The organism is Streptomyces sp. R33, from assembly GCF_041200175.1.
GTDB classification, from domain to species: domain Bacteria; phylum Actinomycetota; class Actinomycetes; order Streptomycetales; family Streptomycetaceae; genus Streptomyces; species Streptomyces katrae_B.
In genome coordinates this window covers 3,455,850-3,905,135 of sequence record NZ_CP165727.1, presented here as the reverse complement: position 1 = coordinate 3,905,135, position 449,286 = coordinate 3,455,850, and the positions used below count along the sequence as shown (strand labels likewise).

Sequence of the window (449,286 nt, the reverse complement as noted above, 5' to 3'; positions counted from 1 at the left end):
GTTGTAGACGGTGCCGTCGGGGGCCACCAGGTCGACCACCAGGTCACCGCGGTAGGTGTGGACGATGTTCACCTCGACCTTGGTGGTGGCCGGCGCGTTGCCCGTGACGCCGGAGACCGTGATCGGCGAGGTCACCGCGGCGCCGGGGGAGTCCGGGATGTTCACGTCCGCCGTGTTCTCGAACGACGGGCCCGGCGGGACCGGGGTGGCCGCCCCGAGGTTCCAGATCGCGTAGGCGATGGCGTCGGAGTTGCGGTCCAGGGCGGTGTCGTTGATGTTCGCCGCGGTGTCGCACGAGGAGTGGTAGCAGCGGTCGAAGGCCTGCCCGGAGGTGCCGCCCCACTTCTGCGCCTGCGCTGCCGTCTTGGTGTAGTCGGCGCCGGAGAACAGGCCGCCGACCGGGATGCCGGCGCTCTTGAACGGGGCGTGGTCGGAGCGGCCGTCGCCCTCGGTCTCGATCTCCGTCGCGACGCCGATGCCCGCGTAGTAGTTCTTGAAGGTCTGCTCGATGGTCGGGTCGTCGTCGTAGACGAAGTAGCCCGGGTTCGGCGAGCCGATCATGTCGAAGTTCAGGTAGCCGGAGATCTTCGACTTCTCGGCGGCCGGCAGGTTGTTCACGTAGTACTTCGACCCGATCATGCCGAGCTCCTCGGCGCCCCACCAGCCGAACCGCAGGTGCTTGGTGGGCTGGAGCTGGGCGCGCGAGACGGCCAGGGCCGTCTCCAGGATGGCGGCCGAGCCGGATCCGTTGTCGTTGATGCCGGGGCCGGCGGAGACCGAGTCCAGGTGCGAGCCGGACATCAGCACCGAGTTCGGGTCGCCGCCCGGCCAGTCTGCGATCAGGTTGTAGCCCGTCGCGCCGCTGCTGGTGAAGGTCTGCAGGGTGGTGGTGAAGCCGGCCGCGTCGAGCTTGGCCTTCACGTAGTCGATCGAGGCCTTGTAGCCGGCCCTGCCGTGGGCCCGGTTGCCGCCGTTGGCGGTGGCTATGGACTGGAGCTGCGCCAGGTGTGCCTTGACGTTGGCCACCGGGATGTCGGGCGGTGTCGGCGCCGCGGCCGCCGCCGTGGGGGCGGCGAGTGCGGCGGGGGCGGTGGAGGCGAACAGGCCGGCGACCGCGATCGCGGTCACGGCGGCGAGGCGCCGGGAGACGGACAGGCTCATGTGGGGGACTCCGGGATTCCGTTGGGGATTGAACGGAACGTGCGGGGTGGCGCAAGTGAGCGATAGTGCGTCAGTGCGAGCCTGATGTTCAGTGGAAGTGTGACTGTCCGTCAAGACCGAGATTCGGTCAGGGTGGTTCGGAAAACGGACGATCCCCGCTACGGGAGTTCCGCAGCGGGGATCGTGGGGGTATATGGGCGGGACGCCCGGTACTGGGCGGTGCTACGCGGGCTCGGGCTCGGGCTCGGGTTCGGTCTCCCGGGCCGTCGCCGGCCGGGCCGCACGGGCGGCCTCGAGCCGGGCGCGGGTCTTGCCCGCCGTGCGCAGCGCATCCCAGGTCAGCAGTGCGAGCGCGGCCCAGACCAGGGAGAACCCGGCCCAGCGCTCGGGCGGCATCGCCTCGTGGAAGTACACGACGCCGAGCCCGAACTGGAACACCGGGGCCAGGTACTGGAGCAGCCCGAGCGTGGACAGCGGGACCCGGATGGCGGCCGCCCCGAAGCAGACCAGCGGGAGCGCGGTGACCAGCCCGGTCGCGGCGAGCAGCGCCCCGTGCCCGAGGCCCTCTGTGGCGAAGCTCGACCGGCCCTGCGCGCCGAGCCACAGCAGGTAGCCGAGGGCGGGCAGGAACAGCAGCGCGGTCTCGGCGGCGAGCGACTCGACCCCGCCCATGTTGAGCTTCTTCTTGATCAGCCCGTAGGCCGCGAAGGAGAAGGCCAGTACCAGCGAGATCCACGGCGGCCGCCCGTACCCGACGGCGAGCACGACCACCGCGGCGACGCCGATGCCGACGGCGGCCCACTGCGCCCGGCGCAGCCGCTCACCGAGGACCAGCACGCCGATCGCGATGGTGACGAGCGGGTTGATGAAGTAGCCGAGGCTGGCCTCGACGACCGCGCCGTTGTTCACGGCCCAGATGTACAGGCCCCAGTTCACGGAGATCACCGAGGCGGCCAGCACGGTCAGGCCGAGCTTGCGGGGCTGCCGGAGCAGCTCCCGTATCCAGCCCCAGCGGCGCATGGCCAGCAGCAGGATCCCGACGACGCCCAGTGACCACACCATGCGGTGGGCGAGGATCTCGATGGCCCCGGAGGGCTTGAGCAGCGGCCAGAAGAGGGGGACCAGCCCCCACATTCCGTACGCGCCGAATCCGTAGAGCAAACCCGTGCGCTGCTCGTTCTCCGCCTTCACGGGGCCTCCAGTCACATTCCAGCCAACTTCACGAAGGTAGCGCCGGACGAGCCGGATGTCATGCCCGTTTGCGGGAGATACTCATGACACCTCCGAGGCCTTGTGCGGCCGGGGCGGCCCGGGCTCAGGCCAGGGCGGAGGTGATCGCGTGGGCCACCGGGGTCGTCGGGCGGCCGATGAGCCGGGACAGGTCCCCGCCGGTGTGGGCCAGCCGGCCGCGGGAGATCGCCGCGTCCACGTCGACGAGGATCGCCGCGAAGCCCTGGGGAACCCCGGCGCCGGTCAGGATCGACAGGTGCGCGTCGGCCGGGACCTCGGTGTACGCGACCTCCTTGCCGGACTGCGCCGCGATCTCGGCCGCGTACTCCGCCAGGCTCCACGCGGTGTCGCCGGAGAGCTCGTACACCTGGTTCAGGTGGCCCTCACCGGTCAGTACGACGGCCGCCGCGGCCGCGTAGTCCGCCCGCGCGGCGGAGGCGATCCGGCCCTCGCCCGCGCTGCCCACGACCGCGCCGTGCTCCAGGACGGTGGCGAGGTGGTGCGTGTAGTTCTCGTGGTACCAGCCGTTGCGCAGGAAGGTGTAGGGGAGGCCGGAGTCGAGGATCGCCTGCTCGGTGACCTTGTGCTCGGCGGCCAGGTCGAAGTCGGCCTCGGGGCCGCCGAGGATCCCGGTGTAGGCGAGCTGGGCGACGCCTGCGGCCTGCGCGGCCTCGATCACGGCGGTGTGCTGCGGGACCCGGCGGCCGACCTCGTTGCCGGAGATCAGCAGGACGCGGTCGCCGGAGCGGAACGCGGCGGCCAGGCTCTCGGGGGCGTCGTAGTCCGCTACGCGCACCTCGACGCCGCGCTCGGCCAGGTCGGCGGCCTTCTCCTTGCTGCGGACGACGACGGCGACGCGCTCGGCGGGGACCCGGTTCAGCAGCTCCTCGACGACGAGGCGGCCGAGGGCTCCGGTGGCTCCGGTGACGACGATGCTCATGGTGTGCGCTCCTTGCGTTGGGGTGGTGTCACCGCGTCGGGGGCCGTGCCTTGCTGCGCGGTATGACACCACCCTAAAAGGAGGCGCTAACCTTTCGAAAGTACCCACTTCAAAGTAAGGTACTGGTATGAAGGTAAGCGTGAAGGCCCCGATGTGCCCGTCCCGCGGAGTGCTGGAGCACGTCACCAGCCGCTGGGGCGTGCTGGTCCTGGCCGCCCTCGTCGAGCGCTCGTACCGGTTCAGCGAACTGCGCCGGGAGGTGGGCGGCGTCAGCGAGAAGATGCTGGCCCAGACCCTGCAGACGCTGGAGCGCGACGGATTCCTGCTGCGCGACGCCAAGCCGGTGATCCCGCCGCGGGTGGACTACTCGCTCACCGAGCTGGGGCGCGAGGCCGCCGAGCAGGTGTGGGCCCTCGCCCGCTGGACCGAGCGGCGTACGGCCGACGTCCAGGCGGCGCGCGCCGCGTACGACGAAGCCCGGGGCTCCTGAGGGAGCTCCGGGCTGTCGTACGGGCGTGCTGGTCGCAGGGGTCGGCCGACGGGTCAGCCGACGACCGTCCACGTGTCGTTGCCGGCGAGCAGGGTGCTGAGGTCGCCCTTGCCCTTGTTGTCGATCGCCGTGTCGAGCTGCTCGGCCATCAGCGTGTCGTAGACCGGCCGCTCCACACTGCGGAACACCCCGATGGGAGTCTGGTGCAGGGTGTCGGGGTCGGCCAGCCGGGACAGCGCGAACGCGGTGGTCGGGCCGGCGGTGTGCGCGTCGTGGACCAGGATCCGGGACTCGTTCTCCGGGGTCACCGCGACGACCTCCAGCTCCCCGGTGGCCTGGTTGCGCACGACGCCCTTGTGCCCGTCGACGCCGAAGCGGATCGGCTGCCCGTGCTCAAGCCGGATCACCGCCTCCTGCGCCTGCGTGCTGTCCTTCAGGACCTCGAAGGCGCCGTCGTTGAAGATGTTGCAGTTCTGGTAGATCTCCACCAGCGCCGTGCCCTGGTGGTCCGCGGCCGCCCGCAGCACCTCGGTGAGGTGCTTGCGGTCGGAGTCGACGGTCCGGGCCACGAAGGAGGCCTCGGCGCCGAGCGCCAGGGACACCGGGTTGAAGGGCGCGTCCAGCGACCCCATCGGAGTGGACTTCGTGATCTTGCCGACCTCGGAGGTCGGCGAGTACTGGCCCTTGGTCAGCCCGTAGATCCGGTTGTTGAAGAGCAGGATCTTGAGGTTGACGTTGCGGCGCAGCGCGTGGATCAGGTGGTTCCCGCCGATGGACAGCGCGTCGCCGTCACCCGTGACCACCCACACCGACAGGTCGCGGCGCGAGGTGGCCAGACCGGTGGCGATCGCCGGGGCGCGGCCGTGGATGGAGTGCATCCCGTACGTGTTCATGTAGTACGGGAAGCGGGAGGAGCAGCCGATCCCGGAGACGAAGACGATGTTCTCCTTCGCCAGTCCGAGCTCGGGCATGAAGCCCTGGACGGCTGCGAGCACCGCGTAGTCGCCGCAGCCGGGGCACCAGCGGACCTCCTGGTCCGACTTGAAGTCCTTCATGGACTGCTTGGCCTCGGCCTTGGGGACCAGCGAGAGCAGGTGGGGGGCGTCGGTCACCTCAGTCATTGATGGCCTCCTCGAGAACCTTCGCGAGCTGCTCAGCCTTGAACGGCATTCCGTTGACCTGGGTGTACGACTGGGCGTCGACCAGGTACTTCGCCCGGATCAGGGTGGCGAGCTGCCCGAGGTTCATCTCCGGCACCACTACCTTGTCGTAACGCTTCAGGACCTCCCCGAGATTCCTCGGGAAGGGGTTGAGATGGCGCAGATGGGCCTGTGCGACCGGGGTCCCGGCGGAGCGCAGGCGGCGGACGGCGGCGGTGATCGGCCCGTAGGTGGAGCCCCAGCCGATGACGAGGGTGCGGGCCCGGTCGGGGTCGTCGACCTCCAGGTCGGGGACCTCGATGCCGTCGATCTTGGCCTGACGGGTGCGGACCATGAAGTCGTGGTTGGCCGGGTCGTACGAGATGTTGCCCGAGCCGTCCTGCTTCTCGATGCCGCCGATCCGGTGCTCCAGACCGGGCGTCCCGGGGACCGCCCACGGGCGGGCCAGCGTCTGCGGGTCGCGCTTGTACGGCCAGAAGACCTCGGTGCCGTCCGCGAGCTCCTGGTTGGGGCCCGTCGCGAAGGGCGTCTTCAGGTCCGGGAGGTCCGCGATGTCGGGGATCCGCCAGGGCTCGGAGCCGTTCGCGAGGTACCCGTCGGAGAGCAGGAACACCGGCGTCCGGTACGTCAGCGCGATCCGCGCCGCGTCCAGGGCCGCGTCGAAGCAGTCCGCCGGGGTCTTCGGGGCCACGATCGGCACCGGGGCCTCGCCGTTGCGCCCGTACATGGCCTGGAGCAGGTCCGCCTGCTCGGTCTTGGTCGGCAGACCCGTGGAGGGGCCGCCGCGCTGGATGTCCACGATCAGCAGCGGCAGCTCGAGCGAGACCGCGAGCCCGATCGTCTCGGACTTGAGCGCGACTCCGGGGCCGGAGGTGGTGGTCACGCCGAGGGCGCCGCCGAAGGCCGCGCCGAGCGCCGCGCCGATGCCGGCGATCTCGTCCTCGGCCTGGAACGTCCGCACGCCGAAGTTCTTGTGCTTGCTCAGCTCGTGCAGGATGTCCGAGGCCGGGGTGATCGGGTACGAGCCCAGGTAGAGCGGCAGGTCGGACTGCCGGCCCGCCGCGATCAGCCCGTAGGCGAGGGCCAGGTTCCCGGAGATGTTGCGGTACGTGCCGGTCGGGAAGGCCCGGGTCGCCGGGGCGACCTCGTAGGAGACCGCGAAGTCCTCCGTGGTCTCGCCGAAGTTCCAGCCCGCCCGGAAGGCGGCCACGTTCGCCTCGGCGATGTCGGGCTTCTTCGCGAACTTCTGCCGCAGGAAGTTCTCCGTGCCCTCGGTGGGCCGGTGGTACATCCAGGACAGCAGGCCCAGCGCGAACATGTTCTTGCTGCGCTCGGCCTCCTTGCGGGAGAGCCCGAAGTCCTTCAGCGCCTCGACCGTGAGGGTCGTCAGCGGCACCGGGTGGATGTTGTAGGCGCCCAGCGAGCCGTCTTCCAGCGGTGACGTCTCGTAGCCCACCTTGGCCATCGGGCGCTTCGTGAATTCATCGGTGTTGATGATGATCTCGGCGCCGCGCGGCACGTCCCCGATGTTCGCCTTCAGCGCCGCCGGATTCATCGCCACCAGTACGTTCGGGGCGTCGCCTGGCGTCAGGATGTCGTGATCGGCGAAATGCAGCTGGAACGAGGAGACGCCCGGCAGCGTGCCGGCGGGGGCGCGGATCTCGGCCGGGAAGTTCGGCAGCGTGGAGAGGTCGTTCCCGAAGGAAGCCGTCTCCGAGGTGAACCGGTCGCCGGTGAGCTGCATACCGTCACCCGAGTCACCTGCGAACCGGATGATCACCCGGTCGAGGCGGCGTACTTCCTTGCCGCTCGGGCCCGGGGGCGTCCGTTGTTCGCCGACTACAGCCCCTTCGGCCCCGTCGGCCTGTTCGGCTGGGCTACTGACCTGGCTGGTCACTGAACTGGACCTCCTTCGAGGCTTGGCGTTCCCGCTCCCAAGGTCAACCCTACGTCGGTAGGAGTGGCCTCCTCGGGGGACGCTCGTATTCTGGACCGTCGTCTGCGGCGGTCTGTCGAGAGAATTCCGCGGGATTCCGCGGAATTCCGAGAGATTCCGAGATTGCGTGCCGTGCAGAAATAGTGCGAGCTCCCTGCGGCCAGGTGCGGTACCGCCGTACCTGACAGAGTGTCAGTTGATCAAGGTTTTGATCAATGCCCGGGATTTCGATCAGGGGCGTCCGATCAAGACCGCAGGTAGGTGAGGACGGCCAGGACCCGCCGGTGGTCCCCGTCGCTCGGGGACAGTCCGAGCTTCATGAAGATGTTGCTGACGTGCTTCTCGACCGCTCCGTCGCTGACCACGAGCTGCTTGGCCACCGCCGAATTGGTCCGGCCCTCGGCCATCAGGCCCAGCACCTCGCGCTCGCGCGGGGTCAGCCCCGCCAGCACGTCCTGCTTCCGGCTGCGCCCGAGCAGCTGGGCGACCACCTCCGGGTCCAGGGCGGTCCCGCCCCGGGCCACGCGTACGACGGCGTCCAGGAATTCCCGTACGTCGGCCACGCGGTCCTTGAGCAGGTACCCCACTCCGGTACTGGAACCGGCCAGCAGTTCGGTGGCGTACTGCTCCTCCACGTACTGCGACAGCACGAGCACGCCGACCCCGGGATGCTCCCGGCGCAGCCGTACGGCGGCCCGTACGCCTTCGTCGGTGTGCGTCGGCGGCATCCGTACGTCGGCCACCACCACGTCCGGCAACGCGTCCTCGGCCGCCAGCTCCGCCACCGTCTTGATCAGGGCTTCCGCGTCCCCGACGCCCGCTACGACGTCATGCCCCCGGTCGGTCAGCAGCCGGGTCAGGCCCTCACGCAGCAGCACTGAATCCTCGGCGATGACCACCCGTACGCTGTCTTCCACGATCCAGCAGCTCCCGCGTTCACACGTTCCCCGATGTCCCTGACTCAGCCAAGCATCCCAGCCTCGAGGACGGATGTAGGCGAGACCGGATCAACGCGTGGCCGCGGGAAGCCGAAGCCGTGGAGCCGGAAGGTTTGTCCGGGATCCACCCGGGGTGTTCGGGATCTACCGGGTGCGCCAGGGGAGCTCGGCGGTGACGGTGGTGCCGCTGCCGGCCGGCGAATCCACGACCAGCACCCCGTCCACGGCGTCCAGCCGCTCGGCGAGCCCCGCCAGCCCGGTGCCCGTTCCCTCGGTGCTCGCGCCGCCGCGCCCGTCGTCCGCGACCTGGATCAGCAGCCGGTCCCCGGACTTCCACACGTCCACACCCGCGGTACGGGCCCCGGAGTGCTTGCCGACGTTCTGCAGCAGCTCCGAGACGGTGAAGTACGCGATCCCCTCGACGGCGGAGGCCGGCCGGTCCGGCAGATCCACGGAGACCCGCACCGGCACCGCGCACCGGGAGGCCACGGAGGAGAGGGCCGCGTCCAGTCCGCGGTCGGTCAGCACGGCCGGGTGGATCCCGCGGGCCAGGTCACGCAGCTCCTGGAGCGCGATCTTCACCTCGCCGTGCGCCTCGTCCACCATCCGGGCGGCGGCGCGGGGATCCTCGGCGAGCTTCTCCTTGGCCAGCCCCAGGTCCATGGCCAGCGCCACCAGGCGGGCCTGCGCGCCGTCGTGCAGGTCCCGCTCGATGCGCCGCAGGTCGGCGGCGGCGGTGTCGACCACGACCCCGCGGTCCGACTCGAGCTCCGTGACGCGGTGGTCGAGGCGCGACGGCCCGAGCAGCCCGCCGACGAGCACGCGGTCGACGGTGGTCAGGGCCCGCACCACCCAGGGCGTGACCAGGGTGAACCCGAGCCCCGTCAGACAGGTCAGGGCGATCTCGGCGGGGGAGTCGAGGTAGAAGCTGTAATCGTCGTTCTGGAAGAGCTGCAGGCCCGGCTGGTCGGTGTAGGCCGGGAAGACCCAGAACCAGACCGGGTACAGCAGGAAGGCCCATCCGTACGCCCAGAACACCAGTGCCAGGGTGAAGGCGAAGATCGCCCACGGGAGGTGGATCACCGAGTACAGCGCGTGCCGCCAGGCGCTGCCGCTCTTGAGCATCGCGCCCATGGCGGCGAGCGGACCCCGCTTCTCGGCCCGGACGGGCGCGGGCTCGGCGATGTCGACCCCGAGCAGGCCGCGCACCCGGGCCCGCTCGACCCTCCCGAACCCGCGGCACATGGCGAGCACCCCGGCGAGGACCGGGACCCCGAGGAAGGTGACGAGCAGCCCGGCGCCGAGGCTGACGCCGGTGATCGCGAGCGAGAAGTACAGCAAGCTCAGCGGCAGCCCGAGCATCAGGTACCCGAACTCCCGCCATGTCCGCCCCTCGACCGGAGCCCGCAGCACCCCACCGATCCGCATGATCCCGACCCACCCTTTCGCCTGCCCGACAACCCACCCCACCCTCCCGCCCACCCGGCCCCCCGATCCATCGGGCAGGTAGGCGTCCCGGCAGGGGGGATAACCCCACCACCCCGATCCCCAGCCCCGCCGGCGTTTGAGGCGCGGGGGTTCGGGGGCGCAGACCCCGGGGCTTTCCGGGGGCTGGGGCGCAGCCCCAGGGAACGGTGGAAGGGTGGGTAGGGGACAGCCCCGCAGGGACCGGCCGCCCTCCGCCGGACCCGGACCCGGACCCGGACCCGGACCCGGACGACGGGACCCCCGCCCCACGCCGGACGGGAGTCCCGATCACACGGCCCGCAGCCCAGCCCCGAGCCCCTGCATCAGCCGCGCCCGCGCCACGGCAGCTCCGCCGTCACCACCGTCCCCTCCCCCTCGGGGGAGTCGACGACGAACACCCCGTCCACGGCCCGCAGCCGCTCCGCCAGCCCCGCCAGCCCCGACCCCCCCACCGCATCGGCCCCGCCCCGCCCGTCATCCGACACCCGGATCAAAAGCCGCGCCCCGGCGGCGGCCCCGGCGACCCCGGACGCTCGGCCGCCCGCGGCGCCCGCCGCGGCCCCGGCGGCCGTCCGCCACACCTCCACACTCGCGCCCCGCGCCCCCGCATGCTTGCTCACGTTCTGCAGCAGCTCCGACACCGTGAAGTACGCGATCCCCTCGATCGCGGCCGCAGGCCGCTCCGGCAGATCCACCGCCACCTTCACCGGCACCACGCACCGCGAAGCCACCGACGACAGCGCCGCATCCAGCCCCCGGTCGGTCAGCACCGCCGGGTGGATCCCCCGCGCCAGATCCCGCAGCTCCTGCAGCGCCAGCTTCACTTCCCCGTGCGCCTCGTCCACCATCGCCGCCGCCCCCTCGGGATCCTCCAGCAGCTTCTCCTTGGCCAGGCCCAGCCCCATCGCCAGCGCCACCAGCCGCGCCTGCGCGCCGTCGTGCAGATCCCGCTCGATGCGCCGCAGGTCGGCCGCCGCCGTGTCGACGACCACGCCCCTGTCGGACTCCAGCTCCGCGATGCGCCGCTCCAGCTCGTCCGAGGGCGAGAGCAGCCCTCGTACCATCAGCCGGTCCACGTTCGTCAGCCAGCGCGTCACGTACGGCAGCACCGGCCACAGCACCAGCAGCCCGGCCAGCGCCACCCCGAAGGTCAGCACCCCCCACGGCAGCCGCACCAGCTCGTACAGCACGGTCCGCCAGGCCACCGGGTCCTTCACGCCCGCCCACAGCCAGGGGAAGAACCCGCCGGCCCGCCGCGGCCCCGGCAGCGCAGTCGGCTCCTCCACCCGTACCCCGAGCAGCGCGCGCGCCCGCCACCGCTCCAGCCGTCCCAGCTGGCGAGACACGAGCAGACCGGCCGCGAGCAGCGGAAGTCCGATCGCGGTCACGGACAGCCCGCCCGCGGTCGCCACCATGGCCACGGTGTAGACGAAACCGACGAGTGCGAGCGGAAGATTGCTCAACAGATGGACGGTCTCCTTCCACGCCACGGCCCCCAGAGCCGGGCGTACGGGAGGAGGCCGGTCGTTGTCGGGAGCCTGGTGGGAGACTTGAATGCGCGCGGTCATGCGCCCCAGCCTGCCAATATCGCCCCGCGGGTGCCATGGGGCAGCCGGGCCGCAGTAAACGGGGGATAACCCCACCCTGTGTGAACCAGGCCCTAGACTCCCGTCCGTACCAGATCGTCGACAGTGGCCAAGGAGCGAGGAACGGACGTGCCCGACCCAACGGTATCGACCGTAATCGTGCTCGCAGCGGACTATTTCCGGAGTTATTCGGTCGTCGGCCTGCTGGCCGTCCTCGGTGTGCTCTTCGTGGCCGTCGCGTTCGGTGCGGGCCGCCTGCTGAGACCGGTCGTCCCGACCCCCGAGAAGCTGCTGACGTACGAGTGCGGTGTGGACCCCGTCGGCGAGGGCTGGGCGCACACCCAGGTCCGCTACTACGTCTACTCGTTCCTCTACGTCATCTTCGCCGTCGACTCGATCTTCCTCTTCCCGTGGGCGACGGTGTTCGCCGCCGCCGGTTACGGCGCCACGACGCTCGTGGAGATGTTCGTCTTCCTGGGCTTCCTGGCCGTCGGCCTGCTCTACGCGTACAAGAAGGGCGTCCTCGAATGGACGTGACACCGGCCGTGACACCGGCCGAGCCCCAGCTGCTCCCGGAGCCCAAGCGCCTGGGAGTCCTCTCCCGCCTCGCCCCGGAGCCCATGAAGGTGGTCCTGAACTGGGGCCGCCGCTACAGCCTGTGGGTCTTCAACTTCGGCCTCGCCTGCTGCGCGATCGAGTTCATCGCCGCGTCGATGGCCCGGCACGACTTCATCCGGCTCGGCGTCATCCCCTTCGCGCCCGGCCCGCGCCAGGCGGACCTGATGATCGTCTCGGGCACGGTGACGGACAAGATGGCCCCGGCCGTGAAGCGGCTGTACGAGCAGATGCCGGAGCCGAAGTACGTCATCTCCTTCGGCGCCTGTTCCAACTGCGGCGGGCCGTACTGGGACTCGTACGCGGTGACGAAGGGCGTCGACCAGATCATCCCCGTCGACGTCTACGTCCCCGGCTGCCCGCCCCGCCCGGAGGCGCTGCTGCAGGGCATCCTCAAGCTCCAGGAGAAGATCGCTCGGGAGTCGCTCGCGGACCGCTACGCGGCGGGGCCGTCGGTCGCGCAGCTCACCAGCGGCCTGGTCACGCCGCCGCCCGCACCGGGGGCCGGCGCATGAACCTCTACGACTCCCTCCCCGACGCGGCCGCGACGGTCTTCGGCGCGGAGGCCGTCGCCTCGTCCGAGTACGAGGTGCTGACGGTCGACGTGCCGGTCGGCAGCTGGATCCCGTCGCTGGAGATCGCCCGGGACAAGCTGGGCTGCACCTACTTCGACTGGCTGAGCGCGGTGGACGAGCCGGGCACCGGCTTCCGGATCTGCGCGCACGTCGTGTCCCTGGAAAACCGCCGGGTACGCCGTCTCCTCCTCCGTACGACGGTCCCGCACTCCGCTCCGTCCCTCCCCTCCGCGGTCGCGATCTACGCGGGTGCGGAATGGCACGAGCGCGAGACGTACGAGATGTTCGGCGTGGTCTTCACGGACCACCCGCACCTCGCCCACCTCCTCCTCCCGGAGAACTTCGAGGGGCACCCGCTGCGCAAGGACTTCGTCCTGGCCGCGCGCGTCGCGAAGGCCTGGCCGGGCGCCAAGGAGCCGGGCGAGGCGCACGACCCCGACGCCCCGAAGCGCCGCCAGATGCTCCCGCCGGGTGTCCCGGACCCCAACGACTGGGGCCCGCTCAAGGGCCAGCTCCCGCCGGCCCCCACCCGCCCGGCCCGCACCGCCCGCGCCCCCCGCGAGGGCGCCCCGGCCCGCCGCCCCCGCCCGGGCACGGACGCCCCGGCGACCCCGCCGACGGAGGCCGCAGCAGCGCCTGGAGCCGCCGCGGTCGAGCCCCCGCGCCCGGCCCGCCGCACCCGCACCGCCTCGGACGGCTCGGCGAGCCAGGCCGTCCCGCCGGCGGAAGCCGCAGCGACGCCGGCCGCGCCGGGAGAGGACGCGCCGGCAGAGGACGCGCCGCAGGGCGACGCCGCTCCGCGTCCGGCCCGCCGTGCCCGTTCGGCAGCCGACGGTTCGGCGAGCCAGGCGGCCACCGGGCGCACGGTGGCGCCGGGCAGGCGGCCGGCCCCCCGCAGCACGGACGCCCCCTGGCACAACCCCCAGCCCGCCTTCGCGGACCAGGACCAGGACTCGGCGCCGGCGCCGGCACCGGAACCGGGACCCAAGCCCGGCTCCGCACCCGCGGCCGACCCGGGCCCCCAGGCCGAGCCGAAGTCCACGCCGAAGGCCGACACCGGGCCCGAGGCCGAGCCGAAGGCACCCGCCCCCGGCACGGCCGCCCCCGGCACAGCCGAAGGGGACACGGCCGACACCGGCACAGCCGACCCCGGCGCGGAGTCCGAGGCCGGGACCGGCCACACCCCCGAATCCGAATCCGAAAACGGAGGCGACGCGTGAATGACCTCCTCGACGTCGCCCTGCGACTCATCGTCGTCTTCGCCGTCTTCCTCGTGCTCCCGCTCGTCGTCGGGCAGACCGAGCACAAGGTGATGGCGCACATGCAGGGCCGCCTCGGCCCCATGTACGCCGGCGGTTTTCACGGCTGGGCCCAGCTCGTCGCCGACGGCGTGAAGTTCGCGCAGAAGGAAGACGTCGTCCCGGCAGGCGCCGACCGCCGCATCTTCCAGCTCGCCCCCGCCGTCGCCCTGCTCCCGTACCTCCTCGTCCTCATCGCCGTCCCCATCGGCCCGGGCGAAGGCGCGGTCGGCCAGGTCATCGACGCCGGGGTGTTCTTCGTACTCGCCGTCATGGGCGTCGGCGTCCTCGGCAGCCTGATGGCCGGCTGGGCCTCCGCCAACAAGTTCTCCCTGCTCGGAGGCCTGCGCACCGCCGCGCAGCTCCTCGCGTACGAGCTCCCCATGCTGCTCGCCGCCGCGTCCGTCGCCATGGCCGCCGGGACCGTGTCCCTCCCCGGCATCGTCCACGCCTTCCAGTGGTGGTGGCTGCCCTGGCAGATCACCGGCGCGCTCGTCTTCTTCATCGCCGGCCTCGCCGAACTCCAGCGTCCCCCCTTCGACATGCCCGTCGCCGACTCCGAGATCATCTTCGGCGCGTACACCGAGTACACCGGCCTGCGCTTCGCGCTGTTCCTGCTCGCCGAGTACGCCGGCATCGTCGTCCTCTGCGCCCTCACCACCGTCCTGTTCCTCGGCGGCTGGCACGGGCCCGTCGCCGACGGCTGGGTCTGGACCCTCCTCAAGACCGCGGTCCTCGCCTTCGTCGTGATCTGGCTCCGCGTCACCTACCCGCGGCTGCGCGAGGACCAGCTCCAGAAGCTCGCCTGGACCACACTCATCCCGCTCGCGCTCGCCCAGATCGCGCTCACCGGCATCGTGAAGGTGGCGATCCAGTAATGCCCATCCCCGGATCCGGCCTCGCCAAGGGCCTCGCCGTCACCCTGCGCACGATGACGAAGCGCGCGCACACCGCCCAGTACCCCGAGGTGCAGCCCGAGCTCCCGCCCCGCACCCGCGGGGTCATCGGACTGTTCGAGGAGAACTGCACGGTCTGCATGCTGTGCGCCCGCGAGTGCCCCGACTGGTGCATCTACATCGACTCCCACAAGGAGACGGTCCCGGCCGCCGCCCCCGGCGGCCGCGAGCGCAGCCGCAACGTCCTCGACCGGTTCGCCATCGACTTCTCCCTCTGCATGTACTGCGGCATCTGCATCGAGGTGTGCCCCTTCGACGCCCTCTTCTGGTCGCCGGAGTTCGAGTACGCGGAGACGGACATCCTCGAACTCACCCACGAGCGCGACAAGCTGCGCGAGTGGATGTGGACGGTCCCGGCGCCGCCCGCCCTGGACCCGGCCGCCGAGGAGCCCAAGGAGATCGCCGCCGCCCGCAAGGCTGTGGAGAAGGCCGAGGCCGCCGCCGCGGCAGCCGCCGCTGCCGCCGAGCCGGCCGCCCCCGCCGCGCCCGACACCGATGCCCCGAACACCCCGGAGGGAGACGCGTGACCCCCGCAGCCACCGCCCTGGCCGCCGCGGCAACGGGCAACGGGTTCCTCTCCCCGACCGGCGTCGAGATCGCCTTCGTCCTCGTCGGCCTCGCCACCCTCGGCGCGGCCGCGATCACGGTCACCACCAAGCAGCTCGTGCACGCCGCCCTCTGGCTGGTCGTCGCGCTCGGCGGGATCGCCGTCGAGTACCTGCTGCTGACCGCCGAGTTCATCGCCTGGGTCCAGGTCCTGATCTATCTCGGTTCCGTGGTCGTCCTCCTCCTCTTCGGGCTGATGCTCACCAAGGCACCCATCGGCCGCTCCCCGGACGCCGACTCGAACAACCGCCGGGTCGCCCTCGGCGTCGCCCTCGTCGCGGCCGCCGCGCTCGTCTGGGTCGTCGTCGACGCGTTCCGCACCACCTGGATCGATCTCGACGGCCCCGCCCAGGGTTCCACCGAAGTGACCGGCACGATGCTCTTCCAGCACTGGGTACTGCCCTTCGAAGCCCTCTCCGTCCTCCTCCTCGCGGCCCTGATCGGCGCCATCGTGCTCTCCCGCAGGGACGCCGCCGCCAGTGGACCCGACGACAAGACGAAGGGGCAGCAGCGCTGATGCACCTCGCCTATCCCGCCGTGCTCGCGGCGCTCCTCTTCTGCACGGGCCTGTACGGAGTGCTCGCCCGCCGCAACGCCATCCTGGTCCTGATGTCCGTCGAGCTGATGCTCAACGCCGTCAACCTCAACCTGGTGGCCTTCGACGTCTGGCTGCGCGACACCCTCCACGCCGGCCAGGCCCTCACCCTCTTCACGATCGCCATCGCCGCCGCCGAGATCGGCATCGGCCTCGCGATCGTGCTGATGGTGTACCGAAACCGCGGCACCTCGGACGTCGACCGGCTGCGCGACACCGCCGAGGGCCACGAGCCCGCCCCGAACAACCAGAGCGAGGTCACCGCGTGAGCACCACGACCCTCGCGGTCCTCGTCCCGCTCCTGCCCTTCCTGGGCGCGGTGGCGGGACTGCTGTTCGGCCGCAGCGCCCCCGGGTTCGTCCGGCCCCTCGCGGTACTGCCGGCGCTGGCCGCGGCCGTGCTGGCCGTGGTCGTCGCCGTCCGCCAGGGCGGCGGCAAGCCGATCGTCGCCTCGACGGAGCTGACCCCGACCGGCTCGGTGCCGATCGACCTCGCGCTCTACCTGGACGGCTTCGCCGTCCTGGTCGCCGTGCTGGTCGGCGTCGTCGCCACCTGCGTACAGCTCTACTCGACGGCGTACCTCCGCGAGGACCCGCGCTACCCGTCGTATGCCGCTCTGGTGTCACTGTTCACCTCCGCCATGCTGCTCGTCGTCTACTCCGGCGACCTGATGGTGCTGCTGGTCGGCTGGGAGATCATGGGCATCTGCTCGTACTTCCTCGTCGGCCACTACTGGGAGACCGAGGCGGCCCGCTCCGCCTCCCTCAAGGCCTTCCTCGTCACCAAGCTCGGCGACGTCCCCTTCCTGATCGGCCTGTTCGCGCTCGCCGCCGACGCCGGCTCCTTCCAGATCACCAAGGTCCTGGGCACCGTCGCCGCGGGCGGTCTCGACCACCCGACGCTGATCGCGCTCCTCCTGCTCGCCGGCGTCGCGGGCAAGTCCGCGCAGTTCCCGCTGCACACCTGGCTTCCGGACGCCATGGCGGGCCCCACCCCGGTCTCCGCGCTGATCCACGCCGCGACGATGGTCGCCGCCGGTATCTACTTCGTCGCCCGTCTCCTCCCGGTCTTCGCGGCCTCGCAGGCCGCACTGGTGGTCATGGCCGTCATGGCGGCCGTCACGATGGTCGGTTCCGGGCTCGCCGCCCTGGCCCAGGACGACATCAAGCGCGTGCTCGCCTACTCCACGGTCGGCCAGCTCGGCTACATGCTCGGTGCCCTGGCCGTCGGCGACCGCGGCGCCGCCATCTTCCACCTCCTCTCCCACGGCGCCTTCAAGGCGCTCCTGTTCCTCGGAGCGGGCGTGATCATCCACGCCGCCGGCACGAACTCCCTGGCCGCCATGTCCCGGATGGACGGCCTGGCCAAGCGCATCCCCGACGCCTTCTGGACCATGACGATCGCGCTGCTCGCGCTCGCCGCGATCCCGCCCTTCGCCGGCTTCTTCTCCAAGGAAGCCGTCCTCGTCGCCGCCGAGCACACCGCCGGCGGCCACTCGGAGTTCGCCCCCAGCGCCGCCGGCTGGGTCGTCCTCGTCGCCGGTGTGCTGACCGCCCTGCTCACCGCCGCCTACGCCACCCGGCTGTGGCTGATGGCCTTCCGCGGCCGGGGCGCCGCCGCCCCCGACCACGGCAAGGAGCCCGTCGCCATGACCGGCGTGCTGTGGCTGCTCGCGATCCCGACGATCGGCTTCGGCCTCACCGCCGGACCGATCGCCGACTGGTTCGACGGCAACGCACTCACCCCGTCCCTGACCACCTCGGTCCTCGGCACGGGAGCCACCGCCGTCGGCGCGGTGCTGGCCTACGCCCTGTGGCAGCGGGCCACGGCCAAGGCCGCCGCCGTCGGCTACGGAGCCGGCGCATCGGCGTCCGCCGCCGCCGCGGAGTCGGCCGCCGAAACCCCCGAGGTCGCCGAGGTCACCCATGACCACCCCGCCGTCCCGGCCGGCGCAGCCCCCGACCCCGGCCGCGCGCTGCTCGGCCCGCTGCACCGCCACGCGGCCGACGGCTTCCACCTCGACGCCGTCTACGACCGGCTGTTCGTCCGCCCCGTCCGCGCCGCCGCGAGCCTCGTCCGCTTCCTCGACCGCGAGGTCGTGGACACGTACGTCCGCGGCGCCGGCGCCGGCCCCCGGCTGCTCGGCAGCCTCGTACGCCGGGCCCAGACCGGCAACGTGCAGAGCTACCTGAGCGCCCTGCTCGCCGGCGCCGTGGTCCTGGCGATCGCCACCGCCGTCCTCGCCAACGTCAACGCCGGATCGTGAGCCGTGAGTCAGCCGTGATTGATATCAGCCCGTCCGTGATGCAGTTCCTTCTGGCGTTCGTCGTGGCCGCACCGCTCCTCGGCGCCGCCGCGGCCCTCCTGCCGGCCCCGCCCGGCCTCAAGGGCAAGAGCCCCGAACAGGCCGTGCTGCGCCACGGCGTGACCGTGACGGGCGTGATCCTCGCCGCGGCCGTCGCCCTCGCTCTGGGCTTCGACCACGACGCCCCGGCCCGCTTCCAGGCGACCACGGACCTCAGCTGGATCCCGGCGCTGGACGTCCGCATCCACCTCGGCATCGACGGCATCTCGCTCCCCCTCCTCCTGATGACCGCGCTGCTGTTCTTCCTCTGCGCGCTCTACAGCTACTTCAAGCTCCCCGAAGGCCCGTCCCCCAAGGCCTTCGTCGCACTGCTCCTCGTCCTCGAGTCCGGCACCCTCGCGACCTTCGCCGTCCTCGACCTGCTGCTGTTCTTCCTCGCCTTCGAGATGGTCCTCATCCCGATGTACTTCCTCATCGCCCGCTGGGGCGGTGCTCAGCGGCAGGCCGCCGCCTGGAAGTTCATCCTCTACACCCTCCTCGGCTCCGTGGTCATGCTGCTCGGACTGCTGCTGATCGGGCTGAACAGCGGCACCTTCGACATGGTGGCCCTCGCCTCCGACAACGGCCGCGAACTGAGCCACACCACCCAGCTCCTGGCCGTCCTCGCCATCGGCCTCGGCCTCGCGGTGAAGACCCCGATGTGGCCGCTGCACAGCTGGCTGCCCGACGCCCACACCGCCGCGCCCACCGTGGGCTCCGTCCTGCTGGCCGGCGTACTGCTCAAGATGGGCACGTACGGGTTCGTGCGCATCCTGCTCCCCGTCACACCCGACGGCATGGCGACCTTCGCCCCCTACCTGGGCGCCTTCGCCGCCATCGGCATCGTCTACGGGTCCCTCGCCTGTCTCTCGCTCGCCCGCAAGGGCAACAAGGGCGACCTCAAGCGCCTCATCGCGTACTCCTCCGTCGGCCACATGGGCTTCGTCCTCCTCGGCATCGCCTCGATGACTCCCACCGGTGTGAACGGCGCGCTGTTCGCCAACATCGCGCACGGTCTGATCACCGGCCTTCTCTTCTTTCTTGTCGGTGCGCTCAAGGACCGTTACAAGACCGCCGATCTGGACACCCTCGCCGGAGCCACCGGGGCCGCCCTCTACGGCCGCGCCCCCCGCCTCGGCGCCCTCCTCGCCTTCGCCGCCGTCGCCTCCCTCGGCCTGCCCGGCCTCGCCGGCTTCTGGGGCGAGATGCTGGCCCTGTTCGGCGCGTTCGACCCGGCGCAGGGCCTGTCCCGGCCCGCCTTCCTCACCTACATGGCCTTCGGCGCGTTCGGCACCCTGCTCACCGCCGCCTACCTGCTGATCGTCGTACGACGCGTCTGCATGGGCGACCCCAAGGCCCTGCCCGAGCCCGCGCCCGCGCTCGAACTCGCGGACATCCAGCGCTACGAGTTCGCCGCCTGGACCCCGCTCGCGGCCCTCACCGTCCTCGCCGGCCTGTGGCCCGCTGTCCTCCTCGGCCTCACCGACCCGGCCGTCCAGAAGCTCCTCGCAGGAGGCAACGCATGACGGCCCTGTCCGCCCTGACCGCCGCCACGGCCCCGGCCGCCGAGACCGCGAGCGTCGTCCAGAGCATCGACTGGCTCGCGATCACCCCCGTGGTGCTCCCCGCCGCCGTCGCCCTGGTCGTCCTGGTCGCCGACCTCTTCGTACCGGAACGGCTCAAGCCGCTGCTCGGCTGGCTCTCCGTCGCCGGCCTCGCCGCCGCGACCGTCACCCTGCTGCCGCTGCGCGCCGGCGACCGCGCCACCTTCTGCCTCTCCACCGACCCCGGTGCGTGCAGCTACACCGCCGACCACTTCACGCTCGTCATCCAGTTCCTGGTGCTGACCGGCGCCCTGGTCACCGCGCTGCTGTCGGTCACCGCCGTCCGCGACGCGCGCATGCCCGCCGGCGAGTACTGGTTCCTGCTGCTGTCCTCCGCCGCCGGCGCCGCCCTGCTGCCCGCCTCCCGCGACCTCGCCACCCTGATCGTCGCCCTCGAAGTCGCCTCGCTGCCCGCCTTCGCCCTCGTCGGCATGCGCCGCGGCGACCGCCTCTCCTCCGAGGCCGCCCTCAAGTTCTTCCTCTCCTCCGTCACCGCCACCGCCGTCTCGCTGCTGGGCGTCAGCTTCGTCTACGCCGCCACCGGCTCCCTGCACCTCACCCAGGTCGCCGACCGCCTCGAGGACGTCCCCGGGCAGCTCGACACCCTCGCCATGGCCGGCGTCGCGCTCACCCTCGTCGGCTTCGCCTTCAAGACCGCGGCCGTCCCCTTCCACTTCTGGGTCCCGGACACCTACGTCGGCGCGCCGCTGCCCATCGCGGGCTACCTCTCCGTGATCGGCAAGGCCGTCGGCTTCACCGGCCTCATCCTCGTCACGGTGATCGCCTTCCCTGCGTACTCCGACATCTGGGGCCCGGCCCTCGCCGTCCTCGCCGCTCTCACCATGACGCTCGGCAACGCCGCCGCCCTGCGCCAGCGCGCGGACCGGCCGGGCAGCGCCGTCCGGCTGCTCGCCTGGTCCTCGGTCGGCCAGGCCGGCTACCTGCTGGTCCCGATCGCGGCCGCCGCGTACTCCGATCGCGACCAGATCGGCTCCACCGTCGCGTACGCCCTCATGTACGCCGCCGTGAACCTCGGCGCCTTCGCCGTGGCCGCACTGGTCGCCCGCACCAAGCCGCTGCACCGGATCAGCGACTACCGCGGCCTGTACGCGGAGCGCCCCGCCGCCGCCCTCGCGCTGGCCTTCTTCCTGCTCTGCCTGGCCGGCCTGCCGCCGGGCCTCATCGGCCTCTTCGCCAAGGTCACCGTCTTCCGCTCCGCGGTCGACGCGGGCCTGGGATGGCTGGCCGTGGTCATGGCCGTCAACGTCGTCATCGCCCTGTACTACTACCTGCGCTGGACCGCGCTGCTCTTCCGCGCCCCCGAGGGCGCCGCCGAGACCGTTCGTGCGAAGGCCCCGTGGCCGGTCACCGCCGCGATCGCGATCACGGCCGTCACCGCCGTGGTGCTCTCGGGCGCCCCGCAGCTCGTCCTGCGCTTCGCCGCGGGCAGCCTGTTCCCGCAGTAGCCCGCTCCGGCAGACCCGTACGACGGCCCTGTACGCCGGCCCCGTGCGCCGGCTCGCGCGCGGGTCCGGACGTACGCCGTGACCCGTACGGAGCAACGCCCGCCGCCGCACCGCCGCCCCGGACACCGGGGCGGCCGCCCCGGCACGCCCTGGGAACCAGAAGCCCTCACCTCGCGTTGAGCGAGAAGGGAGGGTCCACTGGACCGTAGACCCGCAGATCCGCAGATCCCGGACGGGGGTCCCCCTGCCGCACCATTTGGAGGGCGTACCGTGCACCGCCGGCACAACGGGCTGAAGACCGCCGTACTCCTCGGCGGGCTGTCCGCACTCATCATCGTCATCGGGAGCTTCTTCGGGCGCGGCGGGCTGATCATCGCCGTCCTCGTCGCCCTCGGGACGAATGCGTACGCGTACTGGAACAGCGACAAGCTGGCTCTACGCGCGATGCGCGCCCGCCCCGTCAGCGAGTTCGAGGCCCCCCAGCTCTACCGCATGGTGCGCGAGCTCTCCACCTCCGCGCGCCAGCCCATGCCACGGCTCTACATCTCTCCGACCGAGGCGCCGAACGCCTTCGCCACCGGCCGCAATCCGCGCAACGCCGCGGTCTGCTGCACCGAAGGCATCCTGCGCATACTCGACGAGCGCGAGCTGCGCGGGGTGATCGGCCACGAGCTGAGCCACGTCTACAACCGCGACATCCTGATCTCGTCCGTCGCCGGAGCCCTCGCCTCCGTCATCATGTTCCTGGTGAACTTCGCCTGGCTGATCCCGATCGGCCGTTCGAACGACGACGAGGGGCCCGGCATCCTCGGCATGCTGCTGATCATGATCCTGGGCCCGCTGGCCGCGTCCGTGATCCAGCTGGCCATCAGCCGTTCGCGCGAGTACGAGGCCGACGCGTCCGGTGCCCAGCTCACCGGCGACCCGCTCGCCCTGGCCAGCGCCCTGCGCAAGCTGGACGCCGGCGTCAAGCAGCTCCCGCTGCCCCCCGAGCCCAGGCTGGAGACCGCGAGCCACATGATGATCGCCAATCCGTTCCGCCCGGGCCAGGGCCTTTCTAAGATGTTCTCCACGCATCCACCGATGGCCGAGCGCATCGCCCGGCTCGAACAGATGGCAGGCCGTAGTCAGTGAAGACCATCCTCAACATCATTTGGCTCGTCCTGAGCGGCATCTGGCTGTTCCTGGGCTACTGCCTCGCGGGCGTGCTCCTGTGCATCACCATCATCGGCATCCCGTTCGGCATCGCGGCCTTCCGCATCGCGGTGTACGCCCTCTGGCCCTTCGGCTACACCACGGTCGAGCGCCGGGACGCGGGCGCGGCGTCCTGCATCGGCAACGTCCTGTGGCTGGTCCTGGCTGGCTGGTGGCTGGCCCTCAGCCACATCGTCACCGGCATCGCCCTGTGCGTCACGATCATCGGCATCCCGTTCGGCATCGCCAACTTCAAGATGGTCCCGCTCGCCCTGCTGCCGCTGGGCCGCGAGATCGTCCCGACCGACGCGCCGTTCGCCTCCCGGTAGACGGCAGGGTGGCCAGGGAACACGGACAGGGAGAACCAGTGTCGGCTGCACGCACGGCCACGACCCTGTCGGTCATCGTGCCGATGTACAACGAGGAGGAGGCCCTCCCCGCCCTGGTGAGCCGGCTGCGGCCGGTGCTCGACGGCACAGCGGTCACGTACGAGGTCCTCGCGGTCGACGACGGCAGCACCGACCGGACCTCCGAACTCCTCGAGAAGTTCCGTACGGACTGGCCCGAGCTCCGCATCGTCCGGCTGCGCGGCAATTCCGGCCACCAGGCCGCCCTGCGCGCCGGGCTGCACAGCTCGGTCGGGGCGTACGTGGCCAGCATCGACGCCGATCTCCAGGATCCGCCGGAGAAAGTACCGGAGATGCTGGACCTGGCCCGGTCCGAGAACCTCGACATCGTCTACGGCGTCCGCTCCGACCGCAGCACCGACACCGGCTTCAAGCGCCGTACCGCCGCCGCCTATTACTGGCTGATGCGCCGCATGGTCGGCAAGCAGGTGCCCGCGCAGGCCGGGGACTTCCGGCTGCTCAGCCGCGAGGCCGTGGAGGCCCTCAAGGCCCTGCCCGACCAGCAGCAGGTCTACAGGCTGCTGGTGCCCTGGCTCGGTTTCCCGAGCGGGCAGGTCACGTACCGCCGGGCCGAGCGGGTGGCGGGCGAGACCAAGTACCCGCTGAGCAAGATGATCCGCCTCGCCGTGGACGGCATCACCAACTTCTCGGCCGCCCCGCTGCGGCTCGCGACCTGGCTCGGCGTCATCAGCTTCGTCACCTGCCTCGTGATGATCGCCTGGACGCTGGCGGTGTTCCTGCTCGGCAAGACCGTGCCCGGCTGGACCTCGCTGTTCGTCGGCATGCTCTTCCTCGGCGGTGTGCAGCTGATCTGCGTCGGGCTGCTCGGCGAGTACATCGGCCGGATCTACACCGCCGTACAGCGCCGGCCCACGTACTTCATCGGGTACGACTCGGCGCGCGACGACGTCGGCAAGGGGCCGCAGGAGCCCGGGAACTGACGGTGGATCCGGCATCCGCAGGCGGCTCGCCCGGAGGTCCGTTCCGGGGCGAGGGCGCAGGTCAGGGCGATTGTCAGTGGCATGGGTCACCATGAATGCATGGACGAGACCGAGCAGTTGCTGGAGCAAGTCGCCACCCGCGCGCAGGATGCTGCGGACGGGCAGGGCAGGCCCCTGCCGGCGCCGCTGGACGCCGAGGAGCCGGCCCGGGCCGCGCTCATACTCGGCTTCGAGCTGCCGCCGCTGCTCGCCGGGCTCTACACCCGCGTCGGGGACGGCGGGTTCGGCCCGGAGTGCGGGCTGCTGCCCCTGAAGGACGGTGTCGCCACCTACCGGGCGATGCGCGGATCCGGATGGAAATGGCCCGGCGGGGTGCTGCCGATCGCCCACTGGGGCTGCGGCATGTACGTCTGCGTCGACTGCAGCTCGGAGACCGCCCAGGTGCTGCTGTTCGACCCGAACCTGGGGGATCCGGACCTCGCCTGGTTCATGGACACCCCGAGCCTCGCCGACTGGCTGCGCGGCTGGCTCGACGGCACCGCCTGGTACTGCGAGGACTCCGCGGCGGGCGAGGAGTACGACCTGGACCTGGCGCCCTGGGCCGAGTTCAGATCCCGCGTGTGAGCCGCCTGCGCAGGCCGTAGGCCAGCGCGCCCGCGGCCAGCACGGCACCCCCCGCGACCGCCGACGCGAGGGGCAGCGCACAGGCCAGCACGACACAGCCGGACAGCCCGACCGCTGCCACGGCCCGGCCTTTGACAGCTGAATCGAGAGTCCAAGCGGAAGCGTTCGCGATCGCGTAGTAGGCCAGCACTCCGAACGAGGAGAAACCGATCGCGCCCCGCAGATCGGTGGTCGCCGCGAGCACCGCGACCACCGCACCGACGGCGAGCTCAGCATGGTGCGGCACCTGATGGCGTGGATGGACGGCCGCCAGCGCGCGGGGGAGATGGCCGTCCCGGGCCATCGCCAGGGTGGTCCGCGACACCCCGAGCACCAGGGCCAGCAGCGAGCCCAGCGCCGCCAGGGCGGCACCCACCCGGACCACGGGGGTCATTCCGGGCTGCCCGGCCGCCCGTACCGCGTCCGCCAGCGGAGCCGTCGAAGCCGCCAGGGCGTCGGCGCCCAGCACCGACAGCGCTGCCACCGCCACCGCGGCGTACACGAGCAGGGCGATCCCCAGAGCGAGGGGCACCGCCCGCGGGATCGTGCGCTCCGGATCACGCACCTCCTCGCCCAGGGTGGTGATCCGGGCGTATCCCGCAAAGGCGAAGAACAGCAGTCCGGCCGCCTGGAGCAGGCCGCCGGCGCCGCCCCCGGCCAGACCGCCGAGCCGTCCCGCGTCGGCCGCGCCGGAGGTCAGGCACACCACCACGACCCCGGCCAGCACGGCCAGTACCACCGCCACGATCACCCGCGCGATCCGGGCGGACTTCTGCAGACCCCCGTAGCTCGCGGCGGTCAGCGCCACCACCGCGGCGACGGCCACGGCATGCTGCTGCCCGGGCCACACATAGGCCCCCACGGTGAGGGCCATCGCGGCACACGAGGCGGTCTTGCCGATGACGAAGCCCCAGCCGGCCAGATATCCCCAGAACGGGCCGAGCCGTTCCCGCCCGTACACGTAGGTCCCGCCGGAGGCCGGATACCGGGCGGCCAGCCGCGCCGAGGAGTGCGCGTTGCAGTAGGCGATCAAGGCCGCCACCGCGAGGGCGGCGAGCAGCGCGCCGCCCGCGGGACCCGCCGCGGCTGCCGCCGGGGCGAGCGCGGCGAAGATGCCGGCCCCGACCATCGCCCCGAGCCCGACGACCACCGCGTCGAAGACTCCCAGCGACCGTTTCAACTCGTTGTCCACGGGCGGAGGGTAGCCGCCCTAGATGACGCCTTCCCGGCCGGCCAGCGGGGCGCGGTTCTGCTCCCACCCGTGGAGGGCGGTCAAGCAGGCGTGGTCCAGGTGGCGCAGCCCGCTCAGGTCGAGGCGTACGGGCTGTCCGGCGGGCAGTGCGTCCAGCGCGTCGAGCAGCTTCGGCAGCCGCAGGAAGCTGGCGCTCCCCATGACCTGGACGCGCAGCTCCCCGCCCTCCCACACCTCCTCGATGTGCACGTGGGAGGTCTCCCAGGCCGCTTTGACCACGGCCAGGCCCAGCCCGACCAGCACTCCTTCGAAGAGGTTGGTGGCCACGACCGCGGAGGCCGTCGCCACCAGCACCACCGCCTCGCCCCGGTGCGTCTGCCACAGGCCGGCGACGGCCCGGGCCGGCAGCAGCTTCCATCCGGCGTGCAGCAGTACCCCGGCCAGCGCGGCGAGCGGCACCACTTCGAGCAGCTGGGGGAGCGCGACGGCGAACAGCAGCAGCCAGCCGCCGTGCATGATGCGGGACGCCCGGGTGCGGGCCCCTGCCTCCACGTTGGCGGCGCTGCGCACGATCACGGCGGTCATCGGCAGCGCCCCGAGCAGTCCGCAGACGGTGTTGCCGACGCCCTGGGCCATGAGCTCCCGGTCGTAGTGGGTCCGGGTCCCCTCGCGCATCCGGTCCACGGCCGCCGCGCTGAACAGGGTCTCGGCGGAGGCGATCAGAGCCAGGGCGATCACGGTTCCGAGGGCCCCGCCGGAGGCCAGCAGCCCGAAGTCCCCCCAGCCGGGCGTGGCCACGGCCTCCAGGACCCCGGCCACCGTCACCTTCTCGACGGGCAGCTGCAGCAGCGTCGACACGGCGGTGGCGGCTGCCACCCCGACGAGCGCGCCCGGTACGAGCCGCAGCCGGGCGGGCATCCGGCGCCAGGCCACGAGGACGGCGATGGTCCCGGCCCCGAGTGCCACGGCGGACCAGTCGGCCTGCCCGGCCAGCCTCGGCACCGCGGCCAGCTTCTCCAGGGTTCCGCCGGGGGCCGGTACGCCGCCCACGGCGTACAGCTGCCCCGCGATCAGCACGAGCCCGATCCCGGCCAGCATCCCGTGCACGACGGCGACGGAGATCGCCCGGAACCACCGCCCGAGCCGCAGCGCCCCCATGCCCAGCTGCAGCAGCCCGGCGGCCAGCACCAGGACCCCGAGCGCGCGGACACCGTGCGTGTGCACCGCCTCGTAGACGAGCACGGTGAGCCCGGCGGCCGGGCCGCTCACCTGGAGCGAACTTCCCCGGAACCACCCGGTGACCAGCCCGCCGACCACTCCGGTGATGATCCCCAGCTCGGCCGGCACACCGGAGGCGACGGCCACGCCCACACAGAGGGGCAGCGCGACGAGCGCCACGACGACGGACGCCCCGAAGTCTTCGCGAAACGTGTCGACCCCAGGCATCCGAGAACCTCCCCTGTCCCGCGGTGATGATGGCCACCACAGTGGTGGGCGCGCGCAGGGCTCCCCAAGTGCCCATCGGGGGCCGCTGAGGCGCATGCGCCGTGCACGCCGGGCTCGTGATCCGCACGCCCCCGGAAACGGCCGCGGCCCGGCGGTCCTGGAAGGACCGCCGGGCCGCCGGACGGCAGGTGGGGGACCGCGATCAGCGGTAGTTCACGTACTTACCGCCTGAATCGCTGACCTGCACTCGGCCTCGGAAAGGGGGTCTGACGTGCAGAAACTACTGACAGTGTTTGTCATCGTTTCTCAGTGTTATCCGTTGCGTTGTGCCCCCGATGTGCCCTGCCGGGTGCGCGGTCCGCCTGTCGCCCGTCCACACCCTGTGGACACGACGGCGCCGCCCGGTGTGTCACCACCGAACGGCGCCTTGATCCGAACTTCCTTCTGATCAAGGAGTCCAGACCCATGCATGACCGTACAGCCATGCCCGACGCGGGTGCCCGCGTCCTCCTCCTGGCCATCGCGGCCCGCCTCACCGCCGAGCGGCCCACCGAGCCCATGACGGACCGCACCCGCGAGGCCCTGGCCCTCACCTTCGCCACCCGCCGACACGGCTACGGAACCGCCCGCGCCGAGCAGGCCGAACAGCAGCTGCTCGAGTACGCCCCCGCGGTCGAGCGGGGGACCACCCGCGGCCGGTACGCCGAGGCCCTCCGCCAGGCCGCTGGCGGCGACCAGTGAGCGCGGCCCGCACCGTCACGGTGCCCACCCTCGACCACGGCCCCGTCACCCTGCCCGAACCGGATTGGTGCGCCGGCCACGTCGGGCAGCCGGTCGAGGTTCGGGCCGACCTGCACCACGCGGCGCCCCTAGACGTGCCGGATGGCCTCCTCGACCTTGTGGCCGAGCTCGTCGCGTTCCCGTACGGCGAGACCCCCGTGCCAGTGAGCGTCTACGTCGAGCTGGTCCCGGTCGCGGTGACGCTGGACCCGGATGGGCTGCGACGGTACGCCGCCGCGCTCGCGGCCCGGGCGACTCTGCTCCGCAGGCTTGCCGACCGGCTGACCGTGCTCCGGTCGGGGGGCGCGTGGTGAGCACCCCTCCGCAGGCCGGTAAGAGCCTGTCCGTCCGTGTCGACGAGACCCTGTCCGACGACCTCGCCACGATCATGCGGACCGGTATGACGGCGTCCGACGCGGTCCGCTACGCCGTCGCGTTCATGGCCTACGGCTACAGGTGGGTGTGGGAGTCCGGCCTCTACCCGGATGGCGTCCCACCTCGGCGTATGGCGGTCCGAGTGCCCTCGTACGACGGCCCCCCGGTGCCACCCGCCGGGCGTGTGACGGCCCTTCCCGAAGCGCGGTAGCCGTGCTGCCCACCGTGTTCTTCGCCGCGTCTGCGGCGGCCGGGTTCGTGGGGCTCTGCCTCGCGGGCCCGGCCCGCGCCCGCGACCTCTACGCCGCCCCCGCCCTCGGGACGTGCGCCTTCGTCGTTCTCCTCGCCGCGATCGCCGCGGCCCTCCTCTGAGGACCCCTCGTGAACCTTCCTACGTACGCCGTCGTCTCCCTCGGCGGCGTCACCGTCGGCCTGTCCCTCCTCGGCTGGGAGATCACCCGCTGGTGGCCCGGCGCCAAGCAGGCCGCCAAGCCCAAGCACCTGCTGAAGCTGCTCCCGTTCCTCCTGGTGTGGCTGTACGGGATGCTGCTGATCCTGTCCGCCGGCGGACTCCTCGGCGGCGGCGCCGACTGGTCCCTGTGGGGGTCCTCGGCCATCGGGAACGCGGCCTTGACGTACGGCGTCGGCGGCGGCACCCCGAACGTCACCCGCCACTCGAACCTCGTCCTCACCGACGGGGGACACGCGGTCGTCATCATCGCCACCGTGGTCCTGATCGCGGTCTGGACGAAGCGCCGCGGCTTCAACTGGATGATCGTGCGCGCCTTGATCTCCGGGATCAGCCTCGGCCTCGCGTCCGGCGTGGCCGGGGTCGCCGGGTACGTGCTGTCGCCGGTCGTCTCGGCCGCCGGTGACTACGTGGTCGGCCTGCTGTGAGGGGCAGCGAGCAGGCGGCCGCGGTCGGCCGGCGCCTGTGTCGCGGTACCGGGCTGCTCCTGGAGTCGCCCGCCCGCTGGTTCGACGTTCCTACTCTGGGCGCCCTGCTGGTCCGTATCGCGGCCCCCATCGTGGCGCTGTCGTTCTACGCCGCGGTGCTCGCCCGCGCTCCGCAGTTCATCTACGCGGTGCCCGTGCTGTGGCTGTGGGCGGCATGGCATGCGTCCGATTCGTCCGCCACTCCCCCACCGCTCTCCGAAACCCCTTCCGGCGACGTTTACGCAGGTCAGATCGTTCGCGTTGACCGAGTCGAGAGGGGCCCAGAAGGGGTTACGTGCACCGTTCATGTAGTGCGTGAGGAGGTGAACGGACCGTGATCCGTGCCCTGTTGACCCGCCTCACCGCCGAGTACTGCGAGGCCTGCGGCTGGTGGACCAAGCCCTTCTGCGGCTGCTGACCCCGGTTCTGCAACGAAGTGCATAAAGGCCCCCGAGGCATCGTCTCGGGGGCCTCCTGCTGCCCGGCCCAGCCGCCCCGCGCCGCCGCGGTCACGGACAGGCCGGGAGATCACTCCGGCCGCGCTCTGCGCACCGTCGGCTCGCCCGGCCGCCGGTTTGGGCAGTCGTCCGCGTGGACTACCGCGCCGCCCTCAGGGCCGCCGAGGGGTAGCGGCTCGGTGCCGCAGTGCGGGCACTCGCGAGGCTGCACGGTCCGTCGGCCGGCCCAGTAGATCGGCCCCCTCATGCTTGCCTCGGCGAGCAGGCGTAGAGGTCGAAGGGCAGACCGTACCCGTCCTGGTGGACGACAACGGTCTCCCGCCAGACGCGGGCGAGGTTCAGCTCCGTACCGCAGGTGACGCAGGCCCGTCCCTGGATCTGCTCCCAGGACAGTGCGTCCACGTGCGGCAGGGGCGCGTCCTGGCAGCGGGCGGGCATCGTGACGGTCAGGTCGCGCTGCTCCCGGCACGGCGCGCATGCGTACAGCGGCTTCGGGGGGCCGGAGTTGGATTCCCCCCACTGGACTACGAGCGCGGTTTCCGAGGGCCCGTCATGCCAGTTGCACCAGCCGCCGGCGAGGACGGGGAACTCCGCCGGGCTGGCCTTCTGCTCGATCGCCATGACCGCACGGTAGGAACGGGCGCCGGGCAGCGTCCGGCCGGTTGCGCCGGATTGCGCGGTGCCCGGCCGGGTTGGCGCCGGTTGCTCACGCGGGCGCAATCAGGTGTCGTGCGCGGGCAATCAGGCGGTGGGCCTGCGCCCCGTACGCGGCGGCCGTGTTCAGGCCGTCCCACACCCGGCCGTACAGGGCGAGGTCGTCGGCCGAGTCGTACGACAGCTCGGTGTTCACGGTCTCGACGATGACGCGCTCCTCATCGAAGATCCAGAACCCGTGTTTGGGGGTGAGCGGGAGCGGGGCGCCGAGCGGAACGATGCCGAGCTCGACGGTGCTCATGCCGATGAGGCCGACGAGCCGGTCGAGTTGGCCGGTCATGACGTGGCGGGGGCACACGAGGACATGGAGGGCGGCTTCCCAGACCAGGACGCGGAACAGCTTGCCCGGCTCGTACAGCACCTCCTGGCGGCGCATGCGGGCAGCGACAGCGGCCTCGATGTCGCGGGGCGACTGCATCAAGGTCGTGTTGGCCTCGATCAGGTGCCGCGCGTAGTCCGGGGTCTGGAACAGGCCCGGGATCACGGTGGCTTCGTAGCCGCGCATCGTCGCGGTGCGCTGGTACTCGACGACGTACCGGTCCTGGACCGGCCGGTGACCGGCGGCCAGCTGGCGGCGCCAAGAGCGCTGCTGGGACTCCAGGCCTTTCAGCCGGCTGCGCAGGTCCGCAGCCTGCTCGGGTACGCCTGCGGCGGTGGCCCATGCGTCGGTGTCGGCCTCGGTCGCGGTCTGCTTGCCGTTCTCCAGCCGGGACACCTTCGAGCGCTGCCAGCCGAGGCGGGCCGCGAAGTCCTTCCCGTTCACGCCGGCCTCGGCACGCAGTTCCCGAAGGCGCGCGCCGAGGGCCACGCGGCCGCTCTGAAAGTCCGTGCTCACACGGACGAACGTACCTGCGCCCACACCTCTGCTGAAGGCGTGGCGGCGGTCCAGGCCCGGTCTCGGGCCCGGCACGCGGCGAGGACCTCCCCGGGGTCGTCGACAACCTCGACGCCGGTCGTGACGTCCTGCTCGTCGATGTGGAAGCGGACCAGGGTCCGGGAGTCGAACAGCCAGAAGTCGTACTCCGGCAGCTCCAGCCGTACGGCCTCCGCGCGGGCCAGGACTCGCATGTCCTCGCCCGGATTCGCGGCGGCGGCCGCCATCAGGAACCGCTGCCCGTCCGTAGGCGGCTCGTCGATGATGCGCACCCTGGAGAAGCGGGCGCCCTGCTCGGCCTTCTCGCGGACGTTCACGTGCCACGGGTTGTCCGGCTCGGGCGTCGGCTCGACGCCGCGCAGGAACGCCTGGAAGCGGGCGCCGGCCCGGTCGGAGGCGTAGCCCCGGCGGGTCTCCAACCGGAACGCGGTGTGCTCGAACTCGGCGAACAGATGGGTGATCGCCTCGAAGGGGACCAGCACACTTACTCCTTAGGCGCGAAGCGGGTCAGCAGTTCGCGCGGGATCACGACGAACGTTTCGTGCTCGCCGACGTCGCGCAGCTGCGCCAGGTGCTCGGGGTCGGTGAGCTGGTCGCCCTGGACGACGATGTCGCCGGTCTCGACGACCTCGTACAGGGTGGGGCAGTTGCCGTACTCCGAGGTGGTGCCGATGAACCGCAGGGTCATGGTGGCGCTCCGTCCTGGCTCGTTGGGGCTCCAGGATGCTGGCCATGAGCGGCCGCCGGAGACCGATTGCACGAGATTGCTGCGATGCCGGAGACACGGCGGCGCCCGGCCCCCCGGTGCGGAAGGGGCCGGGCGCGGAGTGCAGCCGTCAGGCGGCTGCTGGTCCCGGAGGGTTGGCACGGATCAGTTGAGCAAGCCGCCTCGGGTCCGCGGCGCAATCCTCGGCGTGCCGCATCCCGTATTGGTTCGGGCTGACGACCTCCATTGACGCCCCGCACAGGCACCGGCCGTCAAGGCTGGCCAGCCTGAACCGCTGCATGGCCTCGCGCACGACCGGCGGGAAGTCCGGCCGCATGACCGGAAGGTGAAGGGTGGCGTAGCCCTTCTGCCAGACCTCCATACCTCCCTCGGTACGCACGTAGTGGGCCTCGGTCTGGATAAGGGCCTCAAGCGCGGCTGCGTGTTCCGCCCCGTGCCGAGCAGCCAGCCGGCGCGCTTCTCGTTCATCCATGTGCACTCTCCTCTCCTACTGGCCGAACGCGGTCTGGACGCTGCCCTGCCCGATCACGCGAACGGACTTGCGAAGCGCCGTCGCGAACGCGGACTCGACCGCTGCGTCGATGACGAGGCGGACCTCGACGGGGATCGGCCCGTACCCGGGCCGGGTCAGCGGGCTACCTGCGCCGCCGGCGATCTGCTGCCCGGCCGCCGACGCGAGGCCAGACACGGGCGCCTGGACCAGGCCGGCCATCGCCGCATCGACCTCGCCCTGGCGGGCCTCGATACCGACGACGACACCGGCGGGGATCCACTGGCCGATCTGGTCGGCCATCAACTTCGACGGGCTGGCGATGCCGAGGGCCTTGGCGATCGGGCCCGGGATGAGGCTCCGGGCCCAGCCCATGAGGGTGGAGCGCAGCCAGCCGCCCATGGACTGGATGCCCCGCCACAGTCCGGTGACGAGCGCCTGGCCCTTGCCGACGAGGAGCGAGCCGAGGTCGCCGAGCGCCCCGGACAGCATGCCGGGCAGGCCGCGCAGCCAGCCCACCATTTCCGTCGCCTTCGCGATGGTGCCGGCCTTCGCGGCATCCCAATGCTTGATGATCAAGCCTGCGATGGTCCAGTTCAGGAAGAGGTTCCAGATCCAGCCGGGCACCTGCGACAGCCAGGCGATGATTGCGTTCCACGCGGTGACCGCGCCCTGCTGGATCTGGGCCCAGTGCTGCCAGATGATCCCGCCCAGCATCCATGTCAGGAAGAAGGTCCAGATCTGGTCCACAGCCCACTTGATGCCGCCCCAGATAGCGCCCCACGCGGCGACGGTGAACGCCTTGATCTGGTCCCAGTACGTGTAGATCAGCGCGGCCAGCGCGATCACCCCGAGGATGATCCATCCGATCGGGCCCATTGCGATCAGCCACTGCGCGGCCATGATCGCGGCCCAGGCGACCGCGCGTGCCGCCATCAGAACGAACTGGCCGACCGCGACCGCGCTCGCGCGCAGCACGGCCAGGACCCAGGTGCCGATCGAAGTCAGCGCCGAGCCGACCCATGCGGCGGCGGTGGTCGCCGCGGATACGACCGCGGCCCCCGCGATACGGGCGTAGGCAGCGAGGCCCACGGCGTTCATGCGCAGCCAGTTCCCGATCACGGTCCACGCGGACGCGGAGATGACCGCGTTGGCGCCGGCCACCACGGCGGAGACCGCGGAGTACACCATCATCGCGCCCCGGACCACGAGGACCGTCGCCGCGAGCCCCAGCAGCGTGTAGGACAACGGCTCGAACACCGACTGGTGCTTCATCGCGAACTGCACCATCACGCCACCGACATCGGTCAGCCGGCCCATGACCTTGTTCTTGAACTCCTCCAGTTGGTGGGAGGTGGTGCCCCCGACCTTTTTGACGATCTCGTCGGCGGCGCCGGCCGCATGGTCCATGCCCGCCGCAGCCGCAGCTGAGGCAGGATCCAATGCGTACAGCGCGTCGGCCATCGTGTTGGCCGGGTCTCCGAACAGGGCGGACGCGGCATTCAAGCGGACCGTCTCGTCCTTCGTGTTGCGCAGCGCGTCCGTGGTCATCTGGAACGCCTTCTGCGCGCTGTCCCCACCCTCGCGCATCAGCTTGCCGACCGTCTTGCTACTGAGGCCGATGGACTTGTACGCCTCGTCCACGGCCGTGCCGCCCTTGAGGGCAGTCTCGCCGAAGATGCCGATGGCGTCCGCGACCTGGTCGGCATCCCTGGCGCCGTGCTGAATGCCCTGGACGATCAGCCCAGTCGCGACCTGTCCGTTGACACCGATGCGCCGCCACTGGGTGCTGTACTCGTTCAGCGTCTCCAGGTAGTCACCCGACTTATCCGCCGCGCTGCCGAGCCCCTTGGCGATGATGTCGAACGCCTCCTCGGCGTTCTTCGCCAGCCCAGTGCGCATCAGCTGGCCGACCGCCGCGGTCGTAACCCCAAGGTCCTGGTCGAACGTCTGGGATAGCGCCAAGGCCTTCGTGGTGATCCCCTCCAGGCCGCCCTTAGCCTGGCTCACGTCGCCGATGTTCTGGTAGACGCCCTTGATCGCCTCGTTGACCTGCTCTGTGCTGTCGCCCCAGGCATTGCGGAACACAGACGCCGACACGCCGGCGACCTGACCAGCCTCGGCCGCACCCAGACCCAGCTGTGCGGCCAGCTTCGCGTTCGCCGCCTCGACGTCCATGGCGTCCATGACGCCCTTGCCCAGCGCGGCGCCGACTCCTGCGCCGATAGTCGCCGCGGACGCGGTGAACCGGTCGGCGACCTTGTCCATGACCGCGGACGCTTTGTCCTTGGCGATCAAGTTGAAGACGAGGGACGTGTCACTGGCCATCGATCGCCACCGCCCGCCGGCGCAGAAGCTCCACCTTGGCCTGATGCGGGGTGAGCGTCCGGGGCCGGCCGAACGCAGCGCAGGCCTGGCGGCCCGTCATCCGCCGCTCACGCGCCGCCGCCTTCCGCCGCTGGTAGCGGTACACAGCGACTTCCAGGCTCCCGTTCGCGGCGAGCATCCGGACCGTGTCGAGGTCCATGTCTGCGCCCTCGGCGAGGCTGATCAGCGCGCGCCCTGCAATCTCCGTCATGACGTGCGGCCTTTCTCGAAGGTGATGTGGCGCTCCCTGCCGAGCCGTTCGGCCAGAGCAAGGACCTCGTCGCGGTGCTCGCCGAGGATGAGCCGGGCCTGTCGGCGGGCCCGCTGTACGCCGTGGTCCCCGTCGGTGTTCTGCACGAGGACGCGCCAGTCCTCTCGGCAACCAGACGAGTCGCCCTGGGGATAGGCCAGGGCTCGGAACTCGTGGATCCACACCTCGGCAGCCGCGGCGACCGCGGCGGTCTCTTCGCGGCTGGCACTCTCGTAGGTCGTGACGCCGTCCCGGCCGTTGTCCGCGATGTACATCTCGACCACGTGCAAGCCGAGCGCCCGCGCCACCACCGCGTGCGCGGCCTCATGCTCGGCCGTACGCGCCAGCACGAGGTCCGGGTCCGTGCCGAGTCGGCGACGGGCCCAGTCCGCCGTGTCGTCCGCAGGGACGCGCAGGGGCCTGGCGCTGCTGAGAGCCTGGGAGTTCATCAGGGACGTCACGAGGTCGTTCCCCAGGGCCCGCCACGCGTCCACCGCACGGCGGTCCCTCTGCTCCAGGCCGGCATACAGCTGCCAGGCCACCTCTTCTGAACTTGCCATCACCGCTCCTCATCGCTGGATACGACGGGGCGGCGCCCTCGCTCGGCCGCTACACGACCCGGGACATCTGCCGGGCACGCTGCCAGCCACGTCCCCGGGCGATCTGCCGGGCAACGCTGCTCAGGCTGAGAGATTCGCGCGCACCCGGCGCTGCTCCGCGTACGCGAGGACTGCGGACCGGTCCAGCAGCCAGCGGCCACCGACGAGGCGGCCCATACCGCCGGCCGCCAACTGCCGGACCCGACGCTCCCCGAGGCCGAGCAGGACGCTCGCCTGGTACGTATCGATCTCATGGGGCGAGAGTGGCCCGATTGCCGCGACCTGCGATTCCGCAGTTCCGTCCACGGCAACGGGCAGCCCCTCGTACTCCCGGGCCGCGAGCCGGAGCGCCCGACGCGCCGCATCCACCTCCAGCCGCATCCAAGCGGGCAACTCATCGAGCACACGCGCCACGTTCGGCGACGCGAGCACCCTGTCGAAGACGTGCGCACTGACCCCGTGGACCAGGGCGCCGTGCACGTACCCCGGGGCGCTCACGGGCGCGCTCGCCGCTTGCGGCGGCAGGGCTGACACACCCTCTGCCCCTCGGGCAGCGACCCCGGGCCGCCCCACAACAGGCGGCCACAGCCAGCACACGGCACGGTCGGTTTCCTCGGCATGGATCCTCCTTCAAGATCAACCGTTGAGATTTGGCCTCGGAGAGTTTTTTTAGAAAGCTGGGCGCGGGGCTGGGAAGACGATCTTTCAAAAAAATCGGAGCGTCTCGCGCGCGGAGAGTGCGGAACCGAGTCCGCGGCTTACGGAGAGGGCTTGGCCTTGAACGTGTCGGGCACCTGGGCGGCCCTGGCGAGGTCGGGGAGCGCGGGCAGGGTGCCGGCCAGGACGGGGCATCCCGCGTCGTGCTCGACTGCGGCGTGCAGCGTGCCGGTCTCGTCGTTGGTGGTGAGGTAGGCGACCTCGCCTGTGCAGTGGCCGCACTGGTAGTTGCTGACCATGCGGGCGATGAGGTGCTTGTCGCCTGCGGCGAACGTGCTGTGCGTGATGGTCATCGGGGTTTCCCTTGTCTTGTCTCAGCTCTCGTCTCACGTCTCACCCTTAAGGGGGGTGAGACGAGACGAGACTTCTCGGGGGTGATTGAGACGGCTTGAGACGCGTGAGACTTTCGGGGCTACGGGGCGTCTCGCGCTGCTACGGGCAGGGCGTAGATAGGGCGCTTCTCGGTGCCGATGTTCCGGAGGGACCCCCTGTTGACCAGGGAGTTCAGCGCGCGGTACACCGAGGCCTTCGGGACGTCGGTCACGGCCATGAGGTTCGTGGCGGTGGCGCTGGTTGTCTCAAACGAGTCCCGCATGGCAGCGAGGATGATCTCTTCGTTCTTGGTCATCTCGTCACCGCCGGGCAGTACGCTGCGGGCGGCCAGGACGACGGACTGTCCGACCGGGGTGAGGCGGAGCCACACCGTCTCGAAGGCGTCCTCGTCCTTCTGTTTGTCGCTGTGCACCTCGACGTACTCGCCGTCCTTGGTGACCTTGATGATGCTGGTGGCCGCGCCCTCGAAGGCACTGGCGCCGCGCATGTCGAGCCCGTTCTTCCCGGAGTGGTGGACCATCAGCACGCAGGCTCCGCAGGCCTGCCGGATCTGGTCCGCAGCATCGACGACTTTGGACATCTCGCCGTTGCTGTTCTCGTCAGCGCCCACGGTCACGCGGGCCTGCGTGTCGATGATGACCAGCGCCGGCCGCATGTCTGCAATGAGCGCGACGAGGGCCTGGCGGTCGATGCCGTTGAGGAGTTGGACGGCCATCGGCAGGAAGGTGACGTTCTGCATGGACACCCGGAAGGCTTCCTCCCATGCCCTGACGCGCTTCCGGATGCCGGACGCGCCCTCGGCGACGAGGTAGAGCACCGGGCCCGCTGAGACGCCCCGCAGCTGCCACGGCAGGCCGCTGCCGATGCAGCCAGCCCAGTCGAGGGCGACGAAGGATTTGGCCGAGCCGGGCTTGCCGTAGAGCCAAGCAAGGGAGTCCATGTACAGGACGCCGTCGATGAGCGGCACGGGGTCGGGGATGCTGTCCAGCCCCGCGGAGTCCACGAGGGCGGCTCGCAGCTCGGCCAGTCGAGCCTGCATGGGGTTCTCGCTCGGTCGCTCCTGCGGTGGCTCAACCTCGGTAGGACCTGCGGCTTCGGCTCGAGGCTCGGGTACGAGTAGCCCTGAGAAGTCGTTGCGGGTGTCGGCGCGGGCGAGGGGCGGCCAGGGCCGCCGCGGCTGTGCCATGCCAGCTCGGAGCCCTGAGTCGATGGTGGCCCGCGCGCGGCCCTCCGGGTGGTTGCCTGCGCGGGCCGCGGCGAGGAGGTCCTCGCGTGCCTCGCCCTCGGTAAGAGCCCCGGCTCCGACGAGGGTGCCGAGGGCGAACGCGGCGGTGTTGATGGCGTTGTTCTGCTCGCCGTTGACGGCGCGGGTGATCGCGTCGCACTCGGCTTGCACGACCCTGCGGGTGTACGCGTCGTGCCGGTCGGCAGGGATGACGATGTTCGTCGCGGGCGCGGCCGGGGCTGAGGGACGCGCCTGAAGCGCTTCGAGGAGCCAGGCCGGCGCCATGACGGGCGCCTGCTCGGGGTTCTCCAGCGTGTAGATCACGCCCGTCGCGTGGACGGAGCCAAGGCTGATGACGTACGCGTTCCCGGCGCGCACGTCGCCGTCGAACTTGCCCTTCAAGGCGCCGAGCCCGTTGCCGAGCTTGGCCTCGGCCGGGGCCCAGTAGTAGTCGTGGTGGCCCTTTGCGGTGTGCACGCGCATGGTGGGCGCATGCGGGTGGCCGAGCGCGTTGGCGGTGTCCTCCAGGGCGCCGGGCCGGTCGCTGTCCATGACGAGCAGCTGCGCGCCGTTCGGGCCGCGACTGCCTCCCACGTAGACACCGACGTTGCGGGGCGCCCCAGCGAACAGCCGTCGCACCTCCGTCTCGTCGCGGCGCGTGGTCTTGGTGAACGGCTCCGCGGGGTGCTTGCCGCGGTCGGTGCAGGTGTTCGCATCGTGGCCGTACCCGATGCCCGCGCAGCGCTCGGCGCCCGGGTGGTCGGCAGCGAACACCACGAACTGTCGCTCCGCGAGCCAGAGCGCACCAGAGAGCGGTGTCTCGGCAGCGGCCTGCGGGTCGATGGTGTGCGTGGTCAACGTGCGTTCTCCGTCTTCTCCGCCGCGATGTCCTCGGCCAGGGCCAGGACGTCAGCGACCCAGCCGCGGGCGGCCGTACGCACGGCGCGCGCGGAAGGCTGGCCTTCGAGGTCGGCTCGAATGGAGCCGATGGTGAGTACCCGGCGGGCACGCTCGGCGCGTGTTCGCACGAGCAGGGCATCGGTGTACGGGCAGGGCGGCCAGGCGCCTCCGGGTACGCCCGAAGGCCCCGCCGCGTCGGCGGGGCGATCGGGCGTGCGGACCGTGGTCACCGGTCGGTCTCGGCGACGGCCACGAGGGCCTCGACGGCGTCGAGGTGGGCCCGCAGCTCGGCGAGACGGACACGGGCCTCGGCCGGGGTGAGGTCCAGGTCGAGGAGCCCGACCCTGACACCCTCGCCGAAGTCGATGAGGCCGACGCAGATGACATCGCGGCCGTACGCGTCCGGGTTGGGGGCTGCGGTGTACTTCGAGAAGTGTTCGAAGTGCTCGCCGGTCTCGACGCACCAGCCGTACTCGGTGCAGGCCGTCTTCGGGCTGATCAGTGCGAGGACGTTGTCGATGACGGCCGGCGAGTCTCCGGCCTTACGGATCTCCTCGGCGACGAGGCCGAGGAAGTCGCTGATCTCCGGGTTGTCCTTCTTGGCCTGCTCGATCTGCTCCAGGACGTGTACGGCGCGGGCAGTCAGGCCCGGGATGGCCGGCGGGAGGTCTGCGAGGAGCGGGTGCACCTTGCCGGTCGGCGCGGTGGCCGCGGCGAGCGCACTAGCGATGTTGGTCTGGGTCGTGGCAGTCTTCATTTTGAAGCTCCTTCACGGCCGCGCATATGGGACTGCGAATCCCGCGCGGCCGTTCGGCTGTTCCGGCTAGGACGGCGGTGCTTCAGGCCCCCAGCGACAGGTGTTGACGCACCTGCTGGGGGCCGTTTTCATGCGGCGATCGTCTGGGTGTCGAGCCAGGCCTCTACGTCGGTCCACCGGGCGCGCAGATGCCTGCCGACCTTGATGAACTTCGGTCCGTTGCCTCGGCTGGACCACTGGTAGACGGTGGCGAGCGGGACCCCGCAGTACTCGGCGACGTCCTGAGCGGTGGCGAGCGGCCGACGAGAGGGCAGCCGCGTGGTGTCAGACATACACACCTCTTGTGCTTCGGAAGCACGTTCTGTGCTTGGCTCGATATTGTCGCCACTTGCCGTCTGTGTCAACCGATGCTTAGATGTGCTCATGAAGCACACCGACGGGCCGGAGGATCCGGTTCAGACGATCAGCCGCCGTGTGAAGGAACTGCGGGCACGCAAGGGCTGGAGCGCCACCGAACTTGGTGAGCGGTTGACGGCGGCCGGCATCCCCTGGAACCGCTCGGTAGTCGCGAACTTCGAGAACGGCCGGCGGCCGACCGTGAGCGTCCCCGAGTGGCTCGCATTGGCGCGCGTGCTGGATATCGCCCCCATGCACCTGCTGATCGAGCCCGAAGGCCCCGCGGCGCCCTCAACGGGGTACAGCGTCACCCCAACAGAGGCCGTGCCCAAGGACGAGGCGCGGGCCTGGGTGCGGGGCATGTCGTGCCTACCCGGTACCGACCTTCGGCTCTTCTACTCCGAGGTCCCAGCCGAGGAGTGGGGCTACAGGTGGGTCCTGCTCCAGCAGGATGCGGACCCGGACGGGCGCGTCGGGGATCTCCACAAATGGGCCCGCCGGGGGTACGGCGGGTACGGCGGCACGGGGGGCACCGATGGCTAGCGTCTACGACCGGTGGCATCTCTCGCGCCCCCGCAAGGAAGCGGAACCCTGCGCCGAGCACTCCAGCAAGACCCGCACGCTGGTGGCCAGCAAGGACCACGGCAAGGGGAAGCGCTGGCAGGTGCGTTGGCGGGACGCGGCCGGTGAGCAGCAGAAGGAGAACTTCGCCAAGCGCAGCCAGGCCGACACCCGCGCCGCGACCATCGAGGCCGACCTCGCGCGCGGCCTGTACGTCGACCCGGCGGCCGGCAAGGAGGGCTTTCAGTCCGTCGGCGAGCGCTGGCGCACCGGCGCTGTTCACCGAGACAGCACGGCCGAGCGTGTCGACCGGGCCCTGCGGCTGCACGTCTACCCGCTGCTCGGAAACAAGCCGATCGTCTCCATCCGTCCCTCAGAGATTCAGTCCTGGATCAAGAATCGCTCACAGGTTCTCGCCCCCAGCACGTTGAAGGTCACGTACGCCTACGTAGTCACGATCTTCCACACCGCGGTGCGAGACCGGATCATCGCGATCAACCCGTGCGACGGCGTGCGCGTCCCTGACGTGCGCCGGCCGGAGATCGTGCCGCTCCACCCTGCCGCGGTGAAGGCCCTCGTAGCCGCTGTCCCCGATTGGTATCAAGCCCTCAACCTGCTCGCCGCAGGCGCCGGCCCCCGCCAAGGCGAGGTCTTCGGCCTGGAGGTCGAACACATCGACTTCCTGCGGCGCGAGATGAAGATCTGCCAGCAGCTCGTCGGCCCGGACAAAGGTGAGCCCTACCTCGGCCCGCCCAAGACGCACGAGAGCTACCGAACGGTGCCGCTCGCCCGCGCGGTCGTGGACAGCTTGGCCGCCCATCTGGCCCGCTTTCCCGCGCGCGAGGTGGAGATCTGGGACCGGACCGACCCCCGTAAGCCCCACCTGCGGAAGGCCAAGCTGCTGTTCGTGAACGAGCAGCGCGAGGCGATCCGGCGCGGCGCGTGGTCGCACGTCTGGGACGTAGCCTGCCGCAACGCGAACGCTGCGCTGGCACGCCAGTACGAGACGGCCCACGCTGCGTGGGTGGCCGCTGGCCGGCCGGAGGGTGAGGAGCCGTCGCCTGTCCAGCTTCCCGACGGCACGACGATGCACGACCTGCGGCACTTCTACGCCTCGCTGCTGATCAAGCACCGCGAGAGCGTCAAGACAGTTCAGCGGCGGCTCGGCCACTCGAAGCCGTCGATCACCCTCGACATCTACACGCACCTGTGGCCCGACGAGGAGGACACAACGCGAGCAGCCGTCGAGGCGGTCCTCGGCGATGTGCCCGCGTTGTGCCCTCCGGCCAAGGCCCTGTGACTTACGTGCAGGTCAGCGGCGTAAATCAGCGGTAGTTCACGAACTGGATCGCGAAGTCCAGGTCCTTGCCCTTGAGCAGCGCCTGGACGGCCTGCAGGTCGTCACGGCTCTTGGAGCTGACGCGCAGCTCCTCGCCCTGCACCTGGGCCTTGACGCCCTTGGGACCCTCGTCCCGGATGATCTTCGCGACCTTCTTGGCGTTCTCCTGGGAGATGCCCTCCTCGATGGAGGCGAAGATCTTGTACTCCTTGCCGGACAGCTGCGGCTCGCCGGCGTCGAGCGCCTTCAGCGAGATCCCGCGCTTGACCAGCTTGGTCTCGAACACGTCGAGGACGGCCTTGACGCGCTCCTCGGAGTTCGCCTCCATGAGGATCTTCTCGCCGGACCAGGCGATGGTGGCGCCGGTGCCCTTGAAGTCGTAGCGCTGCGAGAGTTCCTTGGCGGCCTGGTTGAGGGCGTTGTCGACCTCCTGCCGCTCGACCTTCGAGACGATGTCGAAACTGGAGTCGGCCATGTGCTGTGGCTCCTTGAAGTCGGCTGTCATTGCCCCGGAGGGCGCGGCCGGACATGCCCGGCCCGCTCCGCAAAGCCTAGCCACCGCGCCCACCCGCAGCGCTGATCAATCCGGTGGCGAAGCACCCCCGCACATCAGGTATTGTTTACGTCGTTGCCGGGGAGCGCCGCCGCAAGGCGGAAAAAACGGCAGCGACTCTTGGCGGTGTGCCCGAGTGGCCAAAGGGAGCAGACTGTAAATCTGCCGGCTCAGCCTACCCAGGTTCGAACCCTGGCGCCGCCACGCGATGTGAGACCCCCGTTACTGCGGAAGCGCAGTGACGGGGGTCTTCTCGCATGCCCCGGTGATCCGAACGCGGGGGTTCCGCGTCCGGATCCGGTCGGTCAGGGCGTGAGGGATACGCGCCAGGACCAGGTGGTACGGCGCGGGCGGGTCGGGAGGGCCAGGCGGCCGGCCGACCAGAGGAGGACCTCAGGGGCCGGGCCGGACGGGGAGTCCGGGAAGAGCCGGGCCAGGACCAGCGCCGAGAGGCCGGCCGGCGGGAGCCAGGGGAGGTCGAGACCCTGGGCGATGTCGTACGTGTGGAGCAGGATCTCCGCCACGCCCATCGCAGCGAAGCCGCCCGGATCGCAGGGGCCCCAGTGCCAGGCCCGCGCGGACTCCGGCGCCGCGTCCACGGCCGTGCCCAGCAGCCGGGCCGCCGCCGAGACCACCTGGAGGACCGCCGCGGGCGGGGCAGCCTCCCGTACGCGCAGGTCCAGCGGCAGATAGCCGTCCGAGGGCAGCGCGGCCACCTGGGCGGCGTACCCCAGCAGGTCGTGGGCGACGTGCGCCGCCGTCGTCCAGCAGGTCCAGTCGAGCGAACCGGCCTTCACCTCCCAGTCCCGTCCGGTGTGCGGCGTCAGGGCCGACACCATTTCGGCTGCCGCCCGTTCGACGTCGGAGCCGGTCATCGGCCGCATCGTCCTGATCTCCTGTTCGTTCTCCGGTCGTGAACTTCATTTCTGACACGCGCGGGAAGGTCGGCGGCGGCGTGCTCCTCGCCCTCCTCGGGGCCGGGATCCCGGCCCTGGTCGGGGCCGCACTGCACAGCCATGTGGGCGAGCCCTACCAGGAAACCAGGCTCTACTTCGGCACCGAACGCCCGGGCGGCCGCGCCCCGGTCGCGGAACAGGAGTTCATGCGCTTCCTGGAGCGCGAGATCACCCCCGCGTTCCCCGAGGGCCTCACCCTCCAGGACGGGCACGGCCAGTGGCGGCGGGACGGCAAGGTCATCCGCGAGACCTCGTACGAGGTGGTGCTCCTGTACCCGGAGAAGGAGGCCGACGAGCGCAGCGCGCGCATCGAGCGGATCCGGCAGGCCTACGAGGACCAGTACCAGCAGGACTCCGTCGGGCGCTCCGACGACAAGGTGACCGCAGAGTTCTGAGGGCGCCTCAGTTGCCCGCGACGTCCTTGACGGCCACCGCGACCGGGGTCGAGCCCTCGACCAGCTCCAGGGTCAGCCCGGCCGTCGCCGGGGTCTCGATCAGCTCCGCCAGCACGGCCGCCACGTCGTCGCGCGTCACCGAGCCGCCGCCCGTCCGCGCCTCGAGCCGCACCTGCCCCGTCCCCGGGTCGTCGGTCAGCGACCCGGGCCGCAGGACCGTCCACTCCAGGCCCAGCCGGGTCCGTACGTGGTCGTCCGCCTCGCCCTTCGCCCGCAGGTAGATGTCGAAGACGTCGTCGCCCTCGTGGTACGCGTCCGCGCCCATCGAAGAGACCATCAGGAAGCGCCGTACCCCCGCCCGTTCGGCCGCGTCCGAGAACAGCACCGCCGCGCCCCGGTCGACGGTGTCCTTGCGCCCGACACCGCTGCCGGGCCCCGCCCCGGCCGCGAACACCGCCACGTCCGCGCCCTGCAGAATGCCCGCCACGTGCTCGACCGAAGCCGACTCCAGGTCGCAGAGCACCGGTTCGGTGCCCGCCTCCCGCAGGTCGTCGCCCTGCGCCCGGTCGCGGATGATGCCCGCGACCTCGTACCCGCGCGCGGCGAGCAGACGCTCCAGCCGCAGCGCGATCTGACCGTGTCCACCCGCGATGACGATGCGCATGCCCCGACCGTACGACGAGCCGGGCGCCGCCGCCCGCGAAGGCGTCCACCGATGGGCCTGCGAACGTTCAGGGACCGGGCTCCGCACGGCCCTGCCGGGGCAGGTCCAGGGCCACCGCGACCGCCGAGTCGCAGTACTCCCGTACGGCACTCGTCCGGGCTACCACCCGGCCGCGGTGGATCACGATCCGGCTGTAGGCCAGGGAGAGCACGCCCGAGATCCGGTCCCCCCGCACGGCGAGCAGCTCCGCCGGGAACCCGGCCTCCAACCGGACCTCCGGCAGGCCCATGGCCTCCCGGGCCTCGCCGCTGACCGACGCGTAGGCCTCGGCCGCCCGCAGCCCGCCCTGGGAGGCCAGCAGGAACGCGGCCTCCAGCGGGTCGCCGCGGCCGACCGGGTTCCCGGCGTCCCGCAGCGCCCCGCTGCCGGCCGCGACCCGGACCCCGGCGGCGCGCAGCAGCCGTACGGGCGCGGTGCGCAGGCCGCGCCGTTCCAGGGCCGCGCAGTCGCCCTGGGGCAGGCAGGTCACCCGTACGCCGGCCGCGGCCAGCTGGTCTGCGGCCCGGTGCGCCACGTCCAGCGGGAGCCGCGACAGCCCGCCGCAGGGGCCGATCGTCACCCCCGGGCGCAGCCCGCCGGCCATCGCCGCGAGCCGGGCCAGGCGGCCGGGATCGTCACCGTCCGTGTGCAGGTCCACGGGGCAGCCGTGCTCGGCGGCGAGTTCCAGGACGGTCTCGAGGAAGCCCGTCGGGTCGGGGTCCAGGTCCGGGCAGCCGCCGATGACGGAGGCGCCCATCTTCACGGCGTCCCGCAGCATGGCGAACCCGTCGGCGCCGGCCACCCCGGTGAGGAGGCGGGGCACGGCGACGGTGGTCAGGTCGGTGAGCCCGCGCAGCGAGCGGCGGGCCTGGAGCACGGCCTCCATGGGGCCGAGGCCGTGCACGTCGCCGATCCGGACGTGGGAGCGCACGGCCGTGGCGCCGTGTCCGAGCTGGAGCAGGGCGGCCTCGGTGGCCCGGCGCTGCACCTCGTCGGGTGTGTACGAGACGGGCCCCTCGCCGTCGGCGGTCAGGGCGGTGTCCCCGTGTGCGTGCGGCTCGGCGGGGGCGGGGAGCAGGAGGTAGCCGCCGAGGTCCACCCGGGAGAGGGCGGGAGCGGGGAGGCTGCCCGCGGTGCCGACGGCCTGGATCCGGCCGCCGCCGAGCCGGACGTCGACCGTACGGCCGTCCGTGAGACGGGCCCCGGTGAGCAGGAGGGTGGTGGACTCGGCGGCGGCCGCGTTCGCGTTGCCCGTCGGGCGCTGAGGCCCGTGACCGCCGCCCTCGCCGCGGCCCTTGCGCGGGGAGGAGGACGGCTGCTGCGGCTGGCTGTCGGACATCGCGCTCCTGCGGTGGCTCGGGCGGTTCCTGGGCCGGGCGGCCGCGGCCTGCGGCCCAAGATCACGCAGCGTGCTCAGAGCCTAGGGCGCAGGGCTCCCCGCTTCACGGAGGAGCGCAATAGTCGTACCGGTGTGGTGCCCACGCGCCGTGGCGCCCGCCTGCGTGCCCTGTCGGCAGCGGGTGCGGGCCGCTTCGTGTGCTCCACCGTGCCTGCCGGGGGCAGCGGGTTTGTGAGCCCGGCCACAATCTGCCCCGAAAAGGGCTCCGGAGCCGCCCGGGGGCTGATCGGGAAAGCCGTGGCCGCCCCCTCGGAGGCCAGTCCCCGCAAAGGATTTGGGCGATGGGCGGGCAACCGTGTAATGTCTTCATCGCTCGCCCCAATAGCTCAGTCGGTAGAGCGTCTCCATGGTAAGGAGAAGGTCTGCGGTTCGATTCCGCATTGGGGCTCTGGTGAGAGAGGTCCCCCACCCTCGGGTGGGGAGCTGATCACATCAAAGCGGCGTAGCTCAGTCGGTAGAGCAAGCGGCTCATAATCGCTGTGTCACCGGTTCAAGTCCGGTCGCCGCTACCCACAGTAGCCGATTGCGGGGTCGGTCTCCCGATCGGCTACTCTTTTATGCGTTCATCCGTCCCATAGTCCGTCAAGGAGCACTCACGTGGCTGCCACCGACGTCCGCCCGAAGATCACGCTGGCCTGCGTGGAGTGCAAGGAGCGGAACTACATCACCAAGAAGAACCGGCGTAACAACCCGGACCGTCTTGAGATGAAGAAGCACTGCCCGCGCTGCAACTCGCACACCGCGCACCGCGAGACCCGCTGACCCCAGCGAAGTCTCGAATAACAGGCACCGTCATGAGGTCGTCCCCTTCATCGGGGGGCGGCCTCGTGTCGTTTCCGTGATCGCCGGTTCGTGATCGTTTTCGTGACCGTCTTTTTCAACAGGAGGTAGGGAGCCATGGCGCTCGACCAGTCCTTCGTGGGGCGTAGCTACCCGCCCACCGATCCGTACGAGGTCGGCCGGGAGAAGATCCGCGAATTCGCGGTTGCGGTGGGTGACGAGAATCCCGTCTACACCGACCCCGAAGCCGCCAAGGCGTTCGGCCACCTCGATGTGATCGCTCCGCCGACTTTTGTGTTTGCGATCACGTTCGCGGCGGCCGGCCAGGTCGTGGAGGACCCGCAGCTGGGTCTGGACTACAGCCGCGTCGTGCACGGCGACCAGAAGTTCGCGTACTCGCGCCCCGTGCGTGCGGGGGACCGGCTCTCGGTGACCTCCACGATCGAGGCCGTGAAGTCGATGGCGGGCAACGACATCATCGACATCCGTGGCGAGGTCCACGACGAGACCGGCGAGCACGTGGTGACGGCGTGGACGAAGCTCGTGTCCCGCGCCCCCCAGGAGGCCTGAGATGACTGCGCAGATCAAGTACGCCGACGTCGAGGTCGGCACCGAGCTGCCGGCGGCGTCCTTCCCCGTGACGCGGGCCACGCTCGTGAAGTACGCGGGTGCTTCGGGCGACTTCAACCCGATCCACTGGAACGAGAAGTTCGCCAAGGAGGTCGGACTGCCGGACGTGATCGCGCACGGCATGTTCACGATGGCCGAGGCGATCCGCGTGGTCACCGACTGGGTCGGCGACCCGGGAGCGGTCGTGGAGTACGGCGTGCGGTTCACCAAGCCGGTGGTGGTCCCGAACGACGACGCGGGTGCGGTGATCGAGGTCACGGCCAAGGTTGCGGCGAAGCTGGAGGACAACCGCGTGCGGGTCGACCTGACGGCGATGAGCGCGGGCCAGAAGGTCCTGGGCATGTCCCGGGCCGTGGTCGCCCTGGTCTGACCGACCCTCGGCGCCGCCCACGCGCCGGCCGGGCCCCGCTCCCGAAGCGGGGCCCGATTCAAGGGCTTGCCAAGTTAGTGATTGAGCACTAACTTTGAACGCATGGCAAGGATGAGTGCGGACGAGCGGCGCGAGAGCGTCATCCGGGCGGCGATGCACGAGTTCGCCCGGGGTGGCTACTACGGGACTTCCACGGAGGCGATCGCCAAGCGCGTCGGCGTCTCGCAGCCGTACCTGTTCCGGCTCTTCCCCAACAAGCCGGCCATCTTCCTCGCCGCCGCCGAGCGCTGCCTGCGGGACACCCGTGAGGTGTTCGCGGCCGCCGCCGAAGGGCTCGAGGGCGAAGAGGCCACGCACGCCATGGCCGAGGCGTACGTCCGGCTCATCAGCGAGGACCCGGACAAGCTCCAGATGCAGCTCCAGATGTACGTCACCGTCGCCGCTGCCGAGGCGGCCGGCGACCACCAGCTCGGTGAGCTCGTCCGCAAGGGCTGGATGGACCTCTGGGACACCGTCCACGTGCCCCTCGGCGGCGATGTGAACGAGACCACGACCTTCATGGCCTACGGAATGCTGATCAACACCCTGGCCGCCATGGGCTTCCCGCCCGGTCACCGGGTCTGGGAGGGGTTGTACCCCTCCGGCCGCATCGAGGGTCCGGAGGGTCGGCCGGGGGAGTGAGTCCCCGGCCGGTCCGGTCCGCACGTCCTGTGCGCCGGACTTTCATGGGCGCGAAAGTTAGTCAGCAATAACTAACAGTTCAGTTCTCACCCGCAGGGGGAAATCGTGAACGGCACGCAAGGCATCCACGACGCCCAAGGAACCCAGGGCACCCAAGGCACCGCCCTCCGCGGTCCCGCCGTCTGGGCCCTCGTCCTCACCTCCGTGGCCGGCTTCATGGCCGCCCTCGACAACCTCGTCGTCACCACCGCGCTCCCCGCCATCCGGGGGGACCTCGGCGGAGCGCTGGAGGACCTGGAGTGGACGGTGAACGCGTACACGCTCACCTTCGCCGTCCTCCTCATGTTCGGCGCCGCCCTCGGCGACCGCTTCGGCCGGCGCCGGCTCTTCATGTCCGGCCTCGCGATATTCACCGGCGCCTCCGCCGTCGCGGCCCTCTCGCCCGGCATCAACGAGCTCATCGCCGCCCGAGCGGTCCAGGGCGTCGGCGCCGCGATCATGATGCCGCTCACGCTCACCCTGCTCACCGCCGCCGTCCCGCCCGCCCGCCGCGGCATGGCCCTCGGCATCTTCGGCGCCGTCGGCGGCCTCGCTGTCGCCAGCGGCCCGCTCATCGGCGGCACCCTCACCGAGCACATCTCCTGGCAGTGGATCTTCTGGCTGAACGTCCCGATCGGCCTGGCCCTGATCCCGCTCGCCCGCCTCAAGCTGACCGAGTCCACCGCCCCGGGCGCCCGTCTGGACGTACCGGGCACCCTCCTCGTCAGCGGCGGCCTCTTCGGCATCGTCTACGGCCTCGTCAACGCCAACGCCCACGGCTGGACCAGCACCCCGGTGCTCACCGGCCTGATCGCCGGCACCGCGCTCGTCGGCGGATTCGTCGTCCACGGCTTCCGCCACGCGAACCCGATGCTGCCGATGCGGCTCTTCCTGGGCCGCGGCTTCCTCGGGATCAACGTGGCCAGCCTGCTGATGTACCTGGGCATGTTCGGCTCGATCTTCCTGCTCGCCCAGTTCCTCCAGGGCGTCGCCGGCTACACGCCCACCCAGGCCGGGCTGCGGATGCTCCCCTGGACGGCCATGCCGATGATCGCCGCCCCGATCGCGGGCATCCTCTCCGACCGGATCGGCGGCCGCCCCGTCGTCGCCACCGGGCTCGCCCTGCAGGCCCTCGGCCTCGGCTGGTTCGCGACGATCCTGAGCACCGACGTCTCGTACGCCGCCCAGCTCCCGGCGCTGATCCTCAGCGGCATCGGCATGGGCCTGTTCTTCGCCCCCGCCTCCAACATCCTGATGTCCACGGTGGGCCCCGCCGACCAGGGCAAGGCCTCCGGCGCCAACAACGCCCTGCGCGAGGTCGGCGGCGCCCTCGGTGTCGCCGTCCTGGCCTCGGTCTTCTCCGCCCAGGGCGGCTACGAGTCCCCCCAGGCCTTCACCGACGGGACCGTGCCCGCGCTGTGGATCGGCGCCGCCGCGGTGGCAGCGGCGGCAGCCTTCGCCCTCCTGGTACCGGGCAAGGGAGCCCGCACGGCCGCCGCCCCGGTCGCTCCCGCCCCCGTCACCCCCGCCCCTGCCCCCGTCCTCGCCGACCAGGTCCCCGCCGCGCGCTGACAGGCCCGGACCGACCGCAACGGAAAAGGAGTGCACGTCATGCCCGACATCCCCTGGTCCACGCCCACCCCGCCCGCTCCCGGAGCCGAGGTCTACGTCATGGCCTCCCGCTTCGAGACCGAGACCCTCACCGGCGCCTTCCGGTTCTTCCTCAAGTCGCCCGGCATCATCCGCCAGATCCGCTCCGCCCCCGGCGCCCACGGCGTCGCCCTGCGGGCCCGGATCCTCAGCCGGACCTTCCTGACCCTCTCCGCCTGGGAGGACCGCGACGCGCTCTACCGCTTCGCCCGCAGCGAGCCGCACCGCTCCAGCTCCCGCGCCGCCGCCGCGTTCATGCGGGAGTCGGCCTTCACCTTCTGGACCGCTCCGGCCGCCGCGCTCCCGGTCACCTGGGCCGAGGCCGAGCGCCGGCTGGCCGAAGGCGGCGGACAGGAAGCCCGCTCGTGACGTACGGTCCGTGGCCCCGCAGGGATGCGAGGGGTACGGACCGTACTCTTGTCCACGTGCAGGAACTCCACGACGCCCCCCTCGCCCCCCTGACCACCTTCCGCCTCGGTGGCCCCGCCACCCGTCTGGTCACCGCGACCACCGACGCCGAGGTGGTCGACGCCGTCCGCACCGCGGACGAGAGCGGCACCCCGCTCCTCGTCATCGGCGGCGGCAGCAACCTGGTCATCGGCGACCGCGGCTTCGAGGGCACCGCCCTGCGCATCGCGACCACCGGCTTCCACCTGGACGGGACGCGGCTCGAGCTCGCTGCCGGCGAGAACTGGAGCGACGCCGTCGCCCGTACCGTCGAGGCGGGCCTGGCCGGCATCGAGTGCCTCGCCGGAATCCCCGGCTCCGCCGGCGCCACCCCGATCCAGAACGTCGGGGCGTACGGCCAGGAGGTCTGCGACACCATCACCGAGGTCGTCGCCTACGACCGCACCACCCGCGAGACGGTCACCCTCAGCGCCGCCGAGTGCGCCTTCCGCTACCGCAACAGCACCTTCAAGGACCAGCCCGACCGCTACGTCGTCCTGCGCGTCCGCTTCGCCCTGGAGGACGCGGGCGGCCTGTCCGCGCCGATCAAGTACCCCGAGACCGCCCGCGCCCTCGGCGTCGAGGCCGGCGACCGCGTCCCGGCCGCGCAGGCCCGCGAGACCGTGCTGCGCCTGCGCGCCGGCAAGGGCATGGTCCTCGACCCCGCCGACCACGACACCTGGTCCGCCGGCTCCTTCTTCCACAACCCGATCCTGAGCGACGAGGCGTACGCCGCCTTCCTCGCCCGCGTCCAGGACCGGCTCGGCGCCGGGACCACCCCGCCCGCGTACCCCGCAGGCGACGGCCGTACGAAGACCAGCGCGGCCTGGCTGATCGACAAGGCCGGCTTCACCAAGGGCTACGGCACCGGCCCCGCCCGGATCTCCACCAAGCACACCCTCGCGCTGACCAACCGCGGCGAGGCCACCACCGAGGACCTCCTCACCCTGGCCCGCGAGGTCGTCGCGGGCGTCCACGCGGCCTTCGGCGTCACCCTGGTCAACGAGCCGGTGACGGTCGGCGTCAGCATCTGAGGAGTCCCGGCCGCCATGCTCTGTCCACGGCACGGGGCCGGTACGGACCCCACCCGCCTGGTGGGACGCACGATCAGCAGGATCGTCGCGTCCTGGCACGTCTACGAGGGCGAGCGCTCCGAAGCGCCGCTCGACGTCTGGCTGATCGACAGCGAGGGCGAGTCCACCAGGATCAGCACCGGGTCCGACGGGTGCCTCATCGTCGAATCCGCGCCGCCCCACGAGCCGTACGACATGGGGGAGTGGGGCCGGATCGAAGTCGGCGAGGACCTCGGCGACCACCCCTTCCTGCGGCACCTCGGGCACGAGGTGGCCACCGTGGCCGAGTTCGCGGCGCCGGAGACCGGGCGCACGCAGCTGGAGATCGGCTTCCCCGACGGCGACCGGGTACGGGCCGACTGCTGGGAGGGCGACCTGCGGCTCACGCGGTGAGTCTCAGGTGGCCAGCCAGTGGTCGATCCCGGCCAGCAGCTTGTCCTGTACGTCCTCCGGCGCCGCCGAACCGCGCACCGACTGCCGGGCCAGCTCGGCGAGCTCCGCGTCCGTGAAGGCGTGGTGGCGGCGGGCGATCTCGTACTGCGCCGCGAGCCGGGATCCGAACAGCAGCGGGTCGTCCGCGCCCAGCGCCATCGGCACGCCGGCCTCGAACAGGGTGCGCAACGGGATGTCCTCGGGCCGCTCGTAGACCCCGAGGGCGACGTTCGACGCCGGGCAGACCTCGCAGGTGATCTGCCGGTCGGCGAGCCGCTTGAGCAGCCGGGGGTCCTCGGCGGCCCGCACGCCGTGGCCGATGCGGGAGGCGTGCAGATCGTCCAGGCAGTCCCGGACCGAGGCGGGTCCGGTGAGCTCGCCGCCGTGCGGGGCCGCGAGCAGGCCGCCCTCGCGGGCGATGGCGAAGGCCCGGTCGAAGTCGCGGGCCATGCCGCGGCGCTCGTCGTTGGAGAGCCCGAATCCGACGATGCCGCGGTCGGCGTAGCGGACGGCGAGGCGGGCGAGGGTACGGGCGTCGAGGGGGTGCTTCATGCGGTTGGCGGCGATGAGGACCCGCATGCCGAGCCCGGTCTCGCGAGATGCCGTGTCGACGGCGTCCAGGATGATCTCGACGGCCGGGATCATGCCGCCGAGCAGGGGGGCGTAGGAGGTCGGGTCCACCTGGATCTCCAGCCAGCCGCTGCCGTCCCGTACGTCCTCCTCGGCGGCTTCGCGGACGAGGCGCCGGATGTCCTCGGGCTCGCGCAGGCAGGAGCGGGCGGCGTCGTAGAGGCGCTGGAAGCGGAACCAGCCGCGCTCGTCGGTGGCGCGGAGCTTGGGCGGCTCGCCGGCGGTGAGGGCCTCGGGGAGGCGGACGCCGTACTTGTCGGCGAGCTCCAGGAGGGTCGATGGGCGCATCGACCCCGTGAAGTGCAGGTGGAGGTGGGCTTTCGGCAGAAGCGTGAGATCGCGTACGTGCTCCATCTGGTGATCCTGCCGTACCGCTGCGCTCGGCGGGAGGGGGTTTTACCTTTTGGGGGCTTGCCCGAACGCGAGAGCGGGCGCGGCTCCGCTGCCGGGGCCCTGCCCCCGGACCCCCGCGCCTCAAACGCCGGCGAGGCTGAAGACGGCGGCGCAGCCGGAAACGGCGAGCGGCGCCGACCCGATGGGGTCGGCGCCGCTCGAATGCGCGCTGGGGGCCGCGTCAGGCCTTGGCCTCCGCCAGGAGCTTCTGGATGCGGGACACGCCCTCGACCAGGTCCGCGTCGCCCAGGGCGTAGGACAGGCGCAGGTAGCCCGGGGTGCCGAAGGCCTCGCCCGGGACGACCGCGACCTCGGCCTCGTCCAGGATCAGGGCGGCCAGCTCGACCGAGGTCTGCGGGCGCTTGCCGCGGATCTCCTTGCCGAGGAGCTCCTTGACCGACGGGTACGCGTAGAACGCGCCCTCCGGGGTCGGGCAGAAGACGCCGTCGATCTCGTTCAGCATCTTGACCATCGTCTGGCGGCGGCGGTCGAAGGCCTTGCGCATCTCGGCGACCGCGTCCAGGTTGCCCGAGACGGCGGCCAGCGCGGCGACCTGGGCCACGTTGGAGACGTTGGAGGTGGCGTGCGACTGCAGGTTCGTCGCCGCCTTGATGACGTCCTGCGGGGCGATGACCCAGCCCACGCGCCAGCCGGTCATCGCGTAGGTCTTGGCGACGCCGTTGACGATGATGCACTTGTCGCGCAGGGCCGGCACCAGGACCGGCAGCGAGGTGAACTTCGCGTCGCCGTAGACCAGGTGCTCGTAGATCTCGTCCGTCAGCACCCACAGGCCGTGCTCGGCGGCCCACTCGCCGATCGCCTTCGCGTCGGCCTCGCTGTAGACCGAACCGGTCGGGTTCGACGGGGAGACGAACAGGACGACCTTGGTGCGCTCGGTGCGGGCGGCCTCGAGCTGCTCGACGGAGACGCGGTAGCCGGTGGTCTCGTCGGCGACGACCTCGACCGGGACACCGCCGGCGAGGCGGATCGACTCGGGGTACGTGGTCCAGTACGGAGCCGGGACGATGACCTCGTCGCCCGGGTCCAGGATGGCGGCGAAGGCCTCGTAGATCGCCTGCTTGCCGCCGTTGGTCACCAGGACCTGCGACGCGTCGACCTCGTAGCCGGAGTCGCGCAGCGTCTTCGCGGCGATCGCGGCCTTCAGCTCGGGCAGGCCGCCGGCCGGCGTGTAGCGGTGGTACTTCGGGTTGCGGCAGGCCTCGACCGCCGCCTCGACGATGTAGTCCGGGGTCGGGAAGTCGGGCTCGCCCGCACCGAAGCCGATGACCGGGCGCCCGGCGGCCTTGAGGGCCTTGGCCTTGGCGTCCACGGCGAGGGTGGCGGACTCGGAAATGGCGCCGATACGGGCGGACACCCGGCGCTCGGAGGAAGGCGTTGCAGAGGTCATGCGGCCAATCGTCCCAGACGCCCCAGAGGCGCCGCACACCGTTTCAGTCATCGGACGGAGCAGCCTGAAATGTGCTCTGTTCGACGTCAGGGCCCGGACCACGTACACTCACCTGTCGTTGGACCCCGCCGGTCACTCCAGAACGCGAGCACTCCGTGCACCCGTCTGGATGCGGTAGGTTGGGGGACGCAAAGGGTCGTAGCTCAATTGGTAGAGCACTGGTCTCCAAAACCAGCGGTTGGGGGTTCGAGTCCCTCCGGCCCTGCTCCACACTCCTTCTCGGACGTGTGCGCAGGTACGTACTTCGATGCAACGCCGTGCGGCGCAACCGGGCGCGGCTACGGCCACGACCCGGATTCAGGTGAGAGACGTGACGGACGCCCTGGGCTCCATCGACATGCCTGACGCCGAGGACGACACCCGCGAGAAGAAGGCCCGGAAGGGCGGCAAGCGCGGGAAGAAGGGTCCTCTGGGCCGGCTTGCACTGTTCTACCGCCAGATCGTCGCGGAGCTCCGCAAGGTCGTCTGGCCGACGCGCAATCAGCTCACGACGTACACCACCGTGGTGATTGTCTTCGTCGTCATCATGATCGGTCTGGTGACCGTGATTGACTATGGGTTCCAGGAAGCCATCAAGTTCGTCTTCGGCTGATCCCCGCGGAGGGCGGCGCCTTGATGGGTGCCGCCCGTTTTCGCATGTTCGACCACCTTTTGTATCCAGGAAGAAGCAGCCACCGTGTCTGACCCGAACCTGAACGCGAGCCACGAGTCCGTCGAGGACGCGCTCGACATCGTCGAGGCGGCAGACGCTGTGGACCCGGACGAGGTCGAGCTCGCCGACGCCGAGGCCGGTGTCGCCGCCGAAGAGGCCGCGCTGCACATCGAGGACGAGGTCGACGCCGAGTCCGAGGACGACGCCGAGGTCGAAGAGGCCGCCGACGAGGCCGCCGGGGAGACCGAGGCCGCCTCCGACGAGGTCGAGGCTGCAGACGAGGCCGAGGCCGAGGCCGCCGAGCCCGTCGACCCCATCCAGGCCCTGCGCGAGGAACTGCGCCTCCTGCCCGGCGAGTGGTACGTGATCCACACCTACGCGGGCTACGAGAAGCGCGTGAAGGCCAACCTGGAGCAGCGCGCCGTCTCGCTGAACGTCGAGGAGTTCATCTACCAGGCCGAGGTGCCCGAGGAAGAGATCGTCCAGATCAAGAACGGCGAGCGCAAGAACGTCCGGCAGAACAAGCTGCCCGGCTACGTTCTCGTCCGCATGGATCTGACGAACGAGTCCTGGGGCGTCGTCCGCAACACGCCTGGCGTCACCGGCTTCGTCGGCAACGCGTACGACCCGTACCCGCTGACCCTGGACGAGATCGTCAAGATGCTCGCCCCGGAGGCGCAGGAGAAGGCCGCCAAGGCCGCCGCGGAAGAGGCCGGCCTGCCCGCGCCCGCCGTCAAGCGCACCATCGAGGTCCTGGACTTCGAGGTCGGCGACTCGGTCACCGTCACCGACGGCCCGTTCGCGACGCTGCAGGCGACCATCAACGAGATCAACCCCGACTCGAAGAAGGTCAAGGGCCTCGTCGAGATCTTCGGTCGCGAGACTCCGGTCGAGCTCAGCTTCGACCAGATCCAGAAGAACTAACCGATCTTCTGAAGCAAGCTTCCGGACAGGTCAGATCGCCCCTCGAAGGGCGGTCTGACCTGCTCGGTTTTTAGCCCCGCTCCGATACCCGTTATCGTGGTGCGGTATGCCTCCATCCGGATGACCGGATCGGCGGCGAAAAACTCTCACTAGGACCCGGAGAGAGCAATGCCTCCCAAGAAGAAGAAGGTCACGGGGCTTATCAAGCTCCAGATCAAGGCCGGTGCGGCCAACCCGGCTCCGCCGGTCGGCCCCGCGCTCGGTCAGCACGGCGTCAACATCATGGAGTTCTGCAAGGCCTACAACGCCGCGACCGAGTCGCAGCGTGGCATGGTCGTGCCGGTGGAGATCACGGTCTACGAGGACCGCACCTTCACCTTCATCACCAAGACTCCGCCGGCCGCGCGCCTGATCCTCAAGGCCGCGGGCATCGAGAAGGGCTCCGGCGAGCCCCACAAGACCAAGGTCGCCAAGCTCACCGGCGCCCAGGTCCGCGAGATCGCCGAGCTGAAGATGCCCGACCTCAACGCCAACGACGTCGACGCCGCGATGAAGATCATCGCCGGCACCGCGCGTTCGATGGGCGTCACGGTCGAAGGCTGATCCAGCCACCCCAGCACCACCAGTGGTAGGACCAAGCGCTGGTCCGCACCACGACTCCATGCCTGAAGCCGAAATACAGGAGCAGAAGTGAAGCGCAGCAAGACTCTCCGCGCTGCGGACGCCAAGGTCGACCGGGAGAAGCTGTACGCCCCGCTCGAGGCCGTCCGTCTCGCCAAGGAGACCTCCACGACCAAGTTCGACGCCACCGTCGAGGTCGCCTTCCGCCTGGGTGTCGACCCGCGCAAGGCCGACCAGATGGTCCGTGGCACCGTGAACCTCCCGCACGGCACCGGTAAGACCGCCCGGGTCCTGGTCTTCGCGACCGGTGACCGTGCTGCGGCCGCGGAAGCCGCCGGCGCCGACATCGTCGGCGACGACGAGCTGATCAACGAGATCGCCAAGGGCAACCGCCTGAACGAGTTCGACGCGGTTGTCGCCACCCCGGACCTCATGGGCAAGGTCGGCCGCCTCGGCCGCGTGCTCGGTCCGCGTGGTCTGATGCCGAACCCGAAGACCGGCACCGTCACCATGGACGTCGCCAAGGCTGTCACCGAGATCAAGGGTGGCAAGATCGAGTTCCGTGTCGACAAGCACTCGAACCTGCACTTCATCATCGGCAAGGTCTCCTTCACCGATGAGCAGCTGGTCGAGAACTACGGCGCGGCCCTGGACGAGATCCTTCGTCTGAAGCCGTCCGCCGCCAAGGGCCGCTACGTCAAGAAGGCCGCCCTGAGCACCACGATGGGCCCCGGCATCCAGCTGGACTCGAACCGCACCCGGAACCTCCTCGTCGAGGAAGACCCGGCCGCTGTCTGAGCCCCACGCTGAGCCTCCGGCTCACCTGAGTGGCTGAAACGGGCCCCTCGCCCCCTCACAGGGCGGCGAGGGGCCCGTTTTCTTGCTTCCCGGGGGCCTCGGGCCGGCCTCGGAAGCCCCCGGTCGCTGACCGATTTGCCTGACCGGTGCCGGGTCACGTAGTCTTCCCCAGAAGCCAAAGACCGCTGGTCGTTGCCGTGCCCGCAAGGGTTCGGTGGCCGAAGGATCCGCTGAATGCGGACGACCCGCGTAGGTGACTGTGGAAGGTTCCCGGAATTCGTTCCGGTTGAGCCACGCCCTGGCGCCTGCGCCGGGGCGTTTCTTATTTCAGCCCCTTCTGAGCGGTCCTCATCACCCGGAAGGAGGCGAACGCACCATGCCGACGCCCAACAAGGCTGCATCGGTAGCCGAGCTCAAGGACGCGTTCCAGAGCTCGAACGCCGCCGTGCTGACCGAGTACCGGGGTCTCACCGTCGCGCAGCTCAAGACGCTGCGTCGCTCCCTCGGTGAGAACGCCCAGTACGCCGTGGTGAAGAACACGCTGACCAAGATTGCGGCCAACCAGGCCGGGATCACCGCGCTGGACGAGCACTTCGCTGGTCCGACCGCGGTCGCCTTCATCACCGGTGACCCGGTGGAGTCGGCGAAGAGCCTGCGTGACTTCGCCAAGGACAACCCGAACCTCATCATCAAGGCGGGTGTCCTTGATGGTAAGGCGCTCACCGCCGATGAGATCAAGAAGCTTGCGGACCTCGAGTCCCGCGAGGTTCTGCTCAGCAAGCTGGCCGGCGCGTTCAAGGGCAAGCAGTCTCAGGCTGCCTCGCTCTTCCAGGCGCTGCCGTCGAAGTTCGTCCGCACCGCGGAAGCGCTTCGCGTCAAGCTCGCCGAGCAGGGCGGTGCCGAGTAATTCGGCTCGCGCACTGATCCACGCCGCCTAGTGCGTGGGTCGTAGCGGGCCGTTACGCCCGCCTCTATATACATCCGGCACCTGCCGATTTAGTGGAAGGATCGCCCATCATGGCGAAGCTCTCTCAGGACGACCTCCTCGCCCAGTTCGAGGAGATGACCCTCATCGAGCTCTCCGAGTTCGTGAAGGCCTTCGAGGAGAAGTTCGACGTCACCGCCGCCGCGGCCGTCGCCGTTGCCGGTCCGGTCGGTGGCGCCGCCGCCCCCGAGGCCGAGGAGGAGAAGGACGAGTTCGACGTCATCCTCACCGGTGCGGGCGACAAGAAGATCCAGGTCATCAAGGTCGTGCGTGAGCTGACCTCCCTGGGTCTGAAGGAGGCCAAGGACCTCGTCGACGGCACCCCGAAGCCGGTTCTCGAGAAGGTCAACAAGGAGGCCGCCGAGAAGGCTGCCGAGTCCCTCAAGGCTGCCGGTGCGGCCGTCGAGGTCAAGTAACACCTCTGGGGCCTCCTGAGGCCCCAACCAAGGGCGATCACCCGTAAGGGTGGTCGCCCTTTGGCGTATCCGCAGTGCCTGACTTGCCCTGGTCTCGTTGGGGAGTAGGGTGATCATCGTTGCCCCGCGGTCGGGTCAGGAGATGATCCGCACGGAGCAGGGGGCCTTGACGAACGGCACGCGGCGCGCAATTCTCAGACCCGTTGCGGGATCGGTCCGCCCGATCCGGGATCCGGGACATGGATCCGGGATCCGAGGCATGGATCGGCTACGAAGAGGGCAGTACTGATACGCGCTCTGTAGGTACGAGCCGCAATGTTGGACGCAGGGTTGCAGGGTTGCAGGGTTGGTTTTAAACGACATGGGGAAGGCCTGTTGCCGGTTTCCGGAAACCTGGTCTGGACATCAGTGAGCCAAGTGGCTACACTGACCCTTTGCGCTGCCTGTTAGCTGCCCCCTGCCCGTCGCCAGGGGCATGCCCACGCTCGAGCACACTTGATAGATACGCCCTGACCAGGCCTTATCGGCCAGATCAGGCGGGCCGTCTTCTGTGTCAGCTGGGACCGGTACGCGCGTAGTGAGTCCGAGCCCTCGGAAGGACCCCCTCTTGGCCGCCTCGCGCAACGCCTCGACCAATACGAACACCGGTGCCAGCACCGCCCCGCTGCGCATCTCCTTTGCAAAGATCAAGGAGCCCCTCGAGGTTCCGAACCTCCTGGCGCTGCAAACCGAGAGCTTTGACTGGCTGCTCGGCAATGCAGCCTGGAAGTCTCGCGTCGAGTCGGCGCTCGAGAGTGGACAGGACGTTCCCACCAAGTCCGGTCTGGAAGAGATCTTCGAGGAGATCTCGCCGATCGAGGACTTCTCCGGTTCGATGTCGCTGACGTTCCGCGACCACCGGTTCGAGCCGGCGAAGAACTCCGTCGACGAGTGCAAGGAGCGCGACTTCACGTACGCGGCGCCGCTCTTCGTCACGGCCGAGTTCACGAACAACGAGACCGGTGAGATCAAGTCTCAGACGGTCTTCATGGGCGACTTCCCGCTCATGACCAACAAGGGCACCTTCGTCATCAACGGCACCGAGCGTGTCGTGGTGTCGCAGCTCGTCCGTTCCCCCGGTGTCTACTTCGACTCCTCCATCGACAAGACGTCCGACAAGGACATCTTCTCCGCCAAGATCATCCCGTCCCGGGGTGCCTGGCTGGAGATGGAGATCGACAAGCGCGACATGGTCGGTGTCCGCATCGACCGCAAGCGCAAGCAGTCCGTCACCGTCCTCCTCAAGGCTCTCGGCTGGACCACCGAGCAGATCCTCGAGGAGTTCGGCGAGTACGAGTCCATGCGCGCCACCCTGGAGAAGGACCACACCCAGGGCCAGGACGACGCGCTGCTCGACATCTACCGCAAGCTGCGTCCGGGCGAACCGCCGACCCGCGAGGCCGCTCAGACGCTGCTCGAGAACCTCTACTTCAACCCGAAGCGCTACGACCTCGCCAAGGTCGGCCGCTACAAGGTGAACAAGAAGCTCGGCGCCGACGAGCCGCTCGACGCCGGTGTGCTGACCACCGACGACGTCATCGCGACCATCAAGTACCTGGTCAAGCTGCACGCGGGCGAGACCGAGACGGTCGGCGAGTCGGGCCGGGAGATCGTCGTCGAGACCGACGACATCGACCACTTCGGCAACCGTCGTATCCGCAACGTGGGCGAGCTCATCCAGAACCAGGTCCGCACGGGTCTGGCTCGTATGGAGCGCGTCGTCCGCGAGCGCATGACGACCCAGGACGTCGAGGCGATCACGCCGCAGACCCTGATCAACATCCGGCCGGTCGTCGCCTCCATCAAGGAGTTCTTCGGCACCAGCCAGCTGTCGCAGTTCATGGACCAGAACAACCCGCTGTCGGGCCTGACGCACAAGCGTCGTCTCAACGCCCTCGGTCCGGGTGGTCTGTCCCGTGAGCGGGCCGGCTTCGAGGTCCGTGACGTGCACCCGTCGCACTACGGCCGCATGTGCCCGATCGAGACGCCCGAAGGCCCGAACATCGGTCTGATCGGCTCGCTGGCCTCCTACGGCCGGATCAACCCGTTCGGCTTCATCGAGACCCCGTACCGCAAGGTCATCGACGGCGTCGTCACCGACGAGGTCGACTACCTCACGGCCGACGAGGAAGACCGCTTCGTCATCGCCCAGGCGAACGCCGCCCTGAACGATGAGATGCGCTTCACCGAGAACCGCGTCCTGGTCCGCCGTCGTGGTGGCGAGATCGACTACATCGCCGGCGGCGACGTCGACTACATGGACGTCTCGCCGCGCCAGATGGTGTCCGTCGCGACCGCGATGATCCCCTTCCTCGAGCACGACGACGCCAACCGCGCCCTCATGGGCGCGAACATGATGCGCCAGGCCGTTCCGCTCATCAAGGCGGAGGCGCCGCTCGTCGGCACCGGCATGGAGTACCGCTGTGCGGTCGACGCCGGTGACTCGATCAAGGCGGAGAAGGACGGTGTCGTCCAGGAGGTCTCGGCCGACTACATCACCGTCGCCAACGACGACGGCACGTACACCACGTACCGCGTCGCCAAGTTCTCCCGCTCGAACCAGGGCACCTCGGTCAACCAGAAGGTCATCGTCAACGAGGGTGACCGGATCGTCGAGGCCCAGGTCCTCGCCGACGGCCCGGCCACCGAAGAGGGCGAAATGGCCCTCGGCAAGAACCTGCTCGTCGCGTTCATGCCGTGGGAAGGCCACAACTACGAGGACGCGATCATCCTGTCGCAGCGCCTCGTGCAGGACGACGTCCTCTCCTCGATCCACATCGAGGAGCACGAGGTCGACGCCCGTGACACCAAGCTGGGCCCCGAGGAGATCACCCGGGACATCCCGAACGTCTCCGAGGAGGTCCTCGCCGACCTCGACGAGCGCGGCATCATCCGCATCGGTGCGGACGTCGTCGCCGGCGACATCCTGGTCGGCAAGGTCACGCCCAAGGGTGAGACCGAGCTGACCCCGGAGGAGCGCCTGCTCCGCGCGATCTTCGGTGAGAAGGCCCGCGAGGTGCGTGACACCTCGCTCAAGGTGCCTCACGGTGAGATCGGCAAGGTCATCGGTGTCCGCGTCTTCGACCGCGAGGAGGGCGACGAGCTTCCCCCGGGCGTGAACCAGCTGGTCCGCGTCTACGTCGCCCAGAAGCGCAAGATCACCGACGGTGACAAGCTCGCCGGCCGCCACGGCAACAAGGGTGTCATCTCCAAGATCCTTCCGATCGAGGACATGCCCTTCCTCGAGGACGGCACGCCGGTCGACATCATCCTGAACCCGCTGGGTGTCCCGTCCCGAATGAACCCGGGACAGGTCCTGGAGATCCACCTCGGCTGGCTCGCCAGCCGCGGCTGGGACGTCTCCGGGCTCGGCGAGGAGTGGGCCGAGCGTCTGAAGGTCATCGGGGCCGACCGCGTCGAGCCCGGTACCAACGTCGCCACCCCCGTGTTCGACGGCGCCCGCGAGGACGAGCTCGCCGGCCTGTTCGAGCACACCATCCCGAACCGCGACGGTGACCGCCTGGTCCTCCCGTCCGGCAAGGCGCGCCTGTTCGACGGCCGCTCCGGCGAGCCGTTCCCGGACCCGATCTCGATCGGGTACATGTACATCCTCAAGCTCCACCACCTGGTCGACGACAAGCTCCACGCTCGGTCGACCGGTCCGTACTCGATGATCACGCAGCAGCCGCTGGGTGGTAAGGCGCAGTTCGGTGGCCAGCGCTTCGGTGAGATGGAGGTGTGGGCGCTCGAGGCTTATGGCGCCGCTTACGCCCTCCAGGAGCTGCTGACCATCAAGTCCGACGACGTCACCGGCCGCGTGAAGGTCTACGAGGCCATCGTCAAGGGCGAGAACATCCCCGAGCCGGGCATTCCCGAGTCCTTCAAGGTGCTCATCAAGGAAATGCAGTCGCTCTGCCTCAACGTGGAGGTGCTGTCCTCGGACGGCATGTCCATCGAGATGCGCGACACCGACGAGGACGTCTTCCGCGCGGCGGAGGAGCTCGGTATCGACCTGTCCCGGCGTGAGCCGAGCAGCGTCGAAGAGGTCTGACGGGCCTGACGGGGGGCTCGCTCAAGAGCCCCCCGTCATCCCCGGGACCGTTCAGACCATGATTGAGACTCGACCCCGAAAGAGGGATTGACGCACAGTGCTCGACGTCAACTTCTTCGACGAGCTGCGGATCGGCCTTGCCACCGCGGACGACATCCGAACCTGGTCTCACGGCGAGGTCAAGAAGCCGGAGACCATCAACTACCGCACCCTCAAGCCCGAGAAGGACGGACTCTTCTGCGAGAAGATCTTCGGTCCCACCCGGGACTGGGAGTGCTACTGCGGCAAGTACAAGCGTGTCCGCTTCAAGGGCATCATCTGTGAGCGCTGTGGCGTCGAGGTCACGCGCGCCAAGGTGCGTCGTGAGCGGATGGGCCACATCGAGCTTGCCGCTCCCGTCACCCACATCTGGTACTTCAAGGGCGTCCCGTCGCGCCTCGGCTACCTGCTGGACCTCGCGCCGAAGGACCTCGAGAAGGTCATCTACTTCGCCGCGTACATGATCACGTTCGTCGACGACGAGCGCCGCACCCGCGACCTCCCGTCGCTGGAGGCGCACGTCTCCGTCGAGCGCCAGCAGATCGAGAACCGCCGTGACGCGGACCTCGAAGGCCGTGCCAAGAAGCTCGAGACCGACCTGGCCGAGCTCGAGGCCGAGGGCGCGAAGGCCGACGTACGCCGCAAGGTGCGCGAAGGTGCCGAGCGCGAGATGAAGCAGCTCCGTGACCGCGCCCAGCGCGAGATCGACCGCCTCGACGAGGTGTGGGCCCGCTTCAAGAACCTCAAGGTCCAGGACCTCGAGGGCGACGAGCTGCTCTACCGCGAGCTGCGTGACCGCTTCGGCACGTACTTCGACGGTTGCATGGGCGCCGCCGCGCTGCAGAAGCGCCTGGAGTCCTTCGACCTCGAGGAGGAGGCCGAGCGCCTCCGCGAGATCATCCGTACCGGCAAGGGCCAGAAGAAGACCCGTGCGCTCAAGCGCCTCAAGGTCGTCTCCGCGTTCCTGCAGACCAGCAACAAGCCCAAGGGCATGGTTCTGGACTGCGTGCCGGTGATCCCGCCGGACCTGCGTCCGATGGTGCAGCTGGACGGTGGCCGCTTCGCGACCTCCGACCTGAACGACCTGTACCGCCGCGTGATCAACCGCAACAACCGTCTGAAGCGCCTTCTCGACCTCGGTGCGCCCGAGATCATCGTGAACAACGAGAAGCGCATGCTCCAGGAGGCCGTCGACGCCCTGTTCGACAACGGCCGTCGTGGTCGCCCGGTCACGGGCCCCGGCAACCGTCCGCTGAAGTCCCTGAGCGACATGCTCAAGGGCAAGCAGGGTCGATTCCGTCAGAACCTCCTCGGCAAGCGCGTGGACTACTCCGCGCGTTCCGTGATCGTCGTCGGTCCGCAGCTGAAGCTGCACCAGTGTGGTCTGCCCAAGGCCATGGCGCTGGAGCTCTTCAAGCCGTTCGTGATGAAGCGCCTGGTCGACCTGAACCACGCGCAGAACATCAAGTCGGCGAAGCGCATGGTCGAGCGCGGCCGCACGGTCGTGTACGACGTGCTCGAAGAGGTCATCGCCGAGCACCCGGTTCTCCTGAACCGTGCGCCCACGCTGCACCGCCTCGGCATCCAGGCCTTCGAGCCCCAGCTGGTCGAAGGCAAGGCCATCCAGATCCACCCGCTCGTCTGCACCGCGTTCAACGCGGACTTCGACGGTGACCAGATGGCCGTGCACCTGCCGCTCTCCGCGGAGGCGCAGGCCGAGGCCCGCATCCTGATGCTGTCCTCGAACAACATCCTGAAGCCGGCCGACGGCCGTCCGGTCACGATGCCGACCCAGGACATGGTCCTCGGTCTGTTCTTCCTGACCACCGACGGTGAGCTCCGTGACACCAAGGGCGAGGGCCGCGCGTTCGGCTCGACGGCCGAGGCGATCATGGCGTTCGACGCCGGCGAGCTCGCGCTGCAGTCGTCCGTCGACATCCGCTTCCCGGTGGGCACCATCCCGCCGCGTGGCTGGGTGCCGCCGGTCGCCGAAGAGGGCGAGCAGGAGTTCCAGCCGGGCGACAGCTTCCGCCTGCGCACCTCCCTGGGCCGCGCGCTCTTCAACGAGCTGCTGCCCGAGGACTACCCGTTCGTCGACTACTCGGTGGGCAAGAAGCAGCTCTCCGAGATCGTCAACGACCTGGCGGAGCGCTACCCCAAGGTCATCGTGGCGGCGACGCTCGACAACCTGAAGGCGGCCGGCTTCCACTGGGCGACCCGTTCGGGCGTCACCGTGGCCATCTCCGACGTCGTCGTGCCCGAGGCCAAGAAGGCCATCGTCGCGGGCTACGAGGCGATGGACGAGAAGGTCCAGAAGCAGTACGAGCGCGGTCTGATCACCAAGGACGAGCGCACGCAGGAGCTCATCGCGATCTGGACCAAGGCGACCAACGAGGTTGCCGAGGCGATGAACGCGAACTTCCCCAAGACGAACCCCATCTTCATGATGGTTGACTCGGGTGCCCGAGGAAACATGATGCAGATGCGACAGATCGCCGGTATGCGTGGTCTGGTGTCGAACGCGAAGAACGAGACCATCCCGCGTCCGATCAAGGCGTCCTTCCGTGAGGGCCTCACCGTTCTGGAGTACTTCATCTCCACGCACGGTGCCCGTAAGGGTCTGGCGGACACCGCCCTGCGTACCGCCGACTCGGGTTACCTGACCCGTCGTCTGGTGGACGTCTCGCAGGACGTGATCATCCGCGAGGAGGACTGCGGCACCGAGCGCGGCCTGAAGCTGAAGATCGCCGTTCGCGGCGAGGACGGCGTGCTGCGCAAGGCCGACGACGTCGAGACCTCGATCTACGCCCGCATGCTGGCCGAGGACGTCGTCATCGACGGCAAGGTCATCGCGCCGGCCAACGTCGACCTCGGTGACGTGCTCATCGACGCCCTGGTCGCCAACGGCGTCGAGGAGGTCAAGACCCGCTCGGTCCTGACCTGTGAGTCCGCGGTCGGCACCTGTGCCTTCTGCTACGGACGCTCGCTCGCCACCGGCAAGCTGGTCGACATCGGTGAGGCGGTCGGCATCATCGCCGCCCAGTCCATCGGTGAGCCCGGTACCCAGCTGACGATGCGTACCTTCCACACCGGTGGTGTGGCCGGTGACGACATCACGCAGGGTCTGCCGCGTGTCGTCGAGCTCTTCGAGGCCCGTACCCCGAAGGGTGTCGCCCCGATCTCCGAGGCCGCCGGCCGCGTGCGGATCGAGGAGACCGAGAAGACGAAGAAGATCGTCATCACGCCGGACGACGGCAGCGACGAGACGGCCTTCCCGATCTCGAAGCGCGCCAAGGTCATCGTGCACGAGGGTGACCACGTCGAGGTGGGCCAGAAGCTCACCGCGGGTGCCACCAACCCGCACGACGTGCTGCGCATCCTCGGCCAGCGTGCGGTCCAGGTCCACCTGGTCGGCGAAGTCCAGAAGGTCTACAACTCGCAGGGCGTGTCGATCCACGACAAGCACATCGAGATCATCATCCGGCAGATGCTCCGCCGCGTGACGATCATCGAGTCCGGCGATGCGGAGCTCCTGCCGGGCGAGCTCGTCGAGCGCTCGCGCTTCGAGACCGAGAACCGTCGTGTGGTCACCGAGGGCGGTCACCCCGCCTCCGGCCGTCCGCAGCTGATGGGTATCACCAAGGCCTCGCTGGCGACGGAATCCTGGCTGTCGGCCGCCTCCTTCCAGGAGACGACCCGAGTCCTGACGGATGCGGCGATCAACGCCAAGTCCGACAGCCTCATCGGCCTCAAGGAGAACGTCATCATCGGTAAGCTCATCCCGGCCGGTACGGGCCTCGCCCGCTACCGCAACATCCGGGTCGAGCCCACCGAGGAGGCGAAGGCCGCGATGTACTCGGCCGTCGGCTACGACGACATCGACTACTCGCCCTTCGGCACCGGCTCCGGCCAGGCCGTCCCGCTGGAGGACTACGACTACGGCCCGTACAACGGCTAGCAGCTCGTAAGACGAAGCCCCCCGCTGCTCCGAGAGGAGCGGCGGGGGGCTTCGTCGTGTCCGGGGAGCCCGGGGGTTTCCCGGGCTCCCCGGGATGCCGTCAGGCGCGGCGCCGGCGGCGGAGGGCGGCGACCGTGGTCGACGTGAGGGCCAGGAGGGCCAGGGTGGCGGCGGCCAGGCCCGGGGTGAGGCCCTTCGGGGTGAACGTGCAGGAGACCTTGTCCGTGCCTGCGGGGATGTCCATGGAGACCAGGCCGTGGAAGCTCTTCACCGGGGCCGTGCACTGCCAGCCCGGGACGTCGGTCATCGCGAAGACCGCCGTGCCCGTGGCGCCCTCGAGGAGGGTGGCCTCGATGGTGTGGCCGCCCGCCGTGACCTTCGTGGCGCCGGTGGAGGTGAGGGAGCCGATCGCGGTGTCCAGGGCGGGGCGGTCGAGGCAGCCGAGGGGGTGCTCGCCCGCCGTCGCGTCCTTCGTGCGGGTGTTCACGGCCACCGCGACCGTGCCGTCCGCGGGAACCTTGCCCAGCTTGATCACCCCGGTCATCCGGTCCTCCAGGGGGCGGGACGCGCCGGCGAAGTCGAGGGTTCCGTAGAGCTCCGGGGAGAACCAGTACGCCTCGGAGCCCGGGGTGCACCGGGCCGTGTAGGTCTGCTCGGTGGCCTTGCCGCCGCGGGTGACCTGGGGGACCTGGTACACCGTCGCGCCCAGGACGTTCTCCTGGCGGGCGTAGACGCTGTCGGCCGGGTTGGGGGAGGTGTGGGCGGCGCTGCGGACCGTCACCAGGGGAGGGGCCGGGAAGCGGTCGGCCGTCCAGCTGTTCGGCGCCGTGCCCGGGCGGACCCGGGCGCCGATCGCGAAGATCGCGTCGAGCACCGGGTTGTCGGCGCCGAAGAAGGTCCGGCCGTCGTTCTTGAAGCCGTACCCGAGGGGCTCCAGGGCCCGGTACGTGGCCTCCGGCAGGTAGCTGCTGTAGTACTGCGGGCCCTCGGCCCGCAGGGCGAGGGCGTCGTTGTACGAGGTCTGCGGCGCGCCGGAATCCGTCCGGTACGCGGGCCAGCCGTCCACCTGCCGGACGGCGTCGAAGTGTGCGCCGATCGAGCGGTTCGAGGTGGCGACCGGCTTCGCCCAGCGCTCGCGGGCCCGGCGGGCGTCCGCGCCGGCGGCCGCCACCGTGGACTCCGCGAAGACCACGCCGACCATGAGGACGGCGGCCACGGGGATCAGTACCCGGTGCCTCGTGCCCAGGGAGAGGAGGACCAGGGCCAGGAGCGAGACGCCTCCGCCGACCAGCACCGCGTGCCAGGTCCAGCCGCCGAAGTCGTCGGTGTGGCGCAGGACGAAGGTGGCCGCGACCAGCAGGGCGGCCGTCAGCGCCAGGTGGAGCGGGCGCGGGCGGTGGGCCAGCGCCAGCCAGGCGAGGATCACGACCATGCCGCTGAAGACGAAGGCCTCGCGGTACGGATTGCCGTTCGGCACCGCCAGCCCGTGCCACAGGTACTGCGTCGGCGGGAACTGGAAGGAGGCGGCGACGAGCAGCGTCGCCGCGGCCCACACCAGGCGGGTCTTCTTCGCGATGGCGGCGTTGAAGAGGAACGATCCGGCGAGGATCAGGCCCAGCGAGGCCACGTACAGCCGTGGCCGGCCGCCCCACAGGTGCGTGGCCGGGAGCATCCCGGCGAGGAAGACCTCGATCCGCACCGGCTCGAAGGCCCCGGCCTGGGTGGGCTGCGCGGAGCCGCTGGACAGGAACGACGGCAGCAGCAGCGGGAGGGTGAGCAGGATGCCCGTCGCGGCGGCGCTCGAGGCCCGCCACAGGGCGAGCAGCCGCTGCCGGCCGGTCATGTCCCGGGTGATCAGGCGGACGCCCAGCAGGACGCAGGCGGCCATCGTCGCCATCATCGCGGTGTAGAAGTTGCCGAACCAGGCGAGCGCGACGAACAGCGCCACCCCCGGCCAGCGGCGCTCCTCCAGGCACCACTCGACGGCGATGCCGAGGAGGGGGAGGGCGACCAGACCCCACAGCCACATGGGGATGTACGAGGCGTCGCTGAGGGCCCAGCCGCACAGGCCGTAGCAGGCGCCGAGGACCCCGCGCTGCCACCACGGGCCGGGGTGCAGCTTGCCGAGGTAGACGGTCATGACGGCGGCGGCCGCGCCCATCGTGACCGGGGTGACCGCGAAGACGGCGAGGTCGACGTGGGCGCGCGGGACCAGGACGGCCAGCCAGGAGAACGGGTTGCCGAGGTACGTGTAGTAGTCGGACAGGAACTGCTGGCCGAAGCCGCCGCGCCAGGTGAAGAGCACGTCACCGGCGGCCTGCCCGTGGACCAGGTCCCACAGCGCCCGGTGGAAGGGCACGTACTGGTTTGCCTGGTCGTTGAGGGCCCGGCCGGTGTTGCCGAACGGGAACGTGCCGCGGGCCACCCAGGCCGCGCAGAACGCGGCCGAGGTGACCAGGAACGCCAGCAGGGGCCCGTACGGACGGGCGGATCGCGGGGACCGGCGGCGGGGCGACGGGTGGACCGGGCTGTCGGCGGCCGTCGGCTCCGTGGTGACCGTCCGCAATGTCCCGCTCCCTGGTGGTTGGTCGTGGCGTTTGGGGTGAATCGCTGAATTCGCTGCATCGCTGAATGCCGGGGCAGTTTAGTTCGCGGGGGAAGGCCGCGCCGTCCGGCACCGCTTAGCACGCCTTTACCACATGCGCGAGTCGGAGCGGCCACACGAGGGCCTCGCCCAAGTGGCACATGACCGGCGGCGATGTCCCGCTCGTCGCGCGCGGGCCTTTGTTTTGACCGGATGGGATGCGGTAGGTACGCTCAGACCTTGTGCCTGGGGTGTGCCTGGGCTCCTGTGCGTGTCCATCAACCGCATGAGAGCCGGAACAGCCACCGCGATCCATGCGTTTCCGTGCTTGCGCGGAGCTCCGCCGGATCCGACACACCCGACCGCGTGGGTCGGCAAAGTTCCAGGTTAGCTTCACTACACGGCACACAGAAACCGGAGAAGTAGTGCCTACGATCCAGCAGCTGGTCCGTAAGGGCCGGCAGGACAAGGTCGAGAAGACGAAGACGCCCGCGCTTGAGGCTTCGCCCCAGCGCCGTGGCGTCTGCACGCGTGTGTTCACGACCACCCCGAAGAAGCCGAACTCGGCGCTCCGTAAGGTCGCGCGTGTGCGTCTGACCTCCGGCATCGAGGTCACCGCTTACATTCCGGGTGAGGGACACAACCTGCAGGAGCACTCGATCGTGCTCGTGCGTGGTGGCCGTGTGAAGGACCTGCCGGGTGTTCGTTACAAGATCATCCGCGGTGCGCTTGACACCCAGGCTGTCAAGAACCGCAAGCAGGCCCGCAGCCGCTACGGCGCCAAGAAGGAGAAGTAAGAATGCCTCGTAAGGGCCCCGCCCCGAAGCGCCCGGTCATCATCGACCCGGTCTACGCATCTCCTCTGGTGACCTCGCTCATCAACAAGATCCTCCTGAACGGCAAGCGCTCCACCGCCGAGCGCATCGTCTACGGCGCCATGGAAGGCCTCCGCGAGAAGACCGGCAACGACCCGGTCATCACGCTGAAGCGCGCGCTGGAGAACGTCAAGCCGTCCCTCGAGGTCAAGTCCCGCCGTGTCGGTGGCGCGACCTACCAGGTTCCCGTCGAGGTCAAGCCGGGTCGTCAGTCGACCCTGGCTCTCCGCTGGCTCGTGGGTTACTCCCGCGCCCGCCGCGAGAAGACCATGACCGAGCGCCTGATGAACGAGCTTCTCGACGCCTCGAACGGCCTCGGTGCGGCCGTCAAGAAGCGCGAGGACACGCACAAGATGGCCGAGTCCAACAAGGCCTTCGCGCACTACCGCTGGTAGTCCCAACCCACATCGAGACCGAGAGAAGACTGAGCCGATATGGCTACCACTTCGCTTGACCTGGCCAAGGTGCGCAACATCGGCATCATGGCTCACATCGACGCGGGCAAGACGACCACCACCGAGCGCATCCTGTTCTACACCGGTGTGTCTTACAAGATCGGTGAAGTCCACGACGGCGCTGCCACGATGGACTGGATGGAGCAGGAGCAGGAGCGCGGCATCACGATCACGTCTGCCGCGACGACCTGCCACTGGCCGCTCGAGGACGTCGACCACACCATCAACATCATCGACACCCCGGGTCACGTGGACTTCACGGTCGAGGTGGAGCGTTCGCTCCGCGTCCTCGACGGTGCCGTCACCGTGTTCGACGGTGTCGCCGGTGTGGAGCCGCAGTCGGAGACGGTGTGGCGTCAGGCCGACCGTTACGGCGTGCCGCGCATCTGCTTCGTCAACAAGCTCGACCGCACCGGCGCCGAGTTCCACCGCTGCGTCGACATGATCAAGGACCGCCTCGGTGCGGTTCCGATCGTCATGCAGCTCCCCATCGGTGCCGAGGCCGACTTCCAGGGTGTCGTCGACCTCGTCACGATGAAGGCGTTCGTCTGGTCCGCCGAGGCGACCAAGGGCGAGATGTACGACATCGTCGACATCCCGGCCACGCACACCGAGGCTGCTGAAGAGTGGCGCGGCAAGCTGGTCGAGACCGTCGCCGAGAACGACGACGAGATCATGGAGCTCTTCCTGAACGGCGACGAGCCGTCCGTGGAGCAGCTGCACGCCGCCGTCCGTCGCATCATCCTCGGCTCCGGCAAGGGCAAGGGCGAGCCCACGATCACTGCGGTGTTCTGTGGCACGGCGTTCAAGAACAAGGGTGTTCAGCCCCTGCTCGACGCCGTCGTCCGCTACCTGCCGTCGCCCCTGGACATCGAGGCCATCGAGGGCCACGACGTCAAGGACGCCGAGGTCGTCGTGAAGCGCAAGCCGTCCGACGAGGAGCCCCTCGCGGCGCTGGCGTTCAAGATCATGAGCGACCCGCACCTCGGCAAGCTCACCTTCGTCCGGGTTTACTCGGGCCGCCTGGAGGCCGGCACCTCGGTGCTGAACTCCGTCAAGGGCAAGAAGGAGCGCATCGGCAAGATCTACCGCATGCACGCGAACAAGCGTGAGGAGATCGACGCGGTGGGCGCCGGCGACATCGTCGCCGTCATGGGCCTGAAGCAGACCACCACCGGTGAGACGCTGTGCGACGACAAGAGCCCCGTGATCCTGGAGTCCATGGACTTCCCGGCTCCGGTCATCCAGGTCGCCATCGAGCCCAAGTCCAAGGGTGACCAGGAGAAGCTGGGTGTCGCCATCCAGCGTCTCGCGGAGGAGGACCCCTCCTTCCACGTTCACTCGGACGAGGAGACGGGCCAGACCATCCTCGGCGGTATGGGCGAGCTGCACCTCGAGGTGCTGGTCGACCGTATGAAGCGCGAGTTCAAGGTCGAGGCCAACGTCGGCAAGCCGCAGGTCGCGTACCGCGAGACGATCCGCAAGGCCGTCGAGCGTCACGACTACACCCACAAGAAGCAGACCGGTGGTACCGGTCAGTTCGCCAAGGTGCAGATCGCGATCGAGCCGATCACGGACGCCGATGGTCCGGCGTACGAGTTCGTGAACAAGGTCACCGGTGGCCGCGTGCCGAAGGAGTACATCCCTTCGGTCGACGCCGGTGCGCAGGAGGCCATGCAGTTCGGCATCCTGGCCGGCTACGAGATGACGGGCGTCCGCGTCACGCTTCTCGATGGTGGCTACCACGAGGTCGACTCCTCCGAGCTCGCGTTCAAGATCGCCGGTTCGCAGGCCTTCAAGGAGGCCGCGCGCAAGGCTTCTCCCGTGCTCCTCGAGCCGATGATGGCCGTAGAGGTCACCACGCCCGAGGACTACATGGGTGACGTCATCGGCGACATCAACTCCCGCCGTGGCCAGATCCAGGCCATGGAGGAGCGTCACGGCGCTCGCGTCGTGAAGGGCCTCGTGCCGCTTTCGGAGATGTTCGGCTACGTCGGCGACCTCCGCAGCAAGACCTCGGGTCGCGCCAGCTACTCGATGCAGTTCGACTCCTACGCCGAGGTTCCCCGGAACGTCGCCGAGGAGATCATCGCGAAGGCCAAGGGCGAGTAACTCTTCCGAGTACACGCTTTAGGCTTGTCACCGGCAGCCTCTGGGGCAACAGGAGCCACTCCCGTTGCCCCGGGGACCGACCGGCTTTCCAGCAAAGATCACCTGGCGCCGATCTGTAAGGCGTACAGAACCACTCTCCAGGAGGACCCCCGTGGCGAAGGCGAAGTTCGAGCGGACTAAGCCGCACGTCAACATCGGCACCATCGGTCACATTGACCACGGTAAGACGACCCTCACGGCCGCCATTACCAAGGTGCTGCACGACGCGTACCCGGACCTGAACGAGGCCTCGGCCTTCGACCAGATCGACAAGGCTCCTGAGGAGCGCCAGCGCGGTATCACCATCTCCATCGCGCACGTCGAGTACCAGACCGAGGCGCGTCACTACGCCCACGTCGACTGCCCGGGTCACGCGGACTACATCAAGAACATGATCACCGGTGCCGCGCAGATGGACGGCGCGATCCTCGTGGTCGCCGCCACCGACGGCCCGATGCCGCAGACCAAGGAGCACGTGCTCCTGGCCCGCCAGGTCGGCGTCCCCTACATCGTCGTCGCCCTGAACAAGGCCGACATGGTGGACGACGAGGAGATCCTGGAGCTCGTCGAGCTCGAGGTCCGTGAGCTGCTCTCCGAGTACGAGTTCCCGGGCGACGACCTGCCGGTCGTCCGCGTCTCCGCGCTGAAGGCCCTCGAGGGCGACAAGGAGTGGGGCGAGAAGCTCCTCGGCCTCATGTCCGCCGTCGACGAGGCCATCCCGACCCCGCCGCGTGACACCGAGAAGCCGTTCCTCATGCCCGTCGAGGACGTCTTCACGATCACCGGTCGCGGTACGGTCGTCACCGGCCGTATCGAGCGTGGTGTCCTGAAGGTCAACGAGACCGTCGACATCATCGGTATCAAGGAAGAGAAGACCACCACCACGGTCACCGGTATCGAGATGTTCCGCAAGCTGCTCGACGAGGGCCAGGCCGGTGAGAACGTCGGTCTGCTCCTCCGTGGCATCAAGCGCGAGGACGTCGAGCGCGGCCAGGTCATCATCAAGCCGGGTTCGGTCACCCCGCACACCGAGTTCGAGGCCCAGGCCTACATCCTGTCGAAGGACGAGGGTGGCCGTCACACCCCGTTCTTCAACAACTACCGCCCGCAGTTCTACTTCCGTACCACGGACGTGACCGGCGTCGTGACCCTCCCGCAGGGCACCGAGATGGTCATGCCGGGCGACAACACCGAGATGTCGGTCGCGCTGATCCAGCCGGTCGCCATGGAGGAGGGCCTGAAGTTCGCCATCCGTGAGGGTGGTCGTACGGTCGGCGCCGGCCAGGTCACCAAGATCACGAAGTAATTCGTGTTCTGACCTGGTAGCTCGCGCGAGCGGGCACCATGTTTGACAGAAGGGCCCCTTCCCTTCCGCCTCGGCGGCGGGGGAGGGGCCCTTCGTCGTACGGGCGCGCAGGACGTACGGGACACGAGAGAGGGCCGCACCCCCGATCACGGGGTGCGGCCCTCTCTCGTGTGCTGCGGGGGAGCGGTCAGCCGGTCACGCGCAGGGACTCGGTGAACTCCTTGCAGACGGCGTAGTCGGGCAGCAGGCCCGACTCGATGGCCTCGGCCAGCGTCGGCGCGGCCTCGTCACGGGCGGACAGCAGCGGGACCTCCGCCGGCCAGTCGATGCCCAGATCCGCATCGAGAGGGTGAACCGAGTGCTCGCCGGTCGGGTTGTACGTCTCCGAGCAGAGGTACGAAAGCGTGGCGTCGTCGCTCAGCGCGCAGAACCCGTGGCCCAGGCCCTCCGGGATGTAGACCGCGCGGCGGTCCACGTCGTCGAGGCGGACACCCTCCCAGCGGCCGAAGGTCGGGGAGCCGACCCGCAGGTCCACGATGACGTCGAGCACGGCACCCCGTACGCAGGTCACGTACTTGGCCTGGCCGCGCGGTACGTCGGCGAAGTGGATGCCGCGGACCACGCCGCGCGAGGACACCGACAGGTTCGCCTGCGCCAGGTTCAGCGGGTGGCCGACGACCTCGGACAGCTTGTCGAAGCGGTACCACTCGGTGAACAGGCCGCGCGGGTCGCCGTGCAGCTGCGGGGTGATCTCGTAGGCACCCTCTATCGAGAGCTGGCGGAACTTCACCGGGAGGACTCCTCGTCGAGCAGGCTGATCAGGTAGTCGCCGTAACCGCTCTTGAGCAGCGGCTGGGCCAGCTCGCGCAGCTGCGCGGAGTCGATGAGGCCGGCCCGCCAGGCCGCTTCCTCGATGCAGCCGATCTTGAAGCCCTGGCGCTCCTCGATCACGCGGACGAACTCCGAGGCCTGGACCATGGAGACGAACGTCCCCGTGTCGAGCCAGGCGGTGCCGCGGTCGAGGATGGTGACATTCAGCTCACCGGCCTGGAGGTACGCGTCGTTGACCGCGGTGATCTCCAGTTCGCCGCGCGCGCTGGGCTTCAGGGTGCGGGCGATCTCGACGACGCGGTTGTCGTAGAAGTACAGACCGGGCACCGCGTAGCGGGACTTGGGCTTGACCGGCTTCTCCTCGATGGAGATGGCCTGGCCGTTCTCGTCGAACTCGACCACGCCGTACGCCGTCGGGTCCGCCACCGGGTACGCGAAGACCCGGCCGCCCTTGGAGTCGGTGTGCTCCGCCAGGCGGGTGCCGAGACCGCTGCCGTGGAAGATGTTGTCGCCGAGGATCAGGGCGACGGACTCGTCGCCGATGAAGTCGGCGCCGAGCACGAAGGCCTGGGCGATGCCCTCGGGGCGCTCCTGGACCGCGTACTCCAGCCGGATGCCGAACTGGGAGCCGTCGCCGAGCAGTCGCTCGAACTGGGCCCGGTCCTCCGGCGTGGTGATGACGAGAATCTCACTGATTCCGGCCATGACCAGGGTGGAGAGCGGGTAATAGATCATCGGCTTGTCGAAGACCGGGAGCAGCTGCTTCGAGACTGCCCGGGTCAGCGGCCAGAGTCGGGATCCGGTGCCACCGGCCAAGAGAATTCCACGCATGGGGCAACCCTATGCGAGAGCGTGCGGGGCGGCGTGGTCCGGGCCCGGACGGTGGTGTACGAGCGGCTAGACTCTTCGTATTATGCGCATCCTCGTGACCGGCGGCGCCGGCTTCATCGGTTCAGAATTCGTTCGCCAGCAGCTCGGTGCAGACGCATCGGCTCGGATCACGGTTTTCGACAAACTGACCTACTCCGGTGTCGAAGCCAATCTCGCCCCGGTCGCCGACCACCCCGGTTACCGCTTCGTCAAGGGCGACATCTGCGACGCCGAGGCCGTCGACCAGGTCATGCCCGGGCACGACGTCGTGGTGCACTTCGCCGCCGAGTCCCACGTGGACCGCTCGATCGCCGGCGCGGGTCCGTTCGTGATGACCAACGTCGTGGGCACGCAGGTCCTGCTGGACGCCGCCCGCAAGCACGGCGTCGGCCGCTTCGTCCACATCTCCACCGACGAGGTGTACGGCTCGATCACCGAGGGCTCCTGGACCGAGGAGTGGCCGCTGGTCCCGAACTCCCCGTACTCCGCCTCCAAGGCCTCGTCCGACCTGCTGGCCCTGGCCTACGCCCGCACGCACGGCATGGACGTCGTCGTCACGCGCTGCTCCAACAACTACGGGCACTACCAGTTCCCGGAGAAGGTCATCCCGCTGTTCGTCTCGAACCTGATGGACGGCAAGAAGGTCCCGCTGTACGGCAACGGCGGCAACGTCCGCGACTGGCTGCACGTCTCCGACCACTGCCGCGGCATCGACCTGGCCATGCGCAAGGGCCGCGCCGGCGAGGTCTACAACATCGGCGGCGGCACCGAGCTCACCAACAAGGAGCTCACCGGCGTGCTGCTCGAGGCGGCCGGCCTCGGCTGGGACATGGTCGAGCAGGTCGAGGACCGCAAGGGCCACGACCTCCGCTACTCCATCGACATCAGCAAGATCGGCGCGGAGCTGGGCTACGCCCCGCAGGTCACCTTCGAGGACGGCATCGCCGCCACGATCGAGTGGTACCGCGAGAACCGCGCCTGGTGGGAGCCGCTGAAGGCGAAGGCGGCCCTGCAGAAGTGAGGACCAACTCGTTCGCCGGCCGCTGGCTCGTCACCGGCGCCGCCGGGATGCTCGGCCAGGACGTCCTGACCGTCCTGAAGCGCGCCGGCATCGAGGCCGTGGGCCTGGGCCGCGCCGACCTCGACATCACCGACCCGGCCGCCGTCCGCGCGGCGGTCGAGGGCGTCACCGTGGTCGTCAACTGCGCCGCCTGGACCGACGTGGACGGCGCCGAGACCGCCGAGGAAGCCGCCACCGCCGTCAACGGCACCGGCGTACGCGTCCTCGCCGAGGCCTGCGCGGCCGCCCATGTGCGCCTGCTGCACGTCTCCACCGACTACGTGCTGCCCGGCGACGCCTCGGAGCCGTACCGTGAGGACACCGCCACCGGGCCCGTGAACGCGTACGGCCGCTCCAAGCTGGTCGGCGAGCAGGCCGTGGCCGAACTGCTGCCGCAGGACGGCTACGTGGTCCGCACCGCCTGGCTCTACGGCGAGCACGGGCCGAACTTCGTCGCCACCATGCTGAAGCTGGCCGCCCAGCGGGACACCCTCGACGTGGTCGACGACCAGCACGGCCAGCCCACCTGGTCCCTCGCGCTGGCCCGACAGCTGGTCGAGCTCGGCCTGGCCGCGCTCAAGGGCCATGCCATGGGCGGGATCTACCACGGCACCGCGAGCGGCCGGACCACCTGGATGGGGCTCGCCCGCGAGACCTACCGGCTGAGCGGGCTCGACCCGGAGCGGATCCGGCCGACCACCTCCGCCGCGTTCGTCCGCCCGGCCGTCCGCCCCGCGTTCAGCGTGCTCGCGCACGACCACTGGGACGACGCGGGCCTGGCCCCGCTCGCCGACTGGCGCGAGCAGCTCGCCGAGGCGCTCGCCGCCCCCGCGTTCACTGCGCTGGCCGACGCGGCCAGGAACGGCAGTACGAACGGCAGTACGGGATGAAGTCCCTGCTGAGCAGGCTCACCGCGGCGCTGCCGCCGGGCACCGTCGCGGTGGCCGGCGGCACCGTCGTGCTCGGTGCCGCCTCGTACGTCCACCTGGGCGTGGCCGGGTACAGCCTGTCCACGGAGGCCGTGGCGAACGTCTCGGTGCTGTGGACGATCGTCATGGCGCTCGGGCTCGGCATCTTCTTCCCGATCGAGCAGGAGCTCACCCGGATCGTCGCCGCCCGCGTGGTGCTCGGCCAGGGCGCGGCCCCCGTGCTGCGCCGGGCCACGCTGCTGACCTCGGGGATCCTCGGCACGACCCTGCTCCTGCTCGCCCTGGGCGCGGGCCCGATCGCGGACCTGCTCTTCCACGGTGACCGCGGCCTGGTGGCGGCCCTCGGCGGCGCCTTCACCGGCATGGCCGTCTGCTACCTGACCCGCGGTGTCCTGGCCGGCCTCGGCCGGTTCGGCGCGTACGGCACCCAGTTGGCCGTCGACGGCGGGCTGCGCATCGCCCTCGCCTTCGGCTGCGCGGTGTCCGGGCTGCACTCCGCGCTCGCCTTCAGCCTGGTCCTGGCCGTCGCGCCCGTCGTCGCGACGCTGATCACCCTGCCTGCGCTGCTGCGCGCGGTGGAGCCCGGCGAGGAGATCGCCTGGCGTGAACTGACCGGCGGGCTCGGCCTGCTGATCTGCTCGACCCTGCTGTCCCAGGTCGTCGTCAACGCGGCGGTGATGAGCACCAAGCTGCTCGCCCCCGCCGACAGCGTGCTGATCGCGGCGCTGCTGAACGCGCTGGTCCTGGCCCGGGTGCCGCTGTTCGTCTTCGGCTCGCTCCAGGCCTCGCTGCTGGGCGGGCTCACCGCCGCCTACACGGCCGGCGACCGGGCGGCGTTCTCTGCGATGCTGCGCCGGATCGGCGTGGTCGTCGGGGCGTTGGGGCTGCTCGGCGGCGTGCCCGCGACCGTCCTCGGCCCCTGGCTGATCGAGGTCCTCTTCCACGCCCAGCCTGCGCTGGGATGCCGCGACTTCTTCCTTTTGTCCGCCGGCACCGTGGCGTACATGTTCGCGATGGTGCTCGGACAGGCGCTGATGGTATTCAAGCGGCACAACCTGCAACTGCTCTGCTGGGCCATCGGCACCGTCGTCCTGATCGGGATCACTTTCGCTCCGGGTGACGTTGCCGTGCGCGTCACCCTGGCCTACGCTCTCGGGTCCCTCGCCACCGTGCTCGGTATGCTGGCCGTGCTGAGGCTGAGGTTCCCCGGAGCTGCTCCGGGCGTGACCGCAGGGCCCGGGCACAAGGTCGCTGCAAGCCCACTGGGCGCCGGAGCGGTTGGGGAGTGACCATGCCGGCTTCCGACGTCCCACCGATCAACGAGCACGCGCACGTGCCACATTCCGCTGGAGCTACCGTGTCCCAATACGACGATGTCTGGCTGGTCATACCGGCCTATAACGAGGGCCAGGTGATCGCCGATGTGGTCGAGGGAGCGCGTGCGACCTTCCCGAACATAGTCGTCGTCGACGACGGCAGCTCCGACAACTCGGCCGAGCACATCGCGACGACCGGCGCCCACCTGGTGCGCCACCCGGTCAACCTCGGCCAGGGCGCTGCCCTGCAGACGGGCCTCAAGTACGCCCTCACCCAGCCCGGCGCCCGCTACTTCGCGACCTTCGACGCGGACGGGCAGCACCAGACGCACGACGTCGAGAAGATGGTCCGGGTGCTGCGCGACGACGAGGCCGACGTGGTCCTCGGCTCGCGCTTCATCGAGCAGAACGGCCAGGTGCCGTGGATCAAGCGCGTCGTGCTGCGCACGGCCGCGTCGGTCAGCCCGACCGCCCGCAAGCTGAAGCTCACCGACTCGCACAACGGCCTGCGCGTGCTCAGCCGCAAGGCCGCCGAGCAGCTGAACATCACCATGAACGGCATGGCGCACGCGTCGGAGATCGTCGGTTTCCTGGCCGGTTCCGGCCTGCGCGTCACCGAGGTCCCCGTCGACATCCTCTACACCGAGTACTCGCGCGCCAAGGGGCAGTCCCTGATCAACGGCGTCAACATCATCTTTGACATCACGATGCGGGAGCGAAGCCGCTGATGAAGTACTTCTGGATCCAGCTGCTGCTCATCGCGGGCTCGGTGTCGATGGCACTGATGTTCATACGGACGTGGGGCCAGGCGAAGAACCGCGCCTGGAAGCGCATCGCGTTCTCGCTGTTCGTCGTCGTCAACGTGTACGCCGTGCTCCGCCCCACGGACGTCACCTGGGTGGCGCACCAGCTCGGCGTCGGCCGCGGCACCGACCTCGTGCTGTACGTGATGGTGCTGGCGATGGGCTTCCTGACCCTCAACACCTTCCTGCGCTTCCGCTCGTTGGAGAAGAAGCTCACCGACCTGGCCCGGACGGTGGCCCTGAGCGAGGGCGCACGGCACAACGACGCGCGCCTCGGCTCGCCCGCCGCCAACGTCACCGCCGTCGTGACCGAGGCCGGCGCCGAGCCGGAGCCCGAGCCCGCCGACTCCGACACCGTGAAGGCCTGACGTCCCGTGGTGACCTTCGACTTCATGCTCCCCTACTACGGGGACGTGCAGCTGATGCAGGACGCCGTCCGCAGCGTCCTGGCCCAGACGGACCCGGACTTCCGCCTCGTCGTCATCGACGACGGCAAGGAGCCGGACGTACCGGGCTGGTTCGAGGCTCTCGGCGACGAGCGGGTGCACTACACCCGCAACGAGCAGAACCTCGGCATCACGAAGAACTTCCAGAAGTGCGTCCGGCTCTCCGAGGCCGACTACGTCGTCATCATGGGCTGCGACGACCTGCTCCACCCGCACTACCTGGAGACCGTCCGCGGACTCATAGCGGCCAACCCGGGCATCGGCATGGTCCAGCCGGGCGTCGAGGTGATCGACGGCGACGGGCAGCTGACGTCCGGGCTGGCCGACCAGACCAAGCGGCGGCTGTACGCCCCGCAGGTCAAGGGCCGACGCCTGATGGGCGGCGAGGAGCTCGCCACCAGCGTGCTGCGCGGGAACTGGCTGTACTTCCCGTCGATCAGCTGGCGCGGCGAGGCCCTGCGCGGGGTCAACTTCCGCGACGAGTACTCGGTGATCCAGGACCTGGCCCTGGTGGTCGACCTCCTCGAGCTCGGCGAGCAGATGCTGATCGACGAGACCACCACGGTCTTCCAGTACCGCCGCCACGCGGTCAGCGAGTCGTCCGTGCAGGCGTTCTCCGGCACCCGCTTCGCCGAGGCCGAGCGGTACTTCTCCGCCGTCGCGGCCCGGATGGACGCCCGCGGCTGGCCCAAGGCCGCACGCGCGGCCCGCTTCCACAGCGCCTCCCGGTTCCACGCCATCACCATGCTCCCCGGCGCCCTGCTCCGCGGACACCGCGAGGGCGTCCGTACGCTCGCGAAGCACGCCTTCACCGCCGGTCAGCGCGCCGACTGACATCCGCGACGAAATTGGACTGAGATGACACACCTGGCCCCCGAGGTCGTCGGAACATCCGGCCCGGCGCACGGCCGGACCGGGACCGCGGACCCCGGGCCGGTCCCGTCCAGCTCGACGGCTCGCCGCCCGTGGACCTCTCGGCGCCGGGTGGTCGCCCTCGCCGAGGCCGTCGTCAGCCTCACGGCGGCCCTCGGCTACATGCTGCTGAGCCGGCACATCAGCGTGAACCCGATCGTCCGCCTCGGCCAGGTCAGCGGGCTCGCCACGCTCCAGCTGTACGCCGCGGTCATCGGCCTGCCGCTGCTCGCGCTGCTCCTGTACACCGCCCACCGGGGCGCGGCCCGGCGCCACCAGCTGGTCAAGCGCCTGGTCTGCGCCGCCCTCGCGGGCCTGGCCTCCGGCGTGATCGCCGGCGGTGTCGTCGTCGCCCTGCGCGGCACGCCCCACCCGCTCGGCGGCCAGGAGGGCGACCCGGGCGTCCTCATCGACATGGCCAACTCGTTCCTGCACCACGAGGGGATGTCGGGCATCTACCCGCCCGCCTTCCCGGCCCTCATGGCCCTCTGGGCGAAGATCCGCTACAACGGCCGCGGCGAGACCGGCTTCGCCCTGCACGACCTGCAGATCTTCTTCACCGCCGTGGCCGGGCCGATGGCCTACCTGGCCTGGCGGATACTGCTGAAGCCCTTCTGGGCGCTGCTGATCGCGGTTCCCGCCGCGGTGCTCTTCCTCGACCCGATCCGCCCGTACAGCCACATCGTCATGATCGTTCTGCTGCCGCTGCTCGGCTACTGGCTGCGCGAGATGGGCCGGGCCGGACGGCTCACCACGCGGCACCTGCTGCTGCGCGGCACCACCCTCGGCCTGATCTTCGGCGCGCTGTTCCTCTGGTACTCCGGCTGGTACATCTGGGCCGCGCCCGGCGCGGTCGTCGCCGCGGTGTTCTTCTTCCCGTGGCGCCAGGGCGCCGGGGCGGCCAAGAAGGCGGGCCTGTACCTCGCGGTCACGCTGCTGTCGGCAGGCGTCGTCGGCGCCCCGCTGCTCTACCAGATGGTCCGGCTGGGCGCGGAGAACCCCGACCGCTACGCCTTCCTCGCCGTCTATGCAGATCCCACGTACGTCCTCGGCTGGGTTTCGGACCGGTCCGCGACCCTGACGTACCAGACCTGGCCCGTGGCCGGCGAGATGGCCGGCCAGAGCGGGTTCGCCCTGCTGCTGCTGTTCGGGGTGGGCCTCGGCCTCGGCCTCGGCCTGCGCAACGTCATGGTCCGCACCGCGGCGGCGGTCCTGGCGGGCGCCTGGCTCGCCCGCTTCTGGTTCGCCGGGCACATGGCCCACGACAAGGCCATCCAGCTCTACCCGCGCACCACGTGGATCATCATGTACTGCCTGATGATCCTGGCCGTGCTCGGCATGATGGCCGTGGTCAACCGGGGCTCCGGGTGGATCGAGCGCACGCTGCGCCCGAGTGGTTCCGGTTCCGCTTCCGGGGCCGGGCGGGCACGGGTCATCCCGCCGCGGGTGGTCCGCCAGCTCGCCGCCGGCATGGTGTGCGTGGTCGCCCTGTTCGCGACGATGGGCGCGTCCTGGTCGGTCAACCGCTACATGCCCTCGTCCGACGTCGACTCGACGGGCATCGACGCGTACCGCGCGCACGTCATCAAGAAGCGGGACGGCAGCTGCCCGCAGTTCTCTCCCCGCGAGAACTGCTGGGACATCGAGAAGAACGACTGGAAGCCCGGCCCCATCCAGGACTTCATCTGGTGCGCCGGCATCGTGGCCGACGACTGGCCCAGCATCTGCGGGATGGAGGCGCCCAAGCGCGTCCGGTCGAGGGCGGACAACGAACGGGACGCCGAGGCCGAGAAGCAGGCCCGGAAGGAAGCCGCCGAGGCCGGGAAGAAGGCACCGAAGAAGTAGCGCGGCCGCGCGGTCCGGTCTCCCGGGGTGTTCCCCGGGAGACCCCGCCTGGACCGGCTGTCACAGGCGCCCAGTAGCATCCGCCCCGTCAGTGGTGTCGTATGGCGCAATCGCCACAGGGGTGGGGAACCAACTTGAGATTGACACGCGTGCGGGGAACCGCGCTGGCGGCCGCGATCGGTGCCGCCGCCGTCCTGGGCATCCAGGGATGGGCCGGCGGAGCCGAACTGGGCTCGGACGGCAACGGCGAGGCGAAGGCGTACAGCGCCGGCGCCAAGGAGACCGGACCGGTCGAGGGCGAGGTGCACAAGCTCCCGCTCAAGCCCAAGGGCAGCGGTGAAGCCGTGCTCTCGCAGCAGGGCACCGAGCCCTTCGGCCTGCTGGGCGTGTCCTGGACGGACCCCAAGGCCGAGGTGAAGGGCACCATCGAGGCCCGCGCCCGTGACGCGAAGACCGGCAAGTGGTCGCACTGGATCGCCCTCGACCCGGTGAAGGCCGGGATGGACGGCGTACGCCCCGGCGCGCACGGCTCGACGGAGCCCGTCTGGGTCGGCGCCTCCGACGGCGCTGAGGTACGGATCAGCGGCGGCGGTGCGCTGCCCGCGGGCCTGGAGCTGAACCTGGTGGACCCGGGCGGCGCCAACAGCCCGGCGAAGAAGAGCGGCGGGCAGAAGAAGAACGGCGCCCAGAAGAGCGGCTCCCTGAACGCCGGCCCGGCCGCGTTCGCCGCGCCGGCGGCCGTGACGGCTGACCCGCCCACCACTCCGCCGTCGGTCCCCGGTCCCGTCTCCACGGCACCGGCGCCGAACGTGGTCTCCCGCGTGGCGTGGGGCGCCGACGAGACGATGAACAACGAGGGCCCGATCTACCTGCCCGGCGGGAAGGTCAAGGCGGTCTTCGTCCACCACACCGCCGACGCCCAGCCGTACGACTGCTCGCAGTCCGCGGCGATCGTCCGTGGCATCCACACCTACCACGTGAAGACCAACGGGTGGCGGGACCTCGGCTACAACTTCCTCGTCGACAAGTGCGGCACGGTCTTCGAGGGCCGCCAGGGCGGTACCGACCAGCCCGTCCTCGGTGCGCACACGTACGGCTGGAACAACGAGTCGGCGGGCATCGCCGTCCTCGGTGACTACAACGCCGAGGGCGCCTCCGCCGCCGCCCAGGACGCCATCTCCAGGATCGCGGCCTACAAGCTCGGCCAGTACGACGGCGACATGAACGGCACGACGACGCTGACCGCGGGTGCCACGCAGACCAACTTCTTCGGCACCGCCTTCGAGGTCGGCAAGCCGTACACGTTCAAGTCGCTCTCGGGGCACCGGGACGGCTTCAACACCGAGTGCCCGGGCAACCAGCTCTACGGGCAGCTCGGCGCGCTCCGCACCTCCGGCCCCGCGGCGCAGCTGAAGGTGGCCACCGTCAACGGTGTGCCGGTGCAGCCGGGCGTCGACGCGAAGTCCGACGGCGTCCTGTCCGTCGGCTGGTCGACCAGCACGGCGAGTGACCGCATCGGTTCGTTCGAGGTCCTGGTCGACGGGGCTTCGGCGGCGACCGCCTCCGGCACGGCCCGGACGGCGATCACGACGGTGACCGAGGGCACGCACCAGGTCCAGGTCAAGGCGACCGCGGTCAACGGCAAGACCTCCACCACCCTCCCCGTGACGGTCGTGGCCGAGGTGAAGCCCGCGAAGTTCACCGCGGTCACGCCGAAGCGTCTGATGGACACGCGGTCGGGTCTGGGCGTGCCGCAGGCCAAGGTCGGCGCGGGCGGCGTGGTGACGCTGCCGGTGGCCGGTACGAACGGGATTCCCGCGGCCGGTGTGACCGCCGTGGTCCTGAACGTGACGGCGACGAACCCGACGGAGCCGAGCTTCGTGTCGGTGTACCCGAGCGGTACGACGCGCTCGAGTGCCTCGAACCTGAACTTCACTCCCGGCCAGACGATCCCCAACCTGGTGGTCGTCCCCGTGGTGGACGGGAAGGTCAGCTTCTTCAACAACCAGGGCACCGTGGACCTGATCGCGGACATCACGGGCTACTTCACGTCGGCCGGTGACGGCGCCACGCACACCAACATCGGTCCGAAGCGCCTGATGGACACCCGCGCGGGTCTGGGCGTGCCGCAGGCCAAGGTCGCCGCGGGCGGTGTCGTGACGCTGCCGGTGGCCGGTACCAACGGCATCCCGGCGACGGGCGTGACCGCGGTCGTGCTGAACGTGACGGCGACCAACCCGACGCAGCCGAGCTTCGTGTCGGTGTACCCCAGTGGCACGACGCGCTCGAGTGCCTCGAACCTGAACTTCACTCCCGGCCAGACGATCCCCAACCTGGTGGTCGTCCCGGTGGTGGACGGGAAGGTCAGCTTCTTCAACAACCAGGGCACCGTGGACCTGATCGCGGACATCACGGGCTACTTCACGTCGGCCGGTGACGGCGCCACGCACACCAACATCGGTCCGAAGCGCCTGATGGACACCCGCGCGGGTCTGGGCGTGCCGCAGGCCAAGGTCGCCGCGGGCGGCGTGGTGACGCTGCCGGTGGCCGGTACCAACGGCATCCCGGCGACGGGTGTGACCGCCGTGGTCCTGAACGTGACGGCGACGAACCCGACGGAGCCGAGCTTCGTGTCCGTCTACCCGAGCGGTACGACCCGCTCGAGTGCCTCGAACCTGAACTTCACTCCCGGCCAGACGATCCCCAACCTGGTGGTCGTCCCCGTGGTGGACGGGAAGGTCAGCTTCTTCAACAACCAGGGCACCGTGGATCTGATCGCGGACATCACGGGCTACTTCAGCAAGTAGCAGATACGTTTCGGCGGGGCCCCCAGGACCTGGTCCTGGGGGCCCCGGACATTTCAGGGGTGGGGCATGGCAACGAACAGCGACGACGACAGGCCGGCGGTCTCCGACGAGGAGTGGGCCCGGTTCGTGGAGGACGCCCAGGCGGGCACGGGCCAGGCCCCCCGGGAGCCGTCCGCCCGGGCACGCATGGTCACCGCGCGGCTGCAGGACCGGTCCGCCGAGCCGCCCGGCTGGCGCACCGGTCCTGCCTGGCAGGAGATGCAGGGGCGGGGGCGGGGCAAGCGGCGGCTGAAGGCCGCGGGGGCGATCGTCTTCATCGCCGCCCTCGCGCTGATCGCCATCCGCCCGGAGCTGGTCATCGACCGCGTCACCGGCAAGGCCGCGCAGAACGACAAGGCGCGCGAGGCGCTGCCCGCCGAGACCGCCCGGCCCAGCGCCCCGCCCTCCGCCCTCCACCCGGACCTACCGACCCTCAAGGAGCCCTTCAAGGGGTCCCCGGCCCTGCAGTGGGCCGACGGGGCGGCCGGGATCGAGGTCCCGGTGGCCGAGGCCGCCGGCGGGATGAGCAAGGAGCAGGTCGCAGACGCGCTGGAGAAGGCCAAGCAGTTCCTGGTCGCGGCCAACCTGGACCCGGCGACCCTGCGCGGGGAGCGGCCCGCGGCGGCGCTGGCGCTGCTCGACCCGAAGCTGAAGGAGGAGCTGGACCGCGTCGACGGCTCGCTGACGGCTCCGACGAAGGAGAACGACCCGCTCCACCTGTTCAGCCGGGTCAAGGCGGCCGAGCTGAAGCCCGCGGGCGACGTGGTCAAGGTCCGCGGCCGGATGTGGGTGGAGCCCGGCAAGGAGGCCGGCCAGGCCCATGTGCTGGCCGACTACACCTTCGTCTACCCGTTCGTGAAGGCGAAGCCGGGCGCCGAGCAGGTGGAGCGCACCATCGTGCGGCGCGAGATCACCTTCTCCATCGCCGACCCGCGCAAGTGGGAGGCCACCGCCGGCAAGCTCTGGCTGGACAAGTTCAACGTCGACCTCGCCAACAGCGCCTGCGGCGTGTACGACGGATTCCTGCACCCCGTCTTCGACGAGGACGCGCCGACCGGGCCCACGCCCTCCGGGACGCCCGTGGACCCGTACGACCGCAGCAAGAGCCTGGAGGCCGGCGGGCCGGAGGACTGCGGCACGCTCTCGCGGTCCTGAAGCGAGGCTGCGACCGGGCCGTGGCAGGGGCCTCGGAAAGGTTTCCGGGGCCTGTGGGGGTGCCGGGGCGGACCCCAAGGGGCGCCCGGGCAACCCCACTGCGCGGCGCGGTTTGACCGATCACCGTGGAGGGGTATTCTCTTCGGCCCGATTGGCGCAGTACGTGTCTTGTATGGCAGACTACTCAAGTTGCTCGGCTGAGTGCCGATGCTGCGCGCCTCCCGCCGGGAGGACCGGAAGCGAGTCCCACAGTACTCGTCGCCTTTATCTGCCTTTAGGGGCAGCAATGGGGCGGACGTACGGGAATCTTCTGGGAAGCGTCAGCACGGTGCCTGCCAGGCGCTCGGTGGGTGTTTCTCCCCCGAACCGCGGTCTTGGGACCGCACCCCCTTGGACGAGGGAATTTCCGTATGGGAATTTTCTGTGGAGGGAGTGCGACACGCCCGACCGCGTGGGTCGGAGAGAAGCGGTGGAGAGATCCACAGCCGACCGAGAGCCAGAGCGTTTCCACAACAGACAGGACTACGGAGTAGCCATGGCGGGACAGAAGATCCGCATCCGGCTCAAGGCCTACGACCACGAGGTCATCGACTCCTCGGCGAAGAAGATCGTCGAGACGGTGACCCGCACTGGTGCGTCGGTCGCAGGCCCGGTGCCGCTGCCCACTGAGAAGAACGTGTACTGCGTCATCAAGTCGCCGCACAAGTACAAGGACTCGCGCGAGCACTTCGAGATGCGCACGCACAAGCGCCTGATCGACATCCTCGACCCGACGCCCAAGACCGTTGACTCGCTGATGCGCCTGGACCTTCCGGCCGGCGTTGACATCGAGATCAAGCTCTGAGAGGCGTCGAGAAGATGGCAAAGCAGATCAAGGGCGTCCTGGGCGAGAAGCTCGGCATGACCCAGGTCTGGGACGAGAACAACCGTGTCGTCCCGGTGACCGTCGTCAAGGCCGGGCCCTGCGTCGTTACCCAGGTCCGTACGAACGACATCGACGGCTACGAGTCGGTCCAGATCGCCTTCGGCGAGATCGACCCGCGCAAGGTGAACAAGCCCCTCAAGGGCCACTTCGCCAAGGCCGACGTGACCCCGCGCCGCCACCTGGTGGAGCTCCGCACCTCCGACGCCAGCGAGTACACGCTCGGCCAGGAGATCACCGCCCAGGTGTTCGAGTCCGGCGTCAAGGTTGACGTCACGGGCAACAGCAAGGGCAAGGGCTTCGCCGGTGTCATGAAGCGGCACAACTTCCGGGGCCTCGGCGCCGGTCACGGTGTGCAGCGCAAGCACCGCTCCCCCGGTTCGATCGGTGGCTGCGCCACCCCTGGGCGTGTCTTCAAGGGCATGCGCATGGCTGGTCGTATGGGCAACGAGCGCGTCACCACCCAGAACCTGACCATCCACGCGGTAGACGCGGAGAAGGGTCTGCTCCTCATCAAGGGCGCAGTCCCCGGTCCGAACGGCGGCCTCGTCCTGGTCCGTACCGCGGCCAAGGGGGCTTGAGGTTAATGAGCACCATTGACATCCTTTCGCCGGCAGGCGACAAGGCCGGTACCGTCGAGCTCCCCGCGGAGATCTTCGACGCGAAGACCAGCGTTCCGCTGATCCACCAGGTCGTCGTCGCACAGCTGGCTGCTGCCCGTCAGGGCACGCACAAGACGAAGACCCGTGGCGAAGTCCGTGGTGGTGGCCGCAAGCCGTACCGCCAGAAGGGCACCGGCCGCGCCCGTCAGGGTTCGACCCGCGCTCCGCAGTTCGCCGGCGGTGGCGTCGTCCACGGCCCGCAGCCGCGTGACTACTCGCAGCGGACCCCCAAGAAGATGAAGGTCGCCGCCCTCCGCGGTGCCCTCTCGGACCGTGCGCGTCACTCCCGCATCCACGTCGTCACCGGCGTGGTCGAGGGTGCCGTCTCCACGAAGGCCGCCAAGACGCTGTTCGGCAAGATCTCGGAGCGCAAGAACCTGCTCCTGGTCGTCGAGCGTGCCGACGAGGCCGCGTGGCTGTCCGCCCGCAACCTGCCCCAGGTTCACATCCTGGAGCCGGGCCAGCTGAACACGTACGACGTGATCGTCTCTGACGACGTGGTCTTCACCCAGGCCGCGCTCGAGTCCTTCGTGTCTGGCCCCAAGGCCGATGAGACCGAAGGGAGCGACGCCTGATGTCTGAGGCGACCGTTACCAGCAAGACCTTCACTGACCCGCGCGACCTGCTGATCAAGCCGGTTGTCTCGGAGAAGAGCTACGCGCTGCTGGACGAGAACAAGTACACGTTCATCGTCGCGCCCGGCGCCAACAAGACCCAGATCAAGCAGGCCGTCGAGGCGGTCTTCTCGGTCAAGGTCACCGGGGTCAACACGATCAACCGTCAGGGTAAGCGCAAGCGCACCAAGACCGGTTTCGGCAAGCGCGCTGACACCAAGCGCGCCATCGTGACCCTCGCTGAGGGCGACCGTATCGACATCTTCGGCGGCCAGGCCTCCTAACGGAGGTCTAGTCGTCCGGAATCGGACGAGGACTGAGAAATGGGTATCCGCAAGTACAAGCCGACGACCCCGGGCCGTCGTGGCTCCAGCGTCGCCGACTTTGTCGAGATCACGCGGTCCACGCCGGAGAAGTCGCTGGTTCGCCCGCTGCACAGCAAGGGCGGCCGTAACAACACCGGTCGGATCACCGTTCGCCACCAGGGTGGTGGACACAAGCGCGCCTACCGCGTGATCGACTTCCGTCGTCACGACAAGGACGGCGTGCCGGCCAAGGTCGCGCACATCGAGTACGACCCCAACCGCACTGCGCGCATCGCGCTCCTGCACTACGCGGACGGCGAGAAGCGCTACATCATCGCTCCTCGCGGTCTGAGCCAGGGCGACCGGATTGAGAACGGCCCCACGGCCGACATCAAGCCGGGCAACAACCTGGCCCTCCGCAACATCCCGGTCGGTACCACGATCCACGCGATCGAGCTCCGTCCCGGTGGTGGCGCCAAGTTCGCCCGTTCCGCGGGTGCCTCCGTGCAGCTGCTGGCGAAGGAGGGCACGATGGCCCACCTTCGTATGCCGTCCGGTGAGATCCGCCTGGTCGACGCGCGCTGCCGCGCGACGGTCGGCGAGGTCGGCAACGCCGAGCAGTCGAACATCAACTGGGGCAAGGCCGGCCGCATGCGCTGGAAGGGCGTCCGCCCCTCCGTCCGCGGTGTCGCGATGAACCCGGTTGACCACCCGCACGGTGGTGGTGAGGGCAAGACCAGCGGTGGTCGTCACCCGGTCTCCCCGTGGGGTCAGAAGGAGGGTCGTACTCGCTCGCCGAAGAAGGCTTCGAGCAAGTACATCGTCCGCCGCCGCAAGACGAACAAGAAGCGCTAGGAGCGGGTTTAGATGCCGCGCAGTCTCAAGAAGGGACCCTTCGTCGACGGACACCTCGTGAAGAAGGTGGACGCTCAGAACGAAGCTGGTACCAAGAACGTCATCAAGACCTGGTCCCGTCGCTCGATGATCATCCCGGCCATGCTGGGTCACACCATCGCGGTGCACAACGGCAAGACCCACGTCCCGGTGTTCGTCACCGAGTCGATGGTCGGCCACAAGCTCGGCGAGTTCTCGCCGACTCGCACCTTCCGCGGCCACGTCAAGGACGACCGGAAGTCGAAGCGCCGCTAAAGGCGGGGTGGTAACGACTATGACTTACACCGAAGGGACAACCATGGAAGCCAGGGCCCAGGCGCGGTACATCCGCGTCACGCCCATGAAGGCCCGCCGCGTGGTGGACCTTATCCGTGGCATGGATGCCACGGAGGCTCAGGCGGTCCTGCGTTTCGCCCCGCAGGCCGCGAGCGTGCCGGTCGGCAAGGTGCTGGACAGCGCCATTGCCAACGCCGCACACAACTACAACCACCCGGACGCCTCCACGCTGGTCATCAGCGAGGCGTACGTGGACGAGGGCCCGACCCTGAAGCGGTTCCGTCCGCGTGCCCAGGGCCGTGCCTACCGGATCCGCAAGCGGACCAGCCACATCACCGTGGTCGTCAGCAGCAAGGAAGGTTCCCGGTAATGGGCCAGAAGGTAAACCCGCACGGGTTCCGGCTCGGCATCACCACCGACTTCAAGTCGCGTTGGTACGCCGACAAGCTGTACAAGGACTACGTCAAGGAAGACGTCGCCATCCGTCGGATGATGACGTCCGGCATGGAGCGCGCCGGCATCTCGAAGGTTGAGATCGAGCGCACCCGTGACCGCGTGCGTGTGGACATCCACACCGCTCGTCCGGGCATCGTCATCGGCCGCCGTGGCGCCGAGGCCGACCGCATCCGCGGTGACCTCGAGAAGCTCACGGGCAAGCAGGTCCAGCTGAACATCCTCGAGGTCAAGAACCCCGAGCTCGACGCTCAGCTGGTTGCCCAGGCCGTTGCCGAGCAGCTCTCCTCCCGCGTCTCCTTCCGTCGTGCCATGCGCAAGAGCATGCAGGGCACGATGAAGGCCGGCGCCAAGGGCATCAAGATCCAGTGTGGCGGCCGTCTCGGCGGCGCCGAGATGTCCCGCTCCGAGTTCTACCGCGAGGGTCGTGTGCCGCTGCACACGCTGCGCGCGAACGTGGACTACGGCTTCTTCGAGGCCAAGACCACCTTCGGCCGTATCGGTGTGAAGGTCTGGATCTACAAGGGCGACGTCAAGAACATCGCCGAGGTTCGCGCCGAGAACGCTGCGGCCCGTGCGGGTAACCGCCCGGCCCGTGGTGCAGGCGCTGGCGACCGTCCCGCCGGCCGTGGTGGCCGTGGTGGCGAGCGCGGCGGCCGTGGTGGCCGCAAGCCGCAGCAGGCTGCTGGTGCCGAGGCCCCCAAGGCCGACGCTCCCGCCGCCGCTCCGGCCGAGAGCACCGGAACGGAGGCCTGACCGACATGCTGATCCCTCGTAGGGTCAAGCACCGCAAGCAGCACCACCCGAAGCGCCGCGGTATGGCCAAGGGCGGTACTGAGGTCTCGTTCGGCGAGTACGGCATCCAGGCGCTCACCCCCGCCTACGTGACGAACCGCCAGATCGAGGCGGCTCGTATCGCGATGACCCGCCACATCAAGCGTGGCGGCAAGGTCTGGATCAACATCTACCCGGACCGTCCGCTGACGAAGAAGCCGGCCGAGACCCGCATGGGTTCCGGTAAGGGTTCTCCCGAGTGGTGGATCGCGAACGTGCACCCGGGCCGGGTCATGTTCGAGCTGTCCTACCCGAACGAGAAGATTGCTCGTGAGGCGCTCACCCGCGCTGCTCACAAGCTTCCGATGAAGTGCCGGATTGTTCGGCGCGAGGCAGGTGAGTCGTGATGGCGACGGGAACCAAGGCGTCCGAGCTGCGTGAGCTCGGCAACGAGGAGCTCGTTGGCAAGCTGCGCGAGGCCAAGGAGGAGCTGTTCAAGCTCCGCTTCCAGGCGGCCACGGGTCAGCTGGAGAACAACGGCCGGCTCAAGTCCGTCCGTAAGGACATCGCTCGCATCTACACCCTGATGCACGAGCGTGAGCTCGGTATCGAGACGGTGGAGAGCGCCTGATGAGCGAGAAGAACGTGACTGAGACGAACGAGCGCGGTTTCCGCAAGACCCGTGAGGGTCTCGTCGTCAGCGACAAGATGGACAAGACCGTCGTCGTCGCCGTCGAGGACCGCGTGAAGCACGCGCTGTACGGCAAGGTCATCCGCCGTACGAACAAGCTCAAGGCTCACGACGAGCAGAACGCTGCCGGCGTCGGCGACCGCGTCCTCATCATGGAGACGCGTCCGCTGTCGGCGAGCAAGCGCTGGCGCATCGTCGAGATCCTCGAGAAGGCCAAGTAATCACCTGAGGGGTTTCCCTCAGGTCAGTTCCGCCAGGCTCGGTGGGGTTCCGCTGTTTCTTTAGCGGACCCCCGCCGGGAACCGGCAGACAAATCAGGAGATAGACGTGATCCAGCAGGAGTCGCGACTGCGTGTCGCCGACAACACTGGTGCCAAGGAGATCCTTTGCATCCGTGTTCTCGGTGGTTCCGGTCGCCGCTACGCGGGCATCGGTGACGTCATCGTCGCCACCGTCAAGGACGCGATCCCCGGTGGCAACGTGAAGAAGGGTGACGTCGTCAAGGCGGTCATCGTTCGCACCGTCAAGGAGCGCCGCCGCCAGGACGGCTCGTACATCCGCTTCGACGAGAACGCCGCTGTCATTCTCAAGAACGACGGCGACCCTCGCGGCACCCGTATCTTCGGCCCCGTGGGCCGTGAGCTGCGCGAGAAGAAGTTCATGAAGATCATCTCGCTCGCGCCGGAGGTGCTGTAAGCATGAAGATCAAGAAGGGCGACCTGGTCCAGGTCATCACCGGTAAGGACAAGGGCAAGCAGGGCAAGGTCATTCAGGCCATGCCCGCTGAGAACCGCGTCCTCGTCGAGGGTGTCAACCGGGTCAAGAAGCACACCAAGGCCGGTCAGACCGCTGGTGGTTCGCAGGCCGGTGGCATTGTGATCACCGAGGCCCCGATCCACGTCAGCAACGTTCAGCTGGTTGTGGAGAAGGACGGCCAGAAGGTCGTTACCCGCGTCGGTTTCCGCTTCGACGACGAGGGCAACAAGATCCGCGTTGCCAAGCGGACGGGTGAGGACATCTGATGGCTACCACTCCGCGTCTCAAGACGAAGTACCGCGAGGACATCGCGGGCAAGCTGCGTGAGGAGTTCTCGTACGAGAACGTCATGCAGATCCCCGGTCTCGTGAAGATCGTGGTCAACATGGGTGTGGGCGACGCCGCCCGCGACTCCAAGCTGATCGACGGCGCCATCCGCGACCTGACGACGATCACCGGTCAGAAGCCGGCCGTCACGAAGGCCCGCAAGTCCATCGCGCAGTTCAAGCTGCGTGAGGGTCAGCCGATCGGCTGCCACGTCACCCTCCGTGGTGACCGCATGTGGGAGTTCCTGGACCGTACGCTGTCGCTCGCGCTGCCGCGTATCCGTGACTTCCGTGGTCTGTCGCCGAAGCAGTTCGACGGCCGTGGCAACTACACCTTCGGTCTCACGGAGCAGGTCATGTTCCACGAGATCGACCAGGACAAGATCGACCGTACCCGGGGTATGGACATCACCGTGGTCACCACGGCGACCAACGACGACGAGGGCCGTGCCCTCCTTCGTCACCTCGGCTTCCCCTTCAAGGAGGCGTAAGCGAGATGGCGAAGAAGGCTCTCATCGCGAAGGCTGCCCGCAAGCCCAAGTTCGGTGTGCGTGCGTACACCCGCTGCCAGCGCTGCGGTCGCCCCCACTCCGTGTACCGCAAGTTCGGCCTGTGCCGCGTCTGCCTTCGTGAGATGGCTCACCGTGGCGAGCTGCCGGGCGTGACCAAGAGCTCCTGGTAATTCCCTTCCGTCCGCAAGGACTTGGGAAGTTCCAGAGACTCTCGGTAAGCATCTGGTCGGTGGGTGCCCTGCTCCGCATGCCGTAGGCTTGTGGGGTTGGGCGTCCGCCGTCCATAACGACTTACTACGCCGTAGGTCCCCGCACCGCACCCGTCCCGCCAATGAGTGGGGAGAGGGATGGCGCATACAGGAAACCCCGGCGAGAGAGGCCGAAGGCCACTTCATGACCATGACTGACCCGATCGCAGACATGCTCACGCGTCTGCGTAACGCTAACTCGGCGTACCACGACACCGTCGTGATGCCGCACAGCAAGATCAAGTCGCACATCGCAGAGATCCTCAAGCAGGAGGGTTTCATCACCGGCTGGAAGGTCGAGGACGCCGAGGTCGGCAAGAACCTCGTCCTCGAGCTGAAGTTCGGGCCGAACCGTGAGCGCTCCATCGCGGGCATCAAGCGGATCTCGAAGCCCGGTCTGCGCGTGTACGCGAAGTCCACCAACCTGCCGAAGGTGCTCGGCGGCCTGGGCGTGGCGATCATCTCCACGTCCCACGGTCTCCTCACCGGCCAGCAGGCAGGCAAGAAGGGCGTAGGTGGGGAAGTCCTCGCCTACGTCTGGTAGTCGGGAACGGAGGAAAAGCAATGTCGCGAATCGGCAAGCTCCCCATCCAGGTTCCCGCCGGTGTGGACGTCACCATCGATGGCCGCACGGTCGCGGTGAAGGGCCCCAAGGGTCTCCTCTCGCACACCGTTGCCGCGCCGATCGAGATCGTCAAGGGTGAGGACGGCGTTCTGAACGTCACCCGCCCCAACGACGAGCGTCAGAACAAGGCCCTGCACGGCCTGTCCCGCACGCTGGTGGCGAACATGATCACCGGCGTGACCACGGGATACGTCAAGGCTCTCGAGATCAGCGGTGTCGGTTACCGCGTCGCCGCGAAGGGCTCCGCTCTGGAGTTCCAGCTTGGTTACAGCCACCCGATCCTGATCGAGGCGCCCGAGGGCATCTCCTTCAAGGTCGAGTCGCCCACCAAGTTCACGGTCGAGGGCATCGACAAGCAGAAGGTCGGCGAGGTCGCCGCCAACATCCGCAAGCTGCGGAAGCCCGACCCGTACAAGGCCAAGGGTGTCAAGTACGCCGGCGAAGTCATCCGCCGCAAGGTCGGAAAGGCTGGTAAGTAGCCATGGCATACGGTGTGAAGATCGCCAAGGGCGACGCGTACAAGCGCGCTGCCAAGGCTCGCCGCCACATCCGCATCCGCAAGAACGTCTCGGGTACGGCGGAGCGTCCGCGCCTCGTCGTGACGCGTTCCAACCGCAACATCGTTGCTCAGGTCATCGACGACCTCCAGGGTCACACCCTGGCGTCCGCGTCGACCCTGGACGCTTCGATCCGCGGTGGCGAAGGCGACAAGAGCTCGCAGGCCCAGGCTGTCGGCGCGCTCGTCGCCGAGCGTGCCAAGGCTGCGGGTGTCGAGACCGTCGTGTTCGACCGCGGTGGCAACCGATACGCCGGGCGCATTGCCGCTCTGGCTGACGCCGCCCGCGAAGCCGGGCTGAAGTTCTAAGCCCCGGTTCCGGGACTCACGGACGTAACAGAGAGAGGTAATCCAATGGCTGGACCCCAGCGCCGCGGAAGCGGTGCCGGTGGCGGCGAGCGGCGGGACCGGAAGGGTCGCGACGGTGGCCCTGCCGCCGAGAAGACCGCTTACGTTGAGCGCGTTGTCGCGATCAACCGCGTCGCCAAGGTTGTCAAGGGTGGTCGCCGCTTCAGCTTCACCGCGCTGGTCGTGGTGGGCGACGGTGACGGCACTGTAGGTGTCGGTTACGGCAAGGCCAAGGAAGTTCCCGCGGCCATCGCCAAGGGTGTCGAGGAAGCCAAGAAGAACTTCTTCAAGGTTCCGCGCATCCAGGGCACCATCCCGCACCCGATCCAGGGCGAGAAGGCGGCCGGCGTTGTCCTGCTGAAGCCTGCTTCCCCCGGTACCGGTGTTATCGCCGGTGGCCCGGTGCGCGCCGTTCTGGAGTGCGCCGGCGTTCACGACATCCTGTCGAAGTCGCTCGGCTCCGACAACGCGATCAACATCGTGCACGCGACCGTGGAGGCCCTCAAGGGCCTGCAGCGTCCCGAGGAGATCGCGGCTCGCCGTGGTCTGCCCCTCGAGGACGTCGCTCCCGCGGCTCTGCTCCGTGCGCGTGCTGGGGCGGGTGCGTAATGGCTCGCCTCAAGATCACGCAGACGAAGTCGTACATCGGCAGCAAGCAGAACCACCGCGACACGCTGCGTTCGCTCGGGCTCAAGCGCCTGAACGACGTCGTCGTCAAGGAGGACCGCCCCGAGTTCCGCGGAATGGTTCACACCGTCCGCCACCTCGTGACGGTTGAGGAGGTTGACTAATCATGGCTGAGAACAGCCCGCTGAAGGCCCACAACCTCCGTCCCGCCCCCGGCGCCAAGACCGCGAAGACCCGTGTCGGTCGTGGTGAGGCGTCGAAGGGTAAGACGGCCGGTCGTGGTACGAAGGGCCAGAAGGCCCGTTACCAGATCCCGCAGCGCTTCGAGGGTGGGCAGATGCCCCTCCACATGCGCCTGCCGAAGCTCAAGGGCTTCAAGAACCCGTTCCGCACCGAGTTCCAGGTGGTCAACCTGGACAAGCTCGGCGCTCTCTACCCCGAGGGTGGAGAGGTCACGGTGGCCGACCTGGTCGCCAAGGGCGCGGTTCGCAAGAACAGCCTCGTCAAGGTCCTGGGCCAGGGCGAGATCTCCGTGGCGCTGACGGTTTCGGTTGACGCCGTCTCCGCCTCCGCCAAGGAGAAGATTGCCGCTGCCGGCGGCACCGTCACCGAGCTCGTCTAAGACGAACTCTTGTGACAAATAGCTAGAAACCCGACCGGGGATGCCTCACATATGGGGCATCCCCGGTTGGTCGTTCCACGGGGGGCGCAGTCGCCGGTAAGGTGGCCTGCACCTTTGCATGTACGTATTCACCGATCCCTCAGACCGTCACCTCTGACGCAGTAGCGCGGGGGTCGCAGGAGGCACCGTGCTCACCGCGTTCGCCCGGGCGTTCAAGACGCCCGACCTGCGCAAGAAGCTGCTCTTCACGCTCGGCATCATCGTGCTGTTCCGGCTCGGGTCCCACATCCCGGTACCCGGCGTGAGCTACAAGAACGTTCAGATCTGTGTCGACCAGGCCGGAAGCAGCAACAGCCTCTTCGGTCTCGTCAACATGTTCAGCGGCGGTGCGCTGCTGCAGATCACGATCTTCGCGCTCGGCATCATGCCGTACATCACGGCGAGCATCATCCTGCAGCTGCTGACCGTGGTCATCCCGAAGCTGGAGAACCTCAAAAAAGAGGGTCAGTCCGGCACCGCGAAGATCACCCAGTACACGCGCTATCTGACGGTCGCACTCGCGATCCTGCAGGGCACCGGCCTCGTCGCCACTGCCCGCACTGGCGCCCTGTTCCAGGGCTGCCAGGTCGCCAGCCAGATCGTCCCGAACCGGTCGATCTTCACCACGATCGTCATGGTCGTCACCATGACCGCGGGTACCTGCGTCGTCATGTGGCTCGGTGAGCTCGTGACCGACCGCGGCATTGGCAACGGCATGTCGATCCTGATGTTCATCTCCATCGCCGCCGGCTTCATCGGCGCCCTGTGGCAGATCAAGCTCCAGGGCAAGATCGCCGACGGCTGGGTCGAGTTCGGCGTGGTCATCCTCGTCGGTCTGGCCATGGTCGCCCTGGTGGTCTTCGTCGAGCAGGCGCAGCGACGGATTCCGGTCCAGTACGCGAAGCGCATGATCGGCCGCCGCGCGTACGGGGGCACCTCGACGTACATCCCGCTCAAGGTGAACCAGGCCGGTGTCATCCCGGTCATCTTCGCCTCGTCGCTGCTGTACATCCCGGCGCTGATCGTGCAGTTCAGCGGTTCCACCGCCGGCTGGGCCACCTGGATCCAGAAGCACTTCGTCAAGGGCGACCACCCGTACTACATCGCCGCCTACTTCCTCCTGATCGTCTTCTTCGCGTTCTTCTACGTGGCGATTTCGTTCAACCCCGAGGAAGTTGCAGACAACATGAAGAAGTATGGTGGGTTCATCCCGGGTATCCGTGCCGGTCGACCCACCGCCGAGTACCTGAGCTACGTGCTCAACCGGATCACCTGGCCGGGGTCGCTGTACCTGGGTCTCATCGCTCTTGTGCCGACGATGGCGTTGGCCGGCTTCGGAGCGAACCAGAACTTCCCGTTCGGCGGGACGAGCATCCTCATCATCGTGGGTGTGGGTCTGGAAACCGTGAAGCAGATCGAGAGCCAGCTCCAGCAGCGCAATTACGAAGGGTTCCTCCGCTGATGCGAATCGTCCTCGTCGGACCGCCCGGTGCGGGCAAGGGAACGCAGGCTGCGTTCCTTGCGAAGAACCTGTCGATCCCGCACATCTCCACGGGCGACCTCTTCCGCGCCAACATCAGCCAGAACACCGAGCTGGGCCAGCGTGCGAAGGCGTTCATGGACGCCGGTGACCTCGTCCCCGACGAGATCACCATCGGCATGGCCAAGGACCGGATGGAGCAGCCGGACGCCGTGAACGGCTTCCTGCTGGACGGCTTCCCGCGCAACGTCTCGCAGGCCGAGGCGCTGGACGAGATGCTGCAGACGGCGGGCATGAAGCTCGACGCCGTCCTCGACCTCGAGGTCGAGGAGGACGAGGTGGTCAAGCGCATCGCCGGCCGCCGGATCTGCCGCAACGACTCTGCGCACGTCTTCCACGTCGTGTACGCCGCGCCGAAGACCGAGGGCGTCTGCGACGCCTGCGGTGGCGAGCTCTACCAGCGTGACGACGACTCCGAGGCCACGGTCCGCAACCGGCTCGAGGTCTACCACACGCAGACCGAGCCGATCATCGACTACTACAAGGCCCAGGGCCTGCTGGTGACCATCCCGGCCCTCGGCGAGGTCGCGGACGTCACGCAGCGCGCGATGGACGCGCTCAAGAAGTAGTACCCCTGCAGTGAGCAGTACGGCCGCGGTGTCCCCAGGACCCCGCGGCCGTACTGTTGAGACGACCTGAACAACGCAGATCCGAAGTCCGAAGGTGGAAGGCACTACCCATGGTCCAGATCAAGACCCCCGAGCAGATCGCGAAGATGCGCGAGGCAGGGCTGGTCGTCGCCGCGATCCACGCGGCGACCCGTGAGGCGGCCGTGCCGGGCGCCACGACGCGGGATCTGGACATGGTGGCCCGCAAGGTCATCGCGGATGCCGGCGCCAAGTCGAACTTCCTCGGCTACGGCGGCTTCCCCGCGACGATCTGCACCTCGGTGAACGAGGTCGTCGTCCACGGCATCCCGGACGACAAGACGGTCCTCAAGGACGGCGACATCATCTCGATCGACGCCGGCGCGATCGTCGACGGCTGGCACGGCGACGCCGCGTACACGGCCTTCGTGGGCACCGGTCACGCTCCGGAGCTCGTCGAGCTCTCCCGGGTGACCGAGGAGTCCATGTGGGCCGGCATCGCCGCGATGAAGCTCGGCAACCGCCTCGTGGACATCTCGAAGGCGATCGAGGGCTACATCCGCCGCCAGCCGCGTCCCGCGACCGGCAAGTACGGGATCATCGAGGACTACGGCGGCCACGGCATCGGGTCCGAGATGCACATGGACCCGCACCTGCTGAACTACGTCTCGCGCAAGCGGGGCAAGGGCATCAAGCTGGTCCCGGGCGTCTGCCTGGCGATCGAGCCGATGGTCTCCCTGGGCACCCCCCAGACGGAGGTCCTGGCGGACGACTGGACGGTCATCACGACGGACGGCACCTGGTCCTCGCACTGGGAGCACTCCATCGCCCTGACGGAGGCCGGTCCCATCGTCCTGACCAGCCCGGACTGCGGCAAGGCGAAGCTGGCGGAGTACGGCGTGACGACGGCGCCGGACCCGCTCGGTTAATGATCTAGTCTGTGGGGCAAACTTTCCGGATTCGTCTTTCTGGGTGCCCTGACGTAGACTGACTCGTCGGCTCCTTTGCACCCGCATGTCCGCATGTGAGGCAGGGAGCTGATCAAGGTAGCCGATTCGAAAGGCGAAGCGTGGCCAAGAAGCAAGGTGCCATCGAAATCGAGGGCACCGTGATCGAGTCCCTCCCGAACGCGATGTTCAAGGTGGAACTGCAGAACGGTCACAAGGTCCTCGCGCACATCAGCGGCAAGATGCGTATGCACTACATCCGCATCCTCCCGGATGACCGGGTCGTTGTGGAGCTGTCTCCGTACGACCTGACGCGTGGCCGGATCGTCTACCGATACAAGTAGATCTTGTCCTCACTCCTGCCTGGGCGGACGTCCCGGTGCGGGTGGTGGCACTGACCCGGAGAACCTCACCAACATGAAGGTCAAGCCGAGCGTCAAGAAGATCTGCGACAAGTGCAAGGTGATCCGCCGTCACGGTCGGGTCATGGTCATCTGCGACAACCTGCGCCACAAGCAGCGCCAGGGCTGACGCACGCCGACCGACCTGCACTACGCAGTTCTTCGCGCGACGTAAGAAAACGTACATACGCAGAACCCGCCCAGCCCTGAGAAGGGCCGGCGGCACCTCCGGCGGGGGCCGGGGACCCGGACGTACCACCACCCATCAAGGTGTGGTCGGCGGTCGGGAGTGGTTCTGCGGAAGACCCCCGAACACACAGGAGCCATTGAATGGCACGCGTTTCCGGTGTTGACATCCCGCGCGAAAAGCGTGTGGAGATCGCACTCACCTACGTCTTCGGTATCGGGCGCACCCGGTCCAAGGAGATCCTCGCCTCCACCGGCGTGAACCCGAACACCCGCGTTCGTGACCTGGCCGAAGAGGACCTCGTCAAGATCCGCGAGTACGTGGACGCCAACCTCCGTACCGAGGGTGACCTCCGCCGCGAGATCCAGGGCGACATCCGTCGCAAGATCGAGATCCAGTGCTACCAGGGCATCCGCCACCGTCGTGGCCTGCCGGTGCACGGTCAGCGCACCAGCACGAACGCGCGTACCCGCAAGGGCCCGCGTCGCGCGATCGCCGGTAAGAAGAAGCCGGGCAAGAAGTAGTCCTGTTCAGCGGTCTTGCGCTGTAGGACCGACCACCTCCCGTAGGAGATTTAGATGCCCCCCAAGGGTCGTCAGGGCGCTGCCAAGAAGGTGCGCCGCAAGGAAAAGAAGAACGTCGCTCACGGGCACGCCCACATCAAGAGCACGTTCAACAACACGATCGTCTCGATCACGGACCCCTCGGGCAACGTGATCTCCTGGGCCTCCGCCGGCCACGTCGGCTTCAAGGGCTCGCGCAAGTCCACCCCCTTCGCCGCGCAGATGGCCGCCGAGTCGGCCGCCCGCCGCGCGCAGGAGCACGGCATGCGCAAGGTCGACGTCTTCGTCAAGGGTCCCGGCTCCGGCCGTGAGACCGCGATCCGCTCCCTCCAGGCCACCGGCCTCGAGGTCGGCTCGATCCAGGACGTCACCCCCACCCCGCACAACGGCTGCCGCCCGCCGAAGCGCCGCCGCGTCTGACGCAGCGGACGCACCTGTGCGTCTTTGAGTGTCCGGGCGGTACGACCCCTTCGGGGGCCGTGCCGCCCGTACCCTTGCAGTACCCAGCAGTACATGTCGGGCGTCAAATAGTGGGCGTCCACGACTGAAGGAACACAGACATGCTTATCGCTCAGCGTCCTTCGCTGACCGAAGAGGTCGTCGACGAGTACCGCTCGCGGTTCGTGATCGAGCCGCTCGAGCCGGGCTTCGGCTACACCCTCGGCAACTCGCTGCGCCGCACGCTCCTGTCCTCGATCCCGGGTGCCGCTGTCACCAGCATCCGCGTGGACGGTGTCCTGCACGAGTTCACCACCGTGCCCGGTGTCAAGGAAGACGTCACCGACATCATCCTCAACATCAAGCAGCTGGTCGTCTCCTCGGAGCACGACGAGCCGGTCGTGATGTACCTGCGCAAGCAGGGTCCCGGCCTGGTCACCGCTGCCGACATCGCGCCCCCGGCCGGTGTCGAGGTGCACAACCCGGACCTGGTCCTCGCCACGCTCAACGGCAAGGGCAAGCTGGAGATGGAGCTGACCGTCGAGCGCGGTCGCGGCTACGTCTCCGCCGTCCAGAACAAGCAGCTGGGCCAGGAGATCGGCCGTATCCCGGTCGACTCCATCTACAGCCCGGTCCTCAAGGTCACCTACAAGGTCGAGGCGACCCGAGTCGAGCAGCGCACCGACTTCGACAAGCTCATCGTCGACGTCGAGACCAAGCAGGCCATGCGCCCGCGCGACGCCATGGCGTCCGCCGGCAAGACCCTGGTCGAGCTGTTCGGTCTGGCCCGCGAGCTCAACATCGACGCCGAGGGCATCGACATGGGCCCGTCCCCGACGGACGCCGCCCTGGCCGCCGACCTGGCGCTGCCGATCGAGGAGCTCGAGCTCACCGTTCGGTCGTACAACTGCCTCAAGCGCGAGGGCATCCACTCCGTGGGTGAGCTCGTCGCCCGCTCCGAGGCCGACCTGCTCGACATCCGCAACTTCGGTGCGAAGTCGATCGACGAGGTCAAGGCGAAGCTGGCCGGCATGGGCCTGGCCCTCAAGGACAGCCCGCCCGGATTCGACCCGACCGCCGCTGCCGACGCCTTCGGCGCCGACGACGACGCGGACGCCGGTTTCGTCGAGACCGAGCAGTACTAAGAAATGACTTTCCCGGGGCAGCCGCCCCGGGGGAACTGACACCGGTACCTGACACGGCCGGTGCAGATATGAAGGAGTAACACCATGCCGCGTCCCGCAAAGGGTGCCCGTCTGGGCGGCTCCGCCGCGCACGAGAAGCACCTTCTCGCGAACCTCGCGAAGGCGCTCTTCGAGCACGGCCGCATCACCACCACCGAGGCCAAGGCCCGCCGCCTGCGTCCCTACGCCGAGCGTCTGGTCACCAAGGCCAAGAAGGGCGACATCCACAACCGTCGCCTGGTGCTGCAGACGATCACGGACAAGAGCATCGTGCACACGCTGTTCACCGAGATCGCCCCGCGCTACGAGAACCGCCCCGGTGGTTACACGCGCATCACCAAGATCGGCAACCGTCGTGGCGACAACGCCCCGATGGCCGTGATCGAGCTGGTCGAGGCCCTTACGGTCGCCCAGCAGGCCACTGGTGAGGCCGAGGCCGCCACCAAGCGCGCCGCGAAGGACGCCGAGGCCGTGGCCGAGGCTCCCGCCGCCGAGGAGACCAAGGAGGCCTGATCCCGCTCCGGGATCGAGCTTGCTTGATCGGCTCTGAACGGGCCCGCCCCTTCCCGGGGCGGGCCCGTTCTGCGTTTCCGAGCTATTTCCGAGCTTCTGAGAGGATCTGTCACGTGAGTGACGAGGTGGAGCCCGGGCACGTCCGGGTGCGGCTGGACCTGTCGTACGACGGCAAGGACTTCTCCGGCTGGGCGAAGCAGCGCGTGCTGCGGACCGTGCAGGGCGAGCTGGAGTCGGCCCTGCAGACCGTGATGCGGCTGCCGGACCCGGTCGAGCTGACCGTGGCCGGGCGGACCGACGCCGGCGTGCACGCGCGCGGGCAGGTCGCCCAGTTCGACCTGGCCGAGGAGGTGTGGGCCGAGCACCACGACAAGCTGCTGCGCCGCCTCGCGGGCCGGCTGCCGCACGACGTACGGGTGTGGAGGGCCGCCGAGGCCCCCGAGGGCTTCAACGCCCGGTTCTCCGCCATCTGGCGCCGCTACGCCTACCGCGTCGGGGACCACCAGGGCGGCGTCGACCCGCTGCGCCGCGGGCACGTGCTGTGGCACCAGTGGCCGCTGGACGTGGACGCCATGAACGAGGCCGCCGCCCCGCTGCTCGGCGAGCACGATTTCGCCGCGTACTGCAAGAAGCGCGAGGGCGCCACGACCATCCGTACCCTCCAGCAGCTCAGCTGGGAGCGCGCCGAGGACGGGATCATCACGGCGACCGTCCGCGCCGACGCCTTCTGCCACAACATGGTCCGCTCGCTGGTCGGCGCACTGCTGCACGTCGGGGACGGGCACCGGCCGACCGACTGGCCCGGGAAGGTCCTGCGGGCCGCCGTACGGGACTCCTCGGTGCACGTCGTGAAGCCGCACGGGCTCACCCTGGAGGAGGTCGGCTACCCGGCGGACGAGCTGCTGGCCGCCCGCAGCAAGGAGGCTCGCAACATGCGGACCCTCCCGGGCGCCGGCTGCTGCTGATCCGCCGGGGACCGCCGCACAATCCGTTTGGGCGGATCGGTGCCGGGCCTGGACAATGCCCGGCATGGGACATCTCGAAGCCAGCCACCTGGAGTACTACCTTCCCGACGGGCGGGTCCTGCTCCCCGACGTCTCCTTCCGCGTGGGGGAGGGGTCGGTCGTCGCCCTCGTCGGGGCGAACGGGGCCGGCAAGACCACCCTGCTGAAGCTGATCTCGGGTGACCTCCAGCCGCACGGCGGCGGGGTCACCGTCAGCGGCGGCCTCGGCGTGATGTCGCAGTTCGTGGGCTCCGTACGGGACGAGACGACCGTGCGGGACCTGCTGGTCTCGGTGGCCCAGCCCCGGATCCGGGCGGCCGCGAAGGCCGTCGACCACGCCGAGCACCTGATCATGACGGTGGACGACGAAGCCGCCCAGATGGCGTACGCGCAGGCGCTCAGCGACTGGGCCGACGTACAGGGCTACGAGGCGGAGACCCTGTGGGACGTCTGCACCATGGCCGCGCTGGCCGTCCCGTACGACACCGCGCAGTTCCGCGAGGTGCGCACGCTGTCGGGCGGTGAGCAGAAGCGGCTGGTCCTCGAGGCCCTGCTGCGCGGACCGGACGAGGTGCTGCTGCTCGACGAGCCGGACAACTACCTGGACGTCCCGGGCAAGCGGTGGCTGGAGGAGCAGCTCAAGGCCACCCGCAAGACGGTGCTCTTCGTGTCGCACGACCGGGAGCTGCTGTCCACGGCCGCCGAGAAGATCATCAGCCTGGAGCCGAGCCCGATGGGCACGGACGTGTGGGTGCACGGCTCGGGCTTCGGCACGTACCACGAGGCCCGCAAGGAGCGCTTCGCGCGCTTCGAGGAGCTCAAGCGGCGCTGGGACGAGGAGCACGCCCGCCTGAAGGCGCTGGTCCTGCGGCTGCGCAACCAGGCGGCGAGCAGCCCCGACATGGCCTCCCGCTACCGGGCGATGCAGACCCGCTTCCAGAAGTTCGAGGAGGCGGGCCCGCCGCCGGAGCCGCCGCGCGAGCAGGACATCAAGATGCGCCTGAAGGGCGGCCGGACCGGCGTGCGCGCGCTGACCGTGGAGAACCTCGAGCTCACGGGCCTGATGAAGCCGTTCTCGCTGGAGGTCTTCTACGGGGAGCGGGTCGCGGTGCTCGGCTCGAACGGCTCCGGGAAGTCGCACTTCCTGCGGCTGCTGGCGGGCGAGGACGTCAAGCACACGGGCGACTTCAAGCTGGGTGCCCGGGTGGTCGCCGGACACTTCGCGCAGACCCACGCCCACCCCGAGCTGTTCGGCCGCACCCTGGTCGACATCCTGTGGACGGAGGCCGCCAAGCCGCTCGGCGCCGCGATGGGCGTCCTGCGCCGGTACGAGCTCGAGCGCCAGGGCGAGCAGCCGTTCGAGAAGCTGTCGGGCGGCCAGCAGGCGCGTTTCCAGATCCTGCTCCTGGAGCTGGCGGGCACCACCGCACTGCTGCTGGACGAGCCGACGGACAACCTGGACCTGGAGTCCGCGGAGGCGCTGCAGGACGGCCTGGAGTCGTACGAGGGCACTGTGTTGTGCGTCACGCACGACCGCTGGTTCGCGCGCACATTTGACCGTTTCCTGGTCTTCGGCTCCGACGGTGTTGTACGAGAGACTCAGGAACCCGTATGGGACGAACGTAGGGTCGAGCGGAAGCGCTAGGGGGAGACCGCTCCCTCGGTCGGAGTGAGGGGGAGGCGTTGTGGGCCTGCGGCCTGGCATCTGGCTCATGAAGCGGGAGAACCACGGCTCCGGCGACCGGCTGCTCGACTGGCTGCTGCGGCCCGCGTCGCGGCCCTGGCAGCTCGTCTCCCTCGCGGTGGTCCTGGGGGTCTGCGTCTCCACGAGCCTGCGCGAGAACTGGGGCTCCGACAACGCCTTCGTGGTCAAGGCGGCGCAGACGCTGCTGGCCGGCGGGTCGCCGTACGAGGACAAGCGGTTCCTGTACCTGCCCAGCGCGGTCCTGATGGCCGTTCCCGAGGCGCTGATGCCGACGGCGGTGCTGCGCTGGAGCCTGCCGGTCGCGATGTCCGGCCTGCTGGGCATCGGGTGGCTGGCCGCGCTGCGGATGTTCTCGGTGCCGCTGCGCTCGCGCTTCGCGGTCGTCGGGTTCCCGGTGCTGGCCCTGGGCTACAAGCCGTACGTGAACCTCGTGCTGATCGGCAACTGGACGGCGATCTCGGCGGCCGCGCTGCCGGTGGCGCTGCTGCTCGCGCACCGGCGGCGCTGGGGGAGCGCCGGGCTGGTGGTCGGGCTGGCGATCGCCTGCAAGCCGATGCTGGTGCCGGTCGGGCTGCTGTTCCTGATGGCCCGGCGGTGGCGGGGGCTGGCGGCGGCCGTGCTGGTGCCGCTGGGGCTCTCACTGGCGGGCGCGCTGCTGATGCCCAGCCCGTCGCTGTTCTTCACCAAGACCCTGCCGTTCCTGCTCCGGGGCCAGGACGCGTACGCGCTGCCCTGGGACGCCTCGCCCATCGCGGTGCTGCCCCGGCTGGGGGTGCCGGAGCCGGTGGCGGTGGTGGTGGCCTTCGCGGGGGCCGGGGCGGGGCTGTGGGCCGCCTGGACGCGGTGGCGGCGCACGGGGGAGGAGACGGACGGGGGAGAGCTGCGGCTCGTGGAGACGGCCTGCATGGTGATGCTCGCCGCATTCCTGGTCTCGCGGCCGTCCTTCGACCACTACCTGCTGGTGGTGCTGCCGCTGCTGCTGGCCTCGGCGGTGCGGCCCGGCTCGATGCCCCGCTCGCCCTGGTTCTGGCTGGCCCTGACGCCCCAGGTGGCGCTGGTGCCGTGGCCCTCGGAGCTGGCCCACAAACGGCGCGCCTTCAAGGACTGCGCCACCCTGTGCGGGCTCGCGATCCTGCTGGTGCGTCGTGCACTGCGCTCAGGTCGGGTTATTCTGGAGCCCGTAACAACTGCGGGGTCCCCACCCAGGACCGAACCGGAGTGCGCCGCGACGCCAGCAGAATCGGCATCGCGGACCGCGTTTTGACCCGTACGGGTCTGCTTGGGTATCCTGCTGGTTTGTTATGCGTATTGGCTTGCTCATTCTCACGTGAAAGGGCCTTACGCCGGTCCACCGGACCGATGACCAGCAGTTCACACGGGTTGCGTCCCCGATGTGAACGAGGGCTGTCGTGATCGTCCGTGGTGACCCTGTCAGGACCTTCCCGTGGGGCTTGCGCCCTTGGGATACCACCACTGAAGAAGCGAAGGCATACGCGTGCGTACGTTCAGCCCCAAGCCCGGCGACATCTCGCGCCAGTGGCTCGTCATCGACGCCCAGGACGTTGTCCTCGGCCGTCTGGCGACCCAGGCCGCTGCCCTTCTGCGGGGCAAGCACAAGCCGACCTATGCGCCTCACATGGACATGGGCGACTTCGTCGTCATCATCAACGCCGACAAGGTGCACCTGTCCGGCAACAAGGCCTCCCAGAAGATGGCGTACCGCCACTCCGGTTTCCCGGGCGGTCTGCGTTCCGTGCGCTACGACGACCTCCTGGCGAACAACCCGGAGAAGGCCGTCGAGAAGGCCGTCAAGGGCATGCTCCCCAAGAACACCCTGGGCCGTCAGATGCTCTCGAAGCTGAAGGTCTACTCGGGCGACCAGCACCCCCACGCTGCCCAGCAGCCGGTGCCGTTCGAGATCACCCAGGTCGCGCAGTAGTTCCGGCCACCCCCTAAGACGTAGAAAATTCTGAGGAGCATCGTGGCCGAGACCACCGCCGAGACCCCCGTCGAAGAGTTCGAGGGCGTCGAGGAGTACACCACCGAGTCTGAGGTCGTCGTCGAGGGCGACTACACCTCCGAGTCCCTTGCCGGCCGCTTCGGCGACCCGCAGCCGGCCGCCGGCCTGGGCCGTCGCAAGAACGCCATCGCCCGCGTCCGGATCGTTCCGGGCACCGGCAAGTGGAAGATCAACGGTCGCACCCTTGAGGACTACTTCCCCAACAAGGTGCACCAGCAGGAAGTCAACGAGCCCTTCAAGCTCCTCGAGCTTGACGGCCGTTACGACGTCATCGCCCGCATCGCCGGTGGCGGCGTCTCCGGTCAGGCCGGCGCCCTGCGCCTCGGCGTGGCCCGCGCCCTGAACGAGGCCGACGTCGACAACAACCGCCCGGCGCTGAAGAAGGCCGGCTTCCTCTCCCGCGACGACCGTGCGGTCGAGCGCAAGAAGGCCGGTCTCAAGAAGGCCCGTAAGGCTCCGCAGTACAGCAAGCGTTAATCTGCGCCTGCTGTTCAGCAACAACCGCCCCGGCAGCACTCTCCGTGCTGCCGGGGCGGTTCGTTTACCGCCACAAGCGGCAAATACATGTCACAAGCGGTCACAAACGAAGCGTGAACTCGGGAGGACAACAGTGGGACAACTCTTCGGGACGGACGGTGTACGCGGCGTCGCCAATGCGGATCTGACGGCTGAGCTCGCGCTCGGTCTCTCCGTGGCAGCTGCCCACGTACTCGCCGAGGCGGGCACCTTCGCGGGCCACCGGGCGACCGCGGTCGTCGGCCGCGACCCCCGCGCATCCGGCGAATTCCTGGAGGCCGCGGTCGTCGCGGGCCTCGCGAGCGCGGGCGTGGACGTCCTGCGCGTCGGTGTGCTGCCCACCCCGGCGGTGGCGTATCTCACCGGGGCGCTGGGTGCCGACCTCGGCGTGATGCTCTCCGCCAGCCACAATGCGATGCCCGACAACGGCATCAAGTTCTTCGCCCGCGGCGGCCACAAGCTCGCCGACGAGCTCGAGGACCGCATCGAGGCCGTCTACGACGAGCACCGCACCGGCGCTCCCTGGGACCGGCCCACCGGCTCCGGCGTCGGCCGGGTCTCCGACTACGACGAGGGCTTCGACAAGTACGTCGCGCACCTCATCGCGGTCCTCCCCAACCGCCTGGACGGGCTCAAGATCGTCCTGGACGAGGCGCACGGCGCCGCCGCCCGCGTCTCGCCCGAGGCCTTCACCCGGGCGGGTGCCGAGGTCGTCACCATCGGCGCCGCGCCGGACGGCCTCAACATCAACGACGGCTGCGGCTCCACCCACCTGGGGCTCCTCAAGCAGGCCGTGGTCGAGCACGGTGCCGACTTCGGCATCGCGCACGACGGCGACGCGGACCGCTGCCTCGCGGTCGACGCCTCCGGCGCGGAGATCGACGGCGACCAGATCCTCGCGGTGCTGGCCCTGGCCATGCGCGAGGCCGGCCAGCTGCGCGGGAACACCGTCGTCGGCACCGTGATGTCCAACCTCGGCTTCAAGCTGGCCATGGAGGGCGAGGGCATCCAGGTCGTGCAGACCGGCGTCGGCGACCGGTACGTGCTCGAGTCGATGAAGGAGCACGGCTACGCGCTCGGCGGCGAGCAGTCCGGCCACGTGATCATCCTCGACCACGCCACGACCGGCGACGGCACGCTCACCGGCATGATGCTGGCGGCGCGCGTCGCGGCCACCGGCCGGTCGCTGGCCGACCTGGCGGGCGTCATGCAGCGGCTCCCGCAGGTGCTGATCAACGTCCCCGACGTGGACAGGTCCCGGGTCGGGACCTCCGCCGAGCTGGCCGCGGCCGTCGCCGACGCCGAGCGGGAGCTGGGCACCACCGGCCGGGTGCTGCTCCGTCCGTCCGGTACCGAACCGCTCGTCCGGGTGATGGTCGAGGCCGCCGACATCGAGCAGGCCCGCGCGGTCGCCGGGCGGCTCGCGGACGTGGTGAAGTCGGCGCTCGGCTAGATCCGGTCCCGCGCCCATACGCCGGCCCCGCCCTCCCGTGGAATGCGGAGGGCGGGGCCGGCGGCGTCACCGGGCCGCTCAGGCCTCGGGCCGGCGGACCCGGCGGCGAGGGGGTCAGAGCTTGCGGAGGCTGAGCTTCTGCACCTTGTGGTCCGGGCCCTTGCGTACGACGAGGGTCGCGCGGCCGCGGGTGGGGGCCACGTTCTCCAGCAGGTTGGGCTTGTTGATGGTGCGCCACATGGTCTGCGCGTACTCCATGGCCTCCTCCTCGGAGACCTGGGTGTACTTGCGGAAGTAGGAGAAAGGATTCTGGAAGGCGGTCTCGCGCAGCTTCCGGAACCGGTTGAGGTACCAGCGCTCGATGTCCTCGGGGCGCGCGTCCACGTACACGCTGAAGTCGAAGTAGTCGGCGAGGCCGACGCGCGTGCGGCCGTCCTTGCCGGGCAGGGCCGGCTGGAGGACGTTGAGCCCCTCGACGATCAGGATGTCCGGGCGCCGTACGACGAGCTGCTCGCCCGGGACGATGTCGTAGATCAGGTGCGAGTAGACGGGGGCAGTGACCTCGTCCTTGCCCGCCTTGATGTCCGCGACGAAGCGGGTGAGCGCGCGGCGGTCGTACGACTCCGGGAAGCCCTTGCGGGAGGTGAGTCCGCGGCGCTGCAGCTCCTTCATCGGGTACAGGAAGCCGTCGGTGGTGACCAGCTCGACGCGGGGGTGCTCGGGCCAGCGGGCGAGCAGGGCCTGGAGCAGACGGGCCACGGTGGACTTGCCGACGGCGACGGAGCCGGCGACCCCTATGACGAACGGCGTGCCCTGCTGCGCGCCGTGGCCGTTGCCGGCGTCGCCGAGGAAGGTGTTGAGGGTGCCGCGGAGGTTGCTCGTGGCGCCGACGTAGAGGTTGAGGAGACGGGAGAGCGGCAGGTAGACGTCCCGGACCTCGTCGAGGTCGATGACGTCGCCGAGCCCGCGCAGGCGCTCGACCTCGTCGGCGGTGAGCGGGAGCGGGGTGCGCTCGCGCAGGGCGCTCCACTCGTCGCGGGTGAGGTCGACGTACGGAGAGACCTCGGCCCGGCGGTGGGGTCGCTCGGGCCGGTCGGGGCGCTCCATCGCGCTGTCCGGCGTGCTTCGTGGCGGCGAAGTGATCACAGGGCCATTGTCGTGGCTCGGGGCCGGTTGTGGGTGGTGTGGTCGGTCACGTGCCGGGGGCCCGGGGCCGTCGCAGCGGTGTCTGCGGGGTGTCGTGCAGTGGTTCCCGTGCAGGTCGCGAGTCGGCTGCGAGCCGGGCACGGGCGGGGCTCGTGGCCGGGAGCCGGAGCCGGGATTGGATCTCACCCCGGTCACGATTGGCCGGGTCCGGCGGAAAATGGACCGGCCATGATCGGATCGCCCCGTAGATTTGCTGATCACCGCGGCCCTTCTGCCGGAGCCGCTGTTGTCGTTGTTGTGTGTTCTGGGGGAGATCCTTCGTGCGTAGCACCCTTGTCCGTCGTACCGTCCTGACCGCTTCCGCGGTGTCCCTGGCCCTGCTGGCCACCGCCTGCGGTTCCGACAAGGCGGACGACAAGAAGACGGACGCCAAGCCGTCCGCCGCCGCCTCGTCCGCGGCTGCCCCGGCCGCGAAGGGCAAGACGGACACCGAGCTGGCCGCCGTGATCGTGGCCCAGGCCGATCTGCCCGACCACCAGTTCAAGCCGGCCACGCCGGCCGAGGCCGCGGCGGGGGCCTCGGCCACCAGTGACAAGCCCCAGTGCGTGCCGCTGGTCAAGGCGCAGGCCATGGGGGCGGTCGGCACGTCCACCGGCACCGCGCGGACCAAGGTCGTCGCGAAGCCGAAGGAGCAGGCCGCGAGCCAGAGCCCCGAGGACAAGCTGAAGGGCCTGATGGACGCCCTCGGCTCGACCGCCACCGCGGTCACCCTCGCCTCGTACGACGGCAAGGGCGCGGAGGAGGCCTTCGCGAGCCTGAAGGCCGCGGGCACCGCGTGCGCCGGCGGCTACACCGCGAGCGGTGAGGGCCAGGCCGGCAAGGTCACCAAGGTCGGCGCCGGCGCCCCCGTCACCGCGGGCGACGAGGCGCTCGCCTACACGGTGGAGGGCGACGCGGAGGGCGAGAAGTTCACGACGCAGCTCGTCGTCGTGCGCAAGGGCAACACGCTCGCGACCTTCTCGGCCCTGAGCCTGAGCGGTGCCGCCGAACAGCCGAAGGCCGTCGTCGACGCGCAGGCGAAGAAGCTCGGCTGACGGCTCGGCCGGCCCCGGGGCCGCAGGGCCTTCGAACAACGTCAATCCCGCTCCGGCGCATTCGCCGGGGCGGGTTTTTCGTCTTGTTCAGGTACGGGGCAGGCAGCCGAGTTCCGCGTACGCTGCGCCGTATGTGCGGAATTGTGGGTTACGTGGGAGCGCAGTCGGCGCTCGATGTGGTCATCGCCGGACTCAAGCGGCTCGAGTACCGCGGCTACGACTCGGCGGGCGTCGCCGTGCTCGCCGACGGGGGGCTCGTCGCCGCCAAGAAGGCCGGGAAGCTGGTCAACCTGGAGAAGGAGCTGGTCGGGCACCCGTTGCCGGCCGGTACCACGGGACTCGGGCACACCCGCTGGGCCACCCACGGCGGGCCCACCGACGTCAACGCCCACCCGCACCTGGACAACGCGGGCCGGGTTGCCGTCGTGCACAACGGCATCATCGAGAACTTCGCCGCACTGCGGGCCGAACTGGCCGAGCGCGGGCACCGGCTGGAGTCCGAGACGGACACGGAGGTCGTCGCGCACCTGCTGGCGGAGCGGTTCGAGGCCGGCCGGGATCTCGCGGAGGCCATGCGGCAGGTGTGCCGACGCCTCGAGGGCGCCTTCACGCTGGTCGCGGTGCACGCCGACGTGCCGGACGTGGTGGTCGGGGCGCGCCGGAACTCCCCTCTGGTGGTGGGGGTCGGGGAGGGTGAGAACTTCCTCGCCTCGGACGTGGCCGCGTTCATCGCCCACACCCGGTCCGCGATCGAGCTGGGGCAGGACCAGGTCGTCGAGCTCCGCCGCGACGGGGTCACGGTGACCGACTTCGCCGGTGCGCCCGCGTCCGTGCGGGCGTACCACGTCGACTGGGACGCCTCGGCGGCCGAGAAGGGGGGGTACGACTACTTCATGCTCAAGGAGATCGCCGAGCAGCCGAAGGCCGTCGCCGACACCCTCCTGGGCAGGATCGACGCGAGCGGCTCGCTGACCCTGGACGAGGTGCGCATCCCCGTCTCGGTGCTCCGGGAGGTCGACAAGGTCGTGATCGTGGCGTGCGGTACGGCGTACCACGCGGGCATGATCGCGAAGCTGGCCATCGAGCACTGGACCCGCATCCCGTGCGAGACGGAGCTGGCGAGCGAGTTCCGCTACCGCGATCCGATCCTGGACCAGCGGACGCTGGTGGTCGCGATCTCGCAGAGCGGCGAGACCATGGACACCCTCATGGCGCTGCGGCACGCGCGCGAGCAGGGGGCCAGGGTGCTGGCCGTCTGCAATACCAACGGGTCGACGATCCCGCGCGAATCGGATGCGGTGCTGTACACGCACGCCGGTCCCGAGGTGGCCGTCGCCTCGACCAAGGCGTTCCTGACGCAGCTGGTGGCCTGCTATCTGGTCGCGCTGTACCTCGGGCAGGTACGGGGTACGAAGTGGGGCGACGAGATCGAGGCGGTGATCCGCGAGCTGTCCGACATCGCCGCGGCCGTGGACACCGTACTGGAGACCATGGAGCCGGTACGGGAGCTGGCGCGGTCGCTGGCGGACAAGGACACCGTGCTGTTCCTCGGTCGGCACGTTGGGTACCCGGTGGCCCTGGAGGGCGCGCTCAAGCTCAAGGAGCTGGCGTACATGCATGCCGAGGGCTTCGCGGCGGGCGAGCTCAAGCACGGCCCGATCGCGCTGATCGAGGAGGACCTGCCGGTGGTGGTGGTCGTGCCGTCGCCGCGCGGGCGCTCCGTGCTGCACGACAAGATCGTGTCGAACATCCAGGAGATCCGGGCGCGCGGGGCGCGGACCATCGTGATCGCCGAGGAGGGAGACGAGGCGGTCGTCCCGTACGCCGACCACCTGATCCGGATCCCGGCGACGCCGACGCTGCTGCAGCCGCTGGTCGCGACGGTGCCGCTGCAGGTCTTCGCGTGCGAGCTGGCGACGGCGCGGGGCAACGAGGTGGACCAGCCGCGTAACCTCGCGAAGTCGGTGACGGTGGAGTGAGCGGAGCGAACGGAGCCGCTCGCCGACCATCGGGCACAGTGGTGACGGTGGAGTGAGCGGAGCGAACGGAGCCGGTCGCCGACCATCAGGTGCAGTGGTGACGGTGGAGTGAGCGAAGCGAGTTGGCGTTGTGATTATCGGTGTGGGGATCGACGTTGCCGAGATCGACCGGTTCGGTGAGGCGCTGGCGCGCACCCCGAACATGGCTGGACGGCTCTTTGTCGACTCCGAGTTGATGCTGCCGAGCGGCGAGCGGCGCGGGATCGCCTCGCTCGCCGCCCGGTTCGCGGCCAAGGAGGCCCTCGCCAAGGCGCTCGGCGCGCCCGGCGGAATGCTGTGGACCGACGCCGAGGTGTACGTGGAGGAGACCGGGCAGCCGCGGCTGCGGGTGTCGGGGACGGTCGAGGCCAGGGCGCTGGCGCTGGGCGTCAAGTCCTGGCACATCTCCCTGAGCCACGACGCGGGCGTCGCCTCGGCAGTGGTGATCGCCGAGGGATAGGGCCGGTTCCGCGGGGTTTCGGGCAGGCTGGTGCCATGCGTACTGCTTACAGCGTGGAGACCGTACGGGCCGCCGAGCGGGAGCTGATGGCCCGGCTGCCGGAGGGCGCCCTGATGCAGCGGGCGGCGGCCGGGCTGGCCGCCGTGTGTGCGGGCCTGCTGCGCCGGGTGTACGGGGCGCGTGTCGTGCTGCTCGTCGGGCCCGGGGACAACGGCGGCGACGCCCTGTACGCGGGCGCCCGGCTGGCCCGGCGCGGCGCCGGGGTGACGGCGGTGCCGATGGATCCGGAACGGGTGCACGCGGGCGGGCTGCGGGCGCTGCTGGCCGCCGGGGGCCGGCTCGCGGCGGGCGTTCCCGGCCGGGCGGACCTCGTACTGGACGGGCTCGTCGGCATCGGCGGGCGCGGCGGGCTGCGGCCGGCCGCGGCGGCGCTGGTGGAGCAGATCCCGGCCGGTGCGGTCGTGGTCGCGGTGGACCTGCCGAGCGGGGTCGACGCCGACACCGGGGAGGTGGCCGGACCGGCTGTCCGGGCCGATGTCACGGTGACCTTCGGGGCGTACAAGCCGGGGCTGCTCATCGACCCGGGGGCTTCGCGCACGGGCGCGCTGCGCCTGGTGGACATCGGGCTGTCGCTGCCGGAGCCGGACGCGGAGGCGTTGCAGCACGCCGATGTCGCGGGGCTGCTGCCGGTGCCGACGGCGTCGAGCGACAAGTACCGCCGGGGCGTGGTCGGCATCGTCGCCGGATCGGTGCAGTACCCGGGCGCGGCGGTGCTCGCCGTGGCGGGGGCGCTGCGGGGCGGTGCGGGCGCGGTGCGGTACGTCGGACCGGCGGCGGACGCGGTGCTGGCGCGGTACCCCGAGACGCTGATCGGGCGGGGCCGGGTGCAGGCGTGGGTGGTCGGGCCGGGGCTGGGGGAGGGCCGGGCGGCGGAGGTCGCGCAGGCCCTGGCGGACCCGGTCCCGGTGCTGGTGGACGCGGACGGGCTGCGCGGGCTGGACCCGGCGGTGCTGCGGGCCCGGTCGGCCGGGACGCTGCTGACCCCGCACGCGGGGGAGGCAGCGGCGCTGCTCGGGGTGTCCCGGGACGCGGTGGAGTCGGCGCGGCTGTCCTCCGTACGGTCACTGGCGGAGCAGTACGGGGCGACGGTCCTGCTGAAGGGCTCGACGACGCTGGTGTCCCGCGGCGGCGGGCCGGTCAGGGTCAACCCGACGGGAACCGCGTGGCTCGCGACGGCCGGCAGCGGGGACGTCCTGTCGGGCCTGTCCGGCTCGCTGCTGGCCTCGGGCCTGCCGGCGCTCGACGCCGCCTCGGTCGCGGCGTACCTCCACGGCCTGGCGGGGCGCCGGGCAGCCTCCGGAGCCCCGCTCCTCGCCCAGCAGATCGCGCAATCCCTTCCGGAGGCGTGGCGCAGCATCCAGAACCCGTGACCGGCCCCGACCGGTTCGGCATTCGGCCGCCCGGCGCCCCCGGAGTGGTCCCAACGGGGGTGAAACGTCCCGGTATGCGGGAAGGGGACGGCGGTCGACCAAGCCACAGCCGGGCTCTGAGAGACTGGGGGCGATGAACGAGACACCGACGCGCGTGTACGCCGAGATCGATCTTGACGCCGTACGGGCGAACGTACGCGCACTGCGCGAGCGGGCACCCGGGGCCGAGGTGATGGCCGTCGTCAAGGCGGACGCCTATGGCCACGGCGCGATCCCCTGCGCCCGCGCGGCCCAGGAGGCCGGTGCCACCTGGCTCGGAACCGCCACCCCCGAGGAGGCGCTCGCGCTGCGCGCCGCCGGGATCGGCGGGCCGGTCATGTGCTGGCTGTGGACCCCCGGCGGGCCCTGGCAGGAGGCCGTCGAGGCCGACCTGGACATCTCCGTCAGCGGCCTGTGGGCCCTCGACGAGGTGCGCAAGGCCGCGCACGCCGCCGGCCGCCGGGCCAGGATCCAGCTCAAGGCCGACACCGGCCTCGGCCGCAACGGCTGCCAGCCCGCCGACTGGGCCGAGCTCGTCGGTGCGGCCGTCGCCGCCGAGGCCGAGGGCACCGTCAAGATCACCGGCGTCTGGTCCCACTTCGCGTGCGCCGACGAACCCGGCCACCCCTCCATCGCGCTCCAGCTGACGGCTTTCCGCGACATGCTGGCCTACGCCGAGAAGGAGGGCGCCCGGCCCGAGGTCCGGCACATCGCCAACTCGCCCGCGACGCTGACCCTGCCGGAGAGCCACTACGACCTCGTGCGCTGCGGCATCGCCGTCTACGGCGTGTCCCCGGCCCCCGAGCTCGGCACCTCCCAGGAGCTGGGCCTGCGGCCCGCCATGACCCTCAAGGCCTCCGTGGCGCTGGTCAAGACCGTGCCCCCGGGCCACGGGGTGAGCTACGGACACCACCACGTCACCGAGGCCGAGACGAACCTCGCCCTCATCCCCGCCGGATACGCCGACGGCATCCCCCGGCACGCCTCCGGCCGCGGGCCGGTCTCCGTCGGCGGGAAGGTCCGCCGCGTCGCCGGGCGCGTCGCGATGGACCAGTTCGTCGTCGACCTGGGCAGTGACCTCGTACGGGCCGGGGACGAGGCCGTCATCTTCGGCAGCGGCGAACACGGCGAGCCCACCGCCGAGGACTGGGCTCGGGCAGCAGACACCATCGCCTATGAGATCGTCACCCGTATCGGGGTGCGCGTTCCTCGGGTCTACCTGGGCGGCTGAGGCTGAGTGAGGACGGCGTGAGCGTGAGGACGGCGTGAGCGAGAACTGGCGCAAAGCCGGCTGGGCCGGCGCCGCGATCGGGGTGATAGCCGCAGGTGCGGCCGCCGGCGTCGCGGTCGAACGGATCACGGTCGGCCGCGGCATGCGCCGCAAGGCGCGCCTCGCGCTCGACGCCACCGGGGACTACGGCTCCCTGCGCGGGACCGCCGGGGCCTGCTACGCGGAGGACGGCACCGAGCTCTACTACGAGGTCGACGAGCCGTCCGAGGGCCCGAAGAAGCGGCCCCGGCTGCGCCGCAAGGAACCGGCCGCCCCGACCGTCGTGTTCTGCCACGGCTACTGCCTCGGCCAGGACTCCTGGCACTTCCAGCGCGCCGCCCTGCGCGGAATGGTCCGCGCCGTGTACTGGGACCAGCGCAGCCACGGCCGCAGTGCGCGCGGGTTCTCCCAGGCCGACGGCGAGCGCGTGAGCATCGACCAGCTCGGGCGCGACCTGAAGGCCGTCATCGAGGCCGCCGCGCCCGAGGGCCCGCTGATCCTCGTGGGCCACTCGATGGGCGGCATGACGATCATGGCGCTGGCCGAGCAGTTCCCCGAGCTCGTCCGCGACCGGGTGATCGGCGTCGCGCTCGTCGGCACCTCGAGCGGGCACCTCGACCAGGTGACGTACGGGCTGCCCTCGGTCGGGATGGGGGCCGTACGCCGCATCCTGCCGCCCGTGCTCAGGGCTCTCGGCTCGCAGGTGGAGCTGGTGGAGAAGGGCCGCCGGGCCACCGCCGACCTCTTCGCGGGCATGATCAAGATGTACTCGTTCGGCGTCCCGCGCGAGGTGGACCCGGGCGTCGCGCGCTTCGCCGAGCGGCTCATCGAGGCCACCCCGATCGACGTGGTCGCCGAGTTCTACCCGGCCTTCCAGATCCACGACAAGAGCGCCGCCCTCCAGCGGTTCGCCGACATCCCCGTCACCGTCATCGCCGGCGACCGCGACATGGTCACCCCGGCCGCGCACAGCCAGGCCATCAAGGACGCGCTGCCGGCCGCGGAGCTCGTGGTCCTGGAGTCCGCCGGGCACCTGATGATGCTGGAGTACCCCGACACGGTGACCGGGCTGCTCACCGACCTGCTGGCGCGCACGGGTGCGGTGCCCGCAGCGACTAACGTTGGCGGACATGGAAGAAGTACCGCTGGAAGCGCCGGCGCCCCGCAGTCAGACACCGCAGCGTCAGGCACCGCAGCAGGCAGCTGAGGCGGCCGACGCCGAGGCGCGCATCACCGTCGACTCGCCCGAGGCCATGCAGGACCTGGGCCGCACCCTCGCCGGCCTGCTCCGCCCCGGCGACCTCGTCCTGCTGACCGGGGAGCTCGGCGCGGGCAAGACCACGCTGACCCGGGGCCTGGGCGAGGGGCTGGGCGTACGGGGCGCCGTGACCTCGCCGACCTTCGTGATCGCCCGGGTGCACCCCTCGCTGCGCGGCGGGCCGCCGCTGGTGCACGTGGACGCGTACCGGCTCGGCGGCGGGCTGGACGAGATGGAGGACCTGGACCTCGACGTCTCCCTGCCCGAGTCCGTGGTCGTCGTGGAGTGGGGCGACGGCAAGGTCGAGGAGCTCTCCGAGGACCGGCTGCACGTGGTGATCGCGCGGGCGGTGGGCCACGAGGAGGTCCTGGACGACGTGCGGGAGGTCTCGGTGCGCGGGATCGGGCCGCGCTGGTCCGGGCCGGGCGCGCTGGCGGCGCTGGTCCCGGCACGCTAGGCCGAGGGCCGAGGGCCGAGGGCCGAGGGGCGCCGCGAGGGCGACCGAGGGGCGCCGCGGAAAACGTACCGACAACTCGTCGGCAAGATATTGCGCCGATGGAGTCGCGCGTGGTGACATGGTACGGAGGGCTGGTTAGGCCTGCCTAAGTACGGGCCGGCCCGGGCCAGGAGGCAGCCATGTCCGCAGCAGGAGTGCAGCGCGACCCCCGCTCGTCCGTCGTGTCCATGGGGGCGCTGCTCGCCGCGGGCGCGGCCGCCACGGCGGTCTCGACGCCGCCCGCGCGGGAGCACGCCCCGGACGCCCCCGAAAGCACCGGGGCCGACGTACGCGAACAGGCCGCCCCGGAGTCCGAGGCGGCCTGAGGGCCCGCACATGCGCGGTGGCCCGCACGTCCGGTAGCCCGTACGGGTGAATCCGTGGTGGGCTCCCCGGTCGGGGGGCAGGGCGTCAGGGGACGACGACTACCTTCGAGTTGATCGTCGCGAAGGCCCACATCGCATCGCCGTCGGCGCGCGTCATGCGGATGCCGCCGGTCTTCTTGTTCGGGTCGGGCTCCGGCATCTGGCCGTCCACCCGGGAGCTGAACCCGACCACGACGCCGTCCGCCGTGGCGAACCGTACGACGTGCTCGATCGGCACCCCGTCCGAGCCGGTGACCGCGCCCGAGCGCGAGTTCACCAGGTACGTGCCCGGCTTCGGGTGCGCCGTGCTCGGCTTGACCGGGAACGACTTCGGCTCCTGCCCGCTCTCGCCGACCAGCCACACCCGCTTCTGGCCCACCGAGTACACGACGCGCGAGCCCGTGCCCGATTCGGCCGGCACGGCCACCGGCTTCGCCTGGTCGGCCGCCTGGGCGGACGGTACGGGGGAGGGCGCCGCGGCCGGCGGGGCAGCCGCCTGCGCGGGGTGCGCGGGCGCGGTCGCAGAGGCCTGGTAGCCGAGGAAGCCGACGGCGGCGAGCGCCGCCACGGTGAGCCCGGCCACGATTCCCGAGCTGCTGCGTGCCACCTTGCTCCACCTCTCCCGTGCTTCCCCTGTGCCGGGCGCCGGCCGGGCACGTCGTGCCCCGGCTCGGACCTCGGCCGATACCTGGGTCGAAGGTAGCAGCCGGGGTGCCCAGCGACCGGCCGCGAGGGCCCGGGGCCCCGGAGTCGTAGGCTGTTCGCGTGCTCTTGCTCGCTGTAGATACCGCCACGCCCGCCGTCACCGTCGCCCTGCACGACGGCGAGTCCGTCCTCGCCGAGTCGAACCAGGTCGACGCCCGCCGCCACGGGGAGCTCCTGCTGCCCTCCGTCGACAAGGTCCTCGCCGAGGCCGGGCTGAAGCTCGACGCCCTCACGGGCATCGTCGTCGGCGTCGGACCCGGCCCCTACACCGGGCTGCGCGTCGGCCTCGTCACCGCCTCCACCTTCGCCACCGTCCTCGGCATCCCCGTGCACGGCCTGTGCACCCTCGACGGCCTCGCGTACGCCGCGGGCGCCGCCGGGATCGAGGGCCCCTTCACCGTCGCCACCGACGCGCGGCGCAAGGAGGTCTACTGGGCCCGGTACGAGGACCCGCGCACGCGCGTCGGCGAGCCGGCCGTGGACCGCCCGGGCGACATCGCCGAGCAGGTCGCCGGCCTGCCCGCGGTGGGCCAGGGCGCGCTGCTCTACCCGGACGTCTTCACCGACGCGCGGGCCCCCGAGCACCAGAGCGCCGCCGCCCTCGCCTCCCTGGCGGTGGAACGGCTCGCGGCCGGGGCGGAGTTCCTGCCTCCGACACCGCTGTACCTGCGCCGGCCCGACGCGCAGGTACCGAAGAACTACAAGGTGGTCACCCCGCAGTGACGGCAGTGACCGCAGTACTGCGTGAGATGCGCTGGTGGGACATCGAGCCCGTGCTGGAACTGGAGCACGAGCTGTTCCCCGAGGACGCCTGGTCCGCGGGCATGTTCTGGTCCGAGCTCGCCCACGCCCGCGGCCCGCACGCCACCCGCCGCTACGTGGTGGCGGAAGAGCCCGGGTCCGGCCGTCTCGTCGGCTACGCCGGGCTGGCCGCCGCCGGCGACCTGGCCGACGTACAGACCATCGCGGCAGCACGCGACCAGTGGGGGACCGGGCTCGGCGCCCGGCTCCTCACCGACCTGCTGCGCGCCGCCACCGCGTTCGAGTGCGCCGAGGTGCTGCTGGAGGTACGGGTGGACAACACCCGGGCCCAGAAGCTCTACGAGCGCTTCGGCTTCGAGCCGATCGGCTTCCGGCGGGGCTACTACCAGCCCGGCAACGTGGACGCGCTCGTGATGCGCCTGACCGACCCCGCACAAGCAACGACTGAGAACACTGAGAACACTGAGAGCAGTGAGAGCAATGGCTGACGAACCGCTCGTCCTCGGCATCGAGACCTCCTGCGACGAGACCGGCGTCGGCGTCGTCCGCGGCACCACCCTGCTGGCGGACGCGATCGCGTCCAGCGTCGACGAGCACGCGCGCTTCGGCGGCGTCGTACCCGAGGTGGCCTCCCGGGCGCACCTGGAGGCGATGGTCCCCACCATCGACCGTGCCCTGAAGGAGGCCGGGGTCAGCGCCCGCGACCTCGACGGCATCGCCGTCACCGCGGGTCCCGGCCTCGCCGGGGCGCTGCTGGTGGGCGTCTCGGCGGCCAAGGCGTACGCGTACGCGCTCGGCAAGCCGCTGTACGGGGTGAACCACCTGGCCTCGCACATCTGCGTCGACCAGCTGGAGCACGGGCCGCTGCCGGAGCCGACCATGGCGCTGCTGGTGTCCGGCGGGCACTCCTCGCTGCTGCTGGCCCCGGACATCACCTCCGACGTACGGCCGCTGGGCGCGACCATCGACGACGCGGCGGGCGAGGCCTTCGACAAGATCGCGCGCGTGCTGCAGCTGGGCTTCCCCGGCGGGCCGGTCATCGACCGCCTCGCGCGCGAGGGCGACCCCAAGGCGATCAACTTCCCGCGCGGGCTGACGGGGCCGCGCGACGCGGCGTACGACTTCTCCTTCTCCGGGCTCAAGACGGCGGTCGCCCGCTGGATCGAGGCGAAGCGGAACGCGGGTGAGGAGGTGCCGGTGCGCGATGTGGCGGCGTCCTTCCAGGAGGCCGTGGTGGACGTGCTGACGCGCAAGGCGATCCGTGCGTGCAAGGACGAGGGTGTCGACCACCTGATGATCGGCGGCGGTGTGGCGGCCAATTCCCGGCTGCGGTCGCTGGCGCAGGAGCGGTGTGACGACGCGGGGATCATCCTGCGCGTGCCGCGGCCGAAGCTGTGCACGGACAATGGCGCGATGGTGGCGGCGCTGGGCGCGGAGATGGTCAAGCGGAACCGGCCGGCCTCGGACTGGGACCTGTCGGCGGACTCCTCGCTGCCGGTGACGGACCCGCACGTCCCGGGGACGGCGCACGGCCACGGTCACGACCACGACCACGTGCACGAGTTGAGCAAGGACAACCTGTACTGATGGGCACCGTCGCGCTGATGTGGGAGGCCCGGGCCGCCGCCGGGCGGGGCAACGAGCTGCTGGAGTGGGCCCGTTCGCAGGTGCTCGCGCGCGAGCCGGTGCGCCGCGAGCTGCTGCGGGCCCCGCAGGACCGGGTGCTGGTCGTCACCTGGTGGGAGGCGGCCGAGGGCGTGGCGGCGGAGCTGCCCGAACTCCCGGAGCCCGCCGCCGATCTGATCACGCGTCCGGTGCACCGCTGGCGGTTCGAGTCGGTGGAGACCACCGGCAGTTGACGCGTCGGGGGTGTCCGGCCCTCTCGAGCGGCTCCGGACCGGACGTGTGGCGGATGCCGATATCGTCATGTGCATGCCTCGTCGTGACCTGCCGCCTCCGCCGCCTCCCGCCCACCTGCGCGCCTGGCTGGACGAGGGCACCGTACGGGCCGACCGGGCGCGGTTCCTGCAGGATCTGCGCCGGCGCAGCCTGGGCATCGGGCGGTTGCTGCTGCTCTGGGCCGTCGCCGCGGTGTTCGCGCTCGGCTGGTCCTTCGTCGGCATGGCCCTGATGTCCTTCGAGGTGCCCGGCGACCCGTTCGCGTACGTTTTCGGCCTCATCTTCGCCCTGCTCGGCGCGGGCGTGCTGATCCCGGCCGGGTTCTGGTTCGCCCGCGGCGCCAAGCGCGACCGCCGGGTGCGCCAACTGCTGTGCGCATGGGCGGAGTCGGACCGGGATCCGGCCGCCGATGTCCGGCTCCGCGCCCCCGGGCTGAGCCTGACCTGGCTGCTGGCCTCCTTCGCGCTGGCCGCGTCCGGGCTGTACGTGACCTTCGGGTCCGCGGCGTCGGCCCGCCCGGGCGAGGCGACGTACGGCGAGGTCACGTACTTCATCGGCCTCGGCATGATCCTGTGGATCACGGGCCTGCTGGGCCTCGGCAAGGCGGGCGCGCACTACAGGTGGGCGGTGCGCGCCATCCGCGGCGGCGCTACTGCGGTGCGCTGACCGGCGAGCCGATCAGCATCGAGGGGGCGCCTGCGACCCGGGTCAGGAAGACCGTCGCGGAGTGCGGCCCCTGCGGCTTGACCTTCCTCCGCAGCTCCTCGGGCTCGATGGCCGAACCGCGCTTCTTCACGGTCAGGATGCCCACCTCGCGCTCGCGCAGCAGCGCCTTGAGCTTCTTGAGGCCGAAGGGCAGCACGTCGGTGATCTCGTACGCGGTGGCGTACGGCGTCGAGCGCAGCTCGTCGGCGGTGACGTACGCGATCGTCGGGTCGATGAGCCGGCCGGCCAGCTGCTCGGCGACCTCGGCGACGAGGTGGGCGCGGATCACGGCGCCGTCGGGCTCGTAGAGGTAGCGGCCGACGGGCCCGGCCTCGGGGTCGGGCAGGGGATCGGCGGTGTGCAGGGTGCGCGGGCCGGGCAGCAGTGTGGCGCGGACGGTGCCGGGCGCGGTCCCGAACCACAGCACGGCCTCCTTGACGTCGCCCTGGTCCGAGATCCACTCGGCCTCGGCCTCCCGCGGCACGGCCTCGTGCGGGATGCCGGGGGCGATCTTGATGGCGGCGTACTCGGCCGCACGGGCGGCCTCGACGGCCCATGACAGCGGCGGCGAGTAGCTCTCCGGGTCGAAGATCCGCCCACCCGTCGCCCGACCGCCACCCCTCACGGACGCGCTGCGCGCGGTTCCTCCTGGTTTGCCGCCGCGCCGGGCCGGGTCGAGGAAGACGGCGTCGCACCCGGAGGTGTCCACGTCGGTCACGTCCGCCTCGCGGACCTCGATGAGCTCCGCCAGCCCCAGGGCCTCGGCGTTGGCGCGGGCGACGGCGACGGTCAGCGGGTCGCGGTCCACCGCCAGTACGCGGATGCCGAGCCGGGCCAGGGCGAGGGCGTCGCCGCCGATGCCGCAGCACAGGTCGGCGACGCTGCGCACGCCGAGTTCCGCGAATCGCTCGGCGCGGTACGAGGCCACCGAGGCGCGGGTGGCCATCTCGCCGCCGCCGGGCGTGAAGTACATCCGGAACGCGTCCTCGGCGCCGAACTTCGCCACCGCGCGCTGGCGCAGCCGGGCCTGCCCGAGCGCGGCGGAGACCAGTGCGGCGGGGTGCTCGCGGCGCAGCCGGGTGGCGACGGCGAGTTCCTGGGACGGGTCGTAGTCGCGCAGCGAGTCGAGGAGGGCGCGGCCCTCGGGGGTGAGGAGCGCGGCGAAGTCTTCGGGGGTCACCGGTTCATTGTCGGTCAGTGTGGGCCACTCGATGGAAGGTCGTCTTCCGTTCGCGGTGTCGGCGGGGCGGCGTGCGTGTCGGATGCCAGGATGCGCTGCTATGCAGCTAGTCAGACAAAAGGAACATAAGACGCTCCATGGTCACCGGTCCGCGGTCGGTCCGCGCGGCCGAGTCGGGGTGGCACTGGCCGCACTGCTGGTCGCCGCCCTCGGAACCGGCTGCGGCTCCTCCGCGGACTCGGGGACGCCGGCCAAGACCAAGGCAGGCAAAGCCGGCAAGGGCGCCGAGGCGGCGGGGGCGGCAGGCGCGGTCGCGGGCTCGGCCGAGCAGCTGAAGGCCGCCCAGCAGGCCCGGATCGCCGCGGCGAAGAAGTGGAAACTGGCCAAGCCGCCGCTGGCCGCGCCGGCCGCACCGCAGACGAAGCCGGAGATCAGCACCCGCGAGGGCTTCGAGGTCGAGGGTCAGGAGGACCTCCCGCCGGTCTTCACCACCGTTCCCACGGAGGACAAGGTCGTCTTCCTGACGATCGATGACGGCGCGGAGAAGGACCCCGAGTTCCTGAAGATGATGCAGGAGCTGAAGATCCCGTACACGGCGTTCCTCAGCGACTACCTCGTCCGCGACAACTACCCCTACTTCAAGGAGATGCAGGCCGCCGGCGTCACCCTGAACAACCACACGCTCAACCACCGTTACATGCCGGCCCTCTCGTACGAGGAGCAGCACGAGGAGATCTGCGGCCAGCAGGACACGATCCAGAAGCAGTTCGGCAAACGGCCGACGCTCTTCCGGCCGCCGTACGGCAACTACAACGAGGACACGCTGCGTGCGGCGAAGTCCTGCGGCATCAAGGCGGTCCCGCTGTGGAACGCCGAGGCCTTCCCGAACCGCATGGACTGGCGGGAGTGGGACCGCGACCTCCACCCCGGCGACATCATCCTGACTCATTTCCGAGGGCGGGAGGACTGGAAGGGGTCGATGCCTGACATGATCCGTCATGTCATGAAGACCGTCACGGACAAGGGGTATGCCGTGGCTCGCCTGGAGGACTACTTGTGAGGTACGCGCGCCGGTTGACAGCCGGAACGCTGGCGGCCGGCGCGCTCGCGCTGTCCCTGACGGGGTGCGGGAACAGCGTGGATCCGATCGAAAGACTGGGCCGCAAGACGACGGAGGCGCAGCAGTCGCCGACGGCGACTCCGTCGCGGTCGGCGGCCACTGCCACGCCCGGGGACGAGGCGTACAGGAAGTGGGGCTTGAAGTCCCCTCTGGAGTTCGCCCCGAAGCCGGCCCAGAAGCCCGCCCTCCCGCCGGCCACCCCGGGCAAGGCCCAGGTGGTGGACCGAATACCCGTCCCGCCGACGGACAAAGTCGTCTTCCTGACCTTCGACGACGGCGCGGAGAAGGACCCCGAGTTCCTGAAGATGGCGGCCGACCTCAAGCTGCCGATCAGCATGTTCCTGACGGACAACATCGCGTCGTCGGACTACGGGCACTTCGAGAAGCTCCGCGACAACGGCTCCGGCAGCACCATCAACAACCACACGCTGACGCACCCGAACCTCCGGACCCTGCCCTTCGCGGCGCAGAAGAAGGAGATCTGCGGCCAGCAGGAACGCCTGGAGAAGCGCTTCGGCACCAAGCCGGCCCGCTTCCGCCCGCCGTACGGCAACTACAACGACGACACCCTCAAGGCCGCAGCCGAATGCGGCATCTCGCAGGTGGTCCTGTGGCGCGTGTCGATGCAGATCAACAACTTCCAGTACGCCGAGGGCTCCGCCCTCAAACCGGGCGACATCATCCTGGCCCACTTCCGCGGCCCGTCGGAACTCAAGGGCTCGACGGAAATCCAGATGACGACCCGGATGCTCCAGCGCATCCAGGAACAGGGCTACCGCATCGGCCGCCTGGAGGACTACCTCTGACCCGGCCCGCCGGAGGCTCGACGCGCTGCAATCCCCCACCTCGATCAGCCGGCGGCGTTGCCCGGACGGCCGACGGCCGCCGAGCCGAGCGGAGCACGTAGCGATGCGAGGCGCCCGTACCCCCCCTGCGCCGCAGGTGCATCTGACCGCTGCCAGGTGCAGGTTGACCCTGCCGGGTCCGGGATCTGGGCCCATGGGCCCTTGAGGGGAGTCGGCCGCTCCCCGCGCCGGTACCCGGCCGGGCTCGGTGGTTCCGGCGGGCCGCTGCGGCGAGGCGGGGGACCAAGGGCGGGCATCTCTGCCCCGCCCCCGAAGCTCCCACTCCTGAAGCTCCCGCCCCGGTCGCTCACCCCCGAGCGGCAGTCCCGGCCGTCACCACCGGCGTGATCGTCGTTTCCACCGGGCCCCGGGCGTCCGCCTCGCGTTGGCGTTCCGCGCTGTCGCTGATGCGGAGGAGCAGCGCGATCATGATCCAGTTGGCCAGGAGGGACGAGCCGCCCTTCGCCAGGAACGGCAGCGCCTTGCCGGTCAGCGGGATCAGGCCCGTCACGCCGCCCGCCACCACGAACACCTGCAGCGCCAGCGCCGCCGACAGGCCCACCGCCAGAAGCTTCCCGAACGGGTCGCGGGCGCCCAGCGCCATCCGCAACCCCCGCTGGACCAGCAGTGCGTACAGGATCAGCACCGCCATGACCCCGGCCAGCCCGAGCTCCTCGCCCACCGTGGTCAGGATGAAATCGCTGCGCCCCGCGAAGCCGATCAGCTCCGGGTGGCCCTGCCCCAGCCCCGTGCCCGAGATGCCGCCCGTGCCGAAGCTGAACAGCGCCTGCGCGGACTGGTCCGAGATGACCCCCGGCGGCCGTTCCTTCCAGTAGTACGACAGCGGCTCCAACCAGGCGGCCACGCGGCCCTTGACGTGCGGTTCCGTCGAACCCACCACGAAGGCCCCCACCCCCGCCATGAGCAGGCCCGTCACGATCCAGCTGGTGCGCTCGGTGGCGACGTACAGCATCACCACGAACACACCGAAGAAGATCAGCGACGTACCCAGGTCGCGCTCGAAGACCAGCACCAGCAGCGACACGATCCACACCGTGATGATCGGCCCGAGCTGTCGCATCGGCGGCAGCCGCATGCCCAGGAACTTCCGGCCCGTCAGGGCCAGCGAGTCCCGGTGGATGACGAGGTAGCCCGCGAAGAAGACCGAGATCATGATCTTCACGAACTCGCCCGGCTGGAGCGAGAACCCGAACAGGATGATCCAGCGCTTCGCCCCGTACGTGTCCGCGCCGAAGAACGCCGGCGCGATCAGCAGCACCAGCGCGACGGCCATCGTGATGTAGATGAACCGCTGCAGCAGCCGGTGGTCGCGCAGCAGCGCCACCACCGCCAGGCACGCGGCCACGCCGATGACCGTCCACTGCAGCTGCCCGGGCGCGTTCGCGTCGCCGCCGTACCGCGCGATGTACGACTGGTCGAGCCGGTGCAGCAGCACCAGCCCGAGCCCCGACAGCAGCATCGCGAGCGGGAAGATCAGCGGATCCGCGTACGCCGCGAACCGGCGCACGCCCAGGTGCCCCACCAGCGCCAGCAGCGTCATGCTGATCGTGAAACCGGTCAGGTTGGCCGGCAGCTCGCCGTTCATCGCCAGGCCGGCACTCGCATGCCCGAAGACGGTGAGGGCGACGACGAAGACGAGAAGCAGCGCCTCGGTGCGGCGGCGTGCGCCCGCCGTCGTGAGGGGCCTCAGTCCGCGCACGGTATCCCGCCACCGTCGATGGCGGGGCTACCGCTACCGCTCGAGGCCGGAGCCGGGGCGGCGGCAGCCGGGCCCGGAGGCGCCCCCGGTGCGTCGCTCGGGCTCGGAGCGGCCACAGAGGCGGAAGCCTCCAGTCCGATCTGCTCGGCAATGAGGCGCTTTATCTTCATATCGTCTACGACGTTTATGTCCTCGCCATGGTTCCTTCCGAACCGCTCGACGGGGCACATGCCGGCCACATCACCCGGCCGGGCACTCGTGGTGGTCGCCGCCGCTGAAGCACTGCCCGTACGTGCCGTCGTACGGGGACGAGGGCGCGGCCGGATCCGGCCGCAGCTCGCCGCGGCCCTGGTACGCCAGGGCGGCGGCGCCCACGAGCACGGCCGCACACACCAGTGCCTGGACGCATCCGGTGACGGGCGCGCTGCGGCGGAAGGCGCGGCCCGAGACGACCCCGATGGCCAGGGCGGCCACGACGAGTCCGCCCAGCAGCAGGGTCAGGACCGTACTGCCGCTGCCCCCGGTGCCCTCGGCGTCCCAGGCGGCCATCATCGCCACGTAGAGGCCGACGGCGAGGACGAAGGCCTCCAGTACGGTCAGCAGCAGTGCGGTGGCGATGTCCGCGCCCCAGCCGGATCCGGTGCGCCTGCCGTGTGCGGGTGTCGTCATGGCCGCAGTGTCGCCCCGGGGGCACCGCCCGCACCTGAGTACGGGTACTCATGCCGGGGCCCGCATCTCGCGGCGCGGCGCGCCGCGGCCCGGCCGGATGGTGACGCCGCGCGGAGGCTGAATTGGCACTCCGCTTGACCGAGTGCTAATCGCCGGAATAGTCTCGCACCTGGCACTCGCCACCGGTGAGTGCCAACACAGCGACGGGCAGGTCCGGCACCCGCGACGACGGATCCACCTGGTCGCCACCTCAGACAGTTAGCCCCGTGAGATCTCCGAAGGGGGAGGTCGGATCGTGACGACCACCAGCTCCAAGGTTGCCATCAAGCCGCTCGAGGACCGCATCGTGGTCCAGCCGCTCGACGCCGAGCAGACCACGGCTTCCGGCCTGGTCATCCCGGACACCGCGAAGGAGAAGCCCCAGGAGGGCGTCGTCCTCGCCGTGGGCCCGGGTCGCTTCGAGGACGGCCAGCGTCTCCCGCTGGACGTCAGCGTCGGCGACATCGTGCTGTACAGCAAGTACGGCGGCACCGAAGTGAAGTACAGCGGCGAGGAGTACCTCGTCCTCTCGGCTCGCGACGTGCTCGCGATCATCGAGAAGTAATTCACCGAAGCACCAAGCATTGCTTTGAGCTGCGCCCCTGGTCACCCCGCTGATTGCCGGGCGGCAAGGGGCGCAGTTCGTTAAACCCGAGTTTTCGAGAGGGCTGAACCGCTCCCATGGCGAAGATCCTGAAGTTCGACGAGGACGCCCGTCGCGCCCTCGAGCGCGGCGTCAACAAGCTTGCCGACACGGTCAAGGTGACGATCGGCCCCAAGGGCCGCAACGTCGTCATCGACAAGAAGTTCGGCGCCCCCACCATCACCAACGACGGTGTCACCATCGCCCGCGAGGTCGAGCTGGACGACCCGTACGAGAACCTGGGCGCGCAGCTCGTGAAGGAGGTGGCGACCAAGACCAACGACATCGCGGGTGACGGCACCACCACCGCCACCGTGCTGGCCCAGGCGCTGGTCCGCGAGGGTCTGCGCAACGTCGCCGCCGGCGCCTCCCCGGCCGCCCTCAAGAAGGGCATCGACGCCGCGGTCAAGGCCGTGTCCGAGGAGCTCCTCGCGACCGCCCGCCCGATCGAGGACAAGTCCGACATCGCCGCCGTGGCCGCGCTCTCCGCGCAGGACCAGCAGGTCGGCGAGCTCATCGCCGAGGCGATGGACAAGGTCGGCAAGGACGGTGTCATCACCGTCGAGGAGTCCAACGCCTTCGGCCTGGAGCTGGAGTTCACCGAGGGCATGGCCTTCGACAAGGGCTACCTCTCGCCGTACATGGTCACCGACCAGGAGCGTATGGAGGCCGTCCTCGACGACCCGTACATCCTGATCAACCAGGGCAAGATCTCCTCCATCCAGGACCTCCTGCCCCTGCTCGAGAAGGTCATCCAGGCCGGCGGCTCCCGCCCGCTGCTGATCATCGCCGAGGACGTCGAGGGCGAGGCGCTCTCCACCCTCGTCGTCAACAAGATCCGCGGCACCTTCAACGCGGTCGCCGTCAAGGCCCCCGGCTTCGGTGACCGCCGCAAGGCGATGCTCCAGGACATGGCCACCCTCACCGGTGCCACCGTCATCGCCGAGGAGGTCGGCCTCAAGCTCGACCAGGCCGGTCTGGACGTCCTCGGTTCCGCGCGCCGCGTGACCATCTCCAAGGACGACACCACGATCGTCGACGGGGCCGGCAGCTCCGACGAGGTCCTCGGCCGCGTCAACCAGATCAAGGCCGAGATCGAGTCCACGGACTCGGACTGGGACCGCGAGAAGCTGCAGGAGCGCCTGGCGAAGCTCGCCGGCGGCGTCTGCGTCATCAAGGTCGGCGCCGCCACCGAGGTGGAGCTCAAGGAGAAGAAGCACCGCCTCGAGGACGCCATCTCGGCGACCCGCGCCGCGGTCGAGGAGGGCATCGTCTCCGGCGGTGGCTCCGCGCTCGTCCACGCCGTGAAGGTGCTGGAGGACAACCTGGGCCTGACCGGCGACGAGGGCACGGGTGTCGCGGTCGTCCGCCGCGCCGCCGTCGAGCCGCTGCGCTGGATCGCCGAGAACGCCGGCCTCGAGGGCTACGTCATCACCTCGAAGGTGGCGGAGCTGGAGAAGGGCAACGGCTTCAACGCCGCCACCGGCGAGTACGGCGACCTGGTCAAGGCCGGCGTCATCGACCCGGTCAAGGTCACCCGCTCCGCGCTGGAGAACGCCGCTTCCATCGCCTCCCTGCTGCTCACGACCGAGACCCTGGTCGTCGAGAAGCCGGCCGAGGAAGAGGGCGACGCCGGTCACGGCCACGGTCACGGCCACAGCCACTGACCCGCGAAGTAGCTGAACGGGCCCCGGTCGCCGCCTCCAACGCGGTGGTGACCGGGGCCTTTTCCGTTTCCGCGACCGGGACTACTGCATCGCGCCCAGTTCCTTCATCAGGCGCATGGCGTCGTAGTGCCACCAGCCTTCCTTGATCATTCCGTTCTCGCACCGGAAGACCGTCGTGCCGGTCATCGTGCAGGTCTTGCCGGTCGGGGCGATCCCCATGAACTCGCCCTTGTGCTTGCCGGTCCACGTCCACATGGTGGTGACGTAGTCCTCCTGCGCCATCTGGGCGTCCAGCGTGAAGGTGAAGTCGAACGCGCTGCGCCACATCTGCACGTCCTCGCGCATGCCTTCGGGGCCCCTCTTGTCCATCGGGTTGCCGATGTCGTGGTCGCGGTAGTCCGACGCGAAGATCTCGTCGGCGGCGGACATGTCGCCCTTCATCGCGAGATCGTCGAACATGCGGTTCGCGAGCAGCGTGTTGAGGTGTTCGTCGCGGATGACGTCCAGGTTGGTGAACCGGGGCATCCCGTCGCAGAGCGCCACCATCTCCTGGAACATCTTGTCCGTCTCCGGGAGATGAGAGTTCTTCATGGCATCTTCGTACGACGGGAACTCGACGACGTCGACGAAGTGCGTGTCGGATTCCCGGTCCCGGCCCACCACGGTGTGGGACACGGTGCGCTTGCCCTGCGTCTTCGCCAGGTACCGGTCGAAGACCTCGTTGACCGCCTCGGGCCTGCTGGTCTCGTAATCGACTATTTGTATGAATGTCATGGTGTCTCCCGGGCTGGATTGGGTATGTCCAGTTTAGGGAGAATTCACCCGGTCGGCCGGTTTTTGAGACCGGCCTACCCGTAAGTCACTTGGCGGTCACCCGGGCTACTGGGGGCCGTACTTGCGGCCCGTACGCGAGGACACCCCGCCCAACAGCCCGCGCGGCGTCAGCTTCACCACGCCCATCAGCACCTTGTACCGCGGATCCGGGATCGAGACCGTCTTGCCGCGCCCCAGGTCGTCCAGGGCCGCGGCCACGAGCTTGTCCGCGTCCAGCCACATCCAGTTGGGGATGTTGTCCGTGCCCATGCCGGCGCGCTCGTGGAACTCCGTCCGTACGAAGCCGGGGCACAGCGCCATCAGCCGTACGCCGGATCCCGCCAGGTCCTTCGCCGCGCCCTGGGTGAACTGCACGACCCAGGCCTTGCTCGCCCCGTACGTGCCGCGCGGCACGAAGGCCGCCACCGAGGCCACGTTGACGACGCCGCCGCGGCCGCGCGAGCGCATCGACGCGGTGGCAGCCGAGGTCAGCCGCAGGACGGCCTCGACGTGCACCTTCAGCATCGTCAGTTCGTCGGCCATGGAGACCTCGAGGTAGCGGCCCTTGTTGCCGAAGCCCGCGTTGTTGACCAGCAGGTCCACCGGGTGCGTCCGGTCGCCGAGGCGCTGCTCGACGGCCGCGATGCCCTCGTCGGTGGACAGGTCGGCTGTCAGCACCTCGGCCTCGATGCCGTGCCGGTCGTGCAGCTCGGTGGCCTGCTCGCCGAGCCGCTTCGTGTCGCGGGCCACCAGCACGAGGTTGTGGCCCTGGGCGGCGAGCCGCCGGGCGAATGCGGCGCCGATGCCCGCCGTGGATCCCGTAATCAACGCAGTCGTCATAGGCGCAACCTAGCTGCCCTGGGCGACAGCTCAAGGGGAGCCCGCCGGGCGGTACCCCTTCGTGACGGTTCCCGCCGCCCGTCGTCGCTTCCCGCTGCGGAACCGCTACTTCCGGCTACATTCGCCCTGCTCCGGGGCCACTTGCCGGTCGCTCGCCGGGCTGCTTCCCGTGCTGGTCCCCGTACTTCTCCATGTACGCGCGGACCGTCTCGTGCGCCTGCGGCTCCATCGCCCCGCCCGCCGCGAGCGTGCGCGGGAGCAGCGACCGGTCCGTGGTGAAGGCCCGGAACCAGAGCTCCACCGTCACGTCGTGGTCCGGGCGGTGGACGACCTCGATGCCGTCGCCGGGCGAGACCGGGCCCTCCTGGACCACGCGCAGGTACGCACCCGGCCGCGCGGCCTGCGTGTACCGCCTGACCCAGGCCTTCTCGCCGAGGGCGCCCTGGAAGGTCCGGCACGGGATGCGGGCCGAGGCCACCTCGAGGACGAGCTCCGAGCCGATCCGCCAGCGCTCCCCGAGCAGCGCACCCGTCACGTCGACGCCCGAGGTGGTGAGGTTCTCGCCGAAGAGCCCGGCGGGCAGTTCGCGGTCCAGCTCGCCCTCCCACCAGTCCAGGTCCTCGCGCGCGTACGCGTAGACGGCCTGGTGGTCCCCGCCGTGGTGGCGCAGGTCGCAGACGGCGTCGCCCTCGAGGCCGCTGCCGCCGATGCCCTTGGGCCCGGGGGCGGAGACCCGGACCGGGCCGGGGGCGGGGCGCTTGCCGATGCCGGTGAATCCCCCCGGCGCGTCGGTGTGGTCGACGGCCGTTGCGCGGCCGAGGTTCACGGAGAGGACGTGCAGGGGTGCGAGGGGGCTTATGGGGGCCATGGAGGACACGCTAACCCAGCGCCCTCAAAGAAGCACGGGAGTATTCGCGCTCTGCTCAAAGCTGGGCTTATGCTCGGAGGATGATCGAGGCACGTCATCTCCGGGTGCTGCGCGCCGTGGCCGGCACCGGATCCTTCTCCGCCGCCGCCCGCGAGCTCGGGTGCACCCAGCCCGCCGTCTCCCAGCAGATGAAGGCGCTGGAGCAGTCGGCCGGCACCCCGCTGCTCATCCGGGCCGGCCGCGAGATGCGGCTGACCCAGGCCGGCACGGCCCTGGTGCGGCACGCCGCCGGCATCCTCGCCGGGCTGACCGCCGCCGAGGAGGAGGTCGCGGCGATCGCCGGGCTGCGCGCGGGCCGGGTCCGGCTGGTGTCCTTCCCCAGCGGGAGCTCCACGCTGGTGCCGACCGCGCTGGCCGCGATGCGCGCCGAGCACCCCGGTACGCGGATCTCACTGGTCGAGGCGGAGCCGCCGCGGTCGGTGGAGATGCTGCGCGAGGGCGACTGCGACCTGGCGCTGGCCTTCCGGTACGGCGGGGCCGCCGGATCGGCGGCCGAGTGGGAGGACCTCGTGGTGCGGCCGCTGCTGACGGACCGGCTCGTCGGGCTGGTCCCGGACGGGCACCGGCTGGCCGGGGCCGAGCGGGTGGGCATGGCGGAACTCGCCGACGAGCCCTGGATCGCGGGCTGTCCGCGCTGCCGCCGCCATCTCGTGGAGGTGTGCGAGGAGGTGGGCTTCACCCCGCGCATCGACTTCGCGACCGACGACTACCCGGCCGTGGTCGGCCTGGTCGGCGCCGGGCTGGGTGTCGCGGTGCTGCCGGAGCTCGCGGTGGAGTCCGTACGGGCCAAGGGCGTGAGCACGGTGGCCGTGGAACCTGCCGTGGAGCGGGAGGTCGTGGCGCTGACGCTGCCCGACCTGGCGCGGGTGCCGGCCGTGGCGGCGACCCTGGCCGAGCTGGAGCGGGCCGCCACGCGCTGACCAATGACCGTACGGCGGTACGGCGGTACGGCCGAACGCGTGACGTTCCCGTTCGCGTGCCGGTAGAAGAAACGTTCCTTCGTGCGTTTCGGCGAATCTCGCGGATCAGTGCGGGGGGATGGGGCCGATCGTGCTCGACGCGGGGATCAGGCGATGGCGTGCGCGCCCCATCAGCTCTTCGCGCTCGTCTTCGGTGAGCCCGCCCCACACCCCGTAGGGCTCGCGGACGGCCAGTGCGTGCGCGGCGCATTCCGAGCGCACCGGGCATCTCATGCAGACCTCTTTAGCCGAGGCCTCGCGCGCACTCCTCGCCGCGCCCCGCTCGCCTTCCGGGTGGAAGAAGAGGGAGCTGTCGACCCCGCGGCAGGCGGCCAGCAGCTGCCAGTCCCAGAGGTCGGCATTCGGTCCGGGGAGGCGGGAGAAATCTGCCATGGGTAGTCCTCTTGGTGCCGGTACTGAGACGGATACGGTCCAAGTCTCCACACCTACTGTCGGAGTAGATGTAAATATGACTCATTGGGAATCTAGCCTCAGACACGTGCCAAACGGAAGAAAAGCCGCCAAATAGGGCATAGCTCCAGATGGAGGACACGCGGCGAGTGGCACCCGCGTCGTGATCGCTTCCTCACGTAGAGTGCCGAAGGTGTCCGTCCGACCCGTAACTCTTTCGAGTGACCATCGTTGAGAGTGCGAAGGCGGTTGAACCAAGAAGTTCCCGGACAGGTGTCCGAGGGCATCGACCGCACAGGTGACGATACGTACCAGCCTGGAGGCTCAAGGTGACGCGCATCAGCAGCTGCGGAGGGCGGTCATGACTTCCGTCCTCGTCTGCGACGACTCCCCGCTTGCCCGAGAGGCGCTCCGTCGCGCGGTTGCCACCGTGCCCGGCGTCGAGCGTGTGACGACGGCTGCCAACGGCGAGGAAGTCCTCCGCCGCTGGGGTGCCGACCGCTCCGACCTGATTCTGATGGATGTACGGATGCCCGGGCTCGGCGGTGTGGAGACGGTGCGCCGGCTGCTCTCGGCCGATCCGGGCGCCCGCATCATCATGCTGACGGTCGCCGAGGACCTGGACGGCGTGGCCCTCGCGGTCGCCGCCGGCGCCCGGGGCTATCTGCACAAGGACGCCTCGCGCGCCGAACTGCGGGCCACGGTCACCCAGGCTCTCGCCGACCCGACCTGGCGACTGGCCCCGCGCAGGCTGCGCTCGGCAGAGATGGGCGCCGCGCCCACGCTCACCGCGCGCGAGATCCAGGTCCTGGAGGGCATGAGCCACGGCCGGTCCAACGCCGAGATCGGGCGCGAGCTCTTCCTCTCCGAGGACACGGTCAAGACGCACGCCCGCAGGCTGTTCAAGAAGCTGGGCGCCTCGGACCGGGCGCACGCCGTGGCGCTCGGGTTCCGCTGGGGCCTGGTCCGCTGACCGCGAGCCCGCAGGCCGGACGCTGAGAGCGGTCCCGTCCGCCACCGGCGGGCGGGGCGGCACGCCGCGTGCCGCCGACCGGGCCCGAGCGCGCCCGGTCCCGTCCCGTCCGGTCCGTCCGGTCCCGTGTCCCGTACGGCCGTCCCGGCTGTTTCCGTCCCGCCCGACCCCGTGCGCACCAGGGGATTGGCGGGGCACAATCCGGGGGACGTGTCGCTTCGCGCGCGATGCCGCATGCTTGAGGTGTGGCGCATTTTCTGGGATGGGGCCTCGGGGAGTACTCGGTCGAGCGGGAGGGGAGGGTGCAGTGATGGGTTCAGGCGCACCCGCTCATAACGCTTCGACGCACAACACGGGCCGTGGCGGCGCGAATGCTCCGGCGCCAAGGCACCATGGATTGATGCGCGACGACGAGGCCCTGGGGTCACCCGCGGCCACAGGCTCCACCGGCGCCGCCAAGGGCGGCAGCGCCGGGGCTGTCAGCGCGCTCGTACGCCGTGCGGTGGACGGTGACGAACAGGCGACGCACGACCTGCTCGCCTTCGTGCACCCGCTGGCCATCCGCTACTGCCGCACCCGGCTCTCGCGCCTCCCGGGCGACGCCCGCCACTTCGTGGAGGACCTGGCGCAGGAGGTGTGCGTCGCCGTCCTGATGGCGCTGCCGCGGTACCGGGACACCGGCCGCCCCTTCGAGGCCTTCGTCTTCGCCATCGCCGCGCACAAGGTCGCCGACCTGCAGCGGGCCGCCATGCGGCACCCGGGCAGCACGGCCGTGCCCTCCGACGAGATGCCCGAGCGGCCGGACGATTCGCTGGGCCCGGAGGAGCGGGCGCTGCTGAGCAGCGACGCCGCCTGGGCCAAGAAGCTGCTGGCCAACCTTCCGGAGAACCAGCGCGAGCTCCTCGTGCTGCGGGTGGCGGTCGGGCTGACGGCCGAGGAGACCGGGCAGATGCTCGGGATGTCCCCCGGTGCGGTGCGGGTGGCCCAGCACCGTGCGCTCAGCCGGCTGCGCGCGCTCGCCGAGCAATAGCCGGGCGCCGGCCGGAAATTCGCCGGCGATCAATAGTAGGAAGCCACGAAACTTGGGCTGGACCCGGCTCGTGGAATGAGACGCGTCGCGATCCCGTTAGCATGGAGACCCGCGCTGAGCAAGACCATTTGGGAAGGTGTCATGACTGCCGACGGAGTACCCGACAAATTCGCCGCGCTCGGACTGACCTACGACGACGTGCTGCTGCTGCCGGGTGCGTCGGACATGGCTCCGGACGAGATCGACACCTCCTCCCTCATCTCCCGGAACGTGCGCGTCAACGTTCCGCTGCTCTCCGCCGCCATGGACAAGGTCACCGAGGCCCGCATGGCCATCGCGATGGCCCGCCAGGGCGGCGTCGGCGTACTGCACCGCAACCTGTCGATCGCCGATCAGGCGAACCAGGTGGACCTGGTCAAGCGCTCCGAGTCCGGCATGGTCACCGACCCGATCACGGTGCACCCCGACGCGACGCTGCGCGAGGCCGACGAGCTCTGCGCGAAGTTCCGCATCTCCGGGGTCCCGGTCACCGACCCGGCAGGCAAGCTGCTCGGCATCGTCACCAACCGCGACATGGCCTTCGAGTCGGACCGCAGCCGCCAGGTGCGCGAGGTCATGACCCCGATGCCGCTGGTCACGGGCAAGGTCGGCATCTCCGGCGTCGACGCCATGGAACTGCTGCGCCGCCACAAGATCGAGAAGCTTCCGCTGGTCGACGACGCGGGCATCCTCAAGGGCCTCATCACGGTCAAGGACTTCGTCAAGGCCGAGAAGTACCCGAACGCCGCCAAGGACAAGGACGGCCGCCTCCTGGTCGGCGCCGCGGTCGGCGTCGCCGGCGACGCGTACGACCGCGCCCAGGCCCTGATCGAGGCGGGCGCCGACTTCATCGTCGTCGACACCGCCCACGGCCACTCCCGCCTGGTCGGCGACATGGTCGCCAAGATCAAGTCGAACTCCTCCGTCGACGTCATCGGCGGCAACGTCGCCACCCGCGACGGCGCCCAGGCACTGATCGACGCCGGCTGCGACGGCATCAAGGTCGGCGTGGGCCCCGGCTCCATCTGCACCACCCGCGTCGTCGCCGGCATCGGCGTCCCGCAGGTCACCGCCATTTACGAGGCCTCGCTCGCCGCGAAGGCGGCCGGCGTCCCGGTCATCGGCGACGGCGGCCTGCAGTACTCCGGCGACATCGCCAAGGCGCTCGTCGCGGGCGCCGACACGGTGATGCTCGGCTCGCTGCTCGCGGGCTGCGAGGAGTCCCCGGGCGAGCTGCTCTTCATCAACGGCAAGCAGTTCAAGTCGTACCGCGGCATGGGCTCGCTCGGCGCGATGCAGTCCCGCGGCGACCAGCGCTCCTTCTCCAAGGACCGCTACTTCCAGGAGGGCGTGGGCGGCGACGACAAGCTCATCCCCGAGGGCATCGAGGGCCAGGTCCCGTACCGCGGCCCGCTCTCCGCGGTCGTGCACCAGCTCGTCGGCGGCCTGCGCCAGTCGATGTTCTACGTCGGCGGCCGTACGGTGCCGGAGCTGCAGGACCGCGGCCGCTTCGTCCGCATCACCTCGGCGGGCCTCAAGGAGAGCCACCCGCACGACATCCAGATGACGGTCGAGGCGCCGAACTACTCCCGCAAGGGCTGAACCGACAGCGCATGAGGGGGCGGGTCCATCCGGACCCGCCCCCTTCGCCGTGCCCGGGCGTGCGTCCGTACAGCGGTCACCGGAACGCGGGGCGCCGGGGTTCGGGGATACTGGACGGGCAGACCCAGAGGAAAGGCCACCACACGTGACTGAGATCGAGATCGGGCGCGGCAAGCGCGGCCGCAGGGCGTACGCGTTCGACGACATCGCCATCGTCCCGAGCCGGCGTACGCGGGACCCGAAGGAGGTCTCGATCGCCTGGCAGATCGACGCCTACCGCTTCGAGCTCCCGTTCCTGGCCGCCCCCATGGACTCGGTCGTCTCCCCGCAGACCGCCATCCGCATCGGCGAGCTCGGCGGCCTCGGCGTGCTGAACCTCGAAGGCCTGTGGACCCGGTACGAGGACCCGCAGCCGCTGCTCGACGAGATCACGGAGCTGGACGAGGAGTCCGCCACCCGTCGTCTCCAGGAGATCTACGCCGCCCCGATCCAGGCGGACCTGATCCGGCAGCGCATCAAGGAGGTCCGCGACTCCGGTGTCGTCACCGCCGCCGCGCTCTCCCCGCAGCGCACCGCCGAGTTCTCCAAGGCCGTCGTCGACGCGGGCGTGGACATCTTCGTGATCCGCGGCACCACCGTGTCGGCGGAGCACGTCTCCGGCGCCGCCGAGCCGCTGAACCTGAAGCAGTTCATCTACGAGCTCGACGTCCCGGTCATCGTCGGCGGCTGCGCCACGTACACCGCGGCCCTGCACCTGATGCGCACCGGCGCCGCGGGCGTCCTGGTCGGCTTCGGCGGCGGCGCCGCGCACACCACGCGCAACGTGCTCGGCATCCAGGTCCCGATGGCCACCGCCGTCGCGGACGTCGCCGCGGCGCGCCGCGACTACATGGACGAGTCCGGCGGCCGCTACGTGCACGTCATCGCCGACGGCGGCGTGGGCTGGTCCGGCGACATCCCGAAGGCCGTCGCCTGCGGCGCCGACGCCGTGATGATGGGCTCCCCGCTGGCCCGTGCCACCGACGCGCCCGGCAAGGGCCACCACTGGGGCATGGAGGCCGTCCACGAGGACGTGCCGCGCGGCAAGAAGGTCGACCTCGGCACGGTCGGCACCACCGAGGAGATCCTCACCGGCCCGTCGCACATCTCGGACGGCTCGATGAACATCTTCGGTGCGCTGCGCCGCTCGATGGCCACCACCGGCTACAGCGAGCTCAAGGAGTTCCAGCGGGTCGAGGTCACGGTCGCGGACTCGCAGCACCGCCGCTGACCCGTACGCACGAAGGGCCGGCTCCCCGCAAGGGGGGCCGGCCCTTCGGCGTTCGGGCCGTCAGTTCTTGCCCTTGATCCGGCGGTCCAGGCAGATGCCCCAGGGGATCAGGAGGGCGCCTGCCAGGACCAGCCATTGGAGGAGTTCCCGCGCGGCGTCCTGGGGTATCCGGTCGTGATCGTCACCCAGGACGAGGCCCGCCATCACCGCCGACCCGCCGATGAGCAGCCCGGGCACACCGAGCACCCACAGCAGCGCGGTGAACCAGGCGGAGCGCCTGGCGGGGGCGGCCGCCGGTCCGGGCCCGGCCGGCTGCGGGATCCGCAACGGGTGGCGGGGCGGCATCGCGACCACCACCGAGGGCGGCACGGCCGCGTCGATCACCGCCAGTTCGGCAGGGGTGATCCGGTGGTAGAGCGTCGGTTCGACGGTGACGGTGAAGCCGTCGTGGCCGACCAGGTGGCGGGCGCCGTCCGGGTAGGCCTGCATCAGGGAGCATTCGGCGAAGCGGACGGTGACCCGCTGGCCCGGCGAGACCCGGCTGACGCCGTCCTCGGCCAGGCGCAGGAAGACGCCCGGGTCCGCCACCGCCGGGTGGCGCCGGCCGCCGACGAGCTCCGGGGAGTCGGTGGGAGCGGCTGCCAGACCGGCCCGGTCCACGCCCCGGCCGGGCACCTGCAGCAGGGCGTCGTCCCACACGGCGCGCGCGACGCGGTGCAGGTCGGCGACGGTGACCGCCTCGATCTCGGCCTTCGCCTCGGCGACGGTGAGGTTGCGGTGGCCCAGCAGCAGGTTCACGGCGTGCCCGGGGAGCATGCAGCCGGCGAGCTCCGGCGTGTCGAACTGCGCCAGCGCGGATGCTCGTACGGAGTCCAGGTCTGCCTGTTCGATCCGGCCGGCCCGGAGCTTCGTGAAGACGTCGACGAAAGCGCCGACCAGGGCGTCCTGCTTCTGCGGGAGGGCGTCGGCATACGCGGTGACGGTCGCGGAGCCGGCGTCGCGCGGGGAGTATTCGCCGCTCGCGGTGGAGGAGTGGCCGCCCTTCCGGCGCAGCTCGCGGAACAGCTCCTTGCCCAGGACCTCGGCGAACAGGCCCGCTTCGGTGGAACGGGGTACGACGGCGGTCAGGATGACGCCGCGCTCGTCGCCCCGGAAGTAGGCGGGGGTGGCGGGCAGCGCCGAGGTGGCCGCCGGGGCCGGGTGCCACTCGCCGCTCGGGAGCGTGAGGTCGAGGCCGTCGGGGACGGAGTCGCCGGTGATCCACAGGACGGCGTTCTCGGTGGTGAACCGGGTCTGCGCCCACGCGCGGACGTCGTCCGCGGTCAGGCGGTACAGGCCCGTCTCGGCGTAGCCGGTGAGTCCGTACGAGCGGGAGCCGTAGCGCCACAGGGTGGCGGCGTGGGCCGGGCCGCGGCCCCTGCCGGCGGCCTCGGCGCGCAGGATCTCCTTCTCGGTCTCCAGCCGGTCCGTCGGGAGGTCGCGCAGCGCCGCGCACACGCCGTTGAGGTACGCGACCACGTCGGCGGGGGTGCCGGTGACGTGGAAGCGGGTGTACGCGGCGGCGGTGGCGCCGCTGTGGTGCAGGTCGCCGAGGCCGTGCCGGTGCAGGGCGAGGTGCTCGACCAGATGGGTGACGCCGCTGGTGGCGAGGGTCTCGTCGGCGCGTCCGACGCGGAAGAGGAGTCCGGCGGTGAGGAGTCCCGAGCGGGGGGCGAGGACGGTGCGGATGCCGTCCACGGTGGTGGTGGTGATGCCGTCGGCGGGGTCGAACACGGGCCGGCCGGGCGGGGGGTGAGCAGACACGCGCGGATCATATGGCCGCAGCAGCGGCCGCCAACAGGGATTTCTGCCGAACGTGCCTGCTCGGAGACGCGCTTGGAGCGAGGACGGATGTGCGAGACGAGCCGCCGCAGGCCGGCGGCCCGCTCCGGCGTCCGGAGAAGGGATCTGCGGCGTGATCAGAGCCGGTGTGCCGCGCCCGCCGGGCTGGCGCCGCGCGTGTCCAGCAGCAACTGCGCCTTCACCGCCAGACCTTGGAGGTCGTACGTGCGGTGGTGCTGGAGCAGGATCGTCAGATCGGCGTTCGCGGCGGCCTCGTACAGCGATTCGGCACGGGGGACGGGCTGGTCCCTGACGCGCCATCCGGCGATGTACGGGTCGTGGTAGCTGATCAGCGCGCCGAGGTCGAGCAGGCGGCTGGCGATCTCGCAGGCGGGCGAGCCCTCCTGGTCGCCCAGATCCGGCTTGTACGTGACGCCGAGCAGCAGGACCCGGGCCCCGCGGGCCGATTTCCCGTGCTCGTTCAGCAGGGTGGCGGAACGCTGGATGACGTACTGGGGCATCCGGCTGTTGATCTCCTGCGCCAGCCCGACCATGCGCAAGGGGTGGCCCGGGGTGCGGGTGGTGTGGGGGAGGTAGTTGGGGTCGAGGGGGACGCTGTGGCCGCCGACTCCCGGGCCGGGCCGGAAGGCCTGGAATCCGTACGGCTTGGTCTCGGCGCAGCGGATGACGTCCCACAGGTCGACGCCGAGGTCGTGGCAGAGCACCGCCATCTCGTTCATGAGGGCGATGTTGACGTGCCGGTAGTTGGTCTCCAGCAGCTGCACGGTCTCGGCCTCGCGCAGGCCGCGCGCGCGGACCACCTTCTCGGTGAGCCGGGCGTAGAAGGCGTGTGCGGACTCGGTGCAGGCGGGGGTGAGGCCTCCGATCACCTTGGGGGTGTTGGCGACGCCGTGGGTGCGGTTGCCCGGGTCGAGGCGGCTGGGCGAGTAGGCCAGGTGGAAGTCCCGGCCGGCGCGCAGTCCGGAGCCGGCCTCGAGGATCGGGCGCAGGTAGTCCTCGGTGACGCCCGGGTGGGCGGCGGATTCGAGGATGACGGTGGTGTGCGGGCGCAGCCGGGCGGCGAGCGTGCGGCCCGCCTCGCCGACGGCGGAGAGGTCGAGCGCGCGGTCGGCGCCGAGCTGGGTGGGGGCGCAGATGACGGCGGTGCGGACCCGGCCGAGTTCGGCGGGGTTGGTGGTGACCCGGAAGCCGGCGGCCGACATGCGGCGGATCTCGGCGGCGGTGAGGGTGGAGTCCGTGGCCGGACCACTGTCGTAGCCGACCGTCTCGATTCCGGCGGCGACGGCCGCCTGGGCCAGCGGGAGGCCGAGGTGGCCGAGTCCGATGACGGCGAGATCTGCGGGCATGGGGTGCCGTCCCTTCCCTGGCATGCATGAGGGGGCTGGGTGCGCAAGTCCTGTGGACCGTGCGGGTCCAGGTGTGGAGCTGGCGCGATGTCAGACTAGGCGTATATATGACCGATGTGTCGTATTACGGGGTGATGGTCACCGTTGTGTTGTCCACAGGCGGTGGCTGATGTGGGTGCAGCGGGTCAGAATCGAGGGCGGGGGATGTGAGCGGGATCACCCGCACCGAGCGGGGAACACCCGCACCGAACGGGAGGCAGCCGTGAGGACAGCGACACTGGGGCCGGTCCAGCGCGAAGAGGCGCTCGCCCGGATGGCCGAGCGGGAACTGGACGTGCTGGTGGTGGGCGCGGGCGTGGTGGGCGCCGGTACCGCCCTCGATGCCGCGACCAGAGGCCTCTCGACGGGCCTGGTCGAGGCCCGGGACTGGGCGTCGGGCACGTCCAGCCGGTCGAGCAAGCTGATCCACGGCGGCCTGCGGTACCTGGAGATGCTGGACTTCGCGCTCGTACGGGAGGCCCTGAAGGAGCGCGGCCTGCTGCTGGAGCGGCTCGCCCCGCACCTGGTCAAGCCCGTGCCGTTCCTGTACCCGCTGCAGCACAAGGGCTGGGAGCGGTTCTACGCCGGATCGGGCGTCGCGCTGTACGACGCGATGTCGGTGTCCAGCGGGCACGGGCGGGGGCTGCCGGTACACCGGCACCTGTCGCGCAAGCGCGCGCTGCGGGTCGCTCCGGCGCTGCGCAAGGACGCGCTGGTGGGGGCCCTGCAGTACTACGACGCCCAGATGGACGATGCGCGGTTCGTGGCCACGCTGGTCCGGACGGCCGCGGCGTACGGGGCGCAGTGCGCCAACCGGGCGAGGGTGGTCGGCTTCCTGCGCGAGGGGGAGCGGGTCGTCGGGGCGCGCGTGCAGGACGTGGAGGGCGGCGGCCAGTACGAGATCCGCGCGCGGCAGATCGTGAACGCGACCGGGGTGTGGACGGACGACACGCAGGCGCTGATCGGGGAGCGGGGGCAGTTCCACGTCCGCGCGTCGAAGGGCATCCACCTGGTCGTCCCGAAGGACCGGATCCACTCCTCGACGGGCCTGATCCTGAGGACGGAGAAATCCGTGCTGTTCGTGATCCCGTGGGGGCGGAGCTGGATCGTGGGGACCACGGACACGGACTGGGACCTGGACAAGGCGCATCCGGCGGCGTCCAGCGCGGACATCGACTACCTGCTGGAGCACGTGAACGCGGTGCTGGCGGTGCCGCTCACGCGGGACGACGTGCAGGGGGTGTACGCGGGCCTGCGGCCGCTGCTGGCCGGCGAGTCGGACGCGACGAGCAAGCTCTCGCGCGAGCACACGGTGGCGCATCCCGTGCCGGGGCTGGTGGTGGTCGCGGGCGGCAAGTACACGACGTACCGGGTCATGGCGAAGGACGCGGTGGACGAGGCGGTGCACGGGCTGGACCAGCGGGTCGCCGAATGCGTGACGGAGGACGTGCCGCTGGTGGGGGCGGAGGGGTACCGGGCGCTGTGGAACGGGCGGGCCGGGATCGCGGCCCGGACGGGCCTTCATGTGGTGCGGGTCGAGCACCTGTTGAACCGCTACGGCTCGATGACGGACGAACTGCTGGACCTGATCGCGGCGGACCCCGGGCTGGCGAAGCCGCTGGGCGGGGCGGACGACTACCTGCGGGCGGAGGTGGTGTACGCGGCATCGCACGAGGGTGCGCGGCATCTGGACGACGTGCTGACGCGGCGGACGCGGATCTCGATCGAGACGTTCGACCGGGGGACGCGGTCGGCGCGGGAGTGCGCGGAGCTGATGGCTCCGGTCCTGGGGTGGGACGAGCAGCAGACCGCGAAGGAAGTGGAACACTACGACAAGCGGGTACAGGCGGAACGGGAATCGCAGCGTCAGCCGGACGACCAGACGGCGGATGCGGCGCGGTTGGGGGCTCCTGACATCGTTCCGTTGTAACTCCGGGATCCGGAGGGGGGAACCGCGGACCCGGGGCGCCCGTCCGTTGCGGAGTGAGGAACAATGAGGGTTCTGCCGGGGCGGGTTACCGCACGGGTTCTCCCGGGGCGGGCCACCGGGGACCCCGGAGGCTGCCGGAGCACCCGGAGCAGGCGGCACGATCGCAGAGGGGACGCATGTCGAAGCCGGAGCACACCGAGTCGCCCGCCGAGTCGCCTGCGGCGAAGCAGGACCGGGCGAAGCCTGTGTCGGCGGAGCCGAAGTCGCCTGCGGCAAAGCCTGACGCACCGCAGGCTGCGGAGCCTGGCGCCGCGAAGCCTGCCGCCCCGCCTGCCGTCCCGCCTGCGGCGAAGCCGAACGTGGGCAAGCCTGCGTCCGGTGCCGCAGAGCCGGCGGAGGCTGCGGCTGGTGCCGCCGAGGCCGGGAAGTCGGCCCCGGGCGGGGCCGGTGGTGGCGCGTCCGAGGACGCGAAGCCTGCCGTGGCGTCTGCCGAGCCGGCGGGCGAGGAGCCTGCTGCGGCGAAGGCCGACCTGGGCAAGCCTGCGGCTGCCGCCGGCGTCACCGAGGGCGGGAAGCCGGACCTGGACAAGGCTGCGGCGGCGTCTGCCGAGGCCGAGGACAAGAAGCCTGCTGCTGCGGCGAAGCCTGTTGCGGCGGGGAATCCCGTCGTCGAGAAGGCCGATGCCGTTGCGGCTGCGGTCAAGGCGGCTGCCGCCAAGGCCGCTCAGGGCGCGGGAGCCGAGGGCCGGCTGCTCGCGCGCCGCTACCGGCTGCGCGAAGTGCTCGGCAAGGGCGGCATGGGCACCGTCTGGCGCGCCGAGGACGAGACCCTCGGCCGGACCGTCGCCGTAAAGGAACTCCGCTTCAGCACCGGCGTCGACGAGGACGAGAAGCGCCGCCTCATCACCCGTACGCTGCGCGAAGCCAAGGCCATTGCGCGGATCCGCAGCGGCGGCGCCGTCACCGTCTTCGACGTCGTGGACGAGGACGAGCGCCCGTGGATCGTCATGGAGCTCATCGAGGGCCCCTCGCTGGCCGAATTCATCCGTGAACAGGGCCCGCTGACTCCCCACCGCGCCGCCGAGGTCGGCCTCGCCGTCCTCGACGTGCTCCGCGCCGCGCACGGCCAGGGCATCCTGCACCGGGACGTCAAGCCGTCCAACGTGCTCATCGCCCGCACCGGCCGCGTCGTCCTCACCGACTTCGGCATCGCCCAGGTCGAAGGCGACCCCTCCGTCACCTCCACCGGCATGCTCGTCGGCGCCCCCTCGTACATCTCCCCCGAGCGCGCCCGCGGCCAGAAGCCCGGCCCGCCCGCCGACATGTGGTCCCTCGGCGGACTGCTCTACGCCGCCGTCGAGGGCGTGCCCCCGTACGACAAGGGGTCCGCGCTCGCCACCCTCACCGCCGTCATGACCGAGCCGGTGGAACCGCCCAAGAACGCGGGTCCGCTGACCGAGGTCATCTACGGCCTGCTGGCCAAGGATCCGGCCCGCCGCCTCGACGACGAGCGCGCCCGGGTGATGCTCACCGCCGTCATCAACGCGCCGGAGCCGGCGCCCGCCCCGGTCCTCGCCCCGGCCGTCGAGGAGACGCGGCAGATCTCGCTGGCGGACGCCAAGGAGGCCGCGGCCAAGGTCACCGCCGAAAAGGCTGCCGAAAAGGCCGCCGAGAAGGCGGAGAAGAAGGAGCGCGAGCGGCTCGAGCGCGAGCAGCGCGAACGGGCCCGCGCCGCGCTGAAGGCGACCCGCAAGGCCGCGGCAGCCGCAGCGGCGACGACGGCGGTCTCGGCCGCCGAGCCCCCGGCGACGGGCAAGCGCTCGCCGGTCGCGGCGCCGCTCACCGACGTCATGTCCCGCCGCACCATCGCCCTGGCGATAGCGGGTGTGGTCGTCGCCCTCGCCGTCATCGGATCCCTGATCGCGTACGCGTTCAGCGGTGACGACCCGTCCGACAAGAAGGAGGAGGGCAAGGGCGGTCCGGGAACGTCCGCTTCCGGCACGCCGAACCCCAGCGCGTCCGCCAAGACCGGCGAGACCAGCGCCACCGCGGGCAAGGGCGGGACCGGCACCACCACCGGCGGCACCCAGCCCAGCCAGGGCCAGTCCCCGGGCGGGCAGCAGGGCCAGGGCCAGGGCCAGACCCAGGGCCAAGGGCAGAGCCAGGGTCAGGGCGCCTCGCCGGGCAGTCCCGGAGGCGGACTGCCGGACGGCTACGCCAAGGTGACGGACCCTGGGTTCCACTTCTCCATGGCGATGCCCTCGGGCTTCAAGGTGACGGGCATAGCCGGCGAGAACTCCGGCGCGATATACAGCCGCGACGGCGGCTTCCCGCGCATCCAGGTCGACTACACCGCCAGCCCCGGCAACGACGCCCGCGCCGCGTGGGCGGAAGCGGTCGCCGGAACGGCGAGCTCCAGCACGAACTACCGGACGATCCGGATCGACGCGACGGAGTACAACGGCTACCCGACCGTCGCCGACTGGGAGTTCGAGCGGGAGCAGAAGGGCATCAAGGTCCGGGTGCTCAACCGCGGCTTCAAGGTGGACGCGAAGCACGGCTACGCCATCATGATCAGCTGTGCGGCGGACCAGTGGGACGGCCCGGAGTGCACGACGATGCGCAACACGGCGTTCGCGACCTTCCAGCCGCTCGGCTGAGCAGCCGCCCGCCACGAGTCGCCACGAGCCTTTCCAGGCCCGGGACGCGGGCGCCCTGCGCGACGTATCGTGGCTGCGGGGCCATGGGACACGTGCGCCCCCAGCACTCGGGGGAGGCGGAGTGGAGGACTACGCGGGCCGGATCCTGGCCGACCGCTACCGTCTGCCGCTGCCGCCGTCGGACGAGTACGAGCTGGTCGAGACCCGCGCCTTCGACACGCGCAGCGGGCAGGAAGTCCTGGTACGGCAGGTTCCGTTGCCGGAGCTCGTGGATGCCGAGCTGCTGGACGGGGATGCGGCGGCCGGCGGCGGGGCGCGGGCCCCGATGGCGGCGGGGCGCCGGGCGGCGGGGGATCTGCCGGCCGTGCGCAGGGCCATCGCCGCAGCGCAGGCGGCCGCGTCCGTGCCGGACCATCCGCGGCTGGACCAGGTCTTCGACGTGTTCGCCGAGGGCGGGTCGCTCTGGATAGTGAGCGAGCTGGTCCCCTCACGTCCGCTGGCCGCGCTGATCGCCGATGAACCGCTGAGCCCCTACCGGGCGGCGGAGGTCGCCGCGGACGTGCTGACCGCGCTGCGGGTGCTGCACGCGCACGGCTGGACGCACCGGAACATCACGGTCCGGACCGTGTTGATATGCGAGGACGGGAGGGTCGTGCTGACGGGGCTGGCGGCGGGGGCCGCCGAGGACGCCCTGTGCGGCTACGACCCGGTCCCGCCGAACCCCGGCGCGTCCGAAGGCTGGGCCCCGCCCGACACGCCGCCGCCCCCGGCCCGCGGCTGGGGCACGCCGCTCCGCGACGGCCCCGGTACGGGCCGGAACTCCGCCGCCCGGGGCCCCGGTGCACCGCCCCCGGCGTCGGCGGACCCGGGTACGGCCGCCTTAGCCGCTGATCCCGGCCGGGACACGGCACCGAACCCCGGCGGGGAGCAGGACCGGGGGACGCCGCCCGGTGCGGGGCTCGCCGTACGGGGGCTCCAGGGCGGGGCCCCGGACCCGTCGGCGGGCGGCGGGCGGGATGCCGGTCCGGGCGCGGGCGGCTACGCGCCCCTCGTGGCGCCGGGGTACGACACCGGACCGCGGTACTCCGACCACATCACCCCCGGCGCGACGGGCGAGCGGCCCGACCTCAAGGCCGCCGCCCGGGCCGGGGCCATCGCCGCGTACCGGGCCGGCGCACAGGCAGCCGCCGCGCGGGTCACCGAGCAGCGCAAGGGCGGATCCGAGCCCGCGCCGGAGCCGAGGCCGCAGGGGTCGAACCTCCCGCAGGGGTACGCGTACCCGTACGGCGGCCCGGAGACCGGGACGAGCGCGCCGTGGCACGGAGCCACCCCGCGCCGGCAGGCCGCCCTTCCCCCGGCCGAGCAGCCGGAGCCGGAGCCCGCGCCCGAGTCGCAGCCCGGACCGGCGCCGGCCCGTCCGGCACTGCCCGCACAACTCGCCCTGCCCCAGGGCTATCACCAGGCCGACCCCCCGCCCCCGGCCTCGCCGCAGGGCACCGAGGGCCCGAACATGGCCTCGTACCTGCCCCCGGGCGAGCCCGGTCCCGTTCGGCCGAACGGGACCGAGAGCGCCGACACGGGCCCGCACCTCCCCGGCCGGCCCAGCCCGCCCGGCCACGGCGGGGGTTGGGCCGGCGGGGGCATCCGGAGCGGGCTGGATGCCGAGCGGGCGCGGCAGACGCGGATGGCCGTCGTCGGGGCCGTCACCGAGCGGTGGGCCCCCGAGCAGGCCGGGCCCGTCACGGGGCCCTGGCAGCTGGCCGCCCCCGTCGGACCCGCCACCGACCTCTGGGCGCTCGGTGCGCTGCTGTACCGCGCCGTGCAGGGCCACGCCCCGTACCCCGAGGACAGCGTCACCGAACTCGTCGAGATGGTCTGCGCCGAGCCCCCGGCCTTCGCCGAGGAGTGCGGCCCGCTGCGCCCGGTCGTGGAGTCGCTGCTGCGCCAGGACCCCACCGAGCGCCCCGACTTCGAGGAGCTCCGCGGCTGGCTGCGCTCGCTCGTACGGTCCGCGCCCGAGCCGGACGGCGGCCTCGGCGTGCTCCCGATGCCGGAGCCGGATCCCGCGCGGCTGCCCGTCGTACGCCGGCGGGGGGACCTGCACGGCCGGCACCGCAACCCCGCCCCCTCCCGCAAGCCGCGCTCCCTCGGGCGGATCCTGCTCGTCGGCGTCCTCGCCCTGCTCGCCGGGGCCGTGGCCTACGCCATGCTCTTCCTGCCCAAGCAGGAGGAGCAGCGGGGTGCCGACGACAAGACCCCGGTGGCGCAGCAGTCCCCGTCGCCCTCCGCCTCCACGCCCGCCCCGGCCTCGCCCCGGCAGAGCCAGGCGCCCCAGACCCCCCAGACCGGGGCCCCCGCCCCGCCCGGGTACACCACGCAGCAGGACCCGGAGCACTTCGAGATCGCCGTCCCCAACGGCTGGGAGCGGCGCGGCATGAACGAGGCCGGGCAGGTCCGATACACCGACGGGGAGTACGTCCTGACGGTCGTCCCCGGCCGGGACAAGGTCGACGGCAACCCGGACCCGGCGACGTACCAGAAGGACAAGGAGCCGGAGCTGGCCCCGTACCGGTCCTCCACCTGGGCCAGCGGCGGCGACGTGAAGACCACGAAGGTCGGCAACCAGCTCCGCGTCACCGGCCGGTACACGTGGATCGACGGCAACGGCCGCAGCGTCGTCGCCCGGAACTTCGTCGTGGCGCTGGGCGGCAGTTACCACGTCGTCGTGGTCACCGGTCCGCAGGACGGGGAGGGCAAGGTCACCGAGGTCTTCGAGAAGGCCACGGGGAGTTACAAATCGGGTGGTTGAGGCGGACTGACGGAGGCTCAGTACGGCGATTGCGTCACAGTGCTGCCGGAACCGCGCCTTCACGGTTCCGGCAGCCCCGAGGGCTCCGTAATCTGGCCCGAAGTGCACAGAGTGGCGGGGTTTCGTGGAACAGCAGACAGGTGCGGGTGCGGTGCTCGCTGGCCGGTACCGGCTCGTGGAGCCCATCGGCAGCGGCGGCATGGGCAAGGTGTGGCGCGCGCATGACGAGCTGCTGCACAGGACCGTCGCCGTCAAGGAACTGACGGCGGGTCTGTACGTCGCCCAGGCCGACCGGGAGGTCCTGCACGCCCGCACGCAGAAGGAGGCCCGGGCCGCGGCCCGGATCCAGCATCCGGCGGTCGTCGTCGTCCACGACGTGCTGGAGCACGACGACCGGCCGTGGATCGTCATGGAGTACATCGACGGCCCCTCCCTCGCGGAGGCGGCCAAGGCGGCCGGCCGGATCGAGCCCAACGAGGCGGCCCGGATCGGGCTGCACGTCCTGGGTGCGCTGCGCGCCGCGCACGCGGTCGGCGTCCTGCACCGGGACGTGAAGCCGGGCAACGTGCTGCTCGCCAAGGACGGGCGGGTCCTGCTCACGGACTTCGGGATCGCCGCGATCGAGGGCGACTCCTCCATCACGCGGACCGGCGAGATCGTCGGCTCGATCGACTACCTGGCCCCGGAGCGGGTCACCGGCGGCACCCCCGGTACGGCCTCCGACCTGTGGTCGCTGGGCGCGACCCTGTACACGGCCGTCGAGGCCCGTTCGCCCTTCCGCCGCACCTCGCCCATCTCCAGCCTGCAGGCCGTGGTCAACGACGAGCCGCCGGCGCTGCGGCAGGCGGGGGCCCTGGGGCCGGTCATCACGGCCCTGCTGCGCAAGGATCCGGACGGGCGGCCCTCGGCCCAGGAGACCGAGCGGATGCTGATCGAGGCGATGGAGGGCCGCGAGCCGAAGGCGGCGCACGCGTACGTGCCCACCCGCGCGGTGACCCAGGACGAACTGGTCCCGGCGCAGGAGCCGTCCGACGGTCCGGCCGCGCCTGCGCAGCGAGCGCAGACGGCCGCGCGGACGACCTCGCACACGACCCCGCTGCCGGAGCCCGCCGAGACCGCTGCGGTTCCCGCTCCCGCGGCCCCGGCGAACGGCTGGCTCAAGCGGGCCGCGGGCATCGCCCTGGTGGCGGCGCTGCTCGGCGGCGGCGGCGTGTTCGGGGTGCTCAAGTACATGGACGACCAGGGGAAGGGCAGCGCGGACAAGAACGTCAGCGCCCCTGAGCCGGCCGCCGCGCCGGCCGGCTGGAACAAGGTCACCGACCCCATCGGCGGCTTCACCCTGTTCGTCCCGGACGGCTGGAAGCGCGTGGCGAACGGCGACCAGATCGACTACACCCCGGACGACGGGAAGCACTTCATCCGGATCGCCGCCGACCCCACCCCGGACTACCGGGACCCGTTGGCGCACGTGCTCGACCTGGAGCAGCAGGTGCAGAAGCGGACGGACTACAAGAAGGTGCGGCTGAACCAGAACACCTTCCAGGACAGCACCCGGGCCGCGCTCTGGGACTTCAGCTGGACGGAGAAGCAGAACCACCCCGGTCCCCGCAGGGCCAAGGAGCAGATGTACATCGCCCCGGACGGCACGGAGTACGCCATCTACATGTCGAGCCCGGTCTCCGACTGGGCCACGACCGAGCAGCAGTTCGACATCGTGCTCAGCGGCTGGGAGCCGCCGGCCAAGCGGCCCTGATTCCTTCCGGCCCGATTCCGGCATCCTGCCAGCAATCGCTGGCGGAAATGGCAAAATCCGGTTACCGACGGGTACCCAAAGCCTCGCAGGCGGAATACGCTCACCGCCATGACGGACTCGCAGGCCCCGGCCCCCCTCCGCAGCGCACCGCAGCCCACCAACCCGGTCGCCCCCGCCCCGGCCGGTGCCCGTACCGCCGCCGACGTGGTGACCCCCGACCTGGTCACCCGGCTCACCCGCGGAGTGATCGGCTCCGGCCGGACCGCCAACCACACCCCCTTCACCGGGGCCAAGCTGGCGGACCTGCCCGAGGCCACTCCCGAGGACGTGGCCGAGGCCTTCGACCGGGCCCGCGCCGCCCAGGGCGCCTGGGCCGCGGTCCCCGTGCGCCAGCGGGCCGGCGTACTGCTCCGCTTCCACGACCTGGCCCTGGCCCGCCAGGCCGAGGTGCTCGACCTGATCCAGCTGGAGACCGGCAAGGCCCGCCTGCACGCCCACGAGGAGGTGCAGGCCGTCGCCGTCGCCGCCCGGCACTACGGGCGCAAGGCCCCCGCGTACCTGCGCCCCAAAGGCCACACGGGTGCCATGCCCACCCTCACCAAGGTCACCGAGCTGCGCCAGCCGCGCGGGGTCGTCGGCCAGATCGCCCCCTGGAACTACCCCCTCGAGCTGTCCGTCGGTGACGCGCTGCCCGCGTTCGTCTCCGGCAACGCCGTCGTCATGAAGCCCGACACCGAGACCGCGCTCACCGCCCTGTGGGCCCGTGACCTGCTGATCGAGGCCGGACTGCCCGCCGAGGTCTTCCAGATCGTGCTCGGCGACGGGCCCGTCGTCGGCCCGGAGGTGGTCCGGCACGCCGACTACGTCTCCTTCACCGGCTCCACGCGGACCGGCCGCGAGGTCGCCCAGGGTGCCGCGGCCCGCCTCGTCGGGGTCTCGCTCGAGCTCGGCGGCAAGAACGCCATGCTCGTGCTGCACGACGCCGACATCGAGAAGGCCGCCGCGGGCGCCGTCCGCGCCTGCTTCTCCTCCGCCGGCCAGCTCTGCATCTCCATCGAGCGGCTGTACGTCCACGCCTCGATCGCCGACGCGTTCGTCGAGCGCTTCGCCGCCCGTACGAAGGCCATGCGGCTCGGCGCCTCCCTCGCGTACGGCGCGGACATGGGCTCACTGGTCGGCGAGCGCCAGCTGGAGACCGTCCAGCGGCACGTCGACGAGGCCGTCGCCAAGGGTGCCACCCTCGTCGCGGGCGGCACCGCCCGCCCCGACATCGGCCCGCTCTTCTACGAGCCCACCATCCTCGACGGCGTCGAGGCGCCGATGGCGGTCTGCGGCGAGGAAACGTTCGGCCCGGTGGTCTCGATCTACCGCTTCACCGACGAGGACGAGGCCGTCGCGCAGGCCAACTCCACCGCGTACGGGCTCAACTCCAGCGTCTGGACCAAGGACGCCCGCCGCGGCCACGCCGTCGCCGCCCGCCTGCGCACCGGCACGGTCAACATCAACGAGGGCTACGCCCCCGCCTACGGCAGCGCCCAGGCGCCCATGGGCGGCATGAAGGACTCCGGCCTCGGCCGCCGCCACGGCTCCGAGGGCATCCTCAAGTACACCGAGGCCCAGACCGTCGCCCACCAGCGTCTGCTCCCGATGGCGCCCTCGCTGGGCATGGACGACGAGAGGTACGCGGCGTTCATGACCCGCAGCCTCAAGGTCATGAAGGCTCTCCGTCTGCGCTAGACACGCCAGGACCCAACCGGGAGGCACAAGCAGTGTCGTACGACCACGATTACGACTACGACGTCATCGTCATCGGATCGGGCTTCGGAGGGTCGGTCTCGGCGCTGCGGCTGACCGAGAAGGGGTACCGGGTCGGCGTCCTGGAGGCCGGACGCCGGTTCACCCGCGAGAGCCTGCCACGCAACAGCTGGGACCTGCGGAACTACCTGTGGGCCCCGGCCCTCGGGCTGTACGGGATCCAGCGGATCCACCTGCTCGGCAACGTGATGGTGCTCGCGGGCGCCGGGGTGGGCGGCGGCTCGCTCAACTACGCCAACACCCTGTACGTGCCGCCCACCGCCTTCTTCGAGGACCGGCAGTGGGCGTCCATCACCGACTGGCGCGAGGAACTCGCCCCGTACTACGACCAGGCCAAGCGGATGCTCGGCGTACGCCTCAACCCGACGCTGACCCCCTCCGACGTCCATCTGAAGGCCGCCGCCGAGAAGATGGGCGTCGGGGACTCCTTCCACATGGCTCCGGTCGGCGTCTTCTTCGGCGACGGCGCGGATGCCGAGGGCGGCTGCGAGGCCCGCCCCGGCCAGGAGGTCCCCGACCCGTACTTCGGCGGCGCAGGCCCCGCCCGCAGGGCCTGCACCGAGTGCGGCGAGTGCATGACCGGCTGCCGCCACGGCGCGAAGAACACCCTGAACGAGAACTACCTCCACCTCGCCGAGCGCGCCGGCGCCGTCATCCACCCGATGACCACCGTCACCGCGCTCGCCGAGCACCAGGGCGGCGGCTACCGGATCCGCACCGTCCCCACCGATGCGCGCCGCCGGGGCGCCGCCAAGGAGCTGCGCGCCCGGTACGTCGTCGTCGCGGCGGGCACGTACGGCACCCAGACCCTGCTGCACACCATGAAGGACAACGGGCTGCTCCCGCGGATCTCGGAGCGGCTCGGCGAGCTGACCCGGACCAACTCGGAGGGCCTGGTCGGCGCGCAGACCGACGACCGCCGCTACCGCAGGCGCCGCGGTGCGGGCCCCGGTGAGGAGCAGCGCGCCGACTTCACCCGGGGCGTGGCGATCACCTCGTCCGTGCACCCCGACGCCGACACCCACATCGAGCCCGTCCGCTACGGCAAGGGCTCCAACGCCATGGGGTTCATGACCGTGCTCCAGGTGCCGTTCAGCAGGCACCGGGTCCGGGCGTGGTTCGCCCGGACCGCGAGGCACCCGGTGCAGCTGGCGCGCTCGCTGTCCAACCGGCGCTGGTCGGAGCGGACGATCATCGGCCTCGTCATGCAGTCGCTGGACAATTCGCTGACGACGTACCGCAAGCCCGGCGGCCTCGGGAAGGGCCTGCTCACCGCCCGCCAGGGGCACGGCGCGCCGAACCCGGTGCAGATCAAGGAGGCCACCGAGGCGGCCACCCTGCTGGCCGAGGAGATCAACGGCTTCCCGGGCAGCAACATCGGCGAGCTGATGGGCACCCCGCTGACCGCGCACTTCCTCGGCGGCTGCCCGATCGGCGCCTCCGCCGAGGAGGGCGTGGTGGACCCGTACCACCGGCTGTACGGGCACCCGGGCATCTCGGTGGTGGACGGCTCGGCGGTCTCCGCGAACCTCGGGGTGAACCCGTCGCTGACGATCACGGCGCAGGCGGAGCGGGCGATGTCGTACTGGCCGAACAAGGGCGAGCAGGACCCGCGACCTGAGCAGGGCGGGGCCTACACCCGGCTGGCGGCGGTGGAACCGGTCCGTCCGGCGGTTCCGAAGGAGGCGTTCGGCGCATTGCGGCTGCCCTTGCTGCTGCCGGTGCCGGAGGTTCCGAAGAAGGCGTGAGACACCGTGACACGTGTACGCGGCGGCAGGTTCTGCGCTCCCCCTCCGAGCGCAGAACCCGCCGCCGCGTACATAAGTGACAGGTGATCAGTCCGGATGGTTGCATGTGATGCCCGTCACGCCGCCAAGCGTGCAACTGTGACCCGCTCTCGGCGGTCTCGATCTTCATGGACAAGCGCATCTCCCTTTTGGCAGCTACGGGGTTGGCGACGCTGAGCCTCGGCGCGGCCGCCCCCGCGCTCGCCGCGGAACCGGCCTTCCCGCTCGGCGGCCCCTCCGCCCAGGTGCTCCAGCCGTACCCGGACTCGGGCGCCTCGAAGGAGCGGAGCCTTCGCTACGACCTGGCCTACGTGGGCCCCGGCAACAGCTTCCCGGGCGAGTTCACCGTCACCGTCGACCTGACCAAGGTCGCCGGGGTGGCATCGGTCCGGCTCGACCCGGCCAAGCCCAGGCCGAACTGCACCACGAGCGCCACCGCGATCGTCTGCAAGCAGCAGGGCCTGTCGGTCGGGACCGGCGGGAACGGCAACAGCTTCGACCTGCTCGTCTCCGCCGCCAAGGACAGCAAGAACGGCGCGAGCGGTGAGATCGCCGTCACCGGCAAGGTGACGGGGGCGAGCGTCACGCCCGTCACCACCAAACTGACCGTCGGCGGCCCCGACCTGCACCTGGGCGAGCTGAAGCTCCGGGCCGACGTGACGGCGGGCGAGCAGCAGGACCTGCCGCTCGCGTTTGCGAACCGGGGCACGCTGCCCGCCAAGTCGGTGGCGCTGGAGCTGGACGCCTCGGCCGGCCTGGAGCCGGCGGAGACGTACGACAACTGCCGGCGCCAGGACCACGGCGGCATGGGCGCCACCACGGTCTGCCTCGTCGAGGGCGAGTTCCTGCCCGGCGAGTCCTACCAGCTCGCCCCCGACTCCCCGCTGCACCTCAAGACGACCGAGCGGGCCTACCAGGACCGGCTGCGGTACGGGGTCGTCCCCGACCCGGCGCCGAGCAAGGACGCGCCCGAGGACAAGCCGGCCACCGGCAAGAAGCTGAAGCTGGTCAAGGCGTCGGCCGCGGTGCCGGTCACGGACTCCAACCTGGACCCGCGCAACGCCAGGCGCGCCGAGAACACCGACCTCAACCCCGGTGACAACGAGCGCAGCTTCGAGTTCACCGCCAAGGGCGCCCGGGCCGACTTCGAGGCGGTCACCGCCTCGCCCTCCGGCAAGGTGGGCGACACGGTCGTGGCCGAGCTCGGCTTCCGCAACAAGGGCCCGGCCGTGATCAGCCACCTGCGCTCGGGCCAGAGCGTGGCCCGTACCGACATCGTGATGCCGGCCGGCGTGCAGGTGACGGACGTGCCCCGGAACTGCCGCGCGGTCAGCATCGACGGGAGCGAGCGCGCGGAGCAGCTGGGCGCGCCCCGCTACTTCTGCGACGGCGGGCTGTTCGCGGACGTCCCCGGTACGTACGCCAACCGGTTCGCGATGAAGATCGAGAAGGCCGTGGCGAACGCCAAGGGCTCGGTCACCGTCGGCGAGCCGGTCGCGGGCGGCACCAAGCCGCTCGCCTTCGACCCGGTCGCGGGCAACGCGCAGGCCGCGTTCGTGGTCGAGGTCAAGGGCGGTACGAGCCCGAGCCCGTCCACCTCGGCCTCCGCCTCGCCGTCGCCGTCCGCGTCCGCCTCGGCGTCGGCCACGCCGACCGCGTCGTCCTCCACCACCGCCGCGGGCGCGACGGGAGGCAACCTGGCCTCGACCGGCAGCTCCGTCGGCCCGCTCGCGCTGGGCGCGCTGGCGGCCGTGGCCGTCGGCGGTGCGCTGTACGTGGGGGTGCGCCGCCGGTCCGGCGGGCACGCGTAGGCGCAGTCGAAGACGCAGAACGGCCGGCCCGGGGCGTCCCCTGGGCCGGCCGTCCTTTTCCGGGGTGACCGGGCTGCTGTCCCCTGCCGTCCGGTCACGCGAAGGAGCGAGGTCCCACGACGGACGTCCCCACGGGCCGTACGTCTCATCGCTCCGGCGGAGCCACGCGTGGTGCTCGGTCCCGCGCCTGGCTGACGCGGCCATCCACACCAACGAAGCCCTTCAGGGGCCGGTCACGGTCCGGACGAGTGACGAACAGGCGTCAGACGCGGCCGCGGCACAGCTCCAGCAGGGTCATGGCGAGCGCGGTACCCGGCTTCCCGAGGGCATCGCGCCAGTGCTCGAGCACCTCCATCTCGCGCGAGAGGTTCACCCGGCGGCCGCCCGAGGAGATCCGGGCCTCCTGGATGACGGTCGAGACGGCCATCCGCTCCTGGATCAGGCCGATGATCCGGTCGTCGATGGCGTCGATGCGCCGGCGGGACTCGGCGATCAGCTGCGCGGGGGTGGTGGTCACGGTCATGTTCTTACTCCTGTGGGTAGTGCCGGCAGGAGCGGAAACGCCAGAGCGCCCCGGTCCTGTCGGACCGGGGCGCTCTGGGAAGTCAGCGGCTCAAGCGAGCATCACGAGGACCCATGGCGACCGGACCGGCCGGTGCCATAGGTAAAGAGGAAGCTCAGCTGCTTGCGCATGGACTGGATTATGGCCGCCCGCCCCCTCCCGGGCCAACCCGGCCCGGATCGTGAGACGGCCCGTCCGTCCGCGTGACGCGGGCGTGGTCGGTGAACACCCGGCGGAACAGATCGTGGCCGGTCCGCCCGGTGTGCCGAAGGGCCCAGTCCTGAGCGGTCTCCTGCGCGTCCTGCGGTCCGGACTCGGCCCCGCAGCGGTACGCCGAGCAGAACACCTCGTAGGTGATCCCGCCCTCGGGCGCGTGCCGGACGGTGTGCGCGACGTACCGGACCACGGCCCGCGGGCTCAGCACCGGCTCCGCCCGCGGTGCGCGACGATCTCGACGTTGCAGTCCGACACCGCCGAGTGATCACCCCGCCGGTGGGCCTCCGAACGCTGCCCGGCCAGCGCCGCACACACGTCGCAGTCGGCGGCCGGTCTCGGGGCGTCGGCGGGGAGGGAGAGGTGGACGGCTGGGCTCATGGTGGTCTGTGAGGCCATGAACTGGACGCTAGGCGCACCATGTTGGCGCTGCCACGGCTTGTTCTCGCCTGTTCTCGCACGGCATCCCGGTGTTCTCGCGTGTTCGCATGTGGTCTTGGGTATCCGCTACCGCAGGGACTGCCGTCCGGTGAATGCTGAAGGGGCCGAACTTCAGCGGAAAGGTGTGGTCATGGCACGTCGACTGCGTTTCAACGGCACGGGATCGGGCGGCGGGGGCTGTCCCGCCATCCACGAGGACTTGGACAGCGGGGAGGTGGTCGTACACGGGTTACCGCTCAGCGATCCTGAGGACATCGCCCAGCTCCGGCACCTCGGTGAGGGGGAGGTTCCGATCGTGGTTCCGCGGGAGCTGCTAGTCGACTTCGGGCCCAAGGAGGTCGCCCGCGTGCCGCGGATCATCGATCTGGATGCGTTCGGGGACCTCTTCGAGAACTTCGAGCACACTGCCTGGCGGCTGGAGACCAGGCGACGCTTCGCCTCCGACGAGGCCACCGACACCTACGCACAGTTCGCGGCGGGTCTGCCCATCGAGTGGGACTACGACGACGCGTGGTCTCGCACCATGCGGACGCAGACCTCCCAGGGCAAGCGCGTGGAGCGCGTGCGCCTCGTCGACGACCCGCCGACCCCGGGGCAGCTCTACCTGCTCGACAACGCCAAGCGGAATTGCGCGGTGGGAGAGGACATCCGCAACCTGTCGCGCGCGGAGGCGGACCGGCTGCGGCTGCCGGCAGAGGACTTCTGGATCTTCGACTCCACGTTCGTCGCGCTGCTCAACTTCGACGAAGACGACAACCTGCTCGACGTCGAGGTGATCACCGAACCAGTGGAGGTCAACCGATACTGCCAAGTCCGCGACGCGGCATGGCACTTCGCCGTGCCGTACGACGAGTTCGCCTCGGGTCTCGCGCAGTAACGTGTACCGGTGAGCACAGACTTCCAGGCGGCGCGCGCCGCCCTCGGCGCCAGGCTCCGGGACCTGCGGGTCTCGGCGCCCGGCGGTCGGCTCACCGGGACACAGCTCGCCGACCGGCTCGGCTGGGTGCACTCCAAGGTGTACAAGCTGGAGAACGGCCGACAGACGGCGACCGCCGAGGACCTGCGGGCATGGGCCGAGGCGACGGGGCAGCCCGGAGCAACCGAGGAGCTGCACGCGCGCCTCGGTGGTCTCGAATCCCACGTCCGCTCCTGGCGTCGGCAGCTGGCGTCCGGGCATCGGCCGGTGCAGGACGCGATCACCGCCGAGCACGCCCGCACCACCACCTTGCGCGTGTGGGAGAACTGCCTCGTCGCGGGCATGCTCCAGACCCCCGACTACGCGCGTGCCGTTTTCACCCGGCACGCCGATCTCATGCAGTCGCCCCGGGACACCGAGGATGCGGTGCGGGAGCGCGTGCGCCGTCAGGAGGCGCTCTACGACTCGGGCAAGCGGCACCAGATCATGATGTGGGAGGGCGCGTTGCGCGCCCTCGTCTGTCCGCCGCCGGTGCTCGCGGCACAGCTCGACCGGCTGCTCAGCGTCATCGGCCTGGACACGGTGGAGCTGGGTATCGTCCCCTTCACCGCCCCCTTGAAGATCCATCCGGCAAACGGGTTCTGGATTTACGACGAGCGGCTGGTGATCGTGGAGGACTGGCACGCCGAACTGTGGATCGACGATGCGGGCAGCATCGCGACCTACCTCCGGGTCTGGAACACCCTGCGGGAATCCGCCGTCTACGGCGCCGAGGCTCAGCGGGTCATCGGGGAGGCGCGGCGGGCGCTGTGACGGCTGGGTTGCGGGGCGTCACGGTGACGTGGGCCTCGGATGGTGCGACAAACCGGCGGCCTGCGCCACCGGTAGAATCGACAAAACAGCCACCCTCTTCCGCCGGAAGGCCGCCCCGTGCCAGAAGCACCCTCCGCCGCCCACGACAGCGCCCCGGACACGGTTCTCGTCGTCGACTTCGGCGCCCAGTACGCCCAGCTCATCGCCCGCCGCGTCCGCGAGGCACGGGTCTACAGCGAGATCGTGCCCAGCACGATGCCCGTGGCCGAGATGCTGGCCAAGAACCCCAAGGCGATCATCCTCTCCGGCGGCCCGTCCTCCGTGTACGAGGAGGGTGCCCCGCGTCTGGACGAGGCCCGCGCCCTGTTCGAGTCCGGGGTCCCGGTCTTCGGCATGTGCTACGGCTTCCAGCTGATGGCGACCACCCTCGGCGGCACCGTCGACAACACCGGCGCCCGCGAGTACGGCCGTACGCCGCTCGCCGTCTCCAAGGCCGGCTCGACGCTGTTCGAGGGCACCCCCGTGAACCAGTCGGTGTGGATGTCGCACGGCGACGCCTGCTCCGCCGCCCCCGAGGGCTTCACCGTCACCGCGTCGACGAACGTCGTCCCGGTCGCGGCCTTCGAGAACGACGAGAAGAAGCTGTACGGCGTGCAGTACCACCCCGAGGTGATGCACTCCACGCACGGCCAGCAGGTCCTCGAGCACTTCCTCTACCGCGGCGCCGGCCTCGAGCCCACCTGGACCACCGGCAACATCGTCGAGGAGCAGATCGCGGCCATCCGCGAGCAGGTCGGCGACAAGCGCGCCATCTGCGGCCTCTCCGGCGGCGTGGACTCCGCGGTCGCCGCTGCCCTCGTCCAGAAGGCCATCGGCTCCCAGCTGACCTGCGTGTACGTCGACCACGGCCTGATGCGCAAGGGCGAGACCGAGCAGGTCGAGAAGGACTTCGTCGCCGCCACCGGCGTGCAGCTGAAGGTCGTCGACGCGCAGGAGCGCTTCCTGAGCGCGCTCGCCGGCGTCTCCGACCCGGAGACCAAGCGGAAGATCATCGGTCGCGAGTTCATCCGCGTCTTCGAGCAGGCCCAGCTGGAGATCCTCCAGGAGGAGGGCCCCGCGGTCGCCTTCCTCGTCCAGGGCACCCTGTACCCCGACGTCGTCGAGTCCGGCGGCGGCACCGGCACCGCGAACATCAAGTCCCACCACAACGTGGGCGGCCTCCCCGACGACATCGAGTTCGAGCTCGTCGAGCCGCTGCGCCAGCTGTTCAAGGACGAGGTCCGGATGGTCGGCCAGGAGCTCGGCCTGCCCGACGAGATCGTCCAGCGCCAGCCCTTCCCGGGCCCCGGCCTCGGCATCCGCATCGTCGGCGAGGTCACCAAGGACCGCCTGGACCTGCTCCGCGAGGCCGACGCCATCGCCCGCCACGAGCTGACCGCGGCCGGCCTGGACCGCGAGATCTGGCAGTGCCCGGTCGTCCTGCTCGCGGACGTCCGCAGCGTCGGCGTCCAGGGCGACGGCCGCACCTACGGCCACCCGATCGTGCTGCGCCCCGTCTCCTCCGAGGACGCGATGACCGCGGACTGGACGCGCATGCCGTACGAGGTGCTCGCGCGCATCTCCACCCGCATCACCAACGAGGTGCCGGACGTGAACCGCGTCGTCCTCGACTGCACCAGCAAGCCCCCGGGCACCATCGAGTGGGAGTAGTCCCCACCCGTCGTACGCAGCCGGAGCCGCCGTTCCCCAGGGGAGCGGCGGCTCCGCCGCATGTATGGCCACTTGGCGCGGCCGCCGGTACCTTGCGCGGCGAGCCGAAGGAGGGGGCCATGCCGGATCAGCCCGCACCCGTACCCGCGCCCGTCCCCGTGGACCGGCTGCGGTTCGCGCTGCCGCCCGTCCACGCCGACGCGGCCGAGGAGCGCGCGTACCGCAAGGAGCGGCTGGCCGGGGCGCTGCGGCTGTTCGGGCGGTTCGGGTACGAGGAGGGGGTCGCCGGTCATGCCAGCGCGCGGGACCCGGAGTTCGAGGACTGCTACTGGGTGAACCCCTTCGGGCAGGCCCTGTCCGCACTCACCGCCGACGACCTGCTCCTCGTCGACGGGGACGGGCGCGTGCGGCAGGGGGAGCGGCGGGTCAACGAGCTGGCGTTCGCGGTGCACGCGGCCGTGCACCGGGCCCGCCCCGAGGCGGTCGCCGTGGTGCACACGCACGCCCCGTACGGCAGGGCGCTGGCCGCGCTCGGGGACCTGCTCGCCCCGATCAGCGAGGAGGCCTGCGCCTTCTACGAGGACCACGCACTCCTGGACGGGTTCGCCGGGCCGGAGGACTCGGGGAGGATCGCCCGCGCCCTGGGCCCGTACAAGGCGCTGGTCCTGCGCAACCGCGGGCTGCTGACGGTCGGCGCCTCGGTGGACGCGGCGGCCTGGTGGTTCGTCGCGGCGGAGCGCGCGGCGCAGGTGCAGCTGATCGCGCGGGCCGCCGGGAAGCCGGTGCCGATCGACCACCGCAGCGCGCTCGCGGCGCGGGAGCGGTTCGGCACGGATCTCGCCGCCTGGGTCAGCTACCAGCCCCTCTGGCAGACCGTCGCCCCGTGACGCGGGACTGGGCCGGGCGGGTGACGTCAACATCATGAACGGTTAATCACCTGCTCTGACATCGTGCGCAATCCGGAGCACTGCCGCAGTGGTGCACAATTCGCTGGCATTGCACCGTAGTTCAGAGAGGCGGCACGCACGTGGCTCTCCAAGAGATGTCCCGAAGCACCCACGGCGGCACCTGCACCTGCGACGACTGCCCGCACGGCGCGCAGGAGGGGCACCGGCGCGCGGTCGCCGCGTTCACGGAGAAGAGGGACGAGTTCGCCGCGGGCCAGGGCCTGCCGGCGGCGGTGGCCCGGTCCGCCGGGGCGTCCCGGCAGTGGGTCTCCGACGAACTGACCCTGTCGGCCCGTACGGTCGCCGACCGGGGCCGGGAGGCCGGCTACTCCTGGCTGTACCTGTTCTCCCGGCGGGCCGTGCTCGCCGTGTGGATCGCCGCCGGAGTGCTGCTGCTGGTACAGGTCGGCACCGCGCTCGGCACCGGCTGGTCCACGGCGCGTACCGCCGGGCTGCTCGCGGCGGTGGTCCTGGCCGGGCTGCTCACGGTCGCCGCCCGTGCCCAGTCGCTGCGCGGCGGGCTGCTCGCCCCGCTGGTCGGGGAGGACAACCGGCTGTCCACCTCGAAGGCGGTGCCGAGCGCGTGGGTGGTGCTGACGGCGTTCGCCGCGCTGCTGCCCGCGCTGCGGCTGGCGGCCTCCTCGCCCGGGCCCGAGCGGCAGGCGCTGTACGCGGGGCTGGCGCTGGGGCGGGCGCTGCCGCTGCTGGCGGTGGTCGCGCTGACCTCCGCCGTGGCGGTGCTGGTGCGCCGGGTGGTCACCGTAAGGATCATGGGCCAGCGGATGCAGAAGCTGCCGGCGGACCGGCCGCGCGGGGCGGACCTGCTGACGGACGACGCGGGCCGCGGGAGCTTCCCGGACGCCCAGTACGTGCTGGTCTCCACGGTGGTGCTGGCCTTCGCGGCGGTGTCGATGGCCCGGTTCCCGGACCGGCTGCCGCGGCTGCCGTGGGCGCTGGCCATGCTGGTGGCCCTGTCGGCGGCGGTGTACCTGGCGGCGAAGTACGCGGAGGTGACCCGTCCGCTGATCCTGTCGGTGGTCCGCAGACGGGAGCCGGGCGATCTCGACGCGGCCGTCCGGCCGGGCGATGACATCGAGATCCGCGGCGTGGGCTTCGTACCGCCGGGGGCGCAGACGCCGGAGATGCTGGCCCGGCTGGTCGTACGGATCGGGGCGGTGCACGTGCACGTGCCGCTGGTGCCGGTCGCGGGCGGGTTCACCAACCCCTCGGACTCGGTCCTGACGGTGCCGGTCCCGGCGGAAGTGGAACCCGGGCGCATCGAGGTCCAGGTGGTCACGGCCGCCGGAGTGGAATCCAACCGCTGCACCGTCGACGTGGCCGAGTGAACGGGGTACACATGGGGCGTGACCCGAACTGATGTCCCTTCCGCCGATACTTCCGGCCCTTCCGGACTGCGGGAACAGGCCGCCCGGTACGCCCTGCTGCCGCTGCGGATCTTCCTCGGCGTGACCTTCGTCTACGCGGGCCTGGACAAGCTGACCGACTCCGCGTTCCTGTCCGCTTCCGGCCCAGGCTCCATCGGCGAGCAGATGCACGGCGTGCGCGACACCTCCGCGATCCCCGCCCTGGTCGACTGGGCCCTGCTCTCGCCCGTCGGCTTCGCCGTGGTGCTCGCCATCGGGGAACTCCTGGTGGGCCTCGGCGTCCTGGCCGGCCTGCTGACCCGGATCGCGGCCACCGGCGGAGCGCTGATCTCGCTCAGCCTGTGGCTCACGGTGTCCTGGCAGGTGTCCCCCTACTACTACGGCAACGACCTGATCTACCTGATGGCCTGGATCCCGATGATCCTGGCCGGTGCGCCCTACCTGTCGCTGGACTCGGTGATCCGGTCGCGCCGGTCCCGGCGTACGGCGTAGGTCACCGTCCCGACCAGCGCGGCCAGGCAGAGCCCGCCCATCGTCATCGGGATGACCAGGAACCAGGGCAGGTCGGCCTCGCCGGTCGCGTCGAGCAGGTACAGCACGCCCGCGGCCACCAGGACCAGGCCGGCGAGCAGCCGTCCGGGCTGGAACTCATGACGCCGCACGGGCCACCTCCACCTGTCCCACACCCGCGTTGAGGTGCAGCTCGATCGTTCCCCCGGCCTCGGTGCCGGCGGGCGGCTTCAGGGTCGCCTGCTGCGTTTCGCCGCCGCTCTTGATGCGTACGTCCTGACCGGTCTCCCCGGGCATGTGGATGTCGCCCAGCCTGACCGAGACGTCGGCCTGCGCGGTGACCTCGCGGGGCACGATCACCTTGAGCCGGCCCGCCCTCGCGGTGGCGCGTACGGACAGGGTGGTGCCCTTCGGCACGTCCAGCCGGCTCAGGTCCAGCGTGGCCAGCCCGGTGCCCGCCGTGTAGACGGGCTGGACGTCGGCCACCGCGGCGGGCCGCCATTCCACGGCCTTCCAGTCGGTGCCGATCTCGCGGGGCAGCGCGGAGGCCCCGGCGAGCAGCCCCGCGGTGATCATCGCGAGCAGGACCGTGCCGAAGCCGGTGCGGCCCTTGACCGAACTGACCGCGAGGCCGAGACCGAAGACCGCAAGGGCCGAGGCGAGCCCGATCTGCAGCGCGTGCGAGAGGGTGCTGCCCTGCCAGACCGAGGCGGTGGCGGCGCCCCCGGCCAGCAGGGCCAGGACGAACACCCGCCCCCCGATGCCGCCGCGCGGGACCCGCGGGGCGGCGGCCCGCTCGGGCGCCGCCGCGTCCGTGCCGCCCGCGGTGGCCGGCACGGCGCCCGCCTCGGCGGAGTCGTCCGGGCCCCACAGGTATCCGGTGGCCCCGACGGGGCCCGTGGTGCCGTCCTTGACCAGCGGGTCCCGCCACCAGGAGGGGGCGCCGGGCACGGGCGGAGCCTGGGTCTCCGGCGGGCCCGGGCGGTGGGCCGCCTGGGGCTCCGCCTCGGGGGCTGCGGCGGCGCGGCGGCGCTGCGACCAGTACGAGGCCCCGCCGAGGGCCAGGATGACCAGCACGGAGAACACGGCCAGTCCGCCGTTGTCCAGCATCGACAGGAACAGCGCGCAGCCGACCAGGGCCGCGAACACCGCGGCCAGGGTGGCGCCCTCGACCCGGCCCGTCAGCAGCTTCTTCGCCTCGCTGTCGTCCTCGCCCTCCACCGGCAGCAGCAGCCAGGCGAAGCCGTAGAAGATCAGGCCGACGCCGCCGGTGACCGCGAGGACGCCCAGGACGATCCGGAAGATCGCCGGGTCCAGGTCGAAGTACCGGCCGAGGCCGCCGCACACGCCCGCGAGGACCTTGTCGCGCTTGCTGCGGCGCAGGGGCGGCCGGTCGGCTGCGCCCGGCGGCGGTGCCGCGCCGGCAGCGGCCGGCGACGGCGGGGAGTCGTGCTTGGTCATGGATCCATGGTGACCGGCCGCCGCGCCCCGCGGCACCGGGCCCGACCCTGGCACAACCCTGATATCCCCCCTACAGAACTGGGGGGACGCCCTGATGCCACGCGTGCCGCGCGCGTGTGACCATCGGGAACATGCCCGTCTCCGCCGCCCCCCGCCCGCCGCACGCAGCAGAACCCGACGAACCGCCGCAGCGCAAGCTCTACCGCAGCGCCGACGGCCGGATGCTCGGCGGTGTCGCGCGCGGTCTCGCCGGGCACCTCGGGCTGCCCGTCGTCTGGGTCCGGCTCGCCTTCCTCGGCCTGTTCATGTGGGGCGACGGGCTGGGCGTGCTGCTCTACGCCGCGTTCTGGGTCTTCGTACCGCTGGGCGTCGGCGGGCGCACCGGCCACCGCTCCTTCTTCGAGACGCTCCCCGACGGCAGCCGGCGCCTGCGCAAGCCCGACAAGGGACAGATCACCGCGCTCATCGCCCTGTGCATCGGCGCCGGGATCTTCATATCGAAGGTCCAGGTCGGGGGCGCGTCCGGGCGTTACGTCTGGCCGACGCTGCTGGTCGGCGCCGGTGTGGTCCTCGTATGGCGGCAGGCCGACAACGCCCGCCGCGCCCACTGGGGCGCCGCCGGCGGGCGCAACGCCCGCCTCCTGCAGGTGGCCCGCGGGTTCGCCGGGGTCGCACTGGTCGGCGTGGGCCTGACCGTCTTCATCGTCGTACGCGGCTCCGCGGCGCAGCTCGGCAACGTCCTGACCGCAGCGCTCGCCGTCCTCGTCGGCATCGCCCTGCTCGCCGGGCCCTGGCTGATCCGGATGACCCAGGACCTCTCCGAGGAGCGCCTGATGCGCATCCGGGCCCAGGAGCGCGCCGAGGTCGCCGCCCACGTGCACGACTCGGTGCTGCACACGCTCACCCTGATCCAGCGCAACGCGGAGGACGTGGGCGAGGTGCGGCGGCTCGCCCGCGCCCAGGAGCGGGAGCTGCGGAACTGGCTGTACAAGCCGGAGGGCACCGGCAAGGACGAGGCCGAGGAGCCGGCCACCCTCGCGGAGGCCGTCAAGAAGACGGCCGCCGAGGTGGAGGACCACCACGGCGTCCCCATCGAGGTGGTGGTGGTCGGCGACTGCCCGCTGGACGAGAAGCTCGCCGCACAGATCCAGGCCGCGCGCGAGGCGATGGTCAACGCCGCCAAGTACGGTGGCGAGGGAGGGCCGGTGCAGGTGTACGCCGAGGTGGAGGGGCTGACGGTGTTCGTGTCCGTACGGGACCGCGGACCGGGCTTCGACATCGACGCGGTACCGGACGACCGCATGGGCGTACGAGAATCGATCATCGGCCGGATGCAGCGCAACGGCGGGACCGCACGGCTGCGGTCCGCGCCCGACGGCGGCACGGAAGTCGAGCTGGAGATGGAGAGGGCGGCGAACGCAGCATGACCGAAGAGACCGGCAGCGGGGGAGTGGCCAAGAACGTTCGGGTGGTGCTCGTCGACGACCACCGGATGTTCCGTACGGGCGTGCAGGCCGAGATCGGCGAGACCGCCCGGACCGGCGTCGAGGTCGTCGGCGAGGCGGCCGACGTCGACCAGGCCGTCACCGTCATCACCGCCACCCGGCCCGAGGTGGTCCTGCTCGACGTGCACCTGCCCGGCGGCGGCGGGGCCGAGGTGCTGCGGCGCTGCGCCCCGCTGATGTCGGCGGCCGAGGACCCGGTGCGGTTCCTGGCCCTGTCGGTGTCGGACGCCGCCGAGGACGTCATCGGGGTCATCCGGGGCGGTGCGCGCGGGTACGTCACCAAGACCATCACCGGGACCGACCTGGTGGACTCGATCTTCCGGGTGCAGGAGGGGGACGCGGTGTTCTCGCCGCGGCTCGCGGGCTTCGTGCTCGACGCCTTCGCCTCGACGGACGCGCCGCCGGTCGACGAGGACCTGGACCGCCTCACGCAGCGCGAGCGCGAGGTGCTGCGGCTGATCGCGCGCGGGTACGCGTACAAGGAGATCGCCAAGCAGCTCTTCATCTCGGTGAAGACGGTGGAATCGCACGTCTCGGCGGTGCTCAGGAAGCTCCAGCTGTCCAACCGGCACGAGCTGACCCGCTGGGCGACGGCGCGCCGCCTGGTCTGAGCACGTGCGGGTCCGCGCGCGTGTGACCCACGCCGCCGCGCGTGTGACCCACGCCGCAGGGGGCGCGGGCAACCGCGCGGTGTCACGCGGCCCTCTTGGGTGGCGTGATGAGCTTGACCGGGATCCCCCTCTTCGCGACGGCGATCGTCCTCACGGCGATCGCCGTCGTCCTGCCGCTGGCCGTGTGGAGCAAGGTGCGCGGCCCCGCCGTCGTACGTGTGTCGACCCGCGCCCTGATGGTGCTGTTCGCCCAGGTCACCGCCGTTGCGCTGGTGTTCATCGCGGTGAACCGGCAGGAGACCTTCTACAACTCCTGGAGCGATCTGCTCGGCACCGGCAAGTACGTCACCGCCGCCCCCGACCTGGGCCCGGACGGGCTCGGCGGGAAGAAGGCCACGGAGGTCAAGGCGGAGCCGAAGATGCTCCAGGAGTTCCAGCCGGTCGACGGCCTCGGCGGCCGGGTCAAGAAGACCGAGCTCAACGGCAAGATCTCCGGGGTCAAGGGCGAGGTCATGGTCTGGCTCCCGCCGCAGTACGACGACCCGGCGTTCAAGAACAAGAAGTTCCCCGTGGTCGAGCTGATCCCGGGCATACCGGGGACGGGCAAGTCCTGGTTCCAGGGGCTCAAGGCGCACGAGGTGCTGGAGCCGCTGATGAAGAGCGGCAAGGTGCAGCCGTTCATCCTGGTCTCGCCGCGCGCCATGCTGCTGGGCAACGGCGACACCGGCTGCGCGAACATCCCCGGCAAGGTCAACGCGGACAGCTGGTTCAGCGTCGACGTCCGCAAGATGGTCGTCGACAACTTCCGGGCGTCGGACGAGGCCCGCACCTGGGGCGTCGCCGGGTACTCGGCGGGCGCGTACTGCGCCGCCAAGCTGGGCATCCTCCACCCCGACCGGTACAGCGCGGCCGTCTCCCTGTCCGGCTACAACGACCCGGGCCAGGAGCCCACCTCGCTGGTCGCCCAGGACCCGGAGATGCGGCGCACCCACAACCTGAAGGCCCTGCTCAAGGCCGCGCCCGCGCCGCCGGCCGTCGCGCTGTGGATGTCGGGGGCCGAGCAGGACGGCTACCTGTCCGGCACGGACCTCAAGGCCATCGCGCAGAACCCGACCACGGTGCACGCGGAGAAGGTGGTCGGCGGCCACAACCTCGACTCGTGGTCGAAGCAGATCCCGCAGACCTTCGGCTGGCTGAGCACGCAGGTCAAGGCGCCGTAGGCCGGCGCCGGCCCTACGCCGGGCGGGAGGCGCCCGCCCAGGGCATGGAGTCGACCGGGGCCACGCGGACCGTCGAGCCGGGGCGGGGGGCGTGGATCATCTGGCCGTCGCCGATGTACAGGCCGACGTGGGTGACCCCGGAGTAGAAGAAGACCAGGTCGCCGGGGGCCAGCTGGTCGCGCGAGACGCGCTGCCCGGCGTTGATCTGGGTGTACGTGGTGCGGGGCAGGGAGACCCCGGCCGAGCGCCAGGCCGCCTGGGTCAGCCCGGAGCAGTCGAAGGAGCCCGGTCCCGTCGCGCCCCAGACGTACGGCTTGCCGATCGCCCCGTACGCGAACGCCACCGCGCGCGCGGCGCGCGTACCGTCCGCAGGCGCCGGGGGTGTCGTGGCGCGCGGACCGGCCGGGGCCGCGCCGGCCGACTGAGCCTCGTACGCGGCCCGCTCCTCGGCGGTGAGCTTGGCCAGCAGCCGCTTGGCGGCGGCGAGCTTGCCCTCGACGGTGGCCTTGTACCCGGCGAGCTCGCCCTCGCGGGCGCGCAGGTCGGCGAGCCGGCCGGCGGCCTGGTCCCTGAGCTCGCCGACCTCGTCGAGCCGACGCCGTACGGAGGAGACCTCGGCGGCACTGCGGTCGCCGGTCCGGGTGAGGAACGAGGCCCGGTCGAGGTACTCCTGCGGGTCCGCGGCGAGGGCCAGCTGCATGGCGGGTCCCAGGCCGCCGCTGCGGTACTGGCCGGCGGCCAGGGAGCCGAGAGCCCTGCGGGCCGTGTTGAGCCGGTCGGTCTTGCGGGCGGTCTCGTCGCGCAGCGCGTCGAGCGCGTGCTGGGCCTCGTCGGCCTTCTCCTTCGCCCCGTTGTACCGCTCGGTCGCCGCCTCGGCCTCCTCGTAGAGCCGGTCCACCTCGGCCTTCACCAGGGAGGGCGTCTGCTGGGGGTCGGCCTGCGAGGTGCCTTCGAAGGCGGTGGCGGTGGCAGCGCCCGCGAGGGCGAGCGTGGCGGCGGTGCGTACGGTGCCGCGGGAGAGCGGGCGCTGCCTGGGCTTTCGGTGACTGGCCACGAGGGCCTCACGTCCTTCCTCGCTCGGGAGCTCGGTGCTTGGAGGAGGACGCTAGACCTGCAGGTAACGGTCGGATGACGAGATGATCGCAAGTGCTCTGACGTGACCCGACGTGACCGGATGTGGCGCTTGCGGATCAGCGCCAGAGGACGGCGATGAAGATATTGACCACGGTCAGTCCGCCGACCGCACCGAACAGCGCCTTGTCCACCCGCTCCTCGTCCCGCTTCACGTAGACGAGGGCGAGGATCACGAAGAGGACGGCGAGCTTCACGCCGATCTTGATGTTGTTGACGTGGCCGCCGTCCATCTCGCGGAAGCCGACCAGCAGGACGCCCGTGACGAGCATCGTCAGCGCGCCGTGCAGCATCGCGGGCACGAAGCGGGCGGTGCCGGCGCTCATCGCCTTCATCTGGGTCAGGAAGCCGCCCAGGAGGGAGGCGATACCGATGATGTGCAGGCCCACGAAGACATTGATGAGTACGTCCATGGCGCCGAGCGTACGGGGGCTCCCGGCCGGCCCCGGAGGCGGGTCGGCCCGCCCGGGAGGGGCCGTACGAGATCTGCGTACAGTGGCGGCATGCCTGCCGCCGCCGAGCCGACCCACCCCCGCGTCGAGGACCTCGACCTGGCCGGGGTGCTCGCGGCCCTCGGGCATCCCGCCCGCCTCGAGATCGTGCGCAAGCTCGCCTCCGGCGAGGAGATGTCCTGCGGCGAGGTGGTGCCCGACCTGCCCAGGTCCAGCGTCACGCACCACCTCAAGACGCTCCGCGAGGGCGGGGTGATCCGCCGGCGCCCGCAGGGCCGCAGGCTCTACCTCACGCTGCGCAGGGACGACCTAGAGCTGCGTTTCCCCGGTCTGCTGGAACTCGTACTGGCGTGTCGGTCCCGCCCTCTAGACTCGGAAAGCGATGAGCAGCCTCTTTGACGACAGTTTCCTGGCGGACCTCACCCCCTCCGACGAGGTCCCTCCGCCGCCCGAGGAGCACGCCGCCCCGGAGCCGGGAGCGGACGATCTCTTCGGGGGCCGCTTCGATGCGCCCATGAGCGGGGACGCGTACTACCGGGACGGCTCCCCGAAGCCCGTCATCGACCCCGCGACCCTCCTGCACGGTCTGAACGAGCAGCAGGCCGCGGCCGTCGTGCACGCCGGCTCCCCGCTGCTCATCGTGGCCGGCGCCGGCTCCGGCAAGACCCGGGTGCTGACCCACCGCATCGGCCACCTCCTGGCCGCGCGGAACGTCCACCCGGGCCAGATCCTGGCGATCACCTTCACCAACAAGGCCGCCGGCGAGATGAAGGAGCGCGTCGAGGGCCTGGTCGGCCCGCGCGCCAACGCCATGTGGGTGTCCACCTTCCACAGCGCGTGCGTGCGCATCCTGCGCCGCGAGTCGAAGCGGCTCGGCTTCACCTCGTCGTTCTCGATCTACGACGCGGCCGACTCGAAGCGCCTGATGGCGCTGGTCTGCCGTGACCTGGACCTGGACCCGAAGAAGTTCCCGCCCAAGGCCTTCAACGCCAAGATCTCGAACCTCAAGAACGAGCTCATCGACGAGGACGCCTTCGCCGGCCAGGCCGCCGACGGCTTCGAGAAGACGCTCGCCCAGGCGTACGCGATGTACCAGGGGCGGCTGCGCGAGGCCAACGCGCTCGACTTCGACGACATCATCATGACCACGGTGCACCTGCTCCAGGCGTTCCCGGACGTCGCCGAGCACTACCGGCGGCGCTTCCGGCACGTCCTGGTGGACGAGTACCAGGACACCAACCACGCCCAGTACACGCTGGTGCGCGAGCTCGTCGGCACCGGTTACCCGGACCTGCCGCCGGCCGAGCTGTGCGTGGTGGGTGACGCCGACCAGTCGATCTACGCCTTCCGCGGTGCGACCATCCGCAACATCCTCCAGTTCGAGGAGGACTACAAGGACGCGACGACGATCCTGCTGGAGCAGAACTACCGCTCCACGCAGACGATCCTCTCCGCCGCCAACGCGGTCATCGAGCGCAACGAGAACCGCCGCGCCAAGAACCTGTGGACCGAGGCCGGCTCCGGAGCCGTCATCACCGGCTACGTCGCGGACACCGAGCACGACGAGGCGCAGTTCGTCGCCGACGAGATCGACCGGCTGACGGACGCGGGCGACGCCAAGGCGGGCGACGTGGCGATCTTCTACCGGACGAACGCGCAGTCACGCGTGTTCGAGGAGATCTTCATCCGCGTCGGACTCCCGTACAAGGTCGTCGGCGGCGTCCGCTTCTACGAGCGCAAGGAGGTCCGGGACGTCCTCGCGTACCTGCGCGTCCTGGCGAACCCGGAGGACAACGTCCCGCTGCGCCGGATCCTGAACGTGCCGAAGCGCGGTATCGGCGAGCGCGCCGAAGCGATGATCGACGCGCTCGCGATGCGCGAGAAGATCACCTTCCCGCAGGCGCTGCGGCGCGTGGACGAGGCGTTCGGCATGGCCGCGCGCTCGACCAACGCGGTGAAGCGGTTCAACGTGCTGATGGAGGAGCTCCGCACGATCGTCGACTCGGGCGCGGGCCCGGCGGTGGTCCTGGAAGCGGTGCTGGAGCGTACGGGCTACCTCGCCGAGCTGCAGGCCTCGACCGACCCGCAGGACGAGACGCGCATCGAGAACCTCCAGGAACTCGCGGCCGTGGCCCTGGAGTTCGAGCAGGCCCGAGGGGAAGACAACCCGGGCACGCTCGCGGAGTTCCTGGAGCAGGTCGCGCTCGTCGCCGACTCCGACCAGATCCCGGACGAGGACGAGGACGGCTCGGGCGTCATCACGCTGATGACCCTGCACACCGCCAAGGGCCTCGAGTTCCCGGTGGTCTTCCTGACCGGCATGGAGGACGGGGTCTTCCCGCACATGCGGGCGCTGGGCCAGACCAAGGAGCTGGAGGAGGAGCGCCGCCTCGCGTACGTCGGCATCACGCGGGCGCGCGAGCGGCTGTACCTGACCCGCTCCAGCATGCGCAGCGCGTGGGGCACCCCCTCGTACAACCCGCCGTCGCGGTTCCTCGAGGAGATCCCGGCGGAGTACCTGCAGTGGAAGCGCACGGGCGCCGCGCAGAAGCCGGCCGGCCCGATGCGGAGTTCGGGCTCGGGATACGGCTCGTCCGGCTCGGGGGGCGGGAAGGCCACGTTCGGCACCTCGCCGGAGGCGTTCCTGTCCTCGTCGCGCACGAAGTCGGGGCCGTCCGGGTTCGCGACGCGCCGGGCCGCCGACAAGCCTGTCATCGCGCTGGCCGTCGGGGACCGGGTCACGCACGATCAGTTCGGGCTGGGCACGGTCATGGAGGTCCGGGGCGCCGGCGCGGACGCGCAGGCCACGGTCGACTTCGGGGACGACAAGCCGAAGCGCCTGCTGCTGCGCTACGCGCCGGTGCAGAAGCTGTAACGGGGAGGCGGGGGCCGGGGGATCGATGGTTCCCCGGCCTGTCGGCCTGTCGGTCGCCCTGTCGGTCGGCCTATCGACTCAGGTCGGGTCCAGGCCGTGGCTGCGGAGCCAGGGCAGGGGGTCGATCGCCGAGCCGCCGCCCGGCCGTACCTCGAAGTGGAGGTGCGGGCCGGTGGAGTTGCCGGAGTTGCCCGAGTAGGCGATGACGTCGCCCGCCTTGACCTTGCCGGACCGGATCTTGGTGCTGCTGAGGTGGCAGTACCAGGTCTCGGTGCCGTCGGGCGAGGTCACTATGGCCATGTTGCCGTAGGCGCTGTTCCACTGGGTGCGCACGGTGCCGTCGGTGGCGGCCATGACCGGGGTGCCGTAGGAGACCGGGAAGTCGATGCCGGTGTGCACGGACATCCACATGCCGCCGGCCTGGCCGAAGCTGGCGCTGAGGCCGTGCTGTTCGACCGGGATCGCGAACTTGGGGCGGGCCGCCTCCTTGGCCGCCTCCTCCTCCGCCTTCTTCTTCTTTTCCTCTTCCTGGCGCTGGCGCAGGTCGATGCGCTCCTGCGTGCGGCTCGCGCGGTCCGCGAAGTCGCCCGCGTCGGCGCTGAGCGCCGTCAGCTGGGTGTCGAGCTTGCTGTTCGCCGCAACGGGCTTCACCGAGGCCGGGTCGGGCGCGGCCATCGTGGTGGTGTCGTCGGCGGGCTTGTCCGCGGCGGTGAGTCCGCCGACGGAGGCGGCCGCGACACCGGCGACGCCCATCACGCAGGCGGAGGGCACGGCCACGGTCAGCAGGGCGGAACGCTTCGCCGGGCTGCGGCGCCGGCTGTTGCCGCCGCTTCCGGACGGGGAAGCGGACGTGGACGCCGACTTGGTCTTCGCGCCCGCGCGGCGCGAACCGCGCGGAACGGGCGCGGCGGCCGGGGTGACCGGCATGGCCTGGGTGGGCAGGTCGTGCACCGGGGCGGCCGCGAGGTCGGAATCGAGATCGAGATCGAGCCCGAAGTCGTGGTCGTGGCCGCCGTGGTCGAGGCCGTGGTCCGGGTCGGGGCCTTCGTTGCCGATGACCTCGAAGACGGCGGTCTCGCTGTAGACGTCGGCGGCGGGGGCGGTCGGCGTCTCGTATGCGTAAGCCGCGTCCTGGTGCTGCTGCTGCGGCTGCGCCTCGTGCTGCTGCTGGTACTCGTACTGGTAGTCGTACGAGAAGGTCTGGGTCTGCTGCTCGTGCTGCGGGACGGTGTTCCAGGCGGTGGCGTCGTACGCGCCGGTCTCGGTGCCCGTGGTGCCGTAACCCGGCATCGCCCACTGCCCGGTCTGCGCGGCCTGCCCGGTCTGCTCGTAGCCGAAGGCGGTGGCCTGGTAGTCCGTGCTGGCGGTCGGCTGGTTCCAGGCGTTCGCATCCCACTGTCCGGTGCCGGCGTCCTCGGTGGCGCCGCCCTGGGCGGGGATGGTCGACAGGTAGCTGCCGTCCTGCGGGTAACTGCCCTGGACGGACCAGGCGGTGGAGTCGTACGCACCGGTCTCGTAGGAGGCGTAGTCGTACCCCTGGCCCTGCGTTTCGTAGGAAACGTAGGCCGAGTCACCAGCGAAAGTGGTGTCGGAAAGGCCGTCGTACCCGGAATCGGGGTACAGGCCCGACGAGGGGCGGTCGTTCACCAACTTCTCTTTCGCCTCGGCAGTGGGGGCCTGGGTGGCCAGGGAACTCGGGGTTCCCTGGGGAGAGCAGTGGCGTGACTGTACCCGGCGGTTACTGGCAACGACAATCTTCGAGGGGTCCCGAGCTTTCCGGAACCGGGCATTCGGCCGCCTTTCGGTCGCGGCAAGGCCGAGCCTTGGCCTTGAGTTCGAAATCCGTTCGAGTCCGGGTGGGTTGGTGTTCACGCGACGGAAGCGGCGTCTCCCAGGCTTTCGACGGCGGCCGGACCGGGCCCGTCGAGTGTGCGCCGGACCGCCGCCGTCACGGCGGGATGGGCGGCCAGGGCGAGGTGTCCGATGCCGGTGACCTGCACGTTCTCCACGAGGAGATCCGGATGTTCGATGCAGGCGGTCTCGGTCGGATCCATCAGCTCGTCGAACTCGCTCCAGAACGCGACGCATCGGGTCCGGCAGCCGGGCGCGGGCGCCCGCAGTTCGGCCATGACCTCGGAATCAGGGCGCATCTGCCGGACCAGCGGGTGGGCGTCCATGAAAGGAGCGATCCGCGTACCGGAATGCGGGGTGCCGAGCGTGACGAGCATGCGGACGCGGGCGTCGCCGCCGAGGCACTGGACGTAGTACCGCCCGACCAGCCCGCCCAGACTGTGCCCGACCAGGTCCACCTGATCCCGTCCCGTGCGCTCGCACAGCTCCTCGACGCGCCGGGCGAGGTGGCGGGCGGTGACGCGCAGGTCGCGCGTGAAGGGGGAGTAGTTGTACGTCTCCACCTGCCGCCGTCCGCCCGCGGCGAGGGTGCGGCGCAGCAGGACGAAGACGGACCGGTTGTCGGTGAACCCGTGCAGCAGGAGCGCGGGCGTCTGCCCGAGGTGTTTTCTGCCGGTTCCGGCGGGCTTCTCCTGGAGTATCCCGGTCGGGTAGAGGAGCAGGTGGCCGCCGAGGACCACCGCCTCCAGCACGCCGGCGCGCAGCGCGGCACCGGACACGGGTACGGGTATGGACACCCCCACGACGGCCCCCCTCAGCCTTGTGGGACTGCGCCTCTCGGGGCTGCGGCAGGCCGCGCCACCGTGCCGTGCGGCTGTCGGTACGGTGGCGCGGCGCCCCCGGTGCGGCTCCCCTGGCGGTGAATCAACGCCGTCCCACGTGTGATTTCCCCCTCGTGGTTGACCGTGAAACGGGGGTGTGCGCGATGCTGTACTTAACGTTCGTTCACTCGGGAGGCAGTGCGATGGGTGTGACCGGTCCGATCCGTGTGGTGGTGGCCAAGCCGGGTCTCGACGGCCACGACCGCGGGGCCAAGGTGATCGCGCGTGCGCTGCGGGACGCGGGCATGGAGGTCATCTACACCGGCCTCCACCAGACCCCCGAGCAGATCGTGGACACCGCCATCCAGGAGGACGCCGACGCGATCGGCCTCTCGATCCTCTCCGGCGCCCACAACACGCTGTTCGCGCGCGTCCTCGAACTCCTCAAGGAGCGCGACGCGGAGGACATCAAGGTCTTCGGCGGCGGCATCATCCCGGACGACGACATCGCCCCCCTGAAGGAAAAGGGCGTGGCCGAAATCTTCACCCCGGGCGCAACGACGACGGCGATCGTGGACTGGGTCCGCGCCAACGTCCGTACCGCGTAGCCCGCCGGGCCACCGCTGCGCGGATCCGACGCTGCGCAGCGGACCCTCGGGGCGTCCTGCGGGTCAGGGTCCCGGGGCCAGCTCCGCAAGCATCGTGGCGCGCAGGCGCAGCGTGGCGACCAGGCGCTGGAAGGCCTCCGACCAGTACGCCGCCGCGCCCGGGGACGTGTCCGGCGGGCCGTCCGACGCCGTCGTCAGGGACTCCAGGTGGTCGGCCGCCGCGGGATCCAGGCAGCGCTCCGCCAAGCCCATCACCCCGCTGAAGCTCCACGGGTAGCTGCCCGCCTCCCTGGCGGCGTCCAGCGCGTCCACCACGGCCCGGCCCAGCGTCCCCGCCCACGGCACCATGCACACGCCGAGGAGCTGGAAGGCCTCCGAGAGGCCGTGGGCCCGTATGAACTCCGCGACCCACTCCGCCCGTTCCCCCTCCGGCAGGATCGACAGCAGCTTCGCCCGCTCCGCGAGCGACGCCGTGCCGGGGGCCGTCGCGGGCGGCGCCGACGCCGCGCCGAGCAGGGCCTTCGACCAGTGCGGATCACGCTGGCGCACCGCCGCCCGGCACCACGCCGCATGCAGCTCCTCCCGCCAGCTCTCGCCCTCGGCCACCGGCAGCGCCACGATCTCCGCCGGGCCGAGCCCGCCGAACCGCTCCCGCCAGCAGGACAGCGGCGCCGCCTCCACCAGCTGGCCCAGCCACCAGGCCCGCTCCCCGCGCCCGGCCGGCGGCCGTGCGACCACCCCGTCCCGGAGCATCCCCGCATCGCACTCGGCCGGCGGAGTCACCCCCTGCGGCCCCACGCAGGCCAGCGCCCGCTCCGCCATCCGCCCGGCCAGCGCGGACTCCGGCAGCGCGGACAGCAGCTCGGCTGCCGTCGCCCGGACGTTGCGGCTCCGGTCGCCCAGGGCCGCCTCCAGGAACGGCTCGTCCGCCGCCGTGAGCCCCACCCGCAGCGAATCGAGGAACATCAGCCGGTCCTCGGCCCGTTCCGTGGCCCAGGTCGTCGACAGCAGCCGCGTCGCCGCCGCCGCCTCATGTGCCCGTACGGTCCCCAGCAGGGCCACGCGCTCCGCGAACAGCCCCTCCTGCCAGAGCCGTTCCACCCCGGTCCGGTCCTCGGGGCCGGGCAGTTCCCCGGCGCCGCCCGCCCCGCCGCGCAGGGCGAACCGCCAGTCGGGGTTCAGCCGGGCCAGCCACAGCCCCCGCGCCCCGGCCAGGGCCAGCGCCTGCGGGCGCAGGTCCGTACGGGCGCGGGCCGCCTCCAGCAGGGCCGGCACCAGCGCGTGCGGCGCCCGGTAGCCGTGCCGCCCGGCGGCGGCCAGCCACTGCGGCAGCAGCTCCGTCAGATCCGGGGCCGCCCCGCGCCGCCCGCCCCCGCTGCCCGCGCCGGTCCGCCCGGCCAGCAGCTGGGCGAGCCGCCGCCGGGCCGGCTCCGGCGGAGCCGGGCGCGGATCCCGCGGCGCGGGATCGGGCCGCGGACCCGCCTCGGCGGGCCGCAGCCCGGCCCGGCGCCGTACGGTCTGGACGGCCGCCGCATCGAGCAGCGCCGCCGGATTTCCCTGCCGCCGACCGGTCCCCAGCAGCGCGGCCCCGACCAGCTCCTCCCACTCCCCGTAACCCGCGTCCGCGGTCGTGCCCGTAGTCGTAGTCGTAGTCGTGCCCGTGGTCGTCCCCGTCGTGGTCACCGCGCCCCTCCCTCTCGTCGTGCAGTGCTCCGGTCCCGCCCCCTCCGCGGGACCGGAGCAGCTTTCGTACCCCGTCTCGCGACCCTTCAGCTTGCGTGGTTGTCGTTCACAAAAGCCCCCCGGCTTCATCGTTCATGCACGTCAGCGCCCCCGCGCCAACGTTCCCTCCCTACAAGGGCCTGCGGCCCTTCACCCCAAAGCGACCGGTTCCGGGCAGCCCGGATGCCACGCCGTCAATGGAGTGAATCCGCGGTGTCCGCATTCGCCGAACACCGTGACCGGGCCGCCGCCCGAGAGCGCGGCCAGCTGCCACAGCCCGGACCGCGATCCGCCGCCGGGGAGTGCGACCGGCAGCGCGGAGTCGCCCTCCGCGTCCGCCAGCTGCCAGCCCAGTTCCCCCGGTATCGGGATCACCGCACCCAGCACCACCGGCCACGAGTCGAGCCACGGGTCTTCCCGCAGCGCCGCTCCGTACGCCTCCAGTGCCTCCCCCGTACCGACCCCGGCCGGGATCCGATCGCACGGCGCGGCCGCCGCGGCCCTCTCCCCGAGATCCGCCCGCAGCCCCGCCGAACCGGGCCGGAAGCGAGCCTCCGCCTCCAGCACCAGCCCCACGGGCAGTGCCAGCCCCGGAGGCCGCCCGGGCGGACCGAAGTCCAGGACCAGGGCCGGGCGCCCGCTCCCCAGCCCGCGCAGCCAAGTCCGCCGGGTGGTGAGCCGGCCGTCCGGCGACACCGAGTCGTACTGGGACAGCACCAGCCAGCGGTCCCGTACGACCTCCCCCTCCGCGGCGGTACCCCCGAGCCCCACCCTGCTCCGGACCGTCGCGGCGAGCGGCTCCGGCAGACCTGCCAACCCGAGCCAACCCCGGTTCAGCAGGTGCAGCAGCGCGCCCTCCTCCAGCATCCGGGCGGGCCATCCGGGACCGCAACTGGGTATCGTCCCCAACTCCCGGACCCGGGCCGCCAGTCCGGGTGCCTGGGCGTCGACCATCCGGGCGGCCGTCTCCTCCCAGGGCGCGTACCCCGCCTGCTGCTGGCCGGCCAGGCCATCGCGCAGCACGTCCTCGAGCCGCTGCTCCAGCTCGCCGACGCCCGCAGTGATCCGGGCCGCCCTCCGTTCGGCCCGGCGCTTCGCCGCCTCCTCGTCCACCGGTCTGCCCGCCGCGGCCGCGGGACGCTCGGACTTCGCCACCCGCTCGGCCAGCCACCCGGCGGCCCAGTCCGGCGCCTCGCCGGGCTCGCCGAACCCCTCCGCCGCCCAGAGCAGCAGCAGCCCGAGCGCGTGCTTGCACGGGAACTTCCGGCTCGGACAGGAGCACTTGTACGCGGGCCCCCTCAGGTCCACGACCGTCCGGTACGGCGTGCTGCCGCTGCCCTTGCACAACCCCCACACCGAACCAGAAGCGGAATCTCCGGTCTGTGACCACGGACCCGCCCCGCCCAGCCTGGCCCCCGCCTTGCGTGATGCTTCGTCAGGAGCCAGGGCCAGTACCTGTTCCGCCGTCCAGCGGACCGCCTGCTCAGTCATGTGTCCCACCGTAGAGACCCCCACTGACAATCGCCCTGACCTGCAACGACGTTGTGGACGAGGGGCGTTGTCAGTGGTGTGGTGCACGGTTGTTCCAGCAGTCGGGAGCGGCTGCCGAGCATTGGAGGGGGAGCATGACCATGCCCGGGAACGGCAAGGGCGCCGAGGCGCTGCGACCGCACGCCGAAGACGCCTTCGCGGAAGAACTGAAAGCCCTCGCGGCCACCGACGACCGGCCCCGCCCGACGCGCTGGAAGCTCTCCCCGTGGGCCGTCGCGACGTACCTCCTCGGCGGCACCCTCGAGGACGGCACGGTCATCACGCCCAAGTACGTCGGCCCGCGCCGCATCGTGGAGGTCGCCGTCACCACCCTCGCCACGGACCGCGCCCTGCTCCTGCTCGGCGTCCCCGGCACCGCCAAGACATGGGTGTCCGAGCACCTGGCCGCCGCCGTCAGCGGAGACTCCACCCTCCTCGTCCAGGGCACCGCCGGCACCCCCGAGGAGGCGATCCGGTACGGCTGGAACTACGCCCGCCTCCTCGCCCACGGGCCCAGCCGCGAAGCCCTCGTGCCGAGCCCGGTCATGCGGGCCATGGCCGAGGGCATGACCGCCCGCGTCGAGGAGCTCACGCGCATCCCGGCCGACGTCCAGGACACCCTCATCACCGTCCTGTCGGAGAAGACGCTGCCCATCCCGGAGCTCGGCCAGGAGGTGCAGGCCGTGCGCGGCTTCAACCTCATCGCCACCGCCAACGACCGTGACCGCGGGGTCAACGAGCTCTCCAGCGCGCTGCGCCGCCGCTTCAACACCGTCGTGCTGCCGCTGCCCGCCACCGCCGAGGCCGAGGTGGACATCGTCGCCCGCCGCGTCGACCAGATGGGCCGCGCCCTCGACCTGCCGGCCGTGCCCGAGGGACTGGAGGAGATCCGCCGCGTCGTCACCGTCTTCCGCGAACTGCGGGACGGGGTCACCGGCGACGGCCGTACGAAGGTGAAGTCGCCGAGCGGCACCCTGTCCACCGCGGAGGCCATATCGGTCGTCACCGGCGGCCTGGCCCTGGCGGCCCACTTCGGGGACGGAGTCCTGCGCCCGTCCGACGTGGCCGCCGGGATCCTCGGCGCCGTCGTCCGGGACCCGGCCGCCGACAAGATCGTCTGGCAGGAGTACCTCGAGGCCGTGGTGCGCGAGCGGGACGGCTGGAAGGACTTCTACCGCGCCTGCCGGGAGGTGACGGCATGAACGGTGCGAGCAGCCCGGCCGCGGGGCGGCGGGGGCCGCTGCTGCTGGGCGTACGGCACCACGGCCCCGGCTCGGCCCGCGCGGTGCGGGCCGCCCTCGAGGCGGCCCGCCCGGCGGCCGTGCTGATCGAGGGCCCGCCGGAGGGGGACGCGCTGCTGGCGCTGGCCGCCGACCCGGGGATGCGGCCGCCCGTCGCCCTACTCGCGCACGCCGCCGACGATCCGGGCAGGGCTGCGTTCTGGCCGCTGGCCGCGTTCTCGCCGGAGTGGGTCGCCATCCGCTGGGCGCAGGAGCAGGAGGTACCGGTTCCGGTGCGGTTCATCGACCTCCCGGCCGCGCACACGCTGGCGGCGGAGAGCGGAACCGACCCGGACGGGGGCGAGTCCGTACGACCGGATCCCCTGGCGGTGCTCGCCGAGACCGCCGGGTACGACGACCCCGAGCGCTGGTGGGAGGACGTGGTCGAGCACCGGGGCGCCGGCCGGGCGGACCCCCTTGCCGCGTTCGAGGCCCTCGGGGAGGCGATGGGGGCGCTGCGCGAGGCGTACGGGGACGGCGGCCACGCGCGGGACCTGGTGCGCGAGGCGTATATGCGGCAGCGGATGCGGGCCGCCCGCCGGGAGTTCGGGGATGCGTACGCCGTGGTGTGCGGGGCCTGGCACGTACCGGCGCTGCGCGCGAAGACCACGGCCGCCGCGGACAAGGCACTGCTCACCGGGCTGCCCAAGGTCAAGGTGGAGACCACCTGGGTGCCCTGGAGCCACCGGCGGCTCGCCCGGGCCGGCGGGTACGGCGCGGGCATCACCTCGCCCGGCTGGTACGCCCACCTCTTCGCGGCCCGGGACCGGCCCATTGAGCGGTGGCTGACCAAGGTCGCCGGGCTGCTGCGGGAGGAGGACCGGCAGGTCTCCTCGGCGCACGTCATCGAGGCGGTCCGGCTGGCGGGGACGCTGGCCGCGGTGCGGGGGCGGCCGGTGGCCGGGCTGACGGAGACCCTCGAGGCGGTGCGGGCGGTGATGTGCGACGGCTCCGAGATACCGCTCGCGCTCGTCGAGGACCGCCTGGTCGTCGGCGACGTGCTCGGTGAAGTCCCGGACGGCGCGCCCGTCGTACCGCTGCAGCGGGACCTGACCCGGCAGCAGCGCTCGCTGCGGCTCAAGGCCGAGGCGCAGGAGCGTGACCTGGAGCTCGACCTGCGCAAGGACACCGACGCGGCCAAGTCGCTGCTGCTGCACCGGCTGCGGCTGCTCGGCATCGACTGGGGCACGCCGGCCGCCTCGCGCGGGAGCACGGGGACGTTCCGCGAGACGTGGCGGCTGCGGTGGGAGCCGGAGCTGTCGGTGCGGGTCGCCGAGGCCGGGATCTGGGGCACCACCGTCGTGGCGGCCGCCACCGCCAAGGCCGAGGCGGATGCGGCGGGGGCGGCGGAGCTCGGCGAGGTGACGGCGCTGGCCGAGCGGTGCCTGCTCGCCGGGCTGTCCGAGGCGCTGCCCGCCGTACTGCGGGCCCTCGCGGACCGGGCCGCGCTGGACACCGACGTGGCGCGGCTGGCCAAGGCCCTGCCGGCGCTGGCCCGTTCACTTCGGTACGGGGACGTACGGGGGACGGACGCGGCGGCGCTGGGCACGGTCGCGGGCGGGCTCGCGGAACGGATATGCGTGGCGTTGCCGGCCGCGTGCGCGGCGGGTCTGGACGCGGATGCGGCGGCCGAACTGCGGGGGCACGTGGACGGGGTCCACGGCGCGATCGGGCTCCTGGAGGCGGACGGCCTGTGGGATCGCTGGTCGGCGGTGCTGCGGGCGCTGGCCGGGCGGGACACGGTGCCGGGGGCGATCCGCGGGCGGGCGGCCAGGCTGCTCCTGGACGACGGGCGGCTGCCGGCGGAGGAGACGGCGCGGCTGATGGGGCTCGCGCTGTCCCCGGCGGCGTCGCCGGCGGACGCGGCGGGCTGGATCGACGGCTTCGCGGGGGGCGGGGGCACGCTGCTCGTCCACGACGAGCGGCTGCTGGGGCTGATCGACGCGTGGCTGACGGCGGTGCCGGAGCGGGCCTTCACCGACGTACTGCCCCTCCTCCGAAGGACGTTCGGGTCGTACGACCCGGCCGTCAAGCGAACGCTGGGGGAGCTGATCCGCCGCGGCCCGTCGGCGAGGGCCGCGCCGTCCCAGGCCCCCGAGGGCTTCGCCCCCACCCTGGACCCCGCCCGGGCGAACGCAGTGCTCCCCGTCCTCAGCCTCCTCCTCCCGACCCCGGGATGACCAAACTCTCCGGGCCCGGCCCCCACGCCTCAATCGCCGGCGGGGCTGGAAGTGCCGGAGGGGCTGAGCAGTGGCAGCTGGGCCGGATGTGGCCGGGTGGTCCGGGAGCGGCTTCAGCCTCGGCGGCGATCGAGGCGCGGGTCCGGGCGGAGCCGGGGAACGGGGGGAAGGGCGGGGCGGGGACGGCTCCGCGCAGCGGGGACAGGACAAGCGGCATCGGTACGCGCCGAGGGCAGGACAAGCGGCCTCGGCGCGGGCCGGGTGCAGGACAAGTGGGCTCGGCACAGGCCGGTGGGCCTATGAGGAGGGGGACGGTTTGATGACCGGTACCGGGATCTCGGTGGGCGGCGACGGCGTCGAGGCGCGGTTGCGGCGGTGGCGGATGGTGCTCGGAGGGGATGGGGACGGGACCGGGTGGGTGCCTGGCGGGCGGGATGTCGGTATGGATGCCGCGCTGTCGGCGCTGTACGGCGGCGCCGGAAGCGGGGAGCGGAGCGGGGGGCTCGGGGGGTCCGCGCCCCACGTGGCGCGCTGGCTCGGGGACATCCGTACGTACTTCCCCAGCTCCGTCGTCCAGGTCATGCAGCGGGACGCCATCGAGCGGCTCGGCCTCGCCTCGCTCCTCCTCGAGCCCGAGATGCTGGAGGCCGTCGAGCCCGACGTCCATCTCGTCGGAACGCTGCTCTCCCTCAACAAGGCCATGCCCGAGACGACCCGGGAGACGGCCCGCGCCGTCGTCCGCAAGGTGGTCGAGCAGCTCGAGAAGCGGCTCGCGTCCCGCACCCGCGCCACCCTCACCGGCGCCCTCGACCGCTCCGCCCGGACGAGCCGCCCCCGGCACGCGGACATCGACTGGGACCGGACCATCCGGGCGAATCTGAAGAACTACCTGCCGGAGTACAAGACCGTCGTCCCCGAGCGGCTCGTCGGGTACGGGCGCGCCGCCCAGGCGGTGAAGAAGGAGGTGGTCCTCTGCATCGACCAGTCCGGATCGATGGCGGCCTCCGTCGTCCACGCCGCCGTCTTCGGCGCGGTCCTCGCCTCGATGCGGTCGATCGCGACCCGGCTCGTGGTCTTCGACACCGCCGTCGTGGACCTGACGGATCAGCTCGACGATCCGGTCGACGTCCTGTTCGGCACACAGCTCGGCGGCGGCACCGACATCAACCGCGCGCTCGCCTACTGCCAGTCCAGGATCACCCGTCCCGCCGACACCGTCGTGGTCCTGATCAGTGATCTCTACGAGGGCGGCATACGCAACGAGATGCTGGGCCGAGTGGCGGCCATGAAGGCGTCCGGCGTCGAGTTCGTGGCCCTGCTCGCGCTGTCCGACGAGGGCGCTCCCGCCTACGACCGCGAGCACGCCGCGGCCCTTGCGGCCCTGGGCGCCCCGGCCTTCGCCTGCACACCCGACCTGTTCCCCGAGGTGATGGCCGCGGCCCTGGAGAAGCGCCCCCTGCCCATCCCCTGAAACCGCCCGCTCCCCCTCCCCTGAACCGTTCCCGGCCCGCGCCTGCGCACCTGGCGGATCGCACGAATATCCAGCTCAACCGTGAGGGGATCTGTGACAGGTATCACCGCTCAGGTGTGATCTGCGATTTAGGGACCCAGGTCCCACGGGGATAACCTGCGGGACGGACATGCCGCGTCCACGGTCACCGTGTGCGCCTCCCTAGTGACAGCGCCGTCACGTTGCCCTCCGCGGCACGCCCACGCAGACAACCGCGAATCACTGCGAATCTTTGAAGACAAGGGACGGACGCGCGTGGACCTGTTCGAGTACCAGGCGAGGGACCTCTTCGCCAAGCACGGTGTACCGGTGCTGGCCGGTGAAGTCATCGACACGCCTGAGGCGGCTCGCGAGGCCACCGAGCGGCTGGGCGGCAAGTCGGTCGTCAAGGCGCAGGTGAAGGTCGGCGGCCGCGGCAAGGCCGGCGGCGTCAAGCTCGCCGCCACCCCGGACGAGGCCGTCGCCCGCGCGACGGACATCCTGGGCATGGACATCAAGGGCCACACGGTCCACAAGGTGATGATCGCCGAGACCGCTCCCGAGATCCTCGAGGAGTACTACGTCTCGTACCTGCTGGACCGCACCAACCGCACCTTCCTGGCCATGGCCTCGGTCGCGGGCGGCATGGACATCGAGCAGGTCGCCGAGGAGACCCCGGAGAAGCTCGCCAAGGTCCCGGTGAACGCCAACGAGGGCGTGACCATCGAGAAGGCCCGCGAGATCGTCGCGCTGGCGCAGTTCCCGGCCGAGGTCGCGGAGAAGGTCGCCGAGGTCCTCGTGACCCTGTGGGCGACCTTCATCGCCGAGGACGCGCTCCTCGTCGAGGTCAACCCGCTCGCGAAGGTCGCCTCCGGCGACGTCATCGCCCTCGACGGCAAGGTCTCGCTCGACGAGAACGCCGAGTTCCGCCAGCCGGGCCACGAGGAGTTCGTGGACCACGCGGCCGCGAACCCGCTCGAGGCCGCCGCCAAGGCGAAGAACCTCAACTACGTCAAGCTCGACGGTGAGGTCGGCATCATCGGCAACGGCGCGGGTCTCGTCATGAGCACCCTCGACGTCGTCGCGTACGCCGGTGAGAACCACGGCGGCGTCAAGCCCGCCAACTTCCTGGACATCGGCGGTGGCGCCTCCGCCGCCGTCATGGCCAACGGTCTCGAGATCATCCTCGGCGACCCGGACGTCAAGTCCGTCTTCGTCAACGTCTTCGGTGGCATCACCGCCTGCGACGAGGTCGCCAACGGCATCGTCCAGGCGCTGGCCCTGCTGGAGGAGAAGGGCGAGGCGGTCACCAAGCCGCTCGTCGTCCGTCTCGACGGCAACAACGCCGAGCTGGGTCGCAAGATCCTCTCGGACGCCAACCACCCGCTGGTGCAGCGCGTGGACACCATGGACGGCGCGGCCGACAAGGCCGCCGAGCTCGCGGCTGCGAAGTAAGGGCAGAGGTCACAGACTCACATGGCTATCTTCCTCAACAAGGACAGCAAGGTCATCGTCCAGGGCATGACCGGTGCCACGGGCATGAAGCACACCAAGCTGATGCTGGCTGACGGCACCAACATCGTCGGTGGCGTGAACCCGCGCAAGGCCGGCACGACCGTCGACTTCGACGGCACCGAGGTCCCGGTCTTCGGCTCCGTCGCCGAGGCGATGGAGAAGACGGGCGCCAACGTCTCCGTCCTCTTCGTCCCGCCGGCCTTCGCCAAGGCCGCCGTCGTCGAGGCCATCGACGCCGAGATCCCGCTGGCCGTCGTCATCACCGAGGGCATCGCGGTGCACGACTCCGCCGCCTTCTGGGCGTACGCGACCGCCAAGGGCAACAAGACCCGGATCATCGGCCCGAACTGCCCGGGTCTGATCACCCCCGGCCAGTCCAACGCCGGCATCATCCCGGGTGACATCACCAAGCCCGGCAAGATCGGTCTCGTGTCCAAGTCCGGCACGCTGACCTACCAGATGATGTACGAGCTCCGTGACATCGGCTTCACCTCCGCCGTCGGCATCGGTGGCGACCCGGTCATCGGCACCACGCACATCGACGCCCTGGAGGCCTTCGAGGCCGACCCGGAGACCGAGCTCATCGTCATGATCGGCGAGATCGGCGGCGACGCCGAGGAGCGTGCGGCGGACTTCATCGCGAAGAACGTCACCAAGCCGGTCGTCGGCTACGTCGCGGGCTTCACCGCCCCCGAGGGCAAGACCATGGGCCACGCCGGCGCCATCGTCTCCGGCTCCTCCGGCACCGCGCAGGCGAAGAAGGAGGCCCTCGAGGCCGCCGGCGTCAAGGTCGGCAAGACGCCGACCGAGACGGCGAAGCTCGCGCGCGAGATCCTGAACGCCAAGTAGTCGTACGCAACGGCCGACCGGCCGGCTGTACGGGCGTGGCCCGCATCCCCGAGTGGGGTGCGGGCCACGCCCGTTTCCGAGGTGGCCGCTACTCCGGGCTGGGGGCGAGCCGCTCGGGCCTGTGCGCCGGATGGGCGCGCAGCTTTTCGCGCAGCTGCCGGGTCTCGGCGGTGAGCCGCTGGGGGCCGCTGAGCGGGGGGACCCCGGAGACGCTCGCGCCCGGCGCGACGGGGGGCTCGTACTGCCGGGGCGCGGTCACTGTGGTGTACGCGGTCGCGACGGCGATCACGGCGCTCAGGCCCAGGACCGCGCGGGTCAACCGCCTGGCGCGGTGCTCGGCGGCGATGCGTACGACGGCCGCGGGGCGGGGTTCCAGAGGGACGGCCGGCTTGACCGCGCCGAGCCGCTCTCGCAGCAGTGCGGACTGCCTCTCGGGCGGCGCGGCGGCCAGTTCCGGGATCCGGTCGGCGAGGGTGGCGTGCGCGTGCAGGAGGCGGTGGCCGGCGGTGGGGGTGCTGGCCTCGGTCTCGGCGGCGGTGTCGGGGAGGTCGAGGCCGACGCCGTCGTAGAGCAGGACGGTACGGCGGTGGACCGGCGGGAGCGCCAGCATGGCGTCCATCAGGACCCGGTCGGCGGGGGCGGCCGGCGCCTTGTCGGGGTGCTTGTGGGCGCGGCGGAACCGGTGCCAGGGGGACAGGGCGTACTCGTACGCGGCTGCGCGCACCCAGCCGACGGGGTCGGGATCGGTGGCCACCTCGGGCCACCGCGCCCAGGCGTGCTGGAACGCCCGCTCGACGGCCTCCTGGGAGAGCCGGCGGCGGCCGGTGAGCAGGTACACCTGCCGCGTGAGGGCGGGGGCGGCGTACCCGTACAGCGCATCGAACACCTCCCTGGGCCCCAACGGGCCGTCCGCCGCCCCGTCATCCGAGACCTCCGGCTCCCCCTCCGCCCCGGGCCGGGCCCCGGTGTCCCCTCCGGCCGCGTGCCCCTCCGTCCCGTCGGCCGTCTGTCCCGCCCCCTCGGGCTCGGCCGCGGCGTGCAGGTCCCCGGGCTGCCCGGTGGCATCGGCCGGCGCCTGCTCGTGGCCCTCCGGGGCGGTTGCCGTGGCGTCGGCCGGGGGCTGTTCGGGGTGCTGGGCGGAGTCCTCCGGGGTGGTTCCTGACGGGGTGTGGGGCGGGTCCTGCTCCGACGTGGGTACGGGGGCGTCCTGCTCCGGGGACCGGCCGGCCGGGCCCGAGGTCGCCCGGACGGGCGTGCCGATCCCGCGGGCGGTGGCCCGGACGTTGACCCTGGCCTCGTGCCGGGGCATGAACACGGGGAGGTTCGTAGCCTCCTGCTCGGCGGCCGATGACGTGCCGTCATCCGCCGCCGAGCCCGACCCGGTGGGGACGGCGTCCTGCGCCTCCGGGACCGGCGCGGCCGGGGCCGGGGGGTGGAGGGTCGTCAGGAAGCCCACGTACGCCGCGCGTTTGCGGCCCCGGGGGCCCGTGCGGCCCGACTCCCAGGAGCGGACCGTGCCGACTGTGACGCCCACCGCCGTCGCGACGTCCTCGTACGTCAGGCCCGCCGCCTCGCGCAGTCTGCGGCGTTCCTTGGGCGAGGGGAGCCTCGGCTCCTCGACGCTCTCTGTCATGCCACACTCCCCGTGACCTGCCGGCAGCCCTGGGCGTAAAAGTACATAAAACGTATATTGAGCGACACCACGGACATTCGCCTGTTACCCGCCCATAGCGCGTGTCGTTGGCACCATGGCGGGGTGACCCAAGTGACCGAACGCGGCACCCCGTTGCCGACGGCGTTGCCGCCCGCCCCGCGTGCCGCCGGGCGGCGCCGTTCGCCGGCCGCCGCGGCCTGTGTGCTGGGCGGGGCCATGGCCGCCGGGCTGGGGCTCGGCTTCCTCGCCGTGCTCGTCATCGTGCTGTGGATCAGCTCCCCCTACCCCGACAGCGGTCCCGGCGGCGCACTGCACCTGGCCGCCGGGCTCTGGCTGCTCGCCCACGGGACCGAGCTCGTCCGGTACGACACCCTCTCCGGGGTCCCGGCGCCCGTCGGCATGACCCCGCTGCTGCTCGTCGCGCTGCCCGCCCTGCTCATGCGCCGCGCCGCCCGCCTCGGCAGCGCCTCGGGCGACGGCAGCGACGGGGACGAGGTCCTGCCCGCAAGCGCCGTCTTCTCGGCCGTGACCTGCGGATACCTCTCCGTCGGATCGCTGGCCACCGTCTACGCGGCCGGCGGCCCCATGCCCGCCGACCCGCTCAGCGCCGCCTGGCACGTCCCCCTGGTCGCCGTGCTCGCCGCCGCCGGCGGGGTGTGGGCGGCCAAGGGGCGTCCGGTCGGGCCGCTGCCCGAGTGGGTGCCGGGGGGCGTACGGAGGGCCGTCGCACGCCCCCGCTACGCCCTCGCGCTGCGCGCCGGAGCCGCCGGAGCACTGGTCCTCCTGGGCGGCGGCGCGCTGCTCGTCGGGGCTTCGCTCGCCTGGCACGCCGCGGAGGTCCAGGGGTCCTTCCTGGCGCTGACCGGGGTCTGGTCCGGCCGCTTCGCGGTCCTGCTGCTCGCCCTCGCGCTGCTCCCGAACGCCGTGGTGTGGGGCGCGGCCTACGCCCTCGGCCCCGGCTTCGCCCTCGGCGCCGGCGCCACCGCGACCCCGCTCGGTTTCGCCGGATCGCCCGCGCTGCCGAGGTTCCCGCTGCTCGCGGCGCTGCCGCCGGAGGGGCCCGGGACGGTGCTGACCTGTGCGACCGTCGGGGTGCCGCTGCTGGCCGGGCTGGCAGTCGGGTGGTTCGCGGTACGCCGGGCGCGTGAAGTCTCGTACGGGGAAACCGCGCTGACGGCGGCTCTGGGCGCCCTCGTGTGCGCGCTGGTGCTGGCCGGGCTCGCGGCGGCGTCCTCGGGGCCGCTCGGCTCGCGGGGGCTGGCGAGCTTCGGCCCGGTGTGGTGGGAAACCGGCGCGTCGGCCTTCGCGTGGACGCTGCTCCTGGCGGTGCCGGTGGCGGTGGCGGTGCACTCCTGGCGGACCCGGCCCGCCCGGCAGGCGGACGCGAGCGCCATGGAGGGCGAGGACGAGTGGCACGACAGCGGCGTACGGGAGCTGCGCTGGGAGGCCCTGCGGCGCGCCGCGGGCGCCCTGATCCCCGACCTGGCGCAGGACGCGCCCCATGTCCCCGCCGAGCCGGCGCCCGCAGCCCCGCCGCAGGCCGCACCCGTCACATCGTCGCGCCGGTTCACCGTCATGACGGGGCTTCACCTGGACCTGACGCCGGCTCCGGTCCCGGCGGAGCCGGCCGCTGTGCCGGCACCCGAGCCGTCCGCACCCCTCGTACCGCCCGTGACCGGCGCCCGCGTGCTGGCCCGCCGCAAGCCCCCGGCCTGATCCGGGGCGGCCGCTGCGGCCGGACGTCACCGACGGACGCTACTGCTGCACCTTGAGGATCTTGCCCACCATGTTGTCCGGGAGCAGCGTGTTGCACTGCAGCTCCGCCGACTTCGTGAGGGCGTCCTCACGGCAGATGTAGAAGTCCTTGTACGCCAGCTGCAAGCCGTACGAGCTCAGGGCCAGCAGGATCGCCAGCGAGGCCGTGACCAGCCCGCCGATCGCCGCCGTCCGCTGCGGGCGGGCGGCCGGCCCGAGGGCCGCCAGGCCCCCCTGCGCGGCAGGGCCCGCCACGGCGTCGGCCCTCGCGCCCGACGGGGATCCGGCCGCCGGCCTCCCGCGCAGCCCGCTGATGCCCCAGTACAGGGCGAGCGCACCCAGCAGCAGTCCCACCGACGGGATCCCGAAGATCCCGAAGAAGAAGCCCCACATGCCGGCCAGCAGCGCGTACCGGGCGCGCCGCTGGACCGGGTCCGTCGGGTCCCAGCGCACGGGCCCGCTCGGACCGGTGCCGGGGTCCTCCCCGGGGCGGCCGCCATCGCCGTCGCCACCGCTGCGCGGCTGCCACGGCTGGTCGGGCCGGCCTTCCGGGGGAGCCGCGAAGGGGTTGTCGTCGGTGGAGGAGTCGGGCTGGCGGCGATCCGGCATCGAGTGCGTTTCTTCCCCTGTGTCGTGGCCGTATGCGGCTTGTATGCCAGACGCTACCGCCCGCCCGTCCCCCCGTCCCTCGGGGGCTGTCCGGTGTGCCGGTATCGTTGCAGGCGGTCGGCGGCTTCGTAGGGTCCCCCGTATTTCGGGACACCGAAGTTTTGTCTGATCACACAAGATGTATGGAAGCATTCCCGCAGAAAGGGCCTCCCATGGCCGCCTCCCGCCTGGTCGTGCTGGTCTCCGGTTCCGGCACCAACCTCCAGGCCCTGCTCGACGCCATCGATGCCCACCCCGGCGGATCCGAGGGCTTCGGCGCCGAAGTCGTCGCCGTGGGGGCCGACCGCGAGAACATCGTCGGCCTGGAGCGGGCCGAGAAGGCCGGGATCCCCACCTTCGTGTGCCCGGTCAAGGCGTACGCGACCCGTGAGGAGTGGGACGCCGCCCTCACCGAGGCGACCGCCGCCCACGAGCCGGACCTCGTCGTGTCCGCCGGGTTCATGAAGATCGTGGGCGCTTCGTTCATCGGCCGCTTCGGCGGCCGCTTCATCAACACGCACCCCGCCCTCCTCCCGGCCTTCCCGGGCGCCCACGGCGTACGGGACGCCCTCGCCTACGGCGCGAAGGTCACCGGCTGCACGGTCCACTTCGTGGACGCCGGCGTGGACACCGGTCCGATCATCGCCCAGGGTGTGGTCGAGGTCCGGGACGAGGACGACGAAGCCGCTCTGCACGAGCGCATCAAGGAAGTCGAGCGCCAGCTGCTCGTCGACGTCGTGGGGCGCCTGGCCCGGCACGGCTACCGCATTGAGGGACGAAAGGTAACAATCCAGTGACCGCCGTAGAGAGCAGCACCATCTCGTCGAGCTCGTCGAAGCGACCGATCCGGCGCGCGCTCGTCAGTGTCTACGACAAGACGGGACTGGAGGAGCTGGCCCGCGGCCTGCACGAGGCGGGCGTCGCGCTCGTCTCCACCGGCTCCACCGCCTCCAGGATCGCCGCGGCCGGCGTGCCCGTCACCAAGGTCGAGGAGCTCACCGGCTTCCCCGAGTGCCTGGACGGCCGGGTCAAGACCCTGCACCCGCGCGTGCACGCCGGCATCCTCGCCGACCTGCGCCTGGAGGACCACCAGCGCCAGCTCGCCGAGCTCGGCATCGAGCCGTTCGACCTGGTGATCGTCAACCTCTACCCGTTCCGGGAGACCGTCGCCTCGGGCGCCACCCCCGACGAGTGCGTCGAGCAGATCGACATCGGCGGTCCGTCGATGGTCCGCGCCGCCGCCAAGAACCACCCGTCGGTCGCCGTCGTCACCAGCCCCGCCCGGTACGCCGACGTCCTCGCCGCGGCCCGGGGCGGCGGCTTCGACCTCACCGCGCGCAAGCGGCTGGCGGCCGAGGCCTTCCAGCACACCGCCGCGTACGACGTGGCCGTGGCCTCCTGGTTCACGAACGCGTACGCCCCGGAGCCGGAGGCCGTGCTGCCCGAGTTCCTGGCCGGCGCGTGGGACCGCAAGTCCACCCTCCGCTACGGCGAGAACCCCCACCAGGCCGCCGCGCTGTACACCGACGGGCAGCCGGGCGGGCTCGCCAACGCCGAGCAGCTGCACGGCAAGGAGATGTCCTTCAACAACTACGTGGACACCGAGGCCGCCCGCCGCGCCGCGTACGACCACGACGAGCCCTGCGTCGCGATCATCAAGCACGCCAACCCGTGCGGCATCGCCGTCGGCGCCGACGTCGCCGCCGCGCACCGCAAGGCGCACGCCTGCGACCCGCTGTCGGCCTTCGGCGGCGTCATCGCGGTCAACCGCCCGGTGACCGTCGAGCTCGCCGAGCAGGTCGCGGAGATCTTCACCGAGGTCATCGCCGCCCCGGCATACGAGGACGGCGCGGTCGAGATCCTGGCCAAGAAGAAGAACATCCGCGTCCTGAAGGTCGACGGCACCCCGCACCAGCCCGGCGACCTGAAGCCGATCTCCGGCGGCGCGCTGCTCCAGCAGTCCGACCTCTTCCAGGCCGAGGGCGACGACCCGAAGAACTGGACCCTCGCGACCGGCGACGCCCTTTCCCCGGAGGAGCTCGCCGAGCTCACCTTCGCGTGGAAGGCCTGCCGGGCCGTCAAGTCCAACGCGATCCTGCTCGCCAAGGACGGCGCCTCGGTCGGCGTCGGCATGGGCCAGGTCAACCGCGTCGACTCGGCGAAGCTCGCCGTCGAGCGGGCGGGCGCCGAGCGCGCGCAGGGCTCGTACGCCGCCTCCGACGCCTTCTTCCCGTTCCCGGACGGGCTGGAGATCCTGACCGCCGCGGGCATCAAGGCCGTGGTCCAGCCGGGCGGTTCGGTCCGTGACGAGCAGGTCGTCGAGGCGGCGAAGGCGGCCGGCGTGACCATGTACTTCACCGGGACCCGGCACTTCTTCCACTGAGCACCCGTCACCGGACACCGGGCACCGGACACCGAGTACGGCGAAGGCCGCCACCCGCAGTGCTGCGGGTGGCGGCCTTCGCCGTGCTGACGGGGTCTCGTGCCGCGGCTCAGGACCGCGGCTCAGACCGAGGGCTCAGTACTGCGGGCGCCGGAAGTACGCACCGGCGGCCGAGTTGGCCAGGCCGACCAGGACCCAGAGGGCCAGCCCGAACTGGATCAGGGCCAGGAGCAGCGAGAACACGACGGCCCCCGCCGCCGTGTCGCTGCTGAGCGCCACGAAGTTGATGATCAGGCTGATCCCGGAGAAGAGGGTCATCAGCGAGCCGTAGATGATTCCGGAGACCCGGACACCGCCGCGGCCCTTGCCCAGCTTGGCGGCGGTCAGGATCGGCCACAGCGCCAGGGCCAGGGCGAAGATGCCGGCGACGACGATCACGCCGCCCGCGAGCGCGCCCGCGTCGCTCGCCGAGGAGCCGTACTCCGAGGAGCTGGAGCCCGAGAACGCCGAGGCGAACAGCGCCCCGCCGAGGAGGACGGCGATCCCGCCCAGGGCCTGGAGACCACCGACGATGAACAGGATGACGCGGGCGGCCTTCACCCCGCCGGGCATGGGCATCTCGGCGCCCGGGTATCCGCCGGGACCCGCCGGGTATCCCTGGTTCGGGTAGCCCATCGGTGCCTGCTGCGGGTAGGCGTAGCCGCCCTGCGGCGGGACACTGGGCGGTGCCTGCTGCGGGTAGCCGTAGCCGGGCTGGCCCTGCGGGGCCGGCGGCTGCTGCCCGTACGGGTTGTTCGGGTCGCCGAAGCTCATCTTGGGGTGTTCCTCCGTGGAAGTGCGGGGACGCACGGCACGCACGGAGGAAAATACTGCGATTTGCGGTCCGCCCCCCGGCACTGCCCGCGGCACTCTTTCGGTCATCGTGGTCCGATCGGGCCGGAGTTGTCCAGCCGCGGCGCGACCGGCCCGTCACTTGTTGTGCAAGTGCAATGAATGGTTCAAGTCTGTGACGAACCCGCGGCGGCCCCCACGACTGGAACCCGGGGCGTCCCATCCGGGAGGATGGGACCATGACCGCCCAGATTCTCGATGGCAAGGCCACCGCCGCCGCGATCAAGTCCGAACTGACCGCCCGCGTGGCGGAGCTCAAGGCCCGGGGCATCACCCCCGGCCTCGGCACCCTGCTGGTCGGCGACGACCCGGGCAGCCGCTGGTACGTCAACGGCAAGCACAAGGACTGCGCCGAGGTCGGCATCGCGTCCATCCAGCGCGAACTGCCCGCGACGGCCTCCCAGGAGGACATCGAGGCGGTCGTACGGGAACTCAACGCGAACCCGGAGTGCACCGGCTACATCGTCCAACTCCCCCTCCCCAAGGGCATCGACACCAACCGGGTCCTGGAGCTGATGGACCCGGCGAAGGACGCCGACGGCCTGCACCCCATGTCGCTCGGCCGGCTGGTGCTGAACGAGCCGGGCCCGCTGCCCTGCACCCCGTACGGGATCGTCCAGCTGCTGCGCCACCACGGCGTCGAGATCAACGGCGCGCACGTGGTGCTCCTCGGCCGCGGCATCACCGTCGGCCGCTCCATGGGCCTGCTGCTGACCCGCAAGTCGGAGAACGCCACCGTGACCCTGTGCCACACCGGCACCCGCGACCTGCCCGCCCAGCTGCGCCAGGCGGACATCATCGTCGCGGCGGCCGGCGTCCCGCACCTGGTCAAGCCGGAGGACGTGAAGCCCGGCGCGGCCGTCCTGGACGTGGGCGTCAGCCGCGACGAGCACGGCAAGATCGTCGGCGATGTGCACCCGGGCGTCGCCGAGGTGGCCGGCTGGATCTCCCCGAACCCGGGCGGAGTCGGCCCGATGACCCGCGCGCAGCTGCTCGTGAACGTCGTCGAGGCGGCGGAACGGACGTCGACCAGTGCGGGCTGAGCACGAAGCGGAAGCCGGGACCGGCGCCGACTCGGGTACCGGCGCCGAAGCCGGCCCCGGCGCCGCCCCGGGGACCGGCCCCGACACCGGCGCTGACGCCACGTCCGGAGCCGGCCGCGGCGCCGAAGCCGCCGCGGCCGCTGCCGCGGGCACGGAGGCCTCGAAGTCGCGCCGTTTCCCCTCCGTCACAAAGGACACGGCCCGCCCCGAGGGCCACGGCCGCGCCGCGCCCGGGGACGCCCTCGCGGCGCGCCAGTGGCCGATGCTCAGCGTCCTCGGCGCCACCGCGGTCGGACTGCTCCTGACCGCGCTGGGCCACCCCCGGGCCGGCTGCCTGGTGATCGGCGTGGCCCTGATCACGGCCTCCGTGCTGCGGCGCATACTGCCGCAGGTGGGGATGCTCGCGGTGCGCTCCCGCTTCACGGACATGGTCACGTACGGGCTGCTGGGGGTGGCGATCACGCTGCTCGCGCTGGTGATGGAGCCTCATGGGCTCGACATCCCGTTCCTGGAGGATGCGGTGCACTTCACGGTCCGCTGAGGCGCGCGCCGGGGTCCGCGAGGTTTGCGGTGCCTTTCGTGCGCCTGTGCGACACCCGTCCGGCAGCGCCGTATGGCTGAAAAGCGGGGGGAATTCCCGCTCTGCGCCTTCGAACTCCCGGTCCGTGTGCCATGCACCACACGGACCGGGGGATTGGGCCGCTCGAAGGTCGGATAGCCTGACGCCGGATGTCTCTTCACGTCAAGATTCGCAGCGAAGCGGCGTCCGCCAGCACATGGGGCGGGGACGCCCCACCGCCAGCTGTCTAACGGAGAAGGCCATGACCCGCACTCCCGTGAATGTCACCGTCACCGGCGCCGCCGGCCAGATCGGCTACGCGCTGCTCTTCCGCATCGCGTCCGGTCACCTGCTCGGCGCGGACGTGCCGGTCAAGCTCCGCCTCCTGGAGATCCCCCAGGGCATGAAGGCCGCCGAAGGCACCGCCATGGAGCTCGACGACTGCGCCTTCCCGCTGCTGAAGGGCATCGACATCTTCGACGACCCGAACGCGGGCTTCGAGGGTGCGAACGTCGCCCTGCTCGTGGGCGCCCGCCCGCGCACCAAGGGCATGGAGCGCGGTGACCTGCTCTCCGCCAACGGCGGCATCTTCAAGCCGCAGGGCGCCGCGATCAACGCGCACGCCGCGGACGACATCAAGGTCCTGGTCGTGGGCAACCCGGCCAACACCAACGCGCTCATCGCGCAGGCCGCCGCCCCGGACGTACCGGCCGAGCGCTTCACCGCGATGACCCGCCTGGACCACAACCGCGCGATCTCGCAGCTCGCCAAGAAGACCGGCGCCGACGTCACCGACATCAAGCGCCTGACCATCTGGGGCAACCACTCGGCCACCCAGTACCCGGACATCTTCCACGCGGAGATCGCCGGCAAGAACGCCGCCGAGGTCGTCAGCGACGAGCTGTGGCTCGCCGACACCTTCATCCCGACCGTCGCCAAGCGCGGCGCCGCGATCATCGAGGCCCGTGGCGCGTCCTCGGCCGCCTCGGCCGCCAACGCCGCCATCGACCACGTCCACACGTGGGTCAACGGCACCGCCGCGGGCGACTGGACCTCCATGGGCATCCCGTCGGACGGCTCCTACGGCGTCCCGGAGGGCCTGATCTCCTCCTTCCCCGTCACCTGCAAGGACGGCAAGTACGAGATCGTCCAGGGCCTGGACATCAACGAGTTCTCCCGTACGCGCATCGACGCGTCCGTGGCGGAGCTCGTCGAGGAGCGCGACGCGGTCCGCGAGCTCGGCCTGATCTGATCGCCCGTACGGAGCAGGCGCGTCACCTGATCGCCTGAGCGGTACGAACGCCCTTGCGCCCCGGCCAAACACGGCCGGGGCGCTTTGGCGTGAAGTGGCCTGTCGGGTGCCTGTAGGGGGAAAATAAGGTCAGCCGGTGACCGACCATCTGATTCCCCCTCAGTCGGGCAGGGACGTCCCGGCAGACCCGCGCAACGGCCGCCCGCCGGTGCACCCCTCCGTCAGTGAGGCCGGCCGCCTCCTGTGCGCGGGAACCTACCTCGACCCCTCGTACCGCGCTCGGGTGATCGACGAGCTGTACGTCCACGAGGAGCGGATCGCCGCCCCGTCCTACGGCTTCGACGCCACCCGGGTCCTGGCCCACGCGCTCCGCGCCCGCCGCGTCGAGCTCGCCTGGGCAGGCGGGATACTCGGCGCGTGGTTCGTGGGAGCCCTGCTGACCCGTGTGCTGGGGCTGTTGTTCACCCCGTTCCTGCTGCTGAGCTTCGCCAACTGGCTCCGCGGCCGGCGCCACCCCCTGGTGCGCTTCTCGGGCACGCTGCTGCGGATCTTCACCTGGCTGATGCTGGTCCTCCTCGTCTCCTTCTTCTGGACGGCCGTGTCCGACGACTCCGCGGACGGTGAGTTCGCCCGGCTCCTCCTGGGCGTCGGCTCCGGCAGCCCCGGCGGTTCGGGCGGCCGGGGCGGGTACGACTACGACGGCGGCTTCAGCGGTTCGGGCGGGTTCGACGGCTCCGGCCGCGCCGCCGGCGGATCCGACGACTCCGTGCCCTTCACCCTGTGGCTGGCCCCTTTCGTGTACGCCGCCATCGTCTTCCTGGTGATGCTCCAGCGCGGATACGGCGCTCGCATCGTCTCCACCGACCTCGCCCCGCGCCGGTACGCCGACCCGTCCGCCGATCCCAGGACGCAGAACCCCCGCTTCGCCCGGGTCCGCGACCGCATCAAACGCGAACAGCACGCGCACATGGTCATGTACGACATCAACGGCCCGTTCACGGGGGCCGGGGAGCCGTACCGGCCCTGGCAGCTCTCCGTGGAACTGCGCCCGCGCGACGACCTCGGCCCCGACCGCAAGCCGCAGCCCGTCACCAACGCCGACATCGTGCGGCGCATCGTGCCGCTCCTGCTGGCCCTGCGCGTCCCGTCCCCGCACGGCTCCGCGCAGGCCCAGGCCGCAGTACTGGACCGGCTGCGCGAGCTGGTCGTCGACGAGTGCGTGTTTCTGCCGGCCCGCGGCCTTCCGCACCGGGACCAGGCCCCGGTGTCGGCGCAGCAGTTCGCCGACCACCGCCTCGAGGCCATAGAGGAGGGCGGGGAGCGGCGCAGGCACTTCCTGCGCGTGCGGGTCGGCGGCTGGGACGAGGACCTCGTCGTCACCGTCTTCGTACGGGTCCACACCCAGGGCGGGATGCTGATGCTGGAGGTCGCCCCCCACGTGCTGCTGCCCGTACGGACCACCTTCCAGAACGCCGAAGCGGACGCCGTCCGCTTCCTGAACAACTCCTGGTACGGCAAGGCCGCCGCGGCCCTCGTCGCCACCCCAGGCTCGCTCGGGGGCTCCTTCGCCACCCTGGGCCGGGGGATCGCCGGCTGGTGGCGGATCGTCACCGGCGGCCATGGCGGGGCCCGTCCCGAGGGGCCGCGGCTGTCGGTGCGGGAGATCGCCGCGCAGGGGGACGGCTCGCTCTTCCACCTCATGGACCTCGACCGGTACCTCAAGACCATTCAGGACCGGGTGGTCGGCGGGGTCACCGTCGCCCTGCACGAAGCGGGCTGGCACACAGCGGAATTCGCGCAGCGCGCGATCCACGTCGCCGATGGCGGCACCTTCATCCAGTCGGTGAGCAACAGCGCCTTCAGCGTCGGCGGCACCGACAACAAGAACACCGCGGGGAGCGGTACGGGCAGCAAGGGGAGCAGCGGTGGGAAGTAACGGCGAAGAGAGCGCGGTCCGGTTCGGCGACGTCACCGGCAGCGCCTTCAGCATCGGCGGAAGCAACAACAGGAACACCGTCCAGCAGGCCGGCGGCAGGGACGACGACGGCGTGCCCGGCGCGGCGGAGCTGCTGAAGGCCGTACGGGCACTGCGCGCCGAACTCGTGCAGATGCCCCGCAGCACCGGACGGGTGGAACTGGACGCGGAGCTGGAGGAGGCGGCCGACCAGCTGGAGGAGGCCGAGGAGATCCGGCCGGGGCTCGCCGCGCGGCTGCGCGGGGCGCTGGAGCGGTGGGCTCCGCTGGTGGAGTCGGTGAGCGCGGCCACGGCGCTGGGCGGGCTGCTCGCCTCGCTGGGAGGCTGAGCGGTGTCCTCGTCCGACGACGCCTGGTGGAACCCGCAGTCGCAGGCGTGGGAGTGGGGGGAGCGCCCGGCGTCCCCGGACGCGCCCCCGCCCGAGCCTGCGGGCCGGCCCGAGCAGCCGACGCAGCCCGAGTGGTGGGCCCAGGGGTCGACCCCGGCCCCGGCGCCGACTCCGGATACCCCGCCGACGGAGGCACCGCAGCCGGCGCTGCCTCCGCTCCCGCCCCCGCCGGTCCCCGGATACGAGCCCTGGAGCCCCCCGGACCCGAACGGTCCCGGTGACGGCGGCCGGGGGCGGAAGTGGCGGAGCCCGCTGCTGGTGGGGCTGGTGGCGGCGGTCGTCGGCGGGGCCTCGGTGGCGGGGTGGATGCTGCTGGGCGGGGAAGACGGGCCCGGCACGAACGCGCAGCCACCACTCGGGTCCGGGGCGGCCACGGGCGGGTCGGCCACGGCCGGCTCGTCCGCCTCGGCGCCGGCGAGCCCCGCTCCGGGCCCGAGCCGGTCGGCCTCGCCGAGCACCGGCAGCAGTCCCGGCTACACGGTGGTCCACAACGACGCCGGCTTCTCGGTGTCCGTCCCCACCGGATGGCAGCCCAGCTACGAGGAGCAGGGCAGCGGGTCCTTCTACCGCCCGCCCGGCGGCGACCGCAGCGCCCTGCTGCAGGTTTTCCCGATCACGGAGGACCGGTCCACCAGCTCCTGCGAGCTGCTGCGGATCTCCTCGAAGTCGCTGGAGAGCGGGACGCCCAACTACCGCCAGGTCTCCCTCGACCCGGTCGCCGGGAGCGCCTGCGAGCTGGTCTACGAGTACGACAGCGCGGAGTCCCGCGGCCGCCGCCGGGGCATCGAGCGGATCGTCACCGCGGCGGACGGCCGGCGCTGGGCGCTGCTGGCGGCCGGCCGCGCCGCCGACACGGCCACCGTACGGGCGAACCTGACGGCGGCCGCGGAGTCGTTCCGGCCCGGGTGACGGGGGCCGGGCGTCCGTCCTACTTGTGCATGCCCGGCGTGTAGTGGCCCGGGACCATGCGGGTGGTCACCGCGAAGCGGTTCCAGACGTTGATCGTCGCGATCACGGCGATCAGCTGGGCGAGCTCCTTCTCCCCGAAGTGCTTCGCGGCCCGCTCGTACACCTCGTCGGGAACGAAACCGTCGGTCAGGACGGTCACGGCCTCGGTCAGCTCGAGCGCCGCGGCCTCCTTCTCGGTGTAGAAGTGGCGCGATTCCTCCCAGGCGGCGAGCTGGACGATCCGCTCGACGGTCTCGCCCGCGGCGAGCGCGTCCTTCGCGTGCATGTCCAGGCAGAACGCGCAGTGGTTGAGCTGCGAGGCGCGGATCTTGACCAGCTCGACCAGGACCGGGTCCAGACCCTTCTTCGAAGCGATCTCCAGGCCCACGACGGCCTTGTAGACCTCGGGCACGTGCTGGGTCCAGCCCATGCGCGGGGTGTGCTCGGGGGCGTGTGCGGCGGTGTGTTCGTGCGTGGTGGTCATGTCTCCACCCTAGGCAGCAGGCGGCCCGCCGATATGGTCCATATCCATGACGGAACCATGGGCCACTTTCGGCGCCGACCTGCATCTGGACCTCTCCGCCGGGCGAGGTCTGCGGGCCGGCCTGGTCGACGCGCTGCGCGAGGCCGCGCGCAGCGGGCGGCTGGCACCCGGGACCCGGCTGCCGTCCTCGCGGTCGTTCGCCGCCGACCTCGGGATCGCGCGCAACACGGTCGCGGAGGCCTACGCCGAGCTCGTCGCCGAGGGCTGGCTGACGGCCCGGCAGGGCTCGGGCACGCGGGTCGCGGAACGGGCCCGGCCGCGGCGGCCCGCGGGCGCTGCCCGGGTCCGGCATCCCGCACGGCGGCGGCCCTCGTACGACCTGGTGCCCGGCACCCCGGACCTGGGCGGCTTCCCGCGCGCCGCCTGGCTGGCGGCGGCCCGGCGGGCGCTGACGGACGCGCCGAACGAGGCCTTCGGGTACGCGGCCGACGCGCGCGGCCGGGTGGAGCTGCGGGAGGCGCTCGCGGGGTACCTGGCGCGGGCGCGCGGGGTGTACGCGGACCCGGAGCGGATCGTGCTGTGCGCGGGTTTCGTGCACGCGCTGACGCTGCTGGCCGGGGTGCTGCGGGCGCGGCGGGTACGGGAGGTGGCGGTGGAGGGGTACAGCCTCGACCTGCACCGGGAGCTGCTGACGGGGGCGGGGCTGCGGACCCGGCCGCTGACGGTGGACGCCTCGGGGGCGCGGACGCCGGACCTGTCCGCGCAGTCGGGGGCGGTGCTGCTGACCCCCGCCCACCAGTTCCCCACCGGGGCGGCGCTGACCCCGCCCCGGCGGGCGGCGGCGGTCGACTGGGCCCGGACCACGGGCGGGCTGATCCTGGAGGACGACTACGACGGGGAGTTCCGCTACGACCGCCAGGCGGTGGGGGCACTGCAGGGACTGGACCCGGACCGGGTGGTGTACCTCGGCACGGCGAGCAAGTCGCTCGCGCCGGGGCTGCGGATGGGGTGGATGGTGGTGCCGCCGGGGCTGCTGGACGAGGTCGTGGAGGCGAAGGGGCGGACCGACTGGACCTCGAGTGCGCTGGACCAGCTGACGCTCGCGGAGTTCATCCGGTCCGGGGCGTACGACCGGCACGTGCGCGGCATGCGGCTGCGGTACCGCAGGCGCCGGGACGAGCTGGTCGCGGCCGTCGCCGGCCGGGTGGCGGTGTCGGGCATCGCGGCGGGCCTGCACGCGGTGCTGGACCTCCCGGCGGGGACGCAGGCCTCGGTGCTGCGGGCTGCCGCCTGGCAGGACCTGGCCCTGGAGACCCTGTCCCGCTACACCCACCCGGAGGCGGGGCTGCCGGCGCGCGAGGCGCTGGTGGTGGGCTACGGGACTCCGTCCACGAGCGCCTGGTCCCCGACGCTGGCGGCGCTGGTCTCCGCTCTGCCGTGACGCGTGCGCGGCGGGTGCGGGGTCCGGGTCCGGCCGCGCCGCCGCTGTCGGGGGCTCCGCCCCCGAACCCCGCGCCTCAAACGCCGGCGGGGCTGGGTTTGCCCCAACGCCGGCCGGTTACGGCGCTGCCGGGGCGGGTTCCGGTTCCGGCGGTTCGCCGAAGCGGGTCAGGAGGAGGGCTCCGGCGACCGATACCGCGAAGCCGAGGACGGCCAGCCAGGTCAGGCCCTCGCGCGTGCGGTCGCCGAGCCAGGCCACGCCCACCACCGCGGGGCCGATCGTTTCGCCGATCACCATGCCCGCCGTGGCCGTCGTCACCGAGCCCCGCTGCAGCGCCGAGGTGAGCAGCAGGAACGCCGCGCCCCCGCCCAGCAGCAGTGCGTACAGCGCCGGGTTCGTGAGCGACGCCCACGAGATGTCGTCGATGAGACGGACCGCCACCTCCACCACCCCGAATCCCGTCCCCGCCGCGAGGCCGAGCACCAGGGCCCGGGACCGGTCCGGAAGCCCGCCGGCCACGGCCCCCACCAGCAGCACCAGCCCGGCCACCACCAGCAGCCCCAGCTTCAGCGCGAACGACCCCGTCCCCGAGCCCTCCTCGCCCGACGCCAGCCCCAGCATCGCCAGCCCCGCGCACACCATCCCCACCGCGCCCCACTCGGCCCTGCTCAGCCGTACGTGCAGCAGCCGCGCCGAGACCACGGCCGTCACCGCGAGGCTCGCCGCCAGCGCCGCCCCCACCGTGTAGATCGGGATGTTCTTCAGCGCCACGATCTGGAGGACGAATCCGGCCGCGTCCAGCCCCAGGCCCAGCACGTACCGCCATTGCCGGGCCGCCCGCAGCAGCAGCGCCGTGTCCACCCCCGACCCGGTTCCCGGCTCCACCGCCCGCGCGGCCATCGCCTGCAGGACCGACGCCGTGCCGAAGCAGACCGCCGCACCGAGCGCGCAAACCATCCCAAGAAGCACGAATTGACTCTAGGTCATGGAGGTGATGAGAGGGTTTCGACGGCCGGATTCCATCGCTTCGCCGCCCCGTTCTAGTCTGTCCGCCATGGATGGCATGGACGACAGCAGCAGTAGAAGCAGCACCACCCGACGCCGCATGCGCTCCGGCAGCGTCGCCCTCGGCGGCATGGGCCTGCTCGCCGCCGCCCTCGTGGCCTGCGGCAGCAGCAGCGAGCCCGACAAGCGCTGCGTGGACCGCGCCACCCTGGAGAAGCTGAACACCAAGGAGTGCAAGAGCGGCAGCAGCCGCGGCGCGTACTACTACGGCGGCACCGTCGCCAACAACCGGGTCAGCGGCGGCAGCTTCGACAAGTCCGCCGTCACCCGCGGCGGCATCGGCGGCCACTCCAGCTCCAGCGGCGGCTGAACCGCGTGCGCCGTCACACCATCGAGCCGCGCCCCGACTGGCAGAAGACCGTCGAGGAGCAGGGGCTCATCTACCCCCTCACCCGCTACCCCGACGACTCCCTGCGCCCCTACTGGGACGAGAGCGCGTACTACTCCTTCTCGCTCCCCGAGGTCGAGGCGCTGGAGAACGTCGTCGAGGAGCTGCACGCCATGTGCCTGGCCGCGGCCGCGCACATCGTCGAGCACGACCGCTTCGCGGACCTCGGCATCACCGACCCGCGCCTCGCGGAGCGCATCGCCGAGTCCTGGCGCCGACGGGCCGAACAGCCTTCCCTGTACGGCCGGTTCGACCTGCGCTACGAAGGTGACGGCAGCCCGGCCAAGATGCTGGAGTACAACGCCGACACCCCCACCTCCCTCGTGGAGGCGGCCAGTCCGCAGTGGTTCTGGATGGAGGAGCGCTTCCCCGGCGCCGACCAGTGGAACTCCCTCCACGAGCGGCTCGTCGAGGCCTGGCGCCGGCAGGCGGAGCTGCTGCCGCCCGGCCCGCTGCACTTCGCGCACTCCGAGACCGACGAGCTCGGCGAAGACCTGATGACGGTCGCCTACCTCCAGGAGACCGCCGAGCAGGCGGGCCTGGACACCGAGGCGCTGTCCGTCGAGCAGATCGGCTGGGACAGCCTGTCGGGCCGGTTCGTGGACCAGAAGCTCGGCTTCATCCGCAGCTGCTTCAAGCTCTACCCGTGGGAGTGGCTGGCCACCGACGCGTTCGGCCCGCAGGTCCTCGGAACGTACGACCACGGCGGCGGCTCCGGGACCACCGCCTGGATCGAGCCGCTGTGGAAGATGCTGCTGTCCAACAAGGCGCTGCTGGCCATCCTGTGGGAGCTCTTCCCGGAGCACCCGAACCTGCTGCCCGCCTACCTCGACGGCCCGCGCGAGCTCGCGGAGACCACCGGGTACGCCGCGAAGCCCCTGCTGGGCCGCGAGGGCGCCGGGGTCACCCTGCACCCGGCCGGCGGCGAACCCTTCGTACCGCAAGAGGGGGAGACGTACGTCTTCCAGGGCCTGGCCCCGCTGCCCGACTTCGACGGCAACCGCGTGGTGCTCGGCGCGTGGGTCGTCGAGGAGGAGGCGGCGGGCCTCGGCATCCGCGAGTCGGCGGGCCCGGTCACGGACGAGTACGCCCGCTTCCTGCCGCACGTCATCCTGTAGCCACCGCAGGCACCGGCCGGGAACCGGACGGTTCCCGGCCGGGCCGCGGCCGATTGCGGTCAGCCTGCTGCGAGCACCGTCCGCAGCTGGTCCAGGCCCCAGTCCAGGTCCTCCTTGCTGATCACAAGCGGCGGCGCGATCCGGATGGTCGACCCGTGCGTGTCCTTGACCAGGACGCCCCGCTCCATCAGCGCCTCGGAGATCTCCCGGCCCGTGCCGTGCCCCGGGTCGATGTCGACGCCCGCCCACAGACCGCGCCCGCGTACGGCGGTCACCGCGCCCCCGCCGACCAGCAGGTTCAGCTCCCGGTGCAGGTGGTCGCCGAGCTCGGTGGCGCGCTGCTGGTACTCGCCGGTGCGCAGCATCGCGATCACCTCCAGGGCCACCGCGCAGGCCAGCGGGTTGCCGCCGAAGGTGGAGCCGTGCTCGCCCGGCCGGAACACCCCGAGCACGTCCCGGTCCGCGACGACGGCCGACACCGGGACCACGCCGCCGCCCAGCGCCTTGCCGAGGACGTACACGTCCGGCACGACGTCCTCGTGCTCGCACGCGAACGTCTTCCCGGTCCGGCCCAGCCCCGACTGGATCTCGTCCGCCATGAACAGCACGTTCCGCTCGCGCGTGAGCTCCCGTACGCCCCGCAGGTACCCGGCGGGCGGAACCAGCACCCCCGCCTCGCCCTGGATCGGCTCCAGCAGCACGGCCACGGTGTTCGCCGTGACGGCCGCGGCCAGCGCGGTGAGGTCCCCGTACGGCACGATCTCGAACCCCGGCGTGTAGGGCCCGTAGTGGTCGCGGGCCTCGTGGTCCGTCGAGAAGCTCACGATCGTCGTCGTGCGGCCGTGGAAGTTGCCCGACGCGACCACGATCTTGGCCTGCCCGTCCGGGACGCCCTTGACCTCGTAACCCCACTTGCGCGCGGTCTTCACCGCCGTCTCCACGGCCTCCGCGCCCGTGTTCATCGGCAGCACCATCTCCTTGCCGCACAGCGCGGCGAGCTCGGTGCAGAACTCGGCGAACCGGTCGTGGTGGAAGGCCCGCGAGGTGAGGGTGACCCGCTCCAGCTGCGCCTTGGCGGCGTCGAGCAGACGCCGGTTGCCGTGGCCGAAGTTGAGTGCCGAGTAGCCCGCGAGCATGTCCAGGTAGCGGCGGCCCTCCACGTCGGTCATCCACGCGCCTTCCGCGGACGCCACGACGACGGGCAGCGGGTGGTAGTTGTGCGCGCTGTGGGCCTCGGCGGAACGCATGGCTTCAGCAGTTGTCGACACGGGGTCTCCGATCGTCGGTCAGGCGGGCCGGGTGACAGGGGTGACGAGGGTGGTGCCACCGGCGTCACATCACCTTGTATACGGCTATACGTCGCTCGTATACCGGACGGGGAAACCTTTCCTGTGGACCGCCCGCTATGGTGGGCGGCACGCACGGCGACTGGCGTACGGAGAACCAACTCCGGGGGAGTCGTGCGCGCACGACCGCATACAGGGCCGCTCGCCTGGGCCTCGCGGGGACGAGATCTGACATCGACCCCGGAGGAGCCGCCATGAGCGCGAGCCGCCACCCCGCCCTTCTCGCCACCGATCCCGAACTGGCGTCCTACGTCACGGCCGAGGAATCCCTGCAGGCGCAGACCCTGCGCCTGATCCCCAGTGAGAACTACGTGTCCGCCGCCGTGCTCGAGGCCGCCGGGACGGTGCTGCAGAACAAGTACAGCGAGGGCTACCCGGGCCGCCGCTACTACGAGGGCCAGCAGAACATCGACCGCGTCGAGGCGCTGGCCGTCGAGCGGGCGAAGGGCCTGTTCGGGGTGGACCACGCCAACGTCCAGCCGTACTCCGGCTCGCCGGCGAACCTCGCGGTGTACCTGGCCTTCGCGAAGCCCGGCGACACGGTGATGGGCATGGCCCTGCCGATGGGCGGGCACCTGACGCACGGCTGGGGGGTCTCGGCGACGGGGTCCTGGTTCCGGGGCGTGCAGTACGGGGTGTCCGCGGAGACGGGCCTGATCGACTACGACGCGGTGCGGGAGCTGGCACTGGCGGAGCGCCCGAAGATCATCTTCTGTGGCGGTACGGCGCTTCCGCGTACGATCGACTTCGAGGCGTTCGCCTCGATCGCCCGGGAGGCCGGCTCGGTCCTGGTCGCGGACGTGGCCCACATCGCGGGCCTGATCGCGGGCGGGGCGCACCCCTCGCCCGTCGGGCACGTGGACGTGGTCTCCACGACCACGCACAAGACGCTGCGCGGCCCGCGGGGCGCGATGCTGATGTGCCGCGAGGAGCACGCGAAGGCCATCGACAAGGCGGTGTTCCCGGGACTCCAGGGCGGGCCGCACAACCAGACGACGGCGGGCATCGCGGTGGCGCTGCACGAGGCGGCGCAGCCGTCGTTCGTGACGTACGCGCACGCGGTGGTGGCGAACGCGAAGGCGCTGGCCGCGGCTCTGCTGGAACGGGGCTTCGACCTGGTCTCGGGCGGTACGGACAACCACCTGATCCTGCTGGACCTGACCTCGCGGGGGGTCCCGGGCAAGGTGGCGGCCAAGGCACTGGACCGCGCGGGGATCGTCGTGAACTACAACACGGTCCCGTTCGACCCCCGCAAGCCGTTCGACCCGTCGGGCATCCGCATCGGCACGCCCTCGCTGACGTCGCGGGGGCTGGGCGCGGAGCACATGCCGGTGGTGGCGGAGTGGATCTCCCGGGCGGTGGACGCGGCGTCCAAGTCCGACGAGCCGGCGCTGTCCGCGATCCGCCGCGAGGTGTCGGACCTGATGGCGGCCTTCCCCGCCCCTGGCCTCCCGGTCTCCTGACCCGGGACGCGGTGGGGGGCCGCTGTGCGGAGCCGTCCCCCACCGTCCCCCACCCGCCCTTGCCCCTCCGCCGGACTCCGTCCGGGGGATCCCCGCCCGGACCCCGCCCGGGCCCGCGCCTCGAACGCGGGCGGGGCCGGGTGGGGTTTCCGGACAGGTGCGGACCGGCAGGGCCGTCATACCTGAGAGAATGGGGCCATGGCTTCTGATCGTCCTCGCGCGCTCTCCGGTATCCAGCCCACCTCCGGTTCGTTCCACCTCGGGAACTACCTCGGAGCCATCCGCCAGTACGTCGCCCTGCAGGAGACGCACGACGCCTTCTACATGGTGGTCGACCTGCACGCGATCACCATGCCGCAGGATCCGGCCGCGCTCCGCGCCAACACCCGGCTCTCCGCCGCGCAGCTGCTCGCCGCCGGGCTCGACCCCGAGCGCTGCACGCTCTTCATCCAGAGCCACGTCCCCGAGCACGCACAGCTCGGCTGGGTCATGAACTGCATCACCGGCTTCGGCGAGGCCAGCCGGATGACCCAGTTCAAGGACAAGTCCGCCAAGGGCGGCGTCAACAACGCCACCGTCGGCCTGTTCACGTACCCGATCCTCCAGGTCGCCGACATCCTGCTCTACCAGGCGAACGCCGTCCCCGTCGGCGAGGACCAGCGCCAGCACATCGAGCTGACCCGCGACCTGGCCGAGCGCTTCAACCAGCGCTACGGCCAGACCTTCACCCTCCCCGCCGCGCACATCGTCAAGGAGGTCGCGAAGATCTACGACCTCCAGGACCCGACGATCAAGATGTCGAAGTCCGCGTCGTCCCCCAAGGGCCTGATCAACCTCCTCGACGAGCCCAAGGTCACCGAGAAGAAGATCAAGAGCGCGGTCACCGACACCGAGGCCGAGGTCCGCTTCGACACCGAGCACAAGCCCGGCGTCAGCAACCTGCTCACGATCTACTCCACCCTCACGGGGGAGTCGGTCCCGGCCCTCGAGGCCAAGTACGAGGGCAAGGGCTACGGCGCGCTGAAGACGGACCTGGCCGGTGTGATGGTCGATTTCGTCACACCGTTCAAGCAGCGCACCCAGGAATACCTGGACGACCCGGAGACGCTGGACTCCATCCTCGCCAAGGGTGCGGAGAAGGCCCGCGCGGTCGCCGCCGAGACCCTGGCGCAGGCCTACGACCGCCTCGGCCTGGTGCCCGCGAAGCACTGAGGCGGGGCTGACGAATCGGTCAGGGAAAGAGGCCCTGGCAATCCGGGGGGTGCTGGCCCCACACTGGGTCGGCAGGACCCGTACGCAACCTGTACGCACCAGACGACGGAGGAGACATACGTGGGGACCGTAACGCTCGGCGTTTCGATCGCGGTCCCGGAGCCGTACGGCAGCCAGCTCCAGGAGCTGCGCACCGGCTTCGGGGACGCTGCCGCGCACGGCATCCCCACGCATGTCACCCTCCTCCCGCCCACCGAGGTGGAGGCGGACCGGCTGGCGGAGATCAGGGCCCACCTGTCCGAGGTCGCGGCCGCCTTCGGCCCCTTCGCGATGCGGCTCGCCGGCACCGGCACGTTCCGCCCGCTCTCGCCGGTCGTCTTCGTCCAGGTCGTCGAGGGCGGTACGGGCTGCACCCGGCTCCAGGGCCTGGTCCGCGACCCGGACGGGCCGCTCGACCGGGAGCTGGCCTTCCCGTACCACCCGCACGTCACGGTCGCCCACGGGATCTCCGAGGAGGCGATGGACCTGGCGTTCACGACCCTCGCCGAGTACGCGGCGCAGTGGACCTGCACGGGCTTCGCGCTCTACGAGCAGGGCTCGGACGGCGTCTGGCGGAAGCTGCACGAGTACCCCTTCGGCAGCGGCCCGGTCAGCGGGGTCCCGGCGCAGCTCGGGTCACCGGTCGACGAGGCGGCGGGGACCGCCGGTGCGGCCGAGACCGCCGTACGGCGCTCCTGACGGCGCTGCCTGAGCGTGAGGCGGGCGTGGAACCGGAGCGTGCGCAGGACCAGGGTGTGGAACGGACGGTCGTCCATCGGACGCGCTTCGCGAAAAGTCACAATCGACGACCGTAGTGCCCAAAACCGGCAATCCCGGCTATTTCCGTCAGCTCCTTTACGGTGACCCCATGGACTGGCTGACGAAACTCCCCGTGATCGGGCCACTCATGGTCCGGCTGATGCGGACACACGCGTGGCGTGCCTACGAACGCCTCGACCGGGTCCACTGGAGCCGGCTCGCCGCCGCGATCACCTTCATCAGCTTCATCGCGCTCTTCCCGCTGATCACCGTGGCCGCCGCCATCGGCGCGGCGCTGCTCAGCCAGGAGCAGCTGGACCGGCTGCAGAAGAACCTCGCCGAGCAGGTCCCCGGCATCTCCGGGCAGCTCGACCTCGACGGCCTCGTCGCCAACGCGGGCACGGTCGGGCTCGTCGCCTCCGCCCTCCTGCTCGTCACCGGCATCGGATGGGTCGGCTCGATGCGGGACTGCCTGCGCGCGGTGTGGGAGAAGGACGACGAGGACCTGGGAAACCCCGTCGTCCGCAAGGGCAAGGACGCGCTCGTCCTCCTCGGCCTCGGCGGCGTGGGCCTGTGCTCGGCCGCGGCCTCGATCCTGGGCTCCAGCGCGGTCGGCAAGTTCGGCGGCTGGCTGGGCGTGCCGCAGAACGGCGCGGGCGGCGCGCTCCTGCGGACCGGCGCCTTCCTCGTCGGCGTCGTGGCGGCCTTCCTGATGCTGCTCTACGTGCTGACCCTGCTGCCGGGCGTCGAACCGCCGCGCCGCAGCCTCATCCAGGCGGCCCTGCTCGGCGCGGCCGGCTTCGAGCTGCTGAAACTGCTGCTCAGCGGGTACATGCGCGGGGTCGCCGCGAAGAGCATGTACGGGGCCTTCGGCGTGCCGGTCGCCCTGCTGATCTGGATCAACCTGATGGCGAAGCTGCTGCTGTACTGCTCGGCCTGGACGGCCACCCGCGCCGCCGCGGACGGCGACGGCGCGGAGGACCCCGAGGAGCCCGCGAACCGGAAGCAGGAGGCCTAGGAGGACTAGGACGCCTGGTCACCGCCGCCGGTGCCGGTGCGGCGGCCGCGCGGGCCGCGCGGCCAGCGGCGGTTGACGGCGTACGCCCCGCCCGCGATCACGGCCAGCGCCCCGCCCGCGATGCCGAGCGCGGTGCCGACGCCGCCTTCCGCGCCCTCGCCCGCCGCCGAGTGGCCGTTCTCGTGCGACTGGGCGGGCGAGCCGATCGAGGAGGTGTCCGCACTCTTCGGCGGAACCAGTTCGCCGACCGGCTTGACCTTGCCGATCGCCGCGAAGCCCCAGTCGAAGAGGCCGGCGGTCTCCTCGTAGACGGAGTTCAGGCCGCCCGCGCTCGGGTTCATCACCGTGACCAGCAGCTTCTTGTTGCCCTGCTGCGCGGCGCCGGTGAAGGTGGAGCCGGCCATGGTGGTGTTGCCGTTCTTCACCCCGGCGATGCCCTTGTACGGGGAGAGACCGCTCGCGCCCGTCATCAGCCGGTTGGTGTTCTGGATCTCGAAGTACTCGCGCGGCTTCCCGGGCTCCTGCAGACCGGGGAACTTCGCCTCGGCCGTCCCGCAGTACTCGCGGAAGTCCTTCTTCTGCAGGCCGGAGCGGGCGATGAGGGTGAGGTCGTACGCGCTCGACACCTGCTCGGGGGCGTCGTACCCGTCGGGGGACACGACGTGGGTGTCGAGGGCCTGCAGCTCCTCGGCGTGCGCCTGCATGTCCTTGACGGTCTTGTCGATGCCGCCGTTCATGGCGGCGAGCACGTGCACGGCGTCGTTCCCGGACCGCAGGAACACCCCGAGCCACAGGTCGTGCACGGAGTACTCGTGGTCCTCCTTGACCCCGACCAGACTGGAGCCGGCCCCGACGCCCTCCAAGTCCTGGTCGGTGACCTTGTGGACCTTGTCCTTCGGAAGGCTGGGCAGCACCGTGTCCGCGAAGAGCATCTTCAGGGTGGAGGCCGGGGGCAGCCGCCAGTGCGCGTTGTTGGCGGCCAGCACCTCGCCCGTCTCGGCGTCGGCCACGATCCACGAACGCCCCGTCAGGTTCGTCGGCAGGGCGGGGGCGCCGGCCAGCGGGTTCACCTGGACCCCCGGCTTGCCGAGCAGGGCCCCGCCGACCGTGGACATCGACGCCGGCGGCCCGGCCACGGCCGGGGCCTTGCCCGGCTGTCCCTTCCCGTCCGTCGGCGGGGTGGGCGCGGCGTGCGCGGGCACCACGAGCATCGCGGGGACCAGCAGCCCGGCGGAAAGGACCGTCAGCGCGGTCTTTTTGGCAGACACGCAGGTGAAAGTACATCCCGATCGGCTGTCCGCACCCCCGGACCGGCCAACGTGGCCGAACCACCGCCGGTACAGCCCACCCCGGCGCGTCCGTCCTGGGGACCAAACCGATACTGGGGGCATGAAACTCAGCCGTGCCGTCTCCTGGTTCCTGCTCGCCTTCGGGGTGTGGAGCTGGTTCATCTGGGTGTCTTTCGTCCGGAACCTGTGGAAGGACGCCAGTGGTCTGGCATTCGACGCGGCGGGCGAGCCGACGGCCTACTTCTGGGTCCACCTTCTCCTGGCCATCGCCTCCTTTCTCCTGGGGACGGCCGTTGGTGTGATCGGGTTGCGCGGCGTCCTCGCGCTGCGGCGCGCATCACGCCGGGGTCCGGACGCGGGTCCGGACGCATGAAGATCGCAATCTTCGCGGTGATCGCAGTGCTGGTCCTGGCCCTGCTGGTCCTGGTCCACCGCTGGCTGTGGGTCCGTCTGGTCCGGGATACGACGCGCCCGCGCGGCACGGCCCGCCGGATCGGCACGATCCTCGCGTTCGCCCTGCCGCTCCTCTCGCTGGCCGCCCTCACCACGGGCCGCGCCGGCGCCCCCTTCTGGCTCCAGCAGTCCGTGGCCTGGCCGGGTTACATGTGGCTCGCGGTCCTGCTGTACCTGACACTGGCGATGCTCCTGGCCGAACCGGTACGAGCCCTCCTCCTCCGCGGCCCGGCCCGCCGGATCCGGCCCCGCCGGGGTTCGATGCGCGGGGTCCGGGGCGGAGCCCCGGGTGGGGGCCCTTCCCGGACGGAGTCCGGGGGAGGTGGAAGGGCGGGTACGGGAGCAGCCCCGCAGGGCCCCGCGACCGCCCTCGACGAGCCGCTCCCGCCCGAGCCGGGCCAGGGCCCGGCGGCCCCGGACGACGACCCCGCAGGGGCGACCCGCCGCCAGTTCGTCGCACGGGCGATCGGCGGCGCAGCCGCCCTCGCCGCGACCGGAACCGTAGCCACCGGCACGTACGGCGTCCTCCGCGGCCCCCGCGTCAAGCGCGTCCAGGTCCCGCTCGCCAAACTCCCCCGCGCCGCGCACGGCTTCCGGATCGCCGTCGTCAGCGACATCCACCTCGGCCCGGTCCTCGGCCGCGCCCACACCACCCGCATCGTCGAGACGGTCAACCGGACGCAGCCCGACCTCATCGCCATCGTCGGCGACCTCGTGGACGGCAACGTCCACGACCTCGGCAGCGCCGCCGAGCCCCTGCGCCGGCTCCGCGCGCGGCACGGCTCGTACTTCGTCACCGGCAACCACGAGTACTTCTCGGGCGCCCAGCAGTGGATCGACCACGTCCGTGAGCTCGGCCTCGTCCCCCTGGAGAACGCCCGCCGGGCGCTCCCGCACTTCGACCTCGCCGGGGTCAACGACGTGGCGGGCGAGACGGAAGGCCACGGCCCGGACTTCACCGCGGCCCTCGGCGACCGCGACCGGGCCCGAGCCGCCGTGCTCATGGCCCACCAGCCCGTCGTCATCCACGACGCCGTCCGCCACGGCGTCGACCTCCAGCTCTCCGGGCACACCCACGGCGGCCAGCTCTGGCCGGGCAACTACCTCGCCGAGCTCGCCAACCCCACCGTCGCCGGTCTCGAGCGTTACGGCGACACCCAGCTCTACGTCTCCCGCGGCGCAGGCGCCTGGGGGCCTCCGGTCCGGGTCGGCGCTCCGTCCGACATCACGGTCGTCGAACTCGCCTCGTACCAGGCCTGACCGGTCACCGGTGACGACCCGCCGTCAACCGGCCTTCCCGGGGCCCGTTTTCCCGAGCCGGATGCCGCGCCGGGCGCTACGCGGGCCCGGGGTCCGGGTCGGAGGCCCGCTTCTTCTTCGACACCACCGTCTGCGCCATCCCGGGCAGGAAGTCCGCGAACAGCTCGTGGACCTCGCGCACCAGCGGCCGCAGCACCCGGAACCGGGCCAGGACGATGCCCCGCGTCGTCAGCTGCGCGCCGCGCTCCGCGAGCCGCCGCGTCTTCTCGCTGTTGGGGGACCGGTCGAAGACCCAGTACAGGACGAGCCCCATCTGCGAGAGCCACATCAGCTCCGGCAGTACGTCGGCCAGCTCCTCCGGGACCTTCGTCTTCGCTCCCGCCAGCACCTCGCGGTGCATGTCGATCGCCGCTTTGCGCGCGGGTTCCGATTCGGGGGAGAAGGGGCTGAGCGGGCTCTCCGGGTCCGCCGCGTTCTTGAAGAACTGCGAGGCGAACTCGTGGTACGGCGCCGCGATGTCCAGCCAGCTCGTCAGCACGCCCGCGAGCCGCTTCTGCAGATCGGTCTCGCTGTCCAGGATGGGCCGGACCGCCGCCTGGTGTGCGGCGCCGATCCGGTCGTAGAACCCCTGGACGAGGTGTTCCTTCGACGCGAAGTAGTAGTAGGCGTTGCCGACCGAGACCCCTGCCTCCTTGGCGATGGCCCGCATGGTCGTCTTGTCGAAGCCGCGCTCCTGGAAGAGACGGAGCGCGGTTTCGAGGATGAGCGTGCGGGTCTGCTCGCTCTTGGGAGCCTTCTGATCAGTCACGGTGTACGAGCCTATCCGGGTACGGCGCAGTGGTCGTCACAGGCCGGTGCCTCCGGCTCCACTTCACCCTCCGGACCGGGCCCGGTTCGTACCGCCTGCCGCCATGCCGAGGCCGTGTACATGGCGGCCCGGGCGAAGGGCCGGCCCGCCGGGGTGGCGAGCCAGTTCGCCCTCGGCCGGTGCTCCGCCAGCGCCCACAGGCACACGATGAACGCATCCGTACCGGTCCACACCTGCCCCGAGTCCCCGATGACGGTGATCTCGCGGAGCGTCGCCGCGTGGTCGAGCTGCGGATACCTGCGCTGCGCCTCGTAGGACCCGGCCGGGATCAGCCGGAGCGGTACCAGCCAGCGCTGCCCGAGGAGCCAGTGCCGGATGTGCACGCAGAGCGGGCAGTTGGCGTCGTACAGCACGGTCAGGTGGTGCGTGGCCCGTTGCGCCGGCGTTGCCCCGGTCACCGGTCAGGCCCCGGCCGGAGCGGTCCACCCCTGCGGGGCGACCGGCGGGGTCTGCTGGCGCTCCATGATCCCGCGGCGGCGCATCTTGTTCAGCACCCAGACGTTGCCGAGGTGCATGACGCCGAGGACGAGCAGGACGACGCCGAGCTTGACCGACAGGGCCTCGAAGAGCTGGCGGGCCGTGTCGATGGCGACGTCCGAGCGCAGGTAGAGCGTCACGAAGCCGATGTTGACGAGGTAGAAGCCGACCACCAGGAGGTGGTTCACGGCGTCCGCGAGCTTCTCGTTCCCGTGCAGGACGTCGGCGATGAAGATGCGCCCGTTGCGGCTGAGCGTACGGGCCACCCAGACGGTCAGCGCGATGCTGATGAGCAGGTAGATGACGTATGCGACGACGGTGAGGTCCATGCCCTCGCCCCCCTTGAACGTGTTCAACTTGTTGGCAGGACTGACTGTAGACCCATTTTTGAACAGGTTCAAGCCTTCGCGGGGAGGGCTACTTCGACACCTCCGCGACCGCCCCTGCCGGGAACGGCGTGCGCTTGCTCTCCGTCACCAGTCGCCGGTGGAAGCCCGCCATCACGAGCCCCGTCGCGGCGTGCCGGTCGAGCAGCGCGGCGGCCTCGGCCGGCATCCCGTCCCGCCCGCGCCCCGCGATCCACTCCCGGAGGAAGGCCTCGTGCTCCAGGTCGTCGCGCTCGTCGGCGCCGGGCAGGTGGTACCGCAGGAGATGGCTCGCGGTGTACGCGCGGTCGTAGCCCAGGTGCTGCGTCAGGAACCGGGCCTCGTCGGGCGCCAGCTCGAAGCGGGTACTGAGCGCGAGCCCGAAGTCGGCGAAGTGGACGAGCTCGCCGTCGGTCAGGACGTTGTGGAAGTGGGCGTCGAAGTGGACCAGCCCGCGCGAGCTCATGAACTCCGCCCCGCTCAGCAGGGCCCGGTGCGCCCAGTCGTACGCGGGGTGCCCCGTCAGCCAGGTGCCGAGCCGGTGCGGCACGTGCTCCAGGAAGAGCACCAGGCTGTTCGAGGCCCGCGCGATGGCCTCCAGCCGCCGGCGCACGGCGTCCGACCCCTCCCAGCGGGCGACGGCCGCGTCGAGGCCGTCGCCCCCCGGCGGGGAGTCGGGCAGCACCCGCCAGTGGTACATCAGCGGAAACCCCTCGTACGCGCCCTCGATCACCCAGCCGGTGGTCATGGTGTGCACGGCCAGCTCCCGCCAGGCCCCGAACCCGGCCGAGCCGACCCCGTACTGGTAGTGCAGCGGCAGTTCGAAGAGGTTCGCGGTGGACCGTACGTTGCGTGGCAGCAGCTCGATGTCGGTCAGCGGCACGCGCTTGACGAAGACCCGCGTCCCGTCGAGGTCCAACTCGGCGGTCCGGCCGCCGATACCGGACCCGAAGGGCATCGCCGCGGCCGTCAGCGCGCGGAGCCGGTGGTCGCTCAGCAGGGACAGGCGGGTGGAGACGGCGCTGTACGCCGTCAGTCGCTCTCGGTGCATCCGCCGACGCTACCGGCAGGACCGCCCCGCCGTAGGTCGTCAGCAAGGCGGCCGGAAGCCGTTGCGGTCGGTGTGGGGGCGGTCCGCCGAGACGATCGCGGCCTCGGGGCGGGGCATGGGGGTGCCGTCGGCGAGGAGGAAGGGGGCGGGTTCCAGGACGGTGCCGACGTCGGCGCCGCGGCGGGTGGTGTTGGCGGCCGTGACGCGGTTCAGAGGCGCGGGGGTCAGGGTCTGCGTCTCGCGGACGTACGCGACGAAGCTCTCGAAGTCGCGCTGGTGGCGGTACGGCGCCTGGAAGCCGGTGAGTGCGCCGTAGCCGTCGTTCGCCAGGAAGGTGTACGAGGGTGACGCGAGCCGGTAGCTGCCGGTGAGGTCGAGCGCGGCACCGTCGATGAACACGTCCGCCGGGTCGACTCGGTCGCCGACCCGGCCCAGGGTGTCGAAGGTGTAGCGGACGTTCGCGGAGACGGCCAGCGGTGCGAACAGCAGCTCCCCGCTCGCTGCGGTCGTCCACTGCTGCTCGAGGGCGTCGTGGATCTGCTGCCCGGTCACCGTCGCGGTGACGATCGGGTCGCCGAAGCCGACGGCCTTCCAGGCGCGGCCGAACGTGACGGCGCCACCCGAGGCCGTGTCGCGGACCAGGTCGCCCGCGATGACGGCCTGGCCGACCCGCGGTGCCGCCGCCACGAGGGCGAGCTGGGCCGGGACGGCGGGGTGGACGTTGGCGTCGTTCTCCGGGTCGGCCGGCCTGCGCCCCGCCCACAGCGCCCAGTCGGCGACCAGGTCGCCCATGGTGCTCTCGCCCGCGGTGTTTCGCGCACGTACGAATGATCCGGTCTGCTTGCCGATGCGGGTGGCGCCGCGCGCCGCGGCCTGGCCGGCCCAGTAGTCGACGACCTCCTTGAGGTCCGGATCGGGGGTGACGTCACGGGTGTTGGGGTGGTTCGTCGACACGGTCAGTTCACGGATCACCCTGCCGGTGGCCGGGTCGAGGCGGAGGTTGATCTCGTTGATGAGCTGGCCGTGGCAGCCGGCCTCGACGAAGGGGCGCGGGACGCCGTTCGGGTCCGGGACCATCATGTTGAACCGGGTGTGCCAGTGGCCGGTGACGATGGCGTCGATGTCGGGGGAGACGCGCAGCGCCAGGTCGAGTGCCGGGCCGGACGGGTCGGTACCGCTGTTGAAGTCGCCGCCCGCGACCGCCCCGTCATGCATGATCAGCACGATCGCGTTGACGCCCCGGGCCTTGAGCAGCGCCGCGTACCGGTCGGCGGTGGCGACCTCGTCGAGGGTGGCGAGACCGGGTTGGTAGGAGCCGGGGAACAGCTCGGTGCCGAGTGCGGTGAGGTGGATGAAGCCGATCTGCAGCTCCCCGCCGGCGGCGGTACGGACCTTCTCGATGCCGCACGCGGGCAGGACGGTGCGCCGGTCGGCGTCCCAGACGACGTTGGCGCTGTAGTAGCGGAAGCCGGAGCCGTGGAAGCGGGCGCCGGAGGAGTCGGTGAAGGTGGCGTCGCGGCCCACCACGGGGAAGGGGACGCCCTGCTCCATGTGCCGCTGGAGGAAAGCCGGGGACTTGTCGAACTCGTGGTTCCCGGCGGTCGCGAAGTCGAGGCCCATGCGGCTCAGGGCCTCGATGGTCGGCTCGTCGGCGAAGGCGGCGGCGTCGAACTCCCAGCCGGAAAAGGAGTCTCCGGGGGTGAAGAAGAACGAGTTCAGCCGGCCGTCGCGGAGGCGGGCGAGGTGGGCGCCCATGTAGGCGACACCGCCGACGGTGTAGGTACGGCCCCCGTTCCCGCTGATGGTGGCGTTGCTGCCGGGGGCGGCCTGCAGGTAGCCGTGCAGGTCGGTGATGCTGAGGAGCTGGACGTCGACGTACTCGACGGCGGAGGCGGCGTCGCGCGCGTGGTCGGTGGCGTGGGCGGGGATGCCGGTGGCGAAGGTGGCTGCGGCGGTGCCCGTGGCCGTGAGGAACGTCCGCCGCCCGAGGTGATGAGAACTGTGGTCCGGATACGTGGTCTTGGAGTGCGAGTGCCTCGTCACGGGGGAATGGTCCCGCCGGGCGGGGCCGGTGTCGACGTGCCGGGCCGTACGCCTGCGGGCCGTGGCCCCCGGGGCCCGGATGGCGGGTCGGCGGGGCGGGTGGCAGGCTGGAGGAGGGGCAGGAGCGGCGGGCCGTGCCATGTGCCGCCCGCACGCTTGGACCGGTGTTTCGTGTTCGCAGGAGGTGGACCTCCTTGAGCAGGCACGCTTCGCTCATCAGAACAGCACGGAGTCTCGCCGTGGCCGGAGTCCTGTCGGCCGCGCTCGTACCCGTCTCGGCGGCGCCGGCGGCGGCCGTCACGTGTGATGCCGCAGCCGCGGCCCGGGCCCCGACCAGCAGCAACGACAGCGCCGCGCGGAACGCGGTGATCTGCCTCATCAACGCCCAGCGCACGCAGCGGGGGCTGCCGGCCCTCACCGTGAACCAGGCCCTGACGAATGCTGCGCAGCAGCACTCGGCCGCTGCGGTGCAGCTGAAGTGGTGGGGCCCGTACAAGGATTCGCACACCAACCCGCAGACCGGCTCGACGCCGACGACCCGGATCAAGGATGCGGGCTACTGCCCGAACCCCAGATCGTTCAACGTTGCCGAGATCACGTACACGGGCTGGGGCGGCTCGGCCGGTACCCCGAACGCCGCGGTCAACTGGTGGGTGAACGTGAGCACCTACGGCCACCGTGATCGCGTCCTCGACCCGGCGATGCGGGAGATCGGCGCCTGGGCCCAGCCGGGCGCGGCGGACCGCGCCGGGGCCGGCGCCAGCCAGGCCGGCACCTACGTCGTGACGTTCGGCCGCTGCCAGCAGTGACGGGTCACTCGCCCCCGGGCGACCCGCAACCCTGCCTCGGCCCGCCCCCCGACCGCTACGAGGGCATCACCGACTCGGGCAGCTTCCTGCGGATGCGCACCGACCAGGTGTGCTTCTACCCGATCGGCGCCCCGCAGAACTCGGCGCACGCCTGCGGCGGCTCGGCGTGGCCGGCGTCGGCAACGATCCGGCCGGGCAGGACGGCGGCCCCGCGGGCCGCTTCCCGCCGACCCGGCCGTCACCCGTCAGATACTGAGGGAACGGGCGTAGTTGATCTGGTTCATCACCCAGGGGAACGTTCCCGCGTCGACCGCCGGGATCATCGTGGAGTGGTGGCGGCCGCCGCTCGTGACGGTGACCTGGATGTAGCCGGTGGTGGTCTTCTCCTTCATGAGGAGGAAGAGCAGGCCCAGCAGGCAGAACAGGAAGAAGACGATCGCGAGCACGACCGCGTGCGTCGGGATCTTCGTCTCGGTGCGGGAGAAGTCCGAGGCGTTCCACATCGCGCCCTTGAGCGGCATCGCGCCCGAGGGGGTGATGATCTGGTCCCCGGCGATGGTGATGTCGCCGAGGGACAGGCCGGAACCGCCGCCGCCCTGCGGGGCGACGGGGTAGGCCGGGGGCTGCATCGGCGGCTGCGCCTGGGCGGGGATGCCCGCGCCGCCGACGGTCGGCTGGTAGCCCGGTGCGGGCGGAGTGGCCTGCGGGTAGCCGTAGCCGGCGCTCCCGGGGGCCGCCGGGTAGGGCTGCGGGTAGCCGTAACCGGCATTCCCGGGAGCCCCGTTGTCACTGGCGTACGGATTCGGCTGCTGCTCGCTCATGCGCTCGATCTTTCCACAGGCCTGCCCGACCTCGTACCCCGATCCTCAGGCCCGGGTCAGCTCCTCGCCGATCGTGAGGCCCTTGGCGGGACCGTCGGGGATGACGACGGAAGTGCCGTATCCGACAGTGGTCTTGGTGGCGTACGTGCCCTTCTCCGGGTCCGGGGCGCTGAACACGGTCCCCGTGCCCTCGTCGTCGAAGTCGTCGATGACGACGTAGACGGGGATGCCGGCCTGGGCGTACCACCGGCGCTTGCGGATGTGGTCCCACCGGTGTGCCTCCTTCCCGGGGGAAACGATCTCGGCGACCAGGGGGACGCGGGTGGCGTCCACACCGAGACCTTCCTCGTCGGGGATCTCGTCCAGGTCCTCCAGGCCCACGAACAGGTCCGGGATGCAGACCTTCCGGCCGCGGATGATGTTGCCGTCCTGGTAGATGTCGAGCCCGCTGTCTGCGAGCCGGCCTGCGGACGACACTCGGGTACAAGCGACGCCGGTGACCGTACTGCCTTCAGCCCAGTCGGCACGTGTGATGAAAGGTTCATCCGGATGGTCTTCGCTCCTGGGGGTGAACGTGGCGAGGGCCCCGCTCCCGGATCGAAATCCGGGAGCGGGGCCCTCGTACAGCCGACTGCGAGGCGGTCAGAAGCGGCGCGTGATCAGGGCGCGCTTGACTTCCTGGATGGCCTTCGTGACCTCGATGCCGCGCGGGCAGGCATCGGTGCAGTTGAACGTCGTGCGGCAGCGCCACACGCCGTCCTTGTCGTTCAGGATCTCCAGGCGCTGCTCGCCGGCCTCGTCACGCGAGTCGAAGATGAAGCGGTGCGCGTTGACGATCGCCGCCGGGCCGAAGTACTGCCCGTCGTTCCAGAACACCGGGCACGAGGACGTGCACGCGGCGCACAGGATGCACTTGGTGGTGTCGTCGAACCGCTCGCGGTCCTCGGCGGACTGCAGACGCTCACGCGTCGGCTCGTTGCCCTTGGTGACCAGGAACGGCATGACGTCCCGGTACGCCTGGAAGAAGGGCTCCATGTCGACGACGAGGTCCTTCATCACCGTGAGGCCCTTGATGGCCTCGACGGTGATCGGCTTCTCCGGGTTGATGTCCTTGATCAGCGTCTTGCAGGCGAGCCTGTTCTTGCCGTTGATCCGCATCGCGTCGGAGCCGCAGATGCCGTGCGCGCACGACCGGCGGAAGGTCAGCGTGCCGTCGAGGTCCCACTTGATCTTGTGGAGACCGTCGAGCACGCGCTCCTTCGGGTCGATCTCGATCTGGAAGTCCTGCCACTGCGCCTCGTCCGAGATCTCGGGGTTGAAGCGGCGGATCCGGAACGTGACCGTGATGTACGGGGAGGCAGCAGCCGCCTCTTCCATCTTGTCCGTCTTGGACAGGGTCGGGGTTGCCATCAGTACTTACGCTCCATCGGCTGGTAGCGGGTCGTGACGACCGGCTTGTAGTCGAGCCGGACCGAGTCCGAGCCATCGGCTCCGACCTCGCGGTACGCCATGGTGTGGCGCATGAAGTTGACGTCGTCGCGGTTCGGGTAGTCCTCGCGGTAGTGACCGCCGCGGGATTCCTTGCGCGCCAGCGCGGACACGGCCATGACCTCGGCAAGGTCGAGCAGGTTGCCCAGCTCGATGGCCTCCAGCAGGTCCGTGTTGAAGCGCTTGCCCTTGTCCTGGACGGACACGTTCTTGTAGCGCTCGCGCAGCTCCGCGATCTTCTCGACCGCGGTCTTGATGGTCTGCTCCGTACGGAACACCATCACGCAGGCGTCCATCGTCTCCTGGAGCTCCAGGCGCAGGTCGGCGACCCGCTCCTTGCCCGTGGAGTTGCGCAGGCGCTCGACCAGGTCGATGACCTGCTGCGCCGGGTTCTCGGGGAGCTCGACGTAGTCGTTCTCCTGCGAGTACTTCGCCGCGGCGATGCCCGAGCGCTTGCCGAACACGTTGATGTCCAGGAGCGAGTTGGTGCCGAGGCGGTTGGCGCCGTGCACGGAGACGCAGGCGACCTCGCCGGCCGCGTACAGGCCCGGGACGACGGTGGTGTTGTCCGCCAGGACCTCACCCTCGACGTTCGTCGGGATGCCGCCCATGGCGTAGTGCGCGGTGGGCTGGATCGGGATCGGGTCCGTGTACGGCTCGATGCCCAGGTACGTACGCGCGAACTCGGTGATGTCCGGGAGCTTCGCGTCGAGCTGCTCCGGCGGCAGGTGCGTCAGGTCCAGGTACACGTGGTCGCCGGCCGGACCGCAGCCGCGGCCCTCACGGATCTCCGTGTAGATGGAGCGCGAGACGACGTCACGGGACGCGAGGTCCTTCATGACCGGCGCGTACTTCTCCATGAAGCGCTCGCCGTCCTTGTTGCGGAGGATGCCGCCCTCACCGCGGGCGCCCTCCGTCAGCAGGATGCCCATGCGCCAGATGCCCGTCGGGTGGAACTGGAAGAACTCCATGTCCTCGAGCGGCAGGCCGCGGCGGTAGCAGGCCGCCTGGCCGTCACCCGTGAGGGTGTGCGCGTTGGAGGTCACCTTGAAGAACTTGCCGGTGCCGCCGGAGGCGTAGATGACGGCCTTCGCCTGGAACACGTGGATCTCGCCGGTGGCGAGCTCGTACGCGACCACACCGGCCGACTTCTTGACGCCGTCCTCCTCGACCAGGAGCTGGTCCAGGACGTAGAACTCGTTGAAGAACTCCACGCCCTCCTTGACGCAGTTCTGGTACAGCGTCTGGAGGATCATGTGGCCGGTGCGGTCCGCGGCGTAGCAGGACCGGCGGACCGGCGCCTCGCCGTGGTTGCGCGAGTGGCCGCCGAAGCGGCGCTGGTCGATGGTGCCGTCCGGGGTGCGGTTGAACGGCAGGCCCATCTTCTCCAGGTCGAGGACCGCGTCGATGGCCTCCTTCGCCAGGATCTCGGCGGCGTCCTGGTCGACCAGGTAGTCACCGCCCTTGACCGTGTCGAAGGTGTGCCACTCCCAGTTGTCCTCTTCCACGTTCGCCAGCGCGGCGGCCATGCCGCCCTGCGCGGCGCCCGTGTGGGAGCGGGTGGGGTAGAGCTTCGTCAGTACCGCGGTGCGGCTGCGCTTCGTCGACTCGATGGCGGCGCGCATGCCGGCGCCACCTGCGCCGACGATGACGGTGTCGTACTTGTGGATCTTCATTGGATTCGCCTCAGCCCCGTTGCCTAGCGGATGTTCGGGTCGAAGGTGAAGATCACCAGCGTGCCCAGAAGGATGGTGAACACCGTGGCGGTGTAGAGCAGGCCCTTCAGCCACAGCCGCGTGTTGGCGCGCTCCGCGTAGTCGTTGATGACGGTACGCAGGCCGTTGGCGCCGTGCAGCATGGCCAGCCACAGCATCAGCAGGTCCCAGACCTGCCAGAACGGGGACGCCCAGCGGCCCGCCACGAAGGCGAAGCCGACCTTGGAGACGCCGCCGTCCAGCACCAGCTGGATGACGAGGTGGCCGATGACCAGGACGACGAGGACGATGCCCGAGAGGCGCATGAAGAGCCACGCGGCCATCTCGAAGTTGCCGCGGGTCGAGCGCGGGGTCTTGCCCGTGCGCTTGCGCGGGGCCTCGATGTACGGCGCCGGGTTGTCGACGTCGTAGAGGCTCACGCCCTCCACGTCGCCGATGGCCTGGGCGGAGGAAGCGTCAGAAACCGTGTTGTTCGAAGACATGGCGCGTGTCACTTCCCGAACAGTTCAGCAGCTGCGTGACCGAGGACGGGGTACAGGGCCCCGGCCATCAGGATGATCCAGACGATCATCACGCCCCAGAGCATCTGCTTCTGGAGACGGGGGCCCTTGGACCAGAAGTCCACGGCGATCACACGGAGACCGTTGAGCGCGTGGAAGAGGATGGCGGCCACGAGGCCGTACTCCATCAGCGCGACGATCGGAGTCTTGTAGGTAGCCACGACATCGTCGTACGCCTCGGGGGAGACGCGGACGAGAGCGGTGTCGAGGACGTGTACGAACAGGAAGAAGAAGATGAGGACGCCGGTGACTCGATGAGCCACCCAGGACCACATTCCTTCCCGGCCGCGGTACAACGTTCCAGCCGGCACGGAAAACCCTCCGGAAGCGGGGCGGGGGCCAGCCGGCTTCTTTGTCGGTCGGGCCCGGCCGGGTACGGTCCTCCGGCCCCGGACATCGTAGCGACGCTTTGTCGGTTCCCTTGCGCCGGGTCCATCGGTGTGATCAAACAGGCACGGACGGACTATCCCACAGGGGCGAATAGCCCTGAATCCGCGGCGGAAACCCCGTCCGGCGAGGTCAGCCAATGTGTCAGGTCGGCGAGCCGGACCTGGGCGAGGCGGCGCAGCTCGTCCGCCGAGATCGACCGCTCCTCGTCCGCCTCGAGCTCCATCCGCCGCCGGACCGCGGTCAGGAGCTGGTCCGCCTGCTCCTCCGGCGGGTGCCCGTCCAGGCAGATCACGAAGGCGTGGCCGAACTTGCGCTCGTACTCCGCATGGGCCGCGTCGAGCGCCAGGAGCGCGGCGTACGGGGCCCCGTGGTCCAGCTCCACCGGGACCTCCGAGGCCAGTGCCTCGCCCAGGTCCGCCTGGGAGAGGTCGTACGAGGCCTCGTCGGCGGCGGCCAGCAGCGCCCCCGGATCCGGATAGGGGCGGTGCCTCGCCACCCGCTGGGCCCAGCGCCGGCTCCCGCAGCAGTGCAGCAGGACGGCCTCGGCGGCCTCGGGGGACAGGGCGTTGAACCGCGCCAGCCCGGAGCCGTGCGAAGGATCGGAGCTGCCGCGGGCCTGTGCCGGAAGGTGGCTGGACAGCGGGGGGCTCCTCGGGGCGTGGCTCGGGTGTGCCGCCACGCTAGCGACGCCGGGCCGGGTGTGTCGTACCCATCCGGGGTTTTCACCCGGAAGTGAGCCGAAAGGATGACGTGATGACGGGGCGGCGCGCCGGAAACCGGAAAACAGGGAGCAGCGGCGGTGCAGGGAGGGGCGGCGGGGGAGGAGGAAGACGACCGAGGCCGCCACCCCCCACAGGAGAGGCCCCGGTCGCCGTCCGTACGGGCTCGTGCGACAAGCCCGTACCCCTGTCAGCGCCGCGAGTGCGTTTTGTGTCACACCCCGCTTCGCGCACGATTGGTTGCTCCCCGTACACCACGTGGACGAAGGTACTTGAAGGCCGTAACGTGCTGATTTGCGCCACACGTACAAGACAGTGAACGGGTTGGGGACTTTGCTGGGGGACGACGCGGAGCTGACCGCCGCGGTGCTCGCGGCACAGGGCGGCGACGAGAGCGGGTTCCGTACTGTGTACCGCGCCGTGCACCCACGCCTGCTCGGATACGTACGCACACTCGTCGGGGACGCCGACGCGGAGGACGTGACCTCCGAGGCCTGGCTGCAGATCGCCCGCGACCTCGACTCCTTCACCGGCGACGCCGACCGCTTCCGCGGCTGGGCCGCCCGGATCGGCCGCAACCGGGCCCTCGACCACATCCGCATGCGCGGGCGCCGCCCCGCCATCGGCGGCGACGAGACCGAGCTGACGGTCCTCGCCGCCGACAGCGACACCGCCGGCGAGGCGATGGAGGCCCTGTCGACCGGCCGGACCATGGCGCTGATCGCACAGCTTCCGCAGGACCAGGCCGAGGCCGTGGTGCTCCGCGTCGTCGTCGGCCTGGACGCCAAGAGCGCGGCCGAGACCCTGGGCAAGCGGCCCGGAGCGGTACGCACCGCAGCCCATCGGGGCCTGAAGAAACTGGCCGAGCTGCTCGGCCAGGAGGGCGGCTTCGGGCCGGACCTGGATCCGGGCTCGGATGAGGCGGGGCCGGTCGGCCATAATGCCGATGGCCAGGCGCGGGACGGCAGGGGCGGGAGGGATCTCGACGCCGTGCCCGCTCAGCGTGGCCGGGGCGGTGGCCTCGTAGAGCAAACCGGTGTGACGCATTCACGTTGGCGGACGCAGAAGGACATGTGATGGCCGACGAGCGCAACAGGTGGCTGGACAAGGCCGCGGCGGAACGAGTGCTGCGCGGCGGCCCGGCCGCACCTGGCGCCGACCGGCGCGCCCAGGAAGCGGAGGCCCGGCTGCGGGCCGCCCTCGACATGCTGGCCGCGCCGCAGCCGCCCGCCGGGGTGGAACTGCCCGGCGAGGCCGCGGCAGTGGCCGCCTTCCGTGCGGCGCGCGGCGGGGCCGTGGCGGGCGGGGCATCCGGGGCGATGTCGGCATCAGGAACATCCGGGGTGGCTTCGGCGCCCGGATTGTCCGCGATATCCGCACTGCCCGGGACGTCCGGACCGGTCGGCGTCGACGCCACGCCCCTCGTGGAACTCGGCACGGCCGCCGCCCCCCTCACCGTTGCCGCATCCCGGCGCGGCCGCCCGGCGCGGTTCGCCCTGGTCGCCGCACTGGCGGGCGTCGCCGTCGGCAGCCTGGCGGTCGCCGCAGGGGCCGGCCTGCTGGACCGGGTCACGCACGACACGGCGGGTCCTGCACCGGCGGTCTCCCTGAGCGCCGACGAGAATCCGACGACGGCCGGCGACACCGCGGGCCCGACCCTCGCACCGCAGCTGCGGCCCACCCCGCTCCGCGGCACCGACGGCTCGGAGCCCGGCCTCGGCACGGCGCAGACGCCGGGTGCGGACGCGGGCGCGGTCCAGGGATTCGGTACCGGAACGGGAACCGGACCCGGCACCTCGTCCGGCGGCGGCGCCGGCAGCGGCGACGCGGGCGGCAAGGACACGAAGGACGGCAAGGACACCTTCGCCGGCGGGACCACCTCGCTGAAGGACGCCGACAAGCAGAACCGCCTCAAGGCGGTGGACCTGTGCGAGGCCTACCGGTCGGGGCACATGACCTCCGACCGACGCGAGCGGCTCTCGAAGCTGGCGCAAGGCCTCGCGCGCATCCCGCAATTCTGCGAGGCGCTGCTCGACGGGCCCGTCCGGAGCGGTGCGCCGGCCGTTCCGCGCACGGCCGACGACGGGAGCCCCGTACTCAAGGCCCCGACGTTCGTCCCGGCGAGCCCGGTCCCGTCGTCCGCGGCGGCCGGCAAGCCGCGCTGACGGCTGCAGCCACAGCGGCTGCCGGCTGGCAGGCGTTCCTTCGGGTGGTCCGCGAGCACTCCTCGAGCGGGTCCCGAGCGGCGGCGTGAACGGGCTGTAACACTTTTCGAACCTGCGGCGCAGTACATAACGAGCCGACTGGTCATCGGCCGCGCATGAGCCGGGGTTCCCCCCGTACCCCTGGGCTCTGCGCACCCGGCGCGGGCGGGGTTCGTTCCCCCGGCCCTGCCCGCGCCCTTTACTTCTCCGACCGGATCCCCGGGATCCCCGGGGCCCATCCGGATCACGCGGATCACGCGGATCGGATCACTCGGATCACGCGGATCGGATCACGCGGATCGTCAGGATCTTCCGGCAACCCGGGATCACCAGTAGACGACGACCTTGTCGCCGACGTGCACCTGGTCGAACAGCGCCGCGAGCTTGCCCTTGTCCCGGACGTTCACGCAGCCGTGCGAGGCGCCGGCGTAGCCGCGGGCCGCGAAGTCGGCGGAGTAGTGCACGGCCTGGCCCTGGCTGAAGAACATCGAGTACGGCATCGGCGTGTGGTAGATGGTCGACGTCCAGTCCTTGGCCTTCCACTCCACCTTGAACTCGCCCTCACGGGTCGGGGTGTTCTCGGAGCCGAAGCGGACGTCCATGGTGGAGACGATCTTGCCGTCGATCATCCAGGCGAGCGTGCGGCTCTCCTTGCTGATGCACATGACGCGGCCCGTCATACAGCGCGGGTCCGGCGCGTCGACCTCGTTGACGGTCGGCGGGCGCAGCTCGTCGGCGGTGGGCTTCTTGCTGAGGCTCTGGATCTTCTTCCAGGTGGCCTCGTCGACCGCACCGGACGCCGTCAGGCCGTTCTTCGCCTGGAAGGCCTTGACCGCGGCGGTCGTCTTCGAACCGTAGAAGCCGGTGGGCGCGACCGTCATGTACTTGAGCTGCTTCAGGCGGGCCTGGAGCTCGCGCACCTGCTCGCTCTCGTCGCCGTTCGCCATGATGGCCTTGACGGTCGGCGAGGGCGACGCGGACGGCGAGGCCGACTGCGAGGCGGACGGCGAGGGCGAGGCGTCGGCGGGCTTGTTGTCCGTCGACGGGGAGCTCTCGGGGGTGGAACCCGCCGCGGACGCGGACGGAACCGAAGAGGCGGAGCCGGCCGGCTCCGTCTTCTGCGGCCCGCAGGCGGTCGCGGCGAGCGCGACGGCGGTGGCCACCCCGAGCGTGCGGACTATGAATCTCTGGCGGTGCATTGCAGTCCCCCGATTTCTACGTCGTGTATCTAGGTGATGCCTGGCGGGCGCGGAGAGTTGCAGACGATCCAGGGATGTTGCGCCATTGTGACCAGCGGCCGTCAGGGGACGGCCGCAGCCGTCGCGGGGAGGTTGTATCAGCCCCGCGGCCATTTGCTCTACAGCCCCTCCCGGACAGCCTTCCGCCGGCCAGGAGGGATATGGCGTACATCTGCTGACATGGTCTTGTTTGCCATGGAGTGATCGCATGAGTGCGGAACTTGCATACGAGAAGCGCCAGTTCGGGCACCGTGCGCGCCTCGCGCTCCTCCCGCGCTCGCCCTGAAGGTGGATGACCAAGCTCACACGGCGCGCACGATGCGAAACCTGCCGCACCGGCTGCCGGGAGGGCAGTCGTCAGGCGCGTCCAGCGCGCCAAGCCCACCGCCGCACGGTAGGGAGGAACCTCCTGATGTGAACCAGGAAGGCACCTCAAGGAGGGCTTCGTCGCATGGCGAGTACTGAGAGCGGATTTCCGATCGAACCCGTTTACGGGTCGCGCGATCTGACGGGGTGGGATCCCGAGGGCAAACTGGGCGAACCTGGGGCGTATCCGTACACGCGAGGGGTTTACCCGACGATGTACACCGGCAAGCCGTGGACGATGCGGCAGTACGCCGGGTTCGGGACGGCGGCCGAATCGAACGCCCGGTACCGGCAGCTCATCGCCGGCGGCGGCACCGGGCTGTCCGTCGCCTTCGACCTGCCGACACAGATGGGGCACGACTCCGACGCGCCGCTCGCGCACGGGGAGGTCGGCAAGGTCGGCGTCGCGATCGACTCCGTCGAGGACATGCGGGTGCTGTTCGACGGGATCCCGCTCGACCGGGTCTCCACGTCCATGACGATCAACGCCCCCGCGGCGCTGCTGCTGCTGATGTACCAGCTGGTCGCCGAGGAGCACGGGATCGACGGCGGGCAGCTGACCGGGACGGTCCAGAACGACGTGCTCAAGGAGTACATCGCGCGGGGCACGTACATCTTCCCGCCCGAGCCCTCGCTGCGGCTGACGGCCGACACCTTCCGGTACTGCAAGGCCGAGATCCCCCGCTGGAACACCATCTCCATCTCCGGCTACCACATGGCCGAGGCCGGAGCCTCGCCCGCGCAGGAGATCGGCTTCACGCTCGCGGACGGGATCGCGTACGTCCGGACGGCGTTGGCCGCCGGGATGGAGGTCGACGAGTTCGCCCCGCGCCTCTCCTTCTTCTTCGTCGCCCGCACCACGCTGCTCGAGGAGGTCGCGAAGTTCCGGGCCGCACGGCGGATCTGGGCCCGGGTCATGCGCGAGGAGTTCGGGGCCCGCAACCCGAAGTCGCTGATGCTGCGCTTCCACACCCAGACGGCCGGGGTCCAGCTGACGGCGCAGCAGCCGGAGCTGAATCTCGTACGGGTGGCCGTGCAGGCGCTCGGGGCGGTGCTGGGCGGCACGCAGTCGCTGCACACCAACTCCTTCGACGAGGCGATCGCCCTGCCGACGGAGAAATCGGCGCGGCTGGCGCTGCGGACGCAGCAGGTGCTGGCGTACGAGACGGACGTGCCGCACACCGTCGACCCCTTCGCCGGCTCGTACGCGGTCGAGCGGATGACGGACGAGGTCGAGGCGGCGGCGCTCGCGCTGATGCGACGCGTCGAGGACCTCGGCGGGGCGGTGGCCGCGATCGAGGCCGGCTTCCAGAAGGGGGAGATCGAGCGGAACGCGTACCGCATCGCGCGGGAGACGGACGAGGGCGAGCGCGTGGTGGTCGGGGTCAACCGGTTCGCGCTGGAGCAGGAGGAGCGGTACGAGCCGCTCCGCGTCGACCCGGCGATCGAGAACCGCCAGCGGGAGGCGCTGGCGGCCCTGCGCGCGAGCCGCGACGCAGAGGCGGTGTCGGCGGCGCTGGCAGCGCTCCGCGAGGCGGCGGCCGGCACGGCGAACGTCCTCTATCCGATGAAGGAGGCCCTGCGCGCCCGCGCCACGGTGGGGGAGGTCTGCAACGCCCTGCGGGAGGTGTGGGGGACGTACGAACCGACTGATTCCACATGGTGACGTATTTAATGGAAAGCGTCAGTCACGACAGGTGTATCGCCATGGGACACTCCTGCTCATGCTGGGTGTCATCGATCTGCCGACCTACCTCGTCGGGCTCATATTGATCATTTTGCTGCCGGGGCCGAACTCGCTGTACGTGCTCTCCGTCGCGGCGCGGCGCGGCGTGCGCACCGGGTACAAGGCCGCCGCCGGGGTGTTCACCGGGGACGCCGTGCTGATGGTGCTCGCCGCCGCCGGGGCGGGGGCGCTGCTCCAGGCCAGTCCGGTGGCCTTCGGCGTCGTCAAGCTGCTCGGCGCCGGGTACCTGACCTGGCTGGCCGTCGGGATGATGCGCGGTGCGTGGGCGCTGTGGCGCTCACGGACCGAGCGGGACGAGCGGGCCGAGCAGGACCAGGCCTCGGACGCAGTTCCGGCCGAGGGGGAGCGGCCGTACCGGCGGGCGCTGCTGATCAGCCTGTTCAACCCCAAGGCGATCCTGTTCCTCGTCTCCTTCTTCGTGCAGTTCGTGGATCCCTCGTACGCCTACCCGGCGCTCTCGTTCCTCCTGCTGGGGACGCTGCTGCAGTTCGGCAGCTTCCTGTACCTGACTCTGCTGATCTTCGGCGGCACCCGGCTGTCGGCCGCCTTCCGCCGCCGCAAGCGGCTCTCGGCCGGGGCCACCTCGGCGGCGGGCGTGCTGTTCCTCGGCTTCGCCGCCAAGCTCGCCGTCAGCTGAGCCCTCGGCTGACCGGGCCGTTCAGCCGAGGGCCCGGCGCAGCCGCGGGCCCAGCGGGCGTTCCACCCAGTGGTGCACGGCACACACCCCGAGGACCCGCTCGGCCCCCAGCGGCTGCTGGAGCATCGTCAGGTTGACCACCGCCTGGACGCCCCCTCGGTGCGAGGAGCCGGCACGGTGGTCTGCGCGGTGGCGGTCGCCGTCACCGCGTGCGGGCCGCGCGCAGCCGCCTCAGCCGGCGGACCACGCGGCGGACGGCCGGGCTGTGGGGCAGGAAGGACAGCTGGGCCGGGATGCCGCCGGGCAGTCCGAGGGTGGTCAGCCGGCGGCGTTTGAAGTAGCGCCAGGTGCGCTCGTCGAGGTGCGCGGCCAGATGGCGTTCGGCGTCCGTGCGGCGCGCGGCCAGGATCTGCGGCTGCATGGTGAACCCGACCGCGGTGAGCAGCCCGGCCAGCCCGTCGCGGACCTCGTCGGGGCCGGGCGCGGTCCAGCCGGCGACGGCCTCGGCGTCCGCGAGGGCGGGGAGCAGCGCGTCGACCACCGTCAGCGGGATCCGGTTGCTGTTCTGGTACGGGGCGAGGCGGGCCAGTATGGCCTCGGTCCCGGTGCGCGCGACGGGCAGCCCGTACAGGGTGGCGGCGGTCAGCAGGCCGGTGGAGAAGCAGCCGACGACCAGGGCGGGGCGCAGCCGCTGGTAGAGGGTCTCGGCCAGGACCGGGGTGGTCATGACGGTGAGGCGGGCGCCGAGCCGTTCGGCCTCGGCCTCGGCGCGGCGGGAGTACTCGGCGGGGGCGCTGGGGTGGGGCTTGAAGACGAGCTCGAGGTGGCCGAGGGCGTGCGCGCCCCGGACCATCTCCACGTGGAGGTCCTCCTCCTCCTGCGGGGAGAGGAGTTCGAGGGCGGAGAGGTACTGGCCGAGCAGCAGGGCCGGCGCCTCGCCGACCCCGTCCAACTCCGGTGCGTACGAGGGGAGTTCCCCGAGCACCTTGAGGAACTCCGGCGTCGGGACCAGCTCCGCCGGTACGTCGAACTCGGTGAGCAGCAGCGGTTCCAGACCCGGCACCAGATCCAGGTGCAGGACGCGGCGCACGCGCATGCCGAGCTGCGGGTCGAGGCGGAAGCGGGTGGGTCCGTAGCTCATCAGCCCGTCGGCGTAGACGTCGACGGCGGCGCCGGGGAACAGCGTGCACAGGGTCCGGGCGGGCGGGACCTGGATCGACTCCACGATGATCTCGACGCGGTCCTCGTCCAGTCCCCAGATCGCCCGGAGCTGGCGTTCCCACAGGGGGACGTCCTCGGGGCGCGGGGCCCAGGCGCTGGGGTGCTGCGGGGCGATGGCGGCGTTCCAGTCGAGCACCTCGTCGAAGCGGGTGCGCAGCGCGGCGAAGCCCGGCATGTCGGCGAGGCCGGGGGAGACCTCGGCGGTGAGGGCGTGGTTGCTGGTGAGCAGGATGCGGCGGCCGGCCGGCGGGAAGCTGCCCGCGTCGATGCCGGCGGCGAGCGTGGCCATCCCGTAGAGCGTGGACGCGAGGAAGATCTGGGTGCAGGGAGGGGTGGCGTGAGTGGCCATCAGAGCGCGGCTCCCGCTCGTGCGGGCCGGCCGCGCAGGCGGCGCAGCACTCCGGCGCGGTCGGCGTCCATCGAGTTCAGGGCCCGGTCGAGTACGTCCTGGGGCATGCGTCCGAGCGCGGCCGTGCTCATCGAACGGAGTTTCTTGGCCACGGCCGGTTCGTACCTTTCGATGGTCCCGATATGGTGCGCGATAATTGCACAATATGTTCGGACGGCTTTTGCGAGCAGGAGATCACTTTCCCGGTCTTCTGCCGTATCGGCCAGAACCTGGTCGAAAGCCCTGATGAAATCGAGCTGGCGCTCGTCCTTGATCTGCGTGAGCGAGGTCGCGACCCCGCGCCGGTAGAAGATCCCCGGCAGCCCGACCGCCGCGAAGGACTCCGCACCCCGGTGCAGCCTCCAGATCCACGGCCGGTCCTCCGCCGTCCGCAGCCCGTCGGTGAAGTGCAGCAGCCCGCGGTCCAGCAGCCGCCGGTGGTACATGCCGGCCCAGGCGTACGGGTAGTCGACCGAGGTGGCCCGGGAGGCGGGCAGGATCCCGCCCCGCGGATCGCCGACGACCAGCTGCGGACCGTACGGGACGCGCTGCACCGAGCGGGTGCGGCCGGTCACCTGGACATGGTCGTTGCGGACGAAATCGCAGCTCAGCGCCTCTATGACGGCCAGCGTGCGGGCCAGATGGCCGGGCGCCAGCCAGTCGTCGCCGTCCAGGAACGTCACGTACTCGCCGCGGGCCGCGTCCAGGCCGGTGTTCCGGGCCGTGGCCAGGCCGCCGTTCCGTTCGTGTCTGAGGAGCACCGCCCCCGGCAGCTCGCGTGCCGCACGCTCGAGGAGTTCGGGAGTCCCGTCCGTCGAGCAGTCGTCGACGAGCAGGAACTCGAAATCGTCCCGGGCGTTGAGTTCGAGGCTTTTCAGGGCATCCGGTGCGTATGTCTGCACGTTGTAGAACGGCACGACAACAGAGAGCTTGAGCACCCGCGAGACATTAAGGCGTCGTCCGGCATTCACCATGGCCCGTATGCGGATTCCATGTGAACGACGCAGGGCGGGCGCGTTAACCCGTGCGGTTTCGCATGACGTAGACGGGTTGTTAACCCGCTGTTGTGCGTTCGTTGGGCCGATCACCGAAATTGCGGAATAGCTTCTGCCGGGTGCCAGCCAGTAATCGTGCCGCCACTCATACTCGTACTGCCCTTCGCGTCGCCGTACTCGCCGATTCCGATACGCGATGGAAATGGGGCGCACTCACCGCCCGCCGCCTCGCGGTGGAACCGCACCTCACCGGGTACCTGCTCCGCGGCCGGGCCACCCCGACCGCGCGCCAGCTCGGCGAGGTGGGCGTCCGCGCCGACCGGCTCTCCGAGGTGACCTGCGCGCAGTTCCTCGCGGAGCTCGAGCGCGAGAAGTACGACGTCGTCGTCCTCGCCCTCGTCGGTGGAGCCGTCCAGGCGGTCCTGCACGGGGTCCGCGCCCTGTGGCCCGAGCCCGCCGCCCGCCCCGTCCTCGTCACCGGGTACGTGGGCGTCGTATACGAGAAGCTCGCCGACGGGCTGCTGCTGCGACACGGGGCCGACCTCGTCCTCGCCAACTCCCGCTACGACGCGGGACGCTTCCGCGCGGTGTACGAGGGCGTCGGCGCGGACGCCGGCGCCGTCACGGAGACGGCACTGCCGTTCCTGGACGGAGCGGCGTACGAAAGGGCCGGCAGCAGCGCCCACACCGTGGTCTTCGCCGTCCAGCCGTCCGTCCCCGAGAGCCGCGCCGACCGCGCGTACCTGCTGGAGCGGGCGGCCCGGCACGCCCGGCTGCACCCCGGGCGCGAGGTGCTGATCAAGCTGCGCAGCCGGCCAGGGGAGCACACCACGCACCTGGAGGAGCAGCCCTACCAGCGGCTCGCCGAGCGCATCCCCGGCGGACTGCCCGCCAACTGCCGGCTGGTCTACGGGAACATGGGCGAGGTCCTGGACGGCACGGACCTGCTGGTCACGGTCTCCTCCACGGCCGCCCTGGAGTCCCTGCACCGCGGGATCCCGACGGCCGTCCTCACCGACCTCGGCATCCGCGAGGTGCTCGGCAACCACCACTTCCTCGGCTCGGGCTGCCTGGCGTCCTGGGACCAGCTGGACGCCGGCCTGCTGCCGCAGGGCGACCCGGACTGGCTGGCCGACCAGGGCGTGACGGGCGCGCCGGGCGCCCCGGACTCCTTCGCCGCCGCCCGCGCCCGGCTCGGCGAACTGCTGGACCTCCCGGTCCTCCCCGCCGTCGCCCCCTACTACACGCAGGTCACCGCGCCCGGGTACCTGCCCGGGATCCTGGCCCGGCACCATCTCGCCCCCGACGGGACCCCGCTGCCCGGCGCCGTCCGGGAGGGCGGCGGGGAGTCCCGGCTGCGCCGCTGGCTGCGCTCGCACCTGCGCGAGGCCGCCCGCGGGGCGTACCGGCACGGGGTCCAGCGCGTGGCCCCGATGATCCGCCGGATGGGCGAGCTGTGAGCCCCGCCGCGAACTTCGCCGTGAGGCCCGCCGCGAACTCTGCCGTGAGGCCCGCCGCGAACTCTGCCGTGGGACCCGCCGTCGACCCCGCCGCGGACTCCGCGAGGCGCCCGCGCGTCCTGGCCGTGATCCCGGCCCGCGGCGGCTCCAAGGGCGTCCCGGGGAAGAACCTCGCCGAGGTGGCCGGAGTCCCGCTCGTCGTCCGGGCCGTGCAGGCCTGCCGGGGCGCCGCCACCGTCACCGACGTCGTGGTCTCCACCGACGCCGGGCCCATCGCGGACGCCGCCCGCGCCGCCGGGGCCGAGGCGATCCGCCGGCCCGCGGCGATCTCCGGGGACACCGCGAGCAGCGAAGCCGCCGTGCTGCACGCGCTCGACGCCTTCGAGGAACTGCACTCCCTCACCGTGGACGTGGTCCTCCTCGTCCAGTGCACCAGCCCGTTCCTGACCTCCTCCGACGTCGAGTCGGTCGCCGCCGCCGTCGCATCCGGCGCCGCCGACTCGGCCCTGACCGTCGCCCCCTTCCACGGCTTCCTCTGGCGGGAGGCGGCCGACGGCGCCGGCAGCGGCGTCAACCACGACAAGGCCGTACGCCCCCGCCGGCAGGACCGGCCCCAGGACCTGCTGGAGACCGGCGCCGCCTACGCCATGGACGCCGCCGGCTTCCGCACCTCCCGGCACCGCTTCTTCGGGCGCACCCTCCCCGTCGCCACCGACCCCGCACGGGTCCTGGAGATCGACGACCCGCACGACCTGGCCCGCGCCCGCCTCCTCGCCCCCCTTTTCCCACCCCCTCTGCACCCCCACGCACCGAACGAAGGACCTGAGCTGCCATGACCGTCGCCCCCGCCAACGCCCGCCTGCGCACCTTCGGCTCGCGCACCGCCGGCCCCGGCCGCCCCGTCTACGTCGTCGGCGAGATCGGCATCAACCACAACGGCGACCTCGGCAACGCGTTCGCCCTCATCGACGCCGCCGCCGAAGCGGGCTGCGACGCCGTGAAGTTCCAGAAGCGCACCCCGGAGATCTGCACCCCGCGCGACCAGTGGGACATCGAGCGCGACACCCCCTGGGGCCGGATGACGTACATCGACTACCGCCACCGCGTGGAGTTCGGCGAGGCCGAGTACCGCTCCATCGACGAGCACTGCGCCAAGCGCGGCATCGACTGGTTCGCCTCCCCGTGGGACACCGAGGCCGTCGCCTTCCTGGAGAAGTTCGACGTCCCCGCCCACAAGGTGGCCTCCGCCTCCCTCACCGACGACGAGCTGCTGCGCGCCCTGCGCGCCACGGGCCGCACCGTCGTCCTCTCCACCGGCATGTCCACCCCGAAGCAGATCCGCCACGCGGTGGAGGTGCTCGGCAGCGACAACATCCTGCTCTGCCATGCCACTTCGACGTACCCGGCCAAGGCCGAGGAGCTCAACCTGCGGGTGATCAACACGCTGCAGGAGGAGTACCCCAACGTCCCGATCGGCTACTCCGGCCACGAGACGGGCCTGCAGACCACCCTCGCGGCCGTCGCCCTCGGCGCCACCTTCGTCGAGCGGCACATTACCCTCGACCGCGCCATGTGGGGCTCCGACCAGGCCGCCTCCGTGGAGCCGGGCGGCCTCGCCCGCCTGGTCCGCGACATCCGCACCATCGAGACCGCCCTCGGCGACGGCATCAAGCGCGTCTACGACTCCGAGCTCGGCCCCATGAAGAAGCTCCGCCGGGTCCAGGGCGAGCTCGCCTCCGTCTGAGCCGCGGTCCGGCCTTCGGCCCCTCCGCCGTCCCCGCCCGGTGTCCGTCCGGTACGACGCTCCGCCCCGCCCCTGACGAGGAGTACGTGGTGACCCCCTCAGCCTCCACCCTGGCTTTCGTCGAGAGTCCGGTCCAGCTCCTGAACGTGCTGGAGTGGGCGTACGCCGAAGCCGTGTCCACACCGGGCGGTGCCGTCCGGCTGGACGGCGTCCCCCGGCAGCCGGGCCCGCTCGCCTCCCGCGGCCTGCGGCCGTCGCCGGATGCAGCCGCGGAGAATGCGGGCCCGGAGAATGCAGGCCCGCAGGACGCGGCCCCGGCCGGCGCGCGCTTCGGGGACGCAGCGCGCGCAGCGTCCTGGCTGCGGATCGTCGTACTGCCCCCCACCGACCCCATGTCCCGGGGACAGCTCCGCCGGATGGCGGGCCTCGCGCGGGACGAGGGGTACGAGGTCGCCTGGCAGGAGGCCCGCGGCGGCCGGCTCGCGCCGTTCAAGGCGCTCGCCGCGCTCGCCCGGGACGTGCGCGCGGCCCGCCGGGTCGTCGTCGGCGACCCCTTCTCCCGGTACGTGCAGCTCCTGCTCACCCTCGTACGGGCCGAGGAGCTCGTCGTGGTCGACGACGGGACCGCCACCATGGAGTTCGTCGCCCAGACCGGCCGCGGCGAGCGGCTCGTACGCTGGCACCGGGTCGGCGGCGGAGGCCTGCCCGGCCGCGTCCGCGAGCTCGCGTACGCGCCGGTCTCGGCAGGCGCCCGGCGCCGCTTCACCCCGGCCGCCGGCAAGGGGCGCCGCGTCGAGGTGTTCAGCTCGATGCCCGTCACCGTCCACGGCGCGATGACGCTGCGGGTCAACGAGTTCGCGTGGACCCGCTCCCGCTTCGGCCCGCCGCGGCTGACCAAGGGCACCGACCTCGTCGGCACCTCCCTCGTGGAGACCGGCGTGGTCGACCCGGCCCGCTACCTGGACGCCGTACGCGCCCTGACCCTGGAGCACGGCGCCACCCGCTACTTCGCGCACCGCCGGGAATCCGCCGAGAAGCTGCGCGCGCTCAGCGAGGCGACCGGGCTCGAGATCGTGCGCCCGGACCTGCCGCTGGAGCTGATCGCCCGGCGAGGACCGGTCGGTCGTACGATCGTCAGCTTTCCGTCCACCGTCGTCCACACCCTGCCGTACGCGCTGACCGGAACCGGTGTGACCGTCGCCGTATGCAATGTCGACCCGGCCTGGCTCACCGGCTCCGCCTCGCCGCGGGCCCGCAGCTTCCTCGCCGGGGTCACCGAGACCGCCCGTGATGTGCACAGACTGCCTGCCCAGACGGCCTCTGCGGCCGGATGAGCGCGCGAGTTTACCCCCGGGTGCATCCGGTCATGCGTCCAGAGGTCTGGTTTTTTTCCCCTAACGGCATGAACTTTTGGTGATCTCCAGCCAGTTGAGCCATTCGTGGGCCTACCCTTCAACGGGTGAACCAGTTGATGTCCCGCGAGTCCCAGACCGCCCTGCCCGGCACGCCCGACCGGCCCGAGCTGCCCGGCAAGCTTCCGGACCACCTGCGTGCCGAACTGATCGCCTTCCGCCGGGACTTGCACATGCACCCCGAGCTAGGACACCAGGAGTTCCGCACCACGGCGGCGATCAAGGCCCGGCTGGAGAAAGCCGGCCTGCGCCCCCGCGTGCTGAAGTCCGGAACCGGCCTGATCTGTGACGTGGGCACCTGGGACGGGGGCCGGCCGATGCTGGCCCTGCGCGCGGACATCGACGCCCTGCCCATTCCGGACACCAAGACGCACGTCGCGTACCGCTCGACCTTCCCCGACCGGGCCCACGCCTGCGGCCACGACGTGCACACCGCGGTCGTCCTCGGCGCCGGCCTGGTCCTCGCCGACCTCGACCGGCAGGGTCTGCTGCCCCGCCCCGTGCGGCTGCTGTTCCAGCCCGCCGAGGAAGTGCTGCCCGGCGGAGCCACCGACGCCATCGAATCCGGCGTCCTGGACGGCGTGGGCCGGATCGTCGCGGTGCACTGCGACCCGAGGGTCGACGCCGGGAAGATCGGACTGCGGACCGGGCCCATCACCTCCGCCTGCGACCGGCTGGAGATCACCCTGGCCGGCCCCGGTGGGCACACGGCCCGCCCGCACCTGACCACCGACCTCGTCACGGCCGCCGCCCGGGTCGCCGTCGACCTGCCGGCCGTGCTGTCCCGCCGGATGGACGCCCGCTCGGGCATGTCGATCACCTGGGGCCGGATCGAGGCCGGGCACGCCTGCAACGTGATCCCGATGCACGCCGAGCTGTCCGGGACCATCCGCTGCCTGGACATCAACGCCTGGCACGAGGCCCCCGACCAGATCCACGCCGCGATCGACGAGATCTCCGGGATGCACCGGGCCAAGTCGGAGATCACCTACGTGCGCGGGGTGCCGCCGGTCGTCAACGACCCGGTGGTCACGGAGCTGCTGCGCGAGTCGATGGCGGCCCGGCTCGGCAAGGACTCCGTCGAGGACACCGAGCAGAGCCTCGGCGGCGAGGACTTCTCCTGGTACCTCGAGCACGTGCCCGGAGCCATGGCCCGGCTCGGCGTGCACACCCCGGGCGCGAGCGCCAAGAGGGACCTGCACCGGGGCGACTTCGACGTCGACGAGTCCGCGATCGGGGTCGGGGTGGAGTTCTTCACGGCCGCGGCACTGCTCGACGGACGGCGTTCCAGGCCGATCGGGTAAAAATTTCTACAACATCTGAGCGCCTGCAGGCACACCTGTCCAGCCCTTGGTACACAAGGGCTGGACGTCCGAGCAGTTACCGATCGGTCACTGTCCGATTCGCGACGATCCGATAACGACTCATGAACGGCCCTTTAACTGACATCTACGCGCGTTACGATCGCCGCGAAACCAGCGCCGGTCGTGGCGCTTCGGTCAGGTTTTGAAGGAGCCTCCCCTTGCGCCGGATCACCAGGATCGCCACCGTGGGCATCGCGTCCGCGGCGCTGGCCCTCTCGGCCACCGCCTGTGGCGGAAAGAAGTCGTCCGACTCCTCCGCGTCCTCGTCGGAGTCGTCGTCGGGCAGCAAGTCCGCAGCCATCGCGTACGACATCGGCGGCCGCGGTGACCAGTCCTTCAACGACGCCGCGTTCGCGGGTCTGGAGAAGGCCGAGAAGGACCTCAAGATCAAGGGCGCCGAGGCGGAGCCCACCGAGGGCGAGAGCGAGGCCGACAAGGTCCAGCGCCTCACCGAGCTCGCGCGCAAGGGCAACAACCCGGTCATCGGTGTCGGCTTCGCCTACGCGCCGGCCATCAAGAAGGTCGCCGCGAAGTTCCCGAACACCACGTTCGGCCTCATCGACGACACCTCGGTGACCGACAAGAACATCGCCAACCTCGTCTTCAACGAGGAGCAGGGCTCCTACCTGGCCGGCGTCGCCGCCGCCAAGGCGTCGAAGACCGGCAAGGTCGGCTTCATCGGCGGTGTCGAGGTTCCGCTGATCAAGAAGTTCGAGGCGGGCTTCGCGCAGGGCGTCAAGGACACCAACCCCAACGCCGAGGTGCTGTCGACCTACCTGACGCAGCCCCCGGACTTCTCCGGTTTCGCCAAGCCCGACCTCGGCAAGGCCGCCGCGCAGGGCCAGCTGGCCAAGGGCGCCGACGTGATCTACTCCGCCGCCGGTCTTGCCGGTTCGGGTGCGATCGAGGCCACCGCCACCGCCGGCAAGTGGGCCATCGGCGTCGACTCCGACCAGTACAACCAGGCCGGTCTGGCGAAGTACAAGGACCACATCCTGACCTCGGTCACCAAGGACGTCCCGGACGCGGTCTTCAACCTGATCAAGTCGGTCGAGGACGGCAAGCCGCAGAACGGTGAGATCCGTTACGGCCTCGACAAGGACGGCGTCGGCCTGGCCGACTCCAACCCCGAGTACAAGAAGATGACGGACGTCACCGCCGCGGTCGAGAAGGCGAAGGCCGACATCATCGCCAAGAAGATCAACGTCAAGACCGCCCCGTAAGGCCGTCTCTGATATGAAGTAGTGGTCTCCGGGGTCCGGGGAGCGGCCTGTGCCGCTCCCGGGCCCCGAGCCGTGTTTCGTGATCCTTGTGGCCACTTGGCCGCAAGTTTTCACTTTCGACAGTGCTACGCGCGTAGAGGCATCGTGGACGCGATACCGTCCTCCTCCCGCCCACCCGCCCGGCCGATCCCCGTCCTGCCCCCTGCCAACTTGGCTTTCCAGCTCCTTCCGCGCCAAGGAGAGTGCGTCATCAACGCGTCCAGCCCCCCCGCCGTAGAACTGCACGGCATCACCAAGCGTTTCCCAGGCGTCGTCGCCAACAAGGACATCGCCATCACCGTCCGCAAGGGCACGGTCCACGCCCTGATCGGTGAGAACGGTGCCGGCAAGTCGACCCTGATGAAGATCCTCTACGGCATGCAGAAGCCGGACGAGGGCACCATCGCCATCGACGGGGAGCAGGTCACCTTCGCCAACCCCGGCGAGGCCATCGCCCGCGGCATCGGCATGGTGCACCAGCACTTCATGCTCGCCGACAACCTCACCGTCCTGGAGAACGTGGTTCTCGGCGGCGAGAAGCTGTACGGCATCGGCGCCAAGGCCCGTAAGAAGATCCTGGAGATCTCGGACGCGTACGGCCTCGGTGTGCGCCCCGACGCCCTGGTCGAGGACCTCGGTGTCGCCGACCGGCAGCGCGTGGAGATCCTCAAGGTCCTCTACCGCGGTGCCCGCACCCTCATCCTCGACGAGCCCACCGCGGTGCTCGTGCCGCAGGAGGTGGACGCACTCTTCGACAACCTGCGCGAGCTCAAGGCCGAGGGCCTGACCGTCATCTTCATCTCGCACAAGCTGGGCGAGGTGCTGAAGGTCGCCGACGACATCACGGTCATCCGCCGCGGCACCACGGTCGGCACCGCCGACCCGAAGACCGCCACGACCAAGCAGCTCGCCGAGCTCATGGTCGGCAGCGAGCTCCCCTCGCCGGAGACGCGCGAGTCGACGGTCACCGACGTCCCGATGCTGCGGGTCCAGGACCTGCGCCTGGCCGCCACCGACCCCGACGGCGTCGTGCGCGAGGTGCTGGCCGGCATCGACTTCACCATCCACAAGGGCGAGGTCCTCGGCATCGCCGGTGTCGAGGGCAACGGCCAGACCGAGCTCATCGAGGCCCTCATGGGCATGAGCATCCCGGACGGCGGTGTCATCTCCCTCGACGGCGCCGACATCTCCACCACGCCGACGCGCAAGCGTCGCGAAGGCGGCATCGGCTACATCCCCGAGGACCGCCACCGCCACGGGCTGCTGCTGGAGTCCCCGCTCTGGGAGAACCGCATCCTCGGACACGTGACCGAGGCGCCCAACTCCAAGCGCGGCATCCTCGACCCCAAGGCCGCCCGCAAGGACACCGAGCGGATCGTGCGCGAGTACGACGTCCGCACCCCGGGCATCGACGTGACCGCGTCCTCCCTCTCCGGCGGCAACCAGCAGAAGCTGATCGTCGGCCGCGAGATGAGCCACAACCCGAAGTTCCTGATCGCCGCCCACCCCACCCGCGGTGTGGACGTCGGTGCGCAGGCCCAGATCTGGGACGCCATCCGGGAGGCCCGTCGCGAGGGCCTCGCCGTGCTCCTGATCTCGGCCGACCTGGACGAGCTGATCGGCCTGTCGGACACCCTGCGCGTCATCTACCGCGGCCGCCTGGTCGCGGACGCCGACCCGGCGACCATCACGCCCGAGGAACTCGGCACCGCCATGACGGGTGCCGCACGCGGCCACCTGGAAGCCAACGACAACCCTTCCGACGCTGCCGACGGTGACACGACGGAGGACGAGGCCCGATGAAGAAATTCGACAAGGACCGGCTGATCCTCGCGGTCGCCGGACCGGCGCTCGCTCTGGTCAGCGCCTTCCTCCTGACCATGATCGTGCTGGCCGCCTCGGGCGTCGACCCGATCGACCCGCTGCGCGTCATGATCGACCAGGCCAGCTACGAGGACGTCCAGGTCCTCATCGTGAACCAGGCCGGTATCTACTACCTGGCTGCCCTGGCCGTCGCCATCGGCTTCCGGATGAACCTCTTCAACATCGGCGTCGACGGCCAGTACCGTCTCGCGGCGATGATCTCCGCGGTGGTCGGTGCCTCGATCTCGCTGCCCGGTCCGCTGCACATCTTCCTGATCGTGCTCGTGGCCATGGCCACCGGTGCCTTCTGGTCCGGCATCGCCGGCATCCTCAAGGCCAAGCGCGGCGTGAGCGAGGTCGTCTCCACGATCATGCTCAACGCCATCGCCACCGCCGTGATCGCCTGGCTGATCCTGCCGAAGAACCTCGGTGTCCAGCCGCCCGGCTCGAACAACCTGACCACCGGCGACATCCCGGAGTCGGGCCGGTTCCCGGCCCTGACCATCGGTGACGGCCTGGAGGTCTACGGCTTCACCTTCGTGGCCTTCGCCCTCGGCGTCGTCTACTGGTTCGTCCTCAACCGGACCCGCTTCGGATTCGACCTGCGCGCCACCGGCGCCAGCGAGTCCGCCGCGCAGGCCTCCGGCGTGGACGCCAAGAAGATGATCATGACCTCCATGCTCATCTCGGGCGCGGTCGCCGGTCTGACCGGCATGCCGCTGCTGCTCGGCGAGTCCTACACGTACAACCTGTCCTTCCCCCTGGGCATCGGCTTCACCGGCATCACCATCGCGCTGCTCGGCCGCAACAGTCCGATCGGCATCTTCTTCTCCGCGTTCCTGATCGCCTTCATCGACAAGGCCGCCGCCGGTCTCGACACCGCCGGCTACGCCAAGGAGATCGGCACGATCATGCAGGGCCTGATCGTGATCGCGGTCGTCGTCAGCTACGAGCTCGTCCGCCGCTACGGCATCCGCCGCCAGCAGCAGAAGGTCGGCCGTGAGCTGGCCGCCGGGCACGCCCTCAAGACCGACAACAAGGAGGTCGCGGCGTGAGCACCAGCACCGTTTCCGCGACGAGCGCCGCGCCCAAGAAGGACGGCGGCCGACGCAAGCTCACCCTGCCCTGGATCCTGCTGATGATCGCGGGCGGCCTCGCCCTGATCTCACTGGTCCGGGTCATCTCCGGCGCCGACGACCTGACCTCCGCGGGCCAGATCTCCGGCGCGCTCCAGCTCGCCGTCCCGATCGGCCTCGCCGGCCTCGGCGGCCTGTGGGCCGAGCGCGCGGGCGTCGTCAACATCGGCCTCGAGGGCATGATGATCCTCGGCACCTGGTTCGGTGCCTGGGCCGGCTACCAGTGGGGTCCGTGGACCGGTGTCCTCATGGGCATCGTCGGCGGCGCCCTCGGCGGCCTGCTGCACGCGATCATCACCGTGACGTTCAACGTCAACCACATCGTCTCCGGTGTGGCGGTCAACATCCTGGCTGTCGGCTTCACCCAGTACCTGTCGAACTTCACCTTCGACAAGGCCCCGGGCGGCTCGTCCAAGCAGTCCCCGCGCATCGACCCGATCACGGAGATCACCGTGCCGGGGTTGTCGGACTGGCTGGCGACACTCCAGGGCAAGCACTGGTTCCTGATCTCGGACGTCGCCGGCGTGGTCGGCGGCCTGGTCACCAACCTCTCGCTGCTGACCGTCGTCGCCGTCCTGCTGGTCCCCGCCACCTGGTGGGTGCTGTGGCGGACCTCCTTCGGCCTGCGCCTGCGCTCCTGCGGTGAGAACCCGGTCGCCGCCGAGTCCCTCGGCGTGAACGTCTACAAGTACAAGTACATCGCCGTGGTCGTCTCCGGCGCGCTGGCCGGCCTCGGCGGCGCGTTCCTCGCGATCGTCTCCACGGGCATCTACCAGGAGGGCCAGACCGGCGGCCGCGGCTACATCGGCCTCGCCGCGATGATCTTCGGTAACTGGATGCCGGGCGGCACGGCCCTCGGTTCCGGCCTCTTCGGCTTCACGTACAGCCTCAAGCTGCGCGGCGGCGCCGAGAACGTCCACGCGATGCTGCTGCTCCTGGCGATCCTGCTCGTCGTGGCCTTCGGCTGGTACCTGTACAAGAAGAAGCACGTCCAGGCGAGCGTCGCGGCGCTCTGCGCGGCCGGTCTGTTCCTCTGGTACGCCCTGACCGACGCCGTCCCGAGCCAGTTCGTCGAGGCGGCCCCGTACGTCACGACCCTGCTGGTGCTCGCCCTGTCGGCCCAGCGCCTGCGGATGCCCAAGGCCGACGGCCTGCCCTACCGCAAGGGCGAGGGCAAGTGACCGACGTGGACTGGGAGGCCCTGCGGGCCGCCGCCCGGGAGGCCATGTCCCGGGCGTACGCCCCGTACTCCGGCTTCCCGGTCGGCGTCGCGGCCCTCGTCGACGACGGCCGCACCGTGGTCGGCTGCAACGTGGAGAACGCCAGCTACGGGCTCAGCCTGTGCGCCGAATGCGGACTGGTCTCCGCGCTCCAGGCCACGGGCGGCGGCCGCCTGACGCACTTCACGTGCGTGGACGGCAAGGGCGAGAGCCTCGTCCCGTGCGGGCGCTGCCGCCAGCTGCTCTTCGAGTTCGGCGGTCCGGAACTGCTGGTGGAGACCCCGAAGGGGATCCTTCCTCTGGCCGAGATGCTGCCGCAGGCCTTCGGGCCGGACCATCTGAGATAGCCGTGCCGACGGCCCTTCGCCCTGCCGGGCGAAGGGCCGTCTCCCTTCCGTCTTTCTTTCCCCTCACCTCTATGCGCGTAGAAGGAAGCACCACATGGACGTCATCTCCGTCATCCGCACCAAGCGGGACCGCGGCGAGCTGAGCCCCGAGCAGATCGACTGGGTCATCGACGCGTACACGCGCGGTGTCGTCGCCGACGAGCAGATGTCGGCGCTGGCGATGGCCATCCTGCTGAACGGCATGAACCGGGCCGAGATCAAGCGCTGGACCGCCGCGATGATCGCGTCGGGCGAGCGGATGAACTTCGACTCCCTGTCCCGCCCCACCGCCGACAAGCACTCCACGGGCGGCGTCGGCGACAAGATCACCCTGCCGCTGGCCCCGCTCGTCGCCGCCTGCGGCGCGGCCGTGCCGCAGCTGTCGGGCCGCGGCCTCGGCCACACCGGCGGCACCCTGGACAAGCTGGAGTCGATCCCCGGCTGGCGCGCGCTGCTGTCCAACGAGGAGATGCTGCACGTCCTCGACACCACCGGCGCGGTCATCTGCGCGGCGGGCGACGGCCTGGCCCCCGCCGACAAGAAGCTGTACGCCCTGCGCGACGTGACGGGCACCGTCGAGGCCATCCCGCTGATCGCCTCCTCGATCATGTCGAAGAAGATCGCCGAGGGCACCGGCTCGCTCGTCCTCGACGTGAAGGTCGGCACCGGCGCGTTCATGAAGAACATCGAGGACGCGCGCGAGCTCGCCTCGACGATGGTCGCCCTCGGTACGGACAGCGGCGTCAAGACGATCGCGCTGCTCACCGACATGTCCACCCCGCTCGGCCTGACGGCCGGCAACGCGCTGGAGATCCGCGAGTCGGTCGAGGTCCTGGCCGGCGGCGGCCCCTCCGACGTCGTCGAGCTGACCCTGGCGCTGGCCCGCGAGATGCTGGACGCGGCGGGCATCAAGGACGCCGACCCGGCCAAGGCGCTGGCCGACGGCTCCGCGATGGACGTCTGGCGCCGGATGATCGCGGCTCAGGGCGGCGACCCGGACGCGGCCCTCCCGGTGGCCCGCGAGCAGCACGTCGTCACCGCCCCGTCCTCGGGCGTCCTGACCCGCCTGGACGCGTACGGCGTCGGCGTCGGCGCCTGGCGCCTGGGCGCCGGCCGCGCGCGCAAGGAGGACCCGGTGCAGGCGGGCGCGGGCATCGAGCTCCACGCGAAGCCGGGCGACACCGTGACCGCGGGCCAGCCGCTGATGACCCTGCACACGGACACCCCGGAGAAGTTCGAGTACGCCCTGGCCTCCCTGGAGGGCACGTACGACATCGCCCCGGCCGGCACGGCGTTCTCCGCCACGCCGATCGTCCTGGACCGCATCGCCTGACCTGCGGCTTCCCTGACGGGTGAACGGGACCGGTGCACCTGCGCCGGTCCCGTTCGGCATGCCGGGCCGGCGCCCTGACGCCCGACCGATGACTTTCCACGGGGGCGGGGGTCAACCCCCCCGTGGAGATCACCCGACTGGTACTGCCCGGCCCCGGCCCGACCCGGCGGGACGCGGCCCTGCTCTGCGCCCGGCTGACCCGGTTGTACGAGGCCGGGGCGGACGCCGTGGAGTGTGACGTCGGGGCCGTCACGGCCCCGGACCTCGCCACCGTCGAGGCCCTGGCCCGGCTGCGGCTCACCGCGCGGGGGCGGCCGTTCCGGGTGACCGGAGCCGGGCCGCGGCTACGCGCCCTGCTGGACCTCGTCGGACTCGTCGAGCTGCTCGGGGAGGCCGAAGAGGGGGAACCAGCGGGCGGTGTCCAGGAAGGCGTTCAGGCCGGTGATGCGGCCCCCTGAGATCTCCAGGACCTGCAGCGCCCACGGCGTCCAGCCCGGCGTCCCGTCCTCCCGGGGCCGGTACTGGCCGAAGGCCGGCAGGCCGTTCGCCGTGGTCGGGATCAGGCGGGAGCCCTTGCAGCCGATGCCCTGGTTCAGATGCCAGGCGGCGATGTCCGCCGGCCCCTGCAGCCACAGGTCGAACGGCGGCATCGACAGCACCGCGTCCTCGTGCAGCAAGGTGGTCAGCCGCGAGATGTCGTACGCCTCGAAGGCCGAGAGGTACTGCTCCAGCAGGTTCACCTGCTCCGCGTCCAGCGGGTCCGCCGCCTCGCTCTCGCGCATGCGGGTGGCGGACATCGTGGCCCGGGCCCGCTGCAGGGCGCTGTTCACCGAGGCCACCGTCGTGTCCAGCAGCGTCGCGACCTCGTCCGCCTTCCACGCCAGCACCTCGCGCAGGATCAGCACCGCCCGCTGCTTCGCCGGCAGGTGCTGCAGCGCCGCCACGAACGCCAGCCGTACGGATTCCTTCGCCAGCGCCATCGCCGCCGGATCGGCGGTCTGCGGGAGCACCCGCCCGTCCGGGACCGGCTCCAGCCACGTCGCCTCCGGCGACTGGCTCAGCACCGCGGACGCCTGGTGCTGCGGGGAGCTGAGGTCCATCGGGCGGGCCCGCTTCTTCCCCGCGCTCAGCAGGTCCAGGCAGACGTTCGTGGCGATCCGGTACAGCCACGAGCGCAGCGAGGACCGGCCCTCGAACTTCTCGAAGCTGCGCCAGGCCCGGACGTACGTGTCCTGCACCGCGTCCTCGGCGTCGAAGGACGAGCCGAGCATGCGGTAGCAGTAGCCGGTGAGCTCGACCCGGTAGCGGTCCATCGCCGCATCCAGGTCGGAGTCGATGCCGGTTCCGGTTCCGGTCGCGAGGTCACCCATGGCTGTCTTCCCCCAGTCGGTGCGATACCTCGAAAACTACCGGAGGGGTCTGACAACGGCAGCCGGAAAGCCCTGGCTAGGTACCGGGCTTGCGGCCGTACACGTACACGTCGTCGCCCTTGACCAGCAGGTTCCAGTACGCCTTCGCGTCCGCGGGCCTCATGTTCACGCAGCCTCCGGAGCCCGGCGGGTTCCACATGCTCTTCTCGACGGAGTGGAAGGCGATCCCGCCGTCGAAGAACTGCGCATACGGCATCGACACGTCGTAGACCGTCGACCAGTGGTCGATGCTGCGGTAGTAGATCCGCTTCAGGCCCGTCCGGGTCTCGGTGCCGTCCTTGCCGGTGCGGACCGGCACCGGGCCGTACTTCAAGGTGGCGCCGTCCTGGACCCAGCTGAGCTGGCGGGTCAGGTCGACGCAGGCGATCCGGCCCAGGTTCACCGGGCACTTGCCGTCCTTGTTCGGCGTCGTGCCCGCCGCCCGCTGCGCCAGCATGGTGCTCATCGTCTGCCAGGTCAGCGGCCCGGCGTAGCCCGCGGTCGGGGTGATGCCGTGCTTCGCCTGGAACGCCTTGACCGCCTGGCAGTCGGCCGCGGACTGCCACCCGTCGACCGGCCGCCCCAGGAACTGCTCCACCTGCCGCTGGTACGGCCCCGTGGTCACGTTGCACGAGCCGGCGGCCTGCGCCGCCCCGCCCCCGCCGACCACCAGCGGGGCCGCGAGCACCACCGCCCCGCAGACCGCCGCCGCACGTCGCCACGGACGCGTCCGTCCCGTACGCGTCCGTCCCGTACGCATCCGCATGGATTTCACGTCGGACTCCCTCCCACCCCCTCATGCCTTCCCGGCGGGGAGGGGCAACGCGCCGGAGCCCGGGGCGGCTTGCGCCTCCGGGCTCCGTAATTCCGCTCGTACCGATGCCGTACGGGCGATCCGCGCGCGGCCGTATCAGCGTGCGGCGGCCAGCGCGCCGTGACGCCGTTCCGCGCGGGCCGCGTGCGAGCCGTACAGGGTGATCGACACGACGCCGAGCACGGCCAGCAGCGCGATGCCCACCGTGGCCGCCCAGCCCGCCGAGTGGTAGGCGAGCGCACCGAGCGTGCCGCCCGCGCTGGAGCCCAGGTAGTACGCCGACTGGTACAGCGCCGAGGCCTGCGCGCGGCCCGACGTCGCCGTCCGGCTCACCGCGGCGGACGCCACCGCGTGGCCCGCGAAGAAGCCGGCGGTGATCAGGACCAGCCCGACCAGGATCGCGGCGAGCGAGTCCGCCAGGGACAGCAGCAGGCCCAGCGCGGTCGTGGTCACCGCCAGGTACAGCGCCCCGCGCCGCCCGGCCCGGGCCACCAGCTGCCCGGCGGCGGCCGAGGAGACCGTACCGACCAGGTAGATCAGGAAGATCGACCCGATCACGCCCTGCCCGAGCGAGAACGGCTCGTCGACCAGCCGGTAGCCGATGACGGTGTACACGGCCCCGAAGACGGTCATGAACAGCGCGCCGATCCCGTACAGCCGCATCAGCAGCGGATCGCGCAGATGGCCGGCGACGGTCCGGCCCACCGCGCGCGGGTTCAGCGAGGCCGGGCGGAAGAACCGGGCCCGGGGGAGCAGCACCAGGAAGGCGGCCGCGCAGGCCAGTGCCATCACCCCGACGGCCAGCAGCCCGCCCCGCCAGCCCCACACCTGGGCCGCCCAGCCGGTGACGAGGCGGCCGCTCATGCCGCCGATGGAATTGCCCGCCACGAACAGGCCGATCGCGCCCACCAGGGCCTTCGGCTTGACCTCCTCCGCCAGGTACGCCATCGCGGAGGCCGGGATGCCGGCGATCGCCGCGCCCTGGACGGCGCGCAGCGCCACCAGCCACTCCAGGTTCGGCGCGAACGGCACGAGGAGGCCGACGCCGACGGCGACCAGCATGGACACCGTCATCATCCGGGTCCGGCCGAAGCGCTCGGAGAGCGCGCTGAGCGGCAGGACGAACAGGGCGAGGGCGCCGGTGGCCGCGGACACGGTCCAGCTGGCCTGACCCGCCGTCACCCCGAACCCGTCGGAGATCGCGGGCAGCAGCGCCTGGGTGGAGTAGAGGAGGGCGAACGTCGCGAGTCCGGCGGCGAAGAGCGCGAGGCTCATGCGGCGGTAGCCGGGGCGGCCGGGGGAGCGGGGTTCCGGTGCGGCAGGAGACGACGGGGTGGAGGCACCCGTGGTGACGGGCGCCCCGGTATGAACGGGAGGCATGCAACGACCGTAGACCCGTCCCGTTTCATGCGTCCAATGCACAGAATCGCGATAATCGATCCACTGGTGCATGACCACAGCTCAGAGGGGTGCCTGTCAATGAACCGTTACGAAGAAGACATCGCGGTGACAGGTTTGCTGGCGCCGCGCCTCGCGTACTTCGCCGCCGTCGCCCGCCACGAGCACGTCACCCGGGCCGCGCACGAGCTGGGCGTTCCGCAGTCCACCCTGTCCCGGGCCATGGTCCGGCTCGAACAGGACCTCGGCGTCACGCTGTTCGCCCGCAAGGGCCGCACCGTCGCGCTCACCACGGCCGGCCGGACCTTCCTCGCGTCGGCCGAGCGGGCCCTCGCCGAAATCGCCCGCGCCGCCGAGTCGGTGCAGCAGGACGCCGACCCGGCCTTCGGCAAGGTGGCGTTCGGTTTCCTGCACACCCTCGGCCCCGAAACCGTGCCCGGCCTGATCCGCGCCTTCCGCGCCGACCACCCGCGCGTGCGCTTCTCCCTGGTGCAGAACTACGGCGAGGCCATGCTCGAGAAGCTGCGGGCCGGCGAGCTCGACCTCTGCCTGACCTCACCGCTCCCCGATGCCCCCGACCTGGTCGCCCGCCGCCTGGACGTGCAGCGGCTGCGCCTGGTGGTCCCCGACGACCACCGGCTGGCCGCCCGCAAGCGCATCCGCCTCGCCGAGGCCGCCGAGGAAACGTTCGTCACCCTGGAGCCCGGCTACGGCATGCGCCGCATCACCGACGACCTGTGTGCGGAGGCCGGGTTCACCCCACGGGTGGCCTTCGAGGGCGAGGAGGCCGAGACCCTGCGCGGCCTGGTCGCGGCCGGGCTCGGCGTGGCCCTGCTGCCGCCACCGGCCGTGGCCCGCCCCGGGGTGGTCGAGCTGACGGTGACGGCCCCGCGCGCGGTCCGCGAGATCGGTGTCGCCTGGCTCGACGGCCACCCCGACACCCCGCCGGTCGCCGAGTTCAAGCGGTTCCTGCTGTCCCGCCGCGGCCGGCTGATCCCGGAGCTGCACGGCTGGCACCCCGGTCAGGACGGGGCTTCGTCCCCCGAGACGGCGGGAGCCGCCGCCGAGGAGAGCAAGTAGCCGGCCTGGAAACGGGACTTGGCGCCCACCGCGCGCATGATCTCCGCGATGTGCCGCTGGCAGGTCCGCTCCGACATGCCCAGCCGGCGCGCGATCACCTTGTCCTCCAGCCCCTCCGCCAGCAGCCGCACGATCGTCTGCCGCAGCTCGTCCGAGAGCGAGCGGGCCGCGTCCGGGCCCACCGTCGTGGGGAACGGCTCCGCCTCCACCCAGCACCGCTCGAACGCCGAGGTCATGAAGTGCACGACCGCCGGCTCCCGCACCACCAGCGCCGCCCCGCTGCGGTCCGGCACCGCCATCAGCCCCGTGTGCCCGTCGAAGACCAGCATCCGCATCAGGGCGTCGCCCAGCGTCCGCACCTGCGCGCCCAGCGCCGTCACCCGCTCCACGTACGCCGCCGTGGGCCGCGAGTAGCGCGCCGTGTGCTGGTAGATCGTGCGCATCCGCACCCCGCGCGCCAGCAGCGACTCGTCCCGCCCGATCGCCTCCTCCAGCGTCTCCACCGGCCGGCCCCCGCCCGGCTGCGAGGCCAGCAGCTCCCGCTCGCACCCCGCGACCAGCTCCGCGATCAGAGCGCGCACCGCTCCCAGGTCGGTGACCAGCTCCAGCTTCGCCCGCCCCGACCCGTTGCGTTCGAGGTGCGCCGCCCCCGCCTCGTACGCCGGGACCAGCGTCTCCAGCCGCCCGCGCAGCCGGTCCATCTCGTCGTGGGTCTCCCGTACGAGCAGGGCCAGCGGGGCCAGCGCCCGGGCCGCCGCCGCCCGCGGCGCCACGGCGCTCCACCGCTCCGGACCGTCGCCGGAGGCCCGCTGGAGCAGGTGCGCGGCGGCCAGTTCGGTGATCGCCGCGGCCGCCCGCGCCCCGAGGGCCTCGACGGCCTCCGCCTCGGCGAACGAATGCCGCTCCACGGCGTAGGCGTACAGCCGCCGGGCGGCGCGGCTCAGGTCGCCCCCGCGCGGCTGGTCGGCTTCGTCGGCTGGCATATGCATATTCGTCCCGGATTGCGGATGTTTATAAACCCCTCGTATTCCCGCAAGGCGGCAAGACGACCCCCGATCGGGCGCCTTGCGGATATGCCGGACCGGCACAGTGGTCACACCGGGTGAAGGGGGAAACGCGGTGACGGGGGAGCGGGAGCGGGTTCGCAGGACCGGGCGGGGGCCCATGGCGGTCCTGCTGAGCCCGCGCCCCGCCGCGGTGGCCGCCGCCCGACGGGCGGGCGCGCGCACCGTGGTGGTCGCGCCGGCTGCGCCGATGCCTTCCGACCGTGAGGGGGCGGAGCGGCGGGTACGGACGGACTGGCGCGACCACCGCCGCCTGATCGGCGCCGTCGGCCGGCTCGATGCGGTCCGGCACGGGCGCGCACGCGTCTTCGGCTTCGACCACGCCGGAGCGCTCGCCGCCGCCCGTGCCAACGAGGCGCTCGGCCTGCCCGGCACCCCCTCGGCGGCCGTCACGGCCCTCATGGACAAGGCCGCCCTGCGCGCCCGCTCCAACGCGTTACACGCCGACCGGCCCGTCTCCTTCGTCCGCTGCGGACGCGCCGCGCTGATCCCCTTCCTGGCGGGCCTCATCGGCTTCCCCTGCGTGGTCAAACCCCGCGCCGGTTTCCTCGGCGAGGGCGTACGGCTCCTGACCGGCCCCGCCGGGGCGGAGGCCGCCGTACGGCACTACCCCGAGGTCACCGACCTCCTCGTCGAGGAGTACCTCGAAGGCCCCGAGCTCGCCGTCGAAGCCCTCTCCCGCGACGGCCACCACCGCATCCTCGGCTGGACCCGCCGGATCCCGGGGCCGGGAGCGGCGGCCACCACCGCCACCGGGCACGAACTGCCCGTCGCGCTCCCCGCCTGCGCCGCCGAGGCCGTACGGGCCCTCCTACGCGGCGCCCTCGACCTCGCCGGGCACCGCGACGGCCCCTCCCACACCGAGGTCGTCCTCACCCTGCACGGCCCCCGCCTGGTCGAGGCCCACGCACACCCCGGCGCCGAGGAGCTCGTCCAGCTGCTCCGGCTCGCCCACGGCACCGACGTCCTCGGTCTCGCGCTCGCCGCCGGGCTGGGCCTGCCCGACCCCGTACGCCACCCGCGGGCCGCCCATGCCGGGCTGCGGTACGTGGACTTCCCGCCCGGCAGCCGCATCGAGCATCTCCGCCCCGGACTGGCCGCCGCCCGCGCCGTGCCCGGCGTGGCCGGGGTCCGGCTGGGGCTCCCGCCGGGAGCGACGGTGCGCCGGGCCCCGACCGGCTCGCTGCACCACGCCCACGTCCTCGCCACCGCCCCGACGGCGGGCTCCCTGACCCGTGTCCTGGACCGGGCCGTGGCCCTGCTCGGACAGCCGGGACCCCTCACCCCGGATTCACACGGGATTCACGTACCGCCGCCACCGTGGAGGCATGGCCCTCACCCGACGTGAAGTTCTGGCGACCGGTGCCACCGGCGCCGCCGCAGCCGCCGCCCCGCACCTGTCCGCGCCCTCGCCCGACACCCGGATCCTGCGCGGCACGATCCCGCCCGGCGCCCCGGACTTCGTCGAGATACCCCTCGATGTGCCGCACGGCGTACGCGAGTTGAGCGTGTCGTACACATACGGGAAGCCGCCCGTACCGCCCGGCACCCCCGGAAACGCCCTCGACATAGGCATCTTCGACCAGCGGGGCACCGCCCTCGGCGGCCGTGGCTTCCGCGGCTGGTCCGGCGGCGCCCGCAGCGAGTTCTTCCTGCGCGCCGACGACGCGACCCCCGGCTACGTGCCCGGCCCGGTGGACGCGGGCCGCTGGCACATCCTGCTCGGCCCGTACACCGTGGCCCCGCAGGGGCTCCCGTACGAGATCACCGCACGCTTCACCTTCGGGGACCCGGGCCGCACCCGCCGCCCCGTCTACCCGCCCCAGCGGGCCCGCGGCCGCGGCCGGGCCTGGTACCGGGGCGACTGCCACATCCACTCGGTGCACTCCGACGGGCGCCGCACCCCGGCCGAGATCGCCGGCCTCGCCCGGGCGGCCGGCCTGGACTTCATCAACTCCTCGGAGCACAACACCCACAGCGCGCACGCCGCCTGGGCCGACGCGCTCTCGCCGGAGCTGCTGATCATGACCGGCGAGGAGATCACCACCCGCACCGGCCACGTCCTGGCCGTCGGCACCGAGCCGGGCACCTTCCTCGACTGGCGCTACCGGGCCCGCGAGAACCGCTTCGGCCGGTTCGCCCGGGCGATACGGGGTGCGGGCGGCCTGGTCGTCCCGGCCCACCCGCACGCCACCTGCATCGGCTGCGCCTGGAAGTTCGGCTTCGGCGAGGCCGACGCGGTCGAGGTCTGGAACGGCCCGTGGACCCCGGACGACGAGGTCTCCCTGGCCGCCTGGGACGCCACCCTGCGGGGCGCCGACGGCGAACGGTGGCTGCCGGCCGTGGCGGGCAGCGACCACCACCGCGACCCGGACCGCATCGGCGGACCGCAGACCGTGGTCCTCGCCGAGGACCTGACCCGGGACGCCGTCCTCGCCGGGATACGGGCCGGCCGGTCCTACGCCGCGGAATCCGCCCAGGTCACCGTCGGCTTCGAGGCCGTCGGAGCGCGGGGGGAGCATGCCGGCATCGGGGAGCGCCTGCGGGTGGCACCGGACGCGGACGTGCTGATCCGGCTCACCGTCACGGGCGCCCCGGGCTGCGAGCTGCGGCTGATCACCGATCAGGGCCCGGCCGTCACGGCCCCCGACGCCACCACCCTGGAATGGCGCACCACGCCGGCCCGCTCCGCCTACGTCCGGGCCGAGGTCCGCCACCCCGCCGCGGCCCCACCGCTGCCGGGCGCCCCGGCGGCGTTCACGAACCCGGTGTGGCTGCCGGTCGGCTGAGGCGGGCGCAGGCCGGAGGAGGTCAGCCGGCCGGCTTTGCGTAATTGCCGAAGCCGGTCCAGTCCAACGCGACGCACTGTTCGTCGCCCACGACCCAGGCGTCGTGTCCGGGTGGGATCTGCATGAGGTCGCCGGGGCCGTACTCCTCGCTGTCCCCGTCGTCCATGACGACCTTCATCCGGCCGCTCACCACGTATCCCGTGTGGGCGGCCTGGCAGCTGTCCGTGCCCGCCAGCGGCTTGATGTGCTGCGACCAGCGCCAGCCCGGCTCGAAAACCGCGCGGCCCACGTCACCGCCGTCCGTCTGGATCACGTCCAGCCTGCCCTTGCCGTCTTCGAACGGACGGGTCTCGTCCGCCTGGTCGAAGCTCTTGCGCACGATTCCGGCCATGCCGAATCGCCTCCCGCGGAGAAGGACCCCGAGTCCACTCCTCACGATACGCGCGGGCGGCCGTCCGCTCGCGCCGTCGCCCCCGCAGGTCAGCCCCGCAGCGACCGCCCGAACCCGGAGGCGAGCGGCATCCGCAGCCCCAGCGGCGGCGGCGCCGCCAGCGCGTCCGTCACCGGCCGCGAGTACCGCCCGGAGAACATCGCCCCCAGGACGAAATCCACGGACAGCGCCACGACTTCCGCCTGGTGCTCCCGCAGCCGGTGTCCGTCCGAGTGCACCTCGAACCGGCACGTCGCCCGGTTCGCCTTCTTCGCCCGCGCCGCCAGCCGAAACGATGCTTCAGGATCGCTGCGCGCGTCGTTCGTCCCGTGCACGATCAGCACCTGCCGCCCCGACAGCTGCTTCACCGGTTCCGGGGAATCCGCCGAGACCACCTCGCCTAAGGAAGGGGCAAGCGCCAGCACCGCGTTGACGGCGTCGTGGCCCGCCGCCCGCAGCGCCGCCCGGCCGCCCGCGTCGTAGCCGACGAGGCACACCGGCACGTCCCCGTACCGGCGCACGACCTCGCCGGCCGCCCACCGGGCGTCGTCCTCCCGGCAGGCCCCCCGGCCGTGCAGGACCGTGTGCGCGACCAGCCCGTCCGCCCCGCCCGCCCGGACCAGTGCCCGCGCGAGCGGACGCACCGGACCGGGGAACAGTCTGGACGCTCCGGGGAGCAGGAGGACCGCTCCGTTGACTGTGCTTCCCGTCGAGACCGAGCCGTTCGCGCCGGCCGCCCGCCCCAGGCGGGCCCCGCGCGCCGGCGGCGCATCCTGTGCCATGGCGGAACATTCTCAGACTGACAGGTGTACGCGACCCGTCCGTACGGTCTCTGTTACGTATCGACCCCCGTCGCCGACGCGCTGCTCTACGCGCGTAGGAGTAGAGTGCCCGGATGACGAGCGAGACCCCCAACCTGCCGACGCCGGACCAGATCCGCCGCTCCCCGAAGGTGCTGCTCCACGACCACCTCGACGGTGGCCTGCGCCCCGGGACCATCATCGAGCTGGCTCGCGAGGCCGGCTACGAGAGCCTTCCCGAGACGGATGCCGACAAGCTCGGCATCTGGTTCCGCGAAGCCGCCGACTCCGGCTCCCTGCCCCGCTACCTGGAGACGTTCGCGCACACGTGCGCCGTCATGCAGACGAAGGCGGCGCTGTTCCGCGTCGCAGCCGAGTGCGCCGAGGACCTGGCCGAGGACGGCGTCGTGTACGCCGAGATCCGCTACGCCCCCGAGCAGCACCTGGAAGCCGGCCTGACCCTCGAAGAGGTCGTCGAGGCCGTGAACGACGGCTTCCGCGAGGGCGAGCGCCGCGCGAAGGCGAGCGGTCACCGCATCCGCGTCGGCGCCCTGCTGACCGCGATGCGCCACGCCGCCCGCGCGCTGGAGATCGCGGAGCTGGCCAACCGCTACCGCGACAACGGCGTGGTCGGCTTCGACATCGCCGGCGCCGAGGCCGGGTTCCCTCCCACCCGCCACCTCGACGCCTTCGAGTACCTCAAGCGCGAGAACAACCACTTCACGATCCACGCGGGCGAGGCCTTCGGTCTGCCGTCGATCTGGCAGGCCCTGCAGTGGTGCGGTGCCGACCGCCTGGGCCACGGCGTGAAGATCATCGACGACATCGAGGTCGCCGAGGACGGTTCCGTGACCCTGGGCCGCCTGGCCTCGTACGTCCGGGACAAGCGCATCCCCCTGGAGATGTGCCCGACCTCGAACCTGCAGACCGCCGCGGCCGCCTCGTACGCCGAGCACCCGATCGGCCTGCTGCGCAAGCTGCACTTCCGCCTGACGGTCAACACGGACAACCGCCTGATGAGCGGCACCAGCATGAGCCGCGAGTTCGAGCACCTGGTCGACACCTTCGGCTACACGCTCGACGACATGCAGTGGTTCACCGTCAATGCGATGAAGTCCGCGTTCATTCCTTTCGATGAACGACTGGCCATGATCAACGAGGTCATCAAGCCCGGTTATGCGGAGCTGAAGTCGGAATGGCTGTTCCAGCAGACCGCTTCGACCAGCGGTTCCGTCTCGGTCTAGGCCACGGCATGACGCAAGGAAAGCGCCCGGGGAAGGCAATTCCCGGGCGCTTTCTCGTATTTACGTATGTTTGCGGCCGTGGGTTTGAAGTGACTAGTTTGCGGAGCCGCTCAATTCCCCGTCGCAAGGACTCAATCTTCATGAAGAAGTCAGCTGCCAAGACTCTCGGTGCCGCCGCCCTCGGCGCCGCCTTCGTCGCCGCCGCCGCCGGTTCCGCCTCGGCCGCCGTGCCCGCGATCGGCCTTTCCGACGCGCTGGGCACCGTGACCGGCGCCACCCAGGGGCTCACGAACCAGCAGAAGGCCACCCCCGAGGACGGCCCGCAGAGCGACGTGGCCAGCCCCCTCAACCAGCTCACCGACGCGGTCGGCCCCACGCTCGGCGGCCTGCCCGTCGGTGGCGCGCTCGGCGGCTGATCCCCGCCGGATCCGCGCGCGGATCCGGCCGCGGGTTCGCCCGCGGATTTTTCGTACGTGCACGCACGTGGCGCACGCCGGTTCGATCGGGTGTGTGCCACGGCGTGCCGTGTGCCACGATCACCACCAACTGCCCGCCGACGCACTGGGTATGAGGTCATCGGTCATGCGCTTGAACGCACGAGTCACGGTCGGAGCGGCCACCGCCGCCCTGCTCCCCGCCCTCCTCCTGGGAGCCGTGGGATGCAGCAGCAAGGACGCCCCCGCGGCCGGCAAGACGCCCGACCCGAAGGGCTCCGCCCCCGCGGACTCTCCCGCCGCCTCCCCGGGCGGCGCCCCGGGCGGCTCGGCCGCGCCGAAGGCCGCGGCGAGCAAGCTGGAGCGCTCCGCGCTCGAACAGGGCGATCTGCCCGGCTACCAGGTCTCCGCGCAGGGCAAGAACCCGAACGCCCCCGACGGCCAGCCGCAGGCCGACCGCAAGGCCTGCCAGCCCCTGGCCGACATCATGGGCGACAAGCCCGACCCGGCCGCCCGCGAGACCGTCAACCGCGGAGTCGGCTCCCAGAAGCAGGTAGGACTCGCCGTCTCCGCCTCCGTCAGCTCCTACGCCGAGAGCGACGCCAAGGCGCTGGTCGCCCGGCTGAAGGACGCGGTCGCCGCCTGCGGTACGGGCTTCTCCGCCACCGTCGACAAGCAGAGCGGCAGCTACCGCGACGTACGGCCGGCCGAGTACAAGACGGCCGGCGACGAGAGCGTCAGCTGGACCACGACCGCGGCCGCCCAGGGCGTCTCCGCGCAGGTCCACGTGGTCGTCGTACGCCAAGGCGCCACGATCGTACGGCTGATGGCCCTCAACGTGGCGGCGACGGCGGACCGGCAGAAGCCGCAGGTCCCGCACGAGGTGGCGGACAAGCAGCTCGAGAAGGTCCGCAGCGCGGGCTGAGCAGCCGGACGCGCTACCAGGCCTGGGAGGCGGACTTCTCGTTCGGCAGGAGCACCCACAGCGCCAGGTAGATCAGGAACTGCGGGCCGGGCAGCAGGCACGACACGACGAATATCAGGCGCATCGTATTTGCGGAAATTCCGAAGCGGCGCGCCAGTCCGGCGCAGACGCCGCCGATCCAGCGGCCGTCACGGGGGCGGGCAATGGCGCTCATGGGTTTCTCCTCTGTGGGTTCTGCGGGCCGCCGAATCGGTATGCGGCGGCTCCCGCGATACCTCAATACTCCCGCGGCACTGCCGACAGAACGTCGGTCCACGGACCGAGGCCGACCCTGGGAATTCTCGGGGTGGACCCCTGAGAGGAGCGCTGCGACCGCTGCGAGCGTCGCAGCCGCGCCCGCAGCGCCGGTACGACGGCCACGTGTGCGAGCACCACGCCGAGACCGTTCAGCAGGACCGAGTCCACGTCGACCACCTGCCCGGGCACCGCGCTCTGCAGCATCTCGATGCTGAGCGAGACCAGCGCGCCCGCGGCCGCGGTCCGGCCCAGCGAGGACCACGCGGCCAGCGGCGAAGGAGCCAGGTTCCCGTTGACGAGCGGCAGCAGCACCCCGAGCGGGGCGAGCAGCGCCAGCCCCTCCCCGATCCGCCGGGCCGCCTCGAGCGGCCCGTACGTGAGGTGCGCCCGGATCCCCTCCAGCGGGGTCAGATTGGCGGCGGCCGCCCAGGGCACGTCCAGGGGCCGCAGGGTCAGCCAGCCGACGAGGAGGAGATGAGCGACCAGCAGCCCCCCGCCCAGGAGCCGGAGCCGGAGGTGAATGGCGGTGGCGGCACTGCGGCCGACCTCATTGCGCTGCACACCTGCGAGGACGCAGCGCCCGGTGGCTGCGGTTCCGGTCGGATCCGGCGAGCGCACGGCATATGACGATCCGATCGGATGAAGCCACGGCGGGTCGGCGCTGAACCCGCTTCCGCCACCGACGTCGACCCGCACAGTGGGCGCGGTCCACCGGTGGCAGCCGAAGGAGAACAGCCATGCCCGCACGACGCAGCAACGTACGACGCACAGCAGCGAGCGGCGGCGCACGACGGCCGCTGCACACGATCGTGGCGGGCTTCTGCGGCCGCGCCCTGTCCGCGGCCCTCGCCGGCCTCGGCATCCCCCGCGCCTAGGGGCCGCCGGGCCCCCGTCAGCGGGTGGCGAAGAGGACGATCAGGAACACCGCGCCCGCGACGGCGGGCGCGATGACCTCGTACGACCACCGCACGCGCACGCTGCCCTGGGCGCCGGCCCGCGAGGCGCCGCGCTCGGCGAGCTCGCGCAGCTCGTCCACCACCTGATCCGCGTGGGCCCGCGGCGGTTCGACGGCGGCGGCCGCGTCGCCGCCCTCGGGCGAGCCGAGTCCCTTGCCGGTGAGCCCGCCGCGGCGGGAGAACTGCTGCCGGTTCGCCTTCTTCCGCTCGCGCAGCGAGACCGGGACGGACCACAGCTGGTACTTCGACCCCTCGGCCAGCACCTCCGCCGAATACCCGGCACGCACCGCGTCCACGGCGGCCCACGGCAGCTCGATGACCCGGAACGGGTTCCGTACGCGCATCCGGTTGTCGTTGGCGAAGACCGCCGGCCGGATGGTGAAGGCCACGGTCAGCGGTACGGCCAGCAGGGCGATCGCCGCGGCGAACCATCGGGCGTTCCCCGATCCCCGCACGATGGCGTCCCCGCAGAGCCACGCGATGAGCGCGAGCAGCAGAACGCCGGTGACGACGGCCATGGGGGAGCGGTAGACCCGGTCGTCGTACACCGGTTCATCAGTGGGCTGCTGGCTGCTCATGCGCCCGATTCTGCCTCAAGCCGTCTCAGCCCACGAGATCGGCGTACACGATGATGTTGTCGGGGCGGTGGCCGTCGGTGATCTCGCCGCCGCAGGTGATCAGCCGCAGCTCGGGGCGCGCGGTGTTCCCGTACACCTTGGCGGTCGGGAAGCTCTTCTTGTCGACCTGTTCCAGCTCGCGCACCCGGAAGACGGCGGTGGTGCCGTCCGCCCGGGAGACGGTGATCTCGTCACCGGTGCGGATCTTCGAGACGTTGCGCAGGACGGCCGGGCCGCGCGCGGTGTCGAAGTGCCCGATCAGCACGGCCGGACCGGTCTCGCCCGGGGTGACGGCCTTGGTGTACCAGCCGATGCGGTCGCCGTCCGCGACGGAGGGCACCTCGACGGTGCCGTCGGCGGCCAGGCCCAGTTCCAGCAGCGGGCCCGCGTCCACCCCGGCCGCGGGGATGCGCACCCGTACGGGCTGCGAGGCGGGCAGCGGGGCGGCGGGCACGGCCCCCGCCCCGGCGGACGAGGCCGCAGCCGGCGCGGGCGCGGTGGCCGCGGCGATGTGCGGCGGGGGCGTGGGGGCGGCCGGTGCGCCGCCGCAGCCGGTCAGGGCGGCGAGGGCGAGCGGGCCGAGGAGGGCGGCGGCGAGCAGGGGGCGGACGCGGTGGGCCATGGGGTGCTCCGGGAAACGGGCCCGGCGGGCCACCGTGGAGGTGGCCCGCCGGAAGGAGGTACGGGGAGGAACCGGAAGGGCAGGGGTGCTGCTCAGGCGCCGTTGCGGGCGCGGCGGGCTCGGGCCATCCGGGCCACACCGAGGCCGCCGAAGATCGCGACGAGACCGGCGCCGGCCGCCATCGTGGTGCTGTTGTCGGTGTCCTCGGCGGCGATCTCCGCGCCGGCGGCGACCGCGCCCTGCGGGACGACCACGGTCTGCGCGCCCGTCTGCGGCTTCACGTCGGCGGCCGGCTTGACGGTGACCTTGGAGGTGGCGGCCGGCTGCGCGGAGGGCTTGGCCGAGGGCTGGGCCGACGGCTTGGTGGGCGTGGTGGCCTTCGGCAGCTCGTAGAAGTCCGCGGCGCCCTCGGTCATCACACGGACGGTGAGCCCGTAGGAGCCGGGGTTCCCCTCGGAGAGCTTGTACTGGATGCCGTCGACCAGCGCGACGGGGTTCGAGGGGTCCAGCTTCGCCAGTACGCGCCCCGCGACGCCGTCGGCCGGCTTCCAGTCGGCGCCGACGGCGCGGATCCAGACCTCGGGGCCCTCGACGTCGTTGCGCAGCACCGCGATCCGGCCGTCGGCGACGAGGTGGGCCTCGCCGTCGTAGCGGCCCTTGTCCGACGAGGCCGCAGACACCGTCGTCACCGCGGTCACCGAGGTGACGGCCTGCGGAGCGGGCGCGGCGAGTGCCGTCGCGGCCGGCGCGAGCAGGGCCCCGGCGAGGGCGGCGGTGACGATCGAGGTACGGAGGGCGGTGCGCATAACGACTCCTGGAAGCTGTGTCGCGGGATGGTGGGAGAGTCGCATGCCCCTTTTCTCTACGGGTTCTCTGCCGAAGCTTTCATCCGGTGAGGTCTGGCGGGCTGCTGAAGAGAAATTTACGGATCTTGTTCGACCGGACGATCGGGTTCCCGTCTTCGTCGCGTAACAGGAAAAGCGGAGGTCAGCGGTCCGCAGGCGCGGACCCGGCCGAGCCCTCGCCGCGCCCGGATGTGGCCAAGCCCGCACAGATGTGCGGCCGCGGGGGGTGACAGGCCGCTACGCGCGTAGATATGCTCATCTTGTGACCATGCCCACCACCCTCACCGCATTCGCTGACGTGACGACGTCCGACAGCGCGCTGCGCCGCTTCCTGCACGGGCTGCCCGGCGTAGACGCCGTCGGCCTGGAGGCCCGCGCGGCCGCGCTCGGTACCCGTTCGATCAAGACCACGGCCAAGGCGTACGCCATTGACCTGGCCATTTCGATGATCGACCTGACCACGCTTGAGGGTGCGGACACCCCGGGCAAGGTCCGAGCGCTCTCCGCCAAGGCCGTCAATCCCGACCCGACCGACCGTTCGACGCCGATGACCGCCGCGGTCTGCGTCTACCCCGACATGGTGGCCACCGCCAAGGCCGCCCTGAACGGTGCCGACGTCAAGGTGGCCTCCGTCGCGACGGCCTTCCCGGCCGGCCGCGCCGCGCTGCCCGTCAAGCTCGCGGACACCCGTGACGCCGTCGCCGCGGGCGCCGACGAGATCGACATGGTCATCGACCGTGGCGCCTTCCTCGCCGGCCGCTACCTGGAGACGTACGAGCTGATCAAGGCCATCAAGGAGGCGTGCGTACGCCCCGACGGCAGCGCCGCCCGTCTCAAGGTCATCTTCGAGACCGGCGAGCTGTCGACGTACGACAACATCCGCCGGGCCTCCTGGATCGGCATGCTCGCGGGCGCCGACTTCATCAAGACCTCCACCGGCAAGGTCGGCGTCAACGCCACCCCCGCCAACACGCTGCTGATGCTCGAAGCCGTCCGCGACTTCAAGGCGCAGACTGGAATCCAGATCGGCGTGAAGCCGGCCGGCGGCATCCGGACCACCAAGGACGCCATCAAGTTCCTGGTCCTGGTCAACGAGACCGTGGGCGAGGACTGGCTGTCCAACCACTGGTTCCGCTTCGGCGCCTCCAGCCTGCTCAACGACCTGTTGATGCAGCGCCAGAAGCTGAGCACCGGCCGTTACTCCGGTCCCGACTACGTGACGGTGGACTGATCACCATGGCATCTGCATTCGAGTACGCACCGGCCCCCGAGTCCCGCTCGGTCGTCGACATCGCCCCCTCGTACGGGCTCTTCATCGACGGTGAGTTCACCGACGCCGCCGACGGCAAGGTCTTCAAGACCGTCTCGCCGTCGTCCGAGGAGGTCCTCGCCGAGGTCGCCCAGGCCGGCGCCGCCGACGTCGACCGCGCCGTCAAGGCCGCCCGCAAGGCCTTCGCGACCTGGTCCGCGCTGCCGGGCTCCGAGCGCGCCAAGTACCTCTTCCGCATCGCCCGGATCATCCAGGAGCGCAGCCGTGAGCTGGCCGTCCTGGAGACCCTGGACAACGGCAAGCCGATCAAGGAGACCCGCGACGCGGACCTCCCGCTGGTCGCCGCGCACTTCTTCTACTACGCCGGCTGGGCCGACAAGCTCGACCACGCCGGCTACGGGCCGAACCCGCGCCCGCTGGGCGTCGCCGGCCAGGTCATCCCGTGGAACTTCCCGCTGCTGATGCTGGCGTGGAAGATCGCCCCGGCGCTCGCCACCGGCAACACCGTCGTGCTGAAGCCGGCCGAGACGACCCCCCTCTCCGCGCTGTTCTTCGCGGACATCTGCCGCCAGGCGGGCCTGCCCAAGGGTGTCGTCAACATCCTCACGGGCTACGGCGACGCGGGCGCGGCCCTCGTCGAGCACCCGGACGTCAACAAGGTCGCCTTCACCGGCTCGACGGCCGTGGGCAAGATGATCGCCCGCCACGTCGCCGGCACCGACAAGAAGGTCACCCTGGAGCTGGGCGGCAAGGGCGCCAACATCGTCTTCGACGACGCCCCCATCGACCAGGCCGTCGAGGGCATCGTCAACGGCATCTTCTTCAACCAGGGCCAGGTCTGCTGCGCGGGCTCGCGCCTGCTGGTCCAGGAGTCGATCCACGACGAGCTGCTGGACTCCCTCAAGCGCCGCCTGAGCACCCTGCGCCTGGGCGACCCGCTCGACAAGAACACCGACATCGGCGCGATCAACTCCGCCGAGCAGCTCGCCCGGATCACCGCGCTCGCGGAGACCGGCGAGGCCGAGGGCGCCGAGCGCTGGTCCCCGGCGTGCGAGCTGCCGTCGTCCGGCTACTGGTTCGCCCCGACGCTCTTCACGAACGTCACCCAGGCGCACACCGTCGCCCGCGACGAGATCTTCGGCCCGGTCCTGTCGGTGCTGACGTTCCGTACGCCCGACGAGGCCGTCGCCAAGGCCAACAACAGCCAGTACGGCCTGTCCGCCGGCATCTGGACGGAGAAGGGCAGCCGCATCCTCGCGGTCGCGAACAAGCTCCGCGCGGGCGTCGTCTGGGCCAACACGTTCAACAAGTTCGACCCGACCTCGCCCTTCGGCGGCTACAAGGAGTCGGGCTTCGGCCGCGAGGGCGGCCGCCACGGCCTGGAGGGCTACCTCGATGTCTGAGACGACCACGCGTCTGAACGTCTTCAAGACCTACAAGCTGTACGTGGGCGGGAAGTTCCCGCGATCCGAGAGCGGCCGGGTGTACGAGGTGCAGGACTCCAAGGGCAAGTGGCTGGCCAACGCCCCCCTGTCCTCCCGCAAGGACGCCCGTGACGCGGTCGTCGCGGCCCGCAAGGCCTTCGGCGGCTGGTCGGGCGCGACCGCGTACAACCGCGGGCAGATCCTCTACCGCATCGCCGAGATGCTCGAGGGCCGCCGCGAGCAGTTCGTCCGCGAGGTCGGCGAGGCCGAGGGCCTGTCCAAGTCGAAGGCGGCCGCGGTCGTCGACGCGGCCATCGACCGCTGGGTCTGGTACGCGGGCTGGACGGACAAGATCGGCCAGATCGTGGGCGGGGCCAACCCGGTCGCGGGCCCGTTCTTCAACCTCTCCACCCCGGAGCCGACCGGTGTCGTCACGGTCGTGGCCCCGCAGGACTCGTCCTTCCTGGGCCTGATCTCCGTGATCGCCCCGGTGATCGCGACGGGCAACACGGCGGTCGTGATCGCCTCGGAGAAGGCGCCCCTCCCGGCCCTGTCCCTGGGCGAGGTGCTGGCCACCTCCGACCTGCCCGGCGGCGTCGTCAACATCCTGTCCGGCAAGGCCGCCGAGATGGGCCCGCACCTGGCGTCCCACCAGGACGTCAACGCGATCGACCTGGCGGGTGCCGACACGGCGCTGGCCAAGGAGCTGGAGATCGCGGCGGCCGACAACCTCAAGCGCGTCCTGCGTCCACAGCCTGTGGACGACTGGAACGCCGACCCGGGCACGTCGCGCATGACGGCGTTCCTGGAGACGAAGACGGTCTGGCACCCCACGGGTTCGCTGGGCTCGGGCGGATCCTCGTACTGAGGACCCCCTCCGAAACCGGCCCCGGCAGCGTCCCCCGCGCTGCCGGGGCCTTTTCGCGCCCTCGTGCGGCTACTTCGGGAGCAGCGGGCCGAGCAGCGAGGACGCGGCCGCCTCGGGCAGCTCGCCGATGGACGGCCCCTGCGTCAGGATCCCCGTGACCATGGTGGTGCCGACCGCCGGGAAGTCGGCGACCCTGGTGGCCACGCCGTTGTCGAGCGGGTCCACCCCGGTGTGCGCCAGGGGGTTGACCTTGAGGTTCGCGAGGGGGTCGGTGGCCCCGGCGAGGGCCGCCGGGACCGAGAGCTCACCGGCCTGGGCCCCGCCCGCGGCCATGGCCAGGGCCGCGCCGGCCATGGAGAGCGTGAGGCCTGCGGAGCGCAGGGTGGAGCTGCCGGAGGCTGCGTGACGTGCCATTGGGGTTCCCGCCTGAGGTCGTAGTCGCGTGCGCACGCAGCGTAGTTGAGGTGTGATCCTGGATACCAACCGGCCACCGGAGGCATCCCCTGCGCGGGGGAATGGTTCAGACTGGTGTCCCGTGAGCTCTTCCTCTCCTTTGCCTACGCGTGTCGTCCTGTTGACCGGGCCTTCGGGCTCCGGCAAGTCCAGGTTGGCTGCCCGTTCCGGGCTGCCGGTGCTCCGCCTGGACGACTTCTACAAGGAGGCGGACGACCCGACCCTTCCGCTGGTCGAGGGCAGTTCCGACATCGACTGGGACTCCCCGCTGTCCTGGGACGCGGACGTGGCGGTCGCCGCGATCGTGGAACTCTGCGCGGCAGGCCGTACCGAGGTGCCGGTGTACTCCATCGCCACGTCCTCCCGTACGGGAACCGAGACGCTGGACATCTCCCGCACCCCGCTCTTCATCGCGGAGGGGATCTTCGCCGCGGACATCGTCGCCCGGTGCCAGGAGCTGGGGCTGCTCGCGGACGCGATCTGCCTGCGCGGGCGGCCGTCGACGACGTTCCGGCGCAGGCTGATGCGGGACCTGCGCGAGGGCCGCAAGTCACTGCCGTTCCTGCTGCGCAGGGGATGGCGGCTGATGCGGGCGGAACGGGGCATCGTGACCCGCCACATCGCCCTGGGCGCGCACGCCTGCAACCGCGACGAGGCCCTCGGCCGCCTGGCAGCCTGCGCAGCCGGCCGCCACCGCACGGCCGCCCCGGCGTAGTGAAATGAGAAGGCGGGATCATGCGGACCCCCGGCCGCCTGATCCCGCCTCCTCCCCCCGCAGGCCCCCGTCCCACCCCCGTAGGACGGTCCCCCTGGCCCATGGTCTGTGGTGTGCCGCGTTACGCGACGAGCTCCTCGAAGGACTCCGCCTCGTCGCGGCCGAAGCTCAGCACCTCGTCGTCCCGCAGGCGCCGCAGCGACCGCCAGATGCTCGACTTCACGGTGCCGACGCTGATGCCCAGGATCTCCGCGATCTCCGGGTCCGTACGGCCCTCGTAGTAGCGCAGCACCAGCATCGTGCGCTGCGGCTCCGGGATGCGGGCCAGCGCCTGCCACAGCACCGCGCGCAGCTCCGTACCCCGCATCGCGTCCGCGTCCGAGGCCGTCTCCGGGAGCTCCTCGGTCGGGTACTCGTTCAGCTTCCGCCGGCGCCACGCGCTGATGTGCAGGTTCGTCATCGTGCGCCGCAGGTACCCGCCGACGGCCGCCTTGTCGCTGATCCGGTCCCAGGCCCGGTACGTCGAGAACAGCGCGCTCTGCAGCAGGTCCTCGGCCTCGTAACGGTCACCGGTCAGGTGGAAGGCCGTCGCGTACAGGGCGGCCCGCCGCTCCTGGACGTACGCCGTGAACTCGGCCTCCGAGGTGGAGGACAGCTCGGGCGTGCGCTTCTCCGGGACGGAAGGCCCGTACGTGTTCGCGTCGATGGCCACCGTGTGCGCCGGCCGCGGACGGGCGACCGTCACCGAACGGACACCTGCCCGGCGGTTCACATCGTGCAGCCGCGTGACAACCGCGCTGGTGGTGGTGCTGTGCAGCGTGTTCATCTCGCGCCCCCCGTCGTGGAGTCTGCTTCGGATCCTGCTCGGTTTCGTTGGTAGAAGACTGCCCGGCCGACTTAACCGGGGTGTCCGCCGACTGTCACAGGCCTGTCACAGCGACCCCTGTGCGATCCCGTGCACCCGACGGTCGAACTCCGAACGGTCGATGGGACAGAATGAGCCCGTGCCTTTCCTGTTGCTGATCGAGGACGACGACGCCATCCGCACGGCCCTCGAACTCTCCCTGACTCGCCAGGGCCACCGTGTGGCCACCGCGGCGACGGGCGAGGACGGCCTGAAACTGCTGCGCGAGCAGCGGCCGGACCTGATCGTGCTGGACGTGATGCTGCCCGGGATCGACGGTTTCGAGGTGTGCCGGCGGATCCGCCGCACCGACCAGCTGCCGATCATCCTGCTCACCGCGCGCAGTGACGACATCGACGTGGTGGTGGGCCTCGAGTCCGGCGCCGACGACTACGTCGTCAAGCCCGTCCAGGGCCGGGTGCTCGACGCCCGGATCCGGGCCGTGCTGCGCCGCGGGGAACGGGAGGCCACCGACTCCGCGGTCTTCGGCTCCCTGGTCATCGACCGGGCCGCGATGACGGTCACGAAGAACGGCGAGGACCTCCAGCTGACGCCGACCGAGCTGCGGCTGCTGCTGGAGCTCAGCCGCCGGCCCGGGCAGGCGCTCTCCCGGCAGCAGCTGCTGCGGCTGGTCTGGGAGCACGACTACCTCGGCGACTCCCGGCTCGTGGACGCCTGCGTGCAGCGGCTGCGCGCCAAGGTCGAGGAAGTGCCGTCCTCACCCACCCTCATCCGGACCGTTCGTGGTGTCGGCTACCGGCTGGACTCGCCGCAGTGATCAAAGCTCTGTTCGCGGGCCGGCGCTGGACCAGCCTGCGGCTGCGGCTCCTGATGGTGTTCTGCCTGGTCGCGCTGGTGGCCGCGGTCTCCGCGTCCGGCATCGCGTACTGGCTCAACCGCGAGGCGGTGCTCACCCGTACCCAGGACGCGGCCCTCGGCGACTTCCGCCAGGAGATGCAGAACCGGGCCGCGGCCCTGCCCGCCGACCCGACCCCCGAGGAGATGCAGCGCACCGCCGAGCTGATGGCGGGCAGCAGCCCCGGCTACAGCGTGCTGCTGGTCGACGAGCGGGGCGGCCGCAAGGTGTTCGGCGCGGCCGGTCCCGACTCCTTCGGGCTGGACGACGTACCGGCCTCGCTGCAGCGTGCGGTGAACGACCGGCAGAAGGCGACGGCGGCCAACGACTCCGAGTACCACGTGTACTGGCAGCGGACGAAGCCGCGCGGCAATCCGTACCTGGTCGGCGGGACGCGAATCGTGGGCGGCGGGCCGACCGGCTACATGTACAAGTCCCTGGCGCAGGAGCGGGACGACCTGAACGCGCTGGGCTGGTCGCTGACCATCGCCACGGGGCTCGCGCTGCTCGGGTCGGCGCTGCTGGCGCAGGCCGCGGCCCGGACCGTCCTCAAGCCCGTACAGCGGCTGGGGGACGCGGCGCGGCGCCTGGGCGAGGGCGAGCTGGACACCCGGCTGGAGGTGTCGGGTACCGACGAACTGGCCGATCTGTCGCACACGTTCAACAAGACGGCGGAGGCGCTGGAGAAGAAGGTCGCCGACATGAGCGCCCGGGAGGAGTCGAGCCGGCGCTTCGTCGCGGACATGTCGCACGAACTGCGCACTCCGCTGACGGCGTTGACGGCGGTGGCCGAGGTGCTGGAGGAGGAGGCCGACGACCTCGATCCGATGATCGCACCGGCGGTGAAGCTGGTCGTCAGCGAGACCCGGCGGCTGAACGACCTGGTGGAGAACCTGATGGAGGTCACCCGCTTCGACGCGGGGACGGCGCGGCTCGTGCTCGACGACGTGGACGTCGCCGACCAGGTGACGGCGTGCATCGACGCGCGGGCGTGGCTCGACGCCGTCGAACTCGACGCCGAGCGCGGCATCGTGGCGCGGCTCGACCCGCGCCGCCTCGACGTCATCCTCGCCAACCTGATCGGCAACGCGCTCAAGCACGGCGGCTCGCCGGTTCGGGTGTCGGTGGTCGTCGAGGGCGAGTGGCTGGTCATCGCGGTCCAGGACAACGGTCCGGGCATCCCGCAGGAGGTGCTGCCGCACGTCTTCGACCGGTTCTACAAGGCGAGCGCCTCGCGGCCGAAGTCGGACGGCAGCGGGCTGGGCCTGTCGATCGCCGTGGAGAACGCACACATCCACGGCGGTGACATCACCGCCGCCAACGGGCCGGAGGGCGGCGCGCTGTTCACGCTGCGGCTGCCGGTGGACGTGGGGAAGGTGATCGCCGGTGACGCGGACGCGTAGGGCGGCAGTGCTCCTGCTGGTGTCGGGCCTCGTGTCCGGCTGCGGGATCAGGGCGACGACGGTGCCGGTGGACGTCGGTCCGGCGCCTTCGCGCGTGTCGTGCGACACCCCGGAGCTGAAGACCGGCGTACAGGGCTTCCGCGCCACGGTGGAGCTCGTGTGCGGATCGCAGCTGGTCGGCGTGGAACGGGTGGTGCCGGTGCCGGAGAAGAAGCCGGTACGCGACCCCGTGGTGCTGGTCGCCGAGGCGCTGCTGGAGGCGCTGGAGCGGGAGCCGTCGGCGGAGGAGCGGGACGCGGGCTTCACGACGTCCGTCCCCGACGGGCTGACGGTCGCACCGGCGCGCCCGGGCGATCCGGCGGGCACGATCCGGCTCAGCCGCAAGCCGGAGGACCTGCCGCCGGTCGCGCTGTCGCAGGTGGTGTGCACGCTGGCGGGCAGCGAGGCCGTCTCGGCGGGCCCGGGCCCGGTGGTCCTCGGCGGCCCGGACGCGGATCCGCCGCGGGCATGGGAGTGCACGGAAGCCGTCCGCTCCCGCCCGGAATCGGTCCCCACCCTGGGCGAACTGGTCCGCCCGACGGCGTCGCCGAGCCCGTCCGGCTCCTGACGCGCCGCTCTCCTTCTGGACGCGCCGCTCGCACGGCTCGGCCCTGGCGGGCCTCCCCGGCTTCGCACCGCTGCGCCGGCCTCCGACCGGCGGCGAGCCGGCCGGGGCTTCGGCCCCTGCCCGGCCGGCTCGGGAGGCTCTGCGGAGGCCGGCCCTGGAACGGGCACGGCCCCGACGCCAGCCCAGGGCTGATCGTGACCAGTCCGACGGCGCCCGCCGATCCAGCCAGGCTTCCAAGGTGTCGGTGTCGATGTAATCGGCAGGCACCGGACGGGCTGAACGCCCCAGACGGCCCGCCGGACGCCGAGACCGGAGAAGCGCGTAGCGATCTGACGCGCTCGGGTGGCCCGCAGGGGCTCTGGTCACCGTCAGGTGCGGTTAACCGCGCCCCTGGTCCGGATCTCGGGCCTGGACGGCCCGGATGCCCAGGGTGCCTGAGCCCGGCACCCCGCCTGGTCTCCGATACCGCGTTCCTCGGACGATGGACCGTGCCGTTCCTTCGGGGGTTTCCCGGCAGTCCTTGTCTTTCCGGGGCGGGTCGGTCGGTCAAGGGTCGCGGGAGGCGATCGCGCAGCGACGCGAACGCAGTGAGCGCCCTTGACGGGCCGGCACGAACCGGAAGGACGATGGGACTGACGGGAAACCCCCGAACCACTCCGATACGCCCGGGGGGCTCCGGTCGGACCCGCACCCAAGCACCCAAGCACCCAAGCACCCAAGCAACCTGACCGATCCATCCCCCTCCCCCCGAAACCGGCGACGGCCCCCCGAGCCGGAGCTCAGGGGGCCGAGGGGCCAGGCCCCGGTGGACGGACCGGGGCCTGGCAGGGGCCGAAGCCCCTGGACTGCGCCCGACGGACGGAGTCCAGCGCAGCGGCGCGAAGCCGGGGAGGCCCGGCAGGGCCGAGCCGCACGAGCGGCGCGGGAGGAACGCGGGTGGAATCAGATGCCCGCGGCTGCCGACAGGTCCTTCTTGATCGCGTCCAGGATCTCCTGGCCGCGGGTGCGGGCCGGTGCGAGGTCCGCGGCGTCCGCCACGGGGACCACGACCTCCAGGTAGCACTTCAGCTTCGGCTCCGTGCCCGACGGCCGCACGATCACCCGGGCCTTGTAGTCGCCCTCCAGGTAGTAGCGCAGGCCGTCCGTGGGCGGCAGCGTCTCCGTACCGCGGTTCAGGTCCTCCGCCGAGGAGACCCGCAGGCCCGCCAGCGACACCGGCGGCTCCGCCCGCAGCGCAGCCATCGCCGAGGCGATGACCGACAGGTCCGAGACGCGGACCGACAGCTGGTCGGTGGCGTGCAGGCCGTGCTCCATCGCCAGGTCGTCCAGCAGGTCGGTCAGCGTGCGGCCCTGCTCCTTGAGCTCCGAGGCCAGCTCCGCCACCAGCAGGGCGGCCGTGACGCCGTCCTTGTCGCGGACGCCCTCGGGGTCCACGCAGTAGCCGAGCGCCTCCTCGTAGCCGTAGCGCAGGCCCTCGACGCGGGCGATCCACTTGAAGCCGGTGAGGGTCTCCTCGTAGCCGACGCCCGCCGCCTGCGCGATCCGTCCCAGCAGGGAGGACGACACGATGGACTCGGCGAAGACGCCCGTCGCGCCCTTGTGGACCAGGTGGGCCGCGAGCAGCGCGCCGACCTCGTCGCCGCGCAGCATGCGCCAGCCGGTCGCCGAGGCGTCGTCCGGGACGGCCACAGCGCAGCGGTCCGCGTCCGGGTCGTTCGCGATCACGATGTCCGGCCCGGCCTCGGCGGCCTTGGCGAAGGCCAGGTCCATCGCGCCCGGCTCCTCCGGGTTCGGGAAGGCCACGGTCGGGAAGGCCGGGTCCGGCTCCGCCTGCTCGGCCACGAGGACCGGCTCCGGGAAGCCGGCGCGGGCGAAGGCGGCCAGGACGACGTCCTTGCCGACGCCGTGCATGGCCGTGTAGACGGTCCGCACGCCCCGGGGGGAGCCGGGGGTCAGGACGGCGTCCGTACGGGCCAGGTAGGCCTCCAGGACCTCGTCGCCGAGGTCCTCCCAGCCGGACTCCGGACGGGGGACCGAGGCGAGGGTGTCCACGCGCCCGATCTCCGCGGCGATCTCCGCGTCCGCGGGGGACACGATCTGCGAGCCGTCGCCGAGGTAGACCTTGTAGCCGTTGTCCCGGGGCGGGTTGTGGCTCGCGGTCACCTCGACGCCGGCGACGGCACCCAGGTGCCGTATGGCGTACGCGAGGACGGGCGTCGGCAGCGGGCGGGGCAGGACGGCCGCGCGCAGGCCCGCGCCGGTCATCACGGCGGCGGTGTCACGGGCGAAGTCCGCGGACTTGTACCGCGCGTCGTAGCCGACGACGACCAGGCCGCCGGCGTGGCCCTGGGCCTTCAGGTAGGCCGCGAGGCCCGCCGCGGCCCGGATGACCACCGAGCGGTTCATCCGCATCGGGCCCGCGCCGATCTCGCCGCGCAGTCCGGCGGTGCCGAACTGGAGGGTGCCGGAGAACCGGTCCGCCAGCTCCGTGACGTCCCCGGCCTCGATGAGCTTCGCGAGCTCCTCGGCCGTCTCGGGGTCCGGGTCCTCCGCCAGCCAGGCCCGGGCCCGGGTGATCAGGTCGTCCTGTTCCTGCACTACTTCCGCCTTGTCTCTCGTACGGTCTTTTCTCGTACGGTGCCGGTGCCTCAGATGCGGGCGAGGACCTGGGTCAGCAGCTTGCCCATGCGCGCGGCCGAGTCACGGCCGGCCTGGAGCACCTCTTCGTGGTTCAGCGGCTCGCCGGAGAGGCCCGCCGCCAGGTTGGTGACCAGGGAGATGCCGAGCACCTCGGCGCCGGCCTCGCGGGCGGCGATCGCCTCGAGGACCGTGGACATGCCGACCAGGTCGGCGCCCATGACGCGGATCATGTTGATCTCGGCCGGGGTCTCGTAGTGCGGGCCGGGGAACTGGACGTAGACGCCCTCTTCGAGGGTCTCGTCGATCTCCTTGCACATCGCGCGCAGGCGCGGCGAGTACAGGTCGGTCAGGTCCACGAAGTTCGCGCCGACGATCGGCGAGGCGGCCGTCAGGTTGAGGTGGTCGCTGATCAGGACGGGCTGGCCGGGCTTCATGCCCTCGCGCAGGCCGCCGCAGCCGTTGGTCAGGACGACGGTCTTGCAGCCGGCGGCCACGGCGGTGCGCACGCCGTGGGCGACGGCGGCGACGCCGCGGCCCTCGTAGTAGTGGGTCCGGCCGAGGAAGAGCAGCGCGCGCTTGTCGCCGATCTTGTACGAGCGGATCTTGCCGCCGTGGCCCTCGACCGCGGGCGGCGGGAAGCCGGGCAGCTCGGTGACGGGGAGCTCGGCCTCGGGGGCGCCCAGCGCCTCTGCGGCGGGGGCCCAGCCGGAGCCCATGACGAGGGCGACATCGTGGGTTTCGGCGCCGGTCAGCTCACGCAGGCGGGCGGCTGCGGCGGTGGCGTCGGCGAAGGGGTCGGTAACAGATGCGTTCACGCAGACGAGCGTAGCCGAGCATTGCCTACGCGCGTAGATGGCGCAGCTCACGGTGTTCGGATCGTTGCCTTGTCGTTTCCGCCGAATCGACCGCTTTCCTGCACGCCGCGGCCGGGCGCCGCCGGACGGAGTCCGGTGCGTCACAAGCGGGGAGAGGGCCTCAGCAGGGCCGCTTGCGCAGTTCCATCACGTAGTCGTGCGGGGCGCCCGCCGATTCGGCGGCGTCGGCGATCTCACCGAGGTAGCGCGCCGAGGGCAGGCCGCCCTCGTAGCCGTTCAGCACGTAGCACCACGCCGCCTCCTCGCCGTCCAGCGTGTGGACGCGGATCCGCATCCGGCGGTAGATGTCGAGCCCGACGCCCTCCCACCGGTCCATGGAGTCCTCGTCCAGCGGCGCGATGTCGTACAGCGCGACGAACACCTGGTGCCTCGGGGCCTCGACGATCGTGGCGAGGGCGCCCTCCCACCCCATCTGCTCACCGCCGAAGGTCAGCCGCCAGTCGTTGATCCAGCCCGTGCCGCGCAGCGGCGAATGCGGAGCGCGGCGCGTCATCAGCCGCGGGTCGAGGTTGCCGGCGTACGCGGCGTAGAGCGACATGAGGTCGAGGGTACGGGAGGGGCGGGGATGGCCGCGTGCCCGGATGGTGCCCGGACGACGCCCGGATGGCCGGACCGGGGGAGAAGCACCTTGAAGCGTGCGGGACAATGGGGCACGGAATGCATCCCCCGGGGAGACCCCCCGGAAGCCCCGGCCGGGGCGGCAGCCGGCCGGGTAGACGTGAGGCGGAGTTTTCGTGACCCGGATCGTGATCATCGGCGGCGGACCCGGCGGGTATGAGGCGGCCCTCGTGGGGGCCCAGCTCGGCGCGGAGGTGACCGTCGTCGACTGCGACGGCCTCGGTGGCGCCTCCGTCCTCACCGACTGCGTACCCTCCAAGACCCTCATCGCGACCGCCGAGGTCATGACGACCTTCGACTCGTCGTACGAGGAGCTCGGCATCGTCGTCGCCGACGACACCCCGCACATCGAGCAGGCCGCGCGCGTCGTCGGCGTCGACCTCGGCAAGGTGAACCGGCGCGTCAAGCGCCTCGCGCTCGCGCAGTCGCACGACATCACCGCCTCCGTCACCCGGGCCGGCGCCCGCGTCGTACGGGGCCGCGGCAAGCTCGGCGGCCCGCAGGGCATCGACGGCACGCGCGACGTCATCGTCACCGCCGCCGACGGCAGCGAGACGATCCTCACGGCCGACGCCGTGCTGATCGCGACCGGCGGCCACCCCCGCGAGATCCCGGACGCCATGCCCGACGGCGAGCGGATCCTGAACTGGACCCAGGTCTACGACCTGGACGAGCTCCCCGAGGAGCTCATCGTGGTCGGCTCCGGCGTCACCGGCGCCGAGTTCGCCGGCGCGTACCAGGCCCTCGGCTCCCGGGTGACCCTGGTCTCCTCCCGCGACCGCGTGCTGCCCGGCGAGGACCCGGACGCGGCCGCCGTCCTCGAGGACGTCTTCCGCCGCCGCGGCATGAACGTCATCGGGCGCTCCCGCGCCGAGTCCGCCAAGCGCGTCGGCGACCGGGTCGAGGTCACCCTCTCCGACGGGCGCGTCATCACCGGCACGCACTGCCTGATGGCCGTCGGCGCGATCCCGAACACCAAGGACATGAACCTGGAGGAGTCCGGGGTCCGGCTCAAGGACTCCGGGCACATCTGGACCGACAAGGTCTCCCGTACGTCCGCGCCCGGCGTGTACGCGGCCGGCGACGTGACGGGCATCTTCGCGCTGGCCTCCGTCGCCGCCATGCAGGGCCGCATCGCGATGTACCACTTCCTCGGCGACGCGGTGGCCCCGCTCAACCTCAAGACGGTCTCCTCGAACGTCTTCACCGACCCGGAGATCGCCACCGTCGGCTACACCCAGGCCGACGTGGACGCCGGCAAGATCGACGCCCGCGTGGTGAAGCTGCCGCTGCTGCGCAACCCGCGCGCCAAGATGCAGGGCATCCGGGACGGCTTCGTGAAGCTGTTCTGCCGCCCCGGCACCGGGATCGTGGTGGGCGGTGTGGTCGTGTCGCCGCGCGCGAGCGAGCTGATCCACCCCATCTCGATCGCCGTCGACAACAACCTGACCGTCGAGCAGATCGCAAACGCGTTCACGGTGTACCCCTCGCTGTCGGGATCGATCGCCGAGGTGGCGCGCCAGCTGCACACGCGGAAGGCCGCCGGCGAGGCGTGAGAACGGCAACCGCCCCACGTCGCAAGGGGACTTGGGGCGGGTCGCCGGTGAGTGAAGAGACGTTCACTCAGCCGTCCGGACGCGTATACCACTAGTCGCCCTGTTTTATGGACAACTTCGGTATTCCGGCGCAAGGAGCTGAAACAAGACGGTCGTTGGGGTTACTGTCAGTTTCGTGTTCGCTGCAGAACGTCGCCAATTGATTCTCGAAATGGTGCGGGCCAACGGAGCGGTATCGCTCCGGGAGCTCGCCCGCGTCGTCCAGACCTCCGAAGTGACCGTACGGCGGGACGTGCGGGCGCTGGAGGCAGAAGGACTCCTCGACCGCCGACACGGCGGTGCGGTATTGCCGGGCGGTTTCACGCGGGAGTCCGGATTTCCGCAAAAGTCCCATCTCGCGACGGCGGAAAAGACCGCCATTGCCGACGTAGCGGCCGGCCTTGTCGAAGAAGGCGAGGCCGTCGTCGTCGGCGCGGGCACCACGACCCAGGAGCTGGCCCGCCGGCTCGCCCGGGTGCCCGGACTGACCGTCGTCACCAACTCGCTGCTGGTCGCGCAGGCTCTGGCCCACGCGAACCGGGTGGAGGTGGTCATGACCGGCGGGACCCTGCGGGGTTCGAACTACGCGCTGGTCGGCAGCGGTGCCGAGCAGTCCCTCCAGGGGCTGCGGGTGTCGCGGGCCTTCATCTCCGGGAGCGGCCTGACCGCCGAGCGCGGGCTGTCCACGTCCAACATGCTCAGCGCGAGCGTGGACCGGGCGCTGGTGCAGGCCGCGACGGAAGTGGTGGTGCTGGCCGACCACTCGAAGCTCGGGACCGACACCATGTTCCAGACCGTGCCGACGGACGTGATGACCCGTCTGGTCACGGACGAGCCGCCGCCGCACGACGACCGGGCGGCGACGGAGCTGCAGGCGCTCGCCGACCAGGGAGTGCAGATCACCGTGGCCGGGGCCGTCGCCTCCGGCGGTGAGGGGATGGTGGGCCGGCGCCCGCGCAGGGAGTCCCCGCTGCCGGTGCAGAGGCGTGGGGGGCCGTCGGCGCAGCTGCGCAGCGCGCCTGCCTCGCTGCTCGAGCAGGCTGCTGCCGGGGACCGCCCCCGCGTCGCGGACATGAGGCGCAGGTAGGAGCCCTGGGGCTCCGCCCGGGACCCCGCGCCTCGAACGCCGGCGGGGCTGGATCTTCCAGCCCCGCCGGCGTTTGAGGCGCGGGTGTTGCGGGTTCCGGCCCCGGCAGCGGCCGCGCAGACGAAAAAACGGGGTTCCCGGGGCGGTGGCCCCGGGAACCCCGTCAGAGGTTCAAGGACGTCAGTCCTTGATCTCGCAGATGGTGGCGCCGGAGGTGAGGCTGGCGCCGACCTCGGCCGTCAGGCCCACGATCGTCCCGGAGCGGTGCGCGTTCAGCGGCTGCTCCATCTTCATGGCCTCGAGTACGACGACCAGGTCGCCCTCGTTGACCTGCTGGCCCTCCTCGACCGCGACCTTGACGATCGTGCCCTGCATCGGGGACGCGAGGGTGTCGCCGGAGGCCGCCGGGCCGGACTTCTTGGCCGCGCGGCGCTTCGGCTTCGCACCGCCCGCAGCGGCCGTGCGCGCCAGGGTCATGCCCAGCGAGGACGGCAGCGAGACCTCGAGGCGCTTGCCGCCGACCTCGACGACCACCGTCTCGCGGCCCGGCTCGTCCTCGGCCTCGTCCGCAGCCGGAGCCGCGAACGCCGGGATCTCGTTGACGAACTCGGTCTCGATCCAGCGGGTGTGCACCTGGAAGGGGTCCGAGGTGAACGCCGGGTCGGCGACGACCGCGCGGTGGAACGGGATGGCCGTGGCCATGCCCTCGACCTCGAACTCGGCCAGCGCGCGGGCGGCACGCTGGAGCGCCTGCTGGCGGGTGGCGCCGGTGACGATCAGCTTGGCCAGCAGGGAGTCCCAGGCCGGGCCGATGACCGAGCCGGACTCGACGCCCGCGTCCAGGCGGACACCGGGGCCCGACGGGGCGGCGAACTTCGTGACCGTGCCCGGGGCCGGCAGGAAGCCGCGGCCCGGGTCCTCGCCGTTGATGCGGAACTCGAACGAGTGGCCGCGCAGCACCGGGTCGCCGTAGCCGAGCTCCTCGCCGTCGGCGATGCGGAACATCTCGCGCACCAGGTCGATGCCGGTGACCTCTTCGGTGACCGGGTGCTCGACCTGGAGGCGGGTGTTGACCTCGAGGAAGGAGATCGTGCCGTCGGTGCCGACGAGGAACTCGACGGTGCCGGCGCCGACGTAGCCGGCTTCCTTCAGGATCGCCTTGGACGCGGCGTACAGCTCCGCGTTCTGCGCCTCGGAGAGGAACGGCGCGGGAGCCTCCTCCACCAGCTTCTGGTGGCGGCGCTGCAGCGAGCAGTCACGGGTGGAGACGACGACCACGTTGCCGTGGCTGTCGGCCAGGCACTGGGTCTCGACGTGCCGCGGCTTGTCGAGGTAGCGCTCGACGAAGCACTCGCCGCGGCCGAAGGCGGCGACGGCCTCGCGGACGGCGGAGTCGTAGAGCTCCGGCACCTCTTCGAGGGTGCGGGCGACCTTCAGGCCGCGACCGCCGCCGCCGAAGGCGGCCTTGATCGCGATCGGCAGGCCGTGCTCCTTGGCGAACGCCACGACCTCGTCGGCACCCGAGACCGGGTCCGGCGTACCGGCGACCAGCGGGGCGCCGGCGCGCTGCGCGATGTGCCGGGCGGCGACCTTGTCGCCGAGGTCGCGGATGGCCTGCGGCGGCGGGCCGATCCAGGTCAGGCCGGCGTCGAGCACGGCCTGCGCGAAGTCGGCGTTCTCGGAGAGGAAGCCGTATCCGGGATGGATGGCGTCCGCGCCGGAATCGGCTGCGGCCTGCAGGACCTTGGAGATGTCCAAGTAGCTGGCGGCCGGGGTGTCACCGCCCAACGCGAAAGCTTCGTCGGCCGCGCGGACATGCAGAGCGTCCCGGTCCGGATCGGCGTAGACGGCTACGCTTGCGATTCCGGCATCCCGGCAGGCCCGAGCAACGCGGACAGCGATTTCGCCACGGTTGGCGATGAGCACCTTGCGCACGATGGCTCCCTCCTTGAAACAAGCTGAGTTTAGGGACAGCCCACACGGCGTTTCGACCCTTCCCTGGTGGTGACCTTGCCCACACGCAGTGTGATTCGAGTCCACCTCCAAGGAGGAAAGCCCTTGTGGCGCCCCAGGTCAGGGGGATCCCCAACTGCACAGTAACCCCGTCATGTATCCAAGGTCTCTGTCCGCCGGGTCAGCGGCCCCCTGTGATTCTTTGTCGAGTCCCTACGAACGGCCCACACATTCTTTGCGTGTCCGCGGCCCGGGGGGCCCTTCGCGTAACGAAGCTGCCCGGACCCCTTGTCCGTACGTTTACCCGTTAGTAGCCTCCAGGCGTCGAACAGGCTTGTGGCCGGGGACGTGTGGGGAGGGGTGGGTCGTCGTGGGCGTCGTGCTGCGCAGACTCGTGGCCGGGCTGGCCGCGATCGTGCTCGTCGCCGAGGCGGCGGTGCTCGTCCTCGTGCACTTCGTGCTCGGCCGGACCACCCACAACCAGTCGATGTCCATCGCCGGTATGGATCCGGATGTCATGTCCCTGGCGACGTACGGGATGGGGGCCGGCATCGGCGCCTTCCTGCTCCTGTGCGCCGTACTGCTCGCCGTGGTGGCCGTACGCGACCGGGCCCCCGGCACCTTCGCCCGCATCGTGCTCGTCACCGCAGCCGTCACCCACGGGCTGCTCGGCGCCCTCGCCGTCGGCCTGGTCGGCTGGGGCGCCTTCGCGGTGATGATGCTGATCCTCTGCCTGCTCGTCCTGACCCTGGTGCTCTACGCGGCCCAGGGCGGGGCCGGGGCGCCCGCAGGGGGCGCCGGGAGCGGGCCGGACGGCCGGGACGGGCGGGACGTCCAGGACGCCCCGCCTGCGCCCTTCGGGGAGCTCAAGCCCACAAATCCGTGATGGACACGCCCAGTTCGCCCAGCAGGGAGCGCAGCAGCGGCATCGACAGCCCGATGACGTTCCCGTGGTCGCCGTCGATGCCCTCGATGAACGGCGCCGACAGCCCGTCCAGCGTGAACGCCCCGGCCACGTGCAGCGGCTCGCCGCTCGCCACGTACGCCGCCACCTCCGCGTCCGTCGGCTCGCCGAACCGGACCGTCGTGGAAGCCGTGGCCGAGACCTGACGCCCGGTCGCCGTGTCGATCACGCAGTGCCCGGTGCGCAGTACGCCGGCCCGCCCGCGCATCGACTTCCAGCGGGCGGTGGCCTCCTCGGCGTCCGCCGGCTTGCCGAGCGCCTCGCCGTCCAGCTCCAGCACCGAGTCGCAGCCGATCACCAGGGCGCCCGCGGCCTCGTCCAGGGCCGCCACCACGCCCGCCTTGGCCTCGGCCAGCGCCAGCGCCAGCTCGGCCGGGGTCTCCGCGCTGAGCGCGTCCTCGTCGAAGTTGCTGACGATCACGTGCGGGGCCAGCCCGGCCTGCCGCAGCAGGTTGAGCCGGGCGGGTGAGGCGGAGGCGAGGACGAGGGCGTGGGCCGGGGCCTGGGCAGCAGTCATGCCGCCATCGTAGGGGCGGGGATCCGCCGCCCGGCACGCACCGGGACACCCTGCACGGAAGCTAGAAGCCCACGCCCAGCACGTACACGACCACCACCATCGCGAGGACGACCACCAGGGTCATCCGCCGGACCATCGCCTGCACGTCGCGCATGTCCTTCGGCGGCTCGTTCTTCGGGTCTGACCAGAGCATGCCTCGATCCTGGCCCCGGAGACCGGAGTGGCGCCTGAGTACGCGTACTCAGGCGCCACGGTCCGTTCACGCCATCTTCACCACCGGAAGGCGGCCTAACCGGGCCAGTAGGTACGGGCCCACGCGCGCGGCCCCGGCTGCGGCAGCGTCCGCCGCGCCACCCTGGCCGGCGCCGACCAGTCGTCCGCCACCCGCGGCGCGCCCGACGGTGCCGAGGCCAGCACCGCCGCGCGCGCTTGGACCACCGCCAGTGCGGCGGCCAGCTCCTCGGGCGTCGGATTCCCCTTGACGACCTTGATCACCACAGGACTGACCTCCTACAGGGGGATGTTGCCGTGCTTCTTCGGGGGCAGGGACTCGCGCTTGGTGCGCAGCTGGCGCAGCCCCTTGACCACGTGGGCCCGGGTCTCGGACGGCATGGTCACCGCGTCGATGTAACCGCGCTCGGCGGCCGTGTACGGGTTCAGCAGGGCGTCCTCGTACTCGGTGATGAGCCGGGCCCGGGTCTCCTCGGCGTTGCCCGCCTCCTCCGCCTCGGCGATGGCGCGGCGGTGCAGGATGTTGACCGCGCCTTGCGCGCCCATGACGGCGATCTGGGCGGTCGGCCAGGCCAGGTTCAGGTCCGCGCCGAGGTGCTTGGAGCCCATGACGTCGTACGCGCCGCCGAACGCCTTGCGGGTGATGACGGTGATCAGGGGGACGGTGGCCTCGGCGTACGCGTAGATCAGCTTCGCGCCGCGCCGGATGATTCCGTTGTACTCCTGGTCCGTGCCCGGCAGGAAGCCCGGTACGTCCACGAACGTCAGCACCGGGATGTTGAAGGCGTCGCAGGTCCGCACGAAGCGGGCGGCCTTCTCGGAGGCGTTGATGTCCAGGCAGCCGGCGAACTGCATCGGCTGGTTGGCGACGATGCCCACCGGGTGCCCCTCGACCCGGCCGAAGCCGGTGAGGATGTTCGGCGCGAAGAGCGACTGCGTCTCCAGGAACTCCGCGTCGTCGAGCACGTGCTCGATCACCGTGTGCATGTCGTACGGCTGGTTCGCGCTGTCCGGGATCAGGACGTCGAGTTCGCGGTCGGCCTCGGTGACCTCGGTGTCCGCCTCCTCCGGGAAGGCGGGCGGCTCGGAGAGGTTGTTCGACGGCAGGTACGCCAGCAGGTTCTTGACGTACTCGATGGCGTCCTTCTCGTCCCCGGCCATGTGGTGGGCCACGCCCGAGGTGGAGTTGTGGGTGCGGGCGCCGCCCAGCTCCTCGAAGCCCACGTCCTCGCCGGTGACCGTCTTGATGACGTCCGGACCGGTGATGAACATGTGCGAGGTCTGGTCGACCATCACGGTGAAGTCGGTGATGGCGGGGGAGTACACGGCGCCGCCGGCGCACGGGCCCACGATCAGGCTGATCTGCGGAATGACGCCCGAGGCGTGCACGTTCCGGCGGAAGATCTCGCCGTACATGCCCAGCGCGCTGACGCCCTCCTGGATGCGGGCGCCGCCGGAGTCGTTGATGCCGACGAGCGGGCAGCCGGTCTTCAGCGCGAAGTCCATGACCTTCATGATCTTCTGGCCGTAGACCTCGCCGAGGGCCCCGCCGAAGACGGTGAAGTCCTGCGAGAACACGGCCACCGGGCGGCCGTCCACCGTGCCGTAGCCGGTGACGACGCCGTCGCCGTAGGGGCGGGTCTTCTCCAGCCCGAAGTTGGTCGACCGGTGCCGGGCGAACTCGTCGAGCTCGACGAAGGACCCCTCGTCCAGCAGCAGGGCGACCCGCTCACGTGCCGTCAGCTTCCCCTTGGCGTGCTGCTTCTCCACCGCGCGCGCTGACCCGGCGTGAGTGGCTTCGTCGATGCGGCGCTGCAGGTCCGCGATCTTGCCCGCGGTCGTGTGCATGTCGATCGGCTCTGAGGGTTGTGACATCGGGGTCGCGGCTCCCTGTGTGGTGTCAACTGCCTGGTCAATTGATTGACTACTGCTGGCTACTGGTGCGTAGCGTATCGGCGGGCATGGCGCTCGGCAGTGCGGCGTTTGACACACCTACTGTGGGTTGCATGACGCCATCAGATGCATCAGGAGGGGCTCCGTCCGGAGCCGCCGCCGGCCGCTGGTCGAGCCTCGACCGGCCGCCGCTGAACGCCGCCGCGCTGGAACGGGCCCTCGTCGGGGACGGGGGGCTGTGGTCCTCGGTCGAGGTGGTCGCCGCCACCGGGTCCACCAACACCGATCTCGCGGCCCGGGCCGGGCAGCTGCCCGAGGGGGCCGTGCTCGTCGCCGAGGAGCAGACCGCCGGGCGCGGGCGGCTCGACCGGAGCTGGGTCGCGCCCGCCCGGTCCGGGCTGTTCTTCTCCGTCCTGCTCAAGCCGGGCGACTCCGTACCGCAGGAGCGGTGGGGGTGGCTGACCCTGCTGGCCGGGGTGGCCGCCGCGACCGGGGTGTCGCGGGCCGCCGGCGTGGACACGGCCCTCAAATGGCCCAACGACCTGCTGATCACCGTGGAGGGGGAGGAGCGCAAGACCGGCGGCATCCTCGCCGAACGGGTCAGCGACGGGGTCGTCCTCGGGATCGGGCTCAACGTCACCCTCACCGAGGACGAGCTGCCCGTACCGGAAGCCGGGTCGCTGATCCTCGCGAAGGCCGCCGTGACGGACCGGGAACCCCTGCTGAAGGCCGTACTGCGGTCCCTGGAGCACTGGTACGGGGAATGGCGGGCGGCGGGCGGGGACCCGGCCGCCAGCGGGCTCCAGGAGGCGTACGCGGCGGACTGCGTCACGCTGGGCCGGCACGTACGGGCGGACCTGCCCGGCGGCCGCACGCTCACCGGGACGGCCGAAGCGGTGGACGCGGACGGGCGGCTCGTCGTACGGACGGCTGAGGACCGGCACGAGACCGTGGGGGCCGGGGACGTGGTGCATCTGCGGTCGGTGCGGTAGCCCGGCCGCAGCTGCAGGGAGTGGGGAGTGAGCTACGGCACACCTGCCGTATGGTTTAGGCGATCCCGGTCCTCCCGGTGATCACCCGGTTCGGCAGGGCAGTGCGCACGGAATGGACAGGAGGCGGCCCTTGACCGTCGACGACTCTACGTCCAGCGCGTCCGCCCCCCGGCCCGGCGGCCAGGGGTCCACCGGCTCGGGGTCCGCCAGTCCGGGCACGCCCATCGGGCGCGACCAGCACACTCCCCACCACGAGGTCGACCACACCGCGCAGCCGACGGCGGACCCGCTCGCCATCCGGCTGGAGCAGCTGATCCTGGGCGCGGAGCGCCGGTACACCCCCTTCCAGGCGGCCCGCAGCGCCGGGGTCTCGATGGAGCTCGCCTCCCGCTTCTGGCGGGCCATGGGCTTCGCCGACATCGGCCAGGCCAAGGCCCTGACGGAGGCGGACGTACTGGCGCTGCGCCGGCTCGCCGGCCTCGTCGAGGCCGGGCTGCTGAGCGAGCCGATGGCCGTGCAGGTGGCGCGGTCCACCGGGCAGACCACCGCCCGGCTGGCGGAATGGCAGATCGATTCCTTCCTGGAGGGGCTGACGGAGCCGCCCGAGCCGGGAATGACCCGTACGGAGGTCACGTACCCGCTGGTCGAGCTGCTGCTGCCGGAGCTGGAGGAGTTCCTCGTCTACGTGTGGCGGCGCCAGCTGGCGGCGGCCACCGGCCGGGTCGTGCAGGTGGCGGACGACGAGGAGATGGTCGACCGGCGGCTCGCGGTCGGCTTCGCGGACCTGGTCGGCTTCACCCGGCTGACGCGGCGGCTGGAGGAGGAGGAGCTCGGCGAGCTCGTCGAGTCCTTCGAGACGACCTCCGCGGACCTGGTGGCCGCGCACGGCGGCCGGCTGATCAAGACGCTCGGCGACGAGGTCCTGTACTGCGCCGACGACGCGGCGACGGCGGCGGAGATCGCGCTGCGGCTGATCGAGACGATGGAAGCCGATGCGCAGATGCCGGAGCTGCGCGTCGGCATAGCGTTCGGGACGGTGACGACGCGGATGGGCGACGTCTTCGGGACCACCGTGAACCTGGCCTCGCGGCTGACGTCGATAGCCCCGAAGGACGCGGTGCTGGTCGACGGCGCGATGGCGGAGGAACTGGGCCGCACGGGCGCGGCGCCGGTCTCGGAGAAGGAGGCCGAGGCCGAGGAGGGCGGCGGGACGTACCGCTTCGCGCTCCAGCCGATGTGGCAGCGCCCGGTGCGCGGGCTCGGGGTCGTGGAGCCCTGGTCGCTGACGCGCAGGAAGCGAGGAGGTGCCGGGTAGGGCGGGCCGGATGCCGCGAGCCCGGCCCGTCCTGCCCGGTACCCCCTAAGATCCCGGGTAACGTTCGTTAACCGGGAGGGTCTCTGTGTCTGAGTTCGTGGCTGTGCGCCGGCATGAGGACGGGGTCGCGGAGCTGGTCCTGGACCGGCCGAAGGCGATGAACGCCGTCTCGACCGACATGGCGCGGGCCATCGGCGAGGCCTGCGCGGCGCTCGCGGCGGACGCGTCGGTGCGGGTGGTCGTGCTCTCGTCGACCGCCGAGCGGGCGTTCTGCGTCGGGGCCGACCTCAAGGAGCGCAACTCCCTGTCGGACGCCGAGCTGGTGCAGCAGCGGCCGACCACGCGGGGCGCGTACGGGGGCGTACTGGAGCTGCCGATGCCGACGATCGCGTCGGTGCACGGGTTCGCGCTGGGCGGCGGCTTCGAGCTGGCGCTGGCGTGCGACGTGATCGTGGCCGATGAGACGGCGGTGGTCGGCCTGCCGGAGGTCTCCGTGGGCGTGATCCCGGGCGGCGGCGGCACGCAGCTGCTGCCGCGGCGCGTGGGTGCGGCGCGGGCGGCGGAACTGATCTTCACGGCCCGGCGGGTGGAGGCGGCGGAGGCGCTGTCGCTGGGCCTGGTGGACTCGGTGGTCCCGGCGGGCACGGACCGGGACGAAGCGCTCGCCCTCGCGGCCCGGATGGCGGCGAACTCCCCGGTGGGCCTGCGGGCGGCGAAGCGGGCCCTGCGGCTGGGGCACGGGATGGACCTGACGGCCGGCCTGGAGATCGAGGACGCGGCCTGGCGGACGGTGGCCTTCTCGGGAGACCGCGCGGAGGGCGTGGCGGCGTTCAACGAGAAGCGCAAGCCGCAGTGGCCGGGGAAGTAGCCGGGGCGCGGGGCCGCGGCGCCCGGTCCGGCGGCCCCTGCACCAAGCAGCACGAAATCGGATGAAACTCCCTAACCTGGGGTGATGGGAGTCGACGGGCGGCTGCGAGCCGTCGTGGGCCTGGCTCAGGCCATGGCCGCCGCATGCGCGCCGCGGGACAGTGTCCGGGCGGCCGCCCGTGGGGCCCGCCTCGCGATGGACGGTTCGTTCGCCGCGATCTCCGCGTGGGAGCGCGAGCGGGGCCGGCTGCGGGTCCTCGTGAACGAGGGGGAGCTGCGGGCCGGGGAGGAGACGTTCCCCGAGGACGAGTCGTACCCCGTCCACGACTTCCCCGAGATCACCGAGTTCCTGCACGAGCGCTGGGTCGGCGGCAGCGGCCCGCACGCCTGGGTCGAGAGCGCCGGCGGGAACCGCCCGGGGCGGCGCGGCGAGGCCCTGCGCCGCCGGGGCCGCGGCACCTGCGTCGTGGCGCCCATCGTGCTCAGCGGGCGCGCCTGGGGCGAGCTGTACGTCGCCCGCGACGACGGCCTGCCCGACTTCGACGAGGACGACGCCGAGTTCGCGACCGTCCTGGCGGCGGTGGTCGCGGCCGGGCTCGCGCAGAACGAGCGGCTCGAAGAGGCCCGGCGGCTCGCCTTCACCGATCCGCTGACCGGCCTGGCCAACCGGCGCGCCGTCGACATGCGGCTCGACGAGGCCCTGGAGGAGCACCGGCGGAGCGCCGCCGTGGTGAGCCTGGTGGTGTGCGACCTGAACGGGCTCAAGAAGGTCAACGACACCCTGGGGCACGCCACGGGCGACCGGCTGCTGGAGCGGTTCGGGTCCGTGCTCAGCCTCTGCGGGGCCATGCTGCCCGGCGCGCTCGTGGCCCGGCTCGGCGGCGACGAGTTCTGCCTGGTGAGCGTCGGGCCCCCCGCCGACGAGGTGGTCCGGGTGACCGAGGAGCTGTGCCTGCGCGCCGCCGAGCTGGAGCTCGGGGAGGGTGTCGCGTGCGGGGTCGCGTCCACCGGGGACCCGATCGGGCTCGTGAAGTCCTCCCGGCGGCTGTTCCGGCTGGCCGACGCCGCCCAGTACAAGGCCAAGGCCGCCCGCTCGCCGAAACCCGTCGTCGCGGGCCGGGACACCGCCGTCGTCCGGCTGGCCGATGCCGCCCAGCAGGAGGCGGCCGGCGAGCGCCGCCGCTTCCGCGGCCGGGCGTAAGGCGTAAGGGGCCCTCCTGAAACTTGCTAGTGACATGAAGCGATTCAGTCCGTAGGCTGCTGAATATGGATATGCACACTGTCGTGGTGGGGACGTCCGGGACCACCGCCGAGGACGTCATCGCCGTCGCCCGCGGCAACGCGCGGATCGAGCTGTCCGGCGAGGCGCTCGACGCCCTCGCCCGCGCCCGCGAGATCGTCGACGCCCTCGCCGCCAAGCCCGAACCCGTCTACGGGGTGTCCACCGGCTTCGGCGCCCTCGCCTCCCGGCACATCAGCCCCGAGCTGCGCGCCCAGCTCCAGCGCAACATCGTCCGCTCGCACGCCGCCGGCATGGGCCCGCGCGTCGAGCGGGAGGTCGTGCGCGCCCTGATGTTCCTGCGCCTGAAGACCGTCGCCTCCGGCCACACCGGCGTCCGGCCGTCCGTCGCGCAGACGATGGCCGACGTGCTCAACGCCGGCATCACGCCCGTCGTCCACGAGTACGGCTCGCTCGGCTGCTCCGGCGACCTCGCGCCGCTCTCGCACTGCGCGCTCACCCTGATGGGCGAAGGCGACGCCGAGGGTCCGGACGGGGTCGTGCGCCCCGTCGGCGAACTGCTCGCCGAGGCCGGGATCCGGCCGGTCGAGCTGAAGGAGAAGGAGGGCCTCGCCCTCCTCAACGGCACCGACGGCATGCTCGGCATGCTGGTCATGGCCCTCGCCGACCTCGACAAGCTGTACAAGTCCGCCGACATCACCGCCGCGCTCACCCTCGAGGCGCTGCTCGGCACCGAGAAGGTGCTCGCGCCCGAGCTGCACGCCATCCGCCCGCACCCGGGCCAGGGCGCCTCCGCCGCGAACATGGCCGCCGTGCTGAAGGGCTCCGGGCTCACCGGCCACTTCCAGGAGGAGTCCGCCCCGCGCGTGCAGGACGCGTACTCGGTGCGCTGTGCCCCGCAGGTCGCCGGCGCCGGCCGCGACACCATGGCGCACGCCGCCCTGGTCGCCTCGCGCGAGCTGGCCTCCGCCGTCGACAACCCGGTGGTGCTGCCCGACGGGCGCGTGGAGTCCAACGGCAACTTCCACGGCGCCCCGGTCGCGTACGTCCTGGACTTCCTGGCCATCGCGGCGGCCGACCTCGGCTCCATCGCCGAGCGCCGCACGGACCGGCTGCTCGACAAGAACCGCTCGCACGGCCTGCCGCCGTTCCTGGCGGACGACGCCGGTGTCGACTCCGGTCTGATGATCGCCCAGTACACGCAGGCCGCCCTGGTCAGCGAGATGAAGCGGCTGGCCGTGCCTGCCTCCGCCGACTCGATCCCGTCCTCCGCCATGCAGGAGGACCACGTCTCGATGGGCTGGTCGGCCGCGCGCAAGCTCCGTACCGCCATCGACAACCTGACGCGGATCATCGCGATCGAGCTGTACGCGGCCACCCGCGCCATCGAGCTGCGCCACGGGCTCACGGCGGCGCCGGCCAGTCTGGCGGCCATCGCGGCGGCTCGGGCGGCGGGTGTCGAGGGTCCGGGGCCGGATCGTTTCCTCGCCCCCGACCTGGCGGCGGCCGACGCGTTCGTCCGTGCGGGCGGCCTCGTCGCCGCGGTGGAGCCGGTGACGGGTCCGCTGGCCTAGCCGTACCGCTCCGCCTCACTGCCGCGAAGGGCCGGGCCCGGGAATCGTCTCCCGGGGCCGGCCCTTCGGCGTATTCGGTGCTTTCGGCGTCTGCCCGTGGGGCCTACGCGCGCGAGCGGCGTACGGAGAACGTGACGAACCCGGCCCCGAGGCCCAGGCAGAGCGTGCCGCCCAGCAGGTACGGGGTGGTGTCGATCCCGCCGGTGTCGGCGAGCCCGAGGGGGATCTGGCCGGCGGTCTGCGGGGAGGCGCCCGCGGGATCGGCCTCGAGCGTCGTCACCGACCCGCGCCCGGCCCCGGACCCGGGCGCGTTCGCGGACTCCGGCGCGGCGGAACCGGAATCGGACGCCGTGGAGCCGGGCGCCGAGGACCCCGGTGCGGTGGCGTTGGCCGAGGGCACGAACCAGAGGGCGGCGAGAAGGGTGGTCGCTCCGAGAGCGGTGAGCAGCGGTCGACGTGCGGACACGGGGCGATCCCCCTTGCGGAAGCAGCGAATTGGCCGTGTGCGGTGATGCTACGGACAAGGGCGGGTCGTGGGAAAGTCGGGGCTTCCTCGGGCTTAGTCTCCGTCGTATGAACCCTTCTGACACATCACGGTACGTACGGCTTCGGGTGGATTTGGTACTGGAGGTGCCCGATCCCGAGGCGCTCACCGGAGCCGCACTCGAGCACATCGAGGCCGACGAGTTCATGCCGGACGAGGAGCGAGGCCACGCGGAGTCGGCCGTACGGGAGGACGAGTCGGAGGCGCTCGCGTACCTCGTCGACCCCACTGACCTGGTCGCGGAGATCCCCGGCGTGGAGCTGGCGCAGGCCTCCTGGAGCAGCGAGCCCGTCGAATACGACCCCGAGTCCATGGAGTGGGACCTGGGCGAGGAAGATGGGGACTTCGACGAAGAGACGACCGACAACGCCTGACCGTGTGGTTGCCCACATTCAAACGGAATGTGGAACCGATCCGGGCCTTCAACGCGTTGACTGGTGCGAGGCAGGGGGCGTGTCTCCCTGCCTTGATCGGGGCACCACCCGGCGGGAGCCGGGGGAAGCTCGGGGGTTCAGGCAACGATGGAGTGGCGTGTGAGGACGGACAAGAAGCGGCGGAGAAGGTCCCTCGTGGCCATATCCGCCGTCCTCGGTGGCGTGCTGGTGCTCTCGGCGTGCGGCGGTGGGGACGACAAGCCCAAGGGCGGCGGGGACGCGAGCAGCAAGTCCCAGTCGGACGTGGACGCGGCTGCGGCCAAGGACGCCTCCAAGGCCAAGATAACGATCACGCCCAAGGACGGTTCGACCAACGTCGGCCTGAACGACGCGGCCAACGTCGCCGTCAGTGACGGCACCCTCACGGCGGTCGAGCTGAAGACCTCCGAGGGCACGGCCGTGCCCGGCAAGATAGCCGCCGACGGCAAGAGCTGGAAGCCGGACGCCGCGCTGAAGCGCTCCACGAAGTACGCCGTGTCGGCGACCGCCAAGGACGCCTCCGGCAAGGAGGCGCACGAGAACGCCTCCTTCACCACCGTCTCCCCGGAGAACAGCTTCGTCGGCTCGTTCATACCGGACGACGGCCAGACCGTCGGCGTGGGCATGCCGGTCTCGATCACGTTCAACAAGCCGATCAAGGACCAGAAGGCGGTCCAGGCGGCCATCTCCGTCACCTCCAGCAGCGGCCAGGAGGTCGTCGGGCACTGGTTCAGCGCACAGCGCCTGGACTTCCGCCCGGAGCAGTACTGGCAGGCCGGCTCCACCGTCACGCTGAAGCTGGCGCTGGACGGGGTGCAGGGCGCCCCCGGCGTCCAGGGCGTGCAGAACCGGACCGCCACCTTCAAGATCGGCCGCAGCCAGGTCTCCACGGTCGACGCGAAGACCAAGAAGATGACCGTCACCCGGGACGGCGCGGTCCTCAAGACCATCCCGATCTCGGCCGGCTCCCCGGAGAACCCGACGTACAACGGCCAGATGGTGATCTCCGAGAAGTTCAAGGAGACCCGGATGGACGGCTCGACCGTCGGCTTCAAGAACAGCGAGGGCAAGGGCGAGTACGACATCAAGGACGTCCCGCACGCGATGCGGCTGTCCCAGTCGGGCACGTTCATCCACGGCAACTACTGGGGAGCGGACTCGATCTTCGGCAGCGTGAACACGAGCCACGGCTGTGTCGGTCTGAACGACGCCCAGGGCGCCAACGACCCGAACCAGCCCGCGGCCTGGTTCTACGACAACTCGCTCATCGGTGACGTGGTCACGGTCGTCAACTCGCCGGACAAGACCATCAAGCCGGAGAACGGCCTCAACGGCTGGAACATGAGCTGGGCGGACTGGAAGGCCGGCGCGGCCTCCTGACCCGGCCCCGACCCGACCGAACTCCCGCGGATGGCGGGGAGCCTCTGACGGGGGTTCCCCGCCATCCGTCGTTTCCCGGGGGCTAAGGTCCAGGTCATGAAGTTATCCCTCACCCAGCTGTCCGTACCGCCGACCGATGCCGAGGTGGACGCCTGGGCATCGGTCCTGACCGCCGCACACGCCGCCGACCTGCCCGGCGTACCCGTACCGACCCGGGTGGAGATCGCGGGGCGGCTGCGCGTGGCGCCGACCACCGGCCGCCACGTGCACTTCGCGGCGGACGAAGGCGTGGCGAGCCTGCTCCTCTTCACGGACGCCGGCAATGCGCACACCGCTTCGCTGGACGTGCTGCAGGTACGTCCGGACGCGCGGCGGCGGGGGATCGGCACGGCCCTGTGGCACCGGGTCCGCGAGGAACTGCTGGCCCAGGGCCGCACCTCCGTCTCCACGATGGCCGACCTGGGCGGGGCGGGGCAGGCGTTCGCCGAGTCGCTGGGCTTCGAGAACGTGCTGCCGCTCGCCTGGTACGTGCAGGACGTGCGGGACGTGGCAGCGGAGACGGCCGGCGCGGAGCACGGACTGCCGGCGGGCTACGAGCTGCTGTGCTGGGAGGGCCTGGTCCCGCAGGCGTGGGTGGCCGCGGCCGCCGTCGCCCACGGATCGATGGAGGACGCGCCGACCGGGGACATGGACGAGCAGACCCCGGCCTGGACCCCGCAGCGCCTGCACACGGTGCAGCGGCTGGTCCTGGACCGCGGCGGCCGGATGCTCATGGCCGCGGCGGTGACCCCCGCCGGCGAGGTGGCCGCGTACACGTCCCTGGTGCTCCCGGACCCGGCCGCCCCGCGCGCCCTCCAGTACGACACGGTGGTCGTCCCCGCCCACCGCGGCCGCGGCCTCGGGCGCGCCGTCAAACTCCGCATGCTGGGGGAGGCCACGGCCCGCTTCCCCGCCCTCCGCGAGATCGCCACCTCGGTGGCGGACGAGAACACCCCGATGCGCGCGGTGAACGCCGCCCTGGGCTACCGCCGCGAACGCCGGGCGGGCATCTTCCAGATCAAGCTGTAGCCCCGTCCGGGGACGAAGCGGCGGACGGGGTGGCAGGGGTGGCAGGGGCTACCGGGGCGGCAGACGGAGCCGACCAGGAGGCCAGCAGCCGCAGCGCGTCCGCCGAAGGCGAGCCCGGCGGGGCGTGGAAGGTCACCAGGAACTGCGCCGAGTCGTCCGGCAGCGCCAGCGTCTCGAAGGCCAGGTCCAGCTCACCCACCAGCGGGTGCCGCAGCCGCTTCACCCCGTGCGTCTTGTTGTCCGCCACCGTGTGCGCCGCCCACAGCCGCCGGAACTCCTCGTTCTTCACCGACAGTTCCCCGACCAGCGCGGACAGCTGCTCGTCCTCCGGGTGCTGGCCCGCGTACATGCGCAGGTTGCTCACCACCTCGCAGGCCCGGCACTCCCAGTCCACGTACAGCTCGGCCGTCGCCGGATCCAGGAACACCTGCCGTACGAGGTTCCGCTCCTGCGGCGGCAGCGCCCCGAAGTCCCCGAAGACCGCGGCCGCCAGCCGGTTCCAGCCGATCACGTCCTGACGCCGCCCCACCAGGTACGCCGGCACCCCCTCCATCGCGTCCAGCAGCGTCCGCAGCTCCGGGCGGACGTGCTGCGCCCGGTGCTGCTTGCCGCGGTGCCGGCGGGGCCGGGGGCTGGCCAGGTGGTTCAGGTGGGCCGTCTCCGTGCCGTCCAGGCGCAGGGCGCGGGCGATCGCGTCCAGCACCTCCGCCGACACGTTCTGCCCGTGTCCCTGCTCGAGCCGCGTGTAGTACGCCACTGATACGCCCGCCAGCTGCGCCAGTTCCTCGCGGCGCAGCCCGGGCACCCGGCGGTGGCGCCCGTAGTCCGGCAGGCCCACGTCCGCGGGGCGCAGCCGTGCGCGGCGGGAACGGAGGAACTCGCCGAGCTCGGCACGCTGATCAAGCTGGTCCATGACGTCAGTATCGCCGGGCGGCCGGCGCGCCGGGGCCGTGTTCCTGACCCCGCCAGGGGTAGGACCGCCGGTCCTAGGCACGACAGGGGCGTGGCTGCCGGCGGTCCGGCGCGGAATCGTTCGCTGTACGCAGACCGTCAGCAGCATTCGAGGAGTCTCCATCCATGTCCGTCACCCAGGTAGCCGCCTACGCCGCCCCCACTGCGAAGGCCCCGCTGGAGCGCACCACCGTCCCGCGCCGCCCCGTCGGCGAGCACGACGTCCTCATCGAGATCAAGTACGCCGGCATCTGCCACTCCGACATCCACCAGGTCCGCGACGGGTGGGGCGAGGGCATCTACCCGATGGTCCCGGGCCACGAGATCGCCGGTGTCGTCGCCGAAGTCGGCCGGGGCGTCACGAAGTTCGCGGTCGGCGACCACGTCGGCGTCGGCTGCTTCGTCGACTCCTGCCGCGCGTGCGAGTACTGCCTGCGCGGCCAGGAGCAGTACTGCGTGCAGGGCATGACCGGCACGTACAACGCCCGTGACAGGAAGGGCGACCCGACGTACGGCGGCTACTCCACGCACGTCGTCGTCGACGAGAACTACACCGTCCGCATCCCCGACGGCCTCGCCCTCGACGTCGCCGCCCCGCTGCTGTGCGCCGGGATCACCCTCTACTCGCCGCTCAAGCACTGGCAGGCGGGCCCGGGCAAGAAGGTCGCGATCGTCGGTCTCGGCGGCCTCGGCCACATGGGCGTGAAGATCGCGGCCGCGCTCGGCGCGGAGGTCACCGTCCTCTCCCAGTCCCTGCGCAAGCAGGAGGACGGCCTGCGGCTCGGCGCCTCGCACTACTACGCGACGAGCGACGAGGCCACCTTCGAGAAGCTGGCCGGCAGCTTCGACCTGGTCATCTCGACGGTCTCGGCCCCGCTCGGCCTCGACGCGTACCTCGGCCTGCTGAAGGTCGACGGCGCGCTGGTGAACGTCGGCGCCCCGGAGGAGCCGGTCGAGCTGAACCTGTTCTCCGTCATCACCGGCCGCAAGACCCTGGCCGGCTCGATGATCGGCGGCATCGCCGAGACCCAGGAGATGCTGGACTTCTGCGCCGAGCACGGCCTGGGCTCGGAGATCGAACTGATCCGCGCCGAGCAGATCAACGAGGCCTACGAGCGCGTCCTGTCCAGCGACGTCCGCTACCGCTTCGTCATCGACGCCTCGACGATCTGACCGGCGGGCGCTACAGGGCGTCGAAGGGCGGAATGATCCGGACCACGACGATTGGCCGGGCGCGGGGTGCGGCGAGGAAGTAGAACCAGCCGTGTCGACGGCGGCTGCGGAATGAGCGGCCGCCCGGCAGCGGACGTGGTCATGGATGCTCCCATGCGCGAGATTCTCGGCCCCGGAGTCGGCCTACAGAGCTGAACTCCGGCGCCGCCGCCCGAAGGGGGAGGGCCGCGCCGGAGGGCCGCCCGGGGTGTCAGCCCTGGGCCTTGGCCACGCCGATCGGGCAGCTGACGCCCGTGCCGCCTATGCCGCAGTAGCCGTCGGGGTTCTTGTCCAGGTACTGCTGGTGGTACGGCTCCGCCGGCCAGAAGGGGCGGGCCGTGGCCGGGAGGACCGCCGTCGTGATCTCGCCGTAGCCCGAGGACGTCAGGACCTGCTGGTACGCGGCGCGGGAGGCCTCGGCCTCGGCCTGCTGGGCCTCGGAGTGGGTGTAGATCGCCGAGCGGTACTGGGTGCCGACGTCGTTGCCCTGGCGGAAGCCCTGGGTGGGGTCGTGCGACTCCCAGAACAGCTTCAGCAGGGTGGCGTACGAGACCTGCGCAGGGTCGAAGACCACGCGCACGACCTCGGTGTGGCCGGTCTGCCCCGAGCACACCTCGTCGTACGTCGGGTTCTTGGTGAAGCCGCCCTGGTAGCCGGCCAGCGTGGTCCACACTCCCGGGGTCTGCCAGAACTTGCGCTCCGCGCCCCAGAAGCAGCCCAGGCCGAAGTCGGCCGTCTCGAGCCCGTCCGGATAGGGCCCCGCGAGCGGGTTGCCGAGGACCGTGTGCCGGTCAGGGAGCGAGAACAGGGGGGTCGCGCGGCCCTGCAGGGCCTCCTCGCGGGTGGGGAGCTCGGGCGTGCGGCGGTACGAGAACATGATTCCCTCCTAGTGGTACCCCCTTAACGGGAAGGGGCGGGCCGGGATTCCCCCCGGACCGCCCCCGGCCGTCGCGTCAGACTTTCGTCATGTTTCCGTACCGCTACTGCGTCACCGATCGGCGCACGCAGAAGTCCCTCGCCTGCACGTACCGCGCCTTGGCGTCCGCCGCGTACGTCCACGGCGTCGTCCCGATGTACCCGTCGACGGCACGGAACTGCTCCACGGCCTCGGTGTACCGGTCCTGCCAGTACAGGTTCCACGCCAGCATGTGCCGCACCCGGGCCACCCGCCGGTCGGCCGGGTCCGCCGCCGCCACGTCCGCGAGCGCCGCGTCCGTGGCCGCCACGATCTCCGGCCGCTTGTAGTAGACGTCCGGGTCGATCTCCGACTCCGACATCTCGTACTCCAGGTACGCGTACAGCGGCAGCAGCGACAGCAGCTCACCGGGTGCGCCCGACGCCGCAGACCGCTTCGCGAACGCCTCCGCCTCCTCGTGCGAGCCGCGCCACTTGCGGCACCAGTACTGCAGGGCGCCGGTGTGCGCCGCCAGCACCTTCGGGCCGCGCTCGACGATCTCCGCCCACAGCTGCCCGTACCGCTCGTGGGAGTACCCCAGCGCCATGGCGACCGGCTGCTCCAGCATGTACGGCACCGGGTCCGCCGGGTCGGCGAGCCGCTGGGCCTCGTGCATCGCCTCCTGCGAGGCGGCGATCAGCCGGTGGAAGTTCCGGAACTGCTCCTGCGTCGTGTTGCTCGCGCTCAGTGAGCCGCGCACGTTCCACGCCACCAGCACCGACGCGTCCGCGTGCACCGCCGCCGCCGTCGGGTCCTGCGGCCGCGCCGCGCGCCAGGCCAGCAGCCAGGCGTCCTCCTCGGCGGCCAGCTCGGCCAGTCCCCGTACGCGCCGGATGCGCTCGTCCCAGTTCTGCCCCGCCGCGTCCGCCCAGGCCGCGCCGGCCTGCCAGTCGCCCGCCCGTACGGCGTCCAGGGCGGCCGTGTCCGCCGGCAGGAGCGGGGACCCGTTCTCGGTGTCCAGCCGCTCGGCAGGTACGAAGCCCAGCGCGACCGCGGCCTGGCCGTCGGCCCGGCCCGCCGAGCGGCGCTTGCCGGCGCCGCCGCCCTTGCGGGCCCGCAGCAGCTTGTACGCGCCGCTGATCAGCAGGATTCCGAGGATGATCAGGCCGATCATCAGACAAGCACCAGCTTTCGCAGGGGTTCGGTGTCGGGCAGGTCCGCGACGAGCGCGTCCAGGGCGAGCTCCAGCTGCTCCTCGAACCCGTCGGCCGGGTACTGCAGGGCGGCCGAGTCGGACCAGGACAGCTGCCAGCGGGCCGCGCCGCGGGCCGTCAGCTCGGCGGTGACCAGCTGCTGCAGCGCGCGCCGCAGCACGGGCCGGGTGAACTCGCGGGCGGCGCGGCCCGTGGCGGCCGCGGCCTCCTCGGACTTCGGGAAGCGGTCGGCGATCCGCCAGCGCAGCGCCGGGTCGGCGTCCACGGCGTCCAGCAGGGCCGCCAGCTCCGGGGCCGTGCCCTCGGCGGCGACGGCCTCGCGGATCGCCTGCGCGCCCTGGCCGACGTACCGGGTCATGCTCTCGTGGACCAGGTCCGCCCAGTCCAGGCGGGTGAGCGCGAGCGCCTCCGGGGTCAGGACCGCCTCCTCCAGCGCCGCCAGCGCGGCCTGCGGGGAGGCGAGCAGCTCCAGCGCCGGGCGGGCCGCCTGCGCGCCGCGGCCGTCGTCGGGCAGGGCCTCGATGCGGGCCACGCGTTCGGCGAGCGCGGGGTGCGAGTCGTACGGGGAGGTGGGCTCGGTGGACAGCTCGCGGCGCAGGTCGTCCAGGTCGTCCGAGCGGGCGTCGAGCAGCTGCCGCAGGCCGCCGAAGACCTGGCCTGCGGGCGGCAGCAGGCCGGCGCCGACGCCGAGGGTGGCGTACGAGTCCATGTAGAAGTCGTGCGCGGGACCGATGGCGTTGAGCTCGCGCAGCGCGGAGGCGGCGGAGTCGCGGCCGGCGACGCGGACCGAGGCCAGGTCCGCGGCGAGCTCCTGGCGGCGGCTGCCGGAGAGGGTGGCCCGCATGTAGAAGCGCGCGTACGCCGTGTAGATCTTCGCCATGGCCCGGTACATCGCGCCCTGGCCCGTGGTGTCGACGTCCTTGGCCTTCTTGCCCTTCGCGAGCCGCTTCTCGGCGGCCTTCTCCTGCCGGGCCCGTTCCTTGGCGACCTTGGTGTCGGCGCGCTCGTGGAAGTGCCCGATGGTGCGGATCAGCTGGGCGCGGCCGCGGGCGATCAGCGGGGTGAGGCGGGTGTCGAGGTTGGCGTAGTGGCCCATCTCGTGGGCGAGTACGGCGCGCAGCTGCATCTCGTCCAGGCCGGTCATCAGGGGCAGGCCCAGGTAGAGGCGGCGGGTGCCGCACATCAGGCCCAGCAGCCGGGCGTCCTCGCTGACGGCCGCGTTGACCTCGTCGATGAGCAGGATCTCGTCCGGGGCGCGGGTGCCGACCTGGTCGGCGATGTCGCGGACGGTCTGCCACAGGACGGGTTCCTGCTGCTCGGTGACGGGCAGGCCGGGCTGCGGGTCGCCCTTGGGGGTGCGGAGCATGAACATGCCGCGCACGATCGGGACCGCCAGGACCACCGAGACGATGAGGATCTTGAAGGCGATGCCGCCGTGCAGCCAGGTGACGGTGGCCCAGTCGGCGGCCGCGAGCACGCCGAGCAGGATGAAGCCGAGCAGGTAGAAGCCTGCGAGCAGGACGAGGGCGCGCAGCGCGCGCAGTGAAGCGCCCATATGGACGGATCCCCCCACGGGATGAAGTGGTGCAGGTGTGCAGGTGCGGATGCTGCGGGTGTGCCGCGGGCGTGCGGTTGGTCGGCCGGGCCCGGGTGGTCGCGCCGGGTCATCATGCGGCCCGCAGATCTTTACAGCAACCTTATTCGCCGAGATTCCGCAGGTGGGAGCCAGGGGGGCGGGCTCCGGCCGGCGGCCGCACGGCCGCGGCGCACCGGCTGTGCGGCCGCCGCCTCAGTGCGGCAGCGTCGCCGGGGAGCCGCCGTTCGCCTCGTAGCCCGCCACCGCCAGGGCGCGGTACACCGCGTACTGCGCCGCAGGGTCCGGGGAGGCCGACCACGGCAGGGCGCCCACGTAGCCGTCGATGTGGCGGACCTGCTCCATCGCCTCCGCCCAGCGCTCCATCGGCACCAGGAACGACAGCAGCATGTGCCGGACGTGCGCCAGCATCGGGTCGTCCTGGCGTGCGGTGTGCACCGCGTACAGCGCGCCCTCCACCGCCCGGGTCACGACCGCGCCCTGCCAGAAGTTCGTCAGGACGACCTCCGGGACGTGCTCGTACACCGCGAACAGCGGCAGCGCCGCCAGCAGCGAGCCCTGCGGGGCACGGGCCGCCGCCGCGTGCGCGAAGGCGTCGGCCTTCTCCCGCGAGCCGTGCCACTTCTCGCACCAGTAGTGCAGGGCCGCCAGGTGCGCGCCCATGTGCGCCGGCGCGACGTCGATGACCTTCGCCCAGAGGGCGTCGAACTCCGCCTCCGAGTAGCCGAGCGCCCGCGCGACGGCCAGCTCCGTGATGTACGGGACGGGGTCGCCAGGGGCCAGCAGCGCCGCCTTGCGGCACGCCTCCCGGGCCTCCTCCAGGATGATCCGGTGGTCGGTGGAGCCCACGCCGCCCGAGTGCCGCCACGCCTGCTGCACCAGCAGCTCCGCGTGCACCTGCGCGCCGCCCGCGTCCTTCTCCGCCTCCAGCCGCCAGGCCTTCAGCCACTGCGCGCCCACGCCGGGACGCTCTACCAGCTCCAGCGCCGCCGCGCCGCCGAAGGCCTGGACCCGCTGCCAGCGCAGCTCGCCCTCCTTCGGGGTCCCGGCCAGCAGCTGGGACGCCGCCTGCCAACGGCCGCTGCGCTGCACCGCTTCGAGGGCGTCCATCAGGTCCTCGTCGGGGCCGGGGACGCGGATGTCCAGGTGCTCCTGGCGGGCGAAACCGTAGTTCTCGGGGTCGGCCGCGTCAGGGCTGCCCGGCGCGACCAGACGTACGCCGCCGCCCCGCCGGCGCCGTATGTACGGGCTGAAGGCGGCCACGAGCAGGCCGAGCGCGATCAGGAACCACAGAATCTCCATGCCCCCAAGCGAACCAGACGCACCTGCGCAAAGGCCAATGCCCCACCCGCCGTCCGGCCGGACACCCCATAAGCTCTGCCTCATGAGCGACGACAGCCACGAGCACCAGAGCTTCGAGACCCGCGCGATCCACGCGGGCAACACGGCGGACCCGCTGACCGGCGCGGTCGTGCCCCCGATCTACCAGGTGTCCACGTACAAGCAGGACGGCGTCGGCGGACTGCGCGGCGGCTACGAGTACAGCCGCAGCGCGAACCCGACCCGGACCGCGCTCGAGGAGAACCTCGCGGCGCTGGAGGGCGGCCGGCGCGGCCTCGCCTTCGCGTCCGGGCTCGCCGCCGAGGACTGCCTGCTGCGCACCCTGCTCTCCCCGGGCGACCACGTGGTCATCCCGAACGACGCGTACGGCGGCACCTTCCGCCTCTTCGCGAAGGTCGTCTCCCGCTGGGGCGTGGAGTGGTCGGTGGCCGACACCTCCGACGCGGCGTCCGTACGGGCCGCCCTGACCCCGAAGACGAAGGTCATCTGGGTCGAGACCCCCTCCAACCCGCTGCTCGGCATCACCGACATCGCCGTCGTCGCCGACATCGCGCGGTCGGCCGGCGCCAAGCTGGTCGTGGACAACACCTTCGCCTCGCCCTACCTCCAGCAGCCCCTCGCGCTCGGCGCGGACGTGGTCGTGCACTCGCTGACCAAGTACATGGGCGGCCACTCCGACGTCGTCGGCGGCGCGCTGGTCACCGCCGACGCGGCGCTCGGCGAGGAACTGGCCTACCACCAGAACGCGATGGGCGCCGTGGCCGGCCCCTTCGACTCCTGGATCGTGCTGCGCGGCATCAAGACGCTGGCCGTCCGCATGGACCGGCACGCGGAGAACGCGGCGAAGATCGCCGAGATGCTGACCCGCCACCCCAAGGTGCACAAGGTCCTCTACCCGGGCCTGGCCGAACACCCTGGCCACGAGATCGCCGCCAAGCAGATGCGCAACTTCGGCGGCATGATCTCCTTCTGCGTCGTCGGCGGGGAGCAGGCGGCGGTCGACCTCTGCGCCCGCACCAAGATCTTCACCCTGGCCGAGTCCCTCGGCGGCGTCGAGTCCCTCATCGAGCACCCGGGCCGCATGACCCACGCCTCGGTGGCCGGCTCGGCCCTGGAGGTCCCGGCGGACCTGGTCCGCGTCTCCGTCGGCATCGAGAACGCCGACGACCTGCTGGCGGACCTGACCCAGGCCATCGGCTGAGCATCCCGTCCGGTCTTTACGGCAACAACCGCCGAGCGGTGGTCACCAGCCCTCCAGGGGCGGGGAGACGCCGCTCGGCGGGATCTCCCACGGCCGGGCCAGCGAGGCCCACACCGCGAAGGCCACCGCCGCCGCGAACAGCAGGGCCCAGCCGGCCCGGCGCAGGGCCCTGCGGCGGCGCAGCAGCCGGTCCCCGCGGGCCGCGGCACTGGCCGCCAGCCCGGCCGGGACCACCGGGTGGGGGCCCTCCAGCAGCCGCCTGACCTGGTCCTCCTTGCGGTCGGGGACGCTCATGCGGCCTCCCGCGAGCGCATCGCGGCCACGGCCCGGTTGCACAGCACCCGCACCCGCTCGACCGGCAGCCCCAGCTGCGCGGCGGTGACCTCCTCCGCGACGCCCTCGTACACGCGCAGCACCAGCACGAGCCGTTCCAGCGGGCCGAGCCGCGCGAGCAGCCCCCGGCCGCCGTGGTGGCGCCAGCCGGTGCGGGCGAACGCGTCGCACAGCTCCCGGCGGGTGTGGTCGTACGGGTCGTCGCCGCGCACCCGGCGCCAGTTCGCGTACGTACGGGCCAGCGCGTCCGCGAGCAGCCGGCGGGCGGCGGGGGGCTCGGTCTCCGGCTCGGCCGTCAGCAGGACGGCGACATGCAGGAGCCGCCCCGCCGCACCCGCGACGAAGGCTTCGAACTCCGCGTAGGCGCCCGGCCCGTGGTCGTCCACAGGCCACATAGTGCGGGCAGCGGGACCGCCCCGGTCAAGAGGTCGGACGGCCCCGGCTCCCGCCCGTCCTCAGGAAGCGGGGCCGGCCTCCGAGACGGCGCCCATCAGCTCCGACAGCGAGCCGTTGAAACGGGTCAGCAGCCCGGTGAAGGACTCGCGCTCGTCCTCGCTCCAGTCCTCGGTCACCCGGGCCATCAGCTCGCGCCGCGAGGAGCGGACCTCCTCGAGCCGGGCGAGGCCGCGCGGGGAGAGCGCGAGGACCACGGCGCGCCCGTCCTCCGGGTGCGAGGTGCGCTTGACCAGACCGCTGTCGACGAGCGGCGCGACCTGGCGGGTCACGGTGGAGGAGTCGATGCCCATGCCGCCGGCGAGCGCCTTGACGCCCATCGGCCCTTCCAGGTCGAGCCGGTTCAGCAGCAGGTACGCGGCGCGGTCCATCGAGTTGCGGGCCTGGCCGACCCCGCCCAGGCGGGTCTGCTCGGCGCGGCGGGCGAAGACGGCCACCTGGTGCTGGAGCGCGTCGAGGAGACCGGCTTCGGCGGACGCCTCGGCCGCCGTGGGCAGGTCGGAATTGGCCGGGGTGGAAGGCATGGCCGTGAGCTCTCTTCACGTGGGGCCGACAAGGATGGGGGACAGAGTACGCGGCCGTGGGGCGGCTCGTACGTCTCGTACGAGAACTGGTACGGGCGGTGGGGGCCAAGGCCCCGGGGTCGTCCCGGATGGCCGGATTTCGCCCTCTGTGGGCTTTCCCTGCCCGGTTGTTGGCGGGCTCGCGGCCGGGCGGCCGGGCGGTGGGCGGGGCCGTCCGGCGGGCTGCCGTGGGCCGTCGGCCGGGCTGTGGGCCGGGCGCCGTGATCCGCGCGGGCTGCGAGACTGGCGGCATGAACTACCGCGTGCCCGTGCCCGTCCCGCAGGTCATCCTCGACGACGTCCGGGGGGCCCAGAAGATGCTCTCGGGCGTTGCCCGGGTCACGCCGATGGAGAACAGCAGGCACCTGAGCGCCCTCACCGGCTCCCCGGTCCACTTCAAGTGCGAGAACCTCCAGCGGACCGGCTCCTTCAAACTGCGCGGTGCGTACGTGCGCATCTCGGGCCTGCGCCCCGAGCAGCGGGCCGCAGGCGTCGTCGCGGCCAGCGCCGGCAACCACGCGCAGGGCGTGGCCCTGGCCTCCTCCCTGCTCGGCGTCCGCTCCACGGTGTTCATGCCGGTCGGGGCGCCGCTGCCGAAGGTGGCGGCCACGCAGGAGTACGGCGCCGACGTGCGGATGTCCGGGCAGGTCGTCGACGAGACCCTGGCGGCGGCCCAGGAGTACGCGGACCGCACCGGGGCGGTGTTCATCCACCCCTTCGACCACCGCGACATCATCGCGGGCCAGGGCACGGTCGGCCTGGAGATCCTCGAGCAGTGCCCCGAGGTGCGGACGATCCTCGTCGGCATCGGCGGCGGCGGCCTCGCGGCGGGCATCGCGGTCGCGGTGAAGGCGCTGCGGCCGGACGTCAAGGTGATCGGCGTCCAGGCGGAGGGCGCCGCCGCCTACCCGCCCTCGCTGCGGGTCGGGCACCCGGTCTCGATCGACAACCCGGTCACGATGGCGGACGGCATCAAGGTCGGCCGCCCCGGCGACATTCCCTTCAACATCATCGGCGACCTCCTCGACGGTGTCCGCACGGTCTCCGAGGACGCCCTCTCCAGCGCCCTGCTGCTCTGCCTGGAGCGCGCCAAGCTCGTCGTCGAGCCCGCCGGGTGCAGCCCGGTGGCCGCCCTGCTGAGCCGGCCCGAGCTGTACGGCGGGGGCGGCGCGGTGGTCGCCGTCCTGTCCGGGGGGAACATCGACCCGCTGCTGCTCCAGCGGATCCTGCGGCACGGCATGGCGGCGGCGGGCCGCTACCTCTCGCTGCGGCTGCGCGTGGCCGACCGGCCGGGGGCGCTGGCCGGGCTCCTGGGGGTGTTGTCAGTGGTGGATGCGAACGTGCTGGACGTGAGCCACGTACGGACCGACCCGCGCCTGGGGCTCACCGAGGTGGAGGTGGAGCTGCACCTGGAGACGAAGGGCCCGGAGCACTGCAAGGAGGTCGCGCGCTCGCTGCACGCGGCCGGGTACACGGTCCTGGGCTGAGCCGAGCCGGGTCGAACCCAGCCGAGTCGAACCGAACCGAGCCGAACCGAGCCGACCGGTCCCCGCGAAACGGCGCGCAGCCCCATGGCTCTACGCGATATAACGCGTTAGCGTATGTCACTCGAACGGCCGGGCGAGGACGCCCCGGCGCCCCTAGGATTGCGTGGGAATGTAACGATTCTGCTGGCCCGATGCACACTGGGAGAACCCAAATGCCAGGCGCCATCTATGCCGAAGGCCTGGTCAAGACCTTCGGCGAGGTAAGGGCACTGGACGGCGTGGACCTCGATGTCCCCGAAGGCACCGTGCTGGGCCTGCTCGGCCCCAACGGCGCCGGCAAGACCACGGCCGTGCGCGTCCTGACCACCCTCCTCAAGCCCGACAGCGGCAAGGCCGTCGTCGCCGGGATCGACGTCCTCAAGCACCCCAACGAAGTCCGCCGCGCCATCGGCCTGTCCGGCCAGTTCGCCGCCGTCGACGAGTACCTGACCGGCCGCGAGAACCTCCAGATGGTCGGCCAGCTCTACCAGATGAGCGGCAAGGCGGCGAAGGCCCGGGCCGGCGAACTGCTGGAGCGCTTCAACCTCGCCGACGCCGCCGACCGCACCGCGAAGACGTACTCCGGAGGCATGCGCCGGCGCCTGGACCTCGCGGCCGCACTCGTCGTCCGCCCGCCCGTCATGTTCATGGACGAGCCGACCACCGGCCTCGACCCGCGCAACCGCCAGCAGCTCTGGGACGTCATCCAGGAGCTCGTGGCCGGCGGCACCACCCTGCTGCTCACCACCCAGTACCTGGAGGAGGCCGACCACCTCGCGCACGACATCTGCGTGGTCGACCACGGCAAGGTCATCGCCCGCGGCACCTCCGACCAGCTCAAGGCCCGGACCGGCGGCGAACGCGTCGAGGTCGTCGTCCACGAGCGCGACCACATCCCCGACGCCCGCACGGTGCTCGCCGGCTTCGGCAAGGGCGAGACCACCGTCGAGGAGCACACCCGCAAGCTGACCGTCCCCGTCACCGGCGGCGCCAAGCTGCTCGCCGAGGTCATCCGCGAGCTGGACGCCCGCAGCATCGAGATCGACGACATCGGCCTGCGCCGGCCCACCCTCGACGACGTGTTCATCTCCCTCACCGGCCACACGGCCGCCCTGGCCGACGAGGAGAACGGCGGGGGAGCCCCGCCGGACGCCAAGGGCCGCCGCGGCCACAAGGCATCGGTGCCGGCCTCGGCGCCGGGACCGGAACCGGAACCGACCTCGGCATCCGTATCGAAGGAGGTGGCCAAGTGACCACCACCTCCCCGACCCCGCAGCTCGCGGCACCGCGCCCGCGCGGCGGCATCGTCCAGGGCGTCAACGACTCCCTGGTCATCGCAAAGCGGAATTTGATCCGCATGTCCAGGATTCCCGAAATGATAATTTTCGGGGTCATTCAGCCGGTCATGTTCGTCGTGCTGTTCAGCTACGTCTTCGGCGGCTCGATCAGCGTCGACGGCAACACCTCGCCCGCCGCCTACCGCGAGTTCCTGATGGCCGGCATCTTCGCCCAGACCGTCACCTTCGCCACGGCCGGCGCGGGCGCGGGCATCGCGGACGACATGCACAAGGGCCTGATCGACCGGTTCCGCTCGCTGCCCATGGCCCGCGGGGCGGTCCTGACCGGCCGCACGCTCGCCGACCTCGTCCAGACCACCCTCACGCTGGTCGTCCTGGCCGTGGTCGCCCTGCTCGTCGGCTGGCGCACCCACACGAGCGCCGGCGAGGTGCTGGCCGGCTTCGCCCTGCTGCTCCTGCTCGGGTACGCGTTCTCCTGGATCGGCGCGCTGATCGGCCTGTCGGTGCGCACCCCGGAGGCGGCCACCTCGGGCGGGCTGATCTGGCTCTTCCCGCTGACGTTCATCTCGAACGCCTTCGTCCCCTCCGACAACATGCCGACGTTCCTGCGGACCATCGCCGAGTGGAACCCCTTCAGCGCGACCGTCCAGGCGGCCCGCGGGCTGTTCGGCAACTTCCCGCCGGGGTACGAGGCCCCGGCGGCCTGGCCGATGCAGCACCCGGAGCTCGCGTCGGTCCTGTGGTCCGTACTGATCATCGCGGTGTTCCGGACCCTCTCGGTCCGCAAGTACCGCTCGGCGACCGCGTAAGGCGCACAGGAACGGGGAAGCCCCCGCCGGATCGCTCCGGCGGGGGCTTCCCGATGTCGTGGGGTGATCAGCCGGTGAAGGGCTTGACGTCGAGGATCTTGACGGTGGCCTTCTTGCCGTTCGGCAGCTCGTACTCGGCGTCCTCACCGATCTTCTTGCCCATCACGCCGGTGCCCAGGGGGGACTGCGGGGAGTAGGTCTCGAAGTCCGAGGACGCGTACTCGCGCGAGGCGAGCAGGAAGGACATGGTGTCGTCCTCGTCGCCGTCGAAGGCGATGGTGACGACCGTGCCGGGCGCGACCTCGCCGTCGGAGGCGGGTGCGGTGCCGACCTTGGCGTTCTCGAGGAGCTGCGTCAGCTGGCGGACGCGGAGCTCCTGCTTGCCCTGCTCCTCCTTGGCCGCGTGGTAACCGCCGTTCTCACGCAGGTCGCCCTCCTCGCGGGCGGCTGCGATCTTGGTGGCGATCTCCGTGCGTGCGGGACCAGAGAGGTAGTCCAGCTCGGCCTTCAGCTGGTCGTACGCCGCCTGGGTCAGCCAGGTGACGCTCTCGCTCGTCTGGGTCACGGGTGCTCCTCGTCGGTACAGGGGACTACATAGCCGCCAGCGGCGGGCGAAACCACGAGCCTAACAATTCGGGAAGAAAAGGGGGAGGACACCATGTGTATGAAGTGTGTCATTGGGCCCGTGAGCAGGAAAGAGCTCAGTCTGCCGTGGGCGTGGTGCCCGTCGCTGCCTGGCAGCCCACCAGTTCGATCATCGTCGCGCGGCCGGTGGTCTTGAGGGAGAGCATCTCGTCCACGCGCGTGCCCTTCTGCGCGAAGGTGAAGTCGGCGCGGCCGACCTCCGCGTGCTCCTCGTTCTGGGAGCTCAGCGTGCACACTCCGGTGACCGAGGCGTCCTTGCGCACCTCCAGGTGCACCTTCACCTCGGTGTCCGAGACCACCTGGAACTTGATCACTTCGGCACTGACGCTCTGACCGGCGACGTAGTCCCAGCCGATCCAGCCCACCAGCGCCAGCAGCCCGACGCCCAGCACCGACCCGACGATCTTGAGCTTCCGGTCCGCACGCTCATCCGCCGACCGCCCGTAACGACCCTTGGGCAGCCCCTCGCGCACCGCACTCATCGATCGTTCCTCTCTCGGTTCCGGGCATGTTCCGCTCGCCCGGTTCGGACACCGTAACCGGAGGATGTCACGGCCGTCGGTCAGGGGTGGGGGCTCCTGCCTCGTTCCGGCGACAATCCGGCTCCCCAGGGACAAGAACTCCGCGCGTGTGATGCTCCTCCGGGCTGGTCTCACCCCGGCTGGTGCCGATCGCAGAAGACCTGATCCTCCGCAGGACGATCGGGCAGCGTGAGCCAGGAATCCCCCGCGCAATTTGTTTGCTGAGGGGAGGAGTCAATATAAAAGGCGACGCCGCCGCCCTGACGACTTAAAGAGGATCCTGTCTTGACCGAACAGCTTCGACTGATGGCCGTCCATGCCCACCCCGACGACGAGTCGAGCAAGGGCGCGGCCACCATGGCCAAGTACGTGTCCGAGGGGGTTCCCGTGCTCGTGGTGACCTGCACGGGGGGCGAGCGCGGCTCGATCCTCAACCCCAAGCTCCAGGGTGACGAGTACATCGAGAAGAACATCCACGAGGTCCGCGCCAAGGAGATGGACGAGGCGCGCCAGATCCTCGGCATCGACCAGGAGTGGCTGGGCTACATCGACTCCGGCCTGCCGGAGGGCGACCCGCTGCCCCCGCTGCCCGACGGCTGCTTCGCCCTGGAGGACGTGGACGAGGCGGCCGGCCGCCTCGTGAAGAAGATCCGCGAGTTCCGGCCGCAGGTCATCACCACGTACGACGAGAACGGCGGCTACCCGCACCCCGACCACATCATGACCCACAAGATCTCGATGGTGGCCTTCGAGGGCGCGGCGGACACCGAGAAGTACCCGGAGGCCGAGTTCGGCCCCGCTTACCAGCCGCAGAAGCTCTACTACAACCAGGGCTTCAACAAGCCGCGCACCATCGCCCTGCACGAGGCGCTGCTCTCGCGCGGCATGGAGTCCCCGTACGGGGAGTGGCTGGAGCGCTGGAAGGAGTTCGAGCGCACCGAGCGGACGCTGACGACGCACGTGCCGTGCGCCGAGTTCTTCGAGATCCGCGACAAGGCGCTCATCGCGCACGCCACGCAGATCGACCCGGACGGCGGCTGGTTCCGCGTGCCGATGGAGATCCAGAAGGAGGTCTGGCCCACGGAGGAGTACGAGCTCGCGAAGTCGCTCGTCGACACTTCCCTCCCCGAGTCCGACCTCTTCGCGGGCATCCGGGAGAATGCGTAGCCATGAACGCTACGCAGGCAGCACTGACCGAGCTCCTTCCGCTGGCGGGTGACACCTTCGACAAGAACAAGGTGACCCCCGGAGTCCTGGGCTTCATCGTGTTCGCGGCCCTCGCCCTCGCGGTGTGGGGCCTGATGAAGTCGATGAGCCGCCACATGGGCAAGGTCGACTTCCAGGAAGCCCCGGAGGCGGGCGCGGCGGCCGCAGCCCCCGCCGCGGACCGGGCTCCGTAGGGAGCCGTCCCCCGGACGATGCGCCGCCGCCCCTCCCGCCGGGCGGGAGGGGCGGCGACTGCGCGTGCCCTGCGGTCGGGCCTGCGGTCGGGCCGTACGGCTCAGGCGGTCATACGGCCGCCGGCGGGGTCGGAGGCATCGGGACGCCCATGATCTCTCGCGAGTGCAGGTTCGGGACCAGCGCGAGCCGCCACGCCTGCCAGCCCTCCGCCGGGTCGACGCCCCGCCCCAGCACCACCGCGTAGGTGTCCAGGCTGTCCTCCAGGCGCCCGTCCCGCATCGGATGCGGCGACGCGGCCAGCCGGGCCAGCTCCGCCCGGGCCTCCTCCACGCCCGCGCCCGGGAGCGCGTACGGCAGCAGCGTGCAGCGCAGGAACCGGGCCCAGTCCTCCCCGCGCCGGTCGCCGTAGGAGATGAACAGCCGGGCCGCCTCCTCGCACAGCCCCAGCGCCTGCGACGCCCGGCCGTTGCCCGCGTCCACCACCGCCAGCTCCAGGCAGGTCCACGCCTCCCCGTGCGCCAGCCCGATCCGCCGGAAATCCGCCCGCGCGTCCACCAGCAGCTGCCGCGCGAAACCGGAGTTCTTCAGGTTCCCCGTCTGCGCCGCCCGCTGGTCGCGCGTCACCCGGCCCGAATGGTGCCGGGCGTGGGCCAGCCCGTACACGTCCCGCATCCGCGAGAACATCGTCCGGGCCCGCTCCAGCTCCCGCACCGCCTGGTCGCGCTCGCCGCCCTCCTCCAGCGCCTGCCCGAGGTAGTACAGCGTCCACGCCTCCCCGCGCGCGTCCTCCTGCTCCCGGTGCCGGGCCAGTGCCTCGCGCAGCCGCTCCACCGCCGGCCCCGGATCCCCGTCCACCACCCGGGCCCGGCCCAGCTGGGTCAGCGCCCAGGCCTGACCGCGCTCGTCGCGCGTACGCCCGTACAGCTCGAGGGCCGGCTTCAGCTCGGCCTCCGCCCGCGGAACGTCGCCGAGCCGCAGGTACACCTGCCCCAGCTGGAAATGCGCCCACGCCTCACCGTGCACGCTCTCGCTCTCCCGGTGCAGGGCCAGCGACTGCTCCAGCAGCTGCATCGCCTCCGCCAGGTGGGCCCGGTCCCGCTCCACCGCCGCCAGCGCGTGCAGCCCCCACGCCCGGTCGCCGGCCAGCTTGTCCGGTTCCTGCAGCACCAGCGCCTCGCGGATGCGGGCCGCGGCCTCCGGCAGCTGCCCCTGGTGGTGCAGCGTGATGCCGAGCGAGATCAGCGCCATGCCCGCGCCCGCGTCCTGCTGCGCCTCGATGTACTGGTCGACCACCGAGGTCAGCGTGGTGCGGGCCTTGTCCAGCTCGCCGAGCTGGCGCGCCGCGATACCCGTGCGCCACTGCACCGAGCGGACCATCCGCCCCTGGCCGGGCTCGCCCTGCCGGGCGGCCTCCACCGCCTGCGTCAGCTCGTTGATCTCGCCGAGCCGGTACAGGTCCCCGCGCAGCAGGCAGAAGTCGCACAGCGCGCCCAGCAGGTCCAGCACCGCCTGCTGGTCCACGTCCTCCGAGTGCCGCAGCGCGGCCGTGATGAAGCTCGACTCGTCGTCCAGCCAGCGCAGCGCCGCGTCCAGCGAGGCGAAGCCGTGCCCGCCGAAGTGGTTCGCCCGGGTCGACATCTTCCCGTCGACCATCCGGATCACCGAGTCCGCGAGCTGTGCGTAGTTGCGGATCAGCCGCCCGTGCGCCGCCGAGGCCTCGGCCCGGTCCTCGTCGGCCGCGAGCCGCGCCGCCGCGAACGAGCGCACCGCGTCGTGCATCCGGAACCGCTCCCCGCGCACGGGGTCCAGCAGGCCCGCCTGCGCCAGCTCGCGCAGCAGCAGCCCGGCCGCCGCCTGGTCCGCGTCGATCAGCGCCGCCGCGGCCGACGGGCCGAGCGAGGCCCGCCCGGCCAGCGTGAGCCGCCGCAGCAGCCGGCGCCGTTCCTCGGGCAGGCCCGCGTACGCCAGGCCGAGGGCGCGCTCCAGCGCATCGGCGTCACCGGGGCCGTCCGGGCCTTCTCCCGGTGCGGCCCCCAGCGGGGCCAGGACGCGCAGGGCAAGCGGGAGCCCGCCGCCGAGCGCGAGCAGCCCCCGCGCTGCCTCCTCCTCGTACGGGGCCCCGCCGGCCGCCTGCGCCCCGGCGCGCACCAGCTCCGCGCCCTCCGGCTCCGCCAGCCGCTCCACCGGCAGCTGGTGCACCCACGCCGCCAGGTCCGGCAGCTCCAGCGGCTCCCGCGCCGTCACCAGCACCAGGCTCTCCGACCGCTCCGGCACCAGCATCCGCACCTGCGCCGCATCCACCGCGTCGTCCAGGAGCACCGTCACCGGCAGCCCCTGGAGGTGCTGGTGGTACAGCTCGCCCAGGCGCCGTACCTGCTGCTCCGCCGAGGACCCCTCGCGGAACAGCAGCTGCTCGCGCGGGGCGCCCAGCCGGTTCAGCAGGTGCAGCAGCGCCTCCCGGGTCGACAGCGGCGCCTCCCCGCTGAGCGAGCCGCCCCGCAGGTCCACCACGCAGGCGCCGCGGAACTGGTCCCTCAGCGCGTCCGCGGCCCGCAGCGCCAGGGCCGTGCGGCCCACGCCCGGCTCGCCGTGCAGCACCACGACCACCGGGCGGGTCTCCGTGCTGGCCCGGGCCGCCTGCACCCACTGCGCGATCCGCGTCAGCTCCGCCCGTCGGCCCGTGAACAGGGCCCCGGACTGCGGGAGGTGGCCGAAGGACTGCTCCAGCACGCTGCGCCGCCGGGCCTCCGCGCTGCGGTCGGTCCCGCGCAGCTGGGGAGCCGTGCTCCGGGAGGGCTGCCGGGGCACCCGCGCTGCGGCGGCCACCGCGCGCTGCTGCTCCAGGAACGGGCGGATCCCGCGCACCTCCAGCGCCGTCAGCCACTGCAGCCTCAGCTGCTCCGGTCCGCCGGGGCGGCCGCGCACCCCGGCCCGGCGGTTCGCGGCGGGTAGGTGCAGGGCCGTCACCTTGGCGACGGTGGCCGCCGCCCCGGCGATGCCGGTGACGGCCCCGGCGGTCAGGGCCGTGCCCGCCGCCACGCCGAGCGAGAGGTCGGCCCCGACGGCGGCGGCCGCCGCAACCGCCGTCACGAGCAGGGCCGTCGAGCTGTTCCCGCGCCGGAAGGCCTCGCCGAGGGACTCGTCCCCGGCCGCCGCCTCGTCCAGGGCCCGGACGTACGCCTCGTACTCCTCCGCGGCGCTCGCCGCGAGGGCGTCCAGCGCCTCCAGGCCGCGTGCCAGCAGTGCCCCCCTGTCGACCGGTTGCCCTGTCCCGGCAGCCCGCTGGGCCTCCTCGTCCACGGCCCGCTCCAACAGCCGCTCGGCCTCACCGCGATGGCTGTCCCGCATCGGCATCCCCCTCAAGAGAGCTCCGGCAACGTGCCCCAAGTGTCCGCCGGGACAGCCGCAAGCGCGAGGGAACTTGAGCTAGATCAGAGGGAGTTGGTCCAAGTTCGGTCGCTCGCGTGCATATATGTACGTTCTAGGCTGGGCCGATGAGCCGACGGTGGAAGACCCTCGTACCGTGCGTGTCCGTACTCCTCGCCCTGGCCGGCTGCGGCGCACCGCCCGGGCCCGCGCCACGCGGATTCGCACCCCGGTACGAGGAACCGGCGGCGGCCGACGCCGCCCACGCCCGCTTCCTGCGCGCGCGGCGACTGCCGGAGCGCGCGGCCGACGCCCTCAACGCCTACCTCGACCTCCCGTACCAGGTCACGGTCCTCGCCCGCTCCTGCGCCGGGGAGGGTTCCGGCTACGACCCCGAAACCCGGCGGATCGAGCTCTGCTACGACGACCTGACGCAGGAGCGGGAGCTCGTCACGACGGACGAGGAAGTGGCCGACGTGATGACCGAGACGCTCTACCACGAAGCCGGCCACGCCCTCGTCGACGTGCTCGACCTGCCGTACGGCGGGGACCGCGCCGAGGAGGATGCCGCCGACAGCTTCGCCGCGCTCATGCTGATCCGCGAGGGCCCGGACGGCGAACGGGCGCTCCGCACCGCCGCCGAGGCCTACGCCCGTACGCCCCCGGACCCCGACGACGGCCGCGACGAGCACGCACCGCCCGCCGCCCGGGCCGCCGCCCACCTCTGCCTGCTCCACGGTGCGGCCCCCGAGCGCCACGCCGACCTGGCCGACCGCACCCGCGGCTGCACCCCCACCTGGCCCCAGGCCCGCGACGCCTGGACCCACGACCTGGCGCCGCTGCTCAGGTGAGGCGCGGCCGTAGACTCGTGCAAGATCCAACTGAACGACCCCGGGGACCTGGTGACGGTACGAGAGATACGCGCGGCGGCCCGCTTCGTCGGCCGCCGCACCGCCCTGCGCTACCTCGCGCTCGGCGCGGGCGCGGCGCTGCTGTCCGCCTGCACGGGCAAGGACAAGCCCACCGCCCCGCCCCCCGCAGCGGCTTCCCCCTCTCCATCGCCCTCCCCTCCGGCACCCACCGCCGCGGCGGCCTCCGGAGTGGTGGGCCGGGCCTTCGCCGAGTTCGTCAAGGGTTCCTGGGAGATCCGCTCGACCCTGCCCGGCGAGAACCGCAAGGACACCGGCCGGGCCGCCGTCCGCCCCGACGGCACCTGGACCATCGTCTGGTCCGGCATCGCCGGCACCTGGACCGGCCGCTGGTTCCTGCATCGCGGCCGCCTGGACCTCCAGGTCCTCTCCGGCCCACAGCACCTCACGGACCCCGACATCGCCACCTCCGTCGCCGAGAAGGTCCCCGACACCGTCAAGGAGGACTCCCTCGCACTCCAGCTGCCCTGGTACCCGATGGGCGCCCAGGACGTGTTCGGCCGCCTGGAGATCGCGTACAACGGCACCGAACTCCGCATCCGCCACATGGACCCCTCCGGCACCATGTCGATCCACATGTGCACCCGCACCTGACCTCCGGCCACGCCGCCTCCCGCTCCCGCCGCCGTCCCGTCGGGTGCGCGAGGAAAGAGGTAGCCCGGATTCAGGGTCACTTCGTCACCGCTCGCGCTTTCCGCCGCTCTCACGCGCTGCCCCGGCTCGGCACGCTGCCACTGATTCCTAATGTGGTCTGTCAAGCGGCGAGGGCTGTCGGTGGTGTGAGTTCGTAGCATCGTCCATCGCGGAGGAGAGCCCAGAGGACGTTGACGCGGCGGCGGGCGAGGGCGAGGACGGCTTGAGTGTGACGCTTGCCTTCGGCGCGTTTGCGTTCGTAGAACCGGTGGGATTCCTCAGACCGTCGGATGCTGAAGAGCGCGGAAGTGTAGAGGACGCGCTGGAGCCGTCGGTTGTAGCGCTGCGGCCGCCGTAGGTTTCCGCTGATCTTGCCGGAGTCGCGCGGGACGGGTGCGACGCCGCCGAAGCCGGCGAGGCGGTCCGGTGTTCCGAAGACGGTCATGTCACCGCCGGTGGCGGCCAGGAACTCAGCCCCGAGGACGATGCCAAGGCCGGGCATGCTGGTGATCACTTCGAAGTGGTGGTGGTCGCGAAATCGGGCCTCGATGAGCTTGTCGAGCTCGGCGACCTGCTGGTTCAGGGCCATCACTTCCTGCGCCAGGGTGTGCACCATCTGCGCGGTCAGCTCCTCGCCGGGCAGGCCGGTGTGCTGGCGTTCGGCCGCTTCGACCGCGGTTGTGGCGAGCTGGTCGGCGCGGAGAACCTTGCGGTTTCGTAGCCAGGTCTCGAGGCGTTTCGTGCCGAGCCGACGGATGGTCGCAGGGGTCTGGTAGCCCGTCAGCAGGGTCAGTGGGCCCTTGTTCGTGAGGTCCAAGACCCGTTCCAGGCCAGGGAAGATGCCGGTCAACTGGGCCCGGAGCCGGTTGACGGTGCGGGTGCGGTCGGCGACGAGATCCATGCGGCGCCCGGTGAGGATCTTGAGGTCGGTGACGATGTCGTCGCCGGCGCGTAAGGGGTGCAGGTCGCGGCGGATGCGGACCTGGTCGGCGATGACAGCGGCGTCCTTGGCGTCGGTCTTGCCTTCACCGCGGTAGCTCTCGGAAGCGCGGTGGATGGCCCGGCCGGAGATGTAGCGCAGTGGCTGGCCGTGGTGGAGGAGGAGCGTGATGGCCAGGGCGGCTCCGCCGTCGGCCAGGTCGATGCCCCAGGTCACCTCGTCGCCCAGGGCCAGGACGTCGGTGATGAGTTCGAGGAGTTCGGGCTCGTCGTTGGCGACGCGCCGCGACAGCAGCCGGCGGCCGCTCTCGTCGATCGCGACGCAGTGGTGGTGGGTCTTGCCTGCGTCGATGCCGGCCCAGATCGCGGCCATCATGCCTCCGTGCGGTGGGGTGTGCTGGGTGCCTCCCGACGGACGACCTCGCTGTCGATTCCCTACGGAGCGATCATTCGCAATTCCTCATTGGCAGCCGAGTCGTCGTGGGGCGCCGGGCGGCCAATCAGTGCAAGCCATCTGGGGCAGAGCCTTTTGAACCACACCCGGCACCCCTGGGCGGGTCAACCATACGAAGGGCTCACCACATCCCGCAGGACAACGTAGGGAGCCTTTTCCCACCTCACTCTGAGCTGGCCAGGTGCAGGGTGAGGGCGGCCTGGACGAGACGCGTGATGCGGGTGGTGGAGCATCGGAGCCTGCGGAGGAGCCGCCAGGATTTGAGGGTGGCGACGGCTTGCTCAACGAGGGCCCAGATCTTCGCGTGGGACCGGTTGACGGCCAGCTGGCCTCTGGAGAGCGTCTCCCATCGGCCGCGGTAGGGAACCTGGACGGCGCCTGTGGCACCCTGGTGTCCCTCGTCCGCCCAGCAGGTGATGTCGGCCTCGCCGAGAGCGCCGAGTATGCCGTGTTCGCGGGCCGCCCGGATGTCCGGATGGCTTCCGCGAGGGTGGGGGCGAGGGCGGCCAGAAGCGCGACGGCCTCGTTGATGTACCGGTAGGCGGTGGTGGTCCCGATGCCGAACCCGGCGGCGAGTTGAGCATAGGTGTAGCCGTTGCGCAGATGAGCGACGGTGGCCTTGCCGGCCCGCGCTCAGGCGCCGCCAACGGGTACCGAGCTCCCGGCGGTGCCGGCCAGCTCGGCGGACAAGAAGCGCGGGGCAGAACTCGACACCTCGACGCCCGACGGGCAAACAAGCATGCCAAGCCTCTGGTAGAGACGGTTCTCTTGGTCGAAAACCCATCTACCAGGGGCTTTACTCGTCTGTCACCCCAACTACCCAAGCCACCCCAGAGGTTGGAAAAGGCTCCTTGATTCCTCGCAAGCCCTTAGTCGGAGGGGGGCGAGCTGGTGGCTGGCGGGGGCAATGACTTCTACTCGCCGATCAGCTCACCTCACGAGCTTTTCGGCAATCGCGCTCTTCAGATCTCGAATAACGACTACGCCGATCGCGCCAAAAGGTCCAGATTGTGTGACCCACCATGGCAAGCGCAGCCACAACCGCAATGACGCGAATCACCGTCCAGAGATTGACGATAATCGAATCCAGCCCCCGTGCCTCGTCAGTCAAGCGCATAGACATCTCATAATAGGCCACGAGGGGGATGAGCAGCCGAAAGAAGAGGCCGCCAACACCTGGCACTCGTGCGACGTTACCCAAGAACCCAAGAGGTGCCCCGAATGCAAACGCGAAAAATGCCCACGCTTCGATCTTAGAGGACGTTCCTCCGCTTGAGACGCCGGTCGCCATTCCGTCCTGACCGATAGAACCCCAATCTTTCGAAATGTAGTAAGCGACTACACCGATAGCCAACCCGAAAGAGGCCAGTATGGTTGATTCGATTTTTGATTGCCGAAAATATCCCACCAGAAATGCAAAACAGGCCCACGACCACCCACTGGAGAAGATAACACCCACAACCACACCAACGGGGCTACCCCACTTTTCAGCAAAAGGACCCACCAGCCCAAGTAGCAGGCCAGCCCCTAGCGGCAACGCCAGGGATACAGCGCGAGCGAGCGAAAGATCTTTGATATCCCTCTCTCCTATCCATTCGGAAAATATGCAGGGACGGCACAACTCTGGGCCCACACGATTCCTCGTGCAGGCCCCGAGTCGAACACTGGCTGCCCCAGTTGGGACGGCTTGAACCCGCGCCGCGGGAACTAGGTGTTGGAGTAGTAGCTGTAGCACGTGTACTGCAGGCCCGAATATGCATACGCATAGGAGGTTCCACCTGCACCCACCCAGCCGCTGGAGTAGTCCACGTTCTTTACACGCACTGTGGATTTATGTTCCACACTTGCCATGTAGTTTGAGTAGCACTTCTTTCCAGGATCGACCTTGTCCCATCCGTAGCACCAGGTGCCGCGAGTGACGTTTTGGCAGGTATTTGCCAGCGGCTGAAAAGAGTTCGTCGACGCATTGACTTGGATCTTTACCACACCCCATTCAGAGGGGTTTCCCAGCTCTGCGGGCGGTTTCACTCCGTCACCGCGCTTGTGGATGACGGGCTGCCCGACCTTGAGACCGGCGGTCGCGTCAAGGCCGGCGTCGCCCGTAGCGGTGCCAACCTGAGCACCACCTGCGGCTGCTGGGGTGGAAATGCCAAGAACTGCGAGTACCACGCTCACGAAGCCGAAAGTTATCGCTCTTCCGAAATTCCTCATGCTACATCCCCCTCCTAGGATCCCCGTGTGGGAGTTCCAGGAGCATCCTCAATCAGGGAATAACGGCAGTCAATCTCATTAAGCATCGCTGCAGAGCACTTTGGCTGGTTTGTCGACTCGATCCAGTGCAAGCTGTACCATTTCCCCCCGTTTGCAGCGAACCGATTCCCCAAGTCTCGCCGGTAGGCACTGCAGCAGATGGCTTGATCTGTGTGCACCTGCTTAACGTCACGCTTTCATGAAGCAGGCTGTCCGACAGGTGGTCAGGTAAGCGAAAAGTGCCCCTGACCAGCAAGAATGAGGATTGTCGAGGTTCTTGAGCCTTTTCCAACCTGTCTGCAGGATGCGGTGGTTGGGCTGACAACGTAGCGAAGCCCCTGGTAGATGGGTTTTCGACCAGGAAGAACCGTCTCCACCAAGGGCTTCGTGTGCTTGTCTACCCCTCCGGAGTGGACCTCTCCAGCTCTGTCCTGCGCTTCCTCACCACTTGCCTGAGAGAACACCGCCGGCTGCTCGGCACCCGATGGCGGCGCCTGAGTGCCGGCCGGCAGGCCCTGCTCGCCCTTGCCCACCTCCGCAACGGCCCCCTACGCCCAAAAAGGCTCACTGTGGGCCGATCGAGTGACGGCCCCATGCGCTTGTGCAACCCCCTGGAGGGGGAGGGTGGATCGGAAGTTCCCGCGCGTGGCCGCCGGCGACCCCGGTCCCAGCTCGAGGAACACGCCCTGGGCGCGGCTCCAATTTTGGACGGCCGACCCCTGCGGTTACTGGGCGAGACCCTGTTTGAACCCTGGAGAAAGACCCCGTCAAGGGGTTGATCGGCTCTGAGTCCCGCATGAGGCCGTCGCGCACTGAGTCGGGCCTTCTCCGACCCGTGCGCTGCCCCTGTGGCGCATGGGCGGGGCGGAGGCCGGGTGCGCGAGGATGGCCCCATGTCGAACCGCCTCGCGAACGAGACCTCGCCGTATCTGCTCCAGCACGCAGACAATCCCGTCGACTGGTGGCCCTGGTCGCCGGAGGCCTTCGCGGAGGCGCGGGAGCGGGGGGTCCCCGTGATGCTCAGCGTCGGGTACAGCAGCTGCCACTGGTGCCATGTCATGGCGCACGAGTCCTTCGAGGACGAGCTGGCCGCCGCCTACATGAACGAGCACTTCGTCAACATCAAGGTGGACCGCGAGGAGCGGCCCGACGTCGATGCCGTCTACATGGAGGCCGTGCAGGCGGCCACCGGGCAGGGTGGGTGGCCCATGACCGTGTTCCTCACCCCCGACGCCGAGCCCTTCTACTTCGGGACCTACTTCCCGCCCGAGCCCCGGCACGGGATGCCCTCCTTCATGCAGGTGCTCGAGGGCGTGCGGACCGCGTGGGTCGGGCGGCCCGAGGAGGTGACCGAGGTCGCGCAGCGGATCGTGCGGGACCTCGCCGGGCGGCAGTTGGACTACGGCAAGGCCGGCGCCCCCGGCGCCGAGGAGCTGGCGCAGGCGCTGCTCGGGCTGACCCGCGAGTACGACGCCGTCCGTGGCGGCTTCGGCGGGGCGCCGAAGTTCCCGCCGTCCATGGTCCTGGAGTTCCTGCTGCGCCATCACGTGCGCACCGGGGGCGAGGGGGCGCTGCAGATGGCCGCCGACACCTGCGAGGCCATGGCCCGCGGCGGGATCTACGACCAGTTGGGGGGCGGGTTCGCCCGGTACTCCGTCGACCGGGAGTGGGTCGTGCCCCATTTCGAGAAGATGCTGTACGACAATGCGCTGTTGTGCCGGGTGTACGCGCATCTTTGGCGGGCCACCGGCTCCGACCTCGCCCGGCGCGTCGCGCTCGAGACCGCCGACTTCATGGTGCGCGAGCTGCGCACCGCCGAGGGCGGCTTCGCCTCCGCGCTCGACGCGGACAGCGAGGATCCGCTGACCGGCAAGCATGCGGAGGGTGCGTACTACGCCTGGACGCCCGCCCAGTTGGCCGAGGTGCTCGGCGAGGACGACGGGGCCCTGGCCACCGCGTACTTCGGGGTCACGCAGGAGGGCACCTTCGAGCACGGCGCGTCGGTGCTCCAGCTGCCGCAGGACGGGCCCGTCGTGGACGCCGGCGTGATCGCCGGGATCAGGGAGCGGCTGCTGGCGGCGCGCGCCGGGCGGCCCGCGCCCGGGCGGGACGACAAGGTCGTGGCCGCCTGGAACGGCCTGGCGATCGCGGCGCTCGCCGAGTGCGGGGCGTACTTCGACCGGCCGGACCTGGTGGAGCGGGCGACCGAGGCCGCGGACCTCCTCGTCCGGGTGCACATGGACGGCCGGGCGCGGCTGGCCCGGACCAGCAAGGGCGGGCGCGTCGGCGCCAACGCCGGGGTGCTGGAGGACTACGGGGACGTCGCCGAGGGCTTCCTCGCGCTGGCGGCCGTGACCGGCGAGGGGGTCTGGCTGGAGTTCGCCGGGTTCCTCGTCGACCTGGTCCTGGACCGGTTCACGGCCGAGGACGGCTCCCTCTACGACACCGCGCACGACGCCGAGCAGCTCATCCGCCGGCCCCAGGACCCGACCGACACCGCGGCCCCGTCCGGCTGGACGGCCGCGGCCGGCGCGCTCCTCTCGTACGCGGCGCACACCGGCTCGCAGGCACACCGCACGGCGGCCGAGCGGGCGCTCGGGGTGGTGCACGCGCTGGGTCCGCGCGTGCCGCGCTACATCGGGCACGGGCTCGCGGTGGCCGAGGCGTTGCTCGACGGTCCGCGCGAGGTGGCGGTGGTGGGGCATCCGGAGGATCCGGCGCTGGCCGGACTGCACCGGACGGCGTTGCTGGGGACGGCTCCCGGGGCTGTCGTGGCGGTCGGTCTGCCGCGGGCGGCGGACGGCAGCGGGGGCGAGTTCCCCCTCCTGGCCGAGCGCACACTCGTGCACGACCTTCCCACGGCGTATGTGTGTCGACATTTCGTCTGCGCGCGGCCTACGACAGACCCGGTCGAGCTTGCGGAGCAGTTGGGCGCGGTTCATCCCTGAATCGGCCGGAGTGCCGTCAATTCCGGTTACCTGCGGGCACGTTCGGAAACGTAGTTTTTAACTGTGCAGCGCCTGAGTTTCATTTTTGCTGCCTAGTCTCATGTCTTCGGGAGTCGCTGGGGAGTCGCCGGAACAGCGCACTGGGGGGTGCGTCCGAGGGGGAAGCAGGGGCAGGCGGGCCGGGGGGCCCGCCTTGATCCCCTGGGGGGTTTGCCGATCGCCGCCTGGTGTCGCGGCATGTCTGTGGGGGACGTTTTGTACACCTCTGTTGTCATATCCGTGATTTCGTTTGCACTCTTCTGGATGGCCGCGTTCACGCTGTGGTGGCAGATGCATGCCTGGCGCACGCCCGAGACGCTCGCCTCCACCCGGTTCGACCGGCCCGACGGCGAGGGCCGGCTGGCCTTCTCTCTCCTCCTGCCGGCCCGGCACGAGCAGGCGGTCCTGCAGCACACGATCGAGCGGCTGCTGGAATCGAGCCACACCGACTACGAGATCATCGTCATCGTCGGGCACGACGACCCGGAGACGGCCGCCGTCGCCGAGGCAGCCGCCGCCAAGGCGCCCGAGCGCGTACGGGTCGTCGTCGACCACCACGAGACGAAGAACAAGCCGAAGGCGCTCAACACCGCCCTCCCGCACTGCCGGGGCGACATCGTCGGGGTCTTCGACGCCGAGGACCAGGTCCACCCGGAACTGCTCGCCCACGTCGACCACGCGTTCCGCTCCACCGCGGCCGACGTGGTCCAGGGCGGGGTCCAGCTCATCAACTTCCACTCGAGCTGGTACAGCCTGCGCAACTGCCTGGAGTACTTCTTCTGGTTCCGCTCCCGGCTGCACCTGCACGCCGAGAAGGGGTTCATCCCGCTCGGCGGCAACACCGTCTTCGTCCGCACCGAGGTGCTCCGCGAGGCCGGCGGCTGGGACCAGAACTGCCTGGCCGAGGACTGCGACCTGGGCGTACGGCTCTCCTCGGTCGGCAAGAAGGTGGTCGTCGCGTACGACTCCGACATGGTCACCCGCGAGGAGACGCCCGGCTCGCTGATGAGCCTGCTGAAGCAGCGCACCCGCTGGAACCAGGGCTTCCTCCAGGTCTACCGGAAGAAGGACTGGCAGCAACTGCCCGGCCGCGGCCAGCGCTGGCTGGCCCGCTACACGCTGATGACGCCGTTCATGCAGGCCGCGTCCGGGGTGATCATCCCGGTGAACTTCGCCGTCGCGGTCTTCCTCGACGTGCCGGTCGGCGTCGCGATCATCACCTTCCTGCCGATGATCACGGCGTTGGTGACGTTCGTGTTCGAGATCGTCGGCCTGCACGACTTCGGCCGGCAGTACGGCCTGCGCGTCCGCTTCGTGCACTACCTCAAGCTCATCGTCGGCGGCCCGTTCTACCAGGTGATGCTGGCGGGCGCCGCGATCCGTGCGGTCTGGCGCGAGCAGCGCGGCCGCAACGAGTGGGAGCTGACCAGCCACACCGGCGCCCACCTCGCTCCGATCAGCGCCACCGCCGCGGTCTCCGCCGCCGGCGCGTCCACCGCGATCCGAGAGGACAGCCACCAGTGACCGCCACCCTGCCCACGGCCACTGATCCCCAGCCCGGCGCCGCGACGACCACCGCCACGACCACCGCCACGGCCTCCGCCGCCACGACCGTCGCCGAGCCCCGCGTCCCCGTCCAGCGCGGCCCCAGCAGCCCCGGCGGCCCCAGCAGCCCCGGCGGCCCCGGCAGCCGCGGCGGCCTCGGGGTGCGGCCGCCCGCCCCGGCCCACCCCCTCGTCCGCTTCCGTTCCTCGCGCCCCGACCTGCTGCTCTGCGGGGTGGTCCTGCTCGCGATCGTCCTCGTCCAGGGCTGGAACATCACGCACTTCCCGACCCTGAGCGACGACGAGGGCACGTACCTCGCCCAGGCGTGGGCCGTCCAGCAGGGAGACGGCCTCGCGCACTACACGTACTGGTACGACCATCCGCCACTGGGCTGGATACAGATAGCCGGCCTGACGTACCTGCCCTCCCTCTTCGTGCCCGACTGGATGACCGTCGCGCCGATGCGCTTCTCGATGGTCGCCGTCTCCGCCGTCAGCTCCGTGCTGATCTACGTCCTCGCGCGCCGGCTGTGGCTGCCGCGCTGGGCGGCCGGACTGGCGATGGCCCTGTTCGGGCTCTCCCCGCTCTCCGTCGTGCTCCAGCGGGAGATCTTCCTCGACAACCTCGCCGTCATGTGGATGCTGCTGGCCTTCTGCCTGGCCGCGTCCCCCAGCCGCCACCTGTGGCACCACTTCGGGTCCGGACTCGCGGCCGCCACCGCCGTCCTGACCAAGGAGACGATGCTGGTGGTGCTGCCGGCGCTGCTGATGACGATGTGGCGCCACAGCCATCGCGACACCCGCAAGTTCGCCCTCACCGGGGCCATCACGGCCTGCGCGCTCATCGGGCTCTCGTACCCGCTGTACGCGCTGCTCAACAGCGAGCTGCTGCCCGGCGCCGGGCACGTCTCGCTGATCGACGGCATCACGTACCAGATGAGCCGCCCGGGCTCGGGCTTCATCCTCACCCCCGGCTCCGGTTCGAACGGGGTGTTCCGGTCCTGGCTGTACTACGACACCGTCCTGCCGCTCGGCGGACTTGCCGGGGCGCTCCTCCTGATCCTCACCCTCCGGTGGTCGGTCACCGCCCGTGCGCTCGCCGGCCCGGCGCTGGCCGCCGTCATCCTCGCGGCCGTCGCCCTGCGGCCGTCCGGCTACCTGCCGGCGATGTACGTGATCCAGGCGCTGCCGTTCCTCGCGCTGGTCCTCGCCGGGGGCGCGGCCAGCGTCACGCACGCCGTGCTGCGCCGCCGCCGTACGCCGCGGGAGCGCCGGTCCTTGACATACGGGCGACGGGTGCTGGTCGGCGTACTCGCCGCGACCGCCGCGGTGTACGTGCTGCCGCGCTGGTACGACGGCAACCGCACCGCGCTGACGGCCGACGCGAACGCCCCGTACCGGCAGGCGGCCGCCTGGCTGGGCCGGGAGGTGCCCGACCCGGGGCGCACCCGGGTCCTGGTCGACGACGCGCTCTGGCTGGACGCCGTCCACCACGGTTTCGAGCCCGGGCCCGGCGCCATCTGGTTCTACAAGGCCGATCTGGACCCGGCCGTCACCAAGACGCTGCCGCGCGGCTGGCGGGACATCGACTACGTGGTCTCCTCGCCCACCGTCCGCCGGGACGCGGTGGACCTGCCCACCGTGAAGGCCGCGCTGGAGCATTCGACCGCGGTGGCCGTCTTCGGCTCCGGCGAGGACCGCATCGAGATCCGCAGGACCGACCGAGTCGACGGGAGCTGATCGGCCATGAGCGAGGACCTGTGGACCCCGCATGCCCTCAGCAATACGGAATTTCCTGTTCCGGAGGAGGAGGTGGCGGCGGGCAGCGTCACCCTCATCATCCCGACCTTCAACGAGGCGGGGAACATCGGAGAGTTGCTGAGCCGGCTCGCCGGCTCGCTCCCCGCCCACCTGCCCTGCGAGGTGCTGTTCGTGGACGATTCCACGGACGACACCCCGGCCGTCATCGAGAAGGCCGCCCTCGACCTGCCCTTCCCGGTGTCCGTCCTGCACCGGGAGCGGGCGGTCGGGGGCCTGGGCGGCGCCGTCGTCGAGGGCGTGAAGCGGGCGGACACCGACTGGATCGTGGTCATGGACGCCGACCTCCAGCACCCGCCGCACCTGGTGCCCGAGCTCGTCGGCGAGGGCGAACGCACCGGCGCCGACCTCGTGGTCGCCTCCCGCTACATCCCCGGAGGCAGCCGGGCCGGGCTCGCCGGGAACTACCGCGTCGCCGTCTCGCGCGGCGCCACCTGGCTCACCAAGGGGCTGTTCCCCCGCGCCCTGCGCGGGATCAGCGATCCGATGAGCGGCTTCTTCGCCATGCGCCGCACGGCCGTCACCGCGGACGCCCTCAAACCCCTCGGCTACAAGATCCTGCTGGAACTGGCGGTGCGCTGCCGCCCCGCCAAGGTCGCCGAGGTGCCGTTCGTCTTCCAGGACCGCTACTGCGGCGAGTCCAAGTCGAGCGCCCGCGAGGGGATGCGGTTCCTGGCCCACCTGGCCGCGCTGCGCTCGGCGACCCCGTTGGCCCGCATGATCGGCTTCGGGCTGATCGGGCTTTCCGGCTTCGTCCCGAACCTCCTCGCGCTGTGGCTGCTGACGCATGCCGGGATGCACTACCTGCCGGCCGAGATCGCCGCCAACCAGGCCGGGGTGCTCTGGAACTTCGTCCTCATCGAGACCCTGCTCTTCCGTGACCGGCGCCGCCACCGCCACTGGGCGGACCGGATCGGCCGCTTCGCCGTGCTGGCCAATGCCGACCTGCTGCTGCGCATCCCGCTGATCGCGCTGTTCGTCGGCAGATTCGGCATGGAGGTGCTGTCCGCCACCGCCCTCGCCCTGGTCACCACGTTCGTCCTGCGGTTCGCGGCCACCGAGGCCCTCGTCTACCTGCCGCGCAAGGCGCGTACGCGTGCACGTACGCGTCGTACCGCACGCACCACCAGGTGCTGAGCCGCACCGAACCGCACAGAACAGAAGGGAACTTGTCCATGCCAGCGAACATCCGGCGGAAGGCCGGGCGGCGCGCCGCCCTGCTGGCCGTCGGGGCGATGACCGCGGGTCTGCTGCTCACCGCACCGCAGCAGGCCACGGCCGGACCGCCCAATCTGCTCACCAATTCCGGTTTCGAGACCGCCGGCGCCCCCGGCGAGGACATGCCCTCCTGCTGGGAGAAGTCCGGCTGGGGTGACAACGACTTCAGCTACGCCACCGTCGCCGACGCGCACAGCGGCACGAAGGCCATGAAGGTCTCGCTGACCCGCCGCCTCAGCGGTGACCGCAAGGCGCTGGTCACGGAGAACGCCACCTGCGCCCCGACCGTGGTGCCGGGCAGGCAGTACGACCTGTCCGCCTGGTACAAGTCGAACACCCCGGACGTGTCGGTGACCGTGTTCCGCCACGACACCACCGCGGGCTGGCAGTACTGGACCGACCTGCAGAATCCGCCGGTCAGCGCCGGCTGGGCGCGTACGGAGGTCCGTACGCCCGCCGTTCCGCCCGGTACCGACAAGATCACGTGGGGACTGTCGGTCTACGGGGTGGGCACGCTCACCACCGACGACTACGCGCTCGAGGAGGTCGGCGCGGCCCCGCCGCAGCCGGGGTGCACGGGTACGGCCGAGCAGTGCGCCAAGGGCAAGTGGGAGGTGATCCCGGCCAAGAACCCGGTGCGCTCGATGCACGCCGTCGTCCTGAAGAACGGCAAGGTGCTGCTGATCGCGGGCTCGGGCAACGACATCGCCCAGTTCAACGCCGGCACGTTCACCTCGGCCGTGTACGACCCGGCGAACGGGTCCTTCAAGACGATCCCGACGCCGGTGGACATGTTCTGCGCGGGGCACGTGCAGCTGTCGGACGGCCGGGTGCTCGTGATGAGCGGCAACAAGGGGTACCCGTCCGCCGACGGCAAGATCGGCTACCAGGGGCTGAAGGACAGTTACGTCTTCGACCCGGCGACCGAGGCGTACACGAGGACCAACGACATGAACGGCGGGCACTGGTACCCGTCGGCGACGATCCTCGGCAACGGCGACGTGATCTCCTTCGGCGGCCTGAAGGAGGACTCGACGGGCAACGTGACCGCGGAGAAGTTCTCGGCGGCGCAGAACAAGTGGCTCCCGATGAACGAGGTCAACCAGACCTGGTCGTACTGGGGCCTGTACCCGTCGATGATCCTGATGCAGGACGGGCGGCTCTTCTACTCGGGCAGCCACACCTTCGGCAGCGGCACGCAGGGCAGCGGCGCGTCGATCTACGACTACAACGCCAACACGATCACGGACGTGCCCGGGCTGCGCAAGAAGGACGAGCGCGACGAGTCGGCGAGCGTCCTGCTCCCGCCCGCGCAGGACCAGCGGGTCCTGACGATCGGCGGCGGCAACAACGAGTCGAACCCGGCGGCCAACCGGCTCACCGAGCTGATCGACCTGAAGGCGCCGAGCCCCGCGTACACCGCCGGTCCTGATCTGCCGCAGGGCCTCGTCGACGTGGGCGGGGTCAAGCGGGCGCAGACCGGGGCCGAGGGCAAGATGTACGTGTCGGCGGTGCTGCTGCCGGACGGCAAGGTCCTGGAGACCGGCGGCGGGCTGCACGACCGGGCCGACCCGGTGTACGAGGCCTCGTTCTTCGACCCGGCGACCAACACCTACAAGGCCGGACTGCCGGCCGACCCGATCCCGCGGACGTACCACTCGGGCGCCTTCCTGCTGCCCGACGGGCGGGTCATGACGGTCGGCGACAACCCGGGCAACGGCACGTACAACAACAACGTGTCGATCTACACGCCGCCGTACCTGTTCAAGGGCGCGCGCCCGAAGCTCACCTCGGTGATCGACACGCAGTGGGTGTACGGGGACACGCAGCGGATCACCGTCGACCGGCCGATCGCCAAGGCGGAGCTGATCCGTCCGGCGGCGGTCACGCACTCCTCGGACCCGAACCAGCGGTTCGTGGACCTGCCGATGTCGGTGGTCAACAACACCACCATCGACCTGAACGTCACCAGCAACCCGAACCTGGCCCCGCCGGGCTGGTACATGCTCTTCGGGGTCGACGCGAACGGCATCCCGTCGGTGGCGACCTGGGTGCACCTGGGCGGTCCGTCGGCGCTCGCGGCCACGGCGGAGGCCCCGTCGCCGCACGTCCACGACTTCGCGGACGCGCCACAGGCGGCCCCCAGGCAGAACCCCGGCAAGCGGGACTCGGTGCCCGTCGCGCCGAGCGTCGCCGGCTGCGACCGGCACTACGGCACGGTCAGCCAGTGCGTCCCGACGAACTTCCCGGCGGAGGTGAAGCCGACGACGAAGGCCCGCTGCGACTGGCTGGCCTCCCACCAGTACCCCCGGCGCATGAAGGTCAACGGCAGCGACCCGCTGCGCCTGGACCCGGACGGCGACGGCTACGCCTGCACGTAGGCCGTCTGGCCGCCCCGGCACAACGGAGCCCCGCCGCGCACCGCGACGGGGCTCCGGCAGTTCGGGCACCTAGTGCTGGTAGGCCGCCAGCGAGATGCCGACGTAGTGGGCCACGAAGGCGGCCAGCGTCAGCGAGTGGAAGACCTCGTGGAAGCCGAAGAAGCGGGGGGAGGGGTTCGGGCGCTTCATGCCGTAGATCACGCCGCCCGCGCTGTAGAGGAGCCCGCCGGCGATCACCAGGACCAGGACGGCGATGCCGCCGGTGCGCAGGAAGTCGGGGAGGAAGAAGACCGCCGCCCAGCCCATCGCTATGTAGCAGGGGGTGTAGAGCCAGCGCGGGGCGCCGACCCAGAAGACACGGAAGGCGATGCCGGCCGCGGCCGCGATCCACACCGCCCACAGGAGCGTCCGTCCGGTGGAGGGCGGGAGCAGGAGCACCGTCAGCGGGGTATAGGTCCCTGCGATGATCAGAAAAATGTTGGCGTGGTCGAGACGCCGCAGGATGGCTTCACCCCGGGGGCCCCAGGTGCCGCGGTGGTACACCGCGCTGACGCCGAACAGCAGGCAGGCCGTGAGGATGTACACCCCGCACGCCACCCGGGCCCGGGTCGATTCGGTGAAGGCCATCAGCGCCAGGCCCGCGATGACGACGGCAGGGAACATCCCGGTGTGCAGCCAGCCGCGCATCAGCGGCTTGGCCTCCGGTGCCTCGGAGGCGTCGGGTACGACCGGTACGGCGTCGACCGGCATGGCGGCGGCGTCAGAACTCATGGCCGCCATGCTACCTACGGGTCCGTAGGTTTCCCTTGTGCGCTTTACGGAAGATTGACGGGAGTGGCGATGCTCACGTGAGAGGCCCCCTGGACATATGCGCACATGCACCGGATGATCAGATGAGTGCGGTCGGCACCGGATGAGCGGAGCGCGAAGCGTCCGGGTCGCAGCCCCCACGGGGCAAACACCAAACAACCCCTCAACAAGGAGCAATCGTGGCGCGCGAGAACGCGGCTCCCCTTTCCCTCCCGACGTCCCACCAGGAGCTGATCTCCTGGGTGGACGAGATCGCAGCGATCACCCAGCCCGACCGGGTCGTCTGGTGTGACGGCTCCGAGGCCGAGTACGAGCGCCTGTGCGCGGAGCTCGTCGCCAAGGGCACGTTCAAGAAGCTCGACGAGGGCAAGCGCCCCAACTCGTACTACGCCGCCTCCGACCCGTCCGACGTCGCGCGCGTCGAGGACCGGACCTTCATCTGCTCCGAGAAGGAGGAGGACGCGGGTCCGACGAACCACTGGAAGGCTCCTTCCGAGATGAAGGAGATCTTCGCCGGGCAGGAAGGTATCTTCCGCGGCTCCATGAAGGGCCGGACGATGTACGTCGTCCCCTTCTGCATGGGCCCCCTCGGCTCCGAGCTCTCCGCGATCGGCGTCGAGATCACCGACTCCGCCTACGTCGCGGTCGCCATGCGCACGATGACCCGCATGGGCAAGCCCGTCCTCGACGAGCTCGGCACCGACGGCTTCTTCGTCAAGGCCGTCCACACCCTCGGCGCTCCGCTCGCCGAGGGCCAGGCCGACGTGCCGTGGCCCTGCAACACCACCAAGTACATCTCGCACTTCCCCGAGACCCGCGAGATCTGGTCGTACGGCTCGGGCTACGGCGGCAACGCCCTGCTCGGCAAGAAGTGCTACGCGCTGCGCATCGCCTCCGTCATGGCGCGCGACGAGGGCTGGCTCGCCGAGCACATGCTGATCCTCAAGCTCACCCCGCCGCAGGGTGAGGCGAAGTACGTCGCCGCCGCGTTCCCGAGCGCCTGCGGCAAGACGAACCTGGCCATGCTGGAGCCCACGATCCCCGGCTGGACGGTCGAGACCATCGGCGACGACATCGCCTGGATGCGCTTCGGCGAGGACGGTCGCCTGTACGCGATCAACCCCGAGGCCGGCTTCTTCGGCGTCGCGCCCGGCACCGGCGAGCACACCAACGCCAACGCCATGAAGACGATGTACGCGAACACCGTCTTCACCAACGTCGCGCTCACCCCGGACGGCTCCGACGTCTGGTGGGAGGGCATGACCGAGGAGCCCCCGGCCGAGCTCATCGACTGGAAGGGCAACGCCTGGACCCCGCAGTCCGAGACCCCGGCGGCCCACCCCAACGCCCGCTTCGCCGTCCCGGCGTCCCAGTGCCCGACGATCGCCCCCGAGTGGGAGGACCCCAAGGGCGTCCCGGTCTCCGCGATCCTCTTCGGCGGCCGCCGCGCCTCCGCCGTGCCGCTGGTCACCGAGTCCTTCGACTGGAACCACGGCGTCTTCATCGGCTCGAACATCGCCTCCGAGAAGACCGCCGCCGCCGAGGGCAAGGTCGGCGAGCTGCGCCGCGACCCGTTCGCCATGCTGCCGTTCTGCGGCTACAACATGGGCGACTACATGGGCCACTGGGTCGACGTCGCCAAGGGCAAGGACCAGTCCAAGCTCCCGAAGATCTACTACGTGAACTGGTTCCGCAAGAACGACGCGGGCAAGTTCGTGTGGCCCGGCTTCGGCGAGAACAGCCGCGTCCTGAAGTGGATCGTCGAGCGCCTCGACGGCAAGGCCGAGGGCGTCGAGACCCCCATCGGCATCCTGCCGACCGTGGCCTCCCTCGACACCGACGGCCTCGACATCGCGGCCGAGGACCTGGACTTCCTCCTCACCGTCGACAAGGAGGTGTGGCGGGACGAGGCCTCCCTGGTCCCCGAGCACCTGAACACCTACGGCGACCACACTCCCAAGGAGCTGTGGGACCAGTACCACGCGCTCGTCGAGCGCCTGGGCTGAGCCAGGCCGCGCCCTGAAGAAGGGCCAATGAACGTGGGAGCCCCCGACCAAGCGGCGCCCACCGCTGTGGGAGCCCCCGACCAAGCGGTTCCCACCGCAGCACCGGCCAGAAGTCATACCTGTCAGGAGCGTTGTCCGCGCTCCTCCAGGTAGGTCGTGTGCGTCTGCTGACGGCGGGCCTCTGCTTCGCGGAGGTCCGCCGTCACGCGTTCCGCCTCCTCGAACAGCAGCGACAGCTGCCGCTCCAGGTGGCGTTCCGGCGACTCCCCGCCCGGGGTGAGCCGGGTCCACCAGCGCGTCCGGTTGTACGTGTCCACGCACTCCGGCACGTCCAGCTCGATCGCCCGCGACAGCGCGTGCACCGACTCCGGATCGGTGGCCAGGACGTCGGCCACCCACCCCGGCTCCAGCAGCGCCCCGTACAGCTCCATCAGCTCCACGAGCCGCCCCTCGGCCGGAGCGGGCAGCTCCACCTCGGCCACGTACTCCCGCAGCCGGCCGAACTGCTCCCGTACGCCGTTCAGCTGCTCGGTGGGACCCTCCGGCTCCGGTGGCGCCGGCCGCTCCGGCGGGGCGATCAGCGCGCCCGCGCCGTACAGCCCCGCCACGACCACCGGCCAGTACGTGCCCGCGACACCGGTGAGGGTCAGGCCCAGCCCGGCCACGCCGCAGGCGCTGCCGGCCAGGTTCTTCTTCGATTCCAGGTATCCGAGAAGGCGCGCGCCGAGCCCTCTCCCGCCGGCGGCGGGTCTATTGGTAGCCACGGATCTCCTCGAAGGCTCCGTCCAGCGAACCGTTGCCGTCGGTGGCGTCGAAGAGCCGCCCGCCGGTCAGTTCGGTGATGTGGGCGAGCTCCTTGCGGTCCGAGTCCCCGAACAGCACCGCGAAGACCGGCGTGTGCTTCTGCGCGTCCGGCAGCCCGGCGTAGAAGGAGTCGAAGTCCTTCGCCTTGTCGCCGCTCTGCCCGTCCGTCATCAGCACGATCGAGGTGAACGCGTCCGCGTCGCCCTTCCCCAGGTGCTCGTACGCCGCCTTCAGACTGCCGTACACGGCCGTACCCCCCTGCGGCCGGAGCGATTTCACATCGCCCCGGATCGCATCCAGCGCGGGACCCGGATTGCCCGGCTCGACGACGTGCGTCAGCACCTCCTTCACCCTGTCGCCGAACGGCAGGAGCGTCACCTCCTCGCGGTCCCGGAACCGCTGCCCGGTCCCCGAACCGTCCGTGCCCGTCAGCTCGGTGAGCGCCGACCGCAGCCGCCCGATGCGGTCCTCCTCGGCCATGGAGCCCGAGGTGTCCAGGACGTACACCGTGCGCGAGGGCCGGCGCAGCTCGTTCTCGTACGAGGCCAGCAGCCCGTCGGCGACCGACCGGGTGCCCGGGAACGGCAGTTCCCGCCGCTTGTCCGCGTTCAGCCCTGCGGCAGGCTGCACCCCGGCCGCGACCGGCCGGCGGAAGGTCTTCTCGGTGATCGCCTTCTGCGCCTCGGCGCCGCTCAGGTAGTCGGTCAGGGCCCGCCCCGACTCGCGGGCCCCGGCCGGGGCCGAGGTCAGCAGGGTCAGCGGGTAGTGGGCGGTGACCACGCCGTCGCGCGGCCGGATCACCGTCAGGCCGGTCTCCGCGTCCCGGTTCATGGACAGCAGCACGGACTCGTAGTTCACCAGCGCGTCCACGTCCCCGCGCTTCGCGTACGCGGTGGCCAGCCAGCCCGAGGAACCCGAGGTCAGCTTCTGCCCGGCGAAGAACTCCTTCAGCTTCGGCCGGGCCGTGTTCACGTCCGCGTCGGTCAGCGCCGCCTGCGCGCCCGACAGCCCGGAGGCCACCGAGATCAGCGCGGAGAAACCGGAGTTGGAGCGCACCGGATCGGTCATCCCGTACGAGAGCTTCCCGGCGGCGACGGCCTCGTGCACCGCCGACCAGGTGACCTCCTCCGGCTTCCAGCCGAGCCGGGCCAGCGCGTCCGCCCGGACGCCGAGCGCGACCGGCGAGGACATCACCGGGGTCTCGCTGCTGAGCTTCCCGGCGGCCTCGGGGCGCAGCCGCAGATAGTCGTTGGAGGAAAGCCAGATCGCGTCGTACTTGCCGTCGGCCTTGCCCGAGGCGACCTGCTCGGCCGCGTCCAGGGTGCCGGACCAGGTCAGCTCGACGGTGACCCCGGTGGCGGCCTTCGCGGCCTTCAGCACCGGCTCCATGTCGGCCAGTTCGCTGGAGGCCAGCACCCGCAGCTTGCCCTCCTGGTACTTCGACCCGCTGGGCTTCGCCGGATCCGGATCGTCGGAGGTGCAGGCCGAGGCCCCCAGCAGGGTCGCGGCCAGCGCGACCGCCGCCGCGAGCCGTCTGCGCACCGAAGCGGTACGGACGCCACGGATGGTCATCGGTCCCCGCCTTCCAGGGCGCCGGAGGTACGCGTACGGGCCAGGTGGGCCGACGCGGTCTGCAGTTCCCCGGTCAGGGACTCGACGGTGGCGGCCATGTTCTCGGTGGCCTGCACCTTGAACGTGTCGATCGCGTCCAGCGTCCGGTAGATCTGCGCGAAGGCCGTCCGCAGCGTCTCCGCGCCGACCGCCGGGTCGGCGGCGATCCGCTGGATCTCCCCGCTCTGCGTGGACAGCATCTCCGCGTTCCCGCGGATCAGGTCCTCGGTGGTCGTCCGCAACGTGTTGACCTGCTCGATCACCTTGCGCTGGTTGTCGAGGGCCGAAGCCAGCATCACAGCGATCCGCAGCGCGGACACGGTGGTGGTGGCGGCCCGGTCGACGCCCTTGATCAGCTCGTCGTTGTTGCGCCGGACCACGTCCATCGACAGGTAGCCCTGCGCGCACACCGCCAGCTGCGTCAGCAGGTCCTGGTGCTTCTGCCGGACCGGGAACAGGAGGTCGGCGCGCATCGCGTCGGCCGCCTGCGGGTCGCTGAGCTCGGCCTCGGTGATCCGCTGCTCGACCGCCGTGTCGAGGGCCTCGGTGAGGACGGCGTACTCCTGCAGCTTGCCCATGGTCTCCCACAGGCGTGCCCGCTCGGTGTGCAGGGCGGCGTTGTCGCGGCGCAGCTCGTCCTGGCCGCCGCGCAGCGCGCCCACGATCCTGTTGAGGGTGGCCTGCGACGAGGCGTACTTGGCCACGTGGTCGCGGAACTTGTTGCCGCCGGGCAGCTTCGCCAGGAGCGCCTTGACGCCCTTGGCGGGCGTGTCCCGCGGGTCGAGGTCCTCCACGGTGCGGCGCAGCTCGACCAGGGATCCCGCGACGCGGGCCTGGGCGTCGCCGCCCCCGTCGGAGCCGAGGGACCGTACGGCCCGCTCGAGCATCCGGTTGGACTGCTGGGCGGCGCTGCGGATGTCGGCGGCGCCGAGCCCGGAGATCTCTACGATGCGGCTGGCGAACTCGGGGGAGCGGGCGTCGATCCCGGCGAGCGAGCCGACGTACTCCCCGGCCCGGCGGGCCATCTCCTCGCGCACCCCGTCCTGGAGCGGTACGAGGCCCGAAGCCTGCTCCCGCTTGACGGGGGCGACGGGCTCGGGGGCGGTGAGGACGAGCGGGCCGTCCTCCGGTGGTGTCAGAGTCATGTACGTCCCCCCTAGCCCTTGGCGCGCGCGGCCAGCGCCATCAGGATCTTGACGGTCGGTGCGCTGACCTGGCGGATGCCGGCCAGCTCCGGGTTGAGGTACGCGGCGTGTGCGGCGGTGGCCGCGGTGAACTCGGGCACGCCGTTCTGCGGCCGGAACCCGTGCCGGACGGCCAGCTCGCGCAGCTTCGGGTCGGTGGCGAGGAGGGCGCCGAGCTCCTTGGCGTTCTCGCTGATCGGCACGAAGGTGTGCGGGGAGTTGACCGTGGTGTCCGGGTAGAGCACCACCATGTCCCCCGGGGCCTGCTTCTGCTGGAGCAGGGAGGCCACCTGGGACTCGTACGCGAGGATCAGCGGTTCGCCGCTGCCGGAGATGAAGGCCCGGAAGGGGTCGTCGGTGCTCGGCTCCAGGGCGCCCTGGACGGAGATCAGCTTCTGCATCAGCGGCGCGGTGCGGTCGATGCCGGCCTGGTCGGAGACCACGTTGCTGCCGTTGGCGACGTTCGAGGTGGCGGCCAGGAAGAGCGCGCCGGAGTTGGACGTCGCGGGATCGGTGGTCTTGATGAACACGGTGCCGGTGAGCTCCGCGTAGGCGGCGGAGCCGGACAGCTGCTGCCAGCTGCGCTTCTCGTCGGCGGCCTTGAGGTAGGGGCCCATGAGGAGGGTCCCGGAGTTCTTGCCGGTCATCTTGGCGAGGTTGTTGTCGGCGAGCACCTTGGCGGCGTTGGAGCGGGCGACGACCACGAGCGGCGAGAAGAAGGGCTTGGTGGTCTGGGCCCCCTTGACGCCGGCCGCGGCCTCGATCTCCGGGGCGGGTTCACTGCTGCTGGGGAAGGCGAAGTCGAACTCCTTGAGGGCGAGTTGGTCCATCGCCCAGGAGCCGGACGTTTCGGTCTTCACGGTGTAGCCCCTGTCGGCCAGGGCTTTGACGACGTCGGGATCGCGGAAGTATTCGGACTTCTCGGATCCGATGACGCCTTTCACGGTCTTCGTTGCCGTGCGTGGGGTCTTGTCTCCTCCGGCGAGCGCGACGGCGACCACGCCGCCGAGGAGGAGGACCGCCAGGGCGATTCCTAGGATGCGTCTCACGGGTGCAGCGTGCTCGCGGAAACCCACATTCCGCGCGAAGTCGAGTGAACGTCAGGTGTCCAGGCGGTCCCACTTCGAAATGCTGTGTGGATCGGCCGGTGCTGGCAGGCGGGGCGGCAGGCCGGGAGGATCGTCCCATGGGCGTGAGCGCGTTGAAGTGGCAGGGCTGGGCGGTCGGCCTGACGGTCGTGGCCGGCCTGCTGGTGTTCGCCCCGCTGGGCCTGTACGTCTGGGCCAGCGGCGAGCCGGGCGCGGCGCCGCCGCGACCGGCGGTGGAGGACGTACGGGTCACCGGCTGCCGGATCGACCCGGGCAGCCGCCGCGTGGTGGCGACGGTGGAGGTGGCGGGCCGCCCCGAGGGCACGGGCGCGTACGTGGTCACGGTCGAGTTCCGCGAAAAGGCCACCCCGGACCCGGCTGCCCGCTCGGCCCAGGCCCTGGTCAGGGTCCCGGGCGTGGCCCCGGCCGCCACGGAACACGCCGAAGCCCTGGGCCCCCGCTGGCCCCCGGCGACAACCCCGTGGTGCGGAGTCGCCGCCGCAGACTTCACCCCGTCCGGCCCCGCCGGCGTGTGAGGCGCGGGTCCGGGCCCGAACCCCGGCCCGGCCAGGGCGGTGGCGCCCGGTCCGGAGCCTCCGCGGCCCCGGACCGGGGCCGATCAGAGGCTGCCGGCCAGGTTCTGCGAGGCCAGGGCGGCGGCGTGCGCGTCCATGCGCTCGGCGGCGAGGATCGCGACGGTGGTGTCGGCGCGGGACGCGGCGACGACCAGCGCGCGGCCGGCGAGGTCATGGGCCCGCTGGTGCAGGGCGGTGAGCTCGGCGGCCCCGGCGATGTCGGCGTGCGGTGCCCGCGTGGGCTCCGCACCCCGCAGCCGGGTCACCTGGGCGGCGATACGGGCGGCTGCGCCGTCGAGGCCGAGCTCGTCGGTGACGGTCAGCAGGGCCGCCAGGTGACCGGCGAGCTGGGTGTCCAGGGCTTCGGCGCGGCTGCTGTGCGGATAGCCGGCGTGGGCGTCGGAGTGGCGGCCGCCCGGACGGTGGACGACCGGCTTCGTGCGGATCGGCTCGTACATGAGGGGGCCTCCTGCGTGGTCAGGAGGCCATCCTACATTGGATCCGTTCTAAAGTTGTGCTCGATCCGGTATCGAGTACCCCGTGCCTGGTAGGCATGCTTCCTAGGGCTGGCTGTATCCGTCGAGGAACTTGCCGATCCGCGTCACCGCGTCCGCCAGGTCCTTGGGGTTCGGCAGCGTCACGATGCGGAAGTGGTCGGGCTCGGGCCAGTTGAAGCCCGTACCGTGCACCACCATGATCTTCTCGGCCCGCAGCAGGTCGAGGACCAGCTGGCGGTCGTCCTTGATCTTGTAGACGGCCGGGTCGAGCTTCGGGAAGAGGTACAGCGCGCCCTTGGGCTTCACGCAGGTGATGCCGGGGATCTGCGTCAGCAGGTCGTACGCCGTGTCGCGCTGTTCCAGCAGCCGCCCGCCCGGGAGGACGAGGTCCGTGATCGACTGCCGGCCGCCGAGGGCGGTCGCGACGGCGTGCTGCGAGGGCATGTTCGCGCACAGCCGCATGTTGGCCAGGATCGTCAGGCCCTCGATGTACGACGCGGCGTGCTTCTTGGGGCCGCAGACCGCCATCCAGCCGGACCGGTAGCCGGCGACGCGGTAGTTCTTGGAGAGCCCGTTGAAGGTGAGCGTCAGCAGGTCCGGGGCGATCGCGGCGGTGTTCGTGTGCGTGGCGCCGTCGTAGAGGATCCGGTCGTAGATCTCGTCGGAGCAGACGATCAGGTTGTGGCGGCGTGCGATGTCCGTGAGGCCGCGCAGCATCTCGTCGTCGTAGACGGCGCCGGTCGGGTTGTTCGGGTTGATGATCACCATCGCGCGGGTGCGGTCGGTGATCTTGCGCTCGATGTCGGCGAGGTCCGGCATCCAGTCGGACTGCTCGTCGCAGCGGTAGTGCACGGCGGTGCCGCCGGCCAGCGACACGGAGGCGGTCCACAGCGGATAGTCCGGCGCCGGGACGAGCACCTCGTCGCCGTCGTCGAGCAGCGCCTGCATCGACATCTGGATCAGCTCGGAGACGCCGTTGCCGAGGTAGATGTCCTCGACGTCCAGCTCGATGCCCTTGGTCTGGTAGTGCTGCATGACCGCGCGGCGCGCGGAGAGCAGCCCCTTCGCGTCCCCGTACCCGTGGGCGTTGCCCAGGTTGCGGAGCATGTCCTCAAGGATCTCCGGCGGGCACTCGAAGCCGAAGGCCGCGGGGTTGCCGGTGTTGAGCTTGAGGATGCGATGACCTGCTGCTTCGAGCCGCATGGCCTCTTCGAGGACGGGGCCGCGGATCTCGTAGCAGACATTGGCGAGTTTCGTTGACTGGATCACCTGCATGACGGGAGCTTACGGGCCGTACGGGCGCTCCGCCGAGGTATTCGGGGCAGGATCGGAGGAGGGATATGTCCCGTTTCGCATGATGGGACGGTGACGGCGCGATCCGCCCTTGGAAACGGCGGCACCACGGCGCTCCCGCCTGCGGAATCGGTGGGGGGCGCGGGCGGGCGAGCGGCGGTGTTGCGCTCGTCACGCTCGTCGCTTCGAGGTGCGCGCGTACGGGGCTCGAGCAGGGCCGGCCCCCGGGCGCCGCCGGCGCACCGATGTCAGGGGCCGCCCGTACCGTCGTGGGTGGGGAAAGGGGCGGAACATGGAACATCTGCGCATCATCGCGGGGGACGCGACCAGCCCGCAGGCCAAAGGGCCGAAGATCATCGCGCACGTCTGCAACGACATCGGCGGCTGGGGCAAGGGCTTCGTGGTGGCGCTCTCGAAGCGCTGGCCCGAGCCCGAGAAGGCGTACCGGGCCTGGTACCGGGGCCGCAGCGGGAACGACTTCGGGCTGGGTGCGGTCCAGCTGGTCCAGGTGAAGCCGGACGTCTGGGTGGCCAACATGGTCGGCCAGCGCGGCATACGCACGGGCAGCGGAGGCCCCCCGATCCGCTACGACGCGGTGGAGCGCTGCCTGGCGGCGCTCGCCGGGCACGCGCTCGAACGGGAGGCCTCGGTCCACATGCCCCGCATAGGCTGCGGCCTCGCCGGCGGCACGTGGCCCCGCATCGAACCGCTGATCACCCGGGCCCTGTCCGCGCGGGACGTGCCCGTGACGGTCTACGACCACGGGTGAGCACCGGACCGGCCGCCGGGCCGGTCCGATGCGGGGCGTGATCCGTACGGACGGCCTCAGGCGCAGCGGCCGGGGGCCGGCTCCAGGATGACCAGCGGGATCTCCCGGGGAGCCGCCGCCGTCCGGTAGTCGTCGAACAGGGGCCACAGGGCCGTCATGGCGGGCCAGTAGACGTCCCGCTCGATCGGGCAGGCCGTACGGGCCGTGGCCTGGAAGACGGCCGGGCCGACCTGGAGGCGGACCTCCGGGTGGGCGGCCAGGTTCCGGTACCAGGCCGGGTGCTCCGGGGCGCCCCAGTCCGCGGCGAGCACGATGTGGCGGCCCGCGTCCTCGACGTAGATCAGCGGGGTCCGGGCGGTCCGGCCCGTGGTGCGGTCGACCGTGGTGAGCAGGAGCGTGGGGACCCCGTGCCACAGATGGCCGTCGAGTCCGCCGGTCGTCACGTAGTCCCGTACGTGCTCCCGGACGTGGTCCCGTTCGCGGCCCGGCTTCGGGTCGGTGGGGTGGTCCCAGTCGATGGTGATCGTCTGCATGGCGGTGCCTCCGAGTCAGGGCCCCCGCGAGGCTTAACGATCCTTCACCGATTCTGGATGCGGTCGGCCTCGGGCCGGCGCAGCCGACGTGTGGCCCCGGTCCGGGGGTGCGGCCCCCGGACCGGGGCCACCAGCAGCTTTCGTGCCGCGCTACCGTCCGCGCTACGGGAGGTAGCGCTCGATGACCTCCGGGCCTTCCTTCTCGATCAGCTGGCGCGCCTTCTCGAGCCGCTCCGGAGTCGGCTCCATGCCTTGCACCATCACGAGGTCCTCGGGGTCGTACGGCCGTTCCCCGCCGCTGAAGAGCTTGGCCGGCCGCTTGGGCTGCTGGTCCGATTCACTGTCCATCGGTTACCTCCTCGGAATGTCCCCCGATCCCCTCATCCTCCGGCGACATCGCCATGAACGCACCTGCAGGGCCCCCGGCCCGCGCCGTCACGCCGAGGCGACCGCCGCGAACGCCGTCAGAGCGACTATCGAGGCGCAGATGCTCAGGTTCACCGCCCGGTGCTCCCAGAACACCGCGACGAACTCGCGCAGGGTGGCGCTCGGCCAGAAGTACGTGGCCGTCGGGGAACCGAGCACCTGCCCGTTCACCCCGGCCCTGCGGGCCGTCATGGCGGCCCGGAACGCGTGGAAGTTGTTGGTGACGACCACGCAGCGGTAGCCGGGGTCCGCATCGAGCATGATCGTGCGGCTGAAGGCGAGGTTCTCCTTCGTCGTACGGGAGCGCTCCTCGAGCCGTATCTGCTCCTCCGGGACGCCCTGCGCGATCAGCCAGTCGGCCATCGCCCGCGCCTCCGACAGCCTCTCGTCCGTCCCCTGCCCGCCCGAGACCAGCAGCAGCGGCACCCGGCCGCCGCGGGCCACCTGGGCGGCGTGGATCTGCCGGCCCTTCTCCAGGCGGGAGGCCAGCAGCGGAGGCACCCGCTCGCCGCAGATGAGGCCGGAGCCCAGCATCACCACGTAGTCGACGTCACCGCGCACCGTGATCCGCCCGTAGAGGAAGGCGTACGTGAGGAAGCAGAGGAAGAGGAAGGAGACGTAGCCGACGAGCATGATCAGGCCCGCCACCATCGTGTCCACGACGCGCGAGCCCCGGCCGGCCACCCCGAGGACCAGCGCGATCAGCGCGAAGATCCCGAGGCCCGCCGCCATGGACAGCATGTTGGTCGGGCTGCGGCCCTCCTTGCGGATCATCGTCAGGCCATTGCGGATCAGGTAGCCGCCGAGTACGAGCGTGCCGACCGTCGGCACGAGCAGCACCAGCAGCACCGCGACCGCGTCCAGCGGTGACGGCAGCTCAGGTATCTGGAACAGCAGGCCCGTCGATCCGAACATCAGGGTGAGGCCCAGCAGGACCGCGTTCCGGAAGCGCCGGCGGTCCTCCCGCACGCTCACGCAGAAGAGGACGAAGAAGAGCGCGGCGGGGACGAAAGCGAGCATGCCGCCCATCGTAGGCGGACGGCCCGAACCCCCGGCGGCCCCAACGGCTGAGCGGCCTCAGGGGCTGCGCCGCTCAACGGCCCCGGTACGGCGTCCTGCGGACCGACCGGCCGGCCAGGACGTCCGTCCTGCGCCCGTCCCGCATCACGAACCGGCCGTCGATCAGCACGTGCGGGATGCCGGCCGGCAGCGCGCGCGGGTTCTCGTACGAGGACCCGGCCGCGACCGTCTCCGGATCGAACAGGACGAGGTCGGCGCGGTGGCCCGTGCGCACCAACCCCCGGTCGGGCAGCCGCAGTCGGGCCGCCGGGCGGCCCGACAGGTGGGCCACGCATTCCTCCAGCGAGAGCACGCCGAGCTCGCGCACGTAGCGCCCGAGGTAGTGCGGGAAGGTGCCGTACGCCCGCGGATGCGGTTTCGCGCCCCGGAGGATGCCGTCGGAGCCGCCGGTGTGGACCCGGTGGCGCATGATCGCCCGGACGTTCTCCTCGTGGCCGACGTGCTGGAGGATCGTCGGCCCCAGCCGGTCCTCCACCAGCAGCCGCCGAGCGGTGTCCCAGTCCCGCAGGCGCGTGCCGACGTACGCCCCGTGCGCGGGGTCGGCCGTCCCCGAGATCTCGATCGTCGCCCAGTCGACGGGGACGCCGTGGCAGCCGTCGGCCCCGGTCACCTCCAGCGCGTACCGGATGCGCTCGGCCTCGGCGTCGTCGCGCAGGCGGGCGAGGACGGCCTCCGGCCCGCCCTCGTTCGCCCAGCTCGGCAGGAGCGCGACGAGGGTGGTGCAGCCCGGGGTGTACGGGTACGAGTCGAGGGTGATGTCGGCCCCGGCGGCGAGGGCCCCGTCGAGGAGGGCGAGGAGCGCGCCCGCCCGGCCCTCGTTCTCCGCGAAGTTCATGGTGGCGTGCGCGAGATGGAGCGCGCAGCCGGCCTCCCGGCTCAGCTCGACCATCTCGGCGTACGCACCGAGTGCGCCGCGCCCGTACGAGCGGTGGTGCGGGCAGTAGTAGCCGCCGTACCCGGCCACCACGCGGCACAGCTCCGTCAGTTCGGCGCCGGAGGCGTACATGCCGGGGGTGTAGGTGAGCCCCGAGGACATGCCGACGGCGCCCTGCGCGAGGCCCTCGGCGACGAGCGCCCGCATCCGGTCGAGCTCGGCGGGGCTGGCCGGGCGGTCGTCCCAGCCGAGGGCGTACGCGCGGACGGTGCCCTGCGGGACGAGGTACGCGGCGTTGACGGCGATGCCGGTGCGATCGAGCCGGTCCAGGTACCCGCCCACGTCCCGCCAGTCGAACTCGATGTCCTCGCCCGCGCCGTTCCAGCCGGTGATGGCGGCCCGCACCTCGGCGAGCGTGCGGTCGTCGACGGGCGCGTACGAGAGCCCGTCCTGGCCGAGGACCTCGAGGGTCACGCCCTGGGCGGCCTTGGCCCTGTGGTCGGGGTCGCGGAGCAGGGCGAGGTCGCTGTGGGCGTGCATGTCGACGAAGCCGGGAGCCAGCGCGAGGCCGTGCGCGTCGACGGTGTGCCGGCCGCCGGAGCGGATCCGGCCGATCTCGGCGATCCGGCCCCCGTGCACGCCGACGTCGGCGGTGTACGAGGGCCCGCCCGTGCCGTCGACGACGCGGGCCCCGCGGATGACCAGGTCCACGGCGCGGCTAGAAGAAGGTGCGCACGTAGTCGGTGACCGTCCCGTCGGCCGCGACGACCGGGATCAGCGGCCACTTCTCGAAGATCGTGCAGGGGTGGGACATTCCGAGCGCCACCCAGTCGCCGACGTTCACCCCGTCCGCGGAGTCGGTCTCCAGCCAGGCGTGCTGGTCGGACAGTTTGACCACGCGCACGCCGGTGGCGGGGCGCTCCTCGCCGGTGAGAGCGTCGCGGACGAGCTCGGCCTCGGGCAGGCCGAGGTCGTAGGCGATGTCGCGCTTGCCCGCGTTGACGAAGGCCTGTGTGGGGGAGGGGCGGGAGACGACCTGGGTCCAGAGCCGGAAGGCGGGGCGCAGGCCGCCCTCCTGCGGGACGCGGTTGAAGGGGGTGAGGCGGGTGTACCAGCCGTGGTCGTGGGAGACGTACGCGCCGGAGCGCAGCAGCCGCAGCGTCGGCCGGGACAGCTCCGGGAGCTCGGCGAACACGTCGGCGACGGCGTCGAACCAGGCGGAGCCGCCGGCGCTGACGACGATCTCCTCGACGTCGGGCGCGAACCGCCCGGCCCGGTCGAACTCGACGGCGAGCGCGGTCATCCGGCGCAGGTAGGCGTGGACGGAGTCCGGGTCGGCGCCGGGGACCTCGGCCTCGTACCCGGCGATGCCGACGAGGCGCAGGGCGGCGGCCTGGGCCACGGCGTCGGCGACGGCCCGGCAGTCCTCGTCGGTCCGCGCGCCGGTGCGGGCGCCCTCGCCGGCGCCGAGCTCGACGACGACGTCGACGACCTGGCCCTGCCCCTGCAGGGCCAGGTCCATGAGCTCGACCCCGCGCACGGAGTCGACGTAGCAGACGAAGCGGAACTCCGGGTCGGCGGCGAGCTCGGCGGCCACCCAGCGCAGGGCGGCCGGATCGACGAGCTCGTTGGCCAGGAAGATCCGCTGGATGCCGAAGGCGCGGTAGACGCGGGCCTGGTGGGGGACGGCGGCGGTGATGCCCCAGGCGCCGTGTTCGAGCTGGCGCCGGAAGAGCTGCGGCGCCATGCAGGTCTTGCCGTGCGGGGCGAAGGCGAGGTCGTGCCGGGCGGCGTACGTGCCGAGGGCCGTGAGGTTGTGCTCCAGCGCGTCGGCGTCGAGCGTGAGGACGGGGGTGGTGAAGCCGCCGGTGTAGAGGTCCCGCTTCTCGGCGGCCAGCTGCCCGACCGTGAGATTCGCCTGCCCGGCGTCGGGCGGCAGCCCCTTGAACCGGTGGTCGACCGGTTCGTCGGCGAGCCGGCGGACTGCGTCGGTGCCCATGCGGATTCCTCCTCGCGTTGCAAGTTCTGCAACGCTCGTTGCGTGCTGTGCTTGTGGCTGTCTAACATTCCTGGTGTGAACGGTCAACGTCCCGCGGTGTGTCCAGGGTTCCGGAAGGGCGTGGCGTGAGTCAGTCGGTGGAGCGGGCGCTGCGCATCATGCCGCTGCTCGCGAAGGGCGCGGCGGGGCTCGGCGAGGTGGCCGAGGAGCTCGGCGTGCACAAGAGCACGGCCCTGCGCCTGCTGCGCACCCTGCACGAGCACGGCTTCGTCTACCGCCGGCCCGACGGCCGCTACCGCCTCGGCGCGCAGCTCTTCGCGCTGGCCGGGCAGGCCCTGGAGAACCTGGACGTCCGCGCCGTCGCGCACCCCCACCTCGTCGAGCTCAACCGGCTCACCGGGCACACCGTGCACCTCGCCCTGCACCAGGACGACGAGGTGGTCTACGTCGACAAGGTCGACAGCCGCTACCCCGTCCGGATGTACTCCCGCATCGGCAAGCCCGTCCCGCTCACCGTCGCCGCCGTCGCGAAGCTGCTGCTCGCCGACCTTCCCGAGGCCGAGCGGTGCAGCCTCGCCGAGCGCATCGACTACCCCCGTTACACCGCCCGCTCCACCCCCGACGCGCAGGCCTTCCTGCGCGAGCTGGACCTCGTACGGGAACAGGGCTGGGCCGCCGACCTGGGCGGGCACGAGGAGTCGATCAACTGCGTGGGCGCACCCGTGCGCGGGCCGGACGGGCGGGTCGTCGCCGCGCTGTCCGTCTCCGCGCCCGGCGTGGTCGTCCCCGCCGAGGGCCTGCTCGAACTGCTGCCCCTGGTCCTGCGCACCGCCGACACCGTCAGCCGCGAGTACTCCGGCTCCCCACAGAACGACGAGGACACCCCGTGACCGAGAAGACCGCCCTCACGCCCGACACCCACACCACCCCGCCCGCGAAGTTCTCGCACGGCGTGCGCAAGGGGAACATCCTCCAGGTCGCCGGCCAGGTCGGCTTCCTCCCGCACGTGGACGGCCAGGCGCCCACCCCCGCCGGGCCGACGCTGCGCGAGCAGACCCTCCAGACGCTGGAGAACGTCCGCTCCGTCCTGGAAGCCGGCGGCGCGGGCTGGGACGACGTGATGATGATCCGCGTCTACCTGACCGACACCGGCCACTTCGCCGAGATGAACGCCCTCTACAACGCCTACTTCGAGGAACAGGGCCTCAAGGAGGCCCCGGCCGCCCGCACCACCGTCTACGTCGGGCTGCCCGCCGGCCTCCTCATCGAGATCGACGCCCTCGCCGTCCTCGGCTGACGGGGCTCTCAGGGGCCCGTCCGGGCACCGAGAGGGGCGCCCCCCTGGTGGCGGGGGCGCCCCGGAGCGGTGTTCCCGGCGGTCGGCTACGAGGCGCAGTACTGCGACTGCTTGCCGATCGAGCGGTACATGCAGTCCGCGTTCTCCAGCAGTTGCAGGACGGCGTCACGGTTGCGCGCCGTCTCGCGGTCGATCACCTCGTCCGGCGGGTAGAAGCCGCCCCCGCCGCCCGTCTCGGACGGGTACATCTCGAAGGTGTAGGCGAAGATCTTCTGGTTGCCCCACAGCCAGTCGTCGATCGTCCCGTCCGTGATGTACAGGTCGCTCGACTGCTCCGGCGTGTAGCCGTTGCTGTTGGCCATGCTCGTGCCGATGGTCTTGTACACGGCGAGGTCGTCGGCCGTCAGGCCCGGCGCCGTGTCGTTGTACGTCCACCCGAACGGCCAGAGCACCAGTTCGCTGTACGTGTGGAAGTCGATGGCGGCGGTGATCTGCTGCTTGCCGCCGACCACGCGGCTGCGGACGAAGTCCGAGACCACCTTCACCTCGGGGGCCGACTCGGCGGCCGCACCGCGGTAGGTCTCGGAGCTCTTGCTGCCACTGGAGCCGCCGCAGCAGCCCCACTTGTAGTTCCAGTTCCGGTTCTCGTCGGTACCGACGTACGAGGAGCCCGAGTTCGGCTGCCGGTTCTTGCGCCAGGAGCGGTAGGAGCCGGTCGCGATGTCGTACTCGCCGCCGTCCGGGTTGAGGTCCGGCACGATCCAGATCTCACGGCCGTTGACCATGTTGGTGATCCGCGTGTCGCTGCCGTACTTGGAGCCGAACTCCTTGAGCAGGTAGAGCGCCATTTCGACGGTCAGGTGCTCGCGGGCGTGCTGGTGGTGCGTGAAGAGCACCTCGGGCTCGTTCTCGTCGGTCGCGACGTTGTCGCTGATCTTGATGGCGACGATGTCCCGGCCCTGGTACGACTTTCCGATCACCCTCTTGCTCATGATCGAGGGGTACTGCGCGATGCGCTGGTCGATCTCCGTGTTGGCCTCGGCGTAGTTGTGGTACATCGAGTCCTTGGACGGGAAGTCCATCGGGCTCGCCGCAACGCCCCGCTCGGAGCGGTCCGGCGGCCCGGGCAGGGCGGTCAGCTTGTAGCCGAGCGCCCGTAGTTCCCTGGCCTGCATGGGGTCGGCGCTGACGACGACCGAGCGGGCGTCGACCTCGTCGATCGAGACGCCCGTACGGAGCAGGGCCGTTCGCTCGGCCGCGGTGGACGGTCCCTTGATCTCGTACTGGACGACGGCCTCGTCCAGGGTGGCGGTGGACGGTGTGGGCGGTGGGGCCGCCGTCGCGCTCATGCCGTAGGCGGGTGCGCCGAGCGCGAGAGCGAGCAGGGCCGCCGTGACGGCGGCCCTGCGTCGGGTGTGGAGCCGCATGCGTTCTCCTGGGTGGGAGTGTGGGGGTAGCCGTGCGGACGCGCACAGCGTGCTCTTGTGGCATGTCCCGGTCAAGAACTGCATTCCAGCCAAATCTGCCGGACGGCCACCCGCCGGGACGGCCACCCCCACACGTACCGCCTAGGGCAGGCCGTGAACCTTCGGAGCCACCGAGTTGGACCAAGCGCTCCCCGCCTTGGCGTCCCAGTTGGTCGACCAGGTCATCGCGCCGCGCAGCCCCGGGTAGGTCTTCGAGGGCTTGAAGGATCCGCAGTTCGTGCCCCTGGCCAGGCAGTCCAGGGCGTTGTTCACGATGGTGGGGGAGACGTACCCGCTGCCCGCGCCGCTCGGCGAGGCCGGCACGCCGATGCCCACCTGCGAGGGGTCGAGCCCGCCCTCGAGCTGGATGCAGGCCAGCGCGGTGAGGAAGTCCACCGAGCCCTGGGAGTAGACCTTGCCGTCGCAGCCGTTCATCGAGCCGCTGTTGTAGTACTGCATGTTGACGACGGTGAGGATGTCCTTGATGTTCAGCGCCGTCTTGAAGTAGCCGCCCGCCGTCGACTGCATGTCGATGGTCTGCGGGGCCATCGTGATGACGAGCGAGGAGCCGGCCTTGGCGGACAGCGAGCGCAGCGCCTGCGTCATGTAGGTCGGGTTGAGCCCGTTCTCCAGGTCGATGTCGATCCCGCTGAAGCCGTACTCCTGCATCAGCGCGTACGCCGAGTTCGCCAGGTTGTTCGCGGAGGCGGAGTCGTTGACCGAGATGGTGCCCTTCTCGCCGCCGATGGAGAGGATGACGGACTTGCCGGCCGCCTTCTTCGCGGCGATGTCCGCCTTGAACTGCGCGACCGTGTACCCGCCGAGACCGGCCGAGTCGAGGTTGAAGGCGATGGCCCCGGGCGTGGTCGTGGCGTCGGCGAAGGAGACGGCGATGATGTCGTACTGGGACGAGACGTCCGAGATCTTCTGGACGGTCGCGCCGTTGTTGAAGTTCTGCCAGTAGCCGGTCAGCGCGTGCTTGGGGACCGAGGGGTTCGGGTTCGGGTTCCCGCCGCCGGTCGTCGTACCGGTCACCGCCGCCGACTTCGGGCCCTCGCCGGCCGCGTTGTACGCGCTCACCTGGAAGGAGTACGAGGTGGCGGCGGCGAGCCCGGTGATCTGCGCGGGGGGGCCGGACACGGTCTTGACCCGGACACCGTCCTGATACACGTAATAGCCGGTCGCCCCGCTGACCGCGTTCCACGAAAGGGTGAGCCCGTTCGCGCTCTGGCCGGAAACGGCGGTCCCGCCCGGGGCGCCGGGGACGGACGGGCCGGGGTCGGTGCCGCCGCCCCCGTCCGGGCCGAAGACGCTGAAGTCGTCGACGACGTACGCGGGCTGCCCGTACCAGCCGTGCGTCCACACGGTGACCCGGGTGGTGCTCGGGCCCGTGGTGAAGGTGGTCGACAGCTTCTGCCAGCCGCCGCCCGAGCCGGGGGTCCAGGTGGACACGTCCTGCGTGCCGGTCCCGGTCGCGCCGAGGTACACGTACGAGCCCTGCACCTGCTCGCTGATCGTGTACGTCGAGTTCGGCTTGACCGTGACGGTCTGACTGCACTGCGCGTTGTCCTGGCCCGCCGGGGTTCCCTTGAGGGCGCCGGCCCCGGCGTACACCGGTGAGGACACGACGGCGCCGCTCCCGGAGCTGCAGGTCCAGTCGGCGAGCCCGGACTCGAAGCCTCCGTTGCGGGCGACGTTGACGTCGGCGGCATGCGCGGAACCGGTGGCGAGGGCGGTCAGGCCCCCGGCGGCAAGGGTGGCGGCGCCCAGGAGGGCGAGCGAGCGTATGCGGTTCACGTGGTCTCCGTGGGGGGAGAAGGGGATGTGAAGGGGGTGGTGGAACAGGCGGAGGAGCAGGCGGAGGAACGCCTCGGGGCGTAAGTGGGGGAAACCCCTCCGGCGTTGGTGACGCGTGGGCCCCAAGTTGGTCCAGACCAATCTCCGTGTCAAGACTCTTTGCAATGTGGCTTGAATTGATCGGGTGTCCGATCCCGGTTGTCCGGGTTTCCCGCCACCTGTGACAGGCGCCTGCAGCACGGGAATTCCCAAGGCCCTGCCCTGCCAGGGACGACGCGGATATGGTGCTGGGGCAAGGGGGAAGGGCGCCGATCGTTTGCGGTCGCGCAGGGGTGCGCGTACGCGACGGCGGCGCCGACGTATGGGGCGTACGGGGTGAACAGGGGGATTCGCGTGCCGACCGCCATTGCCGTCACCAGCGCCGATCTGGTGCTGCCGGCCCCTGACCGGCACACACCGCCGGCCGTCGTACTGCACCCGCCGGGACAGCTCGACCTGGCGGGCGCCCTCGCCGAGACGAGCGCCCTGCTGGAGCGCCACGGCCATCTCGTGGTCTTCGTACCGCCCTGGCTGCCGACGGCGACCGTCCGGCGGCTGCACACGGTGCGGGCCATCCTCGAGACCGACCGCATCGCCCTCCTCGACCTCGATCTGCCCCCGCTGGCCACGGCCCTGCTGGTACGTCAGCTCCGCCAGCTCAGCGTCTGCGACTTCAGCCCCGGGGTCATCGCCTCCGCGGCCCGGCTGCTGTCCCACTACATCCACGCGGGCGCCCTGCTGGGCTCGGTCGCCCGACTGGACCGGGTCGCGGTCGGTCTCAAGGCCCACGCGAGGTCGTGGTCGCCGAACGCGCAGTTCGCCGTACTGGCCCACCCGACCCCGCACCTGGTCAAGCTGAGCGGCTCCGGCGCCAAGGCCCACGGAGGGCACGGCGCACACGGCGGACGCGCAGGGCGCGGCGGACAGGGCGGCCACGGCGGAGGCGGGCGCTCCGGCGGCGCAGCCGGCACGGGGCTGCCGCCCGGTCCCGGTTTCGCCACCCACCTCACCTTCGCCCGCGGCCAGCTCGCCTCCGACTGGGTGGCGGCCGAACTCGCGCCCGCCTGGCAGGTCCAGGGCGTGATGGAGAACCCGCTCCCGGCCGACTCGCCGATCTGGTGGGCCACGACGAAGCTCGTGGAGTTCGCCGCCGCCATCCCGGACCCGGCCGTGCTCTACCAACTCGTCGCCTCCGTCCGGCGCGAGCAGTGCCACTGGTGCGGCCTCGAGCTCATCGGCGACCGCTGCGGCTTCTGCGCCGCGCCGCTGGCCGCACCGCCGCCGGCCGAGGACGGGGGCCGGACGGCGCCCCCGGCGTTCTCCGGCTCTCCCGGCCCCTCCAGACCAAGACACTGACCGGCCCGAACGATCGAAGAACGGCGAGGTAGTACGGCCCATGAACTCACGCCAGCGCCGCGGCGTCATCCTGCTGCTCCTGTCGGTCCTGTGCGCCCTCGCAGCGTTCGGCGGGGTCCTCGTGGTGATCGGCGACGTCAATTCCAAGGTCGGGGCCGAGGTCGTCGCCTACCGCGCCAAGGGCGACATCGCGCCGTACAGCCCGCTGTCGGCGGGCCAGTTCGAGGAAGTCTCGATCCCCAAGCGCTGGCTGTCCGACACCGCCGTCACCGACCTCGGGCAGCTCAAGGACAAGATCACCCTCACCACCCTGCGCAAGGGCTCACTGCTCCAGGCGGGCATGTTCGTCGACAAACCGCAGCTCCAGCCGGGGGAGCAGGAGATCGCGATCATGATCGACGCGGCGACCGGCGTGGCCGGCAAGATCTACTCCGGCGCCAAGGTCAACATCATCGCCACCTTCAAGGGCGCCAAGGACACCGAGCCCTCGCGGTCGGTGATCATCGTGGCCAACGCGCGCGTCCTGAACGTCGGCAAGCTCACCGCCCTCGACAAGGACGGCGACAAGAAGGGCCCCGCCGAAGCGGTCCCGATCACCTTCGCCCTCAACACCAAGGACACCCAGCGCGTCGCGTACGCCGAGTCCTTTGCGGAGCACGTACGCCTGGCGCTGGTGGCCCCCGGCACCGACTCCGCGCCCGGTGCGGGCGACCGTACGTACACCCTCGACGGGGACAAGTGAGGCCCGGATGACCACCCGAATCCTCCCCGCGGCCGGCGACCCCGACGCCGCCCGCGCCATCTCCACCCTCCTCAGCCAGCTCCCGGCCGCCGAGCCGGGTCCCCCGGTCCCCGACTCCACCACCCTGCTGGACACCCTGGGGCGGCTGGCCGCCGAGTCCATCGACGAACTGCCCGAAGTGGTCCTCGTCCACGAGCGGATCGGCCCGGTGCCCGCCCTCGACCTCATCCGCGAGGTCGCGCTCCGCTTCCCGGCGGTGGGGGTGGTGCTGGTCTCCTCGGACGCAGGCCCGGCGCTGTTCTCCGCCGCCATGGACTCGGGGGCCCGCGGTCTGATCGGGCTGCCGCTCGCGTACGAGGAACTCGCCGCCCGCGTCCAGGCCGCCGCCCAGTGGTCCGTGGGCGTACGCCGCCACCTGGGCCGGGGGGCCGACGTGTTCACCGGCCCCGGCGGCAAGGTGGTCACCGTCACCGGGGCCAAGGGCGGCGTCGGCACCACGTTCACCGCCGTCCAGTTCGCACTGGCCGCGGCCGCCGCAGGGCGGCGCACCGCCCTGGTCGACATGGACCTCCAGGCCGGCGACGTCGGCTCGTACCTCGACGTGCAGTTCCGGCGCTCCATCGCCGACCTCGCGGGCATCCACGACATCTCGCCGCGGGTGCTCCAGGACGCGGTGTACGACGACCGGACCGGGCTGGCGCTGCTGCTGGCCCCGGCCGACGGCGAGCGGGGCGAGGAGGTCGACGAACGCGCCGCCCGGCACATCGTCGGCGCCCTGCGCAGCCGGTACGAGCTCGTCGTCATCGACTGCGGCACCCAGGTGACCGGCGCCAACGCGGCGGCGGTGGAGATGGCGGACGTGGCGGTCCTGGTCACCACCCCGGACGTGGTCTCCGTACGGGCGGCGAAGCGGCTGGTCCGGATGTGGGAGCGGCTCCAGGTCCGCAAGGCGGAGGACACCGCGATGGTGGTCAACCGCTGGAGCAAGCACACGGAGATCCAGCCCGCGCTCATCGAGAAGATCACGAAGACCCGGGCCACCCGGACCCCGGTGCCTGCGGCCTTCAAGGAGCTCCAGGCGGTCGTGGACGCGGGACGGGTGCAGGACCTCGACAACCGCTCCAGCGTGAAGCAGGCGCTGTGGACGCTGGCGGGCGAACTCGGCCTGCTGGCACCCCCGTCCACGGCAGAGCCCGCAGCCGCCGCCCCCGGAACCCCGGGCGCGGCCCTGGCCGTACGGGCCCCCGGCCCGGTGGCCCGCCTGCGGGGCGGCGACCGGGGCGCGGCGGGCCCCTGGCTGCGCCGCGGCCGGGAGGGCTGACGCATGTCCGCGCGCAGACCCGTCCGCGCCGCCCGGGGGGACCGCGGCCAGGTGGCGGTCGAGTTCGTCGGCATGGTGCCGCTGGTCCTGCTGCTCGTGGCGGCGGTGTGGGAGTGCGTACTGATCGGGTACGCCTTCTCCCTGGCGGGCAACGCGGCGGACGAGGCGGCCCGGGTCGGCGCGGTGCACGGGGGCGGGGCGTGCGACGCCGCTGCGCGGCGCCACGTCGGGGGCGCCTGGAACATGAGCGTGGACTGCGGCGAGTCGGGCGACGTGTACAAGGCGACCGTGAAGCTCAACCTCCCGGTCTTCTTCCCGGGACTCGACATCGGCACCCCCATCACGGGCGAGGGCGGCTCCGCGAAGGAAGAGGAGGACTGAGGTGAAACGAGACCGGGACCGGGGCCAAGTGGCCCTGGAGTACATCGGCTTCATCCCGATCCTGCTCTTCGTCGCCCTGTGCGGGATCCAGCTCGGCTGGGTCGGCTACGTCCACCAGCAGGCCGAGACCGCCGCCCGCACCGCCGCACGCGTGGAGGCCCGCAACCCGGGCGCCGGGCCGGCCGCGGGCAGGGCGGCCATCAGCTCCGGCCTCGACGCGACGATCGACGTGGCCTCAGGGCGTGACGCGGTCACCGCGAAGGTCAGCATCCCGATCAAGTCCATCGTGCCGGGCCTGTCCGTCGACCCGGCCAGGGCAACGGCCATCATGCCCAACGACGACCCGAAGGTGACCGGACCATGAGCCTGCGTTCCCGGGTCAACACCCCCGACGACCGGCACAGTCCCCGCGAGGACGGCCGGCTGGTCTCCGCGTACCGGGCGAAGCTGCTCGAGGAGATCGACCTCGCCGAGATGTCCGCTCTCGCGCCCGCTGAGCGCCGGGCCCGGCTGGAACGCGTACTCGGGCACATCATCAGCCGCGAGGGGCCGGTCCTGTCCACCGTCGAGCGGGCGCAGCTGATCCGCCGGGTCGTGGACGAGGCGCTCGGCCTCGGTGTGCTCGAACCGCTCCTCGAGGACGCCTCGATCTCCGAGATCATGGTCAACGGCCCGGACCAGATCTTCGTCGAGCGCGCCGGGCGGGTGGAGCAGCTGCCGCTGCGCTTCGCCTCGCACGAGCAGCTGATGCAGACCATCGAGCGGATCGTCTCCACCGTCAACCGCCGCGTGGACGAGGCCAATCCGATGGTCGACGCCCGCCTGCCCAGCGGCGAGCGCGTCAACGTGATCATCCCGCCGCTGTCCCTGACCGGGGCCACCCTCACGATCCGCCGCTTCCCGCGCGCGTTCACCCTGCACGAGATGATCGGCCTCGGCTCGCTGGACGAGCAGATGCTCCTGCTCCTGTCCGGCCTGGTCCAGGCGAAGATGAACGTCATCGTGTCGGGGGCCACCGGCACCGGGAAGACCACGCTCCTCAACGCCCTCTCCGGCCTGATCCCCGAGGGCGAGCGGATCATCACCATCGAGGACTCGGCGGAGCTCCAGCTCCAGCAGGCGCACGTCATCCGCCTCGAATCCCGCCCGGCGAACGTGGAGGGCAAGGGCCGGATCACCATCCGCGACCTCGTACGCAACTCCCTGCGCATGCGCCCCGACCGCATCATCGTCGGCGAGGTCCGCGGCGGCGAGACGCTCGACATGCTCCAGGCGATGTCGACCGGCCACGACGGCTCCCTGGCCACCGTCCACGCGAACAGCGCAGAGGACGCCCTGATGCGCCTGCAGACCCTCGCCTCCATGTCCGAGGTGGAGGTCCCCTTCGAGGCCCTCCAGGACCAGATCAACAGCGCCGTGAACGTGGTCGTCCAGCTGACCCGCTTCGGCGACGGCTCGCGCCGCGTCACGGAGATCGCCATCCTCGACTCGCACGGCCGCGAGCCGTTCCGCATCACCACCGTCTGCCGGTTCGCCGCCCAGCCGATGGGCGCCGACGGCCGCGTCCACGGTTACTTCGAGTACTACCCGCTGCCGCGCCGGATCGCGGACCGCCTCTACATGAACAACCAGCCGATCCCGCAGGCCTTCGGGGTCGCCCTGTCCGACGACCAGCTCGCCACCCGCATCACCCGGACCGCCCTGTGAACCCACTCGTCCTCCTCACCCTCGGCGCCACGCTGCTGGCCTGCGTCCTCGTGGTCGCGGGCGTCCACGCGTACGCCGCCGGCCGCGCCCAGCGCGCCGCCCTCATCGAACGCCTTGCCACGGACGGCGCACCCGAGCCGGCGGGCCGCAGGCGCCGCTTCCCCGGCGTGGACCGGCGCCTGCGCAGGACCGCGCTGGGCAGGCGGATCGAGGTGAAGCTGGCCGTGACCGGCCTGGACCTCACCCCCGGCGAGTTCTTCGTCTACATGCTGATGTCCGTCGCCGGGGTGTGGCTCGTCGCGGCGAGCTTCCTCGCCCCGTTCTTCGGCCCGGTGGCCGGCCTGATCGGCCTGTGGGCCGCGGACGCCTTCCTCAACTGGCAGCGGGCGCGCCGTACCGAGCGGTTCATCAACCAGCTCCCCGAACTCGCCCGCATCCTCGCCAACGCCACCCAGGCCGGGCTGGCCCTGCGTACGGCCATCGCCATAGCGGCGGAGGAGCTGGAGGCCCCGGCGGGCGAGGAGCTCGCGCGCGTCGCCGACCGGCTCGCCGTCGGCCACTCCATCGAGGAGTCCCTCGGCGAGATCGCCGAACGGCTCCCCTCCCGGGAACTGGTCGTCCTCGTCTCCACGCTCGTCCTGTCCGCGCGCGCGGGCGGCGCCATCGTCGGCAGCCTGCGCAACCTCACGGTGACGCTGGAGCAGCGCAAGGAGACGCGGCGCGAGATCCGCACCCAGCTCTCCCAGGTGACGGTGACGGCCTACCTGGTCCCGGCGATCGGACTCGGCTCGCTGCTGTTGGTGAACGTGATGATGCCGGGTGCGCTGGACCGGATGACCGGCGCGTTCATCGGCCAGACGGCGGTGCTGGTGGCGATCGGGCTCTTCACGCTCGGCTTCGTCCTGATCCGCCGCCTCTCGAAGATCGACGTATGAGGGGGCGACGGACATGACGGCTCTGCTGCTGGCCCTGCTGCTGGGGGTGTCGGTCTTCGGCGCCTTCCACGGCATCCGCCTCTACCGCGCCGAGACGAAACTGCCGAGCGACCTCGCCCTGGCCCTGGAAGTCGGCGCCACCCGTACGACGGCCGTCGGCTCGGCCGTCGACCGGCTCGGCATCCGCTGGGCACCGCTCGTCCTGCGCCTGATGGGCCCGAACCGGGTCGCCCGCAAGCGCCGCCAGATCGACCTGGCGGGCAACCCGGCCGGCCTGACCATCGACCGGTACGCGGCACGCCGTGCGGTGTACGGGTTCCTGGGCGCACTCGGCGCCTTCTCGATGCTGATCAACGGCCAGCTCGTACCGGCCCTGCTGATGGTCGCCTTCGGCCTGTTCTGGATCGAGGTCGGCCTGTGGTCGGCGATCCGGGTCCGCCGCGACCACATCGAGCGGACCCTGCCGGACTTCCTGGACGTGCTGGCGGTCGTCGTGAGCGCGGGGCTCGGCTTCCGGCAGGCACTGGAGCGGGTGGCCGCCAAGTACGAGGGCCCCTGGTCCGACGAGATCCGGATCACCCTGCAGCAGATGGACATGGGCGTCAGCCGCCGCCAGGCCTTCGACGAGCTGCGCGCGCGCAACGATTCCGAGCAGGTGGCGCAGTTCGTGACCGCGCTCCAGCAGGGTGAGGAGCTGGGCTCGCCGATCGTGGAGACGCTGATCGCGATCGCCGAGGACATGCGCCGTACGGACGCCCAGAACGCCCGGCGCCGGGCCGCCCGGGCCGTCCCGAAGGCCACGTTCGCGGTGACGATGTTCATGCTGCCGGGCACGCTGATCCTGCTGGTCTGCGGCTTCGTGTACGGCGCGGACGTCGACTTCGGCGCGATGCTCGGGGGCGGGTGAGCCATGGCGGTCCTCCACATCCCCCTGGCCGGCTCGGCGGCGCGGAGCAGGGCGAAGCGCACGGACAGGCCCTCGTTCACCCTCCAGGCGAACGCCCTCCAGGCCCTGTGCCGCCGGGTGTTCGCGTTCCGGATGGTGGTGATCGGCCTGGGCGCGCCGCTGGCACTGGGGCGCACCGTCCGCGGCGGGCCGACGTACCTCGTGGGCGGCGCGGTCCTGCTCACCTTCATGCTCTCGTACGTGCTCTTCCGCGACTGGGAGCGCTTCGGGCCGCTGCTGCTGCGCCACCGCTGGCTGCTGGCCCCGGACATGGCGTTCTGCGGGCTGCTGCTGGTCACGGCGACACCGGACTCGCCCCTCGGCCTCGCCGTGCTCTGCACACCGCTGCTGGCCGGGCTGGTCCACGGCTGGCGCGGCTCGGCGGTCTACGCGGCGCTGGCGGCGGCCCTCGTGGTGGCCGTCGGCGGCGGCGGGCTGACCCTGCCGGTGCTGTGCCTCCTGGCGGGCGCGGCCGGCGCCTCGGTGCGGGACCTGCTCTTCCGCTTCGGCTCGGCGAGCCAGGCCCTGACGGAGACGCGGGCCCGGCTGGCGGCGGCCGAGGCGGTGCGCGCCGAACGGGACCACCTGGCCCGCGAGATGCACGACTCGGTGTCGAAGACCCTGCACGGCCTGGCCCTGGCGGCGGACGCCCTCGCCCGCACCACGGACCCGGCGGCCCTGCGCCGCCAGGCCTGCTTCCTGTCCGGCGCGGCCCGGGCGGCGGCGGCGGAATCCCGCGCACTGCTGACGGACCTGCGGGGCGACGCGGAGGCGCCGGGGGTCTCGCTGCCCGAGGAACTGCGCCGCCTGGTCGGCGCGGACGCGGAGCTCCGTACGACGGGAGCCCTCCCGGTGGTTGCGCCCGGGGTGGCGCACCACCTGCTGTCCATCACCTCGGAGGCCTTGGAGAACGCCCGCCGCCACGCGGGAGCCTCGCGCGTGCTGGTCTCGGCGGCGGTGGACGGGAGGGACCTCACCCTGACCGTCGAGGACGACGGCTGCGGCCTCCCGCCGGACGCCCTGCGGACCGCCGTCCGCGGGGGCCGCTTCGGGCTGCTCGGCATGACGGAACGCGCGGCGTCGATCGGCGCCCGGCTCCGGATCGGCGTCCGGCCGTCCGGCCCCGGGACCCTGGTCCGCCTGGACCTCCGGCTCGCGGCCCTGAACCCGGAGGGGAGCCCGTGATGCCGCTCCGCGTCCTGATCGCCGACGACAACCCGGTGGTACGGGCGGGGCTGGCGTCCCTCCTGGCGACGGCCGGGGACATGGAGGTCGTGGCCCAGGCGGCAGACGGCCGCGAGGCCCTCGGCCTCACCCGCCGGCACGCCCCGGATGTGATCCTGCTGGACGTCCGCATGCCGGGCGTCGACGGCATCTCGGCGCTGCCGCACCTCGTACAGCTGGCGCCCGTACTGATGCTGACGTACAGCCAGGAATCGGAGATCGTCCGAGAAGCCCTCCTCCTGGGCGCGGGCGGCTACCTGGTCCACGGCGAATTCACCCCCGAGGACCTGGTCCGAGCGGTCCGCGACGTCCGCGAGGGCCGGGCCCACTTCACGACGACGGCGGCGAGCGCGCTCCTCGCAGACCTCCGCACCTCTTCGCAACCGCAACGATCTGTGGCACGCTCTCCTGAGCGGGTGCGCAACTCGGTTCTCTTCGGCCTGAGTTCGAGGGAGGTGGAGATCATGGATCTGATCGCGTCCGGGATGAGCAACCAGCAGATCGCGGCCACCTGCTTCATCAGCGAGAAGACGGTCAAGAACCACATCAACCGCATCTTCGCGAAGCTCCAGAGCACGAGCCGCAGCGAGGCGATAGCCCGCTGGCTGGGAACGGCCCGTCCAGGGGTGAGCGGCCATGGGTAGACGGAGTGCGCAGTGGGTCCGTAATTGGGCCCCGGGACCCTTGGTTATCACCGGTGACTCCCCGTACGGTCCGCAAACCAACAGCGGCACCGGCCCGGGAGGGAACCCCCATGTTGCAGAACACCCTGGCGAGGATGCGGAAGCGGTACGAGGGCAAGGGCGCGAGCGATCGAGGCCAGACGGCCTTCGAATACCTGGGCATCATCCTGGTGGTGGTGGTGATCATCGGCGCGATCGTGGGCACGGGTATCGGCCAGAGCATCACCAACAAGATCAAGGACCAGATCACCGCCATCACCGCGGGCAAGTGATCGCGCGTCGACTTGGTGACCGAGGGCAGGCCTTCCCCATCTACATCGTGGCGATTGCCGGTCTGCTCTTCGCCGCGTTGGCGTTCGTCGCGGTCGGGATGGCCGGCGCGACGCGCAGCAATGCCCAGGGGGCAGCAGATGCGGCGGCACTGGCAGCTGCGCGCGAAGCCAGGGACAACGTATTCCTGGGCCTCGACCTGCTTGATCTCAAACCTGCCGACTGGGAGAAAATCGTCGACGGCGATCTCCTCAAGGGGGCCGGTGCCTGCGCCAAGGCGGTCGACTTCGCCGCCTTGAACGATGCCACCGCAGAGTGCGAACCGGCCACCCCCAAGTTCACCGTCAACGTCTCCACCAAGGGCACCGTTGGGGACTCGGTCGTGCCAGGGACCAGCGACAGACAGGGGAAGGCCACAGCCACAGCTCTGATCGAGCCGCGTTGCTCCCTGAGCTCGGCTCCAACCCCCGCCCCAACACCCACACCCGCACCCACGTCGACACCGAGCCCTTCGCCGTCACCGGGAGCGGGGAATGTCGTCTTCAAGTGCCGTGGGAAGACCCTTACGTTGGATCCCGCGAAACCCGGCCCGTTGTCCCAGCTGGCGAGGGCACTTTTCGGCGTACGACTGGTCGACTGACAGCGAACGAGAGACAAGGAAACGGCGTAGATGAGCATGCGGCACAAGGTGAAGGTCCGCGGGGGAGCGGCCGTTGCGGTTGCGGCGGCCTTGGCGCTCACATTGGCCGGATGCGGCGGCGGCAATGACGACAAGCCTGCAGGCGCGCAGAGTTCCTCCGCAGCGAAACCGTCGGGGGGCGGCTCGCAGGAGCCCTCCGCCGGGAAGCAGAGCTCCGCTCCACCTGCGGTCATCGCCACGGCAACCGGTGAAGACGGGGTTGTCCTCGAGGTCAACGAGGCAAAGCGCGACGCTGGCGGCTTCCTCACGGTGAGCGGCCAGCTCAAGAACACCGGTGACAAGGACTTCAATCACACCACGGCTTGGCGCGGCAACGAGCTCACGGGCAGCGGCGAGTCGGTTGCGGGGGCGACCTTGGTCGACAAGGCAGGCAAGAAGCGCTACTACGTGCTGCGTGACACCGATGGAAGGTGTCTGTGCACCACAGGTGTGAACTCGATCGGAGCCCGCAAGTCGTTGCCGTTCTTCGTTCAGTTCCCCGCGCCCCCGACGAACACTGCCGAGGTTGACTTCAGCCTCCCCACCTTCGCCACGGCCACCATCAAAATCTCCGGGTGACCCCCATGAATAAACGCCACCGCGTCTCCGCATCCACAGCCGTAGTCGGCCTCGTCATCGCCGGGGCCCACTTCATCGGCGCGACGAGCGCCCACGCCGACGACGTCAAGCCGTCCGTGCCCCCCGGCACGGAGCCATCGGCCTCCGCGCCCGTGCCCATCGACTCGAGTTCCCCCGGCCTGAAGATCCCCCAGGGTGGAACCCTGGCTCCGATCAAGGTCCTGGACATCGCCGAGGTCGTCGAAGACCTCGGCGGTGAGCAGCGGCGGCAGGAGACGAACCAGTCCGTCATGATGGCCCTGCAGTCCGAGGTGCTCTTCCCCGAGAACAGTGCCGTCTTCAACGCCCAGGCCGCCGCCCGGATACAGGCCATCGCCAACGAGATCAACACGCAGAAGGCGACCCGCGTCCGGGTCTTCGGGTTCACCGACGACCAGGGCAGCTACGAGCACGGCAAGGAGCTTTCCAAGCAGCGCGCCGACGCCGTTCAGGCGGAGCTCGCCAAGACCGTCACCAGCCCCGGCGTCGTCTACGACGTCCGGGGCTACAGCGAGGACTACCCGATCGCCGACAACGGCACCGAGGAAGGCCGCAAGAAGAACCGCCGCGTCGAGATCACCTTCCCCCGCACCACCGCCGCCGGCGGCAGCTAGAGGACGAGTCCCGCCAGGCAGCCGACGAAGAACAGCCCGGGGACGACCGCCAGCAGGCAGGCGAGCGCGGTCACGGCCGTGGCCGGTGCCTGGTACTCGCGCGGATCCGCGAACGCCGCGCACAGCAGGAGCAGCGCCGAAGGGAAGAAGATCAAGGTGCCTTCCCATGCGCCGAGGATCGACCACCCCGCCAGTGCGATCCGAGGACCACGCAGGACGTCATGAACCGCGCCCGGTCCGCACGAAAGGCCAGAGGCACCGAGGACAGCGCGACGGTCACGGCCAGCCGGAACGCGGGCACGCCCCCGACGAGTAACGCGAGCGTGACCGGCGCCGGGAGGATCAGAGCCGCCAGTGCGATCCTGGTCTGCCAGGGGTGGGCGGCGCGCAGTCGGCGGCTCCGGGCTCCGCTGCCCCTTCCGGCCGGCTCCGTCGCCGTCATGGCGCCCCCGCACTCTGCTCCGCAATGAATTGAACGCGTTCAATCTATCGCATGCCCACCCTCCCGGGCGAGCAGCAGCGCCGACGCCGCCTCGCGTGCGCGGTGGGCCGGCTCCGGGCCGGGGGTCAGGGCCGCCACCACCGTCGCGCCCTCGACCAGGATCAGCAGCTGGTCCGCGAGCTCCTCGCGGCCGGGTCCGGCCAGCTCCGCCAGCAGATCCCGCAGCTCCGTCTTGTGGCGGCGTACGACGTCCAGCACTCCGGCGGGGCCCGTGCCCAGCTCGCCGTACGCGTTCAGGAAGGCGCAGCCCCGGAAGTCCGGCTCCGAGAACCACTGGGCCAGCCAGTCGAAGACGGCCTCGACCGGATCGGCGGAATCCGCCACCGCGCCTCGCAGGCTCGCCGTCCAGCGGCGGTCGCGGCGCTCGAGATACGCCGTGACCAGGGCCTCCTTGGCTGGGAAGACCTTGTAGAGCCGCTTGAGCGGCACCCCCGACTCCGTGCGGATGCGGTCCATGCCGACGGCCTGGATGCCCTCCGCGTAGAACAGCGCCTCCGCCGCGTCCAGCAGCCGGGTGCGGGCCTCTTCGTCGTCCATGAAGGCAGCGTAGCCCAGAAACGCTTGCGCGGAGAACGGTCGTTCTCTACTGTCCTTCCTTGTGGAGAACGCTCGTTCTCCAGTCCTTCCGTCCGATAGAGGTGCGCCCATGACCGACCCCGCCGTACGCCCGCCCGTGCCGCCCTTCACCGAGGAATCCGCCCGGGCCAAGGTCCAGGCCGCCGAGGACGCCTGGAACAGCCGCGACCCCGAACGCGTCGCCCTCGCCTACACCGAGAACTCGCTCTGGCGTAACCGTGACCGCTTCCTCAGCGGCCGCGACGAGATCCGGGAGTTCCTCACCGAGAAGTGGGAGCGCGAGCTCGACTACCGGCTCCGCAAGGAGCTCTGGGCGTACACCGACAACCGGATCTCCGTCCGGTTCGAGTACGAGTGGCACGACACCGCCGGCCAGTGGTGGCGCAGCCACGGCAACGAGCAGTGGGAGTTCGACCGCGACGGGCTGATGCGCCGCCGCGAGGCCAGCATCAACGACATCCCGATCACCGCCGAGGACCGCCGCCTCACCTGGTGACCTGCAGGGAGGTGTGCCGTGCGCCGGTCCGCGGTATGTCTCTGCGCGGGCGCTCGGCCCCCTGGCCTCCAAGGTGAGGAGACTCGGCATGGCACGGGCTCGTGTGAACGGCGTGGACCTCTATTACGAGGTCGCGGGCGAGGGCGAACCCCTGGTCCTGGTCCACGGCTCGTGGGTCGACCACGAGAACTGGCAGTTCGTCGTGCCCCGCCTCGCGGAGTCGTTCCGCGTACTCGTCTACGACCGGCGCGGCCACAGCCGCAGCGAGCGCCCGCCCGGCCAGGGCAGCCGGCGGCAGGACGAGGACGACCTCGCGTCGCTCCTCGAGACCCTCGGCGGGCCGGCCCACGTGGCCGGGAACTCCTTCGGGGCCTCGACGGCGCTCGGCCTCGCCTCCCGTCGCCCCGAGCTGCTGCGCAGCCTGGCCGTGCACGAGCCCCCGCTCATGGACATCGTGGGCGACGGGGACCGGGAGCTGCGCCCGGTGCTCCAGGCCATGGAGGCCGCCCTCGACGGCGTCCTCGCGGCCCTGCGCGCGGGCGAGGACCGGGTCGGCGCACAGCGGTTCGTGGACGACGTCGCGATCGGGCCGGGCGGCTGGGAGCAACTGCCGGAACCGTTCCGCGAGACGTTCACGGCGAACGCCCCCACGTTCCTGGACGAACACGGCGACCCGGACTGGGCGAGCCTCGACCTCGCCCGCCTCCCCGGCTACGAGGGCCCTGCCCTGCTCACCTTCGGCAGCGAGAGCCCGCCGTGGTTCCCGGTGATCGTCGGCAAGCTCGCCACCGCGCTCGGCGGCCGTGCGCGGATGCGGACGCTGGTGGGGGACGGCCACGTCCCCCACCTCACCCACCCGGACCGCTACGCCGACGACCTCACGGCGTTCATCCGGTCCTCGGGCCCGTAGGTGGCGAGCTCCGAGCCCGTCCCTACAGCAGGTGGTCGGCCTTGCCCGCCTTGATGTCCCGGATCAGCTGTCGGAGCGCGTCCGCCGTGTCGCTCAGGTACGCCGCCTCCTGACCGGCCACGGCGATGTAGCTCCGGCCTTCCCCGTCCACCCCGATCCGGTAACAGGAATTGCCTTCCCCGCAGAACGGCTCTTCCCAGGTCACGGTGGTCATGGAGTCCCCTCTCACAGCTGGCTTGCGACGGTTCGGATGAGGTCCCGGGAGGCTTCGGCGGACAAGGCCAGGCTTTCCATCAGAGCGAAGTGGGCGCGGTACTTCAGGAGTTGTGCCTCCGCGTGGATGAAGTCAGGGCCATGTGAGTTGTCGACCTGAACGGTGTCGAGCTGCGCTGTCGGGCCCTCCGCGTAGATCACGGTCTGCCCGGCACCCGGGAAGCCTCCCGCGTCGAACGGAAGAACGAGCACGGTCACATTGTCCTGCTCGGACCGGTTGAGCAAGTGGTCGAGCTGAGCGCGCAAGACGGCGCGTCCGCCGAACTGCATACGCAAGGCCGCTTCATGCACCACGGCTACGAACTCGGGTGCGTTCTCACGATCCAGGACTTGCTGGCGTTCGATGCGCAGTGCCAGCCGCAGCGCGACCTCGTGTTCCGGTAGGGGAGGGATGACCATCCGGAATACGGCGAGTGCGTGGTCTGAGGTCTGGAGAAGCCCGGGCATGTGAATGGAGTAGGCGCCCCGCATGCGGGTGCAGTGAGCTTCCATCGCCGCGATGTCCAAGAGGCCCTGCGGGAGTTGGCCCCGGTAGCGATCCCACCACTGGCGCCCGGTGGGCTGCGCCATTTCCATCAGCCCTGAGAGGTACAGCTCATCGGTCACCTCGCAGTTACAGGCCAGCGTCCGCAGGCGCTCGGTCGAGATGGCGCGCGTACCTGACTCCATGGCGGAGATGGCTCCCCGGTCCACGCCAAGCAGCCCGGCTGCAAATTCGGCCGAAACCCCGGCAGCCGTACGCATCTTGCGTAGCTCGTACCCCAACCTCTTCTGGCGCTCTGTCGTGGCAGTCCTCGCGGTCATGCCGTGAAGTCTTGCGCGTTCAGAGCCTCTCTGGCCACGAGAGGCTGACTTCTCCCGTTAAGCGGGCCAAATTTGGCCCGCTCGGCGCTACATTGGGTAACGCACCGCTCACGCAACGGGAGTTGAAGTGCATCGCCGCGGCATGCGCATGCAGGCGGCGACAGGCCACCACGCCCACGGCGGAGCCACTCGCAACCACAGGGAGTTCGCGATGCTCAATCCCTTCATGCAGTCGGCCCGGGGCCGGTTCACCGCCTGCCCGGCCTCGCCGGAAGCGCCCGACGGGGACGAGCCGCCCCCGCCGGATGCGCTGACCTGCAGCCTCACCGTGCCGGGGGAGGCGTACAGCGCGCAGATCGCCCGCCGGACCGTACGGTCCGCCCTGCACGCGCACCGGCTGGATGCGATCGCGGTCGCCGCCGAGCAGGTCACTGGTGAAATGCTCGCCGCCTCCTGGCATTTGGATCCCGGGCGGAGTCTCTACCTCTCTGTTCGGTATCGGGACGATGCACTGCGGCTCACCGTCTACGACGGCCACGCGGCCCACTCCCACCCCCGGCTGGCCGCCCACTGCGAGGCGCGGCGGCGGGCCGCCCTGCGGCTCATGGCTGTCGTGGTCCGGGAGTGCGGCGGGGCCTGGGGCTTCGGGGAGTCCCGGGAGCCGGGTGGCGGGACCCGGACCTGGGCGTCGCTTCCCCGGGCCGGCGCCCTCGGCTATGGCGCTCCAGTGGGTGGGTGATCCGGCCACCGTCCGGGATGAGACCGGGGTCGGTCGAGCACCCGTTGCCGTGCCCGGAAGGCGGCGTCAGGATGCCTCGTGCGCCTGCGTGATCAGGTCCGTGGCGACCTCCAGGGCCGCCAGGCGGGTCTCCTCCGGGTCGCCCTCCACGTGCTGGAGGAACATCATCCCCGCGTGCAGCGTGAACAGGGCGCTCACGCACCGCACCTGGTCCGTCAGGGGCCCGTCCTCCGTGCGCAGCAGCTCGACCAGCGTGAACAGCCGGCGCTTCACCGTCTCGCCGATGCTCAGCTCCCGCATCGTCGCCTGGTTCTCCTGCATGAAGCGGTACAGCGGCGCGCCCGCCGCCATCGCCTCGCTGTAGCGCCGGAGCACCTCGCGCTTCATGTCCAGTGTCGGCGGCTGCTGCTTCGCCCAGTCGATCAGCTCGTCGATCGGCCTCGTCAGGTCCTCGAAGACGCTGATGATGATGTCTTCCTTGGTCTTGAAGTGGTAGTACAGCGCCGCCTTCGTGACATCCAGCCGCTCCGCGATCTCGCGCAGCGAGGTCTTCTCGTACCCCTGCTCGGCGAAGAGCTCCAGTGCGACGTCCTGGATGCGCTGGCGTGTGTTGCCGCGGCGCGCCTGCGGACTGCTGGACATGGCTCTCCCCAAACTACTTACTTGACGCCCGGCTAGTGACGGGTCTACCTTCCCCAGTGTAGTCAACTAGCCGGGCGGCAAGTAAGAGTCCGGAGCATGTGAGTGAACGGGGAGTGGACATGGCTCTAAACACGAACGCGGCGGGAATCTCCGAGGAGGTGAAGCCGCGCAGCGTCCGAGTCGTCCTCATGGCACTCATGATCGCGATGCTCCTGGCCATGCTCGACAACATGATCATCGGTACCGCGATGCCGACGATCGTCGGTGAGCTCGGCGGCCTGGAGCACCTCTCCTGGGTGGTCACCGCCTACACCCTGGCCACCGCGGCCTCCACCCCGATCTGGGGCAAGCTCGGTGACATGTACGGACGGAAGGGCTCCTTCCTCACGTCCATCGTCATCTTCCTGATCGGCTCCGTGCTCAGCGGCATGGCCCAGGACATGGGTCAGCTGATCGGCTTCCGCGCCATCCAGGGCCTCGGCGCCGGCGGTCTGATGGTCGGCGTCATGGCGATCATCGGCGACCTGATCCCGCCCCGCGAGCGCGGCAAGTACCAGGGCATGATGGCCGGCGTGATGGCCCTCGCCATGATCGGCGGACCGCTCGTCGGCGGCACCATCACCGACCACCTGGGCTGGCGCTGGTCCTTCTACATCAACCTGCCGCTCGGCGCCGTAGCGCTCGCCATGGTCACGGCCGTCCTGCACCTGCCCAAGAAGAAGGCCCAAGGCAAGATCGACTATCTGGGCGCCGCGCTGCTGACCGTCGCCATCACCTCGACCGTACTGGTCACGACCTGGGGCGGCACCGAGTACGCCTGGGGCTCCGGGGAGATCATCGGCCTGATCGTCGTCGGCATCGTGTCGATCGCCGCCTTCCTCTTCGCCGAGACCAAGGCCGCCGAGCCCGTCATGCCGCTGCACATCTTCCGCAGCCGCAACTTCACGCTCATGTCGGTCATCGGCTTCCTCGTCGGCTTCGCGATGTTCGGCGGCGTGCTCTACCTCCCCCTCTTCCAGCAGTCGGTCCAGGGCGCCTCCGCCACCAACTCCGGCCTGCTGCTCCTCCCGATGCTGCTCTCGATGATGGTCGTCTCGCTGATCGCGGGCCGGATCACCACCAGCAGCGGCAAGTACAAGATCTTCCCGATCATCGGCGGCGCGCTCATGGTCGTCGGGCTCTTCCTGCTCGCGCAGATGGACACCGACACCAGCCGCCTGATGTCCGGCGTCTACATGGCGATCCTCGGCGCCGGCCTCGGCTTCCTGATGCAGATCACCATGCTCGTCGCGCAGAACAGCGTGGACATGAAGGACATGGGCGTCGCGTCCTCCTCGGCCACCCTCTTCCGTACGCTCGGCGGCTCGTTCGGCGTCGCCCTGATGGGCTCGCTGTTCACCAGCCGGGTCACGGACACCATGAGCGAGCGCCTCGGCCCGCAGGCCGCCCGGGCCGCCGGCTCGGCGCAGCTCGACGCGGCCAGCCTGGCGAAGCTGCCCGAGGCCGTCCGCGACGCCTACCAGCACGCGGTCGCCGCCGGTACGCACTCGGCGTTCCTCCTCGGCGCGGTCGTCGCCGTACTGGGCTTCGCGGCCGCCTGGTTCGTCAAGGAGGTCCCGCTGCGGGGCGCGGGCCCGGCCCAGGGCGCCGACGCGGGCGGCGACAAGGCGGCGCAGGCTCCGCAGGATTCCTTCTCGCACTGACCCCGCCCTGCGTTCACCGGCCCGGCCCCGGCGGATTTCCGCCGGGGCCGGGCTTTTTGCCGCGCCGGAGCCGGGTACTCATGGGTTCGGTGAATGCGGGTGATACAGGGGAGGTTGATGTGGTTCCGTCCTGTTTCAGATGGGGTCCAAATCGGGGCGATCAAGGATCAAGGTCCTATTAGCTGAATTTTATGGGGGAATTGGCGGGAACCCCATCGCTTCGCGGGTCGTCCTGGAGGGCAGAGCGCACACAAGAGCGGATGGGGAGGGGACGGTTCATGGGCTTCACGGCGCGCGCGAACAGGCAGGGCATCCGGACCGGGGCAGTGGTCGTGGCCGCGGCCGCCGCAGTGGCCGGGACGGTGTGGGGGGTGGCGGCCCTCGTGGAACCGGGGCCCGCCCGGCCCGAGAACGCGGCACGCCAGACCGACACCGGGGGCACGGGCGGCGGTTCGGACGACGGCGCGAAGGGCGGCGGCGCGAAAGGCGGCGGTGATGCGAAAGGCGGAGCCCAAGGCGCAGGCGACGGCGACGCACCGAAGTCGCAGATACCCGACGGCATAGCGCACGCCTCCGAGAGCGGCGGCAACGCCGTCAACATCACCATCGACGACGGCCCCGACCCCCAGTGGACCCCCAAGGTCCTCGAGGTGCTGAAGAAGTACGACGTGAAGGCGACCTTCTGCATGATCGGGCCGCAGGCCAAGGCCCACCCCGACCTCGTCAAGAAGGTCGTCGCGGGCGGCCACCGGCTCTGCGACCACACCATGAACCACGACACGGCCATGGACAGGAAGCCCGTCGACTACCAGGAGAAGCAGATCCTGGACGCGAAGAAGATGATCGAGGACGCCGCCGGCGGCGGCGCCCAAGTGGAGTACTACCGCGCTCCCGGCGGCGCCTTCACCCCCGACAGCCGCCGCATCGCCGCCGCGCACGGCATGCGCCCGCTCGGATGGAACGTCGACACCAAGGACTTCGGGAAGCCGGGCGTCGCCGCCATCGTCAACGCGGTCAAGTCCGAGATGGGCAACGGCCCGACCGTCCTCTTCCACGACGGGGGCGGCAACCGTGCCCAGACCGTCGCGGCCCTCGACCAGGTGCTCGCCTGGCTGAAGGACCAGGGCCGCCCCACCGGCTTCCCCGTCCGCACCGCCCCGGACGCCTCCTGACACGCCGTCCGGCGGCGAACGGGTGAAGGTCGCCGTCCCGCCGCCGCCCACGGTGTTCCCTGGTCGCGCACACCGCCCGTACGACCGCCCAGGAGCTCCCCGTGATCGCGCCGAACCAGCTGACCGACCCCACCGTCCGTGCCTTCGTCGCCGCCGTCAACGCGGGTGACCGGAACGCCTTCCGCGCCGTCCTCACCGAGGGCGCGACCATGTCCGACGACGGTTCCGACCGCGACCTCACCCAGTGGGCCGAGAAGGAGATCTGGTCCTCCAACGGCCACATGGACATCGAGACCGAGTCCGACGACGGCCGCGCCCTCGTCGCCAACTACCGCAACGACACGTGGGGCGATATGCGCACCGCATGGCGGTTCACCGTCACCGGCGACGGCCGCATCAGCCGCTTCGAAACGGGTCAGGCCTGACCCGTCGCCCCCGCTGCCCCGGCCGCCCGCAGCACCGCCGCCGTCAGGCGCCCGTTCTCCGGCGCGGCCCCGCCGGGGAAGGCGAACCGGCGGCGCGTGTACCCGTAGGCGAGCCCCGTCGCCGGGTCCGCCCACCCCAGCCCGCCCGACGCGCCGCAGTGCCCGAAGGCCTGCGGGCCCACCGCGTGCTGCCGCTCGAAGCCCAGCCCGAAGTGGTCCACCTCGGCGGTCACCCGGTCCTCGCCCGGGGTGTGGGGCCGCGCGACCTCGGCCGCCGTCTCCGGCTTCAGCAGCGCAGGCCGGCCGTCCAGCCCGCTGATCGCGGCCGCGTACATCCCCGCGACGCCGCGCGCCGTGCCGATGCCGCCGGCCGACGCCGGGCCCAGCGCCTTCACCTTCGGGTGGTTGCCGTACTCCAGCAGGTCCATCGCCGGATCCCGGTGCATGTTGAAGGCGACCGGCAGCAGCTCCGGCACGGCCGCCCCGGCCATCGCCGTCAGCTGCTCGGGCGTGGGGAGCATCTCCAGGACCGGCTTCCAGCGGCCCTCCAGCTCCTGCGGCAGGCCCATGTACAGGTCCAGCCCGTACGGCGCGCGGATCCGCTCCTCGAACACCTCCTGGAGGGAGCTGCCCGTGGCCCGCCGCACCACCTCGCCGACCAGCGCGCCGATCACGAAGGCGTGGTACCCGTACGCCGTCCCCGGTTCCCAGTACGGCTCCTGCCCGGCCAGCCGGGCCGCGATGAGCGCGTCGTCCGCGATCTCCGCATAGTCGAAGCCCTCGGCGCTGTTGACCAGTCCCGCCTGGTGCGAGACCAGCTGCCGCACCGTCAGCCGCTCCTTGCCGCCGCCCGTGAACTCCGGCCAGTACTCCGAGACACGGCGCTCCAGCTCCAGCAGGCCCTCCTGCACGAGCAGCGCCACCACCAGGTGCGCGCCGCCCTTGGTGATCGAGTAGACCCCGGTCAGGGTGTCGGCGCCGGTGTCCTGGCCGGCCCACAGGTCCACGACGCGGCGGCCGTCCCGGTACACCGCCAGCTGCGCCTCGGGGGAGTGCGCCTCGGCCGCGACGAAGGCCTCGAACTCCTCCCGTACGGGCTCCCAGCCCGCTGCCACCGTGCCGTACACGCCCGTACCCACACCCGCACTCCCGCTCATCGGGACTCCCTGTCGCTCGGTGCCGTCGCTTCACCCGCTAGAACGGAAGATGATCATGCGATATTCCGGAGCGCGGGCCCCGTACGGGTGAAAGCCCGCGCGGCCTCGTTGCAGCCCGCCGCGGGTCCCCGTTGGGCGGGGCATGAAGCGCACCCGCATCGCCGCTGTCGCCCTCGCCACCGCCGCAGCGGCCCTCGCCCCCGCCCTCGGCCAGCCTGCAACCGCCGCGGACGGTCCGTACCTGCAGGACCCGGCCGGCGGCGAGAAGGCGATGAAGTCGCAGTGGACCAAGGACGAGATGCACAAGCTGGAAGGACAGCTCCGCTTCTACCCCGGGATCCGGTACAAGACGGTGACCCGCCCCGGCCCCTCGGGCGCCTCCGAGTACGAGCGGCAGGTCGCCGACCCCAAGACCCTGGGCTGGCAGCCCTCGTTCGACTTCGGCTGGGCGGTGTCGGACTCGCAGCTGGTGAAGAAGGCCGTGACGACCAAGGACGGCAGGCACCCGATCGTCGTGCACGCCGTACTGCGCTCCGCGGACCACGCCAAGGCGGTCGAGGTGCGCCAGGAACTGGCGGACCGGCCGGCGACGGGGCGCGCCAAGGTCGAGGGCGGAAAGCGGATCGCCTGTGACACCGGTGCTTACACGGTGGAGTGGTCGCTCACGCGCTCGGGCTACGGGACGCTCACGGGGACGCTGAGCTGGGACTCCAGCTGTGAGCAGTACCGGACGGCGTTCTCGACGGAGAACGGCAAGGTCTGACCGGAGGCGGGCAGGGGGAGCGGGGAGAGGGCCGGCCGCCCCGTGCACCTTGTGAGTACGCGGCGGGCGACTGGTCCGAGGCCTTGGATCAAGAGCCGTGGCAGCCATTGTGCCGCACGGGGTGCGATGCGGCAGGGCGAAAGTCCCGTGTCGGGCGGGAAGTTCAGGTTTCAGTGCTTCCTTCCGGCCTCGTTCGCCTTGGCGGCGATCTCCTCGAGGACGGACTTCGCATCGCCGTTCGGTTCCACGGCGCGGCCGATGTTGCGCTTGATGGTGTCGCTGACCGTCACCCAGGACGGGTCGTTCACCGGGTACAGCTGGGCTCCGCGCAGGGCGGTCAGGAAGAACTGGTCGTTGCTGTCGAGGCCGGCGCCGGAGGGGTTGCGGGAGGCCGAGACGGTCGAGGGCAGCAGGTGGTAGCGGCCCGCGAAGTCCGACAGGTTCTTGTCCTTGTAGAGGAAGTCCAGGAACTTGCCGATCTCGGCGCGCTTTCCGTTCTGCTTGAACGCCATCATCCAGTCGGCGACCCCCACGGCCGGCGGGGTCTCCCCGGAGCCGAGCGTGTCCGAGACCGGCATGGTCGCGGTGCGGACGTCGATGCCCTTGGCGCGCGCCTCGTGGAGCAGCTGCGGGTAGCCGTTCAGCATGCCGACCTCGCCGCGCAAGAACGCGGCGAAGGCGTCCGCGCGGTTGAGTCGGGACGGCGGGACGGGCCCGGTCAGGCCGGGGCTCACCAGGTTGTCCTTCAGCCAGCGGAAGGTCTCGATGTTCTGGTCGGAGGCCAGGTTGTAGTTGCCGGCGCTGTCGGCGTAGCCGCCGCCGTTGCTCAGCTCCCAGATCATCGCCTCGGCGTGCGCCTCCTCCGGGCCCAGGGGCAGGGCGTACGGGTACTTCACGCCCTTGTCCTTGAGCGCCTTGGCGGCGGACTTCAGGTCGGACCAGTTCTTGGGTTCGCTGACGCCGGCCTGCTTGAAGAGGCTCTGGTTGTAGAAGAGGAGCCGGCTGCTCGCCACCCAGGGCAGGCCGTAGAGGGTGCTGCCGACCGTGCCGGCCTCGGCGAGCGGCTGCAGGAAGTTCGCCTCGGCGGTCACCGTGAGGAGTTCGTCCGCGGAATAGAGCTTGTCCTGTGCCGCGAAGTCCGAGTACGAGCCCATGAGAGCCATGTCCGGCGCATTGCCGGACTTGACCATACGGGTGACCTCGCGGTCGATGTCCGCCCACGGCAGGAGCTGGACCTCGACCTTGATGCCGGGGTTGGCGTTGGTGAAATCGGCCGTGGCCTTGTCCCAGAAGGCCTTGGAACTGGTGGCCTGGTTGTCGCCGTATTCCGCGGCGACCAGGCGCAGCGTGCCGCTGCCACCTGCGTCGTTGTCTGAACCGCCACATCCGGCCAGCGGGATCAGCAGACCGAGCACGACCGCGGTCGCGCCCGTGCCGAAGATTCTTCGTCGCACGGGTGTATTCCCCTGAATTTCTTTTGAGTCCCGTTACTACTTATGAGTTGCTCCGGGCTGGGGTGTCCGTCCGTGGCCCGTTGGCCGGAATTCTCTCCTGTGGAAGGGCGGTTGATTCCATTGGGTCGGAACTTGTGGTCAATGCTCCAAGTGCGGCTTTTCCGGCTGGTGTTTTCCGATATGTGATCAACAAATCGGACGCGCGTAGACATGCCGAAAGGCCCGATTCCGGCGCATTGGGGCTGCGGAACGGGTCGGGGGTGCGGATCAGGTCAGCGGGTCAGGTCGGGGGGCCGGTGCGCCCCGGGACCTTTCAGTCGGCGAACTCGCCCGCGTAGGGGTCGGGCTCGCCCGTCTCCGGGTTGCGGCCCTCCTGCCAGCGGCGCTGGGCCTTGCGCCAGTGCACGAAGCTGAGGTGCCCGCCGTCCCAGAAGGTGATGCTGACCGGGCTCACGTCGAACTCGTCGGAGCAGAGCCGGTACAGGAACTCGGCCATGCCGTACGGATACACGGCGAAGGCGTCGGCGGTGTGCCGGCCGACCACCAGGACGGGCCAGCGGTCCGGATCGGGGTCGGTGGTGAGCCAGCAGAGGATGTCGGAGCCGCCGGTGACGCCCCAGGCGATGATCGCCTCGGGGTCCACGCCGAAGGCGGCGCGGCCGCCCTCCGCCTCCCAGAGCTGGCGGGCGTTGTCGGTCTCCTCGGCCATCTCGGCGGGGTCCCACTGGAGGCCGGGCTTGGGGAGGGGGAGGAGGATGCTGGCCTCGCCGTTGATGGAGCCGGCGCCGAAGCGGCCCATGAAGGCGATGAAATCGGCCGGAAACCGGGTGTGCCAGGTGGCCTCGGCGGCCGGCCAGTCGATGTCCTCGTCGGCGCCGTGCGTCGCCGGCATGATCTGCTCCAGCGCCTTGATCCGCGCGTTCTCCGTCATGCCGCTCCCCTGAGACCCCAGCTCAACCGCCCCAACCTACCGCCGGGGCCGCGCGGGGCCTAGCGGCGGTTGAGACGGGTCCGGGCCGGCCGGGCCGTCGATGCGGAGCTGGGAGCCGACCTGCAGGCCCCAGGCGGCCATGGCACCGGCCTCGGCCTCCAGAACGTGCCGGGAGCGCAGCCGGGGGAGCCCGAGCCGACCGGGGGGCATGGTGGTCAGGGCGATGACGCGCAGGCGGCGGTCGAGGTACGCCACGTCGATCGCGAACCGCATCCGGAACGTGTGCACGCTCCCGGCGGGGGTGAGGAGCAGGGCGGCGCCGGGTATGCCGTCGCGGCCGAGGAGGCCGCGGGTGCGGGCCCGGTAGGAGGCCGCGATCTCCAGGGGCACCGGTTCCCGGTCCGGCCCGAGGCGGAGCAGGCCGTGGCTGGTGGTCATGCCGGCCAGGGTAGGGCCCCCGGGCCCATGCGGGTGGGGGCGTCTGCGCCTACCGTCGGCGGATGGGCCTGTTCGTGATCACCGCCGCCGCAGTGGCCTACGGCGTGGCCGCGGGCCTGATGCTGCCGCGGGCCGCGTACCGCCTGGCGGTCGAGCCGGATGAGCCGTGGCGGGACCGCTGCCCCGAAGGCCACCCGATCCGCGGCTGGCTGGGCCTGCCGTACTGCCGGGGGCGCCACGCCCAGGCCCCCGCGCCTCGAACGCCGGCAGGGCCGGATGGTGCCGGGCCCGAGCGCGCCGCCGCTGCCGGTCAGAGCGGCCGCGCCGCGGAGCCGGGGTCGGAGCGTGCCGCGTCGCATCGGTACGGGGGTTCCGTTGCGTGGAGCGGTGGCCTGGCCGGGGCGGTGTGCGGGGTGGTGGGGGGAGCCGTCGGGGGGCGGCCCGAAGGGGCGGTGTTCGTCGGGGTGGCGCCCGTGCTGCTCCTGCTGGCCCTGGTGGACCTGGCCGTGCAGCGGCTGCCCGACCTGCTCACCCTGCCCCTGGCCGGTGCCACCGCCGCCGGGCTCGGCGGAGCCGCACTGCTGCCCGGCGCCGGCGGGGACTGGTCCGGCGCGCTGCTCGGTGGCGCCGCGCTCGCAGGGGCGTACCTCCTGCTGTTCCTGATCAACCCCGCCGGCATGGGCTTCGGCGACGTCAAGCTGGCGCTTGCGCTCGGGGTCATCCTTGGGTGGTACGGCTGGGGGGTATGGGCCGTCGGGGCGTTCCTCGGGTTCCTCTACGGCGCCCTGTACGGGCTGGCCCTTGTGCTGCGGGGCCCCCGAGGCCGCCGGACGGCGTTTCCGTTCGGCCCCTTCATGGCCGCCGGAGCCCTCACCGGAGTGCTGCTGGGCGGTTTCGGAGCGTAATCATCTTGCGCCGATGCACGCATCACGCTTTACGAAGGGTTATGGTGGAACCCCCCCCTCGGGCCGGTCCGTATCCCCCCCACGGACCGGCCCGTTTTTTGTTTCCACCACGGGCCAAGCAAAAGCGCAGGTCAGCTGCGTTGGGCCCAGATGTTGGTGCCGGGGGTGGACACCGCGAAGGAGTCGATCTCCTTGAGCTCCTCCTCCGAGAGCGGCGCACCGCCCAAAGACGCCACGTTCTGCTCCAGCTGCGACACGCTCGAAGCGCCGATCAGCGCCGAGGTCATCCGCTCGTCCCGGAGCACCCAGTTCAGCGCCAGCTGCGCCAGCGACTGCCCGCGGCGGGCCGCGATCTCGTTCAGGCCGGCCAGGCGGCGGACCACGTCCTGCGACAGCAGGTCCGGGTTCAGGGACTTGCCCGCGGCGGCCCGCGAGTCCTCCGGGATGCCCTTCAGGTACTTGCCGGTCAGCAGCCCCTGCGCGAGCGGCGCGAAGGAGATGCAGCCCATGCCGGCCTCCTCCAGGGTGTCCAGCAGGCCGTCCTCCTCCGTCCAGCGGTTGATCATGGAGTACGAGGGCTGGTGGATGAGGGGGCGGACGCCCATCTCGCGCAGGATGCGCGCGGCCTCGGCCGTCTGCTCGGCCGTGTACGAGGACACGCCCACGTACAGCGCCTTGCCCTGCTGGACCGCGGACGCGAGCGCGCCCATGGTCTCCTCCAGCGGGGTCTCCGGGTCGAAGCGGTGCGAGTAGAAGATGTCGACGTAGTCCACGCCCATCCGCTTCAGCGAGGCGTCGAGCGAGCTCATCAGGTACTTCCGGCTGCCCCACTCCCCGTACGGCCCCTCGTGCATGAAGTAGCCGGCCTTGGTGGAGAGGATGAGCTGGTCGCGGTAGGACGCGAAGTCCTGCGCGAAGATCTTGCCGAAGTTGAGCTCGGCCGAGCCGGGGGGCGGGCCGTAGTTGTTCGCCAGGTCGAAGTGGGTGACGCCGAGGTCGAAGGCCCGGCGCAGGATCGCCCGCTGGGACTCGAGGGACTTGTCGTCACCGAAGTTGTGCCAGAGGCCGAGGGAGATGGCGGGGAGCTTGAGGCCGCTGTGGCCGGTGCGCCGGTACTGCATGGAGTCGTAGCGCGAGGGCTCTGCCCGATAGGGATTGTTATCAGTCACGTTGTCCTCCCTATCACGGACTTGTGACAGACCGAGTTGGGTACCCGATCCCGCCGCGCAGTAATGTGGCGGCCTCGGGGGAAGGACCGCATTCCGCACGGGGGCATTGCACGGAGGGGCTGGAAGATCGTGAAGCTGCGCGACCTGGTGTACAGGCTCTACGCACGCCGGGTGGAAGGCCGCCTCGACCATGACGCGTCGCCCAAGCACATCGGCGTGATCCTGGACGGGAACCGGCGCTGGGCGAAGGCGTCCGGAGGTACGACGGAGCAGGGCCACCAGGCGGGGGCCGACAAGATCTCCGAGATGCTGGGCTGGTGCACCGAGACCGACGTCGAGGTCGTCACCCTGTGGATGCTGTCCACGGACAACCTGGACCGGCCGGAGGTCGAGCTCCGCCCGCTGCTCAACATCATCGAGAACACGGTCCGGGGACTGGCCGCGGACGGCCGCTGGCGCGTCCACCACGTCGGCAACCTCGACATCCTGCCCGCGCAGACGCAGTCGGTGCTGAAGGAGGCCGAGCAGGCCACCCACGACGTCGGCGGGATACTCGTCAACGTCGCCGTCGGCTACGGCGGCCGCCAGGAGATCGCCGACGCGGTCCGCTCCCTGCTGCTCGAGCACGCGGAGAAGGGCACCTCGTTCGAGGAGCTCGCCGAGATCCTCGACATCGACCACATCGCCGAGCACCTCTACACGCGCGGCCAGCCCGATCCGGACCTGGTCATCCGCACCAGCGGCGAGCAGCGGCTCTCCGGATTCATGCTGTGGCAGAGCGCGCACTCCGAGTACTACTTCTGCGAGGTCTTCTGGCCGGCCTTCCGCAAGGTCGACTTCCTGCGGGCGCTGCGCGACTACGCCGCCCGCCACCGCCGCTACGGCACCTGACGCCCCCTCGGCACGGCACTTTTCGGAACCTCTCGCGGCGCGCCCCGGACCTCCGGCGGCGCGCCGTCGCCGTACTCCCGGGGGTCCCCCCGGCCCGGGCCGTCCTTCCTGCAAGGCCTTCACCAGGGATTCACCGAGCGTCCGTCATATGCCATGGCATGGCCGGGCCTGATCGGGGAATATCCCTTTCAGGTCGATGCCCGATCCACGGGTGTCGAGTCTCAGCGGACGGCATGGGGTCGTCCGCCCGGGAGGCCCTTTGCACCAGGACGCACGTGCGGTTCGCACGGACGAATGGGAGGGCCGGAAATCGGCCCCGGCATGGGTGCCGATGACCGGTCCGGTCTTCATGGCCCGACCTCTTCCGAGGGGGTACGTCCTTCCGTGGTGACCAGCACAAAGCGCCGCCTGCCCGACAGGCGGACCTACGTCCTCGACACCAGCGTCCTGCTGGCAGACCCCAACGCGATCAAGCGGTTCGACGAGCACGAGGTCGTGCTCCCGATCGTGGTGATCACCGAGCTGGAGGCAAAGAGGCACCATCCCGAACTCGGCTACTTCGCCCGTCAGGCCCTGCGCCTGCTCGACGACTTCCGGGTTCGCTACGGTCGCCTCGACGCCCCCATCCCGCTGGGCGATCTGGGCGGCAGCCTTCGTGTCGAGCTCAACCACTCCGACCCCGGTGTCCTGCCGGCCGGCTTCCGGTTGGGGGACAACGACTCGCGGATCCTCGCGGTCGCCCGCAATCTCCAGGCCGAGGGCTACGACGTCACGGTCGTCTCGAAGGATCTCCCGCTGCGCATCAAAGCCTCCTCCGTGGGGCTGCTCGCCGAGGAGTACCGGGCGGAGCTCGCGATCACCGACGCCGGCTGGACCGGCATGAGTGAGCTCGCGCTGTCCGGGGAGCAGGTCGACCTGCTCTACTCCGAGGAGCGGCTGTACGTACCGGAGGCCGCCGAACTGCCCGTGCACACCGGGCTGGTCCTCCAGTCCGAGCGCGGCAAGGCCCTGGGCCGGGTCACCGCGGACGGCAACGTCCGGCTCGTACGGGGCGACCGCGAGGCCTTCGGGCTGCACGGCCGCAGCGCCGAGCAGCGGATCGCCCTCGACCTGCTGCTCGACCCGGAGATCGGGATCATCTCCATGGGCGGCCGGGCCGGCACCGGAAAGTCGGCGCTGGCGCTGTGTGCGGGCCTGGAGGCGGTGCTCGAGCGGAGGCAGCACCAGAAGGTGATGGTCTTCCGGCCGCTGTACGCGGTGGGCGGCCAGGACCTCGGCTACCTGCCCGGGGACGCGTCCGAGAAGATGAGCCCCTGGGCGCAGGCGGTCTTCGACACCCTCTCGGCGGTGGCCGGGCGCGAGGTCATCGAGGAGGTGCTGAACCGGGGGATGCTGGAGGTCCTGCCGCTCACGCACATCCGCGGGCGCTCGCTGCACGACGCCTTCGTGATCGTGGACGAGGCGCAGTCGCTGGAGCGGAACGTCCTGCTGACCGTTCTGTCCCGAATCGGTGCGAATTCGAGGGTTGTTCTGACCCACGACGTCGCCCAGCGGGACAATCTCCGGGTCGGCCGGTACGACGGCGTGGTGGCGGTCGTTGAGAAGCTGAAGGGGCACCCCCTCTTCGCGCACGTCACGCTCACCCGCTCCGAGCGCTCCCCGATCGCCGCACTGGTCACCGAGATGCTCGAGTCCCTGTAGGGGCGAAGGGGGTAAAACCCCCATAGCGGGAAAGTGAGTTGGCGCCGCCCGGCAAAGGCCTGAGAGCCTAGCCGGGCGGCGTCGTGCTGCACAGCCCTTTGAGGAAACCAACGGCAACATGCCAGGTGTGACGTTTCCCACGCAACGGAGAATTGCCTTGCGGTGTCGGGGTCCGGCAGAGTCTGTTTTCCGTCAGGCCCCGCATACGGCACACCTGTATCTCCCGTTACTACGACGGGAGGTGCAAGCAGCACCACAACTCCACAGTCGTTCGCCGTATGCCGCCCGAGCACCACGCGGCAGCCCCCGCAAGGGAGTTGCCCACGGGCCCGCGCCTCCAGTGATCGCAGCACCACGGAGGCCAGTGTCGAGGGGCACTATTGCGCCCGCCCGGTCACTGCGGACGCTGCTGGAAGGACACCGTGTGAGCCGGATCTCGGTCCGGGGATTCGCTGTGGCTTCGGCCACCGCAGTCACCACCGTCGGCGCAGTCGTGGGCGTTGCCGCTGGCGACCCCGCCTCGAACGATCTCGAGACCACCGCGTCCGGGGCGACCCTCCTCGCCGACATCCCGGTCGGCGAGCAGGCACAGGTCCAGAACGCGTCCCTGACGCAGCAGGCCGATGCCATCGCCCAGGGCGCCGACACCGACGCCAAGCGCGTCGCCGAGGAAGCCGCCCGCATCCAGGCCGCCGAGGACGCCAAGTCCAAGAAGGCCGAGGCGCAGAAGGCCGCCGACGAGAAGGCGAAGAAGGACCGCGAGGAGAAGGAGCAGATCGCCAGCCGCTCCGCGTCCCGCAGCGCCGGTGACTTCGCCGTCCAGAGCTCCTACACGGTCGCCCAGGTCAAGGACATCGCCCGCCAGATCGTCCCGGCCGGGCAGTTCCAGTGCTTCTCGAACATCATCAACGAGGAATCCACCTGGAACTACAAGGCCGTGAACTCGTCCTCGGGCGCGTACGGTCTGGTCCAGGCGCTCCCGGGCTCGAAGATGTCCTCGGTCGCCGACGACTGGCGCACCAACCCGGCCACCCAGATCCAGTGGGGCCTCAACTACATGAACGGGCGCTACGGCAGCCCGTGCAGCGCCTGGAGCTTCCACCAGGCCAACGGCTGGTACTAGTACCGGCCACCCGCTCAACCCCGGGGAGCCCCGCACCGTCCTACGGTGCGGGGCTCCTCGCGTGTACGGTCTTCGAGGTGTGTCCACGGGCGGGGGAAGGGAAGATCATGGCGAAGAGGGCAGGCTGGCTGGGCCGGCTCGGGAACAGGCTGAGCCGCATGGAGGCGCAGCTCCAGGCGCGGCGTGCCGAGGTCGAGGCGGAGAGCATCGGCGCCGCTCCGATCCCGGTCGCCGCTCCGGTCGCCGCCCGTACGGGCGCCGGCGCGGGGGCCGCTGCGGGGACTCCGGCAGCCCCGGCGCCCACCCCTGAGCCCGGCGCTCCCGCCGAGCAGCCCGGCCACCCGCACCCGCCCGTCCTGCGCGGGCGTCCCGACCCGGTGAGCGTCGTCCCGTGGGGCATGCGCGTCGCCGCCGAGGTCAGCTGGCGGCTGCTGCTGCTCGCCGGGATGCTCTGGGTCGTGATGAAGGTGATCAGCGAAGTCCGCCTGGTCGTCCTCGCCTTCGCCGCCGCCCTGCTCGTCACCGCGCTGCTCCAGCCCTTCGTGGTCCGGCTGCGCCGGCTCGGGCTGCCGCGCGGGCTCGCCACCGCCGTCACCGCGATCCTCGGGTTCGTGGTCATCGGGCTGGTCGGCTGGTTCGTGGTCTGGCAGGTCATGGAGAACCTCGACGACCTCTCCGCCCGCGTCCGCGACGGCATCAACGAGCTCAAACTCTGGGCACTGGACAGTCCGTTCCACGTGACCGAGAAGCAGATCAACGACATCGCGAAGAACCTCAGCGAGACCATCGGCACCAACACCGAGCAGATCACCTCCGCCGGCCTCCAGGGCGTGACGGTCCTCGTCGAGGTGCTCACGGGCATCCTGCTCGCGATGTTCTCGACCCTGTTCCTGCTCTACGACGGCAAGCGCATCTGGACCTGGGTGCAGGGCCTGGTCCCGGCCGCCGCCCGCCCCGGTGTCGCGGGCGCCGGTCCGCGCGCCTGGCGCACGCTGACGGCGTACGTCCGCGGTACGGTGCTCGTCGCGCTCATCGACGCCATCTTCATCGGCCTCGGCATCTACTTCCTCAAGGTGCCGATGGCGGTGCCGCTGGCCGTCTTCATCTTCCTGTTCGCCTTCATCCCGCTCGTCGGTGCGGTGGTCTCGGGCGCCCTCGCGGTGGTCGTCGCCCTGGTGACCCAGGGACCGTGGACCGCGCTGATGGTGCTGGCCGTGGTGCTGGCCGTGCAGCAGATCGAGGGGCACGTGCTGCAGCCCTTCATCCTGGGCCGGGCGGTACGGGTGCACCCGCTCGCGGTGGTGCTGTCGGTGGCCGCGGGCGGCATGGTCGCGGGCATCGGCGGAGCGGTGGTCGCCGTCCCGCTGGTCGCCGTCACCAACACGGTGGTCGTCTACCTGCGGGCCTACTCCCGCGACCAGCTCCTGCACGGTGCGGCGGCGATCGGCCCCGGTCCGCACGGCGCGACGGCGTTCGAGCAGGCCACGCGGGAGGCCGGGAGTGATCAGCGAGCCTGAGCTCGAGGGGGAGTGGGACTCCGGCCGGCCGGCCATGCCGGCGCAGGAGCCCGACGCCCCGCGCGAGCGCGTACGGGGGGCCCGTACGGCCTGGTTATGGGCCCTCGGCGGGGCCGTGGTGGCCTCGGCCGTCTGGGCGGGGGTCCTGGTGGCGCAGGATCGTTTCGCCGCCGCCGTGCCGCGGATCTCGTACCGGCACGCCGAGGACCTGTGCAAGGTGAAGCTGACCGCGGTGTCCGCGGCCACCGCGCAGCTCACGGGGGACTACGCACGCCACGGCGAGCACCCCGCGCTCGACTGGGCGTACTGCGTGCACGGCGGGCGGTTCGCCGAGGGTCACCTGTCGTACGGGGCCGAGGCGGCGGTCGAGCTGCACAAGAAGACCGATCCCCGCACGGAGTTCGGCGCGGACCCCGCCGGCCTCAGGGGCATCGGGGGAATGGCGAGTTCGGGCGGCGAGGTGGAGCAGGTCTCCGGGCTCGGCGAGCGTGCGCTGCTCACCCGGCGGGTCGGTGGCTCACGGCTCCAAGTGCTCGACGGGGGCGCCGTCTTCACCATCACCGTCGAATGGTTCGGGGAGCCGAACGACCCGGACCCGGACGAGGACGCCGTCCAGGCGGCGATGATCGAGGACATGCGCACCCTGATGACGAGCCTGCGCAAGTGAACGGCCGGGGCACGTGAACGACAGGGCCCCCGCTGCCGGGAACGGCTGCGGGGGCCCTGGGCCTCGTACGAGGAGGACTACTCGGCGGCGAGGGCGGCCTCGGCGTCGAGGGTGACCGCGACGGCCTGGATCACCGAGGCGATCTTGAAGGCCTCCTGGATCGTCTCGCGGTCGACGCCGGCCTTGCGCAGGACCTGCTCGTGCGAGTCCAGGCACTGGCCACAGCCGTTGATCGCGGAGACGGCGAGCGACCACAGCTCGAAGTCGACCTTCTCCACGCCCGGGTTGCCGATGACGTTCATCCGCAGGCCCGCGCGCAGCGTGCCGTACTCCGGGTCGGAGAGCAGGTGCCGCGTGCGGTAGAAGACGTTGTTCATCGCCATGACCGCGGCCGCGGACTTGGCGGCGGTGTACGCCTCCGGCGACAGGGCCGCCTTCGCCTCCGGCTCCAGCTCACGCAGGACGCGCGGGGAGCGGGCGGCGATCGCGCAGGACAGGACCGTGCCCCACAGCTGCTGCTGCGGGAGGTCGCTGTTGCCGATGACCGAGCCGAGGTTCAGCTTCAGGTCCTTGGCGAAGTCCGGTATGGCGGACTTGAGGGAGTCGAGGGACATCCGTCACTCACCGGCCAGCAGCGCGCCGGCGTCCAGGGTGCCCTCGCCCTTGTTCCAGTTGCAGGGGCACAGCTCGTCGGTCTGCAGGGCGTCGAGGACCCGCAGGACCTCCTTGGGGTTACGGCCCACGGAACCGGCGGTCACCATCGTGAACTGGATCTCGTTGTTCTGGTCGACGATGAAGACGGCGCGCTGCGCGAAGCCGTCCTCGCCCTGCACGCCACAGGCCTGCATGAGCTCGTGCTTGGAGTCGGCCAGCATCGGGAAGGGCAGGTCACGCAGGTCGGCGTGGTCCTTGCGCCAGGCGTGGTGGACGAACTCGGAGTCGCCGGAGACGCCGAGGACCTGGGCGTCGCGGTCCTGGAACTCCTCGTTCAGCTTGCCGAACGCGGCGATCTCGGTCGGGCAGACGAAGGTGAAGTCCTTCGGCCAGAAGAACACCACGCGCCACTTGCCCTCATGGGTCTTGTGGTCGATCTGGGCGAACTCGCTGCCGGCCTCGAGCGAGACGCAAGCGGTCAGATCGTAGGTGGGGAACTTGTCACCGACAGTGAGCACGTGCTCTCCTTGCAGAAGCGGAAAATAGCCCTTTTGGGGGTTTTCCGAGGGGGTTGGACGGATCTCACATGCTGGCACAGCAGGATTGATTACGGAAATAGCTAGACTCGAGGCGGGTGATCGGAGGTCCCTATCAGTGGCTGTCGGTAATAGAGGAGCGAAGCAGGCGACGCTCGCGCAGCTGCGCGCGTTCGCGGCCGTCGCCGAGCACCTGCACTTCCGGGACGCCGCCGCGGCCATCGGAATGAGCCAGCCGGCGCTCTCCGGCGCCGTCTCCGCGCTGGAGGAGGCCCTCGGCGTGCAGCTGCTGGAGCGCACCACCCGCAAGGTGCTGCTCTCGCCGGCGGGCGAGCGGATCGCGGCCCGGGCCCGGGCGGTCCTCGACGCCATGGGCGGGCTGCTGGAGGAGGCCGAGGCGGTACGGGCCCCCTTCACCGGAATCCTGCGGCTCGGGGTGATCCCGACGGTGGCCCCGTACCTGCTGCCGACCGTGCTCGGGCTGTTCCACCGGCGCTACCCGCGGATGGACCTCCAGGTACACGAGGAGCAGACCTCCTCGCTGCTGGACGGGCTGGCCGCCGGACGGCTCGACCTGCTGCTGCTCGCGGTCCCGCTCGGCGTTCCCGGGGTCACCGAACTGCCCGTCTTCGACGAGGACTTCGTCCTCCTCGCACCCCGGGAACACCCGCTCGCCGGGCGCAGGGACATCCCGCGCGAGGAACTGCGGGGCCTGCAACTGCTGTTGCTCGACGAGGGGCACTGCCTGCGCGACCAGGCCCTGGACATCTGCCGCGAGGCCGGCCGGACCGACGGGGCGGACGTCACCACGACCGCCGCCGGGCTGTCCACCCTCGTACAACTGGTCGCCGGGGGACTGGGGGTGACGCTGTTGCCGCGTACCGCGCTGCGGCTGGAGACCGCCCGCAACGAGTACCTGGCCACCGGGTACTTCGCCGAGCCCGCGCCGTCGCGGCGGATCGCCCTCGCGATGCGCACGGGCACGGCCCGCCAGGAGGAGTTCCGGGCCATGGCGGGCGCCTTGCGCGAAGCCGTACGCCCGCTCCCGGTGTGGCCCGCCGAGTAGGGCGGACCTGCCTGGGCGGCCGTGGGAAGGGGACCGAAGACCTAGACGGTGGGGAGGGCGAGCCCGGTGTAGATCTGGTTGAGGACGGTGGGCAGCAAGGCCTGGGCCGTCATGCGGCCGTCGGGCGACAGGGTCAGGTTCGTCCAGATCACGAGCGTGACGTCGTTGTCCGGGTCGTGGCCCATGAAGGAGTTGAAGCCCGGGAGTTCACCGCCGTGGTAGTACATCGCGGCGTTCGGGGCGAGGCGCTGGTAGGCGATGCCGTAGCCGTACTTCCGGCCGTCGGGGGCCTTCGGGTCCTCGGCCTGCGGGCTGCGCAGCCACTGCTGCTGGGCCGCGGGGTCGAGGACCTTGCCCGTCACCAGCGCCTCGATCCATGTGGCCAGGTCGTCCGCCGTGGAGACGGCTGCGCCGGCGGCGTTGGCGTACGAGGGGTTCTGGTGGGTGTAGTCGAGGGGTGCGAGCTTCCCCGCCCGGGCCGCCTCGCGCATCGCGGCGGGGTAGGGCTTGTCCACCATCGCGTACGAGGTCCCGCCGTACAGGTAGCCGTGCGCGTAGGGCTCGGGGAGCGACAGGTCGTGGATGCCGGGGAGCGATGTCCCCTTCAGCCCGAGCGGGGTGAACAGCCGGTCCTGGAACTGCCGGGCCAGAGGGCGGCCGCCGGCCTTCTCGGCGACGAGGCCCAGCAGGACGTAGTTGGTGTTGGAGTACTCGTAGGACGCGCCGGGCGCGAAGTTCGGCGGCCGGCGGAAGGCCATGGCCAGCACGTCCTGCGGCGTGTACGCCTTCGCGGGGTCGGCGTCGAGGGCGGCCGCGAGCTCGGGGGCGTTGGTGTAGTTGTAGAGCCCGCTGCGCATCTTCAGCAGCTCGGCGATGGTGATCTTCCCGCCGCCCGGCACCCCCGGGACGTAGGCGGAGACCGGATCGCTCAGCCGGAGCTTGCCGTCCTGGGCGAGGAGCGCGATCAGCGCGGCCGTCATCGTCTTGGTGTTGGAGGCGATCCGGAAGTGGACGCCGGTGCCGGGCGGCTCGGCCGTGCCCCGTTGCGTGGTGCCGACGGTCGCGCGGAAGGTCCCCTGCGGGGTGCGGAGCAGGACCACCGCGCCGGGGACCATGAGCTTCTTCGCCGCGCGGTCCACGGCGGCCTGGAGCGCGGCCGGATCGATCGGCTTCAGGGCCGAAGGAGCGGGGGTGGGGTCGGCGCTCGCCGTTGCGGCGGGTACGGCCGGCGGATCCTCGAGCGCCATGGTGGGCGTCGCACCGGCGGGAAGGGCGCCGGCCGCGATCAGCAGGGCCACGCAGGGTGCCAGCACAGCCGTACGGCGGGCAGGGCGCGAGGGTCCGGCTCGGGAGGTCCTCATGCGTCCATTGTGGGCGGGGCCGCCCGTTCCGGCAGGTCGGGGCGGACCCCTGCGGGGCGGGCCCGAAAGAGGTCCGCCGAGGGAGCTGCCGTCAGGAGTCGGGCCCGCTGCGGGGGCGCCCGCGCGGCCGTATCGGGGCGGCCCCGCCCGGCAGGCGGCCCGTCTCCGACAGGGCCCGCCGCAGCAGGAACTCGATCTGCGCGTTGGCGCTGCGCAGTTCCTCGCCCGCCCAGCGGGCGAGGGCGTCGTACACCTGTGGGTCGAGACGCAGCAGCACCTGCTTGCGCGCCTGCCGCCCCGCGCGCGCGGGGCGCTCCGGGCCCTGGCCCTCGCCGGGGCCCTGTCCCGGCGCCGGGTCCTGCGGCTCGCCGGCGCGGCTCACTGGTAGAGCGTGCCCGCGTTGACCACCGGCTGGGCCGCCCGGTCGCCGCACAGGACCACCATCAGGTTCGAGACCATCGCGGCCTTGCGCTCCGGGTCCAGATCCACGATGTCCTCCTCCGCCAGGCGGGTCAGGGCCAGTTCGACCATGCCGACCGCCCCTTCGACGATCTGCTTGCGGGCCGCCACGACCGCACCCGCCTGCTGGCGCTGGAGCATCGCGGAGGCGATCTCCGGAGCGTACGCGAGATGCGTGAACCGGGACTCGATGATGCGGACGCCGGCCGCCTCCACCCGCGCGTGCAGTTCGAGCGCCAGCTTCTCGGTGATCTCCTCGGCGTTGCCGCGCAGCGAGAGCCCGCCCTCCTCGTGCGAGTCGTACGGGTACTCGATGGCGATGTGCCGGACCGCCGCCTCGGTCTGGGTCTCGACGAACTGCGTGAAGTCGTCCACCTCGAACGTCGCCCGCGCGGTGTCCTCCACCCGCCACACCACGACGGCCGCCAGCTCGATCGGGTTGCCGTACGCGTCGTTGACCTTCAGGACGGCCGTCTCGTGGTTGCGGACCCGGGTGGAGATCGTCTCCCGCGAGGTCAGCGGGTTGACCCAGCGGAGGCCGTCCGTACGGATCGTTCCCCGGTACCGGCCGAACAGCTGGACCACGCGGGCCTCGCCCGGCGCCACCGTGTTCAGCCCGCTCATCGAGATGACCGAGACGAGGATCAGCAGGACACCCGCAGGTATCAGCGACGCGTGCATCACCGTGCCGTCGGCGGTCACGCCGAGGGCGATCAGGCCCGCCCCGGCCACCGCGCCCAACAGCCCCAGTACCAGGGCCAGTCCGCCGCCCATGCTGCGCGCCGTGAACTCCCGTACGTCTCCAGCGGGTGCCGCCGTGTTCGTCATCATCTGCCCCGTTTCGTCTGGTCGCGGCCGGTCGGGCCGCTTAGCAAAGTGATATCACTTTTTCGGGCTGCCGCAACCCTATGGGCTTGCCGCGCGTCGGTTCCCTTGATGTGGGTGCTGATTCTCACGTCCGAATTGACCGATATTGGCCATGGTTGGCCAACCTTTGTCACAACCTGCGGTGTTAGCTTTCTGAGCTGACGTCGGGGGGGAAATCGAGCGGAGCGGGAGCGATGGGCCGAGCAGAAGCGCGAAAGGCGCAGCAGCGCAGTGCGCGACGGGCGCCGCGCGGGCGCGCCACCGGGAAGGGGCGCACCGGCAAGCGGACCGGCATACGTCGCTTCTTCACCTGGAAGAAGATCCTGGGGACGCTGTTCGGGCTGCTCCTGCTCGGCATGGGCGCACTCGTCGCCCTCTACTTCTGGGTGGACGAGCCCGACCCCAACGCCGACGCCATCAAGCAGAGCAACGTCTACAAGTACGCGGACGGCTCGATCATGGCGCGCGACGGCCAGATGAACCGCGAGATCGTGCCGATCAGCCGGGTCCCGAAGGACGTCAAGACCGGCTTCATCGCGATCGAGAACAAGTCCTTCTACAAGGACCGCGGTGTCGACTTCCTCGGCATCGGGCGCGGCCTGTTCAACACGGTCACCGGCAAGGGCAAGGCCGGCGGTTCGACGATCACCCAGCAGTACGTCAAGAACTTCTACCTGAACCAGGACCAGACGGCGACCCGCAAGCTCAAGGAGCTGGTGATCTCCCTCAAGGTCGACCGGCGCATGGAGAAGGACGACATCCTCGAGGGGTACCTGAACACCAGCTACTTCGGGCGCGGCGCGTACGGCATCCAGGCCGCCGCGCAGGCGTACTACGGCGTCGACGTCGACAAGCTGACCCTGGAGCAGGGCGCGTACCTCGCGGCCGTCCTCCAGGCGCCCAGCGACTACGACCTGGCGACCGCGGGCCCGAACGGCACGCGGCTGGTCAAGATCCGCTTCAACGGCGTGCTCGACAACATGGTCGAGATGAAGGCGCTCGACCCGGAGAAGCGCAAGCAGCTCCAGCTCCAGATGCCGATCAAGCCCAAGGCGGCCCCCGGCATGGAGGGCCAGAAGGGCTACCTGAAGCAGGCGGCCGACGCGGAGCTGCGCCGGCAGACCAACATGACCAGCTCGATGCTGCAGGCCGGTGGCTGGGAGATCACCCTCAACATCGACCCCAAGAAGCAGGCGGCGCTGGAGAAGGCCGTCCAGGACGAGCTGGAGTCCAAGCTCGACCGCAAGGACCGGCCCGTCGACGCGAGCGTGCAGGCCGGCGCCACCTCCGTGGACCCGAAGACCGGCGCGGTCGTCGCGATGTACGGCGGCACCGGCCTCGGCGACCACTGGGCGAGCAACGCCCTGCGCCAGGACTTCCAGCCCGGCTCGACCTTCAAGCCGATCGTGCTCGCCTCCGCACTGGAGAACAAGTCCACGACGCACGACGGCAAGCCGATCACCCCGAACGCGCTCTACGACGGCACCAGCAAGCGCCCGGTCGTCGGCGGCGACACCCCGTTCGCGCCGCAGAACCAGGACAACACGAACTACGGCGACCCTCTCCTCACGGTCCAGGCGGCCACCAACTCGTCCGTGAACTCGGTGTACGCCCAGATGATCGTGGACGTGGGCCCGCCGAAGGTGAAGAAGACGGCGCTGCAGCTCGGCATGAAGGACCGTGACGGCTGGCCGGAGGACAAGCCGGCCATGTCGCTCGGCACCATGAGCGCCAACACCCTGGAGATGGCCGGCGTCTACGCCACCTTCGACAACCACGGCAAGAAGGTCACCCCGACGGTCATCAAGAGCGCCAAGCACGCCACCCGCGAGTTCAAGCCCGTCGAGTCCGTGGGCGGCCAGGCCATCACCCGCGAGACCGCCGACACGGTGACCAAGGTGCTCACCGGCGTCGTCCAGGACGGTTCCGGCAAGGCCGTCAAGAGCTCCGCCTACGAGGCCGCCGGCAAGACCGGTACCACCGAGTCCAACGTGGCCGCCTGGTTCACCGCGTACACGCCGGAGCTCGTCACCGTCGTCGCGATGTTCGGCGAGGAGCCCGGAACGGCCAAGCAGGTCACCCTGACCGGTACCGCGGGCGGTGGCCGAGCGGGTGGTTCCAGCTTCCCGGCCGAGATCTGGAAGGCGTACACGCTGGCCGCGCTCAAGGGCGTGGACACCGGCGAGTTCGATCTCTCCGAGGCGAAGATGGGCGCCCCGCAGGCGCCGAGCCGCAGCAGCTCCCCGTCGTCGAGCTCCTCGGCCTCGACCTCTCCGTCGGCCCCCGTCTCGCCGTCGCAGAACTCCCCGGACCCGGGCAAGAGCTCGCCGAACCCGACCAAGAGCCCGACCAAGAGCCCGGACCCGACCAAGAGTCCGGACCCGACGAAGAGCCCGGACCCGACGAAGAGCCCGCCGATCACGCTCCCGTAGCGCGCACCGCCGGATCCGGCGCACCGCCGCCCCGCAGCATCCGTGCCGCGGGGCGGCGGTGTTTTCGCTTCAGCCCTGGACCGCCGCCGCGATCCGGTCGCCGAGCGCCTTGTCGATGTTGCGCCAGTACTGCACGGCACGTGCCAGTACCGGGGCGCTGACCCCGTCCTTCAGGTGCCCGCTGACGTTCGCCACGAGCCGGTCGCGGGCCGCGTCGTCCAGCACCTGCCGGACCATCGTGCCCGGCTGGCCCCAGTCGTCGTCCTCGCGGTGCAGGGAGTACGCCTCCCGCACCATCTCGCCCGCCGAGGCCCAGCCGGCCGGCTCGCCGAAGCGGTCGAATCCGGCGGCCGGGCCCCCGTACGAGTTCGGCGCGTACGGGCGCGCCGCGGCCGACGGCTCGAAGCGCATCGCGCCGTCCTTCGCGTACGAGGAGACCTGCGCGCGGGACCGGTTCGGCGGGAGCTGGGCGTAGTTCGCCCCGATGCGGTAGCGGTGGGTGTCGGGGTACGAGAACAGCCGGCCCAGCAGCATCTTGTCCGGCGACGGGCCGATGCCCGGCACCAGGTTGGAGGGCTCGAAGGCCGCCTGCTCGATGTGGACGAAGTAGTCCTCCGGGTTCCGGTCCAGCGTCATCCGGCCGACCTCGATCAGCGGGTGGTCGCCGTGCGGCCACACCTTCGTCAGGTCGAACGGGTTGAACCGGTAGTCCGCGGCATCCTCGAACGGCATGACCTGGATGTGCATCGTCCAGCTCGGCGGCTCGGAGCCCGCGATCGACTCGAACAGGTCGCGGCGGTGGGCGTCCGGGTCCTCGCCCGCGAGGCGGTCGGCGTCGGCCTGGGTGAGGAACTCGACGCCCTGGTCGGTCTTCAGGTGGTACTTCACCCAGAACTTCGCGCCGCCGCCGTTGACCCACAGGTAGGTGTGCGAGCCGTAGCCGTTCATGTGCCGGTACGACCTCGGGATGCCCCGGTCGCCCATCAGCCACGTCACCATGTGCGCGGACTCGGGGGACAGGGTCCAGAAGTCCCACTGCATGTCGTGGTCGCGCAGCCCGTTGTCGGGGCGGCGCTTCTGCGAGCGGATGAAGTCCTGGAACTTGCTCGGGTCGCGCACGAAGAAGACCGGCGTGTTGTTGCCGACCAGGTCGTAATTGCCCTCGGCCGTATAGAACTTCAGGGCGAATCCGCGCGGGTCCCGCCAGGTGTCCGGGGAGCCCTGCTCACCGGCGACCGTGGAGAAACGGGCCAGCATCTCGGTCCGGCGGCCCGGCTGGAACAGGTCGGCCCTGGTGAACTGGCTTACGTCGTTCGTCACTTGGAAGACGCCGTACGCGCCTGCGCCCTTGGCGTGCACCACCCGCTCGGGGACCCGTTCCCGGTTGAACTGGGCCATCTTCTCGATCAGGTAGTGGTCCTGGAGCAGGACCGGGCCGTCGGGGCCCACGGTGAGCGAGTGCTCGTCGCTCTCCACCGGGATCCCGGCGTTGTTCGTCGTGTACGGGATCTTCTGCGCATCCTGGGTCACGAGGGTCCTCCCGCGGGGCCGGCCGGTTCCCCCCTGGCTCTCCCCTCGCGCCTACCCAGTCAACGCCGATCATTCGGCCCCGGCAACGGGAGCTCGAACCAGACCACCTTTCCGCTGCTCAGCCGGGTGGCGCCCCAGCGGCGGGCCATCCGGTTGACCAGGAACAGCCCGCGGCCGCCCTCGTCGGTGTCCCGCGCACGGCGCTGGCGGGGCAGCTGCGGGGAGTCGTCGCCGACCTCGCAGCGCAGTACGTCCGTCCGCAGCAGCCGCAGCGTCACGGGCCGCTCGGCGTACCGCACGGCATTGGTGACCACCTCGCTGACCAGCAGCTCGAGGGAGTCCTGGAGCTCCTCCAGGCCCCACCGGGTCAGCGCGCGGCGGGCGAACCGGCGGGCCCGGCCCGGAGCGGTCTCCTCCGGGTCCAGGAACCAGTACGCCACGTCACTGGGCGCGATCCCGTCGAAGCGGGCCGCGAGCAGCGCGATGTCGTCGTCCCGGTCGCCCGGGCCCAGCATGTCCAGCACGTCGTCGCACAGGGCCTCCAGCGGCGGCGGATGGTCCAGTCCGGTCAGCTGGGCGGTGGTGGCGAGCCGCTCGCGCAGCTGCTCGATGCCGGTCCACACGTCGCGCAGCCGGGACTCCACCAGGCCGTCGGTGTACAGCAGCAGGGTGGCCCCCGCGGGGGCGTCCAGCTCCACGGCCTCGAAGTCCACGCCTCCCACGCCGATGGGGGCGCCGGGGGGCACGCGGAGCACCTCGGCGCGGCCGCCCAGGTGCAGGAGCACGGGCGGGGGGTGGCCGGCGTTGGCGATGGTGATCCGGTGCGAGACGGGGTCGTAGACCGCGTACAGGCAGGTCGCCATGCGGTCGGAGCCGAGGCGCTGGGCCTGCTCGTCCAGGTGGTGCAGGACCTCGGCGGGCGGCAGGTCCAGCTGGGCCAGGGTCTGGGCCGTGGTGCGGAGCTGGCCCATGATCGCGGCGGAGGTCATGGAGTGGCCCATGACGTCCCCGACGACGAGCGCGACCCGGCTGCCGGGCAGCGGTATGGCGTCGTACCAGTCGCCGCCGACCCGGGCCGTCTCGGCGGCGGGCAGGTAGCGCGAGGCGAGCCGCACCCCGGTGGGCTGGGGGAGGCTGTCGGGGAGCATGGTGCGCTGGAGCTCGTCGGCGATGTACGCCTCGCGGCCGTACAGGACCGCCTTGTCGATGCCGAGCGCGGTGTGGGTGGCCAGCTGCGCGGCGACCAGCAGGTCGTTCTGCTCGAACGCGGGCCGTTCGGGGCTGCGCAGGAACACCGCCGCGCCGATGACGCGGCGCCGGCCGCGCAGCGGCGCGAGGATGGCCCGCTGGCCGCGCGGTACGGGGTGCTCCGAGCCGAGCAGCTCCGGCAGCGCGTCCTTGGCCCCTGCGGCGGACCCGAAGACGGGCCGTACGCCGCGCAGGACCTCGGCGAGGGCCCCGCCGGTGCGGATCTCGCACAGCTCGGCCGCGGGCAGGTCACCCTGCGGGCCGACCATCGGCAGCTGGCTGAAGTCGAGCTCGCCGGCGGCCCCCGCGGCCCCGGCGCCTTCCGCTCCGGTCAGATCGTCGATCGGCCGGAGCCGGTCGGTGCGGCGCAGCCTTAAAACGACCGGGCCGATGGGACGCTCGTCGCCCACCGGCAGGGGATCGCGCAGGTAGACGAGGATGGCGTCCGAGAACGTCGGCACGGTGGCCCGGCACAGTCCCAGCACGATCTCGTCGAGGTCGATGCCGCGGGCGATCCGCCGGGTGGCGGCCCCGACGAAGCGCAGCCGGTCCCCTTCGCGCCGCGCCATCCCGCCGTCCGGCGGGGGCGCGCTCCCGCCGAGGACATCGGCCACGGCGGAACCCTGCCCTTCGTACGCCGTGCCTCCGGCACCGGCACCTGCCGAGCCGGCTCGGCCGTCGGCTGCGGAGCCTTGCCCGGCGTCGTCGGCCCCGGCTTCGCTGCCCGCGAGAGCGTTCCCGGGGGTGGCGCCGGCCCGGGCTGCGCCGGCCCGCCCGGCGGCTGCGGCTGCGTCAGCCCCGGTTTCGCGGGCGCGGGCCGAGGGGGTGGCCCCGTCCGGGGCGGGGTGCGTTGCGCGGGGGCGGGAGCCGCCCGGTATCACGGGCGCCTGCCGGTCCTGCCCGTCGGCCGGGCGGTCCTGGTCGCCGACCCGGGCCTCGTGGGCCCGCCCGGCGGGCAGGGCCGCGGAGGCCGGATCCTCGTCGTGGGCCGCCGCCGCGTGCGCGGCGTTCCGTGCGGCTTCGCCGTCGCGCCGCCGGGATCCGCCCGCCGCGGTCTCGCGCGCGGCGTTGCGGGCCGCCTCGCCGTCGCGGGCGCGGCGGCCGGCCGTGCCCTGCGCGGCGGCGCGCGAGCGGCCGCGGCCCGGGCGGGGCGTGCCGTCCTGCGGGGCGGGGACACCCTCGCCGCGCGGGCGCGGGACGTCCGAGCCCCGGCCGGCGGCCTCCGCGTGCGCGCGGACCGGGTCGTCGCCGGCCGCGGCCGAACCGCGTACGGCCTCGGCGGCGGGGACGGGGGCCTTGCCGTGGCCCAGTTCCTCCGCCGCACCGCCGGAGGCGGCAGGCAGGGCGGAGCCGCCCGGGGCCGGTGTCGCGGCGGCCGCGGCGGGCTGCGGGCCCTCCTGCGAGGTGGGGTACTCCGTCACGCGTGGAATTCCGTCCGTTTGCGCTCGATGTGCGCTGCACTCAACTCGGTCAGTCGCGGTATACCCGCTCAGCGGCGGGGACACCATCACCCCGCGGTACCGCGTCCCGCTCGTTACCTCTCGCCCTGCGTTGACCTCCGGTCAAGTCCCGCGTACGGCACGACATTTACGGATGTGCTGCCGAGCGCGCCTCCCGCGCGCGACCCGCGGAGGGAGATCTTACGTTTGAACCCCGGGGGCGCATCAAGGGTCTCATGAGGTCATATGCGCCGGAGTGCGGTCCCAGTCCTCGGGAAGGGCCGGAACCCCCCAGGCCGGATCCGGCCGCCAGTCCTGCCAGCCGTCGCAGAACGGAGCCCCCCAGGCCTTGATCACGTCCACCGCGGCACGCCCCGCGACCTGCACCTGGCGGGCCTGTTCCGCGTCCATCAGCCCGGACCGCTGGGCCTGCGCGAACTCGTCCTCGTCCCGCCACGTCCACGTGCGGTCCGGGTAGACGGAGATGTCCAGGAAGTGGTCCACGGAGTCGATCCCGCCGGACCACCGGGTCCGCGGCTCCTCGAGGTTCACGTACCAGTTCTTGAACCGCCAGCCGTGCTCCCAGAACAGCCACACCGACCACGGGTCACCGGGCCGGGCCAGCTTCAGCACGCCGGCGCCGAACCAGCGCGACCGTACGGTGGTGCGCGGCGCGGTGTACCGGGTGGCGAGCGGCTCCCCGTGGACGGGGCTGCCGTCGGCCAGCACCGGCTTGACGCACTCGGTGCCGGGGGCCATCCACACCGCCAGCAGCTCGTCGGTGTCCTGCACCACGGTCACCGGACGGCAGATGTGGACCGCGCCCTTCAGGCCCGGGGCGTGGTCGCGGTAGCGCCAGAGGATCTGCTCCCCGGGCCGCCAGCGGGTGCCCTGCGCGTCGCCGCCCCCGCGGCCTCCGGTACCTGTCATGCGCAGATCTTAGGGCGGAGGCCCCCGCGCCCGCTGCGGTGCAGGTCACGGAGGTGTGCGGGAACGGGAAACGACCGAATCCGGCCCCAGTGCGGAAACGTTTTCAGGGCCGGGTCATCCGCAGGACGTCGAGAGCCTCGTCCAGCTGTTCCAGCGTCAGGTCGCCGCGTTCGACGTACCCGGCCTCCAGTACGACCTCCCTGATCGTCTTCCGCTCGGCGAGGGACTTCTTGGCGACCTTGGCCGCCTCCTCGTAGCCGATGTACCGGTTCAGCGGGGTCACCACGGAGGGGGAGGACTCGGCGAACTCCCTGGCCCGGGCCGCGTTCGCGGTGATCCCGTCGACGGTGCGGTCGGCCAGCAGGCGGCTCGCGTTGCCGAGCAGCCGGATCGATTCCAGCAGGTTCTTCGCCATCACCGGGAGCATCACATTGAGCTCGAAATTGCCGGCCGCCCCCGCGACGGCGACGGTCGTGTCGTTCCCGGTCACCTGTGCGGCGACCATGAGTACGGCCTCCGGGACCACCGGATTGACCTTCCCGGGCATGATCGAGGAGCCCGGCTGGAGATCAGGCAGATTAATTTCGGCCAATCCCGTGCGCGGCCCCGAGGCCATCCAGCGCAGATCGTTGGAGATCTTCGTCAGGGAGACGGCGATCGTACGGAGCATTCCCGAGGTCTCCACCAGCGCGTCCCGCGCCCCCTGGGCCTCGAAGTGGTTGCGGGCCTCGGTCAGCGGCAGTCCGGTCGCGGCGGCCACCTCGGCGATCACGGCGGCCGAGAACCCGGGCGGCGTGTTGATCCCGGTGCCCACGGCGGTCCCGCCCAGCGGCAGTTCGGCCAGCCGGGGCAGCGCCGCCCGCAGCCGCTCGACGCCGTAGCGCACCTGGGCGGCGTACCCGCCGAACTCCTGGCCCAGCGTCACCGGGGTGGCGTCCATCAGGTGCGTGCGGCCCGCCTTGACCACCTCGGCGAACTCGGCGGCCTTGCGCTCCAGGGCGGCGGCGAGGTGCTCCAGGGCCGGGATCAGCTCGCGGGTGACGGCGGCGGTCGCGGCGATGTGGATGGACGACGGGAACACGTCGTTGGAGCTCTGCGAGGCGTTGACGTGGTCGTTGGGGTGGACCTCGCGACCGAGCCGCTCGCCGGCCAGGGTGGCGATGACCTCGTTGGTGTTCATGTTGGACGAGGTCCCGGACCCGGTCTGGAACACGTCGACCGGGAAGTGCTCGTCCCAGCGCCCCTCGGCCACCTCGGCGGCGGCGGACCGGATCGCCTCGGCGATGTCCTCGTCCACCACCCCCAGCTTCGCGTTCACCGCGGCGGCCGCGGCCTTGATGCGGGCGAGCGCCTCGATGTGGGCGCGCTCCAGACGCTGCCCGGAGACGGGGAAGTTCTCCACCGCGCGCTGGGTCTGGGCCCGCCATTTGGCGTGCGCGGGCACCCGTACCTCGCCCATCGAGTCGTGCTCGGTCCGGTAGGTGCCCTGGTTCTGATCGTCGGTCATGTTCGTTGCCTCCTCAAAAAGTTGAGCAATTGTCTTGGTCGAAGTGTTCCCAAGTCCCCTACCGGCCAGTAAATACCGTGGGTAACACCGACAGGGGAGACGTTCATGACACGTGTACGTACGAGACCCGGGCTCAGATCTACCGTCGCCGCCGTCGCGGCGATCGCGGCCGCCCTCGGGGGCGTCACCGCCATCACCCCCATGGCCCAGGCCGCGACCGGCCCCGCAGCGGCCGCCACTCCGCTCTCGCCCGAGCTGGAGGCCGTCCGCGCGGCGGAGGCCGTCAAGATCTACGGCGACCCGGCGATCCGCCCGCTGAACGAGCGCAAGACCGGCCTGATCTCGCTCGGCGACAGCGAGATTTCGGGCGAAGGCGTCGGCAACTACGACCCGGCGACCAACACCCCGGACAACCAGTGCCACCGCTCGCCGGACTCCGCGATCCACCGCACCGGCATCCCGGCCGACCTGACCTTCAACGCCGCCTGCTCCGGCGGCTACACCGGCAACATCCGGATCGGCGGCAGCAAGCAGTACGCCGACGAGCTGGTGCAGAGCGACAACCTGGCCATCAAGGCGCGCAACACGAAGATCAAGATGGTGCTGCTCGTCGCCGGAGCCAACGACGACCTCCAGTTCGGCCCGGTCATGACCGACTGCGTGACCCGCTGGGTGCTCAGCCAGGGCACGTGCGAGCCCAAGTACGGCCCCGGCTGGCAGGCGCGCGTCGACGGCCTGAAGCCCAAGGTCGAGTCCACCGTCGCCGACCTCAAGACGGTCATGCGCGACGCGGGCTACGCCGACTCCGACTACAAGCTCGTCGTGATGGGCTACCCCAGCCCCATCGGCCCCGACTTCTACGACAACCCGAACTTCCCCGGCAAGCTCCCCGGAGGCTGCGCCGGTTACGACTCCGACGCCGCCTGGGGCCGCAACTACGCGGTGCCCACCTTCGAGAAGGGCATGCGCGCGGCGGCCCTGGCCTCGGGCGCCACGTACCTGGACAACTCGCGGCTCTTCCAAGGGCACGAGGTGTGCATGGAGGACTCCTGGGCCCGCGGCCTCTACCTGGACCTCGGCGACCACTTCCCGTGGGACGAGAACACCGCCCGCCAGTCCTTCCACCCCAACTACCGCGGCCACGGCGCCTTCGCGTCCTGTCTGACCCAGCTCTACGACTCGGGCCTGCGCGAGGCCTCCTGCGCCGACCCTGCGAGCACCGGCACCCCGGTCCTGCAGGCCGGTGCCTGGGACGACCTGTACCGGCCGCTGAAGAACCAGTCGACCGGCAACTGCCTCGACTCCAGCGGCGGCGCCAGCGCCAATGACACCAAGGTCATCGGCTGGGACTGCCACGGCGGCCGCAACCAGGGCTGGTGGTACGACTCCGCGAAGAAGTCCGTCCACATCGAGCTCACCCACGACCGCTGCCTGGACGCCCCGGGCGCCAACTACGGCGCGGGCACCGGCCTGATCCTCTGGAACTGCCACGGCGGCGCGAACCAGCAGTGGGTCCGCGACGGCGCCACCCTGCGCCCCGCGGCCGCCCCGGGCATGTGCCTGACCGTGGCCGCCGCCCACGACCAGCTGCGCCTGCAGACCTGCAACGGCTCGGCGAACCAGCGCTTCGTGTAGAGGGCACAGCGCGCAGACCCGCACCTGCACACGACCCGACCCGCCCACACCCGGCCGGCGCACCCCGGCCGGGTGGCCGTACGCGGGGCCGGTCACAGGCCGTTCAGGTACTCCCGTACCTCGCGGGGCCGGTTGGTGATCAGCGTGTCCACGCCGAGGCGCAGGCACAGCTCCACGTCCTCCGGCTCGTCGACCGTCCAGACCCGCACCCGCAGCCCCTTGGCCTTCAGCCGCGCCACCAGCCCCGGATCCTTGCGCAGCAGGTCGATACCGGGTCCGGCGTGCCCCGCGAACGGGGGCCGGGCCGGCCGCAGCCGCCGCTCGATCAGGTAGACGGCGGGCAGGCCGGGAGCCAGCCGGTTCAGCCGGGTCAGGGCGTTGCGGGAGAAGCTCATCACCTCGACGCGGCCGTCGGAGCCGTCGGCCAGCCCGTGGTCCTTCAGGACCCGTACGAGCTCGGCCTCCAGGCGGCCGCCGGCGCGGGTGGGGTGCTTGGTCTCGACGGCCAGCCCGACGGGCCGGTCGGCGGCGAGCGCCTCCTTGAGCAGGTCCTCGAAGAGCAGCACCTGCGCCCCGCGGTGCTCCTCGCCCTTCCAGCCGCCGAAGTCGAGGCCGGCCAGCTCCTCGTACGTCATGGCGGAGACGACCCCGCGCCCGTCGGAGGTCCGCTCCACCCGCCGGTCGTGCACGCACACGAGCCGCCCGTCGGCGCTCAGCCGTACGTCGCACTCCAGCGCGTCGGCGCCGTCGGCGATGGCCTGCCGGTAGGCGGCCAGGGTGTGCTCGGGGTGCTCGTGTGAGGCCCCCCGATGGGCGATGACCCGCACGTCGCGGGCGGTGAAGGACTGCGCGTACTGCCGATTCATGGATCAGACGTTATCCGCATGCGGTGACCGCCCCGGTGCAGCATGCTGCACCGATGGCCGAACACTTCGTGACATTGCACTGCGAGCCTTGCGCGTCCTGCCAGGACGAGTCGTGGCAGCGCGTCGTCGACGGCCGCCTGCGCCGGGAGTGGCAGCACTACTGCCCGGTGGCCGGAACACAGGCATGCGACGGCGGCTGGGGCCCGGCCCCGGACCTCATCCGCGAGGAGATCATCGCCCGCGAAGGCACGGAACGCCTGGGAGTCGGCGGCCCGGACGGCGTGCCGCTCAGAACCGCCCGCGAGGTCATGGGCCTCACGCTCGCGCGGCTGAGCCAAGCGCGGTCCCACGGCTTCGAGGCCACGCCGGTCGAGGCCGAGCTGCTGCGCGGGAGCGCGCTCCGCGCAGCGGGCGAAGACCGGGGCAGGTTCTGACGGGTTGCTCAGTGGGGGCGCGGGGCCAAGGGGGCCGGGGTGACCTTGAAGCCGCCCTTCGTGACCTCCGTGAAGGGGGCCGGGGCCATGCACGTGCCCACGCGGGGCTCCGACACCGAGCCGTCGGGCTTCACGTCGACGTTGGCGAGGCCCCACGAGAAGCCCACCCGGTCGGGCCCGCCGCGTTCGCCGTCCTGGACGCTGATCCCGATCCGCTTGCCCTCCCAGCCGACGTTCGAGGACGTGACCACCGCGGTGACCGTGGCCGTCCTGCCGCCGGTGACCATGCAGTCCACCTCCGCCTCGGCGACACCGGTGAAGCCCGTGTCGGGCATGGCGTGGTAGACGGTCACCCGGCCGCGCGCGTCGACCGGCATGCCCTGCTCGCCGCCCGGCGCCGGGAAGGGCCGGCTCCACGGGACGGCGTCGGCGTCGACCGTGAAGCGGATGTCGTGCTCCTTCGGGACGTACGGGTAGGACACCGTCCCGCCGCCGTGCACCGAGGCGAGCCTCGGCGCAGCCGGCGCCGCGGGGGCCGGAGCCGCGCCGATCAGGGTCGCCACCAGGGCGGCGGCGCATCCGGCGAGGACGAGGACGCGCTTGCGGTTCTTCATCGTGAACTCCCGTTGAGGGTGTGCCGTTGGGATACGGCAACAGCCTCGCGCGCAGCCCCGGCCGATCCATCTGCCTGTCGGACGACATGCCCGAGGGCCCCTCCCCCGCACGGGGGAGGGGCCCTCGGGCCGTCGTACTACAGGCCCGGGCCGCGGACCGGGATGTGGGTGAACGTCGGCTCCGGGGCCGGGTTCTGGAAGAAGTCGTTGCCCTTGTCGTCCACGACGATGAACGCCGGGAAGTCCTCGACCTCGATCTTCCAGACCGCCTCCATGCCGAGCTCCTCGTACTCCAGGACCTCGACCTTCTTGATGCAGTCCTGGGCCAGGCGCGCCGCCGGGCCGCCGATCGAGCCCAGGTAGAAGCCGCCGTGCGTGCCGCACGCGTCCGTCACCTGCTGCGAGCGGTTGCCCTTGGCCAGCATGACCTTCGAGCCGCCCGCCGCCTGGAACTGCTCGACGTACGAGTCCATGCGGCCGGCCGTGGTCGGGCCGAAGGAGCCCGAGGCGTAGCCCTCGGGGGTCTTCGCCGGGCCCGCGTAGTAGACCGGGTGGTCCTTCAGGTACTGCGGCATCTCGGCGCCCGAGTCCAGCAGCTCCTTGATCTTGGCGTGCGCGATGTCGCGCGCCACGACCAGCGGGCCCGTCAGGGAAAGGCGGGTCTTGACCGGGTGCTTGGTCAGGGTCGCCAGGATCTCGTCCATGGGCTGGTTCAGGTCGATGGACACGACGTCCGAGGAGTCGCTGAGGTGCTCGTCGGTGGTGTCCGGCAGGAAGCGGGCCGGGTCGCGCTCCAGCTGCTCCAGGAAGACGCCCTCGGCGGTGATCTTCGCGGTGGCCTGGCGGTCCGCCGAGCAGGACACGGCGATCGCGACCGGCAGGGACGCGCCGTGGCGCGGGAGGCGCACGACGCGGACGTCGTGGCAGAAGTACTTGCCGCCGAACTGCGCGCCGATGCCGATCTTCTGCGTCAGCTCGAAGACCTGCTGCTCCAGCGCCTCGTCGCGGAAGCCGTGGCCGAGGGGGGAGCCCTCGCGCGGCAGCTCGTCCAGGTAGTGCGCCGAGGCGTACTTCGCCGTCTTGAGCGCGTGCTCCGCCGACGTGCCGCCGACCACGATCGCCAGGTGGTACGGCGGGCAGGCCGCGGTGCCCAGCGAGCGGATCTTCTCCTCCAGGAACTTCATCATGGAGGCCTCGTTGAGGACCGCCTTGGTCTCCTGGTAGAGGAACGACTTGTTGGCCGAGCCGCCGCCCTTGGCCATGAAGAGGAACTTGTACGCGCCGCCGTCCGTCGCGTACAGCTCGATCTGCGCGGGCAGGTTCGAGCCGGTGTTCTTCTCCTCCCACATCGTGAGCGGGGCCATCTGCGAGTAGCGCAGGTTCAGGCGCGTGTACGCGTCGTAGATGCCGCGGGAGAGGGCCGCCTCGTCGGCGCCCTCCGTCAGCACGTTCTGGCCGCGCTTGCCCATCACGATCGCCGTGCCCGTGTCCTGGCACATCGGCAGGACGCCCGCCGCCGCGATGTTCGCGTTCTTGAGGAGGTCGAGCGCGACGAACTTGTCGTTCGACGAGGCCTCGGGGTCGTCGATGATCCGGCGCAGCTGCGCGAGGTGCGCGGGGCGCAGGAAGTGCTGGATGTCGTGGATGGCCTCTTCGGCGAGCTTGCGCAGCGCCTCCGGCTCGACCTTGAGGAACGTACGGCCGTCGGCCTCGAAGGTCGAGACGCCCTCCGAGGTCACCAGCCGGTAGGGGGTGGTGTCCTCGCCCAGGGGCAGCAGGTCGGTGTACGCAAACTCTGGCATGACGGCAGTCATTCCTCACTCGGCAGACGGCGCTGGCGACCGGTTTGGCAGCGCGGCTATCCAGCGTAGGACCTCCGTCCCGGGCTGTGTCTGTGAGGTAAGGCTCACTGGTGACTATCGCGATCTATCGCGTGTGGCTATGCTGGCTGACGTGGACCTGGAAAAGAAGCCCGCCGCGCCTGCCGCCGCCCCCGGAGCCGCCCCCGCCGAGCTGCGGGCCTCCGACGCCGACCGCGACCGGATCGCGCACATCCTGGCCGACGCCCTCGCCGAGGGCCGGCTGACCGCCGGGGAGCACTCCGAGCGCCTGGACTCGCTGTACGCCGTGAAGACGGTCGGGGAGCTCGAGGTCCTCGTACGGGACCTGCCCGCGCCCGGCGCCGCGCCCGCGACGCCCGCGTACGCACAGGCCCCGGCAGCTCCGGCGCGCCCGGCGCCGGCCGGCCCGGCGGAGGTCGCGGAGAGCGTGGTCGCCGTGTGCAGCAGCGTCACCCGCAAGGGCCGCTGGCGGCCGGGCGCGCACACCCGCGTGGTCTCCGTGCTCGGCGACGTCAACATCGACCTCACCGAGGCCGTCTTCGAGCAGCAGGTCACCGAGGTCAGCGTGACGAGCGTGCTGGGGAACGTCGAGATCCTGGTCCCGGAGAACGTGACGCTCCGCGGCTACGGCAGCGGGGTCCTCGGCAACTTCGAGGTGCACGGCGAGGGCCGCGCCGGGACCACCGATCCGAACGCGCCGGTGGTGATCGTCCGGGGCTTCGCGCTGCTGGGCAACATCGAGGCCCGGCCCAAGACGGGCGCCCGCCTGGTCGACCTGGCCCTCAAGCTCCGCAAGCGCCTGGAGGGGTAGCCCCGGGAGCAGCGGTACCGGTCAGCGGCAGCGGACGTGCGTTCCCCCGGCGCGGGCGCCGAGGTGGCTGCCGACGCCGCTCGCGCCGGGCTGTGCGTCGGGTTTCGGTCGAAGTTCCCCACCGTGGCGCGCTTGCTCCACGCAGTGCTTAGGGGCGCGTACAGCGGGTAGGGACAGGTGCATCGTCTCTCGCTTGCGTATACGTCGTCAGGAGTAGACCGTGCAGCATCCGCCGCATCAGTCCCTGCAGGTAGCCGCCGTACAGACCCTCCAGGCGCGTCCGGCCGCCGTACCGAAGCCGCGGGTGCCGGCGAGGGAAGAGGACGGGCCATGGCACGCGGAGGCGGTGTGCCGCCGGGACGAGGCGGGGCTGTTCTTCGCGCCCTCCAAGGAGCCGACCGCGGCGAGGCTCTCCCGCGAGGAGGCCGCCAAGCGCGTCTGTGCGCGCTGCCCGGTGATGGTCGCCTGCCGCGAGCACGCACTGCTCCAGCCCGAGCCGTACGGGGTCTGGGGCGGGCTCACCGCCGCCGAGCGGCGGGTGGTGCTGGCCCGCCGCCGGCGCCGGGCCGCGGAACTGCGCCAGGCGCCGGGGGCCGGGCCGATAGCCGCCGCGGGCTGAAGGCCCGTACGCACGCGAACGAGAGGGGCGCTACCGCCGCACGCGGTAACGCCCCTCTCGCTGTGCCGGCCGCCGGCCGGCCCGCGTCCGTCGGCTCTTACTTCGCGCGGTCGAAGTCGACCGCGCTGTACGCGCGCAGCTTCGACAGGCGGTGGGTCGAGTCGATCTTCCGGATCGTGCCCGACTTCGAGCGCATGACCAGCGAGGACGTGGTCGCGGTCTCCGACCGGTAGTGGACGCCGCGCAGCAGCTCGCCGTCCGTGATGCCGGTGGCGACGAAGAAGACGTTCTCGCCGGACACCAGGTCGTCGGTGTGCAGGACCCGGTCCAGGTCGTGGCCCGCGTCGATGGCCTTCTGGCGCTCGGCCTCGTCCTTCGGCCACAGCTTGCCCTGGATCGTGCCGCCGAGGCACTTGATCGCGCAGGCCGAGATGATGCCCTCGGGGGTGCCGCCGATGCCCAGGAGCAGGTCCACGCCGGTGCCCTCGCGCACCGCCATGACCGAGCCCGCGACGTCGCCGTCCGAGATGAACTTGATCCGGGCGCCGGTCTCGCGGATCTCCTTGACGATGCCCTCGTGGCGGGGGCGGTCCAGGATGATCACCGTGACGTCCTCGACGGCCATGTTCTTGGCCTTCGCGACGCGGCGGATGTTCACCGAGACGGGTGCGTTGATGTCGACGAAGTCGGCGGCCTCGGGACCGGTGACCAGCTTCTCCATGTAGAACACCGCGGACGGGTCGAACATGGTGCCGCGGTCGGCGGCGGCGAGCACGGCGATGGCGTTCGGCATGCCCTTGGCGTTCAGGGTGGTGCCGTCGATCGGGTCGACGGCGATGTCGACCTCGGCACCGGTGCCGTCGCCGACCCGCTCGCCGTTGAACAGCATCGGGGCTTCGTCCTTCTCGCCCTCGCCGATGACGACGACGCCGTTCATCGAGACGGTGGAGATCAGGGTCCGCATCGCGTTGACCGCGGCGCCGTCGGCGCCGAGCTTGTCGCCGCGCCCGACCCACCGGCCGGCGGCCATCGCGGCGGCCTCGGTCACCCGGACGAGTTCCAGGGCGAGGTTGCGGTCGGGGGCCTCCGGAGAGACTTCGAGCTGGGGCGGCAGGTTGTGCTCGGTCATCGGAGCGCACCTTTCTGTACGGCGACGGCCGGGAAGTGAGGGTGCTTGAACCCTATCGGTACGTCGACAAATTGAGCAGACCGGGTCACGTATGAGCGGAATATCGGTCGGGTGATTGGCGTGAGCGGACATCTTGCGGACCTCCGCGGTCGCCGCGCGGACCCCGGCGGAGATCGCTCCCGGCCATGGGGGACGATGGTGGCGTGGCAGGTATGAAGGGCAAGCAGACGGTCTGGGACATGGTCCGGTCGCTGGCGGTGATCGGTGTCGTCGTCGCGGTGATCTACATCTTCGTCCCACATGACGAGAAGGCCGATCCGACACACGTGGTCGACTACCGGGTGGAGACGATCACCGCCCGGCGCGCGGCGCCGTACCCGGTGGCGGCCCCCGCGGGGCTCCCGGAGCAGTGGCGCGCGACCTCGGTGACGTTCGACCGCAAGGCCGCGAACGCCTGGCACCTGGGCTTCCTGGACCCGAAGGGGCAGTACGTCGCGATCGAGCAGTCCAGCGACGCCTCGGCCAAGCGCCTGGCAGCCCTCACGCAGCAGGCGAAGGCCACCGGGCAGACGCAGCAGGTCGGCGATCTGACCTGGGAGCGCTGGGAGGGCGAGAAGTACGACGCCCTCGTCCGGCAGGAGCAGGGCTACGTCACGGTGGTGACCGGGACGGCCTCGTTCGAGGATCTCGGCACGATGGCGGCGGCGCTGGAGTTCAAGCAGGGCGCCGCGCAGTAGCCGGGCGCACGCCCGCCGGCCCGCCGCCGTAAGGGCGCCGACATGCACAAAGGGCCGCTCCCCGGAATCCCGGGAGAGCGGCCTTCTGCGTGTCCGGGTCAGGACTCAGACGGTGGTGATGACCTCGTCGAAGCTCAGGCGCGGGCCGCGCGGGTGCCACGCGTCCTCGCCCGGCTTGCCGATGTTGACGACCATCAGGGGGGTGTGGTCGTCGTCCAGGAACTCCTTCTGGACGCCGGCGAAGTCCAGGCCGCCCATCGGACCGGCGGCGAGGCCGGCGGCGCGGATGCCGACGATGAAGTACGCGGCCTGCAGGGCGGCGTTCATCACGGCGGCCTGCTCGCGGACCGGGCGCTCGCTGAAGAAGGCGTCCTTGGCCTGCGGGAAGTGCGGCAGCAGGGTCGGGAGCTCCTCGTGGAACTCGTTGTCCGCGGAGAGGATCGCGACCAGCGGCGCGGCGGCGGTCTTCGCCTGGTTGCCCTCCATCATCAGGTTCACCAGGCGCTCGCGGGCCTCGGGGGAGCGGACCAGCGTGATGCGCAGCGGCGTCGAGTTGAAGGCGGTGGGGCCGTACTTGACCAGGTCGTAGATCGCCTGGACCTGCTCCTCGGTCACCGGCTCGTCGGAGAACGAGTTGGCGGTGCGGGCCTCGCGGAACAGCAGGTCCTGAGCGGCGGAGTCAAGAACGAGAGACATCGGAAAGCCTTCTTCCATACGGAGGTGAAGCGATGTCCCGACATTAAGCCAAAAGTTGTAGAACTTTCAACTAAATCGGCGTCGAGGTGACTCGGATCACGTTTGGCCTCGCTTCCGGCCCGGCCTCAGGCGTCCCGCTCGTCACTCCCGCCACCCCCGTCGGCCCCCGCTTCGCGGGCTGCCAGCGCCGAGTCGAGCCGGGCGCGGGCCCCTTCCAGCCAGTGCCGGCAGACCTTCGCGAGCTCCTCGCCGCGCTCCCAGAGCGCGAGCGAGTCCTCGAGGGAGGTGCCGCCGGCCTCCAGCTTGCGGACGACCTCGATGAGCTCGTCCCGGGCCTGCTCGTACCCCAACGAGGTATCGGTTTCAGTCATTCCCGTCCCACCTTGTGTGTGCAGTGCATCGAATATGTGGTGCGGGGCGCGCGGCTCACTCGCCGCGCTGCCCGGCGTCGGGTGCGACCTGGGCGTCCGGTGCGACCTGTGCGACCTGTGCGACCCGTACGGAGAACTGGCCCTCCGCCACCCGCGCGCGCAGCGGCTCGTCCGCGGAGACGTCCTGCGGCGAGCGCACCACGTGCCCGTCCGCCCGCTGCAGTACGGCGTACCCGCGCTCCAGCGTCGCCGCCGGGGACAGCGCCACCACCCGGGCCAGGGTGTGGGCCAGCTCCGAATCCGCCCGGTCCAGCAGGTGCCCGAGGGTGCGCCGGGTGCGGCCCAGCAGGGCCTCCAGCTCGGCCTCGCGGGTCTCGACCATCCGCTGCGGATGGACGAAGACCGGCCGGGCGAGCGCATGCGCGAGCCCCCGCTCCTCCCGGTCGAGCAGCCCGCGCACCGCCCGCAGCCCCCGGCCCTGCAGCTGGCGCACCCGCTCCAGCTCCTCGCCGACGTCCGGGACCACCTTCTTCGCGGCGTCCGTGGGCGTGGAGGCCCGCAGGTCCGCGACCAGGTCCAGGAGCGGGGAGTCCGGCTCGTGCCCGATCGCCGAGACCACCGGGGTGCGGGCCGCCGCGACCGTCCGTACGACCTCCTCGTCGGAGAACGGGAGGAGGTCCTCCACGCTGCCGCCGCCGCGGGCCACGATGATCACGTCGACCTCGTCCAGGGCGTCGAGCTCCTTGACCGCCCGGATCACCTGGGGCACCGCGTTCACCCCCTGGACGGCGACGTTCCGGACCTCGAAGCGGACCGCCGGCCAGCGCCGCCGGGCGTTCTCCAGTACGTCGCGCTCGGCCGCCGAGGCCCGCCCGACCACCAGCCCGATCAGCTGCGGCAGGAAGGGCAGCGGCTTCTTGCGGTCCAGCGCGAACAGGCCCTCGGAGGCGAGGGACCGCTTGAGCTTCTCCAGCCGGGCGAGCAGCTCGCCGATGCCGACGGGCCGTATCTCGGTGGCCCGCAGCGACAGCTGCCCGCGCGGGGCGTACCACTCCGGCTTGGCGAGTACGACGACCCGCGCGCCCTCCGTCACCGCGTCCGCGACCTCGTCGAAGACCTGGCGGTAGCAGGTCACGCTGAGCGAGATGTCGTGCGAGGGGTCGCGCAACGTCAGGAAGACCACCCCCGCCCCCGGCCGCCGCGAGAGCTGCGTGATCTGCCCCTCCACCCACACCTGGCCGAGCCTGTCGATCCAGCCCCCGATGAGCCGGGACACCTGGCCGACCGGCAGCGGCGCGTCAGCCGACGTATTCAGACCCATGCACGAAGGCTAGCCGCCCGGGCTGACAGCGTCTCAGGGACGGGTGATGGTGTCGTGTTCCGAGGTCCGGATCCGGATCAGGTCCGGGTCCGGTCCGGTGGCGGTGGCGGTGGCGGTGTCTCGTCTCAGGGTCAGGTCACGGTGTCGCCGTCCGGCCGCCGGCCGCGCTGGACGAACAGCACCCCCAGGCCCACCGCCAGCCACACCGCCCCCACCACCTGCGCCGTCCACGCCGCCTCGACGATCACCGCCACGGTCACCGCCGCGCCGAGCACCGGCACCACGAGGTGTCTCCACCAGTTCGGAGGCCCTGCCCCGCGCCGGACCACGAACCAGCCGACCACCGAGGCGTGCAGCAGCGTGAACGCCACCAGCGCCCCGACGTCCACCACCGAGACCAGCTGGTCGAGCCCGTCGTCGCGGCGGGCCGCCCACACCGCCGCGATCAGCGTGATCGTCGCCGCCACCAGCAGGGCCGGCCGCGGAGTCCCGTCCGAGGTCCGCGCGAGCGCCCCCGGCAGCCGCCGCTCCCGCGCCATCGCGAACACCAGCCGGCCCGCCGCAGCCTGCCCGGCGAGCGCCGCGAAAGCCGCCCCGATCGCCTTGCTGACCGCGACCAGGTCGTGCAGCCACGGGCCGACCGAGGAGTCCACCGCGTCGTAGAAGGCCGGCCCCTGCTGCGCCGGCTCGGCAGCCAGCTGCGCCGAGGACACCGGCATCAGCAGCGCCGCCAGGTAGCTCTGCGCGATGAACAGCACCCCGGCCAGCGCCAGGCAGAACAGCACCGCGCGCGCCACCCGCGCCGAGCCCCCCGTCACCTCCTCCGCGAAGGAGGCGATCGCGTCGAAGCCGAGGTACGAGAGGACCGCCACCGACACCGCCCCCAGGACGGCCGTCAGGGAGAAGCCGAGCGTGCCGTCGCCGGTCAGCGGCGAGAGCCAGCCGCGCTGCGCCCCGTCCCGGACGAGCACCGTCACCGCGGCCACCGTGAACACCAGCAGCACCGCGATCTCCATGGTCAGGACGGCGAACCCCACCCGCGCGGCCGCCCGTACGCCCCACAGGTTCAGCGCGGTGGTCACCAGCACGGCCAGCGCCGTCCACACCCACCGGGAGACCTCCGGGACCAGTGCGTTCATCGCGATGCCCGAGAAGAGGTACGCGACGGCCGGGATCAGCAGGTAGTCGAGCATCGCCATCCAGCCGGCGATCAGCCCGGCCCCCTCGCCGAGCCCCTTGCGCGCGTACGTGAACACCGAGCCGGCCTGCGGGGCCACCTGGACCATCTGGGCGTACGAGAACGCCGTGAACGCCATCGCGACCGTCGCGAAGACGTAGACGAGGGCGACGGCGCCGTGCGATTTCGCGTCCAGGGTGCCGAAGACCCCGACCGGGGCCATGGGGGCGATGAAGAGGAGCCCGTAGACCACCAGGTCCCGGAATCCCAGGCTCCGCCGGAGGGCCGGCTGCGGCGCCGTACCGGGCTCCGTAACGGACGCCATCATTCCTCCGAGGGGCGGTCGGTTCGCACGTTCGACCCAGTCTGTGCCGAATGGGCGACGCCCGGCCTCCTGGAGACCCCCGTACGATGGACCGCATGACTGCTGCCGCACCTGCTCCCGCTTCCCGACGCGTCCTGCTCGCCGCCCCGCGCGGCTACTGCGCGGGCGTGGACCGAGCCGTGATCGCCGTCGAGAAGGCCCTCGAGCAGTACGGTGCACCGGTCTACGTCCGGCACGAGATCGTGCACAACAAGTACGTCGTGCAGACGCTGGAGAAGAAGGGCGCCATCTTCGTCGAGCGGACGGAAGAGGTCCCCGAGGGCTCCATCGTGATGTTCTCCGCGCACGGCGTGGCGCCGGTGGTGCACGAGGAGGCGGCGGCCGGCAAGCTCGCGACGATCGACGCGACCTGCCCGCTGGTCACCAAGGTGCACAAGGAAGCGATCCGGTACGCCAACGAGGACTTCGACATCCTCCTCATCGGCCACGAGGGCCACGAGGAGGTCATCGGCACCTCCGGCGAGGCCCCGGACCACATCACGATCGTGGACGGTCCGGACGACGTGGACAAGGTCGTCGTGCGCGACGAGTCGAAGGTCGTCTGGCTCTCCCAGACCACCCTCTCGGTCGACGAGACCATGGAGACGGTCGACGCGCTGAAGACCAAGTTCCCGCTGCTGGTCTCGCCGCCGAGCGACGACATCTGCTACGCCACCTCGAACCGCCAGGCCGCGGTCAAGGTGATGGGCGCGGATTCCGACCTGGTCATCGTCGTCGGTTCCAAGAACTCCTCGAACTCGATCCGGCTGGTCGAGGTCGCGCTCGACGCGGGCGCCCGCGCCGCGCACCTCGTCGACTTCGCGAGCGAGATCGACGAGGCCTGGCTGGAGGGCGTCGGCACGGTCGGCCTGACCTCGGGCGCCTCGGTGCCGGAGGTGCTGGTCGAGGAGGTCCTGGAGTGGCTGGCGGCGCGCGGCTTCGAGGACGTGGAGATCGTCAAGACCGCCGAGGAGTCGATCGTGTTCTCGCTGCCGAAGGAGCTGCGCCGCGACCTGCGCGCCGAAGCGGCCGCGCTGGTCGCCGAGAAGTAGCCCGTTTCGTTTCGTACGGTGAGTCCATGCAGATCTTCGGTGTGGACATCGGCGGTTCCGGGATCAAGGGTGCTCCCGCGGACCTGGACCGTGGCGAACTGGCGCAGGAGCGCCACAAGGTACTGACACCGCAGCCGGCCACCCCCGACGGGGTGGCCGGCTGTGTCGTCGAGGTGGTGCGCCACTTCGACTGGGACGGCCCGGTGGGGGTGACGTTCCCGGGCGTCGTCACCGGCGGCGTCACCCGTACGGCGGCCAACATGGACAGCGCGTGGATCGGCGTCGACACGGCGACCCTGCTGTCGCAGCGGCTCGGCGGCCAGCCCGTCACGGTCCTCAACGACGCGGACGCGGCCGGGATCGCGGAGATGACGTACGGCGCGGGCAAGGGCCGCGGCGGCACGGTCATCATGCTGACGCTGGGCACCGGCATCGGCAGCGCGCTGTTCACGGACGGCCGGCTGGTCCCGAACACGGAGCTCGGCCACCTGGAGCTGAAGGGCCACGACGCGGAGAAGCGGGCGTCGGTCAAGGCCAAGGAGGACGGGGAGCTCACCTGGGAGCGCTGGGCGCACCGGGTGCAGCGGTACCTGGAGCACGTGGAGATGCTCTTCTCGCCGGAACTCTTCATCATCGGCGGCGGCGTCAGCCGCAAGCCGGAGAAGTTCCTCCCGCTGATCCAGGACGTCCGGGCCGAGATCGTCCCGGCGAAGCTCCAGAACAACGCCGGCATCGTGGGGGCGGCGATGGCGGCGCGGGGACCGGGCAGCTGAACCGGGCAGCTGAACCGGGCAGCTAAGCGGTCCGGCGGGGGAGCCTGCGCCGGGAGATCAGCACGGCCTTCCGTACGACGACGATCAGCGCGGAGATCAGGGTCCCGCCGTACAGCCAGCCGGCGTGCAGGGACAGGGCGGACACGATGCCCATGAGCTCCGCGCCGAAGCCGCCGGAGCCGCCGGAGAGGGGCCAGACTCCGACGGCGAAGGCGATCGGCGCGGAGATCGGCGCGGTGATCAGGTCGGCGGGGCGCACCCAGAGGGCGGTGGCGGCCGCGACGGGCAGGAAGAGCAGCCCGTACGCGAGCAGCGAGCCGCCGAAGAGCAGCCAGGCGATCCCGGCGACCAGGGTCATCGCGACGCAGGCGAACAGCCCGCCGCCGAGCCCGGTCAGCCGGGCCCGCGGCAGCCGCCGGGCCGGCGCGGGCCGCGGCCGGCCGCCCTGGGCGGGCACTGCGCCGACGGTCGGGGCCGGGCGCCGCGGCTGCTGCCGCTCCGGCTGCTGCTGTCGCTGCGGGTGATCCACCGAACGCGTCCTGTATTGCTCCACCCCACCAAGCTAGGCGGGCCGAGCGCGGTATCGGGGTGGGGACACGCGTACAACGACTGCCACTCATCGGAAAGTAAACTGTCCGGTGGCCCACTCCCGGGCCGCCGCCCCCTCCAGCTACGGGAAGTCGCCAACGTGTCGCTCACGATCGGAATCGTCGGCCTGCCGAATGTCGGCAAGTCGACCCTGTTCAACGCCCTGACCAAGAACGACGTGCTGGCGGCCAACTACCCGTTCGCCACCATCGAGCCGAACGTCGGCGTCGTCGGCGTCCCGGACCCGCGCCTGGCCGTGCTCGCCGGCATCTTCGGCTCGCAGCGCGTCCTCCCGGCGACGGTCGACTTCGTCGACATCGCGGGCATCGTCCGCGGGGCATCGGAGGGCGAGGGCCTGGGCAACAAGTTCCTCGCGAACATCCGTGAGTCGGACGCGATCTGCCAGGTCATCCGTGCCTTCAAGGACGAGAACGTCGTGCACGTCGACGGCAAGGTCTCGCCGAAGGACGACATCGAGACGATCAACACGGAGCTGATCCTCGCCGACCTCCAGTCCATCGAGAAGGCCGAGCCGCGCCTGACGAAGGAGTCCCGCCTCCAGAAGGAGAAGGTCGCGGTCCTCGCGGCCGTGGTCGAGGCCAAGAAGATCCTCGAGGGCGGCGACACCCTCTTCTCCAAGGGCATCACCAAGGGCACGGAGCGGGGCGACCTCCTCCACGAGCTGCACCTGCTGACCACGAAGCCGTTCCTCTACGTCTTCAACGTGGACGAGGACGAACTGGTGGACGACGCCTTCAAGGCGGAGCAGAGCGCGCTGGTCGCCCCGGCGGAGGCGATCTTCCTGAACGCCAAGCTGGAGCAGGACCTCTCCGAGCTGGACGACGAGGAGGCCCTCGAGCTCCTCCAGTCGGTCGGCCAGGACGAGCCCGGCCTGGCCACCCTCGGCCGCGTCGGCTTCGCCACCCTCGGCCTGCAGACGTACCTGACGGCCGGCCCGAAGGAAACCCGCGCCTGGACGATCAAGCAGGGCGCCACGGCCCCCGAGGCGGCCGGCGTGATCCACACCGACTTCCAGCGCGGCTTCATCAAGGCCGAGGTCATCTCCTTCGCGGACCTGGTCGCCTGCGGCTCGGTCGCCGAAGCCCGCGCCAAGGGCAAGGCCCGCATGGAGGGCAAGGACTACGTCATGCAGGACGGCGACGTGGTCGAGTTCCGCTTCAATGTGTAACCGTGTCGTTACTGCATGCTAGGTGGTTCGTCAAGCGTGCAGGTCAGGAGGGGTCGGGCTTCGGTGAGCCCGACCCCTTCGGCGTCCCCGTGCTGGCGGTGCTGGATATTCTGACGTCGCGTCAGCGGTGAGCATCGGCTGGAAGCCGGAGGCCTCCTCGTCTGGAACGTGCGGGAGGTATCCGTCGGTGACGGTGCGGGCGGCGGTGCTGAGTAGGCGCTCCAGGACTTCCCGGTCGCTGGCCTGGGGGAGCCGAAGTGCGGCGAGGAGGCGGTCGCGGACGGTGGGGTGGTCCGGGCGATCGTCGAGGTAGTCGGAGTTGAGGGCAGGAGGACGGAAGCCGGCCAGGGCGTCGTGCCAGGACGGGAGGACGATGGCGAGAGTCAAGGCCTCGGCGAGAGACTCGGCGATGAGGGAGGCCCGGCCCTCGGAGTCGGTGTAGAGGACGGGGCGGGGGCCGTCGGGCACGGCCGGGCCGCAGAAGTAGTGGGTGCCGCCCGCGTTGCAGCCGGCGATGGGCTCCACCGGGAGGCCGTTGGGCAGGGCGATCGACTCGATCGGGTCCGTGCGGGCAAGGTCGAACTCGCCGTCGCAGGCCAGGTAGGAGGCGACCTCGGGATGCGCGGCGATCCTGCGGATCAGTGCGTTGTCCGAGAGGACGGCCGGGTTGAGGGCTGCGGTGATCGCTGGGGTGAGGGGGTGCCCGGCGAGGACGTGGCGCACGGCGTCGAGAGGGACGGGGCGCTCGTAGTAGTCCTCGAAGTGGGCCTGGACGGCCTCAGGGGATCGGTCGATGAGGAGCGGGAAGAGGAAGCCGGACCCGTCCGGGTCCTTGCTGCCGGCGGGGAAAGCGATGGACGAGCCGGCTCGCCAGGCTGTGTCGTGAGTCTCCCGCCACAGGCAGGCGGTGACGCGAGGGGCGTCAATGCCCTCGTCGTGGAAGGCGGGTGCGTCCAGGAGCGGGCGCAGCGCTGCGGGCACTTCGTCGAGGACACCGGGCCAGACCTGCTCGTCGTCCGTCCCGTACGGACTCATCTCCGACTCGTGGTCGAAACCGCGTATGAGCACGCCGTCCGGAGTGAAGAGGACGGAGAAGTCGGCCCCAGAGCCGTTCTCCATCAGGGCAGCCTCTGCGCCGGGGCCCCAGCCGGCATCGAGGGTGTAGCAGCAGAACCGCGGATCGTCGCCGATCGTGGCGTCCAGGACGGCCAGTGCGCGCAGATGGGCGCGGAGTTGAGCGGGGTCGGGGAGGAGGGCGGCGGTCTCGTGCACAGTGCTCATGGCGCCATGGAAGCAGCCGGCGCTGACAATCTGGCGCGGCCCCCGGAAATGCTGCCGCTGCCTCCAGCGGATTCTGACCGATCGCAGCTGTTCCTGGCGCAGGATCAGGTGTCGTAAACGGTGGAGCGATGCCCGACGTGCACGACCCACACCACCAGCTCACCGTTGTCGATCGTGTAGACGACGCGATAGTCACCCACACGTAGGCGGCGGCGTTCGGGCTGGGACACGAGTGCGGTGGTGTTGAAGCCGAGTGGGTCGCTTTCCAGCTCGGTCAGCTTGGCCAGGATGCGGAGCGCCATGTCGCGGGGGATCTTGCGCAGCTCTGCCTGAGCTTCGGGGCGGAAGACGGTCCGGTACTCACTCACTGCGCGCCAGCGTCTCCCTCATGATGTCCTCGATCGGGATGCCGGGTACCGGGTTGGCCATGCGCTCGTCGATGATCCGGTTGATCTCGCGCTCTTCCCATTCCTGGTACTTGCGCAGTATCTCGATGGACACCACAGCAGCGACTTCCTTGCCTCGGCGTGTGATCACAGTGGGCACGTCGTCGCGGTCTGCGCGCTCCACGACTTCTGCCAGGTGAGCGCGCACGTCGCGGATGGACTCTATGGGCAGTGGCTGCGTCATGCGCCCAAGGGTACCGAGTGTCCCATGTGTACACAACGCGCGCGGCGGGCCGGTGGCGCTCCATCGCTCGTGCTGGATGTGCTGGATGTACTCGCACGGTGCTGGATTGGTGCTGGATGAGATCGCCAGAAACCGTGTTGACGCAGGTGAGAGCTCTGTGCTGCACGTTCCGCTTCAACGTGTAGTCGTTTTCGTCACTGCATGTGAGCTGGCAGGTCGGAAGGGGTCGGCTCTGGCGAGTCCGACCCCTTCTGCATTCCCGTGCCGACCTGGTGCTGACTTGGGATCGCGACGCTGGTCCGAGTGGCCCGGCGCGCGAGGGGGTCGCGGGTCAGGCGTGGGGGACCGCCGTGGCGAGGATGACCTCGAATTCCTCCAGGCTGCGGGTGGTCGCCCGGGCCCTCGTCGCGGACTCCCCGCGGACCGCCGCGACGGCGCCACGGGATGCCACGAGTGCGTCGCGGTCGGGGTAGAGCGCGCCGACAGCGGCTCTGCCTCGATCGCGGTCGACGAGCAGGGAGATGCCGGCCAGTCCGGGGACCTTCTGGAGCTTGGGCAGTGAGGTCTCGCGGAACGTGTCCACCAGCAGGTCGACATCGGACGGCTCGACGTCCATGTGGACCAGCCGGAACCCCGCGCCCGGCCCGAGTTCCTCTGCGCGCCGGGCGACCGCCGCTTCCCAGTTGTCGACCGTCACGGTCTGCGCGAAGGGCGCCATCATCTCGGCCCGCCGCTTGCTCAGGTTCTCGTAGCTGGCCTGACGGGAGGCCTCGTCCTCCCACCACGATCCCACCAGGAGCTTGCCGAGCTCGCGGTCGGCGAACAGACCCATCCCGCGAAAGCCCGGCTGCGTCGACAGCAGCGCCCGACCGTCGGTCCGGAGAGCCTCGGCGGCCCCGTCGAGCTCGGCCGGATCACCCGTTGCATAGATGCTGCGAACGTACATAGCGCCCTTTCCTGCCTTCCGGTGGCCCCGCGCGGGCTCGTGTTCCCCACTCCATGCGATGGCCGGGGCGGATGGGGGTCAACGCGGCAGGGGCATTCAGGTGAAGAGGCGGGCCGTCTCCGGGGGCGCGTGGTTCCCCATGGGGTTGCGGCCGACCTGGCGAAGGTGGAGGCGCTGATCGAGCTCGCAGCGAACGAGCTCGCAGCGAAGGCGATCCCGAACAGCCGCGCTATCGAGGTAACAGTCCGCAGAGCCTGGAGCAGCTACGTGTCGTAAACGGTGGACCGGTGACCCACATGAACGGCCCAGACCACCAGCTCCCCGTTGTCGATCGTGTAGACGATGCGGTAGTCGCCGACGCGCAGACGGCGTCGCTCGGGCTGGGACACGAGTGCGGTGGTGTTGAAGCCGAGAGGGTCGGTTTCCAGCTCGGTCAGCCTGGCCAGGATGCGCAGCGCCATGTCGCGGGGGATCTTCCGAAGCTCGGCCTGCGCCTCGGGGCGGAAGACGGTTCGGTACTCACTCACCGCGCGCCAGCGTCTCCCTCATGACGTCCTCGATCGGGATGCCGGAAGCCGGGTTGGCCATGCGCTCGTCGATGATCCGGTTGATCTCGCGCTCTTCCCACTCCTGGTACTTGCGCAGCACCTCGATGGAGACGACGGCGGCGACTTCCTTGCCTCGGCGCGTGATCACAGTGGGCACGTCGTCGCGGTCTGCGCGGTCAAGATTCCGGCGGGCGTGTAGGAGCCGGTTTCGCGCAGGGGCGGATCGTCGTCTCGCACTCGACCTCGAAGCCGGCCGGCGCCCGCGCCGTGAGCGTGGTGGTCAGGGCGGTGGCGAGGCGGCCGGGCCAGGACCGCTGGGGCGACACCGTGAAGGCGAGGGTTCCATCGATCAACTCGGTGTTTCGGGGTACCCGCAGTGGGCCGCGGTGCCTGGCTTGTGGGTGCTTGCCCGCAAATGGGGTCGTGGGTGGGAGCGGGCGGAGAGCCTCGTTGACCGGTGGATCTTGGTGAGTAGGGTCACGGAGCGCGCGCGGTCTCGACAGCAGACCCGGGGGAGCGTTGGCGCTTGGGAGGCCCGGGCCGTGACCAGATGGCGATTCCGCACGAGGCTGTGGACCGCAGTGACCACCACGAGCCTGCTCCTGGCCCTGGCGCCGGGTCTGGCCGCCGCCGCGCCGCCGGGGGTCGACGACCCGGCCGATCCGACCGTACGGCGCGACCCCGCGACCGGGCACGCCCGGATGATCTTCAACTCCGGTGGTTATCTGACCCCGCCCTCCAAGCGGGCTCCCGAGCACGTCGCGCTCGCCTACGTGCGCGACCACCGGGGCGAGTTCGGGCTCACCGCCGAGCAGGCCGCTCAGCTCGTCGTCATCTCCACGTACCCCACCAAGCACAACGGGGCGCAGCAGGTGACGATCGGCCAGAGCATCGACGGCATGCGCGTCCACGGCGGGCTCCTCACCGCCACCGTCGACAAGCGCGGCCGCCTCGTCATCCTCGGCGGCGCCGTCGTGACCGCCGAGCCGGCCGGCAGCGTCGAGCTGACGGCCAAGCAGGCCCTGGACCACGCGGCCGAGGCCCAGGGCGCCAGGGCCCAGCAGGAGCTGACGGGCACGGACAACCGCGACAAGGGCAAGCAGAAGTTCAAGAACGTCTACGCCAAGACGCTCACGAAGCCCAACGACGTGACCGCCGAGCTGGTGTGGTTCCCCACCGACTCCGGCCGCGAGCTGCGCCCGGCCTGGCTCACCGACATCGAGGTCTCCGGTACGTCCTGGTACCAGACGGTGGTCGACGCCGCCGACGGCAAGGTGCTGAGCCGCGAGAGCCGGTACCACCACGCCGGCCCCGAAGGGACCGTCTTCACGGCGCAGCACCCGGACGTCGCCGGCGCCGCCCGTACGGTCACGCCGTTCACCGGGCGCGACGGGTCCTGGGTGGCGGGCCGGCTGACGCAGGGCAACAACGCCAACGCGTACCGGGACGAGGACGGCGACAACACGGTGCCGGACACCGGGAACGACGCGCTGCGCCCGCAGTCCCCGGCCAGTGGCGACCCCGCTTACCAGCACTTCAACTACACGTTCAACGACACCTGGCGCACCAACGCGAGCGCGACGCAGGCCAACCTCGACGCGGACGTGAACCCCATCGTCACGCAGCTCTTCTACTACACCAATGTGATGCACGACTACCTCTACGGCCTGGGGTTCGACGAGGCGTCGCGGAACTTCCAGGTCGACAACTTCGGTCGCGGCGGCTCGGGCAACGACCCGGTACTGGCCGAGGCACAGGACGGCTGGGACCTCGGCTGCCTGGACAACAGCACGCAGGCGAACGCCATCCGGTGCACGAACAACGCCAACTTCGGCACCCCCGGGGACGGCGCCAGCCCGCGCATGCAGATGTACATGTGGCAGCCGCTGGGCCGACCGTGGCGTGACGGTTCGCTCGACGGCGACGTCATCGCGCACGAGTACGGCCACGGCGTGTCCAACCGCCTCGTCGGCGGCGGCAACCTCGGCGTCGGTGCCCAGACCGGCGCCCTCGGGGAGGGCTGGAGCGACACGATCTCCTTCCTCAAGTGGGGCGACGCGACGGTCGGCGAGTACGTCACCGGCAACACCGCCACCGGCATCCGCACGCAGGCGTACGACACGTCCACCGAGAAGTGGGGCACGTTCCGACCGGCCCGCGGCGTGCACCGCAACGGCGAGATCTGGGCCGCGACGATGTACGACATCCGCGAGGCGAAGGGCGTCGCGTTCACCCAGCAGCTCGTCATCGACGGCATGAAGAACACGGTCTCCGCGCCGAGTTACCTCGACGCGCGCGACGGCATCCTGGCCGCCGACATGACCAACAACGCGGGCGCGAACCAGTGCCTCCTGTGGCGGGTCTTCGCCGGCCGCGGCATGGGCGAGGCCGCCGCGTCGAGCGCGGACCAGACCACCGTGACGGCCGACGAGACCGTCCCGGCCGCCTGCCGGCCGACCGCGAACGCCGGCGGCCCGTACACGACGGGCGAGGGGACGGACGTCACGCTCAGCGCCGCCGGGTCCGCCAAAGGGAGTGCGCCCTCGGCCGGGAACCTGACGACGTACGCGTGGGACCTCGACAACGACGGGCAGTACGACGACGCCACCGGGGCCGGCGCGACGTTCGCCCGGGTGGGCCAGGACGGCGTCTTCACCGTCGGGCTCCGGGTGACGGACGGCGCAGGCAACACCGCCACCGACTCGACGACGGTCACCGTCGAGAACGTCGCGCCGGCCGTGTCCCTGGAGTCGGTGCCCCCGGCCGGGGAGAACAGCCCGGTCACCCTGACGGGCGGCATCGGGGACCCGGGCTGGCTCGACCCGCTGACCGCCACGGTCGACTGGGGCGACGGAGCGGGCCCGCAGGCGCTGGCCGGCACGCTGGAGAACGTACGTCCCGACGCGACGCTGGGCTTCACCGCGGCGCACACCTACGGGGACGACGGGACCTTCACGATCGAGGTCTGCGGCAGTGACGACGACACGCGCTCCTGCCGGTCGCTCGACGCGACGGTCACCAACACCGACCCGAACGCGGCGATCTCGGCCGACGGCCAGACGACGTACAACGGGCAGAAGGCCTTCATCGCCCACGCGGGCACGCCGATCACCGTGAAGGGCACGTCGACCGACCCCGGAAGCGACGACCTGGACCTGACGTGGCTGTGGGGGGAGGGGACCTCGGACGACCTGGTCTCGCTGGTGAACCCGCCGGCCACCGACCCGGACCCGAGCCCCCCGGTCCAGGCGCGCAACGTGACGGCGGCGAAGTCGCACGCGTACCCGGCCGCCTGCCTGTCCACGCTGACGTTCACCGGCCGGGACGACGACGCTGGCACCGCCTCCGACACGGCGGCCGTCATCACCACCGGCAATGCGCTGCGGGCGCGCAACCAGGCGTACTGGATGGGCGAGTACGACGGGCGGGCGCCGAACGGGTTCACCTCGGGCCAGCGGGCCTGCCTGCTGGGCGTGGCCTCGTTCATGAGCGCGGTGTACGGGCCGCTGACCGAGGCGCAGGCGTACGCGATCCTGAGCTCGGGCTCCCCGCAGCCGGGGCCGCTGGTGTCCCAGCAGCTGCTCGCGGCGTGGCTCAACTTCGCGAACGGGTCGTACGACCTGGCCACGCCGGTGGACACCAACGGCGACTGGAAGACGGACTCGACCTTCGGGGCGGCGATGGCGCGCGCCGAGGCGGTCTACAACAACCCGGCGTCGACGCGGGACCAGCTGCAGTCCCAGGTCGACGTCCTGCTGCGGTTCAACGTGCGTGACGGTGGCTGACCGACGCCTGGTGTGCCTCGCCGCCCTCGCGCTCTTCACCGGGTGCGGGGGCGGCCGGGAGCGCCCGACGGCGAAAGCGACGCACGACCCGGGCGGTACGGGCGCCACCGCAGCCGGCGCACCGACGCCGGCGCAGGGCCGCGTACTCACCGGGGCCGACGACGGCTTCACGGGCCGGCTCGAGGTCGGGCAGACGGCCCAGCTCCGCCTCCCCCTCCCGGAGGGCGGCCCGGAACCCACCGCGCAGGGCGGGTCGGTCCTGCTGATCCCGGTCAGCAACGTGACGGCCACGGGCCACCGGGCATGGGAACTGCGCGCGGTCCGCAGGGGCACGACGAACATCAGCGTCCCCCGCCCCCCCGCCCCGCCGGCCACGCTGACCTTCGTGGTCCCGTGAGCCGACCGGTCGGCCACGGAACGCACAAGGCGCGCCCGGGGGAGCCGGGCGCGCCTCGTGGGTGCCGCTAGTACCGGGACTCGGAGGAGCCTGACGGGCGGGGACGGTCCTGGGGCATGTCCATGTCCATGTCCATGTCCCTGTCCTCGGACGTGCGGTCCGGGTTCTTCGCCTGGCTCTTGGCTTCCTGCATCTTCTGCTTGGCCTGCTCCTTGAGCTTGTTGGCCTTGTCCTGGGGCGGCTGCTTCTTGACCATGCCGGTTTCGCTCCTCGAAGAGGGTGAGGTGACGTCCACTGGGGGACGTCCACCACCCTGGCACCGGGTGGTGACTCCCGCATGTCGAAGGGTTACGCGCAGTGACGTCTCAGGCGAAGCTGGCCTTCGCGAGGAGCGTGCCGTCCGGGGTGAGGAGGCTGGCGCCCGCGAGGGTCGTGGGGTTCACGTCGGCCGCCGCGACCCAGTAGCCGTAGCCGCCCTGGAGCGAGAACGTGCCGAGGCGGGTCGTCGTGCCGTCCTTGTTGTCGAGCACGCAGCTGACCTCCGGCGTCGCCTTCTCCAGGTCCACCGACATGTACACCCAGCCCTGCTGGCCCGGATGGGCGAAGACCCGGCCCACTTCCCCGCCGTCCGCCATCAGCGGTGCCTGCAGCAGCTGGGCGTTCGCGTCGGCCGTCGGGGTCGCGGGACGCCAGGCCTGCTCGATCGCCGTGCCCGCCGCCCAGCCGGCGAAGCCGCACGCCACCACCAGGGCCGCCCCCGCAGCCGCGACCCGGGGCCGCAGCAGCCGGCGCCGCGCCGGCGCGGGCTTCGGGGGAGACGGCGGCGCCGGCAGGAGACCGGCCGTGACGCGGCTCTCGAAGCCGACCGGGGGCTCCGTGCCCGGCAGCAGGCCCAGCAGCCCGTCGCCGACCAGCGCCAGCTGCTCGATGTGCACCCGGCAGCCGGGGCAGCGGTCCAGGTGGGCGACCGCACGGGCGCGCTCCCGGGCCGGAAGGACGTCCAAGGCCAGTTCGGCGTCGAGCTCCCTCAGCTGCTCGCAGGTCATCTCGCTCATCGCCGGCTCTCCTCGGCCCCCAGGGTCCTGCGCAGCTTGTGCATGGCCGTCCGGATCCGCGTCTTCGCCGTGCCGAGCGGGATCCGCTCCATGTCGGCGACCTGCTGCGCGGTCATCCCGTAGATCCCCGCCATCACCAGGGCGCGCGCCTGCTCCCTCGGCAGGGCCGCCACGGCCGTCCGTATCCCGGCGGACGTCTCGGCGGCCAGCGCCTGCTGCTCCGGGGTCTGCGTCACGATGTCGAGGAGGGCGTCCAGGTCCTCCGGGGCGACCGGGTTGGCCCGGCGGGCCCGGACCGCGTCGATCGCCAGATGGTGCGCGATCGCCGTCAGCCAGGTCCGTACCGAACCGCGGCGCGCATCGTAGACCTGGGCGTGCCGCCACGCCCGCTCGAACGTCAACTGGGCGATGTCCTCGGCGAGCTGCGCATCCCCGACGACGGCGATGGCCACGCCGAACACCGTGCGCTGGAAGCGGCGGACGAACGCGACGGCGATCTCCGGATCACCCGTCGCCAGGCCCGACAGCAGTGCCTCGTCCGGCGCACGCCCGAGCGGGAGGCCCATTCTCTGCACATCAGGGGATACGTTCGGCCTCCCCGAATGGATTGGTCCGGGTTCGCGCGGAAGCACTCCTTCATTGTCCTCCTCCCCCAGGCCTCCGGCCCCGTCCGCCATCTCCCGTCCGCAATCTCCCGGCGCCGGCCGGCCGTATCCCTGCCATGACAAGGACACGCACCACCCGGACCGCGCGCGTGGGGCTGGGGCTGGCGGCCGGAGCACTCGCGGGGCTGTCGGCCGCCTGCGGGGGCGGCGCCGGCGGAGCCGGGAACGGCCCGGCGGCGCCCGCCGCCCCACCCCCACCCGCGCCCGCCGCGACGCAGGTCACGGCGGACCTCAGCGACTTCCACATCGCCCTGTCCCAGAAGACGTTCAAGGCCGGGGCCTACTCGTTCACCGTCAAGAACACCGGCCACCACGAGCACGCCCTGGAGGTCGAGGGACCGGGCGGGGAGAAGAGCTCCCCGACCCTGGCACCGGGGGAGAGCGGGACGTTCGACATCACCCTCGAGGACGGTACGTACGAGCTCTACTGCCCCGTCGACGGGCACAAGGACCTCGGGATGAAGACGGAGATCACCGTGGGCGGCGCCGTGAACGGCTACTGAGGGCCACGCCGAACGGCGGTAGGTTGCGTGCATTCGTTACCCGGCAGCGCAGCCGGGACCGGTCGAGGGGAGGGGCATGCGGCACAGGGCGGCCGAGGCGATCGACGCGGGCGAGCGGCTGCACGCGGCGGCCGGCGCGCTGCTGGCGGACCACCGGCGGGCCGTCGAAGCCGTACGGGAGGCCTGGGCGCCGATCCACGCGGAGCTGGCCCGCCTCGAACTGCAGCGGATCCCCGTCGAACGGCTGGCCCAGGTCACCGAGGGCCGGCTGCGGGTCGCCGCCATCGAGGCGGCCGGGTTCGACACCGTGCAGCAGGTGCTGGACGCCGGGCGCCCCCGGCTGCGGCAGATCCCCGGGGTCGGGCAGCGGACCGCCGACCAGGCGCTCGGCGCCGCCCGGCAGCTCGCCGAGGCCGTCGGGGAGACCGTTGCCGTGTACCTCGACGTGGACCGCCCCGAACCCCGGACCACCGCGCTCGTGACCGCCCTGCAGCTCCTCGTCGGGGCCGGGCCCGAAGCCCGCCGGGCCGTCGCGGCCGCCCGGCAGCTGGACGCCGGGCTCGGGCCGCTGCTCGCCGACGCCGGGCCCGCCGCGGGCCGGCTGCGGATGTGGTTCGCGGGACGGGAGCGGCGGGAGCGGGCCCTGGCCGCCGTCGGGGAGATCGGCCGGCTGACCGCGGAGGCCGCCGGGAACGGGCTGCCCGTACTGCTCGGACAGGCCTCGGTCGACCTGCTGCGCGGCCCCGCCGACGAGGCGGCCGCCTGGGTCGACTTCGAGCTGCGCTCCGCCGAGTACTACGGGCTGCTCGCGGAGCTCACCGAGCTCACCGAGCTCACCGAGCGCGCCGGGAGCGGCCCCGGCCCGGCCGCCGCCCAGGGGTTCCTGCCCGAGGCGCTGGCCGAACGGGTCCGCGCCCAGGACCTCGACGACACGCACCGCAGGGTCTCGCTGCGCGGCTACCAGTCCTTCGGCGCCCGCTTCGCCCTCGCCCAGCGGCGGGTGATCCTCGGCGACGAGATGGGGCTGGGCAAGACGATCCAGGCACTCGCCGCCCTCGCGCACCTCGCCGCGCAGGGCCAGCGCCACTTCCTCGTGGTCTGCCCGGCCGGCGTCCTGATCAACTGGACCCGCGAGATCGAGGCGCGCAGCACCCTGCGCGCGGTCGCCCTGCACGGCCCCGGCCGGCACGACGCCTTCGCGGACTGGTGGGGGGAGGGCGGGGTGGCCGTGACGACGTTCCAGGCGCTGACCGGATTCCCCGAACCCGCCGCCGAGGAGCTGGGGATGCTCGTCGTGGACGAGGCCCACCACGTCAAGAACCCGCGCGCGCAGCGCTCCGCGGCCGTCGCCGCCTGGGCCGCCCGCTGCACGTACGTCCTCTTCCTGACGGGCACCCCCATGGAGAACCGGGTCTCCGAGTTCCGCAGTCTCGTACGGCTCCTGCAGCCCGAGGCGGTCTCCGGGATCGGGGACGTCGACACGGTCGCCGGGTCCAGGGCGTTCCGCAAGGCGGTGGCGCCCGCGTACCTGCGGCGCAACCAGCGCGACGTACTCGCCGAGCTGCCGGAACTCCAGTGGACCGACGAGTGGGAGGAGCTGAGCGCGGCCGACCGGGAGGCCTACTCGGCGGCGGTGCGGGCCGGCAATTTCATGGCGATGCGCAGGGCCGCGTACGCGGAGCCGGAGAAGTCGGCGAAGCTGCAACGGCTGCGCGAGCTGGTGGCGGACGCGGCCGCCAACGGGCTGAAGGTCGTGGTGTTCTCCTCCTTCCGCGAGGTGCTCGGGGCGGTAGAGGACGCGCTCGGCCGGCCGTCGCACACAGGCGGTGGCCGCCTCTTCGGGCCGATCTCCGCAAGCGTGCCGCCGGCGCGCCGGCAGCGGCTCGTCGACGGGTTCGGCGCGGCGGCCGGGCACGCCGTACTGCTCGCGCAGATCGAGGCGGGCGGCATCGGCATCAACCTGCAGGCGGCGTCCGTGGTGATCCTCTGCGAGCCGCAGGTCAAGCCGACCATGGAGCAGCAGGCGGTGGCCCGCGCGCACCGGATGGGCCAGGTGCGTGCCGTACGGGTGCACCGGCTGCTGGCGACGGACGGGGTGGACCAGCGGATGCTGGAGGTGCTGGAGCGCAAGGCGCGGCTCTTCGACGCGTACGCCAGGCGCAGCGTGGTGGCGGAGTCGGCGCCCGAGGCGGTCGACGTCTCGGACACCTCGCTGGCCCGGCGCATCGTCGAGGAGGAGCAGGCCCGGCTCGGCGCCGCGGGCTGACGGCGCAGGCCTTTCAGAAGCAGACCGAGGCGATCGTGAAGGACGCCGGCGTGCCCGGGCCCATCGGGCCGCCCTTGTCGAACTGGGAGCGGACCACGAGCGTGCGGCCCGGGGTGTGGCTCAGGGTGGTCGGGATCTGCAGCGACGGGTCCGTGATCGTCCGGATCAGCCGGGCCCGGGTCCCGTCGGGGCTCAGGCGCCACCGGGTCAGGGTGTTCGTGGTGTTGTGGGCCGCCCGCAGGGTGCCGTCGGGGGCGAGGTCGAGGCCGTCGGCGTGGGTGAGGTCGCCGCCCCGGAGGGCGACGCGGGATATCGCGCCGGTGCGCAGGTCGATGCGGTGGAGGTCGCCCGCGGTCATGTCCACGGCCAGCAGGAAGCGGCCCGCCGGGTCCGAGACGATGCCGTTGAGGGCGAAGCTGCCCGCCGGGGACGGGGTGAGGTGCCCGCTCAGGTCGTACGCGGGGAGCAGCGCGCCCGAGCCGGCCGCCAGCTGGGCCGGGGTGACGCGGTAGATCACCGAGCGGATGCTGTCGGTCAGGTAGGCGGTGCCGTCCGGGGTGATGGCCAGGTCGTTGACGAAGAGCCCGCCCGCCCCGGCGACTTCGAAGTGGGCCAGGCGCCTGCGCGAGGCGGTGTCGTAGACGGAGACCCCGGAGGTGGAGTCGGTCACCCACAGGCGGCCGCGGGCGTCGACGCGCAGGCCGTTCGCCGTGTGGCGGCCGTCGGTGCCGGCGGGCAGGAACACCTCGGCGGTGCGCTGCCCGGGGCGGGCCCGGTAGACGGTGCCGTCCGCGTACGAGCCGACGTAGACGGTGTCGTCGCGGGGGTCGGTGGCTATGCCTTCGGGGTAGACCTTCTCGCCGGGGAGCGCGAAGGCCGTCGAGACACGGCCGTCGGAGGCCGGGGCGGCGGCCGGGGCGGAGGTCGGGGCGGCGGCCGGGGCAGCCTGCGCGGCCGGGATCGCGCCCAGGGTGAGCGCCGTGGTCAGGGCCAGGAACGTGGCGGGCAGGAGCTTCTTCAGCACAGCGTGTGTCCTCTTCCGTGTGATTGAACACGAAGATAAGTTAGAGCTCTAATGCTTGCAAGGGCCTTAGGATGCACGAATGACCTCCATGCCTCCCGAGGAGCGCATCGGCTCGCACGTCAAGCGCGCCGAGCAGGCGCTCCTCGCGGCCAAGAACGCTGCGCTCAAGCCCGCCGCAGTAACGGTTCCGCAGTACGCCGCGCTGCTCTGGCTCGCCGAGAAGCCGGGCATCTCCGCGGCCGGGCTCGCCCGGCTGTGCGGGGTGACGCCGCCGACCATGAACACCGTGCTGAAGAACCTCCAGGAGCGCGGGCTCATCGAGCGCACCCCGCACGAATGGCACCGCAACGTGATCGAGACCCGGCTCACGGACGAGGGCCGGGCCGCGATGGAGCTCGCCGACGCCGGCGCCGTACGGGTGGAGCGGGCGCTCGCCACCGCGTTCTCGGCGCAGGAGCGGGAGCAGCTGATCAGCCTGCTGGGGCGGTGCGCGGAGGCGCTCGACGCCCAGAGGTGAGTTCTGCTGTCGAGGTTCCGGACGAGCCGCGTTCCGACCGTGTTTTTGCCGGGTTTGGGAACTGTCCGCAGGATTCGCACATCAGGACTGATGGAACCCAGCCGTTCTGTCCCGACCCTGGGGCAGTCATGACCGTTCGGAGCGAAGTTCGTGCACCAAGACCCGCCCCGGCGTTCCCGCCGGGCGATATGGATATCCGCCGCCGTGGCCTTCGTGCTGCTGCTCGGCGGCGGAGGCTTCGCCGCCTGGAAGCTCGAGTGGTTCTCCGGCAACGGTGATTCCGTGAGCTTCGGCAAGGCCCCTGCGTCCGCCGCTCCCGCCGCGGGCGAGCCGTCCCCGGCAGTGCCGTCGGCGCCTCCCACGCCGACCGGCGATCCGGACGTACTCCTGCCGACCGGCCCGAAGTCCGACTTCAAGCAGACCGCCAAGCTCGACGACGGCACGGTCATCGCGAAGACCCGTCTCGCGGGCGCGAAGTCCGGCTTCGAGGGCGACGTCTGGGTGTGGACGCCCAAGGAGTACGACGAGGCGAAGTACGAGAAGAGTGCCTTCCCGGTGCTCATCGCGCTCCCCGGCGGCAACGGCTTCCCGAGCAACTACTGGTCCGACCGCAGCCTGGGTCTGCAGAAGGCCATCGGCGAGGGCGTCCGGGCCGGGACGAGCCTGCCGTTCATCGTGGTCATGCCGGTGCTGAACCCGGACAGCAAGTACTACTACGACGGCGCCGACATCCCCGGCCAGCCCAAGATGGGCACCTGGATCGCCGAGGACGTCCCGGCGTTCACCAAGGCCAACTTCCGTACGTACAAGTCCCGCGACGGCTGGGCCTTCATGGGCTCCTCCTCCGGCGCCTTCGTCGGCATGAAGACGGTCCTGCAGTACCCGGACCGGTTCAAGGCCGTGATCGCCAGCGGCGGCGAGATCGTTCCCGACTCCCCGCTCTGGAAGGGCCACCAGGCGGAGATGGACGCGAACAACCCCGAGAAGCTCGCGCAGAAGCTGATCGACGGCAACGGCCCCGAGGTCTACATCAACTTCCAGGTCGGCACCAAGGAGACCGGGAAGGAGCGGATGACCAGGTTCCAGCAGCAGTACGGCAAGGGCCCCGTCAAGACGACCATCCGCGACATCCAGAACGGCGAGCACAACGGCTGGCACTACGTCCGGGGCATGAAGGAAGGCTCCCTGGAGTGGATCAGCAAGGTGCTGAAGGGCCCGCAGCCCGCGACCGGCTGACCAGGCCGTACGCACGGAGCCCGGGGCCGGGGGTGGTGCACGCCACCTCCCGCCGGTCCCAGGCAACCCATCCGATCGTTGACACCTCTGTAAGGGGTGTAAGGGGGACCGATCGGTCCGACCCGCGCTCTTCGGGAGCGCCGGAGAAGGAACGGGACAAATCCGTGCAGCATGACCAGCTTCAGGGTGATGGCGACCTCATGACCGAGGAAGGCCCGCTGACCACGGGCCGTCGCCGCCCCAAGCGCCTGCGCAGGCTTCTGATCGGCGGTGCGCTGGCGTTCACGCTCGCCGCCGGCGGCGGTGCGGCGGCGTACAAGTACGGGCTCTTCTCGGACATAGGGGATCCGGTCTCCTTCGGGAAGGTGCAGGAGTCGGCCGCGGCCGAGGACATCCGGCAGGGGGTGAGCATGCCGACCGGGCCGAAGTCCGAGTTCGTCCGGACCCACCGGCTGCCCGACGGCACGCAGATCGGCCGGACGACCCTGACCGGCGCGAAGTCGGGGTTCACCGGTGACGTGTGGGTGTGGGTCCCGAAGGAGTACGACGAGCCGAGGTACGCCAAGAGCGCCTTCCCGGTCCTGATCTCCCTGCCCGGAGGCCGGGGCTACCCCACGAACTACTGGGGGACGGGCCCCGGCCTCGGCCTCCAGAAGGCCGTCAGCGACGGGGCGAAGGCGGGTACGAGCCTGCCCTTCATCCTGATCATGCCGGTGCACAACGCGGACACGAAGCACCACTTCGACGCCTCGGACATCCCCGGCGAACCCAAGATGGGCACCTGGATGGCCGAGGACATCCCGGATTTCACGAAGGCCAATTTCCGGACCTTCACCTCCCGGGACGGGTGGGCCTTCATGGGCTCCTCCGCGGGCGGATTCGGCGCCTTCAAGCACGTCCTGAAGTACCCCGACCGGTTCAAGGCGGCCATCGCCAGCGGGGTCGACATCGTCCCCGACTCCCCGCTGTGGAAGGGGAACACGCAGGCCATGGACGAGAACAACCCCGAGAAGCTCGCCGAGAAGCTGATCAAGGAGGGCGGTCCGGACGTGTACATCAACTTCCAGATCGGCACGAAGGAGACCGGCCGTGAGAAGGCCGAGAAGTTCATGAAGGAGTACGGAAAAGGCCCCGTGCACACCCGGCTGCAGGTGATCCAGGATGGTGAGCACAACGGGAAGTCGTACGTCCGCGGTATGAGGGAGGGCGCTCTGGAGTGGATCAGCAAGGTCATGCTGGCACCGACACCCGACCCCGGCGTGCGATGAACGCAGTCGTCAAGGGTGTGTCGGCGGCGGCCGCCGCGGGGGTGGCGGCGGTGCTGGCCGTCGGCTTCCTCAAGGCGACGGACGTGGACGCGAACGCGGTGCACGCGTTCCCCGGCGTCGGCGTGCTCATGGCGAACGGGGAGCACTGGTGCACGGCGAGCGTCGTCGACAGCCCCAAGGGCACGGTCGTCGCGACCGCCGCGCACTGTGTGGCCCCGGCCGGGGAGGACGGCGAGCCCGGAGCGGTCGCCCCCGACGGCCGGGCCATCGGCGACCTCTCCTTCGCACCCGCCTTCACGGGGGAGGGCGCGGGCCGCCAGCCCCTGGGAGTGTGGAAGGTCCGCGCGGTGCACGTGGACGAGCGCTGGACCAGATGGGGCGAGGACACCGCCGACTTCGCCTTCCTCAGCATCGAGCCGGACGAGGACGGCCGTACGGTCCAGCAGGCGGTCGGCGGTGCCGAGGAGGCCCCGAAGCCCGACTGGACCTCCGGGTACGAGCGCGAGGTGACGGTGGTCGGCTATCCGGAGTCGGACCGCAACCCGCAGAACAAGCCCGTCTCCTGCACCACGCAGACCAGCCACGACCAGGAGGACCCCGCGATGCTGTACATCGGCTGCGCGGGCTTCTGGTCGGGCACCAGCGGCAGCCCCTGGATCGCCGACCGGGGCGGTCCGGGCCGTCCGGGGCGGCTGATCGGGGTGCTCAGCGGCGGGGACACGGACGTGGATTCGACGGCCGCCCTGTTCGACGAGAAGGCCAAGGCGCTGTACGAGCAGGCCGCGCGGGACTGAGCCCGAACCCGGGCCCGGCTACTGTCTGCGCTCGGTGCTGACGATCACGCACACCGCCACGACGACGACCGCACCGCCGACCAGGATCGGCCAGGTCAGGGCTTCGTCGAGGATCAGCGCACCCAGCGCGACCGCGACGACCGGGTTGACGTACGCGTACGTGGCGACCAGAGACAGCGGCGCCGACCGGAGCAGCCATGCGTACGCCGTGAACGCGACCAGCGAGCCGAACACGACCAGGTAGCCCAGCGCCAGCCAGGAGGCGGTGGAGTAGCCGGCCCAGTCCAGCCCCCGGTGCTCGCCGCGCAGCAGGCCGACGACGATGCCGCCGGCCCCGCCCGCGAGCATCTGGTACGCGCTGCCCGTGAACGGGTTGCCCGGCAGCGACAGCTTCGACGCGGAGAACGAGCCCAGCGACCAGAGCACCGACGCCAGCAGCACCAGCAGTACCCCGGAGAGCGCCACCGCACCGCCGATGCCCGGACTGGTCAGCACCGCGAGCCCGGCGAAGCCCAGCAGTACGCCGCCCAGGGTGCGCAGCGGCGGCCGGTCACCGGTGGCGGTCCGCAGCACCACCAGCCACATCGGCACCGCCGCGATGAGCAGCGCGGCCAGGCCGGACGGCACCTCGGTCTCGGCGAGCACGACGAGGCCGTTGCCGCCGAGGATCAGCAGCAGGCCGACCACGACCGCCGAGCCGACCTGGGCGCGGGTGGCCAGGAGCGCGGCCGGCCCGTACCGCCAGGCGACGAGGCCGAGCAGCAGCAGGCCGGCCGCGATGAACCGGGCGCCGGCGGACAGGAACGGCGGCATGGTCTGGACGACCACGCGGATGGCGAGGTACGTCGAGCCCCAGAGGACGTAGACGAGGGCGAGCGCGAACCAGACCGCGCCGGTGACCCTGCGGGCGGTGGATTCCGGCGGCTTGCTCTCAGCGGTCTCCGAGGTGCGCATGACGGGATCCTAGGGTCGTTGGCGCGTACACGCTTCCCGGGTCTCAGCCCTTGAGCAGAGTGTTCAGCTCGCCGTACGGGAGGGAGGCGTCGAGCGCGGTGTACGTGCCGCCCGCGATCAGCTCCTCGGCGGCGCGGCGGACCACGTCGTACGCGGCCGACGCGACCCAGGAGCCGAGGCTGACGCGGGCGACGCCGAGGGCGCCGAGCTCGGCGACGGACGGGGCGCCGGGGCCGGCGAGGACGTTGAGCGGGGCGTCGATGCCCTTGACCAGCTCGGTGACGGTCGCCGGGTCGGTGACGCCGGGGACGAAGATGCCGGTGGCGCCCGCGCGGAGGTAGGCGGCGGCGCGGGCGAGGGTCTCGTCGAGGCGGTTCGCCTCCTCCCCGAGACCGAAGAGGAACGTGTCGATGCGGGCGTTGATGTACAGCGGGACCCCGGCGGTGTCGGCGGCGGCCCGGGCCGCGGCCACCCGCTCCGCGTGATCGGCGGCGTCGCGGGTGCCGTCCTCGATGTTGATGCCGACCGCGCCGGCGGCGAGCACCCCGGTGACCGTCTCGCCGACCCCGGCGGGGTCCGCGCCGAAGCCGCCCTCGATGTCGGCGGTCACCGGCACGGATACGGCCGCGGCCACGCGGGCGACGAGGTCGAGGGCGCGGTCGCGGGTCAGGGCGTCCCCGTCGGGCGCGCCGAGGGACCAGGCGACGCCGGCGCTGGTGGTGGCGACGGCGGGGGCGCCGGCGGCCTCGACGAGGCGGGCACTGACGACGTCCCAGGCGTTGGCCAGGGCCAGCGGCGCGGCGGGGGTGTGGAGTGCGGCGAAGCCGCGGGCGAGATCAACGATGTTGGTCATGGGCCCAGTTCAGCAGACCGGGCCCGGCCGCGGCTGGCGATTTTCCGACGTGTACGCGAGGCCCCCTTCAGGCCTGTTCCGCAGAGGACGCGAGGCCCCCCTTCAGGCCTGCTCCGCACAGGGGGAGGACCGTCGTGCGGCCCTGGAGGGGGTCCGCGGGGGCGAGGGGGCCCACTGCCGCCCAGCAGGCCGCCGCCGTCGGTTCCACGAAGAGCCCGCGCCGGGCCAGGTCCTGCTGGGCCGCGCGCAGGGCCGGCTCCGGGACCGTCAGGAACGTGCCGCCGGACTTGCGGACCGCCGCCAGGATCTGGCGGGCCCGCGGCGGGGCCGGGATCGCGATGCCCTCGGCCAGGGTGGGCCGCTGTTCCACCGGGTCGGCGTCCTCCGCGCCCGCCGCGAAGGCCGTGGCCAGCGGGGACACCGCCGCCGCCTGTACCGCGATCAGCGCCGGCGGTTTGACCCCGCGCCGGGCCAGCTCCTCCACCGCCAGCGCCGCCCCCAGCAGCAGGGTGCCGTTGCCGACGGGGACGACGAGGGTCTCGGGGAGCCGGCCGCCGAGCTCCTCCCACACCTCGTACGCGTACGTCTTCGTCCCGTGCAGGAAGTACGGGTTGAAGACGTGGCTCGCGTAGAAGACCCCTGGGAGGTCGGCCGCCTCCCGGGCCGCCACCGCCGTCGCCTCCCGGCCGCCCGGCACGAGGCGGACCGCCGCCCCGTGCGCCCGCATCTGCTCCGTCTTCTTCTCCGACGTGCCCTCGGGCACGAAAACTTCACACTTCAGCCCGGCCCGCGCGCAGTACGCGGCCACGGCCGTCCCCGCGTTCCCGCTGCTGTCCGCGACGACCCGCTCCGGGGCCAGCCGCCGGGCCAGCTCCGCGAGCATCACCGCGCCCCGGTCCTTGAACGACAGCGTCGGCATCAGGAAGTCCAGCTTGGCGTGAATCCGCTCACCGAGCGGGACCAGCGGGGTGTTCCCCTCCGACAGCGTCACGGAGAACGCCCCCGGCAGCGGCAGCACGGACCCGAACCGCCAGAGCGAGTTGGGCCCCGCGGCCGGTTCGAGCGGACTGGCCGGATCCGGCGTGAAGTCGAGGTCCCACGGTCCACCGCAGAGCGGGCAGCACCAGGGCGCCGTCCGGGCGTCCGCGCGCGTGGCGTCCTCGGGACAGACGTAGCCGGGCAGTGCGTGCGTCATGTGCAGAGCGCCTTTGCTCATTCATGGCCGTTGTATGGCACGGATGTTACGCGTTCGCCGTCCTCTTGTGGTGGGGCGAACACGTGGGTCAACCTTTCGGAGGCGGCAGCCGGGCAGACCCCGAGAGGGTTGTCATGTCCATGTCTTCGTTACGTCCCTTCTGCCGCCTCACCCCCCGCAATGCGCCACCTATGAGGAGGATCCCTCGCATGTCCGTGATGCGTCACACCCGCCGGAAACTCGCCGGCATCAGCGCGACCGCCGTCGTGGCCCTCGCGCTCGGCGCGGCCGCCGCGTTACCCGCCTCCGCGGCCGACAACGGCCCCCAGGGCGTCATCGAGAACGCCGGTGCCCCCGGCTCGGTCGCCGGCAGCTACATCGTGACCCTGAAGGACTCGGCCGCCCGCTCCACCGCCGACAGCGGCAAGGCCGTCGCCCGGCGCTACGGCGCGACGATCGGCCGGACCTACAGCGCCGCCCTCAACGGCTACTCCGTCAAGGTCTCCGAGGCGCAGGCGAAGAAGCTCGCCGCCGACCCGGCGGTCAAGTCCGTCGTGCAGAACCGGACGTTCACCGTCGACGGCGCCCAGGGCACCCAGCCCAGCCCGCCGTCCTGGGGCCTGGACCGCATCGACCAGCACCCGCTCCCGCTCGACAACAGCTACACCTACCCGGACAAGGCCGGCGAGGGCGTCACCGCGTACATCATCGACACCGGCGTCCGCATCACCCACGGCGAGTTCGGCGGCCGCGCCTCCTACGGCTACGACGCCATCGACAACGACAACACCGCCCAGGACGGGCACGGCCACGGCACGCACGTCGCCGGCACCGTCGCGGGCACCTCGTACGGCGTCGCCAAGAAGGCCAAGATCGTCGGCGTCCGCGTCCTCGACAACAACGGCTCCGGCACCACGGAGCAGGTCGTCGCCGGCATCGACTGGGTGACCCAGCACGCCGTCAAGCCGGCCGTGGCGAACATGTCGCTCGGCGGCGGAGCCGACTCCGCGCTCGACACCGCCGTACGCAACTCCATAGCCTCCGGCATCACGTACGGCGTCGCCGCGGGCAACGAGTCCACGGACGCGAGCAGCAAGTCCCCGGCGCGCGTCGCCGAGGCCATCACGGTCGGCGCCACCACCAGCACCGACGCCAAGGCCAGCTACTCCAACTACGGCTCCATCCTGGACATCTTCGCCCCGGGCTCCTCCATCACCTCCTCGTGGGGCACCGGCGACACCGCGACCAACACCATCTCGGGCACCTCGATGGCCACGCCGCACGTCGTGGGCGCGGCCGCCCTCTACCTCTCGCAGAACCCCTCGAGCACCCCGGCGCAGGTCTCCGCGGCCCTGGTGGCCGCAGCCACCCCGAACGTGGTGACCGGTCCGGGCTCCGGCTCCCCGAACCGCCTGCTGTACGTGGGCGGCGGCACCACCCCGCCGAACCCGGGCAAGCGCTTCGAGAACACCGCGGACTACGCGATCAACGACAACGCCACCGTCGAGTCGCCGGTCACCGTCAGCGGGGTCCCGGGCAACGCCCCGGCGGCGCTGAGCGTTTCGGTCGACATCAAGCACACGTACATAGGTGACCTGAAGGTCGACCTGGTCGCCCCCGACGGTTCCGTGTACACCCTGCACAACCGCAGCGGCGGCAGCGCGGACAACATCATCAAGACCTTCACCGTCAACGCCTCTTCGGAGGTCGCAGACGGTGTGTGGAAGCTCCGCGTGAACGACAACGCCAACATCGACACCGGCAAGATCGACTCCTGGGCGCTCCAGTTCTGACCCACCGGGAGTGAACGCGGCACGGGGCCGCGGTGAACTGCGGGGGCGACCGTCACGGCGGTCGCCCCCGCTGCGTACTATTTCGCGCATTCGTTCGCGCCCCCCCGTGATGGAGCACCCCAGCCCCGTGAGCACCCCGCCCCCGCCCTACTGGCCCGCTCCGCCCCCGCAGCCGGCGTACCGGGAGCCCGCTCTCAACGGTTTCGCCCTCGCGTCGCTGCTGGTCGGGCTGTTGTGCGTGCCGCCGCTCGGGGCCGTCTTCGGGATCGTGGCGCTCGTCCAGATCGCCCGGAAGGGGGAGCGGGGCAGGGCGCTCGCGATCACGGGTCTGGCGGTGTCGCTCGTGATGACCGCCGCCGTCGTCTTCGCGGCGGACCGGGTGGCGGAGCGGCTGTTCGACCGGCTGGACACGCTCCAGCGGTTCGAGGGCGTCGAGGGCGAGTTGACCGCCATGGACGACATGCGCGCGGGCGACTGCTTCAACGTCCCCGGCGGTGACCTGCTCGACGAGAGCCCGCTGATCTACCGGATCGCGTGCACCGAGGTGCACGAGGGCGAGGTCACCTCCTCGACCCGGTTCGACGACGAGGTGTTCCCGGGCGGGCCCGAGCTGAAGAAGACCGCGACGGACGCGTGCTGGAAGGCGCAGGACGCGTACGCGATGGACACCTGGGCGCTGCCCTCGTACGCGGAGATGTTCTACTTCGCGCCCTCGCGCGAAGGGTGGAGCGGCGGCGACCGGCGGCTGCTCTGCGTCATCGGCACGGCGGAGCGGGAGCACCGCGGCAGCCTGCGCAAGGACGCCGGGATGCTGAAGCCGGAACAGGTGGCCTTCCTGCACGTGATGAACGAGGCCGACCTGGCGCTGGGGGGCGGGCCGGAGGAGGAGATCGACGAGGCGCTGCCGCAGTACCGGGAGTGGGCCCGCGAGGTCGACCGGGCGCTGGCCGCGGAGGCGGGGCTGCTGGACGGGGTGAAGGCCCGGCCCGAGCTGGCCGGGCCGGTGCGGGCGCAGCTCAAGGAGGTCGAGGCGGCGCGGGCGGCGTGGCAGCGGGCGGCGAAGGCGACGAAGCCGGCGGAGTTCCAGGACGCGTGGGACGCGGCCTCGGGTGCGCTGACCGTGGACACGGAGAAGGCGCTCCGCGGGGCGTACGGGCTGTCGACCCGGGTACCGGACTGGCGCGTGCGGCAGCCGGGCGACTCGGAGGGTGATGCGGACGGCGACTCGGACGGGCCTCCTTCGGCCGCGGTGTGAGGAGCCGTCGAGGGTAGCGTGCGGTAACGCGCGGTAACGGGTTTCAGTGACCTGGCTTCATCACTTCGGGTGAAACTCTGGCCCTTGCTTGCGGTCTACAACCGTCGGTTGCCAGGGTGTAGCTGTCTGTCAACCTGATGGGAGTGGCCAGTGACTTTCGGTGAGCAGCCGGCCTATCTGCGCGTCGCCGGGGATCTGCGACGGAAGATCGTCGATGGGTCCCTGCCCCCGCACGCCCGGCTCCCCTCGCAGGCCCGGATCCGCGAGGAGTACGGGGTCTCCGACACCGTGGCGCTGGAGGCGCGCAAGGTCCTCATGGCGGAGGGGCTGGTCGAGGGCCGGTCCGGGTCGGGTACGTACGTACGGGAGCAGCCCGTGCCGAGGCGGGTCGCCCGCTCCGGATACCGCACGGGCGGGACGTCGACGCCGTTCCGGCAGGAGCAGGCGGAAGCCGGCGCCCGGGGCACCTGGGAGTCCAGCAGCGAGCAGACGGCGGCGCCGGCGGAGATCGCCAAGCGGCTCGGCATCGAGCCGGGCGGGCGGGTGATGCGGACGCGGTACGTGTTCCGCGACGCGGGGGAGGCGATGATGCTGTCGACCTCCTGGGAGCCGCTCGCGGTCACGGGCCGGACCCCGGTGATGCTGCCGGAGGAGGGGCCGCTCGGGGGCTCGGGGGTCGTCGACCGGATGGCCGCGATCGACGTCGTCGTGGACAACGTGGTGGAGGAGGTCGGGGCGCGGCCCGGCCTGGCCGAGGAGATCATGCTGCTGGGCGGGGTCCCGGGCCATGTGGTCCTGGTGATCGGCCGTACGTACTTCGCGTCCGGACTGGCGGTCGAAACCGCCGACGTGGTGGTCCCGGCGGACCGCTACCGCCTGTCGTACCACCTGCCGGTCCGATGAGCGGACAGGGCGTGCCCGGGCGTTAACAGGGCGGTGATGCGGGCGCGCGGGGCGTAACCACCGGGCAATGTCCACGCATGACGGGGTGTCACAGACCGGACCTACCGTCCGGCGGTATGACCGACACCGCCGCCGCCAAGGCCGCCACCCCCGGGCCCGGGCCCGCCTCCGCGCCCCGCCGGAGCTACGCGAAGCTCGCCGCCGACGAGAGCCGCGAGGACTACTCGCTGCGGTACGCGCCCCACTCGTTCCGCCGCTGGAGCCCCGCCACCGTCGCGGGCACGGCGCTCGGCGGGATCGCCTACCTCGCCGACTTCGCCATCGGTGCCTCGATCGTCTTCGCGTACGGGTTCACCAGCGGACTGGCCGCGATCCTGACCGCCGCCGCCGTCATCTTCCTGACCGGCATCCCCATCGCCCGGGCGTGCGCCACGTATGGGCTGGACATGGACCTGATCACCCGGGGCGCCGGCTTCGGCTACTTCGGGTCCACCCTCACCTCCCTCATCTACGCCTCCTTCACCTTCATTTTCTTCGCCCTCGAAGGCTCGATCATGGCCCAGGCCATGCACCAGGCGATGGGGCTCCCCGTTGAGATCGGGTACCTGGTCACGACGCTCATCGTGATCCCGATCGTGTTCAAGGGCATGGGCGCGCTCGCCAAGGTGCAGGCGTGGACCCAGCCCGTCTGGCTGATCGGCCTGGTGCTGCCGTTCCTCGTGCTCGCCTTCCAGGCCCCGGACGCCTGGGGTGCGTTCACGCACTTCGGCGGCACCGAGGGCGCCGGGGCCGGCTTCTCCTGGACGGGGTTCGGCTTCGGGACCGGCATCGCCCTCTCGCTCATCGCCCAGATCGGAGAACAGGCCGACTACCTGCGGTTCATGCCGGCCAAGACCGCGGCCAACAGCCGTACATGGAGGACCGCGGTGCTCGCCGCGGGCCCCGGCTGGGTGATCATCGGGGCCGCCAAACAGCTCGGCGGGGCCTTCCTCGCCTTCGCGGCCCTCGAAACGGTCGGCAAGACGCACGCCCTGGAGCCGATCGCCCCGCAGATCGAAGCCCTGCGCCCGTGGCTCGGCTCCTTCGCGCTGCCCGCCGCCGCACTCTTCGTGATCGTCTCCCAGGTGAAGATCAACGTCACCAACGCCTACAGCGGCTCGCTGTCCTGGTCGAACTTCTTCTCCCGCATCACCCACCGCCACCCCGGCCGGGTCTGGTACATCTTCCTCAACCTCGGCATCGCGCTGACGCTGATGGAGCTCGACATGTTCGCGATGCTCGGCAAGCTGCTCGGCTTCTACTCCAACGTCGGCATCGCGTGGATCGCCGCCGTCGCCGCGGACCTCGTGATCAACAAGCGGCTCGGACTCAGCCCGCCGTACATCGAGTTCAAGCGGGCGTACCTCTACGCCGTCAACCCGGCGGGTTTCGGCGCAATGGTGATCGCCTCCACCGTTTCGATCCTCGCCTTCTTCGGACTGTTCGGCCCCTACGCCGAGGCGTTCTCCACCTTCATCGCGGCCGGACTCGCCCTCGTCCTGTGCCCTTTGATCGCCTGGGCGACCGGAGGGAAGTACTACCTGGCCAGGCCGAACGGCGTTTGGGGGGCCTCCCGGGCCGAAGGCTCCGGGGGAGGGCCGGGGGCGCAGGCCCTGGACGTCACCGCCACCCACACCTGCTCCGTGTGCGAAACGGCGTACGAACTCCCCGACATCGCCGACTGCCCCGTGCAATCGGGGCCGATCTGCTCCCTCTGCTGCTCCCTCGACGCCGCCTGCGGTGACGTCTGCCGCAAGGCGCCGCAGGGAGGTGCGGTGGTGTTGCCGATGCCCACGGTGCGCCGGTTCTGAACCGGCGTACACGGCCCGCTCGTACGCGTGGCCGGATGCGTACGCCTGCGAGGTACCTCTTCGTGAAAAACCGTATCCGCTCCGTAAAGGTCGGGCGTAAGCTCGGGCATATGCGCAATGCGGTTTCCCGGGCAGGTACATCGGCGGAGGGTGAAACGCGATGAACGACGGCGGTGCCCTGCTCCAATGGCTGGTCATACGTCAGGACGACAACGGCAACCGCTACCGGGTGGGCCGGTACTCCACCCGGGCCGAGGCCCAGAAGGTCGTCGACAGCCTCGAAGACAGAGGCCACAAGCAGCTGTACTGGGTCGAGCGGATCGGTCAGACGGCCACGACGAACTGAGCATCCCTGCGTTGACATAGGCTCCGCCCCATGACGGTACGAGTGGTCGTGGGCGGAGCCCTTTGTCATGAGGGCCGCCTGCTGGCCGCCCGCCGCAGCGCACCCCCGGAGCTGGCCGGACGCTGGGAGCTGCCGGGCGGGAAGGCCGAGCAGGGCGAGTCCGTGCCCGAGGCGCTCGTACGCGAACTGCGCGAGGAGCTCGGCGTGGAGGCCGAGCCGCTGGAGCGGATCCCGGGGGAGTGGCCGCTCAGGCCCGGGCTCGTCCTGCACGTGTGGACCGCACGGCTGCTGTCCGGCGAACCCGCACCGCTCGAGGACCACGACGAGCTGCGCTGGCTCGGACCCGAGGAGCTCGACTCGGTGGACTGGCTCGACCAGGACCGGCCGGCGGTCGCCGAGGCCGGACGCCGGCTGCGCGCCGAGCGCGACGAGCAGCACGCCAGGTCGCACGGGGGCGCGTGACGCGCGTGCGCTGGGCCGTCTGCGCCACAGTGCGCCGGTGCGTGAAGGATGGGGTGGTACGACGCCTCGAATATCGGGTATGTCGCTATTAGTCCCAATCGTGTACTGCCCTTCGTGGCTCTGTCCCTGATGAATCGGACTGGGGTCGATGCCGGCCCGGGAAGTGATCGGCGTGATCGACACAGACGGTGAATGCGCCGAGTGGGCCTTCCCCGCCGAACCCGGAGTCGTACGCACCGCCCGGCACGCCGTCCGCGGCACGCTCGGATCCTGGGGCCTGGACTCCGTCGGCGACGTCACCGTCCTGCTGGTCAGCGAGCTGGTCACCAATTCACTGAGGTACGCCTCCGGTCCCATCGGCGTCCGGCTGGTGCGGCGCAATCCGGCCAGTGGAAGTGTGACGGGAGGCGCCGCCCTGCTCGTGGAGGTTTCCGATCCGCTTCCGGATCCGCCCCGTGAACGGGTCGCGAAGCCGGACGACGAGGGGGGCCGGGGTCTTCACCTGGTGGCCGCCTCCGCACAGCGCTGGGGGACGCGGCACGGGAAATCGGGCAAGACCGTGTGGTTCGAGTTGGCACTTCCTGGTGAGTAACAAGGTGAAGGATGGCCGACGATCACAGGGCATGGCTCGAAATAGTCGGGACCTTTTTGTGATCGTGAACGCCGTGCCGTGCGGGGCCGTGGTGCTGAATACTTCGGTCATGGCCGGTCCGGTTGCGGTGAGCTGGAGGGGACGGTCGCGTGAGCGAGATACCTGCGCAGGCACATCAGGCCCGTGTGCCCGGGGAGACATGGCACGACTCCCTGTGGCACAGCAGCCCGCCTGGCTCGATATATGACTACATAAAGGTCGCGTCCTTCTCCATCGGACCCGACGGGCTCATCGACCAGTGGAGCCTGCGCGCCGAGGAGCTGTTCGGGCTGACCGCCGCACAGGCCGTGGGCCGGGACCCGGTGGACGCCTTCATGCCGCCGGAGCTGCGCGCCGGCGGGCACCGCAGGGTGGCCGAGATCCTCGACGGCAAGGAATGGACCGGCCTCGTCCCCTTCCGGATCCCCGGCGGGAACGGCGCGCACGGCGTGGCCGAGATCTATGTGATGCCCACCCAGACCGAGACCGCCGAGCGGGCCGCGCTGTGCGTCGTGGTCGACGTACGCGCGCTGCGCCGGATCGAATCCGATCTCGCAGCCTCGCAGGCCATATTCGGCCAATCTCCTTTCGGCTTCCTGCTCTTCGGTACGGACCTCACCGTGCAGCGCGCCAACCGCCGTTTCGCGACCGTCTTCGGCGGCGCCGTCGAGGAACACCGCGGCCGCACCGTCCACGACTACCTCCCGCCCCAGGAGGCCGACCGGATGGCCGAGGCCCTGCGGCGGGTCCTGGAGACCGGTGACTCCGTCACCGACCTCCGGATCACCGGCGCCGCCCCCGGCAGCCGGGAGCACCGCCACTGGTCCATCAACCTCTACCGCGTCCACGGCGGCACCGGCCGCCCCATCGGCGTCGCGGGCCTGGGCACCGACGTCACCCGCCGCCACCTCGCCGCCCGCGAGGCCGCCGGGGTCCGGCGCAATCTCGCCCTGCTCAACGAGGCCGGGCACCGCATCGGCAACTCCCTCGACCTCGAGACCACCGCTCGCGAACTCCTGGACGTGACCGTCCCGGGCTTCTGCGACCTCGCCGCCGTCGACCTCTACCAGGGGCTGCTGCTCGGCGACGACGACCGGCCCGCCCGGCCGCAGGGCCCCGGCGTGCCCTCGCTGCCGCCCGGGCTGGGCGCCGGCCGGGCGCCCTCCGCGCCCCTGCGGCGCGTCGCCTTCGCCTCGGCCGTGTCGGACGCCCCGCTGTCCGGCCCGGGCGCACTGGTCTCCGTAGGGGAGGTCCACCGCTACCCGGCGGCCTCGCCCGGGGCGCTCGCCCTGCGCACCGCGCGGCCGCGGCTGATCGAGGGCGGCGGAGCGGACGACCTCGTGCAGTCCACCCTCGTCGTACCGATGGTCGCGCACGACACCGTCGTCGGGCTCGCCCAGTTCTCCCGTACGAAGGGCAGCGAGCCCTTCGGGGAACGGGACCGGGCGGTGGCCGTGGAGCTCGCCGCCCGGGCCGCCGTCTGCATCGACAACGCCCGCCTCTACCGGCGCGAGCACGAACGGGCCCTGATACTGCAGCGCAGCCTGCTGCCGCCCGGGGACCCCGAGGCGGCCGGCCTGGACATCGCCTGCCGGTACCTGCCGGGGAACGCGGCCACCGAGGTCGGCGGGGACTGGTTCGACGTCATCGAGCTGCCCGGCCACCGCACGGCGCTGGTCGTCGGCGACGTCATGGGCCGCGGACTGCGGGCGGCCGTCGCGATGGGCGAACTGCGCACCGCCGTACGCACCCTGGCGCTGCTGGACCTGGAACCGGCGGAGGTGCTGACCGCGCTGGACGAGATCGCCCGCGGGCTCGGCGCGCCCGGCGGCTCCCAGCAGGCCTCCCGGGCGGCCCTGCACTCGCGGGACGCGGACCGCTCCGAGGTGTACCTCGCGACCTGCGTGTACGCCGTCTACGACCCGGTGACCCGGCGCTGCACCATCGCCAACGCCGGCCACATGCCGCCCGTACTGGTGGAACCGGCGGAGCCGGGCGCCCCGCCGCGGCCCGCACTGCTGCTGGAGGTACCGCCCGGGATGCCGCTGGGAGTGGGCGGAGAGCCGTTCGAGGAGGTCGAGGTGGACCTCCCGGAGGGGTCCCTGCTCGCGCTGTACACGGACGGGCTGGTGGAATCGCGGGACCACCCGCTCGAGGAAGGGCTGCGGGGGCTGCGGGACGCACTGTCCGACCCGGTGCGGCCGCTGGAGGACGTGTGCGACCACGTGCTGAACACGCTGGACACGCGGCACGGTGAGGACGACATCGCGCTGCTGATGGCGCGGGTGCAGGGGCTGCCGGTGGAAGCGGTGGGGGACTGGCAGCTGCCGCGCGAGGCGCGGTCGGTGGGCCGGGCGCGGGAGCTGGCGCGGGGGAAGCTGCCGGCGTGGGGGCTGGAGGGGCTGCTGGACACCACCGAGCTGCTGGTGAGCGAGCTCGTGACGAACGCCCTGCGGTACGGGGAGGGCGAGATCCGGCTGCGGCTGCTGCTGGACCGGACGCTGGTGTGCGAGGTCTGGGACGGCAACCTGGTCCAGCCGCGGCGGCGGCGGGCGCGGGACACGGACGAGGGCGGGCGGGGCCTGCAGCTGGTCGGCATGCTGTCGGCGGGCTGGGGCACGCGCCGCACCCACCGGGGCAAGACGGTCTGGTTCGAGCTCCCGCTCCCGGGCGCGGCCGCCGTGGCCGTCTCGGAACTCTCGGCGGAGCAGCTGCTGAGCATGTACGGCTGACCGCCGGCGTCGGGTCCCGCTGCGCGGAGCCACTCCCCGCGCAGCGGAACCCGTCAGCCGGCCCGGGACTTCAACGCCGCCAGGCGGGCCTCGATCTCCGATGACCTGTCGAGGTCGTCAAGGGCCTCGAACTGGGCGTCCAGGGAGGACGCCGCCAGTTCCTGCCGGCCCGAGGCCCTGGCCTCCTCCCGGCGGACCTTGTCCTCGAAGCGCGCGATGTCGCTGGTCGGGTCCATGACGTCGATGCTCTTCACCGCGTCCAGCATGGTGTTCTGCGCCTGCGCGGTCTTGGCCCGGGCCACCAGCTCGTCCCGCTTGGCCGTCAGCTCGGTCAGCTTGTTCTTCATCGCGTCCAGCCCGGACTTGAGCTTCTCCACGACCTCCGTCTGCGCGGCGATCGTCGGCTCCGCCGTCTTCGCCTCCTTCTCCGACTGCAGCTGGCGGCCGAGGGCCACCTTCGCCAGGTTGTCGAACCGGTCCGCGTCCGCCGCCGAACCCGACGCCCGCAGTTCGTCCGCCCTCCGGCTCGCGGCGAACGCCTTGCCGCCCCATTCCGAGGCTGCCTCCACGTCCTCCTTGTGGTCCGCCTCCAGCAGCCGCAGATTGCCGATCGTCGTGGCGACCGCCTGCTCCGCCTCCGAGATGTTGTTCGTGTAGTCGCGGATCAGCTGGTCCAGCATCTTCTGCGGATCCTCCGCCTGGTCCAGCAGCGCGTTGATGTTCGCCTTCGCGAGCTGGGTGACGCGGCCGAGGATGGTCTGTTTGCTCATCGGTGACCTTTCACGGGGTGAGGGAGAGTGGGTCAGAAGCGGCCGCCGCCGCCCATGCGGCCGCGGGTCCCGCCGCCGCCGAACGAGCCGGGGCCCGGGCCCCCGCCCCCGAAGCCCCCGCCGCCCCCGAACCCGCCGCCGAAGCCCCCGCCCCCGCGGCCGCCGCGCAGGATCTCGCCCAGGATGATCCCGCCGAGGACCGCGCCGCCCATGCCGCCGCCCTGCTGCCGCTGCCCGCCGCCGTACGGGTCCTGGTACGCCCGTACGTCCTGTTCGGCCAGCTGCTGCGCCTGTCGCGCCAGCCCGTCCGCCTGCTGGGCCTCCGCCAGCGCCGCCGCCGGGTCCGGGCCCGCCAGGGCCGCCGACCGCTCCATGCGCCGCTGCGCCTCCGCCAGCCGGGTGCGGGCCTGGCTGCCGACTGCGCCCCGGCTCGTGGTGATGTAGTCCGCCGCCGCGCCGATCGCGCTGCGCGCCGAGAGCACCGCCTGGTCCAGCAGGGCCGCGGCCCGCCGGCTGCCCGCCTCGCGCTCCCGGGCCCCGGCCAGCGCCTCGTCGAGGACGGCATCGGCCTCCTCGACCCTGCGCAGCGCGTCGATCGGGTCGTACCGGCCGGCCTCCTGCGCCCGCCGTACGTCGGCCAGGACCGCCTCCGCCCGGCCGATCCGGCCGCGCAGATCCGCCGTGGAGGCCCCCTCCGCGGTGCCGCTCAGCAGGCCGCGGGCATCGGCGAGGTCGGTCTCCGTCTCCGTGAGCGCGCCGGGCAGCTTCCCGGCCGCCTCCGCCAGCTCCTGCGCCCGCCGCTCCACCGCGTCGACCAGCGTCGCCGCCTGGTCCACCGCGCCCTCGGCGGCCCGTACGTGCACGGCGGCCTTCCCGTTGTCGCCGTCCTCGAGCGCCGCCCGGGCCTCGCCGAGGCTGGTCGTCGCGAACAGCAGCCGGTCCTCGGCCTGTTCGGCGTTGGAGGCCACCGGCGCGGACGCCGAGTCCGCGTAGCGCCCGGCCAGCGCGGTCAGGGTGGCCGCGGCCGTCGTCGTACGGCCCGTCAGCGCCCGGAAGTGCGCCTCCACCGTCGCCACGGCCTGCGGGGCGTTCTTCTCCAGGTCCCGCAGCCGGTCGAAGTCCGCCGACTCCGCGTCGAGCCGCCGGTTCGCCTCCGTGCAGCGGGCCACGATCTCGTCCAGCATCCGCCGCCGGGTGGGGTCGTCCTCGGGGTACGCGTCGTCGAGCTGCTGGCGGAGCCGGAACGCGGCCGTCAGCTCGCTCTGTGCGAAGGCCACGGCCTCGGTGAACGTGCCGACCGCCGCGTCCCCGAACTGCGCGGAGGCGAAGCCGAGCTCCTCGGTGCTGGTACGGATCGCGTCGTCGGTCTCCACCAGCAGCGCCTTGGCCTTGGCGTCCAGCTCGGGCAGCGGGAGGGCGGTCGTGGTCGCGGGCTGCTCGCCCCAGCCCGTCGTACCGCCGCGGCCGGCGCCGCCCTTGCGCTTGCGGCGGCTGTACGCGTACACACCGAGGGCGCCGGCCGCGCCGACGACGACCACCGGGAGCACGAAGTCGCCGGCCCCGCTCTCGCCGCCCTCACCGCCGCCGGGGTTCGCCACGCCGGGGGTGATCGCGGGCACGGGTACGGGCTTCCCGCCGAGCACGGCGCCGTACCCGTCGGCGGCGCCGATCGCGGCGCCCGCCCAGTCGTTCTGTTTCAGCGCGGGCTCGATGGCCGTACGGGCGACGTCCGCGAGCAGCGCCTGGGTGAACCCGGAGTCGACATCGGCCGAATAGGCGTACTGGCGCGCCCCGGTCGCCACGGCCAGCAGCAGGTCGTCCTGGCCGAGGCCGTTCTTCTGCGCGGTGGCGTCCGCCCAGCTCTGGGCGGAGCGCCCGGAGAAATCGTGCACGTACGTCACGAAGAGCTGGATCCGGTGGTCCGCGTACAGCTTGTCCAGCGCGGCGGTGACGGCGGCCTTCCGGTCGCCGAGGGCGCCCACGCGGTCGGTGATCTGCCCCTGCTGCGACAGCGTGACGGGATCCTCGGCCCGGGCGGCCGGCGCCCCGGCCACCCCCCAGCCGCCGAGCCCCAGCAGCGCGGCGGCCAGGACGAGCCCGGCCCGTACGGACATCCCGGCGGCGGTGGGTCGTCGCTTCGGCGGAGTCACATTCCGGAGGCTATGACCACACTCCGGCCCCCGCGACCGGAACACCCGTCGCCCTGAGCCCCGCTGGCCGTCCGGCCGAGCGCGCGGCCGGCCGCCGCCGGCCTGCCCGGTCAGGGCAGTGCGACGGCCGTCAGTTCCGGGCGGGGCAGGACGAGGTGGTCGTCGATCAGCACCGCGTCGCCGGCTCCGAGCGCCGGGTCCTCCCACAGCCAACGGGTCCGGCCGGTGCCCGGGTCCAGGGCGGCGACGAACGGCTGGAGAGCCTTCCGCCGGCCCAGCAACCCGCGTCCGTCCCCGCTCGAGGACCTCACGAACAGCCCGCCGGGCCGCGTGCCCAGCAGTTCGAGCGCGCAGTCCGGCCCGGCGCGCCGGGTCAGCGGCCGCTGCCAGCGCAGCGCGCCGGTCTCCGCGTCCAGCGCGAACACCACGTCCCCGCCCAGCTCCGAGCGGTACGCCGCCGCGTACACGATGCCGCGCCCGACCAGCAGCCGCGCCGCCGGGACCCCCAGGTCGAAGTGCCACAGCTCGTGGCCGTTGTGCCGGTAGCGGGCCCGTACGGTGCCCCCTTCCCGTACGTGCACCGGCCCCCCGGTGAACCTCGGCACGCTGGGCGCGACGAAGCCGGACCCGGTGCGCGGCCAGGACCAGAGCCGCTGCCCGGTCGCCACGTGCAGCGCCTGGGTCTGCCGGCCGTCCGAGACCACCAGGCAGTAGCCCGCCAGGGTCAGGGCGCGCGACGCGTCCTCCCGCAGCGGATGGTGCCAGACCGTCTCCCCCGTCGCCGTGCGCAGGACGGTCAGCCCGGAGGGCGTCGTGTACACCACGAGCCCGCCGGCAGGCGTCACATGTCCCGGCTCGTCCTCCGGCAGGTCCTGCCACCAGCGCACCCGGCCGTCCGCGGATTCGCGGGCCAGCAGGCGCACCCCCGACGCCGCGGCCGAGCGCACCGCGACGTAGACCGCGTCGGCCCCGGCCTCGGCCGACACCAGGGCCGTCCCGGGCAGCGGCGGTGCCGGTACCCCCTCGTCGGCGAACGCCGTCCAGCGGATCGCCCCCGTCCCGGCCCGTACGAGGCCCACCTCGGCCCCCGCCCGCCACACCACGCCGGCGCCGGCCGCCGACAGGGCCTCCGGCCGGAGGTTGCCGTGGCGCCACCGGCGCGCGCCGGGGGACACGTACGGCGGCGCCGGTTGCACTGCGGACTCCGCACTGATGGCCGCGACCGTCCCGGACGGCGGCGCAGTTCCCACGTCGGCCGCCGCCTCCCGCAGCCAGGGCACCCGCCCCGTCGGCAGGCAGTCCCGGGCGGTTGTGGCCAGCGCCAGCGCCCGCTGCGCCGGCTCCGGCAGGTTCCGGGCCCGGTCCGCGAGGGCCTGTGCCCGCACCCGGTCCAGCGGCTCCCTGATGCCCTCCGCGACCCGGGCACGGGCCGCTTCGACCGCGGCGAGCGCGTGCCCGGCCTTCTCGTCCGCCGAGGCCTCCACCCGGCCGCGCAGCAGCCCGGCGGCCCGGTTGCGCAGCCGCTCCGCCTCCACCGGCTGTCCCCGCCCGGCGAGCCGGCCGGCCTCCTCCCGCAGCCACGCCGACCGCTCCTCCAGCACCCGGGGCAGCTCCTCCTCCGCCTGCTCCACAGCGTGGGCCGCGCCCACCGGATCCCCGGCCGCGGCCCGGTCCTGCGCCAGCTGGCACAGCACGAGCAGCCGGCCGCCGGCCGAGCCGATGCGCTCGCTCAGCCGCATGGCCGCGGGCAGGTCCCGCGGGGCGAGGGCGACGACCAGGTCGTACGTGGTGGCCGCACGCTGGCCCGGGTCCCCGATCCGGGCGAGCTGCCGCTCGGCCTCCTCGGGCCGGGCCGCCGCGAGGGCCGCCTCGATCTGGGCCCGCAGCCCGCCGCGCGCCGGGCGCCCGCGGAAGTGGAACCCGGCGATCTGGGAGGCCTGCTCGGGGGCCACCCTGAGCAGTTCCTCGGCCAGCGCGCGCATCGGCGCCTCCCGCCGGGAGCCGGACACCGTGAACAGCGCCTGCTGCGCGTCGGTCAGCAGCCGCCGGGCCCGTGCCGGGGCCTGCGCCGAGGTGGCGCGGGCCAGTTCCGTCAGGAGCCTGGCCACCCGGGCGCCGTCGCCCGCACCGCCGGCCCAGGCCGCGAGCTCGGCATCCGCCAGGAGTCGTCCGGCGAGGCCCGGGTCGAAGCGGGCCGCGGCGTCCGCGGCCACGGCCAGCACCTCGACGCGGGTCTCCCCGGCGGTGGCGGGCACGCCCCGCAGCGCCTCCTCCGCCTCGAGCACCAGCTCCCGTACGAACTCCCGCACGGCGGGCGGGACGCCCGGCCCCGCGCCGGCCGCCACGCCCGCGGCCCCAGAGTCGGGCGTCCCGGCCCCGGCCCGGATCCCGGGCGCAGCTTCGGCCGCAGGCACAGCCCCCGCCGCGGTTCGCTGCCCGGCCCCGGGCGCAGCCTCCGCCGCGGTTCCCTGCCCGGCCCCGGGCGCAGCCTCCGCCGCAGATCCCTGACCGGCCCCGGGCACGGCCCCCGCCGCCGTTCCCTGTCCGGCCATGGCCGGAGCCCCGGCTCCTGCCCCCGGTGCAGCCTCCGCTGCAGCCCCTTCCGCTGCCCGGCTCCCGGCTCGCCCCATGACCGCAGCGTCCAGCGCGGCCGCGGCCGCGGCCGCGACGTCGAACCCGGCTTCCGGTGGGGGCCCGAAACCCGGCCCGGGGGCGGCCGGTTGTCCCGCCGCACGGTCCGCCGAAGGCTCCGGCCCGGTCCCGCGCAGCCCCCGCAGGGTCTTGCCCACAGACTGCGCCGACTCCGGCCGGGCCTCCGGGTCCTTCTCGAGCAGCGCCCGGACCAGCCGGTCCAGCTCCGCCGGAACCGGCGCGCCGACCTCGCGCAGCGGGAGCGGTACCTCCTCGATGTGCCGGCGCATGAGGACGTACGGCCCCTCGGTCTGGCCGAACGGCGGCGCCCCGCTCAGCAGGGCGTACAGCACGCACCCCAGCGCGTACAGATCGCAGCGGGCGCCCACCCGCTCGCCCCGCCACTGCTCCGGCGCCATGTACGCGGGCGTGCCGAACATCCGGCCCGTGACCGTCCAGCCCGCCGTCGCGTCCGCGGAGTGCGCGATGCCGAAGTCGCAGATCTTGAGCCGCCGGCCCGGCAGCAGGAAGAGATTGGCGGGCTTCAGGTCCCGGTGGACCACGGACTGCTCGTGCGCGGCGGCCAGCGCCTCCGCCGTCTGCGCGGCCAGGTCGACCGCGAGGTCGACCGCGAGCCCGCCGTCCCGCGCCAGCATCGTGGCCAGGTCCTCGCCGGCCAGGAGCTCCATCACGATGAAGAGGCGCCCGTCCTGCTGCCCCACGTCGTGCACCACCGTGATCCCCGGGTGCTGGAGCCGCGCTCCGATCGTGGCCTCGCGTCTGAACCGCGCGACCAGCTCGTCGTTCGTGGCCGCTTCCAGCAGCACCTTGACCGCCACGGGCCGGTCCAGCGCCAGGTCGTACCCGCCCCACACCTCGCCCATGCCGCCCTGGCCCAGCCGCTGGTCCAGCCGGTACCGGCCGGCCAGCTGATCCCCCACCCGCACCGCAAAGCCCCCTGACATCACGTCATGCGACGTTTTCCCAGGGGGCATTGTGTCCTGCGAAATGAACGGCAGGGGGCGCTACAGGTCAGCACGCCTGCGGATCTTGTTCCCCAGCCACACCAGCGGGTCGTACTTGCGGTCCACCGCCCGCTCCTTCAGCGGGATCAGCGCATTGTCGGTGATCTTGATGCCCTCGGGGCAGACCTCCGTACAGCACTTGGTGATGTTGCAGTAGCCGAGCCCGTGCTCCTCCTGGGCCGTGCGCTTGCGGTCCAGGCCCGCCTCCGCCGCCGCGTCCAGCGGGTGCATGTCCAGCTCCGCCACCC

At 71.3% G+C, this 449,286-nt stretch carries 434 protein-coding genes, 4 tRNA genes, 7 pseudogenes and 1 riboswitch (2 of these 446 running past the window's edge); of the genes and pseudogenes, 272 read left to right on the top strand and 173 right to left on the bottom strand.

Going from position 1 to position 449,286, the window contains the following annotated elements; genetic code table 11:
• The 3 genes from AB5J51_RS17785 to AB5J51_RS17775 form a co-directional block, all read right to left on the bottom strand.
• Positions 1-1,161: the 5' portion of a M28 family metallopeptidase gene (locus AB5J51_RS17785; protein ID WP_133897208.1), read on the bottom strand. Its footprint begins 156 nt before the window's first position; only the first 1,161 of its 1,317 coding nucleotides appear in the window; it begins with the start codon at positions 1,159-1,161; its stop codon lies off the left edge, out of view.
• Positions 1,162-1,383: 222 nt separating this feature from the next.
• On the bottom strand, positions 1,384-2,352 hold the full coding sequence (rarD, locus tag AB5J51_RS17780; protein ID WP_369778064.1) for an EamA family transporter RarD: 969 nt from the start codon (positions 2,350-2,352) through the stop codon (positions 1,384-1,386).
• Positions 2,353-2,476: 124 nt separating this feature from the next.
• The gene (locus AB5J51_RS17775; protein ID WP_369778062.1) at positions 2,477-3,331 is read right to left on the bottom strand and encodes an SDR family oxidoreductase; all 855 of its coding nucleotides are present in this window, start codon (positions 3,329-3,331) and stop codon (positions 2,477-2,479) included.
• Between the two features lie 127 nt (positions 3,332-3,458).
• Here AB5J51_RS17775 and AB5J51_RS17770 point away from each other — a divergent pair, with 127 nt between their 5' ends.
• Positions 3,459-3,821 (top strand): helix-turn-helix domain-containing protein, encoded by a 363-nt coding sequence (locus AB5J51_RS17770; protein WP_053789768.1) that lies wholly within the window; start codon positions 3,459-3,461, stop codon positions 3,819-3,821.
• 53 nt (positions 3,822-3,874) lie between these two features.
• On the opposite strand, the gene AB5J51_RS17765 is transcribed toward AB5J51_RS17770, so the two are convergent.
• The 5 genes from AB5J51_RS17765 to AB5J51_RS17745 form a co-directional block, all read right to left on the bottom strand.
• Complete coding sequence (locus AB5J51_RS17765) at positions 3,875-4,942, bottom strand: 2-oxoacid:ferredoxin oxidoreductase subunit beta (protein ID WP_053789767.1); 1,068 nt, start codon at positions 4,940-4,942, stop codon at positions 3,875-3,877.
• Positions 4,935-6,878 carry a 2-oxoacid:acceptor oxidoreductase subunit alpha gene (locus tag AB5J51_RS17760; RefSeq protein ID WP_053789766.1) on the bottom strand — a complete coding sequence of 648 codons (1,944 nt, stop codon included), beginning with the start codon at positions 6,876-6,878 and terminating at the stop codon, positions 4,935-4,937. Before AB5J51_RS17760 ends, AB5J51_RS17765 begins: the two co-directional genes overlap by 8 nt.
• Before the next feature lie 284 nt (positions 6,879-7,162).
• Positions 7,163-7,834, bottom strand: a complete 672-nt coding sequence (locus AB5J51_RS17755) for a response regulator transcription factor (protein ID WP_078987842.1) — start codon at positions 7,832-7,834, stop codon at positions 7,163-7,165.
• 165 nt (positions 7,835-7,999) lie between these two features.
• A complete protein-coding gene (locus AB5J51_RS17750; RefSeq protein WP_369778061.1) occupies positions 8,000-9,283 on the bottom strand; it encodes a sensor histidine kinase in 1,284 nt (427 codons plus the stop codon).
• A 362-nt stretch (positions 9,284-9,645) separates the two neighbouring features.
• The gene (locus AB5J51_RS17745; RefSeq protein WP_369778060.1) at positions 9,646-10,890 is read right to left on the bottom strand and encodes a sensor histidine kinase; all 1,245 of its coding nucleotides are present in this window, start codon (positions 10,888-10,890) and stop codon (positions 9,646-9,648) included.
• 147 nt (positions 10,891-11,037) lie between these two features.
• On the opposite strand from AB5J51_RS17745, the gene AB5J51_RS17740 reads away from it, so the two are divergent.
• The 14 genes from AB5J51_RS17740 to AB5J51_RS17675 all read left to right on the top strand — a co-directional run bounded on the left by AB5J51_RS17740 (position 11,038) and on the right by AB5J51_RS17675 (position 24,133).
• Positions 11,038-11,445 carry an NADH-quinone oxidoreductase subunit A gene (locus AB5J51_RS17740; RefSeq protein ID WP_369778059.1) on the top strand — a complete coding sequence of 136 codons (408 nt, stop codon included), beginning with the start codon at positions 11,038-11,040 and terminating at the stop codon, positions 11,443-11,445.
• The gene (locus AB5J51_RS17735) at positions 11,436-12,038 is read left to right on the top strand and encodes an NADH-quinone oxidoreductase subunit B (RefSeq protein WP_053788712.1); all 603 of its coding nucleotides are present in this window, start codon (positions 11,436-11,438) and stop codon (positions 12,036-12,038) included. The genes AB5J51_RS17740 and AB5J51_RS17735 overlap by 10 nt, the downstream gene beginning before the upstream one ends.
• Positions 12,035-13,318: an NADH-quinone oxidoreductase subunit C gene (locus AB5J51_RS17730; protein ID WP_369778058.1), complete on the top strand. Its 1,284-nt coding sequence runs from the start codon at positions 12,035-12,037 to the stop codon at positions 13,316-13,318. The genes AB5J51_RS17735 and AB5J51_RS17730 overlap by 4 nt, the downstream gene beginning before the upstream one ends.
• The gene (locus tag AB5J51_RS17725) at positions 13,315-14,274 is read left to right on the top strand and encodes a complex I subunit 1 family protein (protein WP_136225713.1); all 960 of its coding nucleotides are present in this window, start codon (positions 13,315-13,317) and stop codon (positions 14,272-14,274) included. The genes AB5J51_RS17730 and AB5J51_RS17725 overlap by 4 nt, the downstream gene beginning before the upstream one ends.
• The gene (locus tag AB5J51_RS17720) at positions 14,274-14,879 is read left to right on the top strand and encodes an NADH-quinone oxidoreductase subunit I (protein WP_053788710.1); all 606 of its coding nucleotides are present in this window, start codon (positions 14,274-14,276) and stop codon (positions 14,877-14,879) included. The genes AB5J51_RS17725 and AB5J51_RS17720 overlap by 1 nt, the downstream gene beginning before the upstream one ends.
• On the top strand, positions 14,876-15,475 hold the full coding sequence (locus AB5J51_RS17715) for an NADH-quinone oxidoreductase subunit J (protein ID WP_133897200.1): 600 nt from the start codon (positions 14,876-14,878) through the stop codon (positions 15,473-15,475). The genes AB5J51_RS17720 and AB5J51_RS17715 overlap by 4 nt, the downstream gene beginning before the upstream one ends.
• Positions 15,475-15,822 carry an NADH-quinone oxidoreductase subunit NuoK gene (gene nuoK, locus AB5J51_RS17710; protein ID WP_030298116.1) on the top strand — a complete coding sequence of 116 codons (348 nt, stop codon included), beginning with the start codon at positions 15,475-15,477 and terminating at the stop codon, positions 15,820-15,822. Before AB5J51_RS17715 ends, nuoK begins: the two co-directional genes overlap by 1 nt.
• On the top strand, positions 15,819-17,819 hold the full coding sequence (locus tag AB5J51_RS17705; protein ID WP_369778057.1) for an NADH-quinone oxidoreductase subunit L: 2,001 nt from the start codon (positions 15,819-15,821) through the stop codon (positions 17,817-17,819). Before nuoK ends, AB5J51_RS17705 begins: the two co-directional genes overlap by 4 nt.
• Before the next feature lie 38 nt (positions 17,820-17,857).
• Positions 17,858-19,423 (top strand): NuoM family protein, encoded by a 1,566-nt coding sequence (locus AB5J51_RS17700; RefSeq protein WP_053788707.1) that lies wholly within the window; start codon positions 17,858-17,860, stop codon positions 19,421-19,423.
• Positions 19,420-20,967 (top strand): NADH-quinone oxidoreductase subunit N, encoded by a 1,548-nt coding sequence (locus tag AB5J51_RS17695; protein WP_136225714.1) that lies wholly within the window; start codon positions 19,420-19,422, stop codon positions 20,965-20,967. Before AB5J51_RS17700 ends, AB5J51_RS17695 begins: the two co-directional genes overlap by 4 nt.
• A gap of 270 nt (positions 20,968-21,237) precedes the next feature.
• Positions 21,238-22,101 (top strand): zinc metalloprotease HtpX, encoded by an 864-nt coding sequence (htpX, locus tag AB5J51_RS17690; RefSeq protein WP_030298125.1) that lies wholly within the window; start codon positions 21,238-21,240, stop codon positions 22,099-22,101.
• Entirely contained in the window at positions 22,098-22,490 is a 393-nt protein-coding gene (locus tag AB5J51_RS17685; RefSeq protein ID WP_053788704.1) for a YccF domain-containing protein, read from the top strand. The genes htpX and AB5J51_RS17685 overlap by 4 nt, the downstream gene beginning before the upstream one ends.
• Before the next feature lie 83 nt (positions 22,491-22,573).
• Positions 22,574-23,509 carry a glycosyltransferase family 2 protein gene (locus AB5J51_RS17680; RefSeq protein ID WP_369780271.1) on the top strand — a complete coding sequence of 312 codons (936 nt, stop codon included), beginning with the start codon at positions 22,574-22,576 and terminating at the stop codon, positions 23,507-23,509.
• 99 nt (positions 23,510-23,608) lie between these two features.
• The gene (locus AB5J51_RS17675) at positions 23,609-24,133 is read left to right on the top strand and encodes an SMI1/KNR4 family protein (RefSeq protein ID WP_053788703.1); all 525 of its coding nucleotides are present in this window, start codon (positions 23,609-23,611) and stop codon (positions 24,131-24,133) included.
• Here the strand turns inward: AB5J51_RS17675 and AB5J51_RS17670 are convergent.
• Positions 24,117-25,364 carry an APC family permease gene (locus AB5J51_RS17670; RefSeq protein ID WP_136225715.1) on the bottom strand — a complete coding sequence of 416 codons (1,248 nt, stop codon included), beginning with the start codon at positions 25,362-25,364 and terminating at the stop codon, positions 24,117-24,119. The two genes, AB5J51_RS17675 and AB5J51_RS17670, sit on opposite strands and share 17 nt — an antisense overlap.
• A gap of 18 nt (positions 25,365-25,382) precedes the next feature.
• Positions 25,383-26,810, bottom strand: a complete 1,428-nt coding sequence (locus AB5J51_RS17665) for a SulP family inorganic anion transporter (protein ID WP_369778056.1) — start codon at positions 26,808-26,810, stop codon at positions 25,383-25,385.
• Positions 26,811-27,275: 465 nt separating this feature from the next.
• Between AB5J51_RS17665 and AB5J51_RS17660 the strand changes: the two genes are divergently transcribed.
• The 5 genes from AB5J51_RS17660 to AB5J51_RS17640 are packed head-to-tail and all read left to right on the top strand — an operon-like array spanning position 27,276 to position 28,862.
• On the top strand, positions 27,276-27,551 hold the full coding sequence (locus AB5J51_RS17660) for a hypothetical protein (protein WP_369778055.1): 276 nt from the start codon (positions 27,276-27,278) through the stop codon (positions 27,549-27,551).
• A complete protein-coding gene (locus AB5J51_RS17655) occupies positions 27,548-27,904 on the top strand; it encodes a hypothetical protein (RefSeq protein WP_369778054.1) in 357 nt (118 codons plus the stop codon). Before AB5J51_RS17660 ends, AB5J51_RS17655 begins: the two co-directional genes overlap by 4 nt.
• Positions 27,901-28,176 carry a hypothetical protein gene (locus tag AB5J51_RS17650; protein ID WP_369778053.1) on the top strand — a complete coding sequence of 92 codons (276 nt, stop codon included), beginning with the start codon at positions 27,901-27,903 and terminating at the stop codon, positions 28,174-28,176. Before AB5J51_RS17655 ends, AB5J51_RS17650 begins: the two co-directional genes overlap by 4 nt.
• A 2-nt stretch (positions 28,177-28,178) precedes the next feature.
• Positions 28,179-28,337: a hypothetical protein gene (locus AB5J51_RS17645; protein WP_369778052.1), complete on the top strand. Its 159-nt coding sequence runs from the start codon at positions 28,179-28,181 to the stop codon at positions 28,335-28,337.
• A 9-nt stretch (positions 28,338-28,346) separates the two neighbouring features.
• On the top strand, positions 28,347-28,862 hold the full coding sequence (locus tag AB5J51_RS17640; RefSeq protein WP_369778051.1) for a hypothetical protein: 516 nt from the start codon (positions 28,347-28,349) through the stop codon (positions 28,860-28,862).
• Between the two features lie 740 nt (positions 28,863-29,602).
• On the opposite strand, the gene AB5J51_RS17635 is transcribed toward AB5J51_RS17640, so the two are convergent.
• The 14 genes from AB5J51_RS17635 to AB5J51_RS17570 all read right to left on the bottom strand — a co-directional run bounded on the left by AB5J51_RS17635 (position 29,603) and on the right by AB5J51_RS17570 (position 39,644).
• Positions 29,603-29,980, bottom strand: a complete 378-nt coding sequence (locus AB5J51_RS17635) for a hypothetical protein (protein WP_369778050.1) — start codon at positions 29,978-29,980, stop codon at positions 29,603-29,605.
• Positions 29,981-30,065: 85 nt separating this feature from the next.
• Entirely contained in the window at positions 30,066-30,908 is an 843-nt protein-coding gene (locus AB5J51_RS17630; protein WP_369778049.1) for a helix-turn-helix domain-containing protein, read from the bottom strand.
• Positions 30,905-31,429, bottom strand: coding sequence for a DUF6879 family protein (locus AB5J51_RS17625; protein WP_369778048.1), 525 nt, complete (start codon positions 31,427-31,429; stop codon positions 30,905-30,907). The genes AB5J51_RS17630 and AB5J51_RS17625 overlap by 4 nt, the downstream gene beginning before the upstream one ends.
• A gap of 2 nt (positions 31,430-31,431) precedes the next feature.
• Positions 31,432-31,635: a hypothetical protein gene (locus tag AB5J51_RS17620; protein ID WP_369778047.1), complete on the bottom strand. Its 204-nt coding sequence runs from the start codon at positions 31,633-31,635 to the stop codon at positions 31,432-31,434.
• A gap of 148 nt (positions 31,636-31,783) precedes the next feature.
• Complete coding sequence (locus AB5J51_RS17615) at positions 31,784-32,146, bottom strand: hypothetical protein (RefSeq protein ID WP_369778046.1); 363 nt, start codon at positions 32,144-32,146, stop codon at positions 31,784-31,786.
• Between the two features lie 15 nt (positions 32,147-32,161).
• Positions 32,162-34,462: a phage tail tape measure protein gene (locus AB5J51_RS17610; RefSeq protein WP_369778045.1), complete on the bottom strand. Its 2,301-nt coding sequence runs from the start codon at positions 34,460-34,462 to the stop codon at positions 32,162-32,164.
• A gap of 19 nt (positions 34,463-34,481) precedes the next feature.
• Positions 34,482-34,742 (bottom strand): hypothetical protein, encoded by a 261-nt coding sequence (locus tag AB5J51_RS17605; RefSeq protein ID WP_369778044.1) that lies wholly within the window; start codon positions 34,740-34,742, stop codon positions 34,482-34,484.
• Positions 34,739-35,341 (bottom strand): hypothetical protein, encoded by a 603-nt coding sequence (locus tag AB5J51_RS17600; RefSeq protein ID WP_369778043.1) that lies wholly within the window; start codon positions 35,339-35,341, stop codon positions 34,739-34,741. The genes AB5J51_RS17605 and AB5J51_RS17600 overlap by 4 nt, the downstream gene beginning before the upstream one ends.
• A 120-nt stretch (positions 35,342-35,461) precedes the next feature.
• Positions 35,462-35,878 (bottom strand): hypothetical protein, encoded by a 417-nt coding sequence (locus tag AB5J51_RS17595; protein ID WP_369778041.1) that lies wholly within the window; start codon positions 35,876-35,878, stop codon positions 35,462-35,464.
• A gap of 260 nt (positions 35,879-36,138) precedes the next feature.
• Positions 36,139-36,390, bottom strand: coding sequence for a hypothetical protein (locus AB5J51_RS17590; protein ID WP_369778040.1), 252 nt, complete (start codon positions 36,388-36,390; stop codon positions 36,139-36,141).
• Positions 36,391-36,509: 119 nt separating this feature from the next.
• Complete coding sequence (locus AB5J51_RS17585) at positions 36,510-38,513, bottom strand: AAA family ATPase (protein ID WP_369778039.1); 2,004 nt, start codon at positions 38,511-38,513, stop codon at positions 36,510-36,512.
• Positions 38,510-38,683 carry a hypothetical protein gene (locus tag AB5J51_RS17580; protein WP_369778038.1) on the bottom strand — a complete coding sequence of 58 codons (174 nt, stop codon included), beginning with the start codon at positions 38,681-38,683 and terminating at the stop codon, positions 38,510-38,512. The genes AB5J51_RS17585 and AB5J51_RS17580 overlap by 4 nt, the downstream gene beginning before the upstream one ends.
• Positions 38,684-38,781: 98 nt before the next feature.
• A complete protein-coding gene (locus AB5J51_RS17575) occupies positions 38,782-39,312 on the bottom strand; it encodes a hypothetical protein (RefSeq protein WP_369778037.1) in 531 nt (176 codons plus the stop codon).
• A 128-nt stretch (positions 39,313-39,440) separates the two neighbouring features.
• Positions 39,441-39,644, bottom strand: a complete 204-nt coding sequence (locus AB5J51_RS17570) for a helix-turn-helix transcriptional regulator (RefSeq protein ID WP_369778036.1) — start codon at positions 39,642-39,644, stop codon at positions 39,441-39,443.
• 91 nt (positions 39,645-39,735) lie between these two features.
• On the opposite strand from AB5J51_RS17570, the gene AB5J51_RS17565 reads away from it, so the two are divergent.
• Both AB5J51_RS17565 and AB5J51_RS17560 read left to right on the top strand, forming a co-directional pair.
• Positions 39,736-40,251: a helix-turn-helix transcriptional regulator gene (locus AB5J51_RS17565; RefSeq protein WP_369778035.1), complete on the top strand. Its 516-nt coding sequence runs from the start codon at positions 39,736-39,738 to the stop codon at positions 40,249-40,251.
• Positions 40,244-41,569: a tyrosine-type recombinase/integrase gene (locus tag AB5J51_RS17560; RefSeq protein ID WP_369778034.1), complete on the top strand. Its 1,326-nt coding sequence runs from the start codon at positions 40,244-40,246 to the stop codon at positions 41,567-41,569. Before AB5J51_RS17565 ends, AB5J51_RS17560 begins: the two co-directional genes overlap by 8 nt.
• 25 nt (positions 41,570-41,594) lie before the next feature.
• Here the strand turns inward: AB5J51_RS17560 and AB5J51_RS17555 are convergent, their stop codons facing one another.
• On the bottom strand, positions 41,595-42,083 hold the full coding sequence (locus tag AB5J51_RS17555) for a YajQ family cyclic di-GMP-binding protein (protein ID WP_030298135.1): 489 nt from the start codon (positions 42,081-42,083) through the stop codon (positions 41,595-41,597).
• Between the two features lie 200 nt (positions 42,084-42,283).
• Between AB5J51_RS17555 and AB5J51_RS17550 the strand changes: the two genes are divergently transcribed.
• Positions 42,284-42,365 (top strand) — tRNA-Tyr (locus AB5J51_RS17550).
• A 101-nt stretch (positions 42,366-42,466) separates the two neighbouring features.
• On the opposite strand, the gene AB5J51_RS17545 is transcribed toward AB5J51_RS17550, so the two are convergent.
• Positions 42,467-43,036, bottom strand: a complete 570-nt coding sequence (locus tag AB5J51_RS17545) for a maleylpyruvate isomerase N-terminal domain-containing protein (RefSeq protein ID WP_136225717.1) — start codon at positions 43,034-43,036, stop codon at positions 42,467-42,469.
• 38 nt (positions 43,037-43,074) lie between these two features.
• Here AB5J51_RS17545 and AB5J51_RS17540 point away from each other — a divergent pair, with 38 nt between their 5' ends.
• Positions 43,075-43,512, top strand: coding sequence for a DUF3574 domain-containing protein (locus tag AB5J51_RS17540; RefSeq protein ID WP_133897179.1), 438 nt, complete (start codon positions 43,075-43,077; stop codon positions 43,510-43,512).
• 7 nt (positions 43,513-43,519) lie between these two features.
• Here the strand turns inward: AB5J51_RS17540 and AB5J51_RS17535 are convergent, their stop codons facing one another.
• Both AB5J51_RS17535 and AB5J51_RS17530 read right to left on the bottom strand, forming a co-directional pair.
• Positions 43,520-44,176 carry an SDR family oxidoreductase gene (locus tag AB5J51_RS17535; protein ID WP_053788699.1) on the bottom strand — a complete coding sequence of 219 codons (657 nt, stop codon included), beginning with the start codon at positions 44,174-44,176 and terminating at the stop codon, positions 43,520-43,522.
• Between the two features lie 67 nt (positions 44,177-44,243).
• The gene (locus AB5J51_RS17530) at positions 44,244-45,554 is read right to left on the bottom strand and encodes an amidohydrolase family protein (protein ID WP_369778033.1); all 1,311 of its coding nucleotides are present in this window, start codon (positions 45,552-45,554) and stop codon (positions 44,244-44,246) included.
• Between the two features lie 375 nt (positions 45,555-45,929).
• On the opposite strand from AB5J51_RS17530, the gene AB5J51_RS17525 reads away from it, so the two are divergent.
• The 10 genes from AB5J51_RS17525 to AB5J51_RS17480 all read left to right on the top strand — a co-directional run bounded on the left by AB5J51_RS17525 (position 45,930) and on the right by AB5J51_RS17480 (position 51,677).
• Positions 45,930-46,002, top strand: a tRNA-Thr gene (locus tag AB5J51_RS17525).
• A gap of 48 nt (positions 46,003-46,050) precedes the next feature.
• Positions 46,051-46,123: transfer RNA gene (locus AB5J51_RS17520), tRNA-Met, on the top strand.
• 88 nt (positions 46,124-46,211) lie between these two features.
• Positions 46,212-46,376: a 50S ribosomal protein L33 gene (gene rpmG, locus AB5J51_RS17515; RefSeq protein WP_003956487.1), complete on the top strand. Its 165-nt coding sequence runs from the start codon at positions 46,212-46,214 to the stop codon at positions 46,374-46,376.
• Between the two features lie 135 nt (positions 46,377-46,511).
• Complete coding sequence (locus tag AB5J51_RS17510) at positions 46,512-46,964, top strand: MaoC family dehydratase N-terminal domain-containing protein (protein WP_030298148.1); 453 nt, start codon at positions 46,512-46,514, stop codon at positions 46,962-46,964.
• Position 46,965: 1 nt separating this feature from the next.
• On the top strand, positions 46,966-47,394 hold the full coding sequence (locus AB5J51_RS17505; RefSeq protein WP_136225719.1) for a MaoC family dehydratase: 429 nt from the start codon (positions 46,966-46,968) through the stop codon (positions 47,392-47,394).
• A gap of 102 nt (positions 47,395-47,496) precedes the next feature.
• A complete protein-coding gene (locus tag AB5J51_RS17500; protein WP_053788697.1) occupies positions 47,497-48,075 on the top strand; it encodes a TetR/AcrR family transcriptional regulator in 579 nt (192 codons plus the stop codon).
• Positions 48,076-48,198: 123 nt separating this feature from the next.
• Complete coding sequence (locus tag AB5J51_RS17495) at positions 48,199-49,686, top strand: DHA2 family efflux MFS transporter permease subunit (protein ID WP_369780270.1); 1,488 nt, start codon at positions 48,199-48,201, stop codon at positions 49,684-49,686.
• 39 nt (positions 49,687-49,725) lie between these two features.
• The gene (locus AB5J51_RS17490) at positions 49,726-50,133 is read left to right on the top strand and encodes a DUF3291 domain-containing protein (protein ID WP_053788696.1); all 408 of its coding nucleotides are present in this window, start codon (positions 49,726-49,728) and stop codon (positions 50,131-50,133) included.
• Positions 50,130-51,245: a UDP-N-acetylmuramate dehydrogenase gene (locus AB5J51_RS17485; protein WP_133897176.1), complete on the top strand. Its 1,116-nt coding sequence runs from the start codon at positions 50,130-50,132 to the stop codon at positions 51,243-51,245. Before AB5J51_RS17490 ends, AB5J51_RS17485 begins: the two co-directional genes overlap by 4 nt.
• A 15-nt stretch (positions 51,246-51,260) precedes the next feature.
• A complete protein-coding gene (locus AB5J51_RS17480) occupies positions 51,261-51,677 on the top strand; it encodes a hypothetical protein (protein ID WP_053788694.1) in 417 nt (138 codons plus the stop codon).
• A 3-nt stretch (positions 51,678-51,680) separates the two neighbouring features.
• On the opposite strand, the gene AB5J51_RS17475 is transcribed toward AB5J51_RS17480, so the two are convergent.
• Positions 51,681-52,700 (bottom strand): adenosine deaminase, encoded by a 1,020-nt coding sequence (locus AB5J51_RS17475; protein ID WP_053788693.1) that lies wholly within the window; start codon positions 52,698-52,700, stop codon positions 51,681-51,683.
• Positions 52,701-52,920: 220 nt separating this feature from the next.
• Complete coding sequence (locus AB5J51_RS17470) at positions 52,921-54,147, bottom strand: pyridoxal phosphate-dependent aminotransferase (protein ID WP_053788692.1); 1,227 nt, start codon at positions 54,145-54,147, stop codon at positions 52,921-52,923.
• A gap of 192 nt (positions 54,148-54,339) precedes the next feature.
• Between AB5J51_RS17470 and AB5J51_RS17465 the strand changes: the two genes are divergently transcribed.
• The 9 genes from AB5J51_RS17465 to AB5J51_RS17425 all read left to right on the top strand — a co-directional run bounded on the left by AB5J51_RS17465 (position 54,340) and on the right by AB5J51_RS17425 (position 66,690).
• Positions 54,340-54,412: transfer RNA gene (locus AB5J51_RS17465), tRNA-Trp, on the top strand.
• Positions 54,413-54,517: 105 nt separating this feature from the next.
• Positions 54,518-54,799: a preprotein translocase subunit SecE gene (gene secE / locus AB5J51_RS17460; protein ID WP_030298162.1), complete on the top strand. Its 282-nt coding sequence runs from the start codon at positions 54,518-54,520 to the stop codon at positions 54,797-54,799.
• 84 nt (positions 54,800-54,883) lie between these two features.
• On the top strand, positions 54,884-55,783 hold the full coding sequence (gene nusG, locus AB5J51_RS17455; protein WP_369778032.1) for a transcription termination/antitermination protein NusG: 900 nt from the start codon (positions 54,884-54,886) through the stop codon (positions 55,781-55,783).
• 168 nt (positions 55,784-55,951) lie between these two features.
• On the top strand, positions 55,952-56,386 hold the full coding sequence (rplK, locus tag AB5J51_RS17450) for a 50S ribosomal protein L11 (RefSeq protein WP_030154660.1): 435 nt from the start codon (positions 55,952-55,954) through the stop codon (positions 56,384-56,386).
• Positions 56,387-56,473: 87 nt separating this feature from the next.
• Positions 56,474-57,202 (top strand): 50S ribosomal protein L1, encoded by a 729-nt coding sequence (gene rplA, locus AB5J51_RS17445; protein WP_030154662.1) that lies wholly within the window; start codon positions 56,474-56,476, stop codon positions 57,200-57,202.
• Between the two features lie 376 nt (positions 57,203-57,578).
• On the top strand, positions 57,579-58,109 hold the full coding sequence (rplJ, locus tag AB5J51_RS17440) for a 50S ribosomal protein L10 (RefSeq protein ID WP_030008449.1): 531 nt from the start codon (positions 57,579-57,581) through the stop codon (positions 58,107-58,109).
• Between the two features lie 110 nt (positions 58,110-58,219).
• Entirely contained in the window at positions 58,220-58,603 is a 384-nt protein-coding gene (rplL, locus tag AB5J51_RS17435) for a 50S ribosomal protein L7/L12 (protein WP_369778031.1), read from the top strand.
• Positions 58,604-59,210: 607 nt separating this feature from the next.
• On the top strand, positions 59,211-62,693 hold the full coding sequence (gene rpoB / locus AB5J51_RS17430; protein ID WP_030298176.1) for a DNA-directed RNA polymerase subunit beta: 3,483 nt from the start codon (positions 59,211-59,213) through the stop codon (positions 62,691-62,693).
• Between the two features lie 97 nt (positions 62,694-62,790).
• Positions 62,791-66,690 carry a DNA-directed RNA polymerase subunit beta' gene (locus tag AB5J51_RS17425; RefSeq protein ID WP_030298179.1) on the top strand — a complete coding sequence of 1,300 codons (3,900 nt, stop codon included), beginning with the start codon at positions 62,791-62,793 and terminating at the stop codon, positions 66,688-66,690.
• Between the two features lie 100 nt (positions 66,691-66,790).
• Here the strand turns inward: AB5J51_RS17425 and AB5J51_RS17420 are convergent, their stop codons facing one another.
• The gene (locus AB5J51_RS17420; protein ID WP_369778030.1) at positions 66,791-69,256 is read right to left on the bottom strand and encodes a YfhO family protein; all 2,466 of its coding nucleotides are present in this window, start codon (positions 69,254-69,256) and stop codon (positions 66,791-66,793) included.
• A gap of 443 nt (positions 69,257-69,699) precedes the next feature.
• Here AB5J51_RS17420 and rpsL point away from each other — a divergent pair, with 443 nt between their 5' ends.
• The 4 genes from rpsL to tuf all read left to right on the top strand — a co-directional run bounded on the left by rpsL (position 69,700) and on the right by tuf (position 74,061).
• The gene (gene rpsL / locus AB5J51_RS17415; RefSeq protein WP_007265893.1) at positions 69,700-70,071 is read left to right on the top strand and encodes a 30S ribosomal protein S12; all 372 of its coding nucleotides are present in this window, start codon (positions 69,700-69,702) and stop codon (positions 70,069-70,071) included.
• Positions 70,072-70,073: 2 nt separating this feature from the next.
• Positions 70,074-70,544 carry a 30S ribosomal protein S7 gene (gene rpsG / locus AB5J51_RS17410; RefSeq protein ID WP_007265894.1) on the top strand — a complete coding sequence of 157 codons (471 nt, stop codon included), beginning with the start codon at positions 70,074-70,076 and terminating at the stop codon, positions 70,542-70,544.
• Positions 70,545-70,583: 39 nt separating this feature from the next.
• Positions 70,584-72,716, top strand: a complete 2,133-nt coding sequence (gene fusA, locus AB5J51_RS17405; RefSeq protein ID WP_030298184.1) for an elongation factor G — start codon at positions 70,584-70,586, stop codon at positions 72,714-72,716.
• 151 nt (positions 72,717-72,867) lie between these two features.
• A complete protein-coding gene (tuf, locus tag AB5J51_RS17400) occupies positions 72,868-74,061 on the top strand; it encodes an elongation factor Tu (protein WP_053788688.1) in 1,194 nt (397 codons plus the stop codon).
• 187 nt (positions 74,062-74,248) lie between these two features.
• Here tuf and rfbC read toward each other — a convergent pair whose 3' ends face one another.
• Both rfbC and rfbA read right to left on the bottom strand, forming a co-directional pair.
• A complete protein-coding gene (gene rfbC / locus AB5J51_RS17395; RefSeq protein ID WP_133897173.1) occupies positions 74,249-74,851 on the bottom strand; it encodes a dTDP-4-dehydrorhamnose 3,5-epimerase in 603 nt (200 codons plus the stop codon).
• Positions 74,848-75,723 (bottom strand): glucose-1-phosphate thymidylyltransferase RfbA, encoded by an 876-nt coding sequence (rfbA, locus tag AB5J51_RS17390; RefSeq protein ID WP_030298189.1) that lies wholly within the window; start codon positions 75,721-75,723, stop codon positions 74,848-74,850. Before rfbA ends, rfbC begins: the two co-directional genes overlap by 4 nt.
• Before the next feature lie 82 nt (positions 75,724-75,805).
• Between rfbA and rfbB the strand changes: the two genes are divergently transcribed.
• The 45 genes from rfbB (at position 75,806) to glmM (ending at position 110,382) form a co-directional block, all read left to right on the top strand.
• Complete coding sequence (gene rfbB / locus AB5J51_RS17385) at positions 75,806-76,783, top strand: dTDP-glucose 4,6-dehydratase (protein ID WP_053788686.1); 978 nt, start codon at positions 75,806-75,808, stop codon at positions 76,781-76,783.
• Complete coding sequence (gene rfbD / locus AB5J51_RS17380; protein ID WP_267887507.1) at positions 76,780-77,712, top strand: dTDP-4-dehydrorhamnose reductase; 933 nt, start codon at positions 76,780-76,782, stop codon at positions 77,710-77,712. Before rfbB ends, rfbD begins: the two co-directional genes overlap by 4 nt.
• On the top strand, positions 77,709-79,040 hold the full coding sequence (locus AB5J51_RS17375) for a hypothetical protein (protein WP_369778029.1): 1,332 nt from the start codon (positions 77,709-77,711) through the stop codon (positions 79,038-79,040). Before rfbD ends, AB5J51_RS17375 begins: the two co-directional genes overlap by 4 nt.
• Positions 79,041-79,108: 68 nt before the next feature.
• The gene (locus AB5J51_RS17370) at positions 79,109-79,795 is read left to right on the top strand and encodes a glycosyltransferase family 2 protein (protein ID WP_053788685.1); all 687 of its coding nucleotides are present in this window, start codon (positions 79,109-79,111) and stop codon (positions 79,793-79,795) included.
• Entirely contained in the window at positions 79,795-80,238 is a 444-nt protein-coding gene (locus AB5J51_RS17365) for a DUF2304 domain-containing protein (RefSeq protein ID WP_078987630.1), read from the top strand. Before AB5J51_RS17370 ends, AB5J51_RS17365 begins: the two co-directional genes overlap by 1 nt.
• Positions 80,239-80,247: 9 nt before the next feature.
• On the top strand, positions 80,248-81,150 hold the full coding sequence (locus tag AB5J51_RS17360) for a glycosyltransferase family 2 protein (protein WP_063785236.1): 903 nt from the start codon (positions 80,248-80,250) through the stop codon (positions 81,148-81,150).
• A 24-nt stretch (positions 81,151-81,174) separates the two neighbouring features.
• Positions 81,175-83,073: a hypothetical protein gene (locus AB5J51_RS17355; RefSeq protein ID WP_369778028.1), complete on the top strand. Its 1,899-nt coding sequence runs from the start codon at positions 81,175-81,177 to the stop codon at positions 83,071-83,073.
• 149 nt (positions 83,074-83,222) lie between these two features.
• A complete protein-coding gene (locus AB5J51_RS17350; RefSeq protein WP_369778027.1) occupies positions 83,223-85,880 on the top strand; it encodes a peptidoglycan recognition protein in 2,658 nt (885 codons plus the stop codon).
• A gap of 66 nt (positions 85,881-85,946) precedes the next feature.
• A complete protein-coding gene (locus tag AB5J51_RS17345; protein ID WP_053786440.1) occupies positions 85,947-87,074 on the top strand; it encodes a hypothetical protein in 1,128 nt (375 codons plus the stop codon).
• 535 nt (positions 87,075-87,609) lie between these two features.
• Entirely contained in the window at positions 87,610-87,918 is a 309-nt protein-coding gene (gene rpsJ, locus AB5J51_RS17340; protein ID WP_003948644.1) for a 30S ribosomal protein S10, read from the top strand.
• A gap of 14 nt (positions 87,919-87,932) precedes the next feature.
• Positions 87,933-88,577, top strand: a complete 645-nt coding sequence (gene rplC, locus AB5J51_RS17335) for a 50S ribosomal protein L3 (RefSeq protein WP_008739720.1) — start codon at positions 87,933-87,935, stop codon at positions 88,575-88,577.
• Positions 88,578-88,582: 5 nt separating this feature from the next.
• Complete coding sequence (gene rplD / locus AB5J51_RS17330; RefSeq protein WP_030298210.1) at positions 88,583-89,233, top strand: 50S ribosomal protein L4; 651 nt, start codon at positions 88,583-88,585, stop codon at positions 89,231-89,233.
• Positions 89,233-89,556 (top strand): 50S ribosomal protein L23, encoded by a 324-nt coding sequence (gene rplW / locus AB5J51_RS17325; RefSeq protein WP_030298212.1) that lies wholly within the window; start codon positions 89,233-89,235, stop codon positions 89,554-89,556. The genes rplD and rplW overlap by 1 nt, the downstream gene beginning before the upstream one ends.
• Before the next feature lie 39 nt (positions 89,557-89,595).
• The gene (rplB, locus tag AB5J51_RS17320; RefSeq protein ID WP_030298213.1) at positions 89,596-90,432 is read left to right on the top strand and encodes a 50S ribosomal protein L2; all 837 of its coding nucleotides are present in this window, start codon (positions 89,596-89,598) and stop codon (positions 90,430-90,432) included.
• 12 nt (positions 90,433-90,444) lie between these two features.
• Complete coding sequence (rpsS, locus tag AB5J51_RS17315) at positions 90,445-90,726, top strand: 30S ribosomal protein S19 (RefSeq protein ID WP_030154697.1); 282 nt, start codon at positions 90,445-90,447, stop codon at positions 90,724-90,726.
• Between the two features lie 43 nt (positions 90,727-90,769).
• The gene (gene rplV, locus AB5J51_RS17310) at positions 90,770-91,117 is read left to right on the top strand and encodes a 50S ribosomal protein L22 (RefSeq protein WP_007265904.1); all 348 of its coding nucleotides are present in this window, start codon (positions 90,770-90,772) and stop codon (positions 91,115-91,117) included.
• Positions 91,117-91,956: a 30S ribosomal protein S3 gene (gene rpsC, locus AB5J51_RS17305; protein WP_007265905.1), complete on the top strand. Its 840-nt coding sequence runs from the start codon at positions 91,117-91,119 to the stop codon at positions 91,954-91,956. Before rplV ends, rpsC begins: the two co-directional genes overlap by 1 nt.
• Positions 91,957-91,961: 5 nt before the next feature.
• The gene (gene rplP / locus AB5J51_RS17300) at positions 91,962-92,381 is read left to right on the top strand and encodes a 50S ribosomal protein L16 (protein ID WP_030026326.1); all 420 of its coding nucleotides are present in this window, start codon (positions 91,962-91,964) and stop codon (positions 92,379-92,381) included.
• Positions 92,381-92,605, top strand: coding sequence for a 50S ribosomal protein L29 (rpmC, locus tag AB5J51_RS17295; RefSeq protein WP_008739703.1), 225 nt, complete (start codon positions 92,381-92,383; stop codon positions 92,603-92,605). Before rplP ends, rpmC begins: the two co-directional genes overlap by 1 nt.
• Complete coding sequence (gene rpsQ, locus AB5J51_RS17290) at positions 92,605-92,886, top strand: 30S ribosomal protein S17 (protein WP_030026328.1); 282 nt, start codon at positions 92,605-92,607, stop codon at positions 92,884-92,886. Before rpmC ends, rpsQ begins: the two co-directional genes overlap by 1 nt.
• Before the next feature lie 106 nt (positions 92,887-92,992).
• Positions 92,993-93,361, top strand: coding sequence for a 50S ribosomal protein L14 (gene rplN / locus AB5J51_RS17285; RefSeq protein ID WP_003956455.1), 369 nt, complete (start codon positions 92,993-92,995; stop codon positions 93,359-93,361).
• A gap of 2 nt (positions 93,362-93,363) precedes the next feature.
• On the top strand, positions 93,364-93,687 hold the full coding sequence (rplX, locus tag AB5J51_RS17280) for a 50S ribosomal protein L24 (protein WP_053786439.1): 324 nt from the start codon (positions 93,364-93,366) through the stop codon (positions 93,685-93,687).
• Positions 93,687-94,238 carry a 50S ribosomal protein L5 gene (rplE, locus tag AB5J51_RS17275; RefSeq protein WP_030298216.1) on the top strand — a complete coding sequence of 184 codons (552 nt, stop codon included), beginning with the start codon at positions 93,687-93,689 and terminating at the stop codon, positions 94,236-94,238. Before rplX ends, rplE begins: the two co-directional genes overlap by 1 nt.
• A 5-nt stretch (positions 94,239-94,243) precedes the next feature.
• Positions 94,244-94,429 carry a type Z 30S ribosomal protein S14 gene (locus tag AB5J51_RS17270; protein WP_003956452.1) on the top strand — a complete coding sequence of 62 codons (186 nt, stop codon included), beginning with the start codon at positions 94,244-94,246 and terminating at the stop codon, positions 94,427-94,429.
• Between the two features lie 223 nt (positions 94,430-94,652).
• Positions 94,653-95,051 carry a 30S ribosomal protein S8 gene (rpsH, locus tag AB5J51_RS17265; RefSeq protein WP_007265911.1) on the top strand — a complete coding sequence of 133 codons (399 nt, stop codon included), beginning with the start codon at positions 94,653-94,655 and terminating at the stop codon, positions 95,049-95,051.
• Between the two features lie 20 nt (positions 95,052-95,071).
• A complete protein-coding gene (rplF, locus tag AB5J51_RS17260) occupies positions 95,072-95,611 on the top strand; it encodes a 50S ribosomal protein L6 (RefSeq protein WP_030298217.1) in 540 nt (179 codons plus the stop codon).
• Between the two features lie 2 nt (positions 95,612-95,613).
• Positions 95,614-95,997: a 50S ribosomal protein L18 gene (rplR, locus tag AB5J51_RS17255; RefSeq protein WP_030008471.1), complete on the top strand. Its 384-nt coding sequence runs from the start codon at positions 95,614-95,616 to the stop codon at positions 95,995-95,997.
• 45 nt (positions 95,998-96,042) lie between these two features.
• Positions 96,043-96,645, top strand: a complete 603-nt coding sequence (gene rpsE / locus AB5J51_RS17250) for a 30S ribosomal protein S5 (protein ID WP_030008472.1) — start codon at positions 96,043-96,045, stop codon at positions 96,643-96,645.
• Complete coding sequence (gene rpmD, locus AB5J51_RS17245) at positions 96,645-96,827, top strand: 50S ribosomal protein L30 (RefSeq protein WP_005313525.1); 183 nt, start codon at positions 96,645-96,647, stop codon at positions 96,825-96,827. Before rpsE ends, rpmD begins: the two co-directional genes overlap by 1 nt.
• A 2-nt stretch (positions 96,828-96,829) precedes the next feature.
• Positions 96,830-97,285, top strand: a complete 456-nt coding sequence (rplO, locus tag AB5J51_RS17240; RefSeq protein ID WP_030154704.1) for a 50S ribosomal protein L15 — start codon at positions 96,830-96,832, stop codon at positions 97,283-97,285.
• Positions 97,286-97,472: 187 nt separating this feature from the next.
• The gene (gene secY / locus AB5J51_RS17235) at positions 97,473-98,786 is read left to right on the top strand and encodes a preprotein translocase subunit SecY (protein ID WP_030298219.1); all 1,314 of its coding nucleotides are present in this window, start codon (positions 97,473-97,475) and stop codon (positions 98,784-98,786) included.
• Positions 98,786-99,433 carry an adenylate kinase gene (locus tag AB5J51_RS17230; protein WP_053786438.1) on the top strand — a complete coding sequence of 216 codons (648 nt, stop codon included), beginning with the start codon at positions 98,786-98,788 and terminating at the stop codon, positions 99,431-99,433. Before secY ends, AB5J51_RS17230 begins: the two co-directional genes overlap by 1 nt.
• Positions 99,434-99,543: 110 nt before the next feature.
• Positions 99,544-100,380, top strand: a complete 837-nt coding sequence (gene map / locus AB5J51_RS17225; protein WP_030298227.1) for a type I methionyl aminopeptidase — start codon at positions 99,544-99,546, stop codon at positions 100,378-100,380.
• A 140-nt stretch (positions 100,381-100,520) separates the two neighbouring features.
• On the top strand, positions 100,521-100,742 hold the full coding sequence (gene infA, locus AB5J51_RS17220; protein ID WP_003956442.1) for a translation initiation factor IF-1: 222 nt from the start codon (positions 100,521-100,523) through the stop codon (positions 100,740-100,742).
• Positions 100,743-100,815: 73 nt separating this feature from the next.
• Complete coding sequence (gene rpmJ, locus AB5J51_RS17215; RefSeq protein WP_003956441.1) at positions 100,816-100,929, top strand: 50S ribosomal protein L36; 114 nt, start codon at positions 100,816-100,818, stop codon at positions 100,927-100,929.
• A gap of 200 nt (positions 100,930-101,129) precedes the next feature.
• On the top strand, positions 101,130-101,510 hold the full coding sequence (rpsM, locus tag AB5J51_RS17210; RefSeq protein ID WP_007265919.1) for a 30S ribosomal protein S13: 381 nt from the start codon (positions 101,130-101,132) through the stop codon (positions 101,508-101,510).
• 54 nt (positions 101,511-101,564) lie between these two features.
• The gene (gene rpsK / locus AB5J51_RS17205; protein ID WP_003956432.1) at positions 101,565-101,969 is read left to right on the top strand and encodes a 30S ribosomal protein S11; all 405 of its coding nucleotides are present in this window, start codon (positions 101,565-101,567) and stop codon (positions 101,967-101,969) included.
• 140 nt (positions 101,970-102,109) lie between these two features.
• Entirely contained in the window at positions 102,110-103,132 is a 1,023-nt protein-coding gene (locus AB5J51_RS17200) for a DNA-directed RNA polymerase subunit alpha (protein ID WP_007265920.1), read from the top strand.
• Positions 103,133-103,216: 84 nt separating this feature from the next.
• The gene (gene rplQ / locus AB5J51_RS17195; protein WP_030298228.1) at positions 103,217-103,684 is read left to right on the top strand and encodes a 50S ribosomal protein L17; all 468 of its coding nucleotides are present in this window, start codon (positions 103,217-103,219) and stop codon (positions 103,682-103,684) included.
• A 113-nt stretch (positions 103,685-103,797) separates the two neighbouring features.
• A complete protein-coding gene (gene truA, locus AB5J51_RS17190) occupies positions 103,798-104,649 on the top strand; it encodes a tRNA pseudouridine(38-40) synthase TruA (RefSeq protein WP_133897167.1) in 852 nt (283 codons plus the stop codon).
• 64 nt (positions 104,650-104,713) lie between these two features.
• Positions 104,714-106,333 (top strand): ABC-F family ATP-binding cassette domain-containing protein, encoded by a 1,620-nt coding sequence (locus AB5J51_RS17185; protein ID WP_053786467.1) that lies wholly within the window; start codon positions 104,714-104,716, stop codon positions 106,331-106,333.
• Positions 106,334-106,400: 67 nt separating this feature from the next.
• Positions 106,401-107,657, top strand: a complete 1,257-nt coding sequence (locus AB5J51_RS17180) for a glycosyltransferase family 87 protein (protein WP_136227547.1) — start codon at positions 106,401-106,403, stop codon at positions 107,655-107,657.
• 231 nt (positions 107,658-107,888) lie between these two features.
• Entirely contained in the window at positions 107,889-108,332 is a 444-nt protein-coding gene (gene rplM, locus AB5J51_RS17175) for a 50S ribosomal protein L13 (protein WP_030154717.1), read from the top strand.
• 42 nt (positions 108,333-108,374) lie between these two features.
• Positions 108,375-108,890, top strand: coding sequence for a 30S ribosomal protein S9 (gene rpsI, locus AB5J51_RS17170; RefSeq protein WP_030230680.1), 516 nt, complete (start codon positions 108,375-108,377; stop codon positions 108,888-108,890).
• A 133-nt stretch (positions 108,891-109,023) separates the two neighbouring features.
• A complete protein-coding gene (gene glmM, locus AB5J51_RS17165; RefSeq protein WP_053786436.1) occupies positions 109,024-110,382 on the top strand; it encodes a phosphoglucosamine mutase in 1,359 nt (452 codons plus the stop codon).
• 114 nt (positions 110,383-110,496) lie between these two features.
• Here the strand turns inward: glmM and coaA are convergent, their stop codons facing one another.
• Complete coding sequence (gene coaA / locus AB5J51_RS17160; RefSeq protein ID WP_030298237.1) at positions 110,497-111,489, bottom strand: type I pantothenate kinase; 993 nt, start codon at positions 111,487-111,489, stop codon at positions 110,497-110,499.
• A 359-nt stretch (positions 111,490-111,848) separates the two neighbouring features.
• Here coaA and AB5J51_RS17155 point away from each other — a divergent pair, with 359 nt between their 5' ends.
• From AB5J51_RS17155 to AB5J51_RS17120, 8 genes are all read left to right on the top strand, one after another.
• The gene (locus AB5J51_RS17155; protein WP_369778024.1) at positions 111,849-112,622 is read left to right on the top strand and encodes a hypothetical protein; all 774 of its coding nucleotides are present in this window, start codon (positions 111,849-111,851) and stop codon (positions 112,620-112,622) included.
• 131 nt (positions 112,623-112,753) lie between these two features.
• Positions 112,754-114,601 carry a glutamine--fructose-6-phosphate transaminase (isomerizing) gene (gene glmS, locus AB5J51_RS17150; protein WP_053786434.1) on the top strand — a complete coding sequence of 616 codons (1,848 nt, stop codon included), beginning with the start codon at positions 112,754-112,756 and terminating at the stop codon, positions 114,599-114,601.
• Positions 114,602-114,731: 130 nt separating this feature from the next.
• Positions 114,732-115,100, top strand: a complete 369-nt coding sequence (locus AB5J51_RS17145) for a holo-ACP synthase (RefSeq protein WP_053786433.1) — start codon at positions 114,732-114,734, stop codon at positions 115,098-115,100.
• A gap of 35 nt (positions 115,101-115,135) precedes the next feature.
• Entirely contained in the window at positions 115,136-116,530 is a 1,395-nt protein-coding gene (locus AB5J51_RS17140; protein WP_369778023.1) for an NAD(P)H-hydrate dehydratase, read from the top strand.
• 133 nt (positions 116,531-116,663) lie between these two features.
• Positions 116,664-117,800, top strand: coding sequence for an alanine racemase (alr, locus tag AB5J51_RS17135; RefSeq protein WP_136225812.1), 1,137 nt, complete (start codon positions 116,664-116,666; stop codon positions 117,798-117,800).
• A gap of 34 nt (positions 117,801-117,834) precedes the next feature.
• Positions 117,835-119,046, top strand: a complete 1,212-nt coding sequence (locus AB5J51_RS17130) for an alpha/beta fold hydrolase (RefSeq protein ID WP_136225813.1) — start codon at positions 117,835-117,837, stop codon at positions 119,044-119,046.
• Positions 118,970-119,554, top strand: coding sequence for a tRNA (adenosine(37)-N6)-threonylcarbamoyltransferase complex ATPase subunit type 1 TsaE (gene tsaE, locus AB5J51_RS17125; protein WP_276611476.1), 585 nt, complete (start codon positions 118,970-118,972; stop codon positions 119,552-119,554). The genes AB5J51_RS17130 and tsaE overlap by 77 nt, the downstream gene beginning before the upstream one ends.
• Positions 119,555-119,733: 179 nt before the next feature.
• A complete protein-coding gene (locus AB5J51_RS17120) occupies positions 119,734-119,919 on the top strand; it encodes a hypothetical protein (protein ID WP_107093482.1) in 186 nt (61 codons plus the stop codon).
• A gap of 85 nt (positions 119,920-120,004) precedes the next feature.
• Here AB5J51_RS17120 and AB5J51_RS17115 read toward each other — a convergent pair whose 3' ends face one another.
• Positions 120,005-120,565, bottom strand: coding sequence for a hypothetical protein (locus tag AB5J51_RS17115; protein WP_136225814.1), 561 nt, complete (start codon positions 120,563-120,565; stop codon positions 120,005-120,007).
• A 158-nt stretch (positions 120,566-120,723) separates the two neighbouring features.
• Here AB5J51_RS17115 and tsaB point away from each other — a divergent pair, with 158 nt between their 5' ends.
• From tsaB to AB5J51_RS17090, 5 genes are all read left to right on the top strand, one after another.
• On the top strand, positions 120,724-121,386 hold the full coding sequence (gene tsaB, locus AB5J51_RS17110) for a tRNA (adenosine(37)-N6)-threonylcarbamoyltransferase complex dimerization subunit type 1 TsaB (RefSeq protein WP_030298255.1): 663 nt from the start codon (positions 120,724-120,726) through the stop codon (positions 121,384-121,386).
• A complete protein-coding gene (gene rimI / locus AB5J51_RS17105; RefSeq protein WP_030298257.1) occupies positions 121,383-121,913 on the top strand; it encodes a ribosomal protein S18-alanine N-acetyltransferase in 531 nt (176 codons plus the stop codon). The genes tsaB and rimI overlap by 4 nt, the downstream gene beginning before the upstream one ends.
• On the top strand, positions 121,906-123,012 hold the full coding sequence (gene tsaD / locus AB5J51_RS17100; protein WP_133897158.1) for a tRNA (adenosine(37)-N6)-threonylcarbamoyltransferase complex transferase subunit TsaD: 1,107 nt from the start codon (positions 121,906-121,908) through the stop codon (positions 123,010-123,012). The genes rimI and tsaD overlap by 8 nt, the downstream gene beginning before the upstream one ends.
• On the top strand, positions 123,012-123,284 hold the full coding sequence (locus AB5J51_RS17095; protein ID WP_030298263.1) for a hypothetical protein: 273 nt from the start codon (positions 123,012-123,014) through the stop codon (positions 123,282-123,284). The genes tsaD and AB5J51_RS17095 overlap by 1 nt, the downstream gene beginning before the upstream one ends.
• Positions 123,285-123,357: 73 nt before the next feature.
• Entirely contained in the window at positions 123,358-123,990 is a 633-nt protein-coding gene (locus AB5J51_RS17090; protein ID WP_063785149.1) for a hypothetical protein, read from the top strand.
• Here the strand turns inward: AB5J51_RS17090 and AB5J51_RS17085 are convergent.
• A complete protein-coding gene (locus AB5J51_RS17085) occupies positions 123,974-125,209 on the bottom strand; it encodes a methyltransferase domain-containing protein (RefSeq protein WP_136225816.1) in 1,236 nt (411 codons plus the stop codon). The two genes, AB5J51_RS17090 and AB5J51_RS17085, sit on opposite strands and share 17 nt — an antisense overlap.
• 100 nt (positions 125,210-125,309) lie before the next feature.
• Between AB5J51_RS17085 and AB5J51_RS17080 the strand changes: the two genes are divergently transcribed.
• Both AB5J51_RS17080 and AB5J51_RS17075 read left to right on the top strand, forming a co-directional pair.
• Positions 125,310-126,269: a polysaccharide deacetylase family protein gene (locus AB5J51_RS17080; protein ID WP_053786424.1), complete on the top strand. Its 960-nt coding sequence runs from the start codon at positions 125,310-125,312 to the stop codon at positions 126,267-126,269.
• A 14-nt stretch (positions 126,270-126,283) separates the two neighbouring features.
• Complete coding sequence (locus AB5J51_RS17075; RefSeq protein ID WP_053786465.1) at positions 126,284-127,135, top strand: polysaccharide deacetylase family protein; 852 nt, start codon at positions 126,284-126,286, stop codon at positions 127,133-127,135.
• 346 nt (positions 127,136-127,481) lie between these two features.
• Here AB5J51_RS17075 and AB5J51_RS17070 read toward each other — a convergent pair whose 3' ends face one another.
• Both AB5J51_RS17070 and AB5J51_RS17065 read right to left on the bottom strand, forming a co-directional pair.
• Positions 127,482-128,894 carry an FtsW/RodA/SpoVE family cell cycle protein gene (locus AB5J51_RS17070; protein WP_369778021.1) on the bottom strand — a complete coding sequence of 471 codons (1,413 nt, stop codon included), beginning with the start codon at positions 128,892-128,894 and terminating at the stop codon, positions 127,482-127,484.
• Between the two features lie 240 nt (positions 128,895-129,134).
• The gene (locus AB5J51_RS17065) at positions 129,135-129,563 is read right to left on the bottom strand and encodes a DUF6234 family protein (RefSeq protein ID WP_053786422.1); all 429 of its coding nucleotides are present in this window, start codon (positions 129,561-129,563) and stop codon (positions 129,135-129,137) included.
• Between the two features lie 295 nt (positions 129,564-129,858).
• Between AB5J51_RS17065 and groES the strand changes: the two genes are divergently transcribed.
• The gene (groES, locus tag AB5J51_RS17060; protein WP_030154760.1) at positions 129,859-130,167 is read left to right on the top strand and encodes a co-chaperone GroES; all 309 of its coding nucleotides are present in this window, start codon (positions 129,859-129,861) and stop codon (positions 130,165-130,167) included.
• 116 nt (positions 130,168-130,283) lie between these two features.
• The gene (gene groL / locus AB5J51_RS17055) at positions 130,284-131,912 is read left to right on the top strand and encodes a chaperonin GroEL (protein WP_053786421.1); all 1,629 of its coding nucleotides are present in this window, start codon (positions 130,284-130,286) and stop codon (positions 131,910-131,912) included.
• Positions 131,913-131,993: 81 nt separating this feature from the next.
• Here the strand turns inward: groL and AB5J51_RS17050 are convergent, their stop codons facing one another.
• From AB5J51_RS17050 to AB5J51_RS17040, 3 genes are all read right to left on the bottom strand, one after another.
• A complete protein-coding gene (locus AB5J51_RS17050) occupies positions 131,994-132,686 on the bottom strand; it encodes an ester cyclase (RefSeq protein ID WP_369778020.1) in 693 nt (230 codons plus the stop codon).
• Positions 132,687-132,791: 105 nt separating this feature from the next.
• Positions 132,792-133,565: an SDR family oxidoreductase gene (locus AB5J51_RS17045; RefSeq protein ID WP_053786419.1), complete on the bottom strand. Its 774-nt coding sequence runs from the start codon at positions 133,563-133,565 to the stop codon at positions 132,792-132,794.
• A 115-nt stretch (positions 133,566-133,680) separates the two neighbouring features.
• Entirely contained in the window at positions 133,681-134,406 is a 726-nt protein-coding gene (locus tag AB5J51_RS17040; protein WP_136225873.1) for an MOSC domain-containing protein, read from the bottom strand.
• A gap of 107 nt (positions 134,407-134,513) precedes the next feature.
• Here AB5J51_RS17040 and AB5J51_RS17035 point away from each other — a divergent pair, with 107 nt between their 5' ends.
• Complete coding sequence (locus AB5J51_RS17035) at positions 134,514-135,413, top strand: LysR family transcriptional regulator (protein ID WP_053786418.1); 900 nt, start codon at positions 134,514-134,516, stop codon at positions 135,411-135,413.
• A gap of 105 nt (positions 135,414-135,518) precedes the next feature.
• Here AB5J51_RS17035 and AB5J51_RS17030 read toward each other — a convergent pair whose 3' ends face one another.
• Positions 135,519-135,845 carry a WhiB family transcriptional regulator gene (locus AB5J51_RS17030; protein WP_053786417.1) on the bottom strand — a complete coding sequence of 109 codons (327 nt, stop codon included), beginning with the start codon at positions 135,843-135,845 and terminating at the stop codon, positions 135,519-135,521.
• 379 nt (positions 135,846-136,224) lie between these two features.
• Here AB5J51_RS17030 and AB5J51_RS17025 point away from each other — a divergent pair, with 379 nt between their 5' ends.
• The 4 genes from AB5J51_RS17025 (at position 136,225) to AB5J51_RS17010 (ending at position 140,777) form a co-directional block, all read left to right on the top strand.
• On the top strand, positions 136,225-136,836 hold the full coding sequence (locus AB5J51_RS17025; RefSeq protein ID WP_003948568.1) for a response regulator transcription factor: 612 nt from the start codon (positions 136,225-136,227) through the stop codon (positions 136,834-136,836).
• A gap of 400 nt (positions 136,837-137,236) precedes the next feature.
• Complete coding sequence (locus AB5J51_RS17020; protein WP_078987301.1) at positions 137,237-137,866, top strand: sigma-70 family RNA polymerase sigma factor; 630 nt, start codon at positions 137,237-137,239, stop codon at positions 137,864-137,866.
• Between the two features lie 141 nt (positions 137,867-138,007).
• Complete coding sequence (gene guaB / locus AB5J51_RS17015) at positions 138,008-139,507, top strand: IMP dehydrogenase (protein ID WP_053786416.1); 1,500 nt, start codon at positions 138,008-138,010, stop codon at positions 139,505-139,507.
• 145 nt (positions 139,508-139,652) lie between these two features.
• The gene (locus AB5J51_RS17010) at positions 139,653-140,777 is read left to right on the top strand and encodes a GuaB3 family IMP dehydrogenase-related protein (protein ID WP_053786415.1); all 1,125 of its coding nucleotides are present in this window, start codon (positions 139,653-139,655) and stop codon (positions 140,775-140,777) included.
• A gap of 60 nt (positions 140,778-140,837) precedes the next feature.
• Here the strand turns inward: AB5J51_RS17010 and AB5J51_RS17005 are convergent, their stop codons facing one another.
• Both AB5J51_RS17005 and AB5J51_RS17000 read right to left on the bottom strand, forming a co-directional pair.
• Positions 140,838-142,580 (bottom strand): M16 family metallopeptidase, encoded by a 1,743-nt coding sequence (locus AB5J51_RS17005; RefSeq protein WP_369778016.1) that lies wholly within the window; start codon positions 142,578-142,580, stop codon positions 140,838-140,840.
• A 155-nt stretch (positions 142,581-142,735) separates the two neighbouring features.
• Positions 142,736-143,965, bottom strand: a complete 1,230-nt coding sequence (locus AB5J51_RS17000; protein WP_053786414.1) for a nucleotide sugar dehydrogenase — start codon at positions 143,963-143,965, stop codon at positions 142,736-142,738.
• Positions 143,966-144,227: 262 nt separating this feature from the next.
• On the opposite strand from AB5J51_RS17000, the gene AB5J51_RS16995 reads away from it, so the two are divergent.
• The 7 genes from AB5J51_RS16995 (at position 144,228) to AB5J51_RS16965 (ending at position 158,569) form a co-directional block, all read left to right on the top strand.
• Positions 144,228-145,934: a glycerol-3-phosphate dehydrogenase/oxidase gene (locus AB5J51_RS16995; protein ID WP_053786413.1), complete on the top strand. Its 1,707-nt coding sequence runs from the start codon at positions 144,228-144,230 to the stop codon at positions 145,932-145,934.
• A 176-nt stretch (positions 145,935-146,110) separates the two neighbouring features.
• On the top strand, positions 146,111-148,594 hold the full coding sequence (locus tag AB5J51_RS16990) for a serine/threonine-protein kinase (protein ID WP_369778015.1): 2,484 nt from the start codon (positions 146,111-146,113) through the stop codon (positions 148,592-148,594).
• A gap of 121 nt (positions 148,595-148,715) precedes the next feature.
• The gene (locus tag AB5J51_RS16985; protein ID WP_369778014.1) at positions 148,716-151,403 is read left to right on the top strand and encodes a protein kinase; all 2,688 of its coding nucleotides are present in this window, start codon (positions 148,716-148,718) and stop codon (positions 151,401-151,403) included.
• A 124-nt stretch (positions 151,404-151,527) separates the two neighbouring features.
• Complete coding sequence (locus tag AB5J51_RS16980; protein ID WP_369778013.1) at positions 151,528-153,156, top strand: serine/threonine-protein kinase; 1,629 nt, start codon at positions 151,528-151,530, stop codon at positions 153,154-153,156.
• Positions 153,157-153,264: 108 nt separating this feature from the next.
• Positions 153,265-154,893, top strand: coding sequence for a succinic semialdehyde dehydrogenase (locus tag AB5J51_RS16975; RefSeq protein WP_369778012.1), 1,629 nt, complete (start codon positions 153,265-153,267; stop codon positions 154,891-154,893).
• A 32-nt stretch (positions 154,894-154,925) separates the two neighbouring features.
• Complete coding sequence (locus AB5J51_RS16970; RefSeq protein WP_053786409.1) at positions 154,926-156,719, top strand: GMC oxidoreductase; 1,794 nt, start codon at positions 154,926-154,928, stop codon at positions 156,717-156,719.
• 203 nt (positions 156,720-156,922) lie between these two features.
• Positions 156,923-158,569, top strand: a complete 1,647-nt coding sequence (locus AB5J51_RS16965; RefSeq protein ID WP_369778011.1) for a peptidase — start codon at positions 156,923-156,925, stop codon at positions 158,567-158,569.
• A gap of 262 nt (positions 158,570-158,831) precedes the next feature.
• Here the strand turns inward: AB5J51_RS16965 and AB5J51_RS16960 are convergent.
• The 3 genes and pseudogenes from AB5J51_RS16960 to AB5J51_RS16950 form a co-directional block, all read right to left on the bottom strand.
• Positions 158,832-159,128, bottom strand: a pseudogene (locus AB5J51_RS16960) (chorismate mutase); the annotation flags it as partial.
• A gap of 142 nt (positions 159,129-159,270) precedes the next feature.
• Positions 159,271-159,555 (bottom strand): hypothetical protein, encoded by a 285-nt coding sequence (locus AB5J51_RS16955; RefSeq protein WP_369778010.1) that lies wholly within the window; start codon positions 159,553-159,555, stop codon positions 159,271-159,273.
• Positions 159,549-159,743: a hypothetical protein gene (locus AB5J51_RS16950; protein ID WP_369778009.1), complete on the bottom strand. Its 195-nt coding sequence runs from the start codon at positions 159,741-159,743 to the stop codon at positions 159,549-159,551. The genes AB5J51_RS16955 and AB5J51_RS16950 overlap by 7 nt, the downstream gene beginning before the upstream one ends.
• Before the next feature lie 172 nt (positions 159,744-159,915).
• Here AB5J51_RS16950 and AB5J51_RS16945 point away from each other — a divergent pair, with 172 nt between their 5' ends.
• The 6 genes from AB5J51_RS16945 (at position 159,916) to AB5J51_RS16920 (ending at position 166,048) form a co-directional block, all read left to right on the top strand.
• The gene (locus tag AB5J51_RS16945) at positions 159,916-160,662 is read left to right on the top strand and encodes a DUF6879 family protein (RefSeq protein ID WP_053786406.1); all 747 of its coding nucleotides are present in this window, start codon (positions 159,916-159,918) and stop codon (positions 160,660-160,662) included.
• Positions 160,663-160,671: 9 nt separating this feature from the next.
• Entirely contained in the window at positions 160,672-161,514 is an 843-nt protein-coding gene (locus AB5J51_RS16940) for a helix-turn-helix domain-containing protein (protein WP_369778008.1), read from the top strand.
• 117 nt (positions 161,515-161,631) lie between these two features.
• The gene (gene guaA, locus AB5J51_RS16935) at positions 161,632-163,224 is read left to right on the top strand and encodes a glutamine-hydrolyzing GMP synthase (protein WP_369778006.1); all 1,593 of its coding nucleotides are present in this window, start codon (positions 161,632-161,634) and stop codon (positions 163,222-163,224) included.
• A gap of 119 nt (positions 163,225-163,343) precedes the next feature.
• Positions 163,344-164,111, top strand: a complete 768-nt coding sequence (locus tag AB5J51_RS16930; RefSeq protein WP_136225831.1) for a class II aldolase/adducin family protein — start codon at positions 163,344-163,346, stop codon at positions 164,109-164,111.
• Positions 164,112-164,251: 140 nt separating this feature from the next.
• Entirely contained in the window at positions 164,252-165,517 is a 1,266-nt protein-coding gene (locus AB5J51_RS16925; protein WP_199828027.1) for a hypothetical protein, read from the top strand.
• An 18-nt stretch (positions 165,518-165,535) separates the two neighbouring features.
• Positions 165,536-166,048 carry a DoxX family membrane protein gene (locus AB5J51_RS16920; protein WP_369778005.1) on the top strand — a complete coding sequence of 171 codons (513 nt, stop codon included), beginning with the start codon at positions 165,536-165,538 and terminating at the stop codon, positions 166,046-166,048.
• Here the strand turns inward: AB5J51_RS16920 and AB5J51_RS16915 are convergent.
• Both AB5J51_RS16915 and AB5J51_RS16910 read right to left on the bottom strand, forming a co-directional pair.
• A complete protein-coding gene (locus AB5J51_RS16915) occupies positions 165,994-166,218 on the bottom strand; it encodes a hypothetical protein (RefSeq protein WP_037633556.1) in 225 nt (74 codons plus the stop codon). The genes AB5J51_RS16920 and AB5J51_RS16915 overlap by 55 nt on opposite strands.
• Positions 166,205-167,527, bottom strand: coding sequence for a PspC domain-containing protein (locus AB5J51_RS16910; RefSeq protein WP_369778004.1), 1,323 nt, complete (start codon positions 167,525-167,527; stop codon positions 166,205-166,207). Before AB5J51_RS16910 ends, AB5J51_RS16915 begins: the two co-directional genes overlap by 14 nt.
• Positions 167,528-167,658: 131 nt before the next feature.
• Between AB5J51_RS16910 and AB5J51_RS16905 the strand changes: the two genes are divergently transcribed.
• The 3 genes from AB5J51_RS16905 (at position 167,659) to AB5J51_RS16895 (ending at position 170,863) form a co-directional block, all read left to right on the top strand.
• Positions 167,659-168,954, top strand: coding sequence for an ATP-binding protein (locus AB5J51_RS16905; RefSeq protein WP_053786459.1), 1,296 nt, complete (start codon positions 167,659-167,661; stop codon positions 168,952-168,954).
• Positions 168,951-169,643 (top strand): LuxR C-terminal-related transcriptional regulator, encoded by a 693-nt coding sequence (locus tag AB5J51_RS16900; protein ID WP_369778003.1) that lies wholly within the window; start codon positions 168,951-168,953, stop codon positions 169,641-169,643. The genes AB5J51_RS16905 and AB5J51_RS16900 overlap by 4 nt, the downstream gene beginning before the upstream one ends.
• A 107-nt stretch (positions 169,644-169,750) precedes the next feature.
• Complete coding sequence (locus AB5J51_RS16895) at positions 169,751-170,863, top strand: alpha/beta hydrolase (protein WP_369778002.1); 1,113 nt, start codon at positions 169,751-169,753, stop codon at positions 170,861-170,863.
• 13 nt (positions 170,864-170,876) lie between these two features.
• Here AB5J51_RS16895 and AB5J51_RS16890 read toward each other — a convergent pair whose 3' ends face one another.
• Both AB5J51_RS16890 and AB5J51_RS16885 read right to left on the bottom strand, forming a co-directional pair.
• Entirely contained in the window at positions 170,877-171,917 is a 1,041-nt protein-coding gene (locus tag AB5J51_RS16890) for an NlpC/P60 family protein (RefSeq protein ID WP_369778001.1), read from the bottom strand.
• Positions 171,918-172,053: 136 nt separating this feature from the next.
• Complete coding sequence (locus AB5J51_RS16885) at positions 172,054-172,407, bottom strand: hypothetical protein (protein ID WP_053786395.1); 354 nt, start codon at positions 172,405-172,407, stop codon at positions 172,054-172,056.
• 90 nt (positions 172,408-172,497) lie between these two features.
• On the opposite strand from AB5J51_RS16885, the gene AB5J51_RS16880 reads away from it, so the two are divergent.
• Positions 172,498-172,845: a helix-turn-helix transcriptional regulator gene (locus AB5J51_RS16880; protein WP_053786394.1), complete on the top strand. Its 348-nt coding sequence runs from the start codon at positions 172,498-172,500 to the stop codon at positions 172,843-172,845.
• The gene (pcrA, locus tag AB5J51_RS16875) at positions 172,829-175,321 is read left to right on the top strand and encodes a DNA helicase PcrA (RefSeq protein WP_053786393.1); all 2,493 of its coding nucleotides are present in this window, start codon (positions 172,829-172,831) and stop codon (positions 175,319-175,321) included. Before AB5J51_RS16880 ends, pcrA begins: the two co-directional genes overlap by 17 nt.
• A gap of 78 nt (positions 175,322-175,399) precedes the next feature.
• Here the strand turns inward: pcrA and AB5J51_RS16870 are convergent, their stop codons facing one another.
• Positions 175,400-176,968: a peptidoglycan DD-metalloendopeptidase family protein gene (locus AB5J51_RS16870; RefSeq protein WP_369778000.1), complete on the bottom strand. Its 1,569-nt coding sequence runs from the start codon at positions 176,966-176,968 to the stop codon at positions 175,400-175,402.
• Between the two features lie 221 nt (positions 176,969-177,189).
• Positions 177,190-177,975 (bottom strand): esterase/lipase family protein, encoded by a 786-nt coding sequence (locus AB5J51_RS16865; protein ID WP_369777999.1) that lies wholly within the window; start codon positions 177,973-177,975, stop codon positions 177,190-177,192.
• Between the two features lie 221 nt (positions 177,976-178,196).
• On the opposite strand from AB5J51_RS16865, the gene AB5J51_RS16860 reads away from it, so the two are divergent.
• Positions 178,197-178,601 (top strand): cobalamin B12-binding domain-containing protein, encoded by a 405-nt coding sequence (locus tag AB5J51_RS16860; RefSeq protein WP_053786390.1) that lies wholly within the window; start codon positions 178,197-178,199, stop codon positions 178,599-178,601.
• Positions 178,602-178,664: 63 nt separating this feature from the next.
• On the opposite strand, the gene AB5J51_RS16855 is transcribed toward AB5J51_RS16860, so the two are convergent.
• Positions 178,665-180,284: a DUF5691 domain-containing protein gene (locus AB5J51_RS16855; protein WP_053786389.1), complete on the bottom strand. Its 1,620-nt coding sequence runs from the start codon at positions 180,282-180,284 to the stop codon at positions 178,665-178,667.
• 189 nt (positions 180,285-180,473) lie between these two features.
• Positions 180,474-181,814, bottom strand: coding sequence for an SWIM zinc finger family protein (locus tag AB5J51_RS16850; protein WP_369777998.1), 1,341 nt, complete (start codon positions 181,812-181,814; stop codon positions 180,474-180,476).
• 134 nt (positions 181,815-181,948) lie between these two features.
• Between AB5J51_RS16850 and AB5J51_RS16845 the strand changes: the two genes are divergently transcribed.
• From AB5J51_RS16845 to sucD, 5 genes are all read left to right on the top strand, one after another.
• Complete coding sequence (locus AB5J51_RS16845; protein WP_136225839.1) at positions 181,949-183,055, top strand: AAA family ATPase; 1,107 nt, start codon at positions 181,949-181,951, stop codon at positions 183,053-183,055.
• Positions 183,052-185,313 carry a DUF5682 family protein gene (locus AB5J51_RS16840; RefSeq protein WP_369777997.1) on the top strand — a complete coding sequence of 754 codons (2,262 nt, stop codon included), beginning with the start codon at positions 183,052-183,054 and terminating at the stop codon, positions 185,311-185,313. Before AB5J51_RS16845 ends, AB5J51_RS16840 begins: the two co-directional genes overlap by 4 nt.
• Before the next feature lie 319 nt (positions 185,314-185,632).
• Positions 185,633-186,784 (top strand): VWA domain-containing protein, encoded by a 1,152-nt coding sequence (locus AB5J51_RS16835; protein ID WP_369777996.1) that lies wholly within the window; start codon positions 185,633-185,635, stop codon positions 186,782-186,784.
• Positions 186,785-187,078: 294 nt separating this feature from the next.
• On the top strand, positions 187,079-188,257 hold the full coding sequence (gene sucC / locus AB5J51_RS16830) for an ADP-forming succinate--CoA ligase subunit beta (RefSeq protein ID WP_030290619.1): 1,179 nt from the start codon (positions 187,079-187,081) through the stop codon (positions 188,255-188,257).
• 21 nt (positions 188,258-188,278) lie between these two features.
• The gene (gene sucD / locus AB5J51_RS16825) at positions 188,279-189,166 is read left to right on the top strand and encodes a succinate--CoA ligase subunit alpha (protein WP_030290624.1); all 888 of its coding nucleotides are present in this window, start codon (positions 188,279-188,281) and stop codon (positions 189,164-189,166) included.
• An 88-nt stretch (positions 189,167-189,254) separates the two neighbouring features.
• On the opposite strand, the gene AB5J51_RS16820 is transcribed toward sucD, so the two are convergent.
• Entirely contained in the window at positions 189,255-190,799 is a 1,545-nt protein-coding gene (locus tag AB5J51_RS16820; RefSeq protein WP_369777995.1) for a helix-turn-helix domain-containing protein, read from the bottom strand.
• A 123-nt stretch (positions 190,800-190,922) separates the two neighbouring features.
• Between AB5J51_RS16820 and AB5J51_RS16815 the strand changes: the two genes are divergently transcribed.
• Complete coding sequence (locus tag AB5J51_RS16815; RefSeq protein ID WP_369777994.1) at positions 190,923-192,536, top strand: DUF6350 family protein; 1,614 nt, start codon at positions 190,923-190,925, stop codon at positions 192,534-192,536.
• Positions 192,537-192,575: 39 nt separating this feature from the next.
• On the opposite strand, the gene AB5J51_RS16810 is transcribed toward AB5J51_RS16815, so the two are convergent.
• Entirely contained in the window at positions 192,576-193,184 is a 609-nt protein-coding gene (locus AB5J51_RS16810; protein WP_133897125.1) for a hypothetical protein, read from the bottom strand.
• 212 nt (positions 193,185-193,396) lie between these two features.
• Between AB5J51_RS16810 and purN the strand changes: the two genes are divergently transcribed.
• On the top strand, positions 193,397-194,020 hold the full coding sequence (purN, locus tag AB5J51_RS16805) for a phosphoribosylglycinamide formyltransferase (protein ID WP_030290632.1): 624 nt from the start codon (positions 193,397-193,399) through the stop codon (positions 194,018-194,020).
• A gap of 20 nt (positions 194,021-194,040) precedes the next feature.
• Positions 194,041-195,606, top strand: a complete 1,566-nt coding sequence (gene purH / locus AB5J51_RS16800; protein ID WP_369780269.1) for a bifunctional phosphoribosylaminoimidazolecarboxamide formyltransferase/IMP cyclohydrolase — start codon at positions 194,041-194,043, stop codon at positions 195,604-195,606.
• 135 nt (positions 195,607-195,741) lie between these two features.
• Here the strand turns inward: purH and AB5J51_RS16795 are convergent, their stop codons facing one another.
• Entirely contained in the window at positions 195,742-196,419 is a 678-nt protein-coding gene (locus AB5J51_RS16795; protein ID WP_053786381.1) for a hypothetical protein, read from the bottom strand.
• A 257-nt stretch (positions 196,420-196,676) separates the two neighbouring features.
• On the opposite strand from AB5J51_RS16795, the gene AB5J51_RS16790 reads away from it, so the two are divergent.
• From AB5J51_RS16790 to AB5J51_RS16765, 6 genes are all read left to right on the top strand, one after another.
• Positions 196,677-197,540 (top strand): bifunctional methylenetetrahydrofolate dehydrogenase/methenyltetrahydrofolate cyclohydrolase, encoded by an 864-nt coding sequence (locus AB5J51_RS16790; RefSeq protein WP_136225845.1) that lies wholly within the window; start codon positions 196,677-196,679, stop codon positions 197,538-197,540.
• A complete protein-coding gene (locus AB5J51_RS16785; protein ID WP_136225846.1) occupies positions 197,530-198,081 on the top strand; it encodes a DUF3017 domain-containing protein in 552 nt (183 codons plus the stop codon). Before AB5J51_RS16790 ends, AB5J51_RS16785 begins: the two co-directional genes overlap by 11 nt.
• Before the next feature lie 280 nt (positions 198,082-198,361).
• On the top strand, positions 198,362-199,351 hold the full coding sequence (locus AB5J51_RS16780; RefSeq protein WP_030290642.1) for a malate dehydrogenase: 990 nt from the start codon (positions 198,362-198,364) through the stop codon (positions 199,349-199,351).
• Positions 199,352-199,487: 136 nt separating this feature from the next.
• Positions 199,488-201,287, top strand: a complete 1,800-nt coding sequence (locus tag AB5J51_RS16775; protein ID WP_136225847.1) for a hypothetical protein — start codon at positions 199,488-199,490, stop codon at positions 201,285-201,287.
• Positions 201,277-201,654 carry a hypothetical protein gene (locus AB5J51_RS16770; protein ID WP_053786377.1) on the top strand — a complete coding sequence of 126 codons (378 nt, stop codon included), beginning with the start codon at positions 201,277-201,279 and terminating at the stop codon, positions 201,652-201,654. The genes AB5J51_RS16775 and AB5J51_RS16770 overlap by 11 nt, the downstream gene beginning before the upstream one ends.
• Before the next feature lie 3 nt (positions 201,655-201,657).
• The gene (locus tag AB5J51_RS16765) at positions 201,658-202,623 is read left to right on the top strand and encodes a hypothetical protein (protein ID WP_369777993.1); all 966 of its coding nucleotides are present in this window, start codon (positions 201,658-201,660) and stop codon (positions 202,621-202,623) included.
• Between the two features lie 19 nt (positions 202,624-202,642).
• Here the strand turns inward: AB5J51_RS16765 and AB5J51_RS16760 are convergent, their stop codons facing one another.
• Positions 202,643-203,146, bottom strand: coding sequence for a carboxymuconolactone decarboxylase family protein (locus AB5J51_RS16760; RefSeq protein ID WP_053786375.1), 504 nt, complete (start codon positions 203,144-203,146; stop codon positions 202,643-202,645).
• A gap of 46 nt (positions 203,147-203,192) precedes the next feature.
• On the opposite strand from AB5J51_RS16760, the gene AB5J51_RS16755 reads away from it, so the two are divergent.
• A complete protein-coding gene (locus AB5J51_RS16755; RefSeq protein ID WP_053786374.1) occupies positions 203,193-204,587 on the top strand; it encodes a PLP-dependent aminotransferase family protein in 1,395 nt (464 codons plus the stop codon).
• A 117-nt stretch (positions 204,588-204,704) separates the two neighbouring features.
• Here the strand turns inward: AB5J51_RS16755 and AB5J51_RS16750 are convergent, their stop codons facing one another.
• Complete coding sequence (locus tag AB5J51_RS16750; protein ID WP_053786373.1) at positions 204,705-205,544, bottom strand: hypothetical protein; 840 nt, start codon at positions 205,542-205,544, stop codon at positions 204,705-204,707.
• Positions 205,545-205,641: 97 nt separating this feature from the next.
• Here AB5J51_RS16750 and AB5J51_RS16745 point away from each other — a divergent pair, with 97 nt between their 5' ends.
• Together AB5J51_RS16745 and AB5J51_RS16740 are read left to right on the top strand one after the other, a co-directional pair.
• Complete coding sequence (locus tag AB5J51_RS16745; RefSeq protein ID WP_078987297.1) at positions 205,642-205,962, top strand: hypothetical protein; 321 nt, start codon at positions 205,642-205,644, stop codon at positions 205,960-205,962.
• A gap of 5 nt (positions 205,963-205,967) precedes the next feature.
• The gene (locus AB5J51_RS16740) at positions 205,968-207,158 is read left to right on the top strand and encodes a glutathionylspermidine synthase family protein (RefSeq protein ID WP_053786371.1); all 1,191 of its coding nucleotides are present in this window, start codon (positions 205,968-205,970) and stop codon (positions 207,156-207,158) included.
• Positions 207,159-207,217: 59 nt separating this feature from the next.
• Here the strand turns inward: AB5J51_RS16740 and rocD are convergent, their stop codons facing one another.
• Entirely contained in the window at positions 207,218-208,426 is a 1,209-nt protein-coding gene (gene rocD, locus AB5J51_RS16735; RefSeq protein WP_133897119.1) for an ornithine--oxo-acid transaminase, read from the bottom strand.
• A 146-nt stretch (positions 208,427-208,572) separates the two neighbouring features.
• A riboswitch (ZMP/ZTP riboswitch) is annotated at positions 208,573-208,663 on the top strand.
• Between the two features lie 35 nt (positions 208,664-208,698).
• On the opposite strand from rocD, the gene glyA reads away from it, so the two are divergent.
• The 4 genes from glyA (at position 208,699) to AB5J51_RS16715 (ending at position 212,995) form a co-directional block, all read left to right on the top strand.
• Positions 208,699-209,967: a serine hydroxymethyltransferase gene (gene glyA, locus AB5J51_RS16730; RefSeq protein ID WP_369777992.1), complete on the top strand. Its 1,269-nt coding sequence runs from the start codon at positions 208,699-208,701 to the stop codon at positions 209,965-209,967.
• A gap of 198 nt (positions 209,968-210,165) precedes the next feature.
• Positions 210,166-211,179 carry a tryptophan--tRNA ligase gene (trpS, locus tag AB5J51_RS16725; RefSeq protein ID WP_053786368.1) on the top strand — a complete coding sequence of 338 codons (1,014 nt, stop codon included), beginning with the start codon at positions 210,166-210,168 and terminating at the stop codon, positions 211,177-211,179.
• 120 nt (positions 211,180-211,299) lie between these two features.
• On the top strand, positions 211,300-211,917 hold the full coding sequence (locus AB5J51_RS16720) for a 2'-5' RNA ligase family protein (RefSeq protein ID WP_053786367.1): 618 nt from the start codon (positions 211,300-211,302) through the stop codon (positions 211,915-211,917).
• A gap of 169 nt (positions 211,918-212,086) precedes the next feature.
• Entirely contained in the window at positions 212,087-212,995 is a 909-nt protein-coding gene (locus AB5J51_RS16715) for a YihY/virulence factor BrkB family protein (RefSeq protein WP_369777991.1), read from the top strand.
• 5 nt (positions 212,996-213,000) lie between these two features.
• On the opposite strand, the gene AB5J51_RS16710 is transcribed toward AB5J51_RS16715, so the two are convergent.
• Positions 213,001-214,263, bottom strand: coding sequence for a D-alanyl-D-alanine carboxypeptidase family protein (locus AB5J51_RS16710; protein WP_234382050.1), 1,263 nt, complete (start codon positions 214,261-214,263; stop codon positions 213,001-213,003).
• A 121-nt stretch (positions 214,264-214,384) separates the two neighbouring features.
• Between AB5J51_RS16710 and AB5J51_RS16705 the strand changes: the two genes are divergently transcribed.
• Both AB5J51_RS16705 and AB5J51_RS16700 read left to right on the top strand, forming a co-directional pair.
• Positions 214,385-214,657 carry an SCO4848 family membrane protein gene (locus AB5J51_RS16705; RefSeq protein WP_030290671.1) on the top strand — a complete coding sequence of 91 codons (273 nt, stop codon included), beginning with the start codon at positions 214,385-214,387 and terminating at the stop codon, positions 214,655-214,657.
• The gene (locus AB5J51_RS16700; protein WP_369777990.1) at positions 214,654-215,997 is read left to right on the top strand and encodes a metallophosphoesterase; all 1,344 of its coding nucleotides are present in this window, start codon (positions 214,654-214,656) and stop codon (positions 215,995-215,997) included. The genes AB5J51_RS16705 and AB5J51_RS16700 overlap by 4 nt, the downstream gene beginning before the upstream one ends.
• Positions 215,998-216,073: 76 nt before the next feature.
• Here AB5J51_RS16700 and AB5J51_RS16695 read toward each other — a convergent pair whose 3' ends face one another.
• From AB5J51_RS16695 to AB5J51_RS16675, 5 genes are all read right to left on the bottom strand, one after another.
• A complete protein-coding gene (locus AB5J51_RS16695) occupies positions 216,074-216,805 on the bottom strand; it encodes a TetR family transcriptional regulator (protein ID WP_037633575.1) in 732 nt (243 codons plus the stop codon).
• 11 nt (positions 216,806-216,816) lie between these two features.
• On the bottom strand, positions 216,817-217,263 hold the full coding sequence (locus tag AB5J51_RS16690) for a thiol-disulfide oxidoreductase DCC family protein (RefSeq protein WP_206310760.1): 447 nt from the start codon (positions 217,261-217,263) through the stop codon (positions 216,817-216,819).
• A 3-nt stretch (positions 217,264-217,266) separates the two neighbouring features.
• Positions 217,267-217,671, bottom strand: a complete 405-nt coding sequence (locus AB5J51_RS16685; RefSeq protein ID WP_053786364.1) for a hypothetical protein — start codon at positions 217,669-217,671, stop codon at positions 217,267-217,269.
• An 88-nt stretch (positions 217,672-217,759) separates the two neighbouring features.
• Entirely contained in the window at positions 217,760-218,758 is a 999-nt protein-coding gene (locus AB5J51_RS16680; protein WP_369777989.1) for a protein kinase family protein, read from the bottom strand.
• 39 nt (positions 218,759-218,797) lie between these two features.
• Positions 218,798-220,801 carry a bifunctional UDP-sugar hydrolase/5'-nucleotidase gene (locus AB5J51_RS16675; protein WP_369777988.1) on the bottom strand — a complete coding sequence of 668 codons (2,004 nt, stop codon included), beginning with the start codon at positions 220,799-220,801 and terminating at the stop codon, positions 218,798-218,800.
• 194 nt (positions 220,802-220,995) lie between these two features.
• Here AB5J51_RS16675 and AB5J51_RS16670 point away from each other — a divergent pair, with 194 nt between their 5' ends.
• On the top strand, positions 220,996-221,610 hold the full coding sequence (locus AB5J51_RS16670) for a CAP domain-containing protein (protein WP_078987296.1): 615 nt from the start codon (positions 220,996-220,998) through the stop codon (positions 221,608-221,610).
• A 245-nt stretch (positions 221,611-221,855) separates the two neighbouring features.
• Here AB5J51_RS16670 and AB5J51_RS16665 read toward each other — a convergent pair whose 3' ends face one another.
• From AB5J51_RS16665 to AB5J51_RS16635, 7 genes are all read right to left on the bottom strand, one after another.
• On the bottom strand, positions 221,856-222,431 hold the full coding sequence (locus AB5J51_RS16665; RefSeq protein WP_369777986.1) for a hypothetical protein: 576 nt from the start codon (positions 222,429-222,431) through the stop codon (positions 221,856-221,858).
• 45 nt (positions 222,432-222,476) lie between these two features.
• Positions 222,477-222,908, bottom strand: coding sequence for a Uma2 family endonuclease (locus tag AB5J51_RS16660; protein WP_369777985.1), 432 nt, complete (start codon positions 222,906-222,908; stop codon positions 222,477-222,479).
• A 165-nt stretch (positions 222,909-223,073) separates the two neighbouring features.
• Complete coding sequence (locus AB5J51_RS16655; RefSeq protein ID WP_048474856.1) at positions 223,074-223,841, bottom strand: succinate dehydrogenase iron-sulfur subunit; 768 nt, start codon at positions 223,839-223,841, stop codon at positions 223,074-223,076.
• Positions 223,841-225,595, bottom strand: coding sequence for a succinate dehydrogenase flavoprotein subunit (gene sdhA / locus AB5J51_RS16650; protein ID WP_053786359.1), 1,755 nt, complete (start codon positions 225,593-225,595; stop codon positions 223,841-223,843). The genes AB5J51_RS16655 and sdhA overlap by 1 nt, the downstream gene beginning before the upstream one ends.
• Positions 225,596-225,618: 23 nt before the next feature.
• Positions 225,619-226,116 (bottom strand): succinate dehydrogenase hydrophobic membrane anchor subunit, encoded by a 498-nt coding sequence (locus tag AB5J51_RS16645; RefSeq protein WP_053786358.1) that lies wholly within the window; start codon positions 226,114-226,116, stop codon positions 225,619-225,621.
• Between the two features lie 8 nt (positions 226,117-226,124).
• Positions 226,125-226,505, bottom strand: a complete 381-nt coding sequence (sdhC, locus tag AB5J51_RS16640) for a succinate dehydrogenase, cytochrome b556 subunit (protein ID WP_078987295.1) — start codon at positions 226,503-226,505, stop codon at positions 226,125-226,127.
• A gap of 152 nt (positions 226,506-226,657) precedes the next feature.
• Positions 226,658-227,263 carry a 2-oxo-4-hydroxy-4-carboxy-5-ureidoimidazoline decarboxylase gene (locus tag AB5J51_RS16635; protein WP_369777984.1) on the bottom strand — a complete coding sequence of 202 codons (606 nt, stop codon included), beginning with the start codon at positions 227,261-227,263 and terminating at the stop codon, positions 226,658-226,660.
• A gap of 373 nt (positions 227,264-227,636) precedes the next feature.
• Here AB5J51_RS16635 and AB5J51_RS16630 point away from each other — a divergent pair, with 373 nt between their 5' ends.
• Both AB5J51_RS16630 and AB5J51_RS16625 read left to right on the top strand, forming a co-directional pair.
• Positions 227,637-228,380 carry an RNA polymerase sigma factor gene (locus AB5J51_RS16630; protein ID WP_133899738.1) on the top strand — a complete coding sequence of 248 codons (744 nt, stop codon included), beginning with the start codon at positions 227,637-227,639 and terminating at the stop codon, positions 228,378-228,380.
• Positions 228,380-229,468, top strand: a complete 1,089-nt coding sequence (locus AB5J51_RS16625; protein WP_369777983.1) for a hypothetical protein — start codon at positions 228,380-228,382, stop codon at positions 229,466-229,468. Before AB5J51_RS16630 ends, AB5J51_RS16625 begins: the two co-directional genes overlap by 1 nt.
• Before the next feature lie 365 nt (positions 229,469-229,833).
• Here the strand turns inward: AB5J51_RS16625 and AB5J51_RS16620 are convergent, their stop codons facing one another.
• Positions 229,834-230,706, bottom strand: coding sequence for a L,D-transpeptidase family protein (locus AB5J51_RS16620; RefSeq protein ID WP_133897108.1), 873 nt, complete (start codon positions 230,704-230,706; stop codon positions 229,834-229,836).
• A 490-nt stretch (positions 230,707-231,196) separates the two neighbouring features.
• Between AB5J51_RS16620 and AB5J51_RS16615 the strand changes: the two genes are divergently transcribed.
• Positions 231,197-232,777 carry a methylmalonyl-CoA mutase gene (locus AB5J51_RS16615; protein WP_369777982.1) on the top strand — a complete coding sequence of 527 codons (1,581 nt, stop codon included), beginning with the start codon at positions 231,197-231,199 and terminating at the stop codon, positions 232,775-232,777.
• Positions 232,778-232,835: 58 nt separating this feature from the next.
• On the top strand, positions 232,836-233,495 hold the full coding sequence (leuE, locus tag AB5J51_RS16610; RefSeq protein WP_369777981.1) for a leucine efflux protein LeuE: 660 nt from the start codon (positions 232,836-232,838) through the stop codon (positions 233,493-233,495).
• Between the two features lie 202 nt (positions 233,496-233,697).
• Here the strand turns inward: leuE and AB5J51_RS16605 are convergent, their stop codons facing one another.
• Positions 233,698-235,065, bottom strand: a complete 1,368-nt coding sequence (locus tag AB5J51_RS16605) for a polysialyltransferase family glycosyltransferase (protein ID WP_369777980.1) — start codon at positions 235,063-235,065, stop codon at positions 233,698-233,700.
• A complete protein-coding gene (locus AB5J51_RS16600; protein WP_369777979.1) occupies positions 235,065-236,042 on the bottom strand; it encodes a glycosyltransferase family 2 protein in 978 nt (325 codons plus the stop codon). Before AB5J51_RS16600 ends, AB5J51_RS16605 begins: the two co-directional genes overlap by 1 nt.
• Before the next feature lie 176 nt (positions 236,043-236,218).
• On the opposite strand from AB5J51_RS16600, the gene AB5J51_RS16595 reads away from it, so the two are divergent.
• From AB5J51_RS16595 to AB5J51_RS16540, 12 genes and pseudogenes are all read left to right on the top strand, one after another.
• Positions 236,219-237,559 carry a DUF6716 putative glycosyltransferase gene (locus AB5J51_RS16595; protein WP_369777978.1) on the top strand — a complete coding sequence of 447 codons (1,341 nt, stop codon included), beginning with the start codon at positions 236,219-236,221 and terminating at the stop codon, positions 237,557-237,559.
• A 68-nt stretch (positions 237,560-237,627) separates the two neighbouring features.
• A pseudogene (locus tag AB5J51_RS16590) lies at positions 237,628-238,344 on the top strand (cytidylyltransferase domain-containing protein); the annotation flags it as partial.
• A gap of 47 nt (positions 238,345-238,391) precedes the next feature.
• Positions 238,392-239,303 (top strand): N-acetylneuraminate synthase family protein, encoded by a 912-nt coding sequence (locus AB5J51_RS16585; protein ID WP_053786348.1) that lies wholly within the window; start codon positions 238,392-238,394, stop codon positions 239,301-239,303.
• A gap of 89 nt (positions 239,304-239,392) precedes the next feature.
• A complete protein-coding gene (locus AB5J51_RS16580; RefSeq protein WP_369777977.1) occupies positions 239,393-240,637 on the top strand; it encodes a hypothetical protein in 1,245 nt (414 codons plus the stop codon).
• Between the two features lie 137 nt (positions 240,638-240,774).
• Entirely contained in the window at positions 240,775-242,019 is a 1,245-nt protein-coding gene (locus tag AB5J51_RS16575) for an amidohydrolase (RefSeq protein WP_053786346.1), read from the top strand.
• 218 nt (positions 242,020-242,237) lie between these two features.
• Entirely contained in the window at positions 242,238-243,302 is a 1,065-nt protein-coding gene (locus AB5J51_RS16570) for a BMP family protein (protein ID WP_053786345.1), read from the top strand.
• Positions 243,303-243,512: 210 nt separating this feature from the next.
• Entirely contained in the window at positions 243,513-245,144 is a 1,632-nt protein-coding gene (locus tag AB5J51_RS16565) for an ABC transporter ATP-binding protein (RefSeq protein WP_199828025.1), read from the top strand.
• On the top strand, positions 245,141-246,259 hold the full coding sequence (locus AB5J51_RS16560) for an ABC transporter permease (RefSeq protein WP_369777976.1): 1,119 nt from the start codon (positions 245,141-245,143) through the stop codon (positions 246,257-246,259). Before AB5J51_RS16565 ends, AB5J51_RS16560 begins: the two co-directional genes overlap by 4 nt.
• The gene (locus AB5J51_RS16555) at positions 246,256-247,521 is read left to right on the top strand and encodes an ABC transporter permease (RefSeq protein ID WP_053786343.1); all 1,266 of its coding nucleotides are present in this window, start codon (positions 246,256-246,258) and stop codon (positions 247,519-247,521) included. The genes AB5J51_RS16560 and AB5J51_RS16555 overlap by 4 nt, the downstream gene beginning before the upstream one ends.
• Positions 247,518-247,907 (top strand): cytidine deaminase, encoded by a 390-nt coding sequence (locus AB5J51_RS16550; RefSeq protein WP_053786342.1) that lies wholly within the window; start codon positions 247,518-247,520, stop codon positions 247,905-247,907. Before AB5J51_RS16555 ends, AB5J51_RS16550 begins: the two co-directional genes overlap by 4 nt.
• 94 nt (positions 247,908-248,001) lie before the next feature.
• Positions 248,002-249,279, top strand: a complete 1,278-nt coding sequence (locus AB5J51_RS16545; RefSeq protein ID WP_030290737.1) for a thymidine phosphorylase — start codon at positions 248,002-248,004, stop codon at positions 249,277-249,279.
• A gap of 122 nt (positions 249,280-249,401) precedes the next feature.
• The gene (locus AB5J51_RS16540; protein WP_240805459.1) at positions 249,402-249,737 is read left to right on the top strand and encodes an STAS domain-containing protein; all 336 of its coding nucleotides are present in this window, start codon (positions 249,402-249,404) and stop codon (positions 249,735-249,737) included.
• Here AB5J51_RS16540 and AB5J51_RS16535 read toward each other — a convergent pair.
• The 3 genes from AB5J51_RS16535 to AB5J51_RS16525 all read right to left on the bottom strand — a co-directional run bounded on the left by AB5J51_RS16535 (position 249,624) and on the right by AB5J51_RS16525 (position 252,882).
• Entirely contained in the window at positions 249,624-250,649 is a 1,026-nt protein-coding gene (locus AB5J51_RS16535; RefSeq protein ID WP_369777975.1) for a sigma-70 family RNA polymerase sigma factor, read from the bottom strand. The genes AB5J51_RS16540 and AB5J51_RS16535 overlap by 114 nt on opposite strands.
• A 76-nt stretch (positions 250,650-250,725) precedes the next feature.
• Entirely contained in the window at positions 250,726-251,454 is a 729-nt protein-coding gene (locus AB5J51_RS16530) for a L,D-transpeptidase family protein (protein ID WP_369780268.1), read from the bottom strand.
• Between the two features lie 144 nt (positions 251,455-251,598).
• Positions 251,599-252,882 (bottom strand): MFS transporter, encoded by a 1,284-nt coding sequence (locus AB5J51_RS16525; protein ID WP_053786340.1) that lies wholly within the window; start codon positions 252,880-252,882, stop codon positions 251,599-251,601.
• Between the two features lie 99 nt (positions 252,883-252,981).
• Here AB5J51_RS16525 and AB5J51_RS16520 point away from each other — a divergent pair.
• A pseudogene (locus AB5J51_RS16520) lies at positions 252,982-253,902 on the top strand (LysR family transcriptional regulator); the annotation flags it as partial.
• Positions 253,903-253,922: 20 nt separating this feature from the next.
• Here the strand turns inward: AB5J51_RS16520 and AB5J51_RS16515 are convergent.
• The gene (locus AB5J51_RS16515) at positions 253,923-254,963 is read right to left on the bottom strand and encodes a helix-turn-helix transcriptional regulator (RefSeq protein ID WP_240805460.1); all 1,041 of its coding nucleotides are present in this window, start codon (positions 254,961-254,963) and stop codon (positions 253,923-253,925) included.
• A gap of 181 nt (positions 254,964-255,144) precedes the next feature.
• Between AB5J51_RS16515 and AB5J51_RS16510 the strand changes: the two genes are divergently transcribed.
• Positions 255,145-256,392, top strand: a complete 1,248-nt coding sequence (locus AB5J51_RS16510; RefSeq protein WP_369777974.1) for an ATP-grasp domain-containing protein — start codon at positions 255,145-255,147, stop codon at positions 256,390-256,392.
• The gene (locus AB5J51_RS16505; RefSeq protein ID WP_369777973.1) at positions 256,373-257,833 is read left to right on the top strand and encodes a CehA/McbA family metallohydrolase; all 1,461 of its coding nucleotides are present in this window, start codon (positions 256,373-256,375) and stop codon (positions 257,831-257,833) included. Before AB5J51_RS16510 ends, AB5J51_RS16505 begins: the two co-directional genes overlap by 20 nt.
• A gap of 22 nt (positions 257,834-257,855) precedes the next feature.
• On the opposite strand, the gene AB5J51_RS16500 is transcribed toward AB5J51_RS16505, so the two are convergent.
• Both AB5J51_RS16500 and AB5J51_RS16495 read right to left on the bottom strand, forming a co-directional pair.
• Positions 257,856-258,224: a cupin domain-containing protein gene (locus AB5J51_RS16500; protein ID WP_053786338.1), complete on the bottom strand. Its 369-nt coding sequence runs from the start codon at positions 258,222-258,224 to the stop codon at positions 257,856-257,858.
• An 89-nt stretch (positions 258,225-258,313) separates the two neighbouring features.
• Positions 258,314-259,045 (bottom strand): dienelactone hydrolase family protein, encoded by a 732-nt coding sequence (locus AB5J51_RS16495; RefSeq protein ID WP_133897098.1) that lies wholly within the window; start codon positions 259,043-259,045, stop codon positions 258,314-258,316.
• Positions 259,046-259,158: 113 nt separating this feature from the next.
• Here AB5J51_RS16495 and AB5J51_RS16490 point away from each other — a divergent pair, with 113 nt between their 5' ends.
• From AB5J51_RS16490 to AB5J51_RS16480, 3 genes are all read left to right on the top strand, one after another.
• Entirely contained in the window at positions 259,159-260,307 is a 1,149-nt protein-coding gene (locus AB5J51_RS16490) for an adenosine deaminase (RefSeq protein ID WP_030290755.1), read from the top strand.
• A gap of 140 nt (positions 260,308-260,447) precedes the next feature.
• Positions 260,448-260,723: a hypothetical protein gene (locus tag AB5J51_RS16485; protein WP_053786337.1), complete on the top strand. Its 276-nt coding sequence runs from the start codon at positions 260,448-260,450 to the stop codon at positions 260,721-260,723.
• A 166-nt stretch (positions 260,724-260,889) separates the two neighbouring features.
• A complete protein-coding gene (locus tag AB5J51_RS16480; RefSeq protein ID WP_053786336.1) occupies positions 260,890-261,666 on the top strand; it encodes a hypothetical protein in 777 nt (258 codons plus the stop codon).
• A 13-nt stretch (positions 261,667-261,679) separates the two neighbouring features.
• On the opposite strand, the gene AB5J51_RS16475 is transcribed toward AB5J51_RS16480, so the two are convergent.
• On the bottom strand, positions 261,680-261,880 hold the full coding sequence (locus AB5J51_RS16475; RefSeq protein WP_053786335.1) for a PspC domain-containing protein: 201 nt from the start codon (positions 261,878-261,880) through the stop codon (positions 261,680-261,682).
• A 62-nt stretch (positions 261,881-261,942) separates the two neighbouring features.
• On the bottom strand, positions 261,943-262,524 hold the full coding sequence (locus AB5J51_RS16470) for a VanZ family protein (protein ID WP_369777972.1): 582 nt from the start codon (positions 262,522-262,524) through the stop codon (positions 261,943-261,945).
• Positions 262,525-262,700: 176 nt separating this feature from the next.
• Between AB5J51_RS16470 and AB5J51_RS16465 the strand changes: the two genes are divergently transcribed.
• Positions 262,701-262,838, top strand: coding sequence for a hypothetical protein (locus AB5J51_RS16465; protein WP_158709887.1), 138 nt, complete (start codon positions 262,701-262,703; stop codon positions 262,836-262,838).
• 17 nt (positions 262,839-262,855) lie between these two features.
• On the opposite strand, the gene AB5J51_RS16460 is transcribed toward AB5J51_RS16465, so the two are convergent.
• The 3 genes from AB5J51_RS16460 to AB5J51_RS16450 all read right to left on the bottom strand — a co-directional run bounded on the left by AB5J51_RS16460 (position 262,856) and on the right by AB5J51_RS16450 (position 264,964).
• On the bottom strand, positions 262,856-263,497 hold the full coding sequence (locus AB5J51_RS16460) for a PH domain-containing protein (RefSeq protein WP_133897093.1): 642 nt from the start codon (positions 263,495-263,497) through the stop codon (positions 262,856-262,858).
• Positions 263,498-263,522: 25 nt separating this feature from the next.
• Positions 263,523-264,158, bottom strand: a complete 636-nt coding sequence (locus AB5J51_RS16455) for a class F sortase (protein WP_053786332.1) — start codon at positions 264,156-264,158, stop codon at positions 263,523-263,525.
• A 92-nt stretch (positions 264,159-264,250) separates the two neighbouring features.
• The gene (locus tag AB5J51_RS16450; RefSeq protein ID WP_053786331.1) at positions 264,251-264,964 is read right to left on the bottom strand and encodes a hypothetical protein; all 714 of its coding nucleotides are present in this window, start codon (positions 264,962-264,964) and stop codon (positions 264,251-264,253) included.
• Between the two features lie 307 nt (positions 264,965-265,271).
• Between AB5J51_RS16450 and deoC the strand changes: the two genes are divergently transcribed.
• The 3 genes from deoC to AB5J51_RS16435 are packed head-to-tail and all read left to right on the top strand — an operon-like array spanning position 265,272 to position 268,565.
• Positions 265,272-266,234, top strand: a complete 963-nt coding sequence (gene deoC, locus AB5J51_RS16445) for a deoxyribose-phosphate aldolase (protein WP_078987312.1) — start codon at positions 265,272-265,274, stop codon at positions 266,232-266,234.
• Between the two features lie 5 nt (positions 266,235-266,239).
• Positions 266,240-267,676 carry an aldehyde dehydrogenase family protein gene (locus AB5J51_RS16440; protein ID WP_053786329.1) on the top strand — a complete coding sequence of 479 codons (1,437 nt, stop codon included), beginning with the start codon at positions 266,240-266,242 and terminating at the stop codon, positions 267,674-267,676.
• Positions 267,669-268,565 carry an aldehyde dehydrogenase family protein gene (locus tag AB5J51_RS16435; RefSeq protein ID WP_053786328.1) on the top strand — a complete coding sequence of 299 codons (897 nt, stop codon included), beginning with the start codon at positions 267,669-267,671 and terminating at the stop codon, positions 268,563-268,565. Before AB5J51_RS16440 ends, AB5J51_RS16435 begins: the two co-directional genes overlap by 8 nt.
• A 69-nt stretch (positions 268,566-268,634) precedes the next feature.
• Here AB5J51_RS16435 and AB5J51_RS16430 read toward each other — a convergent pair whose 3' ends face one another.
• On the bottom strand, positions 268,635-268,979 hold the full coding sequence (locus AB5J51_RS16430) for a hypothetical protein (RefSeq protein ID WP_053786327.1): 345 nt from the start codon (positions 268,977-268,979) through the stop codon (positions 268,635-268,637).
• Between the two features lie 55 nt (positions 268,980-269,034).
• Here AB5J51_RS16430 and AB5J51_RS16425 point away from each other — a divergent pair, with 55 nt between their 5' ends.
• Positions 269,035-269,733, top strand: a complete 699-nt coding sequence (locus tag AB5J51_RS16425) for a uridine kinase (RefSeq protein WP_078612999.1) — start codon at positions 269,035-269,037, stop codon at positions 269,731-269,733.
• A gap of 121 nt (positions 269,734-269,854) precedes the next feature.
• Here AB5J51_RS16425 and AB5J51_RS16420 read toward each other — a convergent pair whose 3' ends face one another.
• Entirely contained in the window at positions 269,855-270,559 is a 705-nt protein-coding gene (locus tag AB5J51_RS16420) for a SigE family RNA polymerase sigma factor (protein ID WP_053786326.1), read from the bottom strand.
• A gap of 178 nt (positions 270,560-270,737) precedes the next feature.
• Between AB5J51_RS16420 and afsQ1 the strand changes: the two genes are divergently transcribed.
• From afsQ1 to AB5J51_RS16405, 3 genes are read left to right on the top strand one after another with little or no spacing between them, the layout of a single operon-like run.
• Positions 270,738-271,415, top strand: coding sequence for a two-component system response regulator AfsQ1 (gene afsQ1, locus AB5J51_RS16415; protein ID WP_030290789.1), 678 nt, complete (start codon positions 270,738-270,740; stop codon positions 271,413-271,415).
• 53 nt (positions 271,416-271,468) lie between these two features.
• Entirely contained in the window at positions 271,469-272,896 is a 1,428-nt protein-coding gene (locus AB5J51_RS16410) for a cell wall metabolism sensor histidine kinase WalK (RefSeq protein ID WP_234382061.1), read from the top strand.
• Positions 272,880-273,503 carry a hypothetical protein gene (locus AB5J51_RS16405; RefSeq protein WP_053786323.1) on the top strand — a complete coding sequence of 208 codons (624 nt, stop codon included), beginning with the start codon at positions 272,880-272,882 and terminating at the stop codon, positions 273,501-273,503. Before AB5J51_RS16410 ends, AB5J51_RS16405 begins: the two co-directional genes overlap by 17 nt.
• Before the next feature lie 942 nt (positions 273,504-274,445).
• Here the strand turns inward: AB5J51_RS16405 and AB5J51_RS16400 are convergent.
• The 3 genes from AB5J51_RS16400 to AB5J51_RS16390 all read right to left on the bottom strand — a co-directional run bounded on the left by AB5J51_RS16400 (position 274,446) and on the right by AB5J51_RS16390 (position 277,556).
• Positions 274,446-276,101 (bottom strand): phospho-sugar mutase, encoded by a 1,656-nt coding sequence (locus AB5J51_RS16400; protein ID WP_053786322.1) that lies wholly within the window; start codon positions 276,099-276,101, stop codon positions 274,446-274,448.
• Between the two features lie 50 nt (positions 276,102-276,151).
• On the bottom strand, positions 276,152-276,958 hold the full coding sequence (locus tag AB5J51_RS16395; RefSeq protein ID WP_369777971.1) for a purine-nucleoside phosphorylase: 807 nt from the start codon (positions 276,956-276,958) through the stop codon (positions 276,152-276,154).
• A 160-nt stretch (positions 276,959-277,118) separates the two neighbouring features.
• Complete coding sequence (locus AB5J51_RS16390; protein WP_053786320.1) at positions 277,119-277,556, bottom strand: gamma-glutamylcyclotransferase; 438 nt, start codon at positions 277,554-277,556, stop codon at positions 277,119-277,121.
• A 196-nt stretch (positions 277,557-277,752) separates the two neighbouring features.
• On the opposite strand from AB5J51_RS16390, the gene AB5J51_RS16385 reads away from it, so the two are divergent.
• Together AB5J51_RS16385 and AB5J51_RS16380 are read left to right on the top strand one after the other, a co-directional pair.
• Complete coding sequence (locus AB5J51_RS16385; RefSeq protein WP_136225871.1) at positions 277,753-279,192, top strand: NAD(P)H-quinone dehydrogenase; 1,440 nt, start codon at positions 277,753-277,755, stop codon at positions 279,190-279,192.
• 175 nt (positions 279,193-279,367) lie between these two features.
• Positions 279,368-280,318 (top strand): DeoR/GlpR family DNA-binding transcription regulator, encoded by a 951-nt coding sequence (locus tag AB5J51_RS16380; RefSeq protein WP_369777970.1) that lies wholly within the window; start codon positions 279,368-279,370, stop codon positions 280,316-280,318.
• A gap of 180 nt (positions 280,319-280,498) precedes the next feature.
• On the opposite strand, the gene AB5J51_RS16375 is transcribed toward AB5J51_RS16380, so the two are convergent.
• Positions 280,499-282,253, bottom strand: coding sequence for a biotin carboxylase N-terminal domain-containing protein (locus AB5J51_RS16375; protein ID WP_053786317.1), 1,755 nt, complete (start codon positions 282,251-282,253; stop codon positions 280,499-280,501).
• 388 nt (positions 282,254-282,641) lie between these two features.
• Between AB5J51_RS16375 and AB5J51_RS16370 the strand changes: the two genes are divergently transcribed.
• Positions 282,642-283,157 (top strand): hypothetical protein, encoded by a 516-nt coding sequence (locus AB5J51_RS16370; RefSeq protein WP_234382048.1) that lies wholly within the window; start codon positions 282,642-282,644, stop codon positions 283,155-283,157.
• Here AB5J51_RS16370 and AB5J51_RS16365 read toward each other — a convergent pair.
• The 4 genes from AB5J51_RS16365 to AB5J51_RS16350 form a co-directional block, all read right to left on the bottom strand.
• Positions 283,138-283,752, bottom strand: coding sequence for a nucleoside triphosphate pyrophosphatase (locus tag AB5J51_RS16365; RefSeq protein ID WP_133897087.1), 615 nt, complete (start codon positions 283,750-283,752; stop codon positions 283,138-283,140). The genes AB5J51_RS16370 and AB5J51_RS16365 overlap by 20 nt on opposite strands.
• A gap of 61 nt (positions 283,753-283,813) precedes the next feature.
• Positions 283,814-283,945: a morphogenic membrane protein MmpB gene (gene mmpB / locus AB5J51_RS16360; protein WP_267882133.1), complete on the bottom strand. Its 132-nt coding sequence runs from the start codon at positions 283,943-283,945 to the stop codon at positions 283,814-283,816.
• 95 nt (positions 283,946-284,040) lie between these two features.
• Positions 284,041-284,247, bottom strand: coding sequence for an acyl-CoA carboxylase epsilon subunit (locus tag AB5J51_RS16355; RefSeq protein ID WP_078987310.1), 207 nt, complete (start codon positions 284,245-284,247; stop codon positions 284,041-284,043).
• A 15-nt stretch (positions 284,248-284,262) separates the two neighbouring features.
• Entirely contained in the window at positions 284,263-285,858 is a 1,596-nt protein-coding gene (locus AB5J51_RS16350) for an acyl-CoA carboxylase subunit beta (RefSeq protein ID WP_053786314.1), read from the bottom strand.
• Positions 285,859-285,989: 131 nt separating this feature from the next.
• Here AB5J51_RS16350 and AB5J51_RS16345 point away from each other — a divergent pair, with 131 nt between their 5' ends.
• The 5 genes from AB5J51_RS16345 to hutH all read left to right on the top strand — a co-directional run bounded on the left by AB5J51_RS16345 (position 285,990) and on the right by hutH (position 291,864).
• Positions 285,990-286,868, top strand: coding sequence for a biotin--[acetyl-CoA-carboxylase] ligase (locus tag AB5J51_RS16345; protein WP_133897086.1), 879 nt, complete (start codon positions 285,990-285,992; stop codon positions 286,866-286,868).
• A 130-nt stretch (positions 286,869-286,998) separates the two neighbouring features.
• A complete protein-coding gene (locus AB5J51_RS16340) occupies positions 286,999-288,183 on the top strand; it encodes an adenylate/guanylate cyclase domain-containing protein (protein ID WP_053786312.1) in 1,185 nt (394 codons plus the stop codon).
• An 85-nt stretch (positions 288,184-288,268) separates the two neighbouring features.
• Complete coding sequence (locus AB5J51_RS16335) at positions 288,269-289,051, top strand: enoyl-CoA hydratase/isomerase family protein (protein WP_053786311.1); 783 nt, start codon at positions 288,269-288,271, stop codon at positions 289,049-289,051.
• Between the two features lie 84 nt (positions 289,052-289,135).
• On the top strand, positions 289,136-290,251 hold the full coding sequence (locus AB5J51_RS16330; RefSeq protein WP_053786310.1) for a GGDEF domain-containing protein: 1,116 nt from the start codon (positions 289,136-289,138) through the stop codon (positions 290,249-290,251).
• 71 nt (positions 290,252-290,322) lie between these two features.
• Positions 290,323-291,864, top strand: coding sequence for a histidine ammonia-lyase (gene hutH / locus AB5J51_RS16325; protein WP_369780267.1), 1,542 nt, complete (start codon positions 290,323-290,325; stop codon positions 291,862-291,864).
• Between the two features lie 103 nt (positions 291,865-291,967).
• Here the strand turns inward: hutH and AB5J51_RS16320 are convergent, their stop codons facing one another.
• A complete protein-coding gene (locus AB5J51_RS16320; protein ID WP_053786308.1) occupies positions 291,968-292,330 on the bottom strand; it encodes a hypothetical protein in 363 nt (120 codons plus the stop codon).
• Positions 292,331-292,437: 107 nt separating this feature from the next.
• On the opposite strand from AB5J51_RS16320, the gene AB5J51_RS16315 reads away from it, so the two are divergent.
• The 3 genes from AB5J51_RS16315 to AB5J51_RS16305 all read left to right on the top strand — a co-directional run bounded on the left by AB5J51_RS16315 (position 292,438) and on the right by AB5J51_RS16305 (position 295,269).
• Complete coding sequence (locus tag AB5J51_RS16315; protein WP_051831978.1) at positions 292,438-292,782, top strand: hypothetical protein; 345 nt, start codon at positions 292,438-292,440, stop codon at positions 292,780-292,782.
• Positions 292,783-292,929: 147 nt separating this feature from the next.
• The gene (locus AB5J51_RS16310; protein ID WP_053786306.1) at positions 292,930-294,201 is read left to right on the top strand and encodes an Ig-like domain-containing protein; all 1,272 of its coding nucleotides are present in this window, start codon (positions 292,930-292,932) and stop codon (positions 294,199-294,201) included.
• Between the two features lie 96 nt (positions 294,202-294,297).
• A complete protein-coding gene (locus AB5J51_RS16305; protein ID WP_369777969.1) occupies positions 294,298-295,269 on the top strand; it encodes a GNAT family N-acetyltransferase in 972 nt (323 codons plus the stop codon).
• Here AB5J51_RS16305 and AB5J51_RS16300 read toward each other — a convergent pair.
• A complete protein-coding gene (locus AB5J51_RS16300; RefSeq protein WP_136227389.1) occupies positions 295,259-296,182 on the bottom strand; it encodes a helix-turn-helix transcriptional regulator in 924 nt (307 codons plus the stop codon). The two genes, AB5J51_RS16305 and AB5J51_RS16300, sit on opposite strands and share 11 nt — an antisense overlap.
• Positions 296,183-296,346: 164 nt before the next feature.
• Here AB5J51_RS16300 and AB5J51_RS16295 point away from each other — a divergent pair, with 164 nt between their 5' ends.
• Entirely contained in the window at positions 296,347-297,393 is a 1,047-nt protein-coding gene (locus AB5J51_RS16295; RefSeq protein ID WP_053786303.1) for an NAD(P)-dependent alcohol dehydrogenase, read from the top strand.
• Positions 297,394-297,643: 250 nt separating this feature from the next.
• On the opposite strand, the gene msrA is transcribed toward AB5J51_RS16295, so the two are convergent.
• The 4 genes from msrA to AB5J51_RS16275 all read right to left on the bottom strand — a co-directional run bounded on the left by msrA (position 297,644) and on the right by AB5J51_RS16275 (position 302,437).
• Positions 297,644-298,309 (bottom strand): peptide-methionine (S)-S-oxide reductase MsrA, encoded by a 666-nt coding sequence (gene msrA / locus AB5J51_RS16290; protein WP_369777967.1) that lies wholly within the window; start codon positions 298,307-298,309, stop codon positions 297,644-297,646.
• Between the two features lie 103 nt (positions 298,310-298,412).
• Positions 298,413-299,501: a hypothetical protein gene (locus AB5J51_RS16285; RefSeq protein WP_136227390.1), complete on the bottom strand. Its 1,089-nt coding sequence runs from the start codon at positions 299,499-299,501 to the stop codon at positions 298,413-298,415.
• Entirely contained in the window at positions 299,501-301,096 is a 1,596-nt protein-coding gene (locus tag AB5J51_RS16280) for a M48 family metallopeptidase (protein ID WP_369777966.1), read from the bottom strand. Before AB5J51_RS16280 ends, AB5J51_RS16285 begins: the two co-directional genes overlap by 1 nt.
• A 234-nt stretch (positions 301,097-301,330) precedes the next feature.
• Positions 301,331-302,437: a hypothetical protein gene (locus AB5J51_RS16275; protein WP_133897075.1), complete on the bottom strand. Its 1,107-nt coding sequence runs from the start codon at positions 302,435-302,437 to the stop codon at positions 301,331-301,333.
• Between the two features lie 82 nt (positions 302,438-302,519).
• On the opposite strand from AB5J51_RS16275, the gene AB5J51_RS16270 reads away from it, so the two are divergent.
• Entirely contained in the window at positions 302,520-303,677 is a 1,158-nt protein-coding gene (locus AB5J51_RS16270; RefSeq protein WP_030290837.1) for a cystathionine gamma-synthase, read from the top strand.
• Between the two features lie 42 nt (positions 303,678-303,719).
• On the opposite strand, the gene AB5J51_RS16265 is transcribed toward AB5J51_RS16270, so the two are convergent.
• From AB5J51_RS16265 to AB5J51_RS16255, 3 genes are all read right to left on the bottom strand, one after another.
• Positions 303,720-303,971 (bottom strand): hypothetical protein, encoded by a 252-nt coding sequence (locus tag AB5J51_RS16265; RefSeq protein WP_030290839.1) that lies wholly within the window; start codon positions 303,969-303,971, stop codon positions 303,720-303,722.
• Positions 303,968-304,396 (bottom strand): sigma factor-like helix-turn-helix DNA-binding protein, encoded by a 429-nt coding sequence (locus AB5J51_RS16260; protein ID WP_324616724.1) that lies wholly within the window; start codon positions 304,394-304,396, stop codon positions 303,968-303,970. Before AB5J51_RS16260 ends, AB5J51_RS16265 begins: the two co-directional genes overlap by 4 nt.
• Before the next feature lie 69 nt (positions 304,397-304,465).
• A complete protein-coding gene (locus AB5J51_RS16255) occupies positions 304,466-304,987 on the bottom strand; it encodes a MarR family winged helix-turn-helix transcriptional regulator (protein ID WP_053786297.1) in 522 nt (173 codons plus the stop codon).
• A 290-nt stretch (positions 304,988-305,277) separates the two neighbouring features.
• On the opposite strand from AB5J51_RS16255, the gene ilvA reads away from it, so the two are divergent.
• From ilvA to AB5J51_RS16240, 3 genes are all read left to right on the top strand, one after another.
• Positions 305,278-306,513, top strand: coding sequence for a threonine ammonia-lyase (gene ilvA / locus AB5J51_RS16250; protein ID WP_053786296.1), 1,236 nt, complete (start codon positions 305,278-305,280; stop codon positions 306,511-306,513).
• A 212-nt stretch (positions 306,514-306,725) separates the two neighbouring features.
• Entirely contained in the window at positions 306,726-307,805 is a 1,080-nt protein-coding gene (locus AB5J51_RS16245; protein ID WP_369777964.1) for an ATP-binding cassette domain-containing protein, read from the top strand.
• The gene (locus AB5J51_RS16240) at positions 307,802-308,659 is read left to right on the top strand and encodes an ABC transporter permease (RefSeq protein WP_053786294.1); all 858 of its coding nucleotides are present in this window, start codon (positions 307,802-307,804) and stop codon (positions 308,657-308,659) included. Before AB5J51_RS16245 ends, AB5J51_RS16240 begins: the two co-directional genes overlap by 4 nt.
• A gap of 67 nt (positions 308,660-308,726) precedes the next feature.
• On the opposite strand, the gene greA is transcribed toward AB5J51_RS16240, so the two are convergent.
• Both greA and AB5J51_RS16230 read right to left on the bottom strand, forming a co-directional pair.
• Positions 308,727-309,224, bottom strand: a complete 498-nt coding sequence (greA, locus tag AB5J51_RS16235) for a transcription elongation factor GreA (RefSeq protein WP_030155035.1) — start codon at positions 309,222-309,224, stop codon at positions 308,727-308,729.
• A 136-nt stretch (positions 309,225-309,360) separates the two neighbouring features.
• The gene (locus AB5J51_RS16230) at positions 309,361-309,786 is read right to left on the bottom strand and encodes a DUF4307 domain-containing protein (protein ID WP_369777963.1); all 426 of its coding nucleotides are present in this window, start codon (positions 309,784-309,786) and stop codon (positions 309,361-309,363) included.
• A 124-nt stretch (positions 309,787-309,910) separates the two neighbouring features.
• Here AB5J51_RS16230 and AB5J51_RS16225 point away from each other — a divergent pair.
• From AB5J51_RS16225 to AB5J51_RS16215, 3 genes and pseudogenes are all read left to right on the top strand, one after another.
• Positions 309,911-310,097 (top strand): annotated as a pseudogene (locus tag AB5J51_RS16225) (hypothetical protein); the annotation flags it as partial.
• Positions 310,098-310,110: 13 nt separating this feature from the next.
• Positions 310,111-310,992 carry a mycothiol conjugate amidase Mca gene (mca, locus tag AB5J51_RS16220; RefSeq protein WP_053786292.1) on the top strand — a complete coding sequence of 294 codons (882 nt, stop codon included), beginning with the start codon at positions 310,111-310,113 and terminating at the stop codon, positions 310,990-310,992.
• A 2-nt stretch (positions 310,993-310,994) separates the two neighbouring features.
• A complete protein-coding gene (locus tag AB5J51_RS16215) occupies positions 310,995-311,225 on the top strand; it encodes a hypothetical protein (RefSeq protein ID WP_030290865.1) in 231 nt (76 codons plus the stop codon).
• Positions 311,226-311,334: 109 nt separating this feature from the next.
• On the opposite strand, the gene AB5J51_RS16210 is transcribed toward AB5J51_RS16215, so the two are convergent.
• Entirely contained in the window at positions 311,335-314,574 is a 3,240-nt protein-coding gene (locus tag AB5J51_RS16210; protein ID WP_369777962.1) for a tetratricopeptide repeat protein, read from the bottom strand.
• 146 nt (positions 314,575-314,720) lie between these two features.
• Between AB5J51_RS16210 and AB5J51_RS16205 the strand changes: the two genes are divergently transcribed.
• The gene (locus AB5J51_RS16205; protein ID WP_369777961.1) at positions 314,721-315,443 is read left to right on the top strand and encodes a DUF4344 domain-containing metallopeptidase; all 723 of its coding nucleotides are present in this window, start codon (positions 314,721-314,723) and stop codon (positions 315,441-315,443) included.
• Between the two features lie 51 nt (positions 315,444-315,494).
• The gene (locus AB5J51_RS16200; RefSeq protein WP_369777960.1) at positions 315,495-316,115 is read left to right on the top strand and encodes a hypothetical protein; all 621 of its coding nucleotides are present in this window, start codon (positions 315,495-315,497) and stop codon (positions 316,113-316,115) included.
• A 160-nt stretch (positions 316,116-316,275) separates the two neighbouring features.
• Here AB5J51_RS16200 and AB5J51_RS16195 read toward each other — a convergent pair whose 3' ends face one another.
• From AB5J51_RS16195 to AB5J51_RS16180, 4 genes and pseudogenes are all read right to left on the bottom strand, one after another.
• A complete protein-coding gene (locus tag AB5J51_RS16195; protein ID WP_369780266.1) occupies positions 316,276-317,466 on the bottom strand; it encodes an IS110 family transposase in 1,191 nt (396 codons plus the stop codon).
• 244 nt (positions 317,467-317,710) lie between these two features.
• Positions 317,711-318,288 (bottom strand): annotated as a pseudogene (locus AB5J51_RS16190) (transposase family protein).
• Positions 318,289-318,472: 184 nt separating this feature from the next.
• The gene (locus AB5J51_RS16185; RefSeq protein WP_369777959.1) at positions 318,473-319,051 is read right to left on the bottom strand and encodes a hypothetical protein; all 579 of its coding nucleotides are present in this window, start codon (positions 319,049-319,051) and stop codon (positions 318,473-318,475) included.
• Between the two features lie 203 nt (positions 319,052-319,254).
• The gene (locus tag AB5J51_RS16180) at positions 319,255-319,722 is read right to left on the bottom strand and encodes a hypothetical protein (RefSeq protein WP_369777958.1); all 468 of its coding nucleotides are present in this window, start codon (positions 319,720-319,722) and stop codon (positions 319,255-319,257) included.
• Between the two features lie 464 nt (positions 319,723-320,186).
• Here AB5J51_RS16180 and AB5J51_RS16175 point away from each other — a divergent pair.
• The 6 genes and pseudogenes from AB5J51_RS16175 to AB5J51_RS16150 form a co-directional block, all read left to right on the top strand.
• Positions 320,187-320,342: pseudogene (locus AB5J51_RS16175) on the top strand (IS5/IS1182 family transposase); the annotation flags it as partial.
• A gap of 348 nt (positions 320,343-320,690) precedes the next feature.
• A complete protein-coding gene (locus tag AB5J51_RS16170; protein WP_369777957.1) occupies positions 320,691-322,745 on the top strand; it encodes a thioredoxin domain-containing protein in 2,055 nt (684 codons plus the stop codon).
• Positions 322,746-322,982: 237 nt separating this feature from the next.
• Complete coding sequence (locus tag AB5J51_RS16165; protein ID WP_369777956.1) at positions 322,983-324,308, top strand: glycosyltransferase; 1,326 nt, start codon at positions 322,983-322,985, stop codon at positions 324,306-324,308.
• Positions 324,309-324,490: 182 nt separating this feature from the next.
• Positions 324,491-326,068 (top strand): ArnT family glycosyltransferase, encoded by a 1,578-nt coding sequence (locus AB5J51_RS16160; RefSeq protein ID WP_369780265.1) that lies wholly within the window; start codon positions 324,491-324,493, stop codon positions 326,066-326,068.
• 6 nt (positions 326,069-326,074) lie between these two features.
• A complete protein-coding gene (locus tag AB5J51_RS16155) occupies positions 326,075-327,283 on the top strand; it encodes a glycosyltransferase (protein WP_369777955.1) in 1,209 nt (402 codons plus the stop codon).
• A gap of 38 nt (positions 327,284-327,321) precedes the next feature.
• On the top strand, positions 327,322-329,745 hold the full coding sequence (locus AB5J51_RS16150; protein ID WP_369777954.1) for a galactose oxidase-like domain-containing protein: 2,424 nt from the start codon (positions 327,322-327,324) through the stop codon (positions 329,743-329,745).
• 69 nt (positions 329,746-329,814) lie between these two features.
• Here AB5J51_RS16150 and AB5J51_RS16145 read toward each other — a convergent pair whose 3' ends face one another.
• Positions 329,815-330,495, bottom strand: coding sequence for a hemolysin III family protein (locus AB5J51_RS16145; protein WP_053786285.1), 681 nt, complete (start codon positions 330,493-330,495; stop codon positions 329,815-329,817).
• 239 nt (positions 330,496-330,734) lie between these two features.
• On the opposite strand from AB5J51_RS16145, the gene AB5J51_RS16140 reads away from it, so the two are divergent.
• Positions 330,735-332,561: a phosphoenolpyruvate carboxykinase (GTP) gene (locus tag AB5J51_RS16140; protein WP_030290887.1), complete on the top strand. Its 1,827-nt coding sequence runs from the start codon at positions 330,735-330,737 to the stop codon at positions 332,559-332,561.
• Between the two features lie 122 nt (positions 332,562-332,683).
• On the opposite strand, the gene AB5J51_RS16135 is transcribed toward AB5J51_RS16140, so the two are convergent.
• The 4 genes from AB5J51_RS16135 to AB5J51_RS16120 are packed head-to-tail and all read right to left on the bottom strand — an operon-like array spanning position 332,684 to position 337,209.
• The gene (locus AB5J51_RS16135) at positions 332,684-333,325 is read right to left on the bottom strand and encodes a hypothetical protein (protein WP_369777953.1); all 642 of its coding nucleotides are present in this window, start codon (positions 333,323-333,325) and stop codon (positions 332,684-332,686) included.
• A complete protein-coding gene (locus AB5J51_RS16130; protein ID WP_369777952.1) occupies positions 333,312-334,937 on the bottom strand; it encodes an extracellular solute-binding protein in 1,626 nt (541 codons plus the stop codon). Before AB5J51_RS16130 ends, AB5J51_RS16135 begins: the two co-directional genes overlap by 14 nt.
• Positions 334,934-336,121 carry a toxic anion resistance protein gene (locus AB5J51_RS16125; RefSeq protein WP_369777951.1) on the bottom strand — a complete coding sequence of 396 codons (1,188 nt, stop codon included), beginning with the start codon at positions 336,119-336,121 and terminating at the stop codon, positions 334,934-334,936. The genes AB5J51_RS16130 and AB5J51_RS16125 overlap by 4 nt, the downstream gene beginning before the upstream one ends.
• 11 nt (positions 336,122-336,132) lie before the next feature.
• Complete coding sequence (locus AB5J51_RS16120) at positions 336,133-337,209, bottom strand: substrate-binding domain-containing protein (protein WP_369777950.1); 1,077 nt, start codon at positions 337,207-337,209, stop codon at positions 336,133-336,135.
• A 143-nt stretch (positions 337,210-337,352) separates the two neighbouring features.
• Between AB5J51_RS16120 and AB5J51_RS16115 the strand changes: the two genes are divergently transcribed.
• Positions 337,353-337,784 carry a hypothetical protein gene (locus AB5J51_RS16115; RefSeq protein WP_369777949.1) on the top strand — a complete coding sequence of 144 codons (432 nt, stop codon included), beginning with the start codon at positions 337,353-337,355 and terminating at the stop codon, positions 337,782-337,784.
• Between the two features lie 83 nt (positions 337,785-337,867).
• Here the strand turns inward: AB5J51_RS16115 and AB5J51_RS16110 are convergent, their stop codons facing one another.
• Both AB5J51_RS16110 and AB5J51_RS16105 read right to left on the bottom strand, forming a co-directional pair.
• On the bottom strand, positions 337,868-338,281 hold the full coding sequence (locus AB5J51_RS16110) for a hypothetical protein (protein ID WP_053786280.1): 414 nt from the start codon (positions 338,279-338,281) through the stop codon (positions 337,868-337,870).
• A gap of 102 nt (positions 338,282-338,383) precedes the next feature.
• Positions 338,384-339,595 carry a pyridoxal phosphate-dependent aminotransferase gene (locus AB5J51_RS16105; RefSeq protein ID WP_053786279.1) on the bottom strand — a complete coding sequence of 404 codons (1,212 nt, stop codon included), beginning with the start codon at positions 339,593-339,595 and terminating at the stop codon, positions 338,384-338,386.
• Between the two features lie 310 nt (positions 339,596-339,905).
• On the opposite strand from AB5J51_RS16105, the gene AB5J51_RS16100 reads away from it, so the two are divergent.
• Complete coding sequence (locus AB5J51_RS16100; RefSeq protein ID WP_053786278.1) at positions 339,906-340,382, top strand: macro domain-containing protein; 477 nt, start codon at positions 339,906-339,908, stop codon at positions 340,380-340,382.
• 56 nt (positions 340,383-340,438) lie between these two features.
• Here the strand turns inward: AB5J51_RS16100 and AB5J51_RS16095 are convergent, their stop codons facing one another.
• The 5 genes from AB5J51_RS16095 to AB5J51_RS16075 form a co-directional block, all read right to left on the bottom strand.
• Positions 340,439-340,915, bottom strand: coding sequence for a nitroreductase family deazaflavin-dependent oxidoreductase (locus tag AB5J51_RS16095; protein ID WP_078987286.1), 477 nt, complete (start codon positions 340,913-340,915; stop codon positions 340,439-340,441).
• Between the two features lie 162 nt (positions 340,916-341,077).
• Positions 341,078-341,263, bottom strand: a complete 186-nt coding sequence (locus AB5J51_RS16090) for a hypothetical protein (protein WP_053786277.1) — start codon at positions 341,261-341,263, stop codon at positions 341,078-341,080.
• Between the two features lie 87 nt (positions 341,264-341,350).
• Entirely contained in the window at positions 341,351-342,361 is a 1,011-nt protein-coding gene (locus AB5J51_RS16085) for a YdcF family protein (protein WP_369777948.1), read from the bottom strand.
• 73 nt (positions 342,362-342,434) lie between these two features.
• Positions 342,435-344,006, bottom strand: a complete 1,572-nt coding sequence (locus tag AB5J51_RS16080; protein WP_369777947.1) for an amidohydrolase family protein — start codon at positions 344,004-344,006, stop codon at positions 342,435-342,437.
• Between the two features lie 7 nt (positions 344,007-344,013).
• Positions 344,014-345,294 (bottom strand): alanine racemase, encoded by a 1,281-nt coding sequence (locus tag AB5J51_RS16075; protein ID WP_369777946.1) that lies wholly within the window; start codon positions 345,292-345,294, stop codon positions 344,014-344,016.
• A 125-nt stretch (positions 345,295-345,419) separates the two neighbouring features.
• On the opposite strand from AB5J51_RS16075, the gene AB5J51_RS16070 reads away from it, so the two are divergent.
• Together AB5J51_RS16070 and AB5J51_RS16065 are read left to right on the top strand one after the other, a co-directional pair.
• Entirely contained in the window at positions 345,420-346,184 is a 765-nt protein-coding gene (locus tag AB5J51_RS16070) for an IclR family transcriptional regulator (RefSeq protein WP_369777945.1), read from the top strand.
• Positions 346,181-346,591, top strand: coding sequence for a RidA family protein (locus AB5J51_RS16065; RefSeq protein ID WP_053786272.1), 411 nt, complete (start codon positions 346,181-346,183; stop codon positions 346,589-346,591). Before AB5J51_RS16070 ends, AB5J51_RS16065 begins: the two co-directional genes overlap by 4 nt.
• Positions 346,592-346,677: 86 nt before the next feature.
• Here the strand turns inward: AB5J51_RS16065 and AB5J51_RS16060 are convergent, their stop codons facing one another.
• Both AB5J51_RS16060 and AB5J51_RS16055 read right to left on the bottom strand, forming a co-directional pair.
• Positions 346,678-348,018, bottom strand: a complete 1,341-nt coding sequence (locus AB5J51_RS16060) for a M14 family metallopeptidase (protein ID WP_369777944.1) — start codon at positions 348,016-348,018, stop codon at positions 346,678-346,680.
• Between the two features lie 141 nt (positions 348,019-348,159).
• Positions 348,160-349,854, bottom strand: coding sequence for a chitinase (locus AB5J51_RS16055; protein WP_369777943.1), 1,695 nt, complete (start codon positions 349,852-349,854; stop codon positions 348,160-348,162).
• 393 nt (positions 349,855-350,247) lie between these two features.
• Between AB5J51_RS16055 and AB5J51_RS16050 the strand changes: the two genes are divergently transcribed.
• The 14 genes from AB5J51_RS16050 to AB5J51_RS15985 all read left to right on the top strand — a co-directional run bounded on the left by AB5J51_RS16050 (position 350,248) and on the right by AB5J51_RS15985 (position 361,369).
• Positions 350,248-351,249 carry a hypothetical protein gene (locus AB5J51_RS16050; protein ID WP_369777942.1) on the top strand — a complete coding sequence of 334 codons (1,002 nt, stop codon included), beginning with the start codon at positions 350,248-350,250 and terminating at the stop codon, positions 351,247-351,249.
• 40 nt (positions 351,250-351,289) lie between these two features.
• Positions 351,290-351,991: a Flp pilus assembly protein CpaB gene (gene cpaB / locus AB5J51_RS16045; protein ID WP_369777941.1), complete on the top strand. Its 702-nt coding sequence runs from the start codon at positions 351,290-351,292 to the stop codon at positions 351,989-351,991.
• 7 nt (positions 351,992-351,998) lie between these two features.
• The gene (locus tag AB5J51_RS16040) at positions 351,999-353,312 is read left to right on the top strand and encodes an AAA family ATPase (RefSeq protein WP_053786268.1); all 1,314 of its coding nucleotides are present in this window, start codon (positions 351,999-352,001) and stop codon (positions 353,310-353,312) included.
• A gap of 3 nt (positions 353,313-353,315) precedes the next feature.
• Positions 353,316-353,693, top strand: a complete 378-nt coding sequence (locus AB5J51_RS16035) for a TadE/TadG family type IV pilus assembly protein (protein WP_369777940.1) — start codon at positions 353,316-353,318, stop codon at positions 353,691-353,693.
• Position 353,694: 1 nt separating this feature from the next.
• Entirely contained in the window at positions 353,695-354,057 is a 363-nt protein-coding gene (locus AB5J51_RS16030; RefSeq protein ID WP_133897050.1) for a TadE/TadG family type IV pilus assembly protein, read from the top strand.
• Positions 354,054-355,400, top strand: a complete 1,347-nt coding sequence (locus AB5J51_RS16025) for a CpaF family protein (protein ID WP_136225219.1) — start codon at positions 354,054-354,056, stop codon at positions 355,398-355,400. Before AB5J51_RS16030 ends, AB5J51_RS16025 begins: the two co-directional genes overlap by 4 nt.
• Entirely contained in the window at positions 355,397-356,335 is a 939-nt protein-coding gene (locus AB5J51_RS16020) for a type II secretion system F family protein (protein WP_053786264.1), read from the top strand. Before AB5J51_RS16025 ends, AB5J51_RS16020 begins: the two co-directional genes overlap by 4 nt.
• Before the next feature lie 13 nt (positions 356,336-356,348).
• The gene (locus AB5J51_RS16015) at positions 356,349-357,242 is read left to right on the top strand and encodes a DUF5936 domain-containing protein (protein ID WP_053786263.1); all 894 of its coding nucleotides are present in this window, start codon (positions 356,349-356,351) and stop codon (positions 357,240-357,242) included.
• 3 nt (positions 357,243-357,245) lie between these two features.
• Positions 357,246-358,466, top strand: a complete 1,221-nt coding sequence (locus tag AB5J51_RS16010; RefSeq protein ID WP_369777939.1) for a sensor histidine kinase — start codon at positions 357,246-357,248, stop codon at positions 358,464-358,466.
• Positions 358,466-359,149, top strand: a complete 684-nt coding sequence (locus AB5J51_RS16005; protein WP_369777938.1) for a response regulator — start codon at positions 358,466-358,468, stop codon at positions 359,147-359,149. The genes AB5J51_RS16010 and AB5J51_RS16005 overlap by 1 nt, the downstream gene beginning before the upstream one ends.
• Before the next feature lie 110 nt (positions 359,150-359,259).
• On the top strand, positions 359,260-359,460 hold the full coding sequence (locus AB5J51_RS16000; RefSeq protein WP_266996757.1) for a hypothetical protein: 201 nt from the start codon (positions 359,260-359,262) through the stop codon (positions 359,458-359,460).
• Positions 359,457-360,098 carry a pilus assembly protein TadG-related protein gene (locus AB5J51_RS15995; RefSeq protein ID WP_369777937.1) on the top strand — a complete coding sequence of 214 codons (642 nt, stop codon included), beginning with the start codon at positions 359,457-359,459 and terminating at the stop codon, positions 360,096-360,098. The genes AB5J51_RS16000 and AB5J51_RS15995 overlap by 4 nt, the downstream gene beginning before the upstream one ends.
• Before the next feature lie 30 nt (positions 360,099-360,128).
• Positions 360,129-360,716: a hypothetical protein gene (locus tag AB5J51_RS15990; RefSeq protein WP_369777935.1), complete on the top strand. Its 588-nt coding sequence runs from the start codon at positions 360,129-360,131 to the stop codon at positions 360,714-360,716.
• 5 nt (positions 360,717-360,721) lie between these two features.
• Positions 360,722-361,369 carry an OmpA family protein gene (locus tag AB5J51_RS15985; protein WP_133899733.1) on the top strand — a complete coding sequence of 216 codons (648 nt, stop codon included), beginning with the start codon at positions 360,722-360,724 and terminating at the stop codon, positions 361,367-361,369.
• On the opposite strand, the gene AB5J51_RS15980 is transcribed toward AB5J51_RS15985, so the two are convergent.
• A complete protein-coding gene (locus AB5J51_RS15980) occupies positions 361,366-361,524 on the bottom strand; it encodes a hypothetical protein (RefSeq protein ID WP_369777934.1) in 159 nt (52 codons plus the stop codon). The two genes, AB5J51_RS15985 and AB5J51_RS15980, sit on opposite strands and share 4 nt — an antisense overlap.
• 326 nt (positions 361,525-361,850) lie before the next feature.
• Positions 361,851-362,408, bottom strand: a complete 558-nt coding sequence (locus AB5J51_RS15975) for a TetR/AcrR family transcriptional regulator (protein WP_136225225.1) — start codon at positions 362,406-362,408, stop codon at positions 361,851-361,853.
• 109 nt (positions 362,409-362,517) lie between these two features.
• Between AB5J51_RS15975 and AB5J51_RS15970 the strand changes: the two genes are divergently transcribed.
• Both AB5J51_RS15970 and AB5J51_RS15965 read left to right on the top strand, forming a co-directional pair.
• Positions 362,518-362,943 carry a nuclear transport factor 2 family protein gene (locus tag AB5J51_RS15970; RefSeq protein WP_369777933.1) on the top strand — a complete coding sequence of 142 codons (426 nt, stop codon included), beginning with the start codon at positions 362,518-362,520 and terminating at the stop codon, positions 362,941-362,943.
• Positions 362,944-363,031: 88 nt separating this feature from the next.
• Positions 363,032-363,853, top strand: a complete 822-nt coding sequence (locus tag AB5J51_RS15965) for an alpha/beta fold hydrolase (protein WP_369777932.1) — start codon at positions 363,032-363,034, stop codon at positions 363,851-363,853.
• A 22-nt stretch (positions 363,854-363,875) separates the two neighbouring features.
• Here the strand turns inward: AB5J51_RS15965 and AB5J51_RS15960 are convergent, their stop codons facing one another.
• Both AB5J51_RS15960 and AB5J51_RS15955 read right to left on the bottom strand, forming a co-directional pair.
• A complete protein-coding gene (locus AB5J51_RS15960; protein WP_369777931.1) occupies positions 363,876-364,067 on the bottom strand; it encodes a hypothetical protein in 192 nt (63 codons plus the stop codon).
• An 11-nt stretch (positions 364,068-364,078) separates the two neighbouring features.
• Positions 364,079-364,930: a helix-turn-helix domain-containing protein gene (locus tag AB5J51_RS15955; RefSeq protein ID WP_369777930.1), complete on the bottom strand. Its 852-nt coding sequence runs from the start codon at positions 364,928-364,930 to the stop codon at positions 364,079-364,081.
• Between the two features lie 211 nt (positions 364,931-365,141).
• Between AB5J51_RS15955 and AB5J51_RS15950 the strand changes: the two genes are divergently transcribed.
• Positions 365,142-365,669, top strand: a complete 528-nt coding sequence (locus AB5J51_RS15950) for an ATP-binding protein (protein ID WP_369777929.1) — start codon at positions 365,142-365,144, stop codon at positions 365,667-365,669.
• A gap of 66 nt (positions 365,670-365,735) precedes the next feature.
• Here the strand turns inward: AB5J51_RS15950 and AB5J51_RS15945 are convergent, their stop codons facing one another.
• Positions 365,736-366,311, bottom strand: a complete 576-nt coding sequence (locus tag AB5J51_RS15945) for a TetR/AcrR family transcriptional regulator (protein WP_053786251.1) — start codon at positions 366,309-366,311, stop codon at positions 365,736-365,738.
• A gap of 119 nt (positions 366,312-366,430) precedes the next feature.
• Here AB5J51_RS15945 and AB5J51_RS15940 point away from each other — a divergent pair, with 119 nt between their 5' ends.
• The 3 genes from AB5J51_RS15940 to AB5J51_RS15930 all read left to right on the top strand — a co-directional run bounded on the left by AB5J51_RS15940 (position 366,431) and on the right by AB5J51_RS15930 (position 369,611).
• On the top strand, positions 366,431-368,014 hold the full coding sequence (locus AB5J51_RS15940) for an MDR family MFS transporter (protein WP_053786446.1): 1,584 nt from the start codon (positions 366,431-366,433) through the stop codon (positions 368,012-368,014).
• Positions 368,015-368,292: 278 nt separating this feature from the next.
• Positions 368,293-369,186, top strand: a complete 894-nt coding sequence (locus AB5J51_RS15935) for a polysaccharide deacetylase family protein (RefSeq protein WP_369777928.1) — start codon at positions 368,293-368,295, stop codon at positions 369,184-369,186.
• A 101-nt stretch (positions 369,187-369,287) separates the two neighbouring features.
• Complete coding sequence (locus AB5J51_RS15930) at positions 369,288-369,611, top strand: nuclear transport factor 2 family protein (RefSeq protein ID WP_369777927.1); 324 nt, start codon at positions 369,288-369,290, stop codon at positions 369,609-369,611.
• Here AB5J51_RS15930 and AB5J51_RS15925 read toward each other — a convergent pair.
• On the bottom strand, positions 369,602-370,768 hold the full coding sequence (locus tag AB5J51_RS15925) for a serine hydrolase domain-containing protein (RefSeq protein WP_369777926.1): 1,167 nt from the start codon (positions 370,766-370,768) through the stop codon (positions 369,602-369,604). The genes AB5J51_RS15930 and AB5J51_RS15925 overlap by 10 nt on opposite strands.
• Positions 370,769-370,910: 142 nt before the next feature.
• On the opposite strand from AB5J51_RS15925, the gene AB5J51_RS15920 reads away from it, so the two are divergent.
• The gene (locus AB5J51_RS15920) at positions 370,911-371,531 is read left to right on the top strand and encodes a hypothetical protein (protein ID WP_136225232.1); all 621 of its coding nucleotides are present in this window, start codon (positions 370,911-370,913) and stop codon (positions 371,529-371,531) included.
• Between the two features lie 170 nt (positions 371,532-371,701).
• Here AB5J51_RS15920 and AB5J51_RS15915 read toward each other — a convergent pair whose 3' ends face one another.
• From AB5J51_RS15915 to AB5J51_RS15905, 3 genes are all read right to left on the bottom strand, one after another.
• The gene (locus AB5J51_RS15915; protein WP_053786246.1) at positions 371,702-372,985 is read right to left on the bottom strand and encodes an ABC transporter substrate-binding protein; all 1,284 of its coding nucleotides are present in this window, start codon (positions 372,983-372,985) and stop codon (positions 371,702-371,704) included.
• 313 nt (positions 372,986-373,298) lie between these two features.
• Complete coding sequence (locus AB5J51_RS15910) at positions 373,299-373,916, bottom strand: SMI1/KNR4 family protein (RefSeq protein ID WP_030290959.1); 618 nt, start codon at positions 373,914-373,916, stop codon at positions 373,299-373,301.
• Positions 373,917-373,952: 36 nt separating this feature from the next.
• Positions 373,953-374,354, bottom strand: coding sequence for a DUF192 domain-containing protein (locus AB5J51_RS15905; protein WP_053786245.1), 402 nt, complete (start codon positions 374,352-374,354; stop codon positions 373,953-373,955).
• A gap of 62 nt (positions 374,355-374,416) precedes the next feature.
• Here AB5J51_RS15905 and AB5J51_RS15900 point away from each other — a divergent pair, with 62 nt between their 5' ends.
• Positions 374,417-375,259 carry a prepilin peptidase gene (locus tag AB5J51_RS15900; RefSeq protein WP_369777925.1) on the top strand — a complete coding sequence of 281 codons (843 nt, stop codon included), beginning with the start codon at positions 374,417-374,419 and terminating at the stop codon, positions 375,257-375,259.
• Between the two features lie 131 nt (positions 375,260-375,390).
• Here the strand turns inward: AB5J51_RS15900 and mgrA are convergent, their stop codons facing one another.
• Complete coding sequence (mgrA, locus tag AB5J51_RS15895; protein ID WP_053786243.1) at positions 375,391-376,428, bottom strand: L-glyceraldehyde 3-phosphate reductase; 1,038 nt, start codon at positions 376,426-376,428, stop codon at positions 375,391-375,393.
• A 129-nt stretch (positions 376,429-376,557) separates the two neighbouring features.
• On the opposite strand from mgrA, the gene AB5J51_RS15890 reads away from it, so the two are divergent.
• The 5 genes from AB5J51_RS15890 to AB5J51_RS15870 all read left to right on the top strand — a co-directional run bounded on the left by AB5J51_RS15890 (position 376,558) and on the right by AB5J51_RS15870 (position 382,327).
• On the top strand, positions 376,558-377,319 hold the full coding sequence (locus AB5J51_RS15890) for an isoprenyl transferase (RefSeq protein ID WP_369777924.1): 762 nt from the start codon (positions 376,558-376,560) through the stop codon (positions 377,317-377,319).
• 384 nt (positions 377,320-377,703) lie between these two features.
• Positions 377,704-379,020, top strand: a complete 1,317-nt coding sequence (locus AB5J51_RS15885; protein ID WP_053786241.1) for a PhoH family protein — start codon at positions 377,704-377,706, stop codon at positions 379,018-379,020.
• Positions 379,021-379,426: 406 nt separating this feature from the next.
• Positions 379,427-380,143, top strand: coding sequence for a transglycosylase SLT domain-containing protein (locus AB5J51_RS15880; RefSeq protein ID WP_199828030.1), 717 nt, complete (start codon positions 379,427-379,429; stop codon positions 380,141-380,143).
• Between the two features lie 107 nt (positions 380,144-380,250).
• Positions 380,251-381,660, top strand: coding sequence for an AI-2E family transporter (locus AB5J51_RS15875; RefSeq protein WP_053786239.1), 1,410 nt, complete (start codon positions 380,251-380,253; stop codon positions 381,658-381,660).
• Positions 381,644-382,327 carry a hypothetical protein gene (locus AB5J51_RS15870; protein WP_133897027.1) on the top strand — a complete coding sequence of 228 codons (684 nt, stop codon included), beginning with the start codon at positions 381,644-381,646 and terminating at the stop codon, positions 382,325-382,327. Before AB5J51_RS15875 ends, AB5J51_RS15870 begins: the two co-directional genes overlap by 17 nt.
• A 77-nt stretch (positions 382,328-382,404) precedes the next feature.
• Here the strand turns inward: AB5J51_RS15870 and AB5J51_RS15865 are convergent, their stop codons facing one another.
• Entirely contained in the window at positions 382,405-382,941 is a 537-nt protein-coding gene (locus AB5J51_RS15865; RefSeq protein WP_053786237.1) for an alkyl hydroperoxide reductase, read from the bottom strand.
• Between the two features lie 3 nt (positions 382,942-382,944).
• Positions 382,945-383,499 (bottom strand): peroxiredoxin, encoded by a 555-nt coding sequence (locus AB5J51_RS15860; protein ID WP_053786236.1) that lies wholly within the window; start codon positions 383,497-383,499, stop codon positions 382,945-382,947.
• Positions 383,500-383,635: 136 nt separating this feature from the next.
• Between AB5J51_RS15860 and AB5J51_RS15855 the strand changes: the two genes are divergently transcribed.
• Positions 383,636-384,583 (top strand): hydrogen peroxide-inducible genes activator, encoded by a 948-nt coding sequence (locus AB5J51_RS15855; protein ID WP_053786235.1) that lies wholly within the window; start codon positions 383,636-383,638, stop codon positions 384,581-384,583.
• Positions 384,584-384,624: 41 nt separating this feature from the next.
• Here the strand turns inward: AB5J51_RS15855 and AB5J51_RS15850 are convergent, their stop codons facing one another.
• The 3 genes from AB5J51_RS15850 to AB5J51_RS15840 form a co-directional block, all read right to left on the bottom strand.
• On the bottom strand, positions 384,625-385,944 hold the full coding sequence (locus AB5J51_RS15850; RefSeq protein WP_369777923.1) for a serine hydrolase domain-containing protein: 1,320 nt from the start codon (positions 385,942-385,944) through the stop codon (positions 384,625-384,627).
• Positions 385,945-386,035: 91 nt separating this feature from the next.
• Positions 386,036-386,326 (bottom strand): hypothetical protein, encoded by a 291-nt coding sequence (locus AB5J51_RS15845; RefSeq protein WP_369777922.1) that lies wholly within the window; start codon positions 386,324-386,326, stop codon positions 386,036-386,038.
• A complete protein-coding gene (locus tag AB5J51_RS15840; protein WP_369777921.1) occupies positions 386,323-387,234 on the bottom strand; it encodes an SPFH domain-containing protein in 912 nt (303 codons plus the stop codon). Before AB5J51_RS15840 ends, AB5J51_RS15845 begins: the two co-directional genes overlap by 4 nt.
• Positions 387,235-387,464: 230 nt before the next feature.
• Between AB5J51_RS15840 and AB5J51_RS15835 the strand changes: the two genes are divergently transcribed.
• The gene (locus tag AB5J51_RS15835; RefSeq protein WP_136225239.1) at positions 387,465-389,702 is read left to right on the top strand and encodes a transglycosylase domain-containing protein; all 2,238 of its coding nucleotides are present in this window, start codon (positions 387,465-387,467) and stop codon (positions 389,700-389,702) included.
• 69 nt (positions 389,703-389,771) lie between these two features.
• Here the strand turns inward: AB5J51_RS15835 and AB5J51_RS15830 are convergent, their stop codons facing one another.
• The 4 genes from AB5J51_RS15830 to AB5J51_RS15815 form a co-directional block, all read right to left on the bottom strand.
• A complete protein-coding gene (locus tag AB5J51_RS15830) occupies positions 389,772-391,232 on the bottom strand; it encodes a catalase (RefSeq protein ID WP_136225241.1) in 1,461 nt (486 codons plus the stop codon).
• 59 nt (positions 391,233-391,291) lie between these two features.
• Positions 391,292-393,361, bottom strand: a complete 2,070-nt coding sequence (locus AB5J51_RS15825) for a SpoIIE family protein phosphatase (RefSeq protein WP_234382057.1) — start codon at positions 393,359-393,361, stop codon at positions 391,292-391,294.
• 792 nt (positions 393,362-394,153) lie between these two features.
• On the bottom strand, positions 394,154-394,849 hold the full coding sequence (locus tag AB5J51_RS15820; RefSeq protein WP_136225245.1) for a DUF402 domain-containing protein: 696 nt from the start codon (positions 394,847-394,849) through the stop codon (positions 394,154-394,156).
• A 103-nt stretch (positions 394,850-394,952) separates the two neighbouring features.
• Positions 394,953-396,356: a class II fumarate hydratase gene (locus AB5J51_RS15815; RefSeq protein ID WP_369777920.1), complete on the bottom strand. Its 1,404-nt coding sequence runs from the start codon at positions 396,354-396,356 to the stop codon at positions 394,953-394,955.
• 105 nt (positions 396,357-396,461) lie between these two features.
• On the opposite strand from AB5J51_RS15815, the gene AB5J51_RS15810 reads away from it, so the two are divergent.
• Positions 396,462-397,991, top strand: a complete 1,530-nt coding sequence (locus tag AB5J51_RS15810) for a ricin-type beta-trefoil lectin domain protein (RefSeq protein WP_053786227.1) — start codon at positions 396,462-396,464, stop codon at positions 397,989-397,991.
• 92 nt (positions 397,992-398,083) lie between these two features.
• Here AB5J51_RS15810 and AB5J51_RS15805 read toward each other — a convergent pair whose 3' ends face one another.
• Positions 398,084-398,857 carry a glycerophosphodiester phosphodiesterase gene (locus tag AB5J51_RS15805; protein WP_053786226.1) on the bottom strand — a complete coding sequence of 258 codons (774 nt, stop codon included), beginning with the start codon at positions 398,855-398,857 and terminating at the stop codon, positions 398,084-398,086.
• Positions 398,858-398,910: 53 nt separating this feature from the next.
• Here AB5J51_RS15805 and AB5J51_RS15800 point away from each other — a divergent pair, with 53 nt between their 5' ends.
• Entirely contained in the window at positions 398,911-399,291 is a 381-nt protein-coding gene (locus AB5J51_RS15800) for a hypothetical protein (protein ID WP_369777919.1), read from the top strand.
• Between the two features lie 8 nt (positions 399,292-399,299).
• Here the strand turns inward: AB5J51_RS15800 and AB5J51_RS15795 are convergent, their stop codons facing one another.
• Positions 399,300-399,905, bottom strand: a complete 606-nt coding sequence (locus AB5J51_RS15795) for a hypothetical protein (RefSeq protein ID WP_136225253.1) — start codon at positions 399,903-399,905, stop codon at positions 399,300-399,302.
• Positions 399,906-400,042: 137 nt separating this feature from the next.
• Positions 400,043-401,707 (bottom strand): fumarate hydratase, encoded by a 1,665-nt coding sequence (locus AB5J51_RS15790; RefSeq protein ID WP_053786223.1) that lies wholly within the window; start codon positions 401,705-401,707, stop codon positions 400,043-400,045.
• 151 nt (positions 401,708-401,858) lie between these two features.
• Between AB5J51_RS15790 and AB5J51_RS15785 the strand changes: the two genes are divergently transcribed.
• Complete coding sequence (locus tag AB5J51_RS15785) at positions 401,859-402,557, top strand: DUF1707 domain-containing protein (RefSeq protein WP_369777918.1); 699 nt, start codon at positions 401,859-401,861, stop codon at positions 402,555-402,557.
• A 220-nt stretch (positions 402,558-402,777) separates the two neighbouring features.
• The gene (locus AB5J51_RS15780) at positions 402,778-403,176 is read left to right on the top strand and encodes a WhiB family transcriptional regulator (RefSeq protein WP_369777917.1); all 399 of its coding nucleotides are present in this window, start codon (positions 402,778-402,780) and stop codon (positions 403,174-403,176) included.
• Between the two features lie 97 nt (positions 403,177-403,273).
• On the opposite strand, the gene glpX is transcribed toward AB5J51_RS15780, so the two are convergent.
• Entirely contained in the window at positions 403,274-404,305 is a 1,032-nt protein-coding gene (glpX, locus tag AB5J51_RS15775) for a class II fructose-bisphosphatase (RefSeq protein WP_030291004.1), read from the bottom strand.
• A gap of 212 nt (positions 404,306-404,517) precedes the next feature.
• On the opposite strand from glpX, the gene AB5J51_RS15770 reads away from it, so the two are divergent.
• On the top strand, positions 404,518-405,042 hold the full coding sequence (locus AB5J51_RS15770) for a DUF4245 domain-containing protein (RefSeq protein WP_369780264.1): 525 nt from the start codon (positions 404,518-404,520) through the stop codon (positions 405,040-405,042).
• Positions 405,043-405,147: 105 nt separating this feature from the next.
• On the opposite strand, the gene AB5J51_RS15765 is transcribed toward AB5J51_RS15770, so the two are convergent.
• The 4 genes from AB5J51_RS15765 to AB5J51_RS15750 all read right to left on the bottom strand — a co-directional run bounded on the left by AB5J51_RS15765 (position 405,148) and on the right by AB5J51_RS15750 (position 408,932).
• Positions 405,148-405,738 carry a malonic semialdehyde reductase gene (locus AB5J51_RS15765; RefSeq protein WP_030291006.1) on the bottom strand — a complete coding sequence of 197 codons (591 nt, stop codon included), beginning with the start codon at positions 405,736-405,738 and terminating at the stop codon, positions 405,148-405,150.
• Between the two features lie 125 nt (positions 405,739-405,863).
• Complete coding sequence (locus tag AB5J51_RS15760) at positions 405,864-406,109, bottom strand: exodeoxyribonuclease VII small subunit (RefSeq protein WP_030291008.1); 246 nt, start codon at positions 406,107-406,109, stop codon at positions 405,864-405,866.
• 55 nt (positions 406,110-406,164) lie between these two features.
• Complete coding sequence (gene xseA / locus AB5J51_RS15755) at positions 406,165-407,430, bottom strand: exodeoxyribonuclease VII large subunit (protein WP_369777916.1); 1,266 nt, start codon at positions 407,428-407,430, stop codon at positions 406,165-406,167.
• A 131-nt stretch (positions 407,431-407,561) separates the two neighbouring features.
• A complete protein-coding gene (locus tag AB5J51_RS15750; protein ID WP_369777915.1) occupies positions 407,562-408,932 on the bottom strand; it encodes an APC family permease in 1,371 nt (456 codons plus the stop codon).
• Positions 408,933-409,018: 86 nt separating this feature from the next.
• Here AB5J51_RS15750 and AB5J51_RS15745 point away from each other — a divergent pair, with 86 nt between their 5' ends.
• On the top strand, positions 409,019-410,023 hold the full coding sequence (locus tag AB5J51_RS15745; RefSeq protein ID WP_053786219.1) for a 4-hydroxy-3-methylbut-2-enyl diphosphate reductase: 1,005 nt from the start codon (positions 409,019-409,021) through the stop codon (positions 410,021-410,023).
• A gap of 26 nt (positions 410,024-410,049) precedes the next feature.
• A complete protein-coding gene (ppgK, locus tag AB5J51_RS15740) occupies positions 410,050-410,796 on the top strand; it encodes a polyphosphate--glucose phosphotransferase (protein ID WP_053786218.1) in 747 nt (248 codons plus the stop codon).
• 22 nt (positions 410,797-410,818) lie between these two features.
• Here the strand turns inward: ppgK and AB5J51_RS15735 are convergent, their stop codons facing one another.
• The gene (locus AB5J51_RS15735) at positions 410,819-411,325 is read right to left on the bottom strand and encodes a DUF6542 domain-containing protein (RefSeq protein ID WP_240805409.1); all 507 of its coding nucleotides are present in this window, start codon (positions 411,323-411,325) and stop codon (positions 410,819-410,821) included.
• 159 nt (positions 411,326-411,484) lie between these two features.
• On the opposite strand from AB5J51_RS15735, the gene ychF reads away from it, so the two are divergent.
• Positions 411,485-412,573, top strand: a complete 1,089-nt coding sequence (ychF, locus tag AB5J51_RS15730) for a redox-regulated ATPase YchF (protein ID WP_369777914.1) — start codon at positions 411,485-411,487, stop codon at positions 412,571-412,573.
• Between the two features lie 30 nt (positions 412,574-412,603).
• Here the strand turns inward: ychF and AB5J51_RS15725 are convergent, their stop codons facing one another.
• From AB5J51_RS15725 to AB5J51_RS15700, 6 genes and pseudogenes are all read right to left on the bottom strand, one after another.
• The gene (locus AB5J51_RS15725) at positions 412,604-413,854 is read right to left on the bottom strand and encodes a hypothetical protein (protein WP_369777913.1); all 1,251 of its coding nucleotides are present in this window, start codon (positions 413,852-413,854) and stop codon (positions 412,604-412,606) included.
• A 104-nt stretch (positions 413,855-413,958) separates the two neighbouring features.
• Complete coding sequence (locus AB5J51_RS15720; protein ID WP_093677539.1) at positions 413,959-414,222, bottom strand: type II toxin-antitoxin system RelE/ParE family toxin; 264 nt, start codon at positions 414,220-414,222, stop codon at positions 413,959-413,961.
• Positions 414,215-414,484, bottom strand: coding sequence for a type II toxin-antitoxin system Phd/YefM family antitoxin (locus AB5J51_RS15715; protein WP_030713854.1), 270 nt, complete (start codon positions 414,482-414,484; stop codon positions 414,215-414,217). The genes AB5J51_RS15720 and AB5J51_RS15715 overlap by 8 nt, the downstream gene beginning before the upstream one ends.
• Before the next feature lie 331 nt (positions 414,485-414,815).
• Positions 414,816-415,430, bottom strand: a complete 615-nt coding sequence (locus tag AB5J51_RS15710; protein WP_369777911.1) for an antibiotic biosynthesis monooxygenase — start codon at positions 415,428-415,430, stop codon at positions 414,816-414,818.
• 263 nt (positions 415,431-415,693) lie between these two features.
• On the bottom strand, positions 415,694-415,957 hold the full coding sequence (locus tag AB5J51_RS15705; RefSeq protein ID WP_369777910.1) for a type II toxin-antitoxin system RelE/ParE family toxin: 264 nt from the start codon (positions 415,955-415,957) through the stop codon (positions 415,694-415,696).
• A pseudogene (locus tag AB5J51_RS15700) lies at positions 415,950-416,156 on the bottom strand (type II toxin-antitoxin system prevent-host-death family antitoxin); the annotation flags it as partial. The gene AB5J51_RS15705 and the pseudogene AB5J51_RS15700, both read right to left, overlap by 8 nt.
• Before the next feature lie 403 nt (positions 416,157-416,559).
• On the opposite strand from AB5J51_RS15700, the gene AB5J51_RS15695 reads away from it, so the two are divergent.
• Both AB5J51_RS15695 and AB5J51_RS15690 read left to right on the top strand, forming a co-directional pair.
• Positions 416,560-419,763: a M36 family metallopeptidase gene (locus AB5J51_RS15695; RefSeq protein ID WP_369777909.1), complete on the top strand. Its 3,204-nt coding sequence runs from the start codon at positions 416,560-416,562 to the stop codon at positions 419,761-419,763.
• The gene (locus tag AB5J51_RS15690; RefSeq protein ID WP_133896995.1) at positions 419,756-420,160 is read left to right on the top strand and encodes a hypothetical protein; all 405 of its coding nucleotides are present in this window, start codon (positions 419,756-419,758) and stop codon (positions 420,158-420,160) included. The genes AB5J51_RS15695 and AB5J51_RS15690 overlap by 8 nt, the downstream gene beginning before the upstream one ends.
• Positions 420,161-420,227: 67 nt before the next feature.
• On the opposite strand, the gene AB5J51_RS15685 is transcribed toward AB5J51_RS15690, so the two are convergent.
• From AB5J51_RS15685 to AB5J51_RS15675, 3 genes are all read right to left on the bottom strand, one after another.
• Positions 420,228-420,416: a hypothetical protein gene (locus tag AB5J51_RS15685; RefSeq protein WP_136225270.1), complete on the bottom strand. Its 189-nt coding sequence runs from the start codon at positions 420,414-420,416 to the stop codon at positions 420,228-420,230.
• Between the two features lie 109 nt (positions 420,417-420,525).
• Positions 420,526-421,215 (bottom strand): zf-HC2 domain-containing protein, encoded by a 690-nt coding sequence (locus AB5J51_RS15680; protein ID WP_136225272.1) that lies wholly within the window; start codon positions 421,213-421,215, stop codon positions 420,526-420,528.
• On the bottom strand, positions 421,212-421,781 hold the full coding sequence (locus AB5J51_RS15675; RefSeq protein WP_133896993.1) for an RNA polymerase sigma factor: 570 nt from the start codon (positions 421,779-421,781) through the stop codon (positions 421,212-421,214). The genes AB5J51_RS15680 and AB5J51_RS15675 overlap by 4 nt, the downstream gene beginning before the upstream one ends.
• 155 nt (positions 421,782-421,936) lie before the next feature.
• On the opposite strand from AB5J51_RS15675, the gene AB5J51_RS15670 reads away from it, so the two are divergent.
• Both AB5J51_RS15670 and AB5J51_RS15665 read left to right on the top strand, forming a co-directional pair.
• The gene (locus tag AB5J51_RS15670) at positions 421,937-422,383 is read left to right on the top strand and encodes a copper-binding protein (protein WP_136225274.1); all 447 of its coding nucleotides are present in this window, start codon (positions 421,937-421,939) and stop codon (positions 422,381-422,383) included.
• 76 nt (positions 422,384-422,459) lie between these two features.
• A complete protein-coding gene (locus tag AB5J51_RS15665; protein ID WP_369777908.1) occupies positions 422,460-424,649 on the top strand; it encodes a DEAD/DEAH box helicase in 2,190 nt (729 codons plus the stop codon).
• A gap of 13 nt (positions 424,650-424,662) precedes the next feature.
• Here the strand turns inward: AB5J51_RS15665 and AB5J51_RS15660 are convergent, their stop codons facing one another.
• Positions 424,663-425,673, bottom strand: a complete 1,011-nt coding sequence (locus AB5J51_RS15660; RefSeq protein WP_369777907.1) for an SMP-30/gluconolactonase/LRE family protein — start codon at positions 425,671-425,673, stop codon at positions 424,663-424,665.
• A 79-nt stretch (positions 425,674-425,752) separates the two neighbouring features.
• Between AB5J51_RS15660 and AB5J51_RS15655 the strand changes: the two genes are divergently transcribed.
• The 4 genes from AB5J51_RS15655 (at position 425,753) to AB5J51_RS15640 (ending at position 429,488) form a co-directional block, all read left to right on the top strand.
• Positions 425,753-426,190: a MarR family winged helix-turn-helix transcriptional regulator gene (locus AB5J51_RS15655; protein WP_030291039.1), complete on the top strand. Its 438-nt coding sequence runs from the start codon at positions 425,753-425,755 to the stop codon at positions 426,188-426,190.
• A gap of 204 nt (positions 426,191-426,394) precedes the next feature.
• Positions 426,395-427,426 (top strand): alpha/beta hydrolase-fold protein, encoded by a 1,032-nt coding sequence (locus AB5J51_RS15650; protein ID WP_346766476.1) that lies wholly within the window; start codon positions 426,395-426,397, stop codon positions 427,424-427,426.
• 200 nt (positions 427,427-427,626) lie between these two features.
• Positions 427,627-428,694: an esterase family protein gene (locus AB5J51_RS15645; RefSeq protein WP_240805412.1), complete on the top strand. Its 1,068-nt coding sequence runs from the start codon at positions 427,627-427,629 to the stop codon at positions 428,692-428,694.
• On the top strand, positions 428,691-429,488 hold the full coding sequence (locus AB5J51_RS15640) for a serine protease (protein ID WP_053790680.1): 798 nt from the start codon (positions 428,691-428,693) through the stop codon (positions 429,486-429,488). The genes AB5J51_RS15645 and AB5J51_RS15640 overlap by 4 nt, the downstream gene beginning before the upstream one ends.
• Positions 429,489-429,506: 18 nt before the next feature.
• Here AB5J51_RS15640 and AB5J51_RS15635 read toward each other — a convergent pair whose 3' ends face one another.
• From AB5J51_RS15635 to AB5J51_RS15625, 3 genes are all read right to left on the bottom strand, one after another.
• The gene (locus AB5J51_RS15635; RefSeq protein WP_136225282.1) at positions 429,507-430,442 is read right to left on the bottom strand and encodes an EamA family transporter; all 936 of its coding nucleotides are present in this window, start codon (positions 430,440-430,442) and stop codon (positions 429,507-429,509) included.
• A 43-nt stretch (positions 430,443-430,485) separates the two neighbouring features.
• On the bottom strand, positions 430,486-431,295 hold the full coding sequence (locus tag AB5J51_RS15630) for an isocitrate lyase/phosphoenolpyruvate mutase family protein (RefSeq protein ID WP_053790682.1): 810 nt from the start codon (positions 431,293-431,295) through the stop codon (positions 430,486-430,488).
• 67 nt (positions 431,296-431,362) lie between these two features.
• Positions 431,363-432,490 (bottom strand): threonine synthase, encoded by a 1,128-nt coding sequence (locus tag AB5J51_RS15625; RefSeq protein WP_136225350.1) that lies wholly within the window; start codon positions 432,488-432,490, stop codon positions 431,363-431,365.
• Positions 432,491-432,699: 209 nt separating this feature from the next.
• Here AB5J51_RS15625 and AB5J51_RS15620 point away from each other — a divergent pair, with 209 nt between their 5' ends.
• From AB5J51_RS15620 to AB5J51_RS15585, 8 genes are all read left to right on the top strand, one after another.
• A complete protein-coding gene (locus AB5J51_RS15620) occupies positions 432,700-434,283 on the top strand; it encodes a S8 family peptidase (RefSeq protein ID WP_369777906.1) in 1,584 nt (527 codons plus the stop codon).
• Between the two features lie 127 nt (positions 434,284-434,410).
• A complete protein-coding gene (locus AB5J51_RS15615; RefSeq protein WP_053790685.1) occupies positions 434,411-435,538 on the top strand; it encodes a DUF4190 domain-containing protein in 1,128 nt (375 codons plus the stop codon).
• A 150-nt stretch (positions 435,539-435,688) separates the two neighbouring features.
• Positions 435,689-436,441: a GntR family transcriptional regulator gene (locus tag AB5J51_RS15610; protein ID WP_053790686.1), complete on the top strand. Its 753-nt coding sequence runs from the start codon at positions 435,689-435,691 to the stop codon at positions 436,439-436,441.
• Between the two features lie 116 nt (positions 436,442-436,557).
• Complete coding sequence (locus AB5J51_RS15605; protein WP_369777905.1) at positions 436,558-438,291, top strand: cytosine permease; 1,734 nt, start codon at positions 436,558-436,560, stop codon at positions 438,289-438,291.
• Positions 438,292-438,451: 160 nt separating this feature from the next.
• Positions 438,452-438,637, top strand: a complete 186-nt coding sequence (locus AB5J51_RS15600; RefSeq protein WP_053790688.1) for an SPOR domain-containing protein — start codon at positions 438,452-438,454, stop codon at positions 438,635-438,637.
• Between the two features lie 30 nt (positions 438,638-438,667).
• Positions 438,668-439,099 carry a (deoxy)nucleoside triphosphate pyrophosphohydrolase gene (locus AB5J51_RS15595; RefSeq protein ID WP_053790689.1) on the top strand — a complete coding sequence of 144 codons (432 nt, stop codon included), beginning with the start codon at positions 438,668-438,670 and terminating at the stop codon, positions 439,097-439,099.
• A gap of 163 nt (positions 439,100-439,262) precedes the next feature.
• Positions 439,263-439,691, top strand: coding sequence for an ATP-binding protein (locus tag AB5J51_RS15590; RefSeq protein ID WP_030291061.1), 429 nt, complete (start codon positions 439,263-439,265; stop codon positions 439,689-439,691).
• 158 nt (positions 439,692-439,849) lie between these two features.
• Positions 439,850-442,462, top strand: a complete 2,613-nt coding sequence (locus AB5J51_RS15585; RefSeq protein ID WP_369780263.1) for a SpoIIE family protein phosphatase — start codon at positions 439,850-439,852, stop codon at positions 442,460-442,462.
• Positions 442,463-442,515: 53 nt separating this feature from the next.
• On the opposite strand, the gene AB5J51_RS15580 is transcribed toward AB5J51_RS15585, so the two are convergent.
• From AB5J51_RS15580 to AB5J51_RS15565, 4 genes are all read right to left on the bottom strand, one after another.
• Positions 442,516-443,232 carry a PspA/IM30 family protein gene (locus tag AB5J51_RS15580; RefSeq protein ID WP_053790691.1) on the bottom strand — a complete coding sequence of 239 codons (717 nt, stop codon included), beginning with the start codon at positions 443,230-443,232 and terminating at the stop codon, positions 442,516-442,518.
• Between the two features lie 32 nt (positions 443,233-443,264).
• A complete protein-coding gene (locus tag AB5J51_RS15575; protein ID WP_369780262.1) occupies positions 443,265-445,346 on the bottom strand; it encodes a TPM domain-containing protein in 2,082 nt (693 codons plus the stop codon).
• 146 nt (positions 445,347-445,492) lie between these two features.
• Positions 445,493-448,960 (bottom strand): protein kinase, encoded by a 3,468-nt coding sequence (locus AB5J51_RS15570; RefSeq protein ID WP_369777904.1) that lies wholly within the window; start codon positions 448,958-448,960, stop codon positions 445,493-445,495.
• A gap of 78 nt (positions 448,961-449,038) precedes the next feature.
• On the bottom strand, positions 449,039-449,286 hold the 3' portion of the coding sequence (locus AB5J51_RS15565; protein WP_133896982.1) for a succinate dehydrogenase/fumarate reductase iron-sulfur subunit. 526 nt of this gene lie beyond the right edge of the window; 248 of the gene's 774 nt are visible here — the last part of the coding sequence; its start codon lies off the right edge, out of view — the gene reads right to left on this strand; it ends in the stop codon at positions 449,039-449,041.

Coding starts and splice junctions, on each gene's coding strand:
- sdhA (WP_053786359.1), bottom strand. CDS start 225,595: ATGAAGATCCACAAGTACGACACCGTCATCGTCGGCGCAGGTGGCGCC.
- AB5J51_RS15810 (WP_053786227.1), top strand. CDS start 396,462: ATGACACGTGTACGTACGAGACCCGGGCTCAGATCTACCGTCGCCGCC.
- AB5J51_RS16680 (WP_369777989.1), bottom strand. CDS start 218,758: ATGCACCGAGAGCGACTGACGGCGTACAGCGCCGTCTCCACCCGCCTG.
- AB5J51_RS16315 (WP_051831978.1), top strand. CDS start 292,438: ATGAACCCTTCTGACACATCACGGTACGTACGGCTTCGGGTGGATTTG.
- AB5J51_RS15940 (WP_053786446.1), top strand. CDS start 366,431: ATGGCTCTAAACACGAACGCGGCGGGAATCTCCGAGGAGGTGAAGCCG.
- rpsQ (WP_030026328.1), top strand. CDS start 92,605: ATGAGCGAGAAGAACGTGACTGAGACGAACGAGCGCGGTTTCCGCAAG.
- AB5J51_RS17695 (WP_136225714.1), top strand. CDS start 19,420: ATGACGGCCCTGTCCGCCCTGACCGCCGCCACGGCCCCGGCCGCCGAG.
- alr (WP_136225812.1), top strand. CDS start 116,664: ATGAACGAGACACCGACGCGCGTGTACGCCGAGATCGATCTTGACGCC.
- AB5J51_RS16265 (WP_030290839.1), bottom strand. CDS start 303,971: ATGAGCGTCCCCGACCGCAAGGAGGACCAGGTCAGGCGGCTGCTGGAG.
- AB5J51_RS16905 (WP_053786459.1), top strand. CDS start 167,659: ATGCCCGTCTCCGCCGCCCCCCGCCCGCCGCACGCAGCAGAACCCGAC.
- AB5J51_RS16790 (WP_136225845.1), top strand. CDS start 196,677: ATGACCGCCCAGATTCTCGATGGCAAGGCCACCGCCGCCGCGATCAAG.
- AB5J51_RS16085 (WP_369777948.1), bottom strand. CDS start 342,361: ATGCTCGCTTTCGTCCCCGCCGCGCTCTTCTTCGTCCTCTTCTGCGTG.
- AB5J51_RS15765 (WP_030291006.1), bottom strand. CDS start 405,738: ATGTCTCTCGTTCTTGACTCCGCCGCTCAGGACCTGCTGTTCCGCGAG.
- rplO (WP_030154704.1), top strand. CDS start 96,830: ATGGCTGAGAACAGCCCGCTGAAGGCCCACAACCTCCGTCCCGCCCCC.
- AB5J51_RS17000 (WP_053786414.1), bottom strand. CDS start 143,965: ATGCCCGCAGATCTCGCCGTCATCGGACTCGGCCACCTCGGCCTCCCG.
- AB5J51_RS16015 (WP_053786263.1), top strand. CDS start 356,349: ATGACGGCTCTGCTGCTGGCCCTGCTGCTGGGGGTGTCGGTCTTCGGC.
- rpmC (WP_008739703.1), top strand. CDS start 92,381: ATGGCGACGGGAACCAAGGCGTCCGAGCTGCGTGAGCTCGGCAACGAG.
- AB5J51_RS16155 (WP_369777955.1), top strand. CDS start 326,075: ATGAGCGAGGACCTGTGGACCCCGCATGCCCTCAGCAATACGGAATTT.
- AB5J51_RS15840 (WP_369777921.1), bottom strand. CDS start 387,234: ATGATGACGAACACGGCGGCACCCGCTGGAGACGTACGGGAGTTCACG.
- rplB (WP_030298213.1), top strand. CDS start 89,596: ATGGGTATCCGCAAGTACAAGCCGACGACCCCGGGCCGTCGTGGCTCC.
- AB5J51_RS16000 (WP_266996757.1), top strand. CDS start 359,260: ATGTTGCAGAACACCCTGGCGAGGATGCGGAAGCGGTACGAGGGCAAG.
- AB5J51_RS16025 (WP_136225219.1), top strand. CDS start 354,054: ATGAGCCTGCGTTCCCGGGTCAACACCCCCGACGACCGGCACAGTCCC.
- ppgK (WP_053786218.1), top strand. CDS start 410,050: ATGCAGATCTTCGGTGTGGACATCGGCGGTTCCGGGATCAAGGGTGCT.
- AB5J51_RS16310 (WP_053786306.1), top strand. CDS start 292,930: ATGGAGTGGCGTGTGAGGACGGACAAGAAGCGGCGGAGAAGGTCCCTC.
- AB5J51_RS16275 (WP_133897075.1), bottom strand. CDS start 302,437: ATGGAGATTCTGTGGTTCCTGATCGCGCTCGGCCTGCTCGTGGCCGCC.
- AB5J51_RS16295 (WP_053786303.1), top strand. CDS start 296,347: ATGTCCGTCACCCAGGTAGCCGCCTACGCCGCCCCCACTGCGAAGGCC.
- map (WP_030298227.1), top strand. CDS start 99,544: ATGGTCCAGATCAAGACCCCCGAGCAGATCGCGAAGATGCGCGAGGCA.
- AB5J51_RS17560 (WP_369778034.1), top strand. CDS start 40,244: ATGGCTAGCGTCTACGACCGGTGGCATCTCTCGCGCCCCCGCAAGGAA.
- AB5J51_RS17750 (WP_369778061.1), bottom strand. CDS start 9,283: ATGCGGATCGGTGGGGTGCTGCGGGCTCCGGTCGAGGGGCGGACATGG.
- AB5J51_RS16095 (WP_078987286.1), bottom strand. CDS start 340,915: ATGCAGACGATCACCATCGACTGGGACCACCCCACCGACCCGAAGCCG.
- rpsS (WP_030154697.1), top strand. CDS start 90,445: ATGCCGCGCAGTCTCAAGAAGGGACCCTTCGTCGACGGACACCTCGTG.
- AB5J51_RS16810 (WP_133897125.1), bottom strand. CDS start 193,184: ATGCCGGATCGCCGCCAGCCCGACTCCTCCACCGACGACAACCCCTTC.
- AB5J51_RS15795 (WP_136225253.1), bottom strand. CDS start 399,905: ATGAAGAACCGCAAGCGCGTCCTCGTCCTCGCCGGATGCGCCGCCGCC.
- AB5J51_RS16515 (WP_240805460.1), bottom strand. CDS start 254,963: ATGCCAGCCGACGAAGCCGACCAGCCGCGCGGGGGCGACCTGAGCCGC.
- AB5J51_RS16475 (WP_053786335.1), bottom strand. CDS start 261,880: ATGAGCGCCATTGCCCGCCCCCGTGACGGCCGCTGGATCGGCGGCGTC.
- AB5J51_RS15685 (WP_136225270.1), bottom strand. CDS start 420,416: ATGGTCAAGAAGCAGCCGCCCCAGGACAAGGCCAACAAGCTCAAGGAG.
- AB5J51_RS15580 (WP_053790691.1), bottom strand. CDS start 443,232: ATGAGCAAACAGACCATCCTCGGCCGCGTCACCCAGCTCGCGAAGGCG.
- AB5J51_RS15745 (WP_053786219.1), top strand. CDS start 409,019: ATGGACCGCATGACTGCTGCCGCACCTGCTCCCGCTTCCCGACGCGTC.
- AB5J51_RS16305 (WP_369777969.1), top strand. CDS start 294,298: ATGAAGTTATCCCTCACCCAGCTGTCCGTACCGCCGACCGATGCCGAG.
- glmS (WP_053786434.1), top strand. CDS start 112,754: ATGTGCGGAATTGTGGGTTACGTGGGAGCGCAGTCGGCGCTCGATGTG.
- msrA (WP_369777967.1), bottom strand. CDS start 298,309: ATGTTCTCGTACCGCCGCACGCCCGAGCTCCCCACCCGCGAGGAGGCC.
- AB5J51_RS16530 (WP_369780268.1), bottom strand. CDS start 251,454: ATGCGGATGCGTACGGGACGGACGCGTACGGGACGGACGCGTCCGTGG.
- AB5J51_RS16615 (WP_369777982.1), top strand. CDS start 231,197: ATGGCGAGTACTGAGAGCGGATTTCCGATCGAACCCGTTTACGGGTCG.
- AB5J51_RS16845 (WP_136225839.1), top strand. CDS start 181,949: ATGACCATGCCCGGGAACGGCAAGGGCGCCGAGGCGCTGCGACCGCAC.
- AB5J51_RS17745 (WP_369778060.1), bottom strand. CDS start 10,890: ATGACCGCGCGCATTCAAGTCTCCCACCAGGCTCCCGACAACGACCGG.
- AB5J51_RS16945 (WP_053786406.1), top strand. CDS start 159,916: ATGGCACGTCGACTGCGTTTCAACGGCACGGGATCGGGCGGCGGGGGC.
- AB5J51_RS16150 (WP_369777954.1), top strand. CDS start 327,322: ATGCCAGCGAACATCCGGCGGAAGGCCGGGCGGCGCGCCGCCCTGCTG.
- rpsM (WP_007265919.1), top strand. CDS start 101,130: ATGGCACGCGTTTCCGGTGTTGACATCCCGCGCGAAAAGCGTGTGGAG.
- AB5J51_RS17120 (WP_107093482.1), top strand. CDS start 119,734: ATGTCCGCAGCAGGAGTGCAGCGCGACCCCCGCTCGTCCGTCGTGTCC.
- AB5J51_RS16490 (WP_030290755.1), top strand. CDS start 259,159: ATGACGAGCGAGACCCCCAACCTGCCGACGCCGGACCAGATCCGCCGC.
- AB5J51_RS17770 (WP_053789768.1), top strand. CDS start 3,459: ATGAAGGTAAGCGTGAAGGCCCCGATGTGCCCGTCCCGCGGAGTGCTG.
- rplX (WP_053786439.1), top strand. CDS start 93,364: ATGAAGATCAAGAAGGGCGACCTGGTCCAGGTCATCACCGGTAAGGAC.
- mmpB (WP_267882133.1), bottom strand. CDS start 283,945: ATGCTCTGGTCAGACCCGAAGAACGAGCCGCCGAAGGACATGCGCGAC.
- glyA (WP_369777992.1), top strand. CDS start 208,699: ATGAGCGCGAGCCGCCACCCCGCCCTTCTCGCCACCGATCCCGAACTG.
- AB5J51_RS16005 (WP_369777938.1), top strand. CDS start 358,466: ATGCCGCTCCGCGTCCTGATCGCCGACGACAACCCGGTGGTACGGGCG.
- AB5J51_RS16835 (WP_369777996.1), top strand. CDS start 185,633: ATGACCGGTACCGGGATCTCGGTGGGCGGCGACGGCGTCGAGGCGCGG.
- AB5J51_RS17535 (WP_053788699.1), bottom strand. CDS start 44,176: ATGCGCATCGTCATCGCGGGTGGACACGGTCAGATCGCGCTGCGGCTG.
- AB5J51_RS16850 (WP_369777998.1), bottom strand. CDS start 181,814: ATGACTGAGCAGGCGGTCCGCTGGACGGCGGAACAGGTACTGGCCCTG.
- AB5J51_RS17375 (WP_369778029.1), top strand. CDS start 77,709: ATGAAGTCCCTGCTGAGCAGGCTCACCGCGGCGCTGCCGCCGGGCACC.
- AB5J51_RS16285 (WP_136227390.1), bottom strand. CDS start 299,501: ATGATCGGCCTGATCATCCTCGGAATCCTGCTGATCAGCGGCGCGTAC.
- AB5J51_RS17720 (WP_053788710.1), top strand. CDS start 14,274: ATGCCCATCCCCGGATCCGGCCTCGCCAAGGGCCTCGCCGTCACCCTG.
- AB5J51_RS15950 (WP_369777929.1), top strand. CDS start 365,142: ATGCTCAATCCCTTCATGCAGTCGGCCCGGGGCCGGTTCACCGCCTGC.
- AB5J51_RS17030 (WP_053786417.1), bottom strand. CDS start 135,845: ATGGCAGATTTCTCCCGCCTCCCCGGACCGAATGCCGACCTCTGGGAC.
- AB5J51_RS16760 (WP_053786375.1), bottom strand. CDS start 203,146: ATGACCACCACGCACGAACACACCGCCGCACACGCCCCCGAGCACACC.
- AB5J51_RS16440 (WP_053786329.1), top strand. CDS start 266,240: ATGGCATCTGCATTCGAGTACGCACCGGCCCCCGAGTCCCGCTCGGTC.
- AB5J51_RS16620 (WP_133897108.1), bottom strand. CDS start 230,706: ATGCACCGCCAGAGATTCATAGTCCGCACGCTCGGGGTGGCCACCGCC.
- glpX (WP_030291004.1), bottom strand. CDS start 404,305: ATGACCGAGCACAACCTGCCGCCCCAGCTCGAAGTCTCTCCGGAGGCC.
- AB5J51_RS17615 (WP_369778046.1), bottom strand. CDS start 32,146: ATGGATGAACGAGAAGCGCGCCGGCTGGCTGCTCGGCACGGGGCGGAA.
- AB5J51_RS15770 (WP_369780264.1), top strand. CDS start 404,518: ATGAAGGGCAAGCAGACGGTCTGGGACATGGTCCGGTCGCTGGCGGTG.
- AB5J51_RS17765 (WP_053789767.1), bottom strand. CDS start 4,942: ATGACTGAGGTGACCGACGCCCCCCACCTGCTCTCGCTGGTCCCCAAG.
- AB5J51_RS17575 (WP_369778037.1), bottom strand. CDS start 39,312: ATGAAGACTGCCACGACCCAGACCAACATCGCTAGTGCGCTCGCCGCG.
- AB5J51_RS16895 (WP_369778002.1), top strand. CDS start 169,751: ATGAGCTTGACCGGGATCCCCCTCTTCGCGACGGCGATCGTCCTCACG.
- AB5J51_RS16745 (WP_078987297.1), top strand. CDS start 205,642: ATGGATGGCATGGACGACAGCAGCAGTAGAAGCAGCACCACCCGACGC.
- AB5J51_RS17020 (WP_078987301.1), top strand. CDS start 137,237: ATGCGCGACGACGAGGCCCTGGGGTCACCCGCGGCCACAGGCTCCACC.
- rplR (WP_030008471.1), top strand. CDS start 95,614: ATGGCATACGGTGTGAAGATCGCCAAGGGCGACGCGTACAAGCGCGCT.
- AB5J51_RS17620 (WP_369778047.1), bottom strand. CDS start 31,635: ATGACCCTGCGGTTCATCGGCACCACCTCGGAGTACGGCAACTGCCCC.
- AB5J51_RS17700 (WP_053788707.1), top strand. CDS start 17,858: ATGCAGTTCCTTCTGGCGTTCGTCGTGGCCGCACCGCTCCTCGGCGCC.
- AB5J51_RS16270 (WP_030290837.1), top strand. CDS start 302,520: ATGAGCGACGACAGCCACGAGCACCAGAGCTTCGAGACCCGCGCGATC.
- rpsJ (WP_003948644.1), top strand. CDS start 87,610: ATGGCGGGACAGAAGATCCGCATCCGGCTCAAGGCCTACGACCACGAG.
- AB5J51_RS17035 (WP_053786418.1), top strand. CDS start 134,514: ATGATCGAGGCACGTCATCTCCGGGTGCTGCGCGCCGTGGCCGGCACC.
- AB5J51_RS15665 (WP_369777908.1), top strand. CDS start 422,460: ATGCGGCACAGGGCGGCCGAGGCGATCGACGCGGGCGAGCGGCTGCAC.
- AB5J51_RS15575 (WP_369780262.1), bottom strand. CDS start 445,346: ATGTCCGTACGGGCCGGGCTCGTCCTGGCCGCCGCGCTGCTGGGGCTC.
- AB5J51_RS15760 (WP_030291008.1), bottom strand. CDS start 406,109: ATGACTGAAACCGATACCTCGTTGGGGTACGAGCAGGCCCGGGACGAG.
- AB5J51_RS16300 (WP_136227389.1), bottom strand. CDS start 296,182: ATGGACCAGCTTGATCAGCGTGCCGAGCTCGGCGAGTTCCTCCGTTCC.
- AB5J51_RS16345 (WP_133897086.1), top strand. CDS start 285,990: ATGACGCCATCAGATGCATCAGGAGGGGCTCCGTCCGGAGCCGCCGCC.
- AB5J51_RS16900 (WP_369778003.1), top strand. CDS start 168,951: ATGACCGAAGAGACCGGCAGCGGGGGAGTGGCCAAGAACGTTCGGGTG.
- AB5J51_RS16455 (WP_053786332.1), bottom strand. CDS start 264,158: ATGGCCCACCGCGTCCGCCCCCTGCTCGCCGCCGCCCTCCTCGGCCCG.
- trpS (WP_053786368.1), top strand. CDS start 210,166: ATGGCTTCTGATCGTCCTCGCGCGCTCTCCGGTATCCAGCCCACCTCC.
- rpsK (WP_003956432.1), top strand. CDS start 101,565: ATGCCCCCCAAGGGTCGTCAGGGCGCTGCCAAGAAGGTGCGCCGCAAG.
- AB5J51_RS15985 (WP_133899733.1), top strand. CDS start 360,722: ATGAATAAACGCCACCGCGTCTCCGCATCCACAGCCGTAGTCGGCCTC.
- AB5J51_RS16205 (WP_369777961.1), top strand. CDS start 314,721: ATGAGCCGACGGTGGAAGACCCTCGTACCGTGCGTGTCCGTACTCCTC.
- AB5J51_RS15965 (WP_369777932.1), top strand. CDS start 363,032: ATGGCACGGGCTCGTGTGAACGGCGTGGACCTCTATTACGAGGTCGCG.
- AB5J51_RS15620 (WP_369777906.1), top strand. CDS start 432,700: ATGTCCGTGATGCGTCACACCCGCCGGAAACTCGCCGGCATCAGCGCG.
- rfbA (WP_030298189.1), bottom strand. CDS start 75,723: ATGCGTGGAATTCTCTTGGCCGGTGGCACCGGATCCCGACTCTGGCCG.
- AB5J51_RS16195 (WP_369780266.1), bottom strand. CDS start 317,466: ATGGCCGCGATCTGGGCCGGCATCGACGCAGGCAAGACCCACCACCAC.
- AB5J51_RS15600 (WP_053790688.1), top strand. CDS start 438,452: ATGAACGACGGCGGTGCCCTGCTCCAATGGCTGGTCATACGTCAGGAC.
- AB5J51_RS17555 (WP_030298135.1), bottom strand. CDS start 42,083: ATGGCCGACTCCAGTTTCGACATCGTCTCGAAGGTCGAGCGGCAGGAG.
- AB5J51_RS16700 (WP_369777990.1), top strand. CDS start 214,654: ATGAAGATCGCAATCTTCGCGGTGATCGCAGTGCTGGTCCTGGCCCTG.
- groL (WP_053786421.1), top strand. CDS start 130,284: ATGGCGAAGATCCTGAAGTTCGACGAGGACGCCCGTCGCGCCCTCGAG.
- AB5J51_RS17065 (WP_053786422.1), bottom strand. CDS start 129,563: ATGACGACACCCGCACACGGCAGGCGCACCGGATCCGGCTGGGGCGCG.
- AB5J51_RS16465 (WP_158709887.1), top strand. CDS start 262,701: ATGCCCGCACGACGCAGCAACGTACGACGCACAGCAGCGAGCGGCGGC.
- AB5J51_RS16885 (WP_053786395.1), bottom strand. CDS start 172,407: ATGGACGTACTCATCAATGTCTTCGTGGGCCTGCACATCATCGGTATC.
- AB5J51_RS15715 (WP_030713854.1), bottom strand. CDS start 414,484: ATGACGCAGCCACTGCCCATAGAGTCCATCCGCGACGTGCGCGCTCAC.
- AB5J51_RS17570 (WP_369778036.1), bottom strand. CDS start 39,644: ATGTCTGACACCACGCGGCTGCCCTCTCGTCGGCCGCTCGCCACCGCT.
- rpmJ (WP_003956441.1), top strand. CDS start 100,816: ATGAAGGTCAAGCCGAGCGTCAAGAAGATCTGCGACAAGTGCAAGGTG.
- AB5J51_RS15790 (WP_053786223.1), bottom strand. CDS start 401,707: ATGCCAGAGTTTGCGTACACCGACCTGCTGCCCCTGGGCGAGGACACC.
- AB5J51_RS17490 (WP_053788696.1), top strand. CDS start 49,726: ATGCCCGACATCCCCTGGTCCACGCCCACCCCGCCCGCTCCCGGAGCC.
- AB5J51_RS15725 (WP_369777913.1), bottom strand. CDS start 413,854: ATGAGCACTGTGCACGAGACCGCCGCCCTCCTCCCCGACCCCGCTCAA.
- rfbB (WP_053788686.1), top strand. CDS start 75,806: ATGCGCATCCTCGTGACCGGCGGCGCCGGCTTCATCGGTTCAGAATTC.
- AB5J51_RS15850 (WP_369777923.1), bottom strand. CDS start 385,944: ATGAGGACCTCCCGAGCCGGACCCTCGCGCCCTGCCCGCCGTACGGCT.
- AB5J51_RS17590 (WP_369778040.1), bottom strand. CDS start 36,390: ATGACCATCACGCACAGCACGTTCGCCGCAGGCGACAAGCACCTCATC.
- AB5J51_RS16365 (WP_133897087.1), bottom strand. CDS start 283,752: ATGACTGCTGCCCAGGCCCCGGCCCACGCCCTCGTCCTCGCCTCCGCC.
- AB5J51_RS16090 (WP_053786277.1), bottom strand. CDS start 341,263: ATGGACAGTGAATCGGACCAGCAGCCCAAGCGGCCGGCCAAGCTCTTC.
- AB5J51_RS17735 (WP_053788712.1), top strand. CDS start 11,436: ATGGACGTGACACCGGCCGTGACACCGGCCGAGCCCCAGCTGCTCCCG.
- rplJ (WP_030008449.1), top strand. CDS start 57,579: ATGCCGACGCCCAACAAGGCTGCATCGGTAGCCGAGCTCAAGGACGCG.
- AB5J51_RS16210 (WP_369777962.1), bottom strand. CDS start 314,574: ATGCGGGACAGCCATCGCGGTGAGGCCGAGCGGCTGTTGGAGCGGGCC.
- AB5J51_RS16860 (WP_053786390.1), top strand. CDS start 178,197: ATGGGTGTGACCGGTCCGATCCGTGTGGTGGTGGCCAAGCCGGGTCTC.
- AB5J51_RS15925 (WP_369777926.1), bottom strand. CDS start 370,768: ATGAGCGGGAGTGCGGGTGTGGGTACGGGCGTGTACGGCACGGTGGCA.
- AB5J51_RS15595 (WP_053790689.1), top strand. CDS start 438,668: ATGACGGTACGAGTGGTCGTGGGCGGAGCCCTTTGTCATGAGGGCCGC.
- AB5J51_RS16350 (WP_053786314.1), bottom strand. CDS start 285,858: ATGTCACAACCCTCAGAGCCGATCGACATGCACACGACCGCGGGCAAG.
- AB5J51_RS15920 (WP_136225232.1), top strand. CDS start 370,911: ATGAAGCGCACCCGCATCGCCGCTGTCGCCCTCGCCACCGCCGCAGCG.
- coaA (WP_030298237.1), bottom strand. CDS start 111,489: ATGGAGCGCCCCGACCGGCCCGAGCGACCCCACCGCCGGGCCGAGGTC.
- rpsG (WP_007265894.1), top strand. CDS start 70,074: ATGCCTCGTAAGGGCCCCGCCCCGAAGCGCCCGGTCATCATCGACCCG.
- rplD (WP_030298210.1), top strand. CDS start 88,583: ATGAGCACCATTGACATCCTTTCGCCGGCAGGCGACAAGGCCGGTACC.
- hutH (WP_369780267.1), top strand. CDS start 290,323: ATGCACACTGTCGTGGTGGGGACGTCCGGGACCACCGCCGAGGACGTC.
- AB5J51_RS16585 (WP_053786348.1), top strand. CDS start 238,392: ATGACCGTCGCCCCCGCCAACGCCCGCCTGCGCACCTTCGGCTCGCGC.
- AB5J51_RS15955 (WP_369777930.1), bottom strand. CDS start 364,930: ATGACCGCGAGGACTGCCACGACAGAGCGCCAGAAGAGGTTGGGGTAC.
- leuE (WP_369777981.1), top strand. CDS start 232,836: ATGCTGGGTGTCATCGATCTGCCGACCTACCTCGTCGGGCTCATATTG.
- AB5J51_RS15935 (WP_369777928.1), top strand. CDS start 368,293: ATGGGCTTCACGGCGCGCGCGAACAGGCAGGGCATCCGGACCGGGGCA.
- AB5J51_RS16105 (WP_053786279.1), bottom strand. CDS start 339,595: ATGCAGGTGATCCAGTCAACGAAACTCGCCAATGTCTGCTACGAGATC.
- AB5J51_RS15655 (WP_030291039.1), top strand. CDS start 425,753: ATGACCTCCATGCCTCCCGAGGAGCGCATCGGCTCGCACGTCAAGCGC.
- AB5J51_RS16280 (WP_369777966.1), bottom strand. CDS start 301,096: ATGGGCGCTTCACTGCGCGCGCTGCGCGCCCTCGTCCTGCTCGCAGGC.
- rpsC (WP_007265905.1), top strand. CDS start 91,117: ATGGGCCAGAAGGTAAACCCGCACGGGTTCCGGCTCGGCATCACCACC.
- AB5J51_RS15835 (WP_136225239.1), top strand. CDS start 387,465: ATGGGCCGAGCAGAAGCGCGAAAGGCGCAGCAGCGCAGTGCGCGACGG.
- AB5J51_RS17600 (WP_369778043.1), bottom strand. CDS start 35,341: ATGGCAAGTTCAGAAGAGGTGGCCTGGCAGCTGTATGCCGGCCTGGAG.
- AB5J51_RS16390 (WP_053786320.1), bottom strand. CDS start 277,556: ATGTCGCTCTACGCCGCGTACGCCGGCAACCTCGACCCGCGGCTGATG.
- AB5J51_RS15625 (WP_136225350.1), bottom strand. CDS start 432,490: ATGACGCACGCACTGCCCGGCTACGTCTGTCCCGAGGACGCCACGCGC.
- AB5J51_RS15945 (WP_053786251.1), bottom strand. CDS start 366,311: ATGTCCAGCAGTCCGCAGGCGCGCCGCGGCAACACACGCCAGCGCATC.
- AB5J51_RS15680 (WP_136225272.1), bottom strand. CDS start 421,215: ATGAGCGAGATGACCTGCGAGCAGCTGAGGGAGCTCGACGCCGAACTG.
- rplC (WP_008739720.1), top strand. CDS start 87,933: ATGGCAAAGCAGATCAAGGGCGTCCTGGGCGAGAAGCTCGGCATGACC.
- AB5J51_RS17480 (WP_053788694.1), top strand. CDS start 51,261: ATGCTCTGTCCACGGCACGGGGCCGGTACGGACCCCACCCGCCTGGTG.
- AB5J51_RS15990 (WP_369777935.1), top strand. CDS start 360,129: ATGAGCATGCGGCACAAGGTGAAGGTCCGCGGGGGAGCGGCCGTTGCG.
- AB5J51_RS15645 (WP_240805412.1), top strand. CDS start 427,627: ATGACCGAGGAAGGCCCGCTGACCACGGGCCGTCGCCGCCCCAAGCGC.
- AB5J51_RS17080 (WP_053786424.1), top strand. CDS start 125,310: ATGCAGCTAGTCAGACAAAAGGAACATAAGACGCTCCATGGTCACCGG.
- AB5J51_RS17500 (WP_053788697.1), top strand. CDS start 47,497: ATGGCAAGGATGAGTGCGGACGAGCGGCGCGAGAGCGTCATCCGGGCG.
- AB5J51_RS16655 (WP_048474856.1), bottom strand. CDS start 223,841: ATGGCAACCCCGACCCTGTCCAAGACGGACAAGATGGAAGAGGCGGCT.
- AB5J51_RS16545 (WP_030290737.1), top strand. CDS start 248,002: ATGGACGTCATCTCCGTCATCCGCACCAAGCGGGACCGCGGCGAGCTG.
- AB5J51_RS16990 (WP_369778015.1), top strand. CDS start 146,111: ATGTCGAAGCCGGAGCACACCGAGTCGCCCGCCGAGTCGCCTGCGGCG.
- AB5J51_RS16575 (WP_053786346.1), top strand. CDS start 240,775: ATGTCCCGCGAGTCCCAGACCGCCCTGCCCGGCACGCCCGACCGGCCC.
- guaB (WP_053786416.1), top strand. CDS start 138,008: ATGACTGCCGACGGAGTACCCGACAAATTCGCCGCGCTCGGACTGACC.
- AB5J51_RS17680 (WP_369780271.1), top strand. CDS start 22,574: ATGTACAACGAGGAGGAGGCCCTCCCCGCCCTGGTGAGCCGGCTGCGG.
- rpsE (WP_030008472.1), top strand. CDS start 96,043: ATGGCTGGACCCCAGCGCCGCGGAAGCGGTGCCGGTGGCGGCGAGCGG.
- AB5J51_RS17665 (WP_369778056.1), bottom strand. CDS start 26,810: ATGCCTGGGGTCGACACGTTTCGCGAAGACTTCGGGGCGTCCGTCGTC.
- ilvA (WP_053786296.1), top strand. CDS start 305,278: ATGAACTACCGCGTGCCCGTGCCCGTCCCGCAGGTCATCCTCGACGAC.
- AB5J51_RS17775 (WP_369778062.1), bottom strand. CDS start 3,331: ATGAGCATCGTCGTCACCGGAGCCACCGGAGCCCTCGGCCGCCTCGTC.
- rplW (WP_030298212.1), top strand. CDS start 89,233: ATGTCTGAGGCGACCGTTACCAGCAAGACCTTCACTGACCCGCGCGAC.
- AB5J51_RS17510 (WP_030298148.1), top strand. CDS start 46,512: ATGGCGCTCGACCAGTCCTTCGTGGGGCGTAGCTACCCGCCCACCGAT.
- rplQ (WP_030298228.1), top strand. CDS start 103,217: ATGCCGCGTCCCGCAAAGGGTGCCCGTCTGGGCGGCTCCGCCGCGCAC.
- AB5J51_RS17730 (WP_369778058.1), top strand. CDS start 12,035: ATGAACCTCTACGACTCCCTCCCCGACGCGGCCGCGACGGTCTTCGGC.
- AB5J51_RS16505 (WP_369777973.1), top strand. CDS start 256,373: ATGGCCCTCACCCGACGTGAAGTTCTGGCGACCGGTGCCACCGGCGCC.
- AB5J51_RS16075 (WP_369777946.1), bottom strand. CDS start 345,294: ATGGGCACCGACGCAGTCCGCCGGCTCGCCGACGAACCGGTCGACCAC.
- AB5J51_RS16410 (WP_234382061.1), top strand. CDS start 271,469: ATGGTGTTCTGCCTGGTCGCGCTGGTGGCCGCGGTCTCCGCGTCCGGC.
- AB5J51_RS17185 (WP_053786467.1), top strand. CDS start 104,714: ATGGGACATCTCGAAGCCAGCCACCTGGAGTACTACCTTCCCGACGGG.
- AB5J51_RS16100 (WP_053786278.1), top strand. CDS start 339,906: ATGGAACATCTGCGCATCATCGCGGGGGACGCGACCAGCCCGCAGGCC.
- AB5J51_RS16215 (WP_030290865.1), top strand. CDS start 310,995: ATGAACGCTACGCAGGCAGCACTGACCGAGCTCCTTCCGCTGGCGGGT.
- AB5J51_RS16170 (WP_369777957.1), top strand. CDS start 320,691: ATGTCGAACCGCCTCGCGAACGAGACCTCGCCGTATCTGCTCCAGCAC.
- AB5J51_RS16750 (WP_053786373.1), bottom strand. CDS start 205,544: ATGGTTTGCGCGCTCGGTGCGGCGGTCTGCTTCGGCACGGCGTCGGTC.
- AB5J51_RS16430 (WP_053786327.1), bottom strand. CDS start 268,979: ATGGCACGTCACGCAGCCTCCGGCAGCTCCACCCTGCGCTCCGCAGGC.
- pcrA (WP_053786393.1), top strand. CDS start 172,829: ATGAGCAGCCTCTTTGACGACAGTTTCCTGGCGGACCTCACCCCCTCC.
- AB5J51_RS16245 (WP_369777964.1), top strand. CDS start 306,726: ATGCCAGGCGCCATCTATGCCGAAGGCCTGGTCAAGACCTTCGGCGAG.
- AB5J51_RS15815 (WP_369777920.1), bottom strand. CDS start 396,356: ATGACCGACGATCAGAACCAGGGCACCTACCGGACCGAGCACGACTCG.
- AB5J51_RS16500 (WP_053786338.1), bottom strand. CDS start 258,224: ATGGCCGGAATCGTGCGCAAGAGCTTCGACCAGGCGGACGAGACCCGT.
- AB5J51_RS17090 (WP_063785149.1), top strand. CDS start 123,358: ATGCCTCGTCGTGACCTGCCGCCTCCGCCGCCTCCCGCCCACCTGCGC.
- AB5J51_RS15670 (WP_136225274.1), top strand. CDS start 421,937: ATGACAAGGACACGCACCACCCGGACCGCGCGCGTGGGGCTGGGGCTG.
- rplE (WP_030298216.1), top strand. CDS start 93,687: ATGGCTACCACTCCGCGTCTCAAGACGAAGTACCGCGAGGACATCGCG.
- rplL (WP_369778031.1), top strand. CDS start 58,220: ATGGCGAAGCTCTCTCAGGACGACCTCCTCGCCCAGTTCGAGGAGATG.
- AB5J51_RS16330 (WP_053786310.1), top strand. CDS start 289,136: ATGGGAGTCGACGGGCGGCTGCGAGCCGTCGTGGGCCTGGCTCAGGCC.
- nuoK (WP_030298116.1), top strand. CDS start 15,475: ATGCACCTCGCCTATCCCGCCGTGCTCGCGGCGCTCCTCTTCTGCACG.
- AB5J51_RS17095 (WP_030298263.1), top strand. CDS start 123,012: ATGGGCACCGTCGCGCTGATGTGGGAGGCCCGGGCCGCCGCCGGGCGG.
- AB5J51_RS16780 (WP_030290642.1), top strand. CDS start 198,362: ATGACCCGCACTCCCGTGAATGTCACCGTCACCGGCGCCGCCGGCCAG.
- AB5J51_RS16130 (WP_369777952.1), bottom strand. CDS start 334,937: ATGACCATCCGTGGCGTCCGTACCGCTTCGGTGCGCAGACGGCTCGCG.
- tsaD (WP_133897158.1), top strand. CDS start 121,906: ATGGCTGACGAACCGCTCGTCCTCGGCATCGAGACCTCCTGCGACGAG.
- AB5J51_RS17675 (WP_053788703.1), top strand. CDS start 23,609: ATGGACGAGACCGAGCAGTTGCTGGAGCAAGTCGCCACCCGCGCGCAG.
- sucD (WP_030290624.1), top strand. CDS start 188,279: ATGGCTATCTTCCTCAACAAGGACAGCAAGGTCATCGTCCAGGGCATG.
- AB5J51_RS16705 (WP_030290671.1), top strand. CDS start 214,385: ATGAAACTCAGCCGTGCCGTCTCCTGGTTCCTGCTCGCCTTCGGGGTG.
- AB5J51_RS16125 (WP_369777951.1), bottom strand. CDS start 336,121: ATGACTCTGACACCACCGGAGGACGGCCCGCTCGTCCTCACCGCCCCC.
- AB5J51_RS16110 (WP_053786280.1), bottom strand. CDS start 338,281: ATGTACGAGCCGATCCGCACGAAGCCGGTCGTCCACCGTCCGGGCGGC.
- AB5J51_RS16910 (WP_369778004.1), bottom strand. CDS start 167,527: ATGACCAAGCACGACTCCCCGCCGTCGCCGGCCGCTGCCGGCGCGGCA.
- tsaE (WP_276611476.1), top strand. CDS start 118,970: ATGGAAGAAGTACCGCTGGAAGCGCCGGCGCCCCGCAGTCAGACACCG.
- AB5J51_RS15960 (WP_369777931.1), bottom strand. CDS start 364,067: ATGACCACCGTGACCTGGGAAGAGCCGTTCTGCGGGGAAGGCAATTCC.
- AB5J51_RS16040 (WP_053786268.1), top strand. CDS start 351,999: ATGACCACCCGAATCCTCCCCGCGGCCGGCGACCCCGACGCCGCCCGC.
- AB5J51_RS16605 (WP_369777980.1), bottom strand. CDS start 235,065: ATGGCCACTCACGCCACCCCTCCCTGCACCCAGATCTTCCTCGCGTCC.
- AB5J51_RS15905 (WP_053786245.1), bottom strand. CDS start 374,354: ATGACCACCAGCCACGGCCTGCTCCGCCTCGGGCCGGACCGGGAACCG.
- AB5J51_RS16645 (WP_053786358.1), bottom strand. CDS start 226,116: ATGTCTTCGAACAACACGGTTTCTGACGCTTCCTCCGCCCAGGCCATC.
- AB5J51_RS17180 (WP_136227547.1), top strand. CDS start 106,401: ATGAAGCGGGAGAACCACGGCTCCGGCGACCGGCTGCTCGACTGGCTG.
- AB5J51_RS16035 (WP_369777940.1), top strand. CDS start 353,316: ATGTCCGCGCGCAGACCCGTCCGCGCCGCCCGGGGGGACCGCGGCCAG.
- AB5J51_RS17025 (WP_003948568.1), top strand. CDS start 136,225: ATGACTTCCGTCCTCGTCTGCGACGACTCCCCGCTTGCCCGAGAGGCG.
- AB5J51_RS16145 (WP_053786285.1), bottom strand. CDS start 330,495: ATGCCGGTCGACGCCGTACCGGTCGTACCCGACGCCTCCGAGGCACCG.
- AB5J51_RS17200 (WP_007265920.1), top strand. CDS start 102,110: ATGCTTATCGCTCAGCGTCCTTCGCTGACCGAAGAGGTCGTCGACGAG.
- AB5J51_RS16665 (WP_369777986.1), bottom strand. CDS start 222,431: ATGAGCGAGCAGCAGCCGAATCCGTACGCCAGTGACAACGGGGCTCCC.
- AB5J51_RS16420 (WP_053786326.1), bottom strand. CDS start 270,559: ATGAACACGCTGCACAGCACCACCACCAGCGCGGTTGTCACGCGGCTG.
- AB5J51_RS16435 (WP_053786328.1), top strand. CDS start 267,669: ATGTCTGAGACGACCACGCGTCTGAACGTCTTCAAGACCTACAAGCTG.
- AB5J51_RS16230 (WP_369777963.1), bottom strand. CDS start 309,786: ATGAGTGCGGTGCGCGAGGGGCTGCCCAAGGGTCGTTACGGGCGGTCG.
- rplF (WP_030298217.1), top strand. CDS start 95,072: ATGTCGCGAATCGGCAAGCTCCCCATCCAGGTTCCCGCCGGTGTGGAC.
- rplV (WP_007265904.1), top strand. CDS start 90,770: ATGGAAGCCAGGGCCCAGGCGCGGTACATCCGCGTCACGCCCATGAAG.
- AB5J51_RS16460 (WP_133897093.1), bottom strand. CDS start 263,497: ATGAGCAGCCAGCAGCCCACTGATGAACCGGTGTACGACGACCGGGTC.
- purN (WP_030290632.1), top strand. CDS start 193,397: ATGGCCGCCTCCCGCCTGGTCGTGCTGGTCTCCGGTTCCGGCACCAAC.
- AB5J51_RS16480 (WP_053786336.1), top strand. CDS start 260,890: ATGCGCTTGAACGCACGAGTCACGGTCGGAGCGGCCACCGCCGCCCTG.
- AB5J51_RS17345 (WP_053786440.1), top strand. CDS start 85,947: ATGGCAACGAACAGCGACGACGACAGGCCGGCGGTCTCCGACGAGGAG.
- fusA (WP_030298184.1), top strand. CDS start 70,584: ATGGCTACCACTTCGCTTGACCTGGCCAAGGTGCGCAACATCGGCATC.
- AB5J51_RS16625 (WP_369777983.1), top strand. CDS start 228,380: ATGGCCGACGAGCGCAACAGGTGGCTGGACAAGGCCGCGGCGGAACGA.
- AB5J51_RS16715 (WP_369777991.1), top strand. CDS start 212,087: ATGGACTGGCTGACGAAACTCCCCGTGATCGGGCCACTCATGGTCCGG.
- AB5J51_RS15970 (WP_369777933.1), top strand. CDS start 362,518: ATGACCGACCCCGCCGTACGCCCGCCCGTGCCGCCCTTCACCGAGGAA.
- AB5J51_RS16685 (WP_053786364.1), bottom strand. CDS start 217,671: ATGGACCTCACCGTCGTCGCATACGTCATCTACCTGCTCATCAGCATC.
- AB5J51_RS17565 (WP_369778035.1), top strand. CDS start 39,736: ATGAAGCACACCGACGGGCCGGAGGATCCGGTTCAGACGATCAGCCGC.
- AB5J51_RS17475 (WP_053788693.1), bottom strand. CDS start 52,700: ATGGAGCACGTACGCGATCTCACGCTTCTGCCGAAAGCCCACCTCCAC.
- AB5J51_RS16795 (WP_053786381.1), bottom strand. CDS start 196,419: ATGAGCTTCGGCGACCCGAACAACCCGTACGGGCAGCAGCCGCCGGCC.
- AB5J51_RS17140 (WP_369778023.1), top strand. CDS start 115,136: ATGCGTACTGCTTACAGCGTGGAGACCGTACGGGCCGCCGAGCGGGAG.
- AB5J51_RS17505 (WP_136225719.1), top strand. CDS start 46,966: ATGACTGCGCAGATCAAGTACGCCGACGTCGAGGTCGGCACCGAGCTG.
- AB5J51_RS15900 (WP_369777925.1), top strand. CDS start 374,417: ATGGGCCTGTTCGTGATCACCGCCGCCGCAGTGGCCTACGGCGTGGCC.
- AB5J51_RS16165 (WP_369777956.1), top strand. CDS start 322,983: ATGTCTGTGGGGGACGTTTTGTACACCTCTGTTGTCATATCCGTGATT.
- AB5J51_RS17470 (WP_053788692.1), bottom strand. CDS start 54,147: ATGACCTCTGCAACGCCTTCCTCCGAGCGCCGGGTGTCCGCCCGTATC.
- AB5J51_RS15675 (WP_133896993.1), bottom strand. CDS start 421,781: ATGGGCCTCCCGCTCGGGCGTGCGCCGGACGAGGCACTGCTGTCGGGC.
- AB5J51_RS17545 (WP_136225717.1), bottom strand. CDS start 43,036: ATGACCGGCTCCGACGTCGAACGGGCGGCAGCCGAAATGGTGTCGGCC.
- rplP (WP_030026326.1), top strand. CDS start 91,962: ATGCTGATCCCTCGTAGGGTCAAGCACCGCAAGCAGCACCACCCGAAG.
- AB5J51_RS15820 (WP_136225245.1), bottom strand. CDS start 394,849: ATGACAGGTACCGGAGGCCGCGGGGGCGGCGACGCGCAGGGCACCCGC.
- AB5J51_RS17050 (WP_369778020.1), bottom strand. CDS start 132,686: ATGACATTCATACAAATAGTCGATTACGAGACCAGCAGGCCCGAGGCG.
- AB5J51_RS16255 (WP_053786297.1), bottom strand. CDS start 304,987: ATGCCTTCCACCCCGGCCAATTCCGACCTGCCCACGGCGGCCGAGGCG.
- AB5J51_RS16535 (WP_369777975.1), bottom strand. CDS start 250,649: ATGGGTGACCTCGCGACCGGAACCGGAACCGGCATCGACTCCGACCTG.
- AB5J51_RS16560 (WP_369777976.1), top strand. CDS start 245,141: ATGAAGAAATTCGACAAGGACCGGCTGATCCTCGCGGTCGCCGGACCG.
- AB5J51_RS15865 (WP_053786237.1), bottom strand. CDS start 382,941: ATGTCCCTCGACTCCCTCAAGTCCGCCATACCGGACTTCGCCAAGGAC.
- AB5J51_RS15635 (WP_136225282.1), bottom strand. CDS start 430,442: ATGCGCACCTCGGAGACCGCTGAGAGCAAGCCGCCGGAATCCACCGCC.
- AB5J51_RS16510 (WP_369777974.1), top strand. CDS start 255,145: ATGGCGGTCCTGCTGAGCCCGCGCCCCGCCGCGGTGGCCGCCGCCCGA.
- AB5J51_RS15630 (WP_053790682.1), bottom strand. CDS start 431,295: ATGACCAACATCGTTGATCTCGCCCGCGGCTTCGCCGCACTCCACACC.
- AB5J51_RS17270 (WP_003956452.1), top strand. CDS start 94,244: ATGGCGAAGAAGGCTCTCATCGCGAAGGCTGCCCGCAAGCCCAAGTTC.
- AB5J51_RS16495 (WP_133897098.1), bottom strand. CDS start 259,045: ATGGCACAGGATGCGCCGCCGGCGCGCGGGGCCCGCCTGGGGCGGGCG.
- rpsH (WP_007265911.1), top strand. CDS start 94,653: ATGACCATGACTGACCCGATCGCAGACATGCTCACGCGTCTGCGTAAC.
- AB5J51_RS17605 (WP_369778044.1), bottom strand. CDS start 34,742: ATGACGGAGATTGCAGGGCGCGCGCTGATCAGCCTCGCCGAGGGCGCA.
- AB5J51_RS16525 (WP_053786340.1), bottom strand. CDS start 252,882: ATGCCTCCCGTTCATACCGGGGCGCCCGTCACCACGGGTGCCTCCACC.
- AB5J51_RS15640 (WP_053790680.1), top strand. CDS start 428,691: ATGAACGCAGTCGTCAAGGGTGTGTCGGCGGCGGCCGCCGCGGGGGTG.
- AB5J51_RS15875 (WP_053786239.1), top strand. CDS start 380,251: ATGGCGAAGAGGGCAGGCTGGCTGGGCCGGCTCGGGAACAGGCTGAGC.
- AB5J51_RS17230 (WP_053786438.1), top strand. CDS start 98,786: ATGCGAATCGTCCTCGTCGGACCGCCCGGTGCGGGCAAGGGAACGCAG.
- AB5J51_RS16755 (WP_053786374.1), top strand. CDS start 203,193: ATGACGGAACCATGGGCCACTTTCGGCGCCGACCTGCATCTGGACCTC.
- AB5J51_RS15805 (WP_053786226.1), bottom strand. CDS start 398,857: ATGAATCGGCAGTACGCGCAGTCCTTCACCGCCCGCGACGTGCGGGTC.
- AB5J51_RS16010 (WP_369777939.1), top strand. CDS start 357,246: ATGGCGGTCCTCCACATCCCCCTGGCCGGCTCGGCGGCGCGGAGCAGG.
- AB5J51_RS17355 (WP_369778028.1), top strand. CDS start 81,175: ATGACACACCTGGCCCCCGAGGTCGTCGGAACATCCGGCCCGGCGCAC.
- AB5J51_RS16485 (WP_053786337.1), top strand. CDS start 260,448: ATGAAGAAGTCAGCTGCCAAGACTCTCGGTGCCGCCGCCCTCGGCGCC.
- AB5J51_RS17635 (WP_369778050.1), bottom strand. CDS start 29,980: ATGGCGATCGAGCAGAAGGCCAGCCCGGCGGAGTTCCCCGTCCTCGCC.
- AB5J51_RS17530 (WP_369778033.1), bottom strand. CDS start 45,554: ATGTCCGACAGCCAGCCGCAGCAGCCGTCCTCCTCCCCGCGCAAGGGC.
- AB5J51_RS17045 (WP_053786419.1), bottom strand. CDS start 133,565: ATGACGACTGCGTTGATTACGGGATCCACGGCGGGCATCGGCGCCGCA.
- xseA (WP_369777916.1), bottom strand. CDS start 407,430: ATGGGTCTGAATACGTCGGCTGACGCGCCGCTGCCGGTCGGCCAGGTG.
- AB5J51_RS16930 (WP_136225831.1), top strand. CDS start 163,344: ATGCCGGATCAGCCCGCACCCGTACCCGCGCCCGTCCCCGTGGACCGG.
- AB5J51_RS16450 (WP_053786331.1), bottom strand. CDS start 264,964: ATGCGCACCGCCCTCCGTACCTCGATCGTCACCGCCGCCCTCGCCGGG.
- AB5J51_RS15710 (WP_369777911.1), bottom strand. CDS start 415,430: ATGTACGTTCGCAGCATCTATGCAACGGGTGATCCGGCCGAGCTCGAC.
- deoC (WP_078987312.1), top strand. CDS start 265,272: ATGCCCACCACCCTCACCGCATTCGCTGACGTGACGACGTCCGACAGC.
- AB5J51_RS16060 (WP_369777944.1), bottom strand. CDS start 348,018: ATGCGGCTCCACACCCGACGCAGGGCCGCCGTCACGGCGGCCCTGCTC.
- AB5J51_RS15750 (WP_369777915.1), bottom strand. CDS start 408,932: ATGGCGTCCGTTACGGAGCCCGGTACGGCGCCGCAGCCGGCCCTCCGG.
- AB5J51_RS16840 (WP_369777997.1), top strand. CDS start 183,052: ATGAACGGTGCGAGCAGCCCGGCCGCGGGGCGGCGGGGGCCGCTGCTG.
- AB5J51_RS17365 (WP_078987630.1), top strand. CDS start 79,795: ATGAAGTACTTCTGGATCCAGCTGCTGCTCATCGCGGGCTCGGTGTCG.
- AB5J51_RS15800 (WP_369777919.1), top strand. CDS start 398,911: ATGGCCGAACACTTCGTGACATTGCACTGCGAGCCTTGCGCGTCCTGC.
- rpmD (WP_005313525.1), top strand. CDS start 96,645: ATGGCTCGCCTCAAGATCACGCAGACGAAGTCGTACATCGGCAGCAAG.
- rplK (WP_030154660.1), top strand. CDS start 55,952: ATGCCTCCCAAGAAGAAGAAGGTCACGGGGCTTATCAAGCTCCAGATC.
- AB5J51_RS16820 (WP_369777995.1), bottom strand. CDS start 190,799: ATGACAGAGAGCGTCGAGGAGCCGAGGCTCCCCTCGCCCAAGGAACGC.
- AB5J51_RS17660 (WP_369778055.1), top strand. CDS start 27,276: ATGCATGACCGTACAGCCATGCCCGACGCGGGTGCCCGCGTCCTCCTC.
- AB5J51_RS15605 (WP_369777905.1), top strand. CDS start 436,558: ATGACCGACACCGCCGCCGCCAAGGCCGCCACCCCCGGGCCCGGGCCC.
- AB5J51_RS15910 (WP_030290959.1), bottom strand. CDS start 373,916: ATGACGGAGAACGCGCGGATCAAGGCGCTGGAGCAGATCATGCCGGCG.
- cpaB (WP_369777941.1), top strand. CDS start 351,290: ATGAACTCACGCCAGCGCCGCGGCGTCATCCTGCTGCTCCTGTCGGTC.
- AB5J51_RS16880 (WP_053786394.1), top strand. CDS start 172,498: ATGCCTGCCGCCGCCGAGCCGACCCACCCCCGCGTCGAGGACCTCGAC.
- AB5J51_RS16950 (WP_369778009.1), bottom strand. CDS start 159,743: ATGGCCTCACAGACCACCATGAGCCCAGCCGTCCACCTCTCCCTCCCC.
- AB5J51_RS15975 (WP_136225225.1), bottom strand. CDS start 362,408: ATGGACGACGAAGAGGCCCGCACCCGGCTGCTGGACGCGGCGGAGGCG.
- AB5J51_RS16975 (WP_369778012.1), top strand. CDS start 153,265: ATGACGGACTCGCAGGCCCCGGCCCCCCTCCGCAGCGCACCGCAGCCC.